The sequence below is a fragment of the Bacillus sp. EB106-07-01-XG149 genome, assembly GCF_058791555.1.
This window is the reverse complement of record NZ_JBYTDP010000003.1, coordinates 495,336-922,457: the sequence shown is the minus strand read 5'-3', so window position 1 is coordinate 922,457 and position 427,122 is coordinate 495,336. Positions and strand designations below refer to the sequence as shown.

418 protein-coding genes, 3 other RNA genes, 8 pseudogenes, 6 riboswitches and 4 other annotated features (1 of these 439 cut by a window edge) are annotated in these 427,122 nt (G+C 34.8%); of the genes and pseudogenes, 103 read left to right on the top strand and 326 right to left on the bottom strand.

Features of this window, described 5'->3' with window-relative positions:
- Positions 1–100 precede the first annotated feature (100 nt).
- The 5 genes from AC3WTA_RS17030 to AC3WTA_RS17010 form a co-directional block, all read right to left on the bottom strand.
- Positions 101–721, bottom strand: coding sequence for a YcnI family copper-binding membrane protein (locus AC3WTA_RS17030; RefSeq protein ID WP_000821375.1), 621 nt, complete (start codon positions 719–721; stop codon positions 101–103).
- Between the two features lie 89 nt (positions 722–810).
- Positions 811–2,460: a copper resistance CopC/CopD family protein gene (locus AC3WTA_RS17025; protein ID WP_070168706.1), complete on the bottom strand. Its 1,650-nt coding sequence runs from the start codon at positions 2,458–2,460 to the stop codon at positions 811–813.
- Positions 2,461–2,792: 332 nt separating this feature from the next.
- Positions 2,793–3,212, bottom strand: a complete 420-nt coding sequence (locus tag AC3WTA_RS17020; protein ID WP_000750864.1) for a VOC family protein — start codon at positions 3,210–3,212, stop codon at positions 2,793–2,795.
- Between the two features lie 83 nt (positions 3,213–3,295).
- Positions 3,296–4,651, bottom strand: coding sequence for a branched-chain amino acid transport system II carrier protein (gene brnQ, locus AC3WTA_RS17015; protein ID WP_001284769.1), 1,356 nt, complete (start codon positions 4,649–4,651; stop codon positions 3,296–3,298).
- Positions 4,652–4,886: 235 nt separating this feature from the next.
- Entirely contained in the window at positions 4,887–5,579 is a 693-nt protein-coding gene (locus tag AC3WTA_RS17010) for an FMN-dependent NADH-azoreductase (protein ID WP_000522525.1), read from the bottom strand.
- A 294-nt stretch (positions 5,580–5,873) separates the two neighbouring features.
- Here AC3WTA_RS17010 and AC3WTA_RS17005 point away from each other — a divergent pair, with 294 nt between their 5' ends.
- Positions 5,874–6,839, top strand: coding sequence for an arsenic resistance protein (locus AC3WTA_RS17005; RefSeq protein ID WP_000103800.1), 966 nt, complete (start codon positions 5,874–5,876; stop codon positions 6,837–6,839).
- A gap of 123 nt (positions 6,840–6,962) precedes the next feature.
- Here the strand turns inward: AC3WTA_RS17005 and AC3WTA_RS17000 are convergent, their stop codons facing one another.
- Entirely contained in the window at positions 6,963–8,210 is a 1,248-nt protein-coding gene (locus AC3WTA_RS17000; RefSeq protein ID WP_492332941.1) for a DUF4153 domain-containing protein, read from the bottom strand.
- Between the two features lie 1,321 nt (positions 8,211–9,531).
- On the opposite strand from AC3WTA_RS17000, the gene alr reads away from it, so the two are divergent.
- Positions 9,532–10,647 (top strand): alanine racemase, encoded by a 1,116-nt coding sequence (gene alr / locus AC3WTA_RS16995; protein WP_000286224.1) that lies wholly within the window; start codon positions 9,532–9,534, stop codon positions 10,645–10,647.
- Between the two features lie 561 nt (positions 10,648–11,208).
- Here the strand turns inward: alr and topB are convergent.
- Positions 11,209–13,353 carry a DNA topoisomerase III gene (topB, locus tag AC3WTA_RS16990; protein ID WP_492332940.1) on the bottom strand — a complete coding sequence of 715 codons (2,145 nt, stop codon included), beginning with the start codon at positions 13,351–13,353 and terminating at the stop codon, positions 11,209–11,211.
- 332 nt (positions 13,354–13,685) lie between these two features.
- Between topB and AC3WTA_RS16985 the strand changes: the two genes are divergently transcribed.
- Complete coding sequence (locus tag AC3WTA_RS16985) at positions 13,686–14,231, top strand: hypothetical protein (RefSeq protein ID WP_000458518.1); 546 nt, start codon at positions 13,686–13,688, stop codon at positions 14,229–14,231.
- Between the two features lie 187 nt (positions 14,232–14,418).
- Here AC3WTA_RS16985 and AC3WTA_RS16980 read toward each other — a convergent pair whose 3' ends face one another.
- On the bottom strand, positions 14,419–15,702 hold the full coding sequence (locus tag AC3WTA_RS16980) for an aminopeptidase P family protein (protein ID WP_000843009.1): 1,284 nt from the start codon (positions 15,700–15,702) through the stop codon (positions 14,419–14,421).
- 221 nt (positions 15,703–15,923) lie between these two features.
- Between AC3WTA_RS16980 and AC3WTA_RS16975 the strand changes: the two genes are divergently transcribed.
- Both AC3WTA_RS16975 and AC3WTA_RS16970 read left to right on the top strand, forming a co-directional pair.
- The gene (locus AC3WTA_RS16975) at positions 15,924–16,907 is read left to right on the top strand and encodes a F510_1955 family glycosylhydrolase (RefSeq protein ID WP_000683840.1); all 984 of its coding nucleotides are present in this window, start codon (positions 15,924–15,926) and stop codon (positions 16,905–16,907) included.
- A 15-nt stretch (positions 16,908–16,922) separates the two neighbouring features.
- On the top strand, positions 16,923–17,639 hold the full coding sequence (locus AC3WTA_RS16970; RefSeq protein WP_000493103.1) for an urease accessory protein UreH domain-containing protein: 717 nt from the start codon (positions 16,923–16,925) through the stop codon (positions 17,637–17,639).
- A 45-nt stretch (positions 17,640–17,684) separates the two neighbouring features.
- Here the strand turns inward: AC3WTA_RS16970 and AC3WTA_RS16965 are convergent, their stop codons facing one another.
- Positions 17,685–18,557, bottom strand: a complete 873-nt coding sequence (locus tag AC3WTA_RS16965) for a LysR family transcriptional regulator (protein ID WP_001100316.1) — start codon at positions 18,555–18,557, stop codon at positions 17,685–17,687.
- A gap of 143 nt (positions 18,558–18,700) precedes the next feature.
- Between AC3WTA_RS16965 and AC3WTA_RS16960 the strand changes: the two genes are divergently transcribed.
- Positions 18,701–19,408, top strand: coding sequence for an alpha/beta fold hydrolase (locus AC3WTA_RS16960; RefSeq protein WP_492332939.1), 708 nt, complete (start codon positions 18,701–18,703; stop codon positions 19,406–19,408).
- Positions 19,409–19,554: 146 nt separating this feature from the next.
- On the top strand, positions 19,555–19,785 hold the full coding sequence (locus AC3WTA_RS16955; protein WP_000789778.1) for a DUF896 domain-containing protein: 231 nt from the start codon (positions 19,555–19,557) through the stop codon (positions 19,783–19,785).
- 50 nt (positions 19,786–19,835) lie between these two features.
- Here AC3WTA_RS16955 and AC3WTA_RS16950 read toward each other — a convergent pair whose 3' ends face one another.
- The 12 genes from AC3WTA_RS16950 to AC3WTA_RS16895 form a co-directional block, all read right to left on the bottom strand.
- A complete protein-coding gene (locus AC3WTA_RS16950) occupies positions 19,836–20,315 on the bottom strand; it encodes a CcdC family protein (protein WP_000561061.1) in 480 nt (159 codons plus the stop codon).
- A gap of 15 nt (positions 20,316–20,330) precedes the next feature.
- On the bottom strand, positions 20,331–20,726 hold the full coding sequence (locus AC3WTA_RS16945) for a DUF2871 domain-containing protein (RefSeq protein WP_000737866.1): 396 nt from the start codon (positions 20,724–20,726) through the stop codon (positions 20,331–20,333).
- A gap of 146 nt (positions 20,727–20,872) precedes the next feature.
- Positions 20,873–21,268 (bottom strand): cytidine deaminase, encoded by a 396-nt coding sequence (locus AC3WTA_RS16940; protein ID WP_000358522.1) that lies wholly within the window; start codon positions 21,266–21,268, stop codon positions 20,873–20,875.
- Positions 21,269–21,301: 33 nt separating this feature from the next.
- The gene (locus AC3WTA_RS16935) at positions 21,302–22,603 is read right to left on the bottom strand and encodes a pyrimidine-nucleoside phosphorylase (protein ID WP_001983022.1); all 1,302 of its coding nucleotides are present in this window, start codon (positions 22,601–22,603) and stop codon (positions 21,302–21,304) included.
- A gap of 36 nt (positions 22,604–22,639) precedes the next feature.
- Positions 22,640–23,821 carry a NupC/NupG family nucleoside CNT transporter gene (locus AC3WTA_RS16930; RefSeq protein WP_000876170.1) on the bottom strand — a complete coding sequence of 394 codons (1,182 nt, stop codon included), beginning with the start codon at positions 23,819–23,821 and terminating at the stop codon, positions 22,640–22,642.
- Between the two features lie 102 nt (positions 23,822–23,923).
- Positions 23,924–24,595: a deoxyribose-phosphate aldolase gene (gene deoC, locus AC3WTA_RS16925; protein ID WP_001017440.1), complete on the bottom strand. Its 672-nt coding sequence runs from the start codon at positions 24,593–24,595 to the stop codon at positions 23,924–23,926.
- Positions 24,596–24,902: 307 nt separating this feature from the next.
- Complete coding sequence (gene deoR / locus AC3WTA_RS16920; protein WP_000356569.1) at positions 24,903–25,850, bottom strand: DNA-binding transcriptional repressor DeoR; 948 nt, start codon at positions 25,848–25,850, stop codon at positions 24,903–24,905.
- A gap of 368 nt (positions 25,851–26,218) precedes the next feature.
- On the bottom strand, positions 26,219–26,845 hold the full coding sequence (locus tag AC3WTA_RS16915) for a LysE family translocator (protein ID WP_000432982.1): 627 nt from the start codon (positions 26,843–26,845) through the stop codon (positions 26,219–26,221).
- A gap of 231 nt (positions 26,846–27,076) precedes the next feature.
- On the bottom strand, positions 27,077–28,156 hold the full coding sequence (gene nheC / locus AC3WTA_RS16910; RefSeq protein WP_000415291.1) for a non-hemolytic enterotoxin NHE subunit C: 1,080 nt from the start codon (positions 28,154–28,156) through the stop codon (positions 27,077–27,079).
- A 107-nt stretch (positions 28,157–28,263) separates the two neighbouring features.
- A complete protein-coding gene (nheB, locus tag AC3WTA_RS16905) occupies positions 28,264–29,472 on the bottom strand; it encodes a non-hemolytic enterotoxin NHE subunit B (protein ID WP_000162959.1) in 1,209 nt (402 codons plus the stop codon).
- A gap of 31 nt (positions 29,473–29,503) precedes the next feature.
- Positions 29,504–30,664: a non-hemolytic enterotoxin NHE subunit A gene (gene nheA, locus AC3WTA_RS16900; protein ID WP_000751846.1), complete on the bottom strand. Its 1,161-nt coding sequence runs from the start codon at positions 30,662–30,664 to the stop codon at positions 29,504–29,506.
- 593 nt (positions 30,665–31,257) lie between these two features.
- A complete protein-coding gene (locus tag AC3WTA_RS16895) occupies positions 31,258–33,084 on the bottom strand; it encodes an APC family permease (RefSeq protein ID WP_000254869.1) in 1,827 nt (608 codons plus the stop codon).
- 143 nt (positions 33,085–33,227) lie between these two features.
- Positions 33,228–33,374: riboswitch (cyclic di-AMP (ydaO/yuaA leader) on the bottom strand.
- Positions 33,375–33,512: 138 nt separating this feature from the next.
- Here AC3WTA_RS16895 and AC3WTA_RS16890 point away from each other — a divergent pair.
- Complete coding sequence (locus AC3WTA_RS16890; RefSeq protein WP_000031869.1) at positions 33,513–33,641, top strand: hypothetical protein; 129 nt, start codon at positions 33,513–33,515, stop codon at positions 33,639–33,641.
- Between the two features lie 55 nt (positions 33,642–33,696).
- Here AC3WTA_RS16890 and panE read toward each other — a convergent pair whose 3' ends face one another.
- The gene (panE, locus tag AC3WTA_RS16885) at positions 33,697–34,641 is read right to left on the bottom strand and encodes a 2-dehydropantoate 2-reductase (protein ID WP_001221915.1); all 945 of its coding nucleotides are present in this window, start codon (positions 34,639–34,641) and stop codon (positions 33,697–33,699) included.
- 174 nt (positions 34,642–34,815) lie between these two features.
- On the opposite strand from panE, the gene AC3WTA_RS16880 reads away from it, so the two are divergent.
- Positions 34,816–36,291, top strand: a complete 1,476-nt coding sequence (locus tag AC3WTA_RS16880; protein WP_000387444.1) for a hypothetical protein — start codon at positions 34,816–34,818, stop codon at positions 36,289–36,291.
- Between the two features lie 173 nt (positions 36,292–36,464).
- Here the strand turns inward: AC3WTA_RS16880 and trhO are convergent, their stop codons facing one another.
- Complete coding sequence (trhO, locus tag AC3WTA_RS16875) at positions 36,465–37,424, bottom strand: oxygen-dependent tRNA uridine(34) hydroxylase TrhO (RefSeq protein ID WP_000246220.1); 960 nt, start codon at positions 37,422–37,424, stop codon at positions 36,465–36,467.
- 492 nt (positions 37,425–37,916) lie between these two features.
- Between trhO and AC3WTA_RS16870 the strand changes: the two genes are divergently transcribed.
- Positions 37,917–39,212 (top strand): Nramp family divalent metal transporter, encoded by a 1,296-nt coding sequence (locus tag AC3WTA_RS16870; RefSeq protein ID WP_001030663.1) that lies wholly within the window; start codon positions 37,917–37,919, stop codon positions 39,210–39,212.
- On the opposite strand, the gene AC3WTA_RS16865 is transcribed toward AC3WTA_RS16870, so the two are convergent.
- From AC3WTA_RS16865 to AC3WTA_RS16855, 3 genes are all read right to left on the bottom strand, one after another.
- Positions 39,202–40,110 (bottom strand): M23 family metallopeptidase, encoded by a 909-nt coding sequence (locus AC3WTA_RS16865; RefSeq protein ID WP_000265690.1) that lies wholly within the window; start codon positions 40,108–40,110, stop codon positions 39,202–39,204. The two genes, AC3WTA_RS16870 and AC3WTA_RS16865, sit on opposite strands and share 11 nt — an antisense overlap.
- Positions 40,111–40,192: 82 nt before the next feature.
- Entirely contained in the window at positions 40,193–41,260 is a 1,068-nt protein-coding gene (locus AC3WTA_RS16860; protein ID WP_000695291.1) for a sensor histidine kinase, read from the bottom strand.
- Positions 41,250–41,948, bottom strand: a complete 699-nt coding sequence (locus AC3WTA_RS16855) for a response regulator transcription factor (RefSeq protein ID WP_000414549.1) — start codon at positions 41,946–41,948, stop codon at positions 41,250–41,252. Before AC3WTA_RS16855 ends, AC3WTA_RS16860 begins: the two co-directional genes overlap by 11 nt.
- 142 nt (positions 41,949–42,090) lie before the next feature.
- On the opposite strand from AC3WTA_RS16855, the gene AC3WTA_RS16850 reads away from it, so the two are divergent.
- Positions 42,091–42,615, top strand: a complete 525-nt coding sequence (locus AC3WTA_RS16850; protein WP_000483961.1) for a GNAT family N-acetyltransferase — start codon at positions 42,091–42,093, stop codon at positions 42,613–42,615.
- Between the two features lie 166 nt (positions 42,616–42,781).
- Here AC3WTA_RS16850 and AC3WTA_RS16845 read toward each other — a convergent pair.
- From AC3WTA_RS16845 to AC3WTA_RS16790, 12 genes and pseudogenes are all read right to left on the bottom strand, one after another.
- A pseudogene (locus tag AC3WTA_RS16845) lies at positions 42,782–42,928 on the bottom strand (radical SAM/SPASM domain-containing protein); the annotation flags it as partial.
- A gap of 27 nt (positions 42,929–42,955) precedes the next feature.
- On the bottom strand, positions 42,956–45,001 hold the full coding sequence (locus tag AC3WTA_RS16840; protein ID WP_078176846.1) for a class I SAM-dependent methyltransferase: 2,046 nt from the start codon (positions 44,999–45,001) through the stop codon (positions 42,956–42,958).
- A gap of 327 nt (positions 45,002–45,328) precedes the next feature.
- Positions 45,329–45,709 (bottom strand): BA_1872 family lipoprotein, encoded by a 381-nt coding sequence (locus tag AC3WTA_RS16835; RefSeq protein WP_000771817.1) that lies wholly within the window; start codon positions 45,707–45,709, stop codon positions 45,329–45,331.
- Positions 45,710–45,768: 59 nt separating this feature from the next.
- Positions 45,769–45,978 carry a hypothetical protein gene (locus AC3WTA_RS16830; protein WP_000726954.1) on the bottom strand — a complete coding sequence of 70 codons (210 nt, stop codon included), beginning with the start codon at positions 45,976–45,978 and terminating at the stop codon, positions 45,769–45,771.
- Positions 45,979–46,420: 442 nt separating this feature from the next.
- Positions 46,421–48,049, bottom strand: a complete 1,629-nt coding sequence (locus AC3WTA_RS16825) for a peptide ABC transporter substrate-binding protein (RefSeq protein WP_000810615.1) — start codon at positions 48,047–48,049, stop codon at positions 46,421–46,423.
- 1,298 nt (positions 48,050–49,347) lie between these two features.
- Entirely contained in the window at positions 49,348–50,055 is a 708-nt protein-coding gene (locus AC3WTA_RS16820; protein ID WP_000312746.1) for a DUF6320 domain-containing protein, read from the bottom strand.
- Positions 50,055–51,311 carry a hypothetical protein gene (locus AC3WTA_RS16815; RefSeq protein ID WP_000990901.1) on the bottom strand — a complete coding sequence of 419 codons (1,257 nt, stop codon included), beginning with the start codon at positions 51,309–51,311 and terminating at the stop codon, positions 50,055–50,057. Before AC3WTA_RS16815 ends, AC3WTA_RS16820 begins: the two co-directional genes overlap by 1 nt.
- Positions 51,312–51,697: 386 nt before the next feature.
- On the bottom strand, positions 51,698–52,516 hold the full coding sequence (locus AC3WTA_RS16810) for a DUF4097 family beta strand repeat-containing protein (protein WP_000742824.1): 819 nt from the start codon (positions 52,514–52,516) through the stop codon (positions 51,698–51,700).
- Positions 52,517–52,687: 171 nt separating this feature from the next.
- Entirely contained in the window at positions 52,688–54,058 is a 1,371-nt protein-coding gene (locus AC3WTA_RS16805; protein ID WP_000475608.1) for an alpha/beta hydrolase, read from the bottom strand.
- Positions 54,059–54,258: 200 nt separating this feature from the next.
- Positions 54,259–54,948, bottom strand: a complete 690-nt coding sequence (locus AC3WTA_RS16800; protein WP_000992378.1) for a hypothetical protein — start codon at positions 54,946–54,948, stop codon at positions 54,259–54,261.
- Between the two features lie 42 nt (positions 54,949–54,990).
- The gene (locus AC3WTA_RS16795) at positions 54,991–55,827 is read right to left on the bottom strand and encodes an ATP-binding cassette domain-containing protein (RefSeq protein ID WP_000609241.1); all 837 of its coding nucleotides are present in this window, start codon (positions 55,825–55,827) and stop codon (positions 54,991–54,993) included.
- Complete coding sequence (locus AC3WTA_RS16790) at positions 55,820–56,161, bottom strand: GntR family transcriptional regulator (RefSeq protein ID WP_002160770.1); 342 nt, start codon at positions 56,159–56,161, stop codon at positions 55,820–55,822. Before AC3WTA_RS16790 ends, AC3WTA_RS16795 begins: the two co-directional genes overlap by 8 nt.
- A gap of 941 nt (positions 56,162–57,102) precedes the next feature.
- On the opposite strand from AC3WTA_RS16790, the gene AC3WTA_RS16785 reads away from it, so the two are divergent.
- The 3 genes from AC3WTA_RS16785 to AC3WTA_RS16775 all read left to right on the top strand — a co-directional run bounded on the left by AC3WTA_RS16785 (position 57,103) and on the right by AC3WTA_RS16775 (position 59,603).
- The gene (locus AC3WTA_RS16785; protein WP_000783601.1) at positions 57,103–58,098 is read left to right on the top strand and encodes a DUF4046 domain-containing protein; all 996 of its coding nucleotides are present in this window, start codon (positions 57,103–57,105) and stop codon (positions 58,096–58,098) included.
- A gap of 873 nt (positions 58,099–58,971) precedes the next feature.
- Entirely contained in the window at positions 58,972–59,196 is a 225-nt protein-coding gene (locus AC3WTA_RS16780; RefSeq protein WP_001202568.1) for a hypothetical protein, read from the top strand.
- Positions 59,197–59,288: 92 nt separating this feature from the next.
- Complete coding sequence (locus AC3WTA_RS16775; protein ID WP_000026687.1) at positions 59,289–59,603, top strand: hypothetical protein; 315 nt, start codon at positions 59,289–59,291, stop codon at positions 59,601–59,603.
- A gap of 60 nt (positions 59,604–59,663) precedes the next feature.
- On the opposite strand, the gene AC3WTA_RS16770 is transcribed toward AC3WTA_RS16775, so the two are convergent.
- Both AC3WTA_RS16770 and AC3WTA_RS16765 read right to left on the bottom strand, forming a co-directional pair.
- A complete protein-coding gene (locus tag AC3WTA_RS16770; RefSeq protein WP_078183614.1) occupies positions 59,664–59,876 on the bottom strand; it encodes a hypothetical protein in 213 nt (70 codons plus the stop codon).
- Between the two features lie 151 nt (positions 59,877–60,027).
- Complete coding sequence (locus AC3WTA_RS16765) at positions 60,028–61,077, bottom strand: flavin-containing monooxygenase (protein WP_492332938.1); 1,050 nt, start codon at positions 61,075–61,077, stop codon at positions 60,028–60,030.
- Between the two features lie 262 nt (positions 61,078–61,339).
- Here AC3WTA_RS16765 and AC3WTA_RS16760 point away from each other — a divergent pair, with 262 nt between their 5' ends.
- The 6 genes from AC3WTA_RS16760 (at position 61,340) to AC3WTA_RS16735 (ending at position 66,644) form a co-directional block, all read left to right on the top strand.
- Positions 61,340–61,699, top strand: coding sequence for an ArsR/SmtB family transcription factor (locus AC3WTA_RS16760; RefSeq protein WP_000336206.1), 360 nt, complete (start codon positions 61,340–61,342; stop codon positions 61,697–61,699).
- Positions 61,689–64,247, top strand: a complete 2,559-nt coding sequence (locus AC3WTA_RS16755) for a heavy metal translocating P-type ATPase (RefSeq protein WP_002203448.1) — start codon at positions 61,689–61,691, stop codon at positions 64,245–64,247. The genes AC3WTA_RS16760 and AC3WTA_RS16755 overlap by 11 nt, the downstream gene beginning before the upstream one ends.
- Positions 64,248–64,306: 59 nt before the next feature.
- Positions 64,307–64,891 (top strand): SCO family protein, encoded by a 585-nt coding sequence (locus AC3WTA_RS16750; protein WP_000738790.1) that lies wholly within the window; start codon positions 64,307–64,309, stop codon positions 64,889–64,891.
- Positions 64,892–64,945: 54 nt separating this feature from the next.
- On the top strand, positions 64,946–65,626 hold the full coding sequence (locus AC3WTA_RS16745) for a DsbA family protein (RefSeq protein ID WP_000730134.1): 681 nt from the start codon (positions 64,946–64,948) through the stop codon (positions 65,624–65,626).
- Positions 65,623–66,060 carry a disulfide oxidoreductase gene (locus AC3WTA_RS16740; protein WP_000982252.1) on the top strand — a complete coding sequence of 146 codons (438 nt, stop codon included), beginning with the start codon at positions 65,623–65,625 and terminating at the stop codon, positions 66,058–66,060. Before AC3WTA_RS16745 ends, AC3WTA_RS16740 begins: the two co-directional genes overlap by 4 nt.
- Before the next feature lie 65 nt (positions 66,061–66,125).
- On the top strand, positions 66,126–66,644 hold the full coding sequence (locus AC3WTA_RS16735) for a PCYCGC motif-containing (lipo)protein (protein ID WP_000034771.1): 519 nt from the start codon (positions 66,126–66,128) through the stop codon (positions 66,642–66,644).
- A gap of 703 nt (positions 66,645–67,347) precedes the next feature.
- Here AC3WTA_RS16735 and AC3WTA_RS16730 read toward each other — a convergent pair.
- The 7 genes and pseudogenes from AC3WTA_RS16730 to AC3WTA_RS16700 form a co-directional block, all read right to left on the bottom strand.
- Positions 67,348–67,455 (bottom strand): annotated as a pseudogene (locus AC3WTA_RS16730) (polysaccharide deacetylase); the annotation flags it as partial.
- On the bottom strand, positions 67,455–67,961 hold the full coding sequence (locus tag AC3WTA_RS16725; protein ID WP_492332937.1) for a DUF3902 family protein: 507 nt from the start codon (positions 67,959–67,961) through the stop codon (positions 67,455–67,457). The pseudogene AC3WTA_RS16730 and the gene AC3WTA_RS16725, both read right to left, overlap by 1 nt.
- Positions 67,962–68,508: 547 nt before the next feature.
- Positions 68,509–70,425 carry a M56 family metallopeptidase gene (locus tag AC3WTA_RS16720; RefSeq protein WP_492332936.1) on the bottom strand — a complete coding sequence of 639 codons (1,917 nt, stop codon included), beginning with the start codon at positions 70,423–70,425 and terminating at the stop codon, positions 68,509–68,511.
- Positions 70,425–70,826, bottom strand: coding sequence for a BlaI/MecI/CopY family transcriptional regulator (locus AC3WTA_RS16715; RefSeq protein ID WP_000661423.1), 402 nt, complete (start codon positions 70,824–70,826; stop codon positions 70,425–70,427). The genes AC3WTA_RS16720 and AC3WTA_RS16715 overlap by 1 nt, the downstream gene beginning before the upstream one ends.
- Before the next feature lie 495 nt (positions 70,827–71,321).
- Positions 71,322–73,064 carry a methyl-accepting chemotaxis protein gene (locus AC3WTA_RS16710; protein WP_000008936.1) on the bottom strand — a complete coding sequence of 581 codons (1,743 nt, stop codon included), beginning with the start codon at positions 73,062–73,064 and terminating at the stop codon, positions 71,322–71,324.
- A 221-nt stretch (positions 73,065–73,285) separates the two neighbouring features.
- A complete protein-coding gene (locus AC3WTA_RS16705; protein WP_000694599.1) occupies positions 73,286–74,107 on the bottom strand; it encodes a peptidoglycan-N-acetylglucosamine deacetylase in 822 nt (273 codons plus the stop codon).
- Positions 74,108–74,241: 134 nt separating this feature from the next.
- Positions 74,242–74,745, bottom strand: coding sequence for a DUF3902 family protein (locus tag AC3WTA_RS16700; RefSeq protein WP_000833556.1), 504 nt, complete (start codon positions 74,743–74,745; stop codon positions 74,242–74,244).
- Between the two features lie 642 nt (positions 74,746–75,387).
- Here AC3WTA_RS16700 and AC3WTA_RS16695 point away from each other — a divergent pair.
- Entirely contained in the window at positions 75,388–75,942 is a 555-nt protein-coding gene (locus AC3WTA_RS16695) for a helix-turn-helix domain-containing protein (protein ID WP_001059762.1), read from the top strand.
- Positions 75,943–76,090: 148 nt separating this feature from the next.
- Here the strand turns inward: AC3WTA_RS16695 and AC3WTA_RS16690 are convergent, their stop codons facing one another.
- Positions 76,091–77,518, bottom strand: a complete 1,428-nt coding sequence (locus tag AC3WTA_RS16690; RefSeq protein ID WP_000837504.1) for an S-layer homology domain-containing protein — start codon at positions 77,516–77,518, stop codon at positions 76,091–76,093.
- A gap of 620 nt (positions 77,519–78,138) precedes the next feature.
- On the opposite strand from AC3WTA_RS16690, the gene AC3WTA_RS16685 reads away from it, so the two are divergent.
- Complete coding sequence (locus AC3WTA_RS16685; RefSeq protein ID WP_000823694.1) at positions 78,139–79,887, top strand: S-layer homology domain-containing protein; 1,749 nt, start codon at positions 78,139–78,141, stop codon at positions 79,885–79,887.
- Positions 79,888–80,319: 432 nt separating this feature from the next.
- Here the strand turns inward: AC3WTA_RS16685 and AC3WTA_RS16680 are convergent, their stop codons facing one another.
- Positions 80,320–81,510, bottom strand: a complete 1,191-nt coding sequence (locus AC3WTA_RS16680) for a hypothetical protein (RefSeq protein WP_001035640.1) — start codon at positions 81,508–81,510, stop codon at positions 80,320–80,322.
- Between the two features lie 242 nt (positions 81,511–81,752).
- On the opposite strand from AC3WTA_RS16680, the pseudogene AC3WTA_RS16675 reads away from it, so the two are divergent.
- Positions 81,753–81,860, top strand: a pseudogene (locus AC3WTA_RS16675) (DUF4878 domain-containing protein); the annotation flags it as partial.
- A 44-nt stretch (positions 81,861–81,904) separates the two neighbouring features.
- Here AC3WTA_RS16675 and AC3WTA_RS16670 read toward each other — a convergent pair.
- The 10 genes and pseudogenes from AC3WTA_RS16670 to AC3WTA_RS16625 all read right to left on the bottom strand — a co-directional run bounded on the left by AC3WTA_RS16670 (position 81,905) and on the right by AC3WTA_RS16625 (position 89,908).
- The gene (locus AC3WTA_RS16670) at positions 81,905–82,354 is read right to left on the bottom strand and encodes an SMI1/KNR4 family protein (RefSeq protein ID WP_000073369.1); all 450 of its coding nucleotides are present in this window, start codon (positions 82,352–82,354) and stop codon (positions 81,905–81,907) included.
- 16 nt (positions 82,355–82,370) lie between these two features.
- A pseudogene (locus AC3WTA_RS16665) lies at positions 82,371–82,837 on the bottom strand (HNH endonuclease); the annotation flags it as partial.
- Positions 82,838–83,173: 336 nt separating this feature from the next.
- Positions 83,174–83,431: pseudogene (locus AC3WTA_RS16660) on the bottom strand (ankyrin repeat domain-containing protein); the annotation flags it as partial.
- Positions 83,432–83,532: 101 nt separating this feature from the next.
- Positions 83,533–84,858 (bottom strand): bifunctional S-methyl-5'-thioadenosine deaminase/S-adenosylhomocysteine deaminase, encoded by a 1,326-nt coding sequence (locus AC3WTA_RS16655; RefSeq protein ID WP_002203443.1) that lies wholly within the window; start codon positions 84,856–84,858, stop codon positions 83,533–83,535.
- A gap of 53 nt (positions 84,859–84,911) precedes the next feature.
- The gene (locus tag AC3WTA_RS16650) at positions 84,912–85,271 is read right to left on the bottom strand and encodes a YunG family protein (RefSeq protein WP_000349591.1); all 360 of its coding nucleotides are present in this window, start codon (positions 85,269–85,271) and stop codon (positions 84,912–84,914) included.
- 27 nt (positions 85,272–85,298) lie between these two features.
- Complete coding sequence (locus tag AC3WTA_RS16645) at positions 85,299–85,742, bottom strand: GNAT family N-acetyltransferase (protein ID WP_000702237.1); 444 nt, start codon at positions 85,740–85,742, stop codon at positions 85,299–85,301.
- A gap of 213 nt (positions 85,743–85,955) precedes the next feature.
- Positions 85,956–87,470, bottom strand: a complete 1,515-nt coding sequence (gene scpC, locus AC3WTA_RS16640; RefSeq protein WP_000429795.1) for a succinyl-CoA:acetate CoA-transferase ScpC — start codon at positions 87,468–87,470, stop codon at positions 85,956–85,958.
- Positions 87,471–87,597: 127 nt separating this feature from the next.
- On the bottom strand, positions 87,598–88,242 hold the full coding sequence (locus AC3WTA_RS16635; protein ID WP_000389704.1) for a LytTR family DNA-binding domain-containing protein: 645 nt from the start codon (positions 88,240–88,242) through the stop codon (positions 87,598–87,600).
- An 81-nt stretch (positions 88,243–88,323) separates the two neighbouring features.
- Positions 88,324–88,929, bottom strand: coding sequence for a pentapeptide repeat-containing protein (locus tag AC3WTA_RS16630; protein WP_001288916.1), 606 nt, complete (start codon positions 88,927–88,929; stop codon positions 88,324–88,326).
- A 55-nt stretch (positions 88,930–88,984) separates the two neighbouring features.
- Entirely contained in the window at positions 88,985–89,908 is a 924-nt protein-coding gene (locus AC3WTA_RS16625) for an alpha/beta hydrolase (protein ID WP_001102603.1), read from the bottom strand.
- 204 nt (positions 89,909–90,112) lie between these two features.
- Between AC3WTA_RS16625 and AC3WTA_RS16620 the strand changes: the two genes are divergently transcribed.
- Positions 90,113–90,874, top strand: coding sequence for a DODA-type extradiol aromatic ring-opening family dioxygenase (locus AC3WTA_RS16620; RefSeq protein ID WP_000982936.1), 762 nt, complete (start codon positions 90,113–90,115; stop codon positions 90,872–90,874).
- A 53-nt stretch (positions 90,875–90,927) separates the two neighbouring features.
- Here AC3WTA_RS16620 and AC3WTA_RS16615 read toward each other — a convergent pair whose 3' ends face one another.
- The 3 genes from AC3WTA_RS16615 to AC3WTA_RS16605 all read right to left on the bottom strand — a co-directional run bounded on the left by AC3WTA_RS16615 (position 90,928) and on the right by AC3WTA_RS16605 (position 93,896).
- The gene (locus AC3WTA_RS16615; RefSeq protein ID WP_000179291.1) at positions 90,928–92,142 is read right to left on the bottom strand and encodes a multidrug efflux MFS transporter; all 1,215 of its coding nucleotides are present in this window, start codon (positions 92,140–92,142) and stop codon (positions 90,928–90,930) included.
- 167 nt (positions 92,143–92,309) lie between these two features.
- A complete protein-coding gene (locus tag AC3WTA_RS16610; RefSeq protein ID WP_000390874.1) occupies positions 92,310–93,161 on the bottom strand; it encodes a GNAT family N-acetyltransferase in 852 nt (283 codons plus the stop codon).
- Positions 93,162–93,179: 18 nt separating this feature from the next.
- Entirely contained in the window at positions 93,180–93,896 is a 717-nt protein-coding gene (locus AC3WTA_RS16605; RefSeq protein ID WP_000236058.1) for a DUF554 domain-containing protein, read from the bottom strand.
- 216 nt (positions 93,897–94,112) lie between these two features.
- On the opposite strand from AC3WTA_RS16605, the gene AC3WTA_RS16600 reads away from it, so the two are divergent.
- Both AC3WTA_RS16600 and AC3WTA_RS16595 read left to right on the top strand, forming a co-directional pair.
- Entirely contained in the window at positions 94,113–95,216 is a 1,104-nt protein-coding gene (locus AC3WTA_RS16600; RefSeq protein ID WP_000854491.1) for a CapA family protein, read from the top strand.
- Positions 95,217–95,268: 52 nt separating this feature from the next.
- Positions 95,269–95,496, top strand: coding sequence for a hypothetical protein (locus AC3WTA_RS16595; RefSeq protein ID WP_033657814.1), 228 nt, complete (start codon positions 95,269–95,271; stop codon positions 95,494–95,496).
- Positions 95,497–95,576: 80 nt separating this feature from the next.
- Here the strand turns inward: AC3WTA_RS16595 and ilvA are convergent, their stop codons facing one another.
- The 6 genes from ilvA to ilvE are packed head-to-tail and all read right to left on the bottom strand — an operon-like array spanning position 95,577 to position 102,474.
- Positions 95,577–96,839: a threonine ammonia-lyase IlvA gene (ilvA, locus tag AC3WTA_RS16590; RefSeq protein ID WP_492332935.1), complete on the bottom strand. Its 1,263-nt coding sequence runs from the start codon at positions 96,837–96,839 to the stop codon at positions 95,577–95,579.
- 31 nt (positions 96,840–96,870) lie between these two features.
- The gene (gene ilvD / locus AC3WTA_RS16585; RefSeq protein WP_001255825.1) at positions 96,871–98,544 is read right to left on the bottom strand and encodes a dihydroxy-acid dehydratase; all 1,674 of its coding nucleotides are present in this window, start codon (positions 98,542–98,544) and stop codon (positions 96,871–96,873) included.
- A gap of 46 nt (positions 98,545–98,590) precedes the next feature.
- Positions 98,591–99,598 (bottom strand): ketol-acid reductoisomerase, encoded by a 1,008-nt coding sequence (locus tag AC3WTA_RS16580; RefSeq protein WP_000861121.1) that lies wholly within the window; start codon positions 99,596–99,598, stop codon positions 98,591–98,593.
- Positions 99,599–99,612: 14 nt separating this feature from the next.
- Positions 99,613–99,843: an ACT domain-containing protein gene (locus AC3WTA_RS16575; RefSeq protein WP_000019915.1), complete on the bottom strand. Its 231-nt coding sequence runs from the start codon at positions 99,841–99,843 to the stop codon at positions 99,613–99,615.
- Complete coding sequence (gene ilvB / locus AC3WTA_RS16570) at positions 99,840–101,552, bottom strand: acetolactate synthase large subunit (RefSeq protein WP_000434920.1); 1,713 nt, start codon at positions 101,550–101,552, stop codon at positions 99,840–99,842. The genes AC3WTA_RS16575 and ilvB overlap by 4 nt, the downstream gene beginning before the upstream one ends.
- 22 nt (positions 101,553–101,574) lie before the next feature.
- Positions 101,575–102,474, bottom strand: a complete 900-nt coding sequence (gene ilvE, locus AC3WTA_RS16565) for a branched-chain-amino-acid transaminase (protein ID WP_000528128.1) — start codon at positions 102,472–102,474, stop codon at positions 101,575–101,577.
- A 152-nt stretch (positions 102,475–102,626) separates the two neighbouring features.
- Positions 102,627–102,865: a binding site (T-box leader), on the bottom strand.
- A 67-nt stretch (positions 102,866–102,932) separates the two neighbouring features.
- Positions 102,933–103,178, bottom strand: a binding site (T-box leader).
- A gap of 263 nt (positions 103,179–103,441) precedes the next feature.
- Here ilvE and AC3WTA_RS16560 point away from each other — a divergent pair.
- The gene (locus AC3WTA_RS16560) at positions 103,442–104,200 is read left to right on the top strand and encodes an SDR family oxidoreductase (RefSeq protein ID WP_000911794.1); all 759 of its coding nucleotides are present in this window, start codon (positions 103,442–103,444) and stop codon (positions 104,198–104,200) included.
- 49 nt (positions 104,201–104,249) lie between these two features.
- On the opposite strand, the gene AC3WTA_RS16555 is transcribed toward AC3WTA_RS16560, so the two are convergent.
- From AC3WTA_RS16555 to AC3WTA_RS16540, 4 genes are read right to left on the bottom strand one after another with little or no spacing between them, the layout of a single operon-like run.
- Positions 104,250–104,939: a response regulator transcription factor gene (locus AC3WTA_RS16555; RefSeq protein ID WP_000821645.1), complete on the bottom strand. Its 690-nt coding sequence runs from the start codon at positions 104,937–104,939 to the stop codon at positions 104,250–104,252.
- 15 nt (positions 104,940–104,954) lie between these two features.
- Positions 104,955–106,445, bottom strand: a complete 1,491-nt coding sequence (locus AC3WTA_RS16550; protein WP_000027744.1) for a sensor histidine kinase — start codon at positions 106,443–106,445, stop codon at positions 104,955–104,957.
- Between the two features lie 27 nt (positions 106,446–106,472).
- On the bottom strand, positions 106,473–107,717 hold the full coding sequence (locus AC3WTA_RS16545; RefSeq protein ID WP_000966896.1) for a copper resistance CopC/CopD family protein: 1,245 nt from the start codon (positions 107,715–107,717) through the stop codon (positions 106,473–106,475).
- Between the two features lie 16 nt (positions 107,718–107,733).
- A complete protein-coding gene (locus AC3WTA_RS16540; RefSeq protein WP_000711351.1) occupies positions 107,734–109,362 on the bottom strand; it encodes a multicopper oxidase family protein in 1,629 nt (542 codons plus the stop codon).
- A gap of 247 nt (positions 109,363–109,609) precedes the next feature.
- Between AC3WTA_RS16540 and msrA the strand changes: the two genes are divergently transcribed.
- The gene (gene msrA / locus AC3WTA_RS16535; RefSeq protein ID WP_001291868.1) at positions 109,610–110,146 is read left to right on the top strand and encodes a peptide-methionine (S)-S-oxide reductase MsrA; all 537 of its coding nucleotides are present in this window, start codon (positions 109,610–109,612) and stop codon (positions 110,144–110,146) included.
- Between the two features lie 163 nt (positions 110,147–110,309).
- On the opposite strand, the gene AC3WTA_RS16530 is transcribed toward msrA, so the two are convergent.
- From AC3WTA_RS16530 to AC3WTA_RS16510, 5 genes are all read right to left on the bottom strand, one after another.
- Complete coding sequence (locus tag AC3WTA_RS16530; RefSeq protein ID WP_000913390.1) at positions 110,310–110,510, bottom strand: hypothetical protein; 201 nt, start codon at positions 110,508–110,510, stop codon at positions 110,310–110,312.
- A 196-nt stretch (positions 110,511–110,706) separates the two neighbouring features.
- The gene (locus AC3WTA_RS16525) at positions 110,707–111,603 is read right to left on the bottom strand and encodes an RCC1 domain-containing protein (RefSeq protein WP_001106801.1); all 897 of its coding nucleotides are present in this window, start codon (positions 111,601–111,603) and stop codon (positions 110,707–110,709) included.
- Between the two features lie 163 nt (positions 111,604–111,766).
- On the bottom strand, positions 111,767–112,408 hold the full coding sequence (locus AC3WTA_RS16520; RefSeq protein WP_000387068.1) for a FusB/FusC family EF-G-binding protein: 642 nt from the start codon (positions 112,406–112,408) through the stop codon (positions 111,767–111,769).
- A gap of 110 nt (positions 112,409–112,518) precedes the next feature.
- The gene (locus AC3WTA_RS16515; RefSeq protein ID WP_001015972.1) at positions 112,519–113,205 is read right to left on the bottom strand and encodes a DUF421 domain-containing protein; all 687 of its coding nucleotides are present in this window, start codon (positions 113,203–113,205) and stop codon (positions 112,519–112,521) included.
- Positions 113,206–113,383: 178 nt separating this feature from the next.
- Positions 113,384–113,647, bottom strand: coding sequence for a CD3324 family protein (locus AC3WTA_RS16510; protein ID WP_000878310.1), 264 nt, complete (start codon positions 113,645–113,647; stop codon positions 113,384–113,386).
- Positions 113,648–113,973: 326 nt separating this feature from the next.
- On the opposite strand from AC3WTA_RS16510, the gene AC3WTA_RS16505 reads away from it, so the two are divergent.
- Positions 113,974–114,678, top strand: a complete 705-nt coding sequence (locus tag AC3WTA_RS16505; protein ID WP_000726878.1) for a polysaccharide deacetylase family protein — start codon at positions 113,974–113,976, stop codon at positions 114,676–114,678.
- A gap of 38 nt (positions 114,679–114,716) precedes the next feature.
- Here AC3WTA_RS16505 and AC3WTA_RS16500 read toward each other — a convergent pair whose 3' ends face one another.
- A complete protein-coding gene (locus AC3WTA_RS16500) occupies positions 114,717–116,054 on the bottom strand; it encodes a sodium-dependent transporter (RefSeq protein ID WP_001088179.1) in 1,338 nt (445 codons plus the stop codon).
- 301 nt (positions 116,055–116,355) lie between these two features.
- Positions 116,356–116,578 (bottom strand) — a binding site (T-box leader).
- A 221-nt stretch (positions 116,579–116,799) separates the two neighbouring features.
- Between AC3WTA_RS16500 and AC3WTA_RS16495 the strand changes: the two genes are divergently transcribed.
- The gene (locus AC3WTA_RS16495) at positions 116,800–118,434 is read left to right on the top strand and encodes a putative polysaccharide biosynthesis protein (RefSeq protein WP_000107876.1); all 1,635 of its coding nucleotides are present in this window, start codon (positions 116,800–116,802) and stop codon (positions 118,432–118,434) included.
- A gap of 38 nt (positions 118,435–118,472) precedes the next feature.
- Here the strand turns inward: AC3WTA_RS16495 and AC3WTA_RS16490 are convergent, their stop codons facing one another.
- The 4 genes from AC3WTA_RS16490 to AC3WTA_RS16475 all read right to left on the bottom strand — a co-directional run bounded on the left by AC3WTA_RS16490 (position 118,473) and on the right by AC3WTA_RS16475 (position 122,122).
- Positions 118,473–119,297 (bottom strand): DUF4037 domain-containing protein, encoded by an 825-nt coding sequence (locus AC3WTA_RS16490; protein WP_000523206.1) that lies wholly within the window; start codon positions 119,295–119,297, stop codon positions 118,473–118,475.
- 93 nt (positions 119,298–119,390) lie between these two features.
- Positions 119,391–119,903 (bottom strand): GNAT family N-acetyltransferase, encoded by a 513-nt coding sequence (locus tag AC3WTA_RS16485; RefSeq protein ID WP_000771265.1) that lies wholly within the window; start codon positions 119,901–119,903, stop codon positions 119,391–119,393.
- Positions 119,904–119,982: 79 nt separating this feature from the next.
- Positions 119,983–120,900, bottom strand: coding sequence for a cysteine synthase A (gene cysK / locus AC3WTA_RS16480; RefSeq protein WP_000762321.1), 918 nt, complete (start codon positions 120,898–120,900; stop codon positions 119,983–119,985).
- Positions 120,901–120,910: 10 nt separating this feature from the next.
- On the bottom strand, positions 120,911–122,122 hold the full coding sequence (locus AC3WTA_RS16475) for an MFS transporter (protein ID WP_001149418.1): 1,212 nt from the start codon (positions 122,120–122,122) through the stop codon (positions 120,911–120,913).
- A gap of 244 nt (positions 122,123–122,366) precedes the next feature.
- On the opposite strand from AC3WTA_RS16475, the gene AC3WTA_RS16470 reads away from it, so the two are divergent.
- Positions 122,367–124,007, top strand: a complete 1,641-nt coding sequence (locus tag AC3WTA_RS16470) for a peptide ABC transporter substrate-binding protein (protein ID WP_000824203.1) — start codon at positions 122,367–122,369, stop codon at positions 124,005–124,007.
- Positions 124,008–124,048: 41 nt separating this feature from the next.
- Here the strand turns inward: AC3WTA_RS16470 and hflX are convergent, their stop codons facing one another.
- Together hflX and AC3WTA_RS16460 are read right to left on the bottom strand one after the other, a co-directional pair.
- Positions 124,049–125,308 (bottom strand): GTPase HflX, encoded by a 1,260-nt coding sequence (hflX, locus tag AC3WTA_RS16465; RefSeq protein ID WP_000391895.1) that lies wholly within the window; start codon positions 125,306–125,308, stop codon positions 124,049–124,051.
- Between the two features lie 483 nt (positions 125,309–125,791).
- The gene (locus tag AC3WTA_RS16460) at positions 125,792–126,331 is read right to left on the bottom strand and encodes a cobalt transporter CbiN (protein ID WP_000822954.1); all 540 of its coding nucleotides are present in this window, start codon (positions 126,329–126,331) and stop codon (positions 125,792–125,794) included.
- Positions 126,332–126,511: 180 nt separating this feature from the next.
- Here AC3WTA_RS16460 and AC3WTA_RS16455 point away from each other — a divergent pair, with 180 nt between their 5' ends.
- Entirely contained in the window at positions 126,512–127,495 is a 984-nt protein-coding gene (locus tag AC3WTA_RS16455) for a ketoacyl-ACP synthase III (RefSeq protein ID WP_001086324.1), read from the top strand.
- 87 nt (positions 127,496–127,582) lie between these two features.
- Here the strand turns inward: AC3WTA_RS16455 and AC3WTA_RS16450 are convergent, their stop codons facing one another.
- The 4 genes from AC3WTA_RS16450 to AC3WTA_RS16435 all read right to left on the bottom strand — a co-directional run bounded on the left by AC3WTA_RS16450 (position 127,583) and on the right by AC3WTA_RS16435 (position 132,370).
- Complete coding sequence (locus AC3WTA_RS16450; protein ID WP_000886938.1) at positions 127,583–128,851, bottom strand: MFS transporter; 1,269 nt, start codon at positions 128,849–128,851, stop codon at positions 127,583–127,585.
- A 206-nt stretch (positions 128,852–129,057) separates the two neighbouring features.
- The gene (locus tag AC3WTA_RS16445) at positions 129,058–130,806 is read right to left on the bottom strand and encodes an MFS transporter (RefSeq protein ID WP_000438128.1); all 1,749 of its coding nucleotides are present in this window, start codon (positions 130,804–130,806) and stop codon (positions 129,058–129,060) included.
- 36 nt (positions 130,807–130,842) lie between these two features.
- On the bottom strand, positions 130,843–131,382 hold the full coding sequence (locus AC3WTA_RS16440; RefSeq protein WP_000678323.1) for a PadR family transcriptional regulator: 540 nt from the start codon (positions 131,380–131,382) through the stop codon (positions 130,843–130,845).
- A gap of 175 nt (positions 131,383–131,557) precedes the next feature.
- Complete coding sequence (locus AC3WTA_RS16435; RefSeq protein ID WP_000427327.1) at positions 131,558–132,370, bottom strand: polyphosphate kinase 2 family protein; 813 nt, start codon at positions 132,368–132,370, stop codon at positions 131,558–131,560.
- Positions 132,371–132,620: 250 nt separating this feature from the next.
- On the opposite strand from AC3WTA_RS16435, the gene AC3WTA_RS16430 reads away from it, so the two are divergent.
- Positions 132,621–133,085, top strand: a complete 465-nt coding sequence (locus AC3WTA_RS16430) for a YozF family protein (protein WP_000821220.1) — start codon at positions 132,621–132,623, stop codon at positions 133,083–133,085.
- Positions 133,086–133,104: 19 nt separating this feature from the next.
- Here the strand turns inward: AC3WTA_RS16430 and AC3WTA_RS16425 are convergent, their stop codons facing one another.
- Both AC3WTA_RS16425 and AC3WTA_RS16420 read right to left on the bottom strand, forming a co-directional pair.
- Positions 133,105–133,383, bottom strand: a complete 279-nt coding sequence (locus tag AC3WTA_RS16425; protein ID WP_000582862.1) for a hypothetical protein — start codon at positions 133,381–133,383, stop codon at positions 133,105–133,107.
- A gap of 28 nt (positions 133,384–133,411) precedes the next feature.
- Positions 133,412–133,914: pseudogene (locus AC3WTA_RS16420) on the bottom strand (MFS transporter); the annotation flags it as partial.
- A gap of 176 nt (positions 133,915–134,090) precedes the next feature.
- Here AC3WTA_RS16420 and AC3WTA_RS16415 point away from each other — a divergent pair.
- Entirely contained in the window at positions 134,091–134,576 is a 486-nt protein-coding gene (locus AC3WTA_RS16415) for an 8-oxo-dGTP diphosphatase (protein ID WP_001136060.1), read from the top strand.
- 29 nt (positions 134,577–134,605) lie between these two features.
- Here the strand turns inward: AC3WTA_RS16415 and AC3WTA_RS16410 are convergent, their stop codons facing one another.
- Genes AC3WTA_RS16410 through AC3WTA_RS16400 form a run of 3 tightly spaced genes read right to left on the bottom strand, consistent with a single transcriptional unit; the run spans position 134,606 to position 137,760 of the window.
- Positions 134,606–136,231: a YndJ family protein gene (locus AC3WTA_RS16410; RefSeq protein WP_000789540.1), complete on the bottom strand. Its 1,626-nt coding sequence runs from the start codon at positions 136,229–136,231 to the stop codon at positions 134,606–134,608.
- A gap of 5 nt (positions 136,232–136,236) precedes the next feature.
- Positions 136,237–136,848, bottom strand: a complete 612-nt coding sequence (locus AC3WTA_RS16405; RefSeq protein ID WP_000002630.1) for a DUF4166 domain-containing protein — start codon at positions 136,846–136,848, stop codon at positions 136,237–136,239.
- 3 nt (positions 136,849–136,851) lie between these two features.
- Entirely contained in the window at positions 136,852–137,760 is a 909-nt protein-coding gene (locus AC3WTA_RS16400) for a DoxX-like family protein (protein WP_000676665.1), read from the bottom strand.
- Between the two features lie 191 nt (positions 137,761–137,951).
- Positions 137,952–138,138, top strand: a riboswitch (Lysine riboswitch).
- A 199-nt stretch (positions 138,139–138,337) separates the two neighbouring features.
- Here AC3WTA_RS16400 and AC3WTA_RS16395 point away from each other — a divergent pair.
- Both AC3WTA_RS16395 and AC3WTA_RS16390 read left to right on the top strand, forming a co-directional pair.
- Positions 138,338–139,567: an aspartate kinase gene (locus AC3WTA_RS16395; RefSeq protein WP_000448015.1), complete on the top strand. Its 1,230-nt coding sequence runs from the start codon at positions 138,338–138,340 to the stop codon at positions 139,565–139,567.
- A 344-nt stretch (positions 139,568–139,911) separates the two neighbouring features.
- Complete coding sequence (locus AC3WTA_RS16390) at positions 139,912–140,364, top strand: VOC family protein (RefSeq protein ID WP_000002878.1); 453 nt, start codon at positions 139,912–139,914, stop codon at positions 140,362–140,364.
- Positions 140,365–140,571: 207 nt separating this feature from the next.
- Here the strand turns inward: AC3WTA_RS16390 and AC3WTA_RS16385 are convergent.
- From AC3WTA_RS16385 to asnA, 3 genes and pseudogenes are all read right to left on the bottom strand, one after another.
- Positions 140,572–140,910, bottom strand: a pseudogene (locus AC3WTA_RS16385) (helix-turn-helix domain-containing protein); the annotation flags it as partial.
- A 128-nt stretch (positions 140,911–141,038) separates the two neighbouring features.
- Positions 141,039–141,152, bottom strand: coding sequence for a helix-turn-helix transcriptional regulator (locus AC3WTA_RS16380; RefSeq protein WP_000052039.1), 114 nt, complete (start codon positions 141,150–141,152; stop codon positions 141,039–141,041).
- Positions 141,153–141,288: 136 nt separating this feature from the next.
- Positions 141,289–142,272 (bottom strand): aspartate--ammonia ligase, encoded by a 984-nt coding sequence (gene asnA, locus AC3WTA_RS16375; RefSeq protein WP_000284899.1) that lies wholly within the window; start codon positions 142,270–142,272, stop codon positions 141,289–141,291.
- Between the two features lie 70 nt (positions 142,273–142,342).
- Positions 142,343–142,601, bottom strand: a binding site (T-box leader).
- Between the two features lie 405 nt (positions 142,602–143,006).
- Between asnA and AC3WTA_RS16370 the strand changes: the two genes are divergently transcribed.
- Entirely contained in the window at positions 143,007–143,141 is a 135-nt protein-coding gene (locus AC3WTA_RS16370) for a DUF3934 domain-containing protein (protein WP_000047588.1), read from the top strand.
- Positions 143,142–143,241: 100 nt separating this feature from the next.
- Here AC3WTA_RS16370 and AC3WTA_RS16365 read toward each other — a convergent pair whose 3' ends face one another.
- From AC3WTA_RS16365 to AC3WTA_RS16340, 6 genes are all read right to left on the bottom strand, one after another.
- Complete coding sequence (locus AC3WTA_RS16365) at positions 143,242–146,436, bottom strand: DEAD/DEAH box helicase (RefSeq protein ID WP_000011031.1); 3,195 nt, start codon at positions 146,434–146,436, stop codon at positions 143,242–143,244.
- Between the two features lie 117 nt (positions 146,437–146,553).
- Entirely contained in the window at positions 146,554–147,486 is a 933-nt protein-coding gene (locus tag AC3WTA_RS16360; RefSeq protein ID WP_000500309.1) for a response regulator, read from the bottom strand.
- Between the two features lie 2 nt (positions 147,487–147,488).
- Positions 147,489–148,787 (bottom strand): sensor histidine kinase, encoded by a 1,299-nt coding sequence (locus AC3WTA_RS16355; RefSeq protein ID WP_082181002.1) that lies wholly within the window; start codon positions 148,785–148,787, stop codon positions 147,489–147,491.
- Positions 148,788–148,850: 63 nt separating this feature from the next.
- Positions 148,851–150,563: an oxaloacetate-decarboxylating malate dehydrogenase gene (gene malS, locus AC3WTA_RS16350; protein WP_002096733.1), complete on the bottom strand. Its 1,713-nt coding sequence runs from the start codon at positions 150,561–150,563 to the stop codon at positions 148,851–148,853.
- 74 nt (positions 150,564–150,637) lie between these two features.
- The gene (gene aspA, locus AC3WTA_RS16345) at positions 150,638–152,077 is read right to left on the bottom strand and encodes an aspartate ammonia-lyase (RefSeq protein WP_000224176.1); all 1,440 of its coding nucleotides are present in this window, start codon (positions 152,075–152,077) and stop codon (positions 150,638–150,640) included.
- 24 nt (positions 152,078–152,101) lie between these two features.
- On the bottom strand, positions 152,102–153,373 hold the full coding sequence (locus AC3WTA_RS16340; RefSeq protein ID WP_000713278.1) for a cation:dicarboxylate symporter family transporter: 1,272 nt from the start codon (positions 153,371–153,373) through the stop codon (positions 152,102–152,104).
- A 377-nt stretch (positions 153,374–153,750) separates the two neighbouring features.
- Here AC3WTA_RS16340 and pyrH point away from each other — a divergent pair, with 377 nt between their 5' ends.
- Entirely contained in the window at positions 153,751–154,494 is a 744-nt protein-coding gene (gene pyrH / locus AC3WTA_RS16335) for a UMP kinase (RefSeq protein WP_000806133.1), read from the top strand.
- A gap of 53 nt (positions 154,495–154,547) precedes the next feature.
- On the opposite strand, the gene cls is transcribed toward pyrH, so the two are convergent.
- The 6 genes from cls to AC3WTA_RS16305 form a co-directional block, all read right to left on the bottom strand.
- Positions 154,548–155,759 (bottom strand): cardiolipin synthase, encoded by a 1,212-nt coding sequence (gene cls / locus AC3WTA_RS16330; RefSeq protein ID WP_000591945.1) that lies wholly within the window; start codon positions 155,757–155,759, stop codon positions 154,548–154,550.
- A 110-nt stretch (positions 155,760–155,869) separates the two neighbouring features.
- Positions 155,870–157,015 carry an ABC transporter permease gene (locus AC3WTA_RS16325; protein WP_000651863.1) on the bottom strand — a complete coding sequence of 382 codons (1,146 nt, stop codon included), beginning with the start codon at positions 157,013–157,015 and terminating at the stop codon, positions 155,870–155,872.
- Between the two features lies 1 nt (position 157,016).
- Positions 157,017–158,126 (bottom strand): ABC transporter permease, encoded by a 1,110-nt coding sequence (locus AC3WTA_RS16320; RefSeq protein ID WP_001020181.1) that lies wholly within the window; start codon positions 158,124–158,126, stop codon positions 157,017–157,019.
- 37 nt (positions 158,127–158,163) lie between these two features.
- Positions 158,164–159,102, bottom strand: coding sequence for an ABC transporter ATP-binding protein (locus AC3WTA_RS16315; RefSeq protein WP_001093809.1), 939 nt, complete (start codon positions 159,100–159,102; stop codon positions 158,164–158,166).
- A gap of 136 nt (positions 159,103–159,238) precedes the next feature.
- Entirely contained in the window at positions 159,239–160,339 is a 1,101-nt protein-coding gene (locus AC3WTA_RS16310) for a sensor histidine kinase (protein ID WP_000397645.1), read from the bottom strand.
- A gap of 4 nt (positions 160,340–160,343) precedes the next feature.
- A complete protein-coding gene (locus AC3WTA_RS16305; RefSeq protein ID WP_000694104.1) occupies positions 160,344–160,982 on the bottom strand; it encodes a response regulator transcription factor in 639 nt (212 codons plus the stop codon).
- Positions 160,983–161,265: 283 nt separating this feature from the next.
- Between AC3WTA_RS16305 and AC3WTA_RS16300 the strand changes: the two genes are divergently transcribed.
- Genes AC3WTA_RS16300 through exsE form a run of 4 tightly spaced genes read left to right on the top strand, consistent with a single transcriptional unit; the run spans position 161,266 to position 164,204 of the window.
- Positions 161,266–161,748, top strand: coding sequence for an RNA polymerase sigma factor (locus AC3WTA_RS16300; protein ID WP_001195466.1), 483 nt, complete (start codon positions 161,266–161,268; stop codon positions 161,746–161,748).
- Positions 161,745–162,188 carry a hypothetical protein gene (locus AC3WTA_RS16295; protein WP_000972348.1) on the top strand — a complete coding sequence of 148 codons (444 nt, stop codon included), beginning with the start codon at positions 161,745–161,747 and terminating at the stop codon, positions 162,186–162,188. The genes AC3WTA_RS16300 and AC3WTA_RS16295 overlap by 4 nt, the downstream gene beginning before the upstream one ends.
- Positions 162,181–163,251, top strand: coding sequence for a hypothetical protein (locus AC3WTA_RS16290; RefSeq protein WP_001039100.1), 1,071 nt, complete (start codon positions 162,181–162,183; stop codon positions 163,249–163,251). Before AC3WTA_RS16295 ends, AC3WTA_RS16290 begins: the two co-directional genes overlap by 8 nt.
- Complete coding sequence (gene exsE, locus AC3WTA_RS16285; protein ID WP_001261404.1) at positions 163,248–164,204, top strand: exosporium protein ExsE; 957 nt, start codon at positions 163,248–163,250, stop codon at positions 164,202–164,204. The genes AC3WTA_RS16290 and exsE overlap by 4 nt, the downstream gene beginning before the upstream one ends.
- A 30-nt stretch (positions 164,205–164,234) precedes the next feature.
- Here exsE and AC3WTA_RS16280 read toward each other — a convergent pair whose 3' ends face one another.
- Both AC3WTA_RS16280 and dsdA read right to left on the bottom strand, forming a co-directional pair.
- Positions 164,235–165,482 carry a DUF445 domain-containing protein gene (locus tag AC3WTA_RS16280; RefSeq protein ID WP_000058306.1) on the bottom strand — a complete coding sequence of 416 codons (1,248 nt, stop codon included), beginning with the start codon at positions 165,480–165,482 and terminating at the stop codon, positions 164,235–164,237.
- A gap of 158 nt (positions 165,483–165,640) precedes the next feature.
- Positions 165,641–166,981, bottom strand: coding sequence for a D-serine ammonia-lyase (gene dsdA, locus AC3WTA_RS16275; protein WP_000658343.1), 1,341 nt, complete (start codon positions 166,979–166,981; stop codon positions 165,641–165,643).
- Positions 166,982–167,131: 150 nt separating this feature from the next.
- On the opposite strand from dsdA, the gene AC3WTA_RS16270 reads away from it, so the two are divergent.
- A complete protein-coding gene (locus AC3WTA_RS16270; RefSeq protein ID WP_000427658.1) occupies positions 167,132–167,677 on the top strand; it encodes a helix-turn-helix domain-containing protein in 546 nt (181 codons plus the stop codon).
- A gap of 53 nt (positions 167,678–167,730) precedes the next feature.
- On the opposite strand, the gene AC3WTA_RS16265 is transcribed toward AC3WTA_RS16270, so the two are convergent.
- From AC3WTA_RS16265 to AC3WTA_RS16240, 6 genes are all read right to left on the bottom strand, one after another.
- Positions 167,731–168,411: a prolipoprotein diacylglyceryl transferase family protein gene (locus AC3WTA_RS16265; RefSeq protein ID WP_000454855.1), complete on the bottom strand. Its 681-nt coding sequence runs from the start codon at positions 168,409–168,411 to the stop codon at positions 167,731–167,733.
- Between the two features lie 18 nt (positions 168,412–168,429).
- Positions 168,430–168,984 (bottom strand): TlpA family protein disulfide reductase, encoded by a 555-nt coding sequence (locus AC3WTA_RS16260; RefSeq protein ID WP_000734017.1) that lies wholly within the window; start codon positions 168,982–168,984, stop codon positions 168,430–168,432.
- An 18-nt stretch (positions 168,985–169,002) separates the two neighbouring features.
- A complete protein-coding gene (ccdA, locus tag AC3WTA_RS16255; RefSeq protein WP_000990448.1) occupies positions 169,003–169,716 on the bottom strand; it encodes a cytochrome c-type biogenesis protein CcdA in 714 nt (237 codons plus the stop codon).
- 53 nt (positions 169,717–169,769) lie between these two features.
- Complete coding sequence (locus AC3WTA_RS16250) at positions 169,770–170,582, bottom strand: M56 family metallopeptidase (protein WP_000871952.1); 813 nt, start codon at positions 170,580–170,582, stop codon at positions 169,770–169,772.
- A 1-nt stretch (position 170,583) separates the two neighbouring features.
- The gene (locus tag AC3WTA_RS16245; protein WP_000495069.1) at positions 170,584–171,000 is read right to left on the bottom strand and encodes a BlaI/MecI/CopY family transcriptional regulator; all 417 of its coding nucleotides are present in this window, start codon (positions 170,998–171,000) and stop codon (positions 170,584–170,586) included.
- A 107-nt stretch (positions 171,001–171,107) separates the two neighbouring features.
- The gene (locus AC3WTA_RS16240; RefSeq protein WP_002203438.1) at positions 171,108–171,506 is read right to left on the bottom strand and encodes a DUF3942 family protein; all 399 of its coding nucleotides are present in this window, start codon (positions 171,504–171,506) and stop codon (positions 171,108–171,110) included.
- A gap of 393 nt (positions 171,507–171,899) precedes the next feature.
- Here AC3WTA_RS16240 and AC3WTA_RS16235 point away from each other — a divergent pair, with 393 nt between their 5' ends.
- The gene (locus AC3WTA_RS16235) at positions 171,900–172,598 is read left to right on the top strand and encodes a peptidase E (protein WP_000762129.1); all 699 of its coding nucleotides are present in this window, start codon (positions 171,900–171,902) and stop codon (positions 172,596–172,598) included.
- Positions 172,599–172,654: 56 nt separating this feature from the next.
- On the opposite strand, the gene AC3WTA_RS16230 is transcribed toward AC3WTA_RS16235, so the two are convergent.
- Together AC3WTA_RS16230 and AC3WTA_RS16225 are read right to left on the bottom strand one after the other, a co-directional pair.
- Entirely contained in the window at positions 172,655–174,064 is a 1,410-nt protein-coding gene (locus AC3WTA_RS16230) for an MATE family efflux transporter (RefSeq protein WP_000804154.1), read from the bottom strand.
- A gap of 100 nt (positions 174,065–174,164) precedes the next feature.
- Positions 174,165–174,929 carry a DUF2087 domain-containing protein gene (locus AC3WTA_RS16225; RefSeq protein WP_001280300.1) on the bottom strand — a complete coding sequence of 255 codons (765 nt, stop codon included), beginning with the start codon at positions 174,927–174,929 and terminating at the stop codon, positions 174,165–174,167.
- Between the two features lie 212 nt (positions 174,930–175,141).
- On the opposite strand from AC3WTA_RS16225, the gene AC3WTA_RS16220 reads away from it, so the two are divergent.
- Together AC3WTA_RS16220 and AC3WTA_RS16215 are read left to right on the top strand one after the other, a co-directional pair.
- Positions 175,142–175,927 carry an MBL fold metallo-hydrolase gene (locus AC3WTA_RS16220; RefSeq protein WP_000155068.1) on the top strand — a complete coding sequence of 262 codons (786 nt, stop codon included), beginning with the start codon at positions 175,142–175,144 and terminating at the stop codon, positions 175,925–175,927.
- Between the two features lie 361 nt (positions 175,928–176,288).
- The gene (locus tag AC3WTA_RS16215) at positions 176,289–176,711 is read left to right on the top strand and encodes a PH domain-containing protein (RefSeq protein ID WP_097860192.1); all 423 of its coding nucleotides are present in this window, start codon (positions 176,289–176,291) and stop codon (positions 176,709–176,711) included.
- A 149-nt stretch (positions 176,712–176,860) separates the two neighbouring features.
- Here AC3WTA_RS16215 and fumC read toward each other — a convergent pair whose 3' ends face one another.
- From fumC to AC3WTA_RS16200, 3 genes are all read right to left on the bottom strand, one after another.
- Complete coding sequence (gene fumC / locus AC3WTA_RS16210; RefSeq protein ID WP_088057819.1) at positions 176,861–178,249, bottom strand: class II fumarate hydratase; 1,389 nt, start codon at positions 178,247–178,249, stop codon at positions 176,861–176,863.
- A 123-nt stretch (positions 178,250–178,372) separates the two neighbouring features.
- Positions 178,373–179,776, bottom strand: coding sequence for a Na+/H+ antiporter NhaC (gene nhaC / locus AC3WTA_RS16205; RefSeq protein WP_088107015.1), 1,404 nt, complete (start codon positions 179,774–179,776; stop codon positions 178,373–178,375).
- Between the two features lie 322 nt (positions 179,777–180,098).
- Positions 180,099–180,758 carry a class I SAM-dependent methyltransferase gene (locus AC3WTA_RS16200; protein ID WP_000119207.1) on the bottom strand — a complete coding sequence of 220 codons (660 nt, stop codon included), beginning with the start codon at positions 180,756–180,758 and terminating at the stop codon, positions 180,099–180,101.
- A 255-nt stretch (positions 180,759–181,013) separates the two neighbouring features.
- On the opposite strand from AC3WTA_RS16200, the gene AC3WTA_RS16195 reads away from it, so the two are divergent.
- The gene (locus AC3WTA_RS16195) at positions 181,014–181,979 is read left to right on the top strand and encodes a DMT family transporter (RefSeq protein WP_000371450.1); all 966 of its coding nucleotides are present in this window, start codon (positions 181,014–181,016) and stop codon (positions 181,977–181,979) included.
- 16 nt (positions 181,980–181,995) lie between these two features.
- Entirely contained in the window at positions 181,996–182,667 is a 672-nt protein-coding gene (locus AC3WTA_RS16190; RefSeq protein WP_002096738.1) for a GntR family transcriptional regulator, read from the top strand.
- Between the two features lie 56 nt (positions 182,668–182,723).
- Here AC3WTA_RS16190 and fbpA read toward each other — a convergent pair whose 3' ends face one another.
- Both fbpA and AC3WTA_RS16180 read right to left on the bottom strand, forming a co-directional pair.
- Positions 182,724–182,894 carry a Fur-regulated basic protein FbpA gene (fbpA, locus tag AC3WTA_RS16185; RefSeq protein WP_000098301.1) on the bottom strand — a complete coding sequence of 57 codons (171 nt, stop codon included), beginning with the start codon at positions 182,892–182,894 and terminating at the stop codon, positions 182,724–182,726.
- Between the two features lie 193 nt (positions 182,895–183,087).
- Positions 183,088–183,987, bottom strand: coding sequence for a cation diffusion facilitator family transporter (locus AC3WTA_RS16180; protein WP_000510057.1), 900 nt, complete (start codon positions 183,985–183,987; stop codon positions 183,088–183,090).
- 212 nt (positions 183,988–184,199) lie between these two features.
- Here AC3WTA_RS16180 and AC3WTA_RS16175 point away from each other — a divergent pair, with 212 nt between their 5' ends.
- Complete coding sequence (locus tag AC3WTA_RS16175) at positions 184,200–185,273, top strand: WD40/YVTN/BNR-like repeat-containing protein (protein ID WP_000825327.1); 1,074 nt, start codon at positions 184,200–184,202, stop codon at positions 185,271–185,273.
- 40 nt (positions 185,274–185,313) lie between these two features.
- Here the strand turns inward: AC3WTA_RS16175 and AC3WTA_RS16170 are convergent, their stop codons facing one another.
- Both AC3WTA_RS16170 and AC3WTA_RS16165 read right to left on the bottom strand, forming a co-directional pair.
- Complete coding sequence (locus tag AC3WTA_RS16170) at positions 185,314–186,414, bottom strand: DUF4179 domain-containing protein (RefSeq protein ID WP_000653173.1); 1,101 nt, start codon at positions 186,412–186,414, stop codon at positions 185,314–185,316.
- On the bottom strand, positions 186,411–186,977 hold the full coding sequence (locus tag AC3WTA_RS16165) for a sigma-70 family RNA polymerase sigma factor (RefSeq protein ID WP_000840017.1): 567 nt from the start codon (positions 186,975–186,977) through the stop codon (positions 186,411–186,413). The genes AC3WTA_RS16170 and AC3WTA_RS16165 overlap by 4 nt, the downstream gene beginning before the upstream one ends.
- A 269-nt stretch (positions 186,978–187,246) precedes the next feature.
- Here AC3WTA_RS16165 and asnB point away from each other — a divergent pair, with 269 nt between their 5' ends.
- Positions 187,247–189,070, top strand: a complete 1,824-nt coding sequence (gene asnB, locus AC3WTA_RS16160; RefSeq protein WP_000334038.1) for an asparagine synthase (glutamine-hydrolyzing) — start codon at positions 187,247–187,249, stop codon at positions 189,068–189,070.
- A 42-nt stretch (positions 189,071–189,112) separates the two neighbouring features.
- On the opposite strand, the gene AC3WTA_RS16155 is transcribed toward asnB, so the two are convergent.
- Entirely contained in the window at positions 189,113–189,940 is an 828-nt protein-coding gene (locus AC3WTA_RS16155) for a PP2C family serine/threonine-protein phosphatase (protein ID WP_002096740.1), read from the bottom strand.
- A 124-nt stretch (positions 189,941–190,064) separates the two neighbouring features.
- Here AC3WTA_RS16155 and AC3WTA_RS16150 point away from each other — a divergent pair, with 124 nt between their 5' ends.
- The 3 genes from AC3WTA_RS16150 to AC3WTA_RS16140 are packed head-to-tail and all read left to right on the top strand — an operon-like array spanning position 190,065 to position 191,664.
- Positions 190,065–190,475, top strand: a complete 411-nt coding sequence (locus AC3WTA_RS16150) for a MarR family winged helix-turn-helix transcriptional regulator (RefSeq protein WP_000651927.1) — start codon at positions 190,065–190,067, stop codon at positions 190,473–190,475.
- Positions 190,459–190,788, top strand: coding sequence for a DUF3147 family protein (locus AC3WTA_RS16145; protein WP_000545632.1), 330 nt, complete (start codon positions 190,459–190,461; stop codon positions 190,786–190,788). The genes AC3WTA_RS16150 and AC3WTA_RS16145 overlap by 17 nt, the downstream gene beginning before the upstream one ends.
- Positions 190,789–190,824: 36 nt before the next feature.
- Positions 190,825–191,664: an alpha/beta fold hydrolase gene (locus AC3WTA_RS16140; protein ID WP_492332934.1), complete on the top strand. Its 840-nt coding sequence runs from the start codon at positions 190,825–190,827 to the stop codon at positions 191,662–191,664.
- Positions 191,665–191,703: 39 nt separating this feature from the next.
- Here AC3WTA_RS16140 and AC3WTA_RS16135 read toward each other — a convergent pair whose 3' ends face one another.
- The 7 genes from AC3WTA_RS16135 to AC3WTA_RS16105 all read right to left on the bottom strand — a co-directional run bounded on the left by AC3WTA_RS16135 (position 191,704) and on the right by AC3WTA_RS16105 (position 195,921).
- A complete protein-coding gene (locus AC3WTA_RS16135) occupies positions 191,704–192,075 on the bottom strand; it encodes a hypothetical protein (protein WP_000461778.1) in 372 nt (123 codons plus the stop codon).
- Between the two features lie 89 nt (positions 192,076–192,164).
- Positions 192,165–192,740, bottom strand: coding sequence for a histidine phosphatase family protein (locus AC3WTA_RS16130; protein ID WP_078183418.1), 576 nt, complete (start codon positions 192,738–192,740; stop codon positions 192,165–192,167).
- Positions 192,741–192,897: 157 nt separating this feature from the next.
- Positions 192,898–193,539, bottom strand: a complete 642-nt coding sequence (locus AC3WTA_RS16125) for a DUF3885 domain-containing protein (RefSeq protein ID WP_001238778.1) — start codon at positions 193,537–193,539, stop codon at positions 192,898–192,900.
- A 50-nt stretch (positions 193,540–193,589) separates the two neighbouring features.
- Complete coding sequence (locus AC3WTA_RS16120; protein ID WP_492332933.1) at positions 193,590–194,681, bottom strand: serine hydrolase; 1,092 nt, start codon at positions 194,679–194,681, stop codon at positions 193,590–193,592.
- Between the two features lie 99 nt (positions 194,682–194,780).
- Positions 194,781–195,416 (bottom strand): cupin domain-containing protein, encoded by a 636-nt coding sequence (locus tag AC3WTA_RS16115; protein ID WP_141402879.1) that lies wholly within the window; start codon positions 195,414–195,416, stop codon positions 194,781–194,783.
- A 161-nt stretch (positions 195,417–195,577) separates the two neighbouring features.
- Positions 195,578–195,739: a hypothetical protein gene (locus AC3WTA_RS16110; RefSeq protein WP_000109005.1), complete on the bottom strand. Its 162-nt coding sequence runs from the start codon at positions 195,737–195,739 to the stop codon at positions 195,578–195,580.
- 65 nt (positions 195,740–195,804) lie between these two features.
- Positions 195,805–195,921, bottom strand: coding sequence for a hypothetical protein (locus AC3WTA_RS16105; RefSeq protein WP_002011946.1), 117 nt, complete (start codon positions 195,919–195,921; stop codon positions 195,805–195,807).
- A 41-nt stretch (positions 195,922–195,962) separates the two neighbouring features.
- Here AC3WTA_RS16105 and AC3WTA_RS16100 point away from each other — a divergent pair, with 41 nt between their 5' ends.
- Positions 195,963–196,385: a YfmQ family protein gene (locus AC3WTA_RS16100; protein ID WP_000214598.1), complete on the top strand. Its 423-nt coding sequence runs from the start codon at positions 195,963–195,965 to the stop codon at positions 196,383–196,385.
- A gap of 52 nt (positions 196,386–196,437) precedes the next feature.
- On the opposite strand, the gene AC3WTA_RS16095 is transcribed toward AC3WTA_RS16100, so the two are convergent.
- Genes AC3WTA_RS16095 through AC3WTA_RS16075 form a run of 5 tightly spaced genes read right to left on the bottom strand, consistent with a single transcriptional unit; the run spans position 196,438 to position 202,229 of the window.
- A complete protein-coding gene (locus AC3WTA_RS16095) occupies positions 196,438–197,271 on the bottom strand; it encodes a hypothetical protein (RefSeq protein WP_000755322.1) in 834 nt (277 codons plus the stop codon).
- Between the two features lie 20 nt (positions 197,272–197,291).
- Positions 197,292–198,554 (bottom strand): MBL fold metallo-hydrolase, encoded by a 1,263-nt coding sequence (locus AC3WTA_RS16090; RefSeq protein ID WP_033657679.1) that lies wholly within the window; start codon positions 198,552–198,554, stop codon positions 197,292–197,294.
- The gene (locus AC3WTA_RS16085; protein WP_097860189.1) at positions 198,551–200,221 is read right to left on the bottom strand and encodes an ABC transporter permease; all 1,671 of its coding nucleotides are present in this window, start codon (positions 200,219–200,221) and stop codon (positions 198,551–198,553) included. Before AC3WTA_RS16085 ends, AC3WTA_RS16090 begins: the two co-directional genes overlap by 4 nt.
- Positions 200,222–200,233: 12 nt before the next feature.
- Positions 200,234–201,259 (bottom strand): ABC transporter substrate-binding protein, encoded by a 1,026-nt coding sequence (locus AC3WTA_RS16080; RefSeq protein WP_000714705.1) that lies wholly within the window; start codon positions 201,257–201,259, stop codon positions 200,234–200,236.
- Entirely contained in the window at positions 201,237–202,229 is a 993-nt protein-coding gene (locus AC3WTA_RS16075) for an ABC transporter ATP-binding protein (protein WP_097860188.1), read from the bottom strand. Before AC3WTA_RS16075 ends, AC3WTA_RS16080 begins: the two co-directional genes overlap by 23 nt.
- A gap of 162 nt (positions 202,230–202,391) precedes the next feature.
- Here AC3WTA_RS16075 and AC3WTA_RS16070 point away from each other — a divergent pair, with 162 nt between their 5' ends.
- Positions 202,392–203,285: a LysR family transcriptional regulator gene (locus AC3WTA_RS16070; protein WP_001050618.1), complete on the top strand. Its 894-nt coding sequence runs from the start codon at positions 202,392–202,394 to the stop codon at positions 203,283–203,285.
- Positions 203,286–203,325: 40 nt separating this feature from the next.
- On the opposite strand, the gene AC3WTA_RS16065 is transcribed toward AC3WTA_RS16070, so the two are convergent.
- Together AC3WTA_RS16065 and AC3WTA_RS16060 are read right to left on the bottom strand one after the other, a co-directional pair.
- On the bottom strand, positions 203,326–203,850 hold the full coding sequence (locus tag AC3WTA_RS16065) for a COG3014 family protein (RefSeq protein ID WP_000736447.1): 525 nt from the start codon (positions 203,848–203,850) through the stop codon (positions 203,326–203,328).
- 126 nt (positions 203,851–203,976) lie between these two features.
- Positions 203,977–205,245 (bottom strand): MFS transporter, encoded by a 1,269-nt coding sequence (locus AC3WTA_RS16060; RefSeq protein WP_000502469.1) that lies wholly within the window; start codon positions 205,243–205,245, stop codon positions 203,977–203,979.
- Between the two features lie 118 nt (positions 205,246–205,363).
- Between AC3WTA_RS16060 and AC3WTA_RS16055 the strand changes: the two genes are divergently transcribed.
- From AC3WTA_RS16055 to AC3WTA_RS16035, 5 genes are all read left to right on the top strand, one after another.
- Positions 205,364–206,578 carry a helix-turn-helix domain-containing protein gene (locus AC3WTA_RS16055; protein WP_000212362.1) on the top strand — a complete coding sequence of 405 codons (1,215 nt, stop codon included), beginning with the start codon at positions 205,364–205,366 and terminating at the stop codon, positions 206,576–206,578.
- A gap of 66 nt (positions 206,579–206,644) precedes the next feature.
- Positions 206,645–206,824 (top strand): H-type small acid-soluble spore protein, encoded by a 180-nt coding sequence (locus AC3WTA_RS16050; RefSeq protein ID WP_001025735.1) that lies wholly within the window; start codon positions 206,645–206,647, stop codon positions 206,822–206,824.
- A 176-nt stretch (positions 206,825–207,000) separates the two neighbouring features.
- Positions 207,001–207,336: an antibiotic biosynthesis monooxygenase family protein gene (locus tag AC3WTA_RS16045; protein WP_492332932.1), complete on the top strand. Its 336-nt coding sequence runs from the start codon at positions 207,001–207,003 to the stop codon at positions 207,334–207,336.
- A 2-nt stretch (positions 207,337–207,338) separates the two neighbouring features.
- Positions 207,339–207,944, top strand: a complete 606-nt coding sequence (locus AC3WTA_RS16040; protein ID WP_070168645.1) for a dienelactone hydrolase family protein — start codon at positions 207,339–207,341, stop codon at positions 207,942–207,944.
- Positions 207,945–208,304: a hypothetical protein gene (locus tag AC3WTA_RS16035; RefSeq protein WP_081339357.1), complete on the top strand. Its 360-nt coding sequence runs from the start codon at positions 207,945–207,947 to the stop codon at positions 208,302–208,304.
- A gap of 24 nt (positions 208,305–208,328) precedes the next feature.
- Here the strand turns inward: AC3WTA_RS16035 and AC3WTA_RS16030 are convergent, their stop codons facing one another.
- From AC3WTA_RS16030 to AC3WTA_RS15950, 17 genes are all read right to left on the bottom strand, one after another.
- Positions 208,329–208,499, bottom strand: coding sequence for a DUF3951 domain-containing protein (locus tag AC3WTA_RS16030; protein WP_000602248.1), 171 nt, complete (start codon positions 208,497–208,499; stop codon positions 208,329–208,331).
- Positions 208,500–208,561: 62 nt separating this feature from the next.
- Positions 208,562–208,873 carry an AzlD domain-containing protein gene (locus AC3WTA_RS16025; RefSeq protein WP_000425942.1) on the bottom strand — a complete coding sequence of 104 codons (312 nt, stop codon included), beginning with the start codon at positions 208,871–208,873 and terminating at the stop codon, positions 208,562–208,564.
- On the bottom strand, positions 208,864–209,589 hold the full coding sequence (locus AC3WTA_RS16020; protein WP_070168644.1) for an AzlC family ABC transporter permease: 726 nt from the start codon (positions 209,587–209,589) through the stop codon (positions 208,864–208,866). The genes AC3WTA_RS16025 and AC3WTA_RS16020 overlap by 10 nt, the downstream gene beginning before the upstream one ends.
- A complete protein-coding gene (locus AC3WTA_RS16015; RefSeq protein WP_070168643.1) occupies positions 209,582–210,418 on the bottom strand; it encodes a TrmB family transcriptional regulator in 837 nt (278 codons plus the stop codon). The genes AC3WTA_RS16020 and AC3WTA_RS16015 overlap by 8 nt, the downstream gene beginning before the upstream one ends.
- A gap of 177 nt (positions 210,419–210,595) precedes the next feature.
- Positions 210,596–211,894: an NtaA/DmoA family FMN-dependent monooxygenase gene (locus AC3WTA_RS16010; protein WP_078183424.1), complete on the bottom strand. Its 1,299-nt coding sequence runs from the start codon at positions 211,892–211,894 to the stop codon at positions 210,596–210,598.
- A gap of 152 nt (positions 211,895–212,046) precedes the next feature.
- Positions 212,047–212,820 (bottom strand): flagellar basal-body rod protein FlgG, encoded by a 774-nt coding sequence (locus AC3WTA_RS16005; RefSeq protein WP_001013928.1) that lies wholly within the window; start codon positions 212,818–212,820, stop codon positions 212,047–212,049.
- Positions 212,821–212,862: 42 nt separating this feature from the next.
- A complete protein-coding gene (gene flhF, locus AC3WTA_RS16000) occupies positions 212,863–214,182 on the bottom strand; it encodes a flagellar biosynthesis GTPase FlhF (RefSeq protein ID WP_000446198.1) in 1,320 nt (439 codons plus the stop codon).
- A gap of 14 nt (positions 214,183–214,196) precedes the next feature.
- On the bottom strand, positions 214,197–216,263 hold the full coding sequence (gene flhA / locus AC3WTA_RS15995; RefSeq protein ID WP_492332931.1) for a flagellar biosynthesis protein FlhA: 2,067 nt from the start codon (positions 216,261–216,263) through the stop codon (positions 214,197–214,199).
- Between the two features lie 24 nt (positions 216,264–216,287).
- Positions 216,288–217,334: a flagellar type III secretion system protein FlhB gene (flhB, locus tag AC3WTA_RS15990; protein WP_001040117.1), complete on the bottom strand. Its 1,047-nt coding sequence runs from the start codon at positions 217,332–217,334 to the stop codon at positions 216,288–216,290.
- Between the two features lie 10 nt (positions 217,335–217,344).
- A complete protein-coding gene (locus tag AC3WTA_RS15985) occupies positions 217,345–218,106 on the bottom strand; it encodes a flagellar biosynthetic protein FliR (RefSeq protein ID WP_001055715.1) in 762 nt (253 codons plus the stop codon).
- Positions 218,107–218,121: 15 nt separating this feature from the next.
- Positions 218,122–218,397, bottom strand: coding sequence for a flagellar biosynthetic protein FliQ (locus AC3WTA_RS15980; protein WP_001098085.1), 276 nt, complete (start codon positions 218,395–218,397; stop codon positions 218,122–218,124).
- 33 nt (positions 218,398–218,430) lie between these two features.
- A complete protein-coding gene (locus AC3WTA_RS15975; protein ID WP_001220587.1) occupies positions 218,431–219,189 on the bottom strand; it encodes a flagellar type III secretion system pore protein FliP in 759 nt (252 codons plus the stop codon).
- On the bottom strand, positions 219,186–219,506 hold the full coding sequence (locus AC3WTA_RS15970; RefSeq protein WP_000121176.1) for a hypothetical protein: 321 nt from the start codon (positions 219,504–219,506) through the stop codon (positions 219,186–219,188). Before AC3WTA_RS15970 ends, AC3WTA_RS15975 begins: the two co-directional genes overlap by 4 nt.
- Before the next feature lie 12 nt (positions 219,507–219,518).
- Entirely contained in the window at positions 219,519–219,878 is a 360-nt protein-coding gene (fliN, locus tag AC3WTA_RS15965) for a flagellar motor switch protein FliN (RefSeq protein WP_000680010.1), read from the bottom strand.
- A 10-nt stretch (positions 219,879–219,888) separates the two neighbouring features.
- A complete protein-coding gene (gene fliM / locus AC3WTA_RS15960) occupies positions 219,889–220,875 on the bottom strand; it encodes a flagellar motor switch protein FliM (RefSeq protein WP_000012366.1) in 987 nt (328 codons plus the stop codon).
- 14 nt (positions 220,876–220,889) lie between these two features.
- The gene (locus AC3WTA_RS15955) at positions 220,890–221,114 is read right to left on the bottom strand and encodes a flagellar motor switch protein FliN (protein WP_098376192.1); all 225 of its coding nucleotides are present in this window, start codon (positions 221,112–221,114) and stop codon (positions 220,890–220,892) included.
- 62 nt (positions 221,115–221,176) lie between these two features.
- Positions 221,177–221,962 carry a lytic transglycosylase domain-containing protein gene (locus tag AC3WTA_RS15950; protein ID WP_000960072.1) on the bottom strand — a complete coding sequence of 262 codons (786 nt, stop codon included), beginning with the start codon at positions 221,960–221,962 and terminating at the stop codon, positions 221,177–221,179.
- A 256-nt stretch (positions 221,963–222,218) separates the two neighbouring features.
- Here AC3WTA_RS15950 and AC3WTA_RS15945 point away from each other — a divergent pair, with 256 nt between their 5' ends.
- A complete protein-coding gene (locus tag AC3WTA_RS15945) occupies positions 222,219–223,535 on the top strand; it encodes a flagellin N-terminal helical domain-containing protein (protein WP_001222326.1) in 1,317 nt (438 codons plus the stop codon).
- A 253-nt stretch (positions 223,536–223,788) separates the two neighbouring features.
- On the top strand, positions 223,789–224,589 hold the full coding sequence (locus tag AC3WTA_RS15940) for a flagellin N-terminal helical domain-containing protein (protein WP_492332930.1): 801 nt from the start codon (positions 223,789–223,791) through the stop codon (positions 224,587–224,589).
- 91 nt (positions 224,590–224,680) lie between these two features.
- Here AC3WTA_RS15940 and AC3WTA_RS15935 read toward each other — a convergent pair whose 3' ends face one another.
- The 22 genes from AC3WTA_RS15935 to AC3WTA_RS15830 form a co-directional block, all read right to left on the bottom strand.
- On the bottom strand, positions 224,681–225,628 hold the full coding sequence (locus AC3WTA_RS15935; protein WP_492332942.1) for a DNA-binding domain-containing protein: 948 nt from the start codon (positions 225,626–225,628) through the stop codon (positions 224,681–224,683).
- Between the two features lie 647 nt (positions 225,629–226,275).
- A complete protein-coding gene (locus AC3WTA_RS15930; RefSeq protein WP_000075958.1) occupies positions 226,276–227,184 on the bottom strand; it encodes a chemotaxis protein in 909 nt (302 codons plus the stop codon).
- A gap of 120 nt (positions 227,185–227,304) precedes the next feature.
- On the bottom strand, positions 227,305–227,790 hold the full coding sequence (locus tag AC3WTA_RS15925; protein ID WP_097860175.1) for a LysR family transcriptional regulator: 486 nt from the start codon (positions 227,788–227,790) through the stop codon (positions 227,305–227,307).
- 224 nt (positions 227,791–228,014) lie between these two features.
- Positions 228,015–228,353, bottom strand: coding sequence for a DUF3964 family protein (locus tag AC3WTA_RS15920; RefSeq protein WP_000213334.1), 339 nt, complete (start codon positions 228,351–228,353; stop codon positions 228,015–228,017).
- A gap of 49 nt (positions 228,354–228,402) precedes the next feature.
- Complete coding sequence (flgE, locus tag AC3WTA_RS15915) at positions 228,403–229,716, bottom strand: flagellar hook protein FlgE (protein ID WP_000588305.1); 1,314 nt, start codon at positions 229,714–229,716, stop codon at positions 228,403–228,405.
- Between the two features lie 21 nt (positions 229,717–229,737).
- Entirely contained in the window at positions 229,738–230,310 is a 573-nt protein-coding gene (locus AC3WTA_RS15910) for a flagellar hook assembly protein FlgD (RefSeq protein ID WP_001143481.1), read from the bottom strand.
- 3 nt (positions 230,311–230,313) lie between these two features.
- Positions 230,314–231,429, bottom strand: coding sequence for a flagellar hook-length control protein FliK (locus tag AC3WTA_RS15905; RefSeq protein WP_002096746.1), 1,116 nt, complete (start codon positions 231,427–231,429; stop codon positions 230,314–230,316).
- A gap of 10 nt (positions 231,430–231,439) precedes the next feature.
- Positions 231,440–231,850, bottom strand: coding sequence for a cytoplasmic protein (locus AC3WTA_RS15900; RefSeq protein ID WP_492332929.1), 411 nt, complete (start codon positions 231,848–231,850; stop codon positions 231,440–231,442).
- A 116-nt stretch (positions 231,851–231,966) separates the two neighbouring features.
- A complete protein-coding gene (gene fliI, locus AC3WTA_RS15895) occupies positions 231,967–233,271 on the bottom strand; it encodes a flagellar protein export ATPase FliI (protein ID WP_001080938.1) in 1,305 nt (434 codons plus the stop codon).
- Positions 233,268–233,957, bottom strand: coding sequence for a FliH/SctL family protein (locus AC3WTA_RS15890; protein WP_078183434.1), 690 nt, complete (start codon positions 233,955–233,957; stop codon positions 233,268–233,270). Before AC3WTA_RS15890 ends, fliI begins: the two co-directional genes overlap by 4 nt.
- Positions 233,944–234,948: a flagellar motor switch protein FliG gene (locus tag AC3WTA_RS15885; RefSeq protein WP_000883360.1), complete on the bottom strand. Its 1,005-nt coding sequence runs from the start codon at positions 234,946–234,948 to the stop codon at positions 233,944–233,946. The genes AC3WTA_RS15890 and AC3WTA_RS15885 overlap by 14 nt, the downstream gene beginning before the upstream one ends.
- Positions 234,949–234,961: 13 nt before the next feature.
- Positions 234,962–236,536, bottom strand: a complete 1,575-nt coding sequence (locus AC3WTA_RS15880) for a flagellar M-ring protein FliF C-terminal domain-containing protein (protein ID WP_000411359.1) — start codon at positions 236,534–236,536, stop codon at positions 234,962–234,964.
- A 22-nt stretch (positions 236,537–236,558) separates the two neighbouring features.
- Positions 236,559–236,858: a flagellar hook-basal body complex protein FliE gene (gene fliE, locus AC3WTA_RS15875; RefSeq protein ID WP_000701682.1), complete on the bottom strand. Its 300-nt coding sequence runs from the start codon at positions 236,856–236,858 to the stop codon at positions 236,559–236,561.
- A 16-nt stretch (positions 236,859–236,874) separates the two neighbouring features.
- Positions 236,875–237,288: a flagellar basal body rod protein FlgC gene (gene flgC / locus AC3WTA_RS15870; RefSeq protein WP_000484673.1), complete on the bottom strand. Its 414-nt coding sequence runs from the start codon at positions 237,286–237,288 to the stop codon at positions 236,875–236,877.
- A 20-nt stretch (positions 237,289–237,308) separates the two neighbouring features.
- Complete coding sequence (gene flgB / locus AC3WTA_RS15865) at positions 237,309–237,716, bottom strand: flagellar basal body rod protein FlgB (protein ID WP_001113102.1); 408 nt, start codon at positions 237,714–237,716, stop codon at positions 237,309–237,311.
- Between the two features lie 368 nt (positions 237,717–238,084).
- Positions 238,085–238,357 carry a hypothetical protein gene (locus AC3WTA_RS15860; protein ID WP_001058080.1) on the bottom strand — a complete coding sequence of 91 codons (273 nt, stop codon included), beginning with the start codon at positions 238,355–238,357 and terminating at the stop codon, positions 238,085–238,087.
- A complete protein-coding gene (locus tag AC3WTA_RS15855) occupies positions 238,347–238,715 on the bottom strand; it encodes a flagellar export chaperone FliS (RefSeq protein WP_001149518.1) in 369 nt (122 codons plus the stop codon). Before AC3WTA_RS15855 ends, AC3WTA_RS15860 begins: the two co-directional genes overlap by 11 nt.
- Positions 238,716–238,737: 22 nt before the next feature.
- The gene (locus tag AC3WTA_RS15850) at positions 238,738–240,126 is read right to left on the bottom strand and encodes a flagellar hook-associated protein 2 (RefSeq protein ID WP_000929247.1); all 1,389 of its coding nucleotides are present in this window, start codon (positions 240,124–240,126) and stop codon (positions 238,738–238,740) included.
- 20 nt (positions 240,127–240,146) lie between these two features.
- Positions 240,147–241,010 (bottom strand): flagellar hook-associated protein 3, encoded by an 864-nt coding sequence (locus AC3WTA_RS15845; protein WP_001266422.1) that lies wholly within the window; start codon positions 241,008–241,010, stop codon positions 240,147–240,149.
- A 41-nt stretch (positions 241,011–241,051) separates the two neighbouring features.
- Positions 241,052–242,350: a flagellar hook-associated protein FlgK gene (gene flgK, locus AC3WTA_RS15840; protein WP_001239671.1), complete on the bottom strand. Its 1,299-nt coding sequence runs from the start codon at positions 242,348–242,350 to the stop codon at positions 241,052–241,054.
- A gap of 17 nt (positions 242,351–242,367) precedes the next feature.
- Positions 242,368–242,820: a hypothetical protein gene (locus AC3WTA_RS15835; RefSeq protein WP_000275871.1), complete on the bottom strand. Its 453-nt coding sequence runs from the start codon at positions 242,818–242,820 to the stop codon at positions 242,368–242,370.
- Positions 242,821–242,836: 16 nt separating this feature from the next.
- Positions 242,837–243,301, bottom strand: a complete 465-nt coding sequence (locus tag AC3WTA_RS15830; RefSeq protein ID WP_000946323.1) for a YaaR family protein — start codon at positions 243,299–243,301, stop codon at positions 242,837–242,839.
- Positions 243,302–243,444: 143 nt separating this feature from the next.
- On the opposite strand from AC3WTA_RS15830, the gene AC3WTA_RS15825 reads away from it, so the two are divergent.
- Positions 243,445–243,942 (top strand): hypothetical protein, encoded by a 498-nt coding sequence (locus AC3WTA_RS15825; protein WP_001020117.1) that lies wholly within the window; start codon positions 243,445–243,447, stop codon positions 243,940–243,942.
- A 39-nt stretch (positions 243,943–243,981) separates the two neighbouring features.
- Positions 243,982–244,764, top strand: coding sequence for a protein-glutamate O-methyltransferase CheR (cheR, locus tag AC3WTA_RS15820; protein WP_000582889.1), 783 nt, complete (start codon positions 243,982–243,984; stop codon positions 244,762–244,764).
- Positions 244,765–244,797: 33 nt separating this feature from the next.
- Here the strand turns inward: cheR and AC3WTA_RS15815 are convergent, their stop codons facing one another.
- The 7 genes from AC3WTA_RS15815 to AC3WTA_RS15785 all read right to left on the bottom strand — a co-directional run bounded on the left by AC3WTA_RS15815 (position 244,798) and on the right by AC3WTA_RS15785 (position 252,914).
- Positions 244,798–245,514 carry a hypothetical protein gene (locus AC3WTA_RS15815; protein ID WP_000403983.1) on the bottom strand — a complete coding sequence of 239 codons (717 nt, stop codon included), beginning with the start codon at positions 245,512–245,514 and terminating at the stop codon, positions 244,798–244,800.
- A gap of 27 nt (positions 245,515–245,541) precedes the next feature.
- On the bottom strand, positions 245,542–246,882 hold the full coding sequence (locus AC3WTA_RS15810) for a hypothetical protein (RefSeq protein WP_000800109.1): 1,341 nt from the start codon (positions 246,880–246,882) through the stop codon (positions 245,542–245,544).
- A 29-nt stretch (positions 246,883–246,911) separates the two neighbouring features.
- Positions 246,912–248,555 (bottom strand): flagellar motor switch protein, encoded by a 1,644-nt coding sequence (locus tag AC3WTA_RS15805; protein WP_001115029.1) that lies wholly within the window; start codon positions 248,553–248,555, stop codon positions 246,912–246,914.
- A gap of 173 nt (positions 248,556–248,728) precedes the next feature.
- Positions 248,729–250,732, bottom strand: coding sequence for a chemotaxis protein CheA (locus tag AC3WTA_RS15800; RefSeq protein ID WP_001192599.1), 2,004 nt, complete (start codon positions 250,730–250,732; stop codon positions 248,729–248,731).
- A gap of 129 nt (positions 250,733–250,861) precedes the next feature.
- Complete coding sequence (locus AC3WTA_RS15795) at positions 250,862–251,230, bottom strand: response regulator (RefSeq protein ID WP_000940570.1); 369 nt, start codon at positions 251,228–251,230, stop codon at positions 250,862–250,864.
- Between the two features lie 150 nt (positions 251,231–251,380).
- Positions 251,381–252,058, bottom strand: coding sequence for an OmpA family protein (locus AC3WTA_RS15790; RefSeq protein ID WP_000977943.1), 678 nt, complete (start codon positions 252,056–252,058; stop codon positions 251,381–251,383).
- Between the two features lie 22 nt (positions 252,059–252,080).
- Positions 252,081–252,914 (bottom strand): flagellar motor protein MotP, encoded by an 834-nt coding sequence (locus AC3WTA_RS15785; RefSeq protein ID WP_000502137.1) that lies wholly within the window; start codon positions 252,912–252,914, stop codon positions 252,081–252,083.
- Positions 252,915–253,086: 172 nt separating this feature from the next.
- On the opposite strand from AC3WTA_RS15785, the gene AC3WTA_RS15780 reads away from it, so the two are divergent.
- Positions 253,087–253,689: an HD domain-containing protein gene (locus tag AC3WTA_RS15780; RefSeq protein WP_000400773.1), complete on the top strand. Its 603-nt coding sequence runs from the start codon at positions 253,087–253,089 to the stop codon at positions 253,687–253,689.
- Positions 253,690–253,714: 25 nt separating this feature from the next.
- Here AC3WTA_RS15780 and hfq read toward each other — a convergent pair whose 3' ends face one another.
- On the bottom strand, positions 253,715–253,903 hold the full coding sequence (gene hfq / locus AC3WTA_RS15775) for an RNA chaperone Hfq (RefSeq protein WP_000400657.1): 189 nt from the start codon (positions 253,901–253,903) through the stop codon (positions 253,715–253,717).
- Positions 253,904–253,956: 53 nt separating this feature from the next.
- Positions 253,957–254,175 carry an aspartyl-phosphate phosphatase Spo0E family protein gene (locus AC3WTA_RS15770; protein WP_002096752.1) on the bottom strand — a complete coding sequence of 73 codons (219 nt, stop codon included), beginning with the start codon at positions 254,173–254,175 and terminating at the stop codon, positions 253,957–253,959.
- Between the two features lie 238 nt (positions 254,176–254,413).
- Between AC3WTA_RS15770 and AC3WTA_RS15765 the strand changes: the two genes are divergently transcribed.
- From AC3WTA_RS15765 to AC3WTA_RS15740, 6 genes are all read left to right on the top strand, one after another.
- The gene (locus AC3WTA_RS15765; protein WP_000120183.1) at positions 254,414–254,533 is read left to right on the top strand and encodes a YjcZ family sporulation protein; all 120 of its coding nucleotides are present in this window, start codon (positions 254,414–254,416) and stop codon (positions 254,531–254,533) included.
- Between the two features lie 165 nt (positions 254,534–254,698).
- Positions 254,699–255,166 carry a VOC family protein gene (locus AC3WTA_RS15760; RefSeq protein ID WP_046955172.1) on the top strand — a complete coding sequence of 156 codons (468 nt, stop codon included), beginning with the start codon at positions 254,699–254,701 and terminating at the stop codon, positions 255,164–255,166.
- A 6-nt stretch (positions 255,167–255,172) separates the two neighbouring features.
- Positions 255,173–256,387, top strand: coding sequence for an MFS transporter (locus AC3WTA_RS15755; protein ID WP_492332928.1), 1,215 nt, complete (start codon positions 255,173–255,175; stop codon positions 256,385–256,387).
- 128 nt (positions 256,388–256,515) lie between these two features.
- On the top strand, positions 256,516–256,965 hold the full coding sequence (locus tag AC3WTA_RS15750; RefSeq protein WP_000459087.1) for an ArsR/SmtB family transcription factor: 450 nt from the start codon (positions 256,516–256,518) through the stop codon (positions 256,963–256,965).
- 19 nt (positions 256,966–256,984) lie between these two features.
- On the top strand, positions 256,985–258,205 hold the full coding sequence (locus AC3WTA_RS15745) for an MFS transporter (protein ID WP_000791672.1): 1,221 nt from the start codon (positions 256,985–256,987) through the stop codon (positions 258,203–258,205).
- A gap of 126 nt (positions 258,206–258,331) precedes the next feature.
- Positions 258,332–259,057, top strand: coding sequence for a sulfite exporter TauE/SafE family protein (locus AC3WTA_RS15740; protein WP_000402531.1), 726 nt, complete (start codon positions 258,332–258,334; stop codon positions 259,055–259,057).
- Between the two features lie 93 nt (positions 259,058–259,150).
- Here AC3WTA_RS15740 and AC3WTA_RS15735 read toward each other — a convergent pair whose 3' ends face one another.
- The 4 genes from AC3WTA_RS15735 to AC3WTA_RS15720 all read right to left on the bottom strand — a co-directional run bounded on the left by AC3WTA_RS15735 (position 259,151) and on the right by AC3WTA_RS15720 (position 261,854).
- Positions 259,151–259,735 (bottom strand): type 1 glutamine amidotransferase family protein, encoded by a 585-nt coding sequence (locus AC3WTA_RS15735; RefSeq protein ID WP_000709445.1) that lies wholly within the window; start codon positions 259,733–259,735, stop codon positions 259,151–259,153.
- Positions 259,736–259,822: 87 nt separating this feature from the next.
- The gene (gene nfsA, locus AC3WTA_RS15730; protein WP_001004535.1) at positions 259,823–260,557 is read right to left on the bottom strand and encodes an oxygen-insensitive NADPH nitroreductase; all 735 of its coding nucleotides are present in this window, start codon (positions 260,555–260,557) and stop codon (positions 259,823–259,825) included.
- A gap of 252 nt (positions 260,558–260,809) precedes the next feature.
- Positions 260,810–261,127 (bottom strand): magnetosome magnetite crystal formation protein family, encoded by a 318-nt coding sequence (locus tag AC3WTA_RS15725; protein WP_000678041.1) that lies wholly within the window; start codon positions 261,125–261,127, stop codon positions 260,810–260,812.
- 148 nt (positions 261,128–261,275) lie between these two features.
- Positions 261,276–261,854 carry a YdcF family protein gene (locus tag AC3WTA_RS15720; RefSeq protein ID WP_078183439.1) on the bottom strand — a complete coding sequence of 193 codons (579 nt, stop codon included), beginning with the start codon at positions 261,852–261,854 and terminating at the stop codon, positions 261,276–261,278.
- A 160-nt stretch (positions 261,855–262,014) separates the two neighbouring features.
- On the opposite strand from AC3WTA_RS15720, the gene AC3WTA_RS15715 reads away from it, so the two are divergent.
- Entirely contained in the window at positions 262,015–262,680 is a 666-nt protein-coding gene (locus AC3WTA_RS15715; protein ID WP_000923940.1) for a DUF421 domain-containing protein, read from the top strand.
- A gap of 36 nt (positions 262,681–262,716) precedes the next feature.
- On the opposite strand, the gene AC3WTA_RS15710 is transcribed toward AC3WTA_RS15715, so the two are convergent.
- Together AC3WTA_RS15710 and AC3WTA_RS15705 are read right to left on the bottom strand one after the other, a co-directional pair.
- Positions 262,717–264,072, bottom strand: coding sequence for an MATE family efflux transporter (locus AC3WTA_RS15710; RefSeq protein WP_033659193.1), 1,356 nt, complete (start codon positions 264,070–264,072; stop codon positions 262,717–262,719).
- Positions 264,073–264,201: 129 nt separating this feature from the next.
- Positions 264,202–265,047 carry a MerR family transcriptional regulator gene (locus AC3WTA_RS15705; RefSeq protein ID WP_078183440.1) on the bottom strand — a complete coding sequence of 282 codons (846 nt, stop codon included), beginning with the start codon at positions 265,045–265,047 and terminating at the stop codon, positions 264,202–264,204.
- A gap of 268 nt (positions 265,048–265,315) precedes the next feature.
- Here AC3WTA_RS15705 and AC3WTA_RS15700 point away from each other — a divergent pair, with 268 nt between their 5' ends.
- Positions 265,316–266,479, top strand: coding sequence for a cation:proton antiporter (locus AC3WTA_RS15700; RefSeq protein WP_078183441.1), 1,164 nt, complete (start codon positions 265,316–265,318; stop codon positions 266,477–266,479).
- Between the two features lie 63 nt (positions 266,480–266,542).
- On the opposite strand, the gene AC3WTA_RS15695 is transcribed toward AC3WTA_RS15700, so the two are convergent.
- From AC3WTA_RS15695 to AC3WTA_RS15660, 8 genes are all read right to left on the bottom strand, one after another.
- Complete coding sequence (locus AC3WTA_RS15695) at positions 266,543–266,821, bottom strand: DUF3986 family protein (protein ID WP_078183442.1); 279 nt, start codon at positions 266,819–266,821, stop codon at positions 266,543–266,545.
- Between the two features lie 80 nt (positions 266,822–266,901).
- Positions 266,902–268,251, bottom strand: coding sequence for an aspartate aminotransferase family protein (locus AC3WTA_RS15690; RefSeq protein ID WP_000850951.1), 1,350 nt, complete (start codon positions 268,249–268,251; stop codon positions 266,902–266,904).
- A 180-nt stretch (positions 268,252–268,431) separates the two neighbouring features.
- Positions 268,432–269,982, bottom strand: coding sequence for a solute symporter family protein (locus AC3WTA_RS15685; protein WP_001027731.1), 1,551 nt, complete (start codon positions 269,980–269,982; stop codon positions 268,432–268,434).
- A 2-nt stretch (positions 269,983–269,984) separates the two neighbouring features.
- Positions 269,985–270,326 carry a DUF485 domain-containing protein gene (locus AC3WTA_RS15680; protein ID WP_062822009.1) on the bottom strand — a complete coding sequence of 114 codons (342 nt, stop codon included), beginning with the start codon at positions 270,324–270,326 and terminating at the stop codon, positions 269,985–269,987.
- Between the two features lie 246 nt (positions 270,327–270,572).
- On the bottom strand, positions 270,573–271,202 hold the full coding sequence (locus AC3WTA_RS15675) for a sterol desaturase family protein (RefSeq protein WP_000832139.1): 630 nt from the start codon (positions 271,200–271,202) through the stop codon (positions 270,573–270,575).
- 82 nt (positions 271,203–271,284) lie between these two features.
- Positions 271,285–271,578 (bottom strand): hypothetical protein, encoded by a 294-nt coding sequence (locus AC3WTA_RS15670; protein ID WP_000286360.1) that lies wholly within the window; start codon positions 271,576–271,578, stop codon positions 271,285–271,287.
- Between the two features lie 19 nt (positions 271,579–271,597).
- Entirely contained in the window at positions 271,598–272,230 is a 633-nt protein-coding gene (locus tag AC3WTA_RS15665) for a LysE family transporter (RefSeq protein WP_000466561.1), read from the bottom strand.
- Positions 272,231–272,368: 138 nt separating this feature from the next.
- Positions 272,369–273,097: a YqcI/YcgG family protein gene (locus AC3WTA_RS15660; RefSeq protein ID WP_098655745.1), complete on the bottom strand. Its 729-nt coding sequence runs from the start codon at positions 273,095–273,097 to the stop codon at positions 272,369–272,371.
- Between the two features lie 262 nt (positions 273,098–273,359).
- On the opposite strand from AC3WTA_RS15660, the gene cspB reads away from it, so the two are divergent.
- Entirely contained in the window at positions 273,360–273,557 is a 198-nt protein-coding gene (cspB, locus tag AC3WTA_RS15655; protein ID WP_001161731.1) for a cold shock-like protein CspB, read from the top strand.
- A 119-nt stretch (positions 273,558–273,676) separates the two neighbouring features.
- On the top strand, positions 273,677–273,925 hold the full coding sequence (locus AC3WTA_RS15650; RefSeq protein ID WP_000534395.1) for a DUF2564 family protein: 249 nt from the start codon (positions 273,677–273,679) through the stop codon (positions 273,923–273,925).
- 33 nt (positions 273,926–273,958) lie between these two features.
- On the opposite strand, the gene AC3WTA_RS15645 is transcribed toward AC3WTA_RS15650, so the two are convergent.
- The 3 genes from AC3WTA_RS15645 to AC3WTA_RS15635 all read right to left on the bottom strand — a co-directional run bounded on the left by AC3WTA_RS15645 (position 273,959) and on the right by AC3WTA_RS15635 (position 275,444).
- Entirely contained in the window at positions 273,959–274,135 is a 177-nt protein-coding gene (locus AC3WTA_RS15645; protein ID WP_000358801.1) for a zinc-finger domain-containing protein, read from the bottom strand.
- Positions 274,136–274,147: 12 nt separating this feature from the next.
- The gene (locus AC3WTA_RS15640) at positions 274,148–274,807 is read right to left on the bottom strand and encodes a ribonuclease H family protein (RefSeq protein ID WP_000875563.1); all 660 of its coding nucleotides are present in this window, start codon (positions 274,805–274,807) and stop codon (positions 274,148–274,150) included.
- A gap of 148 nt (positions 274,808–274,955) precedes the next feature.
- Complete coding sequence (locus AC3WTA_RS15635; RefSeq protein ID WP_001026468.1) at positions 274,956–275,444, bottom strand: QueT transporter family protein; 489 nt, start codon at positions 275,442–275,444, stop codon at positions 274,956–274,958.
- A 6-nt stretch (positions 275,445–275,450) separates the two neighbouring features.
- Positions 275,451–275,495: riboswitch (PreQ1 riboswitch) on the bottom strand.
- A gap of 132 nt (positions 275,496–275,627) precedes the next feature.
- Here AC3WTA_RS15635 and AC3WTA_RS15630 point away from each other — a divergent pair.
- From AC3WTA_RS15630 to AC3WTA_RS15620, 3 genes are all read left to right on the top strand, one after another.
- Positions 275,628–276,500 (top strand): aldose 1-epimerase family protein, encoded by an 873-nt coding sequence (locus tag AC3WTA_RS15630; RefSeq protein WP_000127425.1) that lies wholly within the window; start codon positions 275,628–275,630, stop codon positions 276,498–276,500.
- Positions 276,501–276,570: 70 nt separating this feature from the next.
- Positions 276,571–276,957: a reverse transcriptase-like protein gene (locus AC3WTA_RS15625; RefSeq protein WP_000573873.1), complete on the top strand. Its 387-nt coding sequence runs from the start codon at positions 276,571–276,573 to the stop codon at positions 276,955–276,957.
- Between the two features lie 13 nt (positions 276,958–276,970).
- Positions 276,971–277,876 carry a DMT family transporter gene (locus AC3WTA_RS15620; RefSeq protein WP_000711154.1) on the top strand — a complete coding sequence of 302 codons (906 nt, stop codon included), beginning with the start codon at positions 276,971–276,973 and terminating at the stop codon, positions 277,874–277,876.
- A 2-nt stretch (positions 277,877–277,878) separates the two neighbouring features.
- Here AC3WTA_RS15620 and AC3WTA_RS15615 read toward each other — a convergent pair whose 3' ends face one another.
- Positions 277,879–278,139 carry a DUF6123 family protein gene (locus AC3WTA_RS15615; RefSeq protein WP_001195212.1) on the bottom strand — a complete coding sequence of 87 codons (261 nt, stop codon included), beginning with the start codon at positions 278,137–278,139 and terminating at the stop codon, positions 277,879–277,881.
- A gap of 182 nt (positions 278,140–278,321) precedes the next feature.
- On the opposite strand from AC3WTA_RS15615, the gene AC3WTA_RS15610 reads away from it, so the two are divergent.
- Positions 278,322–278,882, top strand: coding sequence for a cysteine hydrolase family protein (locus tag AC3WTA_RS15610; protein WP_078183444.1), 561 nt, complete (start codon positions 278,322–278,324; stop codon positions 278,880–278,882).
- 34 nt (positions 278,883–278,916) lie between these two features.
- On the opposite strand, the gene AC3WTA_RS15605 is transcribed toward AC3WTA_RS15610, so the two are convergent.
- On the bottom strand, positions 278,917–279,777 hold the full coding sequence (locus AC3WTA_RS15605; protein ID WP_282914278.1) for a GNAT family N-acetyltransferase: 861 nt from the start codon (positions 279,775–279,777) through the stop codon (positions 278,917–278,919).
- A 122-nt stretch (positions 279,778–279,899) separates the two neighbouring features.
- On the opposite strand from AC3WTA_RS15605, the gene AC3WTA_RS15600 reads away from it, so the two are divergent.
- Complete coding sequence (locus tag AC3WTA_RS15600; protein WP_492332927.1) at positions 279,900–294,932, top strand: DUF7507 domain-containing protein; 15,033 nt, start codon at positions 279,900–279,902, stop codon at positions 294,930–294,932.
- Between the two features lie 111 nt (positions 294,933–295,043).
- Here the strand turns inward: AC3WTA_RS15600 and AC3WTA_RS15595 are convergent, their stop codons facing one another.
- From AC3WTA_RS15595 to AC3WTA_RS15525, 15 genes are all read right to left on the bottom strand, one after another.
- Positions 295,044–296,591, bottom strand: coding sequence for a glycoside hydrolase family protein (locus AC3WTA_RS15595; protein ID WP_000006325.1), 1,548 nt, complete (start codon positions 296,589–296,591; stop codon positions 295,044–295,046).
- A 92-nt stretch (positions 296,592–296,683) separates the two neighbouring features.
- Positions 296,684–297,736, bottom strand: a complete 1,053-nt coding sequence (locus tag AC3WTA_RS15590) for a glycosyltransferase family 4 protein (RefSeq protein ID WP_078183448.1) — start codon at positions 297,734–297,736, stop codon at positions 296,684–296,686.
- Positions 297,733–298,533 carry a glycosyltransferase family 2 protein gene (locus AC3WTA_RS15585; protein ID WP_000237689.1) on the bottom strand — a complete coding sequence of 267 codons (801 nt, stop codon included), beginning with the start codon at positions 298,531–298,533 and terminating at the stop codon, positions 297,733–297,735. The genes AC3WTA_RS15590 and AC3WTA_RS15585 overlap by 4 nt, the downstream gene beginning before the upstream one ends.
- Complete coding sequence (locus tag AC3WTA_RS15580; RefSeq protein ID WP_000429854.1) at positions 298,508–299,722, bottom strand: O-antigen ligase family protein; 1,215 nt, start codon at positions 299,720–299,722, stop codon at positions 298,508–298,510. Before AC3WTA_RS15580 ends, AC3WTA_RS15585 begins: the two co-directional genes overlap by 26 nt.
- 3 nt (positions 299,723–299,725) lie before the next feature.
- Positions 299,726–301,162: an oligosaccharide flippase family protein gene (locus tag AC3WTA_RS15575; protein WP_000533725.1), complete on the bottom strand. Its 1,437-nt coding sequence runs from the start codon at positions 301,160–301,162 to the stop codon at positions 299,726–299,728.
- Between the two features lie 37 nt (positions 301,163–301,199).
- A complete protein-coding gene (locus AC3WTA_RS15570; RefSeq protein WP_000617656.1) occupies positions 301,200–301,838 on the bottom strand; it encodes a sugar transferase in 639 nt (212 codons plus the stop codon).
- Positions 301,839–301,856: 18 nt separating this feature from the next.
- Positions 301,857–302,477 (bottom strand): CpsD/CapB family tyrosine-protein kinase, encoded by a 621-nt coding sequence (locus tag AC3WTA_RS15565; RefSeq protein ID WP_002096755.1) that lies wholly within the window; start codon positions 302,475–302,477, stop codon positions 301,857–301,859.
- Complete coding sequence (locus AC3WTA_RS15560) at positions 302,464–303,207, bottom strand: YveK family protein (RefSeq protein ID WP_000806904.1); 744 nt, start codon at positions 303,205–303,207, stop codon at positions 302,464–302,466. The genes AC3WTA_RS15565 and AC3WTA_RS15560 overlap by 14 nt, the downstream gene beginning before the upstream one ends.
- Positions 303,208–304,401, bottom strand: a complete 1,194-nt coding sequence (locus AC3WTA_RS15555) for an acyltransferase family protein (RefSeq protein ID WP_000376422.1) — start codon at positions 304,399–304,401, stop codon at positions 303,208–303,210. It abuts the gene before it with no gap.
- Between the two features lie 328 nt (positions 304,402–304,729).
- On the bottom strand, positions 304,730–304,870 hold the full coding sequence (locus AC3WTA_RS15550) for an FbpB family small basic protein (RefSeq protein WP_001228053.1): 141 nt from the start codon (positions 304,868–304,870) through the stop codon (positions 304,730–304,732).
- 359 nt (positions 304,871–305,229) lie between these two features.
- Positions 305,230–306,096, bottom strand: a complete 867-nt coding sequence (locus tag AC3WTA_RS15545; RefSeq protein WP_000757058.1) for a 5'-3' exonuclease — start codon at positions 306,094–306,096, stop codon at positions 305,230–305,232.
- Between the two features lie 130 nt (positions 306,097–306,226).
- Complete coding sequence (locus AC3WTA_RS15540; RefSeq protein ID WP_492332926.1) at positions 306,227–306,952, bottom strand: P-type ATPase actuator domain-containing protein; 726 nt, start codon at positions 306,950–306,952, stop codon at positions 306,227–306,229.
- Positions 306,953–307,294: 342 nt separating this feature from the next.
- Positions 307,295–307,460: riboswitch (M-box (ykoK) riboswitch) on the bottom strand.
- A gap of 125 nt (positions 307,461–307,585) precedes the next feature.
- Positions 307,586–307,972, bottom strand: coding sequence for a DUF350 domain-containing protein (locus AC3WTA_RS15535; protein WP_000606858.1), 387 nt, complete (start codon positions 307,970–307,972; stop codon positions 307,586–307,588).
- Entirely contained in the window at positions 307,969–309,204 is a 1,236-nt protein-coding gene (locus tag AC3WTA_RS15530) for a glutathionylspermidine synthase family protein (protein ID WP_000084965.1), read from the bottom strand. Before AC3WTA_RS15530 ends, AC3WTA_RS15535 begins: the two co-directional genes overlap by 4 nt.
- Positions 309,205–309,207: 3 nt before the next feature.
- The gene (locus AC3WTA_RS15525; protein ID WP_000169027.1) at positions 309,208–309,519 is read right to left on the bottom strand and encodes a hypothetical protein; all 312 of its coding nucleotides are present in this window, start codon (positions 309,517–309,519) and stop codon (positions 309,208–309,210) included.
- 83 nt (positions 309,520–309,602) lie between these two features.
- Here AC3WTA_RS15525 and AC3WTA_RS15520 point away from each other — a divergent pair, with 83 nt between their 5' ends.
- On the top strand, positions 309,603–310,052 hold the full coding sequence (locus AC3WTA_RS15520) for a hypothetical protein (protein WP_001235541.1): 450 nt from the start codon (positions 309,603–309,605) through the stop codon (positions 310,050–310,052).
- A gap of 55 nt (positions 310,053–310,107) precedes the next feature.
- On the opposite strand, the gene ssrS (AC3WTA_RS15515) is transcribed toward AC3WTA_RS15520, so the two are convergent.
- The 5 genes from ssrS (AC3WTA_RS15515) to AC3WTA_RS15495 all read right to left on the bottom strand — a co-directional run bounded on the left by ssrS (AC3WTA_RS15515) (position 310,108) and on the right by AC3WTA_RS15495 (position 312,209).
- A non-coding RNA gene (gene ssrS, locus AC3WTA_RS15515) (6S RNA) lies at positions 310,108–310,291 on the bottom strand.
- A gap of 21 nt (positions 310,292–310,312) precedes the next feature.
- A non-coding RNA gene (gene ssrS, locus AC3WTA_RS15510) (6S RNA) lies at positions 310,313–310,495 on the bottom strand.
- 116 nt (positions 310,496–310,611) lie between these two features.
- Positions 310,612–311,445: a sulfurtransferase gene (locus AC3WTA_RS15505; protein ID WP_000637542.1), complete on the bottom strand. Its 834-nt coding sequence runs from the start codon at positions 311,443–311,445 to the stop codon at positions 310,612–310,614.
- A gap of 2 nt (positions 311,446–311,447) precedes the next feature.
- On the bottom strand, positions 311,448–311,720 hold the full coding sequence (locus AC3WTA_RS15500; RefSeq protein WP_000451806.1) for a YpbS family protein: 273 nt from the start codon (positions 311,718–311,720) through the stop codon (positions 311,448–311,450).
- A gap of 21 nt (positions 311,721–311,741) precedes the next feature.
- The gene (locus tag AC3WTA_RS15495) at positions 311,742–312,209 is read right to left on the bottom strand and encodes a GNAT family N-acetyltransferase (RefSeq protein WP_000338047.1); all 468 of its coding nucleotides are present in this window, start codon (positions 312,207–312,209) and stop codon (positions 311,742–311,744) included.
- A gap of 72 nt (positions 312,210–312,281) precedes the next feature.
- Here AC3WTA_RS15495 and AC3WTA_RS15490 point away from each other — a divergent pair, with 72 nt between their 5' ends.
- Positions 312,282–312,536 (top strand): DUF3931 domain-containing protein, encoded by a 255-nt coding sequence (locus AC3WTA_RS15490; RefSeq protein ID WP_000369740.1) that lies wholly within the window; start codon positions 312,282–312,284, stop codon positions 312,534–312,536.
- A 3-nt stretch (positions 312,537–312,539) separates the two neighbouring features.
- Here AC3WTA_RS15490 and AC3WTA_RS15485 read toward each other — a convergent pair whose 3' ends face one another.
- Entirely contained in the window at positions 312,540–316,199 is a 3,660-nt protein-coding gene (locus tag AC3WTA_RS15485) for a dynamin family protein (RefSeq protein ID WP_492332925.1), read from the bottom strand.
- 550 nt (positions 316,200–316,749) lie between these two features.
- On the opposite strand from AC3WTA_RS15485, the gene AC3WTA_RS15480 reads away from it, so the two are divergent.
- Positions 316,750–317,913 (top strand): DUF418 domain-containing protein, encoded by a 1,164-nt coding sequence (locus AC3WTA_RS15480; protein ID WP_000193079.1) that lies wholly within the window; start codon positions 316,750–316,752, stop codon positions 317,911–317,913.
- Positions 317,914–318,096: 183 nt separating this feature from the next.
- Here the strand turns inward: AC3WTA_RS15480 and AC3WTA_RS15475 are convergent, their stop codons facing one another.
- From AC3WTA_RS15475 to AC3WTA_RS15410, 14 genes are all read right to left on the bottom strand, one after another.
- On the bottom strand, positions 318,097–318,795 hold the full coding sequence (locus AC3WTA_RS15475; protein WP_000401865.1) for a DUF1963 domain-containing protein: 699 nt from the start codon (positions 318,793–318,795) through the stop codon (positions 318,097–318,099).
- A 424-nt stretch (positions 318,796–319,219) separates the two neighbouring features.
- Positions 319,220–320,542, bottom strand: a complete 1,323-nt coding sequence (pbuX, locus tag AC3WTA_RS15470) for a xanthine permease PbuX (RefSeq protein WP_000809222.1) — start codon at positions 320,540–320,542, stop codon at positions 319,220–319,222.
- A 3-nt stretch (positions 320,543–320,545) separates the two neighbouring features.
- The gene (locus AC3WTA_RS15465) at positions 320,546–321,139 is read right to left on the bottom strand and encodes a xanthine phosphoribosyltransferase (RefSeq protein WP_098097974.1); all 594 of its coding nucleotides are present in this window, start codon (positions 321,137–321,139) and stop codon (positions 320,546–320,548) included.
- A 106-nt stretch (positions 321,140–321,245) separates the two neighbouring features.
- Positions 321,246–321,347: riboswitch (purine riboswitch) on the bottom strand.
- A 116-nt stretch (positions 321,348–321,463) separates the two neighbouring features.
- Positions 321,464–322,210, bottom strand: a complete 747-nt coding sequence (locus AC3WTA_RS15460) for a type I methionyl aminopeptidase (RefSeq protein WP_000628435.1) — start codon at positions 322,208–322,210, stop codon at positions 321,464–321,466.
- A 154-nt stretch (positions 322,211–322,364) separates the two neighbouring features.
- The gene (locus tag AC3WTA_RS15455) at positions 322,365–322,838 is read right to left on the bottom strand and encodes a GNAT family N-acetyltransferase (protein WP_000640862.1); all 474 of its coding nucleotides are present in this window, start codon (positions 322,836–322,838) and stop codon (positions 322,365–322,367) included.
- A 46-nt stretch (positions 322,839–322,884) separates the two neighbouring features.
- Complete coding sequence (ypwA, locus tag AC3WTA_RS15450; protein WP_000215063.1) at positions 322,885–324,402, bottom strand: carboxypeptidase; 1,518 nt, start codon at positions 324,400–324,402, stop codon at positions 322,885–322,887.
- A gap of 100 nt (positions 324,403–324,502) precedes the next feature.
- Complete coding sequence (locus AC3WTA_RS15445) at positions 324,503–326,440, bottom strand: ATP-dependent DNA helicase (RefSeq protein WP_000493718.1); 1,938 nt, start codon at positions 326,438–326,440, stop codon at positions 324,503–324,505.
- Positions 326,441–326,578: 138 nt separating this feature from the next.
- Positions 326,579–326,761: a DUF3921 domain-containing protein gene (locus AC3WTA_RS15440; protein ID WP_000376887.1), complete on the bottom strand. Its 183-nt coding sequence runs from the start codon at positions 326,759–326,761 to the stop codon at positions 326,579–326,581.
- Positions 326,762–326,822: 61 nt separating this feature from the next.
- Complete coding sequence (locus tag AC3WTA_RS15435; RefSeq protein ID WP_000521238.1) at positions 326,823–327,962, bottom strand: THUMP domain-containing class I SAM-dependent RNA methyltransferase; 1,140 nt, start codon at positions 327,960–327,962, stop codon at positions 326,823–326,825.
- 180 nt (positions 327,963–328,142) lie between these two features.
- An RNA gene (gene rnpB, locus AC3WTA_RS15430) (RNase P RNA component class B) lies at positions 328,143–328,533 on the bottom strand.
- 87 nt (positions 328,534–328,620) lie between these two features.
- Entirely contained in the window at positions 328,621–328,959 is a 339-nt protein-coding gene (gene gpsB, locus AC3WTA_RS15425) for a cell division regulator GpsB (RefSeq protein WP_000622425.1), read from the bottom strand.
- A 97-nt stretch (positions 328,960–329,056) separates the two neighbouring features.
- Positions 329,057–329,611 carry an SLOG family protein gene (locus tag AC3WTA_RS15420; protein ID WP_000862919.1) on the bottom strand — a complete coding sequence of 185 codons (555 nt, stop codon included), beginning with the start codon at positions 329,609–329,611 and terminating at the stop codon, positions 329,057–329,059.
- Positions 329,612–329,667: 56 nt separating this feature from the next.
- Positions 329,668–330,108, bottom strand: coding sequence for a CotD family spore coat protein (locus AC3WTA_RS15415; protein ID WP_000546280.1), 441 nt, complete (start codon positions 330,106–330,108; stop codon positions 329,668–329,670).
- Positions 330,109–330,264: 156 nt separating this feature from the next.
- Positions 330,265–330,819 (bottom strand): YppG family protein, encoded by a 555-nt coding sequence (locus AC3WTA_RS15410; protein ID WP_492332924.1) that lies wholly within the window; start codon positions 330,817–330,819, stop codon positions 330,265–330,267.
- 177 nt (positions 330,820–330,996) lie between these two features.
- Between AC3WTA_RS15410 and AC3WTA_RS15405 the strand changes: the two genes are divergently transcribed.
- Entirely contained in the window at positions 330,997–331,188 is a 192-nt protein-coding gene (locus tag AC3WTA_RS15405) for a YppF family protein (protein WP_000242661.1), read from the top strand.
- Between the two features lie 25 nt (positions 331,189–331,213).
- Here the strand turns inward: AC3WTA_RS15405 and AC3WTA_RS15400 are convergent, their stop codons facing one another.
- Both AC3WTA_RS15400 and AC3WTA_RS15395 read right to left on the bottom strand, forming a co-directional pair.
- Positions 331,214–331,558 carry a YppE family protein gene (locus AC3WTA_RS15400; RefSeq protein ID WP_000872967.1) on the bottom strand — a complete coding sequence of 115 codons (345 nt, stop codon included), beginning with the start codon at positions 331,556–331,558 and terminating at the stop codon, positions 331,214–331,216.
- A 15-nt stretch (positions 331,559–331,573) separates the two neighbouring features.
- Positions 331,574–331,816 carry a hypothetical protein gene (locus AC3WTA_RS15395; RefSeq protein ID WP_001252042.1) on the bottom strand — a complete coding sequence of 81 codons (243 nt, stop codon included), beginning with the start codon at positions 331,814–331,816 and terminating at the stop codon, positions 331,574–331,576.
- An 85-nt stretch (positions 331,817–331,901) separates the two neighbouring features.
- On the opposite strand from AC3WTA_RS15395, the gene AC3WTA_RS15390 reads away from it, so the two are divergent.
- Positions 331,902–332,078: a hypothetical protein gene (locus AC3WTA_RS15390; RefSeq protein WP_001982922.1), complete on the top strand. Its 177-nt coding sequence runs from the start codon at positions 331,902–331,904 to the stop codon at positions 332,076–332,078.
- Between the two features lie 309 nt (positions 332,079–332,387).
- Here the strand turns inward: AC3WTA_RS15390 and AC3WTA_RS15385 are convergent, their stop codons facing one another.
- Positions 332,388–333,413, bottom strand: a complete 1,026-nt coding sequence (locus tag AC3WTA_RS15385; RefSeq protein ID WP_002096758.1) for a DUF2515 domain-containing protein — start codon at positions 333,411–333,413, stop codon at positions 332,388–332,390.
- 103 nt (positions 333,414–333,516) lie between these two features.
- On the opposite strand from AC3WTA_RS15385, the gene recU reads away from it, so the two are divergent.
- Together recU and AC3WTA_RS15375 are read left to right on the top strand one after the other, a co-directional pair.
- Positions 333,517–334,119, top strand: a complete 603-nt coding sequence (gene recU / locus AC3WTA_RS15380) for a Holliday junction resolvase RecU (protein ID WP_000155586.1) — start codon at positions 333,517–333,519, stop codon at positions 334,117–334,119.
- A 65-nt stretch (positions 334,120–334,184) separates the two neighbouring features.
- The gene (locus AC3WTA_RS15375; protein ID WP_001283136.1) at positions 334,185–336,860 is read left to right on the top strand and encodes a PBP1A family penicillin-binding protein; all 2,676 of its coding nucleotides are present in this window, start codon (positions 334,185–334,187) and stop codon (positions 336,858–336,860) included.
- A gap of 23 nt (positions 336,861–336,883) precedes the next feature.
- On the opposite strand, the gene AC3WTA_RS15370 is transcribed toward AC3WTA_RS15375, so the two are convergent.
- From AC3WTA_RS15370 to AC3WTA_RS15285, 18 genes are all read right to left on the bottom strand, one after another.
- Positions 336,884–337,402 carry a YpoC family protein gene (locus tag AC3WTA_RS15370; RefSeq protein ID WP_000442664.1) on the bottom strand — a complete coding sequence of 173 codons (519 nt, stop codon included), beginning with the start codon at positions 337,400–337,402 and terminating at the stop codon, positions 336,884–336,886.
- Positions 337,403–337,405: 3 nt separating this feature from the next.
- Positions 337,406–338,053 carry an endonuclease III gene (nth, locus tag AC3WTA_RS15365; protein WP_000933019.1) on the bottom strand — a complete coding sequence of 216 codons (648 nt, stop codon included), beginning with the start codon at positions 338,051–338,053 and terminating at the stop codon, positions 337,406–337,408.
- 15 nt (positions 338,054–338,068) lie between these two features.
- On the bottom strand, positions 338,069–338,776 hold the full coding sequence (gene dnaD, locus AC3WTA_RS15360; RefSeq protein ID WP_000728534.1) for a DNA replication protein DnaD: 708 nt from the start codon (positions 338,774–338,776) through the stop codon (positions 338,069–338,071).
- A 121-nt stretch (positions 338,777–338,897) separates the two neighbouring features.
- Positions 338,898–340,085 carry an aspartate transaminase AspB gene (gene aspB / locus AC3WTA_RS15355; RefSeq protein ID WP_078183453.1) on the bottom strand — a complete coding sequence of 396 codons (1,188 nt, stop codon included), beginning with the start codon at positions 340,083–340,085 and terminating at the stop codon, positions 338,898–338,900.
- 18 nt (positions 340,086–340,103) lie between these two features.
- Positions 340,104–340,607 (bottom strand): cell wall elongation regulator TseB-like domain-containing protein, encoded by a 504-nt coding sequence (locus AC3WTA_RS15350; RefSeq protein ID WP_000758745.1) that lies wholly within the window; start codon positions 340,605–340,607, stop codon positions 340,104–340,106.
- Positions 340,608–340,614: 7 nt separating this feature from the next.
- Positions 340,615–340,785 carry a YpmA family protein gene (locus AC3WTA_RS15345; protein WP_000358354.1) on the bottom strand — a complete coding sequence of 57 codons (171 nt, stop codon included), beginning with the start codon at positions 340,783–340,785 and terminating at the stop codon, positions 340,615–340,617.
- Between the two features lie 250 nt (positions 340,786–341,035).
- Positions 341,036–343,840, bottom strand: a complete 2,805-nt coding sequence (gene dinG, locus AC3WTA_RS15340; protein ID WP_000044947.1) for an ATP-dependent DNA helicase DinG — start codon at positions 343,838–343,840, stop codon at positions 341,036–341,038.
- Between the two features lie 128 nt (positions 343,841–343,968).
- Complete coding sequence (gene panD, locus AC3WTA_RS15335) at positions 343,969–344,352, bottom strand: aspartate 1-decarboxylase (protein WP_000490178.1); 384 nt, start codon at positions 344,350–344,352, stop codon at positions 343,969–343,971.
- 12 nt (positions 344,353–344,364) lie between these two features.
- The gene (gene panC, locus AC3WTA_RS15330) at positions 344,365–345,213 is read right to left on the bottom strand and encodes a pantoate--beta-alanine ligase (protein ID WP_000707017.1); all 849 of its coding nucleotides are present in this window, start codon (positions 345,211–345,213) and stop codon (positions 344,365–344,367) included.
- On the bottom strand, positions 345,213–346,049 hold the full coding sequence (gene panB / locus AC3WTA_RS15325) for a 3-methyl-2-oxobutanoate hydroxymethyltransferase (RefSeq protein ID WP_000853116.1): 837 nt from the start codon (positions 346,047–346,049) through the stop codon (positions 345,213–345,215). The genes panC and panB overlap by 1 nt, the downstream gene beginning before the upstream one ends.
- A 730-nt stretch (positions 346,050–346,779) precedes the next feature.
- The gene (locus AC3WTA_RS15320) at positions 346,780–348,135 is read right to left on the bottom strand and encodes an RNA-guided endonuclease TnpB family protein (RefSeq protein WP_000101440.1); all 1,356 of its coding nucleotides are present in this window, start codon (positions 348,133–348,135) and stop codon (positions 346,780–346,782) included.
- 301 nt (positions 348,136–348,436) lie between these two features.
- The gene (locus AC3WTA_RS15315; RefSeq protein ID WP_001192031.1) at positions 348,437–349,417 is read right to left on the bottom strand and encodes a biotin--[acetyl-CoA-carboxylase] ligase; all 981 of its coding nucleotides are present in this window, start codon (positions 349,415–349,417) and stop codon (positions 348,437–348,439) included.
- Positions 349,402–350,595, bottom strand: coding sequence for a CCA tRNA nucleotidyltransferase (locus AC3WTA_RS15310; protein ID WP_000410453.1), 1,194 nt, complete (start codon positions 350,593–350,595; stop codon positions 349,402–349,404). The genes AC3WTA_RS15315 and AC3WTA_RS15310 overlap by 16 nt, the downstream gene beginning before the upstream one ends.
- The gene (gene bshA, locus AC3WTA_RS15305; RefSeq protein ID WP_000768303.1) at positions 350,582–351,727 is read right to left on the bottom strand and encodes an N-acetyl-alpha-D-glucosaminyl L-malate synthase BshA; all 1,146 of its coding nucleotides are present in this window, start codon (positions 351,725–351,727) and stop codon (positions 350,582–350,584) included. The genes AC3WTA_RS15310 and bshA overlap by 14 nt, the downstream gene beginning before the upstream one ends.
- Positions 351,724–352,428 carry a bacillithiol biosynthesis deacetylase BshB1 gene (bshB1, locus tag AC3WTA_RS15300; RefSeq protein WP_000015679.1) on the bottom strand — a complete coding sequence of 235 codons (705 nt, stop codon included), beginning with the start codon at positions 352,426–352,428 and terminating at the stop codon, positions 351,724–351,726. The genes bshA and bshB1 overlap by 4 nt, the downstream gene beginning before the upstream one ends.
- 11 nt (positions 352,429–352,439) lie before the next feature.
- On the bottom strand, positions 352,440–352,835 hold the full coding sequence (mgsA, locus tag AC3WTA_RS15295; RefSeq protein WP_000684766.1) for a methylglyoxal synthase: 396 nt from the start codon (positions 352,833–352,835) through the stop codon (positions 352,440–352,442).
- A 14-nt stretch (positions 352,836–352,849) separates the two neighbouring features.
- Complete coding sequence (gene dapB, locus AC3WTA_RS15290; RefSeq protein WP_033659192.1) at positions 352,850–353,650, bottom strand: dihydrodipicolinate reductase; 801 nt, start codon at positions 353,648–353,650, stop codon at positions 352,850–352,852.
- Between the two features lie 8 nt (positions 353,651–353,658).
- Positions 353,659–354,000, bottom strand: a complete 342-nt coding sequence (locus AC3WTA_RS15285; protein WP_001992677.1) for a nucleotide pyrophosphohydrolase — start codon at positions 353,998–354,000, stop codon at positions 353,659–353,661.
- Positions 354,001–354,270: 270 nt separating this feature from the next.
- On the opposite strand from AC3WTA_RS15285, the gene AC3WTA_RS15280 reads away from it, so the two are divergent.
- Positions 354,271–355,152, top strand: a complete 882-nt coding sequence (locus AC3WTA_RS15280) for a YitT family protein (RefSeq protein ID WP_000203309.1) — start codon at positions 354,271–354,273, stop codon at positions 355,150–355,152.
- Positions 355,153–355,180: 28 nt separating this feature from the next.
- Here AC3WTA_RS15280 and AC3WTA_RS15275 read toward each other — a convergent pair whose 3' ends face one another.
- The 29 genes from AC3WTA_RS15275 to AC3WTA_RS15135 all read right to left on the bottom strand — a co-directional run bounded on the left by AC3WTA_RS15275 (position 355,181) and on the right by AC3WTA_RS15135 (position 379,811).
- Positions 355,181–355,822, bottom strand: a complete 642-nt coding sequence (locus AC3WTA_RS15275) for a uracil-DNA glycosylase (RefSeq protein ID WP_000876950.1) — start codon at positions 355,820–355,822, stop codon at positions 355,181–355,183.
- A gap of 110 nt (positions 355,823–355,932) precedes the next feature.
- Positions 355,933–356,613 carry a zinc metallopeptidase gene (locus tag AC3WTA_RS15270; RefSeq protein WP_002096760.1) on the bottom strand — a complete coding sequence of 227 codons (681 nt, stop codon included), beginning with the start codon at positions 356,611–356,613 and terminating at the stop codon, positions 355,933–355,935.
- Positions 356,614–356,725: 112 nt separating this feature from the next.
- Entirely contained in the window at positions 356,726–357,514 is a 789-nt protein-coding gene (gene ypjB / locus AC3WTA_RS15265) for a sporulation protein YpjB (protein ID WP_000831598.1), read from the bottom strand.
- A gap of 107 nt (positions 357,515–357,621) precedes the next feature.
- Positions 357,622–358,308: a lipoprotein intramolecular transacylase Lit gene (gene lit, locus AC3WTA_RS15260; protein WP_000739737.1), complete on the bottom strand. Its 687-nt coding sequence runs from the start codon at positions 358,306–358,308 to the stop codon at positions 357,622–357,624.
- Positions 358,309–358,333: 25 nt separating this feature from the next.
- Positions 358,334–358,924, bottom strand: a complete 591-nt coding sequence (gene lhaT, locus AC3WTA_RS15255) for a lipoprotein heptaprenylglyceryl N-acetyltransferase LhaT (RefSeq protein WP_000262811.1) — start codon at positions 358,922–358,924, stop codon at positions 358,334–358,336.
- 120 nt (positions 358,925–359,044) lie between these two features.
- On the bottom strand, positions 359,045–359,812 hold the full coding sequence (gene qcrC, locus AC3WTA_RS15250; RefSeq protein WP_000554600.1) for a menaquinol-cytochrome c reductase cytochrome b/c subunit: 768 nt from the start codon (positions 359,810–359,812) through the stop codon (positions 359,045–359,047).
- A gap of 43 nt (positions 359,813–359,855) precedes the next feature.
- The gene (gene qcrB, locus AC3WTA_RS15245) at positions 359,856–360,530 is read right to left on the bottom strand and encodes a menaquinol-cytochrome c reductase cytochrome b subunit (RefSeq protein ID WP_000932700.1); all 675 of its coding nucleotides are present in this window, start codon (positions 360,528–360,530) and stop codon (positions 359,856–359,858) included.
- The gene (gene qcrA, locus AC3WTA_RS15240) at positions 360,531–361,043 is read right to left on the bottom strand and encodes a menaquinol-cytochrome c reductase iron-sulfur subunit (RefSeq protein WP_001290419.1); all 513 of its coding nucleotides are present in this window, start codon (positions 361,041–361,043) and stop codon (positions 360,531–360,533) included.
- 143 nt (positions 361,044–361,186) lie between these two features.
- Positions 361,187–361,642, bottom strand: a complete 456-nt coding sequence (locus tag AC3WTA_RS15235) for a YpiF family protein (protein WP_000872168.1) — start codon at positions 361,640–361,642, stop codon at positions 361,187–361,189.
- A gap of 154 nt (positions 361,643–361,796) precedes the next feature.
- The gene (locus tag AC3WTA_RS15230) at positions 361,797–362,333 is read right to left on the bottom strand and encodes a ReoY family proteolytic degradation factor (RefSeq protein WP_001095922.1); all 537 of its coding nucleotides are present in this window, start codon (positions 362,331–362,333) and stop codon (positions 361,797–361,799) included.
- Positions 362,334–362,406: 73 nt separating this feature from the next.
- Complete coding sequence (locus tag AC3WTA_RS15225; protein ID WP_001168667.1) at positions 362,407–363,669, bottom strand: tetratricopeptide repeat protein; 1,263 nt, start codon at positions 363,667–363,669, stop codon at positions 362,407–362,409.
- Between the two features lie 350 nt (positions 363,670–364,019).
- Positions 364,020–365,132: a histidinol-phosphate transaminase gene (hisC, locus tag AC3WTA_RS15220; protein ID WP_001264044.1), complete on the bottom strand. Its 1,113-nt coding sequence runs from the start codon at positions 365,130–365,132 to the stop codon at positions 364,020–364,022.
- Between the two features lie 115 nt (positions 365,133–365,247).
- Positions 365,248–366,333, bottom strand: a complete 1,086-nt coding sequence (aroB, locus tag AC3WTA_RS15215; protein ID WP_492332923.1) for a 3-dehydroquinate synthase — start codon at positions 366,331–366,333, stop codon at positions 365,248–365,250.
- A complete protein-coding gene (gene aroC, locus AC3WTA_RS15210) occupies positions 366,333–367,505 on the bottom strand; it encodes a chorismate synthase (RefSeq protein WP_001269357.1) in 1,173 nt (390 codons plus the stop codon). Before aroC ends, aroB begins: the two co-directional genes overlap by 1 nt.
- 273 nt (positions 367,506–367,778) lie before the next feature.
- Positions 367,779–368,225, bottom strand: coding sequence for a nucleoside-diphosphate kinase (gene ndk / locus AC3WTA_RS15205; protein WP_000415885.1), 447 nt, complete (start codon positions 368,223–368,225; stop codon positions 367,779–367,781).
- Between the two features lie 124 nt (positions 368,226–368,349).
- Positions 368,350–369,312, bottom strand: a complete 963-nt coding sequence (gene hepT, locus AC3WTA_RS15200; RefSeq protein ID WP_000776073.1) for a heptaprenyl diphosphate synthase component II — start codon at positions 369,310–369,312, stop codon at positions 368,350–368,352.
- Positions 369,313–369,351: 39 nt separating this feature from the next.
- On the bottom strand, positions 369,352–370,065 hold the full coding sequence (gene menG, locus AC3WTA_RS15195; protein ID WP_001187666.1) for a 2-heptaprenyl-1,4-naphthoquinone methyltransferase: 714 nt from the start codon (positions 370,063–370,065) through the stop codon (positions 369,352–369,354).
- 29 nt (positions 370,066–370,094) lie between these two features.
- Positions 370,095–370,844: a heptaprenyl diphosphate synthase component 1 gene (locus AC3WTA_RS15190; RefSeq protein WP_002096763.1), complete on the bottom strand. Its 750-nt coding sequence runs from the start codon at positions 370,842–370,844 to the stop codon at positions 370,095–370,097.
- A gap of 212 nt (positions 370,845–371,056) precedes the next feature.
- The gene (gene folE / locus AC3WTA_RS15185; protein WP_001151478.1) at positions 371,057–371,626 is read right to left on the bottom strand and encodes a GTP cyclohydrolase I FolE; all 570 of its coding nucleotides are present in this window, start codon (positions 371,624–371,626) and stop codon (positions 371,057–371,059) included.
- A gap of 120 nt (positions 371,627–371,746) precedes the next feature.
- The gene (locus AC3WTA_RS15180) at positions 371,747–372,019 is read right to left on the bottom strand and encodes an HU family DNA-binding protein (RefSeq protein ID WP_001043860.1); all 273 of its coding nucleotides are present in this window, start codon (positions 372,017–372,019) and stop codon (positions 371,747–371,749) included.
- Between the two features lie 299 nt (positions 372,020–372,318).
- Entirely contained in the window at positions 372,319–373,797 is a 1,479-nt protein-coding gene (spoIVA, locus tag AC3WTA_RS15175) for a stage IV sporulation protein A (protein ID WP_000416519.1), read from the bottom strand.
- Positions 373,798–374,039: 242 nt separating this feature from the next.
- Positions 374,040–374,753, bottom strand: a complete 714-nt coding sequence (locus tag AC3WTA_RS15170) for a YphF family lipoprotein (protein ID WP_000755483.1) — start codon at positions 374,751–374,753, stop codon at positions 374,040–374,042.
- A 64-nt stretch (positions 374,754–374,817) separates the two neighbouring features.
- Entirely contained in the window at positions 374,818–375,021 is a 204-nt protein-coding gene (locus AC3WTA_RS15165; protein WP_001288995.1) for a DUF2768 domain-containing protein, read from the bottom strand.
- 267 nt (positions 375,022–375,288) lie between these two features.
- Positions 375,289–375,540 (bottom strand): stage VI sporulation protein F, encoded by a 252-nt coding sequence (locus AC3WTA_RS15160; RefSeq protein ID WP_000369753.1) that lies wholly within the window; start codon positions 375,538–375,540, stop codon positions 375,289–375,291.
- A gap of 115 nt (positions 375,541–375,655) precedes the next feature.
- Entirely contained in the window at positions 375,656–376,678 is a 1,023-nt protein-coding gene (locus AC3WTA_RS15155) for an NAD(P)H-dependent glycerol-3-phosphate dehydrogenase (RefSeq protein ID WP_000161770.1), read from the bottom strand.
- Positions 376,679–376,696: 18 nt separating this feature from the next.
- Positions 376,697–378,007, bottom strand: coding sequence for a ribosome biogenesis GTPase Der (gene der, locus AC3WTA_RS15150; RefSeq protein WP_001125888.1), 1,311 nt, complete (start codon positions 378,005–378,007; stop codon positions 376,697–376,699).
- 124 nt (positions 378,008–378,131) lie between these two features.
- Positions 378,132–378,317, bottom strand: coding sequence for a capping complex subunit for YIEGIA (locus AC3WTA_RS15145; RefSeq protein ID WP_000979052.1), 186 nt, complete (start codon positions 378,315–378,317; stop codon positions 378,132–378,134).
- Positions 378,314–379,207 (bottom strand): YIEGIA family protein, encoded by an 894-nt coding sequence (locus AC3WTA_RS15140; RefSeq protein WP_000575283.1) that lies wholly within the window; start codon positions 379,205–379,207, stop codon positions 378,314–378,316. The genes AC3WTA_RS15145 and AC3WTA_RS15140 overlap by 4 nt, the downstream gene beginning before the upstream one ends.
- Positions 379,200–379,811 (bottom strand): YphA family membrane protein, encoded by a 612-nt coding sequence (locus AC3WTA_RS15135; protein ID WP_000399216.1) that lies wholly within the window; start codon positions 379,809–379,811, stop codon positions 379,200–379,202. The genes AC3WTA_RS15140 and AC3WTA_RS15135 overlap by 8 nt, the downstream gene beginning before the upstream one ends.
- Before the next feature lie 116 nt (positions 379,812–379,927).
- Here AC3WTA_RS15135 and AC3WTA_RS15130 point away from each other — a divergent pair, with 116 nt between their 5' ends.
- On the top strand, positions 379,928–380,062 hold the full coding sequence (locus tag AC3WTA_RS15130; RefSeq protein ID WP_000513900.1) for a YpzI family protein: 135 nt from the start codon (positions 379,928–379,930) through the stop codon (positions 380,060–380,062).
- Between the two features lie 331 nt (positions 380,063–380,393).
- Here the strand turns inward: AC3WTA_RS15130 and AC3WTA_RS15125 are convergent, their stop codons facing one another.
- The 4 genes from AC3WTA_RS15125 to AC3WTA_RS15110 all read right to left on the bottom strand — a co-directional run bounded on the left by AC3WTA_RS15125 (position 380,394) and on the right by AC3WTA_RS15110 (position 383,917).
- Complete coding sequence (locus tag AC3WTA_RS15125; protein ID WP_000251028.1) at positions 380,394–381,443, bottom strand: type 2 isopentenyl-diphosphate Delta-isomerase; 1,050 nt, start codon at positions 381,441–381,443, stop codon at positions 380,394–380,396.
- A gap of 12 nt (positions 381,444–381,455) precedes the next feature.
- Positions 381,456–382,604: a 30S ribosomal protein S1 gene (gene rpsA / locus AC3WTA_RS15120; RefSeq protein ID WP_000229549.1), complete on the bottom strand. Its 1,149-nt coding sequence runs from the start codon at positions 382,602–382,604 to the stop codon at positions 381,456–381,458.
- 333 nt (positions 382,605–382,937) lie between these two features.
- Positions 382,938–383,615: a (d)CMP kinase gene (gene cmk, locus AC3WTA_RS15115; RefSeq protein WP_000361267.1), complete on the bottom strand. Its 678-nt coding sequence runs from the start codon at positions 383,613–383,615 to the stop codon at positions 382,938–382,940.
- A 128-nt stretch (positions 383,616–383,743) separates the two neighbouring features.
- A complete protein-coding gene (locus AC3WTA_RS15110) occupies positions 383,744–383,917 on the bottom strand; it encodes a YpfB family protein (protein ID WP_000738044.1) in 174 nt (57 codons plus the stop codon).
- A 180-nt stretch (positions 383,918–384,097) separates the two neighbouring features.
- Here AC3WTA_RS15110 and ansA point away from each other — a divergent pair, with 180 nt between their 5' ends.
- Entirely contained in the window at positions 384,098–385,072 is a 975-nt protein-coding gene (ansA, locus tag AC3WTA_RS15105; RefSeq protein ID WP_000822001.1) for an asparaginase, read from the top strand.
- Between the two features lie 36 nt (positions 385,073–385,108).
- Here ansA and AC3WTA_RS15100 read toward each other — a convergent pair whose 3' ends face one another.
- From AC3WTA_RS15100 to AC3WTA_RS15045, 12 genes and pseudogenes are all read right to left on the bottom strand, one after another.
- The gene (locus tag AC3WTA_RS15100; protein ID WP_001168481.1) at positions 385,109–386,089 is read right to left on the bottom strand and encodes a YpdA family putative bacillithiol disulfide reductase; all 981 of its coding nucleotides are present in this window, start codon (positions 386,087–386,089) and stop codon (positions 385,109–385,111) included.
- Between the two features lie 109 nt (positions 386,090–386,198).
- A complete protein-coding gene (locus tag AC3WTA_RS15095; RefSeq protein ID WP_001240648.1) occupies positions 386,199–386,729 on the bottom strand; it encodes a peptidoglycan recognition protein family protein in 531 nt (176 codons plus the stop codon).
- A gap of 79 nt (positions 386,730–386,808) precedes the next feature.
- Positions 386,809–387,045 carry a DUF3961 domain-containing protein gene (locus AC3WTA_RS15090; protein ID WP_001983018.1) on the bottom strand — a complete coding sequence of 79 codons (237 nt, stop codon included), beginning with the start codon at positions 387,043–387,045 and terminating at the stop codon, positions 386,809–386,811.
- Positions 387,046–387,138: 93 nt separating this feature from the next.
- Positions 387,139–387,340 (bottom strand): annotated as a pseudogene (locus AC3WTA_RS15085) (hypothetical protein).
- Positions 387,341–387,418: 78 nt separating this feature from the next.
- Positions 387,419–388,705: an NAD-specific glutamate dehydrogenase gene (gene gudB / locus AC3WTA_RS15080; RefSeq protein ID WP_000225171.1), complete on the bottom strand. Its 1,287-nt coding sequence runs from the start codon at positions 388,703–388,705 to the stop codon at positions 387,419–387,421.
- 351 nt (positions 388,706–389,056) lie between these two features.
- Positions 389,057–389,665: a genetic competence negative regulator gene (locus tag AC3WTA_RS15075; RefSeq protein WP_001235391.1), complete on the bottom strand. Its 609-nt coding sequence runs from the start codon at positions 389,663–389,665 to the stop codon at positions 389,057–389,059.
- Positions 389,666–389,742: 77 nt separating this feature from the next.
- Positions 389,743–390,618 (bottom strand): MerR family transcriptional regulator, encoded by an 876-nt coding sequence (locus AC3WTA_RS15070; RefSeq protein WP_492332922.1) that lies wholly within the window; start codon positions 390,616–390,618, stop codon positions 389,743–389,745.
- A complete protein-coding gene (locus AC3WTA_RS15065; RefSeq protein ID WP_492332921.1) occupies positions 390,618–391,394 on the bottom strand; it encodes a metallophosphoesterase in 777 nt (258 codons plus the stop codon). The genes AC3WTA_RS15070 and AC3WTA_RS15065 overlap by 1 nt, the downstream gene beginning before the upstream one ends.
- Positions 391,395–391,452: 58 nt before the next feature.
- Positions 391,453–391,932 (bottom strand): LysM peptidoglycan-binding domain-containing protein, encoded by a 480-nt coding sequence (locus tag AC3WTA_RS15060; protein ID WP_001231546.1) that lies wholly within the window; start codon positions 391,930–391,932, stop codon positions 391,453–391,455.
- 22 nt (positions 391,933–391,954) lie between these two features.
- The gene (locus tag AC3WTA_RS15055) at positions 391,955–392,518 is read right to left on the bottom strand and encodes a CPBP family intramembrane glutamic endopeptidase (RefSeq protein WP_492332920.1); all 564 of its coding nucleotides are present in this window, start codon (positions 392,516–392,518) and stop codon (positions 391,955–391,957) included.
- Positions 392,518–394,047, bottom strand: coding sequence for a RecQ family ATP-dependent DNA helicase (locus AC3WTA_RS15050; RefSeq protein ID WP_000763006.1), 1,530 nt, complete (start codon positions 394,045–394,047; stop codon positions 392,518–392,520). The genes AC3WTA_RS15055 and AC3WTA_RS15050 overlap by 1 nt, the downstream gene beginning before the upstream one ends.
- Positions 394,037–395,098, bottom strand: a complete 1,062-nt coding sequence (locus AC3WTA_RS15045) for a YpbB family protein (protein WP_001176984.1) — start codon at positions 395,096–395,098, stop codon at positions 394,037–394,039. The genes AC3WTA_RS15050 and AC3WTA_RS15045 overlap by 11 nt, the downstream gene beginning before the upstream one ends.
- A 298-nt stretch (positions 395,099–395,396) precedes the next feature.
- On the opposite strand from AC3WTA_RS15045, the gene AC3WTA_RS15040 reads away from it, so the two are divergent.
- Positions 395,397–395,645, top strand: a complete 249-nt coding sequence (locus tag AC3WTA_RS15040; RefSeq protein ID WP_001151994.1) for a ferredoxin — start codon at positions 395,397–395,399, stop codon at positions 395,643–395,645.
- Between the two features lie 123 nt (positions 395,646–395,768).
- Here AC3WTA_RS15040 and AC3WTA_RS15035 read toward each other — a convergent pair whose 3' ends face one another.
- Positions 395,769–396,347 carry an ECF transporter S component gene (locus tag AC3WTA_RS15035; protein WP_000810851.1) on the bottom strand — a complete coding sequence of 193 codons (579 nt, stop codon included), beginning with the start codon at positions 396,345–396,347 and terminating at the stop codon, positions 395,769–395,771.
- A 162-nt stretch (positions 396,348–396,509) separates the two neighbouring features.
- Positions 396,510–396,649, bottom strand: a riboswitch (FMN riboswitch).
- A gap of 245 nt (positions 396,650–396,894) precedes the next feature.
- Between AC3WTA_RS15035 and AC3WTA_RS15030 the strand changes: the two genes are divergently transcribed.
- The gene (locus tag AC3WTA_RS15030) at positions 396,895–397,581 is read left to right on the top strand and encodes a hypothetical protein (protein ID WP_000711800.1); all 687 of its coding nucleotides are present in this window, start codon (positions 396,895–396,897) and stop codon (positions 397,579–397,581) included.
- A gap of 31 nt (positions 397,582–397,612) precedes the next feature.
- On the opposite strand, the gene AC3WTA_RS15025 is transcribed toward AC3WTA_RS15030, so the two are convergent.
- The 14 genes from AC3WTA_RS15025 to AC3WTA_RS14960 all read right to left on the bottom strand — a co-directional run bounded on the left by AC3WTA_RS15025 (position 397,613) and on the right by AC3WTA_RS14960 (position 410,657).
- Positions 397,613–398,227, bottom strand: coding sequence for a peptidoglycan DD-metalloendopeptidase family protein (locus AC3WTA_RS15025; protein ID WP_000866127.1), 615 nt, complete (start codon positions 398,225–398,227; stop codon positions 397,613–397,615).
- An 85-nt stretch (positions 398,228–398,312) separates the two neighbouring features.
- On the bottom strand, positions 398,313–398,894 hold the full coding sequence (locus AC3WTA_RS15020) for a cob(I)yrinic acid a,c-diamide adenosyltransferase (protein ID WP_000781282.1): 582 nt from the start codon (positions 398,892–398,894) through the stop codon (positions 398,313–398,315).
- Positions 398,895–399,031: 137 nt separating this feature from the next.
- Positions 399,032–400,807 carry a sensor histidine kinase ResE gene (resE, locus tag AC3WTA_RS15015; protein ID WP_000964664.1) on the bottom strand — a complete coding sequence of 592 codons (1,776 nt, stop codon included), beginning with the start codon at positions 400,805–400,807 and terminating at the stop codon, positions 399,032–399,034.
- Positions 400,807–401,523, bottom strand: coding sequence for a DNA-binding response regulator ResD (gene resD, locus AC3WTA_RS15010; RefSeq protein ID WP_000426862.1), 717 nt, complete (start codon positions 401,521–401,523; stop codon positions 400,807–400,809). The genes resE and resD overlap by 1 nt, the downstream gene beginning before the upstream one ends.
- 302 nt (positions 401,524–401,825) lie before the next feature.
- A complete protein-coding gene (resC, locus tag AC3WTA_RS15005; RefSeq protein WP_000250072.1) occupies positions 401,826–402,983 on the bottom strand; it encodes a cytochrome c biogenesis protein ResC in 1,158 nt (385 codons plus the stop codon).
- Between the two features lie 14 nt (positions 402,984–402,997).
- Positions 402,998–404,623 (bottom strand): cytochrome c biogenesis protein ResB, encoded by a 1,626-nt coding sequence (gene resB / locus AC3WTA_RS15000; protein WP_033657822.1) that lies wholly within the window; start codon positions 404,621–404,623, stop codon positions 402,998–403,000.
- A 121-nt stretch (positions 404,624–404,744) separates the two neighbouring features.
- Complete coding sequence (gene resA, locus AC3WTA_RS14995; RefSeq protein ID WP_000742206.1) at positions 404,745–405,266, bottom strand: thiol-disulfide oxidoreductase ResA; 522 nt, start codon at positions 405,264–405,266, stop codon at positions 404,745–404,747.
- A gap of 94 nt (positions 405,267–405,360) precedes the next feature.
- On the bottom strand, positions 405,361–406,089 hold the full coding sequence (gene rluB, locus AC3WTA_RS14990) for a 23S rRNA pseudouridine(2605) synthase RluB (RefSeq protein WP_000440552.1): 729 nt from the start codon (positions 406,087–406,089) through the stop codon (positions 405,361–405,363).
- 292 nt (positions 406,090–406,381) lie between these two features.
- Positions 406,382–406,912: a spore maturation protein SpmB gene (spmB, locus tag AC3WTA_RS14985; RefSeq protein ID WP_000029511.1), complete on the bottom strand. Its 531-nt coding sequence runs from the start codon at positions 406,910–406,912 to the stop codon at positions 406,382–406,384.
- Positions 406,909–407,505: a spore maturation protein SpmA gene (spmA, locus tag AC3WTA_RS14980; RefSeq protein ID WP_000247806.1), complete on the bottom strand. Its 597-nt coding sequence runs from the start codon at positions 407,503–407,505 to the stop codon at positions 406,909–406,911. Before spmA ends, spmB begins: the two co-directional genes overlap by 4 nt.
- On the bottom strand, positions 407,498–408,622 hold the full coding sequence (locus AC3WTA_RS14975; protein WP_001252629.1) for a D-alanyl-D-alanine carboxypeptidase family protein: 1,125 nt from the start codon (positions 408,620–408,622) through the stop codon (positions 407,498–407,500). Before AC3WTA_RS14975 ends, spmA begins: the two co-directional genes overlap by 8 nt.
- A 111-nt stretch (positions 408,623–408,733) precedes the next feature.
- Positions 408,734–409,648: a superoxide dismutase gene (locus AC3WTA_RS14970; RefSeq protein ID WP_000082668.1), complete on the bottom strand. Its 915-nt coding sequence runs from the start codon at positions 409,646–409,648 to the stop codon at positions 408,734–408,736.
- Positions 409,649–409,753: 105 nt separating this feature from the next.
- Positions 409,754–410,245 (bottom strand): YpuI family protein, encoded by a 492-nt coding sequence (locus tag AC3WTA_RS14965; protein ID WP_000067573.1) that lies wholly within the window; start codon positions 410,243–410,245, stop codon positions 409,754–409,756.
- Positions 410,246–410,267: 22 nt separating this feature from the next.
- On the bottom strand, positions 410,268–410,657 hold the full coding sequence (locus AC3WTA_RS14960; RefSeq protein WP_000583792.1) for a hypothetical protein: 390 nt from the start codon (positions 410,655–410,657) through the stop codon (positions 410,268–410,270).
- A 186-nt stretch (positions 410,658–410,843) separates the two neighbouring features.
- On the opposite strand from AC3WTA_RS14960, the gene mprF reads away from it, so the two are divergent.
- Entirely contained in the window at positions 410,844–413,432 is a 2,589-nt protein-coding gene (gene mprF, locus AC3WTA_RS14955; RefSeq protein ID WP_000010855.1) for a bifunctional lysylphosphatidylglycerol flippase/synthetase MprF, read from the top strand.
- Between the two features lie 4 nt (positions 413,433–413,436).
- On the opposite strand, the gene AC3WTA_RS14950 is transcribed toward mprF, so the two are convergent.
- The gene (locus tag AC3WTA_RS14950) at positions 413,437–414,225 is read right to left on the bottom strand and encodes a DUF8832 domain-containing protein (RefSeq protein WP_000232617.1); all 789 of its coding nucleotides are present in this window, start codon (positions 414,223–414,225) and stop codon (positions 413,437–413,439) included.
- A gap of 175 nt (positions 414,226–414,400) precedes the next feature.
- On the opposite strand from AC3WTA_RS14950, the gene deoD reads away from it, so the two are divergent.
- The 4 genes from deoD to AC3WTA_RS14930 all read left to right on the top strand — a co-directional run bounded on the left by deoD (position 414,401) and on the right by AC3WTA_RS14930 (position 418,028).
- Positions 414,401–415,108 carry a purine-nucleoside phosphorylase gene (deoD, locus tag AC3WTA_RS14945; RefSeq protein ID WP_000110707.1) on the top strand — a complete coding sequence of 236 codons (708 nt, stop codon included), beginning with the start codon at positions 414,401–414,403 and terminating at the stop codon, positions 415,106–415,108.
- Between the two features lie 156 nt (positions 415,109–415,264).
- The gene (locus AC3WTA_RS14940) at positions 415,265–417,076 is read left to right on the top strand and encodes a sensor histidine kinase (RefSeq protein WP_000797536.1); all 1,812 of its coding nucleotides are present in this window, start codon (positions 415,265–415,267) and stop codon (positions 417,074–417,076) included.
- Positions 417,077–417,183: 107 nt separating this feature from the next.
- Positions 417,184–417,714 (top strand): tyrosine-type recombinase/integrase, encoded by a 531-nt coding sequence (locus AC3WTA_RS14935; protein ID WP_000806236.1) that lies wholly within the window; start codon positions 417,184–417,186, stop codon positions 417,712–417,714.
- A 119-nt stretch (positions 417,715–417,833) separates the two neighbouring features.
- On the top strand, positions 417,834–418,028 hold the full coding sequence (locus AC3WTA_RS14930; RefSeq protein WP_001094861.1) for a DUF3924 domain-containing protein: 195 nt from the start codon (positions 417,834–417,836) through the stop codon (positions 418,026–418,028).
- A gap of 297 nt (positions 418,029–418,325) precedes the next feature.
- Here the strand turns inward: AC3WTA_RS14930 and AC3WTA_RS14925 are convergent, their stop codons facing one another.
- Positions 418,326–419,171, bottom strand: a complete 846-nt coding sequence (locus AC3WTA_RS14925) for a DUF72 domain-containing protein (RefSeq protein WP_000897339.1) — start codon at positions 419,169–419,171, stop codon at positions 418,326–418,328.
- Positions 419,172–419,331: 160 nt separating this feature from the next.
- Here AC3WTA_RS14925 and AC3WTA_RS14920 point away from each other — a divergent pair, with 160 nt between their 5' ends.
- From AC3WTA_RS14920 to AC3WTA_RS14910, 3 genes are all read left to right on the top strand, one after another.
- On the top strand, positions 419,332–420,603 hold the full coding sequence (locus tag AC3WTA_RS14920; protein WP_000937263.1) for an ATP-binding protein: 1,272 nt from the start codon (positions 419,332–419,334) through the stop codon (positions 420,601–420,603).
- 221 nt (positions 420,604–420,824) lie between these two features.
- Positions 420,825–421,820, top strand: a complete 996-nt coding sequence (locus AC3WTA_RS14915) for a Gly-Xaa-Xaa repeat protein (protein WP_033657681.1) — start codon at positions 420,825–420,827, stop codon at positions 421,818–421,820.
- 195 nt (positions 421,821–422,015) lie between these two features.
- Entirely contained in the window at positions 422,016–422,444 is a 429-nt protein-coding gene (locus AC3WTA_RS14910) for a hypothetical protein (protein WP_001265570.1), read from the top strand.
- Between the two features lie 126 nt (positions 422,445–422,570).
- Here the strand turns inward: AC3WTA_RS14910 and AC3WTA_RS14905 are convergent, their stop codons facing one another.
- Positions 422,571–424,613: a transglycosylase domain-containing protein gene (locus AC3WTA_RS14905; protein ID WP_000769285.1), complete on the bottom strand. Its 2,043-nt coding sequence runs from the start codon at positions 424,611–424,613 to the stop codon at positions 422,571–422,573.
- A 312-nt stretch (positions 424,614–424,925) separates the two neighbouring features.
- On the opposite strand from AC3WTA_RS14905, the gene AC3WTA_RS14900 reads away from it, so the two are divergent.
- The 3 genes from AC3WTA_RS14900 to AC3WTA_RS14890 all read left to right on the top strand — a co-directional run.
- On the top strand, positions 424,926–425,546 hold the full coding sequence (locus AC3WTA_RS14900) for a DUF47 domain-containing protein (RefSeq protein WP_000231452.1): 621 nt from the start codon (positions 424,926–424,928) through the stop codon (positions 425,544–425,546).
- Positions 425,547–425,557: 11 nt separating this feature from the next.
- On the top strand, positions 425,558–426,556 hold the full coding sequence (locus tag AC3WTA_RS14895) for an inorganic phosphate transporter (RefSeq protein WP_000380274.1): 999 nt from the start codon (positions 425,558–425,560) through the stop codon (positions 426,554–426,556).
- Positions 426,557–426,673: 117 nt separating this feature from the next.
- Positions 426,674–427,122, top strand: the 5' portion of a protein-coding gene (locus AC3WTA_RS14890) for a sulfite exporter TauE/SafE family protein (protein ID WP_000455764.1). 352 nt of this gene lie beyond the right edge of the window; only the first 449 of its 801 coding nucleotides appear in the window; its start codon is at positions 426,674–426,676; its stop codon lies beyond the right edge, outside the window.

The following is a 427,122-nucleotide window of genomic DNA, read 5'->3' as shown; positions in this document are numbered from 1 at the left end:
TGAGTCCATATAAATATAGAACTCAGGTTGCTTAGTTGCGCTTTTTTAATACTGTCTACTTGACAGGGGTCACTGCAGTTTGTAGGCTCTTTCTTATATCTTACTTTTTACGACGTACTACAAAAACACACGCACCTACCGAAGATACAATCGCCAAAATAGATAAAACAATTGCTATCAATTGCATATTACTAGTACCTTCATTCTTTTCTACACTAGATACTTCACCATGTTCTCCTGTTAATGACGTACCTTTTGCAATTGTAGTAAGTGAATGTGGTTTTTCAGCTTTTTCATCGCCTGTCCATTCAACAATTTCTCCGTCTTTATATTGTTGATATGCATCCCAAGCTATTTTTTGTTCTTTATCCGGATTTTTAGCGACGAAAGTAAATCGCTGGAACTGACCGGGTAAAATCCCTTCTCCTGTTGCTTCCCATACTACAGTTTTAACTTTTCCGGCATTATCTTTCTGCTCTTCCACTTTCCATCCTGGCACTGGTTCATACTGTTGGAACTCTACTCCAGACGGTATTTTCAATGTAACTTTTGTCGTTGCTAGATTCTTCTCAACTGGTACTTTTATCGTGTAAGTCTCCCAAGAATTAACGTCCGAAGCTTCTGGTTTCACAGTGACGTGCGCACTAACAGGTAACGAAAAAATCCCCATTGCAATTATTGTTGCGATCATTGTTGTGCCAAATTTTTTTATACGTTTCATTTTCTATTAGCTCCTTTTTATCTATACCTTCTCTTTATCCCGCTATTCGCCGGATAACCCGATTGATGAGGGCTGATTAAAGTTTCACTTTATCTGCCGCCTACAATAAATTTATAATCCGTATCAAAACTATCAAGAGATTTTGTTAATCCGTGCACTTGTATATTCCAGTTTCCTGTCATGTTAATATACATACCTTCCGCTTCATATTCTCCTGGTGACACGGCCGAAACTTTAAATGAACCCTTCCCCATATTCATATCCAATGATTGCGTGGTTAAAATAATTTGCTCCATATCAGTAACAGGTTGTCCGTTCTCATCCTTTAAAGTAATATGGAATGTATTTTGTCCTACTTTATTAGGACTTACATGTAAAGTAAGTTCATATCCATTATCTAATTGCTTACTCTCTGTAAAAGGTCCAGTTGGAGGCATCGGCGGTGTTTGTACGTTTGTCATAAAAGCTACGATTACGAAAATGATAATTCCTATGATAAACTCTACTTTCACCGTAGCGCCTAAACCTTGCTCCGCTCTCATTTTCCCTTTCACATAATGAACAATTCCCAATATCCCCATGAAAATGAATAAAAGTATCTTTGCTAATAAAACTAATCCATACTTCGTATCAAATAACGAGTGTATTGTTGGTATAAAGAATGTACTGTTAAAAAGACCTGTTATTAAAATTACGATGACAGCACCTGTTGCCCACGGTGAAAAGCGCTTAATCATATCCCAATACATACTCCACTTATCATCCTCTTTACGTAAAAGAAGAACAATAGATGATAGACCACCAATCCATAACGAAGCTGCGAATAAATGTAGAAAGTCCATAACGACCGCAATCTCTTTAAACTTTAAACCAAATGCGTGACTATTAAAGGCTTTCATAACAAGTATCCCGATAAACAATAGTATTGGAATGCTCCATACTTTAAACGACGACAGCTTCTCACACTTCATCGCAAAATACGTAACAATTATAAGCGAACTAATAAGAACCATTTGAGTAATCCATACATATCCAAAAACAGAAAGCTGTAATGTTTCTTTTAATAGTAACGGATCGAATGCTTCTAACCATGAAACATCAGCATTTATTTTCGCTTGCAATGGTAGATTGAATAATAAGCTAATCAATATACCCAATAATGAGATCCATATTATGTTCTTACTCCTTGATCGAACCGAGGTTGCATTCCCTTTATACATAATAAGATTAAAGAATAGCACGCCTATAAATAGTGAGAAACTTGTATATAAAACTCCACGTTCCATAATCATATCTATTTGCGGGACATACCCCATCTCTTCTACTTGTATATCGTCTGCTCCCGCTTCCTCTGACCCAATTCGGAACGGAATAACTCCTTGAATAGGATGCCCGTCAGCAGAAATCACTTTCCACTGAATAGAGTAAAGCCCGTTTTTCAAGTTTTCTTTTAAGCCTACTTCTAATATTTTTTTGTTTTTCTTATCGATATGAGCATCTTTTAAATCTACTCTTGTACCTGAGGTATCTCTTACAAACAATGTATTAAAATGCGAAACTTGTATATCCTCATCAAATTCAATTTTCACTACAGATGGTGCTTTCTTCAACGTTTCATTTTCAGCAGGGTTTGATTTCACAATGTACGCATGAGCAGATGCACTTTTTGGTATCAATATGATAAGTACACACGCAATTAATAGCCATGCCCCTAACCTTCTCATTACTTTCACAATCATTTCACTTCTTTCTTCCTCATCACTATCTTTTCATTCCTTAAACTTCCCAAGTTTCATTCTTCGACGAAATATTAACCTGATTAAATATAAATTTCTATACAGTGTAACTTTTTATTTCTCTCTCACCTCTTAACTTCCAATACAATAGTAACTACCTTCATAGATACAACTTACATTTTTAAAGTCGATTGTTATTATATCATAAAATATATTTATGTAAGTTCCTAAAGAAGAAAAGTTATCGTGAATCATTTGTGAAAGAAGTGTGAAATACATAAATGAAAAAGGTATTACGTTATTACGCAATACCCTTCTTCCATCATAAAATTTCTTTACTTCTCTTCTGGATAATCACAATACTCAATGATTGTTCCCTCTGTATCCGCTGGGTTAAGATATATTAATCTTCTACCGTGCTTATTAATTCGAAGTGTATGCTCTAACGTTCGAATACCTTGTTCTTTTAACTCTTCTAAAGCTACATCTAAATCATCGACACGATACGCAACGTGATGAACACCTTTACCTTTTTGCTTTATAAATCGGGCAATTGGAGATGTCGTATTATTCGTAGGCGCAAGTAATTCAATTCTATCTCCATCCACTTCAAGAATGGCTACTTCGCTTTCCACACCAGGAGCTTCACTTACGTAACGATCTATTAAAGTTCCTAACAACACCTTTTCATAAAAATGTATCGTACTTTCTATATCTCGAACTGCGATGCCGATATGATCAATTGTTTTTTTCATTTTATTTCCCCTACTACTTTATTTTCTTTCATTATTAATAGTAACAAAAAAAGTTATAGAAACAAGTTCTATAACTTTTTTATTTAACCTATTTTCTTATTCGCACTAGCTGGTTGAACTTGATTTTTTGCTTTTAAAACGCTAATACCATATCCGATAAATCCACCGATAATTGCTGGGAAGATCCATCCTAATCCTACTTCTTGCATCGGAAGGAATTTAGTGAACACTCGGCTTACTACTTCAATGTTAACTCCAGCTGCACTTAATCCATCGAATAAGCTGATGATAAATGTTACGATTAAGCTCACTTGATAAACTTCAGCTCTTCCTTTGAATAATGAATGGAAGAATGTTAAGAAAATCAATACGATTGCTAGTGGATAAATTGCTGTTAGTACTGGAACAGAAACTGCGATTAATTGTGTTAATCCTACGTTTGCAACAATTGCACTAAATACACATAGCGTGATGGCAATCGCTTTGTAAGGAACATTTGGGAATAACTTATGGAAGAATGAAGAACATGCTGATACAAGTCCCACACTAGTTGTTAAACACGCTACTGTAATCATTAACCCTAATAATACTCCACCATATGATCCGAAATAGTAGTTAGAAACTTTCGCTAATACTTCTCCACCGTTCTCTAAATGTCCAAGCTTTGCAACACTTGAAGCACCCATATAAGAAAGAGCTGTATAGATAATTGCTAAAATAGATGCTGCAATGATTGTCGCTTTTGCACAAACGATCATAATCTGTGTTTTCGTTTTTGCACCTTTTTCTTTAATTGCATTAATGATGATGATTCCAAATACGAATGATGCAAGCGTGTCCATTGTTAAGTATCCTTCTTGAAATCCTTTAAAGAATGCATGTGATGTATAAGCTTCCACTGGTGCTTGCATATCTCCAATCGGATGTATAAAAGCAACGATTACTAAAATACCAATGAAAGTTAACTTAATTGGCGTTAAGATTTTTCCAACAATATCGACAATTTTCGCAGGATTTAGCGAAAAAAAACAAGTGATGCTAAAGAATACAATTGTGAAAAGAATTAAAGGTGTAGAACCTAATCCTTCTGGCATAAACGGTTTAAGACCAATTTCATAAGATACATTTCCTGTTCTTGGTATTGCAAATAACGGGCCAATCGCTAAGTATAAAACTGTTGTAAACACAATCCCGAATACTGGGTGAGCACGACTTGCTAGTGACTGTAAATCATCTTTACCCGAAAAACCAAATGCCAGTACACCTAGTAGTGGTAATCCAACACCCGTTACTAAAAATCCAGCGTTAGCAATCCATACATTCTCTCCTGCCGATTGACCGAGCATTGCCGGGAATATTAAATTTCCTGCTCCAAAAAATAGTGCAAATAACATTAATCCAATAACTACTATGAACGAAAACGGTACTTTATTCGCCATAATATAACCCCCATTCAAATTTCCTTATCTCATTTTCCATTTTTAACTAATTGAATTTTCTGAATATTTAATTCAACTATCAACTATTCTTGAATTTATTATAGTTTGTCATATAATATTTTGCAATACTATTTTCAAACTTTTCATTTATTTTATAAATATACATTTTTTAACATAGAAATAGACTAAAAAACCAACATGGTCATCCATGTTGGTTTTTTACATTTACTATCAATTAAAATTTTGCCGCTACTTTCTTAACGTTCTCTAAACCTTCTTCAACAATTTGTTGTGAACGATCTGGATATTGATTGTGCCCTTCAATTACAACAGTTTCTGGATTTGTAATTCCCCAGAACCCAAGCACATTCGTTACATAATTAACTGCCATTTCCATAGGAGCCATTTGTTCTGAAGAATAATCCGAACCACGCGCACCTAATACAACGACTTTCTTATCACCAGCTAAACCTACTGGGCCATTTGCTGTATATTTAAATGTTTTTCCAGCTTGAGATAAGTATGAAATATATGTGATTAATGGTGCTGGCACTGTGAAGTTCCATAGTGGGAACGCAAATACAACTTTATCAGCTTCTAAAAACTGATTTAAATATTGATCTACCTTAGCTACAGCCTTCTCTTCTTCTGCTGTTAACTCCATTCCTTGACTACGTTTATATCCACCTGAAATAGCGATATTTCCGTAATACGGAAGATCTAATGCGAATAAATCTAACTCCGTAATTTCTGTATTTGGGTTCGCTTCTTTATAAGCACTTACAAATGTTTCATACATTCTTGAACTAACTGCTTGCTCCGCCGGACGATCGTTTGCTTTTACAAATAATACTTTTGACATTGTTTTATTCCCCTCTACTTTTGTATTTTCTTCTTTTTTACCAAATAATGAGCTAAATAGTCCCACTTTCTTCACCTAAACTTTCTTATCATATTCATTATTCATCATCATAAAAATTCTTATTCTAGTAAAAAGTTCCAATAGATACCTTAAGTAAAAACACAAAAAACTTTTTGTTATTTAATTACCTTATGTAAGTGATTGTAATACAGTGACTTACTTTAGTCAAGTAACTTTAAATAAAAAATAATATCTCAAATTAAAAATAATGACCACAATACAATTCATACACCCATTGTAACTTTATTGTTTGTATAATGGATGTAGAGAGGGCAATTCATATTTAGAAAGGATTTACTCATGAGCACTATAGAAAAGATTCAAACTTTTATTATTCTTTTTGCTGTTACATGCGGCATCGTACTCGGACAATTTAATTTGATACATATGTATTCAGAGCAATTTATTGTCCCCTTCTTATTTTTCATGCTGTATGGATTATTTCTCAGCATTCCATTGAAAGAAATAAAAAATGGATTCCGCAATTTAAAATTCGCTGGAACGAGCCTTACTATTAATTTTGTATGGACACCTTTACTCGCTTGGGGATTAGGTGCACTATTTCTTTCAGATCACCCAGCACTTTGGGTTGGATTTATTATGTTAATGGTTACTCCATGTACAGATTGGTACTTAATCTTTACTGAAATAGCGAAAGGAAATGTAGCACTTTCTACTGCCATTTTGCCTGTAAATTTAATTTTGCAAGTACTACTCCTTCCCATTTATTTATTTTTATTTGCTGGTGTCATGAAGACTGTATCTGTTTCTGTTTTAGTAGAAAGTATTGTTATCGTAATCGTCTTACCATTTATACTTGCACACGCTACAAAATTCATTATGAATAAACTGAAAAAAGCTGAAACACTCGAGAATAGTCTCATTCCGTTTTTCAGCTCTGCTCAAATTGTATTTTTAAGTTTAGCAATCGTAGCGATGTTTGCATCACAAGGTAAATATTTACTACAAAATATGAATGTCGTTTTACTATTACTCATTCCTGTTCTATTATTCTTCATCATTAATTTCGTACTCGGACAATTTATCGGAAGCATGATGCGTTTATCTTATAAAGATACAGTAAGTTTAAACTTAACAACATTAGCAAGAAACTCACCTGTTGCACTTGCTATTGCTGTAACAGCTTTTCCAGATGAGCCTCTTATTGCTCTCGCATTAGTTATTGGGCCATTAATAGAACTACCTGTACTAGCTTGTGTATCACAAGTGTTATTACTTATTAAGAAAAAGCAGCAATATACATAAAAAAACGTCCAAATTTGGGACGTTTTTTATTGTTGAGAAATTATAGAAGTAACGATAATTATCGGCTCTAAGGATTTTATACGTTATAGAAAATTAGCTTGTCGTTACATTAACAAAGCCTATCTAATTAAAAATTATAGGAAAAGTAAATATAACAAAAGCGGCCCAAAGTCCGTAGATTGGCAAATACTTCGTAACAGCATCTTGGATAGCTGTCGGTCCTGATTTGTTTTGTAGAAAACGCATATAGGAAAACATAATCCAAATGAGATTTGCCCAAATCAGTATGTTTATGCCTAAAACAGCAAGTCTATTAGGTGTAATCCCGTAAGAAGAAAGTCTGAATACGATGGCTGATAATGCGACAGTGTCAATAATAAGCGCCAGAACAATTAAGGCAAAATTTATATAATCTGAAATGCTCTTTTTCTCGTCTGAGTCACTTTCAACAATAGAAAATATGGTAACGGCCAATACACCAAGAAGTATTCCATTGAACGCCATTAGGAAATTGCGGTCCAAGAATGGATTTTTTCCACTCCATATAACCTTTATAAGATAGATCAACAATGTAATCAGTACAAGCGGACTAAAAATTTTAGCTATATATGGTGTAATATTTTTAGCAAGTTTAAGGTTCATTGATACTAAGTATGTAGCCACAATAGCGAGAGCCGCAGCACCAAATAAAACAACATTACTAAAATAGAATTCTCCTATATCCAAGTCAACGAAGCTAAATAACTTCATCGTGAATACTGCTAGTACCATTCCGCTCACTGCCATACTCGCGTAGAGAAGACAATATTCTAAATTAAATTTAATATACGCTAATCTTGTACTGCCTTTTGAATATTCATTTCCTGTAAACGCAAGTCCCAATAAGACCCATAACAATATAGGAAGATGTAAATACGCAAGGATACTGCTGTCTTTATAATTTAATGGCAACATATTAAGATACAACCCGGCAATTAAGAACAACGCTGCAAGGAAATAAATAATACTTTTTTTCGGAGTATTATTGTAAATAAAATAAGCAGCAATAAAGGGAATTACACCAAAAGCCAAGTTAATTGGAGCAATTGCTTCCTGCTCGACAAAGTGGAAAATGATTCTAGTGCTTAGCCCAGCTAGAATAGCTAACATGCCCATGAATAAGAAACCTTTTTGAAACAGCGATATTTTTTCTTTATTTGCCGTCTCCTTGAAATTCAATCTTTCATACCAAGCAGCTAGAAGCTGAGAATCAGGGTTTTCATCCCATGCTTGTGAGAATGACTTTTTAAAAGCTTTCGGGTCTTTTCTATACATTCTCTCCAACTCATGAGGGTTATCCATATTTTCAATAATCAAATTGTTAATGTCCATATTTATACCTCCTCTAATTTTAAAAATAACGTTGTTACCTTTTCTATAAAAAGCACCACACTTATTTATTATGTTTTTGATTTTAATATAAAATTTATCGTTTTACAATAAATTTTTATTATTTTTTACGATATTTTCATTGCATACTTCCACAAACATTAATGTAAGCTACTTTTGGTTGTTCTCTTAATTGCTTATTTCCATTTTCTAATTCCTTATTTTCCCTTTATATAAAAGAAGTTCCCTATAAAATAGATTTTTTCAGTGTCTACTCTATAGGGTACAGTTTAATTGGCATACTTTTTTATTTGTTGAAACCACTTGTCCCAAAGTAAAGAACTTTTTCTTCCGAATTTTTATGCTTCATAGTTTTTTAAAATTAAAATACCTGACATAAAAAGTACCTTCACCTATAAAGGAATATTTTTTCACCTGTAAATTGTAAAATGTACCTTATGACTCACGAAATAGTAATGATAAATATATAAGTTTCCTAGCCAAAAATAAACTCTAAGCAATCCTAAAATATCTAATCTTCCTTTATATATTTTCATCCACTTTAAATAAGATAACAGCAACTTCGATTTGCTTTTTACTACTCTTTTATGAATCAGTATCTTTTAAAATAATCACATTTTATTTACCACATTAGAAATTTATTTATTATGAAAGTAGACTTTTTCTTCTAAGTATTTCGCTACTTCTGGTTTCAACCCTTGATATAGGCTCGTTAACATTTTTATTTTAGCAATAGTAGCTCTTTTATTACTAAATTTATTTTCTAACACATATTTAAGATGAAGAACAAAACTCAAAGTTTCAAAATGTAAGAGTAAATGAAAATGTCCAGAGATAAAAAAATTTTTAATTTACAATAAATTCTTTTAAAACATAATAAAGTTGTTTAAAAAATGCTGGTCATGTTATTTAACAATTGGGCCATTTAATAGAATAACTCCTTATACAATTTATTTGAATTTAATTAATCTAAAGGGGGATGACCCACCATCATATTTTCTAGCTACCATCTATTATGGTGGGTCCACACCCTACCATAAGACCGTAAAAATACTTATTGTGTGGACCTTTTTGGATTAGTGCAGGTATGTAAAAATTTTAGCAATGGTATGAATATAATGTTTAACGCCTTTAAGCTTACAGACGGCCGTCCTGTATAGTCTCCCTTATGTGTTGGAAGTTAATTAATTCCCTAGGAAGACGAAAAAAAGTCTGCTCTTAAAAAGTTCACAATCAGTGGGCAATCCGTTTAATGAGCTACTTGAAACGATCATTGAAAATTCACCTAAAGTGGGGGGAAATGATGTATAGACCAATATGGACTGAAATTAGCCTTAGTAACATTTCACATAATATTAGTGAATTTCGAAAAATAATACCTAACTCAACAATAATAATGGCCACCGTAAAAGCGAATGGTTATGGGCACGGTGCTGTCGAGGTTTCCCAAAAAGCGATTAATAGTGGAGTGGATTATCTAGCGGTGGCCAGTTTAGAAGAAGCTATTAAACTACGAAAATCAGATATTCAGGCACCTATACTTATACTTGGATACACACCTCCATCAGCATCGAATCATGTTGTTTATTGGGATTTAACACAATCAATTTTTGATATGGAACATGCAGAAGCTTTATCAAATTCTGGGCAAATCTTAGGAAAAAAGGCAAAGGTTCACGTCAAAGTCGATACAGGAATGGGACGATTGGGACTTCAAGCAGAAGGAGCAAGTGATTTTATCCATATCGTGTCAAAAATGGATGGGCTGTATCTAGAAGGAGTGTACTCGCATTTTGCTACCGCAGATGAAGCCGACATACGGTATGCAGAAAAGCAAAAGAACCGATGGAGAAGGTTATTGGAAGAATTGGAGAAACAAAAAGTTTCTATTCCCATATTTCATATTGCCAATAGTGCTGCAACAATAGAAATGCCAGATATGACCTACGATATGGTTCGTATTGGTATTTCTATGTATGGCCTTTATCCATCTAAAGAGGTGAATAAAACAAAAGTTAATCTTAAACAAGCAATGCAGTTAAAAACCAAAGTCATCTATATCCAGACACTTGAGAAGGGGGATGGCGTATCATATGGAGCAACTAGCATTGAAAGAGATAAAGCAATTATTGCAACTATTCCAATTGGTTATGCAGATGGGTATTCGAGGCGATTATCTGGAACGGCTTATGTCCTTATACACGGACAAATAGCTCCTGTTTTTGGTAGAATATGTATGGATTTTTGTATGATTGATGTTACTGATATTAAGGATGTAAATATTGGTGATGAAGTGGTAGTTTATGGAGGTCAAGGGGATTATTTCATATCATTAGATGAAGTGGCAAATATGTTAGGAACCATATCGTATGAAGTTGCTTGTAACTTGGGTCAGAGAGTTCCTAGAATTTACAAATAACCAGCTAAAGACAGTATTCATTATAATTATCTCAATTGTTATGTATTAGGTCACTATGTTGAAAAGATATGAAATGGATGTAGCGTCATAACCCTTTTTCCAGAATAAATACGTAGCTTTATTCAAAACATGTTCTTTGTTAATATTTATACTTCTACCTAATTTACAACACTCCCATTCATATAATTTATTTTGAAATCAAGCCTTCTATTCATGAGATTTTATTTAATGTTCAAATCAGAATTTTAACAGAATTAACGGAAAATTATTTCCTTCTGATTTTTCTCTAGCCTAGTTAATTGTTCCCCAGTCTAATTAATTTTTCCTTTTGGACACTTCAATTGGACCAAGCTATATTAAATTAATATGGTGGAAAATTGTTTCCACCATATACAATGCACCTTCATACCCAGATGTTCCAGATAAATATAGCTTGACTAATTGTAGAAAAAGCATGACATAAATTTGTCATGCTTTTTCTTTTCTATAAATATTTTTTCAAACCTAGTCTGTTACAGAAGCTTTTACTCAAGAAAGAACTTTTTTATTTATTGACACCACTTAATTCTCAAACACAAAATTCATCTTATTATCTTTCCACTCTAACTTCGCATCAAATATTTTCTCGCCCTTTTTAAAGCCTTTAATTAAATCGGTCTTCTCACCTTTTAAAAGCTTTGTCATATTCTTTTGCGAAATTGTTTTGCTTAATATTTTCTTCGAAATGGTAAAATCACATTGTGTCGTGTTGTAGTTAGAACAACCGTAAAACGTTGACTTATCAATCACATCGCCATCACATTTTTTACAGCTACCAACCTTTTTCCCTGTTGTAAATTTCGATCCTTTTCGTTCAATCGATTCAACATGTAGTCCAGTGAAATCCCATTTCTCATACATTTCCACTGCATCTTCAATAATTTTAGCTGATAGCTTTTTCGTTTGCTCCATAAATGTAGCTGGTGATGCTGTGCCTTCACCAATTTCCGCAAGGCGCTGCTCCCATTTCGCTGTCATTTCTGGTGAAGCTAGTATTTTATCACCGATTGCGGTAATTAATACTTTCCCTTTATCGGTTGCGTACACTTGATTTTTCTGCACATCTATATATTTACGGTCTTTCAGCATCGTAATAATACCTGCACGCGTTGCCTCAGTACCTAAACCTTCTGTTTTCTTTAATACTTTCTCCAGCTCTTCATTCTCTAAATACTTACCGGCCGTTTTCATTAACGTAATAAGTTGTCCTTCTGTATAACGCTTCGGCGGCTGTGTTTTTCCTTCTTTCACTTTCACCTTTACAACTTTTCCTTGTTCCCCTTCTGCGACAATTGGAAGAGTTGTTTCGTCATCTTTATCGTCTTGGAAAATAACTTTACGCCAACCTTCTTGAATTTGCTGTTTTCCTTTTGAAATGAATTCAGCACGTTCATCTACAAAAGTTGTAATCGTTGTGTAGTCAAAGATTGCTACTTCATAATGCGCCGCAATCAGTCTTCTTACGATCATATCGTAAATTTTCTTTTCATCACCTGATAGTTTGCTTGGATTTGTAACTTGCTCTGTCGGAATAATAGCGTAATGATCTGTCACTTTTTTTTCATTCACATAACGCTTATTATTCATAATCGATTCAACTGGAGCTGGTAATAAACCTTTATATTCATCAAACTGACTTAACTTCTGTAAAATATCAGGGAACGTCGCTGCTTCTCCTTGTGTAACATAGTTAGAATCCGAACGAGGATAAGAAACTATTCCTTTTTGATATAGTGCTTGTGTTATATCAAGCGTCTTTTTCGGTGAAAATTTAAAAGCTTTATTAGCTGTCGCTTGCAGTGCTGATAAATTAAATAAAAACGGCGGCTGAAACTCTTTACGCTCCGTTTTCATTTCTTTTACTACGGCCGGTTTCCCTTGGCAAAATGCTGCAATTTTATTTGCCATATCAGGGTCTTGTAAGCGGGATTCACTATCCTTCTCCCATTTCCCCTCATACTTCTTTCCTTCTATATTAAAGGTTGCGAACACTTCCCAAAACGGCTCAGACTTAAAGTTCTCTATTTCTTTTTCACGCTTTACAATTAATGCGAGTGTCGGTGTTTGTACACGACCAGCTGAAAATACATCGTTCATTCCTTTTTTCTTTAGCAAAATACTAAAGACACGCGATGCATTCATACCAACGACCCAGTCCGCACATGACCTTGTATACGCCTCATAGTACGTATTAATTGTATCTGCTTCATCTAATAAATTTTTAAATCCTTGGTATATAGCTTGTTTCGTTAAAGAAGAAATCCAAAGACGCTTCATCGGCTTTTGCACGTTACAAAGATTAATAATGTTTCGTACGATCAATTCCCCTTCACGCCCAGCATCGCCCGCGTGAATAATTTCTGTTACCTGAGGATTATGTAACAGCTGTTTCACAACATTAAATTGCTTATACTTTGACTTTGTTACTTCAAATTGAAAACGTTCAGGAATCATTGGTAACGTATTAAGTGACCATTTTTTCCACTCTGCGTGATAATGCTCTGGATTACATAACTGCGTCAAATGACCAATTGCCCATGTACAGTACGCTCCATTTGGAAATAACTCATTCGCTTCTACTTCTAAATATCCATCTTTTCGGCGATATTTAAATTGTGAAACAAGAGCCAAACCTTGATCTGGTTTCTCGGCAATAATTAATTTCATTTTATAACTCCCTATCTGTATTCCAGTGTTACTTTCATTGTCTATCTGTTTAGAAGCGATGATAAAACAACAATCTTATTTATCATTCGCGGTTTGTCTCGCAAATGGGAGACCTATAATATTATACGCTTATTCTTTATGGCTTCACAATAGAAACTCTTCATTTAACTCTTACATTCACATGCTCATAATTAAAAAGGCGTCCCAAAAAATCAGAAGCCTTCTTGCTTACATTTATGAAATTGTGCAGATAATATGCAGATATAAATAAGCATAAGTACTCTCCATATGAACATATGATGAAATGAATGATAGGACAGGGAGGTATCATAATGTTCGCTTACACATTAACCGCCTTAACACTTTGTTGTATCTCGATTCTTATTACATCATATATATCTAAACGCAAGGGTACCCTAATGGAGTATATGGTATTTATTATGTCTTTTAGTATGAGTACGGGTTTAAGTATCGGTTTTTATTTAGGTATTCTTTTTAAAGGTGAATTACTATATTCTACTTTGCTTGCGATTTTGATTAGTAGTTGTATCGGTTTTTTAGTCGGTCTACGGTTTCACCTATTTACCGCTTTAGAAGGAATGTTTTCTGGATTAATGGCAAGTATGATGGGAGCAATGATTACAGAAATGTTAAACGCTCAACAAGCTCATAGTATACTGTTTATTAGTCTTTTACTTACGATAACAATAACTATGTCATGTATGATTCAACTTTTATCAGACACCTTTTCTACTTTTATTCAACGGCGTTTTTTGTTATTACTATCAATTAGTGTGATAATTATCGTTGCCGTATTCGTGACATTCCCAGATCATACTCCCCCACCTTCACCTGGGCATGATCAACATATACATTGATACTTGCACCGAAAATGAATAAGCAGCTATCCATAGGATAACTGCTTCATATTATTCTGGCTTATTAGGAATGTTTGGTTTTGGAACATAATCAGATTTATAAACAGAAAAGGCTTTTCGAAAAAATATCGAGGTTTAAAATGAACAAAATAAAAAGACGCCCAAAATTGAGCGCCTCTTCTAATGATTATTTCGTAACAACTTCATCTTTTTTTACATTTACATTGTTTTCTCTCATAAACGCTTCAATCTCTTCAACTTCTCTAATAATATCTTTTGACAAGTTTTCATGTCCGTCTTTCGTTACAAGAATATCATCTTCAATACGAATTCCAATTGATTCTTCTTCAATATAAAGACCAGGTTCAATTGTTATAACCATGCCTTCTTCTAATACTCTATCTTTGTATGTCCCTACATCATGCGTATCTAAACCAAGGAAATGGCTAACACCATGATAATAGTATTTAGATAGTTCCTCGTCTTCTTGAATTAAACCAATTTCTTTACACTCTTCTGCTAGTACCTTTTTTGTATGCTCATTTAATGCAGCAAACTTTACTCCTGGCTTAATGAGTTCTGTTGTTTCTTTCAATGCTTTTAATACAATATTATACATTTGTTTTTGGCGACTAGAGAATGTTCCATTTGCCGGGAATGTATAACTAATATCAGCATTATAGTAATCTTTTTGAGCGCCTAAATCTAGCAGTACTAAATCACCATTTTGAATTTGTGCATCATTATCTTCATAATGAAGAACTGTAGCATTTTTCCCACTTGCCAAAATTGTATTGAATGCATGATGCTTAATGCCAGATGACTTCAATGTGAAATCAAACTGAGCTTCTAATTCATACTCCATCATGTCTGCTTTTGCATGCTTAAGTACGTTGTAAATGCCCTCTTTCGTTACAGCAATCGCTTCTTTAATAATTTCAACTTCTTCTTCTGTTTTAAACACTCGTAATTCACAAATATTCGGATATACATTACCAATTAAAACGTGTGGATACTGTTCTCTTACATGTTTAGCAAAAGCATGCGTTTTGGTCTCCGTACCATTCCACTCACGACGCTCTAAATCTAAATATAGATGCTTCACATTTTCTGTAAAAAGTATATTTGAAATTGTCTTTTCAAAGCTATCTAAATATACAACTTTCTTTATACCTGAAATTTTCTCTGCTTCTTTGTTAGAAACTGTTTTACCGACCCATTTTTCCATGACTGGATCCGATTTTTCAATGAACAGTGTTTCTTCAACACTATTTCCAAACTTCTTCAACATGAAAATAACATTTGGTTCCTCGATTCCTGTTACATAGTAAAAATTTCGATTCGGCACAAATTTATAATGTGCATCCGCTGACATATGAGGTGCTTGTCCAGCAAATAAAATAGTAATAGATTCATCTGGTAATGTGTTTACTAATCGTTCTCTATTTTGAGCAAAAAATGTTGATTTCATAATATTCCCCCTAGCGTTCTATGTATACTGGTAAATCTAATTACCCAATACAATTCATTCTATTATTGTTATAATTTTTCGTCAATTAATAGTACTCATAGTGAAAGGAAATTTTTCATTACTAGGGCCACTTACAATCGAAATTATGCATACCACTCCACAATTTCTTGACATTTATTCCATATACTTAAAATCTCATATATAGGAAAGGAGCTACTACTTTGAAACATTATGTAGCAACAGGATTAGCAATTACTTCTTTATTGTTCATTACAGGATGTTCTAGCAACGCAGAAACAGCACCAGTGAAGAAAGACACGGTGCAATCTCAGCCAAAACATACAGAAACAGCAAATACAATTCCGCAAAACTTCTATAAGGAAACTACATTTGGAAAAATCGAGCACATTCACGGAATTGGCTATGCAGGAAATATGCCTGGGGTTTCTATCGCCACTCATAGCGGGATAAAAGTTTATCAAAATGGAAAATGGCTTGAAACTAAGACTGAGCTACATGATTATATGGGATTTCAGGCAACGAAGAACGGATTCTTTGCCAGTGGTCATCCTGCACCAGGCGCAAATTTAAAAAATCCTTTAGGGTTAATGAAAAGTTCTGATGGCGGTAATACCCTTGAAAAGCTAGCTTTTTATGGAGAATCTGATTTTCATAACCTTGCTGTCGGATACAATACGGAAGCAATTTATTTATACAATGAGCGTCCTAATTCCAAATTGCAACAAGGCTTTTATTTCAGTACGAACAACGGTCAAGAATGGAAAAATAGTAAGTTAAAAGGTCTTTCAAGTACAATTCATTCCTTTTCAGTACATCCTGATCAGTCTAGTGTAGTCGCGGTAAGTGCTAAAGACGGTGTTTACTTATCTACAGATTACGGAAATACATTTGAACTATTCTCTACATCACTTGAATCGACCGCAGTTACATTAAGTAATGAAGATGTTATTTACTCCCCTATCAATAAGCAAATAATAACGAAGAAATCAATTGCTACAAATGAAGAGACAAATATACAAATTCCACCTTTAGATCCTAAAGATGCAATTATGTATATTTCACAAAACCCTCAAAATTCAGCTGAAATAGTATTTGCTACAATGAAAGCAAATGTGTTCCTTTCTGCAGATGATGGTACAACGTGGAAGCAGATTACTAAGGAGGGCGCATTCCAATTTAATTAGAAAGGTGAATATAACGTGTTTTCAACAATTAGTGAATGGAGCTATCAACTCATGTCTCCTTTAATGGATGTCGCGAGTGCTACGAAATCAGTACCTCTATTATTTCCGTTTTTATTAGGCGTAGTAGGAACCCTTGCTCCTTGCCAATTAACAGGAAACATTAGCGCTGTTACACTTTATGGCAATCAATCTTTACAAAAAGGACATGCATGGAAACATATATTGTTATTCATTTTAGGAAAAATAATAGCTTTTACAACGATTGGACTACTAGTATGGTTTTTAGGAAAAGAGTTTCAGCAAACATTAACTTTGTACTTCCCATGGTTACGAAAAATAATTGGACCTTTATTAATTTTAATGGGGTTAATGTTGGCAGGTATTATAAAGAGCAGAAGTTTCTTCTCAATCAAATTTATACGAAAACAAAATGAAGTTGGCTCATTTTTACTTGGATTCTTCTTTTCCTTAGCTTTCTGTCCGACCATGTTCGTTCTATTTTTTGGAACGTTAATCCCTTTATCTTTCTCATATAATTATGGTTACTTGTTTCCAACATTCTTTTCGATAGGAACTGCTCTACCAATCGTTGTCCTTATGTTCATCATCTTCTACCTCGGATTAAACGGAGCATTACTGAAAAAGAGCCGAAAAATAGGGAAAATTATTCAGCTTATAGCCGGTGTTCTTCTGATATTAATCGGACTTTATGATACTACTCTTTATTGGTAATACATACAAAGGGTAAGCTTCAGTGAAATGAGCTTACCTTTTGTATCATTTTTTCTTTTGTTGTAGTTGATTTAGTAAATTCTTAACAAACGCTAAGAACAGCGGATCATTCTCTTTTTTAGGTGACCATTGCATAATAAGTTGTCGTGGAATTTTAATTTCTATCGGTTGCACGATAAAGTCATGAATGATTTGTTTATGCAGTCCTGATAACGGAACGATTGTTATACCGTTAACTTGTACAGTAAGTGCTAATGCCGAGCTAATTGACTCTGACTCCATCACTTTATTAACTGTTATTTCATTTTTCATCAAATATGGTTCAAGTACTTCTTTACAACCAGAAAGCGGCATAATAAAAGGATAATTTTTCAACTCTTTAATAGTAAGGTTAGGTGGAATTGTCTTTGAAGAAACCATAACATAAGGATCTTCACCAATAACTTCATAATGAAATCCTGGTATTAAATTTTCTTTTATAGAAATAGAAAAATCAGCACTTCCAGAAGACAGCCAATCTAATACTTCTTGATAGCTTCCTTCTCGAACTGCAAGCACGTACTGACTTTGATCAATATTACCTAGTTGGATACACTCCGCCAAACAATATACAGTAACGGAAGGATACGTAGCTAGTACAATCTTATACAAGCTTCTATTTTTTAATTGTAAAACTGTTTCTTCAAGGTTTTCATACTCCATTAGAAGTCGATCTACACAAACTAAAAATTCCTTTCCATTTTCAGTTAACATCGTTCCTTGTCTAGAGCGATCAAATAAAGTTAAAGCATATCGTTTCTCTAATTTGTTTATGATATGAGTTATAGCGGGCTGTGTCATATGTAATTCTTTCGCTGCTAAACTAATGCTGTTCAACCGAGCCACATTTTTAAAAACTTTAAAATCAAAAACGTTCATTCTGTTCTCCTTATATAAAAGATATTTATATCATCTATAAATAACCTTCATTATATTTATCAAACCACTTCCTATACACTAAGTATACATCATCAATATTACGAAAAAATAAGGCATATAAACATTAGAGGAGTGTTGATTAAATGAGTACTTACATTTTAATACATGGAGCATGGCAAGGTGAATGGGCATGGGAATTAGTAAAACCTCAACTAGAGGCTTTCGGACATACAGTTGTTACACTAGACTTACCTGGAAGTGGAAAAGATATGACTCCATTACAAAATATAACGCTAGATTCTTATGTTAATGCAGTAACAGCTACTATAGATCAACAAAATGAAAAAATTATTCTTGTTGGACATAGTATGGGTGGAATTGTAATCACGCAAACAGCTGAACTTATACCAAATAAAATCGATAAATTAGTATATCTTTGCGCATTCTTACCACAAAACGGAGAAAGTCTTAGTAGTAAATTAGATGGTGAAGCTGGTCCACAATTCTCAATTAATGAGAATGACATGACTGCAGAACTTATACCAGAGTTGACTGAACAAACATTTTTAAATGCTACAGAAAATGCAGCTATTAAAGAATCTTCTTTCAAACAAATGCGTCCTCAGCCACTAGGACCGTTTCAACAAGAGCTAAAAATTTCTGAAGAAAACTTCGGAACTATAGATCGCATTTATATTGAAACAACTCTAGATAGAGCGATTCCAATTGATTTTCAGCGCCGAATGAATACAGAAACTCCTTGCGCGAAGGTTATTACTTTAGAAGCTGATCATTCACCGTTCTTCTCTAAAACATCAGAACTTGTTAGTCACTTACATGAATTAAGCTAAGCTTTATATTTTCCTTGTAGACACCCACTTACTGTAATACGGGTGTCTACTTTTCTTTTACCCTTCTTGACATATTCATATAAAAAAGTTAAAATAACTATAAATTAGTAAGTAACTAATTTAATTTAAAATTAGAGGTGAACAAAATGAAAAACATTTTATTCCGTATTAACGAATTATCAAAAAAAGAAAAAGCATCTGGATTAACAGTTGACGAAAAACAAGAACAACAAATGTTGCGTCAAAACTATACAAAAACATTTCGTGGAAGCTTGGATTCCATTTTATTAAACACAAAAATTGTTGATCAATATGGTCTTAACGTTACACCAGCCGCATTACAAGATGCTCAAATACGTTTAAAATTAAGCAAATGAAATCAAAGCTAAAAAAACAATCGTATAAAACATAAAAAGAGCCGGAATTCCTATTTAGAAATTCCAGCTCTTTTTATTATTTTTTCCAATTTAGTAAATGAGCGATACATCGCAATTCTCCACGAAACAATCATCGCAAATGCGAGTAAGAAAAACATTCCACTTAACTCTGCTAAATCAATTGATTGACTTAAATATGATTTTAACGCTACTCGTACAGCCAATAATCCGACTAAAATAAATATGAATGCTTTTGACGGTTTCATATATATATGTTCACTTCTTATTTCAAACTTAGTTGTTTTAATAAGCAATATAGAGAAAATAAGTCCTAGGCTAATTGCCTCTACTATTTCTAACGATGTTAATCGAAACTCCGGTAAGAAGTACATCATTGCGCCAGTACTCATAAAGATTGGTGGTAATATAATTTTCTTTTTCGTTACCGGTTTTTTCGCTGCTTTAAAGCGAAGAAACATGACACCAACAGCCATACAAACTGCTACAATACTTGATAAAAGTGCTATCATACTATCCACTCCTATCTATTTAAAAGATTTTTTAAGTAAAATCATAAACCAAACGAGCCCGATACTTATAATGACATGACCTAATCCAGCCATATGGCTTAGACCGTTAAAGTCAGTTCCGTTTACTTGTAGAAGACCTCTCCATAACATTGTAGCAATAGTAAACATTAATCCTACATTATAAACAACAAACCATGCACGAAAACTCTTTGTTTCATGGACATTAAATACTTTAAATAGAGCCAAAGCGATTAAAAAGAAGACGAAGCCGAGCACCAATACGTGTGTATGCACTAATTGCAACATTGTGGATCCTTTAATTCCTTGTGCTTTCGAATACTCTCTTGCAAATACTCCTGATAATAAACCGATAATTAAGTAAATGAATGCTGCATTATATAATTTCTTCATTCTATTCCTCCTGCTGTAAACTTTCTATATTCGCTGCAATCATTTTACGGAAAGTTTATGAACGGAATATGAACAAAATATTACATCCAACTTTTGAAAGTAAAAAAGCCATTCCACAATTAATATTTGCGGAATGACTTTTCAACTTATTTTAAATCTTCTATTGAGAAAGCACCTGGAAGTAATTGCTCAACAGTCACTTCTTTTTCATCACCTTTTACATTCGTTAGTAAAACTGGCATTTTCGGTTCACAGAATTCAGCAATTACTTGTCTACAAGCACCACATGGTGAAATCGGTCCGTCCGTTTCGCCTGTAATAACTAAGTAACTAAAGTCGCGCTCTCCTTCTGATACTGCTTTAAAGATCGCTGTTCTTTCTGCACAGTTACATAAACCGTAAGAAGCATTTTCTATATTACAACCAGTATAGATTTTACCTTCTTTCGTAACTAATGCTGCGCCAACAGGAAATTTCGAATACGGAATATATGCTTTTGCTAACATCTTATTTGCTTCTTCGATATATTTTTTCTTATCCATATTATTTCCCCCTTAAAGTATGTGTAATTATGATTAGTCAGTAATAACTGTATGAACTAATTTAGGAGCCACTGCTGTTTCAGCGATAGAAATATTTTCGTAAATTTTTGCTTTTACATCTTCTACATTTTCACGATTTGCATAGATTGTTACGAATGGCTCGCCTTCTTTTACTGCATCGCCAACTTTTTTACGTAACATTAATCCTACTGCTAAATCGATTTCATCTTCTTTTGTCGCACGGCCAGCACCAAGTAGCATAGCTGCGATACCAATTTCATCTGCAACAATGTTAGAAATAACACCTGAAGTTTTTGCAGGTACATCAATTACATACTTCGCCTGTGGCATTTTTTCTGGATTGTCTACAATTGAACTATCTCCGCCTTGATTGCTTAAGAACTCTTTAAACTTCTCAGTTGCTTTTCCGTTTTTCATAACTTCAATTAGCATTTCACGAGCTTCTTCTAACGTATTTGCTTTTTTCGCAAGTACGACCATTTGACTTCCTAATACAAGTACTAATTCCGTTAAATCTTCTGGGCCTTCACCTTTTAACGTATCAATCGCTTCTTTCACTTCTAGAGCGTTACCAATTGCAAATCCAAGAGGTTGTGACATGTCTGAAATAACAGCCATAGTTTGACGTCCTACATTATTTCCGATACGCACCATTGCATGAGCTAATTCTTTTGCATCTTCTTCTGTTTTCATAAATGCGCCAGCACCTGTTTTTACATCAAGTACGATTGCGTCAGCACCAGCTGCAATTTTTTTACTCATAATTGAACTCGCGATTAATGGAATTGAGTTTACTGTTCCTGTTACATCACGTAATGCATAAATCTTTTTATCTGCAGGTGTTAAGTTTCCAGTTTGTCCAATAACAGCTACTTTGTCACGGTTTACAATATCAATGAACTGCTCTTTCGTAATTTCAACGTGGAATCCTTCTACCGCTTCTAATTTATCAATTGTTCCGCCTGTATGTCCTAATCCACGACCAGACATTTTTGCTACTGGTACATCTAAAGCAGCTACTAATGGTCCTAATACTAATGTTGTTGTATCACCAACACCGCCAGTTGAATGTTTGTCTACTTTAATTCCTTCAATTGCTGATAAGTCAATCGTTTCTCCAGACTCAACCATCGCCATCGTTAAATCTGCACGTTCGCGATCTGTCATATCTTTAAAGAAGATTGCCATTGCAAGTGCACTCACTTGATAATCAGGAATACTTCCGTCTGTATATCCATTAATAAAGAATTTGATTTCTTCAGTCGTTAATTCTTTGCCGTCACGTTTTTTTGCAATAATATCTACCATTCTCATTACAATCACCATTCCTTTTTATATGATATGAATCTATTAAAATAATAAGCCAACGATCGTTGCTGATAAGAAACTTACTAATGTTGCACCGAAAAGTAATTTCAAACCAAATCTTGCGACTACATTCCCTTGCTTTTCATTTAAGCTCTTAACTGCCCCTGCAATAATTCCAATTGAAGAGAAGTTTGCAAATGAAACTAAGAATACAGATATAATCGCTGTCGTTCTATCTGAGAAATTAAAGTTTCCTTGTGCTAAATCTGTCATAGCGACAAATTCATTTGATACTAATTTTGTTGCCATAATATTTCCGGCATTAACTGCTTCATGCCAAGGTACACCCATAATAAATGCAAATGGTGCAAATACATAACCAAGAATTTCTTGGAATGAAATACCGATTACACCTTTAAATACTGCATTAATGAATGCGATTAAAGCAACGAAACCGACTAACATAGCTGCTACTGTAATTGCAACTTTAAATCCATCTATAATGTATTCCCCTAATACTTCAAAGAAAGTCTTTTTCTCTTCTTCTTGTACTTCTAACATATCTTCTTCTTCAGTAACTTCATAAGGGTTAATGATAGAAGCGATAATAAAACCACCGAATAAGTTAAGCACTAAAGCGGTTACAACATATTGTGGTTTTAATAACACCATATACGATCCAACGATAGACATTGAAACGGTAGACATTGCAGATGCACATAATGTATACATTCTTTTCTCTGGCAATAATCCTAGTTGTTTCTTAACTGAAATAAACACTTCAGATTGTCCTAAAATCGCAGAAGCAACAGCGTTATATGATTCTAGTTTCCCCATTCCATTTACTTTACTTAATGCTAGACCGATAGATTTCACAATAATAGGTAATACTTTAATGTGTTGCAAAATACCTATTAAAGCTGAGATAAATACGATTGGCATTAATACACTTAAAAAGAACGAAAACTCTTTTTGATTTACTAATCCACCAAATACGAAATTCACACCGTCAGCGGCATATTTTAATAGCTCTCCAAAACCATCTGCTATTCCGCTAATTAATATATTCCCTACACTTGTATTTAATAATAAAAACCCCAAAATGAATTGTAATATAACCATCGTTATGATTGGGCGATATTTGACTTTCTTTCTATCATTACTAGCAAGCCAAGCGATACCTAAAATCAATACGAGGCCAAAAATACCGATTAAATATTTCATAAGCCGTCTCCTCCCATCCGTATCCGCTTACATTTTTTTCAATTGTTAAAGCAATAGATACACTTTACTTTGTGTATCTATTGCTTTTGACTTCATTAATGTTTAGTAGTTATCTGTAGCACCTTTTGCATCATTTAATACGATTGCAACACTAGCACTTGCTCCAACGCGAGAAGCTCCTGCAGCTACCATTTTGTCTGCATCTTCACGTGTACGAACGCCACCAGATGCTTTTACACCAACGTTTGGTCCAACTGTTTTGCGCATTAATGCGATGTCTTCAGCAGTTGCTCCGCCAGTTGAGAATCCAGTTGAAGTTTTTACGAAGTCAGCACCAGCTTTTACTGATAATTCACAAGCGCGTACTTTCTCTTCATCTGTTAATAGGCAAGTTTCAATGATTACTTTTACAAGAGCTTTTCCTTTTGCTGCTTGTACTACTTCATAAATATCTTTTTCAACGAACTCATTGTCACCGTCTTTTAAAGCGCCTACGTTGATTACCATGTCAACTTCAGTTGCACCTTTTGCGATAGCATCTTTTGTTTCAAATGCTTTTGTTTCAGTAGTGCTTGCTCCTAATGGGAAACCGATTACAGTACAAACATCTACATCATGTCCAGCTAATTCGTCAGCAGCTAGCTTTACCCATGTAGGATTAATACAAACTGAAGCGAATTTATATTCCTTTGCTTCTTCGATTACTTTCATAACATCTTCTTTTGTAGTATTAGCTTTTAAAATTGTATGGTCAATTAACTTTGCAATATTCATTATCTTCACTCCTCATATCTTTTAACAACTTCATTCTAACCCTTAGTTGAACAAATGTAAATACACTTTTGAAATTTTGTTCATTCTTTTCGAAAAGGAATTTTCTTGCAGTAAATAAAGCGCATTCTAACTAAGAAACAATTCATATTTAAAATCAAAACTTTTATATTAACAATGGTAGTATGTATCTCAATATCCATAATTATTTTTAAAAAGGCAATTTGTATTCAAAAAACACTCCCATAATTCATACATAACAAAATAAAAGGCTTTCTCAAAATTAACATCTTGAGAAAGCCTTTTATTTTTAATCTTTTTGATAATGTAACAATTCCTTCGCCGTATGCTGATCAATAATTAATACATTTGCATACCCGCCACGTAACGCACCATCAATTGATTTTATTTTTCTATTACCACCGGCAACTAAAATAGAGCGTTTCTTTAATTTCAGTTCTTCTAACTCAATTCCAATAGTCCGCTTATTAATTTCTTCACTACTAATATTTCCGTTCCCATCAAAGAATCTTGAACAAATGTCACCGACCGATTGTTTTTTGAGTAAACTCGTTTCATCCTTATCAAAATAACCTAATCGGAATAATAGTGCTTCGTCTCGCACTGTTCCTACAGTGAAAATTGCAATATTCGCTTGTTTCCCCATTTCGATAATGTGATGGATATGTCGATCCTGCTCTACTAATTCTTTTGTCACTGCATTATCAAATATAACTGGAAGGGGTAGATTTCTTGGCGTCGTTTGAAAAGCATCTGCAAATAAAGCAATCGTTTCATTCGCATATGTATTTACACTCGAATGACTAATACCACCTTTTAACTGAACAACTTCTACACCTTTTACATGTTGCGGTACGATTTTTCTAGCGATTTCATACATCGTCATTCCCCAACTTACACCAACGATATCACCGTTTTTAACCGTCTTTTCCATATACTCAGCTGCATATTTACTAATATACTCTGTAATCGTTGCATATTCTGGCACTGGTGAAAAAACGACATGCGCCTCTAATAAGTTGTACTTTTCTTTCAGTAAATTTCCAACGTTATCTAAATCAGCAAATGGATCGGCTATGCTAATTTGAACAAATCCTTTTTCTTTCGCGTACTTTAATAATCTAGAGATAGTCGGCCTTGAAATATTTAATTTATTAGCAATTTCCTGCTGACTATAATCTGATTGATAATATAATCTTGCAACTTCAACGCTTAATTGTTGTTTATCTTTATCCATAGTAACTCATTACATATCCTTTCCTGTATTTCCTTTTCGTTACAAGCATTATACAGCTTTATGCAAGAAATTTCGACTACCGAATTTTATCCGCCTACACTGCTACTTCACTTAATGTATGCAATGACACTTTAATCAATGGTTTTTTGTCCATCCCCCTACCGATTATCAGCCCGCCCCTCATAATGTAAGATTTTTTCTTATAAAGCAAACCGGTCAGGTTATTGAGGAACTTATTTTTAAAGTTCAAATTAGATACGTGTGTAAAATTAGTATGAAGGTATGAAATCAATTGTAAAATGGTAGTTTTAGAATAAGTAAATAAGAGAAATAACCACTATTGATTATTTCTCTTTTCATATACATATTTATTTTTGGAAAAACAATCTAACTCCAAATACTAATAATACTGCGCCCGTAATACCCTCTATTGTACGGTTCACTCTTTCTTTTCTTAGAAAAGTTCTTAATTGGCGTATGAGTGAGATATACAGTAAATACCATATTGCTGTCAAAGTCGTAAATGTGACTCCTAATACAAGAAATTGGAGGAAATGATTTTGATTACTTACAATAAATTGGGGTAAAAAACTAAGGAAAAACACAGCAGTTTTTGGGTTTAAAATTGCCGTAGTAAATCCTTGTCTAAAGCTTTTAATTGCCCCAATATCCTTAGAGTCCATTTCTACTGAACCTGACATATCTTCTTTTTTATGTAAAGCACTTTTAATTGACTTCACAGCTAAGTAAATTAAATAAAAAGCCCCAGCATATTTTATAAATGTAAATAACATAGCAAATTTCATTAGGATGGCAGAGAGTCCTAGCGTAGCCATTATTGTATGAATCATCATTCCAGATATCGTTCCTAAGACAGTCTTTATCCCACCATTTTTACCATGCGAGATAGTGTTTTTTGTAACTAGTGCAAAACCAGGACCAGGCATTATTATGATTAACATTGCTGTAAGGATAAATAACAAATAATTTTCCATGTTCTAGTACTTCCTTTCCAATTTTTAATTTTGCTTACAGTATAGCTTTTTTCATTAAAACATTAAATATAAAAAGCTTGATCAGAAGTTTATCTAAGTTATTAGTATCGATTTGATTAAACATGACCCCAAAGCTACATTAACAAAAAACATGGCAAGTTTATATATCAAATTACAAGTCCAACTCTCACAAAAAAGGATGAAAAATAAACAGCGGAACTAGTCCACTGTTTACTTCGCCACGCCTTCATGTAATTTTTCTGTATAATCTTTTACATCTTTCCAGCTATCTTTTGCTGTATTTAAATCTTCTTTTATGAAGGTAAATTCTTCAGGACTGATTCCTTTTACGTTTTGTAGTAAATTATTGTATTTTGCCCCTACCGTATACCATTGATTTGATATATTTTGCAGTGCTGTAATTGCTGCATCAATTGTTTCTGTCATGTTTGTTGTTTTATTTTTCACATCAGTCAAAATTGCAACTTCTGCTTGTGCTCCAGAAATTCTATCTTTTAAATTGGCTATTTCTCTTTCTGCATTTGCGATATCTTTTTTCGCAATGGCAATCATCGGTCCGCCAGCAAGACATGTTATTAACGCTACGCAAAGTACACCACCAGCAATGACCATATCATTACTCTTTTTTATTGAATCGTTATATGTATTTATTTGTTGCTCTAGAGCTGGAATGCCAGCATTCGTACTTGCCAATATCGCTGTTAATTGATTTGTATCCTCTTTAAAACTATTTGTGTCTTTCGCCATTCTATCGCGAAAAGCTTTCAAATCCCTTAATAATACATCTACCTCATTTTGATTCTTTACAATATCTGCATACAACTTTTCTAAATCCGCTTTTAATTTTCCGCTATCCTTTTGATCAATCGCTATTAGCATGCTATTATAATACGCTTGAAAAGTATTATTGTAATTAATAATATTTTGATCTGTTTTCATAATTTGAGGCTTCATATAATTTAACCAATACGCTGCATTAGTTTTTGCATCTCTTTGGTGCTGAATCATATTTCCTTTAAACTCACTATTAATGGAACTTATTTTACTCAAATCAGTCTCTTGCTGATTTTGAATTAATTTTGCATATGAATCCATTGCAAATATGCTCGATGTCGTTTGCGCCATAACATCTTGGAATCCAGCTGGCCCTAGAGAATAGTTTTTCGCATTTTCTTGCAATGTTTTTACGTTTTGTTCCGCTGCAAAAGGATGTAAAGGAAGCACATTACTCGTTGCCACTCCAGCAATCATTATTGCTAAAAGACATTTCTTATAAAATCTTTTCTCCATACTTTTCACCTATTCTCTTTATAAAGGTATAAAAAGCTCCTGCCCACAACTGAACAGGAGCTTCAAATCATTCATCAATACGTAACGCTCTAACGATTCGTATTTGATTAAGCTTTTTTCGTATCTACTACTTTAATATCTTCAGCATAAATCTTTTCTGCATAGTCTTTAATGTTTTTCCAGCTATCTTTCGCAATGTTTAAATCTTCTTTAATGAAAACAAGGTCATTCGGACTAATTGAATCTACATTTTGAAGTAAAGAATTGTATTTTGATCCCATTGTATACCATTGATTTGAAATATTTTGCAACGCTGTAATTGCAGTATCTATTGTATTTGTTAAATACTCCGTTTGTGTTTTAATGTTCGTTAACCCAGCTACTTCTAATTGAGCAGTTGTAACTTGTCCTGTTATTTTTTGAATTTCAGCTTGTGCATTATCAAGTTCTTTCTTCGCTAATACGATACCAGCTGTACCACCGCCTACAGCTGCTGCACCACCTGCAATTAATGCGACTCCTAGCGGCGTTCCTGCACCTGTAGCAATAACTACTGCACCACCAATAATTGCAATTGGCCCTAGAGCTGTCGCAACAGATGAACCGATAATAATTGCATTATATTTACTAATTGCTTCATTGTACGTTGTAATTTGATTTTGCAGAAGCGGAATTCCAGCATCTTGACTAGCTAATATAGATGTAATTTGATTTGCATCACCTTTGAAGTTTTGCGTATCGGACGTCATTTTGTTTCGGAATTTCTTCAAGTCTTCTACTAGCTGATCTACTTGCGCTTTATTTTCATTAATACTACTTGATAATCTAGTTAAACCTTTCGTAAGAGTTGCTTTATCCTTTGCATCTACCGCAGCAACTAAAGTATCATAATAGTTTTGGAATTTCGTATTGTAATTAATAATATTTTGATTCGTTGAAATAAGCTGTGGTTTTAATACATCTAACCATTGCTTCGCATTTCCTCTAGCTGTATCCTGGTGCTGAATTACTTTCCCTTTTAAAGCCGCATCAACAGACGATACATTACCAAAGTTAACATTACCTTGTTTAATAATTGTTAAAGCGTACAGATCCATTACTAAAGCGTTTGAACCTGTTCTTTCCATTGCATCTTTTAAGCCTTCTGGTCCTAATGAGTATTCCTCATAGTCATTATAAGCTTTTGCTACCGCATGAACTGGAGCCTGTTTCACTGCACTTTCAGCTGCATACGTATGGGCTGGCATGATGTTTCCTGCTGCAAATACTGCCATAAGTGCTGATAGAGCCATTACTTTATAAGGTTTTTTTGTCATTTTTCTTCTCTCCCTATATCGTTACTTATTTTTAATGTACTTCAACGTTTGTAACGTAATCTTCAAATTGATTTGTTTGCTTATTCATTTCATCACTTACTTTTTTAATTTGGTTGAAATGTTTTTGTAGTAAACTACTGTCTGTATACGTGCCTTCTTCAACATTCTTTTGAATTTGGATCATATTACTATTTAAAACTTTCCAATCCGTTAATAACGTTTCTAAAGTTGAGATTTGGCGATCAATTAGTTCTGTAAAGCTACTTACTTGATCTTCGACGAATGTAATTTGTGTTGCCTCTGCTTCAGTTTGTGATAACTTTTGAATAAGTGGTAATAGCTCTTTTTGCTTTTGCTGAATGCGAAGAGCTGCTTCTCTCGTTTGGCTATCTGCAGCATTTACAATTTCATTACTTAAAGTACCGATAGAAACGAAATCAATTGTTTTCGTTTGTGCAGTTTGATTTGTAATTGTAAATACTTGTTTACCGATATTAATAGAACCTTTAATAATTTCTTGAGGTCTATTCAAAATAGTCGTTAATTCCGCTTGAATTTCCCCTTGAATTCTTTTAATATCTTCTCGTAATTTCACAATATCTCCACTTGATCCTTGTAGCGTTTTTATCGCTTCATCAGCTTTAATTGATAAGTTGCTACTATCTTTGTCTAATACCGTTTTAAATCGATTTAACTCAAATAAGTCTTGCTCCATACTCTCTTGGATGCTTTGTACTTGCAATTGTAATTTTCCATATGCACTTGTAAAATCTGCTTTTGCCTTTTCATCTTCATTTATGTTTCCTGCTAGTTCATAGAGCTTACTATAATAACTATTAAATCTAGTACTATATCTCATCATCTCTTGATTTAAGTCGATTAGCTTCGGATTATATTCATCAATCCACTCTCGTACATTTGCCTTTGCAAACTTTTGATGATTTGTTAAGCTACTCATAGCATTTACCTTAATGTCTGGCTGTTGTAAAATAACTAATCCGTATGCTTGTATAAGTGGTGACTGTGATCCTAACATTCTAATTGAATTGGATAATGTATTTGGAGCAATTACATTTTGTGCATATACTGTTTTCACTTCTGTTTGCCCCTCCTTAGCGTAAGCGCTTACAGGAATAAAACAACTCGTAGATACTGCTGTAACCAATAACCCTGTAATTAAAGTCTTTTTCACTTTAACTCCTCCTATGTATTAGCAACTATTACTATCGCATTTTATTATTCTATTTTCTTGCACGTAATTTGAGATGGTTAAAATAGAGAACGTTCTTACCGTGATTCATGTACGAACCATCTCTCCCAACTTTTATTGCTACAGTACTCACTTATCGTTCTAAAACATTTCATATGTGATTAGTATGAATAACATTGTATAAAATTTCTATTTCATAGCCATTTCCACATTCACACAGTGAATGTATTACATAAAAATATTATTCATTTTAAGCTAAATAACGTACGCAAATATGAAATTTCGTTTTGTTTTCATGTAAGTTTTGTACTGTAAGGTCATTTAAACACAGCTATTTATCTATCGTAAAGAAGTATTTTAATTCCCTTTATTTTCAAGCTTTCCTGTCCTTATTTCAAAATATAATCCACTTCACTTTTTCAATTGAAATATCCATATATCACAACAAAAACTCCTACTTACTCATAGATATAAAAATTATATCAGTATATCTTTTAGGTTCATATGCAATTATGCATAGCGTATACACAAAAAGGATAGCTTCACTTTCGTAAAGCTATCCTTAAAAAATCTTCTTACTTTTTCAAATGATATGGAACTGTTGTAATAACAACATTTCTTTTATAGAGTAAATACGCACGAATGAGTAAACTAGACTGATTATGAAGAATGTTATGCCAACCTTTTTTCGGAATGAACTGTGGTATAACGACAGTAACTCGGTAATTTGATTCACTCGCTTTATATTGCACTGTATCAATAAACTTTGTTAGCGGTTGAATAATACTTCTATAGTGAGAATGTAAGGTAACAAGTCTTACTTCAGGTTGCCACTTCTTCCATTTCTCTTCAAATTTCTTTTCCTCTTCTCTGTCAAAAGCAACATATACAGCGATAACTTGATCTGCAGAAAGAGCCTTCGCATAGTTCAATGAATTTTCCACCACATGAGTCATGCCCGCTACAGGAACGACAATTACATTTCCCTCAATTGGAACAAGTGGTTCACAAGTTTTTAAACTTAATTGATCGCCCACTGCATCGTAATGCTTCTTAATTCTATGGAACAAGAAGATGATGGCAGGTAAGAAAATAAGGATTGACCAAACTTGTGCAAATTTAGTTAAAAAGAACATGCTCATTACGATAAAACTAATAACTGCACCAATTAAATTAACCGTTAATCTCAAAGCCCATCCTTCAGGTTTTTCACGAAGCCATTTTAATACCATACCCGTTTGAGAAAGTGTAAATGGAATAAATACACCTACTGCATATAACGGGATTAAATGTTCTGTTTGCCCTTGGAAAGCTACAATTAAAATAATCGAAGCTATCCCAAGTATAATAATACCGTTTGAGTAACCTAGGCGGTCTCCTCTAATCGTAAACATTCTCGGTATAAATTTGTCTTTTGCAAGGTTAACTGCTAATAGTGGAAATGCAGAATAACCTGTATTAGCAGCAAGAATTAATATTAAAGCAGTTGTACCTTGTATGAAATAGTACATGAAATTACGTCCAAAAGTTTGTTCAGCAATTTGTGAAACAACTGTTACTTCCTTACTTGGATTAATTCCGTAATAATAAGCTAAAAAGACAATTCCTGAAAATAAAACGGCAAGTAATGCACCCATTGCAAGCAATGTTTTCGCTGCATTGTTAGGTGCAGGATCCTTAAAGTTTGGAATTGCGTTAGAGATTGCCTCAACACCTGTTAAAGCCGAACTACCCGATGCAAATGCTCGTAGCAGTAAGAACAAACTAATTCCCGCAACCGGCGTTCCAATCGGCGTGTGTAAAGTCGGTGAAACGTGACCAGTTAAAATATTGTATATCCCTACCCCAATCAATATAAATAGTGCTAGAACGAATAAATAAACCGGATATGCTAAAACGGAAGCTGATTCCGTTACCCCTCTTAAATTTAAAATAGTAATCAATATAACAAATATAATCGCAATGATTACATTATGTGCATGTAAACTTGGAAAAGCTGATGTGAGCGCATCTGTACCTGCGGACACACTTACTGCCACAGTTAAAATATAATCGACTAATAAAGATCCTCCAGCTATTAACCCTGGATTCATCCCTAAATTTTCTTTTGATACAACATACGCGCCTCCGCCATGAGGATAAGCAAAAATAATTTGACGATAAGATAAAATAAGGGCTGTCAATAACACTAATACCCCAACAGCGATTGGAATTGAATACCAATAAGCAATCGCTCCAAGACCTGCTAAAGCAATTAAAATTTGCTCTGGTCCGTATGCAACCGATGACAATGCGTCAGAAGATAAAATGGCTAACGCCTTCGTTTTATTAAGCTTTTGCTCTCCTAACTCAGTTGATTTTAACGGTCTTCCAATTAAAAACCTTTTAATAGATGAAACCAATGCTATCCACTCTCCAATAATTTTGTACGAACGATTCTGCTAGTTACAGCGGATAAACAATTTCTTCAGAAAACAAAAATGTCTACAAGCCATAACGAAATAGACTTGTAGACATTATATTTTTTGTCGCACAAGCTCCACCTTCCTTCTCAATATAACGCTTACGAGGTTAGCTGTCGGATTCGGGCCTATGAGTAGCCCTACCTTTTTCAAGGATTCACCCCATTGGATTAAGTACTAATCCATAAGAACGGGTCCCCCGCACCATGCGGTTTCAGCGATTTAGAAAATTGAAACTGTGGATTATAATACTCCTTTATTTTCAAAATGTAAACAAAAATTTTGAAAAAGAAAAAAATAAAATGATTGCGCATAATCCGCTGGTAAATATACATAATGAATACTAAAAAACGATAAAGGAGACCCATATGTCTAAAGAAAAGAAGCCTATTTTTTCTGATTCCTATTTAGATGCATTAGCAAATGAAATTAATCAATTATACGGTAAACGTGAACAGGAAATAAATTTGACAGATAGAACGAAAAGAAATAAATAAGTTGTCATAAAAAAAGAAAGCAATACACTTATATATTGCTTTCTTTTTTATTTTTTCATACATCCAATTCTATTGCTGATTTGTTAAAGATCATTTCTTCATACACTTTTAAATTTTGATATACTGCACCCAATAATGGTGCTTCCATAGAAAACTGTTCTGCTACATCTAGTAAGTATCCTTGTATGTGCTTCCCTTCAATGGACGAACCTTTTTCCATATCACGCTGCATCGATGACTTCATATCATACGAAATTTTATCAATTGTTTTCATATGTTCCTGGGCAATATCTTCCTTAATTGGTGCCCCTATATATCTCATGATTTGCACACATTCTTCAAATAAGTTTTGAATAAAATCACGTCCACCTTCGCTTTCACGAATCGGTCCTATTGGTGCACGCATTAATGTTGTCACACCTGACATTACAGTAATAAATAAATATTTATGCCACATATCTTGCGTAATATTTTCACTTAAAACAAAACTAGATTTCGTACCTGCAAATGCTTTAGCAATATGCTGTTTTCTCTCTGAATCTTGAAACTTCATTTCTCCAAACAGAAGTCTGTTGGCAGCGCTAGTTTGTACAATTTCTCCTTGATCGTTTAACGTCGTCTCGATAAAACATAGACCGCCAATCACTTTCTCTTCACCAAATTCTTTTTGTAATAGTGATATATGAGCAATACCATTTAACAATGGAATGATGACAGTATTTTCACCTACAAACGGCTTCAAATCTTGAATCGCCTCGTTTAAGTGATACGCTTTTGTTGAAAATAAAATGACATCAAATGGAGAAGTTCGATCTTCTTTCGTTATTAATTTCGGTTGGAAGGAAAAATCCCCATTCACACTACGAATAACAAGTCCCTTTTCCTCTAATTGCTGTTTTCTTTTACTACGAACAAGAAACGTAACATCTTCCCCTTTTTCGACTAATCGGCCACCAAAAAATCCTCCGACGCCACCAGCTCCTAATACTAAAATACGCATACAACATCCCCCTTTTCAAAATACAATTTTATAACATGTAGTATACATAACATTATACATGTCCTCTACTAAATAAGCTGAATTTTCATTCTTAATCAAGTATAAAACAGTGGTTATTTTCAAATAAATTTGGGCATGTTGTTTTTATAGCATATATGAAAGGAAACAATGTAAATGGAGGCAATACAGACAATCGAGGAAAAAGATGTAGCAACAGCTATATTTCAATTTATATTCCCGTTTTCTTTTAAAACTGGATATGAACAAAATATGTTCCCTTTCTTACAGAAAAATGATTTTCGCCCTTTTCGACTCGATCATCTTGAAAATGAAAATACATACTACGGAAAGTTTCAAGTTTCACATCAAAATATGGAAGCATACTATCTTTCATTTACAAATAAAATTCTATTTCCTCAATCAGAGCACCAAAAAGGATTGCAGCGCTATTCTAAAGACCTTAACTTAACTGGACATTTAACAACAAATTTGATTTCCGTTCCATTCAAAATTCATTCTATTGACGTAACACTTTGTCCTTATGAGCTTGGCTTCTTAACAATTCGGACAGAAGTAGAAACCGCTCCAAACATGACATTGTCAGAAGCAATCGAATTTGCCGCCCACTTCCGTGTCCTTGAAACTAAAAATGATACAACTGAAACTATCTGTATTGAATGTAACGGAAAACAATATTCACAAGTAGAGAAGCTCATATTCGGCGATTTATTTCATGGCTTAACAGACTTCTTTGAGAAAAAGAGATTGCGGAGTTCTTACTTTCAAACATTCCCCTTCTTTGAAGATCAACGAATGTATGTACAAACTTTATTATCCATAAACAAAAAGTCAGACCTTCATGTAATCGATGTATACCGAGCTTCCAGTCTTTCCGGATTAACAGACAATGGCAAGCCCTATATTAGCGCAAATAATGTTCCTTATATTCAAGATTATTTAACAAAACATTCTTATCAAAGATGGGCTCCTAATCGCTACTTTATTATGGAAGAACATATTTTCACATGTATAACAAACGAGGATGAACACGAATTCGCTAAACTTGCTAGTCAAATGTACGGAGAGTTTTATTACGCTTTGTTATTAAATCTATTTCATAAAGTTGTTTTATTAAAGATGGCAAACGCTTATGCTGAACTAAACATTGATCAAGATACAAATGAAATAGAGAAATTAATTTATTCAATCAATTCATTTACAGCGAATTACTTTTCTTTAGAGTTAGTATCCCAATCACAGAGTGAAGATATTTTTTTCCGCTTAAGAAAACTATTTAATATTGAAGTACTTTACTCGAATGCAAAACAAAATCTCGATAGTTTGTTTAAATATCAAGAAAATGTCGCTTCTAAAAAAGATAGCCTTTTACTATTAATTTTAACGCTCTACTCTGTAGTAGGCCAAATGTTAGGGTTTACTATGATTGATCTTTTAAGAAACACCGATTCAAACAAAATCTCGTCGCCACTTGAATTTTTCGCACTTTTAATAGCAATCAGCGGCATAGTCATTTCATTTATTTTAGGCGCGCAAAGTTTATACCAATGGAGTCTACAACATAAACGAAGAAAATCATGGGTAAAACAAACTGTACTTTCTGCTGTGAAAGAGAAAGATGATAAGAAGTAAAGAAGGTTATTTTCAAATTACAAATACGTGGTACGCTTCAGTAAATGAAATTTTTATTAGCGATTTTTAAATTATATCGACTTACCGACAAAAACTGACAAAAAAAGTACCGCATAGTAAAAAAAGTACTCCAAAATAAAATTTGGAGTACTTTTTTATTACACTAATTTATCTTACTTTCCTGCTTCGATTTTCTCTAATGCAGCAGCTACTTGCTCTTCAGTTAATTCGTGTTGCACGATATAACGATTACGTGGGTGTACACGACATTCATGAGAACATGCACGTAAATGTTTTGCTTCGTTTTCTTCAGAACATAAAATTTTCTTATTACATTCTGGATTTGCACAGTTTACATAGCGCTCACAAGGTTCACCTGTAAAGTGGTCTTTACCAACGATAACATGCTCTTTTTGGTTTACTGGTACAGAGATACGCTCATCGAACACGTAACATTGTCCATCCCAAAGCTCACCTTGTACTTCTGGGTCTTTGCCGTACGTTACAATACCGCCGTGAAGCTGACCTACATCTTCGTAGCCTTCACGAACTAACCAACCAGAAAACTTCTCACAACGAATTCCGCCTGTACAGTATGTTAAAATCTTTTTACCTTCAAGTGTTTCTTTGTTTTCTCTAATCCAATCTGGTAATTCACGGAATGATTCGATATCTGGTTTAATTGCACCCTTGAAGTGTCCTAAATCAAACTCATAATCATTTCGTGCATCAATAATAACTGTATCTTCTTGTTTCATTGCTTCATAAAAATCTTTTGGCTCTAAATACTTTCCAGTTATTTCGTGTGGGTTAATGTCATCTTCTAGACGAAGTGTCACTAACTCTGGACGAGGACGTACGTGCATTTTCTTGAATGCGTGCCCTTCTTCTTCATCTATTTTAAATACGATACCGTCAAAGCGTGGATCGTTGTTCATTGCTTCCATGTATTTCTCTGTTTGTTCTACAGTTCCAGAACAAGTTCCGTTAATTCCTTCTTTAGCTACAAGGATTCTTCCTTTTAATTCAAGTGAATTACAAAATGCTAAATGCTCTGCAGCGAATTCTTCAGGGTTTTCAATTGTTGTATACATGTAATATAGTAATACTCTGTATGGTTTTGTAGTTGCCAATGTATTTCTACCACCTATCTAATTTTTAAAATCATGTATAAGTTAACGTTCATATCAAAACATATATAATAAGAAAATGTATCCAAAGTTTTATGCATCCCATTTTCTTCTCTTTATACTATTTTCTATAAGTTAACAAAAATAAAAAACAAGATTACACATCAAAACACTATGGTTAAGTTGTAATCCCAATATATTATATATCATACAAATGCAATTCCATCAATTAATATGCTGTATTATAGGCTTTATGTTCACATAAATTTCAAAAATAGCCCTTTAATTCATTATGTTTCCCCACGTCATCACACCATAAACTCCCAATTTTTTATAACACGACACCATCTATTGCAGCAAGGCATATAATTTGCACTAAGGAAACATTTGTGTTCAAATAAAAATATCATCTAATACATCTAAATGTATTGAAATAAACAATAAGAATACTTACAATAATTTCATCAAGTTAACATTTCAAAGGGGAAAACTACTATGAATAAAGATATATCAAAAGATGAACAAGTCCCTTCTCAAAGTACAACTGTTCAATCCGCACACTTAGCTTTAAGTGGCGAAACGAAAGGCTGGAAACGACTGTTACCGTTTTTAGGACCCGCTTTTATCGCATCCGTAGCTTATATTGACCCTGGTAACTTTGCTACAAATATCGCAGCTGGTTCACAATACGGATATTTACTATTATGGGTTATATTCGCTTCTAACTTAATGGCAGTATTAATTCAAACTTTATCAGCTAAATTAGGAATTGCTACGGGAAATAATTTACCTGAAATAGCTCGCGAGCACTTTCCAAAACCTGTGTCTATCGGCTTATGGATACAAGGTGAACTCGTTATTATGGCTACAGATTTAGCTGAATTTATCGGGGCAGCACTCGGATTGTATTTATTATTTGGAATTCCTATGTTACCAGCTGCTTTAATTACAGCAGTCGGATCATTTATTATTCTTGAGTTTCAACGCAGAGGATTTCGCCCACTAGAAGCTATTATTACAGGGATGATTTTTATTGTAGTAATAGCATTTGGAATCCAAGTTTTTTATGCAAAACCAGAATTAAGTCCCCTTCTTTCAGGACTATTTATTCCGAAATTCCAAGGTGTAGACAGTATATTACTTGCAGCAGGGATATTAGGTGCGACAGTAATGCCACATGCAATCTATTTACATTCTGCATTGACACAACGCCGCGTGGTTGGAACAACTGACGAACAAAAGAAAAAGATTTTCCGTTTCGAATTTATTGATATCATTATTGCAATGGTTATCGCTGGAGCAATTAATGCGAGTATGTTAATTGTTGCTGCTGCACTATTCTTTAAAAATGGCTTGCATGTTGAAGATCTTGATGTTGCTTTTAACCAGTTCAGTACTTTAGTCGGTCCAGTATCGGCTGCTTTATTTGGAATTGGGCTCTTATCAGCAGGACTATCTAGCTCTTCTGTCGGTACAATGTCAGGTGACATTATTATGCAAGGATTCATTCGAATGCATATTCCGTTATATTTACGCCGCTTTATTACAATGATTCCACCCTTAGTTATTATCGCTTTAGGTGTAAATCCAACTTACGCTCTAGTCATGAGCCAAGTCGTCTTATCATTCGGTATTGCTTTTGCATTAGTACCACTTATTATGTTTACAAGCAGTAAAAAAATTATGGGTGCACTCGTTAACCACCGCATAACAACCTTTATCGCTTGGATCATTGCTGCACTTGTTATCATTTTAAATATTTTCTTACTGTATCAAACATTTATAGGATAATGAGAAAAGGTATTCCAATAAAACTGGAATACCTTTTTTCATTACCACTTATGTATGTACCTCTTTCTGGCATTATCACACCTTTCTCAGTTTGAAAGTAAAGTGGTAATCCTTCCGCAAGAAATATGCTCACATTTGATGGATCCTGCCTTTGATGATGAATATGTAAATGCGGCTCACTTGAACTTCCGGAGTTACCGACTTGGGCTAGAACCTCTCCTTCATTTACATGTTGGCCTTCCCTCACTTTAATTGATCCTTTCTTTAAATGGGCCAGAACCATAAATGTCCCTGATTCATCTAGTCGTAAATAAATATGATTCCCCGCCATTGACTGAAAATCATCCTCTCCTGGAACTACATCTTTTTCATCATTATTGATAGATACAACTGTTCCAGAAGCTGGTGCCATTACTTTCGCTCCATATATTCCATAATCCCCTAAATTACTACTTTTCGCTTCAGCAGGCGGAATAAGAATATCATATGCCCACCTTTCATTCGGTTTTATAACGTGATAGTTCGTTTCTAACCGATCACCACCCCATCCTACTAGTGCTCGTTCATTTAAGGGAAAACGAACGACTATTTTAGGACTCATAGTCTGTACATCTGCTGGGTAAGCAAGTCCGCCTATGTTAGCAAACCACCCTAAAGGCCAAGCACCAATTATAGAGAAAAGAACTATGAAGAGTAGTGTTCTATCTATTCGCTTTCTGAAAATAACTTTCCACACAAATAGTAATACTGACCCTATCAAAATAAAGATTGATACTACGCTAAAGGCTTGTATACTCCACCAAACAATAACTGATATAACACCATTAACTAAATAAACTACACTCCAACTTATAATTAAAAATGCAACTAAAATTACTAATACATATTTCTTCCACATGTTGTATCCCCACTCTCATATCTTTGTTCTACATGATACGAAGTGAACATTACGACATAAAAAAGAAATACTTACGACTTTCTTACATTTCTTTATACTGCGGTAAAACGATAATGAAAACAGTTTCTTTATCGTTACTACGCACAGTGATATCTCCTTTATGAAGTTCTGCTATACTTCTCGCAATTGCAAGTCCCATCCCTTTTCCACCCGTATGAGAGCTACGTGATTTTTCACCACGATAAAACTTTTCAAAAACGTAAGGAAGGTCCTCATTCGGAATGCATTGTCCAAAATTTTTAATTTCTATTTCAACATTCATGTCTCTTTTAGAAACTTGAATCAAAATCTGTTTTCCGTCTTTCCCGTACATAATACTATTACTAATTACATTTTCGAATAGCCTCACCATAAGCGCTACATCCATTTCCACATGTAACTCCTTATCACCGTTAATACAAAAGCTCATATCGGCATCATCTAGTAGTGGTACAAAATCAATCATGATTTGTTCAATGAACGCTTTCATATTTACTACACTTTTATGTAATTCGATTTCTCTATAATTTATTTGACAATATTCTAATAAATCATCTACTTGATTTTTTAATTCATAACTTTTTCGCTTTAATATACTTACATACTGTTCACATTCTTCTCCATTTGAATGAAGCTGATTTCCTAACAGGTCCGCGTAACCTATTAGAGATGTTACAGGTGTTCGTAAGTCATGAGAAATATTACTAATCATTTCATTTTTCATTTCCTGCGATTTTTTTTCATTTTCGATAGACTCTCTTAAACTTTTGGCCATTCTATTAACATTCGTTGCTAATTCACCAATCTCGTCATTTTTTGAAATAGGTATATGTATTTCCAAATTACCATTACTTATTTCTTTCACGTTCTTATTTATTTCAGATAGCCTTTTCATCATTGTTTTTGTCATGAATGCAAAGTATATTGTAGTAAAAGTTAAAAAAGCCATTAAATATAACAATGAATATTTTTCCTCTAATGCAGTAACATGACTATATATATTTCCAACTACAATTTGAAACGCTATTATACTTACAGTTGCTAACAAAATGCTACATATGAATGCGATAAAAAACTTAGTTCTAATGCCTTGTAATGATTTAATCTTCAATTTTATATCCGACTCCCCAAACATTTTGAATAAACTTCGGCTCTTTTGGATTCTCTTCAATTTTATTTCTTAATCTTGCAATATGAACCATTACTGTATTATTACTTTCATAGGCTCTTTCTTTCCAAACGCTCTCATATATTTCTTCAATAGTAAACACACGATTCTTTGCAGCAGCCATTAAGTACAAAATATCATATTCAGTTTTCGTAAGATTGATTGTTTCTCCATATAACATTACTGTTCTAGACACTTCATCTATTTCTAAACCTCTAATATTTATTTTCTTTTCTATTACTTGGACAGCATTTTGATTGAAATATGTATACCTTCTTAATTGAGCTTTCACTCTCGCTATAAATTCAATTGTACTAAACGGCTTCACAATATAATCATCTGCCCCAGTACTAAATCCAATTACTTTATCTACGTCCGATGATTTTGCGCTTAAGAACATAATTGGTAAACTATGTTTTTCTCTAATCCTTCTGCACAATTCTATCCCATCCATTTGTGGCATCATAATATCCAAAATAGCAAGTTGGATACTGTTATTATTTATTATTTTTAAAGCTTCTTCTCCGTTATGAGCACTAAAAACTTTAAAACCTTCTTGCATTAAATTCGCGTTAACAAATCGAACAATATCTTGATCATCATCTACAATTAAAATTGAGTTTTTCTCCATATATAAACCTCTTTTTGAAATATATTCCACAATCAATTTTATCACAAATTAAAACCATACTTCCCTCTTGAATAATCTTTTTTTTCAGATTAAATTATATAATAACAACACATTCTAGTTTCAGAAGAAATGGAGTGAAAGCATGTTTCCTATATTAAAAACCGACCGACTCATTTTACGAGATCTTACCGAAGAAGATGCACCGAGTATACTACAATGCTTTTCTAATACTGATGTACTGCGCTATTATGGCCAAAAACCATTACAAAATGTTGATCATGTGAAACAAGTCATTCATAACTTTAAGCTCAGTTACAATGCAAGAAGCGGTATAAAGTGGGGAATCGAATTAAAAGACAATAAAGAACTCATTGGTACCATTGGTTTTCACGATTGGTCTTCTGAGCATAAACGAGCCAATATAAGTTATGCCTTTCTCCCTGAACACTGGGGAAAAGGATATGCGACGGAGGCTGTTTCTGAAGTTATATCATACGGTTTCCACACACTTCATTTAAAACGGATCGGAGCAATTGTATTTCTTGAAAATGAAGCTTCCAATAAAGTGCTATTAAAATTAGGATTTGAAAAAGAAGGCGTTCTAAAAAATTATATGTATCAAGATGATATCCCATATGATACAAATTATTATTCTTTATTAAAATGAGTTTAATAGAAATTATACGTAAAAACTCGTTTCAGCATAATGAATCAAGATAGTGGATTTTTAACGAAAGATGGGAAACCGAGCGTTTTTCATTTCTTAGATCATCATACGACTGATGCGAAGTACAATAAATTATATAATCTAAACAAAGGGCATGAGCATATTCTTACTCATGTCCCTTTTTTACGTTCTTTTTCTGTTTTCGCAATGCATTTGGAATGTATACACAGAAAGGTTCGCTTTCCATGTAATCTCCCGTCATTGCATATGATTTAGAACGAGATCCTCCACAAACATATCGAAACCCACAAACTAAACTTTTTATAAGTTTTCAATATCATTACCTCTTTTCTAAAACCATAAAGAACGTACTATCCGGTAGCACAACCGCATTCCCAGACTCATCTTTAAAATCGATTTTCTCGCTAAGATGTTGTGTATATCCATCCTGTAAATAGTTCATAGCTTGAACGATGTTTACTTTATCTCCAAAGATACCCTTTACGAAATCCTTATAGTCGTTTGGCGTAAAGATTCCAAACTGCTCTTGCACCTCGTGAACAAAGGAATCCTCACCCCATGTATACGTATATAAGAACTCCATCGCATCGTTAACAGGCATTTTGACTGTATTGTCTGCAAGTACCTCATACTGGATTATACGCCCCTTAAATTCACGGACATACTGCTCTAAGAACTTCATTCCACCTGCATCTTTAAAATGAATCACACGCATTAACATTTTATCTTCAGTCATGATGCCATCACGAATGATAATACGACCTCCTGGCTTTATCACCTCGTAAGCACTCTGTAACCCCTTTTTAATTACTTCATGATTGAATTTCTTACCTTCATACTCAATATAAGAGAACAGCTCATGAAGGATAGAAGAATACACAATCGTATCAACCGATTCTTTATCAAACGAGCTACCTAAGTTGATTGCATCCCCTTTAATGACGTCCCAAGAACGACTTTCGTCCTGTTTCTTCTTTTTCAACGTATCAATCACATTTTCGGAAATATCGATACCGTAGATTCGTTTATCCTCGGTCTCTTCTTCAATCATGTCTAGCATAACACCACCACCGGATCCGACATCTACAATCGTATCTCCCTTTATATAATCAAGAATAATTCGTTTATCATCAGCCGAACTATTCATATGCTCCAAATACACTTCTTCGTTATGGAATCTATCATATGCATCCTTTCGTAACCCGAAGAAATCAAAGAGCAGTACATTTGCCCGAGCATGCATCATATCTATCTTTTCTGCCTCTACACAGAAGATGATTAACGCTTCACCTACAGCAGAAAACTGAAATGACACATACGCAGTCTTCATATCTTCATCGACTTTAACCTCAAAAGAAACATGTGTTGTATTCGGCTTCTCGTTCTCACGGTACTCCCGTAGATACTTCTCAATAACCCGCTTACGATACACATTGTCCTTCTTCTCGCCTTTGAAATCATAGTGCAACTGCTGCATCAATTTCTCGAAATGGATATGCTGAACCTTTCTAGTGCCTATCTCGTTCTTTAACATAACAAAAACTGTCCAAATATCCTCGAAGCTAAGGGCATGCATAGACGGTTCTACATACCACAAATCCTTATCAGATAAAAATGTTTGAACGTCTCTCTTCTCGCTCCCCATAATTATATCTTTTTCAAATACTGACTCCTTATGTTTTGGCGTGAGTCTATGTACACGAGAAGTAAATGGCTCCACATAACCATCAAATAGCCCATCAATTGTAATCTTCACATCGTTCTTTACTTCGCTCCACAAAGATTTTGATACACCTTCAATAATACATTGATTAAGATAGTATAGAATCTCCTTTAACCTAACGTCTCCGTATTCTTCTTTATATGTGTCAATTAAATCAATATGAGAGTTCAAACGAGCCTCTCCGCGGATATACTGCCCGATTAATCCATGTGTTCTAATTAAATCTCGAACAAACAAATACTCAGTAGAGTTTAAGTTTGTCTCTATATGTTCGATAAACTGAATATCACTAAAGATATCAGCAGAACCCTCGTTATGTACCAATAGATTGATTCCGTTCTTCTTCCATTTCTCTCGCTGTTTTAAAGAGCCTACCTTTGCAAGCTCACTATACGTTAGTACTTTTTCAATAATGCGATACGCTTCTTCATCTAAAGACAATCCATCTAACACTTGCAGCGTACGGTGTACATAGTACAACACCGCATCTGTTTTTAATTCACCAAGTACTTGTACATTCTCATAGTTTTGATGTATCTCCTCTGCCTCGATTAGATACTTTAACCACGTAGGGAGAGTATTAGAAAACCCTTCAATGTATTTATTTAGAACCTCAATATTTTTCAACTTATTTACCCCCATATATAATCAATATCAGTAGTATGGTCTGGGACATCTTCTCTAAAAAGATTATCACCTTATCTCCCCTTTACCATCTATATCTCTTTCAAATACAAATGCATCAAACCGAGTCTTTTTATCATGTAAAAGAGAGTTATCAATTTCGTTTCTAACATGCCAAGTTTGTAACACATTCTTTTGTTCATCTCTTATTTTAACTTCATCAGGAATTTCGGCGGAATAAACAGCAGGACGCAGCGAAGCATTTCTTACATTAATAAACATTTGTTGTGATAGAATCAACCGAAAATAGAAACGGCAAGCGGGTGCACTCCACTTGCCATTTTTTCATAGCTTAGTATGTATTTGAATTTCTTTTGCTTTCTCTTTTTCACCCTTCACTCGTACAATTAAATCATATGATCCGGATTTTGGCGCTTCAAAAGAAAGCAGACCTTCTTGTTGAGAAGTGACTTCTTCTTCATAAATAACCTTATCACCTTTTGTAACTTGCAATAAAATCGTACCTTCTTCAACGGCTGCTTCATAAGGAATTTCCACATTTCCTTTTTCAGCTTTAATCGTTTGCACATCGTAATACCCTTGCAACGAACCAATTTTTAAAGTCGTTTCGCCATTTTTTTGAACCTTTGTGACTTGTGTTGCTGTATTGCATGCGCTTAACAATACAACAAGAGTGAGAATCATAAATAAACGTAGTAATTTCATAGAAATTCTCCTTTTTTATGTATATGAATTAAATTTCTAACTCTAAATTTTGTACCATCTTATTTCCCACCTCTTAAAATAACTGTTTTTATAATAAAATAAGTAATAGAAAATAATAAACAAGTACCCATTGTACCAAAAACTGCAACTGAGATGTTACCTGCTAATGTTTCATTTGGATCTAATGCATTAGGTAAAATTGTACCCAAAATTGCAATACAGGCTAATACAACCATAAAATATTTAAATCTTTTTATTTTCTTTTTCATACTAATTATCCCCTTTATTCCTTAACATTAACTTCTAAACCAAATCCCATAAACCTACACCAGGACCTAATGGTACATGGAATTTGACTCTGCTTTTTCTAGCTTCAAAGGATCCCCCGAGATTCCCAAATTAATATCCCCAAGTATTATACATATCCATTAATTCATATAGAAAAAGCCCCGTTCAAATCAAACACTTAAGCTCCCTTATTTTTATAATACTCAAATAATTATACACAAACATCGCTATCGATTCATCTTAATACCTCAATTACCTTTTAAGTATATCAATGACAAAATATATAATCTAATATTTTTTATATAATTAAAAACAAACATAGTTACAACAAGAGATTGTTTGTATGCTGATTTGTACTGTATTCCCTTATTCCATGTACTCTTTAAAAAAACCTTACTTTTTAAAAAGTAAGGTTTTTTGTATTTATTCATTAGCGATATAAGCATTCTTATACGTATAAACACCACCAAATTGATGCTTCTCAATTCCTTTTACATAATCCTTTTGTATGTAAGCTGATCCCATTTGATAAAGCGGTGCAACTGCAGCATCCTCTAGCAGAATACGCTCGGCCTCTTGCAATGCTTCCCATCTTTTCTTTTGATCTAGTACAAAATCGCTTTTCGCTTTCTTTATTAATTCATCGTAGTGAAGGTTAGAATAATTCATTTTGTTATTCTGATTATCCGTCGTAAAGAGTTCTAAATAACTAATTGGGTCTTTATAATCCGGTCCCCAATTTGCCATAGATATATCGTAATCTCCTGTTTGTTCTAACTGTAATTTTTGCTTAAATGGCTGTTGATTAATTTGTATCGTGAGTCCTTGCAAATGCTTTTCTAAGTCACCTTTTATATATTCTGCCATACGTTTTGCATTATCTTGTTCATACGTTAAAAACTCGAGGTTTACTTCTTCTACTCCCAGTTCTTTTTTCGCTTCTTCCCAAATCTTTTTCGCATTTTGCAAATCATATGGAGAAAGATCTCCATTTTCTTTTCTCAAATCTTTACCAGTCTCTTCATTTATATGACCAGCCGGTACAAGTCCACTTGCAGACTTTGCCCCGTTATTAATAAAGTGAGCAACGAAATCTTCTTTATTTAACGCTAATGAAATAGATTGGCGCACCTTTTTATTTGCTAACGCACTATTTTTCTCATTAAAACGTATCATAGCAATTCCAGGATCGCTCGACATATGTAATTCCTTATTCCCTTTATACTTGTCTACAAATTGAGAATTAATAGACACCCGGTCTAAATCACCAGCTTCGTATAAATTAACAGCCGTCATTGTATCCTTTACAATTTGAAAGTTTATCTCGTCTAATTTCACTTTCTTTTCATCCCAATATGTAGCATTCTTCTTTAATTGAAACTCTTGTTCATGCTTCCATTTCTCTAATACAAATGGCCCGTTATATATGAGATTACTAGGTTCCAATGCATAATTCTTTCCTTGTTCTTTCAAAAATGATTCATGCTGTGGTAAGTAAATCGGCAGTGCTAACAACTGTAAAAAATACGGAATTGGCTGTTCGAGTTCCACTTCTAACGTATAATCATTTATTGCTTTAACCCCAAGTGTATCAAGAGGCATTGTTCCTTTATTAATTTCTTTCGCATTTTTCACATGAAAGAGCATGTACGCATATTGAGATGCTGTTTCAGGTTTAATTGCACGTTTCCACGCAAACATAAAATCATTTGCTGTCACACTGTCTCCATTTGACCATTTTGTATCTTTACGCAAATCAAATGTATATTTTTTACCATCTTTACTTCTTTTAAACGATTTTGCTACTGCTGGAATAGGCTGATCTTGATCATCTAATACATACAAACCTTCAAATATGTTTTGCATAACGTGCGCTGATGTACCATCCATCGTTTTCGCAGTATCAAGAGAAGGAATTTCTTCTGATACTGTTACATTTAACACTTGTTTTTTAGCTTCTGCATCACTTTTATTCGCTTTATTATTACAAGCTGTTAATAATAAAGTTGTAACAAGTGCCATTACCATTAAATGGCTCTTTTTTTGCTTCATGAATTGTTCTCCTTAAGTATAAAATATTATAAAGCGTTATATATTATAGCAGAAATATGAACAGAAAGATGCGACATTCTTTTGAATATTTATTCGTTCAAGAAAAAAGCTATCCTTTTAGAAATGGATAGCTTTTCCATAATAAAATCAAAACTAGTTGTCGTCTCAATTGTTTGAAGGAAATGTTTTTTCAAAACTAACTCTTCTACATAAATAGCTATACGTTCGTCACAATAATTTTTAAAGCGTCATCCTAAAAAATCTATCTTTTTTTATCAGTGTTAACACATAAAAAGAAGTTAAGATACAAAAATAGGCTGTGGAGAAGACCTGATATGCTCCCCTTAAGGTAGACAGATTAAAAAATAAAGTTTCTAGTGTTGTAATGAGTACATCACATATATCCGTGACAAACTTTCCATCATCAACAACAAGTTGATTATTGACAGACTATTTAAAAACCTTTCATATTCAGTAATATAATATAGCGGACAAAAGCGCTATTTCCATTTCTACATATTCTATGTGATGTATCAGGACATTAAAATTTTATTTTTAGCGACTAATATTTCTTTCTTACCTATGTTGCGCACCTCAAATCGATCGAATAAAATAAATTAACATTCAAACTAAATATTAGAATTTATAGGTTAGAATTACATTTGTATAAACTCATAAATTACATATTAATTACCTAGTAGTTTTTCACAAAAGAATAGAGGCACCAATACATGATTGGTACCTCTACTATAATCAATTCTATTCCAGCATCAAACTGTTCGTTAAATAGGAATTTAACGTGAAGATGAAATTTATAGTTTAAGTTTATTTTCTCCCCTCCTCTTGTTGTACAAAGACATGAAAATGGATACTTTTTAGACAAGAAAGTGGGTACTTCTAATTCTATCATTGTTTTAGGACAAGAAAGTGGATACTTTTTTTATAAAGGAATTACTTTAGTTATATATATCTACGTACATCTTTACCATGATTTTTAATAGCAAATCTGTTAATTAAAAGGTACAGTTGCGTATAACGATTCTTTCTAAAATAAATATATATGTATTTAAATTTGTATTAGGATTTAAACAAACAAATTTCAATTGTATTTTACTTAGTCCTTATAATTTCTTAATTTTGAGTAACCATAAAATGGTTAATTGTTTATAAATAATGAAGAATAAAATAAAAAAAGTGCTACATTATTAAATGAGCACATGTAAGATACCTTTGATTACTGCCTTTACTTATTATTAGAGATGTCATTGGTTCACAGGATAAGACAATTGTTTTAAACGTTAAAAGTGAAATGTTCTTTTCAATAGTTCTTTCCATTTGTTTGGAAAACAGTAGGAAAGAACTATACATACGGTACCAAAAGATAAAAAAATTTTCATATCCTTAAGAGACCTTGAAAAGGTATAGGGACGGTTACTATAATGTCCTAATATAAAACTGATCCAAGCTGTTAAAATAAATACAGATATTGTAATTACTCCTACAAAAGCAAGCCATCTATTTTTGTTCTGTTTATAAAACTTTCTGTTCAGCCAAATTAAAGTAACGCACATCAAAAATATAGGAATTGCTATAGTAACAGACCAATTTATTTGATTATCAACCATATCTAATGCAAGTAATAAACATATAATTGTAATATTTAATATGAGGGCTTTTCTTTTAATTTTCTTAGAGAAAATATACATTACAATCCAAATAGAAATGACTGAACTGCTACTATATAGAGACCATGTTAACGTTTTAGCTAATATAAAATTAATTAAGGTTGGAATGAAAAGAGCTAAAAGAGCCCCTACGCTAAAGATACGAAAGATTAGCTTTAATACGTTATCTCTTACATTTTCATACATACTATAATAGTGAGGAAAACCATTTTCTTTAAGAAGCTGTTCATCACTTGAGACTTTAGGGATATAGGTAAAGCATAACGGGCAAGGGATTTGATCCCTTTCTACCTGAATACCGCACTTTGGACAATATGCCACTAGTATCCCCTCCTGTTAGATTCTATTTTCACATTAATGCCCTCTTTTTTTAGTTTTCTAAAGAATTCCCGTTCTACAATTTGAATATCAGATATATTTCCGAAAGTGATATACATGTAAGAGCCAAAACTAATAACCCCGGCTTTTATTTTATTCCCTACACTAGGAGGTGGATAGAATTCAAATCGTTCAATAAACGGCTCTATGTCCTTATTCAGAGATACTACTCCTAAATTAGAGATAGAGCTTGTATACAAACTTTCCCCAAATTTTGAGTGTATAATAGGTGCCAATTGGTCCTTAATAGTAAGTGGCAAAAGTCGTAGCAAGACATTTCTTTCTCCACGAACATTTCGAGCAATAAGTGGTTTCAGTTGTTTGCTGTTTAAATATCGTTTAAATTCTATTTGAACCTTCTGTACAATCTCATGAAATGTGTATTCTCCTAAACGAGGATCAATTGTTATGGGTATACTGACAAAGAAATTGCGAAGCGTTTGACTTTCAAAAAAGTTCCGCAAGTTAACAGGTACATTAATGGTGATAGGTTTAGTATTAGCTGCTAGCGCAGACTGGATTTCAATTAATACCTCTATGTATTTAGATGTTAAATAAGTAGTAATGCTTATATCTTGAGATTTAGCTAATTGTTTAATTTCCCTTATATCGATCTCTCCAGTAGTAATATGATATATTCCCTTTTTATCAAACTTAAATGGAAGTTTGTATGCATAATCAAGCCCTTCTTGCCAGCTTGGTACATTTTCTTCGTAATATGTTGCAAAAGAATCTTCAAACTCTAAGTTAATTCTATTTTTCGTTTCCATTTGCAAATCAAGAGATTCTTTCCTTGTAACATAATAAGTCACTAAAATTTTTAAAAATTCTAAAGCCCCTGTACCGTCTGTCAGCATATGTGAAACTTCAAAAGATATTCTTCTATTATAATAAAGAATACGATAAGGAAATGTATTATGACTGGTGAAAAACAAATTAGAACAAGGATAGTAATGCTCTATTGAAGCAATAGGAATTTCATTCGTTTTTTTAAAATAATTCCAGAAAATCCCCTTCTTTACGATTACTTTAAATAGAGGGAGTTGTTCTAAAGTTTGTTCAATAGCCCATTGTAAAACTTCAGGATTAACCATGCTTTTAAGGTTAACTGAAAGTCTAAAAACCGTAGAAACTCTTGATGTAACAGTTGAAGCATATAGCTTTCCAGCATTATCTAGTTTGTACCACTCTGCGTTCATTGTTATCTCCTTTGCATAAAGAAAGAATCTAACAGTTTGTATTCAATGAATATGCACTATAAGTAATGATGTACAGAAATACATACAGCAAGTGCATTCATCTAGATTCCTCCTAGTTTTATATTTTCACAAACAAGGTCTCTTTATTCCTCTCCAACAAGTCCAATGAAGAAATCTTGTAAAACCAATGGTTAAATAATTACCGGCTCTGTACCCTGTATCCTCAATTGGCTTGCCAAAAACATACTGCGATACAAATCCACCCATTTTGAAAAAATCGATCAAAATGGGTAGAAGGTTTTTGAGTTTTGAAATTTTTAATATTTAAATGAAACTACATTATTTTCTTTGTACATATTTTCCTAGGATACTTAGAAATTTTAAGATTAACGAACAAATTTAAGGTTTATGTCCCCATTATTAGCATTGACATCTAATTTTTTATCACCACCACTTTTATTTTCTGGCAGATTGTTTTTACCTTTAGAAGCTTTGCTCGAAATACTAAATACATCATATGATCCTACTATGGTTCCATTTATACCACCATTTTTTGAATCTAATTTCAATGTATCTTCAACTGCAACTTTTTCTATATCTAGGTTACCATTTGAAACTGTTGCATCAACGGAACCTTTCACGTTCACATTTGATAAATTGATATCGTCATTTTTCGTTTCCATTTTGAAGCTTTTTTCAATTGCTACATTAGAAGCTTTTATTTTCCCATTGGAAGTTATTGCGTCAACGGATCCAGATATATTTATTTCTGATAGATTAATATCTCCTTTAGAGGTTTTTATTTCCATACCGCTTTCCATACCGCGCGGAACTGATATCTTAACATTTCTATGTGTTTTATCGGAATTGAGACCAACATAATCTTTCAATTCTTTATTAGTACTGGCTTTCATTATTAAATTCTTTTCATCTGAAACATTTATTTCATAGGATTCTTTATCATTTTCAAAATACGTAATATGAATTTCATTATCGTTTGATTTTACTACATCAACACTACGATCCATATCAGACAGAGATATTTGAGAAATCTTACCTGCTTCTATTGAATAGCTCTTTTCCTCATATTTTATTGGATGTTTTTGCTTATCAGAACTAGCATCATTTGTACACGCAGAAGTAAAAGCTAGTACTGAACCAACAAGAACAGTGACAGGTAAAACTCTTTTAAAAGGTTTTTTCATAATTTATAACACCACTTTCTAAATAAATACATAAATCAATCTTCATTTTTGTGATTTCAAGATTTAATGCATAAATTTTTATATTTGGAATTCGACCAAAATATTTGTCTCTTGGCCGAATCCATACTTTTCTTTACAAGAGAATAATATTTCGCTCTCATTTTGAGTGAATTAATGTTGAGCGTTAATCCATCCTGAGATATCTTCTATCACTTGAGAATCTACATGTGCTGGTTTGTTATAAATACTACCATCAAATTTATCTGCGGAACCGCCTGGCATAAACAAATGACTCAGCCCTGGATAAAGCTTGAAACTGACATTGTCTTTACCAGCAAGTGTTTCTTGCCACAGTTTATAATCCACTTTTTCTAAGACATGAAAATCAGTTGTACCTTGCATGATAAACATCGGAATATTTAGATTTTTAACAATACTTACTCCATTGATTTTATTCAAACTATTCCAATATCTAGCCGGATAACCAAGTATAACTTCTGTTTTATCAGCGGAGTTGAGTTTCTTGATTTTTTCTACTCCCGCTTTCGTATTATCCAGTTCCTCTTTTTTACGCTCGTCCGATAGGTTTTCTTGTTTCAATCGCAATTTAGTCTGTGTCAACACTATATCCTCTAATCGACGTAGGGGACCAGCCATTGAGACAAAGCCTTTAATTTCTGGATTATCCTGTGCAATCTTTGGTCCTACTAAACCACCCTGGCTATGCCCAATTAGATAGATCCTGTTACTATCTACTCTTTCATCTTCTTTAACAAGTCGAACTGCCTCTTTAGCATCTTTCAAATATTCTGTTTCCACATCAAAAACATCATTCGGATAGGCATAAGAGCGTTTGTCATAACGGATAGAAGCAATTCCCTTTTCTGCCAGACCGTGTGCAATATCCGCAAAAGGACGATTAAGGCCTGTGCCAATGATAGAATCCATATTATTGGGACCAGATCCCTGAAGTAAAATTGCAACCGGTGGCTTTTCTATTCCTTTAGGGAGAGTTAGCAACCCATTCAATTTTTTTTCATTGTAACCAACTTTAATGGAAGATTCTTCCCACTTTTCCCCTTCCTTTGGTTTCACTATAAGTGGCTGCATCTGAGTTTGAATGTCTGCTACCTTACCATCCTTTGTATAAACAAAAGTTGTTTGCAAATTATTTTTACGATGTACTGTAGTAATAGACACTTTCCCATTTTTATCTTTCGAATTAAATACTTCCGATTCTGTATTTAGAGCAGGCCCTAATTGAGATGTTAAAGATCTCCATTTAGAAGCAAACTCTTCCTTAGGTAATTTACTTGTCATTTCCTGAGTTACATTTTTATAAAGTTGATCGAAATCATTTTTCTGAAATTGCTCCAAATAGGCTGCACTTTTCATTTTTAAATCTTTCTCATCAAAACTTTTTGTGCCTTGCGTAACATTTTGGTTCTGTGAATTCTTATCCGACTTTTCTGGCGTTGTACCACAGGCTGCAAGTGAGATTATTATTGCACTTGCTACAATAGGCTTGGTCAACTTAAACATAATAATCCCTCCACTAATCTTTAGTTAGTAATCTCAGCGCGTATGAAGTTGCCTATAATAGTTAAGATGGTTATTTTTATGTTCTATCTGATTCTCAGGATGCTATCCTGTCCTATTTACTTACACTCAGCAAAATATAACGGATGCTCATTTCACCTTTAAAGCCTCAATCCTTTGGTAAATAAAAAACTTATTAATATTTAAATCTTCTTACGACTTACGACCAATACACATAAAACATAGACAATGGCAGATACTACAAGACAACTTATTATTTGAATAACTGCGTTTGGAGTAAAGATTAGTGTGTCAAATATCAAGCCTAATACTTTTCGAAGTGAAGCAATAGGTGTAAATACACAAATGATAGCTACAATGATAATATCTGTAAGCCAACCATACCAAGATCCTTGGATTGTAGTTAATGTATGAACAATCAAAGCAACCATCAGCAAAAATACAAATTGACGAATGAAGGCAATACTAACTCCGTTATTCCCCCAGCCAAAAACACCAAATGGGTTGGCTACAAATCCATTATTACCAACAGGTAATAATTTATCTAAGTAAAGATAGCAAAGCACCGTAAATACTGAAATCACAAGAGCGAAACCAATATAATTTATAAGAATTCCTCTCATATAGTCCAGCTTTTTTACATTAAGATTCATAATTTTCCGGAAATTTCTAGCAGGAATAAGCACCGCACTCATTAAAATTATGATATAAGAGTAAAATCCAAAACTTAAATAAAATTGGCCTTTATCTGTTGTTCCTAGTAAATCATTGATTACGTAACTAATTATTTGTAAGAAAATCGCTGAGATAAAAATAACGTACGATAATTTTACTTTCTTAAAATTTAGCTTTGCTACAGCAAGTGCATTCATCTTAAGTCCTCCTAATTTTATATTTTCGCAATCAAATTCTTTTTATTCTCCTTCAACAAGACTGATAAAGAAGTCTTGTAAACCCAAAGGTGATATCATTACAGTGTCTGTATCCTCAATTGGCTTGTCAAAAATGTATTGTGATACAAATCCCCCCACGTTCTTTTTACCGATAATATTTAGACCCTTCGTTACTTGTTCGACTATATCAACTGGACCTGTTACAGAATAAGCCATCTCATCAATATCAGTGATATCTGCATATAATTTAAGTTCTCCTTTATCAATGATAAGAAGCTTTTCTGCAACTTTAGAAATTTCATCAATTAAGTGTGTGGAAACAATAATAATTTTGGGTTTTTGTTCATTGCATACTTGTAATAAATCGTAAAAACTATTGCGCGTAATAGCATCAAACCCTAAAACTGGCTCATCTAGAATAATTATAGCCTTGTTACTTGCCATACCAAGGATTGTGTTAACCATAACCTTCATTCCAAATGATGTTTGTTCATACTTTTTGTTTAAATCCAATTTGAATTTTTCAGCAATTTCAATTGCAAAATTAAGATCAAATCGATTGTGCAATTCTTTTGCAGTCTTGAATAAGTCCCTTATACGCATATTAAAATGTTCTGCATCACTAGGAACAAAATATACTTGTTCCGGCATACGCATCATATTTACGAGGTTTCCCCCAACTCTGACTTCACCAGCACTAGTATTATGGTGACCTGCGATTAATTTGAGAAAAGTAGTTTTACCTGCACCATTTTTACCTAGCAAACAGTAAATACCGGGTGAATCCAAGGTTACGGAAAAATTCCGTAACCCTTCATTTTTGCCATAATCTTTAGTTACATTGGATAAATTAATCATCATTTTCCTCCATTACTAATTTAATTATTTCCTCTCGTGATATACCAATTTTCATCGATTGTCGAATCGTATCTAACAATTCTTTTTTTCGCTCGTCCAATATAATTTTCTTTGCTTCATTGGTTACTGCCATCCCAATTCCTCGCTTTTTATAGAGCACACCTTTATCTGCAAGAATCTTAACAGCCTTTACCGATGTAGTTGGGTTTACTGAGAGAAGTTTAGAAATCTGAGTGGTTGAAATAATTAAGTCATCCGGGTTATATGTACCTGATAAAATATCATTTTCAATCATCTCTGCAACCTGTGCAAATACGGGTTTCTCAGTTCTCATGAGCACTTCCTTCCCCCATCGTTATATGGTTAATGATTTGAGTCACTAACCAAATCTACAATAACCCCATCCACTTGTCAAGATACTCAGTGTATTAGGTACTCTGCAAGTAGTTTAAAGTTTTGATTGTTCGTACTGATTAGTTCACTAAGTGTTTTTGTTCTAAATAAAATGACATTTAGTTTAACTCTATTACCTCTAAAAATATAGAGAGTTTATATTTTTGTTACCACTTCCCTCATTGTTATACGGTTAATGATTTAAGTCATTAACCAAATCTACAATAACCCCATTAACTTGTCAAGATACGTATTTAATTTAGGTGCTCTACAAGTAGTTTGAAGTTTCAATTACTTTAACTGTTCAGGTTACTAGGTGTCTATGTTCCAAATAAAATAGCACTTGATTTAACTCTGTTACCTGTACAAATACAGAAACTTCAGCCCTTTTGGAAGTATTCTCCTTAATGTTATATGGTTAATGGTTTAAGTCATTAACCTAATCTACAATACACTTTCTGACATGTCAAGGTCCATATTTATGTTGAGAATACTTTAGGTATCCCTCTCTTAGCTATATACACGTTATACATTGCTTACCAACGTTATAAAATTTTTTCAAATTCCAGTAAAAAATAATGAATATATTTTATTTTTCATTACAAATTCTAAATGGTTGAATGTGAGATAGTGGTATTCAGGAAAAAGAGACTTAACCAAAATAGTCCCGAAACATTCTCAAATTATAACTATTTTTCTATTTTGTTTTAATATCGAAATTTTACTTTTTGCTATCAAAAAAGTTTAATATAATATCACTATTAAATTTTATTAAATTATAATGAATTATATTAAATTAAATTTAATATAATTCATTATAATTTAATATCGAGTTCAAATACAATTGGAATTTTATAGATTTAGGTAAGGTGGAATTTTAAAATGAAAATGAATGTAATTGCAATAGAGGATATATATCAAGAAATTTTAGAGGGAACAAGAAGCAGGTTCCCGGCTAATACATGGAAAGAAGATAAAAATAGAGTACTGTCTAAAAGGGTTACCAAATATTTAATTGAAACAATTTTAATGTGGAACAAAGAAGATATTAAATTGAAATGGAATACACCATTAATTGTAAAGTACAAACTTCGTGGTGTACTTAAACATTGCTATAACAATAGCCCTTATAAAATGATCGAGGATCTGTACCCTAATCAATTTAAAGAATGGGAATTGGCTATGGCTCCCTTAAATTTTTGGACAAAAGAAAAAGCCATTGAAATATTAAAATGGACAATTGAGGAAAAAGAGCAATTAACAAAGGAAGAATTATTAAAAGTATATGGTAAAAAATGGTTAAAACATAACAAACTGAGTGCCCCCTTAGTTATGTACTGGAATGGTAGCCCTTTTGCAATGTTAAATACCTTATATCCGAATCGATTTAAAGAATGGGAATTCCTTATGACCCCTAACAAGTTTTGGACAAAAGAAAAAGCGTTAAAAGTTCTGAAATGGACAATTGAAGAAAAAGAAAAGTTAACTCACTCTCAATTAACACAAGTCTATAGTATAAAATGGCTGACTAAGCATAAATTGACTTCTCCCTGTCAAATATTTTGGGGCAACAGTCCTTATTTTATGCTAAATGAGTTATACCCTAGAATGTTTAAAGAATGGGAATTTAAATTTACACCTACTGGATTTTGGAACAAGAAGCGAGCGTTAGAAGCATTAAAATGGACGATAGAAGAAAAGGAAAAACTAACAGAAGAGCAATTGTTACGTATATTTAACCAAAGATGGTTGGTAAAGCATAAATTATGCACGCCTTTAAAAAGATATTGGAATGGTAGTCCATATGAAATGCTAAACGCTTTATATCCAAATCGGTATTCGAAGAATATGCTAAAAGGTTACAATGAAAAATTTTAATAATTTTCATTGTAATATTCAAATTGTTTTTAGTTACCTAATGTAGTCTCATTTTTTATTAATAAAGGAATAAGACCATAATATTTCCTGTAAACGGCATAATTAACTTTAAAAAAGTAAGACTTTATTTCAAATTTATATTAATACTATATTTAAAGGATCCTGCACCAATAGTTGTATTTATTTTACTGGCACATTTTCTTTCATATTTTTTGGGTTTATCATTTGTTTTACTCTCATGTTTAGACTTTTTCGTTGTGCTAGTTGTATCATTAGATTTACACGCTGTCATCTCCATTAATAAAGTGCTACATGTTAATGCTGCTAGTAGTTTCTTATTCAAATTTAATATTTATCAACTATAACAAATTTAATTTCCTGTTTTGCTATTTTTACAAAGTACCCACTTTGGTGTCTCTTTTTAAAGAAGTACCCATTTTCTTGTCTCCATATGCAGACAAGAAAATGGGTACTAAATGAAATGTGTCTATAGATAATTCAGCATTATACACTATAAAATCAGTTCCTACTTTCATTTTGGGAACTTGTTTGGGACAAGAAAGTCTAAACTGAAATTTTCTAGATTTATATAATATTCATTTAATCTAAGGTTAAACCAAATAAATAGATTAGGAAGGAAATAATTTATTCAATAAAAAACCCTCTAAAATTCCTTTTTGCAATCTCAAAAAAGCATCTCATATAACTGTCATGCTTTCCTCATATCCGCTAAATTATAAAAATGGGCAGTTCATTTAAGTGTTTTAATATTTAAATGAACTGCCCGTTTTTATTTAGACAAATTACCAATTAATTAACAACCAAATAAGATGTGTTGACTGAAGAATCATTACTTATGAAGGAGGTATTAGTATGAGAGCACCTATTTACTCTCAAACGCCAACACCTTGGCATTCTGGCCATTGGGATTATCACACAGGTCACCTTGATTATCATTCTGGCCATTGGGATTGGTATCCAAGTCATTGTCACCCATGGGGATGCCATCCAGGTCAATGGAAATGGCATCCACCACATTGGGATTGGCACAAAGCATACTGGGATTGGCACCCAGGTTACTGGGGAAATCATCACTAATGTAATTTACTAATTTATACTATGCTTGTTTTTTAAAAAGGTTTGTATTTCAAAATAATATTTATTTTTTATGAAAGAAGGTACAAAATATCATGTCAATTAACTATCCTTATAATAATTACTATTATCCATTAACAGAAAATGAGAGACCCATACCACCTCCAACACAGAATGGACAATGGTTCTATCTCCCACAACACTACTTTAAACATGGCGATCATTGGGATATGCGACCTGGCCAGAACGTGTGGATAGATTTATCTACAACAAATGGTCATCAAGGTCCACCACCAACGGGATCAGGCCCTGTTCCTGGTGGTGTTTGGTTTTGGGCTCCAGCACATTACTTTGAACATGGAAATCATTGGGATTGGCGTCCTGGACAATATGTTTGGGTAATCAGATAAAACAAAGAAAAAGAAAAAGAAAAGACATTTTTCTTTTTCTTTTTCTTTTTCTTTGTTTTTTTATCTGTGACCGTGACCATTATAATGACCATGCCCATTATGATGATGGTGATGGTGGTCATAATGTCCATGCCCATTATGATGATATGATTGATAATGCGGATAATAATGGTGATCATAATAATACGGATGATGATGGTGATCATGATGGTGGTGGTCGTGATGATGATGATCATAGTGGTTATAGTAAGGATATCTATTTTCTTGATTCATTCTCAGTCCCCCTTTACATATAACTTAATAGCCAGTATATGTAGCTACTAAATTTAATGCTATAAAGTAAATAACCAATTTTTTTATTCGATTTTACAAATATAAATTTTCTCGATATAAATTAATATTAAATTCAATAATTTTATTTGTATTATTTTTTATAAAGCTCTTTTTTTATAACCGAATGTAAAAATTTAGCATCCCTCCCCACTCCACAAATAAGTGCTGATCCCCTTTGATGTTGCCACGGCAATCCAATATAATATAATCCTTGGATTGGACTAACACCTCTGTTGTGAATAGGAAAACCTTTTCCATCTAAAACCCCTTTTATATCTATCCATTTGTAATCAGGCGTAAAACCTGTTGACCAAATAATATTTTGTACACTTATCTTACTGTTATCGTCGAAGGTGACTTCTCTTTCATGTACTTTTGTCACTCTTGGCTTGACTCCAACACTTTCATCACGAATTAATTTTTTTAATTCAAAACCAAAAATAGGATCACTTTGTTTTCGAAACCATAATCCGCGTCTTGTATCAGTTCCTGCATATAAGAGCCCAATCTTTTCTAACCAATGAAATATGCTTTTTCCTATGATTTTGAGTGGTAAAAATTTAAATGGGTGACTAATAGCAATCGTTACATCTCGACTCTCTGCAAGTTCAGTCGCAATTTGCGTACCAGAGTTTCCTCCTCCTATTACAAGGACAGGACTACCTGGAATTTTCTTTGGTGATTGATATTGAGAAGAATGGATTTGAAATACCTCTTGTGAGAGATGTTGTGAAATTGAAGGCATAAATGGTTTCTGAAAAGCACCAGAAGCGATGATAACATGCTTAGAAAGAAATACTCCTTTATCGGTAGATACTTCAAACGTACTTTCTGTTTTTTGTACTTTATGTACAGTCGTTTCCAACTGTACTGGCAACGAAAAATGAACAGTATATATTTCAAGATAATCTGCAATTTCATCTTTTGTAGGAAACGCATTTTTATCTCCTTCTAATTTCATACCTGGCAATGAACTATACGATTTAGGTGTAAATAGAACCAAAGAGTCATACCTGTTTCTCCACGAATCTCCAATTCTCTTTTCTCCCTCAAATATTACAAAATCGTAGCCTTCTTTTTTCAAGTAATAGCCCATACTTAATCCAGCTTGCCCAGCACCAATTACAATAACGTCTAACATGCATCCGCCCCCATTACCTACTTTTCAAGTCTTACATATGAACAATTGTTCATATGTTCATATATTTTCGTTAATTATAGCATTCCCTTTTTCCACGTCAAGGGGTTTTTATCCAATTTATCCTTAGCACTTATAGATAAAAATGGAGCAAATGATATTTTTCAGACTTTTTATAATTATTTTGACACACATATTAGTCAATGCTAATATGAATGAATAATAAACATATTAGTAATTTCTAATACGATTGGAGTGAATACAATTGTGCAATACAAATAATTTAGATATAAAAGCCAAATTTATCCGTGGTTTTGCTGATAAAACAAGGCTTCACATTCTTCAATGTATGATGGATGGGGAAAAAACGGTATCTGAAATTGTAGAAATCATCAACGGAAATCAGTCAAACATATCTCAACACCTGAACTGTTTAAAAGGATGTGGCATTATTCTTGGAAGACAAGAAGGAAAGTATGTCTACTATTCTTTACGAAATGCACAAATCGAACAGTTACTTACAATGTTTGACGTTGTATTTCATGAAGTTCAAAACGAGGTAGCATCATGTGATAAAAACGATGCATGCTTATCTCAAAAGGGAGAGAGTTGTCATGACAGATAAGAAAGAAAAACAAACGAGTTGCTGTCAAACTTCTTCTCACAGTGAGTCTTCATCAACTCCTACTAAAGAAGGAATACAAAAGGAAAATTCATCATGTTGCTCTTCAAAAAAAGAAATTCCAATTGTTCCCGTTGCTACTAAGGAGGTTTCCTGTTGTAGTAGTGACAAAGATACTGTGAAAATAGAAAAAACAAAAGAAACAAACTCATGTTGTTCCTCTAAAAAAGAGATTCCAATTGTTCCAATCGCTAAGAAAGATTCATGTTGTAGTAGTAACACTGATACTGCGAAAACAGTGAATACCTCTTCTGCTTCTTGTTGTGAACCTAAACCAGAAAAGGAATCCTCATGTTGCTCTTCTGCATCCGCCATACAAATAGAAGAAGTAACATCAGAAACTTCATGTTGTAGTGATAGCTCATGCGAATCCCCATCACCCCGTGATAATCAGAAAGTAACAGGAGATGGTGTACAAACATATGTGGTAGATGGTATGGACTGCGGAGCTTGTGCCTTAACAATCGAAAAACATCTACAAAATGTTTCTGGCGTTGAGGAAGTTCGAGTTAATTTCGCTACAGGAAAAATGCAAATTCGTCATAATCGAAATGCAGATGACATTATTAAAGAAGTATCTAATGCAGGATTTGAAGCCTCCTTAGCAGGAACTCGTAGAGGAGCGGCACCTGTTTCGAAATCAAAAAATACAACTTTGATTCTTTCAGGGTTATTTTTAGCTTTAGGATTTGGAGGAAGTTTTACAAACATATCGCCTCTTCTTATTACACTTCTCTATGCGGCAAGCATTGGTATTGGTGGTTATAAACCTGCAAAAAGTGCCTTTTATGCAATCAGAAGTAAATCACTTGATATGAATGTTCTCATGATATCGGCTGCTATTGGTGCTGCATTAATCGGTCAATGGCTAGAAGGAGCAACCGTTGTTTGGTTATTTGCATTAGGAGCAACCTTACAAAATAAATCAATTGAACGTACACGTGAATCTATTCGCGGACTGATTGATTTAGCGCCATCAGAAGCTTGGGTAAAAGTTGGAACTGAACTTATAAAAAAATCTGTAGATGATATTGCAGTGAATACAACGATTGTCGTAAAGCCTGGTGAAAAAATCCCATTAGACGGCACAGTTATAGGAGGAACTTCTACTGTAAACCAAGCACCGATAACTGGCGAATCTATTCCGGTCGATAAACAAATTGGCGATTCTGTATATGCAGGAACGATTAATGAAGAAAGTTCTCTTGAGATTACAGTCACTAAACTTGTTGAAGACACTACTTTATCTCGAATTATTCATCTCGTAGAAGAAGCACAAGAAAAGAAGGCACCTACAGAAGCATTTGTGGATCGTTTCGCAAAAATCTATACACCTATTGTTTTTGCATTAGCCATTGGTGTCATGCTCATCCCTCCCCTTCTTGGTATGGGCGAATGGATGGAATGGATTTATAAAGGATTGGAACTGCTTGTTGTCGCTTGTCCTTGTGCTTTAGTTATCTCTACTCCAGTCGCTATTGTATCTGCAATTGGAAATGCAGCAAGAAACGGTGTACTTATTAAAGGTGGTACAGCTCTAGAAGTCGCAGGTTCATTAAATGCTATCGCATTTGATAAAACAGGAACATTAACCGAAGGAAAACCAAAAGTAATGCATGTACGAAGCTTAGATTGTACTGAAGATGAATTATTATCAATTGCAGCAACAATCGAAGAATATTCTAACCATCCAATTGCAAAAGCAATTACGGCTTATGCGAAAGAACATCAAACTTCTATTCAAAGTGGAACTGACTTCCGTGCAATTGTAGGAAAAGGTGCTCAAGTAACGATAAATGATGAAACATACTACGCTGGAAATAAAGCATTATATGAAGAGTTTGGAGTTTCGCTGCAAATGTGGAACGAACCGATTAGGGAAATGCAACGAATTGGTCAAACCGTGATACTTGTTGGAACAAATAAAGTTATTTTAGGAATGATTTCAGTAGCAGATTCCATTCGTTCTACTACTTATGGAACAATTCAAGAATTAAAACAATCAGGTATTCGTGAAACTGTTATGTTAACAGGAGACAATGAAGGAACAGCTGAACACATTGCACAGAAAGCAAAAGTAGATCGTTATTTTGCTAACTTACTTCCTGAAGATAAGGTTCATTCTGTAAAACAACTTCAATCTGAAGGGAAAACAGTAGCTATGATCGGGGATGGTATTAATGATGCCCCTGCCCTTGCTACTGCAAACCTTGGTATTGCCATGGGTGGTGCAGGAACTGATACAGCAATGGAAACGGCAGATATTGTATTGATGGCAGACAATCTTGAAAAACTTCCTTATACAATGAAACTAAGCCGAAAAGCATTGCACATCATTAAACAAAATATATGGTTCTCATTGATTATTAAATTCATTGCCCTTGCCTTTATCTTCCCAGGTTGGCTTACTCTTTGGATGGCTGTACTAAGTGATACAGGGGCTGCGCTTATTGTAATACTTAACAGTATGCGTTTATTACGAAACAAATAATAAGATTCGGGGCTACCTAGTAGCTCCGTACCTTAAATATATTTTGAAAGGGTATACATATGAAAAAAATGCGTGTAATTGGATTACTTATGCTTATTTCCATAGTTACGATTTTAGGAGCATGTAGTGATAATAAACTAAGAGATTCACTAAATTGGGATGTAGAAAAGTTTGCATTTACAGATCAAAATGGGAAAAATTTTGGTTCATCTGAGTTAAAAGAAAAGGTTTGGGTAGCTGATTTTATCTTTACAAGCTGCCAGACTGTTTGCCCACCTATGACAGCCAATATGGCAAAACTTCAAAAAATGTTGCATGCAGAAGGAATTAAAGATGTAGAGTTTGTATCATTCAGTGTAGATCCAGAAGTAGACACACCTGAAAAAATAACGGAATTTATGAAGGTCTATGAAATGGATACAAAGAGAACTCATTTCCTAACAGGATATACAAGACCAGACATTGAAAAGTTTGCAAAAGAGAACTTCCAAACCCTTGTAACCAAACCAGAAAACAACTCACAAGTTATACACGGTACGAGCTTCTATCTCGTAGACAAAGATGGAAAAGTTGTAAAGAAATATTCAGGCCTTCAAAACACACCATATGAGGATATCATCCGTGATATTAAACGAATTCGATAACTAAAAACCTTCTTATTATGTTCCTATTAAACTCTAAAAATTCGAGGTGTTTACATGAAGAAAAAACAAGGCTCTCACATAAAATTATTGTTAATTACCACATTAATCATTTTCGCTGTGGTTACAGCTTTCGTCGTTTTAAATAAAGAAGAAAAAGTTGCTACGAATAAAGTGATAAAAGATTTACCTCCTATCGGTAAGCAACCTACTTTAGGAAAAGAAGATGCACCAGTGTCTATTATTGAGTTTGGTGACTTTAAGTGTCCTGCTTGTAAAGCATGGGGTGAGCGTATCTTCCCTCAATTACAAAAAGACTATATTGATACGGGGAAAGTTAAATTTTCATATGTGAATGTTTTATTCCACGGAACAGAATCAAAATTGTCTGCTTTAGCTGCTGAATCTGTTTATAAACAAGACCCACAAGCATATTGGAGTTTCCATAAGGAATTATTTAACACACAGCCAGAAAATCACGATGATCCATGGATTACTCCTGAAAAACTATTAGAAATCGCAAAAACATATACACCAAGTATTAACACTACTCAGCTCGAAGAAGCTTTGAAAAAACAAACAGAACAAGAAGAAGTAAACAGAGATGAAAAACTAACACAAGACTACAGTGTAGAACAAACACCGAGCATGGTTGTAAATGGAACAATGTTATCTGATCCTTATGATTATGAACAAATCAAAAATTTAATTGAAAAAGCATTGAAGGAAAAGAAATGATGAATACAACAAAAAAGAACTTTGAATGGCGTAATTACACCTTATATATGGCATGGATTGTGTCAATGATTGCTACACTAGGTAGCCTGTTTTTCAGTGAGATTCTGGGGTTCATACCATGTGAATTGTGTTGGTTTCAACGAATAATGATGTATCCGCTTTGTATTATTTTAGGCATTGCCACGTTCTATAATGAAAAGAACATTAAAAAGTATATATTACCAATTTCTATTATTGGTGGAAGTATTTCACTTTATCACTATGCAATACAAAAAATCCCTGGTGTTTCAGAAATTAATCCATGCGTCCAAGGTGTCCCTTGTAATGTTGATTACATCAATTGGCTAGGTTTTATCACAATCCCATTTTTAGCTTTAATTGCTTTTTGTATGATTGCTTTGTTTATGTTGTTAACGAGATCAAAAACGAATTAATAAAAAACAATATGTAAATCGAAGCATTATCTATAAAGGAATTTCTACAGAGAGGAGACAGTATGATGTCAAAGATCATACCTGTAGTTTTATTAGTAAGCCTATTAATCGGCTGTAGTTCCGTTAATGATTCATCACCCACTAAGAACAAACACACAAAAAATCAGTTACAAGAAACAAAAAATAAAGGTGAACATTTTAAAGGCGATACTCTAGAAACAACAGCTAATATAGAAACTCTTCCTTCTTTTTTATCATCTACCACAAATGGACAAGTCTCTCAAATTTATGGAATGGTAGGAAAAGACACCGAACTCTTACAATGGATTCCTTGTTACTGTGGGTGTGACGAAAACTCTAACCATAAAAGCAATAAAGATTGTTTTATCCGTGAAATTAAAGAGAACGGTGAAGTTACATGGGAATCACATGCGATGAGTCAAGCAGCTTGTTTAGATATTGCTTTCCAAGCTGTTTTAATGAAGCAAAATGGAGCCTCTACTTTAGAAATTCGTGAATACATCGACAAGCAATATAAGAAAGAAGGTATAAACGTTACTCCAACACCGATGCCAAACTCTTAATAGGTGTAATAATATTTATTATTAAATCAAAGCTCCTAACATATTGGTCATTTATAATATGTTAGGAGCTTTGATTTTATCTGATTGTTTCACTATGGTTCAAATCATGTATATTTCTTTTAATGGAAATTTTTAGAGAAGGATGAACTAATAAAAACATTTCATATTTTTGAATGAAAAATGTAACAATTATACTCAGGAAATCTAATAAGATGAAAGCTATATTTCATCTTATTAGATTATTACTGGCTTAGTAGTTTAGAGTTTCGTGTCCTGTGTTCAAAAAGTTTAGACTTTCATGTCCCAGTATTGAGACATGAAAGTACCTACAAAATTTATTATAATGGTAATGTATCAACGATTGTTTATGAGATTTTAGTTTAGACTTTCATGTCCTTGTACAAGAAAGACATGAAAATGGATACTTTTTAGACACGAAAGTAGATACTTCTTGAATATCTTTCGCTACTAATATAAATTCCAAATGAATTTTCACTTCACATTTAATTAGGGTTTGCTGAAATGCAAAAAAAGAGAGCAAAACTCTCTTTTTCATTTAATCAATACTATTTTTAAAATTTATATAATAAAAAATAGCCAGTTAAAATAGTGTGTTGTTATATGTTTTGCTAAACACGCTCTTACAAATATTTAAACCCTGCATTAATTTCTTATTCCATTCATTTAACTAATAAATAATTTTTTATATTCGGTTATCATGCCAGAAGTTTATTGGAAAATGATTATTCTGGTTATAAGCTTCAAGTTAATAACCTTTTTCTTTTAACCCTTTTATAATCTGTGGAGCTGCTACCATCCTGCACTTGCATTCATACCAGAACCCATAAAAGTAATAAATAACGGCCATAATAACGGCCATAACGTAAGAAGTATATTTACAAGTATAAGTATACTATATACCCCAGGGAAATTATGATTTTTACAATTTACCAATACTAAAATCACTAATAATATTATGGGTATTAAATATAAAAATAGCATTATAAACCAATACCATGTCATTAAAGTAAGGATCAATGGTCCTAATATCATGTGTACAACTCCGAATGATAATCCTAATGCTCCAAAACTAAAGGTTGTAATTATTGTTTTTAGAAGCACTTTAGCCAATTTTGAGTCGTACGATTTTCTACTATATAGACCTATCACGATATACAACGATAGATATGCCATTAATACACCTATCCAAATCAATAGCCAGTCTGCATCTAACATAAAGATGTCAAACAGCGCCCAACACACCCCTACTATTGAAAAAACAAGGGAAATAATTATATATTTTAAAACTGGTTTCATATTCATTTCACGTCCTTTAAAAACTTAAGAATACATTATTAGCTTGTATTCTTCTTTTTCTACCGCTTTACTATAGTCTGTTGTATATTCAATAACAGTAATCTCTTTACTTCTAAGTAGATTCTTTTTCCACGTTTTCGCATCAGTTGACAGTATGAGTTATTCTCTCCTAATTTAGATGGATCACTGGAATTGGCTTTAATATGAATCTGCTACCTCAAACCGCCTCATCTCAAGTAAAACTATATCTAAATGATGAGGTTTTACTTGAGATCCAGGTGATAGCGGTAAAATACATCACCATTTGCTAGTATTCTTCCATTACTTCTTTTTGAATTATACTCCCTCCTGTTCTCCATACAATATACCTACCTAGATTCAATTTATGTTTTAAATTGTTATTTTTTATCCACCTCAATCAAGCTAGCAAAACTAAATATCATTTTACTTTTTTATTATATAGACTATACTAATTTCTCTTCCCACTTATAGGTTTCGTTTAAGCTAAAAAATATAGCCTCAAGAACGGGATCCTGAGACTCTATTTTTATTTTAGAAAGGACAGCATAATTTTCTCTGTTTCTTCTTTACTTAAATCACCTGCAAGAATTATGACTTGATAAGCGCTATTCTTTCCTTTTGCAGGAACAATCATTTGCATGAATTTATAGTGTTCCTCTGTATCGAGACTTTCTTTTAAGCTTATTTTTGCACCTTCTAATTCATAATTTGTTACCTTTTCATTATACTCCGTTACTTTGTTCGACAAATTTTCTCCCTGATCAGTATCTGCAGTTTGGTACACAAAATACACATTATCTTCATTTTGATATTGAGAAACAATAGTGGGATTCATTTTTTCAGTAGTCATCGGTGTTTGAACATCTTGTCCAGTTAATTTATACCCTTTTACCACATAACTTGGGGTCTTAATTGGAAAATCAACATATTTCTGTGCTTCCTTTTTAGTTAATCTAAAATGCGAATAAATTTTCTCTCTAAATGGTCCAATTTCTTCACTGTTTTTCTCATATTTTTTTTCCTCTTCTGGGTCTAACTTTTCAGGACTTCCTACTTGCCTTACTTTTTTATCTAAAATATGTGCTTCTGTTTCCAAAGTAATGAATCGATCAAATTCTTCTTTCGTAAACAGATTCCTCGCCACTCCAAGCTCTGTAAGTAAAGTATTATAGTCTCCTTCTGAAACAAAAAATTCTGCTTCTGCTTGTTCTTTTGTACCAATCATTTTTTCTACAATTTGCTGTATAGGAACATCTGTTTGTGTTTTTAATTCTTTCATATTATTTTTCACTTCTATTTGTTGTTTCTCAGGGCTAGTCGGCTTATCAGCACGGGCGTTTAATAAGGATACAGATGATACTACAATCACTGCCACAGCCCCTATCGCAGACCAACGATATGATTTTTTTTGGAATTTTTTAATCATTAGAATTCTCCTTTTTAACGCTCTCTTGTTTTTACTAAAATTTGCTATACTTGGTACTTGATAATAACTTGAGTAGTGTTCCAATAGACTAATAATAGTATGTCCATACGCAATTTGTTCCTCTGAATCTATACATGTAAGAGCTAATGCATCGCATGCTAGTTCTTGATCTTCCCGCATACATGAGTAGGCATACCATAGAATTGGATTAAACCAATTTAAAATGAGTAAGCCATGCATAAGCCAGTTCACACCAACATCTCTTCGCTTGATGTGAGCTAATTCATGATAAAAAATATATCGTAACTGTTGTTCATCTAATATTTCCATATGTACAGTTGACAATAACAACTTGGGACGAATAAATCCGAACACTGTTGGACTGGAAACCTTTCCAGATACAAATAAAGGGATATTCCGTTGAATAGACATAGAGTGCTTACACTTTTCAAAAATCTGGATAATCTTCTCATCTGTAATAACAGGTTGTTTTCTTATGTAAAGTAATAAACGCCTGTTCATTATAAAAGTAGCAAAGCTTAGAAGGATAACTCCAGTAAGCCAAATGTATATAAAGATTGTACAAAATGAAATCGTCTCATCATCCTGCTTTTCATTCATGCCTGTTTGTGTCTTGTTTGTCTGAGCAGTTTTTGTTGAACTTGAGGTATAAGTATCTTCTTTTGTGAGAACCTTTGTATCGTCTATATCTTTTAATTCTCGCATACGCTCTTTTGTAAGAAAATTAGCTACAGGATTTCGGCTAGAAATGAATGCATCATCATTCTTGTAAGTAAGAACAGAATAGATACTATAGGAACTATCTGGCGACCAAGGTAATACAAGTCTTATAATTAATATGATCCATAGCATATATTGCCAACGTGGAGTTAACTTATTTCTAAACAAGACCTTGATACACAAAATTAGGCCCACTAATATACTAGCCATAATGGAAGTCTCAATCATCCAATCAAAAAAAGCAGGTAGATAGATATTTATAAATTTTTCTATCACTATAATCTATCCTTCCTCTGATTTTCCTCAGTTTTCTCATCCAGAATACGTTTAAGTTCGTTAATATCTTCTGAAGACAGCTTTTCTTCTTTTAAGAAATTTACAAGTAAAGGTTTAAATGCTGCACCATAGAAACGTTTAAGTAAAGATTTCGTTTCTACTTGTAAATAACTATCTTGCGATACCAAAGGATAATAAGCGTACATACGCCCTTTATCTTGATGGTAAGCAACTGCTTCTTTGTGAACTAATCGATTAATCAGCGTTCGAATCGTTTTGGGTTTCCAATCCATTTTCACCTCTAACGCTTCAATCACCTCATTTGCTGTTTGTGGAGATTTTGACCATAATACTTTCATTACTTCTAATTCGGCTTCCGAAATTTTAGGTAATTCTTTCATTGTTTAAAATTACACCTCCTTGTATTACACTTGTAATCCACAACTGAATATTACACTTGTAATCTCGTGTTGTCAATCGTATTGAATGTTTGTAGAATCCTTTCCTATGCCCATTAACATAAATTTAGACTATCATGTTCTCCTAATGAGGCAAGAAAGCAGATTTTTCATAAATATTTTTTGTTACTAATATAGACTTAAATTTTAACTTCAAACTTTGTGCATTTGTTGTTGTATAAAGGCATGAACATGGGAGCTTTTTAGACAAGATAGTGGATACTATTTTATAAACAATAGCTTCTGTAAAATTTAATATTATTATATTATAAAGACATTTACTTACTCTAAATCATAAGTAAATGTCTTTTGATTAAAAGATAGTTATTTCTATTAATAACTCCCAGTGGGAAATCCAACAATATAATTAACTATTTAAATTTAACTGTTAATCAGACTTAAAAATTGCCCTATTTTAATAGCAATTTTTTATTATTCTTACATTATATTTGATTGCTCTTTGTCTTGCTTCTCGATAGTAAATTTTGAAACTAATGCTGACAATGCTTCTACTTTTTCTTTTATTTTGTTAGATTGATTCGATATCTCCTCGATTGATACTGCTTGTGATTGGATAGACTGTACAGTTTGAGTTGTTTCCTTAGCTACTTGCGTTGCAGTTTCAGAAACACTAGACATAGAGGCATTGACTTCTTCTGTACCCGCAGACATTTCTTCTGTCGCTGCAGATACTTCTTGAATTTGACTAGTGATTTTATTAATAGCCGACATAATAGATGAGAATGCTTGATCTGCTTTATTAGCTGTTTCTTTTCCTTCTGAAGCTTTTTGTTGGCCTTTTTGCATTGCAGTAACTGTATCTTTGGTATCTTGTTGAATGGCTTGTATTAAATGATTGATTTCATATGCAGATGTTTTAGACTGCTCAGCTAAATTTCCTACTTCCGTTGCCACTACTGCAAATCCTTTTCCGTTTTCTCCAGCACGTGCAGCTTCAATTGAGGCGTTCAAGGCAAGAAGATTTGTTTGTTCTGCAATATTAGTGATTGCATCCAGAGCTTTATCAATTTGCTGCGTACGTGTAACAAGTCTCTCTATTACTTTGGATGTTTCTTCAACAACCTCATGAATACTATTCATTTGAAGTATAGATTGTTTTATTACTTCACTACCAGAATTGACTTGTTCTGTTGTTGTGACAGCCACTTCTGTAACCGTTGCTGAAGATTCAGCTACTGTTTGAACGCCAGTTGCAATTTCTTCCATTGATGAGGAACTTTCTTGAATACTAGTAACTTGTCCTTCTATTTTTTTATCGACCTCAGATATAGTTTGAACAACCTCTCTTGATATATGAGATGCTCGTTTAGTATCTTGCAACATCCCATTGGTAGAAGAAATAACCTCTTGTGTTGTGTTTTTTACTTCTCCAATTAATTGTTGCAAGTTATCCAGCATACTATTAAAAGACTTCACAATGCTTCCCAATTCATTATTTGATTTATAAGAAGTACGTATCGTTAAGTCACCTTCAGATACTCGCTCCATATCCCTTTGTAATAATACAATTGGTTGTTTAATCGCACTTTTAATGATATAGCCAATAAAAATAACGATTGCGATTGCTATAATGGAGATACTAACAAACAGCATCATGGTATTTGTTGCACTGTCAGTATTATTTTTTTGTAATTGATCTGCATTATTATTATTAAATTGGATAAGTTCACGAATTGACTGAATTGACTTTTTCATATTGGGATCAACCTCTTTTAGGTAATAAGCATATGCTTCTTCATTATTAGATTGTCCCAAATCTTGCACTTTTTTCAGTTGTGTTCTTAAGTCTTTAAATATTGTATAAAATGTGTTATACAATTCCTTTTCTCTATTAGAACTAACTCTTGTCTCAAACTTCTTTAATAACTGATCAGTTTCTGTACGAGCTACATCTATTTCTGTTAAAAGTTCTTTTATTCGTTTTTCATCTTTTGATAGGATTGTTTCTTTTACATTCATATTGATAAGATAAAAATTAGACTCTATAGCTCCTATCCACTGAATTGGTAATAAACTATCTTCATACATAGTAGTAGAAGCATGTTCCCCTTTTTTAAGGCCCCAAAATCCTAGTATAGATAATATTATACAAGAGACACTTGCTATAACTACCATTACGTTTAGTGTTGTTCCAATTTTACTGTTTTTTAAAAACGACAATTAAATCCACCTCATTGTTATATATTGATTAAATAATTAGATGTATAAAAATAAAATACACTTAATTACTTGTATACATTGAAAATACTATAATTTAACTTAAATAATAAATATAAATGGTTAAAAGAGCGTGTTGTTATATATTTAGGTCAACGCGCTCTTACATATATTTAAACCCTATATCATTTTCTTATTCTATTCATTTAACTCATAAAGCCTTTTTATATTTGGTTATCATGCCAGAAGTTTATTGAAAAATGATTATTCTCATCATAAGCTTCAAATTCATAACCTTTTTCTTTTAATCCCTTTATAATTGCTGGAACTGCCGAGACAGATTGTGGATGAATATCATGCATTAAAATAATTTCTTTTGAAGACGTCGCACCTGCTAAGACATTTTGAACAATTTTTGCGGCTGCTACATCAACGGGTAATTTATTGTATTTCCAATCTAAAGAATCAATTGTCCAATCCCATACTTTTAAATTATTTCCGACCACTTCATTTCGAAGTGATTCATTTAACCCGGGCATTGATCCATATGGTGGGCGTGTTAATTTCGGTGAGTTTCCAATAACATTTCTAATTAAAGATTGATCCTCTTTCATTTCCTTAACATATTGCTGATTGGTGTATAGCTTTTTAAAATCATGTGTCATACTATGCATGCCCACATAATGGTTCTCTACATGCTCTCGTTTCACTAAATCTGGGAACCTTTTCACATTGTCGCCAATTAAAAAGAATGTTGCTTTCACATTATTTCTTTTTAATATATCTAATAGGTTAGCTGTATATTTTCCTGGTCCATCATCAAATGTTAAATATGCAACTTTTCTTTCTTTACCATCAAAACGAGTAGGTATCAATTTTTTCAATTCATTTTTAGGTAGACTGCTCACTTGTTGAACACTGTTTACTTCTTCTGCATTTACCAGCTTAGGATTTGTAATAGATTGAAACATGTAATACCCTATTGCTACTAATGTAATAGCCAACAATACACTTATAATTCTTTTTTTCTTAAGTTTAATTTTCATATTATAATCTTCTTTCTATCCTATTATTTCACTTTATGTTGTTTAGTTATATTATCCTATTAGCTTATAAAGTTCTTTAACTTAACCAATGTCAATTTTGGATTACTTATTTTAATAATCTATATAGGTAAAAATTAGTGTCCTGCACTAGCATTCATGCCATTTCCTATGATAGTTAGAACCAAAGGATATAATACTGGTCCTAGGGTAAGGAAAATGTTCGAAATTACAATAAATGTATATAACAGGCTGTAATTTTGACTATTTTGATGTACAAATACTAGGATAACTAATGTTATTATAGTAATGAAATGTAGTGATAACATTATCAACCAATAATACATCATTATAGTAAGATTCGCCTTTCCTAATAGTTGGCATGTTATCCCTATTATTATTCCTAATACTGTAGCATTAAAGGAAATAAATAAAATCCTTTTTAGTATTCTAGGAAATGTTTTGTGATCCACCGTTTTATTATATAAGCCTATTAAAATGCCCAAAGATAGATATGCCAGTAATAGCCCTATCCAATCCCAGATCCAATCTTGACCTCCTATTAAAGTAAACAAAAGCGAAATGACGCCTCCTACTGCAAGAATCAAGGAGATCATAATGTTAGTTAAAGCTGATTTCATAATGTTTTCACTTCCTAAAAAATTTTATAATAAAGCATTGGTGTTTACTCATATGTTTTCATTTACTTATTAGAAATTCTTTTTAATTAACTGAGAATCTGTTTGATAGTATTCTTCCATTAATTTTTTTGGAATTATACTTCCTCCTGTTCCCTATACAATTTGTGTACCTTGATTCAATTTATGTTTTAAATCATTATTTTGTAAATAGTCTCTCCCCCACTTTATGCAATTTAATAAGTCTTGATGGTTCTAGCTAAATATCCTCTTTACCCACTATTTCTTTTAATAGCTTATATAAATGATTATTACCAACTGTATATGCTCCACTTAAAAATGGTTCTATTGCTTTCCCTACAAACCCAGATGCTATTCCAAGTGTCAGCCCATCCGCTATTGCATTATTGTCAATCTCAAAATCTTATATAGAAATTCAATCATATAATCAGGTCATCATACTTAATAGTTCACATGGAAGAATAAGTATCAATCATGTCTCGTCTTATTTACTATTCTCACAACTATGCAGGTGCTTGAAAATTAATCATACTTTATTATAATTAAGTATATTAACAACATGTTTAGTATAAGTGAATAAAATTAATTTTAATTTTATTCACTTATTTAAAGGGGATTACGCATATGAACAATATTAATATCGGTGAAAAAATTATGGTATTTAGAAAAGGTGCCGGATTAACTAGTAAACGGTTAGCTGAATTAGCTGATATAACACCTTCCATGTTAAGTCAGATTGAGAAAGGAATCACGAATCCATCCTTACAAACACTAAAACTAATTTCTGCAGCATTAAATATTGCTTTATTTAATTTTTTCTTAGAAGATACCAATACAGAAGAATTAGTTGTAAGAGCTAATCAAAGAAAAAAAATAACTTTCCCTGAAAGCGGCAATGTTTCGTATGAGTTATTATCACCTAATTTAGAAGGATCACTGGAATTAGCTTTAATGAATCTGTTGCCTCAAACCGCTTCTTCTATGGAGCCTATGGCACATAAAGGTGAAGAAATAGCATTTGTTATGGAAGGACAAGTAAAACTATATCTAAATGATGAGGTTTTACTTCTTAATCCAGGTGATAGTGTGAAAATCCCACCATACGCAAAACATAAATGGGAAAACACTTCTTTACACAAAGTCACTGTTATATTTGGAGTAACCCCACCATCTTTTTAATTTCAAGTAATACCGCATAAAAGTTAGAGAAAATAATTCTCTAACTTTTTTGTATACATAACTATATTTAATAAAGTAAAAAACTTGTCTTATAATTATATGTCATTTAATTCTAAACGATTATGAGTAGTGAAAGAGACCTTTCTAATTACATACTTAATTTACTTTTTAATGTCCAGTATTTTTCTCCAGTAGCTTCAAAAGAGAATTCTACCCATCCATTTGGATCTTCACGATAAATAAAGATGTTTGTTCCAGGAGTTACTGTACCGACTTTATTTTCCTCGACTGCAACATCTGATTTACTTTTAATTTTTAAATGAAATGGATAAGGTACTTGGTAATAAGCAGTTGATGATACCACATTTGCTGTTGTCCCATCTTCATACATGTTATACGGAATGTTATTAGATAACGCTTCAACATCTAATGTTTCAGGATTCTTTGGTAATTTTTTTGCAGATGTATAGTCTTCCACACGGAACGGTTTAATACGTTCCATAATATTTGCAATTTTTCCAGCCCACCCTTTATCAGATGCATATTTTACGTTCATACCAACTAACGTTGGTCCGTTATAATGCATACCATCTTCTTCTAAATATCTTTCTCGCACATAATTGGCATTATAAGCAATACTGTCGCTGTATGTTGGTAAATATTTTGCATATTTAAACGGATCTCCATCATATGCACGTAATCCGAATAGATTATGTTTTTGATATGCAATTTCTGATTTTCCATATCCAGATTCTAAAATTGCATGAGCGGCTAAATATAGAGCATTTACACCATATTTATTTTGTGCGTTGATAAAGTCTTTCCCATGTCCAACTAATGGACTATCTGAATGGTATTCTGCAATAAAATTATCAATTTCTTGGGCTGTAATATTGGAAGCCATTATTAAATTTAAATCTTCATATGATGTAGCAGTAATAATCTCTTTTTCTTCTAAAACATTCTTTGGAGTTAGTTGCATCATATCAGTTTTAGCAGTAAGTTGAGCAGCTTCGGCGCGTGTTGTAGACCTATTTGGTTGCCAGCCGTTATCAGTCCCAACGGAAATTTTTAAATCAATTAAAATATTGGCATATTTTTCTCCCCAATGCCCTTTTAAATCTTCAAATTTACTTTGTCCATTATCATGTGCTGTACTTTGTAGTTTATAAGCATTTACTAGCATCGTTGCCATGGCAGCGCGAGTTACTTTACCGGATGGATTGAAAATGCCATTCCCTTCTCCTTTAATGATGCCAGCTTTTTCAGCTGCAGCAATATAGGGAGTAGCCCAGTGGTCTTGAGAATCTGTAAAAGAAGGTTTGGCATTGAAGTCAATTTGCATACCCAAAACCTTTGTCATAATAGTCGCTGCAGAAGCTCTGTCTAATGAATCATTTGACCCAAAAATCCCATCTGGATAGCCACTTAATACTTGTTTATCTACTAAATAATTAACAGACTGCTCTGCCCACTTTGGAACATCAGGAAATTTGTGAGTATCTGCAAATATATTAGATGAGTAGGATAGTAGACTTCCTGCAATAATTCCTGTAGCAATTAACTTGGATTTCATAAAATATTCTCCTTCTAAATCTTAATTTCTAGCCATTTTCATGCAATTAATTTATAACATTCCTTTATTAAGAAATAATAATAAATAATTGCAATGAATGTTGGTGATCTTATTGAATAATTAACTATATTGTTAATGGACAATCTTTATCCAACAGAGTATATAGAGAAAAGGTTTTCTATCAATATGTATCTTTTAAAAATTTTTAAGCATAACATACATTTGGTTCAACGATTTTAGTTACCTGTATATAAGTGTCAATGAACAAATATAAGTTTATATTCAACTTTTTTAATTAAATTCAAGTTAGTTTTTGTATACTTGTTAAACTAGTAAACAAACTTGAAAATCAATCTCAATTAATCTCGATTAATTATAGTTAAGTATACATTAATACGTCAACACCTTATTAATTTTTAGTAAATAAAATTAATTTATATTAATTTTTTGTGTAAATATAAAACATTTTTGTTAAATTTATTCATTGACACTTATGTATATAAGTAACTATAATCGTTACACCAAATTGAATAGATGTCAGCATCATCACAAACATATAAATATAAAAATAAAAAATCTCAATTTGGTAATACAATAGATTGGTAGAGGTGTATATTTTTATGAAGCGCAAATTAATCACAACAGGTCTTCTTGCGGGGGCTATATTATCCTATTCTTCTAGTATTTTTGCGGATACTCAAAAGTTTTCTGATGTTCCAAAGTGGGCAGAGCAATCTGTTAATTATTTAGTAGAAAAACAAGCTATATCAGGTTTACCAGATGGTACCTTTGGCTCAAACGCTATGTTAGATCGAGCTTCCGCCGCAACAATTATAACAAAAGCCTTAGGGATAAAAATTGATACAAAAGCCAAACCTTCTTTTACAGATACCCAAGACCACTGGGCTACTCCCTATATTGCTGCAGCTGAAAAAGCTGGCATCATTAAAGGCGAAGGAAATGGAATCTTCAATCCAACTGGAAAAGTTACACGTGTTGCTATGGCAACGATGCTAGTAAATGCTTATAAACTACAAAGTACAGCACATGATAATGGCCAAAGTAAATTTGAGGATTTAAAAGGGCATTGGGGAGAAAAATATGCCAATATTTTAATTGACTTAAAAATCTCCGTTGGGACTGATAACGGTTGGCAACCAAATAGAGTGATAACACGTGCTGAAGCCGCTCAACTTACTGCTAAAACGGATATGCTTTCTAAAGAAATAAAAGGTGTATTGAGAGAAAAAGTCAGCAGTAAAGATATGGATGTCAATAGTAAAGAGGTCGAGTTAATTTCAATAGAAAATCGATCTTTAACTACTGAGACAGCTATTTCAACACAAAATAATAAAGAACAAACTCTACTAAATCAACACAAAAAACGTTCTGGTAAAGTAACTGCTAAAACAGAAAAGTCTTTAATTATTTCCGATGGAGATTCAAGTTTAGATGCTATGGTTACTTCCCCTGAAATCCTTAAAGATATTCAAATTGGAGATACCGTTACTATTTATGCACCTATTTTTATAGATGGTCTTGTATTTGGTCAACCCGATACAGCTAAATATGCAATTGTTCAAAAAGAAAATGAAGACAACGTGCTAAAAAAACAATATAAAATGCACACTGGAAATGTAATCAATAAATCAAATGACGCTATTGAAATTTCTAATGAAGATTCGACTGTTAGTGCTATCGTTTCATCTGAAATCTTACAAGATATAAATATTGGAGATACTATTACTATTTATGGGGCATCTTTTATAAGTAATATGGCAACTGGTGAATTATCCGCTAAAGCTCCTATCATTGAAAAGTTGGCCAGTAAGACAGTTACTCCTAATACAAGTATGGATAAATCGAATTCTATATTAGAAGTCAATAAAAAAGAACAAAATGCTTTAAATCAGCACCAAAAGCGTTCAGGAAAAGTAACTGCTAAAACAGAAAAGTCTTTAATCATTTCCAATGGAAATTCAAGTTTAAGTGCTATGGTTACTTCCTCTGAAATCCTTAAAGATATTCAAATTGGAGATACCGTTACTATTTATGCACCTATTTTTATAGATGGTCTGGTATTTGGTCAACCTGATACAGCTAAATATGCAATTGTTCAAAAAGAAAATGAAGACAACGTGCTAAAAAAACAATATAAAATGCACACTGGAAATGTAATCAATAAATCAAATGACGCTATTGAAATTTCTAGTGGAGATTCGACTGTTAGTGCTATCGTTTCTCCTGAAGTCGTACAAGATATAAATATTGGAGATACCGTTACTATTTATGGGGCATATTTTATGAATAATATGGCAACTGGTGAATTATCTGCTAAAGCTCCTATCATCGAAAAGGTGGTAAAATAAGCAATAAGTTTCCAATGGGAAAATCTCCATACCCAATAAGTATATAGATGCTATTTCTCTAATATCTATAGTTGTGTTAGTTATTTAAAATTGATATGAATTTGCTTTGTCTAAAGCTAAAAACAAGAAGCTTCTTGTTTTTTGTATAAGTGAATTTGTTTATAATTATTTAAATGAAACATTTTATCCCCTATAAATCTATTTAGAATACTTTCATGGATATTTTATTATAAGCTAAGTAGTTTAAAGTTTCTTGTCCCTAGTTCAAAAAGTTTAGACTTTCATGTCACATTATTGAGACATGAAAGTCTAAACTTCATAAATGTCTTTTGTTACTTATGAATTAAATTAAATTTTAGTTGAACTTCACATTTAATTAGGTTTTATTGAGAACTAAAAAAGAGAGCATGGCTCTCTTTTTTATACTATTTACTATTTACTATTTAGTTTTGTTTCAAATTCAGTTAAATTAGTTGAAGCGTTATTAAACTTTTGTTCAGAAAGTTTAATGGATTTTCGTGCTTCTTTCATTCTGTCTTCCATTGGAGCTACACCTCGTATTCCTTGCAATATAGCATTTGCTGCATTTTCTCTATAATTTGCCGCAAGACCAAACTCTTCTCTAAATTTATTTATTTTTTCTTTTAGAACAGGGTCATTTATTTTATCAGAAGCATTAAAGTTGATATTCTCTTTTGATAATTCCCTGTACTTAGTTGATACAAGCTCCATTTGTTTTTGTAAAGTATTTTGGTCTACAGTTGCTGGAGTTTCCCCCTCTTTGTTGAAAACTGATTTAACTTCTTGATTCCATATATCATTAAACTCTTTTATCATGGAATCAATTTTAGGTTCAATTTCATTTTTGTATGTAACAGCATCCGTATTTGAAGCAGTTTGAGGCTGTTCTTGTTTAGTTGTAGTTCCTCCATAATGTTGATCTATATTGAATCGAATTTTATATTTTCGAGTTTTTGCAATTGTCATTTCTGGGCTTTGTCTATGGATTTCAAAAGTAAAATCAACCCAGTTTATAGCTTCAAAATTTGAGTCGTAGGCCTCATATATAACCCTATTGTCCTGTGCAAGTTCGGGTGTACCCTCTTGCGGACTCTCTATTTTCATAGTTGGATTTAACAAAACACTTTTCATAGGTTTATCTGGTGTTATTTGATGTCCTTGATCAGTTGCGGCCTGCATCTTACTAGTCTCAAGAGTAAAAGTGGAATTTGATGTGTTCTCAATTGTAAAGGCTATACTAATAGAGCCAACATCCTTCCCGTTATAAATACCTTTCTTATTACTTAAAAATAGTTGGTTCATAGATACTTTAAGTCCGTCAAAGTTATCTTCGAATTTTGCATTATCATAAATTATGAAATGCTCATTATTTGTAGCATTATGACCATTAGGACTATATCTATAGGAACCCGCATTAGTAGTTGTATTTATTTCTTTTACTGGTACATCTTCTTTTGTATCTTTTTTCTGTTTATCGTTTGTTTTTTTTGTACTCTCTTGCTTTGATTTTTCCGCTTCGCTAGCAATATCATTAGATTCACACGCTGTCATCCCCATAAATAAAGTACTACATGTTAAAGCTACTAATAATTTCTTATTCAAAATTCAATTCCTACAGATATTCCAATGTAATATTTATTATAACAAATTTAGTTCCCTTTTTTTTAAAAAATATCCACTTGGTGTCTTAATATGAGGACAAAAAAATGGGTACTAAATGAACTGTATCCGTTAATAATTCAGCATTTTACACTCTAAGATTAGTTCCTACTTTCATGTCTTTTTACAACAGATATTGATTTTCTTGGATCCATGTTGTTTCCGTATCTCCAGTAATCTTGTTCAAAGCTCGTTCAGCTACAGTAACTGTTGATGCTTTATATAAAGGTAATCCTAAAAAAGTAAACGTAATTGAACTAGAGAAAACGGATGAAGGTTGGAAAATTAGTTAATTATAAAAAAAACGGTCTAGAATTCTAGGCCGTTTTTTGTTTCCTCAATCTTCTTCAAAATCACGTAAACTAGCAAGCAATTCTGTAAATGTTGAGCAAACAGGATATATTGCTTCCTCTATGTTTTCCTCCTCATGCTCCCAAAATACTACTGTTGGTGATTTAGGATTGCTACGGTAATCAAAACACAGATGATTCCCAAATGAATCCTTACCAAAGGGATATACTTTATTTCCTAATCTATCTTTTATATCATCATAAACTTGAATAATTGAATTTCTACTTTCTAAATCAAAAGTTAAAAGCTTACTAAATACATTCTCATCCTGTCCAGGTACATCAAATATTTTTGGCCTTGGATAACCACTATCATAATGTTTTACACATTCTACAAAATCCATAGGGAATTTAATATTGAAATATTGTTCTACTTTCTGAATGTTTTCATCTGTAATTTCTTTTTTATTTACTCCAATCCAAGTAACGTTGCTCATATATCCCCCTCCTTACTTATCGCTGTATTTCCCAAATTTTATATCCGCCAGTGTGACCTGTTTTCCTATGTGTTTCATAATCAACGAGGTGCATTCGTCCTGCTTCTTGATGATGCCATGAATAATTTTCTGGTACCTCGCCTTACTTAAATAACTCTATTTCTTCTTCTGTGAATTTTGCAGCTAACTTAGGGTCTTTCAGTATTTGTTCGTATAATGCTTTACTACATATTCTATCATGTGTCGGTCTAGAATTTTTAAAATCAGCTTCTTTTAATTTAACTTCAGAAATAGCTCTAAAAATAGGAAACCATCTAAATCATAACGAATGCCTGTAACAGGATGTTTGTCCCCCGCTAACTCACCCATTCTTAACCTTATTGTCTTCGGGCCATTTGGACCTTCATAGGTATATGGAGCTGCTTTCCGCAAATACTGTTGAATACTTCTGACTCCCGCATATGAAAGGTGATTTCCAGCTTTGACTATTATGTGGAATTGAAATCAACATTGTAGTAATAGGTAGTGGTGGTTGTTATTGTGCATTCTCTTTTTTGACCTACGTTTGAGCTTCCTACAGAGAAGAGTTTTTTGTTGTGGCTTTCTTAGTATGCCGAAAACTTACGTACTATTGCTCTTGTAACATTAGACAGGTTTTCTATTCTCTAAAATAGAAAACCTGTCTAATGTTATTCATAGTCTTTTAATTCAGGAATTTAAACGAATTACAGTTTACTATAATCTAATTAGGTATATATAATTAGACTTTTCTTCACATCAAATCACTACCTACTGCATTAAACATTCAGCAATTTCTGTTTATCCAAATTCTATGGCGTATTCATAGGCATTCATGTTCTTAAGACTCTCTCTTGTATATCTAATTGAAACATCTATACCTTTTCCAACGAGAAACTCAACTACATTTTTATGCCCACCGTAAATGGCTCCAAATAAAGGGTTTCTTTTTGCTAAGCTCACATCTAATTCTGAACCGGCCTCTATTAAATACTTTACTATGTTCAAGCGGCCTGCTCCTGCTGCCAAATTTAATGCAGAAGAATCAAAGGTATCTCCCAAAGCTGTGCCTCTTACAATATTTTTTTAGCACTCACCATAAAAAAGTTCAGACACAAAAACAGGCTATGGAGAAGACCTTCTCCACAGCCTGAAAATACCTATCTTTGTAAACCTCGTTTATAACGACTCGCTTCAAATATAATACGCTCTTCATCTAACGTTTTACATTCACCATTCCAAACGACACGTTTTCCGTTAATAATTACATCGCTTATATCTTTTCCACTAGCGGCATATACAAGGTGTGATAACACTTCATCTGCTGGTTGTAAATGCGGCTTATTAGACGGATCAATCGTAATAAAATCGGCACACTTTCCAACCTCAAGTGATCCTGTTTGTTTCATGCCGATTACTTCAGCAGCTCCTTTAGTCGCAAGTGTAAGAGCCGTTTCAACTGGTAATGCTGTTGCATCTTGATGAATACCTTTTTGTAGTAAAGTCGCTATACGCATTTCTTCAAACATATCTAAATTGTTATTAGATGCCACACTATCTGTTGCAATTCCTACTTTCACTCCTGCTTCTAGCATCGCTTTTACATTCGCTATACCAGAACCTAGTTTTAAATTACTATTCGGGTTATGAGCTACTCGAACATCATGTTCTGCTAAAAATGCACGCTCATTTTCATTTAATACTACACCGTGTGCAATAACTGTTGGGCGTTTAAATAAACCGCAACTTGCTGCATATTCTACTGGACGTTTTCCGTACTGTGTTTCAATATCACGTACTTCACGCTCTGTTTCCGAAAGATGAATATGAACCATCGTTTGATTTTCTACTGCAATACGAGCACACTCTTCTAACAGTTCTGTAGAACATGTATATGGACTATGCGGCGCAACCATCGTAGTTAACATACCACTTTCGTTATAGTAGCGCTTCACATATTTTTCAGCTTCTTCAATCGCTTTCTTCTCATCGTCCTCCGTTCCGAAGCTAAATAAAGTTCTTGAAACAGCAGCTCGCATCCCACTCTTTGATACCGTTTCCATAATTGCATCTTGATCTACTCCAATTGGATTAAACATATCAGAGAATGATGTTGTACCACTTTTCACCATTTCAAGTAATCCTAATTCCGTACTAGCAACCGCAAGCTCTGGCGTAAACTGACTTTCAAGTGGCCAAATTCTCGTCTCCAGCCACGGTTGTAATAACATATCGTCTCCAATCCCTCTTAAGAGACTCATTACAACGTGTGTATGTGTATTTACAAGCCCTGGTAAAACCCACTTTCCTTTCATATCAATTACTTCATCTACTTCAAAATTATCAGCAAATTCTCCGCTCTTTACATCTATAATTTGATCATTTTCTACAATGATATATCCATTTTCTATCACTTCGTTTTGTTCATTCATCGTTACGATTGTAGCGTTTACATAAGTTGTTTTCAAAAGTATTTCCCCTTTCAACTCTATGAAGTTCCCTTTAATAAGTTACCACCATTATAGTAACTTATTAAAGTTTAAGAGTCAAAAGATAATTTGAATTCTTTCATTATCTTTTCCTTCAAAATGCTATATTGTTTTTCATTTGTATCTGCAAATGCTTCTTCCCGATTTGATTTCTCATCCATATAATCCAATTCTCTATTGAATTGAGCCCCTGTAAAATCAAACCTCTTCCCATCTATACAGTTATAAAAGTGCCACACCTCTCCTATTTTTGTCTTCTTGATTTGCCCTCCGCATATATCTTGAATGACTAAAGCCGTTACACCACACTGTCCCTTTGCTGGATTTTCACTTGTCCACTTTGAACTCGTTTCAATCGACCACGATTTTATTAGTGCTTCATATATTCTTTTTCTCTTTATATGATCCATTTTCAGCTTCTCCTACTATTAATTGTTTTACACATCATATTTCAAAAGAGGCAGTAATCGCCCCTTAAAAACCGTTGATGGTGTTTCCCCGATTAACTTCGCTCCCATCTTCAAGTAAAACCCTTTTGCATTCGGGTCACTATCAATTGTAAAATTTTTTATCCCTAGTTCATTTGCTTTTTCTATTACATACTTCCAAAGTATTTTCCCGTATCCTTTCCCTTTGTAACGAGGATGAATATATAAAAAATCAAGAGCATTTTCATTACGTAAAAATGAAAAAAATCCAATCATCGTATTATCGTTTTCTAAAACATATACAAAATTATTTTTTATGTACTCATCGGTAATTGTTAAATCTTCCTTACAAGCAAGTATGAATTCTTCGCTATAGTTCCACGTTGCTTTTGAATGTAGTGCGAGTTCACTTAATTCATTTACTTCACTTAATAACGCTTTTCTTATCTTCATGATTCTTTCTCCTCACATTCAATATATAAACTCTTAAAATGATTCGAAAAGTAATTTAAAAAACCTCTTATTTCCGTAAATAAGAGATTACTTTTATAAATCTTTATTATAGGTAACAATTTTTTAAAAGAAAAAGAACGCCATTCCTGAAAATTGACGTTCTTTTTCTTTTAACCTTTATGGCATATTATTTTAAGAATCACTCTTACATTTCTATACAGTTTCTACTACCGCTTCAAGCATTGTTCCATTTTTAGCATAATTCGTATGCCAAGAAAAAGCTTTTTCTAAAACATGAGGAGTTTGTCCACCTCTTGTTTGTGCTTCTTCAAAATAAGCTCTTAGCTGGTCACGATACATTGGATGTACGCAATTCTCAATAATTAGTTCCACTCTTTCTCTTGGCGCTAGTCCTCTTAAGTCCGCATACCCTTGTTCAGTGACGATAACATCTACATCGTGTTCCGTATGGTCTACATGCGAAACGAAAGGAACGATACTTGAAATGTTGCCGCCTTTTGCAATCGATTTAGTAACAAAGATAGCTAAACGCGCATTTCTTGCAAAATCGCCAGAACCACCAATACCATTCATCATTTTTGTACCTAAAACATGAGTAGAATTAACATTTCCGTATATATCTAATTCTAAAGCAGTATTAATCGAGATTAATCCAAGGCGACGAATGATTTCAGGATGATTAGAAATCTCTTGCGGGCGCATCATTAATTTGTCACGATATTTTTCAAAGTTAGAAAATACTTGTTGCATTTTCTCTTCAGAAAGCGTGATGGAGCAGCAGGAAGCAAAATTAACTTTCCCAGCATCCATTAGATCAAAGACCGCATCCTGTAAAACTTCAGAATACACTTCTAAATCTTCAAACTCCGAATCTAGCATGCCATGCAATACTGCATTAGCAACTGAACCAATTCCCGATTGTAACGGTGCTAAACGATTTGTTAATCGGCCTACTTTAACCTCTTCTCGAAGGAACTCTATTAAATGCTGTGCCATAATGACAGTTTCTTCATCTGGAGGAACAATTGTCGATGGCGAATCCAGTTGATTCGTAAACACAATTCCCTTCACTTTTTCAGCATCAATCGGAATACCGATTGTTCCAATTCGATCATCCGTTTTTACGAGCGGAATTGGGAGTCTTTCCCCTTGTTTACCTGGTTCATATAAATCATGTAGCCCCTCTAGTTGCGTAGATTGAGCCATATTCATTTCAATAATAATGGACTTAGCATTTAAGGAGAATGCTAAGGAATTTCCAATTGAAGTGGTTGGAATAATCATGCCATCTTCAGTAATCGCAACCGCTTCCAAAATAGCGACATCTATATCCATAACGTCAGCACGGAGTAACTCTGCTGTATGAGATAAGTGCTGATCCACAAATAAAAAGTCTCCGTTATTAATTCCTTTTCGCATAGTCGCATCAGCTTGGAAGGGCAATCTTTTCCCTAAAATTCCTGCCTCAGCAAATAATTTATCTACATCCGAACCTAAGGAAGCCCCTGTATAAACATTCACTTTAAAAGATTTATCATTCTTCACTCGGTTTACAAGTGCAAATGGGACTGCTTTTACATCCCCAGCGCGTGTAAATCCACTTAAACCTAAAGTCATTCCACTTTCAATCCATGAAGCTGCTTCTTCAGGTGTAACTACTCGATCTTTTAAACGTTGATCCCTAATTCTATCTAAATTATTCTCCATATGTAATCCCTCTCTTAATGAATATTCATAATTATTTTACACATTAACAGTATCAAAATAGGGATTTTCTTACACAATGCCGAAAATTCAGATAAAACAGCGAATCTAGGTTCTAAAGCAGAAACATTTAGAATCCTAGAAGCTTACGAAAATAGCTAGCATATGATTGACTCACTGGTACCCTCTCTCCGTTATCCATAGAAAGTAAAAAAGTAGAATGCGTATCAGGGTAAATCGCTTTAATATGATTAACATTTACAATAAAAGAACGGTGACATCTAATAAAAGAATCTTTCGGCAGCAAGTATTCGAATTCTTGTAGCGAGTACTTATGTGTTCCTGTTAACTCTTCTGAATTCACATACGTCTTTTTATCTTTAGCTTCTAAATACATGACCTTTGAGAAAGGAACTGGAACCCAGCCGTCTGTTGTTTTTAAAGTAACGACCGACTTACCATCCGTTAAAGCGGGATAAATTGCCGTCACGCAACCTTCAATCTTGCCATTATTTGAAAAAGGTACGGCCATTCCATGATAAGGAATACCGAAAACATCTCGGTTAATAAACTCAGAGGCTTTTTGCTTCGTTATCATTGCTTTATGAGCAATCGTCCCTTCCTTAATAGGATCTCCGGTGCTAATCTTTAAATCAATTCGTTTGCTTGGTCGATAGTAAATATATTCTTTCGTATTTGAAACGGCGATTGATATTTCATCTGAAAATAATTCCCCAACAACATCTAGTAGTATACCTAATGTTTTATCTTCCATATTATTAACACCTCATTTACTATTATACTACTATTATGATTTATAAAACCGTTCAGCAATTTGAACGGTTTTACAGATTATTTAGTTCACCTTAGCCCCATAACATCTTGCTACTGCAACTGCCTGCGCTATATCTAATTTCACATTTTTTAAATCAAAACTTGTAAAATCAATTCTATCAACTACCGCCCCTTTTAAATCTGCACCACTAAGTTTCGCCTTACCAAATTGTGCACCTGTTAAATCTGCTTCACGTAAATCTGCTTTTTCTAAATTACATTCATATAGGTCAGCTTCAATTAAACGTATACCCTTTAACATTTGTTTACTTAAGTTCGCGAACCTTAAATTCGTATATGACCAATCGCCCGATATTATAGTTATTCCATCTAAATTCGCTTCTTCAAAATCAGAGCCAGTCATTTTACATTCTTCAAACTTCGATACGAATAAATTCACACCAACAAACTTACAATTCGCAAATGTAGTTCCTTGATGGATAGAAGCGTTAAATAGAGCACCGGTAAAATCACATTCTATAAAATTACAATTTTCAGTAGAAACTTCCGATGCATCTATCCCTCTAAAACGGCATTTTATGAAAGTACAATTTTTCAATTCCTCTTCTTTAATCAAAACATCTTGAAAATCTATTTCTATATACTCTTTATTTACAAATTCACTCATAACTATTCCTCCGTCTCCTTAAAGAAACCTCACTTGAAAAAAGTGAGGTTTCTTCTCATACAATATGTCCATCTAACCAAGAAATCAAATCTTGAAATACTTCATCTCGATTTACTTCATGGAACATTTCATGTCTTCCATTTTCATATAGACGCAATGTTACATCTTTCACGCCACATTTTTTATAATTTTCATATACTTCTTTTACACCTTTCCCCATATCCCCAACAGGATCACGATTTCCTGAAAAAATATGTATTGGAAGGTTTTTCGGTGTTTTCTTAAACTCTTCTAGTTTATTTACTTCTAATACCCCAGAAAATAATTCACGATAAAAACTTGTTGTACAAATAAATCCACATAAAGGATCCGCAATATATTTATCAACTTGATTATTATCTGAAGATAACCAATCAAATTTCGTACGATTTGGTTTAAAGTGCGAATTGAAATTTCCGAAAGATAAAAAGTTTAGCATCGGACTTTTCGTTTTTGCCCCGCGTAGTTTCATCTCGATTGTCGCTACTTTATGACCAATGACTCCTAAGAATCCCGGGTTCCCACCAGTTCCTGAAATAAGGAATCCATCATATAATCCACCTTTAAGTTGTACAGCACGTCTTGATAAAAAAGAACCCATACTATGTCCAAGTAAAAACAACGGGCATGTCTGCTCTTTTCTTATCGTTTCTGATACAAAAATAACATCAGACACAGCCTCATTCCAACCTACATTTGGTTCAAAATGACCATAATCTTCTTCTCTTTTCACTGTTTTCCCATGACCTTTATGATCATGCGCATAAACACCATACCCTGCTTCTAATAAAGCAGCAATAAAGTCTGTATAAACACCTGCATGTTCTGTCATACCATGTGCAATTTGAATAATCCCTCGCGGATCTCTTTCTGGTAGCCACTTACGTAAATAAATTTCCGATCCATCCAATGCCGTAACGAAACTTTCCTGTACGTTCATTTCGTCAGCCCCCAACTCTATTATGTATATCAAAAAATGAATATCCATTCATTATTCTTATTATGTATTATATGCAATTGCTTTCATTATGACAAATACTGCACTTTTCCAATTAGCTCTATAACTATTATGTTGACGAATTTAAAATAAAATTATATAGTAACTTACATAAAGTAATTATTATATTTTTGGGAGGTTTCTATTATGATGCCATCATTATTTTTAGCACACGGATCACCGATGCTTGCTATTCAAGATACAGAATATACAAGTTTTTTAAAAACACTTGGAGAAACATATAAACCGAAAGCAATTGTTATTTTTACTGCTCACTGGGAAAGTGAAGTATTAACGATTTCCTCATCAGATAACGAATATGAAACAATTTATGATTTTGGAGGTTTTCCTCCTGAGTTATATGAAATTAAATATCGTGCGAAAGGCTCTTCTAACATTGCATCTATGTTAGAAACAAAATTTAAAAACAAAGGTATTCCAGTCCATCATAATATGACGAGAGGTTTAGATCATGGCTCATGGACACTCTTGCACCGCATGTATCCAGAAGCAAATATTCCTGTCGTCCAAATATCAGTCAATCCATTCCTTCCTGCAAAAGAACAATTTGAAATTGGAGAAGCACTAAAAGGACTTGGACAAGAAGATATTTTAGTAATCGGGAGCGGTGTTACCGTTCATAACTTACGAGCTTTAAAATGGAATCAAACTACACCCGAACAATGGGCAATTGAGTTTGATGATTGGATTATTAAACATATGCAGACTACTGATAAAGATGCATTATTTAATTGGGAGAAAAATGCCCCTCATGCACAACTAGCAGTACCAAGAGCAGAGCATTTTGTTCCTTTATTTATCGCTATGGGAAGTGGCGATAATAACGGTGAAGTCATTCACCGTAGTTACGAGCTTGGTACATTAAGCTATCTTTGTCTCCAATTTTAAAGAAAAGGATGAAGCAATCGTTGCTTCATCCTTTTTCTTTTTCATTCACTTAGTTAACTAACTTCCAAATGTCGTTTCTCTGATACCTCTTCGTTCTTATTGTGAAAATAAACCCAAATGCACGCAATAAATAATAGTGATGAAGTAGAAAAGAAAACATATTGGAAGCCCGCATGTGCTGCAATTTGTCCACCAAGTACTGGTCCAATCATATTTCCTAAAAACTGAAACGATTGATTATACCCAAATATTCTTCCCGTTACATGGGTTGGTGTATGTTGTTTTAGTAGAGTTTGTACGGAAGGTAATAGTCCTGCTTGTGCAATACCTAATAAAAAGCGAAGAATTAATAGTTGCCAAGCTGAGGTTACAAATGCTTGCGGAATAAAAATAATTCCTGCAGCAAACAACGCTACAACTAACGTTTTTTGAGGACCGATATGATCTGATAATCTACCTAACTTAGGAGCTGCCATAATAATCGCTAAACCTGTCGCAGACATGACTGCGCCTGCAATCATTTCAATATGAGCTGTTCCTGGGCCTTCTAAATTCTTTACATACAATGTAATAATAGGTTGAATTGACATGTTCGCAAGTTGAATAATAAATGTTGTTACAAATAAACTAATAATTAAATGCTTTGCTGGAACCATCGTCCATACTTTTTTCTGTTGTACTTTTTTTGCTTGAGCGGAGTGATTCTCTTCATGTAGGAAGAAAAAAACGATGAGAAAAGAAAGGAATAAAAAAGCTCCTGTAACAAGAAAAACATGGCGCATTCCAATTAACTCAGACAAATAACCACCAAGTAATGGGCCAAGTAAAGAACCGCTCACGCCACCTGTTGAAATTGTGGAGATTGCCCAACCTGAATGTTCTTTCGGAGTTTCTGCTGCAATAAATGTCATCGCCGTTGAAAGGAAACCAGATACTGCTCCCATCAAAAACCTTAGTGCGACTAGTTGATACACATCCGTTACAAACCCCATAAGCGTCATAATGATCGCCATACCAAGGCTCGCACGAATCAGCATCAATTTCCGTCCATGTATATCACCAAGCTTTCCCCATATTGGTGATACGATCGCACCCATTAAAAATGTTATACCAAATGCAAGTCCCGACCACTGTGCAATACTAGAAGTGCCAGTTACTCCTAATTCCTCAATATAAAAAGATAAAAAAGGAATTACTAAACTCATACCGGCTGCAGTGGTAAAACAACCTAGCCAACAAATCATTAAATTTCGTTTCCAGCTGGCCATTTTCACACCTTCTTTCTTTAGATACCCATTCTACACCCTTTCTTGTAAAAAGTTTAGTAATTTGCTTTATTTGTAAGATTTACTACAAAACCCGCTATTTTCTAGTAAAAATCACTACATCTTTACATTATTTTCATAAAAAAACCAACTCCCCTATATGGAGTTGGTTACTTATTCTCTAACGGTATTAAACGCGCATCACAATTTCGCTCATAAAACTCAATCGGACCTGCTTGTCCAATAATTACGTATTCATATCCTTCTTGCTTCATACTATGTAAACAACGATGTAACAATTGCTTCCCTACACCTTTCACTCGATTTTGTTTTGCTGTGCCCATTGGACCAAACAATCCCTTCTTTCCTCTCACTACATCATAACAAGCGAAGCCTACTATCGCTTCTTCTTGTTCTGCTATATAAATAGGTAAATTATCTTTATATGTACGAAATCCATACGCTATCGAATGCAGCCAACGTTCACCAAATTCCGCCTCAACAAAACTTGCTAATTTTTCGAAATCAGAAGAGCTAGCCTTTCTAACAGTACAAGTTAAATCATTATAAGTAGGAACAAAACATTTTAGATCAACCGCTAAATCTCTTGGCTCAGCTATAATATGTAATATATCTCTTTGTATTTGTGCATTTTCAATAAACGTATTTACACGAAATAGTGCATACATAACATGCCCTTCATTCATTATTACTTGCTGAAAACGTTCCATACGTTTCTTCGCTATTTGTAAAATTTCTAGCACCTTATAAGATACCTTATATTGTCCTATTTTTTTATACTCTTGATCCGTTAAATCGTATTGTTTTCGTAATGAAAGTTTTTCTAAAAAATCCGTACCCACGTTACGAAACAAATACATATACAACTCGTTGCAAACTCCAGTACCTTCTTTACACATGCCTATAAGCAGATGAGCTGGTTGAATGATATTACTTTCTGCCTCTTCTGCTGCAATCTTCAATATGTTATGAACACGTTTTGTGAATTGAAATTCCTCCATATGTATCTCCACCCCCTATTACTTTACTATTAAACCGTAACCGTAAATAAGTGAGACAATTATTCCAACTACCAATATACCTGGCAGTAAATTTGCCACCTTAATTTTAATAATACCAAGTAAGTTCAATCCAATAGCAGCTATCATAATACCACCTGTAGCTGTCATTTCCACTATAAATTGATTCATTAATTCTTTCGGGACCAAACTATTAATTTGTGTTGCAAAAACCGCAATACCTCCTTCGTATAAAATAACTGGAATCGCCGAAAATACTACGCCAATTCCTAAAGTTGTCGTTAATATAATAGAAATAAACCCATCGATAATCGCCTTTGTAAATAAAATATCATGATTGCCGCGAATCCCGCTGTCGAGTGCACCAAGTATCCCCATCGCACCAATTGCAAAAATTAAAGTAGCTGTTACAAAACCTTCTGATATGCTCCCTTTCCCTTTCAATCCAACTTTATTTTCTAGCCCATCTCCTAACAGTTTTAACTTTCCCTCTAATTGTAGCCATTCCCCGATGACGGTACCAATAACTAAACTTAATATGACAACAAGAAAATTTTCACTTTTCAATGCCATTTGAAGTCCAAGCACAGTAACCGCTAAACCGATTGCATGCATAATTGTTCCCTTCATACTTTCTGGAATCCTACTAAATAATTTACCTAGTAAAGTACCAAATATAATACAAACCCCATTTACAACTGCTCCTAATATAACCATTTCTCATTCTTCACCCTTCGAATTCTTTATTTCTATATTTTGGTTTATACATTGATTTACAGGTTATCTATATGTTAACTTAATATTGAGAATATTAACAAATGTTTTTCACTACATAAACCGCAATTTTTTGTAGTTATACATAAAGTGAAACTTTAACTAGCGCGAGTTTTACTGCCCACAAATTGCGGTATAAACTCAAAAGGGACGGTATTTATGAAAACTTTACTAAAACGATTTCTGTTAATAGCCTTTTGCATTACACCAATTGTTTTATTAATCAACTACTCTTTTATTTCAAAAGCGAAAGACAAATCCGATTTACAAAACAAATCTAGTAAAACCGCTTCAACAAGTGAAAAGAAAATAGAAGATCAGGAAATTACACTCACCTTCTCTGGTGATACTATGTTCGATTGGCAATTACGTCCTGTAATCGAAAAAAACGGGGCTGATTATCCATTCCAACATGTAAAAGAAGAAATAACAAAAGCTGATATTTCTTTCGTTAATTTAGAGTCAGCATTTACAACGAGAGAAAAAAAAGCACCTGGGCAACTATTTTGGATTAAAAGTGATCCATCCACACTACAAGCTATAAAAAACACTGGATATGACATCGTAAATATCGGGAATAACCATACACTTGATTATGGGCAAGATGGATTATTAGACACGATTTCTCACGTAGAAAAATTAAAGTTCCCATACATTGGAGCCGGAAAGAATGAAAAGGATGCCTATACCGCACGAGAAATTACTGTAAAAGGGAAAAAGTTCAAATTTCTTTCCTTCGTTCGATTTATGCCTGATACGAATTGGGTAGCTCGTGACAATAAACCTGGCGTTGCGAACGGATATGATTTAAATCTTGTAACAAAAACAATTAAAGAGCAAAAGAAAGATGCAGACTATTTAATCGTCTATATGCATTGGGGCGTTGAAAAATCCAATCGTCCGGTAGAATACCAAAAACAATATGTACCTAAAATGGTTGAAGCAGGAGCTGACGCGATTGTCGGAAGTCACCCACATTGGCTACAAGGATTTGAGTATTATAATAAAGTTCCTATCGCTTACTCATTAGGAAACTTTTTATTCCCAAGTTATGTGAGCGGGAAAAGCGCCGAAACTGGCGTATTAACTTTAACTTTTAAAGGAAAGGATGTCCAAATGTCATTCAATCCTTACATCATTCGCAACAACCAAGTTTCCCCTGTAAATGAGGAAGAAAAGAAAAAAGCTCTACAATATTTACAAACGATTTCAACTGACGTAGAAATTGATGAAGCAGGGAAAATAAAAAATAAACGCAACTAGACAGCGCAAGATAAATTTCTCTGTAACATACATTAGAGGATAGGTGATGAATATGCTAAAAGACTTATTAGAAAATATAAACCTCTTAGAAAACATCTATAAAATGTCTATAGCAATCCTACTTTTATGTTCCTTTTATTCTGTGAGACTATTTAAAAAAATAAAGCGAGAGCGAAATCTTACTCCCTTTGAATTTACAATGTATGTAATTATTCGCATTGCGATATTTTTTTGGTTAGCTAGCTTTATTCTTCTTGAATTTAATGAGTATCTAGTTTAACTTTAAAAAAGATAGAACAAGCATTATATTTCCCCGCTTGTATCTATCTTTTTTATTTGGGTGCTAACTCTTTCCTTCTATTAAATAAGTAAATCAAACAAAACAGGATTTTTATTAAGCTCCATAAATTGAATATTATTTTCTTTAAAACGAGTAATTAATTGCTCATAATCCTCTTTATGTTTTAACTCTACTCCGACTAGTGCTGGGCCATTTTCTTTATTATGCTTCTTAATATACTCAAAGCGCGTAATATCATCTTCTGGCCCTAACCCTTTATCAAAAAATTCTCTTAGCGCACCTGAACGCTGCGGGAATTCAATGATAAAATAATGCTTTAACCCTTCGTAAATGAGCGAACGTTCTTTCATTTCTTGCATTCTATCAATATCATTATTTCCACCACTTAGCGTACATACAACTGTTTTACCTTTTATTTCATCTCTATATAAATCAAGCGCTGCAATAGATAGTGCACCAGCCGGTTCAGCTACAATTGCATTTTTCTTATACAGTTCTAAAATCGTCGTACAAACCTTTCCTTCTGGTACTAAAACAATATCATCAATTACATCTTTACAAGTTTCAAATGTTAACTTCCCTACCTTTTTAACAGCTGCCCCATCAACAAAACTATCTATTTTCTCCAATGCGACATTTTCATTTTGAAGAAAAGCCTCTTTCATAGATGCAGCTCCCATTGGCTCTACACCAATGATCTTTGTAGCAGGACTAACACCTTTAACATATGTACCAACACCTGATGCTAATCCACCACCGCCGATTGCTGTAAAGATATAATCAACTGGTTTCTCCATATCATGCATAATTTCAACTGCCACTGTTCCTTGACCAGCAATAACATACGGATCATCGAACGGATGAACAAACGTCATTCTATTATCCTCACAATAGCGCTGCGCTTCTTGGAAAGAGCTATCAAATGTATCACCAACTAATACAATTTCTGCAAAATCACCACCGAAAAATTGTACTTGCGATACTTTTTGTTTAGGCGTCGTTGTTGGCATGAAGATTTTTGACGGAATCTTCAATAAATTGCACGTATAAGCAACTCCTTGTGCATGATTACCTGCACTTGCACAAACAACACCGTTTTGTAATTGTTCTTTCGATAAACTTTGAATTAAATTGTACGCACCACGGATTTTGAAAGAGCGAATTAATTGTAAGTCTTCTCTTTTTACATAAACGTCACAATCATATTTCTCAGATAAAACTGTATCACGTTGTAACGGTGTTTTAATAACGATATCTTTCATGCAATTATGAGCCATTAAGATATCTTCAATTTTCACTCTCTCCTTTACCTTCTGCACCATTTCATATCATCCTTATCTCTTTTAAATTGGCTCAATCAAAATTCGGGATTTTTAGAACTGCACCTGTATTCGCCGATGTTACCATCTGTGCATAACGTCCAAGCCAGCCAGTTTTCACTTTCGGTTCTGGTCGTTTCCATTCTTTTTTACGCTTATCTAATTCTTCATCACTAACTCTTACTTCTAACAATCTTTCCTCAACATCGATACAAACGATATCCCCTTGGTTGAGAAGTGCAATCGTTCCGCCCGCAGCTGCTTCTGGCGAAATATGCCCTACCGAAATACCACGTGAAGCTCCAGAAAAACGACCATCCGTTAATAGCGCAACATCTGCACCTAATCCCATACCAGCAATCGCTGATGTTGGTGCTAACATTTCCGGCATACCAGGGCCGCCTCTTGGTCCTTCATAGCGAATAACAACTACATCGCCTTTCTTAACCTTTCCAAGCATAATGCCCGCAAGCGCCTCATCTTGTGAATTAAAAATAACGCAAGGTCCTTCAAATCGTTTTACTTCTGTTGCCCCACTTTTAATAACTGCCCCATCTTTCGCAAGGTTTCCTTTTAATATACGTAATCCCCCTTCTTCACTATGAGGGTTTTCGAGAGAATGAATAACTTCCTTATCTTTAATCTCTGCATGAGCAATGTTTTCTCTTAACGTCTGCCCAGTAGCCGTTATTCGGTCTAGATGAAGTACCCCTTCTTTTCGGCTCATCTCTTTCAAAATTGCACTAATCCCGCCCGCTCGATCAATATCTTCCATATGCCAATTGGAAGCAGGGCTTACTTTACATAAATGTGGTACACGTCTTGAAACGGCATCAATGCGGTTCATATCGTAATCTAATCCAGCCTCTTGCGCGAGCGCCAATGTGTGCAACACTGTATTTGTTGAACCGCCCATCGCCATATCAAGTGCGAACGCATCATCAATTGCTTCTTCCGTTACAATGTCTCGCGGTTTAATATCTCTTTCAATTAAAATCTTTAATTTCTCTGCTGCTTGTTTAATTAATTCTTCGCGTCTTGGATCGATGGCTAAAATACTTCCGTTACCCGGAAGAGCTAAACCTAATACTTCACATAAACAGTTCATAGAGTTCGCTGTAAACATACCGGAACAAGAACCACAAGATGGACAGCCATGATCTTCAATATCCTTTAATTCTTCTTCTGAAATTTTACCAGATTGATAAGCTCCTACTCCTTCAAAAACAGAACTTAAATCGACAACTTCTCCTTTAGATGTTTTTCCAGCCGCCATCGGACCACCTGAAACGAATACAGTTGGAATGTTAATACGAAGTGCAGCCATCATCATACCGGGTGTGATTTTGTCACAGTTTGGAATACAAATCATACCATCAAACCAATGTGCATTTACAACCGTTTCTACTGAATCTGCTATGATTTCACGACTCGGAAGCGAATAACGCATACCGATATGCCCCATCGCAATACCGTCATCTACTCCAATTGTATTAAATTCAAATGGAACCATACCTGCTGCACGCACTGCTTCTTTAACAAGTTTCCCAAACTCATTTAAGTGCTTATGACCTGGAATAATTTCAATAAAAGAATTACAGATAGCTATAAACGGTTTATCAAAATCTTCATCTTTCAAACCAGTTGCTTTTAATAAACTACGGTGCGGCGCTTTATCAAAACCTTTTTTAATCATGTCACTTCTCATCTTGTCAAATCCCCTCTTACGTATTTTTCACTTATAATCTCTTATTCTATTTCTTTACTAATTCTTTCGGTGCGTGAATCCAGCTCATCATTTCACGAAGCTCTGCTCCTACTTTTTCTAACTGATGATTTTGTTCTGCTTTTTTCATCGCATTATACGTTGGTCGCCCAGCTTGATTTTCTAAAATCCACTTCTTCGCGAATTCACCTTGCTGAATTTCTGTAAGTACTCGTTTCATTTCTTTCTTCGTTTCATCTGTAACAATTCTCGACCCTGTTACATAATCTCCGAACTCTGCCGTATCGGAAATAGAATGGCGCATGTTCGTTAAACCACCTTCGTACATTAAATCAACAATTAACTTTAATTCATGTAAACATTCAAAGTATGCAATTTCAGGACGATATCCGCCTTCTGTTAATGTTTCAAAACCAGCTTTCACAAGTGCCGTTACCCCGCCGCAAAGCACTGCTTGCTCACCGAATAAATCCGTCTCTGTTTCTTCTTGGAATGTCGTTTCAATTACGCCTGCACGTGTACAGCCTACACCTTTTGCATACGCAAGAGCTAAACTTAATGCTGTTCCTGTTGCATCTTGATGTACTGCTACTAATGCCGGAACACCATTTCCTTCTTGAAATACACGCCGAACGAGATGACCTGGACTTTTTGGCGCGACCATCGCTACATCTACGTAACTTGGCGGGTTAATTTGTCCGAAGTGAATATTAAATCCATGTGAGAAAAGTAACATTTGTCCTTCACGGAGATTCTCTTCTACTTCTGCTTTATACACATGTGCTTGCTGTTCATCTGGCAATAGCATTTGTACAACTTGCGCGGTTCGAACAGCTTCTGAAACAGACATTACTTCAAATCCATCTGCTTTTGCTACTTCAAAAGACTTACCAGGTCGAACACCAACTACAACTTCCACACCAGAATTACGTAAATTTTGTGCCTGCGCATGACCTTGAGATCCATAACCAATTACCGCAATTGTTTTCCCTTGTAATAACTCTAAATTTGCATCTTTCTCATAATACGTTTTCATATTCCATACACTCCCTATAATTTATTTACTTGCAGTACATCAATTAATTTTTTCAACTGATTAACAAGTAATGTCGCTTCATTTTCAGTACAAACTGCTGTGAGTTTCATTTCAGATACACCACTAGTATCTCTTTCGTTTAAATGTAAAGAAGAAATATAATAACCACGCCGAGCAAAAATCCCACTTATACGTAATAAGACGCTTGGCTCGTTATGAATAACGAGTGAAAAAGTATGACTCATTCTTCCCACCTCTTCATAATCATTTCGTTATTCCCTTTGTTTGGCGGAACCATCGGAAATACATTTTCACCTTCTTCTACACAAAAATCAACTACGACAGGACCTTCATGAGCAAATGCTTCTAACATCACTTGTTTCGCCTCGGTTGAATTTGTCGCTCTTAATCCTTTCACTCCATAAGCTTCTGCCACTTTCACAAAATCTGGCGATCCAATTTTTGATTCTGACAAACGATTTTCATAAAACATTTCTTGCCATTGCCTTACCATCCCTAAAAATTTGTTATTTATAATAAATACTTTTACAGGGATGTTATTTTCAACAATTGTTTGTAATTCTTGAATGTTCATTTGAAAAGAAGCATCGCCTGCAATACAAATGACGAGTTCTTCTTCTTTCGCAAGCTGAGCACCAACTGCCGCCGGGAAACCAAACCCCATCGTTCCTAGTCCGCCAGATGTTAGAAAAGTCCGTGGGTTTTTCGCTTTATAAAAATGCGCAGCCCACATTTGATGCTGTCCTACTTCTGTCGTAACAATCGCTTCACCGTTCGTTAATTCACTTACTAGACTAATAACATGCTGTGGTTTTAACTCACCTTCTTTTTGATTGTAGGAAAGAGGATATTCCTCCTTCCATTCCTCTATTTTCGTAAGCCATTCATTTGTTTGTGTACGAATTGGCATATGTAACAACATGTGTAACGCTTTTTTCACATCTCCAACAATCGGATATTCCACAGTTACATTTTTATGAAACTCTGAAGGGTCTATATCAATATGTACCTTTTTCGAATGCGGAGAAAAGAGTTCTAATTTTCCTGTTACACGATCATCGAAGCGAACACCCAAAGCAAGTAGTAAATCACATTCTGTTACTGCCATGTTTGCAGCATACGTTCCATGCATGCCGAGCATTCCTAAAAATAACGAATCTCCCGGCGGATATGCACCAAGTCCCATTAAAGTGGAAACGACAGGAATACGATTTTCCCTCGCAAACTGAATAAGTTCATCAGAACCACCCGAATGAATGATCCCTCCTCCAATATAAAGAAGTGGACGTTTTGCTTCGAAAATTGCTTTAGCTACCTCTCTAAGCTTCCTACTGTCTGGCATAGGCTCTAGTTTATATCCTGGAATCTCAATTACTTCATTATAAAAACTTGTTACCTTTTCATTTTGAACATCTTTTGGAATATCAATTAATACTGGTCCCGGGCGCCCGCTTTCGGCAATGTAAAAGGCTTCTTGTACAATACGTGATAAATGATTCACATCACGAACTTGATAATTATGCTTCGTAACAGGTACTGTAATCCCGACAACATCTGCTTCTTGAAATCCGTCTTTTCCGATGAGAGGTTTTGCAACTTGCCCTGTAATAACAACTAAAGGAATCGAATCCATATAAGCATCTGCTAAACCCGTAACTAAATTTGTCGCCCCTGGTCCAGAGGTAGCAAAGACTACCCCGACCTTTCCAGAAGCTCTCGCATATCCTTCTGCCGCATGAATGGCAGCTTGTTCATGACGAGTTAAAACGTGCTTCAAACCACTTCCGTATAACGCATCGTATACTGGCAAAATCGCTCCGCCCGGATAACCGAAAACAGTCGTTACACATAATTTTTTCAAACATTGAATAACGTGTCCGGCACCTGTCACATTTTCACACTGTAACTTCTCACGTGTTGTATGCTGCTCCATTTTAATTAACTCCTCTCCCTATCTACAGTAAGCTCTCCGCCAGTCCTGGAACACGTACGCCTCTTTCTCTCGTTAACTTTTTAAATTCCTCTGTCAATTGTTTCGTTACACTTCCCGGTTTCCCATCTCCAATTTCTCTTGAATCAACTTTTACAACCGGAATTAATTCTGCTGCCGTTCCTGTTAAAAACACTTCATCAGCTACATATACGTCATGACGAGTAAACGGTCTTTCCTCACACCGAATATTAAGTCGCTCACATAGCTCGATAACACTATTTCTCGTAATACCTTCTAGCGCTCCTAAATAAGAAGGAGGTGTTAACACTTTTCCATCTTTCACAACGAAAACATTATCTCCAGATCCTTCACAAACATATCCTTGTTGATTTAACATAAGTGCCTCTAGCACTCCTGCTTGCGCCGCTTCAATTTTTACAAGTACGTTATTTAAGTAGTTCATTGACTTAATGCGTGGATCTAGTGCATCTGGCGTATTACGTCTTGATGCAACAGATACAACGCTTAATCCATTATCGTAAAATTCCTGAGGGAATAACTTTAATTGTTCTGCAATGATAATAACGCTCGGTTTCACACAACTTCTAGGGTCGAGCCCTAAGTCACCTTTTCCTCGTGAAACAATTAAACGAATGTAAGCATCCGCATACTCATTTTTCTGCAACGTTTGTAAAACCGCTTCTTCCATTTCTTCAACCTTCAATGGGATTGTAAGTAAAATAGATTTTGCCGATTCATATAATCGTTTTACATGTTCTTTTAAACAAAATACATTTCCACCGTAACTACGAATTCCTTCAAATACACCGTCTCCGTATAAAAAACCGTGATCATATACTGAAACAACTGCCTTTTCCTTTTCTACAAATTCCCCATTCATATAAATGTACTGGTTTCCCATCTCACATCGCTCCTCTTTTTTTCTCTCTATTTTTGCAATCTATTTCTATATCGATTGCTGAGATGAGTGTTTTTAACAGAATATTCAGTATATAAACCTTAAAAATATACTCGTCTCAACAATCGATTACATACATACTTGTAGCAATCCATTGCTGAGACGAGGGAATCGCGGTACCACTCAGCTTCCTTACACTTCTCACGAAATATAAGCTCTGCAAGTCCAATTAGACTTTTGTTTTTCTATCGGAAACAACTCCGCTACTTTTTACTAGTTTCAAAAGTAGTGCTCCGAGGTGATCTTCAATGATGAAATTGTTACCGCCCTCACAGCTTCTAGGCGGCTCTCTGAAACAATTTTTATCATTTACTCTCCTCTTCTACGCATTCTCTTATTCGATTTTTTAAAATAAAAACTCTCGCCTCAGCAATCAACTACTACAATTTAGTAGCTTTGATTGCTGAGGCGAGAGTTTCGCGGTACCACTCAGCTTCCTTATACTTCTCGCGAAATATAAGCTTTGTAGGTCCAATTAGACCCCCGTCCTTTTACCGGAGACGATGCCGTCGCCCTCTACTCAGTTTCCCTTTCGCAAGCGATGCTCCGAGGTGATCTTCAATGATTCGATTGTTACTACTCTCACAGCCTAGGAGCAGCTCTCTGAAACGATCATAACCATCTACTTTCCTCTTCTTTGCATATGCAACATATAAAGTTAGAAAATTCTTAATTAACTTTTATTTGTTAAACGTATTATAGGACGTTGTTCTTTTCATTGTCAACATGTTTTTCCAAAAAAAAAAAAAATAAAATTCAATCAATTCAAGAGAAGTCTATTTATTTTTTCTCAAAACAAAATCGGAATGAACTTCTTACACATACTCATATATTACTTAAGTATGTTCGCATTACTACATAAAAAAACAACTTAATAACATATAAAATTTTATGAGGAGATGAGAAAACTATGTTAAAAGGAAAAGTGGCATTAGTTACAGGAGCAAGCCGAGGAATTGGACGTGCTATTGCAAAACGTTTAGCAAACGACGGTGCATTAGTTGCTATTCATTACGGAAATCGAAAAGAAGATGCTGAAGAAACTGTTTATGAAATTCAATCAAATGGCGGATCTGCTTTTTCTATCGGTGCAAACCTTGAATCTTTATATGGTGTAGAAACCCTTTATAGTTCTTTAGATAGCGAATTACAAAAAAGAACTGGTAGTACTAAATTTGATATTTTAATAAACAACGCTGGAATTGGTCCTGGTGCTTTTATTGAAGAAACGACTGAACAATTTTTTGATAGAATGGTTTCAGTTAATGCAAAAGCACCATTCTTTATTATCCAACAAGCTCTATCTCGTTTACGTGACAATAGCCGAATTATTAATATTTCATCCGCTGCCACTCGTATTTCTTTACCTGATTTCGTTGCCTATAGTATGACGAAAGGCGCTATTAATACAATGACTTTCACACTAGCAAAACAGCTCGGAGCACGAGGAATAACAGTGAATGCAATACTTCCTGGATTTATTAAAACAGATATGAATGCGGAACTCTTGAGCGACCCAATGATGAAACAGTACGCTACTACCATTTCCGCTTTTAATCGCTTAGGTGAAGTAGAAGATATTGCCGATACCGCGGCATTTCTCGCTTCTCCAGACAGCCGCTGGGTTACTGGACAATTAATTGATGTTAGCGGAGGATCTTGTTTGTAATTTCTTAATCTACTTACGCAAAAAAAGCCAGCATTTTTGCTGGCCTTTTTCACTGTGTAAAACGATATCCTACTCCCCAAATTGTTTCGATATATGATTTATCGAATGGATCGAGTTCAATTTTTTGACGAATATTTTTCACATGTACAGCAACCGTTGCTGCATCACCAATGACATCCATCCCCCATACAGTTTCAAAGAGACGATCTTTACTAAATACTTGATTTGGATGTTCTGCCATACAAGTTAATAAATCAAATTCTTTTCCTGTTAACATGACCTCAGTTCCATTTACAAATACACGTCGGGCCGATTTATCAATAAACAATCCTCGAATACGAATTTCATCTTTTATTAGTTCTCGTTTTCCTGTTAAACGATCATAACGAGCTAGATGAGCATTTACACGTGCCACCATTTCACTCGGGCTAAACGGTTTTATAATATAATCATCTGCTCCAAAACCTAACCCTTTAATTTTATCGATTTCCTCTTGTTTTGCGGACACCATAAGTATTGGTATGTCCTTTTCCAATCGAACTTGTTTACAAATTTCATATCCATCTATTCCCGGTAACATTATGTCTAAAATTAACAAGTCATAATCCTCTAGAAGAACTCTTTGTAAACCTTTTTCGCCAGAGTAATCAATATCTACTGTATACCCAGCAACCTCTAAATAATCCTTTTCTAACTCTGCTATAATAGCTTCATCTTCAATAATTAAAATTCTTTTCAAGATGCTCTCCTTTTTCTAATTGATTTTTTGTAATGTAAATGCCAGCGTCGTTCCTTTACCTTTTTTGCTTTCTATCCAAATATCACCACCATGTTGTGTGATAATCTGATGTGCAATTGACAAACCAAGTCCGCTTCCACCTGTTTTAGAATTTCTAGAATGATCTGCACGATAAAACCTTTCAAATATATGAGGCAACGCCTTCTCTTCTATTCCTACCCCATTATCTTTTATGTAAATCGTTACATAATCAATAGATTCGGTCATGCGAATTCCTATATATCCTTCTTCTTTATCCATATACTTCACACTATTCCAAATGATATTTGTAATAACACGACGTAATTTTTCACGATCACCTTTTACCAAAATAGAAGTATCCTTTTGAGCATCCCATCTCACTGCAATTCCCTTATCTTGTAATTCAAGCTGTAGTTCTTCTATGCAATCAGATAAGTATTGATTAATTTCAACCTCTTCAAATTGAAACGGTTCCTCTTTTAAATCAAGTTTTGAAAAGAGAAAAAGCTCGTCAATTAATTGATCCATATCAAACACTTTATGATAAATAATCGTTAAATATTTATCTAATTGTTCTGGAGTTCGAGCGATACCCTCTTTAATTCCTTGTACATAACCTTTAATAGCCGTTATTGGCGTCCGTAAATCATGAGAAATATTTGAAAGCAACTCTTTACGATTTTTTTCATATTGCATTTGCAGCTCGACCGATTCCTTCAACCTGCCACGCATCTCTTCAAACGATAAACTTAATTCACCTATTTCATCTTTCGCAAGTGGCTTTACTTGAAAATCTAAATCACCCTTTTGAATTCTTTCCGTTGCCTGCTTTAATGAATGCAATGGTTTAATAATACTCCGTGATATAAAATATGTTAATATTCCATTCGTAATAATTAACCCAAGTATTAAAGAGAATACGAAATACGGGAAAAATTCTCTAATCATTTCTTCTAAAGGATTTACATACTCAAATACAAAAATACTTACCTTATCCTTCTCTTCATCGTAGTAATCAAATTGCTTATAGTAAAAAGAATTACCCTCTATTTTCACATCCATTCCTTTTCTTTGTCCTTCCGTTTCAAATGCGGGTAGGTATTTATCAAACGAAGAGATTTTAAAATATGGGGATGAATATGTAAGCTCATCATTTTTTCGAATTAGTAATCCTGCTTGATTATCGTTTAATTCTTTATCAGTTTCCTTTAAAAAATTTATATCCTCCAATTTATCTGGAGCATACGATGAAAGAATTTTCAACCTACTAAAAATATCATCTTCATCTTCTTTTGTACGAATAGCTCCCTCCTGCTCTTTATCAATGAGAGAATGACTATTTTGATTAAGACCAATGATTGCTTTTGCAATACGAATATCACCAAATAAAGTAACACTAATTAACATAACTGCTATACCGCAAAAAACGATTGGAATAATTACCATCGCAACATACGACAACAGCAATCTAATACGGATTGACATTACAGAACTCCTATGAACATTATAATTTTAGCTTGTTACAGAATTCACCGGAAACGAAACTTGACTCATCCAAATACCAGCTAATAATACGAGTATAGCTAGAACAATTTCTAAGAGCAATAAACGGCGATTAACTGTTCCAATATCGTTACCCCATGTTTTCGTTTGTCTCCATGCTACAATTGTAATTATACATACAGTAAGAATCTTTATATTTAAAAGGTTCGTCCATATTGAATTAAAATTAAAAAGTACCCAATTCCTTGTCTGTAAAAACACAATTAATTCCCCAGAAAGAAATGCTAGAATAAATGAAATACCAGCAATAATACTAAAATGTTTACGGAAACGCTTTTGATCAAATGTAATTTTGTATAATGTTGTCCACGCTATAACAAGAGCTAAATAAATAAGTGCTCCTAGCCACACTGCAATACTCATAACATGGACCATTCTAATTATAACTGCTGCCCAATTTGGATTAGTAATCCATACATGACCTGTGAAAGAAAAACTCGCAACAAGAAATCCCCAAACTAGCGCATACCATTCGTTCCCCATATGCTGCAAAGACATAAGAACTAATAATAGCAGTTGAATCATAATAATAACTGAAAATGGCGAATGAATAAGTAAACTCTCCTTCGGAATAATTGACTTATACACTATTAATTCGGCTATTAATCCTACTACAAGTATAGAGAAAAAAATCTTTTTCATATTCTTCATTCTTTGCAATATGGAAGGTAATCTATAACGTTTTACAAACATATCGAGCCACTTTACTCCTGCTCCAATTAAAATCATTCCCTCTACAATATAGCGTAGTGTTACTATCATAACATCTGAAAATACTGAGCCACTCCCACTCGCATTTCCCTCTACCACTACATTAGTTTGTACTTCTTCTCCAATTGAAAAGGGATAGCCTCCCTCACTCGGATGTCCGTCTGCAGAAATCATAGACCACCTTACTGTGTAAGTACCATTATTTAAGTTTGGTAATTTCACTTTTATTTTTGTTGGGTTATCTAATATTTCAACCTTTGATACTTGCACTCTCTTTGCACTTGGATCTAGCAGTTCAATATTGACTACATTTCCTGTAACTGGTTCACTAAATTCAAGAATAATCTGTTCCGGTTGTACTGTAAGAACCTCCCCCTCTTTAGGGGTGGCTCCTACAACACTTGTATGAGCAAATACACTACTATGAGAAAATAAAAATATACTTACACTTGTTAAAATAAATACTATCATTCTATAAAGCATGAAAACCTCCGTATTATTATTCTGGATGATTACCTGAGTGATCTCCGGTAGAAAATGGAGTAGTTACCCCCTCATAATTCATCATCGTATGCATCCCTTTTTCCGCATGAACGAGATGATGACAATGAACCATCCATAGTCCACTATTATTTGCCTCTAAAGCAATTTCATATTCTTCTCCCGGAAAAACATTAACTGTATCTAAGTAAATCGGACTTCCCTCCATTGGTTTACCATTTTTAGAAATAACTTGGAATGTATGTCCATGCAAATGCATTGGATGAATTTCTTCTCCCTTATTTTTAAAGCGAATCTTAACTTTATCTCCTTTCTCTACTTTAATGGGTGGAATATTAGGTGATGTCTTTCCATTAATCGTATACACCCATTTTTCTTGTCCATTTACATCTTTCACACCTTCTGCCAAATCCATATCATAGACCTTTGTAAACTTTGAATCTATCGTAAACTTGCCAACTTCTTTTTCTCCATATTTCGTAAAGTCAAACCATGGATAACTCTTTATATCAATAGGTTTTTTCGGCAAAGAACCGTTCCCAATAGTCGCCGTTAACATTCGATTCATTTTCTTAGATGGATCCACATTAATAAGTTTTACACTCGTTGTTTCCGGCATTTTAAAAACAAGGTCATAACGTTGTGCAGCTCCCATCGGAAGAATTGCTTTATCTAGCTCGTCCCCACCTTTTATATCACGACCATCTAATGCGATAATTTGAAATGGCGCCCCAACTAATGTCATTAAATGCGTATTATTCCCAGCATTAATTAAGCGAAGGCGTACTGTTTCACCTGGTTTTGCATCCAATCGTAGACCCTCACTTGTATCATTTAATGTAAATATATCGTAATCATCTCCATCAGATAAATCTTTGAGTTGATCATTACTTGGCATCATTAACGGGCCTTCTAAAGTTTGCGCCTTTTCATTTCGAATATGATTGCTAGGGTAGCTATCCCAATCTTTATCTTGTTCGCCATTATGCTTACGGGTTTTTATGGCTCCTGTTTTCCATTCATGGATCGCCACTGTATAATCCTTTTCATATTTTACAGCTGGTTTATTCGGTTCAATAACAATGGTTCCAAATAGTCCCCGTTCCGTTTGTATTGCACTTTTTTGATGTGAATGATACCAATATGTCCCTACCTGATCAGCATTAAATGCGTATGTATATGTTTCACCTGGTTTTATAGCATTTTGCGTAACACCTGGAACACCGTCTACCGCCGCAGGAACATCTAATCCATGCCAATGGATTGTAACGGGTTCTGGCAATTCATTTTTCAAATTTACAACAATACGTTCACCTTGTTTAACTCGAATTTGAGTACCCGGTGATGTTCCATCAAAGGTCCATGCATCTACCTTTTTCCCATCTCCCAAATCTAAACTTGCTACTTTCGCCGTAATATTAAAAGTTTTTGTAACCCTTTTTTTGGCATCTGAATTAGCAATAGATGTAATTGATTCTGAAGTAGATGTTGCATCTGTTAACTTCTTTTTTTCATTTGTACCTGGGTAATTATTTATTAAAAAATATCCAAAAATAACTAACCCTAATAGTAAGCATGCCGCAATCAATATATTTCTTAAATCGCTTTGTATAAATTCCTTTTTCATATTAGTCTCTCTTTCATTTTTTGTTGTAAACTATTAATTTTCATACGTGGATTCATTGCCTATCACCTCACATATTCACTTCGATTTACATCATAACACTCAGAAAAAAAGAAACTTTGAAGGAATTTTAAAGACTTTATAAAGAAATATATTTCAATTTTTCTTTACTTCTAAATCTTTTTTATTGCGTAATAAAAAAGATTGTATAATACTATATAAAACATATACATTTAGGAGGATTACAACAATGTCCGAAAAAACATACGAACTCGCAACCTTCGCAGGCGGTTGCTTTTGGTGCATGGTAAAGCCATTTGATGAACTTCCTGGTATTCATAAAGTACTTTCTGGCTATGCAGGTGGTCATGTAGAAAACCCAACATATGAACAAGTAAAAGCTGGTACATCTGGTCATTTAGAAGTTGTACAAATTACATTCGATCCTTCTATTTTTCCATATGAAAAATTACTAGATTTATATTGGCCACAAATCGATCCAACTGATGATGGCGGACAATTCTTTGACCGTGGTCCCTCTTATCGCACTGCTATTTTTTATCATAATGAAACGCAAAAAGAGCTTGCTGAAAAATCAAAACAAGCTCTTGCAGAAAGCGGTATGTTTAAAGAGCCAATCGTAACTGAAATTCGCCCGGCTGCACCTTTTTATGAGGCTGAAGAATACCATCAACATTTCTATAAAAAGAACCCAGAAAAATATGCTACTGAGCAAAAAGAATCTGGCCGTGAAGACTTTATAAAAGAAAATTGGCAAAAAAAATAATAAAAATGCATCGTACCTTTTAAGTACGATGCATTTTTATCTTTGAAAAAAGTACCATGCAATGATGAGAAAAACCGCTGTCAATGTCCAAAGTGCGATTTCATTTTTCACTCTACTCTTCTTCTTAGTCATTTCATTCCCTCCTAATAGCAATACAACATATTCAAGATTTCCTCTGTTTAATTGTCCATCTTATATACGTGAATACATCCGTACAAATTCTTATAACAAGACCACCAATGATTCCGATTGCAATTGAAATTACTAATGTCTGTCCAAAACTAAAAGTAGTTGTGTATGTTATGTAGAGAACAACGCATACAAGTAAAACATCCGGTAAAGAAAGCAAAAACTTTTTAAGCATTTCTTCAGCTCTCCTATGTCTTATTTATCTCTTCTACTGTAGCTTTGAAATAAGATTTGTTTAAAAATTCCATTTAGACCTTCATTTTACGGAAAAGAATAAGACCCCCTTTTGAAAAGGGACTCTTATGTACATGTTCTATTCCATAATTACTCCTAAAATAGAATAATATTACTAATGATTTGTTGTACATTAACTATTTGCCAGGCAATCGAATGTTGCGCCAACTACCTACATCGCATTGACCGTATGTATTATCACCTACTGCTACCACCGTGCCATCTAATTTAAGACCGACCGTATGCGCACAACCAGCTGCTACCGCTACAATATCGCGCCAATCACTTACATTACATTGACCATACTCATTCCAGCCTACTGCCACCACGGTACCGTCTGATTTAAGTCCGATTGTATGATTCGTACCAGCTGCTATTACCATAATATCTCTCCAGCTGCCTACATCGCATTGACCAAGTTTATTATTACCCACCGCCATCACTTTGCCATCCGATTTCAAACCAACAGTATGAAGGTAACCTGCGGCCAACTCCACCATTCCACGCCATCCACTTACATTGCATTGGCCATATCGATTATTCCCCACTGCCGTCACTGCGCCGTCCAATTTAAGACCGACTGTATGCCAATCACCCGCCGTGACCGCCACAATATTTCTCCAGCTACTTATATTACATTCTCCTTCTTTATTTCGCCCCACCGCTATTACCGTGCCATCCGGTTTAAGACCAATGGTACGACGCCATCCCGCCGCAACCGATACAATATTATGCCATTCGTTTACATCACATTGATCATGCTTATTCCACCCCACCGCTTCCACAGTATTATCACTTTTCAGAGCGATTGTATGAGCATTACCCGTGTTCGTCGCCATATGAACATTGCCCGCTGCGACTGCTTCAATATCACACCAACGGCTTACATTGCATTCTCCTTCTTTATTTCGCCCCACTGCCACAACTGTGCCATCCGATTTAAGAGCAACTGTATGACCACGACCTGCCGCTATCGTATCTTTAGGCCACCGTTTCACTTTTAACATTTCTTCTTTCGGTGAAATGTAATTCATGTTTTACCTCCTTGCATATAAGCAACTGTATCCAAATAGATATTTTATCTAATTTCATTATAAATGACCCGACTTTTTTTATAAATTTACAGCTATAAAAGAAGCCTATTATTACTTCTTCAAAAAATAAAAACCTCCAGTTTCAATACTAGAGGTTTTTTCTTTATTTCTTCAATCGTTCAATAAAATCGTTCAATTTATCAAGAGATTTCATATTCTGATTACAAGCTACACCATCTTTGCAAATATAGTTTCCCTTTTTAACGAAAGTTCCTTGTACATCACCTTTAATTTCAACTAAAAACATCCCTACTTCTTCATGTCCATGACATAATGAACAAATGCTCTTTTTATTTAAACTTTGGAACGTTCCTTGCAGACCAACAAACTTATTTTTATCATTTTTCGCTATAATAAATTTCCTGCTTGACCCTTTATCAATCCAGCTTAAATAAGATAATTCTTTCATGTCCAGTTCTTCCATATCAGGAAGTTTTAATTTTTTCGCTTTAGGAAATAATTTTTTTAATGTTTGCGCTGTAACTTCCTGAAACGGAATGACATACGGATTTATTTTCATTAAAAACGATTCTGCATCTTCTCTATTTTGAACTGTTAATACCGTATCAATTAACTCTTTTTGTTCATCCGTTAAATTCTCAAATACATGTATTATCTTTTCAATCGCTAGTGATTTTAACGCTTGAATTACACCTCTATCATTTGCCGTTGCATGCCCGTTTGCTAAAATATAAGCTTGTGACTTTATAAAATTGTATTGATCACTTCTAATAAAAGCTTCCATCTTTATCACTCCATACAAATTGTTGATCTAGTGTTATTGTATACAAAGATTCAGCTTTTTGATATGTAAAAGATAACTTAGAAACGAATATTACATACATCGATTATATTCTATCGCTTCATTTCCTGACAAAAGAAACCATCGTCTGTTTTCCATTCAGCATATAATATATCCTCAAATTTAGTAATCCCTCTTTGCTTTATTTGCTTATACAGCCATCCTTCATCAAAACCAGCTTCTCTCAAATTATCTTTCACTACTTTTCCATCACTAATTAATGAAATTGGTAAGTATACAGGCTTATGTTTTAAACTTAAATCATTTATGGTAGGAGATTCATATTTGCTCTTTTTCAGAACACTTATGTTTCCATTTGGTTCCAATATCATATATTCAACTTCTCTGATTGAAAAAATATCTTTTTGTTGTCTTAGCATTTGTTGTAATTGATTAATATCCAAATGATTCGATTTTAATTGCTCTCTGTCAATATGCCCATTACGAATGATAATAGAAGGGTATCCTTCAAAGAACTTTCTTGTCCCCCTAAATTTTTGTGTTATCACTTCTATTGCGTAAATTAACACTGTCCATACAAGTACCGCATATAAAATAGACCATACTCTCACTTCAGGGTCATATATCGTATTTCCGACTAATTCCCCAAGAACAATGGCAGAAATAAAATCAAATGGCGTTAACTGAGATATTTGTGTTTTCCCTAATATTTTAGTAGCAATTAATAAAACAAAAAAACCAACAAAAAGTTCTATCGTTATTTGCCCCAGATGATTCATAATCATTCACCTTTCTGTAATATGTAATATAACGTTTTTATTTCTATTCACATTTCTATACGATACAATTGTAATTCATTTTTTCTATTATCATGCCCATTCACACCCCGTATATCCAATACGGGCAAAGCAAAAAGAGTCTAGTTCAAAATGATAATTGAACTAGACTCTTTTGTTTTCATTTAGAATACACAATCTTTTTAATCGTTTCTCCGGAAAGAAAATACTCTTCTGCAAGTTGATGAATGGAAATTCCGCTTTTAAACGCTTCTTTAATAGCTTTGTTTCTTTCATCTAATTGTTTTCTTCCTCCAGATCGTGTACCCCATTTATAATGTTTCGTTTCTTGTTTTGGAATGTAAATTGTTTCACCTTGTATATACTTTTGAATTTCAGTAATTAAACTTTCTGGTAAAACCGTCGCGGCTTTAACGTATTTCATTTCTGCTCGCCCCTTATTTTTTATGGTTCATTTCAATAAGGTGCAAAGCCAAATATAAAAAATGATACGAGCTCATTTAGGCGATTGTATATTACTTGTCTACCTCACGCAAAGTATCGCCATTTCCATACTTGGCTTTGCATGAGACGCTGCAGTGTCTGGCAATTGAATTATAATCGCCATATAAACACCTCCTAATATACCTTTTGTATTTTATTATATGATAAATTCCTTCCCCTTGCATCCCCATCCTTTTTTAAGCATGAAATTACTTAGTTTGATATAATACTTTTTAGTCCAATCAAAAAGTATAGTGAGGTTGCTTTATGAAAAAGAAAATAATCATTACAATCGTTACATTATTCATTATTACTGTAGCATTGTTCGGAACATACAAATTGATGAACGCAAGAAGTTTTCAATTGTTTGGAGATGTAACAAACCGAGTAGAAACAAATGAAAAAGTGATTGCTTTAACTTTTGATGATGGCCCTACGAACAATGTAAAACAAATATTACCGCTACTAGATACATACAATGCAAAAGCTACATTCTTTTTAATCGGAAATGAATTAGAGAAAAACTTATCGTTAGGAGAAGATATCGTACAATCTGGACACCAAATTGGAAACCATACATACTCTCATAACAGAATGGTTTTTAAAACACCTTCTTTTATTAAAGAAGAAATAGAAAAAACGAATTCATTCATCCGCCAAACAGGATTTACAGACGAAATTGATTTTAGACCACCTAACGGGAAAAAGCTAATTGGTCTGCCCTATTATTTAAATAAAAACAATATCGAAACAATCACATGGGACCTTGAACCTGATACTTTTTATAAATCTGCGGCTGATAAAATTGAATATGTTAATAAAAATGTAAAACCAGGTTCTATCATTTTACTGCACTCTATGTACGATGATTCTAATGAAAATTTACAAACGATTAAAGGTATTTTAGACTCTTTATCTAAGAAGGGCTATCAGTTCGTAACAGTAAACGAACTGCAAAAAAGAGCAAAATAAAAAGTAGCGTATCATAGAGCGATACGCTACCTTTCTTTTTAAATAATGCCAAGTACATTTAAGAATACGATAATTATCGCAATTGGTGCGATAAAGCGAAGTAAGAATAACCATAATACGAACAGTTTATAGCCTTTATTTTTACTTACACCAAGTTCTTTCATTAATACATCTTTCTTCATTTTTAAAGGAACAAAGATGGAAACTAATAAAACACCAAGTGGCATTAGTACGTTACTCACTGCATAATCCGCTAAATCAAAGATTGTCTTTCCGAAAATCTTCAGATCACTTAATATACCAAATGATAATGCTGATGGTACTCCAACAACGAAGATTAATAACCCTACGATTAAGGCCGTTTTTTCACGTTTGCCTTTACCTTTTGATGTTAACGACGCAACACTAATTTCTAGCATAGAAATAGCAGATGTAATCGTTGCGAAGAAGAACAGCAATAAGAAAATAACGAAGAACACTTTTCCGAACGCCATTTTACTGAAAATAGCAGGTAATACGATAAATAATAATCCTGGTCCTTGAGATGGTTCTAATCCAAATGCAAATACAACTGGGAAAATTGCAAGTCCTGCAAGTAATGTAATTACTAATGTTAAAGCTACGATAGAAAATGCTGAACGCGGTAAACTTTCTTCCTTCGGTAAGTATGAACTATATGTTACCATTACTGCTACACCGACCGATAATGAGAAGAACGATTGACCCATCGCATATAAAATAACTTCTGATGTTACATGTGAGAAATCAGGTTGTAAGAAGAAACGAACTCCTTCTCCCGCGCCGTCTAATGTAAGAGCACGAACAATTAATACAAAGAATAAAACGAATAGCGCTGGCATGAAATATTTATTTACTTTTTCAACACCGTTTTGTACGCCTTTACTTACGATAAAAATAGTAATAAGAATGAATAATAACTGTGCTCCTACTGCTAAATAAGGATTGGAAATGATTTCACCAAACGTAGCTTCGTATGCGCCATTTCCTTCCCATAGTCTACCTGTAATTGCATTCCATAAGTATAATAAAATCCATCCCCCTACAACACTGTAGAAAGAAAGTAATATGAAACAAGTTACAATCCCTAATTTCCCTAACCATGGCCATAATGTTTTTGGTGCGATTTCTCTATATGCATCAACAGCCTCTTTTTGTGTACTTCTTCCGATAACGAATTCAGCTAATAATAGCGGTAAACCAATTAATAATGTGAAACCGATGAAGATAAGGAAGAACGCCCCGCCTCCTCCGATGCCGGCCATATAGGGGAATTTCCAAATCGCCCCAAGGCCAATTGCTGAACCTGCTGCAGCTAATACGAAACCTAATTTCGATGTCCATTGCTGTGAATTCATTTGTTAATCTCCTCTCTGTCTCTTTTTCTTTGTTTCAGTTCAGTATTTATATTGTTCTATCAATACTCTTTTCTAATACGTTCACTTCCTCCCTAATCATAAAAAACGCCCCTACGTAAATACGTAGGGACGACAAAAATATCGCGGTACCACCCTAGTTATGAAGATACAACAAAGTTAGGACCTAAATAAAAAACGTCCCTACGCAAATACGTAGGGACGATAAATTATCGCGGTACCACCCTAGTTATGAAGCCACAACAAAGTTAGGACCTAAATAAAAAACGTCCCTACGTAAATACGTAGGGACGATAAATATCGCGGTACCACCCTAGTTGTGAAACAATCTTCACCACTTTATTTGATAACGGTATAAACTACCGTCTTTCATTTCCTCACAATGTGAGATTTATGAAAGATGCTCCAGGACGAACTTCATGAATAATCTATATACTGATTCACACCAACCATCAGCTCTCTGAAATAGGGAGATATTCACTACTATACCCTTTCATTGCCCAAATATTATTTTCCGAATTGATTACTATCATTTTTATCACACATTAAAAATAGTGTCAACTTATATTTTGAATTTTTATGTATTACATTCTATTTAAAAAATGTAAAATATGACTTTTAAATGAATAATATTAGAATATTTATGTTCCATACTATATTAACTTCTCTAACAGGTTTATAGTAGTATACGATAAATGCAAGACAGCACGAGTAGGAGGAAAGAATTTTGTCTACTTCAAAAGTTTTAAAAGGTACTGCTTTATTAAGTGGTGCAACAATGATTTCACGTATATTAGGTTTTATATACTTCTTCCCTTTTCAACTATTAGTCGGAACACAAGGGGTCGCTTTATATGGATATGCATACTCTTGGTACGGTATTTTATTAAGCTTCTCAACAGCTGGTATTCCTATTGCCGTTTCCAAATTTGTTGCAAAGCATAATGCGCTCGGTGATTATAGTACAAGCAAAAAATTATACAACTCTAGTGTAAAATTAATGCTGTTTATGGGCTTCTTAGGATTTTTAAGTTTATTTATTGGGGCACCATACATATCACAATTTATTATTCGCTCGAAAACGCCAGACCCTCAATTTATCGCCGACGTAACACTTACGATGCGAGCATTAAGTTTCGCACTTATTATCGTACCAGCTATGAGTGTTACACGTGGTTATTTTCAAGGATTTCAGCATATGAAACCAAGTGCTGTTTCTCAAGTTGTAGAACAAATTGCACGCGTTGTTTTCATTTTAGTTGGTAGTTTTATCATTTCAAAACTATTAGGGGGTTCCGTAGCTTCTTCTGTTGCAGTTGCTACGTTTGGCGCTGTTATCGGAGCGCTTGCCAGCGTTTCGATTTTAATGTTGTACTGGAAAAAATATAACAGATTAAAGCCTCCCGAAGGAGAATTAAAGTCAAGAGCATCCAATATTCCATTAAAAAATATTTATATGGAATTACTTCGATATGCAATCCCAATTGTATTTGTCGGTATTGCAATTCCACTCTACACGTTAGTAGATCAATATACTGTAGCTGATGTCCTTAGGGCGATGGGCGAGCCGTTAGAAACAGCGAATGCAGTTTTCGCTTATATAACGAACTATGCCCAAAAGTTAATTATGATTCCAGCTTCTCTTGCAACTGGATTCTCATTAACGATCATTCCGGCTATAACGAAATCTTATACAAGCGGGAAACTAGAAGAACTACAAGAACAAATTGCAAAGATATTTCAAGTCTTATTATTCTTCACTATCCCAGCTGCATTCGGTCTTGCTAGCATCGCTTACGATGCATTCCGTATGGTTTATGTAAATCCTGAAATTGCACTTGGTGGATCACAATATTTAATTTCTTTTGCACCTTCTGCTATATTAAGTGCGATTTTCACAGTGTCAGCAGCTATATTACAAGGAATCGATTATCAAAGAAAAACGATGATCGCTTTCTCAGTCGGTATTCTCGTTAAAGTTTTAGTAAATACACCGCTCTTACATTTATTTGGCGGACACGGTGCTGTACTTGGAACAATTCTTGGATACCTCGTTTCCAATGCTATTATGTTGTACTGCATCATTAAGTTTGCGAAATTTAAAATTGGTGAGACAGCAAAAACAGTACTTCTTATTACAATTTACTCCGCTGCAATGTCTGCTGTTGTAATTGCATTAAAAGCGATTTTAAAATGGATGATTCCTGGACAATCCTATATGGAATCACTTCTTATTGTCTTTATATGCGGCGCTGTAGGAGGGATTGTTTATCTTTTATTCGTCCTAACGAGCGGACTTGCTTCACATATTCTCGGTGATAGACTTCAACGATTACCCATACTAGGTAAATTAGTCAAATAAAAAGAAGGGAGGTAACTCATTGTTACATCCCTTCTTTTTTACTTCGCATATTGAATACGTTTTTGTTGTTCCGCAATATGTAATTTTGGCGCATGGTGTTCTACTAAATGTAATAGCTCTTCAATTAACACTTCTAACTCCTGTACACTATACTCCGGTTTCCCTATTAACGTATTTGCCATACGCTCGTATAGATTTTCAGGCTTAATAATCATTCGTTCCACATTATGTGGCATCCATTTAAATGCCGGGTGATGTACATACATTTTATTCAAACCAAATAAGACCCCAAATATATTTCTTTGCACTTCACAAATAACATCATATAACATAAGCCAGTCTTTTCTTTTTAAAAGCGCCTCTCGATTATGCCAGCGATTACTTAACCAAAGATTTTCTGAAATCATCCGTTTCGCTAGGTCTTCTGGATATGCCACCACTCTATCTTTTAATTCATGTACTTTCTCTTCTCCATACAAACTAACACCATCATGAACGGATGATACGATACATTGTTTTTCATAACTTATATCATATTGATCCACCACATCCGAAATAACTTTCTCTACTGTTTCAGTTAAAAAGTTACTAATCTCTAATTTAATTCCCTCTTTTGTCAAATACGTTTCCGACCATTCTTCTTCCTCGTAAGGATAATATGACAAAATTGTTCCACCAATATGATTAATAGGCTCTTTACGATCCTCGTCCTCTGGTGGCATTGACCATAAAATATGTAATTCTATATCTGAATGTTCATCTTCTAGTTTTCTAGCTACTGAACCCGCTAAAATAATAGTCTCTACTTTCGGATTTCTCCTATAAATCTCCGACATTTCTATTGCTTTCTCTTTTAATCCCACTTCATTTCCCCCTATAATTGCAGTACACAGTTACCTTTTCATTTATCTATTTCGATATTATGCATTGCATTCCCTTTTCAATGTCCCACTAAATCATATTTCTATCCAATAACGCTGAACAATTTCCCCAGTATGAACAGAAACTACTTCATCTTCTAACATACCGCCAACCTTTTGAATCGTTTTAGCCGAAGCGATATTAACTTTATCGCAAGTTATTAACACTTTCTGTAACCCTAACTTTTGTGCTTCATCTAATGCAAGTTGTAGTTGTTTCGTAGCGTAACCTTGACGACGTTTATTTGGATGCACACTATATCCAATATGACCACTTTCCCTCAATAATTCTGAGTTTAGTCGATGTCTAATATTCACAAAACCTATAAGTTCCCCTTTTTCAAAACTTAAAAATTGACTAGACGGTACTCGATTACCTTGTAAGTTTTCTCCTAGTTCCTGTCTACTCACTTTTTCAAACCAATTATCGAGAGAATCAAAATTTTGTAAAGAACTACTACCATGTGGTTTTTCATCCGTATGTAAAAATGCCTCCCGATACTCTATAATTTGTTCGCTATATTCATTTGCTGGTTTTAATAGTTTCATTTTCATTCTCCCCCTCTTTACAACCTAAAACAAACAGCTTAATCGTGACAATTTCACGATTAAGCTGTTTCTATCAATTTCATTCAAATAATCCCATACTCAAATAACGTTCTCCTGTATCAGGTGCAATACATAAAACTTTTTTACCTGCGCCTAGACGTTTCGCTATCATAATTGCTGCGTAAACAGATGCTCCAGACGATGGCCCAACTAATAAACCTTCTTGTCTAGCTAAGTTTCTCATTGTCGTTAAAGCCTCTTCGTCTGCAATTTGAATAATTTCGTTATACACTTCTGTATTTAAGTTTTTCGGGATAAACCCTGGACTTGTTCCTACTAGTTTATGAGGACCTGGAACACCGCCTGATAAAACGGGAGATCCTTTCGGTTCTACTACTGCAATATATAAGTTTGGTAGCTTCTCTTTTAACGTTTCCCCAGTACCTGTAATAGTTCCACCAGTTCCTGCCGTTGCTACGAATGCATCAAGCTCTCCATCCATTTGTGCATAAATTTCAAGGGCCGTCGTATAACGATGAATATTCGGGTTTGCAGGATTTTCAAATTGCTGCGGAATAAAACTATTCGGAATTTGCTTTTGCAGTTCTAACGCCTTCGCAATTGCTCCTGGCATTCTTTGTTCTGCCGGTGTTAAAACTACTTCTGCGCCGTATGCTTTCAATAAATTTATACGCTCTTTTGACATATTGTCTGGCATAATTAAAATCGCTTTATATCCTTTCGCAGCTGCATTCATCGCTAAGCCTATTCCTGTATTTCCACTTGTCGGTTCAATAATTGTATCTCCTGGTTGGATGAGACCATTCTCTTCTGCAACATGCAGTAAATTATAGGCAGCACGGTCTTTCACACTGCGTGACGGATTAAACATTTCTAGTTTCACATACACATCCGCTGCGCCTTCTGGTATAAATTTAGATAATCGGACGACAGGTGTATCTCCTATTAATTCTGTAACATTTTTACATAATTTCATAGTGCATCCCCTATTCTATCGTTTTCTTATCACTTGGTAATAACCAAGAAGTAAGTCCAATTAATGGTAGACAACTACATAGTAACATAATAAATTGTAGACTATATATGTCAGCCAATTTCCCAAGGACTACAGAACCTAAAGCGCCGAGTCCAAACGCAAGCCCTACAATTAATCCAGATACCATTCCTACTTTTCCAGGAACAAGCTCTTGCGCATAAACAACAATTACACTAAAACTACTTGAACTAATAAAACCGATACATAAAAATAGCGGTACGACCCACACGAGCGAAACGTGAGGTAATAAAAGAGCAAGTGGCGCCGAACCTATCATTGAAAATACAATAATTGTTTTCTTTCCAAATCGATCTGCTAACGGTCCCCCAAAGAAAGTTCCTAATACACCGGCAATCATAAATGCGAATACGAAATACTGGGCATTTTTTATAGATAAACCGTAATGTTCAATTAAGTAAAATTGATAAAAATTCCCGATACCAGCACCGTACCAAGAACGTACAAAAGTAAGAAAAACAAGAAGTATAATAACAAATTTAATATGTGTACTTACAATCGCATTTTCCGCCTCAAGCGCAGCCCTCTTTTTCCTTCTCACAGCGCCAGTTGCTAATTCATTCCTATACCAATTTGATACGAAAATTAATAATACAATTCCTACTGCCGCAAAAGCTGTAAAACCTAAAGAGCCAATTTGGCCGAGCGGAACGAAAATTAACGCTGTAAAAATAGGAGCTAGGGAATTCCCTGTATTTCCTCCCACTTGATAAATCGCTTGCGCTAAACCTCGTTTTGCACCGGCTGCCATATAAGCAACACGAGCACCTTCTGGATGAAAGACTGCGGAACCTAATCCGATAAATAAAACAGAAATAATAACAATAATAAAGTTCGGTGCAAACGCAAGTCCAATCATCCCAAGCATACTCGAAAACATACCGAGCGGTAATAAAAATGGTGATGGCTTCTTATCTGAATACATACCAAAAACCGGCTGCATAATCGATGACGTCATATTTAATGCAAACGCTATCCACCCTACTTGCATATAGGATAAATTCATCGTTTTTTCCAAAATAGGAAACAATGCCGGCACGACTGCTTGCATCGAGTCATTTAAAAAATGACCGAAACTAATCGCAAATAGTATTCGATATATCGTCGGTGTTTCAACAGTGTTTTTTTGCGAAACTGCCTGCATACGTGTATTTCTCCTTCCTGTACAAAATATATATTTATTACAGCAAGTGTAATAAAGTAAAACTTTAACCTCGATAAATTCTGACTTTTGAAACATTTCCATTCTATACTGGTTTCATTTATTTTTCCAGAAATATCACTTCTTACATAATATATTTTTTCTATATGTTTTATCGGATTTATTTATAGAAATTTTCTATATTTTCTTTTATACTAGGACAGAGATGAAGGGAAGGATGACAACAATGAAGAGAAAAACTAAAGGAATCGTTGCACTCTCAATCACATTATCTATGTTTTTAACAGCATGTGGTCAAAAACAAGAGGCAACAACTACCGTAGAAAAGAAAAAAGAATCTTCAAAACAAGTATTAAACATTGTAGAAGCTGGGGAAATTTCTACACTTGATTCATCTATCGCAACTGATGGGTTTTCTTACGCTGCATTAAACAACGTAATGGAAGGATTATATATGCCTGGTCCTGACAATAAACCTGTTCCTGCGGCAGCTGAATCATACAAACTGAGCGAAGACGGAAAAACATATACATTCACATTACACGATTCAAAATGGTCAAATGGTGATCCAGTGACTGCTCATGATTTTGAATATGCATGGAAACGTGCTATAAATCCAGAAACTGCTTCTGAATACGCACATATTATGTTCGATATTAAAAACGCTGAAAAAATAAATAAAAAAGAATTACCAATTGATTCATTTGGTGTAAAGGCGATTGATAATAAAACGCTTGAAGTACAGTTAGAACACCCCGTTCCATACTTTTTAGGGTTAATGGGATTTGCAACATTTTATCCTCAAAACAAAAAGGTTGTAGAAGCACAAGGGAAAAATTACGGACTTGAAGCTGCAAATGTAGTTTATAACGGGCCGTTTCAATTAAGTGAATGGAAACATGATACAAGTTATAAAATGACAAAAAACCCGAACTACTGGGATAATAAAAATGTGAAGTTAAGTGAAATTAATGTAAATATCGTAAAAGATACTTCCACAGCCGTGAATTTATTTGAAAGCAAACAAGTAGACCGAATTACGATTAATTCAGAGTTTGTTGATAAATATCAAAAAGATCCGAGCTTAAAGAAAATGGAACGTCCTTCTATGACATTTTTCCGATTTAGCCAAAAGAATCCTTTATTAGCAAACAAAAACGCTCGAAAAGCTATTTCGCTCGCTTTTGATAAACAAGGAATCGCAACAACGATTTTAAATAATGGTTCTATACCTGCGAATGCATTCGTTCCGAAAGGATTCGTAAAAGGACCTGATAATAAAGATTTTCGCAGTACAAGTAATGTAAAAGTAGAAACAAATGTGAAAGAAGCTAAAACACTATGGGAAACTGCGAAAAAAGAAACAAATTTACAAAATGCTTCTCTTTCAATCATAACAACTGATGAGTCTAACGATAAAAAAATTAGCGAGTTTTTAAAAGGTGAATTGGAGAAAAACTTACCTGGCTTAAAAATCACATTACAGCCCCTTCCAGTAAAAGCATTTTTAGATCGTGAAGGAAATGGTGACTATGAAATTTCACTTTCTACATGGGGACCAGATTATCCTGATCCTACAACATTTTTAAATATGTTTGTCACTGACGGACCGTTTAATAAGATGAGCTATTCAAACAAACAATACGACGAATTAATTGAGAAAACGAGCTCTACTTTAGCAACTGATTTACCAACACGTTGGAAAGCGTTCCAAGATGCAGAGAAAATTTTACTGGAAGATGATGCAACTATCGCTCCAATCTTCCAATCAGGCCTGGTATATTTAGAACGTCCAACAGTAAAAGATGTTGTCATTCGTCCATTTGCAGGAATTTATTCTTATAAGTGGGCCTCTATTACAGAATAAGAAAAAGGCGATCCTAACATATATTAGGATCGCCTTTTTTCTTATATTGCAAAACGCTTATACTTTTCGTAATCACTCGTCTTACATTCTACTTCTAGTTTCGTACCTTCGTTTTCATAACTTGTAGATAAAACGTGCGCATGATTATTGAAATAAGAAACTACCTGTCCTTGATCATACGGAATTAACATTTCACACTTCTTATACTCTTTATAGATGTGTGAGCGAATCATTTCTACAAGCTCTTCCATTCCAACATGTTTCTTCGCCGATAAATAAACGCGATCTTCTTGTACTTTCGGAATTTCAACATCTACCATATCTGATTTGTTATAAGCATAAATGGTTGGAATATTTTCTACTCCAATTTTCTTTAACGTTTCATTTGTAATATCAATTAATTGTTCATAATTTGGATTCGCGTAATCTACAACGTGAATAAGTAGGTCTGCTTCCGCTACTTCTTCTAACGTTGAACGGAACGCTTTCACAAGGTGATGCGGTAATTTGCTTACAAATCCAACTGTATCCGTTAATAAGAATGATTTGTTATCTGGCAAATCAATATTTCGCACAGATGTTTCTAACGTCGCGAATAACATATCTTTTTCAAATACTTGTTTTTCTTCAGTACCATTGTAAATTTCAAGCATCGCATTCATCGTCGTTGACTTTCCGGCGTTCGTATAGCCTACTAATGCTACAACTGGTACTTCATTTTTCTTACGTTGCTTTCGCTGCGTTTGACGCTGGGCAACAAGTGCTTCTAGATCTTTATTTAAAACTGAAATTTGTTCTTCAATTTTACGACGATCTAACTCTAATTTCTTCTCACCGACACCTTTATTTTTCGTACCAACTCCGCCGCTCTGTCTTCCTAACGATTCACGAAGACCGATTAAACGAGGCATCATATACTGAAGATGTGCTACCTCTACTTGCAACTGTGCTTCTTTCGTTTTCGCACGTTGCGCAAAAATATCTAAAATTAATATGGTACGGTCAATTACTTTGCAATCTAAATCCGCTTCTAAATTTCGAATTTGAGAAGGAGATAATTCGTCGTTAAAGATTACCATATTCGCATCTACTTCATTTACATAAGCTGCTACTTCTTCGATTTTTCCTTTTCCAATATAATGGGATGGATTTACTCGTTGTAAATTTTGCGTCACTTGCCCAATTACCTCTACATCACAAGCTTCTGCAAGATTTGTTAGCTCTTCCATTGAATATGCAAAATCCTCTTCATTACCTAAATTTACTCCAACTAAAACTGCTCTTTGTAATAATTCTTCCATATATTTATTCCTCCATTTCGATTACGTAAAATAAAAAACACAGGTTACTGCCTGTGCTTTCGTAAACGGATAAGGGTTCACCAAAGAAATAGAAGAAAGTTATACTTTCATCCTATCTCATAGTCAAAAAGTCCCATGATCATATACGCATCCACAATAAGTGTTCACCTATACGATCCCATTCTATTTATAAAGGCAAAACAAAAAGAGGGCGTATTCGTCCCTCCCTCTTTTTCACATATAAGCTTAATAAAGGGTTCCTTTAAAATAGGCAGACCAATCCCGTTCACTCTGCACACAGACAGAGCCTTTGAGCGCTATTCAATTATTTGCACAAAGTATTGAGACGTAATCTGATTAAGATCAAAGGAAGCCCCTCCGTTCATTTTAAGTTACATAAAGTGTAGCATAAGTAATTCGCTTTCACAAGATTTAACAGCCTATCTCACGCTAAAGAAATTCTTTATATTTTTACTTTAAGCGTCATTTTTTGCGCGTTTTTCTTACAATAAAAATAACAACTGCAATAATCAATAACACACCTATAGAAATAACAGCAACTTGCCACCAACTTAAACCGTTCACCATCTCACCTTTTAAATCCACTTTCTTCGTTGGAGCTGACTCTTTTGCAATATGACTTAAGGCGTTTCTCTTCAGCTCTGCCTCATCTAATCTCTGTGTTCCACTGCACATAGATGTCTCTAATTTCCCCTCCCCTCTATAAGAAGAAAAGACTAAATATTCTCCTCCCTCTGCAAAACGAAATGTACAGCTACCAAAACTTGTATATATAATAATTTGCGAAGAGCTTGTCCCTTTCCAAATTTTCTTCACTTCAAATAATGTTTTCATTTCCCCCTCTCTCTCTTGAACTTCTAACACCTTACCTTCAAACACTACATCTGTTTTTTGAAATGCATCTTCTGTGGATACTTTAGTGCAATCACACGCATAAGACTTATCTGAAAAAATAAAACTACAAATCAAAACAAGAGACAACAAATAAACGATTCTTTTCAAGAATCTCAGACCCTTTCATTATCAATTTCAGAAGCTTTCTGTATATTATTTTGACATCCCTTCTCATATCCCTTTTCGCTCATTTTTTATATAAGGATATTAAATTATTTCATAACCTGTTGACTGTTTTACCATCTGATATTAGTATCAAGTTATAAAAATAAATTAGGAGCTGTTCCTATGAATTCTAAATCTCGTATTACTGCAATTGGTACTCATGTTCCAAATCAAATGTTATCTAATAATGATTTAGAAAAAATGATCGATACGAATGATGAATGGATTGTACAAAGAACAGGAATGAAGGAAAGAAGAATTGCTAGCGAAGATGAATACTCCTCACACTTAGCCATTAAAGCAATTGAAAATTTATGTACAACTTTTAAAAAGAACTTAGAAGATATAGACTGTATCATCGTCGCTACAACAACCGCTGACTATGTTTTTCCTAGTGTCGCATGTCAAATACAACAACACTTCAACATACCTCATACAATAGCATTTGATTTAAATGCAACTTGCGCTGGTTTCACATATGGTCTGCACGTTGGGAATAGCTTGATTACTTCTGGCTCACATGAAAAAGTACTAGTCGTAGCGACAGAGACATTATCTAAAGTTACTGATTACACCGATAGAACGACCTGCATTTTATTCGGCGATGGTGCTGGAGCTATTTTATTAGAAAGAGATGAAAACAAACCGAGCTTTATTGCTGCTCATATGGGAACAAATGGGCACGGTGGTATTCATCTATACCGAACAAACTTATCTACTACTATGAATGGCACACAACTGCAAACAAATGAAAAAATCGTGCAAAATGGGAGAGAAGTATATAAATGGGCAACACGTACGGTGCCAGCAGGTATAAAAGAACTATTACATACTGCAAATATGCAAATAGATGATATAGACTGGTTCATACCACACAGTGTTAACTTACGAATGATTGAATCTATTTGTGAGAAAACCGAAATTTCAATTCAAAAAACTTTAACGAGTGTAAAATACATGGGGAATACATCTTCAGCTTCCATTCCACTCGCTCTAGATTTAGCTAGAAAAGAAGGGAAATTAAATAACAGAGACACACTTTTACTATACGGATTTGGTGGTGGTCTTACGCATTTAGGCCTTATTGTGGAGTGGGATTTAAACTGAAATTTTTCTTTTAAACAACTAACTACAAAAAAGCTGCATTCAAAGATTGGTTACCTCTCTTTGAACGCAGCTTTTTTTATCTTAATTTTATTTACCTGTCCGAGCCCATATCACAACAGGAATCAGCATGAAAGCTAAAGCTCCTCCAGCTAATGACAGTGCCGCATAACTTGAATTCGCTACTACCATACCTGACATCGCTCCGCCTGAAGCTCCAGCTAGCGCAATAAACACATCTATTTTCCCTTGTGTTTTTGCACGTGTGGAAGGTATAGTTGCATCAACAATTTGAGCCGTACCACTTATTAAACCAAGGTTCCATCCTAATCCAAGTAAAGACAAAGCAACAATTAATAGTATTAAAGAATCACTCGGCGCTATCGCAGCTATGACACCTGCTGCTAGTAAAATTACTCCACCAGCTATACTCATCGTAGTTCTGCCAATTTTATCAATTAACATTCCTGTAACGAGAGATGGAAGATACATTGCACCTACATGAAAACCAATCACAAGTCCTACTGCACTTAATCCATGACCGTGATGCCCCATATGAACCGGTGTCATCGTCATAATCGCAACCATCACGATTTGTGTAAGTATCATTACGATAGCCCCAACAGTAATACCTCGTTTGTTTTCTGTCGCTTCTTCTGTTACTGCTTGCCCTTTATTTGTATGTTCTTGTTTATATGTTTCTATCATATTTGCAATAAGTAACGGATCTGGACGAAGCATAACAAAAAGGACAAGACCCGCCAGTATAAATGCAGCTGCTGATAATATGAACGGACCAGCAAGTTCAGGAATTCCAATTGAATGAGCAAACCTTCCCATTACACCTACTAAATTTGGACCTGCGACTGCACCAAAAGTCGTCATTACCATCGTAATACTAATAGCGGTTGCTCTTTGCTTCTTATTCGCTAAATCTGTTCCAGCATAACGCGCTTGTAAATTCGTAGCTGTGCCCGCGCCATATATAAGTAAAGAAACTAGTAAAAGAATAATACTATTTGTTAAAGCTGCCACCACAACTCCAATAGCCCCTAGTCCACCTACTATAAAACCTCCTGCAAGCCCTATGCGGCGACCATGTTTTTGCGATAACTTCCCAACAAAGAAAGCTGCTACCGCAGATCCCATTGTAAACATTGCTGCCGGCAATCCTGCATATGCATCTGTCCCAAGCATTTGCTGCGCAAGGAGTGCACCTACTGTAATCCCAGCAGCCAACCCTGCTCCGCCGAACATTTGTGAAATGCTTACGATTAGTAATGTTCGTTTGTATAATTTTCGTTGCTCTTCTTCTGTATACATACGATTACTTTTTAAAGCCCCCGCCCTATCTAACAATTCCTCATCCTCCCTTTAAAATTAAATCCTCTTGTTAATGTACTATGTTTAACGTTACATATTCAATGCTGTTTTCCATTTATCTCTTCCATTCTAAAAAACTTTCTAACCAAACTCGACTTCTCCCATGCTATATTAAAAATACTATTATTCACAATATGCAAGGAGAAAACAATAAAAAACAGGCTGCTAATAGCCTGTTATCTTTACACTTCCTCTACTACTCTTTCCCTTCTCTTTTTACTCAAAGCCTTTCTTTCCGAAAATAACAAACTTACTAAAGCACAAATTAAAATAATTGGCACACTTGCTTTATATAAATCTGTAAAACTCATAGCCATCTGATTCTTAGCATAATGATTCACATCATTCGAAAATGCACGTACTTCTTTCTTTATACTTTCCTCTTGTTTTTCAACTTCATTTGTCACTTGATTCATAACTTCTTCTCTTTTTACATCTCTATATTCTACTGGAATTTCTCTTAATACTTCATCCACTTTTTGGTGAATTAATGCATCTTTTTTCTCTTTATTTAACCCTACAAATGTTTTATTTTGATGCTTTTCTACACTTGGTTCTATACTTTGGTTCTCTATTTTTTCTTTTGTTACTTGTAGTATTTCAGCTTGCTGTGAGCTATCCACATGAATATTATGCACTTTTTCTTCTGCATAACGATATACATTCTCTTTATTTACAGCTAAATTGTGCGTTAAGTTAGATACAAATATTGCAACTGCTAATACAATTCCTACTTGCCGCAACATCGAGACAACACTTTGAGAAGCGGTTAATAATTCCCCTTCAAACGAAGAAGCACTTAAAACTGTAATTGGACCTACTACTAAACCATACCCAACACCTAATATCATACATGGAATAATAATTTCTATATTTGTTGAATTAACATCAATCATTTGCAACCAATAATAAGAGAAACCCATAACAAGAAAGCCTGACAAAATAATAGTTACTTTTCCGAGTTTTTTAATTAAAGTTGCTGCAACTGGTGAGACAAAAAATATCATTGCTGAAATAGGTGTCACTAAAAAAGCTGCTTCAATTTCCGTTCGACCTTGTATTTTCGTCAAGAACGTTGGAAGTAATACAGTTACTCCAATTAAAAATAAATTACTTAATATGACAACGATAGACGCTCCGACAAACATTCGATCTTGAAATAACTTTAAATTCACCATTGGATTATGAATCTTTCGTTCTACTAAAACAAATAGAATAAGAGAAATAGTGCTAATTGCATAACAAGACAAAGCAATATTACTTTGCCATCCCCATGTATTGCCTTTTACTAATATGAGAGTAAAAGAAAAAATTGCTGTGCTACTTAATAGTAGTCCTACCCAATCTATTTTTGAGATAATACGTTCTTCATTTTTTATTTGCAGCATAATGCAGCATAAAATGATTCCAAGAATACAAATTGGAACATTTACGAAGAACACCCATCTCCAACCGAAATTTTGTGTAATAATTCCACCTATTACTGGTCCCATTGCAGCTGATAGTCCTTGTGTTACCCCTAAAATTGCAAGTGCAACATGCCTCTTTGCTAATGGCATTGCTGATACGCCGATTACCATACTTGTCGGAAATAAAATTGCTGCACCAATACTTTGTATAAAACGAGAAAAGATAAGAAAATCGCCCGTATTGGCAAAAGCACAAAGCACTGATCCACCACCAAAAATTATCAAACCAAGAATATACATCTTTGCTTTCCCAAAAATATCAGCTATCCGTCCTAGTGGAATGGCTAGTACTGCAATCGTCATCGTATAAACATTTAATATCCAAGACATCTTTTCTAATGAAGTATTTACACTCGTTTGTATGGCTGGTAAAGCTATATTCATAATTGTCGTATCAATCATACAAAGAAATATACCTAAGCACATTAAAAAGACAATCTTAATACCCTTTGATTGCTCCATGTTCATCTACCCCTTTATTTATTATGAACGTGTTTTTCATTCTTCCGTTTTATTGTGTTTTTTTACTTCTAGTTGCTCTAGTTTTCTTTTCAACGTCTCTACTTGAGCACTATACGATGCGATACCTACATCTAGTGAAATTTCTTCAACAAAAGTAATACCTTCTCTCCACTTTTCATATTTCAAACGAAGATCCGCAATATATGCTTCTTTCCTTTCAATTTCGTCCGCAATCCATTTTTTTATTGCCTTGTCATCGCTATAATTACCGAAATACATCCTCATTAAAAAATCTGAACGTAAAACATCTTTCTCTACATCTGTTTGCATGTACTGATAAAACTCTTCACGCCCTTCATCTGTAATAAAGTACATTTTCTTATTCGGTTTTCCTTCTTGCATAATAACCTCTTTCTTTATTTTCCCCTCTTTTTCCAACTGTCGTAACGTTGGGTAAATCATTCCAAAACTCCCATCAAAGAAATGAGTAAATACGTCTTCGAACACAATTTTAATATCATAACCAGACATTTCTTTTCCCATTAACAAGCCTAAAATAACATCTCTTCCCTTCAAAATAAAACCTCCATACTATATATAATCAATAATCATATTAACGACGTTAATATGATTATTGATTATATACCTCATTCCGTTAATTGTAAAATGTTTCTAAATAAAAACACCCTGTAATTTTATTATCTAAAATTACAGGGTGGCTCTACTTTATATTTCATATACAAACTTTGTACTATTTTACAACTTCATCTTGATTAGCTTCAAAACCTTCTGTCTTACCCTCTTTCATTTCATAATAATACGAAGGTAATTCTATATTATGTTCTAAAAGGTAATCCTCAATTAATGAAATGATCACTTTCAACGTTTTCAATCGAGCATATAATTTATCGTTACTCGCGATAATTTGCCATTTTGCATTTGGCTTATTTGTTTTTTCAAACATGTCTTCCATCGCTTTAACATACTCATCCCATTTTTCACGGTTGCGCCAATCTTCGTCTGTAATTTTCCATTTTTTCAAAGGGTTGTTCTCTCTATCTTTAAACCTCTTTAATTGTTCATCTTTACTAATATGATAGAAAAACTTTCCGACTATATAATGATCATCTGTTAATAGTTTTTCAAAATCATTAATCTCATCATACGCTCTCGTCCACTCTTCCTTTGTAGCAAAACCTTCAACACGCTCAACTAACACACGGCCGTACCATGAGCGATCAAAAATAGTAATTTGCCCGTACTGAGGTAGTTTCCGCCAGAAACGTTGCAAGTAATGGTGCCGTTTTTCATGAGGTGCTGGTGCTCCAATTGGATTTACTTGGAACCCACGTGGATCAAGGTGTTCTGTCACTCGCTTAATCGCTCCGCCTTTTCCAGCCGCATCCCAGCCTTCCATAACGAGCATAACTGCGATTTTTTCCTCTTTTACAATTTGCTGCAACGCTAATAAGCGCCTTTGATATTTTTCAAGTTTCTTATTGTACTTAGATTTCGATTCAATTCTTTTCGTTACATCTACTTTAGCAAGATGTCCATTTTCCATAAAACAAATCCCCCTTGTTGTATGACAATGTTATTTTAACATATTATTGGCAATTTTTTCACATTAGAAAAAACTGTGTAGAAAAATCTCTACACAGCTTTTATAAAGAATACAGCAGTTAATATTCGCATTTAAAATGTAAATTACATTCATGAGTGTCATAAATACCACCTTACATTATATGGTATATACTCACATAAAGAGAAGATACTAATAAATAAATCCGTTACAGAATGGGAGCTCTCTAAAAATGAAACGAATAATATTTTCTCTCTTTGCACTAATCTGTTTCGCACTACCAATACAAGTTAGTGCATACACATTCCAATCACTACCAATTGAATCAAAATCAAAACAGTGGTATATCGAAATTGATAAATCCTATAACGTAAACAAGCAAGCAGCGCAGCAAAAACAAGGTGTATACGATACATATCGCTTACTCGTAAAAAACATCGGCAATGATGTGTCAAACGTAGCTGTAGAAATAGTTGATAACATTCCTACCTTTAAAGCTAGTTTTAATCCTACTACATTACATAACAACGTTTCAAAAAGTCAGACAAGCTTTGACTACATCGTATTCCCATTAGACTTTAACAGCCATAATTTCAAAGTCGTCATTACTTGGGAAGAAAAAAATTTCTCATACAACGGTCATCCGGTAAATGAGGAGGAACAAATGAAACAAACATTTGTGTTTAATGAAGAATAAGCCCTAATTTGATTAGGGCTTATTCTTCATTTACAAAACCAGATTGAATCGCTTCCGTTACTTCTTCTGTGATTTCTAGTTCTGTTGCTTCCGTACTAATTTTCTTGTCCCAAATATGTACGGAAGGCTTTTCGTTACAAAGATGTTTTACTAATACTAGTTGATTATATGTTAGCTTATTTTCTCTATGGGTGGCGATATAGACTGTGAAATTTTTTGCTTCAAAGACCTTTTCCTGCAAAGTGTATTGGCTGGCCAATTCCTTTGCTACTATATCGTTCAAGTTTTCTATAATCATATAAGTTATTCTCCTTTCCCTTATATCATCAATCAAATCGTCGAATACTTGGTACACATAATGCTACTCCAATTGTTACAAGTACTAATATAGCTAGTGTTATAATCGTTATCTCGCCACCTATGACAGTAGCTAACCATCCTACAACCACATAACCTAGTGGCACTAAAGCAAATGAACCTAGCATATCAAGGCTTGCCACTCTTCCAAATGCTTCTTCTGGTACAAGCTCTTGTAAACTTGTTTCCCAAATGAGTCCAAATATCATCATACCGAACCCTTCAATTGCCATTAATCCAATTAATGCAGGTGCCCAAGCAATAAATGGCATTATTAAAAGCGTATAACCACTTATTAATACACCACCATAGGCAAGTAATCCCCGCTTATGCCACCGTTCTCTCACGCCAAATATTAGGCGGCAATTACAGCTCCAACACCAGAGGATGCCATTCCTAATCCATACACATATGCTTCAAAATGATGATGAACATTAAATAACCATGGAATTAATACGGTGATAATGCCGGCATCCCCCAAAGCTTTTTCTCTTTGTACGTCCCCTTGCATTTCTCTCTCCTTTTTTCAAATGATTATAGACTTTATTATATATCACTAAAAATTCCCAATATTCTTTTTCGATTATATAAGAAACCATTATGTTATGGTAAAATTATCAAAATAAATATAAAGGAGAATACATTATTATGCCTCAAAATTCTCATAACATCGAGCACCGCATCTATACAATGTGTATGATCCAGCGAAATAATGAAGTTTTACTTATAAAACGCCCCGATCATCGAGGTTTTCCTGGCTACATCGCTCCTGGCGGAAAAGTAGATTTCCCAGAAAGTATCGTTCAAGCTGCTAAACGAGAAGTAAAAGAAGAAACTGGATTACTTGTTTCAAATTTAACTTTTAAGGGATTAGATGAATACGTAAATCCGAAAGAAAATGTTCGATATATGGTATTTAACTATTGGACAGATTCATTTGAAGGTGAACTCCTTTTGAATCCTCCTGAAGGCGAATTATCATGGGTAGCAATCGATACAGCACTAAATCTTCCTATGCAAGATTGGTTTAAAGAGAGATTCCCATTATTTTTTGAAATAGGTACGTTTGAAATTCAACGTGTTTGGGACCAAGACTTAGATAAACAAGTTGCTATGACAATTACGCATACGTAAAAAAAGCTTGGTATCTCTCCAAGCTTTTTTCACTTTCCTTCTATTTTCTTAATCTCATAATCAATTTCTAAAAACTTAACTCCAAATATCCACATTCTATGGTTAGCTTCTAATATGTGATTCGTGTTCTCCTTTATAATAAAAGTCTCTGCTAACGGTAAACGAATTGTAAAGAAACGAGTATGTAAATAAATCCCCTCATCTCCTTTACCATTTCTTCTCAGCTTACTAGTAATGATTAAATCATTACTCTTATTACATAATTTTAAAACCCCCGTCATATTCGAATATGGTAAAGGTAATGCAATATTCATATATGTCTCGCTCTTATATGTGTGCTTTGAGTAAAGAGCTACAAAAATAGATTCTCCTGCTTCATTTTTTCTTAGCCAAGCCCTTACATTCTCTCTTCCATCTTTCTCATCTATTATCCCGACGATAGAGCCATGCATCGTTTCCCACCTACCGCCCATTCCTAAATGTATTTGTCCTACACGCTTACTCATTTTCTCATAGCAAAATGCAACCGGACGAAACCAACGAGCCCACTTAATATGCGATTGTAACTCATACTCTTTTGTATTTTCATAAAAACGAGTAATACTTAAAGGAATCTTCGCCATGTCAAATCCCTCACTATGAAAATCGTTCATATTATCAACTAAACCTTTGTATTCCTTGCTATCTATTAAACTTCTGTTATGTAAAAATGCTTCACCAACTGTCGTATTTCCTATTAACCTGCTCATTGGTTTCCCGTAATATTTATGATTCGGAGCACTCTTTTCAATCATCCAGCCGACAAATGCGGGTAACGCTACTCCAATTCCATTGACAACACCGTGAATCCAAACCATTTGAGCAATTGTAATCGTCATTACATGTTTCAAATTCCCATATGAATATACAAGTGAAAACATAATTGTTACCATGAGTGTGCTAGAAGATATGATTAGGAGAACTTTTGCACTAACAGCATTAAATTTCGTACACCAAACATAAATCCCATAACTATAAATAGCACATAAATATAGGAACACTGCAAAAAATTCAAATACCCTCGAGTACGTAATTCCTATTGCAACTGTCATAGGTGAAATGACGATGACAAACATAATAGCATCATATACTTTACTTCTCTTTTCTCTTTTCCTCCCAATTAAACCAGCTGATAACGGCAATAGAAATGCCGAATAATGAAAGTGTGCAGCTGTAAGCAAAACAATGTCGGAACTAAAGTGCATAATGGAAAGCTTTGCTACAGAAGCAAAAAACCAGAAACCACCTAAAAACAAATACATAAACGCACTATCGATAGCTGTCTCCTCTAACGGTTTCCATCCTCTTTCTAGCAATCTACTTATACCAAATAACGCAACAATTCCTGTATATACAAACCAAAGTAACGCAAAGAAATAATGATTTGTTACGAAAGCTAACGTTGCATTAATTGCTGCAATTGGATATAGCGGCGATACAAATTTATAAAAGAATACATACGATCCATTTCTTGTTTTCTTATCAATGATGCAAAATGACATCGGTATAAATAACAAAATAGATAATAAAATAATTGCTTCCACCGGGTTTATATTTGACCACTCACATATTAGAAAAATAATATAACAAGCAAACCCAACTATTATATTTTTCATATCATTTATTTCCTCTCTACAAATGTTCCCTTATATGAAAATAATGAACCAATTAACGGATTGCTTACTTGTACATGAATTCGAAAGCATTGTAGTGTTTCATCATAACTTTCTACAATGTTGGCCTCTCCGTATAAAAACCTAGGTAACGGGACTTTCCTTCCAAACATGTAAAACCATTGTTTCTTTGAAGAAATATGCATTGCCCCCACCTCATCAATATGAAAATTCAATGTAGAAACAAGTATTTGCGGTTCACCAAAATAATCTAAAATTTCATTATTCTCTTCATCCATCTGCATAATGGCGTTAAAGTATCTTTTCTTATTATGAAAATAAAAAGTACGATTCCACCGCACAAGTTCATTTCCATGTTCATCTCGCTCAGCGGTATTATGTATTGTAAATGGCACTTCCTTCCCCCGCTCAGAGAAAAACATTCTAAACTTCGATGCAATTTTTAATATCAATTTTACGAAAAAAGAACCTCCGTAAATTTCATCCATTTCTCCTTCTCCAGTAAAGCTATTTTCTTCCGTGATCTCATAGCGTTTCTGTAATTTCGGATGAAGTTTTTTATAAGAATCCCCTAATAGTCTTTCATACATATTAGCCATACATTATTCCTTTCTCTTCCTCTTGCAATTTTTTGCACTCGGTAAATCAGAACTATTTATATAACCGACAATCGATAACCCCATAAGTAGAACGTTTAATGTAGTTGGATTAAACGGCTCTGTAAAGCTTACGATATTCGTAAAACCCGCCGCTATCGTTAAAGCTATTAACATAAAAATATGTACGATAAATACTTTTCGTTTTGGAAATGGCAACAGCCATATGGCACCAAAAATAATTTCTAATAATCCAATTATTTTAAGTACAAAAATACTATATTCCGTTGAACCAATTATCACAGATAGCATTTTTACTTCTTCTGAATGAGTAAACACTAGTTTCGGCACTATTCCTTGATACATCCATACAAAAGCAAACAAAAAACATACAAGCCAATATGTCATTGTTCTTCTAATTAGTAATCTCGGATGAAGTCCCTTTTCTAACCATAATTTTAAAGCATCAAAACTCCAAGCAGTCGCCCAGCCTAATAACGGACGAAACATATAGAAATCTATTACATTTCCTATACGACCAAACCTCGTATCGTAATCATATTGCGTCTCAAAATGAATGTGTTCTTTACGCGGTGTATACTTCCAATAACCACGCCCTATTTGAATAAGTGATAATTTATTTGCTGTCCAAAATTTTAAAGAAGAAATCCGTTCACCCGTTTCTTTTCTTATTTCTCCTATCGATTCCCCTTCACCAGCTATTTCAAGTCCTAATCCAATTTTAGTTTTATATAAAAACTTCTGCGGTTCTCCTTCTTTTTTCTTTAAATACGAAATTTCAGTAAAGCGAGCATCCCATTCTATATGTATATCTGGTTCCTGTGTATATACCCATAATTTTTCCATTGTTGTGTTCATTTCTGCCGAAACATAAATAGGCTTTTTCCCCTTCATTCTTCCACCTCCTATGCACTATAAATTTAATGTACATGCTATGAATTTATTTTGCTACAGTTTTCACAAACTCCTTCAAGAAAAGAAAGAATTTTTAAAATTCATACAAAACACTTGATTCCCCGAAAAATTTAAATTATTATAAAACAAATGTTACCAACAACTTCATAAATCAAACACTCTCGCCTAAAACGTGAGATAGAGGTTGCGATACTTATGATTATTCTAATGGAGACACAGAGATGTCTATGAAATTAGATGAAAGGAAGTATTGCCGAAATCGATAATTTTCTCTGCATTTATCGATTGGGGCTGTTTTCGAATAGAAACAGAACTGTCATATGTACAGAAGTGTATGTATGAAGAGCTATCTACAAAAAAGAGATATCATTTTTATGGTATTCCTTTTTTGGCGGTTTTTTTATTAGCTCCGTTTTCTGTTTCCCTTTTCCTGTAACAGCACCATCCTCACTTATTTGAGATGGTGTTTTTTGTTTTTCTCTGGTAACTACAGGAATATTGGGATCTATATATGTCCTAATCTATTCTTAAAAATGGATGAAAGAAGGAATTCGTAATGGAAACGATTGTACAAAAATTTGGTGGCACTTCTGTTGGAAGCGTTGAGCGCATCCAACATGTAGCAAATTTAATTATTGAAGAATATGAACGAGGACATAGTATCGTCTCTGTCGTTTCAGCAATGGGAAAAAACACAGATGAACTCGTAGCACTTGCTAACGCGATTTCAGAAAATCCGAGTAAACGCGAAATGGATATGCTTCTATCAACAGGAGAGCAAGTTACTATTTCATTATTAACGATGGCACTACAAGCAAAAGGTTATAACGCGATTTCATTAACAGGATGGCAAGCTGGTATTACGACAGAATCTGTACATAGTAGTGCACGGATTACTGACATTCATACAGATCGAATTCAATCTTATCTTACTGAAGGTACGATTGTTATTGTAGCTGGCTTCCAAGGAGCCAGTGAAGAACATGAAATTACAACGCTTGGACGCGGTGGTTCTGATACAACTGCTGTTGCATTAGCTGCTGCACTGAAAGCAAAAAAATGTGATATTTACACGGATGTGACCGGTGTATATACGACGGACCCACGAGTTGTAAAAGATGCTTATAAATTAGATGAAATTTCTTATGACGAAATGCTAGAACTAGCAAACCTCGGTGCTGGTGTATTACACCCGCGTGCTGTTGAGTTTGCTAAAAATCATAATGTCATGTTAGAAGTTCGCTCAAGTATGGAACAAGAAAACGGAACAATTGTAAAAGGAGAATGTAACATGGAACAACAATCAATCGTTAAAGGTATTGCATTTGAAGATAATATTACACGCGTCACAATGAAAGGATTAGAACAAGGTGCACTCTCAACAGTTTTCTCTACATTGGCAACAGCACATATTAATGTAGATATCATCATTCAAAGTATTACAAATGAAGGAACTGTTCACCTCTCCTTCTCAATCCATTCTAATGATTTAAAAGAAACATTAGAGGTATTAGAACAAAATCAAGAAACACTTCACTATGAATCTGTAGAATATGAAAATTATTTAGCAAAAGTATCCATTGTAGGATCTGGTATGGTCTCTAATCCAGGAGTTGCTGCGAATATGTTCACTACTTTAAAAGAAGAAGATATTCATATTAAAATGGTAAGTACATCAGAAATTAAAGTATCTGTCGTTATTGACCGCCTTCATTTAGTAACAGGTGTTGAGGCGCTGCATCAATCATTTATGGCAAAAATTGAGCCTTTAGTGCAGATGAGTTAATTTCCACCGGTAAAACTTTAAAAAATATATGAATCTATTTCCTTCCTATATAAATAGAAACAGGATAGGACTGTTTTGTGGGAAAGTCGAAGTTATTCTATCGAATAGCAATTACAGTATCAAATTCTTGAAATGATAGCATTCACGAAATAAAGTTCGCGCATATTTCAATAGTAAAGGGTTTACGAAGTGTTATTCGTTAACAAGATTTTATATACTATGCCCGAAAACACCTTGTCACATTTTCCTACGCTGTGACAAGATGTTTTTTGTTTAGAAAAGATTTTAGTATAATTATGAGGATAATTAAATAATAAATTTATACATAAAAGGAGATAAAAACTATGGCAAACAACCGATTACTACGAATGGACAATGTCAGCATCGTTGTAGAATCACTTGATAACGCAATCTCATTCTTCGAGGAGATTGGCTTGAATCTCGAAGGGCGAGCTACTGTTGAAGGTGAATGGGCTGGTCGCGTAACTGGACTCGGTTCTCAGTGCGTAGAGATTGCTATGATGGTTACGCCAGATGGCCACAGCCGAATTGAACTTTCTCGATTTCTCACCCCACCTACTATAGCAGACCATCGGACAGCTCCTGTAAACGCCCTCGGTTATTTGCGCGTCATGTTCACCGTTGAAGACATTGACGAAATGGTATCCAGACTGACTAAGCATGGTGCTCAGCTCGTTGGTGAAGTAGTTCAGTATGAGAACTCGTATCGACTCTGCTACATTCGTGGAACCGAAGGAATTTTAATCGGTTTAGCGGAAGAACTCGGTAACAAATAAGTAATGTTTTATTAGACGTCTTTACTGAAGTAAAAATATTTGAAAGAACTTTACGCTTAATAAAACTTAGATTTTGAACCCCGTCCTAGCTTTAGAACGGGGTTATGCTTGTTTAAACTTTTTAACATACTATCAACATCCCGAAATCATTATAAAACAATTCAATTACTTGTTATACTCTTTCCTAGGAAATATAACGGACCCTTCTCACTTCTTATCATATATATCTTTTCTTTTAAAAAACGATCTGAACTCATTCAAAATAACTTTCTTCACGTCAGAGTAAAAAACCATCATGAATAGTGCAATTCCTAATAAAATCTCTTGCATTCCTTCATAATCAATGAAAGCACTCACAATTAGCAAACCAAACCCAATATAAAAACCAAACTCATTCTCTTTCTCAAAATCCTCATCTTCATCAATATGTATTTTCTCTTTTAAATTTCGGTTCCCTTTTATTAACTCATCGAGCGTAACATTATACATTTCGCTCAATAAAATTAAATTTTCAATATCAGGGCAACTTTTATCATTTTCCCACTTACCCCGCTTTAACAGGCAGTAAATCTCATCAAAGCTTTTAAGCACAATCAAGGCAGCCAGATGCGATTAACTGCCTATAAAAGCCCGATTGGTTCAACTAATAATCAGTAGGATAAATCGCCCACTGATTAAAGTTTCACTTTATACACTGCTTGCCTCGTTATACCAATCTTTTTAGCAACATCTTCTTGTGAAAATCCTTTTGATTCTCTTAATTTTTTAAGTTGTTGTCCTAAGCTCATAACCTCCCCTCCTTTAACAAATTATTACATAAAAGGATCCAAAAAAGAAAGAAACCATTAGTAAAACCCACTGTAAACCACTCGTTTACACTATAAAAAAGAGAGAATAACTCTTTGAGCTATCCTCTCTCTTCTATTAAAACAGATGAATGTTTTCTTTCTTGCAAGCTTCACGTAAATCGTCAGGCCATACAGAAGATTGAACTTCACCAATATGTGCTTTACGTAAGAAGTACATGCACATTCTTGATTGTCCAATACCACCGCCAATTGTTAACGGTAGTACGTCTTCTAAAATACCTTTATGGAAATCGTACTCACGTTTGAAGTCTTCACCTGTTTTCGTTAACTGCTCATCAAGTGATTTACTATCAACACGAATTCCCATTGATGATAATTCGAATGAAGATTGTAATACTGGGTGCCAGAATAAAATGTCACCGTTTAATTTCCAATCATCATAATCAGATGCGCGTCCATCATGCTTTTCACCTGAACGAAGTGCATCACCAATTCCGATAATGAAGACTGCACCGTGTTCTTTCGCAATTGCATGTTCACGATCTTTCGGTGTTAATTCTGGATATTTATCTTCTAGTTCTTGGGAAGTGATGAAAACAATTTCTTCTGGTAAATACTTTCCAAGGAACGGATACTTTTCAAATAAGTGGTCTTCTAAATCTTTGAATATTCCATAAATTGTTTGTACTGTTTCTTGTAAGTAATCTACAGTACGCCATTCTTTTTGAACGATTTTTTCCCAATCCCATTGGTCAACGTAAATGGAATGTGTTGCATCAAGTTCTTCATCACGACGAATCGCGTTCATGTTTGTATATAAACCTTCACCAGCTTCATATCCGTATTCATGTAATGCGAATCTTTTCCACTTCGCTAGTGAGTGAACAATTTCTAATTCTTCTCCTGAATGTAACATATCAAATTCAATTGGACGTTCTACACCGTTTAAGTGATCGTTTAATCCTGATTTTTTCGTTACGAATAATGGTGCAGATACGCGGAATAGTTCAAGACGTTTTGCTAATTGATCCTCGAAAAATGTTTTAACTTCCTTAATTGCGATTTGAGTCTCTCTTACTGTCATTAATGATTGATACATGGTGGTTTCCTCCTAAAATGTTTGGATGTTGTGAAAAGAAGCCAACAAAAAAAGCCCTTCTTTCCCAAAAAACTGGGACGAAAGACTTTGGTTCCGCGGTACCACCCAAATTAGCAACAGAGGTTGCTCACTTATACAATACGGAGATGAAATATCTCGATACTGTTCTTCTTGTAACGGCGAAGTTCCCGGCTAAGTCTACTTTCCTCTAAAGGATTTCGGTTAGCAACTCCAGGAGGTTCTTCATAATAGGCTTCGTATCAGGCTCACACCACCCCTGACTCGCTTAGACTACATCCTACTACTACTCGTCCTTTCATAGTCGTTTTGTTGTCACATCTCTGAAACATTTTATTAATGATTATTCTATACAAAAAATAAAGAAAGTCAACAAAAATTTAAAAATATTTTTCAATTCTTTATTTTACGGCTTTATTGATTGTTTTCAATATAACATCTTCACTTCTTTTGCCTTGTCAATCCAAAAAACGTTTCACTAACCGAGACTAACATATACACAACAAGTAATGTAATCGTTCGAAATATAGAATCCGCAGTATTTCGTATTATTTTCATTTTCTTTGTAATTCCTTTCAGTTTACTTGCAAATTCATGTTATACTATAGCATTCAAGCAGTTTATTTTTACTTAAAGTAATCATAGTCATTTATAAAGAGTATTTTCTAAATCATTGACTATTATCAAATAAGATTTTTATATAACGGAGTGATCATATGAGTAAAACGAAAGCAAAACCGAAAAAAGGTGTAGGACAAGGTACAGGAAGTAAAGGATGGAATCGTTGGCAATCAAGTGCAAAGAAAAAGGCAGCTGCAAAGCCATACAAAAGTAAAGGTACAAAGAAGTAATTTAAATAACATTTGATTTCTTTACTTTGTACAAAACAAAATATAATTATTACAACAAAAAAGCTACGCCCTCATACATTTGAAGGCATAGCTTTTTATATTAGATCATTAAAATATCTCGAATTTCTTCCTCCGTGATTGATGATAATTTCTCTTCTCCCGGCTCAATCACTTGAGCGATTAAATTTTTCTTACTCTCTTGCAGTTCATGCATTTTTTCCTCAATTGTTCCGTGGGCCACCAACTTAATAACTTGTACCGTATTTTTTTGTCCCATTCGATATGCTCTATCAGCTGCTTGTTGTTCAACAGCTGGATTCCACCATAAATCGTATAATATAACTGTATCGGCACCCGTTAAGTTAAGACCCGTACCACCAGCTTTTAAAGAAATGAGAAATAGATCCCCTTCCCCCTCGTTAAACCGATTACATAGCTCTACACGTTCTTGTGATGGTGTACTCCCGTCTAAATAAAAGTATGGAATCGCTTGACGATTTAACTCACGCCCAATAATAGACAGCATCTTCGTAAATTGAGAAAAGATTAAAATTCTCTTACCAGTACTTCTGCATTCCTCTAGTATCTCTAGTAGTTGTTCAAATTTAGCTGAACTACCCTTATAATCATCAACAAATAAAGCCGGATGATTACAAATTTGTCGCAATCTCGTTAAGCCAGCTAAAATTCTAATTTTATTTTTACGTAACGTATCTTTATCTAAATGTTTTAACGTTTCTTCCCTTAATTTCGCTAAATAAGCGGCATAAAGTCTCTTTTGATCTGGTAATAACTCCGATGACTGTAAGTGCTCTATTTTATCTGGAAGCTCCTGTAATACGTCTTCTTTTAATCGTCTTAATACGAAAGGTTTTACGCGCTTCGCTATATCTTCGCGCCTTAAATCACCGAATTCTTTTCTTCCTGGTAATAATTCCGGAAATACGACATGGAAGATAGACCATAGCTCTTCTAATGAATTTTCTACAGGCGTTCCCGTTAGCCCGAAACGGTATTCAGCTTGAATTGTTTTCACTGCTTTTGCAGTTTGGGTTGTAGGATTTTTAAACGCCTGTGCTTCATCAAGAAACAGTGTATGAAACGGCCTCGCATACGATCTTATATCTCTTCTCAGTAATGGATATGACGTAATTACGACATCAAATTCCACTATGTCTTTTAATATTTTTCGCCGCTCTGTTTGATTTCCATCTGCAATAACCGCTCTAATATGCGGGGCGAATTTTTTCAATTCACTAAACCAATTATAAACAAGAGAGGACGGTGAAACGACTAATATAGGTAGTTTCTTTTCTCGAATTTCAGGCAACACAGAATCTATATAAGCAATACTTTGCAGCGTTTTTCCAAGTCCCATATCGTCTGCTAAAATACCGCCAAAACGGTAATAGGCGAGTGTTTTCATCCACTCAAATCCGTATACTTGATACTCTCTCATTACAGCATTTAAAGTTTGCGGCACTGTAAACTTTAATTTTTTCGGATTTTGAATGCTTTCCACTAAATCTTGAACAGACTCATCTAAACTTAAAACATTACCTTCGTGAAGTCCGTTCATCCATTTCACACTCCGAATAAGCGGAACATTCACTTCTTCCCCATGTAAAAATTCTTTTCGAATACCTGATTCTTTTACAAACTGATTAATTTCATTAAACTCTTTGCTCTCTAGTGATAATAAAGAACCATTCGCTAATCGATAATATTTGCGTTTCTCTTCAAGAGCCACTAATACACCTTTAATTTCTGCTTCCGGTATTCCTTTTATATCAAAACGAAATGACAACCAATCAATTCTTTCTTTTCTTCTCACTCTAATAAGTGGTGCTGTATCCCCTTTATGAATACGTAATTTAATTGCTGTCGTCGCATAAATGTCAACCAAGCCTTTTAACGACGGAACGACGTGATATAAAAAGTTATACTCAGCCTCTTCATTATGCATAAAGTAACCACCTTCTGTTTTCGCAAAGGCACTTTCACTCATAATGTCTAAAATCTCTTTTTCCTTTTTCTCATCACGATTAAAAACAGACGGCTGTCCATCTTCTTCTAACGGATTGATCATGACGTTTCCATAATGAAATTCAAGACCTGCTAACAAACGATTTTTCACTCGATCTAAATACAGCTTTGCTTTTAGCGACGGCGTTTCAACACGATCTGATATTACTTCATCAATGCGTACCGTTCCCAGTTTCATTAATCCTGGCACAACTTTCGCTACAAAATGTTCCATCTTACTTTCAGGAATATAAAACTGATTGTTATTTGAGCGGCTCATCATCTTTTGCAATTCAATAAGTCGCATACAATCTTCCATAGGTAAATGATATAATTTCCCATTGTAAAGAGCGTTGTTATACATTTCCATAACTTGAACACGATTTAGGCCGTCTATATGAAGTGTGAATCCACCATTATTTCCTTTCGTAAACTCAAAATGTAATGGCAATAAACCGTTTGAAATTTGTAAGCCCTGAAACTGTTGTTCATTTTGTTTCAGCTGTACATACTCAACTTTAGAAAGTGAAGAGAGCATATCTTTCCACGAAGCTGGCGGTATGAATATCATACTTTCATCTTGTTTCGCATGTACTTCTAACGCATCTTCATACATTTTTTCATTATGATACATTTTAATAAGCTGCTGAATAACCGCATCTGTTTCTTGCCTGAAGCTATGTACATCTGGTGTGTATGTAAATTCATTAGAACAATGAAAAGTCTCTCTCTTCTCCACTTTAGAAAGAAATTCTCTAATATGCTTTATAAAATATGTTTTCGCAAGTTTTAACTGAATTCCAAGAAGGGCCCCACCACTTTTCGTCGCTACTGGTGAACATATAAACGCAACATCTAATATTTCACGTGTATCAAAACGGTGTTGTTTACTTTTTGGCCGCAGTGGTTTGTCTGCAAACAACTGAAACATTCCGCTCGTTAATTGATCATTTCCGCTCATATTTTCGGACATGCCGCCCGTTTGCTGGTTATAATTTATTTGTATTAGTACGGCTGCAACATGTTGACAGTACGTTTGAAAAGACGCTATTGAAGGACAACTACATCTCGCAACTACATCACCTTTTTTAGCTTTTTCTACTGTAACATGAAAATCTTCATTCCCTTTTACCGTCGCCTCACAAATTTCTTTCGTTTCATCATAATGATTCACGATTACTTTATTTGCTTTATAATAAGCTTCGCCTCTTTTATATGAGGTCTCTCCGCATACTTCTTTTATAATCGATTTATTTAATGTAAAACTCATTGTTTTGACACTTCCTTAATGTAAAACCATTTTCTCTTACTTAACATTTTACATGCTCTACGAGAAAATATAAAATATTGATTGAACAAAAAAGATGCTTATTTATAAGCACCTTCTTCACTCTATCTCCATCAACCGTTTCGCCTCAAAATATAACACTTGAATAAATTTTTTCGTATTAATTCGTATATGGCCAGAAGTTGCTAGTTCATCCTTTGTCATTTCTGTCATCCGTTTTCTAACTATCGTAAAATCAAAAAATTTCGGAGCATAGCTTTCAAATTTTGGATTTGAAAAGTCTGTTAGTCCGAGGGAGGCTAAATGATTCAATGATTGATAAATCGCTCTTCTTACACGTTGTTCAGATGCTTTTCTCTCCTTATCTATATCTGCATCCGAAGCTATATGATCTAATTTTTTTAATGTTATTTGGTGAAAGATATCTTTTAACGCAGGAAAGCCAAATTCAAATGTTTGCGCCTTTTCTTGTCCATGTAAATATTCCAGCATACTAAGTAAATCTTTACTTCCGTTCTCTCCCGCAATACCGAGTTCTGCTAGTAAGAAGCGTCCTGAATCTGATATCTTTTTTCCTTCTTGCACTGTTTCACTACGCATTTGCGGCTTTTCCCACTGAAATACATTATTTAATGATTTTTGAATGTCATAAATAGAACGTTCCAAACGAATACGCTCCATCACTTTTCGTACAACAGATATTACTTCTATTTTGTTTAGTGGTTTCGTAATATAATATTCTACACCAAGTGTATACGCCTCACCGATGAGCTGTTTCGATTCCACTTGGGAAATCATAATAATTTTCCCAGTAAATGAAGACGCTATATGGCGAACTGTTTCAATGCCGTCTCTCATCGGCATTAGTAAATCAATAAATAAAATATCTACTTTTTTATAATTTAGCTGTTCTGCTTCAATAAACGCTCCATCTTCCGATTCTCCAATTACTTCCCCAAGATCGCCATCCTCAATAATTTGCGAAAGCATTGAACGGAAAACTTCATCATCATCTACGATATAATAAAACAAACCTATTCCCCTTCCCGCTTTAAACTGCACTCCGGTAAACAAACGATAAACTTACACCCTTTTCCTGTTTCATTGTCTTCTAACCTTACTTCTCCGCCGAGCTCTGTTACCATTTCGTGTATGTAAGAAAGTCCAATACCTGTTGACGGTGTTCCTGTTTGATCATACTTGGAAGTAAACCCTGGCTTAAATACTAATTTCTTATACTTTTGTGCAATACCAGGGCCATCGTCAATTACTTCAAAGATTACATGTTGATCTCGTTTATATAACTTAATACGAATGAGACCTCTATCTTCAATTGCTTCCACTGCATTCGCAGCTAAGTTATTAAAGATTGATAGTACTGTATACACGTGGTATGCAGCATGTTCACCTTCTATATGTTTTGAAAAACGTATATCTTTCCCTAGCATTTCAGCATATTTCTCATTTATTCTTACAATCATTTCTGTAAGCTCATGTCCTTCTACATACTCAGCCACATTTTTATCTAATAACAGTTTAGATAATCCTGCAAAAATCCTTTGATTATCCTTTTTTATTTCGTGCACTTCTCCTGCTATTTTCAATGCTGTTTTACTACTGGAATCATCATCTGTCTGTAAATTTCGATATAGTTGATATGCTTCTTGTGTAATCAATTCTGCATTTTGTAACGTTTTTTTCAAATGAACTGATTCTACATATAAATTTGAAAGGTGCATGAACATTTTTTCATTTTCTTTTCGAACTTGCGATTCTTTTAATTTCGTTTCATATAAAATCATCATATTTAAAAAGCCAAGTGCAAAGAAACTACGGAAAATAGCAATAATGATAAGTTTATTTACTTCAGAAACTGTTATCGTTGTACCGAGTACTACCATATGATAAATCGCTAGTTCTGACATACTTGCGATAATTTCAATTGTAATTCCAAGGCATCCAATAACGATTGGTTTCTGATGAAACTTATTTACCCTACAAAGTGAAAAAAGACTTCCATAAATAAAATAATAAAAGAACACAGCATAGCGCAAATAAAATGATTCTGTCATATGAAATGAACCTTGCATGATCCAATCAAGGCATACACGGAATAAAACGACACATATACCGACAAGAATACCCGCAGCCGCTGCTGGTATTCTTCTTAAAAATAGTAATAAAAAGAAGAAAAGCGGTGTCCCAAAGCTAACGCGAAACGTATCGTTAAAAGGATGAAAATTAAGCTCTCCAGCAATCGGAACAACAACCATTAATATAATTAAAAGGGATATATCTTTCTTCCATAATTGATTCCAATTCAAAGGTGCCACTTCCTATACTTTTTTCGACAATAAAAGTGAAAGCCCGCTTATTATAATAAACGGGCTTTATTTCTATATTCTAACCTTTTCTACCGCTTTTATTTGGCGATACTCCGGCTCCCATATTGCTTCTTTCACTGCAATCTTGATATCGTTATCACTTAAGTTCTCTCTAGCAACACCTTCTGCAACGGCAACTTTCGCTACTTCAATTGCAACCATTTCCGAGATATTACGTAGCTCTTCAACTTCTGGTAAGATAGGTGCCCCTGGCTGACTTGTATCTACCATGCTTGCAACTGCTTCAGCAGCTGCTGCAAACATTCCATCCGTCATGACGCTTGCACGTACAACAATTGTTCCAAGACCAAGACCTGGGAAAATAAGTGCGTTATTTGATTGTCCAATCACATACGTTACACCGTTGTATGTAACTGGTTCAAATGGACTTCCTGTTGCAACTAATGCTCTTCCTTCTGTCCACTCGATTAAATCGGCTGGTTTTGCTTCAGCAAGTGGCGTCGGATTCGACATCGGTAAAATGATTGGTCTTTCTACGTGAGAAGCCATTTCTTTAATAATCTCTTCTTTGAATGCTCCTGCAACAGTTGATGTACCGATTAAAATTGTCGGTTTTACATGCTTCACAACTTCAGCAAGTCCGATCACATCATTTTGTTTCCACTCACTTACTTCCGCTTCTTTTCTTGCATATGGAATTTGGAAATCAAGAAGATCTTCCATATTATCTGTAACTAACCCGTTACGATCAATACACCAGAAACGCTTATATGATTCTTCTTCTGATACGCCAACGCGGACCATTGCATCTCTAACTTGATCTGCAATACCGATTCCAGCCGTACCAGCACCAAACACAACAACGCGGTGTTCACTTAAAGGTACGCCCGAAACTTTCACTGCCGATAACACAGCAGCCAGTGAAACTGCACCTGTACCTTGAATATCATCATTAAATGTACAAATATCATGACGATATTTATCTAAAATTTTCCGTGCATTTCGAGAGCTAAAATCTTCCCAATGTAAAAGTGCTTTCGGGAATTGTTTATTCACTGCTTGTACAAATGTATCAATAAATTCATCGTAAGCTTCACCAGTTATACGAGGGTGACGATTTCCAATATAAAATGGATTGTTTAATAGTTCCTCACGATTTGTACCCACATCTAAAATTACCGGTAATACACGGCTAGGATCGATACCAACTGCGGCCGTATAAACAGCTAATTTCCCGATTGCGATGTTTATACCACCAACACCCCAGTCACCAATTCCAAGTATGCCTTCTCCATCTGTTACAACGACTAAATCAATGTTTTCAGCTGTTGCACCGATATTGGCGAATGCTTCTTCGATACCCGACGGATCGTTAATTGATAAATACACACCACGTGGTTTACGGTATTCATGACTATACCTTTGAATTGCTACACCGACTGTTGGTGTATATACAATTGGTAACATTTCACGTAAGTGATTTGTTAATATACGATAAAATAATACTTCATTTCGATCATGTAACGCTGTTAAGTATACGTTCTTTAATAAATCATCCGGCTGAGAACAAAATTGTTCATACGCTCGGCGTGCTTGTTCTTCTAAAGTTAAAACTGCTGGCGGTAATAACCCTTTTAAACCTAATTCTTCTCTCTCTTCTTGCGTGAAAGCGACCCCTTTATTTAAAAGTGGTGTCGATAATACTTCTACTCCTCTTAATGTCGTTTCTAATGAACCATTAGAAGCTACTGTAAACTTACTCATAACATCCCTACCTCTATTCATATATAGCATTTCTATATTGTAAACAAAAAAGAGGGGATTGTCCCCCTCTTCTTTTAATTTTTCTTTAAAAGAGTTGCTCCTGCAATCCCTGGGTGCGTCATTTCGAATGGATCTAGAATTAACTCTAGGTCTTCTTGTGACAGTACACCATTTTTCACACAAAGTTCTCGAACGGATTGACCTGTTGCAATTGCTTCTTTCGCAACGCGAGCTGCTGCTTCATAACCGATATGAGGGTTCACGGCTGTAATAATTCCTACACTCTTCTCAACATACTCTTTTAAGCGATCTTCATTCGCTTCAATTCCTTTTAAGCAATTATCTGTAAAGGCACGGAAACCGTTATTCATAATGCTAATAGATTGAAGTAAGTTGAAAACAAGTACTGGTTCCATAACGTTTAATTCTAATTGTCCTGCTTCTGAAGCAAGGCAAATTGTATGGTCGTTACCAATTACTTGGAACGCAATTTGATTAATTACTTCTGGCATAACAGGGTTTACTTTCCCTGGCATAATAGATGAACCTGGTTGACGAGCTGGCAACATAATTTCCGCTAAGCCAACACGTGGACCTGATGCCATTAAGCGAAGGTCATTCGCAATTTTAGACATATTCATCATACATACTTTCAGTGCTGCTGATACTTCTGTGTATGCATCCGTATTTTGCGTTGCATCTACTAAGTCTTCTGCACCAACAAGTGGCAGTTCACTAATTGTAGCTAAATGTTTTACAACTGCTTCAATATATTCTGGATCTGCATTTAAGCCTGTACCAACTGCAGTTGCTCCCATATTTACTTCATATAGATGTTGACGTGATTGCTTGATACGTTTCATATCACGTTCAAGTACGCGAGAATACGCTTTAAATTCTTGTCCAAGACGAATTGGCACAGCGTCTTGTAAATGTGTACGACCCATTTTAATAACATGATCGAACTGCTCTGCTTTTAATTCAAATACATCGTGCATATAACCCATCGTTTGTAATAAGCCTTCTAATGCATTTAATGTTGCAATATGAATCGCCGTTGGGAATGCATCGTTTGTTGATTGCGCCATGTTTACATGACTATTTGGACTAATATAATGATAGTCTCCCTTTTCCATTCCTAATAATTCAAGAGCACGATTGGCAATGACTTCATTTGCATTCATATTCATTGAAGTACCTGCTCCGCCTTGGATTGGATCTACGATGAAATGATCATGCCATTTTCCATCAAGAATTTCTTGAGCGGCTTCTGCGATCGCGCCGCCCTTGTTCAATTCCAATCTTCCTACATCTGTATTAGCAAGCGCTGCAGCCTTTTTTACAATTGCGAATGCTTTAATTAAGCCTTCATGGATTTTGTATCCTGTAATTGGGAAGTTTTCTACTGCACGCATTGTTTGTACGCCGTAGTATGCATAGTTTGGCACTTCTTTTTCACCTAAAAAATCTTTTTCAATTCGAACACCATTTTTAACTTCAGTTAATGTTGCCATGATTATTCACTCCTTAACGATTTCTTATGCTGCTTTTGTTTCTTTGACTGTTTCTACATATTGTTTTGCTTTCTCATTATCGAATTCGCCTTCCCACTTCGACATAACAATGGCCGCTAATGCATTTCCTAATACATTGACAGATGAGCGAATCATATCTAAAATGCGGTCAATTCCCGCAATTAACGCTATACCTTCTAGTGGTAATCCCATTGAACCTAACGTTGCTAATACAACAACGAACGATGCACCTGGAACTCCCGCCATACCCTTGGATGTTAACATGAGAACGAATAATAACGTAATTTGCTCTGTCAGTGACATGTGCACACCGTACATTTGTGCAACAAACAATGCCGCTAACGCTTGATAAATAGCCGATCCAGTCAAGTTGAATGTATAACCTGTCGGAATAACGAAAGAGGCAACTGCCTTTGGACAACCGAACTCTTCCATTTTTCTCATTATATTAGGTAAAACAGCTTCTGAACTTGCTGTCGTAAATGAAAGAATAAGTTCTTCTTTTAAAATTTTCATTAATGTAAAAATGTTTACGCCAACCATTCGTGCATTAATACCTAATACAATCACAACGAATAGTATAACAGTTACGTATACAGCTAGCACTAGTTTTCCTAAAGGAAGTAGTGTTGCTACACCAAATTTTGCAACCGTAACTGCAATTAATGCGAATACACCAAATGGTGCAAATTTCATAACTTGATTTGTAACCCAAAACATCGCTTCGAGTACACCTTCAAAGAAGTTAAAGACGGGCTTTCCTTTGTCTCCAATTGCCGCAACTCCTAAACCGAATAATACTGAGAAGAAAATAATCGGTAATAAGTCACCTTGTGCAATCGATTCAAATACGTTTTTCGGTACAATATGAACAATCGTTTCTGCAAAGCCTTTCTTCTCTGTTGCATCTGCTGTTTGTTTATAAGAAGAAATATCACTTTGCTGTAAATTACTCATATCAACGCCAGTACCTGGTTGGAATATATTCGCTGCAAGTAATCCCATTAAAATAGCAATCGTCGTAATAATTTCGAAATAAAGAATTGTCTTACCGCCCAGTTTCCCAAGCTTCTTCATATCTCCTACACCAGCTACCGCAACAATTAATGCTGAAATAACAATTGGTACTACAATCATTTTAATTAAGTGAATAAATATATCCCCAATTGGTGTGATATAAGAAATCGCCGTTTTATTGCCATAAAAGATTGCCCCTACTACAATCCCTAAAACAAGCGCGACAAAAATTTGTGTTGCCAATCCGAATTTTTTCATTTATGTTCATCCCCTTCATGCGAACGCTTTCATTTCGTATTTATAAAAGCTTACTCACACATCTTATAGGCGAACCTACAAAATCATACAAAAACCTACAAGTTCGTCACAAAAAATTCGAAAATTTTTCTTTTCTTTTTCATTGACACCTTTTCATTAAAAAGAAATAAAATATACTTGATAAGCAATCAGATTGTTTCGTATAATCAAAAAGATATATACTTACAACAAATCAAAATGAAAAGGAGTGGATAGTATGAAAAATTATGTACAAAAATTCGTCTTATCTTCTTCTTTTCTTTTTCATTTTCTAAAAAAGGAACAAAGGCATTTGCCTTTGTTCCTTTTTTATTGCGATCTATATAGGGGGAATTGTTATGAAGCCATATAAAAGAGTCTTAATTAAATTAAGCGGCGGTGCACTTGCCGATCAATCCGGAAATAGCTTTAACTCCAAACGATTAGAACATATCGCAAACGAAATTATATCCATTATTGACTTAGGTATCGAAGTATCCATTGTCATCGGCGGCGGTAACATTTTCAGAGGTCATCTAGCTGAAGAATGGGGAATTGATCGTGTAGAAGCTGATAATATCGGTACGTTAGGTACAATTATCAACAGCTTAATGCTTCGCGGCGTTTTAACAAGTAAAACAGATAGAGAAGTACGCGTTATGACTTCCATCCCGTTTAATGCAGTAGCAGAGCCTTATATTCGCCTCAGAGCAGTACATCATTTAGATAACGGTTATGTTGTCATTTTTGGCGGCGGTAACGGGCAACCGTTCGTTACGACAGATTATCCAAGTGTTCAAAGAGCCATTGAAATGAATAGTGACGCAATATTAGTCGCAAAACAAGGAGTAGATGGCGTCTTTACTAGTGATCCAAAACATAATAAATCAGCGAAAATGTACAGAAAACTAAACTATAACGATGTTGTTAAGCAAAACATTCAAGTCATGGATCAAGCCGCTTTATTACTTGCCCGTGATTATAATTTGCCAGCACACGTCTTTAACTTTGATGAGCCTGGAGTTATGAAAAGAATTTGCTTAGGTGAGCATGTCGGGACATTGATTAATGATGATGCTTCATTGCTTGTGCATGAAAACTAATTATTTCTCATTAAAAAAGGGTGTCTATAAAAGACATCCTTTTCCATTAATCTTTATAAATAAAAATCAACAAATCCCGCCAATTTCTCCTTACAACGCTCCCAAAATGATAACTTCTCAAAAAAATCTTTCGTCATCTCTTTCGAATCACGAAAATCTTCTGTTAACGCCTTATTCACTTCTGAAACGATAGTTCCACCATGAATATACAAATTCATCTCATCATTTATATAGAAGCTACGTGCAGTTATGTTCGTTGTGCCGATAACAGTTAGTTCATTATCAATCAGCATTAACTTTCCATGAAACATACCTTTTTTATAACCATATACCGTAATTCCGTTATTAACTGCTTGACGAATATAAGGATACGCTGCCTCTTTAATAAGAGGAATATCTGGTTTATATGACCAAAGTATTTTCACTGTAACACCACGTTTTTGCGCTTCAATTAAAGCATTCATCAGTTCTTTATTTTTCGCTATAAAATAAGGCGTTGTAATGACAATTGAATGCTTCGCTTGTTTTATTAATTCGATATACTTTTCAGCGACGTAATGTCCATTATAGCTAGTCATCGTATGTAATGTATTCCCTTTACTAGCTTTATTCGCACTTCTTTTTATATGTTCTTTCGTATCTCGTTTCCAATCTAAAGCGAATTGCTCTTCTAAATCTTTCGCTCCTTCTCCTCTAAGCCGCACATGATAATCACGCCAATATCCAAATCGCTTATCTTTTCCTAAGTACTCATCTCCCATATTAAAACCACCCGTATAGCCAATCTCCCCATCAATGGTCGTAATACGGCGATGATTACGATGGTGAAGTGAATAAAATCCGAATGGCAATTCAGGTTTTCTACTATATGTAAAATGCACACCACTTTCCCGCAATTCATTTTTCATCTTTCTTTCAAATGATAAATCATTAATGCGATCAACTGATAAATAGACGTTTACTCCTTCTTTTGCCTTCCCTTTTAATAAGTTTAAAAAAGTATGGCTACTTTTATCATCCGACAAAATAAAAAAGTACGTGTAAATAGATTGCTTCGCCTCTCTTATATCAGTAAATAACTGTTTATAAAATGACTTTCCTTCTACATATAATTGAAAATCACTATAATGAGGAGCGTACTCTGTCGGCATATTTTTCCCGACTTCCATTTTTCTTCCGAGCGTAACGTCAATATGCATCCAAATTAAAACAAAAACGAAAATAGTAATTACAATAGAAGTAACTCGCAATATTTTTTTTATCATTTTGATTTCCTTCCGCTCATTTTCTTTCCACTCTTCTATTTTGTCATTCCAATTTAAATTTCATGCTCCATACAAAAAAGGATGCGACTTAACGTCACACCCTTTCTCCATTAAACAAAGTTTCTCGCATCATTATTTCTTCCAAACTTATAAGTAGCAATTAAGAAGAATGCTACCGCAAAGGCAATTAGGATTAAAATATTTAAATACAAATCTGAAACTGGAATTCCTTGTTGTAGTTTTGATACCGTATCTAATAGCCATCTTTGCGGAAGAAAATCAGCTACTTTTTGCACTGCTTTCGGCATAATATCATATGGAAAATAACATCCAGCGAGTAAACATGTCGGTACAATGATCATATTTTGCAGTGCATTTGCCGATGCTGAGTTTTTCGAAAAAGCGACAAGCACTAACGATATTCCAATCGCTATTAAAGCAAATAGCATGAGTACGCCAAGCATCACTATGAAAGGCATATTGATATTCGTATGAAAAACATTCGTTAGGAATAGGATTGTAATCAGAATTTGTACTGTTAATAGCAGCATATTTACCCCGACATTAGATAATATGAATTTCTTCCCATCTATCGGCGTTGATAAGAGTCTAAAATACGTTCTATTTTCTTTTTCTTTTAAAATATAACCTGATAAGTTCGCTGCTGAAAATAGCATAAACATAATAAGGTAACCCATCGTTTGGTTTGTCATATCTTTATTTTTCGAAGTATCTTCTAGCGTCTCAGTTTTCATTTTAAATGAACCTTTTTGATATCCTGCGTACATAGTATCAAATGCACTTTGATCTGTTCCTGCTACTTTACTAATAGCTGCTACATTATCAATATAATTGTATAAATATGATTTTATAAATCCTGTTACTTGATCACCTTTAATCGATGAAATTTCAATATGATTTGGTTTCCCTTCTCGAACACTTTTTGAAAAACCAGAATCTAATGTAATAACTCCATCAAGTTTTTTGGAAGTGAGTTTGTCTTCTACTTCAGATTCTTTAATTTTACTTACCTTTACATGATTTAATCCTTCTAAAAATTTCACCGTATCATTTGCTATAGATTGATTTTCTTTATTAATAACCCCGATATTTAACGTCCCTTGCCCCATATTCCCATACATCGAGAAGGAGATAAGTGTTCCGATTATCGGCAAACTAATAATAATGAATAACCCTTTTTTATTTTTCAAAAGTACAGATAACGTTTTTTGTATGAGCCATAAAATATCTTTCATACTATAGCCCCTCCCGTCTACGTAATGCAATAATTGCAATTAATAAAAAGAGTGCTGAAATGCCAAGGTTTAAACATATTACCGGTAGTGCTGCTCCTACATCATTTGCATAAATAATTTTCATAACAGCTGTGTTTGCCCACGTTAATGGTGATAAATTCGTAACGAAATTTTCTTCTATTACGAAATATGCACCACCAAAAATAGAGGCTAATTGCACAATAACCATAATAATCGCTCTAGATGATTCCGGTGTTTTTGTAATATATCCAATTCCTAAACCGAAGCTAATTGCTAGAAAAATTTGTGTTAATAAAATAAGAAATATGATTCCAAGATGGTCGCCCCAATTCGCTTGAAAAACAAATTTACTAAATAACATGACGAGTAATATGCACAGAGCATTTGCTACTAGGCTACCAAGTACTTTTCCAATGAATATTTCAGCCTTACTTATAGGTGCAGCAATGAGACGATCTCCTGTTTTACGTATTCGTTCTCCTCGAATTAAAGAACTCGCTCCCATCGCAGCATATAGTGCAATCATCGTTGTCATTACAACCGCGTAGTAATCCATAGAACCTGGCTTTTTCGCAGCTTGTAAAGATGTTTCTTTTATATAATCATTATGATTTCCGCTTGAAATAACCACGCTCACCTTACTAGGATCAACTTTTGCAACTTCGGCCGCTACATTGTACTTATCAATAAATGTTGTAAGCATGCCTTCCACAATACTTCCCTCAATACTACTTTTGTCACTTCCGTAAAATTTCGCACCATCTTTATTTAATTCTACATAAGCAGCATATTTATTTTGCTTCACTTCTTCTTTCCCATCTATACTGCCGGAAGCTTTTTTAAAATGAATACCCGATTTATCGACTTCTTTCGTAAATGCTTCGAACGTTTGAGAAAATGTGCTACTTGCTTCATCTTTGTAGAGCACTTGTATATCTTTAATCGCTTGACTATCGCTATCAAATGCATTCGTTAACGCTGTTCCTAACACAAGCATTAGTACAATCGGAAATGCTAACATAAAAACTAAAGTTCTTACGTCCCTGAAATCTCTTTTAATATGCATAACTGCAATATTGAAGATGTTCAATTGATGAACCTCCCTTTACCTTTTCTTCATTTACCTTTTATTTATCTCGTAAGTTTCTTCCAGTCAACGTAAGGAATACTGTTTCTAAGTTCGGGGCCTGCTCCTCTAACGAACGAATTTCAATGTCATGATTAATGAAATGCTGAATAATTTTATTTAAATTATTTACTCCTGCATCCGAGTTTACCTTGATTACGTTCTCTTCAACTTGAACAGCTTTCACACCGTTTATCTCTTTTAACTTTTCTACATCTAAATTTTCTACTGACTTCACTTCAACCCAAATGTCTTTCGTATCAGTAATAATCGCTTTTAACTGTTCTTTCGTTCCTTCTGCAATCACTTTACCGTGATCTACAATTGCTATTTTCGAACAAATCTCTTCTACTTCTTCCATGTAGTGACTCGTATAAATAATAGTACTTCCCATTTCATTTAATTTCCGAACAGACTGAAGGATATAGTTTCTTGACTGCGGATCAATTCCAACTGTCGGCTCATCCATAATAATTAACTTCGGTCTATGAGCAATCGCACAAGCAATATTCAGTCTTCGTTTCATCCCGCCAGAAAAGTTTTTCGGGTAACTTTTATGCTTATCACTAAGCCCTACAAATTGAAGTGCTTCCTCTACTCTCGCTTTTAGCTCAGCTCCTCTTAACCCGTACAATCCAGCAAAGAATTTCACATTTTCATAGGCAGTTAACTCTTCATAAATCGCAATATCTTGCGGAACGATACCGATGTTCATTTTGGCAAATCGATTATGTTTCTTTATATTTTTTCCTAGTATGCTAATTTCACCTTCATTACTTCTTAGCAATCCAGCAATCATATTTATCGTTGTACTCTTACCAGCACCATTTGATCCTAAAAAGCCAAATATCTCTCCTTCTTTAATAGATAAAGACATATTATCTACCGCGATGAAATCACCAAATTTTTTCGTTAAATTTTTAATTTCTAATGTATTCATCATTTCACCCCTATTTCGGTTTCTCTGCTTTTAGTATAAACAAAAAAAATGAACCTGCTCAGTGCAGAAGTTCATTCTTTTCGCATGAGATTATTCACTTTTTTCATATGAGATGATTCATCCTCGTCATAATTTCCTATATGGGCAACAGCATCGTTACTGAAAAACCACTTCTTCCGTCTACAATAATTTTTCCGTTTACTGATGCTGTTCGCTCCTCCATCCCCATAATCCCGAGACCTTTCTTAACGAGAGCTGCACCTTTTCCATTATCCTTCACCTGTACTTTCACCATCTTGTTAAGTACATGAATATCGATTGAAATGACTGTCGCATCAGCATATTTCATCGCGTTCGTTAGTGCCTCCGTAACATTTTCACCGATAATCTTCCACTGAATTGGAGAAATCATATCTAAATTCCCTTTATATACGAAAGGAATATTTATATCATGTTTACCGGCAAATTCCTCTATGAATAATTTCATACGATGAATACCAATTTGCTCAGTTGGCGGCTTCATATTTTTTAATGTAACCCGAATACTTTCAATTCCATCTTTCGATATATGAATTGCATTTTGTAATAACTCGGCAGATTTTTCTTTATCTATCCCCATTAACCTCTTTGCTGCTTCCATTTGAATTAGCGCCCCTGTCATCGAGTGGCCAATTTTATCATGAATTTCTTGTGACAACCGATTTCTCTCTTCTAACTTAAATGTGTACTCTGATTGCTTTATGTACTCTTTATTTTCATGTAAGCTTTTCGTCAGCCGCTGCATATCTTTTCGCATCTTATCATTTTGTGATTCAAGCTTTAATACACGCGATATATACCGTTCTGCCATAGTTAATACAATAAAAGAAAATGTAACAATTAATCCATATGTCATTCGAATACTTTCTTCTGTAAAGATAATAGGAATCATCATAATGATAAAGAGCTGCCATTTCTTCTCTATATAACGAAATATAACTTCATATAAGTTCAATGGTAAAAATAAAATAAAAAACGGATGAACCTTCCATGTAAATAATATAACTATGCCAATTGACAGACTAGATAATATGTTTTTGTACGTATCTTGTTTAAATATAGAGATCAGCACATTTACAGAAAGATATAAAAGCAAAGTAAGTATAATCCATGGTAAGTTCACAACATTTAAATAAATGTAACTAAACACAATATATATAAAGACAATTAATTTACTTACAATTAACCAAAATTCCATATCTTTAATCTACTTTCCCTGTTAAATAATAAATTGCAATTTGTGTGCGATGTTCAAGTCCAGTTTTCCCTAAAACTGATGTAATATAATTTGCAATCGTTCCTTCTGATATGAAAAGTTGCTTTGAAATTTCTTTATTCGAGAAACCTTTCGCAATTAATGCGATAATACTAAGTTCTCTTTCTGTAAAAAGACTTGTATCTATTTTGCATTCGTCCTCTTTGCTCTCCATTAAATTGCTCTTAATTTTATCAAGCACTACATCTTGCATAACAGTTTGACCGTTATATACTCCTTTTATTGCATCACGAATACGCTCTGGATCATTATTTTTTAATAAATAACCTTTCGCCCCGTTCTTCACTGCGTCCAAAATATATTCATCATCATCGAACGTCGTTAAAATTAGTGGTTTCGTTTCCGTTTCTTCACAAATAAATTTCGTTGCCTCTACCCCGTTCATATTTGGCATGCGGACATCTAAAAGAGCGATATCAACGTCGTTCTTTTTACAATATTCCACTGCTTCTTTCCCATCATTTACTGTATCTACCACTTCGAACTCTTCATATGTATTTAAAATAATTTTCATGCCTTCTCTAATAAAAGAATTATCATCCGCTATTAATATTTTAATTTTCATGTTTGTTAGTATGGACCTTCCCCTACTAACATTCACATCCTTTCTTCACGTAACATTTCCCACTTGCTCATTATATACTTCTTTTTACCATTTTTTCACACCTTTTTTCATATAGCTTCCTTCCTAAAAATATATTATTCTTTTTTTACAACATGTGTAGGGTGACCAATCATTTCTTACGTCTATATAATAGAATGCGTCAAAAAGGAGGGAGAGACCCATTGAGGAAAAACAATTAATTGAAAAAGCACAGCAAGGAAGCGAACATGCTTTTCGTATCCTTGTGCAAACATATCGTCATTATATTTTTCAAGTTATCTTTTCTATTTTAAGACATGAAGAAGATGCGAAAGATGTTACACAAGAAGTATTCTTAAAAATTCACGCCTCTCTCCCAAATTATCAATTTCGCGGATTAAAAACGTGGATGGCACGTATTGCCACCAATCACGCTATTGATTATAAAAGGAAGAAAGCTAGAGAAAATGAAGAACTCTCCTTATGTAAAGACACTGAGGAAAATATAAAATCCTCTCAGAATATTGAGGCTTTATTATTGACGAAAGAGCAAAAATTACTCATTGCTCAAAAACTGAGAGAACTTCCCGAAAATTACCGTGACGTCGTTCTCGCACATTACTTAGAAGAAAAAAGTTATCAAGAAATTTCTTTACAGGAAAACATCGAAGTGAAAACAGTCGAAATGAAACTGTACCGGGCAAGAAAATGGATTAAAAAACATTGGAAGGAGGAAGAGTTTCTATGATGCATTATTCAAAAGAGGATTGGCGCAATTATACTTTAGATTTTATAGAAAGCAATGAACGTGAATCTATGGAAGAACACCTTTATGAATGTGATCATTGTTTAGCACTTTATATGGAAAGTATCGATGAACAACATGAAAACCTTCCAATGATAAATGATGATTCATTTACGAACGAAGTTATGACGGAAATTAATTTTGAAACGCTACAACCTAATGAAAATATAAAAACAAACTCACTAAAGCGCACCATTATTCACTACATAATTGCGACTGCGGCTACAATTATTTTTATGGTAAGTGGTTTATTCCAGTATATTTTCACAGCGACATCAAATTTCGAGAAATCTTCAAAACATAACGAGTCTTCTATCTCACAACAAATTGTAAACAAATCGGTAGACACATCAAAAAAGGACGGAGGTTCAAAGCATGAATAAAAATCCCTTTTTAGCACTTGTATTAGGGCTAATTCCCGGGCTTGGACATTTATATTTAAAGAAATTTGGACGGTTTATTTTATATAGCGGAGGGGCTGTATTTCTATTTATCTTTGCAGCATTTTGTACAATAGCATTAGGTGCGCGTGATATTGCTTTTCTTTCTCTATTTTTACTAGTCGTCTTATGGGCGATCAATTTATTAGATTTAGTTATCACTATTATTAACCAATCGAAAAAACAAGCTGCAGGAGAATTTACAGAGTCCTCTAAAGAAAGCGAACGATTTTATATCATTCTTCTATCAATCATCCCTGGACTTGGACATTTTCAATTAGGACTTATGCAACGTGGACTTACATTTTTAGTAGCTTGCACAGGAATCGGAAGTATGATTATTTTCGTTGCACTTTTAACATCGCAAGAAAGTTTCCTTATCTTCCTTATTACATTACCTGTTTTATGGATTTACAATTTCTTTGATGTTGTTCAGCAACTCCAGAAAAAAGAACGTGGCGAGCAACTAGATGATCGTACTATTTTCGAAGAGTTTGAAGAGCATCGTGAACAAGGAAAGAAGAATAAAACATTCGCTTCTATTTTAGCGATGTTCCCCGGAGCAGGACATATGTATTTAGGCTTACAACGCCGCGGCCTTCAGCTTATGGCAGCCTTTTTACTTTCCATATATTTACTCGACTTATTAAGACTTTCAGCGTTTTTATTTTTAGTTCCAATCATTTGGTTCTATAGCTTTTTTGACGCTTTACAGCAAACCGCAAAGTATGGAAAAGAACGTGTAAATGACGAACCTATCATTGATTATTTTATCAATCATCAAAGATGGATCGGTATTGGGTTAATTACACTCGGTGGTTATTATTTATTAGATCAAACAGTCCTTCCTATTTTGAACGATTACTTTGCAACTATATTTAACATTCATCTTAGCGAACTGTATTATCGCTATTTCCAAACATCTATCGTTGCACTCCTCTTAATTGGTGGCGGCTTTAAATTGTTACTTGGAAATAAAGAAAACAAAGGTGGTACAAAAGAATGAGAACATGGCGCGTTGGAACATTTTCAATGGGGCTTTCTATTATTGCATTAGGTTGCTTCTTACTATTTTCAGTTATAAAAGGTACTGAGGTATTAGATTCCTTAACAGCTTGGTGGCCTGTTTTACTTGTCATACTTGGCGTGGAAATTTTACTATACCTTCTATTTTCTAAGAAGGAACAATCTTTTATTAAATATGATATTTTTAGTATTTTCTTTATCGGTGTTTTAGGAAGCGCTGGAATTGCTTTTTACTGTTTATTATCAACTGGATTACTAGATGAAGTTCGTCATTCTATTAATACCACTCAGCAAACGAGTAATATTCCAAGTGGACAACTTGATATACCTGAATCTATCAAAAAAATCGTAGTGGATGCAGGGCATTATCCTCTAACAATAGAGGGTAATGATACAAATCAAATTCACCTTCTTGGAACATATGAAATGACAACGAAAGCTAATGAAAAACTTAATTTAAAACAAGAAGATTTCCTTTCAGTTCAAACAGCTGGGGAAACGATGTATATCACTTTGAAATCATTACCAGTTCAACATACGTTATGGAATTCAGCACCACAGGTAAAACAAACACTCGTTCTTCCGCAAAATAAAAATGTAGAAGTTCGTGCTTCAAATAACGAACTATCCCTTTATCCAGGTCAATTACAAAATAATTGGTTTGTACAAGAAAGTTCAAATGTATCTGTTCATTTAGCAAAAGAAAGTGATGTGTCTTTAATCGCCGTAACAAACAAAAAAGAAGCACACGGAAGCACTCCTTGGGAACAAGTTGAAGATTTAACGAAAAAAGAAGATAATACTTCAGAAGAAAATCCAGAATTCAACGGGCAAGAACATTGGTATAAAAATTCGATTAAAACAGGCAATGGGACGTACAAGTTAAATATTGAAAAAGCTTATAATATAAATATGAGTATTATTGAAAAATAAAAAACCTTCCACAATTGTGGAAGGTTTTTCTCATATAATCGCTTTGATTCCTTCTAATACTAATCCAATCATAAATCCGCAAACCGCTCCGTTTACTCGGATCCATTGCAAATCTTTACCGACATTATTTTCAATCATTTCAATTAACGTTTTATCGTCTAACTTATCAAGATTTTCTTGTACAAGTTTTCCGATTTTCGAATGATTCTTTTCCACAAGTGTGACAACTTGTTTTTGTAACCACTCTTCTATTTTTTGAACAGTCTGTTCATCTTCTTTTATTTTATTCATTTGTTTTTGTAAAAATGGCATAACATATTTATCCGTAAATTCTTCATTTTTCACAAAAGTAATTGCCCTTTGTTGTACTTGCCCCAGCATCTCTTTAATTTTGTCAGTAGCATCCCAATTGGCAATCCATTTTTCTTTCCAATTTTCTAATTCCTGCAGTAAAGCTTCATTTTCTTTTACATTTATAATTTCTTGACGAATTTTCGCTAATATAAGTTGTCTTGTGCTATTATCTGCATCTTGTAAGCTGTTAATATTGCTAATAATAAATTTCTGCAAAATGCCGCCAATTTTATCTTCATCTACAATATTCATAAACGATTTCAAAGTAAACTGTAAAAATCCATCTACTTTTATGTTTTCCATCGCCTTCATACCTAAGCTTCCGAGCTGGTAACGCGCTTCATCTTGCGCTGTCCAATCTTTCACTTTTACTAAAATGTAATCAAGTGTCTTTTCATCATATTCTTGCACAACTAGTTGATCGACAAGCACTTGTAATATGTTACTTGTATTAATTGTATGCAAATACGTTTTTAATTCTTTTTCAATAATAACCGCTAATTTTTCCGTATCTATTGTAACAATCGCCTTCTCAGCAATTGTTACAATTCCCTTTTTCACAGCGTCAGACTGCATTTCTCTTTCAGCAATTTGCAGTACCATTTGCGCTAGCTGCATTTCTTTTACTTTATTCGTAATACTTTCTTTCGTCAGCCACTCATTTTCTAACGTATGAATGAGCCCTTTCGTTACTCGTTTACGATTTTTAGGTAATAACGCTGTATGTGGAATTGGAATTCCCATCGGATGACGGAATAATGCTGTAACTGCGAACCAATCCGCAAGTCCGCCAACTAATCCAGCTTCAAATCCCCCTTGTATAATCTCACCTGCTACCGTTCCTTGAAAAGGAATAGAAGCCGCAAAACCTACTCCCATAACCCCAAGCGAAATACCCGCTATATATTTAGTCTGTAATGACATCGTATACACATCCTCTTATTATGTAAAATAATGCTTTTTGTTATATTTATTTGATATTCGTTCTTTATATCTATACTATAATGAACTAATGCGAAAATAACAAAGAATTTATAATAATACATATGTCATATAAATAAAAAATGAGGCCACAATTAGCCTCATTTTTCTAATATTGTTAATGACTCACCTGTTTTATAATACCCATTCATCACATCTTCTGGAACCATACTACCGCCAGTTCCCCACACAATATGAGTACCTTTCTTCATCTTCTCCATTAACTGTTGCTTCTGTAAATACTCATCTTCTTTACATACTTTCATTGGTCCTATCATGCCGGCTAACGCAGAAGGCTCTAAATAAATATTTTCCGTATCAGCTAGTTCTTTTAATAATCTATATAACTCTTCATCACTTACTGTGTAATTCCCACTCAAAAATGGTTCCATCGTTTTACCGACAAATCCAGACGGTCTTCCTACCGCTAGTCCGTCCGCGTCTGTTACATTATCAATCCCGACATCTTGAACAGCAATTTTATCATGAAGTCCTGTCATTAAACCGAGTAACATACATGGAGAGTGCGTAGGCTCCGCAAAGAAACAGTGCACGTTGTCTTTATACAATAACTTTAAACCAAATGCGACTCCGCCAGGTCCGCCTCCTACTCCGCACGGAAGGTAAACGAATAAAGGATGATCTTCATCTACTACAATCTCTAACTCTTCTAATTGCTTTTGTAATCGCGATGCTGCTACTGCGTATCCTAAAAATAAATCATGGGAGTTTTCATCATCTACAAAATAACAGCTAGGATCTGCATCCGCTTGCTGACGCCCCTCTTCTACTGCTTTACTATAATCAGCTTCATATTCAATAACGTCTACACCTTTACTTCTTAATAAATCTTTTTTCCATTCTTTTGCGTCTGCTGACATATGAACAGTTACGTTAAAACCTAGTTTTGCACTCATAATCCCAATGCTTAGTCCTAAATTACCGGTAGAACCTACCGCAATTGAGTATTTTGCAAAAAACTCTCTACATGTATCACTGTCTAAAATGGAATAATTATCTTCTTCTGTTAACATTCCATGCTGCAAAGCTAATTTCTCCGCATGCTTCAGCACTTCATAAATGCCGCCTCTAGCTTTAATGGATCCTGATATCGGAAGCCCGCTATCACATTTTAATAGTAATTCACCTAATATAGGTTTCCCATAATTTTTCTCTAAAGACTGTTTCATAGTAGGTATCTTCACTAAAGGTGATTCTATAATGCCGCCCGTTTCTTTCGTTTCTGGAAAAACTTTCGCAATGTACGGTGCAAAACGCTTTAACCTCTCTTCCGCATCTTTTACATTCTCTTCATTCAATGGGGAATCTTTTATTGCCGTTTCATACTTTTCCATGTTCGGATTTACCCAAAACACTTCTTCTGTTGCGATTAATTTATTTAATAGTGGATATTCCTCTTTTAATTTCTCTATTTCCTTCATTTCTCTTCCTCCTCATAACCTTGTAGCTTACGATTCAATAAATTATAATTAAATTAATTTTAATATAGTTTAACATAAATCATTCACTTAAGTTAATTTTAATTTAATTTTTTAAAATATAATTTAACAATTAGTAAGGAGCCTTTCATTATGGAAAATATAGATATTGGTAAAAAGATTGAAAAGCAAAGAAAAGAAAAAGGTTTAACGAGTAAAGAACTAGCAACGATGGCAGGTATTACACCATCTATGTTAAGTCAAATTGAGCGTGGGTCTGCTAACCCTTCTATTCAAACATTAAAAGTACTCGCTAAAGCTCTTGATGTACCAACATTTAGCTTTTTACTGGAAGATACAAATACAGACGATTTAATTGTACGTTCTCATAAACGAAAAAAAATGATTATTGATAATTTATCATATGAATTGTTATCACCTGATTTCACAGGAAATTTAGCAACAGCAATTATGACTGTTCCGCCAAATACAGCTTCATCAGAAAATGTACTAGAACATAAAGGTGAAGAGTTAGCATACGTATTAGACGGGAAAATCACATTGTACTTAAACGAAGAAGAATACATATTAGAAACGGGTGATAGCGTAAAAATACCCGCTTATTTAAAACATAAATGGGTAAATCAATTTGAGAAAAATGCAATTGTTTTATTTTCTGTTACTCCGCCGATTTTTTAATACAAAATAAAAAAATAGCCACGCATGGACACACTCCATATGTGGCTACCTTTTTATTTTTTCGGCACGAACATAATCCCTAAACTAATAACAAAGAAGCTCATTATTTGCTGTGCTGATAAACCAAATAAAACCGAATTTTGTTCACTAACAAGCGAAATAATGATATGAGCAACCCCTTCAATAATTAGAAAAACGCTTATATTCTTTCCATTTCCGAGCCTTTCATTTTTCATCCATAACAAGCCGATTATACAAAGGGTAAGGATGATCTCGTATGCGAAAATAGGATGATATAAAAATTTAGATTCATATATTTTCACACCCCAAGGCAATGTCGTTTGTACACCTATTTTGTGGTTGAATAGAAAATAAAAAATAATACTCATACATAGTCCAATAGGTAATGCATCAAGTAAAATACGAAGCGAAAATTGTCCCTTTTTACTTTTCCAAACAATGTATATACTCGCAATTACACATCCTGCTATAATATGCTGCATACTTCCTACAGCTAATAGTGCCTGCAATGGCGACCTAAAAGCCCATACTGGATTTATAATTGCCGGTGCAAATTTCCATACAAATACGATGACAAGAAAAGCATTTGTTACTGCATCCATCATTTTTTCATATGGTACACTTTCGTTCTTCATCTTTCGTTTCATCAACATAAACCCAAATAGACTTCCAATTATAATAGATACAGGTTGTAACCTCACGATCCACTCCATCAATACAAAATCCCCTCTTTAACTCTCAATTAATTTCTTAAATTTCTCTTCTAATTGATCTGGAGGTAATACGCCTCGCACTTGCTCTACGATAATTCCATCTTTATTAACAAAAAATGTCGTTGGTAACGAAAATACTTTATAATCTAATCCAGCTACTCCGTCCATATCTAGTAAAACAGGAAACTTAAATCCGTGACGATCTGCAAATGCGCTCGCTTCTTGTACTGGATCTCCGATTGTCGCATTTACCGCAAAAATTTCAACATCCTTTTTATATTTGTCATACATATGAACTAAGTCAGGTGCCTCCATTTCACATGGACCACACCATGATGCCCAAAAATTAATAAGATATGGCTTTCCCTTTGCATCATTTAACGAATACAGCTTCCCGTCTAACCCTTTTAACGTTATGTTTGGCGCTTTAAATCCTACTTGTGGTAATACTTCTGTTTCTTGTAACTCCGCTTGTTTTGCTTTTCTTTCTTTTTCTTCTTTCTTTATATTATAAAAATTAACTCCGGCCCAAATTAGTGCCCCGGCCAGTATAATCACAATTAGCTTCTTCACTTTTCTTCCTCCTCATTATTAAAAGCCTGTAAATCCACCGAATAGACGAATAAAGAATGCTGTAATTTTCGTCATTTGATTTGTATACAATAAAATTCCTGTTACAATCATCATTCCGCCACCAATTTTCATCATGACATTGGCATATGTAACGATCCATTTTACCTTCCCAATAAAGAATGCCATCACGAAAAACGGAACCGCAAACCCAAGGGTATACGCTGTAATATAAAGAAGTGCACCTTCAGGATTCGTCGCCCCAAGCATGAGTACAGCTGAAAATATCGGTCCAACACATGGCGTCCAACCCGCTGCATATGTCATACCGACTAAAATCGAGCGAATATATCCAGTCGATTTACTTCTATACTGTACCTTTTTCTCTGCCATAAGCCACTTAGGCTGAAACAAACCTGTCATAAACAGCCCCATCAAAACAATGAAAATCCCACCAATTTGTTGAATCAATTTTTGGTTAGATGAAAATGTTATTCCAATCCAGCTTACCGATAAGCCTAACGCATAAAATATAACCGAAAATCCGATCATAAAAAATACGGTATGTATGATCGCTGATTTTTGCATCATTCCACGATTTTCTTTTAAATCTTGAATAGACACACCTGTAATATACGATAAATAAGATGGATATAGCGGTAAAGAACATGGTGATATAAACGACAGTACCCCTGCCCCAGCTACAAGCCAAATTGTTAAATCTGCTGCATTCATTTTATTCCCCCTATAACACTACAATGAGTAGTGTTGATTCTTAAAAAAAGAGGCTATATGCACTCTCCGACAATAAGTACAATCGACATACAGAATAAACCTAATGTTACATATACCGAATTCGTATGCAACGGAATATTGAGCTTAACAAATTTTTCATTTAACACTTGCTCGATTCGTAAATTTATTGCTGTTTTTGCAAATGAAGCTGTCACACATCGATTTTCCATTGTCTTTATTTTAATTAATTTTAATAATGCACTACCTAACTCGAATTTAGATTTCATTTTTCGCATCGCATACTTATCCGCAGCTAGCTCCTGATACACATGATAGCGCTGCAATAACCCTTTTAATATCGGGATGTACACCATTCCTTCTGCTAATAACGTAAAACAAAATAATTTTAATGGATCTCGATTAGTTTGATGATATTCTTCATGGAAAATAATCGCATCCATTTCTTCATCTGAAAATGTTTGAAGCATGCCTTCTGACATGACAACTTTCGGACGAAATAACCCAATTGTAAATGCCGCAACTTCCGCGGTCGGCAATATATATATTTGTTTTCCTTTTCGAATGAAAGGGATAAGTACTTTTTGTAATTTTTGACTATAGAAAAATTGGCGCCAAATTCTTTTGCATACTATGAGTACTGTAAGTAATAGTAATCCAGCAATTATAATACGGATGAGCGATAATTCCTTCATATGTTGTTCTAATTGAAACAAGCAAAAATTTGAAAGAAAGAACGCCTTATTTTGAAACAGAAACGGATATGTAACGTAATACACTAACATACTGAAAAAGAGGGTACTAACAATTACTGCTAACAATACGATTTTACGCATTTGCCATTTCATTTCATTGATCCTCTTTTTTTAACTGACTCAATTTGTCTTCTAATTTTTTTATTAAAGTCGGATCAGCCTGCTCTAACTCATCTAACATATGATTTACAACTAAATCTCCAAATTCCCCCATCAATTCCTGTGTCATCTTCTTCGTTTGATTGGATAAGAATTCTTCTTTTGTTTGTACAGTACGATATATGCCACTTCTTTTCACAGTCTGTTTTTCTAAGTGGAATTTCTCTACTAACCTGTTCATAACTGTCATGACCGTATTAAAATTCACAGGTGATTCTTCACTTAATTTCTGCTGCACTTCTTTAATCGTAATACCCTCGGTGGACCAAACGATCTCCATAATTTTCGCTTCAAGTGGTCCAAAAAAGTGATTTAATCCTTGCTCATTTAACTTGTAGTTTTGAGTAAACATAATGTGGCTCCTTTCACACTACGAATTGTAGTATAAATTAAATGAAAGGTCAAACAAAAATGATATACACTAAAATTCACTACCTATAAATACGTAGGCCATTCCATTCATTTTAAACCTAACTTCTCTCCAAATGTATCAAAGAGATACTGCTCTAATATTTGCACACTAAACTTCTCATTACGTCCAAGTGCAAATAATTCCCGATCTTTCGCTACGATAGTATCTAACGGAATCACAACATTATCCACTATTTTTGTAATTTCAATGATGTTACTTTTGACATTTACCTCTGTTTTAAATTCAATATTTTCTAATACGATATGTGAACGTCTTCCTGATGTAAAGAAAGTAAAGTTAGGATTTTTAACAACGCCAATTTCAGCCTCTAACGCATATAAATAGTGAAAAATTATATCTCTATGTCCATCTTTTATTATTTTTTCATCCTTCTCATCATCTAAGTATTCTTTCACTTTCGTTGCAAACTCAAATCGAAAATCCACCTTTTTCACGCTCCCTCTTTATATTTTTATATTAAATAAATATATTGAAATAATTTTACCATATTGTAATACAAGTTCCTATTAAAAGTAAAAAACGATTTGTGAAATCCCTATTATTTCCGATTCCTTTTTAAAATATAAACACTAATGCAATATGAAATAATGCTTCGTTATATCCATTTAAACATATTGTTTCCATATTTTGAAACAATAGTATGAAGTATTATATATCAATAAAGTGTTTCCAATTCATTCTTCTATATAGCTATCATCACCTTTACTATTCCAATATATTTAAACCGCATTTTCTACTTATTCATTACGTAAGAGAAGGAATGTTACTCTCTTCTATCGAATTTTTATATAACAAAAATGATTAGGTGGTGCTTTACTATGAAATTAGCTGTCATTGGTGGCGGTGATTTACAAGATTCAAATCACTCGCCTATTAATGAGCGACTTATAGAATTAACAAATAAACAGTATCCAAAAGTATTATTCATTCCTACAGCTAGTCATGATGATGAAAGCTATATAAAGCTATTTTTAGACGCGTTCGAAAAACAATTACACTGTGAAGTACAAATTTTATGTACTATAGCTGATACACCTTCTAAATATGAAATAGACGAAATGATTCAGTCTGCTGATTTAATTTATCTCGGTGGTGGGAACTACATTCACATGCTTACACAATGGAAAGAACATAAACTAGATGAAAAATTATTATTTGCTTTGCAGCAAGGAACGCTCATTGCGGGGTATAGCGCCGGTGCTATGTGTTGGTTCACATCTAGTATCCGATCAAATTATGAAGGCTCTGGTTATATAGAGTGTAACGGTTGGGGGATTGTGAACAAAAGATTTTGTCCACATTATAATCAATTAAATAGAATGAACGCCTTCCATTCCTTTTTACAAAACCATCAAGGTAATATAGAAGGAATTGCACTAGAGGATAATTGCGCTTTATATATTACAGAAGAATCTTTTGAAATTATCGGTGAACCTGAAAAAGCATGGGAGTTTTATATGAGTGATAACGAGCTCATTAGACAACATTTTGATATCACTTTAAAAAGCTATTTGTAAACCTACACTTACAAAAAATGTCCCTAAGTATAATAGCTTAGGGACATTTGCATGATTTAACTCACTAATCGTGTAATTCGTTTCTTCTGCCATGAAAGTTTATAATATGCATACTGTAATATTAAGCTGACAATAAATGCTGCTGGATACCCAATCCATATCCCTTCTATGCCGAGACTTGTATGGTAAGAAAGGTAATACGCTACAGGTACTTCAACAAGCCAAATTGATACAACGCCGATAACAGTTGGCCATAATACTGTACCACTTGCTCGCATTGTCGCACTAATAATTTGCGCATGCCCGAAAATTAAATAACTCCATAACGTAATCATAACTAGACTATGAGCAATTTCAATTGTAGTTTGACTCGTTAAAAATAGTGATAGAATGTCTCTTGAGAACAAGTAAATAAGAGATATTAGCACACCACCGATGACATAGTTCATAATAATTCCGGCCTTCACAACTTTCTGCAATCTATCAAATTGATTCGCACCAATTGATTGTGCTGCAAAAATGGAAACTGTAATACCAAGGCTAACTGCTGGCATTTGTACATAACTTGCAACCTGATTCACGACGCCATATGCCGCTGTTGCATCCGAACCATAACGATTCACAAACGCGATTACCGCAATTTCAGATAATGAAACTAATATCATATTAATACTCGCTGGAATTCCGAGTCGTAGCAATAGCTTTAATAACTCCCCATCCATTCGAAGATATTTTCTTACCGTACTATCTAATTGTAGTGGATGATTTTTCTTCTTTAAATACACTAACATGACAATAAACGTAATCACTGTAGATATAACAGAAGCATAGGCTGCTCCATACACATCTAATTTCGGAGCTCCTAACCATCCGAAAATAAGAATTGGTAATAAAATCATATTTAGCGCTGTACTTACAATTAAAAAGTAAAATGGCGTTTTAGAATCTCCTGTACCTCTCATAAATGTTGTATATGCGAAATATAAAAATAATACTGGCATCGATATAAATAATATCCGTGCATAATGAACACTTATATCAATAATATTTTCTGGCGTTCCCATAAGGCGCATAATATCCATTGCAAAAATACTGCCTACTATCGCCAACACAACTCCAATAATAAAGGTAAATGTCAGCGTCGTACCAACGATAGCTTTTAAACGATCTTCGTTTTTAGCGCCAAACGCCTGACCAATTAAAATAGAACTACCTGAACCAATACCAATTACAAATGAAACGAGTAAGAAAAATAGCGGGAAGAATGCTGATATGGCTGCTAAATCATTCACTCCAAGCCATCTTCCTACTACTACCATACCGAATAATTGTCCAATCGATTGTAATACATTACTTAATAGTAACGGTACTAAAAACATGGACATCGACTTCCAAATCGGTTTACTCTCACTTTCTAACTTATGTGACTCCGCACCTTCTTTATTGTTATCTGTAGGTGGTTTCAAATTTCATTTCTCCTTTTATTAAAAATCTGTTTTTTCAACTTCTATCTCTTTGTATAGTTGTTATAATAATTTGCTTCTATTCATTTTCTTTTCCTTATGATTATAACTTCACCCAATATTGGCTTCCATCAGCTGTTCTATCTAAAAATCCATATTCAATTAAATATCTTCTTAAAGTTACAAAATCCGGGTATACACTTTCTATAACAGTATTCACTTCTTTTTCAGTGTACTTTTTATTACTATCAAACTTCGTCACTAAATGGCGTAATATAATTAATTTACGCTTTTGCTTTTTCGGAAATGTAGAAAGCGGTCCATCTAATCCTTCTGTAAAATGTGCTTTTAATACTTCATCATTTTCTTCTTCCGTAATATTGTAACGATCATCTACCATCGTTGCTGTTCTATGAATGGGTACAAATTTCGTTTGTACTTTTGATTTTTCTTCTGACAGTTCCATTAACGCTAAAAACACTTTCGCTTGCTTCATTTTCTCTCGAAGTGTAAATCGATGATTACGAATGGTTGATGTACTTCCGCCATCCATCTCTTTTACAATCTCTTTATCATTTAGCCCCATATGGAAAAACTGAACCATTTTCTTTTGCAAATCCGTTAAACCAGTATACTTCTTATCAAGGTTTAATAAATAATCAAACATAGACGTATGTTCATTTTGCACATGCAATTGTACAAACTTCTCTGCTTCATACAAAGCCTGATTATGTTGATAAATAACCCCCTTAATAAACGCTTCTCCACAAGCTAAACAAATATACTCCTCTGCTTCCGCTTCAAATACATACCCTTTCTTCAATTCTTCTACCGAAGCATCCCAAAACTTCTCTGAAATATCACTCACACTAAACACTCCTTTAAAATGTTTATCTAAAAACAGACATTTTCCAATAACGTTTACTATCTCTTCATCATCTTAACATAAAACAAACAAACACTTCAACGCTTCGTTTACCCATTTTGTAAACTTTTATAAAAACATCTATTAAAAGGGTTTGGTACAACGAAAAGCGAATGTATTTATATAAATTCATTCAATAGGATGTGAAATAGAACATGACTATTCCTCAAGACCCTTGGTTTACTGTAATGCAGATTGCACAAAATACATATGCAATTAGTGAATATGGACATTGGGAGAAAGTACATTCCTTCTTACTTATAGGCGATACTGCTGCAATTCTTATCGATACAGGACTAGGTATCGATAATATGAAACGTATAACGGACCAACTAACAAACTTACCCATTACAGTTGTCACAACACACGTCCATTGGGATCATATCGGTAGCCACGCACAATATGAAGAAATCTATGTACATGCTTTAGAAGAAGATTGGCTCATTAACGGCATAAAAGGACTCCCTATTACTCAAATTAGGCACGACATCGCTCGTGACATTACTTTACCTACACCTAAAACATTTCAACCTGAAACATTCGAGCCATTCCAAGGGACACCAACAAAATTACTACAAGATGGAGATATGATTGATATTGGAAATAGGAAAATTCAAATTATACATACCCCAGGTCACTCACCAGGACATATTTGCCTATACGATTATGAAACTGCGTTTTTATTCACAGGAGATTTACTTTATGAAGGCACAATTTTTGCGTTTTATCCAACGACTAATCCTGTAGACTTCGTCCAGTCTCTACACAAAATTACAAATTTCTCACCTATTAATCAAATTTACGGTTCACATCATACTCTTGGTCTCCCGCCTACTATACTGAAAGAAGTAAAATACGCTATTCAATATTTGAGCGATAACAACCTCATTCAACACGGCACTGGTACTCACTCATTCCAAAACTTCAGCATTCAATTTTAACTACAAAAAAGGTATTTCCGTATACGGAAATACCTTTTACCCATTATATATTCTATTTACAACCTCGACTAAAGCTTTACTTACCTGTACGAATATATGCTTTCGGTTTCCATCCTCAACAAATTTATTAGCACAACTACCCATAATCATCATACAACTAATTATGACTAATGCTAACTTTCTATTTTTGCAAGTCACTTTATACCTCTCCACTATTGCAAAATTCCATTTAAATTTATCCCATCAGAAAATTTTACATGAATAATAAAACGTGTGAATATGCAATTTTGCATATTCACACGTTTTATTACGATGTTGTGATTTAATTTAGTTAGAGTACACGTATACCGAGGTGACTAACTTGAATTTTAAAGCGAAAAAGAATCCATTTCACGTCATTTTTATTACATTATTTATCATTATGTTTTTCGTTCCGCTATTCTTCCAAAATAAAAATTCTATTTTTTTCACTCTCATGATGCTGTTAAATATCGTGAATCTTTCTTCATTCTATTTCTCTCACTACAACGTAACGGAATCCTCTCTTGTTGTAAAACATGGTTTCATACTGCGTACTGAAATTCCATTTGAAGATATTCGCCACATTACATACTCTGGCAAAACACTTCGCTCTGAAAAGTGGACTAGGCAGCAATTAGAAATCCATTACAATTTATTTGATTCTGTGACAACTTTCGTACCACAAGAAGAAGAAAAGTTCATTTCACTCTTAAAAGACAACTGTCCACAGATGAAAGTATTGAATATGCCTGCTAACAAATAATATATTTTGGTACTTGCAGTAATACAAATGGAAGACTTAAAAATAAATATCAAAAAAGCCAAGATTCTAAACATAGAATGAACTGCACCTCCAATTGTTAGACCGTGTCTAACAATTGGGGTGCAGTTCAAAGAACCTTGGCTTTTTTATTACTCTTTCGGAGCAATCATTTTTTTCGGATCGACAATTTCATCAAATTGTTCTTCTGTTAGTAGTCCAGATTGCAGTGCTGCTTCTTTTAGCGTTAACCCATCTTTATGAGCATGCTTCGCAATTTTCGCTGCATTTTCATATCCGATATGCGGGTTTAATGCTGTAACAAGCATTAATGAACGATTCACATTCTCTTTAATTACTTCTTCATCTGCTTCAATACCAACTGCACAATTATCATTAAATGAAACAATTGCATCTGCTAATAAGTGAGCGGATTGTAAGAAGTTATATGCAATAACAGGTTTAAATACGTTTAACTCAAAATTACCTTGACTCGCAGCAAATCCGATTGTTGCGTCATTTCCCATCACTTGCGCAACAACCATCGTTAACGCTTCACTTTGCGTTGGATTTACTTTACCTGGCATAATAGAGCTTCCTGGCTCATTTGCCGGAATAATAATTTCTCCTAGACCACTACGTGGACCACTTGCCAGCCAGCGCACATCGTTAGCAATCTTCATTAAATCAGCTGCTAATGCTTTTAATGCACCATGCGTATATACAGCTTCATCATGGCTCGTTAATGCGTGGAATTTATTTGGTGCAGAAATAAATTGCTTACCTGTAAATTGGCTAATTTCCTCTGACACCATCTCACCGAATTTTGGATGAGCATTAATACCTGTTCCAACTGCAGTACCACCAATCGCAAGCTCTTTCATATATGTATTGCTCTCAGCAATCATACGCTCTGTTTTTTCAAGCATACGGTGCCATCCGCTAATTTCTTGTCCTAATGTTAACGGTGTTGCATCTTGTAAGTGTGTACGACCAATTTTTATAATATGTTCAAATGCAGTTACTTTTTCTGCAAACGTTTCTTTTAATTTCGTAATTGCTGGTAATACGTGATTTTCTACTGCGATTACACATGCTACATGAAGTGCTGTTGGAAATGTATCATTTGAACTTTGAGACATGTTCACATCATCATTCGGATGAATATGTACGTCAGATCCCTTCTCCTTCAAAATTTGATTCCCTCGATTTGCAATTACTTCATTTACATTCATGTTTGACTGTGTACCACTACCCGTTTGCCATACGACAAGTGGAAAATGTTCATTCCATTTCCCTGCAATCACTTCGTCAGCTGCTGCCACAATTGCTTCTGCTTTTTCTTCTGATAGCTTTCCTAATTTTTGATTACTAAGTGCTGCACTCTTCTTTAATATGGCAAATGCTTTTACAATTTCAAGCGGCATTTGCTCTGTTCCAATCGGGAAGTTTTCTTTACTACGTTGCGTTTGTGCTGCCCATAATTTATCAGCCGGAACTTTTATTTCTCCTATTGTATCTCTTTCAATTCTGTACTCCATTTTTTCATCCCCTTGAAAATAAAATACCTACATTTCTCATTTTAACAGACTTTCACCCAAATGATAAGAATTCTCACTCGTATATAAAAAAAAATACCTCCTGCCATCGCAGAAGGTATTTTTTTATGATGCTTGCTTTCCTTTTTCAACGTCATCTACATACCAAATGAATTTGCCTGTATATCCGTAAATAACTGCTAAAATTAACGATACGAAGCTTAACCACATAAATGGAACGTATGAGAACGTTGCTACACCTAAAATACCAGCCATAAAAATACCATTATCCGACCACGGAACCATACCAGAAGTTAACGTTCCACCAACTTCTGAGTTACGCGCTAATACACGTCGATCTATTTTTAATTTATCATAGCTATCTTCCATAATTTTCGGTGTTAAAATTAGTGATACGTACATCGCACAACCAAATATATTAGCTAAGAATGCCACGATTAATGTAGACAATGTTACATTGCCTGCAGAATTTAATTTCTTCTCAAATTTAGATACAATCACTTTTAAAACACCTAGTTTTTCAAGTAATCCACCAAATCCTAAACCGAAAATAATAACGGCCACTGAGCCAAGCATACCGTTAATTCCACCACGGTTTAATAACTTGTCAACAAACTCAACACCAGATTGAATTGAAAATCCGTTATACGCTGTTCCAATCGCCTCTCCAAAGTTCATTCCTTGGAAAAGAGCTGCCCAAATTGCACCAATTAAAGCTCCCATTGCAATTGTCGGCATAGACGGTTTCTTCATCGCTAATAGAACAATAACAATGACCGCCGGAACAAGCATCCATATTTTAATATCAAATTGCTTTAATAAAGCTTCTTTTAAAAACTCTACTCGATTCAAATCTACATTATCGCCGCCATATATCCAACCAGCTACAGTAAACATAATGCTAGTAATAATATAAGCCGGAACATCTAATACGAGCATAGCTCGAACGTGAGCAATAACGTCTACTTTCGCCATAGAAGCTGCAAGAACTGTACTATCAGAAAGTGGTGATAATTTGTCGCCGAAATAAGCTCCTGAAAGAACTGCACCCGCAACCAGCGGAAGTGGTAATCCAAGTCCCTCACCAATCGCCATCATAGCAATACCCGCTGTTCCTACTGTTCCCCATGATGTTCCTGTTGCGATAGAAGTAATCGAACAAATGATTAATGTTGCTAATAGGAATATGCTAGGGTGAATAAATTCTAATCCATAATAGATTAATGTTGGTACTACGCCACCAGCAATCCATGTTCCAATTAAAGCACCTACTGCAACTAAAATCAGTATTGCTTCTAATCCGTTAGAAATTCCTTTCGTAATTGCATCTTGCAATTCTTGATAACGAAATCCTAATCTTAATCCAAGCGCAATTACTAAAAACCATGAAATAAATAGCGCTAATTGAATTGGGAGATCAAAAATCGTTTGGAAGGAAAAGACAACAGCAAGAAATAGTAATAAAAGAACTATGATTTCTAGCATCGATGGTAATCTTACACTTTTCATTTTTTCTCTCCTTACAAGTCGATAACATGACGTGTGTCGTCTTACATGTATGTAATATACAATTAGCGAAGACAAAACAAAATTTTCATATTATTTCGATTTATTTTTCCAGTATAATATAACACCTTTTCTATTGTAAAAGTAGATGTTACTTTTCGCAATGGAAAATATAAAAAATGTTACATTTTTATATAGAACAATCCATAAATAACTTTTTTAATATTTGCCATAACAAATTTTTTACTATTATCCTCACCTTTTAAGGACTACCATTTTTCCCCACAAAAAAGCACACATCATTAAAATGATGCATGCTCCACTTTTATTTATACATATTTTGTATTTCTTCTTTATTTTTAAGTATTTCCACAAACTTATCACTACAACCTTTCGGAAATAACACTCCGAGCCCATATGAATGCTCAAACTGAAAATGAGGGTACTTCGCTTTGACCTCATCCCAAAATTTATACACGCCGAAATTTCGATCTTTCACCTCAATATCGTGAAATAACACGATACCGTTATTCGCAAGTTTCGGTAACCATGTTTTATAATCATGAGAAACTGCTTCATACGTATGATAGCCATCAATATGCAACAAATTTATCGTTCCATCTTGAAACTGATCCACAGCCTCATCAAAAGTAGACCGAATTAAATTCCCTATTTGAGGATAACTCGTGCTCACGAATTTACTCACTATTTGAAAAACACCTTCTCCGTATGGACCTGTGTGCTCATCTCCTGCCCAAGTATCTACAGCAAAGCATTTTGTAGATACTCCTCCATCTTTTACCCCTTGGCAAAAACTAAAAAAAGAAGCTCCTAAATGTGTACCTAACTCAACTAATATTTCTGGTTTTTCAAATCTTACTAAATCATAAGCGAAGTTTAAATGTCCCACCCACGCAGAGTTCATTCGAATATATGGACTATATTGATCAAATTCAAATGTTGGTTTATAAGTAACCCAGCTCATCACATTTCTCCTTCTACACATATTTTTAACAAACCAAATTACTCTTATCTTTATTTTTTTATCCTCTTGATTATGATTTAATTTTATAATTTTATCTCGCTTTATTTCACCTACTCACTTGTATCGTAAACATAACTGGAACTACTAAAATCCCCACCTTCTAACACAGAAATTTCAGTTTATTTTTTATTCAATTCGTGATATATTGCATATTGTATCCAAAACGAATTTTTAGAAAAGGAGAATTAAAACTATATGGATCCAAATCGTTTAAAAGGAATCATTATGGTTGTAATTGGTGCTTGTTTATGGGGCTTGTCCGGGACTGCTGCACAACAACTTTTTCAATATGAAAATGTTTCTACTGAATGGTTAGTTACAATTCGTTTGCTTATATCTGGCGTTATATTGCTCATGATTTCATCATTCGGAACGAGAAAAAAAGAAATATTCGGCATATGGAAACAAAGATCTGATGCTACTAAAATGATATTGTTTGGCCTATTCGGTATGCTTGCCGTACAGTACACGTACTTCGCTTCTATTAAAGAAGGGAACGCTGCCGTCGCAACATTATTGCAATATTTAGCTCCTATATTTATTACTGTATACTTACTTTTCAAATGGAACGTTCAGCCATCAAAAATTGATTTCATTTCCATTACCCTTTCATTAGTAGGCACTTTTCTCTTACTAACAAACGGGTCTGTTCATAACTTAGCTGTTTCTACACCGGCTATTATTTGGGGTATTTTATCTGGGTTATCTCTTGCTTTTTATAGTTTATATTCCAAGACATTACTAGAAAGATGGTCTTCCTCTGTTATCGTTGGATGGGGCATGATTATTGGGGGTATTGGCGTTACGATTCTACACTTTATTTCTACAAACGAATTCATTTTATTATCGACTATGAAATATGTAAAACTAAGTACCCTACCGCTCATCACATTTGTCGTCATTTTCGGGACACTGATTGCATTTTATTTATACTTAGACAGCATACGATACCTGACTCCGAAAGAAACGACATTATTCGGTTGTACTGAACCACTCGCAGCTATTATTTCTTCTGTACTTATATTACACGTACCCTTTCAATCTTTTCAGTTATTAGGTGCTTTTTGTGTCATTGTAATGGTGCTCATCTTAAGCCAAAAACCGGATGAAGGGAAACAGGAATTAAATTTTGTTCATGAGAAAAAAGAAAATATACAATGAAAGGATTGAATTCACTATGCCTATCCCTCAAAATTATAAAAAACAAGGAAGAGTTTCGGCAAAATCACTCGTTTTAAATCAACTACAAGATTGGATTATTGAAGGTGTACTGCAGCCTGATGAAAAAATTAATGATGGGGAATTGGCTGAAGCACTAGGAGTAAGCAGAACACCTGTAAGAGAGGCACTTCAAATATTAGAGCTTTCTGGATTAGTGGAAATGGTACCTGGACAAAAAACAAAAATTTCTCCTATTAAGTTAGACGACATTCCTATCATTTATGAAACGATGGCTGGTCTTCACTCTATTATAGGAAAGCAAGCTCTTCAAAACATTACAGACGCTGATTTGAAACTACTTTCTGAAATAAATGCTGATTTTCAGCGCTCTATAGAGAAGAAAAACGCAAAACAAGCTTTAAAACTAGATATACAATTTCACAATACAATTTCTTCTATTGCTAAAAACCAATATATTGAACCCTTTCTAGAAAATATGCAACTTCATGTTCTACGCCTTGAATATTTGTTTTTCCAAAACTTTGTTCCGGCAAGTCAATCTATTGAAGAACATCACTCTATCATTCAAGCATTGCAAAAGCAGGACGAAAAACAAATGGAACAAATGATGTCTCAAAACTGGCTCCGTCCAATGAAAGAAATATCAAAAATAATTTCTACGAAATAATAATAGAGCTGGTTACACAAAATCGTAACCAGCTCACCTTTTACTAATCTATATAGCTATGCCTGAATATCTGCATAATCTTCCATATCTTCGTACTCTTTTTCCAATTCTTCTAAAGACAGCTCGTATAATTGTCGGTCGCGAATCTTAAACACACCTGCTCCAATTAACTCATCAATTAAATGCCTCTTACGATTTTCAACAGCAAAACGGAGTTGACTACTCATCTTTTAAAAAACTCCTTTCTACGATCATTGAAAATGATAATCTTTATCAATTACCACTCTAGATTATAAAAGATGACTCTTTATAAGTAAAGTAATTTCATGAAATATTTACCTTACAAAGTATTTGTGGCCACATTATATATATGTATGTCACGCGAAAAATGTTATGACACTTTTTCTAATCCTTTTTCTTTCATACTTTGCAAGTTGTCTCACTATGATTAAATTCACCATCTATTTCTACTTGAATAGTGACATGTTCTACATGAAACTTCTCCTTTAATACATCCGTAGCCTCTTTTAATACATTTTGCGTTTCATCACCTTTAATAATCAAATGGCAAGTTAATACTTGAAAATCAGATGTGACAGACCATATGTGCAAATCATGAACTTCTTTTACAACCGTAATATTTAATAATGTACTTTTTACCTCTTCAACATTTATGTGCTGCGGTGCACCTTCCATTAATATATGGACGGTATCACGTGTTACACGCCATCCGCTAATAATGACTAAAATAGACACAAGAATACTAGCAATCGCATCAGCAACAGTCCATCCGAAAAATTTAATACATAGCGCTGCAATAATCGCTCCGACTGATCCTAATAGATCGCCTAATACGTGTAGGAAAGCACTTCTTAAATTCAAGTTACCCTTCACATCTCCGCCTCTCATTAATATCCAAGCTGATAAAATATTAATAAGCAGACCAAGTACAGCAATAATGAGCATCCCATTACTAGCAATCTCAACTGGTTCTTTAAAACGGCGAATTGCTTCAATAAAAATGTATACTGAAATGACAATAAGAACGACACCGTTACATAATGCCGCTAACATTTCGACTCTCTTATACCCGTATGTTTTCGCAGCTGTTGCTGTTTTTTCTCCAAGCTTAAACGCAAGTAAACTTAACGCTAAGGATACTGCATCACTTAACATATGCCCCGCGTCAGATAGTAGTGCTAAACTATTTGTTACAAATCCCCCAATCACTTCAGCAATCATAAAACTTGTCGTTAATACGAAAGCAATTAGTAACGCCTTTTTATTGTTAGAATGACCGTGATCATGTGAATGTCCCATACAAATGCTCCTTTAAGTGCAATATCTGTATGTTAGTATGAAACAAACTCCCCCTCTTTATCCCCCATTAACTGCCCATAAACGTCCGCTTCCTCTACCTACACACTTCGCTATTTTTCAAACAAGTCCTTTTTCTCAACAAAAAATAAGACTACTTCTTTTTCAGCTTCATATTACTTACTAATGAAAGAATTTTTAAGGAGGTTACTAAAATGAAACGTTTATTTCTCTGTATGGAGCGAGAACTTGTTGTAGTGAAAGAACAATATGGTCACTTTGAAACAGCGTATCACTTACAAAATATGCAACCTACCTGTATCGCTGTTGATCCATTTCAAAAGAATCGTGTATACTGCGGAACATTTGGACGAGGTTTATGGTTAAGCGACGATGGCGGGGATTCGTGGAAACCAATTGGAGATTCATATCGTTACTTTGATTTCCCTAAAGAAGATGGGATTTTACACTCTTCGATAACTTCCATTACGATAAGTCCTAATGAACAAGTTAACGGCTATGGCGTCGTTTATGTCGGCACAGAACCGAGCGCTTTATTCCGTTCGGAAAATGGTGGTGAAACGTGGACTGAACTTAAAAATATGAAATCATTATTATCTTCTTACACGTGGGCTTTTCCGCCTAGACCTTTCACCCATCATGTACGCTGGATTACAGTTGATCCAAACAATCCAAATACAATCCATGTTTCAATTGAAGCTGGTGCTGTTATTCAAAGTAATGATAGAGGGCATACATGGATTGATAAAAAATTCGGTGCTCCTATCGACGCTCATCAATTACTTATGCACCCTGAAGCTCCAAATCGCCTTTATGCATCATGTGGTGACGGATTTATGGGCGGACCTGATCGCGCATACCTTGAAAGTTATAACAATGGAAACAGCTGGATCTCATGCAGTGAAGGACTTGAACATCATTATTTATACAGCATGGCTATCGATCCGGCCGATTGCGATACGATTCTCGTTTCTGCCGCACCAAGTGCTGACCTCGCTCATCACCGTATTCCTTATGAATCTTATATTTATCGTAAAACGAAAGATACTCCGTTCCAGCAATTGCAGCAAGGTCTACCATCTGCAATTGGTACAGTCATTTCAATGTTTGCGACAAATCCAGCAGAACCACATACATTTTACACTTTAAATAACAACGGCATGTTTCAATCCAATGATAGCGGCGAATCATGGGAACAACTAAATATTCCGTGGAAAGATGAGTATAAAAAGCAGCATCCGCATGCATTACTCGTAACTAGTTTTTAACGGAAAAGAGACTGCCTAATGTTTTTAGGCAGTCTCTCTTTTATTTCTTTAAATCAATTACGATATCATCTAGAACAATATCTTTACTCTTCTCTTCTTTTTTCGGCACTTCAATTTTCTTCTCTTTTCCATTCACATATTCCACTCCACCATGATTTTCAGGTGTATGAACTCGCAAGTGCACGTGAGGTGTAACGATAAGCTTTGTTGCATTTTCGTTTAGTTTTTGGAATGTGGCACTCCATCGAATATTGTAAGGATCGTTGCCACTTCCCCCATTTCCTTCACCCGAATAATCATTCCCTAGATCATCCTTAACCGTCAATTCAACATCTACACTATCCCATTCTTTCCTCGCACCCTTAGAAACTTCTTGATTGTAATAAAGAATAAATGAAACCGGCGACATTGCGACCTTTTCCATATTTGCTTTTATACCTTCTTTTTCCGAACTTCCACCAATTGTTCTCTCTTTACTATCCATTGATTTTACAGTTAATGCGAAATTCCAATTACCTTGTATTGATTTTTTCCTATCTGGCATCTCTATTCCCTCTATATTCCATCTAAAGTTTACTTTGTCCTTTTTATTAATATCATGGTGCGTCGTTGTTACCATACCTACATACTTTTTTTCAGTAACTTTAGTCATTTTCCCACTTCCTGAACTACCATGAGCGTCCATTATATCCAATCCGCCTAATATAATAGGATCATCCCCTAAGTCTTGCTCACTTTCCAGTGAATACGTTATAGATAATGTTCTGCCATCAGAAATTACATCATTAATTGTAACCTTAACCCCATTACTCTCTCTCGTCATATTCAATTCAGTCGAAAACTCTTTATAATTTTCATATAACCCTGTTCTACCATTATCTAAAAATCGGAATATGTCACCTACAATTGGCAATCCCCCGGCATATGTAGGAAACCCGATACCAAGCGTTGCAACTGATAACCCTACTAAAATAGATGCAGCAGCGACACCCTTTTTCCAACTTTTCATCTTTTTCTTCGTACGTATCGATTGTTTTACATTACGTTTCACTTTTTCTTTTTCAATTTCAGAAGCCTCAATTTCCTCAAGTTCATTTTCATCTATATCAATATCATTTAATAGTTCATAAATGTCTTTCATATTGCACTACCTCCAAAACTAATTTTCGTAGCATTTTGTTGTAGTTTCTTTTTTCCCCGGTACACCCGGTTATCTATGGCTGCTCGGGTTAATCCTAATTTCTCTCCGATTTCCTCTGTCTTCATACCGAGAAGATATTTCATAATGAATACTTTTTGATCTAACGGTTCTAATTGGTTAAGAAGCTGCATTAATTCTTCCCTATCTTCCATAACGATTAATTCGTCTTCCGCTGACTTTTCCGTACTGATATGAAACTCATCTGAAATAATTTCTACTTTATTAGTCGCTTTTCGGTAATAATCAATTGCTTTAAACTTTGCAATCGCTGCAATCCATTTTTTAAAATCATTCGGCTCTCCATGAAACTTATTTGCGTTATTCCAAATGGAAAGAAAAATATCATTTATACATTCTTCTATTAATCCATCATTTTGAACCGGAAGAAGAACTTTGTGCGTAATCCCCTTTATGAGTGGTAAGTATGTATCGACAACAAATTCTAGCGCATCTTCTTTTTGCCGTTGTAATCTTTTTATAAAATTTTTCTCATTTGATTTCATGTAGCGATTCCCCTTATTTTTTTGTAAAAGCTTTTACACCCTATATAACGTCTTACAAAATATTTTCTCTCATCTTTTTTATTTTTTGTATGTAATGGAATACTTTCCCTTAGCTATTGTCTCACATAACTATGCGTTCAAAGAAAATTTTCTCAAGTCTGCAATTTAATTCATGTAGTACACTATTTATGTAGTGACTTTTTAACTTGATGTACATTTTATTTCATTAATCTACTTTTCAACATTTTAAACTAGGAGATGAGATGTGTATGTGTGGAATTACAGGCTGGGTAAATTGGAGTAAGGATCTTTCCAATGAACATGTTATTTTAGAAAAGATGGCAAATAGTATTCAGCATCGTGGTCCTGATGCTGAAGGATTTTGGTTTTCACCACGTGCGGCCTTTGCACACCGGCGTTTAATTGTAATTGATCCAGAAGGCGGGACACAGCCGAAGACATTTCGTTCTGGTGATTATACGTATGCTCTTACTTATAATGGAGAAATTTATAATTTCCGTGAACTGAGAGAGCAACTTCGAAAATGTGGTCATGCATTTGAAACGCATTCAGATACAGAAGTGTTACTACATGCTTATTTAGAATGGAAAGAAGATTGCGTACAACATTTAAACGGAATTTTCGCTTTCGCCTTATGGGATGATCAGAAGCAACAGTTGTTTTTAGCACGTGATCATTTAGGCGTAAAGCCACTCTTTTATACTGAAAGAAATGACAGCATTATTTTCGGATCTGAAATTAAAGCATTATTAGCTCATCCATCTGTTCCTGCTGAAATTGATGCGAATGGCATAAACGAAATATTTGGATTAGGCTTATTTCGAACTCCAGGATGTGGCGTCTTTAAACATATTCAAGAAGTTCGTGCTGGACATTCTATAACGTTTACACGTGATAAAAAAGTAGTTAAGAAGTATTGGAATTTAGAAAGTAAAGTTCATACAGACTGTACTGAAGATACATCATCACATATTTTATCTATTTTACAAGATACAGTAAAAAGACAATTAATTGCCGATGTTCCTCTCGTCTGCATGTTATCGGGCGGGTTAGATTCTAGCGGTATTACTGCACTAGCGGGGAAAGAATTTGCCACTGAAAATAAAACACTTCATACGTATTCCGTTGACTTTGTAAATAGCGCAAAAGATTTCGAGCTGACATTTGCTCGCACTGGTTTAGACGCTCCTTGGGTAAAACGCGTTTCTGAACATGTAGGGACATCGCATCATGATATTATTGTGAATGCTGAAGAATTAGCAAATCACTTATTCGTCCCTCTCCGTGCAAAAGATTTACCGAGTGCTGGCGAAATGGAAACTTCACTATATTTACTATTTTGCGAAATGAAAAAAGATGCAACTGTAGCTTTATCCGGAGAATCTGCTGATGAAGTATTCGGCGGGTATCCTTGGTTTCATCAAGAAGAATTACTATATGTCGATAAATTTCCTTGGCTAACAAATTGGAAAAACACTTCCCCTCTTCTACTAAATGAAGTAAATAACCAATGCAACTTAGAAAACTATATTGATACACGATTCCAAGAAGCGATACTTGAAGTACCTACTCTTGAAGGTGAAAGTAAAAAATCCGCGAAACAACGTCAAATGTTTTATTTATTTTTAACGAGATTTCTCCCATTCTTACTTGATCGTAAAGACCGTATGAGTATGGCTGTAGGCTTTGAAGTTCGTGTACCGTTTTGCGATTATAGATTAGTTGAATATTTATGGAACGTTCCTTTCAATATAAAAAGCATTGATAATATTGAAAAAGGCATTTTACGTAGAGCACTGCAACCTGCTTTACCTGACGATGTACGCAATAGAAGAAAAAGTGCTTATCCAACTTCACAAGATCCACATTATTTACAAACAATCCGTCATTTATCACTCGACATGTGCAGTAATAAAAACAATCCTATCTTCTCACTTATTAATCATTCCACATTACTTGCCATTGCCGATCAAAGTAATAAAGAAATTAACAATTTTGAAGCAAGAAGTGCTATGGAATATATGCTACAAGTAAATGAATGGTTGAAAACGTATCATATTCATATTGCTTAACAAAAAGGAGTTCAAGGATAAAAACCTTGAACTCCTTTTATATTAATTAGCGCATCGTTTATTTTCAGTGTCAATAGACCACCCAATAATAGTGGCACAATCTCTACCTTTCCACTGCAGTACATTTGTTAATACTGGCTCAATCTGTAAGCAACTTCCGTCGTGCAATATTTCTACTAAAGATTGATCATCATCAAATTTTCGTTTATCACACTCTAAAATACCGTCCGTTGCCATTACAATGTGATTCATTCCTTTTTCTAATCCTCTGACACCTGATGTAAAGCAAGGTGTATTTGCAGCAAAAATATTTTTCCTACCAATATATTCGTAATTCTTCCGTTTATTTAACCGCCCTTTACCATTCTTCGTTTTTTCAGAATGGAATAAATATGCGAAGCAATCACCAACTGATAGCCAATATAAAAATTCGCCTTTTCGCAAACAAATTAAGCATGCAAGTTCCTCATCATCTTGATCACATTTTTCAATAAACAGTTCATCTGTAAATAACGCTAATAAGTACATATGCGTATGATGAAAAGCTAAATGTATCGGGTAAGAAAATAACTCTTTTAGTTTCTCTTTTCTTTCTGAAATTGCTTCTATTATATAATCGATATTTTTTGTTTTGTGGTGTGTATCAAAAATCATAACAAATTCAAATTGTAATTCAGGATCCCACCAAGCAAGCACCGCATCTCCTCTTTCATATGCATCACTTTCTTGATTTCCCCCATATACGCCGACTGAAAGAGGACCACATTTTTCAACATGTATTTCATCTACATACATCTGTTCATGACTCATCCATTTGAATGTATTCACAGCTATCATCCTCTCTCTTGCTAAATGTATACCTTTACACATAGATTACCTTATATTTCAATAAAAATAAACTTTTTCAACATTTTTTATCCAAATAAAAGGATTTTATTTCTTCGTTCACGAATATATCTTACTATACGATATAAAAATAGGGGGATTTATCATTATGAAAGACATCAATCAACATTGGGAAAGTATTTATTATCACTTACGATATGAATATGAAGACAACCTTTCCCACCAAGCCATTCGTATTTTACAAATCGTTTCTCGTGAGAAAGATATAACAATTGGAAAAGTCGCTATTGAGCTTAGTCTCTCTCATAACACAGCGTCTGAACACGTAAAGCGCCTTATTCAAAAAGGATTTATCATGAAAGAAAGAAATAAACAAGATGAAAGGGTCGTAAACCTTACTTTAACGAAAGACGGCATTGAAGTATTAGAAAAGCATACTTTACTAGATAAAGAAAAGATAAAAATATTAGAATCACAGTTATCAAAAGAAGAACAACAATTAATTGAAAAAGCCTTTTCGTTATTAGCTAAGGAGGCAAAATATGCATTTCCTCGTTAAAGTAATCGTTTCGGCACTTATTATCGGCGTTATTACTGAAGTCGCCAAACATTATAGTACGATAGGCGGCTTTATTGCTGCTCTACCTCTTGTAAGTTTACTAAGCCTATTTTGGATTTCTTTCGAAGGCGGGAACAAACAAGAATTAAGTCAATTTGCTATAGGTGTATTATATGGATTTCCTGCATCTGCACTACTATTATTTATCGTCTATATTGGTCTAAAAAACTCCTTTTCACTTAGTACATCTGTCCTGTTTGGTATAGGTGTTTGGTGTATCGTTTTTGCTTGTCAAAAATTATTTCAAGCTTAGTTAGGAGGGTTTACTATTTATAAATTTGTAGAGGTATTGGGGCAAACAATAGAAGTATATATAAAAGGAAGTAGTAAACAAACGGTAGTTATTCAAACCGGAATGGGTTGCTCATTTTATGATTGGCTCCCTATTATAGAAAAACTTTCACAACATTTTACAGTCATTTCATACCATCGCCCAGATTACGGAAAAAGTGAACTAGGAAATTATTCGCGTACTACAAGACAAGCGACAAACGAACTTCATATGTTACTACATGAACTTGCTATTCACGAGCCTATCATTTTAATCGGTCATTCCTATGGAGGCTTATGTGCACAACATTTTGCGATGTTACATGAAGATAAGCTGCAAGCACTTATTTTAGTTGATTCTACTTCTATGAACTTACACCGATTAGATGAACTGCATTTACCAATTTCTGATCAAACGGATTCGGATGATATGTGGCTTCAAAAATATATTACATACTCCAAAATGGATATAGATATGCTTTATAATGAACTAAAACCTATACTCGTTGATCAATCAAGACAGTACATTGAATTTTCTACCTCTCCTCTATTATATAAAGCGACAGCTTCTGAACTATGTGCGTGGAAAAATTGTGCTCGCTTAATAAAAGAGTTATATAAAACATTAGAAACACCTTTAATCGTTATTGGTAGGGACCCTCAATATTCTATTACTCAGTTGACTGAGGATGGCATGCCAAAAGAGGAAGCGACACAACTTGAATCAATGTGGCAAGAACTGATTCATGAACAATTACAACTCTCAATAAATAGCCAATATATACTTGCCGAACATGCTTGTCACGGAATTGAAAATGATCGACCAGATATTATTATTGAAGCTGTTCAATCTGTATAAATAAAAAAAGGAAGCAACTAAAGCTGCTTCCTTACTTATCTATTCATAATCTTCTTCATCATCGATTTCTTCGTAATACGAATTCCCATTACTTACATATATAGGGCCATTCGCAACGTCAATACGTAATACCCATGCCCATGGCACAGCTAAACGCTTATGTATTGATCGCCAAAAGCTCATTGATTTTCTTTCGTACTCCTGGAACTCCTGAAGTAACTCTTTGTAGGAGGAACCGTCTAACTGAATATTTGCTTCTAGCAAACGAGAATGGGCATAGTACTGCAGCTCTAGTTCAGCAGCAATTTCCATTTCTTCTTCCGTTGCCATACCAATAATTGCTCCATCTGCTGGTACAATTTCAAATACGTTCTGAACTTCAATAAGCCCTTCTTTCTCTTTCTCAAACATGTAAACAGCCTCCTTTAACACATATTTTTTATGTTACAAAGTCATACTTCTACAATAACTTCTCCCTTTCCTCTTTTTTTGATAAACTTTTACAAATTATTTATCTGATAATCTGTAGACTGTATTCTTTCAGCAGAACTGAAACAATTATTATCAAAAGTTAATTTATACACGTCAGGCATATGAAGGGTTTTCCAAAACTGAAAATCATATTTCGAATCAAAATAATTCATTAGTAATACCATAATATTCCCATGAGTACCTATTACAATATTCTTACCTTTATATTTTTTTAATATACTTTGCATACATATTACAGCACGTCTTTGCGCTACATCATTTGATTCTCCGCCTTCGTATGCAAAAGTCCAGTCTTCCCATACCTTCTGAAGAGCATCATTAAAATCCTGTACTGGTTCTTTACTTAATAGCCTTTCCCGTAAATCTTCTTCCAGTTGTATTGATAAATTATATGTATTCGCAATTCCTTGCACAGTTTGCATTGCCCTTTTGTACGGACTAGAAATCACAACATCAATATGTTTATCTTTTAATAAGCGTGTTACATGCTGCGTATCTAACAAACCTTTTTCAGATAAAGGCCTTTCCCGTTCTTCTTTTGTATATGTAGAGTGGGCATGGCGAACGAAATATATTGTCCTCATTCATTCATCCCCCTTTTCTGTTTCTATCCAAATTCAATACATTACCATCAAATCCCTTTACCTTTATAATAAGTGCTGTCAAATTTGAATGTTGATTTTCATATTAATAAAAGGGAAACACCTCTATGGTATTTCCCTCATTTAAAATAGACTACATTCAATTAAATACTTTATCAATTTTATTTCTGTCGTATTCTAATATCCAATCATTATATGTATGATAAATACCTCTAATTGTATTAGGAGAGGTAGCTAATACATCACAACCCCTATCATCATAAACGTGAAATATAGTATTCTTGTTAATATTTATGAAATACACCCTATGAAAAATACGCGGTTTTATTCCCATATCTTGATTACAAATTGCTTTTAGCATAGGAATGTATTTCAAGTCTGAAACTTTACATTTCAAAGTATATCTATGAGTTTTATATACCCCGTCTTCATCGTCTTCTGGAAAAATATAAGGGATTGTATTTTTCTGTAACTTAAACAAATCGGACTTCTCTTTTACATACTTAGAAAAGATATTCAATTTGTGTTTGAAACTTTCACCGTCTGCATAGTCATTTACATCCACTACGATATAAATATCATCTTCTGTTGCATGTAAAGACTGAAATAAAGTAATCGCTCTATTATAAACGCCTTCTAAATATGGGCAGTTTTCATAAATGTTATTGCAATCATAGTTCACACCTAATCTAAAGCGAATACCAATATCCCCATTATAAAATAGAGGTGGTCTAAGTTCTAAATTTGGAAACGTTTCAAGCATATACTCATTCAACCTCATCTCAACACCTACCTTTAATAGCACCTTGTTTACATAATAAAATTATTCTATTATAATTTATTTTTGAATTCCTCACTTGTTATAATGTCTCGAATAAAATAATCTACATTATTTCTCAGCTTTTGATATGCAACTTGATCTTCTATATCGTTAAACATAATGACAACTTCTACTTTATTCCCTTTCTTATCTGTAGTATACAAGCTTTTTGTCAATACGAATGCGGTAGAACCACCTTTTTGACCAGCATATTCGAACTTACTATTTTTAACTGTTCCTTTGAAAATGTTCTCGATTTCTTCTTGCATTGATTTTGGAAAATACTTTCTACTATTTACTTTTTCCATTATACTCATATAATCTTTAGCGTTTGCACCCATTAATCGATCTGACCAAATTCGCTGAAATTCCATATCTACTTTTAAGGGGATATCCCGTTTTTTCCATTCTTCTTCATCTTTCATCCATTCATGAATTTGTAAAACATGTTTATTATACTCATCCTTTGACATGTTACGTATCATTTCTAACGATCGATTTTCTGGCTCATGAAGCTCTTTTTCTACATACCCTCTCATATATAGTGAAGCAGTATACGAAGCGAACTTGTCATGACTAGTAAGCTCTAATTCTTTTAAACTATCATTTACCCTTTCTATTCCAAGCTTATCTAACAAATATGTTGTATTTGCATTAGAACTATAATGAATCATCCCTTTAGCGACTTCTTCTAAAGCGATCTGTCCATTTTTCACTAACTCTCTCGCTTTGGCATCTTCTAACCAGTCAGGATGCGCTCCACCATCAGTGTTTTTAACGTAATATTTTTCTAACTCCTGCAATGAAATTTGTTCATCTCGACTTATTTTTCCTTCTGACACTTGCTTAGCAAATTCAACTGCTATTACGATTTTTGCCATACTTGCTAATGGCAATTTTACATTTTCATTTATAGATGTTACTACTTCCCCATTTTTTCTAATTATTAATGAACATGTTTTATCATCTTTATATTTTTTTATGCACTTTAATACGTAATCAGGATCTTCTTTTGACAAATAGTACTTCATAATAAAAAAGAAAGCTATAACGGCTACTATAATGACTCCTGCAATAATTCCTATAATCTTTAATATGTTCACAATATGCCCCCTCTAGAAATTCCCTTCTATATAATAATTATAACGAATTGAATTACAAAATTAAACAAAACAGAGTAACTCTTCCTAAAATAGAAAGAGTTAATCTATTTCACATGATGTTATGTGTCCATTTAACGTAACGATTATATTTGAGTCGTGACTTTCTTTAACGCTATTTAGTCGATTTGAGTTAGGAGGACCAATTACAACCGACTCCTTAATTGGCGAAAGGTCCTTTCCTAATTTTTCTGCACTTACACCGTATGCAGCTTGAAATACTTCTGGCGGAGTTAATCTAAGTATGTCTGATCCTTCTGCTGTTTCAAACTGATCGTTATTGAAGAACAAATGTAATTGTACTTCTTCTGTTATCGCTGTAATCCAATGCCACCATCCCATTGGAATAAAGACAGTTTGCCCCGCTTTCACATGATAATTTTGCAATTGATTCGTTTCCGGATTTAAAATGGATGTAACTGCTTCTCCTGATACTACAACATCTAATTCCCACGCATTCGGATGCCAATGTGGTTCCCGCATGTGCCCTTTTGTCATAAATAAATCGACAAACGCTCCACCGATCATTGCTGGTAACTGCGTTGACGTAACTTCATAGGCAACGTTTTTCTCATCTCTTTTAAAAAAGATGTTTTTTCTCGAATCAAAGAAAAGGTTTGGAGTTCCTGAACTTTTCTTTAAATTTTTATTATCTGGAACATAACCTGAACTACTCATTTTATCCCTCTTTTCCACTCCGAACATTTCTAGTTTCACACTGTATCGTATGGAAAAAATGTATGAATGTGCCTATCATTCACATAACAAAAAAACATGCCTTCATAAGGAGAGCATGTTTTGTGATATTCTTCACATTATTTAGTTAAAAAATAAATTTTTTACTTACCATGATGTAACATTAAATCACTAAGTTCTTCTTCAATGTGATTTAATTTCGCAACGCCTTCTTTCCATTTATGAATATAACGTGAAACCCCAACGAAAAATAAAATGATAATTGTGGAAAGAATAATACCATACACGATTGTTACAGTACTCATAGTTACACTTCCTTATAATTAGTAATGTGGTTATTAGTTATATTTTTATTATAAACCTTTTTCTCTTAAAATACTTCGATTTCAACTTTTTGTAACAAAATTGATTTTTCTAATATTTCATTCGTAAAAATGGCATATTTTTCACAAATTATACAAAACTTCACCATATGTACTATTACCATATGAGTTATATTATTTAATAGGAAAAAGGGGATGATATACTATGACGACTTGGTTTATTGTTATGTTAGTTGTATTTGGAGCATTTAAAATTATCGTTTCGAGCCTTCCTAACACTGTTATTGAATCCATTATTAGCAAGTACGAAACACATCCGCAACTTGAAGAAGAGAATGCGACTGTTACAATCAATGGAAATAACTTAGAAGGCGAACAAAAATACAAAATTATTCATGATTTTAACGAAGGTTTATTTTTAGATCGCTATTACGCACCACCACACAATGAGGGCACGCCTTTAATTATCAATGCAAAACGTGGTAAAAAAGATTTTATCTTTTTTATTTATAGTCATGAAGAGCATGTTGATGTTGTAAAGCAACATAAAAAGAAGGTAGTTGCTTATAGTTTACGCTCTAAAAACCTTCAAAATAATGATATGTTCGTGTCAGCTGATTTAGCTTAATACTCATATATTAGAAAAAGGAATCCATGGAATATGGATTCCTTTTTACTATTCACTGAAAAATAAGCTCTGTCTTCAAACTATCTTTCGGTAACAGCCATCCTTTTTGTTCTAAACTCTTCATTAATAATTCTCTTTGTTTTGTTGCAATACTTTCCTCATTTGTTTTAAACGATACTTCTATTACGAAATCATCTTCTATTTTCCCTGTATTACTTAGTGGCCAAACTTCAATATTCGTTTTTATATTTTCAAACTCCCCTGTATACCGTTTCATTAATACAGGACCGTAAATACGAGAATTTTTGAGCATTTCTTCTCCCCAATTCGTATACAACCATTTGTTCATTTTCCCTGGCAACTTTTCTATTAACATGTTTTGAGCAGCTCGTTCTTTTGGTAAATCAAGTACTCCATATCCTTTAGCACTGTAGCTTTTCTTATTTGAAATACTTAACGTTTTCTTCTCAAATCCCCAATCTATTTCTGCCTCATAGTTATCAGTTTTACTATCAAATCCATCCTTTTTAGCCACTTCTAGTGCATCTTGAATTACACCATTTTGAATGGGATATCTTTTTTTATATGTTAGCTCAAAATCTTTACTAAATTCTTTCTTTCGAATTCTCGCAAACCAACCTTCATTACTTAAATTTTTATTTGCCGTATCTAAAAATTGCACTTGTATTCTTTCATAATTTGTACCAGCCTTGAAATATTCTAGTACCTCTTGATTTATCTCTTTGTTATAACCTAATACTTGTTCTGGTTTTAATAATAATTTCACTTCAAAACTAGGTGTCATCGGACTGGCAGCAAACCCTTCCTTAACGTTATAAAGGAAACAACAAAAGAAAATGCTTACGAATACAAATACTTTTTTCATATACCTATCCCCTTTACATTTTAAATGACTTCTATACGTTCCATAGTTAGTGAATACACATTTTCATATCCTGCTATGCTAAGCTTTTTCTGTAATCGATCCGTATCCTCTTTCAAAGCGTGTACTAACACCGTATGTTCTGGTAATAATGTATTTAACATCTCTTTCACATCTCTTATACTTTGATGAACTTTATATGGAACTCGCTTCACCCTACATTCTTTACCTGCACGTTCTTTCAAAACTTTGTCTGCAAAACTCCCTTTAGCAATATGTCCAGTAAATATAATGGAATGTCGTTCTTCATATCGCAGTTGTTCATAATATAACTGCGCTCGTTTCGTTTGCATATTCGCATCACTCATTATAACTATTCCATAACTATTTTGCGTACCAAAGTCATGATCCATAACGATTATGTTTCTTTTTAAACTCTCCATAAGCCCTTCAAGTTCTTCATTATTTTTGATCCAATCTTTATATACGAACATCTCTTGGAATCCATCCAAAATTTCTTGATCTACTATAATGGGAAGTTCTTTATATTTTTCATATAAATACAATACGATATCTTGCGCCCTACCAAGCGGTGGCAATGGCAATAATGCTATTCCTTTCTTTTGCGCAACTCGTTCAATTTCTGTACACAGTTCATTTATTCGTTCATGTTGCGAAACATCATCAGTATGATAAGCGGCATCTACGATTGCGACTTTTATATCGCCACGCAACTTCTCAGGTAAATTAGCTCGTAGTATGTTAGACTCTGCTGAATAATCGCCAGAATAAAATACATATGTATGACTCATGTCCACTAAAAACCAAACAGCCCCCAATACATGCCCACTATACCCCCATTGAAATCGTAATGTAGGAGTAATCTGTATCCATTCATTCGGATTACTAATCTCATCAATACAAACATAATTTAAACCTTTAACATTTTGGTCGTTATAAGGTACATTCCATCCTTGCGTCGAATTGTAATTTCTCCATTTTTCGTAATAAGCGGGAAGTTGCTCCTTCGTATAACGAGTCGTCCAAATTTTTTTCTTATATCCATACTTCGCTAATAAAGGTAAGCCCATCGTATGATCTTCATGAATATGTGATAAAAATACTGCATCTAAAAACGGTACAACTTCCCTATCTATTTTTGGATAACTATCCTCATATGATCGATTAATACCACAATCAAATACTATTTTCGTCTCTTTATTTTTTACGAAGTAGCAGGAGCGACCGTATTCTCCCGCTCCTCCCCATACTTCTATCCTCATCATGCGACCCCTTTTCGTTTTTGCTCCATATGTTGCAGAAGTAATAAACATATTGTTGTAAGTCCAACTGAAACGACAGCCATTGCCATGCCAATAGATACTTCTCCTTGTTCAAATTGAGCAAAAATAAATGTTGCTGACGTTTCTACTGATGGAGGCAGTACGAGAAGGGATGCTACTAACTCTCTTATCGAGATTGTAAATGTCATCGCCCACCCAGCAAGAATTCCCGGGATAATAAGAGGTAATATTATTTTTCTAAAAATATAAATATAATTTCCAGAAAAAATACTTCCTGCCTGTACTAGAGAATCATCAATTTGCACGAGCGATGCTTTTACATATTGCACCGTATAAGGTAAAAAAAGAACAACGTACGTTACGATAACCATGACTGGCGTATTGTAAATTGACATGGGCATAAAGGGTGAATTCCAAAATAAAATAAGCCCTACAACCATCACGATTCCTGGTACCATATTCGGTAACATACCGCACATATCAAGCCATTTTTCAGAAGAGTTTTTCCCCTTTCGAATCATAAGCGCCAAAAACACTCCAATAGTAGCAGCAATAATCGCTGTTATAAGTGAAAAAAGAAAACTGTTCCATAAAGCCTCTAATCCTGGAGATCCAATTGTAAACAATGCTTCATAATGGCTCGTTGTAAAGTTGTTTATATGTAAGCCACCGCCTCTTAATTTTGATAATGAAGCAATCAGTATAGAAAAATACGGGATTCCAATTGATACGATTAATAAACCAATTACATAGCCCCATGCTACAATGCGTGTAAATATAGACAAAGTATACCTTTTAGACTTCACACCTTTTCCACTAACCATTGCATATGAATACTTTCGATTCAATACATTTTGCATATACCAAATGAGCATACACGCACTAAGTAATAAAGAAGATAATGCTGTTGCACTACTAAAATCAATCGGCCAACTCGAAATAAATTTATAAATCTCTGATGTTAACACATGAAATCCTATTCTTCGTCCGAATGTAGCCGGTGTTCCAAATTCAGCAATCGTCTTTACGAAAATAAGTAAAGCACCCATTACATAACTTGATACTAATAATGGTAATATTATTTTTCGTAAACGATAGAAAAAGCTCCCACCATGAACCGCTGCAGCCTCTTCTTTACTACTTCCAATTTGAAGTAACGTGTTTTTCAACATAAAGTAAAGAAATGGGAATAAATGCAGACTCATAATTAAAACCATACCTCCTAAACTAAAAAACGAAGATGAAATCGTCTTTAGCATCGGGAAAAACTGTTCGAAATATCCGTTCGGTTGCATGAACAAAATCCAGCCCATCGATCCAATATACGGCGGAGTCATAAATGGAATCATAAAAATAATATCCAATTTACTATACTTTCCAACATCTGTTTTGCTCATAATAAACGCCAATGGAAATGCAAATAAGGTTGCTTCTATTACTACGAGTACACCTAGAAGCATCGAGTTTAGAAAAATCCCGGCTAATCCACCACTCTGCATCACTTCAAAAGGCTTTAAAAAATTCCAACTACTATTTTCATATACACTAGAAAATAAAATGAGAAAAAGCGGAATGACGATTAACATCGCCACAAGTAATAACGCTACCGTCATTCCAACTTGTCTTACTGATATGAATCGATTTACCATGTAATCACCATCTTATTGAAATACTTTCTTAAATTGTTTTCCTATTTCATCTTGTTCTTTCTCAACTGTTTTCCAATCAATATTTAATACCGGAATCTCTTCTACATTTGGTCTATTTTCAGCTTTTATATCTGTTCTGCCTGGTAATAAATACGCTTTAGAAACTTGTTTTTGCACATCATCTGATAATAAATAATCAATAAACTCTTTTGCACCCTCTACATTTTTACTATCCTTCATAATACCTGCTGCACGTGGGCTAATAACTGTTCCGCTTTTTGGATAGACAATATCAACCGGTTCGCCCTTTGCTTTTGCACTGTACGTCATATAATCAACACCAGCAATGACCATATCTTTTGCACCGGTTACAACTGGATCTAACGCTTCTTGATTTGCCCCCGCAACTGTAACTTCATTTTTCTTAAGCTGTTCAAATAAATTCCATCCATCTTTTCCATTCTTTTTCACATATCCTGTCACAAAGTCTAATGCTGAACCTGATAGTGCTGGATCCGGAAGATTCACTTTTCCTTTCCATTCCCCTTTTGTTATATCGCTCCAATCTTCAGGCGCTGTCTTCACATTTTTTGTGTTATACACAATTCCTAATGCTGAAGCACTATATCCAAAATAATGTCCTTTATCGTCTGACCATTCAGAACGAAGCTTATCAGCTTGTTTCGCTTCTTTATAAGCTAACGTTTGCCCATCCTTTTTTAATCCTTCCATCGCTGGTAAAGATGCAAGTACGACTACGTCAACGACTGGATTTTTCTTTTCAGCTTCCATTCTCGCTAAAATCTTACCTGTTGTTCCTTGAAACATTTCTACTTTTATACCTGTTTTCTTTTCAAAGTCCTTTTGTATTTTTTCTGCTAATCCTTTTGGCCCCGCACTATATACAACAATTTTCTTTTCATTCGCATTTTTATTTTTGGCATCTGCACTACCTGTCTTTGAACTACACCCTGTTACTACAGCAGAAAATAATAACGTACATACAAATAAAGACTTAAGCGAACTGAATTTCTTCATACGATTCTCCCCCTATATGATGAATACATTTTTTTGGCACATATAACGATACTGGTTTACCGATGCTTAATTTACTATTGTGATAAGCTGTCCATATTCCGAGTGCACCCATGTTTACTTTCATTTCATACCGTTCTCCTACATATGTAACGTGCTGAATTACACCTGTATACATTTCGCACACTTCATTTTTCGTCCAGCTCACATGCTCTGGACGAATCATTTGTTTACCCTCTACAAGCCAATTTGCCTTACCAACAAATTTTGCAACAAATTCATGAGATGGCTTCACATAAATGTCTTCTGGTGTTCCTTTTTGTAATACTTCTCCTTGTTTCATGACAATAATTTGATCTGACATTGACATTGCTTCTGTTTGATCGTGAGTGACATACAATGCCGTTAAACCGATCGAATGAACGATATCCATAAGCTCTAATCGCATTTCTTCTCGCAAAATTGCATCGAGTGCACTCAGCGGTTCATCAAACAAAATAAAATGCGGTTTTGTTACAATTGCTCTAGCAAATGCGACACGTTGCTGCTGTCCACCAGAGAGTTCATGCGGATACCTTTTCTCCATCCCTTGCAGGCGAACTCGCTTTATTGCATCTTCTACTTTTTCCCGTAATTGATTCGTTTGCTTTGTAGCCCTTAAACCAAATGCAACATTTTCAAATACTGTCATATGCGGCCATAAAGCAAAATCTTGAAATACCATACCGATATTACGTTCATGAGGAGATGTTTTTATTTTTTTCGCACCAGAATACATGCACTTATCTCCAAAATATATTTCACCTTTATCTGGCTCTTCAAGTCCTGCAATCATTCTAAGTAAAGTCGTTTTTCCGCATCCCGAAGGCCCTAAAAGTGTAGTGAATTCACCTTGTTTCATGACAATTTGTAACGGTTTTAACGCCTGTGTTTTTCCAAACTTCTTTTCTAATCCATAAATTTTAATATCCATCGTTTCACCTCTTTCCCCTCACTCTTAACCTGCTTTCATTCTATATGGAAGATTTATACTGAATGTTAATGTACTGTAAAGATTAAATTAAAAAACTTCTAATAAACTATTTATTTCTATAGATTTTTTCTATAGTTAAAATAAAAAGGCGGGCAATCCATAATGAATCTCTTAAAATTAGAAATTGTAGTGCTTATTAAGAAATACAAAAAGCTTACGATTGTTGCAGAAAAACTTGGCGTGAAACAACCTACTATTACATTCCATATAAAAAGCTTAGAAGAGGAACTCGGTGTGTCTTTATTTGAATTACGTTCTGGAAGATATTTCTTAACAGAGGCTGGTGAGGCATTGCATCATTATGCTTGTAAAATAGATGCACTTATGAAAGAAGCTAGGCGGGTCACGCAAGAGTTTAAAGATTTTCATAAAGGCGCTATAACAATTGGCGCTAGTTATGTACCAGCGACTTATCTTTTACCAGAAGTTGTTCACCAATTTCAATGCGAATTTCCTAATATAAAAATAACGCTCATGGTAAAACCAGCTCCTGAAATTCGAATCATGCTACAAAATCATGAAATTGATCTCGGAGTAATTTCTGCGGCACCGTTTGATGAATCACTTTTAAAAGAAACAAAAATAATACCTGATACACTTGTTCTTGCTTTCTCCAAAGAACATCATTTCTCAAAAAAAGAAAATGTATCATTACAAGATATTGAAAAAGAACGTATACTGTTGCATCGTAACCCATCTACAACGAGAGATTTACTTACGCAATGGATGTTAGAACATAACATTACGTTCCAATCTGAAATTGAATTAGATTCATTAGAAACGATGAAACAAATATTAAAATATGGTAATGGAGTTGCTTTTATTTCTAAACTCGCTATTGAACAAGAAGTACACCGAAATGAACTATGCTACATGCCCATCCCTGGATTTGAATTTCAACGTAACATTTATACGATTCATCATGAGGACAGGTGGAATTCTAAAATTATTTCTTTTTTACTACATAGCATCACTTCTTATGCAGCAAAAAATTAAAAGGCCGTCGTTATACACGACAGCCTTTTAAACTATTACTCTATTTATTTTTCTTTGCTTCAATTTTTTCTTGTGCCTCTTCAGCCTTATCTAATGCTTCTGAAACTTTCTTCTCTTTTTCTTTTACATCATCTATACTGTCGACAGCTTTAATGAGTTTATCGATTCCTTCTTCTTCTACTTTTCTCCGTTTTGCCACTCTTTCATTTACTTTCTTTTCCACATCTTTTGCTTTTTGAAGCATATCCTCTGCATTTGATGTTACAGCTTTTTCAAGTGCATCGTCTTTTTTCTTTTGTAGCACTTCATTTGCAATATCTTTCGTTTCTAAATACTTACCATCTTTTAATGCTGTCGCACCACGATCCAATAACTGAGCGACTTCTTTATATGCTTTCGCTTCATTTCCTGTTTTCTCTTTTTCCGCTTTTTCAAACCACATAATCGCATCACTATATTTTTCATTTTTCAATGATTGCATACCTGTTTCAATATACGTGTCATAATTACTGCATCCAGCCATTACGACTAATAGAAAAAGCATAACAAAACTTAATTTTTTCATGATGTTTTCTCCTTTTCTTTGCCTGCTCACTATACTGTAACATACATGAAAAAGAGTTTCAAAAACTAAAATACTAATTTGGTCATTTTTATAATGATAAGTCAAATTTTTATTATTTTCTTATTTTTAAGCTGATACATCTACTTGTTTTTTCGCCATATGTTGCTTTACTCCAACTAATACAACTAACAATAAACCTCCGCCTATCGTCATCATAACAATGCTAGTTGGCAACATATCTAATAATAATCCATATACAATCATACCGAGTGGTGCGATTGCAGTAGCAATTGTTTCAAGTAGGCCAAACACACGCCCTAAGTAGCTCGGATCTGTCGTTTTTTGCATATGTACTTGCATCGGAATATTTACAATCATAATTGCTATACCCGTTAACATCATAAAAGCAATATAGTAAATAAAACTTGCCCCTTTTGAAATGGTAACTACCAATGGGAAGACTGTACATAAACTTAAACCCGCAAACAAAAACAGCCCAGTATAAATAGAACGAAACGGATTATTCACTTCTTTACGCACCGATAAAGCAATCGCACCCATTAGCATCCCGACTGCTAACATTCCCTCTACAGTACCGAGTTGCTTTGAAGATAGATGCAATGTATGGACGATAATGTATGGAAGTGCAACGGTTAGCCCACACGCAAAAAAGTTTACCCACAATGCTATTTTCATTAAACCATATATTTCATGCTGTCGTTTTACATATGAAAATCCTTCTTTTATACTCGTCAAGAAACGCTCTTTACTCTCAGCCACTTCTTTTTTGTATAAATCAAATACAATAAATAATTGCAAAATAACCGCTAAAAAGAACGTAATACTATTTAACAAAAAGAACGACTTAATGGAAAAGAAGCCAAATACAACTCCACCAATAATCGGCCCTAAAATATTTGATAAAGAAGCTGCCGTTTGATTTAAAGCACTCGCTTTTTGAATACGCCCCGCATCTACTAAATTAGGAATAGACGAAGTTAATGCAACAGAATAAAAACTTGCACAAATTGATAATAATGCCGCTGAAATATAGATAAAAAGAAGTGACGGTCCAAATATAGTAGCAAGAATAAACATAATAAGCATCGTTAAACTACTTAATAAATCAGTGCCAATGACAAGCCACTTACGATTCACGCGGTCAGCTACAGCACCCGCAATCGGACCACAAATCATCCTTGGAAGTGATCCACAAACAAGCGTAATAGCAAACCCCATCCCTGAACCAGTTGTCTTTAATACGTATAATCCCATGGCAAACGTATAAATACCCGCCCCTAACAAGGACGTCATTTTTCCAATCATCATTAAAATAATATTTCTCGTTGCAACTTTCATTCTTGCATCATGTTGTCCTATACTTATATCTCCCATAATGACTCTCTCCCCTTAAAAGTTAAATTGTGTTAAACTTATTATATAATCAACCTTCCAATTTTTACAACAAAAAGTTAAATACAATTTAACTTTTTAATGATAAAGGAGCAATAATATGGCAACTCTTGGCGAAAAAATTAAGGCATTACGAAAAGAAAAAAAACTTACACAAACAGAGCTGGCAGGTTCGGAACTGACAAAAAGTATGCTTAGTCAAATTGAAAATGGAAAAGCTACACCTTCCATGAAAACATTACAATATATTGCTGAAAAACTTGAATGTGAAACGAGCTTTTTATTAGAGGAAGACGATGATGAAATTGTAGAACTCATTACAAAAATGGAGCAACTCATAAAGGAAAATAAATGTGATGAAGTGTATGAGGCTTTACTACCTATCGTTCAAAAAGAGCTACCTCTTACTTTAAATACAGCACGTTTATATAAACAATTTGTAACCGCTGCGGCGATTATGAAAGATTACAACATTGAATCTTACGTAGAAAAAGCTGTTTCTATTTTTGAAAAATATAAGTTATACCGTGACAGTACGGAAACAAAATTAAAATTATCTTTTGCGATATTCACACGTAAAGAATATGCTGAATGTTTACAACTTATAGCTAGTATTAGAAATGATTATGAAGAGAAACATTTAGAAATGGATCTCATTATACATATCGAGTTATGTTTATATGAAGCCATCATCTTACTAGCATGTGGCGATTATGAAAAATGTGAAAAAACGATATTAGAAGCACTCGCGTTTTCAAAAAAGCATCAAGTGTATTTTAAAACAGATGAATTTTACCGTATTTTATCTTACCAAAAAGTCATTACAGCTGATAAAGAGCAATATTTATATTACATAAAAAAATCCGAGCAATTTGCCATTTTTACAGAAGATACTCTATCCATTGCGATTATTGATATTTTAAAAGCTTACTACTACAACACAATTACTAATGAATATACAATTGCATTAGAACATCTAGAACAATTTCGAGAAAAACTAAAAGATGAACCAATTTTTCAAGACGATGGATTGTATTATCTTGAAACAGGAAAAGCTTTATACGGATTAAAACGTTACGAGGAAGCTTTACAAGCATTGCAACGTGGTATTATACCGGATTATATGAACCATCCACTTGATCAAGCGTGGCTTACAACAGCAGGTGCATATCGTGCACTTTGTTACGTCAAACTGAATGATCAAAAAAGAGCCCTTGAAGAAGCAACAAAAGCAAATCAAATGATACAATCGTATCCGGATTCTATTTTCTCTGCATTTATTAAAGAAACATTACAAATAATACAAAAACTTTAAGAATGTCTCGAAATGGTATATTATTCCTCTTTTTCAGCAAAGATAATAATGATGGGAGGAATATAAATGAATATACAACGTGCAAAAGAGCTTTCCGAGTCATCTGAAGAAGCCAATGTCAGTTTCCAAGGCATGCCTGTTATGATTCAACACGTCGACGAAAGCAACGAAACCGCCCGCATATATGAAGTTAAAAACCCAGGACGCGAATTAACAGTTCCAGTTAATAGCTTAGAGGAAATATAAAAAATGCCACTTCGACTTTTGAAGTGGCATTTTTCTTCCTTTCATATAAATTCTCTATACCTCTTGTTTTACAACAACTGAAAAAATAAGAATCTTCTACTTCTTTTCTCTTTTTAACCTGCTAAAATACAAACTATAAATGAATTATTCGCACTATATATTAAGGAGGAAAAATAATGAAATTTGATTTCGAAAAAAACAAGCATTATTATGCAGTTATATTCACTTCCAATTTATCGAATGATACGACAGATTATAGTACCGTTGCTGACAAAATGGAGGAACTTGCAAAGCAGCAACCTGGATTTCTAGGTGTAGAAAGTGCACGAGATCATTCTGGGCTCGGAATCACAATTTCTTATTGGGAATCTCTTGCGGCAATTGAAAATTGGAAACAGAACGCCTTACATAAAGAAGCGAAAAAAAGAGGTCTTGAGCAATGGTATGAAAACTTCCACCTGCGCATCTGCCTTGTTGAGAAAGAATTTAAGTTTCATAGAGGTACATTGTAACGATGAAGAAAAAATTAGCTCTCGTTGCTGTTCATGAAATATATGGTGTGAACGACCATATGCATCACGTTACCCAACACTTTACTTCATCTCATATAGATGTATTCTGTCCTAATCTTCTACAATCGCAACATGCATTTCATTATAGTGATGAAGAAAAAGCATATCATTTTTTTATGAATCATATTGGATTTAATGATGGAAAAGAGCAAATTGAAGAATTTATTAATTGCCTTTCTAGTCGTTACACACATATTGGACTTATTGGCTTTAGTGTTGGTGCTACCATCTCATGGCTATGTAGTAGCAATCCGAAAATAGATTTTATTATCGGATGTTACGGTTCCCGTATACGTGACTATATTCATATGAAACCAACATGTGCTACCTTACTTATTTTCCCTGAAAAAGAATTTAGTTTTTCAGTATCCTCTTTAATTCAAACATTGCAGCGACAAAAGAATCCTTTATTAGAAATAAAACAACTACACGGTGAACATGGATTTCTAAATCCGTACTCCGAAAAATATAACGAGCACTCTACAAAGCAGGCATACAATGTAATAGATTCATTTCTTGTAAAAAACAAGCTTATAACGGAGATCTAAATGACACTTACATTACTCTTACTTTTTTTCATATTCATTGCATTTATATTAGCGCTAACTATCATTTTTACAACCGTAAAAAAAGGAGAGTTTTTCAAACGCCCCCACTTACAATCTATTATCGTTTGCATTTTATTTTTTACAAATTGGATCTTATATGTAACAACTTTTTATGGTTTACTTCCCGAGAAAGTTAGCGAGTTCATATTCCTACCCATTTGGTTTTTTCTTTTTATTTTAGGATGTATCGTTTTCTGGCGCGAATGGAGAAACAATCGTGTGTTCTCGATATGTATCGGTTTTCTTTCTTTTATTAGTTTTCTATTTGGGTTATTGTTATTAGTGCTTTCGGGGATGTAATAGAAAAGGAAGAAAAGCCGACAATCAACTTTTCTTCCTTCTATGTTTACCTTTAGCTTTCACTGTCACTGATTCACAAGGTGTATAATATATTTGAGGTGTCGCCTTATCAACAAACATCATAAACGTGACGAAGCCGATAATAAATAAAATAAACAACGTTAACAAAATTGCTCCTATCGTTAAAAGTATCATAACACCACCCCTATATCTTTCATGTTATTACACCTTTCGCTATTATATGAGCGTAATCCTTTTTAGAAAAAGAAACGTAACAAAATAATCACAATCACTCCCGTTAATACTGTACCTAATAAACTACGAGTATATATCGCAACAAGAAATGTTGGGATTGCTGCGATAAGGTAATCCCACTGCATCGTCTCATGCATAAATAATACTTGTGCTAAAAGTGCTGCTAATATCGCAATTGGTATGTAATTTAACCATTTTAAACCCCAGTCTGGAATTTGTAGTTTGCTAAATACGAGTAGAGGTAAAATACGTGGCACGAGTGTGACAGCTCCTGCTGCTAGTAAAAGTAATAGTACGTCCAATCTCATTTCCATTTTTCAATCACAACTCCAATCGTCGCAGCTAGTAATGTTGCGATAATAACCGCTATACTATCTGGCATAAATAAGTGTGAAACGTATGCGATCATAATCGCTACAATTGCAACAGTAAGATGAATTGCTAGTTTCGGTTTACTACTTATGAGCTGAAGAACAAATAATCCGATAAACATTGCTGGTAATGCATAATCCATGCCGTACGTATGCGGATCTGGTATCCACTCACCAAACAGCCCGCCAATAACAGTAGCAAGAATCCAATTTAAATATGCTGTGACATTTAACCCCATCATCCACCTGTCACCTACATATCCTTTTTGCGCTGCGTGCTGCACTGCAACGCCGAAAGTTTCATCTGTAATTTGCGAACCGATGATTAAGTTTTTAAATAGAGGAATTTTCGTAAAATAGGGAGCAAGCGCTGCGCTCATTAATAAATGGCGTAAATTAACAAAAAAGACGGTGAAAATAATTGCAGAAGCAGGAGCACCGGCTGCATACATACCAGCTAATATAAATTGGGCAGAACCCGCATAAATTAAAGTGGACATAAATGCAATTTCAATGATGGAGAAACCTGCTGTTTTTGCAATTACACCAGCTGCTATACCGATGCTTAAATAACCAAATACAGTCGGTAAACAATCTTTTACTCCTTGCTGAAATGTATCATCACTCTGCAAAGCTACATGTGCCTCAGCTTTACTCATCCGTTTCATCCTCCATTCCTTCTAAAGTTCGTTTTCCTGTTACGACATGAACTAAATCTATATTTTCACGCCACAACGTATCTAACTTATCAGCTCCAAATTCCTTCGTAATTTCTTCAACCATAATATCGTGCCGCACATACTCTGTAGCAACGAGAACTAGTGCTGGGTCATACGTTGTTACGGCCCATGAGGTACTATCATTTGAAAAGTTCGCAATTAATACTTCCTCTCCATCACGAGCAATAACAGTTAAATGACCACCCATTCTCTTTTCAACAACGTGGGGTGTCATATAATTATGGTGAAACGTCGCGCCTATTTTTGTATTGGGAGCGCCAAATAAGATTGAAAATATATGTACACCTTCCTCTTCCTTTTGACGAATATATGGCTCAATTTCATGCACTTGATCTTCCCAAACAGAAATCCATAGCTCTTCCTTCGCCCTATTAATTATATTGCATATTTCTTTTAAAACACGATCATTTGAGCGAATATGCGAAATTACATCTATTTGTCGCTCTTGTTCTAAACAATTTAATTTCCGGTCTAAAAATTCAAAGGACTTTTCAAAATCTTTTCGCATTCGATCCATTAGCTCCGTAGCTGGTACTGGTACATATTTCACTGGTTCAGTAGGAACGATATGCACTGCTCCTTTATCCATCAATTTACCGAGCACTTCATAAATCATCGAACGAGGTACTCCTGTCTGTTTACTCACTTCATACCCAGTTACTGGGGAATGTTTTAATAGTCCAATATACGCTTTACATTCGTACTGGGAAAAACCTAACTTTTGTAATTCCTTTATTATTTCATCCATCGGCAATCCCTCACATTCTATATAACTCTCATCTCAAAACGATGCATGTATATTAGTAGTTATTAGTATACCTACTAATATAAAAAAACAGACCCGTAAAGTCAATTGATAATTCTGAAATTTAATCCAAAAATAAAAAGCCTTCTTATGAAAGGCTTTTTGTACATAACACTCCTGTTATTTTAACTGCAAAGTTTTTGGTGACTTTCCCCCTAAATGCTCCCGTAAAGTAGAGCCTGTATACTCTTCCCTAAATACACCGGCCTTCACAAATAAAGGAATAACTTCACTAAAGAATAGATCTAGTGACTTTGGAGGTCCTCCTGGAATAGCAATAAATCCATCTAACGCTCCGGCCTCAAACCTATCCATAATTTGTTTCGCAACGTCTTGCGCTGTACCAACCGCAACCCAATGAGCCGAGCCAACAACTTCTGGTCGTTCTAGTATTTGTTCAACAGTTGGTTCATTTTTAATAATGTAGTTGCGTAATAATTCAGCGTGTGTTTTACTGCGAACAGTTTGATCACGGCTTGGCAACATCTCTTCCGTAATCTTACTTTCTAGCGGAATCCCTCTCGCATTTAGTCCGAGAACCATTTCGAGTAACGAGTATCTCTTCTCTTTTGTGAGGTGTTGATGAGCTTGCCTATGCATTTCTAACGCTTCTTCATATGTATCACCTATAAAGAAATATAACCCAGGCAATACACGTATATCATCTTGCTTTCGGCCATGCTGTTCTGCTCTTCTTCTTAAATCTTGACGCAGTTCCATTCCTGACTCTACATCTGGCGTTGCAGCAAAAATTGCATCCGCAACAGAAGCAGCAAAATTCCGGCCTGACTCTGAAGCACCAGCTTGGAATAATGGCATTTCTCCTGAAATATGCTGCGGAATATTAAGTGGCCCTTTCACCTCAAAGTATTCACCATTATGCTCGATAGGCTTTATCATCTCTCTAATAACATCAGGATTATCTACATTCAAAACTTCATTAGGATGACTTCCCCAAAGTTTTCTTACTAACGCTGTACATTCTGCTGCTTTCGCGTATCGTTCCTCTGATGATGGCATCACTTCCTCACCAAAGTTTTCAGCGCCGTCAATGGATGTAACAATATTCCAGCCTACTCGGCCGTTACTAATCCAGTGTAAAGATTGTAATTGCCTCGCTAATATATATGGTGGATAAAACGACGTTGAAGCAGTCGTCACGACTCCAATTTTTTCTGTTGCATAAGCAATAGCAGTAAACAGTAACGTCGGATCTAAAATGACATTTCCCTTATTACGAGCAATTAAATCTGGGTGCGCTACTAAATAATCTGCTTTAAAAACAAAATCTAACTTCGATTTTTCTGCTTGTTTCGCTAACTCTACTTGCTCTTCAATTCCCGAATTAAACTCACTTTCTTGCTCTTTCTTTCTAGAAATTAAACATAATCCAATGCACAGTTGTTTTTTTGTAGACATACACACCATCCCCTTGTTTTTAATTCACTTAGTTAAACAAATGTTTCTATCATTATGAAAAAAGATAAAATGATATTGATAATCATTATCATTTTATGATGTAACTGTAATAATAGCAATAATAAAAAAAGACTTCCACTAAGGGAAGTCTCTTATCTCAATATTTCATTCGCTTCTTTTTCATAAATTTTATCAAATGAAGTCATAACGCGTTGTGACGCTGAAATCATTTTTTGATCCGTCATAAGATCAGCCATCTCTTTCGTCATATCTACATTTGAATTTTCTAGCATATGGTTTTTTACTGTCCCTGCTCCGTTCGGTAAATCAGCAATGTTTCCTTCTGCTAGTGTAAAGCTTTTGTTCTCTCTTTGTACGAGACGATTATTCGCTTCTGCACCTACTGTTTTTGTTTGCAGGCGGGCAATATTATTTTGTGTTACTGCATCATATAACGTACCGTCTGCTTGTACAGCTACTTTTGCTCCTTCTGGAATACGAATACGTTCATTATTCTCTCCCATTACGAAAGCGCCTGAAGTTGTTTGCAGGTAACGATCACTATTTAATGTAAAACTACCGTCTCTCGTTAAAAACGTTTCATTATTTTTAGATGTAACGAAAAACGAAGCTGCGCCAGCAGTTCCATCATCTAAAAAGAAATCTGTATCACTATTTGTCATTTGTATATTTCCTTGTACTAAGTTCACATGCGTTGCGGCTGGTACTACAGCGTAATCAGTCGAGCCGATATTTGTCACAGCCCCATCTCCGCGGCGATATGTGTCTTGTACATCAAATACTTTAGAAGTCATATTTTCTGCTTTAAATCCTGTCGTTTGAGCATTTGCAACGTTATTCGAATGAACATTAATACGCTGCATGTAATTCATCATACCCATAGAACCTATATAAAGACCGTTCATAATCGTTTGAATAAGGCAGTTGCCTTATCCTTCACCTCTCTTCTATGATGTTTGCAACATTTGTTTCGCTAAATGTTCAGCTGTAGCGATATGTATATGTTGCTTCACGTCTTGTCCGTCTGTCATTAATACAATTGGAGCTGATGATACTGCTGGAATTTTCAACAATTCACCACTACTTGCTGTTTCATCAAATTTCGTAAATACGATACCATCAATATGAATATCTTTAAAATTCGTAATGATTTCAATCATGTCTTTACTTTTCATCGAAGCTGATAACGTTAAACAAATATAATCTGGCTCTACTTGTCCCATCGTTTCAATCATTTCTTCTACTGTTTCTGACGCACGATAATTTTTTCCGGCGGTATCAATTAAAATATAATCGACGCGCGCTTCTTCTTTAAAATACGTAAGCGCTCTTGTCATCGCAGCTTCATCACGTACAGCGATTACTTCAAATCCAATTGTCTTGACGTAATCTTGCAGTTGCTGTACTGTTCCAATGCGCGAATGATCTGTCGTAATAAAACCAACCGTTTTTTTCTTACCGTGAAACTGCCATGCCATTTTCGCAAGTGTCGTCGTTTTTCCAACTCCAGTTGGACCGATTAATGCAATTGTTTGCACTTCTTTTTCAAAAACGTTTTCCGTGTTGAAATGAGATCTCATATCTTCCAATATATATCCGATCACTTCTTCTTCTGTAATCATCGTCGCATTCTCAAACTTCACTTTTAACTTTTCAGCATATGCATGAATGAAATATTGTTCTACATCGTTTTGCTCTAGCATGCGAATTACTTTTTGAATAATAAACGGTACAGATTCTTGGTTTTCTTTTTTTACAACCACTTCTTCTTTCTTGACCGGAACAACTTTTTTCACAGTTTTTTGCTTTTTTGTTACTTTCGCTACTTTCGTTTCTTCCGTCTGCTTCACAACGACGATACCTTTTTCAAACAGCTTTAATAGTTTCTCTTTCTTTCTTGTCCATTCTTCACTATTTCCTGTTTGCATCGCCGCATATGACATAGAAGTCGTCACGTTTTCTAAATTGTGCAGTACCGATTGAATTCCGTTCGCCTTCACAATTTGTTCTGAAGGATCATTTACAACATCCATTAATTGTTCATGAAATTGAGCTGTGCCTTCATTGACTTCTTCCTGTTTATCCTCTGGAAAAGCAACTAACATTTCATAATTCTTTTTCCAAAAAAACGGGATATTTCGTTTTACACTTTCATCAACAACGTAATAATAATCTGTACCATATTGGTCAAATAACTTTCGATACAATTCATTTTTCGAAGCTGCTTTTATTCGCATTAACGCTTCTTTCTTTTCTGTACTTTCCATTACTTCACCCCCTACTATTCAATATAGGCAATTTGATCTACAACAATTTCCGGTGCTAATTCGCTAATACAAAGTACTTGTGCTTCTACTTGATAACGCTCAAGAAGTCTTACAATCGCAAATCTGAAATCTTTTCTACGCGTTAATAATACTGGTTCTCTTCCCATTAAACGAGCTTGTTTAAAGACACGCTGTACTTGTTCAACAACACGTGTTTCCAAATCTAAATCCCAGTTTAATAAGTAACCTTGGTATGAATTATTTACAACATCAGCATCTAACTCGATTGAATCCGAGAAGAGCGCCGCATAAATTTTACCGTCAGGATTTTTCGCATTTTCACAAATAACTTTTGAAATACATTCACGGACGAATGACGTTACACCGTCAACGTGGTTTTGATAAATTTCTTTTCCGTCAATAATACCTTCAATAATGGTTGGTAAATCACGAATAGAAATACCTTCTTTTAGAAGTTGTTTAATAACATTTTGAACGAGTGATAAGTCGATTTCTTTCTTCTTAATCTCCTCTAGTAAAACGCCGTTATCATTTTCAAGCGAGTTAATTAAGTCTTTTACATGTTGACGCTGAATTAACTCATGAAGATTACGTCTAACGATAACATCTAAATGTGTAATTAATATGCTAAGCGGCTCTAATACTTGATAGCCTTTCATTTGTGCATCTTGTACCATATGCTCTAAAATCCAATATCCATCTTCACCGAAAATTGGATCTTTCGCTGGTTCTGCATCTAAATCTGCCATTACATTCGGTGTTTTCAATGCTAATAAATAACCTGATTTTAAAACACCTTCAGCTGCCTTCGCACCTTTAATACGAATAATGTAACGTCCGCGTGGTCTAAAACTCGTATTATCTTTAAAGTTAATGCCAGGAACGTTAATACCAAGGTCGGTAATAATCGACTTCCTCATAAGAACAACTTTATCACGAGCTGTTTCCCCGTTAATCTTCTGCTTTACAAGTGCTGCTAAATCTAAACCGAGCTCTACTATAATTGGATATTTATCTGTAAATACTCCGAATGAATCTTCCACCTGTTGCAGTTGCTCATCTTCGCCTTGAATCATTTCTAATTCTTTTTGAAGCTCGTCTTCTTTTTCTTTCTTTATTCGGTTTTTATTGCGAATTCCTAAGAAGATAATTGTTCCACCAACGAGTGCAAATGGTAGAAATGGTAGCGGAGTAAAAATACCCATTGCTATAAATAAACCACCAAGCGCATATACAACGACTTCATGTGCTAATAATTCTTTAAAGATACCTTCTGTTACTGTATCCGCTGAACCATCAAATACACGTGTTACGATAATACCTGTTGAAATCGCAAGCATTAACGAACCGATTTGGTTGACAATTCCGTCACCGACAGTTAACTGTGTATAGTGAATAGCTGCTTCAGCAAAACTCATTCCTTGCTGCATTATGCCGACAATTAAACCGAAAATAATGTTTACGAATAAAATGACGATCCCGAAAATAACGTCCCCTTTAATGAACTTCCCGGCACCATCCATCGCCCCGTAAAACTCTGTTTCCATATTTAATTTTTTTCGTTTTGCCTGTGCATCTTTTTCAGTAATAATACGCTGGTTTAAATCCGCATCGATTGACATTTGTTTCCCGGGTAAAGAATCAAGTGTAAAACGAGCTGCAACTTCAGCAGTACGAGACGCACCGTTTGCAACGATAAACTGGAATATGATTAATACTATGAAAATAACGATACCAATTAATAAGTTCCCGCCAATTACAAACTGACCGAACTCTTCAATAACATGCCCCGCATTTCCGTCTGTCAAAATCGCTCGCGTCGTCGATACGTTAATCGATACGCGGAAAATCCCGATTAATAACAGCATCGTCGGAAATGACTTTAATTCATCCCACTCGTTAATACTTGTTGCTCGCATATAAATAAGCACTGACATACTTAGTAAAAAAACGATAACGATATCAAGTATAAATGGTGGAAGTGGAATTAAGAGCGCCACTACGAATGACGCTGCTAAAAAGATAGAAAAATAGGTTCTTGCAGAATCTATCTTAAACACAAGAAATCTCCTCCAACCGCGCTATTATACTTCAAGTTCATTCGTTTGAATTAAATAGCGCATAACTTCAATTACAGCTACGTATAAATCTTCTGGAATCGTCTCATCTTCCTCGACTTGATAATATAAAGAACGAGCAAGCGGACGGTTTTCCACCATTGGTATTTCTTGTTCGCGGGCAAGCGTTCGTATATATAATGCGAGCTCATCTTCCCCTTTTGCAACGACAATTGGCGCCGCATCAACCTGCTTATTGTACCGAAGTACGACCGAAATATGAGTCGGGTTGTTTACAATAAACGTTGCACCATCCATCTTCTTCGCAATTGTCCCTTGCAAGATCGCATGCATAAAGTTTTTTCGTTTCCCCTTTACTTGTGGGTCCCCTTCATTATCTTTATGCTCTCGTTTTACTTCTTCTTTTTTCATCTTAATATCTTGTTCGTACTCCCATTTTTGATAAATAAAATCAATAATAGACAGAACGATTAATATAATTAAAATAGCTAAAAAGATAAATTTAATTTGCCTAATAATTTCAGTAAGTGACGCAGTCCAGTTAAATCCAATCATACTAACGATCTTCTCTAAATTCTTTTTGAACAGTACGTAAGCGACATAACCGATTAATCCCATATAAAATAGTGATTTCAAAATATCTACTAAACTTTTACGACTAAACAATCTCGTAAAATAATTTTTTGGATTAATACGTGAAGCTTTCGGCTTAATGACTTTAGAAGAAAATAAGAAACCGACTTGAATCATATAATTAAATAGATGAAAAGCGTATACAAGTATTAATATCGGCGCTGATACTTTTAGTAGTAAAATACCCATTAAATAAAAATACTCGGTTGAATCTGTATTTTTTCCAATTTGATCAAACAGTACTGCTACAGAATTTGCAATCTCATAACCGAGCCAATCCCCGAAAAAATAAACGACAACTGCTAACACGAGTATGGAAAATAAATTATTTAAATCTTTACTCCGGGCAATATTCCCTTCTTCACGCGATTTCTTACGCTTCTGCGGGGTGGCCTTTTCTGTTTTATTATCCTTTGCCATGCGCGTCCCCCTACTTCGTTAAGAAAAAGTTAAATAGTTTCGTATATTCCTCAAGTAATACATCCGTCATATTTTTAAACACATAACCGAGCATCGGTACACTCATCGCAATAAACAAAATACCACACGTAATTTTAATGACGAATGCATTCATAAAAATATTTAATTGTGGCGCATTTTTTGCGATTAAAATAAGAACAAAGTTAATGATGAATAAACTTCCCATAAGCGGAAGAGCAATTTCAACCGCTGATGTAATCGCAAATAATAACGTTGCGAGTAGACTATCTAAAAAACTAGTCGTCAGCAATTTTGAAATCGCCTCTGTATATTGAAACGACTTTAAAATCGTGGCAACGAAATAATTAATGCCGCCAAGTGAAATAAAAATAATGAGGAAAAATATATCAAAAATGGTTGATAGTAAAGTAGACTGTGAGCCTGCATTTACATCAAACAAACTTGCCTGTGATAAACCGATATCGAAGTCTAAAATATGCCCTGCCATTTTTGGAATGTTCCACAGCATTTCTACAATTTTTGAAAGCGATAATCCGATTACAATTTGCGTTCCTGCATAAGCTGCAACGTCCCAAGTTGTCTTTATGTGAGAGACATCAACTTGATCGGCCACTGTAATTGAAAGAGCAAGTCCTACTGTAACCTTTGCCATCGCTGGAATGGATCGACCTGAGAAAAACGGTAAAAAATATAAAAATGAAGTAATGCGGCAAAACGCAAAAAACGTCGCCGCCCATAATTCCATATTCATTTCAGTTCACCTATCTTAGTACGAACGCAATAGCGATGGGATTTTATCAAATAAATCTAAAATAAGCGTCGTTAACTCTTGAAACATCCACGGACCTAAAATGATAATAACGAGTACAATACTCGCCATTTTCGGTAAAAACGTCAGCGTTTGCTCTTGAATTTGCATCATCGCCATAATGACGGCGATGATAATAACGACAATCATACTTACACCGGCAACCGGCATTAAAATCATAACCCCTTTATAAAAAAAGGTTTGAAAAATATCTATAATTGGTGACGTATTCATTTATATGACTCCTATCACATAGCATCAAACGCTTCAGGCGACCGTTTTAAACATAATGTCGACGATTTTTGTATATCCACCTAAATATACGAAAACGAGTATTTTAAATGGTAAACTTAAAATCATCGGCGGTACCATCATCATCCCGAGGTACATTAAAAGTGTACTAATAATCAAATCTATAAATACAAACGCTAAATAAATGAACATCCCCGTTAACAACCCTTTTTGGATTTGCGTTAACGTAAAGGATGGTACGAGCGTAAATAAGGAAAGATCTTTCAAATCTTTCGGCAACTCTTCTCCGCGCACTTTCAGCATCATTTTTAAATCATGCTTATACGTATGCTTTGACATATACTCTTTCATAATCGGAGCTGTCGTCTCCGCAGCTTGACTTACTGTTATTTTCTCTTTCGTCATCGGATCCCACACATCGCTCTTTAGCTGCCCAAGTACAGGCTGCATCGTGAAGAGGGATAAAAATAGTGCAAGTCCTACAAGCACTTGGTTCGGTGGTAAGTTCATTACCCCAAGTCCTTGACGTGTAATCCCAAGAACGATCATAAAATAAGTAAAGTGTGTAAATAATAGAACGATAGAAGAAGATAATGATAAAAGGGTAACGAGCGCAAATAACTGTACACTTGAATTACTCGTAAACTCTTTTCCATTTTCGAAATTAATAAAACCGTTCGGGGCCGCATACGCTGGATTTACAAAAACAATTGAAAAAACGATAGAAAATACGAAAATAACGGCTAATAATGATAACTGTTTCTTTATTCTCATGATGGATCCTCTACTTTTTTCGTTTCACTCTTCACCGCGTCTTCTAGCGCTTGTTGAAACTGATTTCCTGTTCCTGTTAATTGCACAGACTGCACACCGTTATTACTAATAACAGTGAACACTTGCTTGCCATCTACTTCAAATAAAAAGGCGCTCGTTTGATGATTTAAATACACGCCGTCTTTTACTTGAATATGGCCATTTTCACCTTGTTTAAAAAACTGCTGCTTGCGCGTCTTTTTCGTCATATAATATGCACCGTAGCCGAGCGCACCAAACAGTAAAACGACTTGAAATAAGGTCGTCATATACGACATATGACTCCTCCTCTACTCTTTATCTTGCATTTGACTTTGCGCTTTCATAAGCGCAGCTTGCTTCTTATCGGCTTCAATTTCAGAAATGATAATACCGAACTTCTCGTCCATTACGATTGCTTCACCGATGCCGACTTTCATATTACTTAAATACACATCTACTTTATGTCCTAGGTTTTTCTCTACTTCCAGAACATCGCCAACTTTTAACTGTTTCACATCACCGAGCGTAATAGATGACTTCCCAAGCTTTACACCAAGTTCAATCGAAATGTCTGAAACAGTATCAATATGTGCTTTACCTGCTTCATTTCGCTTTCCTGCAAAATCTTCTAATCCCATTAATGATACAGGAGATACTTCATGCTTCATGTGGATCCTCCTACTCTACAAAACTTTTAAATAAGAGCGCCTTACGCGTTCCATCTTTTCCAATAAAACAATTAAATTTATGCTTTCCATCTACATAACCAAGTAATTCATCCGAAACTTTCGTATGAAGCGGAATAATATCGCCTTCTTCAATTTGTTCAATCTCACCCATTGTCATCTTTTGCTCGCCAATTGCAACGTGAACAGGTTTGTACACTTGATTTACTTTCACTTCCACTTCAGACGTATACTTTTTACGCTTATCCGAAGAATGTTCGACAATATTTTCAGACGTTAACTTATCCATAATTTCTTCAACAGATAAGAACGGAATACCGATACGCACCGTCGTATTCCAAAAATCTGTTTTCATATTTACGTTCAGTAATGAAATGATATCACTCGCTGTCGTAATCTTTAATGCATTCGGATCTGTCTCCGTCGTTACAAATTTCGGTTCAATCGCCACAACACTTTCAAATGATTGCTCTAAATTTTTACAAAGGAGCATAAAAATATTATCCAGTGTTAAAAACTCAAATGCGGTAAGTGGTCTGCGCATCGTAAAGTTACGCTTACTATCTCCGCCAAGCCAACATTCATGAATGTAAATAACGAATGCTAAATCAATCTCAATAACAATTTCTCCAAGCTCTGGAAGACCAAGATCAATAACGCAATATAAATAGTAATCTTTCGGCATTTTCTCCACATACTCACTCGTAAATGGAACTTGTTCAACCGTTGAAGGCTCTAACTCAATTGGAATACGCATACGCGCTGACAACGTCTGTGACGTCTGTTTACCAAATGTAGAAGCAATCGCTTGCAAGCTACGTAAATGCTCAACACCGAACTTCTCCGGTCTATTAAAATCATACTCTTGAAATTTCTCTTGCTTCCCTGCTTCTTGTGCGAAAGCTGGCATTTCCTCGCCTTCATTTACCGCCTTCAGCAGGGCATCAATTTGCTCTTGGCTTAATTTTTCGCCACTCATGACAATCCCCTTCCCTACCTTTTCAATTCAACGATTTCAACGTACATCTTTCCATTCTTCGTCAAAATCTTTCCGGTTCCAATCTCTTCATTCTCAAGCATAAGACGCACCGTATTTTTCGTTGAATTTTCAAGACGATACAATGTACCTTTCGTAATATGAAGCAAATCTTCAATTTTCTTTTTCGTATTTCCGATTTCAAAATAAATTGTTAACGGAATATCATCTTTTAATTTCAAATCTAGCCAACTCCCATATCATGTTCACGAAAATTTCATGTTCTCTCTATATATGAAACTTTTTATTTTGAAACGTCGATATTTAATATTTTTTTAATATATCCTTGCGTTTCTTTAAATGGTGGTACGCCTCCGTACTTTCTCACATTACCAGGTCCAGCATTATAAGAAGCAAGTGCCAATACTAAGTCGCCGTTATTTTTCTTTAAATAGCCGCTTAACTCTTTCACACCGCCCTCAATACTTTCAGCTGGTGAAAATGGATTTTTTACACCCATCTCTTTCACATTCGCTGGCATAAGCTGCATAAGACCCATCGCACCTGCATGTGACACCGTTTTCGGATTAAAATTAGACTCTACTTCAATCATTTTTTGAATTAACGTTTTCGGAATTCCGTATGTACGGCTAGCGCGATCAATAATATCCTCATACTTCCCCTCATTGGAAGAACGTATTTTTTGAATATTATACTTCTTCGTTAATCCCCACGTATCAGCAGCCTCATTTTTCGTTTCTGGGAAACGTCGTTCAAACTCTTTTTGTGCGACTTGCACTTCATCTACGTTCTTCGTTTCAGCTTTTTCTTCAGGCTTACTCGCTTCCTCTACTTTATTAATAGATTCTTCCGGTTTATTTACGGCCGTTTCTATTTTTGTAGATTGTACCGGCTGACTCATATCCTCTACATTTACCGGCTGCGTAGTACCCTTCGTCTCCTTCGCAGGTTCACTCTGCAACTTCTCTTGAAAACGACTACTAACGAATGCTTGTGGACTACTTAGCTTTTGCTGAATTTGTCCTTTCTTATATGCAAGCACTTCTTTTACTATATTTCCAACTAACATAATATCACCTTTTCGGTAAACAAAGATAATCTAATATTAGAGTTTTTTTTTAAAGTTTGCAATAATCCTTTTAATAATATTGTAATAAAAAAATGAATATATTGTTAAACTGTTATTTTTTTATATTTATTAATTCGAATTTTTAGTTGACACCCGCTATGACAGGGATTACAATAAATCTCGAAATTGATTTTTTCGCATATTACCGTTTTTCAATTTGCAGAAAAGTCAATATAAAAAAATGGGGGTTCTTAACATGAGAATTAACACAAACATTAATAGTTTACGTACGCAAGAATATATGCGTCAAAACCAAGCGAAAATGAGCAATTCTATGGACCGTTTATCAAGCGGTAAACGTATCAACAACGCTTCTGACGATGCAGCAGGTCTTGCAATCGCAACTCGTATGCGTGCACGTGAAAGCGGTCTAAACGTAGCTGCTAACAACACACAAGATGGTATGTCATTAATCCGTACAGCTGACTCAGCTTTAAACTCTGTATCTAACATTTTACTTCGTATGCGTGACATTGCCAACCAATCTGCGAACGGAACAAACACAGATAAAAACCAAGCTGCACTACAAAAAGAATTTGGTGAATTACAAAAGCAAATTACTTATATTGCTGACAACACTCAATTTAACGATAAGAACTTACTTAAAAATGACCAAACAATCAACATTCAAACTCTTGACTCAAGTGATAAATCAAAACAAATTGGCGTTTCTTTAAAAGGTATTACGCTTGATAAACTTGGTATCGCTAATACAGCTATTGGTACTGATAACAGTGCTGACGTGAATTTCAAAGCTGCTAAAGCTGCTATTGATAAACTTGACGGTACAACTGCTACAGGTGATGCACTTAAGGCAGATGTTGAAGCTGCTAAAGAAGCTTTCGCAAAAGCAAGTGATTTATTCGATAAAAAAACTGCTGGAGAAATTGAATTTGCATTTGACGAATTCGCTAAAACTGCAACTCCAGCTAAAGCTCAAGCAATTTTCGCTGCTTTTGATGGCAAAAATACAATTACTCAACAAAATCTAGCTGATGCTAAAAAAGACATTACAGCACTTGCTACAGCGATTACTGACCCAACTGCTAGAAATACCGCTGTTGACCAAGCTGCTACTTCTTTCGAAAAAGTGAAAGATTTATATAGCGAACAAGATGTAGCAAAAATGCAAGCAGCTTTTGAGACTTATAATAAATCTGCAAAAGGTGAGGATGATGCAAAAGAAGTTGCTAAAGCATTCACAGGTATGACACCAGCAACTACTACTAAAGCTGATGCATTAGCTGCTGTTGACAAAATTGATGAAGCATTAAAAATGGTTGCTGACAACCGCGCAACTCTAGGTGCTACATTAAACCGCTTAGACTTTAATGTAAACAACCTGAAGAGCCAATCGTCTTCTATGGCTTCAGCTGCTTCTCAAATCGAAGATGCTGACATGGCGAAAGAAATGTCTGAAATGACTAAGTTCAAAATCTTGAACGAAGCTGGTATCAGCATGCTTTCTCAAGCAAACCAAACTCCACAAATGGTTTCTAAATTATTACAATAAGCCATTTGAGTTAGTTTCATGAATAAACCTCTCTGCTTGCGGAGAGGTTTATTTTTTCTATATAGATAGATTAAATGCTTTCCTTAGCTGGAAGAGAAGATTTATCCATATTTAGAAGCGGTCAGAGCTGATTGTAGCCTAGTCCTGTATATGAAAACAAAAAGATAAAGTAAGTACAAACCCTTTGATCCTTCCATATCCGTTTATTAGCTTTAGAACACTGACTATATCAATTTTATAAGGAGTGTCTATTATGCGTGTTGGTACGAATGTTTTGAGTATGAATGCTAGGCAGTCGTTGTATGAGAATGAGAAGCGTATGCATGTTGCGATGGAGCATTTGACGACTGGTAAGAAGTTAAACCATGCTTCTGATAATCCAGCTAATATTGCGATTATGACTCGTATGCATGCACGAGCGAGTGGTATGCGTGTGGCGATTCGTAATAATGAGGATGCAATATCGATGCTTCGCACGGCAGAAGCTGCACTTCAAACTGTGATGAATATTTTACAGCGCATGCGTGATTTAGCTGTTCAATCTGCTAATGGTACAAATTCAAATAAAAACCGTAATTCACTGAATAAAGAGTTTCAGTCTTTAATAGAGCAAACTGGCTATATTGGCGAGACGACTGAGTTTAATGATTTATCCGTGTTTGATGGAAAACACCGTCCTGTTACGTTAGATGATATTGGTCATACAGTAAATATAATGAAACACATTCCCCCTTCCCCTACACAACATGACATCAAGATTTCAACAGAACAAGAAGCAAGAGCGGCAATTCGTAAAATTGAAGAGGCTTTACAAAATGTATCACTTCATCGTGCTGATCTTGGGGCTATGATGAATCGTTTACAGTTTAATATTGAAAATTTAAATAGCCAAAGTATGGCCCTAACAGATGCTGCATCTCGAATTGAAGATGCGGATATGGCGCAGGAAATGAGCGATTTTTTAAAGTTTAAATTGTTAACTGAAGTTGCCCTTAGTATGGTTTCACAAGCAAATCAAATACCGCAAATGGTTTCCAAGTTACTACAATCTTAAAAAATCATCTTCCTTGAAACGATTCCATACAAAACAAAAGGGAAATACATATACACTATGTATCTCCCTTTTATTTTGTACCCAAATTTTATTACTGCGTTACAGTCATAACCTGCCCACTACGATCAACCATAATTTTCATTTTACCGTCTTGTGCGTTATATAACCCTAATTTATGCAAATCTTGTTTACATTCTTTTACGAAGAAAGGTAATGTGCGAATTTGATTGATATCAGAGCTCGTAATGAAATGAATTAAATGCTGCGTCATTTCTTTTATATCATGAACAAGCTCTTCCTTTTCTCGCTTTAGCCTTTCATTTTCAACCCGTAATACATGTAATTCGCCCTCAAGACCACGAGCATTCTTTTCACCTTTTGAACGCTCTGCAGCCATGCTAGAAAGCTTATAGATTCCTTCCATGAACTGATGTAGTTCATGCTCTTTTCTTTCACTACACTGGCTAATCGTTTCAAAATTATCAACAATGCCAGATATAACTGTTACAAGATTTTTTTCGTTCTCTGTATTTGGAACTTCATTTCTTAATTCTTGTTTGTTTTCTTTTTTTATTTCAACAATTGGTTCTTTTACAGGCGCATATTTTCGCTTTCGTCCTGGTTTTTGTTTTTCAATATTTTCAAACGGTATTTCACATTTTTTTAATTTGTAATACGTATTTTGCAATTGGCTTGCTGTTTTTGGAAAAAGATTTAGCTCTTTTTTACTGACGTATTTTGAAATATTAATAATGTTTAAACCGTGACGTTGGGAAAATTGATACACTTCATACAGTAACTCTAACTCAGACTTCAGCCATGTAATTGTAGATTTTTCATACGCCCGCATCCCGCCATTTTTTTCTATATCTATTTGAAATAATACCATTCTATTATATAAATCAACTAATTCTTCATACTCTACTCGGAATTGTTTCTCTATTTTTTTTAATTCCTCTTCTAGTTGTACATCGTTCATTTTATTATTTGACATGTTTTGTAAAAGATTTAATACATTGATTGCTGTGTGGTGATACATAATCTGTGCCACTCCCCCTCATCCTTTCACAATTCTCATCTGACTCCCATGTCTTTTCAGAAAATAGCAATTTTTGCATATCCATATTATAACATTTCGAAATTATCTGTCAAATATTAAACATACAAAAATGTATAGAAAGTATAGAAATAGAAAAATTATTTTTAATTAATATGTATAATTACATATTAATTATATTATATGGTATTTCAGATATATTTTCACCGAAAAAGTTTGCGTTACTACGCAACCTTACTAGCATATTCCAAAAATACGCTCTCTTATATTTTCAAATAAACAAGCTCGCTATTTATTCATTAAACGAATTGAAAATCTCGAAGTAGAGACTATTTATACAGCCACAAACACTCCAAAAATATTTAATCTTTCTACCTGTACAGCAGAGTATAGAATGCAAAAAGGAACTAGCCAGTACTACTTACACGTGGCTAGTTCCCTCCTCCCTACTAAAAAATAGAGTTGTATATCAGTTCTTCAAACCCTCAATCAAAGGCTCTATTCTTCTACTGACCTAAAACCACTCCATATATCTGGTCTCACATCGCATGGGCTCTATTAGGCACTGACCGCCACCACGCATGGTTAGAGCTTCTATTCCAGCTAAAAAAAGCTTTTCAAAACGTTTTTTACAGCACTAACTTATCAACTAAACCAATTAACTCTTGAATATCTGGCTTACTTACTTGCGCATTTGCTCCTACAGCTTCGCCTTTATGGAATAATTCATTTGTAATTAATGAAGAGAAAATAATGACAGGTAAACGATTCATTACTTCACTATCCTTAACCACCTTCGTTAAATGATGTCCGTCCATTTTCGGCATTTCAATATCAGTAATTAGCAAGTGAATATGTTCAAACATTTTTTCCCCTTGCTCTTTCGCTAATTTTTCAATTTGTGCTAACGCTTCTGCACCATTGCTGAAGAAATTCATTTTCGTATATCCAGCTGATGATAATGTTTCTTCTAATATTTGGCGAAGCATTGCTGAATCTTCTGCAATATAAATAACTTTTTCAGCTCGATCTGTTTTTTGCTCTAACCCTGCAAGTGATTTGTTGTCATAACCAGTACCGCTAATTTCGCATACAATTTTCTCATAATCTAATAGTAAAATGATTTGTCCATCTAGCTTTACAATACCAGATGTCGTTTCTTCTAGTCCCATAGATAATGAAGCTGGTTCATCAATTTGTTCCCAAGAAATACGTTGAATACGATGCACTTCATCAACACGGAAAATAACTTTCATTTGATTTAATTCTGAAATAATAAATTTCGTTTGATCAAGTGGCTTTGTCGATTTTAAATTAAGAGCTGTCGCTAAGTTAATAACAGGTAAAATTTCACCACGTACTTGAACAACACCTTCAACTGCATGATGAGATTCTGGCACAGTTGTAACAGGGAATGGATTAATGATTTCACGTACTTTCATTACGTTAATACTAAATAGATTTTCACCAACAGTATATGTGACAATCTCTAATTCATTTGTTCCACTTTCTAATAAAATACTTTGTGCTTGTGACATAAAGGTGTCGCTCCCCTTCCATTAATTCCTTATATCTAATTATTAAGCTTTATTAAAACGAAAAAGTCAACTACCTATATGAAAAATATAGATAGTCGAACGATTTATTTTAAAAGACGCTTACTCTTGTATAAACGAAGCAAGTGCCTCTAATAACACTTCTTGTGCTCCTACAATTTCTGTCGGCATTGCTTCCCACTTTTTCGAAAGCTCCGTTTCTACTCTTATTCTTAGCTCCGAATCCATTTCTTCTAGCACATATTCTTTCGTCGCTATATCAACATCAAGTAGCGCAAGCGCATATAATTCTGGATCATTTATTTTTTTAAATAATTGTTTCAATATAGCTGGTGCTATATGTTTTAATTTTTCAATATGAATTTCCTTATCCGAAAACAGTAACTCATATTGAATAAACGTAACATTTTCTTTAATCACTTTAAAATAGCAATTATTTTTTTTATCATTTACAAAATAACCGTTCGAATCTGCAATAATACTCTCTACTTTACGAATTAAATCTGGCAAACTACTCGCCGCCATTACAGTCCGCTGCTCAACCTCACTTGGCGAAATGAATGTAACGCGATACTTATTCTGCGCCATCCTCCTCACCTCTCCTTTTATAGAAATCTATCGTCACAAATAAACTTATTAGTCCATCTAACACGCTAAGACCATATTATTCATACTACACTTCACTTAAATCTTCTTAAACTAACCTAGTAACTCTCCATATCTCTGGTCTTAAACAACGGTCGAGCACCCACATAAGCACTAATCGCCAGATCCTCTCTCTCAAAACCTAAAAAAGGGCTTTTAAAAGCTTTTTAAGAGCTTTTCAATAACTCGATGTTATTGAACCAAAATGCAATCTGCTGATCCGTTATCCCTGATAGTGTAATAAAAAACTCACGGCACTTCATCTCGTCCTTAAACAGTTGATACTTCCATTCTCCTTCGCTACCAACACTTACGAAATAAAACTCATGAATACGGCCAATAATTGATTGCTTTTCACCAAATGAATATGCCGGTACTTGCTTAATTTCAAATTGATCAGGTAAATATATATGCTCTTCTCGTTCCATTTTTAACACTTGCTCTGCAAGTTCACGTTTATTTTCGAAAAAAGGCAATTGTAAAATTCGCTCTTGTCTTGTCGTCATACGAATAAAAAACCCTTTCTACTACATTACAATTTTACTTTATGATATATTATCGAATTAAGTTTACAACTTCATTTAATACTTCATCTGAAACTTTAATTACTTTCGCATTTCCTTGGAATCCGCGTTGATAAAGCATTAAATCAACAAATTCTACAGATAAATCTACGTTTGAACTTTCTTTTGCTGACCCTCGTACATTCCCTGCACCATTCTCACCAGCAACACCTATTCCCGGAATACCCGCTGATGGTGTCGCAACGTAATTTCCATTCCCTGTTTTCATTAATCCACCTGAATTCGGGAATGTAGCTACAGCTAGTTGTCCTACAACTTTCATACTACCATCTGAATATTTCATCATAACGAAACCACCGTCAGAAATAGAATAATCATTTGCAATCGCAGCTGGGCGCCCCGTTACTTCTGTTGTAGAAATAGTTTTCCCTGTCGGATAATTTGTTAATCCGCTTAAATCAAGTGTTAGACCACCACCAAAAGGAATTTGAACAGATCCACCTTTAGTAATTTCGCCAGTTACTGGATCTTTTTGTACAGGTTCATCTGTTTGCTTTAAATTTCCTAATGTATCAAATATAAGCGTTTTGTTGTCTGGCATACCTTCAATAGGCTTAAATTCTTTTTCGTTTTTAGAATCATTTCTTACAGAAACTGAATATGTATATTCGCCTGGCACTGGCTTTTCAACTTCTTTACCATCTACAGTCTCTTTTGTAGTCTTTTGTTTAATATTTACACGTAACGTTAACGAGTTCCCTTCCGCATCAAAAACTGTGAATTCGTGAGATAATGCATTTTGGTTTCTGGGAAGGTTTCCGCCTATTGTCGCTTTATCTGTTTGAATCCCACCAACAGCTGATCCCATTGGAATATGAATTGGGCTTGGTCGTGAAGAAAAATCTACTTCTTGTGTTCCTGTTTTTACACCATAACCTAGTACATACTGTCCACCTGTATTTGTAACATAGCTATCTTTCGATACACCAAAAGACCCTTTTCTCGTATACTCTACATTTCCACCGTTACGATCACCAACTAAAAACAAACCGTTTCCTTCTATCGCTGTCTCCATCTTATCACTAGTTAAAGTAATAGAGCCATCACTAAAATCAGTAGATGTCCCACTGAACTTTACACCGTTACCAATACTCTTTGGATTCGTACCAGCATAGGCACCATCACCACGTGAACCAACCGTATTATTATATAGCAAATCATCAAAAATAGCCTTTTGCTTTTTATATCCAACTGTTTGTGCATTTGCAATATTATTTGAAGTAACACTTAATGCATTTTGTGCTGCATTCATCCCTGTAATACTTGTATATAACGCTTTAATCATAACCTTTGTACACTCCTTTTATTAATCTGGCTTAACCTCTTCATTTTTTTCTATATCATCTTTCTTCTCATCTTCCGGATTAGTTTCTGTTATCGGTTTATCAGAAACCCTTTCTATGAAACGAAGTGAGACAACTTGATTATCAACAATAAGTTGCACATCGTTATTTTCAGCAAGCCGAACTGTTTCCACTTGACCAGTCACTTGCTTTCCATTATTGCTTACACCTCTAACGTACTTTCCTAAAAACTTCATCCCTCCATCAAGAGCCGTCGAATACATCGTTGATTGCAGTTTATCTACTGCTTTCGTCATATTCTGTACTTGCTCCATAAGCGATAGCTGTGCTGTTTGGTTCATCATTTGGTTCATATCCATCGCATTAAACGGGTCTTGATGTTGAAAGCTTGCTAAAAAAAGTTTCAGGAAATCATCTTTATCCATAATACCGGGTGTTTTTTGAGTACTTGCTGATACTCCGTTTGCTTGTTGAGCTGTCGACTGTGCACCAGTAACAGATGCGTTTTTTGTTTGTGCTCCTGCTTGTAACGGAATATGATTTGTACTCGTTGTATTTAATCCAACTGTTGGCACACTTTATTCCTCCAATAATCCCGCAAATTCTTTTGCATGTTGTTTTTCATGTTTCGTACTTGCTAATTTTTGTTTTTGTCTTTGCTCTTGTTCTCGCTGTTCTTTTCGATTTTCATCTTTATCTGAATAGCTAATTTGAATATTGATTTCTTTTTCTTTTAACTTCAGTCTCAATTCATCAAAAATGATTTCAACACGTTTTTTCGCATCGTGTTTTTCCATTTCTACGTGAACATCAATTTGATCTCCATGTTTTTTCATAAACACCGTTAATGTACCAAGTTTTTCTGGATTTAACTGAAATAAAACACGCTCTTGTTTCACTACAAATTTTTGCAACGCTTCTACTTGTGCTTCCATTTTCTTTCCTAAGTCAGGTATCGTAACTTTCTCAGCGCCACTATTTGATTTTCCTATTTGATCCGTACCCGTTGCTTTATTTAGTAACTCCGCACCCGTTGAACTCGAATCGTTTAACACATCACCTTCCGGCAACTCTATCTTTACATCATCGCCCTCAGCTTTTGGAAGATCTACATCTAAGTCTTTGGAATCTTCTTGTTTTTTTGCGATATTACAAGTTTCTGTTTCTACAATTTTTAATGCTTGCATTGTTTGCTCTGGCATCGTCACTTTATCTAATACCATTTGCATTGTATCTTCTAAGCATATAGCATTTTTAATATTCATATTTGAAAGGAGCTCTTGTAACTGTTGTAATTCATTGGCGGGTAATTCGTTAAGTTTTATATTCCCATATTCTTTATATAGCTCTTGTATTTTTTGTATGTATTGATATAACAATTCCGGTTGCACACGTAATTGTTCAATTGCAACCATTTGCTCAGATACAGCTAATAACAACTGTTCTGTCTCTTTTTTTTCTTCTTTCTTTACAATTGGCTCTTCTTTCGTTACTGATTGTTTAGAAAGAATATATTCTTTTTTTTCTTCTTTTGGTGCTTCTTCTCGTTTCATTTTCTCCGTTTTCGGCTGCTTTTTATTTTCCATTCTCATCGTACGATCGAATGAAGAATCTTCACTTTTTGATTGTACTTCTAGCCCTTTTTCTTTTTGCGGAGGTAAACTTTGTTGCACCGGTAATACAGACTGTATCACTATATTCACCTCATCCATTCATACACATTTTCAAATCAAGAAGCATTTTTTCTTCCTGCTTTTCTCGTACTTTAGCAAACTTTCTACAATCTTCTTGATACATCTCATCAATGACACGTTCTTTTTCTTTTACCTGTTCTAAAAGGCTTTCATTTTTTCGAATAAAATCTTCCGTTTTTTTAATTTTCCGATTCCATTCTTCTATTCTTTCAGGTGAAAACGTATGTGACGAAAGCATGCCAGCCATTATACGCTGCCCAGTTTGTACGACTTTACTACGCGATTTTACTACATATAAATCATATTCTTTTTTTTGTTCTATTTTTCTTTTTTCACCTGTTAATTCATACACTTCTTTCAAAATCTGTTCTTTTTCTTGATTTATTTGCAATTTTATCGTGTCGTACTGCTGCTTATCCACCTGTTTTCATAGCCCCTTCCTATTATAACGTTCTCTTTTTCTATTATATAGTTTTTTTCCAAAAAAATCTGTGAAATATTAAAAAACAAAAAAATAAGACCTCTTGGGCAGAGGTCTTATACTGTATGGTGCATCGCTTCAACAATATCATCAAATTGGAAACTATCAGATCGACCTTGTTTTAAAAACGTATTTATACCTTCTACTTTGTTTTTACATTCAAAAATATAAGCATTTTCTGCATTTTCTTGAATCGTCCCTAATTTAAAATACAATTCATTTTCTTTATAAACAGATAAGATTTTTCTCATTTCATTTGCAAGTTGCCAATGAGTTGGCGAAACGATTTCTTCCATAATCCTACTCACTGAGTCTAGCACTGAAATAGCAGGGTAATGACTAAGTGTTGCAAGCTCACGTTTTAATACAATATGTCCATCTAAAATACCACGCGCTAAATCTGGTACAGGGCCGTTTAAATCGTCTCCATCAACGAGTACGGTATAAATACCTGTTATGGATCCCTTTTGTGTTTTCCCAGAGCGCTCTAACAGCTTCTTCATATAGCTTTCCATTAAGAGTGTTTTACCACCGATTGGCAACTCTTTAACGGCAATATCAACACTTCTACGCGCATCAGCAAAACGAGTAACAGAGTCCATCATAAGTAGTACGTTATTACCTTGATCACGGAAATATTCAGCAATAGACGTTGCAAGTTTCGCTGCACGAAGTTGCATTAGGTGACTTTCATCTGACGTCGCTACAACAACGACGCTTTTTCGCATTCCTTCTTCACCTAATTCTTTTCGAATAAAGTCTTTTACTTCTCGGCCACGTTCTCCTACTAAACTAATAACATTTATGTCAGCTTTTGCATTTTTCGCAATCATTCCGAGTAAAGTAGATTTACCAACACCAGACCCAGCGAAAATACCAATCTTTTGACCGATGCCAATTGTTAGCATAGAGTCAATTGATTTGATTCCCGTTTCAAATACATCGGTAATTTCTTCACGTTCAAATGCATGAATAGGCGGGGCATCTAGTTTTATTTTTTGTAATGGAATATTCTCTGCATCCTCATTTAGTACTTCGCCATTTGCACTTAACACTTTTCCAAGTAAATGATTCCCACGAGGTATGACAACATCTTCTGCAATTAGTGTAACGGAATCTCCGTAACATACTTTTTCTGTCTGTTCAAATGGAAGTAGCATATTGTTTTCTTTTTCAATCGCAATCACTTCACATAAAACATTATGTTCCCCAACGAAACAAACATCTCCAATTTTCGCTTTTGGCCCTTTCGCTACGAAAAGCTGCTCTTGCACACTATGAACTTTACCGACCTTCGTATAAAACGGCGTTTCAATAAATGTATTCCATTTTTGTTTTTCATTCATTAATAGTCGATTCATACATTTTGCTCCTCAAATAACTTCTCTTCTTCCCATTTCTGGCGAAGTTTCGCAAATATAGGTGCAAATTTAAATTCAAAGAACTCTTTCTCTTCTTCTAGAACAAATTCACCGAACTGTAAGGAGAAATCATATTTCCATTCTACTAATTGTAGTAACCAATACTCTTTCGTATTTTCCTTCTCTTCTTGAATACGTTCAAATGTTTCTGGATGTACTGTAATGATTAATTTTTCAAACGAAGTAGGCAACGTTTGAACGATACCAGTTAAAATAGGTAACACATCAAGCAATCGTGAATCTACTGCTTGATTCACGATTTTTTCTGCTAGATGAAAAGATTGATTCCATAATAACTCTGTCCATTCATATGCTGTTTCTTGTTGTTCTTTTTGAAACTGCATACGTGCTGCTTCCATCTGCTCCATTTGTTCATGAATATGCATTTGAAATTCTTCTTTATCTTGCAATAGCTGTTGACGCTCTCTTTCTAGCGTTTGCTGTTCTTGCCTTAGTTGATTCATTTCCATATGTAACGATTCTTGTTGCGCGCGAAGTTCTGCATGATCAACTTGTAATTCTTCCTCTTCTATATGAACTGCGGCTGGCTTTGGAAATTGTAATTCATACATTTCTTCAGAAAAAGAAACAGAATTCTTCGGAATTCTGTTTTTAAATAAGGACATCATCTTCACCTCTTTGAACGATAATTCTTCCTTCCTTCTCTAGCTTTTTCACTGTGCCTGTAATCGTTTGCTGTGCCTTTTCAGCATCCGTCATCTTAAGCGGTCCTAAGCCATCTAATTCTTCTAGAATCATCTCTTTACGGTTTGAAGACATACATGTAAATAATTTCTCTTTAATTTCTTCTTTTGCAATTTTAAGTGCTTTCGCAATAACACCGTTATCTGTAATTTCTTCTAATACACGACGAAGTGCAAGATCTTCAAGTCCGAGTAAGTCTTCAAATACAAACATGTTTTCTTTAATTTTCTCAGATAACTCATAATCCATTTCATCCAGCTTTTGAAAGACTGTTTTTTCAACACCTCGTGAAACATTATTTAAAATGTTTACTATTGTTTTCAAGCCATCCGTTTTATTAATTGCATTAAATGCCATATTATTTAATTTTGATTTTAATAAATCACCAATTTGATTTATTAATTCACCATCAACTTGCTCTAGCTTCGCAATCCCCATTACCGTTTCTACTCGCTTATGATCTGGTAATCTCTCAATTAATTGAGAAGCAAGCTGCGGTTTAATATAAGAAGCGATAATCGCAATCGTTTGTGGCGATTCATCATTAAGTACAGTAAGAAGCGGTTCTAAATCCGCAAGTGAATTTAAGAATTCAAACGGATTATCTTTGTTATACCAAAGATCTTCCAATAATTTTTCTAGTTCGTCTTCTGGCATATTTTTAAATATGCGACGAATATATTCTTTATCCGGAGTCACTAGGTTTAATTCTTTTACATTTAATTCATACAAGAACTCCCCTAGTACATTTTCTAACGTTTCCGGTTTATATACACGAAACTTCGCGATTTCACGAAGTAATACTTCTTTTTCCTCAGCCGTCATATATTCAATGACTTTTGCTGCCACCCCTTCTTCTAATGTACGAATAAGGATGGCAGCTTTTTCTTTGGAGGAGATTTCATCTAACATCGTTGTTCCTCCCTTACTGTCCATTTAACCATTTTTTAATTACTTTTGCAGTTCCTTCTACATGTTCTTTCGTAGCATCATGCACTTGTTCATCTAACGTTGGTTCTTTCGGTTCTTCTGGTTCTGGTTTTGGCTCTGGTACTATTTTTTCTTCAGGAATTTCCATAATACTTTCATTACTTGCAGCAATTTCCTCTTCTGCTAAGTATTCTTCATATTCCTCTTCTTCTTTCTTTCTCTTACGTCTTGCTAATAAGAACCATACTAGACCACCAATTGCTAATAAACCAGCTGGAATTCCACCGAATAACCACCAGTTTATACCGCTTTCTTCTGGTTCTTTCTTCTTCTCTTCTTTCGGCTGATCAAACTGAACAGTTACAATGTTAACTTGACCGTTTGTAAAGTTTCCATTCGGATCAGCTTGAAGGCCAGCAGCTGTGCCGATTGCTTCTTTGAAAGTAGTCATATCCATTTTTCGTTTTACTAACGTATCGTTGTCTACCCATACTACAACATTTGTTTTCGTTAATTCTGGGTGTTTCTTAATTGTTTCAACTGTTTTATCTATTTCATAGTTTTCAATTTTGTTACCATTTTTATTATCATAGACAATTTTACCATTTTGATTATTGTTCGTACCGTAGTTTGGCACTTCACCGTTCGCTGTAATACCAGCGCCTTGCTTCGTCTCTGCTCCTTCTTGTGCAGTAGAGCTTTCTTCTTGCTCTTGTTTACTACGAAGTACACCTTTATCACCATATTTTTCTGACTGGCGTGTAACTTCATCATAGTTTACAGATACTTTCGTATTCACTTTATATTCATTCGGTTTAAACATCGTCATTAATGTTGCGTCAATATCTTGCTTTAATTTACCTTCAATTTGATGTTGCATCTCTACTTCTTTTTCATAAGAAGAGGAACTAGTAGAATGCGCTTCATCTGCTCCTTTTGAGATAATACCTTTTTTGCTATCAATCACACTTACTTCTTCTGCTTTCACGCCAGGAACTGCAGCACTAATCATTTGCTGTATACCTGCAACTTGATCTGCCGTTAATAATTGGCCACGCTTCACTCCAACCGTAATCGCAGCTGTTCCTTTTGCTTTTTCTTCATCAAAAATTGTCTCTTTTTCAGGTAATGTAATTTGAACATTTGCCGTTTCAACTGTTGCAAAGTTTCTTACGATATCTTGCTCCAATTGCTTTTTCGTACCGACAATTTGCTTCATTTTTTTATCTTGCTCACTTGAACCGAGCGAGCTTTCTAATAAAATTTCCTCACCGCTTTTAGAATTAAACGGTAAGCCCATTCCATTCATTTCTTTTCGAACCCATGGAGCATCATTTTTTTGCACACGAATCGAACCATCGGCTGCTAATTGATAATCGACACCTAACTTCGATAATTCTGCTGTAATCTCTTGCTTATCTGTATCATTTAAATTTTGATATACAACAACATATTTATCTGGCAAGGTGAAGTATAAAAGTGCTCCTGTTACAATCGCTAAAAGCGCAGCACCGATTACTAACTTATGCCACGTTTTTAATGATTGGATAACATTTTTTATCTTTTCCATTTAAACACACCCGTCCACTTTCCTAAATTTGCATATTAATTAGTGACTTATAATTTTCGATAAGATTATCACGTACGAGAGCAGCCGTTTTCATTTGGGACTCTGCCTTCTTCTGCTGAATTAAAACGTCATGCGTTTCCCCTACCCCTTTAGTTAGTAAATCGTATACTGCTGTTTGCGCATTGTTTTGCGTTTGATTCATATCTTCCAATAAATCAATAAACTTTTTCCCCTCAACTACAGATGTTTGAGACGTTTTCGGTGCACCAATTGACTGAATTGCTCCAAATGGTTGCGTATTTAACATTGGTTGGATTTTCATATTACTATATTCCCCCTTATCCTCTGCCAATTTCTAAATCTTTATCAAGCATTTTTTTATTCGCATTTAATACACTTGTATTCGCTTCGTACATTTTTTGGGCAACCATTACATTCGTCATTTCAGCAGTCACATCAATATTTGGATAGCGTACATATCCTTCTTCATTTGCATGCGGATGTGTTGGATCATACACTAAGTTTTCAGTTTTATCTGCTTCAATACTTTTTATTTTTACTCCATTTGTAGGAGACCCATCTAACATATTTGCAAAACTATTGTTTGATTCTAGCACTACACTACGACGCTCATATAAATCCGCCCCCGGAGCAGCCGTTGTATTTGCATTTACAATATTGTTAGAAGTAACTTCCATCCACTTTCTCGCTGTCGTTAGCCCTGAGCCACTTGCATTAATTGCCTGAAACATCGTTGTCTCTCCTTCTACTTTTAACGTCCGCGTGCCGCTTGGTTAATTGCATATTGTGTATTAATCGCGTTAATTGAAATACCGTATAACTGATTTGCTTTCATTAAATCTAGCATTTCTGTCGTTACATCCACACTATTTCCATCTTTATTCGTTTGCATTGATTTTGTTTGCATCTTTGCATATGTATTTTTCGTATTCACTGTCGGTAAGTGCATTTCATTCGTTTGATATAAATTCGGATTACTCTTTAAGTCCGCAGCATTGTTCTTATATAATGCACTACTTTTATTCATTTGCTCAGCAAATGTTACATCTTGTGCTTTATAGCCGGGTGTATTCGCATTTGCAATATTACTAGAAACAGTATTTCGTTTCGTCACTAAATAATTCATATAATGGCCTACATCACTCACTAAATCTGGCATATTCCACACCCTTTCTTTTTTAACTTAATGATCCACTGATGGAAGTTTCACTTCATTATTTATTTTCTTATATGTGTTTATTAAAATATTAACAATCATGTACCCTTACATATTTTATTCCATTTTTCCATTGTTGTCTTTAGAAAAATACAAAAATATAAAAAAGAATACAAAAAAACTGTATACACGTAATAATCTATGAGATATTTCAATATATGATCTACAAACTAAAGCTCATTTTTACATTATTTAGATTACTACTATTTTTCATTACAGTCATAAAATGAAACCTCAATCAGCGGAATTCTTTATTTAAACAAAGTAATGGATCCCCTCCTAAAAGGGGAATCCGTTTCTAAACTCTATCATTAAAATTTACCGTAAAATGAATTAGCTTTCATGCGCCCATCATTTGTCATAATCATTTCTTCCAAAATCTTTTGCTTATCTCGAATATGCTGTGCCGCTTTAATAATAAATGGGCTTACTTCTGCTGCAACTTGCGCACGTGTTTCCTCATCCAATGTCATCATCCAGCGATTTAACATCTCACTCTTCTCAGCAAACTCTCCATCTGACACTTGCAATTCACCGATTTCATTAAAACAGCCGACAAACGTCCGATAAATATCATTGTTCATTTTCAAGTGCTCCGCGGTAACCATCTATTAAATCTTGTAACACTTTCACAATTGCATCCATGTCTTTGGCTTCACGTGTTACTTTCATCGTTTGAATTTGAATGCTAATCCAATCGTATAAGCCATATAAACTATCATATAAATCTTTCGTAATTTCAGGATTTAATTGAAGCTTTAATTCTTCAAAAATACGTTCTAACTTTTCAAGAAGTGCATCCCCTTCTTGTAGTTTAAAAGTATGTAAAAGCTCTTCTAAATTACGAAACTCTACAATACATCTTTCATAAATAAAAATTGTATTTTTAATCGGATTACTCGTCATAATATCATTTTGCATATAACGTTGCCATGCTTGCATACGATCACTTCCTTACCTTTCATTAATCATCACTTTTTTGTTTTGTCATTGCTTTAATTGTTTTTAATTGGCTATCAAGCGCCGCTAACGTACTCTCTAGCTTTTGATACTTCTTCACAATTTCATCTTGCTTTTGCAAGTTTTGCGTTTCAATATCTTTAATCTTTTTATCTAAATCACTTACACGTGAATCAATGTTTTTTACTCGTTCTCCAACTACACCTTTATCACCAAATAACTTATCAAGTGGCTCTTCCATCATTTTTCCTAAACCGTTAGAACTAAAGAAAAATTGCTTAGCTGCATCCGGTTTTTCTTTTAACGCTTTCGTTAATGCTTCGTCATTAACTTCCATCGTTCCATCTTGCTTTAATTGAATACCAAATGAGAATAAGTAATTGCCATCTTGTGAAAATGTTACAACATTGTTCATAGCTTGACGCACACTTTGCATAATAGCTTGTCCTTGGAAAGCCCCACCTTTTCCAGCAAAGATATCCACTGTAGAAACAGCTTTATTATAATCCGCAACCATCTTTTTAATAACATTTGATGCGTCTGTTACGTTCGAGTCATTTACTGTGAATTTTAGATCTATGCCTTTTGCTTTTGGTTCTGTTGTTGTACCTGCATCTGGTGTTCCTTCTACTTTCGGCTCAGTTACTTTCAATAATTCAATTTTCACACCTGGAAGTGTTTCAATTGTATTGCTCGGACTTGTACCATCAATACCATTAATAGTATATTTTGCATCCAACGCTTCATTAATAGTATTTAATTTCATTTCCGTTGTAGATTCCACTTTCGAATAAAATAATTCTGTAAGTACATTAGGCGGTGTCTTTTCTAATTTAATTTCATTCGTTGCCCCTTCATTTTTCGAGGTCATGAAAATTTTATTTCCAAGTGTATAAGCTGATACACCATAATCTCCATCATTAATTTTGTTAATTAAATCTTTATATGTCATATCAGTTGTTACTTTTAGTTCTTTATCACCTAGTTTTAATGTTTCATCTTTAGGAAGCTTTGCATTTATATCTTTAATTTCATTTGAAGCTATTTGATGACGCTGTGCAAGTTGTGTAATTGTCATATTGAAAGTGCCAGCAATCGCACCACCATCAGCTTTTACGTTAATATAACCGTCCTGTGATGTTGTTACCTTTTTCTCATTTCCTTTAAAAGCCGCTAAGTTTTTAAAAGTTTGCGTGAAAGAGCTAAATTCTGATTTTAAACTTGTATATAATAGTTTATCTTGTGAAAGTTGGTTCTTTTCATTAGCATACGGGGTCTTTCTCATTTCTAACGCTTGCATTTCTAATTCAACGAAGTTAGAAGTATCGATCATATTATTTCCGAGGTTCCATATTTGTTGTCTACCACCGATACCCGTTAATGTTCCTGCCATAATTTCTCACTCCTTATAGATTACATGTAGTCTAAAATACTCGTTTTACTCATCGTACTAACTGCTTTAAGCGTTGCCTCATACGTTGCGTTTATATAAGCTAAATCAGAAATTGCTACCGCTAAGTCCACATCTTCAATGTCTTTACGGTTTTCTTGAAGTGCTAAGTTTTGCTCGCTTAAAATTGTTTTGAACGTCTCCATTGTGTTCATTGTCGAACCAACTTCAGTTGTACGATTAATGATGCCATCTAAATTTTTCTTATTTTCTCCTAATAAAGGCTGTAATGCTTTTTGGTCACCTTTTTGCATCGCTTCACTCATCTGTTTTAACGTTTTTATAACAGGGGATAATAGCGCTTCACCGTTACGAAATGCTTTTAATTCATAACCGTCATTTAGTTGCCAGTTCACATCATTTTGTCCACCTTGATACGTACCATCTTCTGTAAATGGTGGTTTCTCTGTACTATCACCACCGAAAATATAACGACCTTGCTCTTTCGTATTTGCTAAATATACAACTTGTTTTAAAATTTGATCAATCTCTGCACCGATGGCTTTCAATTCTTTTTCACCATTTTGCTCACTTAATGCCTGCAACGTTAATTGATCTGCTCTTGTTAAAGATTTAAAAACACCTTGTAAAGTATTTTCAGTTTGTGTTAATACATTTTTCGAATCCGCTAAATCTTTTTGCATTTGTTCAATATTCGCCAATGAATGTTGAATCGCAAATGATTTACTTGCCGCAAGTGGATCTTCACTCATAAAAAGGTTTTTCTTCCCTGAAGTTACTTGATTTCGGTGGTATTGTTGTTGCACATTCAAATCCATTAACTGATTCTTTGCCCAGCTTGCATTTTGAAATGTAGATACTCTCATTTCTATCTCCTCCTTATATATTTCCAATCAATTACTATCACTTATCGAATAATCGAAAATAGACTATCAAACACTTCATTCATCGTAGTAATAGCTTTAGAGTTTGCAACGAAATATTTTTGGAAGGCCATTAAATTAACCATTTCCTCTTCCATATTAACGCCTTCAACACCCATTTTTTCTTGCTGAATCCCCTCTAATAAATCCCCATGAATTTTTTGATAAGCATTCACTGCACTTTTATCAGATGCAACACCAACTACGAATTGGTCTAATGCTTGTTTATAAGAAAGACCTTCTTTATACTTTCCATCTGTAATTGCTGCTAGTTTATTTGCTGTTTCAGCTGATATTTTCATTTTCGAAACATCTTTTGCAAATTCAGGGTTTAATTTCATATCTTTCGCTTGATCTCCAACGAAGAACTCTTTCCCCATTACTGTGTTCACTTCATTCTTTACAGAACTCATTAGTTCTTCAAGGTTTTTCTTATAACTAGCAATCTTCGCTTTCGTATCGATCGCTGATTGAATTGCTCCACTAGTTAAAGGAATTTCCGAACCGTAAATTTCAGCAGTCATTGGTTCTTTTTCTTTATTTAATTGAAGTGGATATGTATCTTGTCCATTTACTGTTAAAACACCATTCATTCTAACACTCGCGATATTAGGATTCATAGATTCATAAGACACTTCTATATTTGCATACTTAGACATTTCTGTAATGATACGATCACGTTCATCCAAAAGTTGATTTGGCACTTGTGTACCTGCTTGTCCAATTTTTTTATTCGCTTCCGCTAAGCTGCCAGCAAGACGATTAAATTCATTGACATGCGCTTCAATATCTTCTCTCGTTTGTGCTTCTGCTGTATCTAAGCCTTTCGCTAGACGATTTACTTGGCTTGTAAACTTCCCAGTTTCAGCAATTAATGTGTCATAGTAATTTGGTTGTTCTGGATTTTTTGCAACTTCACGAAAGGCATTAAAGAAGCCATCCATTAAACTAGATAATGAATTCTTTCCTGTCGTTCCAACCATAGATTCTACACGTGATAAAGTCGAATTCATGTAGTTATAGTAAGAGAGTTGAGATAATTGATCGTTAAACTGTTTCGTCTTTACTTCATCTGTAATACGGTCAACGCCTAACGTTTGTACACCGTAACCTATTTTTTGTTCTGGTGAATAGCCCTGACTTGCTCCAGCCGATCCGTAATTCACCATTTGACGCACATAACCAGGCGTATGAATGTTAGATAAATTTTGTTTCGTCGTTTGTAATCCCATTTGTGCCGCTAACAAACCCGATAACGGCGTATTATAATCAGATAGTCTCATAATGTTTCACTTCCCCTTTACAATAGTTCGTTCATAAAGATTTGTGAATTATTGTTTCGCTCTAAATTATATTCAGAAACGGAATCCACAATACTTTCTGTAGTTTTTAATAGTACGTTTAAGTAATATTGATTTTTCAAAAGAATCATTTTTACATTCTCTTCTAATTCAGTTATATTTTTTTGTAATTTTTCCATTTTTTCAATTTCTTCATGAGAAAAATACGAAAATAACGCACTTACGCGAAATGATTCCACGCCCTGTTCTTTACAAAACTGAACAACTATTTCTTCAAATGAACTTGATAACTTTTTTAAACCATCAATGTACTGCAATTGCTCTACTTGTAACTTTTGAACTGCATTTACATTTTTATGTTTTAAATTCTCATATATTTGTTCCCCAAGCGCTTGAATGTTTTCATATGCTTTTTGAATAATAACGAGCTTTTCATATAATTGTATGTACATATAGCTTCCTTCCCTTTTACAAGACTAAATTTACAATTAAACCGTGGATTTCTCCAATCTGATTTAACATTTCTAAATGTCCCGTCTTCGTATTAATTAAATTCATAACATCTTCTAACTCATTTAATCCCATTTCCGCTTGTTTCACAATCGTCATTTTCTGTGAATATCCGTAACGCGGATGACGAGACATGACATCTTTATATTGCAATACATTATCTACGTAAAAATTCAAAAATGATTTTACTGTATTTTTGTATTCCATTACATTATCAAGCGTTAATTCCATTTCAATTTTCTCTTTAATTTCTCCAATGTTATCGACAAATGCTTCCATTTGTTCTAACAATTTATCCTTTTTCGGATCTGCATGCAAATTATCCGAAAATGCAAGTCCTGTCCTGACATTTGCTTCTTTCGGCATTTGAGTAGCAGGCGGTATATGCGATAAAATCGGATTATGTGAGATCGAACGCAGCATATATATCACCTATTTATTTTTTTATTTCTTCCTAAACTTAATCGTAAAATCCAGTTATTTATAATTATACTCTGAACACTAATATTTTGCAGTTATTTTTTATAAAAGATATGTTACAATTTAGCATGAGGTGGCACAAATCTATGAATATTTTTCTTTGTGGTTCAAATCAATTAACAGCATTAGATCAAGAAGAAATAAAAAAATTTTTAACTGACTATGCTCACAAACATAAAATTTACATATTATGTTATAAAACTATCGAAAATGAGATTCTTCGCTTTTTCATCGAAAACGAAAGACTCGCTCAAAATTTATGCCTTTACACGCTACAACCGTTACAAGCATTAACAGATGAATTTCAAGAGGTCGTTGATTACTTAAAAAAACACGGAGCCGAGTATGTCGCTTTTGATCATCCTTCCGACTCCATTTACCGATCAGATTATATGTTTTTTGTAAAACAAATAATCGAAGATACCGATTTAGTTCTCTGTTTTTATAATGGGGACAAGCATACTTCTGTCATTCCCGTTGACGTTGCAAAAGAAGCAGGAATTGATGCTGTTATTTATGATTTACCAGGTTTACATGAAAAACAGATGAAAAAAAACTTTGAACAAAAAATCCGTATGATGTAAAGGGGGAGGCACAATATCGTTATTGTGCCTATTATAAATATGATAATTGAACAAGATTATGATCATTTTATCGCAAGTTTTAAACAACAATTCAATATGGATATCGCTTCATATAAACAAGATAGAATGCGTCGTAGAATCGATGCTTTTATTTCGAGAAAGGGCTTTGAGAACTACACTAGTTTTCTAAGCAATTTACGTACCGATCAAAATTTATTTTTAAGTTTTATTGATTATATTACAATTAACGTTTCAGAATTTTTCAGAAATAAAGAACGTTGGCAAACGTTAGAGACGAAAGCACTACCAAAATTACTTGAACAAAATAACGGAAAATTAAAAGTATGGAGTGCCGCTTGCGCTGCCGGTGAAGAACCATATACCCTCTCTTTGATTTTATCGAAGCATCTAGCTCCATTTCGTTTTGATATACAAGCAACAGATCTTGATTTTCACATTTTAGAAACTGCAAAACGCGGTCAATATACAGAACGTTCTTTAAAAGAATTACCTATTGATTTGAAAGAGCGTCATTTTACAAAAGAGAATGATATATATTCATTACATCAAAACATTAAGCAAAACGTCACGTTCAAACAGCACGACCTTTTAATGCAGTCATTCGATACAAATTACGACTTAATCATTTGTCGTAATGTAATGATTTACTTTACAGAAGAAGCAAGAGTAAAACTTTATGAAAAATTTAGTCGTGCTTTACGCAAAGGTGGCGTATTATTTGTTGGTAGTACCGAACAAATTTTAACACCTGAACGTTATAATCTTCAGAGATTTGATACATTCTTCTACGAAAAAATATAAAAGAGGTCGTCACAATGTAAAGTGACGACCTTTTTATATAACTCGAATTAAAATAATAGCAACAATCCATACAAAGAGAAAAAGAAATGTCATAGACCATTTATGTTCTTGCATCGTTTGTTTCAGGGCCTGTGATAATTGTGTCATATTCATTTCTGCGAGCGCTCTCCATACACTTACATCCCGCTCTTTAGCAGTGCGATCTGTAACGCTAATTAAAATAGTTTCGTTAGACAATTTCGTTATGTAAGCAGTAATAACCGTTACCATTAAATTTATATTTCCTTCTGAAGAATCACTTTCCACTCTAGAAATGAGTGCACTTACATCTAATAACGGAATATGTACCTTTCTACCAAATGATAGTTGTACTTCTGCGAAATCATACGTTCCATCTAACAAAGGAAGTTCTTTTATATGCGCCTGCTTAACAAGCCCTTGTAAACTTCTCATTACTTGTTCAAATACTTTTTCTGTTTGCTTCCCTTCTCCAGATAACGTATGCAACTTTTTAAAGAGTTGTAACACTGTATCCATCTCTTTAGAAAGCATTTCCTTCATAACCTTTCCATCACCTAAACTCGCGAGTAAAATGCCTATTTCATTATTTTTCGAAATAATTTTAGACTGTCCAGTAAACACTAGATTACTATGCTTTCGTTCTTTCTGGATTTCATGTTCCGAAATAGCTGCAGGCTGTTTTAATGGTTGTAGCGTCTTATTTTCAATTGTCGTACGTTTAATCTCCATCTAAGCGCCTCCACTACTATGAAATTATTAGCCCCATTCTTTATTACTTTTTAAAACTAAGAACAGTACGAATAAACCAGACATAATAGCAAATACATTAGAAGCTTGTATTCCCTGTTCACTTTTTGCTTCTTTCTTATCTTCTGGCTCTTCTTTTTTCTCTTTCTTTTTCGAAATGACTTGATTGTTATTATCTTTATCTTTTTGAGCCTTCGCTTTATTTACTTCCTTGTTGTCTGTGAGAGGCTCTTTTATAACATAAGTAATTTTTTCTTTCTCTTTCAATGGTTCTTTTATAAGATCGTTTACTTTCTCTTCTTTTTTCGGAATTTGAACAACTGGCGGTTTTTCTTCTGGACGCGGGATTTCTACTTTCGAGTCTTCCTGCTTCTCAGTTTCTTTCTTATCTTCTACTTTATCTTCATTCTCTCGTTCTTCTATCTTTTTATCATCTTCTGGTTTTTGCTCCAAAATAGAAACGATATACTCACTTTCCTCAACCAGTTTATTGCCGGCCGCATCCACTATCTCTACAAGTATTTCGTACGTCCCGATTGGCAACGCATCCGTTATTTCAAATACTTTTTGCCAATCCATGTCGCGCTTATTGTAATCTAATAAAAATGTAATCTCTTTATTTTCTTTCCCTTTTAATGTAACACGAACCTCTTTCACAACTGATTCTACGTCTGTCGCCTTCACTCGCACACGTATAGAATCGCCTTGTTTCCGTTCAATTAGCTTCTCTTTCGCCTCGTCAACAGTAACTTTATGCAACTTCGGCAGTTCTTTATCTATTGTTGGCATGTCATTATTTATATGAATAAATGGGACTTTCACTTCATTTTCTATAAGCTCTTCTTTCTCAGTTTCTTTAGAACTTTGAATGAGCTGAAGATTCCAATCACCTTGCAAATCAAAAGTTTCGACCTTGTAGTTAGCAATCCATCGCTTCGTTTCCTCTTCATACTTAAACGATAGCATTCTTTCTTGTTCATACTGATCGCCGTTTTTTGGCAAGCGCAAAATACCTTTTATACTTTGAACATTTTGCTCTTTCGGCTCTACAATAACCCGCACTTCTTCGCCAACTTTTAATTCCGACTTATTTACTGTAATAACCCCTTGATCCGTCTCTATCTTTTTTTCGACCTCTTGTTCATTTGCTACTTCTTGTTGTTCCTCTTTACCTTGATTCACTTCCACTTGCTCTGGCTGCTCTTGAACTTCTTTGTTTTCTTCTTGTACATTCATTTCATTTAGTTTTTGATCTGGCTCAATTTGTTCTTCCGCCTGACTTTGCAGTGGGAAGAACAGACACACATTTATGAATAACCAGCTCATTAGAAAAAACTTTACGTTTTTCATCTACTAGCTCAAACTCCTATTTCAACGACTTATAGCGATTTCGTCACTTTTACTCCGAAAAATCCATCTACATTTACAAGTTCACCATACGCCACCAATACATCATTTACATAAATACGAATTGGCTCGTCAATATCCTCATCCAGTACAACCGCTTCATTCTCTTGTAAACTTAAAATATCTTGAATTGTTTTCACTGTGCTTCCAAATACAAATTTCACATTCATTTCTACATTTTGTAAGATGGATGTGTCCATGTATACTGGTTCCATTTGTTTTACTTCTTTAAATTCAATAGGTTGCACAACAGGTTCTACAATTTTTTCTTCTTCAATTTCTTCCGTAACAATCTCTTCTTCCTCTTCCATCATTGGATATAGAAGTCTTCTTACCATTTCTTTCGCTTCTGAAATCGGTAAAATTTGATACATTTTCGATTGAAGCAGGTCGCCAATTTCAAGGTTGAACGTAATTTGGACGAGTTCGTCCACTTTCATTGACTCTCCCAAATATTCCATTTCTTCTTTTAACGTTACGAATTTAACATTTGGTGGTGTCATGTCCATTTTTTCTTGAAACATTTCTGACATCGCCGTCGCAGCATGCCCCATCATTTGGTTCATGATTTCTTTAATACCGCTCAGTTCTAATTCACTAAGCTCCTTCTCTGGATCAACTTCCCCTGTTCCCATCATCATTAAATCTACCATTGTTAAAGCGACATCTTTCGTAAATACGAATACATTCTCATTCTTTAGCCCTTCAACAAAATCAACATTTAAAATAACAAACGGGACTGGTACTCCGTCATAATGACGAACATTGATTGATTCTACATTGGGCGTACTAATTGTAACTGGCTGATTTAAAAGTGTTGACAATACTGTTGAAGCTGAACCAATTGAAATATTTGCAATTTCACCAAGGACATCTTTCTCTTCTTGTGTTAAATGCTCTTTTTCAACTTGTTCTTCTACAATCTCAGTTTCCACTACTTCCGCTGGCTCGTCTTTTTCTTCTACTCCACCAGATAATTGCATTAATTTATTTACCATTCGTTTCGCATGTTCAACTGAAACAATTTGCACAAGTTTAGAGTTTACAAGATTATCTATCTTTAAATCAAACGATACTTTAACAATCGTTTGATTCCCATCAATCTCAGAAATTTTTTCCATTTCTTCTGATAACTTTACAACTTTAATTGTCGGCGGAGACATATCTACTGTATCTTGGAAGAATTCAGACATAGATGTAGCTGCGAACCCCATCATTTGATTCATCGCTTCTTGTACAGCACTTAGCTCTAATTCACCAAGTTCTTTTCCGTCTTCCACTTCACCTGTTCCCATCATCATTAAATCAGCAATGGATAATGCAACATCTTGCTTAAGGACAAGAAGATTTTCCATATCTAATCCTTTTGTAAAATGAATGTTTAATACAACGTGTGGAACTTCGACGTCGCTTGAATCATATAAATCTACCAATTCTATGCGAGGAGCAGTAATACTTACTTGCCTATTTAAGATTGTTGATAATACAGTCGAAGCTGAACCAAATGATATATTTGCAATTTCGCCAAGAATATCGCATTCTTGAGGCGTTAAATGCTCATTTTCTTTTTCTAGCACAATTGTGCTCGTATCCCCTTTTGTGTGTTGCTCAGGCATTTTCTCTGCCTCCTCATTTCTGTTTTTCTATCAAATGATATAAACTCTCATTTTATTTTAACAAACTTATTATATAAAACGTTAATATGTATTTATTCCCATTTTTAGATTAGTAACGATTAACCAAAAAGCTCCCCAATTGTATACAAATGGGGAGCTTTCCTTCATTCCTATTATAAACCTTCTGGGTTTAAAATGAGGACCACTCGTCCATCACCGAGAATTGTCGCACCAGAGAAATAATTAGAACTCTCTGCAAAGAAGTCACCTAATGACTTTAAGACGATTTCTCTTTGACCGATAATTGTGTTTACAATAAGTCCATAGCTGCGATGTGTATTACGAACAATTAACACAGGAACCATTTGACCATCATATGACGCAAACGCCTCATCTACTGTTTTTTCACCAAATACAGTACTTAAATGCTTCACTTCAATAATTTGATTACGGTAATTTAACACATCTTTTCCTTGTAAGGATTGGATGTCTTCTCTCTTAATCCGAATTGCTTCAACAATATTACCAAGAGGGAAAGCATAACGTTTATCATTCGTTTGAACAAGCATAGATTGAATAATGGACAACGTTAATGGCAGTTCAATTCTAAATGTACTACCTTTTCCTTCTTCAGAATCAATAATTAAATGTCCACCTAAACTATGGATCGTATGTTTCACTACATCTAATCCAACGCCACGCCCAGAAAGGTCTGATACAACTTCAGCTGTACTAAATCCTGGTTGGAAAATCAAATCAAATACTTCACGGTCCGTTAATTTATTTGCCTCAGATTCTGTTACAACACCATTTTTAATCGCTTTTTCTAATACTTTCCCTTTATGAATTCCATTTCCATCATCCGTAATTTGAATAACGACATGATTTCCACTATGAAACGCTTCTAATTTAATCGTACCTGTCTCATTTTTCCCTGCATCACGACGTTGTTCAACAGTTTCAACACCGTGATCAATTGCATTACGAATTAAATGGACGAGTGGATCACCGATTTCATCAATAACAATTTTATCAACTTCGGTGTCTTCACCTGTAATTTGTAAATCGATTTTCTTCCCTAAATCTTTCGCTAACATACGTACCATACGCGGGAAACGATTGAAAACAGTTTCTATCGGTACCATACGCATGTTTAGTAGTACATTTTGAATATCTTTTGAAATATCGCCTAATCGATTTAAATGCTCAATTAATTCCTTGTTTTGAATTGCTTGTGCCAATTCATCTATACGACCACGCTCAATTACACTTTCTTCAAACATGTTCATTAATCTTTCAATTTTTTCTAATTGAACACGTATGGAACGATTTTCCACTTTACCATTTTTCGTTTTTGCAGTGCTTTTAGCAGGTGTAGCATTAGCAGATTGCTTCGGTACTTCTTTAGTTGATTCCACATGCGTAGCCGCTTGTAAATCTTCCTGCATAGCTTCTTGTGTGCCCAATTCTTTCGAGACTACTTCTTTTAATGTATGTCCTTGCTTTACTTCTACTTTCTCAATTTCAGAAACATGAAGCACTACTTGTTTTAATTCTTCTTCACTTTGATCAGTATCCATAAATACTGTGAACTCAAACCCGAAAGCATCTGCTTCAATTTCTTCAATACTTGGAACTGTTTTTTGTACATTACCTACATTTTGCAGTGCTTCAATACACATAATTGCACGTACTGCTTTTAAAATAGCATGTTGCTCAACAGTTATATGCACTTCATGCGAAACTGCATCATCATTATTTATAGGTTCTTGCTCAATATATTCCGCAGGAGTTTCTACATTGCCATTCAATAATGCTTCTAATTTCTGCTTAGTTGTAATTACATCAATATTGCCCATTCCGCCTTGTTGCACATCTGCAACCATCTTCTCTAAATTATCAATGCACTCAAAAATCACATCAATAATCTCTGCATTTACAACTATATTCCCATGACGAATTTCATCTAAGACGTTTTCCATTTTATGCGTTAAATCCGCCATTTCCGTAAATTCCATACTCGCTGACATACCTTTAAATGTATGGGCTGAGCGGAATATTTCTCCCACAACATCCATATCAGTGGGATTTTGTTCTAAAGTTAGCACATTTTCATTTAGCGATTGTAAATGTTCTTCTGATTCCTCAAAAAATATATTTAATAGATCTGTTTGCATTTTCATCCCCTACCTGTCTAACAAACATTTCATTTATGTATAACAATTTAGTGTTTTAAAGCAAGAAAAAAGGGGGCCACACGCATATCCGCTATCAATGTTTAGATTCCTTGTGGCACCCCTTCTATATTAGCTGTTTGCTACTTTTGTTAAAGCTTCAATTACGCGATCTGCTTGGAATGGCTTTACAATAAAGTCTTTTGCCCCACCCTTAATTGCATCTAATACCATACCTTGTTGCCCCATTGCGGAACAAATAACAACTTTTGCACTTGAATCAATTTTAATAATTTCTTTTAATGCTTCAAGTCCGTCCATTTCTGGCATAGTAATATCTAATGTTACAATATCCGGTTGAAGTTCTTTAAACTTCTGAATTGCTTCTACTCCATTCTCTGCTTCACCAATAATTTCAAATTCAGAATTACTTTTTAATAAGTTTTTAATCATCGTTCGCATAAACATCGCATCGTCTACAACTAAAATTTTATGTGCCATTCTTTTTAATTCTCTCCTTCTATGTATAAATATATCTTAATATTTCACCTTATCATTCTCACTCATTATACAAAATAAAATGATAAAATTTAATATTTTTTTAAAAGAATTTTCGTATTTTCATTATTTTATTATTAAAATGATAATATACTATTCTTTTATGTAAATGACAACGCGACGGTTTTTTTCCCAATTTTGCGGTGAATCATTTGGTACAACCGGCTTGGTATCTGCATATCCTACCGCAGCTAACCTTTTATCATCCACATTATACACTTCAATTAAGTGATGAATCATATTAGCTGCCCTTGCTGAAGATAACTCCCAATTAGAAGGGAATTTGTCGTTATGAATCGGTCTACTATCTGTATGGCCTTCAACAACAATCGGATTTGGTACTGATTGGAAAAATCCAACTAATTGACTTATTATCTCTTTCGCTTCCGGTTTAACATTTGCGTCACCTGTATCAAATATTAAATTATCTACTATAACGACGCTTACCCCTGTATCCTCACGATATACATTCACTTGACTAATACCGTTATTATCTACATATGCTTTTAATTTCTTATATAATTCATCCATTCTTTTTTTCGAGACCATTTTTTCATCATTTTTTTCATGCGAAATATCTGGTATTGTATTTTCCATTACTTTCGCATCTACTTGCTCCACGTCACTAAACTTTTCAAGCATCTTTGACAATTTTACTGCATCCTGCTTTGATGTAGCAACTAGTAATACAAAGAAAGTTAATAATAACATCGTTAAATCTGTAAAAGTCGTCATCCAACGAGGCGATCCCTTTTGCGGTCGTTTCATCATAACCATACCACTCCTTGAAATATTAGGCTGCTCGTTTTACTTTTTTTATCTTTGTTTCGTATACATATGTATCGAGTTTCAACTTTAATTTAGAAGGAATTTGACCACGATATAATTCTGAAATCGCTTCAATAACAAACTTCTTCTCTGTATATAAATCTTCAATACCACGATACACCTTTTCAGCAAGAGGGATTGCAATCATATTTGCAAGTACTGACCCATACAATGTCGTTAACATCGCAACTGCCATCCCTGTACCAATTTGCGATGTGTCTTGCAAGTTTTGAAGCATAATGATAAGACCGATTAAAGTCCCTATCATGCCCCAAGCTGGAGCGAAATCGCCAATTTTATCTAATAATGCTGCCCCTTTTCTTAACTCATACACTTCCGTTTCAACATCTTTCAGTAACACTTCTTTTAATTCATCTTCATCGTAACCACTTAACATTAATCGAATTCCTTTTTGGATAAAAGGATTGTCTACTTGCTCTCCATCAACTTCTAAAGAAAGTAGGCCGTGTTTTTTAGACTTTTTAGAAAAATCAACAAATAAATCCGTTAACTGTTCTAAATTTTCTTCTTTTCTATGTAAAACAGTAAAGATGCTTTTCGTATATTTTTTTATTTCTCCAAATCGATATGCCACAACAATTGTCGCTGTAGTTCCCCCTATGACAATTAAAATAGATGAAACATCTAAAAAGTTTTTAAAAGCTTTTATTCCGCCGCCGCCAATCATAATTGCCGCTATCACTATAGCAAAACCTACTATTATGCCGACTGGGCTAGAAATATCAAACTTCCTTTTTTTTCTTTCTGGTCTAGCAAATCCTTGATTTTCGTCTCCCATATTCCTGCCCTTTCCTTTTCATTTTTATAAAACATTTTTTTATTTTAATAATGCGTTTTCACATATAATAAGTATTATACGCTTATCATCTATTTATCGCAATATACTCATAGAATTGACACATTTCATTTCCATATTAGAATTATAGTATGGAAATATGAGGAGGATCACAATGGAACATAACATTTTACAAGTCATTGCACTAGCAGAAAAACTAAAATATGAAATGCGACATAGCTGGCTTTCTAACGGACGTCAAGAAAGCGTTGCTGAACATACGTGGCGCATGTCTCTAATGGCCATTTTAGTCGAGCCTTATTTAGATCAAAAAGTAAATATTGAAAAATTACTTAAAATGGTTATCATTCACGACCTAGTCGAGGCAGAAGCTGGTGATATTCCTGCTTTTGATACAATGAATAGTCATGAATTACAATTACAAAAACAAAAAAATGAGCAAGAAGCAATTTTAAATATTAAACGCACATTAAAAGGTTCTCTCGGTGAGGAATTATATGATTTATGGATGGAGTTTGAAGCGAAAGAAACGTACGAAGCAAAAGTTGCTAACGCACTTGATAAACTTGAGGTGAAAATTCAGCATAACGAAGCTGATATTGATACGTGGCTACCAATCGAGCATAAAATGACATTCCAAGTGGCAAAGCATACAAACTTTGATTCTTTCCTATCTAAATTACAAAAAATCATCGAGCAAGATGGAGAAAAGAAATTACTAGCTGCCGGCATTGACGTGGAAGCTTGCAAACGATAATGAAAAGACACTCAATTTGAGTGTCTTATTTCATTATCGTTGATACAGCCTGCTTGTAAATAAGTTGTTGTTTTCCATCAACTAACATTAAAACAGTAAATTTGTCTATCGCAACAATTTCTCCTATTATTCTAACGCCACTCTTTAAAAAAATTGTAACAATACCTTTTTCTTCTTTTATTTGTTTATATAACTCTTCTTGTAAATGTTCCAAATACTTTTCTCTCCTTTTTACAAAATATCTTAATATAAAAAACTACAAATTATTTATTTGTGTACTTTATCTTTTACATTCATAAACTTATTAATAAGTATATCTAAATCTCGGCTAAATAACAAAACTTTATCATGATCCAATCCGTGTCTAGCAACAAGTTGGATTAGCTCTTTCTTTTTGTTTTCTATTTTATTGTGTAATTTTCCCATCTCCATCTCTTTACTAAAACTCCCTTTTCCCATAATATTACTTGTAAAATTATAGTACAAATCCTCTCATAAAAAAATATAAAAATGGTTTTTTTTACAATTTTTATGTTTTTTATGAACAAATTGCAAAATATATAATGATTTCTTCACATACCCCTAGCACAATATACAATCAAAATAACCATACAGGCGTTTGTCTAATTACAAAAGAGACTGGCTCCTTTTCCATACAAAAAACATACTGTATATAGTAGTCCATGAATTATATAGATTAACTTACTCAAAAGGAGGAAAACATATGAGCTATGGTGGAAGTTGCTCTGGTTTCGGCGGTGGATTTGCTTTGCTTATCGTACTATTCATCCTTCTAATCATCATCGGATGTAGCTGCTGGGGTGGCGGCGGATACGGATACTAATATATCCTATCCTTAACAAATGAACGAAAAACTATACGAAAACAGCTCATATTTGAGCTGTTTTTTCATACTTTCGTATGAAGTGATATCCCTCCTTTTTGTGATTTCAACTAATAAAAAAACGTTTACTATGAAATAAGAAATATTTTACTAAGGAGGATTACAATGATTAAAGGTCTTTACGAAGCACATTTACCTGTCAGTAACTTAGAGATATCAATATCTTTTTATGAATCACTTGGACTGAAATTATATAAAAGAGGAGATGATATTGCTTTCTTTTGGATTAAAGAAAACGAAAGTTGGCTCGGTCTTTGGGAAGGCACAGAATACAAAGTTAATTATCATCCCTCTTTACGACACATCGCCTTTCAAGTAAGCTTACATGATTTAGAAAATGCGATTCATTGGCTAAATCAAAAAGGCATTTCAGCACGAAAAGATTTTGGAATGGAACCAATTGAACCGATTGTTTTTCCAGAATTAGCGCATGCCGCCGTATACTTTAACGATCCTGACGGAAATAGTTTAGAATTAATTGCACAATTACCTGTTGGACTTCCTACAGAGGAGAAAGTGTATTTAAGTGAATGGAAGAAACAAGTTCAAGCATCATTATTACATAAGGATTAATCTTTTATGTCAATCTCTTATAGCACACTTTTGAAAACAAATAATACCTTCAAAAAACTATTTTATGGGCAAACATTAAGTGTACTTGGAGATTGGTTTCATACTGTAGCTTTAGTAACATTCGTCTATAGCCTAACGGAATCGCCATTTATGATTGCACTCACTTTTATAAGTAAAGGCTTACCACAGCTACTTCTTAGCCCTTTTATAGGCGGAGTTGTAGATCGTTTTTCTAAAAAGAAGATTCTGATTTTTACCGATTTTTTACGAGGCATGATCGTCCTCACTTACTTATTTGCACTATATAAAATTGAGATTATTTTCATTTCTAATATATGTTTATCCGTACTTTCTTGTTTATTTGAACCAGCTAAACAAGCAACCTTAAAAAATATCGTACACCAAAATCATTTCGTAACTGCTAACTCTCTTTCTAGTACAATTAATGGTTTTATGTCTATTATGGGTGCTTCTTTGGGCGGGATAATTGCACAATCTTTACATATTGAGTTCGCTTTTTTAGTAAATAGCCTGTCATACTTTATTTCAGCCTATTTTATTTATACTATGAATGTCCCTTCTCATGATACTTGTAACAAGAAAAAAGCATTTTTTACTGATATAAAAGATGGTTACACATACATATTACAAACAAAAATCATTTTAACGTTAATTCTTGTCGGCATTTCATGGGGTATTATTGGAGGCGCTTATCAGCTACTTCTAACAATCTATGCCGAAAAGATTTTCCACACCAACATTGGAATTTTATATACGATTCAAGGGGCTGGGCTTATGATTGGAAGCCTCCTCGTTAACCTTTATATATCTAAAAATGAAGAAAAAATGAAAAAAGTATTCGGTTGGGCCTATTTCCTACAAGGAATTTTCTTTCTCGGATTCATTTTGTCCGATCAACTTATTATCGGTATCATTACATTGCTCTGTATGCGCATAGCAGGAGGAATTATCGTTCCACTTGATACGACATTACTTCAAACTTATACGAATGAAAATATGATGGGTAAAGTTTTTTCATTCCATTATTCCATTTACGGATCACTTATTCAGTTATCCATGTTTTTTACAGGAGCGCTTTTAGAAATTCTTTCTCCGCAAATTATTGGTAGCCTATTAGCTCTATGCTGTATTTTTGTTAGTATTATTTGGCTTTACCTGTTTTATCGCGGGAAACTGAGTGAAGAATCTACTAACACTTAATAGCATGTTAATGTACATGCTATTTTTATTTATGTCGAAATATAAAGGAAAAAGGCGATTTATTTCCCTTACGTTCTAATTTTTTAGAATGTACAATAAATTTAGATTATAAGAAAGGAGATGTCATAATGTTTGACGATAGACTTACTATTTCAGCTGAGCAGCAGAAGCTCATTTCCAACGCAACTCGCATTCAAATTCTTCACCTTTTAAAAGATGAAGCACTCACTGCAAAACAAGTAGCTACTAAACTAAATAAATCTGCTGGTAGCGTACATTATCACGTTCAAATTTTATATGATGGAGGGTTACTTGAATTAGTAGACACGAAAGAAAAACGAGGAATTATTGAAAAATATTACAAGGCAAAATCTGCTCATTTCTATATTGAAGAAAGCGGCACAGAAGGAACGAATACAGGCAGTCATATTGTATCTCATTTATTTTTAACTCCAGAGGAATTACAACAACTTACTTGGGAAGTTACACAAGTTTTATTACGCTGGGAAAACAAAACCGCTCGTCAATCAAACTCCGAAGAGGAATACGCTATTTCCTGCAGGATTAAAAAACAATGAAAGAAAGGTCCAACTGCTCATGAAAAATAAATTATTATTATTGTCGGGAACAGGAATTTCTCGTTTAGGTGATTTTATGTATCTCATCGCCCTAAACTTAATGGTGTTAAATAGCACAAACTCCCCTGCTGCTGTAGCAGGATTATGGATTGTAGGTCCAATTGCTACCGTTGTTACAAAAATATGGTCTGGTAGTATAGTAGATCGATTAAACAAACGGTCCATTATGCTCATCACAGATATAATTCGAGCAGCTCTCATTGGCTGTATTCCATTATTTGATTCTATTTGGGCCATTTATATTTTTATCTTTTTGACTCGCATCGCTACATCATTTTTCGATCCAGCTTCATTCACTTATAAAACGATGCTCATACGAGCTGAAGAACGCGCTCAATTTAATGCTTGGAATAGCTTATTTACAAACGGGGCTTTTATTATCGGTCCAGCTCTTGCTGGAATACTTCTCACCACGTACTCAGCAGCCTTTGTTATTTACTGCAATTCTCTTTCCTTTCTACTTTCTACTATTCTCATTTACTTCTTGCCAAACATTACATTACAAACAAAGCAAAAAGAAGAGGTTGCAAATACTTTCGTACAAACATTACGAAGTGATTGGAAACAAGTTTTTTCATTCGCTCGAACTGAAACTTACATTATTCTCATATTCGTTTTATTTCAAGCTACTATGCTTGTCTCTATGGCACTCGATTCACAAGAAGTTGTTTTCACAAAACAAGTACTGTTTTTATCCAATATAGAATATAGCATGCTTGTTAGTATAACTGGTGCTGCTTACGTTTTCGGTTCATTTCTTGTTTCTCTCTTTGCTAAACGATTACCAATTCAACATTGTATCGGATTAGGTATGATTTTCACAGCAATAGGCTATGTAATTTTCGCCTTTTCAAATTCATTTATAGTTGCAGCGAGTGGTTTCATTTTACTTGGCATTTCTTCATCATTTGCTGGTACTGGCTTTATAACATTTTATCAAAATAACATCCCTGTACATATGATGGGACGTATTGATAGCGTATTTGATTCCATAAAAAATTTCATCCAAATCTTTTTCATTTTAGCAATTGGGGCATCCGCACAATTTCTTTCCGTTCAAATCACTGTAATGAGCAGCTCATTACTCATTCTTTTCCTCTCCTGTTTATTAGCAATCCGTGTAATGACGCCTTCACGAGAAAAATATTTTAAAGCTACAGGGTCATCATTGGAATATTAAATGCAACATAAAAAGCGGCTATTTAGCCGCTTTTTTCCCGTATTAAAGGGCAGTAAGCCCCCCACTGATTAAAGTTTCACTTTATGTTAAAATATGTATTGGATCTGATTATGTAGGAGGGCTATTTTGGAGATTATATTCATTTTCATATGTATTATATTAGTAGCTTCTATTTTACAAACAAGTACCGGTTTTGGCTTTTCTATTATGGCAACACCTTTCTTACTCATGTTATTTCTACCACAAGAAGCTATACAAATAAATATCATTTTATCATTAATTATTTCCATATCACTCATTTGGAAAATAAGAATGGACATTGATTTTATTCTACTGAACAGGTTAATTTTCGGCAGTATAGTTGGTGTACCTTTTGGTATTTTCATTTTCATTACCATTAACATCAACACGTTTAAATTAGCAATTAGCATCCTGCTCTTACTATTAACGTTGATGCTAATATGCAACTTTAAAATTAAATCAACAAAATCTAGAGATTTCTTAGTCGGTGGATTATCCGGTCTTTTAACGACAAGTATCGGTATGCCAGGACCACCCCTGTTACTGTACTTTACAGGAACCGATACGAAAAAAGAGAAATTGAGAGCAACTACTTTAGCTTTTTATCTATTTATATATTTCATTAGCCTACTAACTCAAATACTCTTTACTGGCACAAACAAAACAATTTGGGAATCAAGTTTTTATGCTATTCCAATCGTATTTCTAGGCTTGTATATAGGTCAAATTATTTTCAAATGGCTTAATCAACGGATTTTCAAAATATTTACGTATATCCTTTTGAGTTGCACGGGTATGTATCTTCTTATTGAAAGTTTGCATTTATTATAAGTTAGTTTTTCAAGATAATAGATGCTTTAGATTGTACAAAAACATATAATTTAAACGATAAAAAGCGGCTATTATGCCGCTTTTTATCTTCACTTATACTAACGTTTCATCACAAATCTCTGTTACATTTTTAAAGTATTGCAAGTTTTCCTTCACTTCAGCTTCGTTAAATAAATTGAGCTGCTTCATTATTTCAGCAGCAAATTCAACGTATGCAGACCCTACGGCTGTTATTATTTTTCCATCAACGGTTACATCTTTATTTTGTTTATATTCCCATTCATGTAAATGCGCTAACTGTTTTTCATCTGATGTTAATGATGTTGAGAATTTCTTCTTATTCAGTACTCCTGCTGCATGTAGTAAAGATGTTCCGGCACAAATACCCGCTATCCATTTATTTTGCTTATGTAATTTGTTCACAATAGATAACAATTGTTCATTTTCTAAATGATCAAAAATATGTCCGCCTGGTACGATAAACACTTCATAGTCCTCTATTTTAATTTGCTCAATAGAGACATGTGGTTGACACAAAAAACCACCTTCTCCTGTAACTGTTTTTCCGTCTACAGTTGCTGTTATTATTTCAAATTGCTTACTTATCAAAAATAAACTCGCTATATTCACTTCAAACTCTGCAAATCCATCAAATAAAAAGATTAAAGCTTTTTTCATATTATCTCCTCCCCCTATACTTATTCGAAGACAATCTCCTTTCTCCTCCAAAAAAGGCAAACCTGCATCACAGGTCTGCCTTTTTACTCATTTCTTATTAAATCCTTTTTCACTTAAAAACTCTTTCATATGCATTCTTTTTTCTTTAGACATAAACGAACTCATTGATTCCGTCCATGTTACGTTTTTCTTATTTGATGATCTTTCTTTATAATACGCGTTCATCGTTTCATCATATTCATTTAATAATTCATCATATTTCTTTTCATCATATCCATTTTCATGAAGGATTGCTGCTACTGGTAAACGTGGTTTCACTCCGTGATCTTCATCTGGTACGCCGACTGTCATTCCGAATACAGGATATACTTTATCAGGTAAATGAAGCAGTTCACTCACTTCTCTCGGATTATTACGAATACCACCAATATAACAAATACCGTATCCTAACGATTCTGCTGCTAACGCTAAATTTTGCGCAAAGAGTGAAGCATCTACCGTCGCTACGATAAAGTCTTCTACTCCTTCATGCTTTATCTCTGTACCATGTTTTTCACATGCCATTTCAAGTCGTTTTAAATCTGCACAACAAACAAAGAATGCTGCGCAATCTTTTACATGACGATTTCCGGATAACTCTGCTAGTTTCGCCTTTAAATCTTGATCTGTTACATATATAACAGAATAAGCCTGTACAAAATGCGAGGAAGCGGCATGCTGCGCAGCTTGCACCATTCTTTCTACTACATCTTTCGGAATGGACTCTTCTTTATATTTACGAACTGAAACGTGTTGCTCCATTTTATGTATCATTTCATTCATGAAAATCACTCCTTTTTTCTCTTCATAATGAAAAATTAACACATCTTTTTCAATATTCACAACTTATAAGCACAAAAAGAGCAATTCTTTTTTGAATTGCTCTTTTTTAAAACGTCTATTAATACGGTAAATGAAATTATATCGACGATTATTTCAATATATCAACGATTTTTCGAATACACCAAATATGCAAAAGGATATCGACTTACCGACAAATAACGACAAATTTACACCAACTTATTTCTTATCTTATTACGCCGTTTTCAAAACTTTAATACCTTTTACGATATTCCAAATGAAGTAATAAATCCCTACAAGAATGAATACTGCATAAGTGATCATCATTCCAATTCCAGCACCGTCAGATTGATTGAATCCTAAACCGTATATGCCTGATATCGCTAATCCTCCAAATAAAATTGCGTACGGGAAAATATGTGACCAAAATGCTTTTTTCGCATGGTATTTCACTTCATCCTCCGCAACGAAGTACACGATAATTGGCAATAAAAATGGTGCGAAAAAGATACTAAAGTAACATAGTGAAGATAATATATTATTTCCTTTCATCCGATTCACCTCTAAATAGTTTTTGTTATCTTCATTATGTCAGGAATCCATTCTAGAAACTATCGCTTTACCTTTCATGAACATGACATATTTGTAAGATTTCCCTCAAAAAAAATCCCGCCTGAACTTCCAGACGGGATTTTTTTCACTATATTCGATTCATAAACCAATATTGCGTAATGGCTAAATACTCACGTATATTCGATGGAATGACAATTCTCTTCGGTGTTTCGGCCGGAAGACCTTCTAATTGTAAACCTTGTTTTGCTGCTATTTTTTTCGCTCTAAACATATGGAAATCGTTTGTTACGATCATTCCTTTTTTCATATTGTCTGGAATTAACGGTTTTGAGAATTTAATATTCTCATCTGTACTCGTTGACTTGTCTTCCATTATAATGCGGTCTTCTGCAATTTTCAGTTTCATTAATTCATTTTTCATTGCTAATGCTTCTGAAATATCTTCACCTTTCCCTTGTCCTCCAGACACAATAGCAATTGTTTTCTCATGTGATTGTAAATATTCAGCTGCTTCCTCAATACGATATTGTAATGAGTAAGATGGTTTCGTCCCGTTTACTTTCGATCCTAATACAATTATATAATCAGCATCGTCAATTGCTTTCATATGCCCATGCTTATAAATGTTATATTGTAAAAATCCCACATAAACGGCGCAAACCATTATAATTCCTATCATATACTTAATTATTTTCTTCTTTTTCATATCCATATACTCCTATGTTCTTTACTTCTTTCATGATAATATCCATTTATTTGTTTGTATACAGACAAATTCCAATTCACCCTAATTTATCCTCCGGAAAGTAATATTTATATTTCTTTCGGGAACAGTAAGTACAACTTTGCACGAAGGAGTGTCCCTATTGCTTCTCTTTTTATGTAACGTATCGTTCTTTTTCATCTTATTTTTACTATCACTTAAGATGCTCGGTAAATCAGCTTTAGCACAACTAACTCCTCATGATTTTGGTGCTATTATCTTTTTATCTTATTTAGCTTTTCAGGCCATACCAGTCTCTGGTGCTTTGCAAGCCTTTCTCGGTATGGTTGTTATTACATGTTTGCATTTACTTCTTACAAAATTAAGCTTACTAAACAAACTAAATCGTTTCATTCTCGGACATCCTATCATTTTAATTAAACATGGTGACATTATTTTTGAGAACTTACAAAAAAGTAGATATCCAATTGCTGAACTACTTTCTAACCTTCGCGTCGCAGGATATCCAAGTGTTCACGAAATTGAATACGCTATTTTAGAAGCGAATGGAGCTATTAGTATTTTACCAAAGCGTGAGCTTGTACCATTAACTCCAAAAGATTTGAACATAGATGTTACGTATGCCGGATTACCAATTGCCCTTATCGTTGATTCGCAAATTCAATACGATAACTTAAAGTTAATTCATAAGGACGAAAAATGGTTATATAAAGAATTAAAAGAAAAGGGCATCACTAATATTAAAAGCGTTGCTTTCGCGTCTGTTCAAGAAACAGATGGATCATTTGCGATTAGTTTAAAAGCATAAAAAAATCCCCTTACTTGCTTAAGGGGATTTTCTTCATTATATCGCTTCTTTCTCTCCCGCCATATTTAATGGAACAGGATGTTTCATACGATTCATCGTAAATACGATAATCGCTGTCAATACTTCAGCTACTGGCATAACGAGCCAAATTCCATTTATCCCAAATAATTTTGGCATAATCCATAATAATGGAATAATAAATAGTAACCCTCGGCTCATTATAATCAGCACTGATTTTGTCGTTTGTCGCACGGATTGGAAGTACTCTCCATACACAATGTTATAGCCTAAAAATACATATTGGATAAAGAACAAGCTAATACCCGTTAATGTTAACTCCAACAACTCTGGAGATTGGACATCAAATAGACCAATAATATATTTCCCGAAGAATAATCCGACAATTATTGCAATACCACCGAGTACTACCGCAATTTTTACAGCGAACTTTAACCCTTCACGCAATCTCTCTGATAAATTTGCACCATAGTGAAAACTAGCGATTGGTTGTAATGCTGCTCCAACACCGAAGAATAGTAGTAATGTCATCGCATGAATACTATTCACCATCGCATAAGAAGCGACTCCAACTTCTCCTGCATATTGAACGAATGCGATATTAAAACCAATCGTTACAATCGCTACGGTACTTTCTGCTGTAAAGCTCGGGAAACCTATAATCATAATTTGTTTAACTGTATCCCACTCAAAATGGAATTTCGTCCATTTTAAAATACTACTTTTCCTAAAGAAATGAGATAATAATACAAGGAAACCAATCGCTGCCGAAAGAATAGTCGCTGAAGCAGCACCTGTTACGCCCCATCCAAAGATAAAAATAAAGATGTAGTCAAACACTATATTTAATACAGCCGTTACAACTAGACCTGCCATCGCTAAATTAGGATTTCCATCATTTCGTATAAATGTACTTAAAATATTTTCTAACACGTATATCATTCCAAACGTTAATAATACGTGTAAATAATCTAACGCATACGGTAAAATCACTTCGTTTGCACCGAATAAGTATGCTAAATCTTCTATTCTCCATAAACAAATCGCAGCTAACACACCTACGATCATTACTGCTACCGTCATGGATTGCGTAAAAATAGACCTTGCTCTTTCTACTTTATTTTCACCTAGTGCAATGGAATATAACGTTGCCCCGCCCATTCCAATCCATAATGAAATAGAGAAGAAAATTGAAAACGCTGGAATAGCCACGTTTACTCCTGCTAATCCGTTCGCTCCAACTCCCCTACTAATCATAACCGCATCAATCACAATATTAACTGACATTAACACCATTCCAAGAACGGCTGGTATTAAATAAGAAATAAATAAACTTTTTATCGGTTTTTCTCTTAACTTTTCTGTTGTTTCCATCATATAAATGCTCCTTTTTCAATGCTCTGTTCACAGTTTAAACCTTCAAGTTACTTGAAGGTCAATAGAGAATTAAAAAATAGGTAACTGAATTATTGTGTTTCATGCCAATTTGTAATGATACGAGTCCTACATCTTATTGCTTTGTTTTTTCATTATAGGAATTTGAATTTCTGTTACTTGTTCCTCTGGATTGTCTGTTACAGACCAATCAATTAATGCAATCTCAATCGCATCTCCACTTACTTCGTACCCTTCTTGATCAATATATTTCATTAACTTCTTATATGTTTCATCCGTTTCTTCATATGGTCCATGATGATATACACAGGCAAACATGCCTTCTTTAATTTCATCTGAACTATGTATTTGAAAAGGCATGTAATCCAAAAGAATAAAAACACTGCTATATGCTTGAAACTCATTTTGCATTAATCCTTTTTTTGCCACCGTTACACCGATATCTCCAGAAAATAAGCTATCATCCATTTGTCTCATATTTTTTTGCAATGAATGAATATAGTACTCAAACATATCATCCGTCGTATTCGGGGCAACCGCAATGGCTGTAATTTTTCGCTGCGGGATCTCTTTAATTACCATTTGTTCAGCTTTTGCTTTTGTTGCTTCCTTAATTAAATGAATTCTATGCTCCATTTTCGCCAAAGCGTACTCAATTTCTCTTTGTTTTTTCAACATCATTTCTTGTTGTTTTTCCAGTAAATTGAGTGCGTATGCTGGATTTCTTTCATCAATATATTTCTTAATTTCCTTTAATGAAATATTTAATTGGCGTAAAAATTTAATCGTATCTAATAGTGAAAATTGATCGATTGTGTAATAGCGATAATTTGTTTGCGGGTCCACAATGGACGGATGAAAAATCCCCTTTTCATCATAGTAGCGTAAAGTAGATTCCGCTATATTATGCATTTTTGCCATTTCTCCAATTGTAAAACGTTTATTTAATAACATATACCCTTCTCCAATTCATAAAAAATGTAGCCTTATTTCTTCTTATTATATAGTGATTCCCTCCATACCTAAATCGAATCCTATCATGAAAATCTGCTATTTTTTCATTGATTTTTCATACATTTTATTATATATTAATTACAGGTTCAAATCACAAGTTCAAAAGAACTTGTAATCAGACCTTTTGTTTAATGGGTTTTACATATTTTCATTAGGCAAATTCCGAGAAATCGTATGATAAAAATAAAAATGATGAGGAGAGGATCCGATGGAATTCGAATTTTTCTTTCAAATTGCACTTATTTTATTAAGTACAAAGCTTGCTGGTGATCTTAGTGTTAGATTAGGTCAACCTTCTGTACTAGGTAAATTAATTGTCGGTATCGTTATCGGTCCAGCTATATTAGGTTGGATTGAAAATTCAGAGCTTCTAACACAATTAAGTAATGTCGGTGTTATTCTTTTAATGTTTATGGCAGGACTTGAAACAGACTTAGAGGAATTAAATGCAAATCGTAATTCTTCTTTAGCTGTTGCACTTGGAGGTATCATTCTACCATTCGTAGGTGGTTACGTTTCTGGTCTTGTTATGGGAATGGAACAAGGAAATGCTGTATTTTTAGGATTACTTTTATGTGCGACAAGTGTTAGTATTTCCGTACAAACACTTCGCGATTTAGGAAAGATGAAAACACGTGAAAGTACAACAATGCTTGGCGCTGCTGTATTTGATGACATTCTTGTTGTTATTTTATTAGCATTTGCAATGAGCTTCTTAGGTACAGACGATGTTAACTTAACAATGGTTATCTTGAAGAAAGTTGTATTCTTCGCTTCTATTATTTTGATCGGATGGAAAGGTGTTCCTGCGATTATGCGCTGGTTATCACCACTGCGCGTATCTGAGTCTATCGTGAGCGCGGCTCTTATCATCTGTTTCTCATTCGCATATTTCGGCGAACTATTAGGAATTGCTGGTATTATCGGTGCTTTCGCAGCTGGTATCGCTATTTCTCAAACGAACTACAAACATGAAGTAGAAAAGAAAGTAGAACCAATCGCTTACGCTATGTTCGTTCCAGTGTTCTTCGTAAGTATTGGTATGAATATTACATTTGACGGTATTGGTAATCAAATTTGGTTCATCCTAGCATTAACAGTAATCGCTGTATTAACGAAACTAATTGGTTGTGGATTCGGTGCACGAATGACTGGATTTGATGCTAAGTCTTCTGCCATTATCGGTGCTGGAATGGTTTCTCGTGGTGAAGTTGCACTTATCATCGCAGGAACAGGACTTTCTTCAGGTCTACTAGCACAAGATTACTTTACAGCTATCGTTATTGTCGTTATTTTAACTACAATGATTACACCACCAATGTTAAAATACACTTTTGGTGCAAAAGATAAAGCAATGAAAGCAAGTAAATAAGTTTCATATAATAAAAGGAGATTACTATCTTATAAGATAGTAATCTCCTTTTTCATTGTATCTTTAAACAATCTCGTTCTTTTTTAACCATTTTTCAAAAATAATTCGCCCTTCTTCATCATCAATATCATTACGAAATGAATACACCATAATGCCGTAATCATCTATATATTCACCTAGCTTCATTTTCTCCACTTTCTTGTAAAAATCGTCTACCTCATAGTGCGGAATATAAGCATCCCAAACTGGCTCATTTATTCTTTTGTACGCCGTCACCTCTAAATCATGTCCATCTTCATAATATCCGATGTGATAATGTTGACTAGGATCATATTTCTTCATAATAATTCCCCTCCCTTTGAAAATTTATCATATTTCACATAATAAACAAAAGCGAGCCGTAATACGGCTCGCTTCGTTCATTAAATGCGTTCCATCGCTGTCTTCAACGTTCCAACAACAAAGGCAATTTCTTCACCTGAGATAACAAGCGGTGGTGCTAACGTTAAGACGTTATTATATCCTGCTGTTGTCATGCCGTTTCGTCCTATAATTAACCCTTTTTCTTTACAAGCATTTACAACACTTGCAATTTTGTCGTTATCAATTGGCTCTTTCGTCTCTTTATCATTTACTAGTTCGATTCCAACTAGTAGACCTTTCCCTCTAATATTCCCAACAAGTGGATGCTCTCCAATTTCTTCTTTTAATTGCTCTAATAAAAGCGAGCCCATTTGTGCAGATCGCTCAATTAAATTTTCATTTTCCATAATCTCCAAGTTTTTAAGCGCTAATGCACAAGCCGCAGGATTTCCACCAAATGTATTAATATGACGGAAGAATTCATATTCTCCCTTCCCTTTAAATGCTTCATATATTTCTTTTTTCACAGCTGTCGCTGATAACGGTAAATATGCACTCGTAATCCCTTTTGCCATCGTAATAATATCCGGCTGAACGTCATAATTCATAAATCCAAATGCTTTTCCTGTACGTCCGAAACCACAAATCACTTCATCGCTAATGAGCAAGGCACCGTGTTTTTGACACGTTTCATGAACAGCTTTCATATATTCTTGTGGCGGCATTAAAATGCCTCCCCCCGTAATAATTGGTTCCATAATAAAAGCTGCAATCGTTTCACTTAATTCCCATGTCATAACGCGATCTACTTCTTTTACACATTCTACATCATAAATGTTCTCTCTTTCTATTTCAGGCATACGATAACAATCTGGCGGCGTTACATGTAAAAATCCTGAAGCAAATGGCTCATATTGATATCTACGCTGTGCTTGTCCCGTCGCTGCCATCGTTGCCATTGTATTTCCATGATATCCGCGGTAACGTGACATAAATTTATAACGATGCGGTTCACCTTTTTGAGCATAGTATTGCCTTGCTATTTTAAAAGCCGTTTCGTTCGCTTCCGAGCCACTATTAGAGAAGAAAATAACATACTCTCCTCCAAGCCACTCATTTAATTTTTCTGCAAGCTTTATAGCTGGTTCATGCGATTGTGACATTGGAAAGTATGATAATGTTTGTAATTGCTTATATGCCGCCTCTGCGAGCTCTTTTCTGCCATATCCACTATTCACACACCAAAGACCACTCATACCATCTAAATATCTTTTCCCTTCTATATCTTCAACCCAGCACCCTTCTGCTTTTGCCCCTACCATTGTACTATTTGGACTAAAGGGACGCATTCCGTGCCAAACATATTGCTCATCTTTTGCTAATAATTCATCAGTCTGTTTCGTTTTCATCATTTCTTCCACCTTCCATAACAACTTATTTTTCACAAAAGCTGCGCTGGTGCCATGATGATTTAATTTTCTCCCTGCTTATTTTCATTCCACAAAATTAAGACAAAATCCTACTTACAATACAGTAATATTTACAAGAAAAAAAGAGCTTTTCTTATATATCGAAAAGCCCTTCTCTTTTTAATGTGACGATGCATCACTAACACCATGACCTGTATTAGATTTCACAAGAATCTCATCAAATTTCGCAGCATCTTCTTTCTTACTAGATAACACGGTTCCTAAATATGCTGCAAGGAATCCAAGCGGAATTGAAATAATTCCAGGTGTCGTATATGGGAATATCGATTCCCCAACAAATATAGCTTTTCCAGCTACAGGGTTCCAAACATTTGGACTTAACGCTACAAGAACAATTGCTGATACAAGACCAACAACCATACCCGAAATGGCACCTGTTGTATTGAAGCGCTTCCAATATATTGTGAATAATATAACTGGTAGATTTGCACTCGCTGCAACTGCAAATGCTAATGAAACTAAAAATGCTACGTTCAATGTTTGAGCAAATAACGCTAGTATAATGGATAATACCGCTACTCCAATAGACGCATAGCGAGCCATTGACACTTGCTCTTTTTCCGTTGATTTCCCCTTGCGAATAATTTCATTATAAAAATCATGTGCGAATGCTGATGCTGCTGTTAATACAAGTCCTGCCACTACCGCTAAAATAGTTGCAAAGGCAATTGCTGATACGAAAGCAAATAAGAAATCTCCACCTAACGCTTTAGCTAATAAAGGTGCTGCCATATTACCAGCAGGGTTTGCTTTCATAATTGCCTCATTTCCTACAAACGCCGCTGCTCCAAACCCTAAGAAAATCGTCATAATATAAAATGCGCCAATTAACCACGTAGCGTATACAACAGATTGACGTGCTGTTTTTGCATCACGTACTGTAAAAAAACGAACAAGAATATGTGGCAATCCAGCTGTACCAAGAACTAGTCCTAAATTTAAAGACAGTGTATCAAGACCATCCTTATACTTTACTCCTGGATTTAAAAACGAATCTTTTAACGGAGTAGCAGTTTTCATTTGCGCGAACATTTCAGTCACACTAAAATTAAATTTGGAGAAAACAATAACAGAAATAATAAATGTACCAGCCATAAGTAATACGGCCTTAACAATTTGTACCCAGCTCGTCGCAGTCATGCCGCCAAAAATAACGTACACTGTCATTAATGTACCAACGATTAAAACGGATGTCGTATATTCGATCCCTAATAATAATTTAATAAGTGCACCAGCCCCAACTAATTGTGCAATCATATAAAAAATCGAAATCGTCATCGTATTAAGCGCTGCAACGCCGCGAACTTTTTTCGCATCAAAACGTGCCGCAATCATATCCGCTAACGTGTACTTCCCTAAATTTCTAAGCGGTTCTGCAACAAGGTATAGAACAACTAAATAAGCAACTAAAAAGCCGATACTATAAAAGAATCCATCAAACCCAGTTAATGCAATTGCTCCTGCTATACCAAGAAATGATGCAGCAGACATGTAATCTCCCGCAATGGCCAGACCATTTTGCCAACCAGTTAATCCCCCTCCAGCTGTATAAAACTCACTCGCATTTTTCGTTTTCTTCGACGCAAAATAAGTTATGACGAGTGTACCAAGAACGATGATTAAAAATAGTGCAAAAGCGGTTATATTCAAAGTCAGCCCCTCCCTTTTTGCATATCTTGTAGAATTTTTTGCGAGATTTTATCGAAGGATTCTGCTTTTTTGCTATAAATCATACATAATGACCACGTCATGATAAATTGCGCAAATGCAAACACCCATGCCCACGTAACATCCCCAAATGCTGGTGTATTGAGTACCTTTGAATACGATGTTAAAATAGGTAATGCAATAAAAAAGCTTAAAAAGAAAATACTCATCGGAACGATAAACTTCTTTTTCGTATTTAATAGCAATTGAAATTCTTCTGACTGAACAACCTCTGTATAATTCACTTCATTTTGTAACTTACGTGCTGACGTATCATCTCTTTTCATTCCCATTCCCCTCTCTTACTGAAAATACAATTCCCCCTTGTATACCTAAAGACTAAATTTTATAAATATTCAGAAACTTATTTCCATTTTAGACAATCCATACATTCCTGCAAAGATTTTTCGATAGACATTTTTCGGCAATTTCCCCTAAATTTTTAATATACTTTTTCAACATAAAAATTACGTACTTCAATCTCATACCAGTTAAGATTTGATGCCCATTAAAACAGAATAAAAAAGTAGTGCTTATCGCACTACTTCTGTCTTTTTCTCTTTTTCTAAATTACGAGCTGTTTCGCTTAATTCAACGTCTTTCCCATCTTTAAGCGTTCCAAATATGAAATCGAATACTGGATTTGAAACACCAAACCAAAACTTTTCATTTTTATAATGGTGTAATATGTGCTGTTTTTTTAGCCATCTTCCAAACTTAGTGAACGGACGAATCGGCTTATGTGCAATATAATGTTTCCATTCATAAACGAGAAGCATGATAATCATTCCAATTCCAAATGAAAGTGTAATAGTAGCACTTTTTGTTATACCATATGCTATAAGTAAATATAGAGTAAAGCTAGGTATACTAAACCATACAGGCAAAAACAATAGTTTTAAATCATCTGGATATACATGATGATCATAATGTAATCTTCTTAACATTTTTAATAAAAATACGTTTTTAGGTGGCTTTAAATGGAATAAAAACCGATGTGTCATATATTCGTTAAGCGTATAAAAAACAATCCCAAACAAACACGCGAACATACCGATCCATGTAAAAAATTGCATTTTTAAAATAATGATGAAAATAAATAAAATACTATACATAATAACGATATCATGTTGTAAAAAGAACTCTTTCCCCACTCTCTTCATCTTCCTTCCCCCTTTTCCAAAAAAACAGCCGCAACATATCGTTACGACTATTTCTTTTATTTTTTATTTTATTCTATTCACTTTACAAATTTGCCTGCTGCTCTATTGTCGAGAAAAAATTGTTCGATCCAAATATATTTTGCTTTGGAATAATATGTTCCACCGCAAACACTGTTACTTCTCCTCTTTGTACCTCTCCAATAATGAGCCCAAATATTTCATGATTTAGCGCAAACGTTGGTTGCTTTGTTTGTAGTAATCTTGCTGCATTATGAAATACCGCTTCATATAGTGGATTCCTATCAGTAATTTCTTTTCGGATTTTTGGTGCTAACGTAATAATAATTTCTTTTCCGTCAATAGTGGTTCGATACATAAAAATCTCCCCTTCAATCTTATGTGAACAACTGTAAAGCTTTGTATGCAAAATGGATAGAATATCCTACTAAAATAATACCGGCTCCGGCTGTTATATAGCCAAGTGCTTTTTGCTTTAATAAAGTTCTGCCAAAATGGACAGAAAAAGCAATATTTAAATTCCATAATATAATGCCAACGATAATACAGAGACTGTACAAAAAGGCTTCTTGTTTCGTTACCTTCGTAAGCAATGAGCTAAGTGTACTTCCGTATATCCCAAACCAAAAAACAAGATTTAATGGATTGGATATCGCAATTAAAAAACCTGCCATAAACGATTGTTTAAGGCCACCTACCTCTTCCTTTTTATATTCCATATTCGTGTGGGAAATTCCTTGTTTTACACTTTGAAATCCTAAATAAAATAATAAGAAAAACCCTGTGCAATACATAAAAGCTTGTACATATGTATACATAAACACAGAAGATAAACCGAAATAGATGAGAAGCATAAACAAAATATCTGCAGTCATCCCACCAATTCCAACAACCCACGCATGCCAAAAACCTCGTTCAATTCCTCGTTTTAACATTTCAATATTAATCGGACCTACTGGTGCAGCTAATGAAATACCTAATACAATTTGTTGTATAATCGCTCCAAACATCGCTCTATCCTTTCTACTTCCTTTACTATTAAGTAATGATGTAATGATTAAAAATAGACTAGCTTTCATCAAAATATTTACTACTAAAATACCCTTTTTTATCCAAAATATGCAAAAGAGCCATCTGGATGATGGCTCTTACTTTTCTAACTTATGAAGAAAAGGACATTTTCCTTTTATCGGCTCTACATCGTCTCCTATGAAGTATTGTTTCCATTCGCGATGATCTGGATCACCATAATGACTAATGTTAGGGTGTTTCGGCAGCTGATCCCACTTTTCAACTCGATCTCGGACCGTTTGTCTTGAATATGCTCCTTTAGGGCGATCCCCTTCTAATCCATCAAAGATGGTACGCGGTTGAAATCCAATAACGAGAGAATTTCCTAAATGCCTAGTTTTTCGTTGTTTATAAGCTGGCGCATTTCCAAATGCGAATATCGGTTCACCACCAAATGAAAATTCCCATAAGTAATGGTCTGTGTCTTCAGGAATTTGCTTCGGCCATGTTTGGTCATCGTTTTCATGTAAATATTCTAGTACTTTCCAAAAGTAATCACGATAATATTCCAGTGGTTGTTCCTCACATTCCGGTTCCACAAAAAGAAAGAATCCTCTTCTTACAATTGGGCGCTCTTTCATTAACTCTAAAAAAGATAACATTGTATGTGGCAAATGACTCCAATCATTATGAGAGAGAAATGAATAACGAAGTTCATTCTTTTTTAAAGCTGTTAAGCCGAAATAACATGGGAAAGTTGGTTCTAGCACGACACTCGAAAAATTTTGAAATTCTTTTGTAACCCAATTTGGTATGTCAGTTCTCGTTCTCATTCCTTCATTATCTAATAAATAAGACTCATTCATTCTTTCACCTCATTATGTATAGCATTCAATTAAGAATATTACATACTCGGCCTGTCCTATACCTATTTAAAAATTCGGCCGGAAAATTATTTAAAAATACAAAAAAATAAAATCGCTTACTTGACTAATTTCTACCAATTCGTGTATATTTAAATTAATCATTTAGCAGAATATTCAAGATTATAGCATTTTTAGTTTATATTATCTTTCAAATGAATTTCACTAAATGAAAAAAGCAAATGTTTTTAGGAGGAATTGTAACATGCAAGGAAAAGTAAAATGGTTTAACAACGAAAAAGGTTTTGGATTTATCGAAATGGAAGGCGCTGACGATGTATTCGTACATTTCTCTGCTATTCAAGGTGACGGCTACAAAGCTTTAGAAGAAGGTCAAGAAGTATCTTTCGATATTACTGAAGGAAACCGTGGACCTCAAGCTGCTAACGTAGTAAAACTTTAATCCAACATATAACAGGAGGTTACCTTACTTGGTAACCTCCTTTGTTATTCCTTTGTATATTTCCGTTTTACAGAGCAAAAACTATGTGAAATGCGCAATATACAAAGGAGGAAGTAATAATGGGATCAGAAGTAAATGATTTTGAAGAAGTGAAATTCCGTGTAGAAACAGCACAAAAAATGGTAGGGTCAGCGACAATTTCAATGGATCCAGATACATTAGAGCATGCGACTACTGCTGTAGAAGCCGCTCGCTCTCAGCTTGAAATTATGAAATCTGTTGCGACAGATTTAGATGAGCCATTTTTAATGAATGAGGAAAAGAAATTAAGTAAATGCGAGCATCAACTAAACGAAGCAAGACACTAAAAAACATCCAGAGAATTTTCTCTGGATGTTTTTTCATGATAACTGTTCTCCATACTTTTTCAATGTTTCTCCAACTGTACATTGTCGTATACAAAATGAATGAGCGTAATACTTACTATTTGTCTTTCGATTATGTTCTCGCAAGAAACACCCTTCACAATACGTTTCTAATAAGTCATTTACCTCTGTAATGAGTTGCTTTTTATCCACCTTTGCACCTCTCTATTCGGTTATTTCTTTATGACTATCAATGACTGTTCCTTCTAATGCTTGCGTAGCTAATTGATGCGCTTCTTTATTTTGTTTTCTAGATATCGGCTCACATACAAGTTTTAATTTCATTTGCTTCGCTTTTTGTTCAATTTGATCTAAGTAATGATTTAAATGCTCATCATAACAAGGCCATTCTCCAGCCAATTGCTGCAGTACAACTTGAGAATCGCCGCGAAGTGTAACTGCTTCATACTTAATTCCGAATTCCTCGAGTATATTCATGCCATGTAGTAATGATGCATATTCCGCTTCATTATTATCATATATACCTTCTATATATGCATTACGGCGAATTCGGTATTTTGTATTTCCTTTTTTATAGTATACACATATACCTACTCCAGCTTCTTTCGTCTGTACATCATAACCGCCATCAAAATAAACGAGTATTTCTTGGGGCTCTTCCTCCACTTGTTTACTCAACTTTTTCATTTCCTTTAATGACCATTCTGCATCCATTTCATCATAAAATGATAGTTCTTTCACTCTTCCTGTTTTCTCGAAATCCTCTGCAAATTGCAATACATCTTCTATGTTCATATAATCTGTCGTTAATTCCGTCTGCAATCCGGTCTTTGTTTTATACAACCAATGAATTTTATATTTCATACTAGATTCCCCTTATATAAGACTTCTTATATGTAGTCAGCTAATGAAAGCCTCACTTTATTTTATTATATTGTATCAAGAGTCACAGCATTATATTCAATATGATTACATACAAAAAGAGCTATCCCTATAGGAATAGCTCTTTCATCTATTGCATAAATCTTTCAAATTGTACTCGTTTATTAATCCAGTACATTACAGGCATACCAATTGCCATGACAACAAATTCACCGATTGCACATGTTAACCAAGTCAACATAAATGGTAAATCAAATGCAAGATGAAGCTCAATTGCAATCATAAACATTGTAATTGTAAAAATAACTGTATTAAAAATCATACGAGCCCAAACACCTTTAATAAATCGCATAGAAATAATCGTTGCAACTAATGCAAGAATAGATTGCCCCACTCCAAATACTAAATCGTAAGCGATCATTGGTGAGAAAAAGAGATTTGTTAAAAATACACCTAATACAATTCCGTAAATTGCTTTCTTATTAAATACAACAAGATGATTAAACATCTCTGAAATACGAAACTGTACATTCGTAAAGCCAAATGGCTGAATAAGCATAGAAACAGCAATATATAATGCCGCTAAAATACCATTACCGACTAATGTTCTAATATTCATGACAAAATCTCCTTAGTTTTTTTACGTGGGATGGTTTCGAACCACGTTATTCGTTTTTTAAGCAACAAGATTATATTGTACGCAATACACACTCTTTCGTCAATAGATTCCTATCATTAACTACCTTTTTTCTTTTGGACAACGTATAATAAAACATATGAAAGATTTAGGAGGTTTCACTTCATGACAGCAACAATTCAAAATGAAAAAGTAATCGTTTCCATTTCTGACAAAGGTGCAGAATTACAAAGCGTTCGCTTAAAAGAAGATAACACTGAATACTTATGGCAAGGCGATTCTACTTATTGGGGGCGCCGCTCACCAATTCTATTCCCAATTGTCGGCCGATTAGTAGATAATACATACTACGTAGATGGTAAACCATATTCTTTAACACAGCACGGCTTTGCTCGTGATCTTACATTCTCTGTAAAAGAACAAAGTGAAACGAAAATCACTTATATTGTAACTAGTAATGAAGAAACATTAAAAAAATACCCATACGAATTCGAATTACTCGTTTCTTATGAGCTAGACGGACAAATCGTTCATGTAACATATGAAGTAAATAACCCTACTTCAAAAGAGATGTTCTTCTCAATCGGAGCACATCCTGGTTTCAACTTCCCCTTATTAGAGGGCGAATCATTTACAGATTATCATTTATCATTTAATGGTTCTGAACGCTTAGAAACAAGCGTATTAGAAGGACCTTACCTTTCAAGTAAAAAGCAATTAATCGCTGAAAATACGAATGAATTACCACTTACATACGATTTATTCAAAAATGATGCGCTTATTTTTGAAAATATGAATACGGATGAAATCTCTATTCGTTCTCATAAACATAATAAATTTGTAAAAGTAGAATTTGATGGCTTCCCATTTGTTGGCGTATGGACACCAGGCGAGAACGCACCTTTCTTATGTATTGAACCTTGGTACGGGATTGCTGATGAAGTAAATCCAGCAAAAGATTTCAAGGAAAAAAAAGGAATTCAATCTTTACAAGCGAATGAAACATTTACATGTCGTTATAGTATTACAATCGGCTAAGTTACTCTATTCCCTACTTCAAAGAAACATATAAGTAGGGGATCATCTTATAATTTGGAGGTTTCTCATTTTGATTGAAGTATATATTGATGGTGCATCAAAAGGAAATCCTGGTCCTTCTGGTGCTGGAGTGTTTATTAAAGGGGTGCAACCAGCTGTACAATTATCATTGCCCCTTGGGACAATGTCCAATCATGAAGCAGAATACCACGCTTTACTTGCGGCATTAAAATATTGCACGGAGCATAATTATAACATTGTCTCTTTTCGTACAGATTCGCAACTTGTCGAGCGAGCTGTCGAAAAAGAATACGCAAAAAACAAAATGTTTGCACCACTATTAGAGGAAGCATTACAGTACATAAAAAGTTTCGATCTCTTTTTTATTAAGTGGATTCCAAGTAGTCAAAATAAAGTTGCTGATGAATTAGCTAGAAAAGCTATCTTACAAAATTAACGGGGGTATGAGTGTGAAAAAAGATTGGATTGCTCCTCTTGCGTTATTATTTGTCTCTTTTATTTGGGGAGCTACGTTTGTTGTCGTTCAAAATGCTATGTCTTTCGTTGGTCCATTTACTTTTAATGGTATTCGCTTTTTATTCGCTGGAATTATTTTATTATTCGTTCAAATGATTTTCTCAAAAAAAGCTTCAAAACAAGATATAAAACAGAGTAGTCTCGCTGGATTAATCGTTGGATTCTTTTTATGCGTTGGCTATGTATTACAAACATTCGGCTTACTTTATACAACTTCTTCAAAAGCTGGTTTCTTAACAGGTCTTAGTATCGTTATGGTACCAATTTTGTCTTTTATCTTTTTAAAACAAAAAGCTACCATTTTTATCGTAATGGGCATTGCTGTAGCAACAGCAGGTTTATACTTATTAACGGCTGGTGATTCTTTTCAATTAAACATTGGAGATATACTCGTTCTCGGTTGTGCAGTTGCTTTCGCTGCCCATATTCTTGTTAACGGCTTCTTCTCTAAGAAAATATCACCTTTATTGTTAAGCACGTCGCAAGTATTAGCTGTCGGTATGTTTTCTTCTATTTGCGCTTTTTTGTTTGAAGATTGGGAAAAATTATTTTCAGTGGCACTATGGACGAATTCTTCCTTTTTATTCGCTCTATTTCTAACTTCCCTATTTGCGACATCCATTGCTTTTTTTATTCAAACATCAGCACAAAAACATACGTCTCCAACGAGAGTAGCAATCATTTTCGCAATGGAGCCCGTTTTTGCTGCCTTAACAGGCGTTCTCGTTGCAAACGAACAACTTTCTGTCTCTGCTATTATCGGATGCCTATGTATTTTCCTAGGCATGGTTTTTGTTGAATTACCTTCCAAAACAAAAAAAGAAGCGCAGGCTGCATGAAGTTACGCTTGTAACTTCCGCATAAAAGCCTTAGCGCTTTTTTTATCTGTAATTTCTTCTTCTTTCAATCGTTCTAATAACGCAACAAAATAACTTCCATCAAACTGTAATTGATGTTTAATTGTCGCTTCTATTGCCGCGTTCACAATTCCATCAGATGCACCAGTATATCCTTGTCCGAACATAATAAATCCTTGTGCTTCCTCTGATAATTTAAATCCTTTCGTATGTAAGAATGAAAGATAATCTTCTACTGTTTGCATGTTATTCCCACCTACTCAAAAATTCTCCATCTCCTATCATACATGTTTTTACACGCTATGAGAATGAAATTTCTTTGACAACTTTGTAAATCTATCGTCTACTGCATAGACAATAGAGGATTTCCTTGCAATATGAATGAATATGTATAGTGGAACTTATTTCATATTAAAGGGGAGACACGATGAAACAAGCACTATTAATTATCGATGCGCAGCAAGAATTAATGGATGGAAATGAACAAGAAAAAGAAGTTTTTCGTAAAACCGAGTTACTATCTACACTAAATACAGCCGTACAGAAAGCGATAGATGCAAATGCCCTTATTATTTTCGTAAGAGATATCGATGTTGCTTCTGGTAGCGGAGAAGGATTTGAAGTACATAATGAAATTAAAGTACCTCAGTCTGCAATCCTTATTAATAAAGCAGCTACAAACTCATTCTATGGCACTTCTCTACTTGAACTTTTAAAAGAAGAAAAAATTAATCATATCGTTATCGGTGGATGTAAAACAGAACATTGCATCGACACCGCAGTTAGAACAGCTACTGTACAAGGATTTGATGTTACATTAATTAAAAACGGTCATTCCACAACTGATTCTAACGTATTATCTGCAGAGCAAATTATTGGTCATCATAATAAAACTCTACATGGACATTATAACGTTGATCATTTTTCAATGGTTAGAGATGTCGAGGAAGACCTTTTTCAACCAACTCACGACCAATATCGTGATTAATAAAAAAGAATCCTTCATTCAGAAGGATTCTTTTTTATCCAAAAATTTGCGCTGCAATACTATACAGATCATTACTCCTTTTTAATAATTCATCGCTATTTTTCATCATAATTGGTGGTGTATTAACCTTTTGAAAACCAGTAATCTCTAATTCTTTCATGAAACCTCTCTTTCCTTCTGGTACATCAATTCTTAATTTACCATGATGCTGCCTTGCTAAATCATGTACAATCCTCATTGCCATCGCATCATTTTTCGCGACGACTGATCCTATTATTTTATTTTCTGATGTTTGTATACTTAAACCGTAACCTAATACATTTTGTTTGTTATCCTTTACAACGATGCACTGTTCACTTTGTATAATTCTTTTCGTTAAAAATGCTTTTCTATTTGTTCCAAACGCATTTTCATCTAATTTTATTATTTCTTCTAAATCACACTCTTCATACTTCATCATATAATCTTCATTTCCTACACAATAATCATTCACATTGTACGAGTTACATATGTATTTAGAAACATAGCTTACTGCCCTAAATCCTAGTTTTTCATATAACGGCTTTCCTTCATCCGTAGCAATAAGCATAATTGAGGTTTGAGCCGATACGCTCTTAATACATGCATTCGTTATCACCTTTCCAATCCCACTTCTCTTATAATTCGGATGTACAATGACCATTCCGATAGACGCTAATTTCTCCCCATATAATATAATTGCCGCGCTAGCAATAAGTTCCTTTCTCTTATTCCACACACCGTATATAATACCTGAATCAAAAATAGTCTCAATTTCTTCTTTATTATAATCCCACCCAATATAAGAAGATAATGCTACAATATCGCCTATTTGTTCTTCCCTAAGACGCTCCACCTTAATTTCCAATTCAAGCATACTTCATCCCCTTATCTAGACATTTAAATCATTATTATCAAATCAACTTGTACATGTTTCACTTTATCTGTCACACACATATCCTATTTTGACCAAGACTATATTGTAAATGAGGTGACAACATGCCCATTACGAATCGATTTTCTACCACCACTAACGGCGCACTCGCAATTACAGGTAATACACTCGGGTTAAGTAAAATTAGTAATCAAAACCGTGCTGGTACAATCGGGGCAATTGGTGCATTCGTAACTACGAATACTGCTTTACAAGTAACGACTTTTCCTGCTGGTACAACATTAAACTATACACAAAATAGTTCTACCGCTCTTTTAAATATCCCTGCTGGTAGTACGATTCTTTACGCAGAACTTATTTGGGGTGGCAACTACTTATCTCGTGATCAAAACATTACGAGTGTATTAGGAAACCCCGTTTCTTTTACAACACCTGTGTCAACATACTCAATTACCCCTTCAGCTGTTACAGCTTCTAATCAAACATTCGTTTCTGGATCTGTCACATTTGGATTTTATACGCGTTCCGCAGATGTAACATCCCTCGTTCAAGCTGTAGGATCTGGCTCTTATACAACCGGTTCTGTCCCTGGACTTGTTGATCCTTTAGATGCTTCTAACGGAGCTATCAATTCTTCTGGATGGACGCTCATTGTCGCTTATCAAAACGGTTCCTTACCCGCAAGAAATTTAACAATTTACGTAGCTGGTAACCGCGTTTCTGTAGAAACTGGTAGTGCAGATGTATCTGTCTCAGGGTTTTTAACACCTGCCGGAGGACCTGTAAGCGGGAGATTATTTATAAGTTCTACTGAAGGAGATGCTGATTTAACTGGGGATCAAGCATTATTTGGACCAAATTTCAGTTCATTAAATGCATTATCTGGGCCAAATAATGCTGTAAATAATTTCTTCGGTTCTCAAGTGAATAATGCTGCCGGAAATTTAGATACAACTGGGACATTTGGAACACGAAATCAAAGTGCTTCTACAAGCACAAATATCTCCGCAGGAAGGCAAGGCTGGGACATTACTTCTATTGATATTTCTCCTTATTTAACAAATTCTCAAGTGTCCGCCGCAATCCGTTTAACAACTAACGGAGATGCATATATGTTAAATACAGTCGGGTTACAAATTAATATAAACTCACCAAATATACAAGCAACGAAAAGCGTGAATAAAAGCGTCGCTGCAATTGGAGATATTCTCACTTATACCGTTACTATCCCTAACACCGGTCTTCTTCCTGCTAATAACGTTACTTTTACAGACATACTCCCTAACGGCACTTCCTTTATACCTGGCACTGTCACGGTAGATAACGTACCACAAACAAATGCAAATCCGGCTGCTGGTATATCTCTTGGAACCATTAATAATAATTCTTCTCGTACAGTAACTTTTCAAGCTACTGTCGTTTCTCTTCCAAACCAAAACCCTATCTCTAACACTGCTAATATTACATTTCAATATACACCAATTGCCGGTGGAACGACTTTTAATGGCCTTGCAACAAGCAACTCTGCAGGAACACAAATTAACCTCGCAGATATTAATGGCTCAAAATCAGTTAACAAGATCTTTACCGATATTGGCGAAACGTTAACTTACAGCATCGCCTTAGCTAATATAGGAAATATTGCAGCAACGAACGTTATATATACGGATCCGATTCCTAGCGGGACTACTTTCATTCCAGGGAGTGTAACTGTTAACGGCGTCACTCAAGCTGGAGCGAATCCCGCTAATGGTATATCCATTGGAACCATTGCTGCTAATTCTACGACTACTGTTTCATTTCAAGTATTCGTTCCTTCTATTCCCCAAACAAATCCAATATTAAATAGTGGCACAACAACATATCAATACATTCCTGTACCAAATCAACCAGCAGTAAGTGGGACTGATACGACCAATATCGTATCTACTCAAGTGAATAACGCTACTGTAACTATGGCAAAAGCAGTAGATAAAAACTATGCAGATATTGGCGATACACTGACTTACACTGTTGCCTTTACAGGTACAGGTAATACGAATGCGAACAACGTTATTTTTACAGATGTCATTCCCACTGGCACAACTTTTGTTCTAAACAGTTTAACGATAGATGGCATGACACAAGTTGGAGCAAATCCCTCTACTGGTGTGAATATAGGATCTATTCCAACTGGTACAACAAAAAATGTTTCATTTCAAGTAGTAGTAAACACAATACCCGCGTCAAATGTCGTATCTAATGGATCCAGCGCTTCTTATCAATATACCGTCAATCCTAGCCAATCACCCACTACAAAAAACATTTCTTCTAATCTCGTTTCCACTCAAATTAACAATGCGAATTTAACATTAACAAAATCAACAAATAAACAATTTGCCACAATTGGCGCAACGATAAGTTATACAATCCTCATTACAAACAGTGGAAATACAGCTGCAACTAACGTGCAACTAACAGATCCACTTCCAAATGGAACGATATTGACTCCTGGTACTGTAACACTAAACGGAGTTTTGCAAAATGTAGATTCTCTCGTTGCTTTACCTATCGGCACAATTCCTGGCGGAGCTACTTTTACACTTTCTTTCCAAGTAACAGTCATCAATATTACCGCCCAAAATCCTATCATTAATAATGCTTTCGTTTCTTATCTATATAGTGTAAATCCAAGTCTGCCACCAACTTCAAAAACAGCAAATTCTAATTCTGTTACATCAACAATTAGACTAGCAAATCTTCAAGCTACTAAATCTGTAGATAAAACATTTGCGGAAGTTGGAGATGTATTAACTTATACCTTTGCTCTTACAAACGATGGAAATGTTGCGGCGAACAATGTAGTACTATCCGATTCAATTGCGAATGGTACTGCCTTTGTGCCAGACAGTGTTATAGTTAACAATGTTGCTCAGCCAGGTGTTACACCAGCTAGCATCAATATGGGTAGCATCAATGCTAATACTACAATTACTGCTTCATTCCAAGTATTAATAACTAGCATCCCAAATCCAAACCCTATTTCAAATAGCGCTTCTATTTCCTATAACTTTATCGTGGATCCAAATGCTTCCCCTGTAAGTAAGAACACAACTTCAACCACTACATTTACTCAAGTAAATGACGCAAATGTCATTTCAGCAAAAACAGTGGATCAAGCGTTTGCTACTGTTGGGGATGTATTAACTTATACCATTCTTTTAACGAATGCAGGAAGCGTTACTGCTGATAGTCCAACTTTCGTAGATACAAATCCAGATGGCACTACCTTTATTCCAAACACTTTCCTTATTAATGGTGTGCTACAAAATAATGCAGATCCGAACATCGGCGTTCCGTTACCTTCCATTCCTGCTAACGGTGAAATTACTGTTTCTTATCAAGTAACTGTCACCTCTTTACCAGCGCAAAATCCAACATTAAATTCATCTAGTACACAGTATAGTTTCATTCTAAATCCGGGCGATCCACCAACTATAGAAACATCTTTAAGTAATACTGTAAGTACACAAATTAATTTAGCAAATGTAATTATTTTCAAGGATGTAGATTTAACTATCGCCGATGTTGGGCAACCAATCACTTATACAATTGCCTTAGCTAACCCTGGAAATACTTCAGCAAATACCGTAGTCGTTACCGATATACTCCCTCCTGGTACGACTCTTGTACCAAATAGTATTTTTATAGGCGGTGCTTTACAACTAGGTGCAGATCCAAGTGTTGGTCTTCAAGTTGGTACGATTCCAGCAGGCGGCATTACAACAATTGTTTTCCAAATTAGTGCAAATAGTTTACCTACACCAAATCCAGTTCAAAACAGTGCTGCACTTCAATATAGCTTTATCGCAGATCCAAATTTACCTGCTGTTGTTAGAAATGCTACTAGCAATATAGTAACGACACAAATTAATACCGCTAATATTGTTGCTACGAAACTAACAAGTACAAATTTCGCTGATGTTGGCGATGTCATAACTTATGCAACAGTTTTAAGTAATAACGGCAATATACCTGCCTCCAATGTAACGTTTACAGATATTATTCCAGTTGGTACCATCTTCCTTCCTAATACTGTAACGATTAACGGTGTCCCTATAGCCAATGCAAATCCTGCTAACGGCATTCTTATTGGTACGATAGGAGCAAATTCATCACGTACTGTTGCATTCCAAGTTTTTGTACCAACTATCCCTAGTACAAATCCAATTACAAATCAATCAAGCACTACATTCCAATACACGTACGATCCATCCAAACCAACTGTCATGCAAATGGTGGCATCTAACACTGTACAGACAACTATTAATAACGCCTCGATTACCGCTACAAAATCTGCTGATAAACAGTTTGCGAACGTAAATGATATTATTACGTATACGACTACTTTAACGAATAATGGGAACACACTTGCATCAAATATAGTATTTACAGATGCTATCCCAAGCGGGACGTCTTTTATTCCAAATAGTGTAACAGTAAATGGTACTCCACTCTCTAATGCAAATCCCGCTAATGGCATAGCAATTGATCCAATAAATTCGAATGTAAATACGATAATTTCGTTCCAAGTGCAAGTAAATTCCATTCCGAATCCGAACCCTATCCCGAACCAAAGTAACACAACGTACCAATATGTCGTAAATCCTAACTTACCTCCTACACCCTCTAATGTGCTAAGTAACGTAATAACAACTCAAATTAATAACGCTACGATTATCGCTACAAAATCAGTGAACACACCGAATGCTGCAATTGGAGATATCGTTACTTATACGATTGCAGTTACGAACACAGGAAATATCCCTGCTAGTGCTACAGTTTTAACAGATGGACTTGGACCAGGCGCATCCTTCATCCCAGATTCCGTTACGATAAATAACGTTTCCCAACCTGGATTAGACCCGTCATTAGGTATTCATTTAGACGATATTTCACCCGGAGGCACTACTTTCATTACATTCCAAGTGAAAATCCTCGCTATTCCACCTAGTGGAACTTTAACGAATAATGCTCTTGTAAACTACGAATATGCAGTGAATCCAACTGAAACACCAGCTGTTGGTAGTACCGTAACAAACACGACAGTTACACCGATTGTTGATGCTACTTTAGTAATAAATAAAAATGCTAGTACAACTTTTGCTACAATTGGAGATACAATTACATTCACTTCAGTTGTTACAAATACCGGAAATACTACTGCTAATAACGTTGTATTTACAGATACAATTCCAAACGGTACCGCTTTTGTCCCAAATAGCTTTAAAATAAATGGTGTAACCATCCCAAATGCAAATCCACAAAACGGTATTACTATTGGTAACTTGAATTCAAATGCATCGGTTACACTTAGTTTTCAAGTAAATATTACAACTCTTCCAAACCCTAATCCAATTCCTAACAAATCATCGCTTCAATATAGCTTTATTGTTGATATTAATGAGCCGCCTGTTTCACGAACAGTTCAATCCAATACAACTTTTACACAAGTAAATACTGCCTCCGTTATCGCAACAAAAACTGCGAGCAGTGCATTTGCCGCTGTTGGAGATACAATTACGTATACAACTACGCTCACTAATAGCGGAAATACTATCGCGAACACACCTGTTTTTATCGATATATTACCACCTGAACTTTCATTCGTGCCTGATAGCGTTCAAATTAACACTATCCCACAACTCGGCTTTAGACCAGATAGCGGAATTTCTTTAGACGCAATTCCAGTTGGAGGAACGACAACAATTAGTTTTCAAGCGATCGTCGGCTCAATACCAGCTACAAATCCAACGTTGAATCAATCCAGCACGACATATTCTATCATTGTGGATCCTACCCAGCCGCCAGTGACAGAAACAGCTACAAGTAATCCAACTTTAGTACAAATTAACGAAGCAATTATTCAAGCAACGAAAAGTGTAGATCGTCTATTTTCTGACATCGCACCTGGAAATTCATTTTTAACGTATACGGTTTTATTAGAAAATATCGGGAACACGACTGCTACGAATATCATTTTTACAGATCCGATTCCAAACAATACAGTATTTATAGAAGATAGCGTTCGAGTAGGTGGGGTTTTATTACCTGGAGTAAATCCGGCGAATGGGATACCAATTGGGGATATTATTGCAGGAGATTTTACAAACGTCACCTTCCACGTGCAAGTAGTTAGCATCCCAAATCCTATTTTTACAATCGGACCTGGAGGACCGAACTCACCGGTTGTAAACGGTGCTTCTATTGATTACCAATTTATGATAGGACCTAATTTGCCACTTGTTTCACGAAGTACGACATCGAATTCTGTTTCGACACAAATAAATTCTGGGGAAGTTGCACTCGTTAAATCTGTAGATAAAACTTTCGCAACAATTGGCGATACCATTTCTTATACAATTACATTAAGTAACCCTGGAAATGTCACTTCACAAAATATAGTTTTTACGGATATTTTGCCTGATGGAACGACATTTATATCTGGCACTCTTGTAAATGATTCTGGTGCGCAGCAAATCGGAAATCCTGGGAATGGAATACAGATTGGAAATATAAACCCAAGCGGAATTGCCGTTATTACTATTAATGCACTTGTTACAAACATTCCAAGTATAAATCCAATCTCTAATTCTAGTTCTGTACAATTTGCACATGTGGTCGATCCTAGTCAGCCTGCCGTAACACAAACGAATGTATCTAATGTAGTTTCAACAACCATTAATAGTGCAATATTAAATACAACAAAAACTGTTGATAAATCTATTATTTCCGTCGGTGATACACTTACGTATACGACTACGATTACGAATACAGGAAATACACCAGCTACAAATATAACTTTTACAAGCGCGATTCCTCCTAGCACTACTTTCGTACCAGATTCGGTCACAATCAATGGCATACAACAGCTTGGTGCACAGCCAGCACTTGGAGTAACTATACCAAATATCGCTCCTGGCGCGACAGTAACCGTTACTTTCCAAGTAAATGTTATTTCTGTTCCCCCTTCAAGCTCGATTATGGGTAACGATACGATTTTATACTCTTACACTGTTGATCCAAACGGAGCTCCTGCTACTACTTCTACTTCAACGAATATTGTTACAACCCCTTTATTAGATGCTATGATTACGATGATTAAATCAGTCGATCAAACACTTGTAACACTAGGTGATACTATTACCTATACGACACTTTTAACGAATAGTGGGAATACAAATGCTACGAATATTACGTTCACTGACCTTATTCCAGACGGTACAACTTTCGTTTCGGATAGTGTCACAATAAATGGCATCACACAACTTGGTCTTAATCCTAATACAGGTATTACAATTGGATCAATTGCTCCTAACAGCTCAATAGCAATAGCATTTCAAGTTACCGCTACTTCTACTCCTGTTCAAAATCCTATTGCCAATTCGGCTAGTGCTTCTTACACATTTATCGCTGACCCTAATGCCCCTATTGTTTCAAGGAATGTTACTTCAAATACAGTGTTCACTACAATTAACACAGCTACCATTCTTTCATTAAAACAAGTCGATAAATCCTTTAGTCGTATTGGAGATACACTCACCTATACTGTTACTTTAACAAACAATGGAAACTCGTCCGCACAAAATGTTATTTTCTCAGATACAATGCCGAGCGGAACTACATTTATTGCAAACTCATTTTCTATTAACGGGGTTTCTCAAAGTGGTGCGGACCCATCGAACGGTGTAAATATTGGGCCTATAACAGCTGGGTCTACAGTAACTGTTTCATTCCAAGTTACTGTAACGTCATTACCAGCCGAAAACCCAGTTGTAAATTTCTCATCAACATCGTATCAATTAGTCTCACCGCCTGATGCAGAAACTTCAATTAGCAATCCTGTTTCAACGCAAATTAAAGAAGCTATATTATCCATGACGAAAAACGAAAGTGTATCCTTTATAGACGTCGGGCAAACTGCTTTTTACACTACTTCTATTTCGAATATAGGAAATACAGATGCAGCCAACATTGTATTCACAGATGTATTACCGAGCGGACTCACATTTGTTCCTAACACATTAACTGTTGATGGTGTTTTACAACCTGGCGCGAATCCAAATACAGGTGTATTACTTGCAACACTTCCACCAAATGAAATATATAGTATTGTATTTCAAGTTACGGTTAACAGCATCCCACCTATTAATCCTGCACCAAATACAGCATCAACGACGTATGAGTTTACTGTTGATCCTGTTAATCCTCCCGCTTCAAGTACAGCTAGTTCTAACACTACGCTTCTTCAAATAAACAATGCAACTATTATTAGTACAAAAATAGCAAACCTTACTTTTGCGGATGTTGGTAATACAATAACATTTACACTTAACCTCCCTAATACCGGGAATGTGGCTGCAACTGATGTTACCGTTATCGATATACTTGATAGCAATTTAAGTTTCGTTCCAAACAGTTTCACAGTTAATGGGCAAACCATTCCAAACGCTGATTTATCTACTGGTGTAAATATCGGTTCAATTAATGGTGGAAACACATCGATTGTCACATTCCAAGCCATCGTTTCAACCCTCCCAATCAACAATCCTATTTCTAATTCGGCTCTTACCACTTACCGTTATATTGTTGATCCAGATCAGCCGTTCATTTCAACTTCTAATCAATCTAATACAACGACAACACAAGTTAATAGCGCTATCCTTACTGCACAAAAAAATTCAAATGTGGAAACAGTAGATATTGGGCAAGATATTGTCTACTCAGTTACGATTACAAATAGTGGAAATGTTAGTGCGACGAATGTTATTTTTACCGACCTAATTCCAGACGGAACTTCCTTTGAACCGAATAGTTTTACACTTAACGAAACTACCATCCCAAATGCAGACCTAATTACAGGCGTTCCAATTGGTGATATCGCGCCAAACCAGTCTGTCATCGTAACATTTCATATTAGTGCCGATGAAATTCCGCCTATAAATCCAATTGCCAATGAAGCTAGTGTTAGTTTCCAACATATCGTCAATCCAGCTAATCCTCCTGTTTCAAAAAACATTACTTCAAATAGTGTTACAACAACAATTGAAAGTGCTATTTTAACTACCACTAAAATCGGAGATAAAGCTTTTGCAACGATTGGTGATACGATTACGTATACAACTACGATTACGAATACAGGAAATATTCCTGCTAATAACGTTATTTTCTCAGACCCGATACCATCGTGGACACAATTTGTTGCAGGATCAGTTATTGTTGATGGCACTCCATTAGCATCTGCTTCTATCATTGACGGTATTGGCATAAATACGATCATTCCAAATCAAACTGTAACAATCATATTCCAAGTTCAAATCGTAAGCAACCCAACAACGTTCACACCTGAACTCCAAAACTTAGGATTTGTGAACTTCCAATATAACGTAGGAAATGCATTACAGGCTCAGCCTGGCAATGTGGAAACGAACGTCTTCGTTACTTCTATTAATTCAGCAATACTTTCAGCTGTAAAAACTGCTAATACTGCCTTTGCAAACATCGGCGACATGATCACTTATACAGTTTTAATTCAAAATAGTGGCAATACAAACGCTACGAATGTAAATTTCTCAGATCCGATTCCAGCAGGAACAACTTTTGTTGAAAATAGTTTTACTGTAAATGGAAGTACCATTCTAGGTGCAAATCCAAATAACGGAGTTACTATCGGAACCGTTAACGCGGGTAGTTCCTTAACTGTCACTTTCCAAGTCATAGTTACATCTACTCCACCTTCGAATCCAATTACAAACGTTGCATCTATTCAATACGAATTTATAGTTAATCCAGCCTCTCCTCCTGTTACAGGCACAATAACTTCTAATAGTGCTTCCACACAAATTAATAACGCGACTGTTACAACTGTTTTAGAAGCAAATCGTACAATCGTATCTATCGGAGATATCATTACGTATACAGCAACATTAACGAATACTGGAAACTTCCCTGCAAATTCTGTATTACTCATTAACGGAGTTCCTGAAGGGGCATTATTTGTTCCAAATAGTGTCACGCTTAACGGGATTTCACTTCCAGATGCAAGTCCAACTCTCGGTATTCCAGTTGGTATTATCGCACCAGGTAATTCTGCTACTATTACGTTCCAATTTCTTGCAAGTTCTATTCCACCGCAAGGAGCAATTATAAATCAAGCACTTACAAGTTACACTTACATTGTCGACCCAAGTCAACCTCCAGTTACAGCAACATCTTCATCTAATACGGTAAATACAGCTGTCGTTGATGCATCGCTATCTGTAATTAAAAATACAGATTCTCTCGTACAATCTACTGACGGTACAATCACTTACACGGTAGTCGTTCAAAATAACGGAAATACAACTGCAAATACAGTTACTTTAACAGATTTGGTCCCAGAAGGAACTGCACTTATTCCGAATAGCGTAACCATAAATGGCGTTTCAGCTCCGGGTGCTGATCCAAACGTAGGAATCTCCTTAAACGCCATTGCACCTTCAGAAATCGTCACCGTCACATTCCAAGTTATCGTTCAATCCATTCCAAGCGTGAATCCAATTTCTAATATAGCCCGTATTGACTATACTTTTATCGCCGATCCAACTGCTCCTATCATCTCTCGAACAATTACATCTAATCCAACTTTCACACAAATTTCGGATGCGAATGTTCTTTCTTTAAAAGCTGTCAATGCACAACAAGCAACAACCGGTGACATTTTGACCTATACGATAACGCTAGAAAATACCGGAAATATTCCAGCTACTAATCTCATATTTTCAGATACGCTTCCAGAAGGGACTACATTCGTAGAAAATAGTTTTACACTTAACGGAACAGCTATACTTGGTGCAAATCCAAATGCAGGTGTTACTTTGCCTAACCTAGTAGCAAACGCTACTCACCTTATTTCGTTCCAAATTCTTATTAACGATTCATTCTCACAACAATCGATTACAAATCAATCTATTACAACATATACAATTCAACCAGACCCAGGACAACCGCCTATTACTGAAACATCTACAAGTAATATTGTCATTACAAATTTCGTGCAAGCACAATTGACAGTTACAAAAACGTCCAATCCAATAACTGTAGATATTGGCGGAACTATACTTTATATTTCTGAAGTGAAAAATATCGGCAACGTTGACGCAATAAATATTATTTTTACAGATTCTATTCCAGCTGGGACTACATTCGTTCCCGACAGTGTCACAATTAACGGTGTACTTCAACCAGGTGTAAATCCAGAAAACGGAATTCCAATTGGAACGATTCCACCCAACAGTTCCAAAACAATACTATTTCAAGTACAAACAAATAATCCACCAACTGCAACCGAAATTGTAAATCAATCATCTGTAAATTACCAATATGTAAGTATTCCTACAGCACCACCAGTGAATCGCTCTGCAAATTCTAATATCGTTACAACATCACTTCAAAATGCAAATATTATTTCTGTTAAACAGGCGGATGTTACTTTCGTAGCCATTGGGCAAACTATTACCTACACAAATACACTACAAAATATAGGAACTGTTCCAGCGAACAATACGGTGTTCATTGACAACATTCCAGAAGGTACTATATTCATTGAAGATAGCTTATCAATAAATAATGTGATTCAGCCTGGTGCAAATCCTCAAAATGGAGTAACTCTTGGTACGATACAACCAGATGAAACAATCACTATTTCATTCCAAATACAACTTACAAATATACCAGAGGGCAACACAGTCATTAACATTTCAGACACTTCGTATGAATACCAAATTGACCCCAGTTCTCCGATTATTCAGCGTAGATCATTATCAAATGCAGTAAATACTGAAGTGCGGACGGCAAATGTTAGTGCAATTAAATCTGCTAACAGATCTATTACACGTATCGGTCAAATCATCACCTATACAGTCGCAGTTACAAACGCTGGTACAGTACCTATTACAAATACTCTCCTAATTGACGCAATTGCTGCTGGCACCACATTCGCTCCAAATAGCATCCTTGTAGATGGCATACCAAGACCTAACGAAAATCCAATTACCGGTATCAATCTTGGTATTATCCTTCCAAATAATACGATTATTGTTACGTTCCAAGTAAACGTAGTCTCTATACCTGCACAAAATAATATTAATAATATCGCTGTTATACACTATGAATATCAACCGGAACAAAGCGCACCACCAATTTCAGAAACGACCTCTTCCAATACTACAAATATACAATTTATTGATGTGATTCTTATCGCTACAAAATCCGTTAATAAAGTATTAGCTAATATTGATGACACCATTGAATATACAGTATTCATTCAAAATAACGGATCTACTACAACTAACTCCATCTTTTTTACAGATACTATAGAAGATGGAACAGTATTTATTCCGGGAAGTGTAACAGTTAACAACACTGTACTTCCTGCAGCAGATCCGAATATCGGCTTTTTCATTCCTAATATTGCGTCAGGGCAAGCGACTATAATAACGTTCCAAGTTTCCGTTACGAATTTACCAGCTTTAAATCCAACGCCTAATACTGCAAACATCGTCTACGACTTTATTTTCAATCCTGACTTTGCACCAATTCAAAAATCTACTACTTCCAATACTACTTTCGCCCAAATTAATGATGCTGATATCGTTTCACTGAAAACTGTTAATTCGACTTCTGTAACGATTGGCGACATTTTAACTTATACAACAACTTTAACGAATATAGGAAATACAGATGCTACTGCTGTTGTATTTACAGACAATATTCCTGTTGGAACAACCTTTATAGACGGTAGCGTTTTAGTAAATAATATTCCTCAGCTTAACGCGAATCCAAGTATTGGTATACTTGTAGGAACGATTGCTCCTAACATTTCTATCCCAGTCACGTTTTCCGTTACTGTGTTAGCTCTTCCAGCTAGCGGTCGTATTCAAAATCAATCCACTTCTCGTTATACAATTAATGGGGAAGAACAAGTATCGACTAGTAATATTACCTTCACTGAAGTTATTTCTGCTAATGTAATTGCAACAAAAACAACGCCTATCCAATACGCTGACCTACAAACTATCATCCCTTACACAATTTCCATCACAAACAATGGAAATATACAAGTAGAAAACATTCATGTTACTGATATCATCCCAGCAAATACGAGCTTTATAGAGAACAGTGTTATTGTGAATGGCACCGCTCGTCCAAATGACAATCCACTTAACGGGATACAACTTGATAACATTCCGCCTAGTACGACAGCAACTATTCTATTTCAAGTACGGGTTACTTCGATTCCGCAAACCAATCCAATCTCTAACACGAGTACAATTAAATACCAATACACGTTACCGAATCGACCACCTATTACAGAAACTATTATTTCATCAGCTGCCGTAACAACAATTAATCATGCGAATTTGAATAGTAATAAAGCAGTTGACCGTGCATTTGCAACAGTCGGTGACACATTAACGTATACAATTACACTCAATCAAACTGGTAATGTTGCAGCAAATGATGTAATCATTCAAGATATTATTCCTCAAGGTACTACGTTTATAGAAAATAGCGTTATTGTAAACGGAGAAGCTCTTCCGGGAGTTAATCCAGTAAACGGCATACCAATTGGTACTATAACTGTTGGCGGAGATGCTAGTGCTTCATTCCAAGTATCTGTGACTTCTATCCCAACACCAAATGAACTCAACAACAAAGCAATTACTACCTTTAACTATATAGTCCATCCAAATAACGTACCCGTTACGAATACCACTACAACCAATACCGTCACAACAACTGTCCAAAATGATAATGTCTTTGCTATTAAGTCTGTTGATGTAACGAATGCCTTACCCGGTCAAACTGTAACGTATACAATCACAATTACGAATAGCGGTAATGTAACGATTGAAGATCTTCTTGTCATAGACACCGTACCAGTAGATACAGCCTTCGTTACGGGCAGCGTTACAATTAACGGAATCAATCAGCCTAATGCAAATCCTGAAATTGGTATTTCATTAGGAAACCTTGTTCCTAATGAATCTGCTATCATTACTTTCCAAGTAACAATATCTTCTTCAACTCTTCAATCTGCAATCAATAACGATGCTTCTGTTTCCTATACTGTTACCATTGATCCGAATGAACCGCCTATTACAATTACAAAGCAAACAAATACCGTTACAACAACAGTAGTTGATCCGATGGTTCGCATTGAAAAGACAGCTGATAAATCTATCGTAACAACAGGAGAGACCATAACTTTCACATTAGAAGTAATAAATCATTCACCAATTCCTACAATCAGTACTTCTATCCTAGATATCATTCCAGTTGGTACAACATTTATAGAAAACAGCGTAACAATTAACGGTACTCCGGTTCCAAATGTTCGTCCAGACACTGGTATTAATATCGGCGCTTTACCTGCAGGTGGAGTATCAACGATAACATTTAAAGTTCTCGTCACTTCTATTCCTTCAAACAATACAATTGTCAATTCCGCAACAGTTACAGCAGCTTTCCAATTGACACCACAAGACCCAATTATTACTTTTATTGTTAATTCAAATACCGTTCGTATACCAGTTCAATTTATAACGACAACAGTCACGAAAAACGCTTCCGTCAGCTCGGCTTATTTAAAACAGTATTTTGATTATACGGTGCGTATTACGAATACTTCTGATATTTCACTTTCAAATGTTTCGTTACAAGATACCATTCCAGCAGGTTTACAATTTATGAACGGAACGGTCTTTATTAATGGGGAACGCTCTCCACTAGCGAATCCAAATATCGGTTTCCTAGTCGCTACTAATTTGGAACCAAATGAAACAATTATCGTCTTATTCACAGTACAAGTGATAAGTCCGCCTGTTAATAATGAATTTAAAAATACGGCCAATATTTCATTACAACTTCAAGTCTCGCCTACCAATCCACCAATTACAGTAACCGTTACAAGCAACGAAAATATCGTCACCTTTATTCCAAAAAATCCTGATGAAACACTTCCAAATTTCAATTGTTTCTTTGACGGCGAACGTTTTATACGCATTACCCCTCGAAATATACGAAATTACTTTTGGACTTGGATTTGGTGGCGTTAATTTAAACAAAAAGAGATTGTAGTTTGGTTGAAACCAAATTACAATCTCTTTTTTATTCCCTTTATCGTACTACCTAATAACTCGTCCAAGCATTTACAACCAATCATCATCTCAAGTTATTTTAGTCGTAATAAGCTGGCCAGCCTCATTAATCGTTACTTTCCATTTCGCTCCACTAGCAGTCTTCATAATGATACCTTTACTTGCTTCTATTTCAATATCTCCAAACATTCTTCCGCCAGTTGTCGCTAACCAAGCATTCCCATTTTCCATCGACGATCTTGCAAACATACGATTAATCCGAAAACGCTTATGGTCTTGAGAATAACCACTCAATGTAATTCTTACTTTATATAGTTGACTCGCCTTCATATTCGATATAATTGTATCGCCTACATTTAATGGAACATCCGATGCAACAACCCAATTTCCAGTTGCACTTAATGCATATTCAATTTTAATTTTCTTCGGACTCTCTCCCCATCCAAAATACATACCAAAACAATTCAACATTTTGATTGGATTTTTCGTAAAATCTAGCTCAATCACAACTGGATTACTATCTGGAACATCGATATAGTTTACACTTTGTTCATCTATTAAATTAAAGCAATTTGCGAGATTGCCCCCGTAAGGTAATTTCCCACTTACTTGCTTAACAGTATACTTCTGCGAAGCATTTACTAATATATCATCTTGGTTCCCTATTAAATGTGGTTTATTTAACGTAATCGGTAACTGAATCCGAAGAGATTCTTCATAGGTAGACTTACAAACATTGTATTGTCCTTTATCTACAATAGTTGTGGAAAGTAAATTCGAAAAAAGGTAGTTACGATGCGAATTAGCAGAAAATTCAATGACAATCTGTTCACTACTCATCCGGTACGTATCCCAAATCATACAATCAAATGTATTATAGGCACCCGTACAACGAATGACTTTTTTCGTTTGCTGTCTACATTGTACTTGAATATCATGAAACGTATTTCCTGAACTTTCATTTGGTAAATCACTGTTTCCATCAACTTCTATCCCATACTGACATCCATCAATAAATATAGATTGAAATACATTTGCGTTAATCCAGCAAGGTGTATTTATATCATCTATATATTCTGTCTTCAAATGTATTGCAGTTTGAAAGTTTTTAATTTGAATAAAGTTAACTTGAAAGAAACTAATATAATCCCATGCTTTTTGACAATAAAAGTGTATAGCCTTACCTTTATATGACGACGTTGCATTTATTATATTTATATTTGATATAAGAGAGTGATTAGGAACTTCTATTTGTTGTGAGCCGGAAACATAAATGACAGCAGATTGAAACACTGGATTTATAACTTGAACTGTACCACCTGTAATAGACGCATTTTGTTGCAGTTCAAACGCATTAAAATCTCCATCAATTTGCAACGTAACAGTAGGATCTAGCTCTAACCTTACATTTGATTTAATAACAATCGGCTTTACAATTTTGTACGTATTTACCCCTGTAATTCTAACCGTCGAAATTCGGTTCGCTACACAATAATTTATAGCTTGCTGAATTGCTAATGAGCTATCATTCCCTGAGTTCGGAACTGCTCCAAAACAATTAATATGAACGCTATTTTCTGGTGCACAATCTTCTTGGGAAGAAGTATATTCTGACAAAATAAATTCACTCCTCATATTACCTTTTTCATATAATATGTGAGTTTTCTCTTAAAAGTTTCTATAATAAAAAAAACAAACGACTTGCACGGTCATTTGTTTAATTCATATATACTTTTCGTTTCTTCTATCATTTTAGTTAATGAGAAATATCTCTCTGCTTTCTCTCGTGCTTTCAGTCTAATACCATTCACCTTTTCCTCATTTCCTTGTAGTTCCTCAAGCGCACTTGCAAATTCCGATTCGCAATATTCAGATAACAAAACGCCTGATTCTCCATCTATTACCGCTTCATTTATTCCGCCAACATCTATTGAAACAATCGGTGTTCCTGTAGCCATTGCTTCAATTACTACCATTGGAAACACTTCACGAAAAGATAATAAAAGTAGGGCATCCATATTTCCTATAAACCTATGCGGCTCTGAAATATTCCCTAACATCTTTACACTTTGCTGCAATCCATACTTTTCTATTTCTTTCATAATAGATTCTTTCTCTGGTCCATCACCAGCAATATAAAACAAAAAGTCATCTCTTTTTTTCAACACATTTGCAATTTTTACAAATAATTGATGGTTTTTCTCCTTGGATAGTCTTGCTAATATCCCTATTTTATAAATAGATTCTGTCTTTTTCTGCTGGAATAAAAATCTTTCAATATCCACACCGTTATAAATTGTCTTTATTTTCTCTTCTGCTACATGCATTGAAATTAAATTTTTTTTTTCAAACTCACTTACTGTAATAATATTATTCACATATTTATTTATAAGATAACGAAAAAGAGTTGGCATTTTCTTTTCTAATATCGTTACATTATGTTTCGTATACACGACTTTTATCTTTTTTTTCATGAACTTTTGAATTAAAAAGGAATATAATACCATTCGCAAACTATTTGCATGAATAAGTTCTATCTTTCGTTTACAAATTTCTTTTCGTAAGTAATGAATATTTCTCAAATGATTCCATCGACTAAGTAACATGAAATTTTCTTTTCTAGTAAGAGATTCATATAGTTCTCCCTCACCTGCAGCTGTATAAACCGTAAATTTCTCATCACGCAAATTGCTTTCCAATTTACAAAAATAACTCTCGGCTCCCCCAGTTATCAATTTATCTGTCATCAACAGTATATTCATAATTGCGTCTTCCCAACTACATTGATTTTATTTTTTCTATAGGCATGAAAAGCATACTTACTAAAATAGTAAAAGATTTGCAATGCATTCAGTCGTTTTTGTTCCCTTAATAATTTCCAATACCGAAAAGCCGCTCTAATTTTATTTCTCGAAACAGAATTTGCTACAATTCTATACTTCGCTAACACTTGCTGTATTCCTTTCGCTTCATGTCCTTCATCTAATAAGTTTAGCCATAGCGCTGTATCTTCCGGCTGGACACTAGGCATTTCAATATGCGGAATTTTTTCACGATCAATCATTACTGTTAAACAACCGATAATTGTATTTCCTGCCAAACGATGATAGTCAACAGATTTCGGTACATTCACTTCTCGATTTAATTCATTACCGTTTTCATCGATTAAACTATACGATGCATATGAAAAGGCCACATTCATTTCTTCCATAAATAACAATTGCGTCTGCAATTTATGTGGCAACCATATATCATCGCTATCTAAAAAAGCAATATATCTTCCTCTCGCCTCTTCAAACGCTAAATTCCGAGCTTTAGCAGCACCAACATTTTCTTTTAATGATAATAGTCTAATACGCGAGTCCCCTTCTATTATCTCTTTAATTTTTGCAAGAGATTGGTCCGTTGAAGCGTCATCAACGATAATCATTTCCCAATTTTCATATGATTGATTCTGTACAGATAAAATCGTCTCACCTATAAATCGTATACTATTATAAGAAGGTGTTATTACAGAAACATGAGGCGCCTTATTATGTGCTGATAGACATTTTACCATCTACCTTTCCCCTTCCTTCATATATTGAAATGTACTTTACAACCATTGCTAAAAATAAAAAGAACGCTTCGTTAATAATGAGTGACAATGACATCATCTGAAATAAAAATGCAATCATAGTTAATAAAAGATACGGTTTTTCACGAAACAAAGTATACTGCGTTAACTTGAACATTAATATGCATAAAAAAGCGCTATATAAAAGAAAACCAATTGTACCCGATTCAGACAAAATTTCTAAAAATGTATTGTGCACATATAATTTTTCGTTAAATTGAAACTCATAATAATTCGAAAAATTAAACGCACCGATTCCGATATATGGATTGGATAAATAATATTTAAAAGCAGCTTCCCATAATGTAAATCTTCCACTTCCATTATCATGCGAAAAATCAGAAATTCGTTTATTCAATATGTCATCCAATTGGCCACCCATTACACTATTCGATAAACAAAAAATCACTACACCAAACATTAGTAAACTCATTATTATTTTTATTTTTTTTGCAAAACTAGATGTACATACATATACAAAAACGACAAGCACAAGTGCTAATATTCCTCCCCTTGAAAAAGTTAATAAACTTGTCGTAACACATAAAATCAATCCTAAAATGTTCGTCATATTATGTAGGTTTGTCATATAATACATAAAAAATATTGTATTATAAAAAATAAAAATGTTAGGATCATCTAGCAAACCAATTAATCTTGGATACCCTCTATCAACTAATAGTCCAGCAAAAATTTCTCTTTCTTCTCCACCGTACAATCCAAAGTGCTGTAAACCGACTATATACAGTATTAGGCTTACAATATTAAATATGAATCCTACATAGACAATAGATGATTCAAGTGTTGCTATTTCAACATTTCCTAATAAATTTCTCATTATAAAATAACAACCTAAAACAAGTAGCACACCAAAAATCATACGAATACTAGCATTTAAATATATAGATAGAATTCCACTGAAACAATAGATGAAATAAAATAGCAAAAATACAACTTCATGAAAATATAGCTTTTGCATATGAAAGTTTTTAACTGTTAAACAAAAATATATGACTAAAAAAATCATATATATCTTCAGCGAAAATCCAATATATATGTTGTATTTACTTAACATGACAAATAATATTAAGAGCATAATCCATTTCATCGATATTTTCATATTATTTTCCATAGGCTATATCCCCTGTTTCGTAATATAATCCTTTTTGCGTGTTTTTCTTATAAACGAAAGAAGAAGTTTTTTCAGCTCATAATCATATAGGAATATACCAACTACTACGATTAACGTATTCAGAACGAGCGCAATGAAATGATATGTGTGCAATATATATTGCACTCCAATAAAAGTTACGCCAAAATAAATTGTATACGGTATTACAATTTGGAATACAATTTTTTTCTTCACTACACTTACCGCTATATACCCAACTAAAGCCACAATTTCAAATAAAACCATAGCATAAGCCGCTCCTATCACTCCACCAATACTACTAAAGCTATAAAGCATAATCCCACCTATCACTAACGCTATACATTGCACAACCGTTCTTTTATTTTGACGTCCACTCGTTGTTAAGCCGTCAGCTATAGCAATATTTAAACTTTGCAGCACAATGAGAAATGATAATATTTGGAGTGGCTCTACTGCATTTCTCCATTCTTCCTGAAAAAATATAGAAATAAAGTATGGCGCTAAATGATATAAACCTATCGTCATACATATTCCCACAATCGCCATTGATTTTATTTGAAGTAAGTTTAATTTCGTATGCTCTTCTAAATTATTCTGATTATAATGCTTAAAGAGCACTGGATAAAATGCACCTGCAATCACCCCTGGCACTTGATATAAAGCTGCTGGCATCCGATACGCCACTGCGAAAACACCTACCATACTTAATGGCAATGTATAGTTAAGTAAGATCGGTGCTAATTGTGGCGTACTCATTATTAAAAAACCACTAATAATAAAAGGTGTCAATTGCCAAAATAACGCTTTATGAATTACGACTTTCATATTCATACTCGTCTTTCTTTTCATTACATATATGCTGAATACACCACCGATCATATAACCAAATCCATATAAACGAGCAGTTATATAAACTGGTAACTCTCCGAAAATACAAAAACATGTAATGATAATGACAACTGCCGCTGATACAACTTTAATAAGCGCTATATACTTCATACGCTCCGTCAGCTGAAAGTAGGCAATCCCTATATTTTGCCCAGTTAATCCTATTAACATGAAAAACATTACGTTTATCATCATATAAATCAAATTTCTATCCGCATACATATAATGAATAGCAATATAGCCGATTATAGAAATAAAAATAAGTAGAATCATCCTTACTTTTATATACGACGATAAAATCGTCTCTAAGTCTACTCCATCTTTTGCGCCTTCTCGAAGAAACGTATTTGTAAGTCCTAAATCTGTAAAAAATAACATAACAAACGTCACTGCTATAGCAACACTAAACATCCCATAATTTTGTGCATTAAAAAAATTTGCTAAAGCAATTAAACTCACAGCTTGAAGAAGATTAGCTAAAATTGTGCTATAAAATAGATGGATAATATTATTTAAAATAGATCTACCCATACCGGCTCTCCTTTGCAAGCAACCTACTTACATATATTTATCTTGCACCATTACCGTTCAATACTATTAAAACGGTTTTACATAAAATCCGAATGTCCATCTTAATCGTTTTCATTTCAATATACTCCATATCCAATTTCAACTTTTCTTTCGGATCAAGATTATATCCTCCATTAATTTGTGCCCATCCTGTTAACCCTGGCTTCACTATTAAACGATCCTTGAATTCTGGAATATACGTATCAAATTGTTTATAAAAATACTCTCTCTCTGGTCTTGGTCCGACAAAAGACATATCACCTTTTAAAATATTTAAAAGTTGCGGTAACTCATCAATTCTCGTTTTCCTTATAAACGATCCAACTTTAGTAATTCTTGGATCATTTTCATTTGCCCATTGTGGTCCATTTATTTCAGCATCTTTTACCATCGACCTTAATTTAAATACATTAAATTTCCTTCCATTAATCCCTAAACGTTCTTGAAAATAAATTGGAGCTCCTGCTGTTTCGAAAGCAATCATAATACAAAAGAACAACATAATTGGTAGCGTTAATAGTAACAATATGAGTGAAAATATAATATCAAACAAGCGCTTTATACTTCGATTCAAAATACTGGTCTTTTCTTGAGCCGGAATCGTATACAACTTGGCTTGGTTTGTTTCACGAATCATAGATCGTTACCCCCACATTCAAGAATATAAAACTATACCTATTAATTCACATTCTTTCCTCTTTATATTTGCTATCACTTTTTGCACCGTACGTAGGGAATCGTTTCTCTTTTTGACTGCTAAGACCACTCCATCGCATTTCCCTGCAATCATGTGCGTAGCAGGAAGCTCAAATACTTCAGAGGAATACAAGAAAATGTAATCAAAATCTTCTTTCCACTTCGCAATTACATGATCAAATTCATCCGTAGCAACTAAAGGTGTTCCGGTGTGTACTGTTTTTTGGGCAGGAATACAATATAAGTATTTAGATAAATTACTAGAAAAAGATTCATAACTACAAGGGGAATCGTTTATTATATCGTTCACTGTTTTCGTATAATTGCTTTGTAATAGTAGATGTAGTTTAGGATCAGAAAAATTCACATCGATAAGTAACACCTTTTTTTTCATCTCTGCAAACACTAGCCCTAGATTTACTATAAGCGCCGCGATAACACCTCTATCCTTCGTTGAAGTAACTGTGAACACTTGTTTCCCCGATTTTTTCAACTCGTGATACACCGTATAAAACTGCTCTTTCATTAGAGCATCATGCGGATTAAATGGCAGCTTTTTCTTTGTCTTAAACATCGACATGTTCACCTCGATATATAGATGATTGCGCATCAACTTCTGTAGATTTCTTTTTTCTTTTCGGTTTCATATTTATGTGACCAATAACAGATACTGTTGTTATTTTCTCTAAATCTTGTTCCACGTATATACGCTCATCAAAATAATCTCGAAATACAGCTAAACCTATCCCAACAAAAAAACTAACAATTAAAGAGATAGGAATGATAAGTTGCAATTTAGGGAACAACTTTTCAGCTTTTTCCTGTAACTCAGGGTCAGTTAATATTTTTATCCCCTGTACATTCGTATACTGTTGAAAGCTTTTTTGAGATTGTTCTGCCAATGACTTTACAATTTCTTTGACGATTGTAGGATCTGAACCTTTTACTGTAACAGTAACGATTTGAGAGTTGTCCATATTCACCACTGAAATTTTTTGTGCTAATTCATAAATTGATTGCTCTAATTTTAAATTTTTTTTAACCGTTGAAATAATGAGTGGACTTTTTAATATATCAACATACGACGTTACAAGTTGCTTATTTTCCTGTGTTTTATTCACTGCATTTTCCTTATTAAACCCATCTAAATTTCCAACGAGAATTTGCGTTGAATATTGATACGAAGGCTTTAATACATACATAGAAATAAGAATTAAAGAAAATGTTACACAACACATCGTCAAAATAATTGTTACTACTCTTCTTTTCAATAGCTGCTGAAAATCCTTCATACTAATTTCTTGCTTCAATTATTTCACCGCCTTTGTTTGAATGACATCCTGCAACTCACTTTCTACAGATAGTCTTTTCTTTTCTAAATTCGATTGCTTTGTTATATACTTTCCGATCCTGAATGCAAATTTTTCTACAAACAAATAAGAAATTATTGCTAGTATAAACGAAAGAATGAGCGATAACATTAAAACAATGGGTAACGGAAATATTTCATGAAGCATATACACTAGGGAAAATAAAGATATGATGTGGTATAAATAAAGACTGTAAGAAATCTTCCCCAAATATAACAAGTATTTATTACGTAGCAAGGATGACAAAGTTGATACCGACAAGCTTAATATGACAAATAAACATGCACTTATCGCTACTACGTAGTCTCGAAATATAAAATTATTAAGCAAATTAATTTCTCCAACAAGCCCTTCATACATATAAAGTAAAACCGCAAATAAAAACCATGCAATTTTCTCATTTTTAGTACGATTACTATAAAAAACTATTAAATTATTTTTATATTTCGCAACTAGTGCTCCTAGTAAAAACAGCACTGTGTAATGCAGAGTTAATGCATAACTAGTTAATGTGAAACTTGAGTGAAATAAAAATAAAATCACGACAGAACATATACTAAAAATAAACAATGACAATAATGAATACCTCAACGTTTTTCGTAAACAAACCATCAAAACTAATGGAAAAATTATCGATATTCGCATTTCATGAACAAGTGACCAAATTACGCCGTTATATGCATCTGTATTATATTTCCCAATCAATAAAATATGTTGCGCTATTAAGCTTAAAGAACTTTCAATCGTCCATGAGCGATTAAACCATTCACTTAAATTAGAAATACCATATTTACTCATTGTATTCTGGCATAAAATAGCTATACTTATTGCTACGATATATGGAATATAGATTCTAGATATACGCTTTAAAAGGAATGATCCATAGCTATCGTAGTTTTTTTGAATGGATCTATACAAAACAAATCCACTCAAAACAAAAAAGATAATAACAGATTCGTTACCACTACTAAAAATTAGACGAGCAGGTGTTTCTTTTAATAGATAAATAACAAATGGTTTATTATCTTCATAACTGTAATTTTGAAATACTGAAAAAATCATTAAATGATGGCCAATCATTACTATCAATGAAGAAATTCCTCGTATAGAATCCAGTTCTTCATACCTATCCATCGTTTTACATCAACTCCTACTGAAATGATAATAATCATTTCAAAGCGACACCATTATTCATATTCCTCTCCTTTCTTTTCATTCCAATTTTTCATATTAAAATGATTTTATAGCGTAATTTTGAATGTATTGTAACATTTTTTGTAATATTATGAATAGTGAATCTTCAAAATTGATATATACCAATTAAAACCTCGAAAAATGAATAATATTGACAGAAAAACACTATAAAAACATCTTGCATAGTTGCAAAATTAAAGAGAGGAATAAAGTTTTTTCAATATAAAATAAAAAAGATAGCCTTTAAAGGCTATCTTTTTTATTTTATTTAATTATTGGCACCACTATATGCTACATGTCGTTTCTCAATTCTCTCTTCAATTTCTTTCATATTTTCTTTATTATTTAATAGTGTTTGTTTATTTTCAATTAATAATTGTTTAAAAGATTTTCGCACTTTTTTTCGCATTTTCATTTCCTCCTTGGGGGATGGTTTATATAAAAGATAAAGAATTATCTGGTTGTTCTTATAATAATTGATTGTTGTGAATTCTATTTGAACTTCATATGAAAATTACGTTTATTTTCTGACAACTTTGTGAACACACAAAAATTTGATCACCCTAAAACCATTTTGAAATTGCTTCATTTCATTATAAAAGTTGCTATTGTCATCAACTTCTATCAATATATTTTGTCGAAACATTTATATATTTAAAATTGAGTTCGATATAATTTTATTTACTACGATACTGTTCGTAAAAACCAAAAGAGGGATGTTGTATAAGTCAAAGTTTGACTTATACAACATCCCTCTTTCAAAACTATTTACAGCATATTTATTAATATTTCTGGTCTTCCCCAATTCATTTCTTCACAAACGAATCTAAGTTTTTCTTCATCCATTGTGTGTAAGCCTTCTTCTAATGAACATGAAATTGGAACTTCACAATGAATTTGTGCTAATTGTAATGAAATATTTAAGTTTTCTAGATCACTTTCAATCTTTGTACGCTGCGCTTTCGTTAATGATGCTACATTTTCTAGTACAGTTGCTACTGTTCCGTGCTCTTGAATCAATTTATACGCTGTTTTTTCCCCGATACCTTTTACACCTGGGTAATTATCGCTCGTATCTCCCATGAATGCTTTCGCATGCACGATTTGCCACGGCTCTACGCCTTTTTCTTCCATGATTTTATCTGGTGTGTAATATTCGTAATTTCCAATTCCTTTGCGCAAGAGCATTACTGTAACGTTCTTATCAACAAGCTGAAGTAAATCCGTATCACCTGTTAAAATATACACTTCCGCTTCATTACAGTATTGTTTTGCAAGCGTGCCGATACAATCATCCGCTTCATACCCTTTCATACCGATAACTGGAATAGACAATTTCGCAGTCATTTCTTGAACTAAATCAAATTGCGGAATTAATTCTTCAGGCGGCGCTACACGATTCGCTTTATAATTCGAGAACGATTCTGTTCTAAATGTCGTACTACCCATATCCCAGCATGTTACGATATGTGTCGGTTCAATTGCTTGCATAGCTGTTAATAAATGTTTCATATAACCATGAATCCCATTTGTAGGGGTACCATCTTGTCGTTTCATAAATTGTCCGTAGACACTTGTTGCGTAAAAAGCACGAAATAATAGTGCCATACCATCAACTAATAATACTTTTTTCATAATCCCTCTCCTACCAAAAAAATAATAACCCCACGTCATCACGTAAGGTTATATAAATAGATTACCATTCTACGTTTTTTCAACTTTGTCTATTATACATTGTTTTTGTATATTTAGCATCATTTACACATTAAGACGTTCTACTACAACAAGTATGAAGAATTCCTGTATACGTATTTTTCCCAGTCGAAACAACTACAGCCTTTGCATTTCCGCCAACAATATGAGTCCCTTTGAAACATACGTTTTCAAGTTCAAGTGGATTATAGTCTTTCATTCGTTTTAATGGAATAAATCGTTTACGCTCAAGGTGATAGCAACTTTCAAATTTCTCAATACTTGCATCTTTTCCTGTTAGCACGGATTCATTTACTAATAAATCATTCGCGTAAATGATACGTACATCTGCTGGTACTGTATCACCTTCTGAAAGAAAAATCATATCCCCAGGAACAAGCTCTTGTACTGGCACATTCATCATTTTTAATTCGCCGTTTAAACCTGTTACACTAGAACATTCTACTCGAGACACAGTAATTTTCTCACATTGAAACCCATCACGCACATGTTGTTTTGAAAAACCTGGAATCATTCCACTTAGCTTCATCATTATTTCCGCAATACGCGCTCTTTTTGACATTAATTCGTTACGGCCGTATACTTGAATGCGTTTTTGTGCCTCTTTCATAGATAATCCGTCTCTTGTTGTTTTAAAATACGCAAATACAGATTTTACATCTCTCGTTGCGATTTCAATTAATAAATCTTTATTTTTTTGAAGCATTGTTTGTTCTTTCATTGATTTTTTACTTAATTTATATGACGTGTTACCCACAGTTTTGTTTGCATATAACATATTATCGTCTCCTCCTGTACAACATAGGAAGAAACGCTTTGTTTCTCAATTTATCCACTTTACCGTAACAGTGTCTAGCGCTTAAACATGCATATAAACGCTACATTATGATAAATATAGAGGGAGGAACAAGTCGTTTCCTGCCTACATCATATATTTTTGATTTGAAGTATATGGGTAACGGAACCGAGTCAGAATTTGACATGCTCCTCACCTCCTCGTTTAATTTTATAGTTTATACTATGAAGTTACTCATAGCTTTGTAACAAAAAGACCCTTACTCCGAAAAGAGTAAAGGTCATGACATACACAAATAAACGATTCCTAAACAATTAGAAATCTACGGACCTCTCCCTCGCCGAGTTTTAGCACTGTATAGCATAGGTACATTACCAGCTACGTTAAGAAAAACCTTAATTCGATCATTCCTGTTGACCCATTGGCGTCTCTCGACATTTTTGGGCAGTAGCATTTCTCTATACAGGAGCCTCACCTAACAGAGACTTATTTTTATTACATAGAAAATGTTACTCTTATTTAAAATAGATGTCAACAGTAGCCTACAATTTTTTCGAAAGGTATGGCGAACTAACGTATATAAAATAAAAACCTTTACGTCTAAACGTAAAGGTTTTAATAAGTTATACAACCAGCAATTACAATCCCAATGGAAAGCGATAAAAACATAAGAAAAAGACCGACTGCTTGATTATCTTCTTCAAGACTTTTGTTTATATTAAAGCGTGGTGTAAGCCACTCAGCTAAATAAAAGACGATAATTTGAGCAAAAATCCCAACGGCTCCCCACGAAACCATATCAAGAAGTGAAATGGAATTAGCTGCTGTCGAATATAAAACAATAGCTAACCCAAGTAATCGTCCTCCAAGTACATAGCTTACCGCCTTATTTCCTTGGGCCATTAACTTAAATTCTTTTACTTTCGTTGTCACTTCCATGAGGAACAGACCAATACATAAAAGGCCCAGTGTTACTGCTAAATATAATAAAAAATTAATCATATACTTTCCTCCTTTTTTATACCTACCGGTAAATAGTACGATTCATTCCCCGTAATTTTTTCCCCAGCGCGAATACCGATACTACTCGCTTTTCCAGCAATTAAAAACGAACCAAACACATACGACAGTTTCTCCATCCCTTTCTCTGTTTCCAAAGATACGACTGGAAGTTCTGTATACTTTTGAAATATCGGCAGTGACGCTTTATACGTTTGGTGTGCATTTTGAATCATAATATTTTCGTCCTTATCGCGAACGGTAATTGTGTCTCCTTCTCTACCAAATGAAGGTTTTTGAACGAAAGAGCCTTTTCCTAAAAATAAATCTGGTTCTAAATATGTAGGTAACATATATTCTTTAATCCACTGTTGTTCCTCATTTGTATAAAAGGCCTTTTCTTCTGCTAACCCCCAAATAAGACACTGAATTGATTTTGGCTGAAGCAAAAATGCTGACAAAGGATTTATTATAAAAAGCTTTCCGGCTTTTACAAGCTGCAACAGTTCCACACCTACGAAGTCTCCTGTTTCAGGATCTTGATCCTCAATTAAATCTTCTATCGGATATGTTTGGCGATATAAAACATCAATCTGTACTCCATCCCTATCCACTAAAGCATCTTTTGTAATTCTAAGTTCTGACATTGGCACTACTTTATTTTCAACATGGCATAACTGACTCAAATACATAGTCGTATTCCAATCCTCAATATGTTCATGATGTGCTGTAAAAACAACATTTGGGTTATCTATTCCCTTTGTCGCTTCCATTACGGCCTTTGTAACACCAGAAGATAGTAATCGTTCTTGACCCAAGTTTGGATTATCATAGCCTAGTTTTCCACAAACTTTTCCATTCATTTGAAAGCATTCCATAATAAAAGTTGGTGTATCACTATTAAACTCAAGCATTTTAATTTGATTATCACTTGTTAAAACGAAATCAAATCGTGAAATAACAGATTCAGGATATAATCCTTTCATTCTAATGAAAGATAAGCTTGCAGGAGGATACCCAAGTTCAAGAAGCTGTTCGTCACTTAAATTCCGCAAAAGTTTAGCAGTCTTAAAAAATATTTTCCCCATTCGTTCAGTTGCTAATTGCAATTGTTTCATAGTCTGATTTGTTATAGAGAAAACATGAAACAAACTATACTCACATTCATATAAATCCGACCAAAAATTCGGATATTTCGAATAAAAATCTTTTCGCTCCCTGATGTATTGCGACATATGTTAGCCCCCAAATCCTCCCTTTGAACCGCTTCCAATTCCACCTTTAAATTCCCCAGACGATTGATAAGATTTAAACGCCGATGAATTTTTAAAAGTGGATTTATTTTGATAGTAACTCCCACCATAAAAATAATGCCCACGATAACCTGACCTACTATCATCACACTGCCATACCCCAAGTTCATCATCCCAATCCCAATCTGAACAACTATTATCATTCGGTTTTGGGGGAAGATCTTGTGCGCAGCCAAATAAGGTGCCAGTCATTAAAGACGTTACGACACCACCTACTAGCCATTTCGTTTTTGTCACCTTCGCACTCCCCTTTTTAAATTCTATTCCTATTATATAAGATAACATGATAAAGTAGAAGAAAAAGGAAGAAGAGGGATAAAATGCGCTTAGAATATCGACTTAATGATGAAACGAAAAGGTATCCTGCTTTATGGAACTACGCAAATATTTCTAATTCTGAAATCATCGCACGCATGACGTGTGAATATTTTATAAAAGATAACAAGACATATGTTGTTACTGCTACTTCAGTAGATCCAGACGGAACAGCAGTTATATATATTCAAAAAGAAGAGTTTGCAAATGACCCTTCAGATCCTACATACTCTCACATTGGTTTTGAGGTTAGAGAACTAAGTGAAACGAGTTCAAGCATAATAGATCGGAAAGATGTATGGAACTATGAAGAAATTTTGCCATCTCTTCATTCAGATCTTATATATATTCAGCGCGACGGCATGCATATGGAGTTCGCTTTAGATTCAAGAGAGATTGATGAAGATAGAAAGTGCTATATTTATTATGGAAACTTCACAGGTGAATCCAGATAAAATAAGATATATTTATGCAACAAAAAAACCTTACGTATAAAACGTAAGGTTTTTATATAGCCCCACATATGCCGTTCTCTCTAGATGTCCATAAACCTGCTCTCACAGGTGGATGCTCTCACAAATGTTTGTAACTTCCTTCTTAAAAAGACGGCTTGTTAGCTACATTTAAATATTGAACTTCCATATTAAACTTATTGGTTTAAGACATGCATAAGCTACGTACACCGTAGGAATTTTATATAATGTTAGTTGAAATAAGACCCCCGCACGTGCCGCTCCTCGTAAATGTCCAAAAACCCGCTACTCGCAGGTGGATGCCCTCACAGTTACCGTACATCTTCCCCCACAAGGACGGCTTGATGATGGTCGCTAAATATTGAGCTTCCGTATAACTAACATCGGTTTTAGACATAAATAAGTTACGCACACCGCAGGATGTATTATTTACTTGTCGTTATATTATCACATTGTTTCCAATGTGTAAAATACAAAGTTTTTCGAGCAATTTCTTGCTTGTGACCTTATTTTAATACAAATTATTTTTGCATGCAAGTGATTAATCTTCTTCTTTTGCAATTTGATTTTCTGGATAAGAAATCCAATCACTCCAGCTACCTGCATACAATTTAACATTTTGGAATCCAGCTAATTTCAATGCAAGGATATTTGGACATGCTGTAACACCAGAACCACAATATACAATTGTTTCCTTATCTTTCGAAAGATCTTGGAATCGTTCTTGTTGCCCAGCTTCATTCTTAAATTGTCCTGATTGGGCAATTCCATCCTTCCAAAAATAGTTTACTGCTGTCGGAATATGCCCTGCTTTTGAATCAACTAGTTCCTCTACACCAGCATAACGTTTTGGCTCTCTAGAATCAATTAACGTAACATCTGCACCTGCATGAATATTCTCTCTCACCGTTTCCATCGTTACAAGCATATGATCTTGTACATTTGCTTTGAATGTTTTTCGTATAGCAACAGGAATTTCCGTTGTTATCGGTAGTCCATTCTCTTTCCAAGCTGAAAATCCGCCATCTAATATATATACTTTCTCATGTCCTACATAGTTTAATAACCACCAGAGACGAGAAGCATTTGCCCCCGCTTGACTGTCATATGCAATTACTGTCGTATGTTCACCAATACCAGCTTGTGAAAGCTTGTCTGCAAACTCCTCAATATTCGGCAATGGATGGCGACCACCATGTTCTGTTACAGGACTTGATAAATCTAAATTTAAATCAAAATATAATGCATGAAGAATATGTTCTTCCTCATACTTTTCTCTACCCCAATTAGGATTCGCTAAATCAAAACGACAATCGATTATACGGACATTCTCATCTTCTATATGCTCACGTAACCATTCGACTGTAACTATCATCTTTAACGACCTTCTTTCTCTTGCAAACGACTTACATACTCCATAACCATTTCTTCTGTAACAAATTTACGCTGCAGTGTAACACCATTTTTTGCAAGATCATTAATTTGCTTTGTTACAACATTAATGATATCAACCGAAAATTCTTTCCCCTTTGACGCAAGAGATACGGCTGCTTCAATAGCTGCTTCACGCTGCGCATCTAATTGTAAACATGCTTTTACACTTTCATTTTGTTTACGAGAATGTGCTGTAATTGCTTTATGTACTTCCATCTTCTCTTCCCCCTAAATAAGTTATACGTTCTTATTCAATTCCATTGCAAGCCGAATCATATCACGACATACAATCCCATTTTCAATAATCTCTTCTTCATAATGCTTTGAAAAGTAATCAAAATCAATAGAAAAAATACGAAATCCACATTTTTGATATAAAGCAAGTTGTGAAACACTAGAATTGCCCGTACCAACTTCAAGTTTTGACATACCATATCCTTTAGCAGTTTCTACGGCATGACTTAATAGCTGCTTTCCAATCCCTTTTCCTTGCAAATGCTCTACAACCGCAATATTCATAATTTCCATCGTCTTCGGCCTTGTTTCCAAAAGAACATATACACCGACAACTCTCTCCTCTTGCTTAGCTACATATGTTACCCCCCTTTGTACATATGCATCAATTTGCTGCTCACTTGGATCAGCAAGCAATAATAAAGGTTTCGGTATAGCTTCTTTCGAAATATACTCTATTACTACACACATAAAAAACTCCCCTTTCTCTATTGTTCTAAACCCTCCTTGTCTACCATAAATAATAGAAAGGAGGGATTCACCATGGACAACAATGAGAAAAAGTGCAACGTCATCTCTATTGATGGAAAGAAGAAGAAAAGCGACACGTATTCCTATCCAAAATTAGTAGTAGAAAACAAAACATATGAATTTTCTTCATTCGTCTTATGCGGTGAAACACCAGACGGCAGACGCCTCGTTCTTACTCATATGATTTCTACCGATGAATTTGCTGGGTTTGTCAAATCTTTAGATACAGTATTGCAAAAGAAAATTGAACGAATCTTTTTCTCATAACGACTATATCACATAAATTTCTTTTTCAATCTCTACTAACTGCTTTTGCAATTGTTCTTTACTTTGTTCATATAGTGATACATCAATTGTTTCAGCCAATGCAAATAATACACTTTCATAATAATTCATCACATCTTGCTGCATCACTTTTTGGAATAAGTTCCATTTCAAATCCCACTCTTGCTTATAATGATGAACAAATAAATCTTTTTCATCAGCTACATAGTTTGATACGAAAGGCTCTAATACAACTTTAGCCTCTTCTTGCATGAAAGCTTTATCATTTTTTTCAAAAAAGCTTTTTTCATTTTTAAAATGCGCCAGTGCTTTTTTGAAATCTTTTATTTCAACTGAAGGGAACGGTTCTTTATGTGCAATATCTTTATATTCATAATCCACTGTTCCACTCATAGAAATTGATTCATTTTCTACTTTACAGTTCACCACAATTTCATTCTTTGCACGCTTCATCGCTTCATCTATCCATTTCTCAAGGCGTAATGATGTCGCACGCATTTCTTGTAATAAATCATGCTGAATAAATGCTACTAATTCCATAACGCACTGTTGCAACTGCACTTTCACATTCCCATCCGTTCGCAGCGATGCCGGATTAATAAATTCAGTAAACACATCGTTATAGCGTAGGAATAGACGCTGTTGCACGTAATAAAGCAATTCTTTCACTTCATTTTGCATCGCCTGCTCTTCAGCAAGCACACTATATGATGAAATAATATGAAGTAGCTGATTACGCTCTGCTTCATATTTTTTCGTTTGCTTCTCTTTCTCTTCATTCCCCTGCTTTGCACCGTTTATCATATTTACTAAAAGCTGATCTGCTCCTTGCAATGTACCATATAAAGCATGAACAGATACGAGCATTAAATCTCTCATCATAAAGGATGTAAATGATTCCTCGAACTTAGCAATCCCAGAGTTTTGTAAAATACCGTACTTCTCTTTTTCAATATTCTTTCCTTGCTTCTCTTCAAGTGCACATAAACTTGAAATTGCAAATAAACGCGGATTTCTAATACCGTATTGCAGTAGCTGGTCTGCGATATAACCTTTTACCATTTCAAGTTCTTCTTCAGACTCTGCTAAATCGGCCGCATTAATTAAGAAGAACATTTTATCAAGTGCAAAAGTATCCTTTACACGACCAAGCTGGATTAAGAATTCACGGTCAGCACGAGAGAACACATGATTATAATACGTTACAAATAAAATAGCATCTGCGTTTTTAATATACTGGAACGCAACGTCCGTATGGCGGGCGTTAATAGAATCCGCTCCAGGTGTGTCTACAAGCGCTACTCCTTGCCTTGTTAAAGCACAATCATAATAAAGCTCCATATACTCAACAAAACATGATTTTTCTTCATTCGCTACATAATCAGAAAACTCTTCTAGTGTAACTTGTACTTGCTCCCCTAAATGAGCAGAAACCGTATCATACCCTTTTTGTACCGCTCGTAAAAAGCTAAATGTTGTTTTTTGCTTCCCAGTTGGTGAAGGATATTTCATAACTTTATCAATTTGTGCTAACGCTTCATCTAACGTAGTAATCTCATAATGAAACAACTTATAAACAGCTTTCATATCTTCTAATAGAGCTTGCTTTGATTTGAATTGAACCATTACTGTTCCGTGTGGTTTTTCCTCTGTAACCGGCAAAATTTGATTAATCGTTGCCGTCGTCGGATTTGGTGATACAGGAAGTACCTTCCCACCAAGCAATGCATTGGCAAATGATGATTTTCCAGCACTAAAAGCTCCGAATAACGCTACTGTAAATTGTTTCGTTTCCACACGACGCCTTTTTTCTATTACCTCTTGTTGTACATGTTTCAGCGCTGGCAATGACTCTAATATCGTTTCAGCTTTCTTCACTTTCTCTAATATACGCTGAATATTTAAAGCTGCCGTTCCTTTTATCTCTTCCTCACGAGCCATTACGTTATCGTTTACGCTTTCCTGCTCTTGTAGTGTGAATTTCTCACTAACAATTTGTGTTTTACTTTGCAATATCTCCTCTATTTTCAATCCTTCTGGTGTAGCAACACGCTCGTGCCAAACATTTTGTAAATAACTTTCATATGTCTCTAAATTGTTACTGTATTGTAATTGCGTTTCTTTTGCCGTTTGCAACATCATATATTTTTCAATCTCTTCTTCAATGCGTGCAACTGCTTCCTTCACCTTTTGCTTTAAAACGACTGCACTTTTATCAAAAATTTGCTGCGCTTTTGTAAAATAACGCTTCTTCAGTTCATTCGCTACATCCGCTGTATAAAGAAGTAAGTAATCACCTGTAAAACCTGCACCTTGTTTAATGACTTCAGCTAACATTTCTGGTCCAAAAACAATTTCTAAAGCATATATGTCTTTCCCAATTTCCTCTGTGAACAATCCTTCTTCTTTTAAGAAGGCAACAATAAATTCTTTCACATGAAAATCAAGTTGCGTTTCAACAGTCTTTTGCAAAGCAGAATAAAAAGCATCTAAACGTCTCTGTTTTTCTTGCTCCGTCTTTCCTTTCGCAAACAGCAAACCGACCTTAAATTTTGTTAATTTCGTTTCTAAATACACATTTGCCAATTCTCTCATTTCAAATGGCATTAAATACGCGTTATCTAATATAGCTTGTAAGCCTTTTATAAATTCGTTTCTCACATGAGATTCTTTACTAACCTCGCGTTGTTTAGTTTCCGTTAGCTCTTCTTTCTTTTCAACTATCTCTGAAATAGAAAGCGGCGATGCTAGCTCTTCCTCATATTTCAAAAGAACTTTTTCATTTTCTGAAAGAATAAACGAGAAATGTTCCCCCATTAAATATTCTGTTTCTCGCTCCATTCCATCTCTTACATACTGCTCTTTTTCTTTCATAATAGAAGTAATTAATGCTTCTAAGCTTCCAATTTCATTATGTGTATGGTTCATCATTCGTAATGAAGTATAATACACTCCATCTACTTCAATATCCCAGTTAGAGAACGATTGTTTTACACTATCTTTATAATCCTCAAACGATAATTCATTTTCTTTATGTTTATCTATTTGATTTACAACGAGATAAACCGTTTTATTACGTTGTTTCAATTCTTTAACAAATTGTAAATTCACTTCCGATTGGACGTGATTATAATCCATCATATAAAAAATTACGTCTGCTAGATGCAACGTTGATTCTGTCGCTAATTGATGGGCATCATCTGTTGAATCAATCCCTGGTGTATCAACTAACATAACACCCTCAGGAATTGGCGCATCATTCCGATAAATATGAACACCAATTACCTCATCACCGTCTTTACAAATTTGTTTTAATTCTTCAGCTGAATATGCACCGTCATATTCGTACTGTTCTCCAGATTTAACTGTTACAACAACACGATCCATTCCTTTTTCAATTTTGACAACGTTAGCGCTTGTCGGAATTGGACTTGTTGGTAACAACTGCGCTTTATATAGATGATTCATCATCGTTGATTTCCCTGCCGAGAAGTGACCGCAGAACGCTATCATAAGCTGTTCTCGTTTATATTTTTGAATCACCTCAAACAACTTTACACTATTCTCTGCATCGCCGTGTTTTTGCCACTCTTCATAAAAACAAACAAGTTTTTTCATACCGTTTGTCTGTACTATGTTTGTCATCCCCTTGTTCCCCTTTATCCAAGATGTATATACTTTTTCCCGCCATTTGCGAGCTCATAATCATCAGGAAATTCATCCCCTCATCGATTACAGTTTCACTTTACTATCATACTAAATTTTCAGCATATTCTCATTAAAAATAAAAAATCCCTTTCATTCTTTTTACAAATGAAAGGGATTTTATGTCATATCACTCATTTTGCTGTTCCTACTCCATTTAAAACATACTTTGCAATAACTGCATATACAGCGACTGTACCTGCTACTAATGCATATACCATACTCATGCACCAACCTTTTTTTGATAATGATTATCACTTTTGAATACATTTTATCATTAAAGAGAATCATTATCAATACTTTTCATAAAGAAAGCTCCTTATAGAAAGGAGCTTTACTGCCTGTTTTGAAGAAGGTTAAAACTTGTTGTGCACTCTTATTATATCTCATAATACATATCTTAACAGTTTTAAAAATTGGAAATTACCTATATACCCTCCTCTTTACATTTTGTATAATAAAAGGGAATTACTTAACAAGGAGGAAAATAATGACACAAAATATTTCACAAGGCGAGAGGATACATTCCATCGATATTATTAGAGGGATAGCTGTACTAGGTATTTTTCTTGTTAACTGGCCTATTATCGCTGGGATTGACTCACGTGATCTTTCAGGAGTTTATGAGGGGCTAGATAGCTATATCCGTCTATTTTACGATATGTTTATTCAAACAAAATTTTATACAATCTTTTCGTTTTTATTCGGCCTAGGCTTTTACATTTTTATGACTCGTGCTGAAGCGAAAACAGATCGCCCAAAAACTTTATTTGTTCGTCGCTTACTTATTTTATTATTATTTGGTTTCTTACACTACGTTCTTTTATGGGACGGGGACATTTTACATAGTTATGCAATCGCTGGATTTTTCTTATTTTTATTTTATAAGAGAAAACCTCGTACCATTTTAATATGGGCAATCGTTTTATTAAGTATTTTTCAATTTCTTATGCTAATTGCTAGTATTGGTATTGCCTTCATGCCAAAGGATGAACTTGGATTATCCCTACCAATCATGCCACTTGAAGACTGGGTATCACAAATACAAAATCGTTTCCATGCATTTTATGCTAATGGAATAGGGCTAAATATTTCAATGCTCCCAGAAACACTCGGATTATTTTTACTCGGTTTATACGCTGGTAAAAAAGACATTTTCCGTCGTACGAAAGAGTTAGATCCGAAACTTAAAAAATGGCAAATCATTATGTTCGTTTTAACATTACCGTTTTGGTTCTTTATGGTTCGTTATTTCTTATCAACCTCTTCATATGAACCACTTTATATGCAAGGACTTGCAATGTTTAGCGGAAAAACATTATTCATCTTCTACATTTTCACGCTTATGCGTTTATTACAGAAAGAAAAATGGCAAACATTATTACGACCATTCCAATATGTTGGTCGAATGGCGTTAACAAATTACATCTCGCATACAATTGTTACGTTACTTGTATTCGGACTATTGTTCAAAAATGATTATCTTGCTCCATTATGGGTAGGTCCTCTATTTTGCATTAGTTTCTATACGTTACAAATCTTTATTAGCCGCTGGTGGCTGTCACGTTATCAATATGGTCCACTTGAGTACATTTGGCGTCTTGGTACTTACGGGAAAATGATGCCACTTAAAAAGAAAAGCAAGGTCTCGTAACGAGACCTTGCTTTTTTTACACTTCTCTTACCGCACTTTGCATCGGTTGTTCTAGTTGCAACATTTGAAGTAGCACTAAATAAACCGTTTTAATTGATGTAAGGGGGCACAATGTAACTGGAGAAATATTAAAAGGGACTAGAGAAAAAATAACATGAGAGAACGTCACTTTATATTATATTCCTATAAGAAATCACAAAGTGCGATCCAATCATTTGTTTTACTATTTTTAGCAAAATAAATTCCACCGCCATGAATAATCTTTAAATGGGCTTTGGGATCGTCTGTTATTTGAAAAATAAATTCATAATCCGCGGGCCATTGGATACCTGATTGGGCAAAGCAAGCATAGCCTCCTAATTTGTGTATGTAATGATTTTCTTCAAAAATGTCCTCGTAGTAGTCAATCTCAATTGTGTTTTCAAGTTCAATAATTCTATCTTGCACGTTGTTAGGGAAATCTTCCGTATCCCATTGTGGAAACTCATCAGCTACTAATCTTGGTATTAAGGGAAAAGGTTTTAGATTTGGAAACGTAAGTGACATTTCATTCGGTACTAGTTCCTCTAAAGAATCATATTCTCTAACACAAAAATTTCCTGATAAATTGGACAAATCTTTAGCAAAGTTTGGAGAAAGAAATACTGCAATGACTTTCATATCTTTTACTGCTTCTGGAATAAAAGGTATTTGTGTTAAATTAAGCATCATAATCGCATACATTTTGTCTTGATAACGGTCGATTGGGCAAGTTTCATTTGGTAATGAATAGGGAATCTTTCCAATCCAACTTTCATTTATAGATAAATCAGGTCTTTTTCCGCCTGTTTGAAAGATAGTTGCTCTTTTCCTTAAGATATTCTTTATTTGATCTATTTCCAAAATATTTCTCCTCCTAAATATATATTTTGGTTTCTCCTTATTTTAACGGATAATTATATTCTAACAATAATGTACATTTTTTGTTAGAACGCCCCTTTTGAAAGCTGTTGTTAAGCAGCAATTTCAAGGGTCTTTTTCTAGTTTTACTGTCGATTTAAAACAAATTTGTACTGTTTATAAAAAACATACCTTTTTGAATAAAGTTGCACCGTTTTGCATCATCAGGTAAAACTCCTGTAGTAATGAAGCTTTAGAATTAAAAGTAGATCTGGAAATTGAGACATTATAAACTTATTAAACTAGCTCAGTAATAAAAACGATGGGTTCAATTTGACTGGTGTTTTAAACATCACTACAAATTAAAAACCTATCTCAAATGAGATAGGCTTAATTACATACAATTCGTATTGTGTCTACTTACTTTTTATGCTTCCCTTACTGCACTTTGCATAGACACTGGCTCTTCTTTTACTTTCACTTTACGCTGTGGCACCATATTAAATACGATATTTAAAAGTACTGCTGACGCACTTCCAAGTACAATTCCGTTATCTGTTAAAATACGAATGTTTTCAGGAAGTTGTGAGAATAATGTAGGAACAACTGTAACCCCAAGCCCAATTCCTACAGAACATGCAACGATTAATAAGTTTTCTTGTTTACCAAAATCAACGCTACTTAACATTTTAATACCATATGCCATTACCATACCGAACATCGCTAACATTGCACCGCCAAGTACTGATTTCGGGATAATAGTTGTAATAGCTGCGATTTTAGGAATGAATCCAAGAACAATTAACATACCACCACAAGTATAAATAATAACGCGATTTCTTACTCCAGTTAATTGAACAAGTCCTACGTTTTGAGAGTATGTTGTATATGGGAACGCGTTGAAAATACCACCTAACACCATCGCTAATCCTTCTGCGCGATAGCCTTTTGTTAATTCTTTTTCACCGATCTTTTTATTGCAAATATCAGATAATGCGAAATATACACCTGTTGCTTCTACAATCCCTACGCAAGCAACTAAAATCATCGTAATAATTGGCGTTAATTCAAATGTTGGTGTACCGAAGTAAAATGGCTGAATACCGTGGAACCAATCCGCTTCTCCAACCGCTTGCAAACTTACTTTCCCCATAAATGCTGCAACGATTGTACCGAACAATAGACCTAATAAAATAGAGATTGAACGAATAAATCCGTCAAAGAAACGATACATAATGATGATAAATAATAATACACCAAATGCTAACGCTAAATTTTCAAGACTACCGAAATCTTTACTTCCTACTCCTCCAGCCATATCATTAATTGCTGCTGGAACAAGTGTAACTCCAATTACGGTAACGACAGATCCTGTTACAACAGGTGGAAACAGTTTTACGAGCTTTCCAAATAATTTCGCAAAAATAACAACGAATAACCCGGCAGCAATAATCGCTCCATAAATAGAAGACACGCCGTATTGTTTCCCGATTGCAATCATCGGCCCAACCGCTGTAAATGTGCAACCAAGTACAACGGGAAGTCCAATACCGAAAAAGCGATTTGATAATGCTTGTAAAATCGTCGCAACGCCGCACATTAATAAATCAATCGAGACTAAATATGTTAACTCTTTTTGATTTAAACCAAGTCCGCCGCCCACAATAAGCGGAACGATAATTGCGCCAGCATACATCGCCAGCATATGCTGCATACCAAGCGATGCGATTTTAAATGGATGTTGCTTCATCGTTTATTTCACCTCCGCAGTTTCTTGCTGTACAAATGTAACTGTGCCGTTATCAAGTGATGCAATTTCTGCTAGTGACTCAACACGAACTCCTTGTTCACGAAGCTTCTTTCCTCCATCTTGAAATGCTTTTTCGATAACAATACCAATTCCTCCAATACTTGCTCCTGCTTGCTCTACTAAACTCATTAAACCTAAAGCAGCCTGACCATTTGCTAAAAAGTCATCGATAATTAAAACACGATCATTTTCATCGATATGATTTCGAGATAATGAAATTTCATTCGTTTCTTGTTTCGTAAATGAATATACGTTTGCAACGTACATATTATCTTGTAACGTTAACGATTTACGTTTTCTTGCAAAGATTACTTTTACACCAAGCTCTAATGCAGCCATAACTGCTGGTGCAATGCCTGAAGATTCAATCGTCACGATTTTTGTAATGTTCTCTTCTTTAAAACGTTTAGCAAATTCTTTTCCGATCTCTTGCATAAGTACTGGGTCAATTTGATGATTTAAAAATGCATCTACCTTTAATACGTCACCAGATAAAACCTTTCCTTCGTTCAAAATCTTTTCTTGTAATACTTTCATGTTTGTTCCCCCTCTTATGCAATAAAAAACTCCAAAAGCCGCCACCACTCGTTACAAGTGAGAGACGCGCTTTTGGAGTTTCGCAAAAAAGAATGCTAAACAAGCAAATATATTCGTCCTCACTCATAGTCAAAGTATTTACGGTACTTCGGTAGAAACTTGCAGGCCATATCCCCGCGATTATATGAGTGTAGCTAACTATTTATTTTATAGATGGATTATAACGCACTTTTTATACTTTGAAAAGCATTTCTTAATAAAACACGTACAAATTTTATAAAAACATCATTTTCGTTCGAGTTTTGTAAACTCTTACATATTATTTCAAAGTGTCGTTAAAATGATTGGCCCATCTTTTGTAATAGCAATTGTATGCTCATATTGCGCTGATAATTTCCCGTCCATCGTTCTTGCAGCCCATCCATTTAAATCTACTTTCGAATATCGCATACCTACATTGACAATAGGCTCAATTGTAATTACCATTCCTTCTTGTAGTTCAGGCCCTTGTCCTTGTTTCCCAAAATGAAAAATTGCTGGTTCTTCATGAATCTCTTTACCTATTCCATGTCCCGTAAAGTCTCTTGCGACAGAAAAACCTTCATTTGCTACATAACTTTCAATCGCATAGCCAATATCTCCTACATGATTACCGATTATCGCCTGATCAATTCCTTTATACAATGCATTCTCAGCTACTACCAATAACATTTCTGCTTCTTCAGAAACATTTCCAACTCTATACGTCCAAGCAGAATCTGAAAGACCACCATTTAAGTTTACTACCATATCAATTGTTACAATATCACCCTCAGTTAAAGGAACATCCGCCGGAAACCCATGACACATTTCATCATTTACAGATGCGCATATCGCATATGGATACCCGTTGTAACCTTTCTGTTCAGATGTTGCACCATGCTTTTCTAAATATGCTTCAACAAACGTATCAATTTCTTTTGTCGTAATACCTGGTTTCATCATTTTGGCAATTTCCCTATGACATGAAGCAAGTAATTTCCCAGATTCATGCATCAAATCTATTTCATTTTTCGTTTTAATTGTAATCATTCTACCTCTCCTTGCTAAACCTGCTATTTGCTACTAAAGTTCAATCATACACATCCTCTGTCAAAATTTCAAAACTCCCAATTACAACAAGTACAAAAATATGTATCCTATACTTCTAAATCAAAATAAAAAAACAGAAGATCCCCTCTGTTTCTTAATCATTTTTACATATATAATTCATTTTCAAAAATTCAAAACAACTACCGTTCGTCTTCTGGATAAACGTTCCAACCGCTTCGAATCCTGCTCTTTTATAAACTTTAATTGCTCTCTCATTAAATGTCGCTACTGATAACGTTATATAATTGCATCCGTATTTTTCTTTACTAAAAGCTAGTCCAGCGTTTACGAACTGTAAACCACATCCATTTCCAATTATATCAGGTCTCATTCCAAGACCTATATCAACCGTTCCATCATTTATTTTACAAACAGTAAAAAAACCAATGAGAGTGCCGTTTTCCTTCACAGAAAATGTATGATCTCCTCTACTCTCATCATGTAAAAACTCAGCTAAATCTTCTTCATCTACCTCTATATCATAAAAAGAATATTCCCCTTCATAATGCCAGTTATATGCAATTTCTTCCGCTTCTTCTTGCGTCATTACTGTATATGTATAAATCATTCTTCTATCCCCTTTAAAAAAAGAGCTGCAATTAAGCAGCTCTTTTTTATAACTCATAGATTTCTTTATACTTCGCTTCTAAATAATCTGCTAAGTAGTTTGCATTTAATCCTTCACCTGTCACATCTTCTAAAATTTCAAGTGGCTTTTTCGTTTTACCGTATTGGTGAATATTTTCTGTTAACCATTCACGAATTGGTGTTACATTTCCTTCTTCTAATAATGCATCAAAGTTCGGAATGTCTTTTAACATTCTTTGCTTAAATTGCGCTGCATACATATAACCAAGCGCATAAGATGGGAAGTATCCAAATGAACCACCAGCCCAGTGAACATCTTGCAATACACCTTGCGCATCGCTTTCCGGACGAATTCCTAAATATGCTTCCATCTTATCATTCCAAGCCGCTGGCAAATCCTTCACTTGTAATGTACCATCAAATAATTCTTTCTCAAGTTCATAACGAACCATGACGTGAAGCGGATATGTAAGCTCATCTGCTTCTATACGAATGAACGATGGCTTCGATTCGTTAATCGCATCATAAAATTCATCTACTGATATATCATTGAATTGACCATCGCTATACTCTTTTAATAAATCATAATTTTTCTTCCAGAATGATTTATTACGACCGATAAAGTTCTCAAAGAATAATGATTGTGACTCATGAATACCCATAGAAGTTCCACTACATAGCGGTGTACCTTCGAATTTCTCTGCAATATTTTGTTCATATACAGCATGGCCACATTCATGAATTGTTCCAAACACTGCCATACGGAAATCTTTTTCATCATAGCGTGTTGTAATACGAACGTCCCCTCTATTTAATGTAATCTCAAATGGATGTACCGTTTCATCAAGACGACCTGCTTCAAAGTCATAATTCAATTGCTTTAATAACTCTAATGTAAAGTTCTTTTGTTTTTCTTTTGAAAAATGTTCCGATAAAGCACTTGTCTTTAATCTCTTTTGTGACTCCGATATTTCTTTTACGAGCGGAACGATACGCTCACGAAGTTGACCAAATACGTGATCTAACACTTCTACTGTAATACCTGGCTCATACATATCTAATAATGTATTATATTTATATGTTTCGTAACCCCAATATGTAATGAATTTCTTTTTAAATTTAACTATTTGTTCTAAATATGGACGGAACATTTCGAAATCAGATTTTTCTCGAGCTTCTTCCCACACACTTTCCGCTTTCGCTTCTAATTTCACATACGCCTCGTATTCCGCTTGTGGAATTTTCTTATTTCTATCATATTCTTTACGACACTCTTCAACCATTTTCTTCGTCGTTTCAGAAAGTTTATCTTCACTTATTAAAGCTTCAAGCTCTGTTAAATAATTTCCCATCTCATCTGAAGTCGACATGACAAACACTTCTGATGAAAGCATACCAATTACTTCTGAACGCTGGTCTACACCTTTTTTAGGCGCACCTGTTCTTAAGTCCCAAAACATTAAGCTTAATGCTTCCTCGTAATTCTGTATCTTCTTCACATATGTTAAAAATTGTTTTTCTACTTCATATGTAGCTACTGTCATCGTATAAAACCTCCCTTTTCTACCTCAAACTTAATTCGACATGGAACTCTAAATCCCTTTTATAATAGAAAAAAAGCTTGGCAAGCGCCAAGCTTTCTCCTTATAATTCTTTACCTTCTACTGGTAGTACGTTTTTCACCGCTTCTATCACTTTCTCATCTTCTGTATCAGATAAGAAGATTGATATAGCACCTTTATCGTCGCTCGTACGAATTAAACGTCCAATCCCTTGACGAAGACGTAAAATCATATACGGTACATCTACATCCCAGAATGGATCATTTACATGTTTACGCTTCGCTTCAAACACAGGATCGTTTGGAGGGAATGGTAATGACCAAATAATAACATGCGATAATGATGAACCAGGAATATCTAAACCTTCCCATAAATGAACAGCACAAAGTACAGTCTCTTCTTCATTTTGGAAACGAGAAACGAGCTGACTAATTTCTTGATCCCCTTCATATAGGAATGGAACGGACATTTGTTCTTTACTTACATATTCTTTAAACGCTGCAAGTTCTTGTGTTGTACGGAATAATACAAGTGTACGTCCATTTGTTTTCTGTATATTTTCAAGTGTATATTGACACTTTCTTTCCCATTCATTTTCTTTCGTATGCGATAGTAAGTTTACTGCCATTTGCTCCTCATAATCAAACGGTGAGGCAACTGAGAATGATAAGTAATCTTTTACCCCTAGGCTATTTGCTGTAAATGCGAATGAATCGTTGTTAGATAATGTAGCAGAAGAGAAAATATACGGGATTTTCTTCGAGAATACTTTCTCTTGTAATACTTCTTCAACTGCACGTGGCATAATCACTAACGTGAAGGCTCCATCACCTTCTTCACCCCATGTAATTACATTTTTCTCGTGCATGAACAGACGAAGTGAATGTTCTAATACATCTAAATGTTCATCAACGATATTTAAATCATACGTGTTTACTGTATGCATTTCACTTTCAAATACTAATGCATCACCGACTTCACCAATTTTCGCATAAAGTCTATTCGCTTCAGCTGTTACTTTTTCTGTCACAGTAATTTCTAAACGATCAGAACCGGCGATTTCCTTTTTATTTTCTTGTAACACATCAAAGAATCGCTCTGTTTGCCAAATTGTTTCTTCTACTAAATGCGCAAACTCTTCACGAATATCGTTTTGCAACAATCTTGTTAAAAGTTGCTCCATCATCGTTTGCTTTAAACGATATGTTAAAGCTTTTTGAGCTGCATATTCTACAAGATGTCCTTCATCGAATACAACGCAGCTACTTTCAGGTAATAACGGAATTTGCCCTTCACGCTTACGAGCATCGTACGTCCAAATATGATCCATGTAGAAATCTTGAGAACAAATAATTAAATCTGCCGCTTTACGATAATGTTCACGAGAAAGAGTTTGACCACAACGATGACGAGAATCACAAGTGAAGCAATCTTGGAAGTAATCCCAATTTACTTTTGACCATTCCTCATCATTTAAAAGTGGAAATTCTTTTCTGTCACCGTAGTGGGTAAAGTTTTGCATCGTACCATGATCGAATACAAACTGTGGTAATTCGTAGTATACATCTTCAATTACTTCTGGAGCTCGTCCACTCATAACATCTTCAAGTTTACGTAAACATAAATAATTATCCATTGATTTCGCAAGTCTAACATCAACAGATAGTCCTAATGCTTCAGATAACTTAGCAATGTCCCCTTCTTCTTTCACAAGCTGCTCAATTAACGTTTCATCAGCACAAGCGATAATAGCTGGTTTTCCAGTATAACGCGCATAGCAAATTGCATATAGAAGATATACAATTGTTTTCCCTGTTCCTACACCCGCTTCTGCGAACATTACTTTCTTTTCTTGGAAAGCACGCTCTAATTGAAACGCCATAAAAATTTGTTCATCACGCTCTTCAAAGCCTTTTTCCGGAAGGATATCATAAAACACATCTCCAATCCATTCATTCAACTTATCATAAAAATTATCTTGTTTCCCTACTTCAAATGGTAATCTCTTCTCAGTAAACATCCTTAGCCTCCAACCAAAAAGTTTTTCTATAAAAAGATATAGCAACTGCTACTCATATGTGTGCAGCCACTTTCCCCTGTTGCCATACATAGAAATACACGAAAAAAAATTTTCCTTTCGAAAAAGGAAAATTTTTTTCTATATTAATGACTTTAAATACCGTTTATCAATCGCTGTTTCGTGTGAAAGAGCTGACAAATATTCTTCTTGTGCTTTTTGTATTTCATCTACAATCGCACCTTGGCTATCCACTTCTTTCCCGATCTCATCATACGTACGATGAATAGCTTTTTGAATCATCGATAATTGGAAACTATCCATATCACGTCCTCCTTTACGCATTACATAATAGCCAGTATATGCGCGCTGGAGGAGTTTTATACTATGAATTACGCGGTGGACGTTTTCCGAAGTATTGGTAGTAATCTGTACGGATAAATCCATTAAATAGTTTACGTTTCTTCGATGCATCTTTTCCATAACACTTTTCAAATGCTTCGTAGCTTGTTAATACATACGCTGACCATGTGTCTAATGGGCGGAATACTTGTCCCATTTCTTTGTACAATTGTTCAACGAGTGCTTTTTCACTTAAACGTTCTCCGTATGGAGGATTCGTTACAACATAGCCATAATCCTCTTTTGTCGTGAAATCTTTTACTTGCATTTGTTTAAATGTGATTAAATCACCTAAACCTACTTCTTCAGCGTTGTCTTGAGCAACTCGGATCATACGATGATCGATATCTGATCCAATGATTTGTAGTGGTTGATTATAATTCGCTAAATCTTCAGCTTCTTGACGAGCTTCACGCCAGTTTTGTTTACCAACCCAGCCCCACTCATCTGATGCGAAACCACGGTTAAATCCTGGTGCAATATTTTGTCCAATTAATGCCGCTTCAATCGGAATTGTACCTGATCCACAGAAAGGATCCACGAAAGGACGATCCGGCTTCCAGTTTGTTAACTTAATTAAAGACGCAGCCAATGTTTCTTTTAATGGGGCTTCCCCTTGATCCATACGGTATCCACGTTTATGAAGTCCAACACCACTTGCATCAATTGTTAATGTTGCAATATCCTTAAGCATTGCGATCTCAATACGGAATAACGGACCATCTTCTTCAAACCAAGTTGTACGTTTATATGTTGTTTTTAATTTTTCAACGACAGCTTTTTTAACGATACGTTGGCAATCTGAAACACTGAACAACTCAGATTTTAACGATTTACCAATTACAGGGAACTCTCCATTCTCTGGAATATAATCTCCCCAGTTTAATGCTTTCGTTTTTTCAAACAGCTCATCAAATGTTGTCGCTTTGAATTCGCCAACTTTAATTTTCACACGGTCCGCAGTACGTAACCATAAGTTCGTGCGACAAATCGCCTTTTCATCTGCTTCAAATGTTACTTTGCTGTTTTCCACTTGGCATTCATAACCAAGATCACGAACTTCTCGGGCAACTAACGATTCAATACCCATTGCCGCTGTTGCAATTAAAGTAACTTTTCCCATTTGCATTCACCTCTTATGTATAGTTAAACAATAATTAATAGCAATTTGTCCTATTAATCATTACATTTTACGAAGAATTTTCTCATTAACCATTTTAACTCATAATTTATAACTTCATACAAATAAAAAGCCCTCCTCTAACAAAGGAGAGCTGAGTTATTTCATAGTTGGTTCATAACGTTCTGTAAGCCATGTTCTGTTCCTTTGTACTGCAAACGGCCCACGCCTCGTACTCCGGTGGCAATCATCTATCTACAGGTTATACAACCTGTCCTTTCCCATCGTTCATTTCCTTGGAAAAGATTCCCCTACCATTATTTGGGTTTCTCGCTCGTGGGGTTTACCTCGTTCCACTCCTATCATTTCTTCAAGGACTTCGTCACTGTGGCACTTTAAAGGTAGTCAAACCATATCCGAAAGGACTTAGGTTTTTTCCCTGCCGTTAAACCAGCCTTACAGCCAGAATACCCTAGCTTATGAATTGGCTAGGCACGAACACTACAGCCATCTCAGGCCGTGCGAGCATGGACTTTCCTCTACAACGTTGGCGTTGCAGCGATTACCCAAACGTTATGACATCCATTAGTATAGTGGAAACAAAAAGATTTTGCAATGTTTTTTTCTATGTAAAATGCTTTAACCTTTTTACCACTAGAAATTATTCGTATAACTTACTTCCAAATACAGCTTTTTCTAAATTAGATAGACGTTTTAAAATGTCCGTATTCGTGTTGTTATATACAGGTTGTGCAACTGGTGTTTGTACAACTGGTTGTTGTGGCACTTGCGTTGCTACTAATTTTTGTTCCTCTAATTCACGCTTTAAACGAGCATTTTGTTGCTTTAATTGATCAAACTCCTTGTGGAAAGCTTCATAGTCTTTAATGATCATATCAAGAAACTTGTCTACTTCTTCTTGTTGATAGCCTCTCATGCCTGTTTTAAATTCTTTTTCTAAAATATCTTTCGCCGTTAATTTAATTTTATCCGAAATCATTTTCTTCACCTCAAATTTTTGCCAAAACTTTCATTACCTAAATTTTTTCAGAAACAATGCCTTTTGTCAATCATATATACGAGTACTATATTACATATTACTCAGCATTATTCCACTGTTCCTCTTCTATTATATCTTGTAAATCAGAAAAAAGAATGAAATAACTGTGATAATTTTCTATTTCTCCTTTTTTCTTTGCTGCTTCTACAATATATTTGGGACTCCCTGGTTTTTCTTCATCATATACAGCTAAAAGTGCATCACTTTTTTCAATAAAAAATTGATTTTTTAATTTAAATTGTTCCGGGCTCTCGTACTTCCGTTTCGTAATACTATCAATATGGTCTGCTTGAGAGAGAATACATTCGTAATATTCACGGTTATCTTCCTTCCAGCTTTCTTCTTGTTCTAAAAACGGAGTAAATACCGCTAATTTTAGATCTGGATATTCTACTTGAATTTCAAAAACAACTTCAGCAGCCCATAATTCGACTCCTAACTGCCCACTTATTATCACCCATTCCAAACCTTCTTCTACAAAAGTAGTTAATTTTCGGTGCAATGCTTTTTTTATACATTCCACCCCTGGATGATCATTTTTAAATATACCAAGTTCAAATGGCTTATATCCCGTTACAGCAATAACTTTCATATCAACACTCCAATTACAAAAAAAGAACTAGCATTTCGCTAGTTCTAACATATCATTTACTTTTTAAATATTCCACCAACGTTTGGTCCAATATTCGGACCTACTGGTGATACATTGTTTGGTAAAAATGGCGATACATTTGGTCCGAATGGTGATACGTTTGGTCCAAACGGAGATACATTTGGTCCTGGACCAAATGGTGATACGTGATGTCCGTGATGTCCATGATGTCCATGACCACATGGTCCACATCCACCGCCGAATCCTGGATCGATTGGGTCTACAACATTTACATTCGAGTTTGTTTGTGGGAAGAAGTTTTGGTTTTTAATTTGTTGATGATGAACATGTGTTGTATGTGTTGGGAAAATGTGTGGCACCACCGTTGTTGAAAAAGAATGTGTTACACACTGTTTCGTCGGATGAATGACAGGAGCAGTTGTACAGATAGGTCCTACAGGCTTATGCCCTCCAAAACAAGGATGACAATGATGCATAGTTTTTTCTCTCCTCTCTCGTTAAAAAAATCTGACTACACTTTACATTATGAGAAAAGAGGGAAAGCCGTTTGTTATATATACCCATTTATTACAAGGAAATTTGTCTAGCCTTCTGCTTTATACGTAATGCTTTTTATAGACAGCCCCCCAAGATTACTTACCAAAAAAACCTCCAACTTGCTTTACAATACCTGTCACTTGGTTCATCGCATTCATCATTTGTCCAGCTGTATTCATCATTTTATTTACATCATAGTTACCATCTGAGTTTTTAAATTGGGAAACAAAACTAGAAAATTGACTCGGTTGCTGTTGTTGTTTTTGTTTATTCTGCGTCGGGTACGGTTGTTTTGGTGGATAAAACATCGCTTGTTGATTTCCATAGGGAGATGGTGGTGGCATATAGTGTTGTGAATTCATATAAGATTGCTGTTGTTGATCCATATAGGGCTGCTGCTGTTGTTGTTGATTCATATAAGGTTGCTGTTGCTGATCCATATAGGGCTGCTGTTGCTGATCCATATAGGGCTGCTGTTGCTGTTGTTGATTCATAAACGACACTTCAAATGGCTGGTAATAATTTTGATTTCCATAATGAGGCTCGAAAGGATACATATTATACCGTAAATATGTATCCGTATTATATTGGTACATATTTTGCTGTGTATATGGATTAGATTGCTGATATACGTTTGGTTGTTGAAACATGCATTCTCTCCTCCTTCACATAAGTTTCTACATATATAATATGTACCAGTAAAATAATATGTGTAACGGAGTATCTGTCTATTTTTGTCGGAAGTTTAAATTTTTAAAAAATTAAAAAAGAAAACCCTTCCATGCTATGATAATGAAGAAGAAGATTCTCATGGGGGAGGAATCAACATGGTATTAGGGGATTTAAAACAAGCGTTTTCTCAAAAAAAGGGGTATTACACAGAGAATGTAAATGAATTGTTAGACTTTGCGAGACATTGGTATCTCGAAGGAAAAATATGCATTTCAGATTACCGAACATTAATAAAAGAATTAGAAATAAACGGTGCAACAAAACCTACAACAATGACAGAAGCATAAAAAAACAAGAGGGTTTCCCCTCTTGTTACTTACATTGCTCAATTATATTTTGCAAAGTATACGAAATGGCTTGATGTGTTTCAAAGAATCGCTTACCTTTACCTTTATTTACAAAACATTGCAACACATTTGTCTGTAAATTATCGTACACTTGATCAATTTGCTGTACATGTATATACTTTGGTTTTTCTTCCTTAATCCATTTATAAGCTAATTCTTTCCACACTTTTAATTCCTCGTCTACCATATCTACAAATGGTTTCATATCCTTATAAAAATCGTACTCAATCATTTCTCTTTTTTTCACATTCGCTTCATTATTATACTGCATGAGTTTTTCTGAAGATTGTATTAATGCTTCATACTTCATTTTATTCCCACCTTATTATGCACTCACTACGACGTTTTGAAATGCCTTCACCCAATTCCCTTTTTCTTCGTGATGCACTAATTTATTTTCCATATGCTCAATATGCATTTCTGTTATTTCTATTTTATTGCATATTTTTTCACTCGTATCCTTCAATGCATGATTCATTCTAATCCCTATATTCATTTCCAGCAAATCGAGAGAACTTAACATTTGATCCATTGTTTTCATTACATCTTCCTTCTGAACCATCGCCATATACAAAACGCCCCCTTCTTTGCTTTTCCTTTGTCATGTAATTTCGCCGAATGACTCCTCACTCCTGCTCACATGACAAAACTAGTTGTTATTCGTCAAAGAAATCATTTTGTATGTCATTTATAGAAATGGTAACAATACAAAAAGGAGGTGTATGAAAATGGCAAAGAACAAAAACGAAAAAAAGAAAAAACAAAACAAACAAAATAAACCCGAGACTGGCAACCCTAAGTTAGATGGTCCAAACTTCCCTGCTACATAAAGTGAAACTTTAATCAGCAGGGGTTTTGTTCATCCCCACTGATTGTTAGCCTTCTCAATCGGGCTTTTACGGGCAGTTGATCCACACCTAAATTCTTTGCTTTCACTGAATTTTGAGACGTGGGTCTTACTGCCCGGCAAGTAGGGGGATAAAGTGAGACTTTAGCGCTTTTACAAAAAGCTAATTTCTGAAGCATCCTTAATCTCTTATATTCATTACGTTTTGAGATTAAATTTTTAGCATACACGGCAGGATTACTTCACATTAAGAAGTCCCGTCTTCATTTATGAAGATGGGACTTCTTTTTTATTATATCACGAACTCATCCATCCTTTTAACAAAACGATTTACGATAGAAGCAACATAGATTTGCTCCCTCTTTCTTTTATACCATTCTGTTATATCAACTTCACCCTTATACTCTTTCAGTAAAAACAACTCATTTATTTCCGTATCTCTACAAAACCAATCTCTCATACTTATTTCCTTATGTGCAACGACAGGATAAACCTCTCTAAGGGCTGGCGTACAAGATTTTCTAGCTTCTCTTACATAATATTCATAATCTGCTCTTGATCCTGTGTGTATAGTTTGCAATGCAAACCTATGGAATAAACTTTTATAATTCGGATGAAAAAGTAACTCCGCTAATTTCTGCCCTAGTTCTATACGCTTTTGTAACGTTTCAAATTGATAAACTGAAAAACCGTACATCCTCCCGTCGACAGTCGGAAAAATAACAGCACTAATATGCAGCATTTCTTGCAATTTAAAAAGTGCAGTATGGAATACATGTTTTTTAAAATATGTATTCTCAATAACTGGTTTTTGAATTTTATTTTGCTCATTTATAATAAGCGCTGTCATGAGCCTATTTATATCTTTTTTTTCCCAAAAATAAATCCATTCTTTTTCCATGAAAATTGATACGTTAAAATATTGTAACAAGTAGAATAGTGGTACCTGTCTCCTCTTACTTTCTTCATATAACAATAGCTGGGGAAATGCATCTAAAAAAATAATCCAATTCGCTTCTTCATAAGTCAGAAACAAATGTTTTTTTACTGTTTGAGGTAAAACAGTAGCATAATACCTCCCTTTTAAATCAGTCATATTCCATCCCGCATTTCTCGAGACCATACTTGCTAAAAAGGCCCACCTAATTTCACTGTTCCTTACATAATATTCTTGATAAGACTGTGTTCGAGAAATGTTGTCCATATTAGCCATTTCTATTTCCCTCTTAATGTTATAAACGATTGTTTTTTCTTCGTCTGTACAAACCATATTTTTACGATATTGTTTAATTTTTTCATAATCATTCCATGTAAACATGAATAAGTCATCATACCTTTCTTTAAAAAGGTCACATCTTTTTTCATTTTTTGTTATAATCACCTTTGTAAGTAATTCTTAGCAAGTTGGGAGTGGACACACTATGACCATTCGTTACCCAAATGGAAAACGGTACAATCAAGCTTCACACCCTCATAAAACACCAATTAAAAAACATACTTATAGTAATAGAGGTATGTCCCTTGAAGAGGAATTGAATGAAACAAATGAATATTACTTAACCCATAATATTGCATGCGTACATAAAAAACCTACACCTCTTCAAATTGTAAAAGTAGATTACCCCGCTCGAAGTGCTGCAGTGGTAAAAGAAGCGTATTTTAAACAACCTTCTACAACAGATTACAACGGTGTATATAAAGGGAAATACATCGATTTTGAAGCGAAAGAAACAAAAAATAAAACCAGCTTTCCACTTCAAAACTTCCACCTTCATCAAATTGAACATATGAAGCAAGTAATTGCTCATAATGGAATTGCATTTGTTATTATTAAATTTACACTTTTTGATGAACTTTATTTATTAGATGCAAAACATATTATTGCATTTTGGAATCGTCAAAATACTGGTGGAAGAAAATCAATTACGAAAGAAGAAATAGAAGAGCATGGATCTTTATTATCGTGCGGTTATCACCCTCGGATTGATTATATCCGTGTACTAGACACGGTTTATTTTTCGTGATAGAGTCATCACTAAGGCTCTTTTTTCGACTTTTGGGGAGAGAATGAAAGGTAGGAGAAAGTATAATGTCAGATAATTATCGTTCTCGTACAGAACGAAATCATGTAAAAAATCAAAAGCAAGAAACAAATACAGAGAAAAAACCAAAGAAAAAAGGCTCCTTTTTTAAAAAATTCCTTATAGGTTGTCTACTTCTTGGTATCGTTGGTCTTGTAGCTGGCGTTTCCGCTTTCTTTGTTATGGTGAAGGACGCTCCAAAATTAGACAAATCAAAACTTGTCAATCCTTTATCAACAAAGTTTCTTGATAAGAATGGGAATTTTTTCTATGAATACGGTGCTGAAAAACGAACCCACGTTACGTATGATCAAATTCCAAAAGTAGTTGAAAATGCATTCCTTGCAACTGAGGATTCGCGTTTCTATGATCATAATGGAATTGATTTTAAACGAACTACAAAAGCAGTTATGGAAAATGTCACTGGAGGATTCGGATCTCAAGGTGGTAGTACGATTACACAACAAGTAGTCAAAAACTATTTTCTAACGATGGACAAAACTGCAAAGAGAAAAGTGCAAGAATGGTACCTATCTTACAAATTAGAGCAACAATACTCTAAACATGAAATTTTAGAAATGTACTTAAATAAGATTAACTTAGGTAACCGTTCGTACGGTATTGCAACAGCAGCAAAAAAATATTATGACAAAGATTTAAAAGACTTACAGTTACATGAAGCTGCAATGCTTGCAGGTTTACCCCAAGGTCCTAATATTTATGATCCAACAAAACCAGATAACGTTGAACGAGCTACACAACGTCGTAACGTCGTATTATCATTAATGAATCGACATGGTTATATAACAAAAGATGAAATGAATAACGCAATTAAAATCCCTGTAACTGAAGGTCTTCAACCATCTTCAGAAGTAACAGAGATGAAGTATCAAGCATTTTTAGATGCTGTTGTAAAAGAAGTTGAAAAAGAATATCCGGATGTAAATATCGGTTCAGATGGTTTAACGATTCATACAACACTTGATCAAGATGCTCAAGATTATGCTGATAAAATTATGGATGGCAATCTTATTAAGTATCCGAACGATCAATTCCAAGGATCATTCGTATTTATGGATACACAATCTGGAGAAGTTCGAGCAATTGGAGCTGGGCGTAAAGGAAGTAAGTCTACTTTCAAAGGTCATAATATGGCCACTGATTTAAAACGCCAAGTTGGTTCAACAATGAAACCAATTTTCGACTACGGCCCAGCAATTGAGAATTTACAATGGTCTACATACCATCAATTAAATGACTCAGAGTATACGTATTCTAATGGTAAAAAAATACGAAATGCAACAAATAGTTACAAAGGTGACGTTTCACTACGTGAAGCTTTGAAAAAGTCATTAAACATCCCAGCTTTAAAAACAGCCCAAGCGGTTGGTATTCCTAAGTCTCAAGCGTTTGCTGAAGGATTGGGTATGACATTTAAAGACGGCAAAGCATATGAATCAACAGCAATTGGTAGTAACGATAGTTCTCCATTACAATTAGCGGGGGCATATGCAGCCTTTGGTAATGGTGGGAACTACAATAAACCGCACTTCGTAAAAGAAGTTATCTTCCCAGATGGGAAAAAGAAAAGTTTTAAACCGAAAGAACAACGTGCAATGCAAGACTACACAGCTTACATGGTGACTGACGTTCTTCGTGACGTCGTAAAACCTGGTTCTGGTGGTACAGGTCCAACAGCATACGTTTCAGGTATTGATGTTGCCGGTAAAACAGGAACACAAAACTTTGATGAAGACGTTATTAAAAAATATGGTATTCCAGCTGATGCAAACAGAGATAGCTGGTTCGCTGGATATACACCGCAATATACCATGACTGTTTGGACTGGTTACGAAAAAGATGGTCCAGAAAATTACATTGGCGATCGTTCTACTAGAATTGCACAACAAATGTTCCAAGTAATGATGAGTAAATTCGCTACAGATAAAACTCGTTTCGAACGCCCTTCTTCTGTACAAGAATTAAATGGTGAATTGTACGTAAAAGGTGCTAAGAAAGATGCAATTAAACAAATTAAAGTAGATGCACCTAGTGGTCTTAATGTCACTTTTGATGGCGCTAGCACAGTTACACTAAACTGGTCTGGACCAGCAGAAGTTGATGCGTATGCAGCAAGCTATAAAGCGACTGACGGTTCAAGTGGTAGTTTATCAATAAAAGGTACAACAGCTACTCTTGGTGGTATTAAACCAGGCGTTACTTACAGCTTCTCTGTAGTAGCGAAAAAAGGTACTGGAACAAGCCCTGCCGTTGGTGCATCCTTCACTGCGCCTGGCGGAACTCCAGACGCGAAGAAAGCCGAGGAAGAAGCTAAGAAGAAGGCTGAAGAAGAAGCTAAGAAAAAAGCTGATGAGGAAGCTCAGAAAAAAGCTAATGAAGATAAACTAAAACAAGAAGAAGCTCAGAAAAAGGCTGCTGAAGAACAGCGTAAACAACAAGAGCAACAACAAGAACAACAACGTAAACAACAAGAAGAGGCTCAAAAGAAAGCTGAAGAAGAAGCTAAGAAAAAAGCCGAAGAAGAAGCTAAGAAAAAAGCTGAAGAAGAGGCTGCTAGAAAAAAAGCTGAAGAAGAGGCTAAGAAACAACAAGAGCAGCAACAACAAAATACAGGTGAAGATACACCTCACGCAGACGGAAATGTTGTTACAACAGAGTCTTAATACAAAAAAAGAAGTCCTTTCTCTTAACGAGGAAAGGACTTCTTTTTTGTTATCATTTTCTTTACATATAGCTTTTCTATTTCAATATACAACTGTGCTAACTGAATATATGAATGATAATTATTCGGTTTCTTTATAATGAACGTATATCGCTCCATAAAATTAACTGGTTGTACTTCCAATTTACTCGTGTAATCTTCCATTTCGTTCAAACTATGAACAGGTTGCTCATTTAGCCAATATACAATTGATAACAAATGCGCTGCCAAAAGAATCATTGGGCCTTCAGCTTCTTGCTTATTTCTGTTTCGAAATAGTGTAGCAATGTCTTCATGCTCACTTTTCCATACATTCAATAGTGCTGGAATACTATTTTCAATTTCATTCCACGGCTCATATTGTCTTTCCATATCATATATAAAGTAAGTATTTTGTATGATTTCTTCAAAAGACTGTTCTGTATAATACGCAATCGAATTTATACTTTCTTTAAAAAATGGTAAGCACCGAAATTCTTTCGGTATTTCTATAACTCGCTCCATCCTTTATTTCCCCTTCATTCGCTTCTTTCCTTCACGACATACTTCTAGTAAGCGACACTCTTCACATTGTGGTCGTTGTGCTTTACAGTGATAACGTCCAAAGAAAATCATACGGTGATGTGTAACACTCCATTCATCCATCGGAATTTTCTTCATTAATGTCTTTTCTACTTCTAACACCGAATCTTTCCATCTACAAATCGCTAACCGTTTACTCACTCTCTCTACATGCGTATCAACAGCAATTGCCGGAATTCCATATGCTACCGAAACAACTACATTTGCTGTTTTTCTCCCTACTCCTGGTAATTTCGTCAGCTCGTCACGATCTTCTGGAACTTTTCCGTTATAATCATCCAGCAACATCTGGCACAATTTTTGAATGTTTTTCGCCTTATTTCTAAACAATCCAATGGAACGTATATCTTGTTGTAATTCTTCTAAAGACACGCTTAAATAATCTTCTGGTGTTTTATATTTTTGAAATAAATTTTTCGTCACTTTATTTACAAGTGCATCTGTACATTGTGCAGATAACGCCACCGCGATTACTAATTCAAACGGATTATCATGAATTAATTCACAATGTGCTTCTGGATACATATCCGCCATTGTGTCTAAACAATAGCGAATTTGCGTTTTATTTAACATATACTTCCTCCTGCATTACTGCTCCAACCAATTATAAAAAGGCACTTTCCCAGTAAATTTCGTCTCTTGTTTTGTCGTTTGCTGCGTTCTTTGTTGATTTGCTCTAAATTTCCGTCCTTGGTTTTGGGCTTGATCTACTGTTTTAATACCATTCTTTTTCCACTCAAATAAAATACGATCAATATATCGGAAATTAAGCTTACCACTCATTACAGCTTCCCTGAGGGCCGCTTGAATTAAATTCGGATGATGTTGATCTTGATCTTCCCACATACCCAACGTTTCACATTCAAACGGAGAAAGTGGTCTTCCAAATTCTTTTTCAAATACTGTATATAAATTTACTTGCAGTTGTTTTATTTCTTTTTGTTCTTCCTCTATTGATTCGTTCATTAAGAAATGCAATATTTTTTCCCATAGCGGTTGTAAAGAATAACTTTCACACATCATCGCTTCTGATTTTTGTCCACCTTCTAGTGATAAAAAACCTTTTTGAATCAATGTCTGAATTACTTCCATACATTTCATTTCAGTAATCGTCATCCGTTCTGAAATCTCTGACGGAGTCGGAAACGAATTGCCCGATTCTAAAAATGTGTGTACATGAAGTACAACCATAAATTCCATTTCATTTAACCCTAATTTTTTATAATGCATCATAAGTAATTTTGGAATTGCAATGCTTCCCTGCTCAAACCACTGTAACATCATTTTCTTTTTCATCACCAAACACCTCGCTCTCTAGTATAACACACCTTTCGCTATTTCTTTTTGCCACAATTCGTCAAAAAAACCTTCCTATTATGTAGGAAGGTTTTTTGTATTGCGTTAATAAAATATACAATTAAGCTTGCACTTTACTTTTCATAAACGTATGAATGCGTTCTAATGCTTTCTCTACTTGTTCAAGAGATGTCGCATATGATAAACGAACGTTATTTGGAGCACCAAATCCTGTACCTGGTACAAGAGCCACTTTTTCCTCTTCTAATAGAGCTTTTGCCCAATCATCCACAGTTTCGTATCCTGATAAAGCTACAGCTTCTTTTACATTAGGGAATAAGTAAAATGCACCTTGTGGTTTAATGCAAGTAAAGCCAGGGATTTGAATTAATTTATCATAAATAATGTTTAATCTTTCTTCAAATGCTTGACGCATTGTTTCTACAGGTTGTTGTGAGCCTGCGTATGCTGCAATTGCACCGTATTGAGCGATTGACGTAGGGTTTGACGTACTATGACTCGCTAAGTTCGTCATCGCTTTAATAAGCTGCTTATTTCCTGCTGCATATCCAATACGCCATCCTGTCATAGAATGAGATTTAGATACACCATTAATAATAAGTGTTTGTTCTTTTAATGCATTAGAAAGCTGGGCAATCGAAGTATATTCTGCTCCACCATAAATTAACTTTTCATAAATTTCATCTGAAACGATTAAAATATCGTGTTCTAAACATATTTCTCCAAGCTGTTGTAATTCCTCTTTGCTATAAATCATTCCTGTTGGATTGCTCGGTGAATTAATAATAACTGCTTTCGTTTTCTCTGTAATTGCCTCACGCAGCTGCTTCGCTGTAATTTTGTACTCATTGTCTTCCAGGCCTTCTACGTAAACTGGCTTACCTTCAGCAAGCTTTACTTGCTCAGGATAACTTACCCAATAAGGAGTTGGGATGATAACTTCATCTCCTTCATCAAGCAACACTTGGAATAATGTATATAATGCATGCTTTGCACCGTTACATACAATAATTTCAGATGGATCATACGCAATTCCTTGATCACGTGTAAACTTCTTCACAATTTCTTGTTTTAACGCTTGTAATCCACCTGTTGGTGTATACTTCGTATGTCCTTCTAACATCGCTTTATGTGCAGCATCCATAATATGTTCTGGCGTATTAAAGTCAGGTTCTCCTGCCCCTAATCCAATTACATCATGACCTTCTGCTTTTAATGCTTGTGCCTTTGCTGTAATTTCTAAAGTTGCAGATGGTGTTAAAGCAGCTACTCGCTTTGCTAATTTCATTTGTAGTTCCCCCTACATCTATTTTTCAATGCTGTAGTGACCAGCATAAGCCCCATTTTGAAACTCTAAATAATAATACGTATAACGATCTTCCTGATCAATATATGTAATTTCCCACAACGGAATATCGTTTTGAGCACCTAATTTTACTTTTATAATTTCTTTTGGCTTTGGCTTCGGCTCATCGCCTTTTCCTGTAGCTTGTTCAGCCAACTTTTGCAAAGCTTCTTTTTCAGGAATACCTTCACTCTTTTTCTTCACAAGGACATTCCCTTTTTTATTAGGCACCCAAACAATAATTTGTTCTCCTTTTTCGTCTACACCTTGTACGACTGTATATGAAGAATTTCCGTTATAATAATCTACAGATTTTACTTTTGTAAGCTTTGCCTTTTCTTTTGCAATTTCTACAGATTTTTCCTCTTTATGGATTTTCTTTTCCATTGCTTTATTATAAACATACGCCCCATATATTCCGCTAGCAACGATTACGATAACGATTGCAAAGATCCACTTTTTCATTGTATCACTACGTTCTGTAAATCGTAAATACAGCTGTTTCTTTATCTTTTTCGTCTAATGCTAATCCGAACATGAGGTCCTGCTCTTTTAACGTACGATTCAAACTATCAACGATTTTATACAAGTCAGACGAATATTTAAGACGCGTCGTTGATAGGACTTCGATTTTCTTATCCATGAAAAAACTCCTCCGTTACACAAAAATTTCTAATTATAGAAGAACGCAATACGGTTACAATAAGAGTACATTCTTTACAACCCCTGCTTCATCACCCATCTATTATAGCAGGACATGTACTGCAAAAAAAGGTTTCAAGTCGAAAACCAATACATTTTGTATACAAGAAGTAAGAAAAATAAAATTCCTCCTACCCACATTTTTTACGCCTGAAGCTTAAATGTACTTCAGGCGTATTTTTCTTCCAATTTTATTTATTTGGCCGTTCCTTTAATTGTTCTAATAATTCTTCTAAAGGGCCTTCATAAAGCGGAACAGTTGGGATTGATTGTAAAAAACGTTTTCCATAAGAAGCGCTTGTCAAACGACGGTCTAATACAAATACTGTTCCGGTATCTGTACTTGTTCTAATTAGACGACCAAATCCTTGTTTGAAACGCAAGATTGCTTGCGGGAGTGCTAACTTAGCGAATACGTCCTCTCCTTGATTTTGTAACCACTCTCCTTTTGCTTCCATCATCGGTTGATGAGGAGGTGTAAAGGGAAGTCGTACAATAACAAGACAACTAAGGGCATCTCCAGGTATATCTATCCCTTCCCAAAAACTACTTGTTCCTAACAAAATCGATTTGTCGAACTCTTGAAATTTACGAATGAGACGACTTCGGCTCTTATTATTCACACTTTGCGTTAATAATAAATACCCCTCTAATTCCTCATCATTTTTCAAATTCGTATACGCTTCTTTCAACATCTCATAAGAAGTGAATAAAACAAGCATTCTACCTTTTGTAGCTTTCGCTATTTTTGCAATATGTGCCGACACGGATTCAATATATTCTTCATTACTTGCTTGCTTAATAAAAGGCACATCTGTTGAAACCATTAATTTCATCTGTTCTTCAAAACGGAATGGTGACGGAACCTGTAATGTATTGGGAGCAAAATCATGTAAACCTAGCTCTTCTTTTATATAGTCAAATGAATCATTTACTGTTAACGTTGCTGATGTGAAAATAACACTCTTTTTCTGTGTTAAAAATTCATCCGCAAGCCTTTCACCAATATGAACAGGCTGTGCATATAAAACGGTTGAATGAATTGTCCCCTTCGTTTCAGTCTCCATCCATGTCACGTATGAATTTTTTTCTAAAATGAGTAATTGTAAAGATTGTTCCATCTTTCTCAACAACTCAATTAAATGCATAAATTCACCTGTAACAACATGCATCTCCCATTCTAATTTACTTTGCAATATATCAACTTGCTTCTCAAGTGTAGTTAATAATTTTCTTACATCGTATACAAAACGATTTGTTAACTCGGTAATGCTATCCCATAACTTACCTTTCTCTACTTCCGTGTTATATCGATAAATGAGTGGCATATTGCTTATCCCTTGTTCCTGCTTTGTTTGTTTAAAGATGAAAGCACGTAACATTTGGAATAGCTCATCCGCATCAAATTTCAATTCCTTCAAACTATGACTCACCATACGGAAAGTCGAACGAGAGGCTTGCTCTGATTTTTTCATCATTTTATATACTTTAGAAAGTACATCATCTGTTTCTAGCGTACCAAGACGAGATAAAACTAATTGAAAATACATACAGGAGAACTGTTCACCTAATGTTCTACTCGCCGCTTCCTCGATATGATGAGCTTCATCAAAAATAATATGTTCACATGAAGCAAATAGTGGTTCTTCGCTTGAAAAATCTTGAAATAATAACGCATGATTTGTAATAACGATATCTGCAAATAATGCTTTATTCTTTGCTCGTTGATAAAAACAACGGCTATACCAGTTGCTTTGCATCCCGCCTGGACTATGTACATCACTACAAATACGGTTCCAAAGTAACTTTCCGCCCTCAGGAATATTTAATTCATCACGATCGCCAGTTTCTGTTTGCAATAACCACACTAAAATTTTTGCCTTTGTGAGCGCCATATCATAATTTTTCTCTTCCTCTTGCAAAGCATATTCAAATTTATGTAGACAAAGATAATGCTTTCTTCCTTTCAAAAGAGCTACTTCAAATGAAAATGGCATTATTTTCTGTAATATTGGAATTTCTTTTTCTAATATTTGTTGTTGCAGTTGTACTGTTTGGGTACTTATGATGACAGGTTCTTCTTTTTTCGTTGCAAAATAAATACTTGGAAGTAAATATGCAAGAGTCTTCCCTGTTCCTGTTCCTGCTTCAATTAGTGAAAACCTAGAATCTCTTAGTGCTGTATATATTTCCTTCATCATAATCTGTTGGCTTTCTCTTTTTTCAAACTTTGGCATATTCAATTCAAGTTTATCGATTGCCTTATGCAAGAAAGCATCAAATTTAGATGAACATGTTTCACTGAGATTTAAAGCATAATTTCGTTTTCGAAGCGCAATATTTCGATATACTTCATACCCCTCTGCCGCTTTTCTACCATGCATCATTTTCTTTAAAATATTTTCAGAAAGTAAATCCGCTATATCACTTTGAAAAACATCGCTCAATTCATAAAGCGATTGCAAGGTGACAAGTGGCAAATTTTCAATTTCATTTAAAAATTGTAAAAATAATTCCGCTGTTGCAAGAGCATCACTATCCGCACGATGCGGTTGATCGTGCTCTAATTCATGTTGTTTAGCTAAATCACGTAATTTATAACTATCAGCCGTCGGCAAAAGAATTTGCGCCAACTCAACTGTATCAACTTTCGGACAATGTACTTCTGTATATCCAGCACGCCTTAATTCTTCTGTTAAAAAATTCCAATCAAAGTGAACGTTATGTGCAACGAAAACTGCACCTTGCAATAGTTCAACAACCATCGGGGCTACATCTTGAAATAACGGGGCTTGCTTAACCATACTCTCATCAATCCCTGTTAATTCTGTAATAAATGGCGGAATCTCTCTCTTCGGATTAATAAAAGATGAAAAAATCTCTAGTATCTCTCCATCTTCCACTACAACAGCTGCGATTTGGGTAATTTTATCCTTCCCGTCCTTCCAGGAGTTCCCTGTCGTCTCTAAATCCACAACGACATAACGTTTACTCATATATGTAACACCTCAATTTCTTACCTATCAAACACAAAATTATATAATGTTACTATACCACGTTTTATCTCATCTTAATGAAAAGATGCACAAAAAAGCTATCTCCGTAATAGAGATAGCCTTCTTACTTATAATATCGTACCCGCTTTTTCAGCGCCTAACATTTGGATAATTTGATTATCATCGTCTAATACTGCAATTTTCGGCTCTTGGTTATGAATATTTTCTTCTGCCACTAAACCGTAGCAAATAATAATAACTTTATCCCCTGGCTGTACAAGCCTTGCAGCTGCACCATTTAAACAAACAACACCGCTACCGCGTTCTCCTTTAATAACATATGTCTCTAAGCGCGCACCATTATTGTTATTTACAATTTGTACTTTTTCATTTTCTACAATATTTACTGCATCCATTAAATCTTCATCAATTGTAATACTACCTACATAATTTAAATTTGCTTCTGTTACCGTAGCGCGATGTAACTTCGCTCTCATCATTGTGCGAAACATAGATGCTCCCCCTTATTTAACCGTTAATGTTATATTGTCAATTAATCGTACATTCTCAAATTTAACTGCAATTGCTAAAATCATTCGTCCTTCAATTTTATCTATTACTTGTAGTGAAGGATAGGCATATAAATCAGCATAATCTACAGTGCCTTTCGTATACGTCTCAATATACTCTTTCACAAGAGTTGTAATGATTTCTGCATTACGTTCGCCTGCTTCAATTCTTTCTTTCGCTTTACATAGACTGCGGTATAAATGAGGAGCCTCTTCACGCTCTTCTTGTGATAAATACACGTTACGAGAACTTTTCGCTAATCCATCTACTTCCCTTACAATATCCACTGGTACGATCGTAACCGGAATATTAAAATCAGCGACAAATCCTTCAATGACAGCAACTTGCTGTGCATCTTTCATACCAAAATAAGCACGCGTTGGCAATGTAATATTAAATAGTTTCATTAGTACAGTCGCAACTCCAGCGAAATGACCAGGTCTTTGTTTGCCACATAATACATCGGTACGCTTCACAACTGCTACTGTTGTCGTTTGTTCTGCTGGATACATTTCTTCTACGCTCGGATAAAATAAATAATCTACACCGTTTTCTTTTGCTACATTTTCATCTCTATCAATATCACGAGGGTATCGATCTAAATCTTCATTCGGCCCAAACTGTAGCGGATTGACAAACACGCTTAAAACCACAATTTCATTTTCTTCTCTTGCCTTACGTAATAAAGTCGCATGACCTTCATGTAAATACCCCATCGTTGGAACAAAACCAATACTTTTTCCACTTATACGAAGTTCGTTTGTAATTTGCTGCATCTCTTGCACTGTAGTTACGATTTTCATTATTGTTTTCCTCCGTATAACGCTAAGCATTCTTCCTCTTTCATTGTGAACGAATGTTTTTCTTCTGGAAATTGTCCTGTCTTTACTTCAGTAACGTATTGTGAAATCCCTCGCACAATCTCCTCTTGAACAGACGTATATTGCTTCACAAATTTCGGAACACGATTTACGCCGTATGAGATAAGATCATGATAGACAAGTACTTGCCCATCTACTTTTTTCCCTGCTCCAATTCCAATCGTCGGAATTGTTAGTTGCTTCGAAATTAATTCCGCTAACTGCATTGGCACACATTCTAACACAAGCGCTATCGCACCAGCTTCCTCACATCTCTTCGCATCTTCTATTAATTTTTTTGCACTTTCAGCATCTTTTCCTTGTACTTTATACCCACCTAGTACTCCTACAGATTGAGGAGTTAAGCCTAAGTGTGCCACGACAGGAATTCCCGCATTCGTCAAGTAATGAATAGTTGAGACCACTTCCCCTGCACCTTCTACCTTCAGTGCATGAGCACCACTCTCTTGAACAATGCGGCGTGCATTCACCATCGTATCTTGAGGCGACACATGATACGACATAAATGGCATATCAGTTACAATAAACGTCTCTTTCGCTCCTCGGCGTACAGCTTTCGTATGATGAATCATATCCTCTACTGTTACAGGTACTGTTGAATCGTAGCCGAGCACAACCATCCCAAGGGAATCTCCAACTAGAATCATATCAACTTCAGCTTCTTCTGCTAACTTAGCAGATGGATAATCATACGCCGTTAGCATCGTAATCGGCTCACCTTGCTCTTTCATCTTCAAAAAATCTGTTTTTGTTTTCAAAAACTACTCCTCCTTTATACAGGAGAGAGGAGATGGCCGAAATCATATAAAAAACCCCTCTGGCCATAAAAGGGCAGAAGGGTTGTGTGTTAGTCGGCATTATTCATCCCTCTGTCCCAGTCCGTTATTGGATCAAGGCAGAATCCAAGTTATTATTTTTCGTATTGCTTCGAATCATGGTGCAGTTCGCTCTGATACTGCCCACATTCGAACTAATTATAGCAAACTCCAAAAAGGAATTACTATATTTTTTTGAAAAAATATTTTTTTATCCTCATTACGGTATGTGAAATTTCCATAACTAACGCACCCATAGAAAGGATAAATAGCTTTGTTTACATGCATTGTATAACTCGTAAACTAATGATGCAGGTTACTCGTACATATGAATTAATATGTCGGTACCACCTTCTTAAAGGCATGGAAGGCAAAGTAATAGTCAAGTCAACTCCCCCCACTGAGATGAAACGTTTCAGTGGGGGCTTGAGTTAGAACGCTAGGTCTTTTCATCTATAGCTAGACAGTTGACGCTCTAGAATTCATGCCGCCTTACGGTAACACCCCAAGTATGTTTTTGGTTGGTACTAGAAACAAACAATCATTTCCCCACTTGCACCACCCTTTCGAAAAAGAGCAATTCTTCCTTATGGAAGAAGCCACCACTCAGATGAATCCGGCGTGTGCTACAAGCCCCGACAAGTCGAGTACACATGGATGGTTGACGCACCCACTAAGCTATGCACGAAGCAACAGCCTTACGTTTTTGCACTTCTAATAGAATCGGCGTTTTCATTTTGAGATTGTCATCCAATTCTATAACTCTTGATTTTTGCAATGTATTCAATGCACCATTAATATCAGCGTGAATACATTGTCCTGATTTACTTCGATACAGACCACGAGTGATCCGTTTACCACTAAAACAATAATGAGTTCTATCATCCTTAGACCAAACAGGAATCCTATCTTTGTCTAGGAAACTGGCTTTTGAAGTATAACTTTCTTCTTGTTTTAAAAATCGTATACCTTCTTTTACACACTTATTCTCAATTGCTGCAAGCAGTTTATGAAATGGGATTTGAACAAATGTTTGATTATTCTTTTTTCCCATATCAGATTTTTGTTTCCAACCAGCGTTATACCCTACGACAACTGTATCTATGTTACATGCTTTCACTTTTTTGAACAACAAGCCTACAGTTTGTGAAATGTAACCATTTATTTGTCTTTCCCTTTTATGCCAAAGTGCAGCCATTTTGTTCGTTACAACACGTTTGGAAAGTCCATTTTTCACATTTTTCTGTTGGAGATTACGTATCATTTTGTTGAAGTACTGGTTAATGGATTTTAGCTTTTTTCCATCAATTAAAAATGCATCACCTGTATTTGTTACGCAACTTAATAATCTATCTACACCTAAATCGCAACTCAAAGCGTTACTCGTAGTCGTGGATGGTTTCTTCATTTGAGAAACGTGCATCTCATATGTGTAATGCACCTCAAAGAACCGACCTTTTTGCTTCGGTACAATCTCAATGTAGGAGATTTTTTTATTTCTTAAATTTTTAGGCATACGTATTTTAATAGAACCAAATTTTTTTCTGAATGCAACATTCATCGGAATCATCCAATACCCGTTATCATCCACTTTTGGAACTTGATAGATTTCAATAATTCGTTTGTCAGTTGAACGAGAATAATTCGGAAACTTAGGACGGCCTGTGAATGTTTCAGGTTTTTTCTTCCACTGTTCCCATGCTTTAAAAAAGCTCTTCACTTCTGTAAATAAGGCTCTACGAATCGCTTGAACAGAGTTTGATTGAATGCCCCAGTAGTTCATATCGGCTTGCATAGCAGTATCCACTTCTTTTACAGTAGCTATTTTATTATGGTTCAAATAACTTTTTTTAATCGTGTACAGTCCAACATTTCGCAATGCTTTTGAACTATGTGACATGCGTTGCAGTAAGCGGAATTCTTTAGCCGTAAGGCAAGCTCGTCCGATATTCTGTTTCTGAGTGAACCGTTGCATGTTTTCTCTTTTCTTTTGTTTACGTAATACTTTCACTGCTTTCTTTCTAGCCATTGATTTCACCACCTTTCTTAGAGAGTTCATTAAAATTATTTCGTTCCAAATCAATATTTGGAACGAAATAGAACAAAATGTGAACATGTTCTTCATTGTAATTCCTTTTGGCTCAAGTAATTAAACGATTATTATCCAATTTCGTTGTCTTACGATATATTCCTTCCTTACCTACGACAGATTATATCGTAAGACAAAAAACAAATATTCGCCCTCAAAAAATTTTTATGAACGAAACAAAAGAGTTCAGCCTACCTTCTTGCCGAAAGGGATAAAAAGAAGTTCCAAAAAGGAACTTCTTTTACTTAATTTCGATATCCGCAGAATGAATGTGATGTACTTTCCCTTCATGGTCCTTCAGAAGCAATACACCATCCTCTGTAATTCCTTTTGCTACGCCTGTAATTGTCTCTCTCATCGTTCGAGCGGTAATTTCTTTCCCGATGCTCACAGCATAACTTTCCCAAAGAATTTTAATGACAGAGAAACCATTTTGTAAATACTCTTCATATAATTTTTCTAGTTGTAAAAAGATTTGTTGCATAAGCTCTGCACGAACAATTGGCTCACCGGATTCAATCGCTAAAGAAGTAGCAATGTGTTGAATTTCCTCATCAAAATGTTCTTGCTTTTGATTCGCATTAATACCAATGCCCATAATGACAGCATTAATTTTATCAGGATCTGCCTGCATTTCTGTTAATATACCTACAGCCTTTTTACCTTGAATTAAAATATCATTCGGCCATTTTATTCCTACGTTTACACCCGTGCACTTTTCAATTGCTTGTGCAACGCTAACAGCCGCTAATAAAGTAAGTTGTGGTGCATGATGAACCGGGATTGATGGACGTAAAATAATACTCATCCAAATGCCTGTTCCTTTTGGTGAATACCATTTCCTGCTTAAACGACCTCTACCCGACGTTTGTTCTTCTGCCACAACAATCGTTCCTTCTTCTGCGCCTTCATAAGCAAGTTTTGCTGCAATATGCTGCGTGGATTCAACAGTTTCTTCAAAATATACCGTTCTACCAATATGTTTCGTTTGTAACCCTAACTGAATTTCATTAGCAGTTACTTTGTCTGGCTTACCCGCAATGCGATAACCTAGTCGACGCACAGCTTCAAGTTCATATCCCTCATTCCGAAGGTCCTCCATATGTTTCCACACAGCGGTTCTTGAACAACCAAGTTTATCACTAATCGTTTGGCCAGATACAAACGCGCCATCCGCTTCTGAAAAAACTTGCAATAACTGCTTTCTTATAGTAGATTGCATTCTTGCAGCCACTCCCTTATACACTCTTTCTCATTACCTACGTTTCCTTGTACGATTGCTTCTTCAATTTTTTGAATCATTTCAGCAACCCACGGACCGGGCTTTTTATTTGCCCATTTTAATAAATCATTCCCAGTCACATTCATTTCTTGGCGACTCTTTATTGGCAATGCTTCAAACAACGTTTGTACCCGTTTAACAGATGTATTATCATAGCTTTCAATTATCGCTTCATATACTCTTTCTGCCATTTCAGCGATATGAATTCCCGTTTTATAAAGAAGGACTGTATCCCAATCCTTCTCCTTTCTCGTACGGAGTGTTAATAAAACTGCGACGATATCTTTTATTTTTTTATTCGAAAACTTCCATTGACGTAAAAAGACAGATGGATGCTCTTCCCCAATACAATATAAGAAGAATGCCCATGCCTCAATGTCCGTTTCAAAAGAATCCCAGTTATACTGCGTAGCTTTTAATAATCTCTCTTCTGACATTTGTAAATATGGAAGATGAGAAAATAGCTTCGTTTCTACTAATTCTTGCAAGCCCTTCACACAATATGTACCAGTTAACAGTTTCTCAAACTCCACTGTAATTCGCTCAATTGCAATATGTTCTAGCAAATGTCCATATGTTTCAATTGCTTGTTTCGTTTTCATTTCTAAAGAAAAACCTAACGTACTTACGAAACGAATACCACGCATCATTCGCAGGGCGTCTTCTTGAAAACGATCCGCAGCATTTCCAACCGTCACAATTTCTCTCTTTTGAATCGCTTGCTGTCCAGCAAATAAATCAACCATCTTGCCTTCTTCTGTCATCGCAATTGCATTCATTGTGAAATCACGACGTTTTAAATCCTCTTCTAATGAACGAACGAATTGAACACTACTAGGTCTTCGAAAATCTTCATATTCGCTCTCTGTTCGAAAAGTGGTTACCTCATAAGGTTCACCATTTTCTACCACAATTACAGTTCCATGCTCAAGACCAACAGGAACATGTCTTGGAAATATAGCCATCACTTCTTCTGGTAAAGCAGATGTCGCAATATCAATATCACCAATTGGCCTATCGATAATAAGATCTCGTACGCTTCCACCGACAAAGTAAGCCTCATGTCCTTGTTGCTTTAAAGTCTCAATAATAGAACTAGCTTTTTTAAATTTTTCCATTTTTGTCATCCCTTAGTACATCGTAGTAAATCGTTTCATATTGTGAGACGATTTTTTCAGAGCGGAACTGCTCGTAAACACTTTCTCTTGCTCGCTCTCCCATATTACGGTGAAGTTCTTCATCCTTTAATAGCTGAATGGCTTGATTTGCCACTCCTGTTGGATTGCCAACTTCACATAAATATCCTGTTTCACCATGTTGAATGACTTCTGGAATACCTCCAACCCTTGTTCCGATACAAGGTACACCACACGCCATCGCTTCTAATAAAACAAGACCAAAACTCTCCTTCTCTGAAAGAAGCAACATTAAATCACTCATCGCAAGTAGCTCTGCAACATTATCTTGCTTCCCTAAGAATAAGACGCGATCTTCAATATGTAGATTTTTCACTATCTGTAAAATCGTGCAAAATTCTGGTCCATCTCCAACAAGAAGCAACTTCGCATCTACTTCTGTAACAATTTTAGCAAATGCCTGAACAACATCTTGAACACGTTTCACTTTACGGAAATTTGAAATGTGAATTAGTATCTTTTCACTCTCACTTATACCGTATTCTTTCTTTAATTGAGACATATCACGCTTGAAATATACACGTTCGTCTATAAAGTTATATACCGTTTGAATGTTTTTATTTGGTTTTACAAGCTCATGCGTTTCGTTAATTAATGAATGCGAGACAGCCGTCACAACATCAGATTGCTCAATACCAAAACGAATTAAATTATTTAGCGAAGGGTCGGAACCTAACACAGTAATATCTGTTCCATGCAAGGTTGTAACAATTTTAATACGCTCTCCAATCATTTGTTTTGCTAAATAAGCACAAATTGCATGTGGTATTGCGTAATGCACATGTAAAATATCTAGGTTTTCTCTTTGTGCAACTTCTGCCATTTTACTCGCTAACGCTAAATCGTATGGTGGATATTGAAATACAGAGTATTGATTTACCGTCACTTCATGAAAATAAATGTTTGGATATACTTTATTTAACCGGAATGGTAAACCCGATGTAATAAAATGAATTTCATGCCCGCGTTCCGCTAATTGCTTTCCTAATTCTGTTCCAACAACTCCAGAACCACCTACAGAAGGATAACATGTAATACCTATTTTTAATTTCATTTACATCCCCCTATTAAATCAGCATGTAATAAAACCGGTTTCTTACTCATAAATCCCTCGGCATATAAGACTCCAACTTCTTTTCCAAACATTTTCTCTCGAGCGACCACAGTTTCAACATAACCTTCTGTTAACGGCGTTTTCACACCATCACTACTTGTTGAAAACTGACTTTCATATGCTTCTAATGCTTCCACTTTTATAGAAAGGTACTCACTTATATCTATACAAAAATTCGGTTTATGAAAACCATTAATCATATAATAATAAAAAGACTCCACACGATGTGGTGGAAGCTCTGGCATATATTTACGAATTCCCGCTGAAAAAATAGCTTCTTCCACAAGTTTTGCACAATTCGCATGATCTGGATGACGATCTTCATAATACGGCGCAAAAACTAGTTTTGGTTTATATGTACGAATCACCTTTACAATTTCACGTATATACTCTTCTTTCATATACAAACCACGGTCTGGCATCGCTAAATTCAGTCTCGTTTTTACTCCCATTATACGAGCTGCCGCCTTTGCTTCTTCTTTTCTCAATTCTATTGTTCCATTAGAAGAAAGATCAGCTTCAGTTAAATCACAAATACCTACTTCATACCCTTGCTTCGTATATTTAGCAATGGTACCTGCCATGCCGATTTCAACATCATCGGCATGAGCACCAAACGCTACTATATGTAATCCACTCATAATTGTTCCCCTCATTTTCTAAACTTACGGTAATCTAAATCTCCTCGCTCTAATGCGTGCATTAACATTTCAGCACTTGCCATATTCGTTGCAAGTGGAATCGCATATACATCACATAGACGAAGCAATGCATTTACATCTGGTTCATGCGGCTGAGCAGTTAGTGGATCCCGGAAAAAAATCACCATATCCATATCATTTTTCGCAATCATGGCACCAATTTCTTGATCACCACCAAGAGGACCCGATTGATATCTTGTTACAACTAAACCAGTTGCCTCCATAATACGAAGTCCTGTCGTCCCTGTTGCAAACAATTCATGTTGTTCAAAAATTGGTTTATATGCGTATGCAAACGAAACCATGTCATTTTTCTTTTTGTCATGTGCGATTAAGGCAATTTTCATCCGTTGTCTCCCCTTTAGTCGATAATGTTTTCTAATCCGTACACAAGATGATCTAAATTCATTACTGTATCAATTGATAATTTTACACCTGACATAAAGGATGCACGATTGAATGAATCATGGCGAACCGTTAACATTTGTCCATCTCCACCAAACATTACTTCTTGGTGTGCAATAAGTCCTGGTAAACGTACACTATGAATGTGAATGCCGTCTACATTTGCACCACGAGCACCTTCTAGTTGCTCTACTTCATTTGGGTGACCTTGCTGCTTTGATTCACGGTTTTGACGAATTAATTCTACTGTTTTTACAGCTGTACCAGATGGTGCATCTAATTTTTGATCATGATGCAATTCAATTACTTCAACATCTTGGAAGTACTTCGCTGCCATTTGTGAGAATTTCATCATAAGAACTGCACCAATTGCAAAGTTTGGAGCGATAATTGTTCCTACTGCTTTTTCTTTCGCATTCTCTGTTAATTGCTTTAGTTCTTCTTCTGTAAATCCAGTTGTACCAATCACAGAACGAAGTCCACGCTCAACTGCTAGTGTAACGTGTTGTTTCCCAACTTCTGGCGTTGTTAAATCTAACAACACATCTGCTTCTACTTCCTCTAAACAAGTATGTAAATCTGCGTAAATTGGCGCTTGTAACGCTGGCATGCCCGGTAAATCAGAGATTTTCTCTCCACCATGCTTATAATCCACTGCTGCTACTAAATTAAAATGTTCCGTTCTTTCCATAAGAAGGACTGCTTCATGTCCCATACGCCCTCTTGGTCCAGCGATAATTACTTTAATTACTTTAATTTCTTTCATTATTCTTTCTCTCCCTCATCAATACGTGTCCAGCGATCTTTATCGCGAGTATTAAATTTATTCATTACAATGTTATGTGCTGTTTCTAAATCAATATTTAAACTATTTGCCATACAAATCATAACAAATAATACATCTCCAAGCTCTTCTTCAATACTACGTTCTGTTTCAGTTGTTTTCTTCGGTTTCTCACCATAATAATGATTAACCTCTCTTGCAAGCTCCCCCATTTCTTCCGTTAAACGAGCCATCATTGCAAGTGGACTGAAATAACCTTCTTTAAACTGACCAATATATGCATCTACTTCTTTCTGCATATCCTTCATCGTTTTTGCTTCCATACAATTCACCTCTAATCCTTCCTCTTTCATGTTAGCCAATTCATCGCGATTTGACAAATATTATTCCCCGCCAAACACCTATTTGCGACCCTTTTTTGGATAGACTATAATAAAGTGAAACTTCTTTTGCATGCTTTTCGCAAAAGATTAGTTGAACCAATCAGATTTTTGTAGCCTTCACTATTTTTACTAACAACTAGAAATTACTTATCATTATGTTTTACCGTTTCAGCGGAGCAATGCAATCTACATAATTAGGGGGATTTCTATATGACATCAAATTTGAAGATTCGAAATATCATTTTCATTTTAATCGGTTCCGCTATTTTTTCTTTCGGTATTGTGAATATCAATATTGAAAATCACCTTGCGGAAGGTGGATTTACCGGTATTACACTATTATTGTATTTTCTATTTAAGTTTGACCCTTCTTACTCAAACTTAATTTTAAATATCCCTATATTTATTATTGGTTGGAAGTTACTTGGAAGAACGACATTTTTATATACACTAATCGGCACCTTTAGCGTATCTTTATTTCTATGGATTTTTCAGCGTTACGATGTTCTGAACTTACATTTAAATTTACAAAATGATATGACACTCGCGGCTTTATTCGCCGGGGCATTTATTGGTATCGGTCTTGGAATAATATTTAAATATGGCGGGACTACTGGCGGTGTAGATATTATCGCGAGACTCGCTCATAAATATGTTGGCTGGAGTATGGGGAAAACGATGTTTATGTTTGATGCTATCGTCATTATCGTCTCGATTATTACATATTTATCATACCGCGAGGGCATGTATACGTTAGTTGCTGTTTTTATCGGTGCTAAGGTCATTGATTTTATGCAAGAAGGAGCCTATGCGGCGAAAGGAGCAACTATTATCTCAGATAAAAACGATGAAATTGCTGCCAAAATTTTATCTGATATGGAACGCGGAGCTACTTTTTTAAAAGCTGTTGGATCGTATACAAAAGTGGAACGGAACGTATTATATTGCGTTGTTGCTAAAAATGAAATCGTGAAATTAAAAAATATTATTACTTCTGTAGATCCTCATGCCTTTGTTGCAGTAAGTGATGTACATGATGTAGTTGGTGAAGGTTTTACATTAGATGAAAATAAAAATCCGTTACATACATAAACTCAACTAGAAAAGCTCTCTAGCTTTTCTAGTTTTTTATTACATGTTTTTTAAGTTTCTCTAAATCCTCATAAATAAGCTCCAATAAACTCCGATTATAAAAAATGGAAGCAGGATGAAAAGTCGGGAAAATATGATATTCTTTCTCTGACCATGTAAACGCTGCACTTTGCATATCCTTTACTTTTTGAATAGGCTGTTTTAATAATTGTCCGTGCACATCAGTTATTTTTTTATTTTTTCCTGTTAAACGTTGAAGGCCGATATTTCCAAGTGTGACGATAAGATTCGGATTTATTTTCTCTAATTCATAATCTAACAAAGGGGCATGGGCAAGTATTTCTCCTTGATTTGGCGTTCTATTATACTTTTTCTGTATGATTTCACCATTTCGTTCTTTTTTCTCTCGCCACTTATAAGGTCTACTCCGAACAGCGCTCGTAATATATACTTCTTCCCTTGTAACATGAATCCGTTCTAAAAAACCCATTAATTGTTTTCCCGCTCTCCCGCTAAACGGAATCCCATTATGAATTTCTGTTTCACCAGGCGCTTCTCCTAACAACATAAATTTTGGATTTTCAGGACCTTGTCCACTTAAAAAGCCTTCTAACTGATAAGAAGCGCTTTGTTCTTTCACTTGTTTTACTATATGACTTGGATATTTCACTTCCCCCACCGCCTTTCCGCATTACTTCTATTCCTTCTATTATTTCTATTTGCAATACATTATATAATTCAATCCACAATATAAAAAAAGACTATCAAAATTGATAGTCTTTAGTCGTCGCTACGCTGCATACCAGTATACATTAATACGAGACGTAATAATTCAAATACCGCTACAGCTGCAGCCGCTACATATGTTAATGCTGCCGCATTTAATACTTTACGAGCTTGGCCATATTCATCTGTTGATACGATACCTAACGCTTCAATTTGTTGCATTGCACGCTTTGATGCATCAAATTCAACAGGTAATGTAACAAGTTGGAACACAACACCTGCTGCCATTAAAATGATACCTAATAACAACAAATTAGACATAGATGCAAAGGCACCAATCATAATAAATACCCAAGAAATATTTGATCCAAAGTTTGCAACTGGCACTAACGAATGACGAATACGCATAAAGTTATAATCTTTTGCGTCTTGAATTGCGTGTCCTACTTCGTGTGCTGCAACTGCTGTACCAGCAACTGAATGACCGTAATAGTTATCTGTTGATAATCGAACTGTTTTGGCAGTTGGATCATAATGGTCTGATAAATGACCTGGTGTTTCTTCTACAGCTACGTTGTATAATCCATTCTCATCTAAAATTTTTCGAGCCACTTCCGCTCCTGTCATACCTGAAGTTGAATAAACTTGTGAATACTTGCTATAGGCACTACGTACTTTTGACTGTGCATACAACGGTATGATCATTATGATCGCGAAGTAAATTAAATAAAACATCATGAACCTCTGAACCTCCGTTGAAGTTTTAATTATAGTACTTCTCATTCTATTTTCTTCTGACATCATTGTCAATGAATAAACCTTACAATCCATATCTTTATTTATTGCATTATCTATTCTTAGAGTGTACATTACTTTTTCTTTTTTCTCTCTCTCCTTTATACTTTCTCCATCCAACATAAGTTAATGTGAATAAAATAAGACCTCCAGTAATTGTCATAAACCAAATGAGAGAGGGTGCAATTTCATCTTTTTTTACTGTGTGAAATATTTTTTGCAAATCCCCTTTAATGATTCCTACTTGCATTTGCCCACCTTTCGTATTTAACATAACGTTACGAAATTCATCCAAATAAGATAAATGGGCATTTACACGCTGCACTTCGTTTTCTGGCAGAGCAATCATTAAACTTGGATAAATAATATTAAATTCATGTAAAAATGTGTTTAACGTTTGCTGAAACTGTCCCGTATCTTCTTTTTTCATCGCTTTTTCCATTTGAGAAAAGGCACCCATTACTTTTCTTTCTCTTTCCATCCAAAGTGGTTGATATTTCGACACTTGCGCATCAACAGCGAGCTGCAGGGCTAACACATTATCAATTTTAACTTGTTTACCTAAATCTGTTTCCGAGAGAGATTGTTTCGCCTTGTCGTAAGCTAAAGAAATAACTCTAACTTGATCTGGCGTTACTTCTTGCTTCTTTTCATTCCCCTTTATAACAAACTGCTCGGAGAAATGTTGTAATACTTGTACTGCTTTTTCATCTTCATTACGCTTCACTAATTGTAATGAGTCGTCTAACAACCCTGTTAGTTCACTCCACTCTTCAGCATATATACGTAACGGAAACATTATAATTAGAAATGCTATTAATCCAATTAATGTTCTCTTCATCACGGTCCCCCCTATAACTACTAGTACAAAATATGTTAATTTGGACAAGAATAGAACAGTACTAGACCGAAAAATATATTATCGTTTTACAAACAAAAAAATTCTCTTTAAACAGAGAATTTTTCCTTTGAAATCCTTTTCTTTTTTACGAAATATCTATACAAGCTGTAACAAAGTATGCTGCCGCATAAAATAAATAATAAAATTGCACACGCAGCATGCATAAAGAATTCTTCTGGTAACATTAATATAATTGGATCCGTTTCAATATCAAACATCCAATAATCATTACTGAATAAAAGCTTATGGAATAATACAAAACTCTTTTCAAAATTAATAGCGATCGGTAACATGAGCGCGATCGGTAACATAATTGTTAAAATTGATCCGTGCAGTAAAAACTTTTCATTTTTCTTTTTTAATAAATAAATCCCGCCTATTATTGCAATCATAACTGTCGCATACATTACATATTGAATCTTTACTAAAATATTTTTAACATCTACAAAATGAATACGGCCATTTGTAGACATATCTAATGTTGGCAACTGCAATGCTCCATCATAAAACGGCGATAAATATGTAATAAGCACATCATAATTTCTTTTAATATCATCCTTCGTCATATCCGCTAAATCTGGAATGTTTAAAAAATCAATTTCAAAATAATATAGCCATTTTCCGTATACAACCGCCGTTGTTGCGAGTGCAAATATAGAAAATGCGATGCTATATGAAACAACTATAGTAATCAATCGATCCAATATTTTTGTACCACTCTTATTTTTCTTCATTTTCTCCCCCTAAATGTTCTAACTATCATAAAGAAAACTGTTTTCGGTTCTCACGCAAGCAATAATAATATGTAAGACATAGTGTGATGATGCTTAGCCAAAACGTAAAGTAACCAATTTCTTCTACAAACAAATGCATAATTCCATATCTCGGCATTTGCCAAAATAAATAATCAATTGCATCATTATGTAATGTCCATATAGCCGCTACCGCAAAATGCCATTTTTTTATACGGTAAAACGGTGCATATAACAATCCTTGTACTGCCATCGCAAAGTGCGAAAGCATTAACATATACCCCATAAGACCAATAGGACCTTTTACATAGATCATAATTGCATTTACAACAACAGCCCATATACCATATTTCATTAAAGTAACAATCGCTAGCGCCTCTATTAATCCCCAATTTCTCTTTCTTAAAAAAGCAATTAAAACAAAGACAAAAAAGAGACTCGCCATCGGGCTATCGGGTACAAACGGCCAAAATATAGGTGAGGTTTCTTTTAATTGATTTCCATACCATATAAATCCGTATATTGTACCTAATATGTTAATAACTAATAAAAATAATAATATAGAGCGTTGTCTTAACATTGCATACAAATAAACCAAGCTGTATGTCCAACACCTTTCAAACAAAGTCATTCTTTCCTCAAACTCTACTCTATTATATAGTAAACTTTCTTTCATCAAAATAAAAAGCTGACTACAAAATTTGTAGTCAGCTTTTTATTATTTTTTATTATACTTAGCAATGAATTCCGAAAGCTTCTTCAATTCCTCATCCGTACCTTTAAATACGCCTTTAGGCATTGAACCTTTTCCATCTTTCGCAATTTTAGCAATTTCTTCTGGCTTTAAAGTTAAATTTTGCAGTGCCGGTGCTGCTGCCCCGCCCTGTAAATTGTCACCGTGACATGTTAAACAAGTATTTTTTTGCATTAATTTATAGCCGTCATCATTTTTATCAACTGGTGCTGTTTTTACAATTGCTCCTTGTTTTTTTGCAGCTTCCCAGTCGTGGTGTGCTACAGATTCCCAAGTTAAAAAGATAATCGATGCAATTGCTAAAAGCATAAATCCAGTTGCTACAGGACGCTTCAATGGGCGTCTTTCTGGTCCTCGATCAAGAAATGGAGCTAACAGTAATGCGCCAAACGCAATCCCTGGCATAATAAACGCTCCAATTACAGTAAATGAACCAGAAGCATAAGAATACTTTAATAACTGATACAAGAATAAGAAATACCAATCTGGAAGTGGTATATATCCGGCATCAGTTGGATCCGCCATTCTCTCAAGTGGTGACGGATGCGCCACTGTTAAACATAAATAACCGATTAAAAAAACTGCACCAACCATCCATTCTTTTAACAAGAAGTTCGGCCAAAACGCTTCTGTTTTTCCTGGGTATTCAGAATAGTCTTTTGGAATATTTGGTTTCCGAGCTACTGGTACCCGAGAATCTCCTACAAACTTCATCCCTTTGCCGCGATGCATAATCTCCCTCCTTTAGTTCTTTCCCCTTTAATTTAGCAATCTCTTATAGCGGACCGGAAATACCTTGTTTGCGAATCATGATGAAGTGGAAGGCCATTAAACCTAGAAGTGCTGCTGGTAAGAAGAAGACGTGAATAGCAAAGAAGCGAGTTAATGTTTGAGCGCCAACAATTTCGGAATGACCAGCGAGTAATGTTTTAATATAAGGACCAATGAGCGGCGTTTGCTCTGCAATTTGAATCCCTACTTTCGTAGCAAATAATGCTTTCATATCCCACGGTAATAAATATCCGGTAAAACCAAGACCTAACATAACAAAGAAAATAAGAACACCAACAATCCAGTTTAACTCACGAGGCTTTTTATACGCACCCTGGAAGAAAACTCTAAGTGTATGTAAAAACATCATTACAATGACGAGACTAGCGCCCCAGTGGTGCATACCACGAACAATTTGTCCATATGCAACTTCATTTTGTAAATAATAAACCGATTCCCAAGCATTTTTAATATCAGGCACATAATACATCGTCAAAAACATTCCTGATAAAATTTGAATTACAGTAACGAAAAAGGTAAGTCCTCCAAAGCAATAAACGAATGCAGAAAAGTGATGTGCCGGGTTTACATGTTCAGGTACTTCATGATCAGCGATATCACGCCATATTGGTGTAATATCTAACCTTTCATCTACCCAATCATAAATTTTATTTAGCATCTACTTTGCACCCCCTTTTGGCTTCGCTTTGCCTAAATACAGCGTTCCATCTTTTACTTTGGACTCGTATACATCAAGCGGAGCAAGGGGCGGCGTGCCTTTAATGTTCATCCCGTCTTTTGTGTAACGGCCCCCGTGACATGGACAAAAGAATTGATTCGGATGTGCTTTGTCCGAATTCCAGTTAACTGTACATCCTAAATGTTTACATACTGGAGAGAACGCAACAATGTCTCCGCTTTCATCTTTATGAACCCAAGCTGATTTTGGCTCTTCGGACTTGTACCAACCATCAACCTGCTTCACCTTAAAGTCGAAACGTTTCGGCTCTGTTGTAATATCCTTTACTTGTGCAACAGCAACCATATCCGTTCCCGCTTCTTTTCTTAACACCGGATCAAGCGCAAATCGCGTCATCGGCATTAAAATACCCGCTGCCATAAAGCCTCCTACCCCTGTAAGGGTGTAATTTAAAAACTGTCTTCTTGATACACGATGTTCTTTCTCGCTCACGAAAATTTCCCCCCTCTATCAGAAATTGTCCCCTCGTGATAAATTATATAAAAAATAAAAACTAGGACACTATCATGATATAATACGCTTAGGTACAGGTCAATATCATACTACTCATAATAATAAGAACTTTCTGTTTATTATTACTTTCCCCATTTTTCTTCTAACATCACCATTATATTTTTTATATGTGCATGAATAACTTCTCTTTTCGCTTGATCACTAAATTGTTCTAACGCTAATGAAGGAAACCAAAATAAATCTCCTTGTAACTCTTGCATATCTTCTTTCCATGAAAAATCACTTGTAACATAAGCAATATGCTTAAAACCTTGCTTTTGCAAATGATTTGTCCATTCTTGCAAACGACCTTTTTCATTTTTTTGACTTTCTACTAAATACGTAAATGCCGGTAGTAAAAGTACTCTTCCTTTATATTCTCTTTCCAACTCCATACTCAACAATTCGATAAATTCACCTTGTTCTACTACCATTTTCATTTCTTTTGCTGCCGAAATTGATAAAAGTGGTATAACACCGGTATCTACATACTCTCTTGCTTGCTCAAACTGCTCCACATCTTTTACACTCCATTTCAAATATCTTCCCTCCCTTCACCTGCAAATGACAGAACTTTCACTTTATATATATTAAACCATACTAAAAGAGGTAAAAAAAGAAAAACTACCTATATTAAGGTAGTTTTTCTTAAAAAGTCTGAAATTTGTAAAATTTTATGAATCCAAATGAATTCTATAACATCTTTAACTCAGCTGTTAACTTATGAAACGCTTCCTTATCTTGCTTATCCAGCGCTTCATCAATTTGTTTCAAAAGACGTTCTCTTCTAAAAGAAAATACACTTTCTTCTAAAAATCTTTCTGCAAGTAAACGATCTTTTTCATTTACTTCAATATGCTTTGGTAAATACGGGTTTTCTTCTAATACAGCTACATAATTGGCATTTTGAAACGATGATTTAAAATTGAGTTGAATATAAATATCTTCATCTCGATTTAAACGAATATCATGAAACGATTTTTCAGCATCTGTTGTCATAACATTTTGTTTAAAAAAGTGAAACGGTGTGTCTTTCACACAATTCGCGGACATCACTAAACCACGCGGACAATATTTTGCATGCTCTACGAAGTGGACTTTATGCATCAATTGGTCATGACTCATTAAATAATTCAAAATCCATACGCATTCACGCTGTTTCAGTTGGTAATTATTCAAAAACCATTTTACAAAATCCTTCTTCTCGTTTACAGAAACAGGGGTATTCATAGCAATTAAGTCCCTCCTCTGTCTTTCTCTTTTCTTTTTAGATTCAAGAAGCGGTATTCAGTTTCCTTCCAACTTATGAAAAATCCTCTAAATTATATAACAATTCTTCAATATGAATTTGTGTCGGGTCTAGTTGTATTAACTGAGTAAATACTTCTTTCGCCTCTTTTCGCATACCTTCTTCCAATAAGAAATAACCGTACTCTTCCAAGAAGTCTGGATGATTCTTAAAAGAAGTATATGCACTTTCATAGTGTTTTAATGCATCCGAATACATTTCTAATTGTTTTTTTGCAAACGCAAGATCCCAAAGTAGTTGTGTATCTGGTTCTCCGCTATCAATCGCACGCTCTACAACTGCAATTAACTCTTCATATTTTTCTTGTTCTTTTAAGATATACGCATATTTTAATATCGCACCTAAATGTCCTGGATCTAACTCAAGCGCTTTTTGAAGCACTTCCTCTGCTTCCGCTATTTTTCCTAATTTCGCCGCAATGTTCGCTAATTCTACATAAAATGGTACAGAAAGCTCATCTACTTTAATTCCTTCTTGAAGTGTTTCATAGCTTTCTTGAAGCATTCCTTCTTTTTCATAGCTTTTCGCCAAATACATGTACAGCGATGCATACTCCGGATCTAATTCTTTTAGTTCTTGCCAAGCACCAATTGCTCTTTGGTATTCTTCACCTTGGTATAATGTGAAGGCATATCCAAATAATGAGTGGATATCTTTTTGTTCCTCTAAACCTGCTTCATAGTAAGAGATCGCTTCTTCCCAATTTCCAATCGCACTTAACGTTTCTGCGAGGCGAAGTGCAATGACAACACCACCCATGACTTTATGTTCTGCTAATAGCGACTCATAATGAGTGATTGCCTTTTGTTCTTCACCTTTACTACTATATAACTCTGCTAATCCAAACGTAATAACAGGTTCGTCAGGCATCATTTCTTTCGCCTTTAATAGTTTTTGTTCTGCTACATCATCGAAACCTTGCATTTGGAATAAATCTGCAACAAGTAATAACGATTGAACATATAAGTCATCATTTTCTGGAATATCATGAAGCACTTCAATCGCTTCATCTTCTTTGTCTAGATCAATATATAATTCTGCTAAAAATACAGTGAATTCACTTTCTTCCGGATACAATAAACGCAAGTCTTCTGTAATAGCTAACGCTTCATCCGTAAATCCAAGTGTATGATAATAGCGAGCGATATCATACTTCTCTTCATCATTCGCAATTTTTAATTGTTCTTTTAATAATTGTAATCCTTTTTCCGCTTCACCATTTTCAATATATGAAACAGCTTGTTCAAACTTTTGCATAAACGTCTCCTTTAATTCTAACAAATATTATTTTCTGTTCATTTACCCCGATTGGTGCGGGCTAATAATCAGTGAGGGGCTGAGCATCCCCTCACTGATTAAAGTTTCACTTTATCATAAGCAACTAGGTGTACGAACGCAACCTTTAGAATGAGCATACTTCTTCTTGTACTTTCACTGATAACGATTCGAATATGACACCGATACCGCATTACTACTTTCTATTGTACCGTTTTCTTTCATTACCGTGCAAATAACTTCCCTTATTAATTATTAACACGCACGGATCAAGCTTTACAGGCCTTCATTTAAATAAAAAAGACTCCTATATTAGGAGCCTTCACAAACTCTTAAGAGTATGTTTCTTCTTTCTTTACTTGCTCGTTTACAAGCTCTTTTAATAATTCTATAATTTCATCATTTTCTTCTTTCAAACCGACAGTAATACGAATACCATCCTGTATACCAAATGCAGCACCAGAACGAATAATATATCCTTTCTTCATTAATCGTTCGAAAGCCTCATTACCAGGAATACCGAGTTTTAAGAAAATGAAATTTGTTTGAGATGGATAATAGAATACGTTATATTCCTTACAAAATGCGTAATATTGATTTAATCCTTCTTCATTCTTTTTCACACATTCTTGTAAAAATACTTGATCTTCTAATGCAGCGAGTGCTACAGCCTGCGCTACAGTCGATGTATTAAATGGTAACCTTGCTACTTCTAGCTGCCCGATTAAATTCGCATTACCAACCGCATATCCGATACGGAAAGCAGCTAAACCATATGCTTTTGAAAACGTGCGTAAAACCATAAGATTTTCATACTTTTCAAGAAGTGGTAATGTTTGCGGATAGTCTTCTGCCCCCGCATATTCATAATATGCTTCGTCCATAATAATGAGCGCTGACTTAGGAACTGATTCTAAAAATGAAAGTAATTTTTGTTTCTCTACATATGTACCTGTCGGATTATTCGGGTTACAAATCCATACAATCTTCGTTTTATCATCTACTTGCTGTAACATCGCATCTAAATCGTGAATGCCATCTTTAAGTGATACTTCACGAACTTCTGCTCCTTCAATAACAGCATGGTGATGGTATTGCGAGAATGTTGGATTCGCCATTACAACATTTGTTCCTTCATGTAGTAATGCACGGCTAATCATTTGAATGACTTCATCTAATCCACTACCAAATAACAGTTGTTCTGCTTTAACACCTAACTGCTCTGCTACTTTTGTCCGAAGTTCAAATGCATATCCATCTGGATAAAGAGCGTATTGACTCGCTAAAGAAGTTAATGCTTCTGTTACGCGTGCTGAGCAACCGAATGGATTTTCGTTCGATGCTAATTTCACAATTTTTGATAATCCATATTCCCTTTTTACTTCTTCAGTATTTTTCCCAGGTACATATGCTCTCAAAGTTAACAATTGCTCTTTCACTCTCATTTTTCTTCCCCCAGTCATTTTATTCAATTACAATACGGTTATAATCCCTTACTATAATCGTTTATCATTACCGTCACTATTACGAGAATACCTCTAAACAAGCACTTCGCACCTTTTAAACCATATCCTTTTGAAATGCCTCTAACGCAATATGAACAGTCTCATCTGGAATAGATACGACATTCACTACCCCATATTCCTGCATAAGCACCATATGAATCGCTCCAGCATTTGCTTTCTTATCCTGTTTCATCAATTGAACGAGGCGCTCCACATTCAAATCACTTGGCATTTTTGGATAGCCGTACTTTAAGAACCACTGCTTCATCTCTTCATAGGAAAGATCAACCTTGTACACTTGCTCACTTAAAAACAAGGCAAATAACATTCCAACCGCTACTCCGTCACCGTGAGTAATATTTCCATATCCTAGTTCTTTTTCAAGAGCATGGCCTAACGTATGTCCAAAGTTCAAATGGGCACGTACACCTTTTTCTGTTTCATCTTGTGATACAATATTTTCCTTTACAGGAATTGCCTTCGTTAATATATGGATTAACTTCTCATCACGAAGATCCGCTAATGTTTGCACTTCTTCTTTTAACCAATGATACAGCTTTACATCACCAATAAGAGCATGTTTTATCACTTCTGCATAACCTGAACGCCACTCTTTTTCAGGAAGTGACTGTAAAAACGGCGTATGATATACAACTGCTTCCGGTTGATGGAATGCACCGATCATATTTTTACCTAACGGATGATTGATCGCTACTTTCCCACCTACAGCGCTATCGTGAGCTAATAAAGTCGTTGGAACTTGAACGAAGCGAATTCCACGCATAAACGACGCAGCAACAAAACCAGCTAAATCTCCAATCATCCCGCCTCCAAGTGCGATAATTAAAGAATTTCTATCTAATTTATTTTCAAGAGCTGACGTATGAGCCGCATAGAAATTTTCAAAAGACTTCTCTTTTTCACCACTCGGTACGACAAATGAAAATACGTTTTGCTCTATTTGCAATGCATCTACAACTGTCTGTAAATGGAAAGATGCAACAGCTTCATCTGAAATGATCATGATATTTGATACAGATGGCTGCATGTTTTGAATGATTGTTGTCAAATGTGACAACGATTCTTTTCCTACATGTACATCATATTCTTTTGATTTCGTTTGAATATGTATGTTTCCCATTAAAATCCCCTCGCATATTCATTATGTTTCTCAATATTTTCACGAATAAGGTCCATACGATCTAATCCGAATTGTTCTATTAAAGCTGTCGCTAATTCCCAAGCCACAACCGCTTCTGCAACGACACTAGCTGCTGGCACAGCACAACTATCTGAACGTTCAATGCTCGCTGTAAAAGGCTCTTTCGTTTCAATATCTACACTTTGAAGAGGTTTATATAGTGTAGGGATCGGTTTCATCACACCGCGCACAACAATTGGCATTCCAGTCGTCATACCGCCTTCTAATCCACCTGCATTATTTGTTCTTCGTGTATATCCATGTTCCTCATTCCACAGAATTTCATCATGAACTTCACTTCCCGGTCTATGCGCTGCTTCAAAACCAATTCCAATCTCGACGCCTTTAAAAGCATTAATGCTCATAATTGCGGCTGCTAATTTCGCATCCAGTTTTCGATCATAATGCACATAGCTACCGACCCCAATTGGCATTCCTTCCACAATCACTTCAACGATTCCACCGATTGAATCTCCATTTGCTTTCGCATCATCAATTGCTTTCATCATTTGGTTACCTGCTTCTTCATCTAAGCAACGTACAGGTGATGCTTCTGTAATACTTTTTAATTCTTCAATTGAACTATACGTAATTTCCTGAGCCTCAACACCGCCAATTTCAATTACATGGCCCGCCACTGTAATACCAAGTTCTGCTAACACTTTTTTAGCAACCGCACCAGCAGCAACACGCACTGTCGTTTCGCGTGCTGAAGAACGCTCCAGTACATTTCTCATATCTCTATGACCATATTTAATCGCACCATTTAAATCAGCATGTCCAGGTCTTGGTTTTGTTACTTTCCTTTTCATTTCTTTTTCTTCTTGTTCCGTTAAAGGCTCTGCGCCCATAATTTTTGTCCAATGTGCAAAATCACGATTTTCAACAACAAGTGCAATTGGAGAACCTAATGTCTCTCCATGTCTAACACCACTTACAATTTGCACTTGATCTGTTTCAATTTGCATGCGTCTACCACGCCCATGCCCCTTTTGCCTTCTAGCTAACTCTTCATTTATATCATCCGCTACTAAAGGCAGTCCTGCTGGAACACCTTCTATAATCGTTGTAAGTTGTGGACCATGAGATTCACCAGCTGTAATATATCGCATACGTTATTCCTCTTTTCGTATATGTATTTATCTCGCTATATTAAGCAATGATATTATCTTTCCTTACTCTAAAAATATGAAAGAAATTATATATTTGATCAGCCATTCGCTTATTCTCCGATAGGCCTTTTACTTTACATATCAATATATCATAACAGCTCTAACTTCGTAACTAATTGAAATAAAAAAAGTGCAAGAAGAATACCCCTATTCTCCTTGCACTTTCTACTATTATCACAGTGATTAAAGCGTTTACAAATTATTTCAAAATAATTAGTAAATCCATTCATTCATTAATTTTGAGTAGTCAACTAATTCTTCTTCCTTAAAGAAAATAGCAATCTCGCGCTCTGCACTTTCTAACGAATCAGAACCATGGATAATGTTTTTCGCAACAGTTACACCGAAATCTCCACGAATTGTTCCAGGAGCTGCTTCATGTGGTCTTGTTTTACCCATCATGTTACGAGCTGTATCTACTACACCTTCACCTTGCCATACCATTGCGAATACAGGGCCAGATGTAATAAAGTCTACTAATTCACCAAAGAAAGGTTTCTCTGTGTGCTCAGCATAGTGTTGTCCAGCAATTTCCGGAGTGACTTGCATTAATTTTGCACCAACTAATTGAAAGCCTTTTTTCTCAAAACGAGCTACGATTTCCCCAATGAAGGCACGTTGTACACCGTCTGGTTTTACCATTAGAAATGTTTTTTCCATAAAAAATCTCTCCACTTCTGAATTATGTATGTAATTGTATATCCCCACACACATATTAACACCCTTATCACAATTGCGCAATAGTTTTGAAATAGAGAGATTATTTTATTTTTTAGAAAAAACACTAAAATTTTCGTTTCCCAATATACTTTGCTACATTTTGTAATGCATACTTCGCTTGTCCACGCGGAAGTGGTTTTATGATTTCTAATGCTTTATGTAAATAACGTTCACTAAACGCAAATGCTTGATCAATAGCGTCACTATTTTTTACAGCCTCAATAATTTCTTTCATTTCGTCCGCTGTTGTATTTTCATGTACAGATATGATTTTCTTACGAAGGGTCGGATCTTCCATAGCGTATAGGGCAGGAAGCGTAATATTCCCTTGTAGTAAATCTCCACCAGCAGGTTTTCCAAGCTTCTCTTCTGTGGAAACGAAGTCTAAAATATCATCAATAATTTGATACGACATTCCTACAAAATACCCATACCAAAATAGTCGATTTACCGTATCACGATTAGCGCCAGCAGCAATTGCTCCTAGTTGACAACTCGCAGCAATTAATAATGCTGTTTTTCGCTTTATTCTTCTTAAATACGTTCGTAAATTTTGGTCATAATTGTACTTATCTTTAATTTGTTCAATTTCACCTTTACAGACTTCTAAAATGGTATGCGATAGCGCCTGATGCGCCTCTGGAATTTCGATATTTGTTATACATTCAAGAGACTTAGCGAACAAATAATCCCCTGTATACATTGCAATACGATCTCCCCATTTCGCATTCACAGTTGCACTACCACGTCGTAAAAATGCAGCATCAATAACATCATCGTGAACAAGAGAAGCCATATGAATAAGTTCTAACGCAACAGCTACATGTTTAATTGCATCTAACTTATAATCTCCAAATTTTCCCGCAAGCAACACAAATACAGGACGAATTCGCTTCCCACCAGCTTCAATAAGTTGTAATGCTGCCTCTTCTACCAATGGCTGTTCAGAAGCAACTGTCTTTTTTAATTCTTTTTCTATCACATTAATATCCGATCGTAAAAAAGAGTACATAAGTTGTAACTTCATATTGTTCACCTTAACCTAAAACTTCTTTTTTCTTTTTTTCTATTTTGATTCTGGTTTCATACCTAAATGCATCGCTGCTACCCCAAAAGTAAACGGCTTCACTTGTACATGTTCAAGTCCAGCTTTTTCAAACATATGAGCCAATTCTTTCATACCCGGGAATGTACTAGCAGATTCTTGCAGCCATGAATATTCTTTAAAACTTTTCGCAAATAACTTTCCAAATAACGGCATGATATATTTAAAGTATAAAATATAACCTTGTCGAAAACCAATCATTGTTGGTTGAGATGTTTCTAAACAAATTACTTTTCCACCTGGTTTTACTACACGCGTCATTTCTTTTAATACGTGCATATAATCCGGTACGTTACGTAAACCAAATCCAATCGTTACATAATCAAATGTGTTATCTTCAAATGGAAGTTCCATTGCATTCCCGTGTAAAAGTTCTACTTGTTTTAATTGTAACGCCTCTACCTTTTGCTTACCGACAGATAACATATTTTCACTGAAGTCTAAACCAACAACCTTGCCCTGTTCACCTACCGCTCCAGCTAGCGCAATTGTCCAGTCCGCTGTCCCGCAGCATACATCAAGAGCTTTGCTACCTGGTTTTACATCCATAATGCGCATCGTCTCTTTACGCCACGCTTTATGTCTTTGAAAACTAATGACAGAATTCATCACATCGTATTTATCAGAGATTTTCTCAAATACATCATGTACTCTTTCTTCTTTTGATTGTTGCATGCTCGTACCTTCTTCCAATGTAAAATTGCTTATGTCTTCGATTTATCTCTTAATACAGAGTTTATTTCGCTTATATCTGTGTGGTTTTCCAAATATTGATTTTCTTTCTTTCTGAGTTCCATCATCCATCCATGAATAACTGTTTCTACCTCCGCTTTATCCTTCATAATCCCTTGAACTGCTTGAAAAACAGGTGAATGTTGTTTATCAGCGTGCAGTTCACATTCTTTTTGAAGACGGTTTTTTCCTAGTACATACGTTATAAATGGCTTCCAATGCGATACATGAAAATGATCACATGTTTTTTGCAAGAGTGCAGACTCAATCGTTACTACACTTTCCATTATGTCATCCATCGTTTCATGCGCTTTTTGATATAACATTATTTTGTGTTCATTAATTTCTTTAATTCCTTCAGCAAGCGCGCGAATTAAAACAATATCACGATTCATAGACAATAAGTAATAATATAACCCACTATAGTAATCACCAGCAAGTACTGTTAACTGGCGACGTTTATGCGATTCAACCGCTTCTTCCCCTGCTTTATTTGATACTCTTTCATGTGTATCAAGCGCAATTTGCACAAGCATAATCGTTACTACATAATGCTCAATTTGTTCTATATGTAAATTTTCACTTTTTAAAGCACCATATAACAATGCTATTTTTTCTTCATCAATAAATGGTTCTTCAATATAGTTTATAAAATAAGGATGGCGTAATTTCTCCATCAATTTCTCTCTTATACCCGCATACCCTCCGTAGATGTCACACACAAAAATCACCCTTGTTTTCTAATTCATAAAACTTATTATAACACATACATTCTATTTTCTATAACCAAAACTTGGCTACTCTTTCCAAACTTCCACCGAACTAAATAACATCTTCCATTCTTTTTAGTAGTCTTTCTATTCTCACTCTGCCTTGCTAAAACTATATCATTTATTTACATAAAAAAAAAAGAAAAGCAGTTTCCTACTTTTCTTTACTTTGTTTTAATAAAAGATAAAATTTCACTACGTGCTGCTGCATCATTTTCTAACACACCACGTACTGCTGTTGTTACAGTTTTCGCGCCCGGCTTTTTCACACCACGCATCGTCATGCACATATGTTCCGCTTCTACTACTACCATTACACCATGCGGCTCTAGTACTTCCATAATAGAGTTCGCTACTGTTGATGTAATACGTTCTTGCAGTTGTGGACGACGTGCAATTGTATCTACAGTTCGAGCTAATTTACTTAACCCTGTCACTTTTCCGCCTTGCGGAATATATGCAACGTGAGCAACTCCATAGAATGGAACTAAATGATGCTCACACATCGAATAAAACGGTATATCTTTTACTAGTACAAGCTCCTCGTGATCTTCTCCGAACACTTTATGCAAATGTTCTTTCGGATCTTCATGCATACCCGCGAACACTTCTGCGTACATTTTTGCCACACGCTTTGGTGTATCAAGTACTCCCTCACGATTTGGGTCATCTCCGATTGCCTCTAAAATAAGGCGTACTGCATGTTCAATTTGTTCTAAATTAACTTTTGCCATCCGCTAGCCCTCCCGAAAACCTAAAAGTGATACGAACACATTCTAGCATATTTATGTTTTTAAAAGCAAAAAGAAGAGTTCCCAAAAAGGAAACTCTTCTTCCCTGTTAATATGTAAGGATTATTTAACCGCATCTTTTAACGCTTTACCAGGTTTGAATGCAGGTACTTTACTTGCAGCGATTTCAATCTCCTCACCTGTTTGTGGGTTACGACCTTTACGAGCCGCACGCTCACGAACTTCGAAGTTACCGAATCCGATCAGTTGTACTTTATCACCTTGTTTTAAAGCTTCTAAGATAGAATCAAAAACAGCGTCTACTGCTTTTGTTGCGTCCTTTTTAGAAAGGGAACTTGCTTCTGCAACAGCATTGATTAAATCTGTCTTGTTCATGCCATTCACCTCCTCCCAAAGATAAGACTGTATAATGATCATAAAATGAGTCTTACTTTCATTTGTAGGCAATTTTTACAAATTCTATACTACAAAGATGTAGATAAATCATTATCAACGCCTATATTATACGATTCTCCTTTATAATTCAATATTTTTAAGGAAATTGTTACTCTTAAAATGTGAAAATCTGATGAAACTTGACAATTTACAACAATATATTAGATAATGACTGTTTATTTTGCTATTCTATACGCGAAAATCAAAAAAATCCCTCTACGATGAGAGGGATTTTTTTCTTATAATATAATCGCAATTAATCCGCCAGATCCTTCATTAATAATTCTTTCTAGCGTTTCTTTTAATTTATATCTCGCATTTTCTGGCATTAAAGATAGTTTCGCTTGAATGCCTTCTCGAACAATAGAGCTAAGTGAACGTCCGAATATATCAGAATTCCAAATTGATAATGGGTCATCTTCAAAATCCTGCATTAAATAACGAACTAATTCTTCACTTTGCTTTTCAGTACCAATGATTGGCTCAAACGTTGACTCCACATCTACTTTAATCATATGAATAGACGGAGCTACAGCTTTTAATTTCACACCAAACCTTGAACCGTGACGAATAATTTCTGGCTCATCTAAGCTCATGTCAGCTAACGCAGGCGCTGCTACACCATATCCGGTTTGCTTTACCATACGCAGGGCATCCGCCACTTGATCGTATTCTATTTTCGCATGAGATAAATCGAGCATAAGCTTTAATAAATGATCTTTCCCTCGAATTTCTACTCCTACTACTTCTTTTAAAATTTGATCATATAATTCATCTGGTGCATATAAATCAATCTCTGCTACACCTTGCCCCATATCAATGCCAGCTAGGCTCGCTCGATCAATAAATTCATACTGACTAAACTGCCAAACGACACGGTCCACATCACGAAGACGTTTTATATCCTTCACAGTCTCTTGAACAGCTTCTTGATAACTTTGGCGTAACCAATGCCCTTCATTTAACACCATCACCCAGCTCGGAAGGTTAACATTCACTTCTAAAACCGGGAACTCAAATAAAGCCTCTCGAAGCACATTGTACACATCTGTTTCCCTTAAACTTTCTACACTCATCGCAATGACTGGGATATCATATTCTTCAGATAAACTTTGGCGCAATTGCTCTGTATCTGGATGATACGGCTGTACAGTGTTGATGATCATAATGAAAGGTTTTCCGACTTCTTTTAACTCATTTACTACGCGTTCTTCTGCTTCTATATAATCTCTTCTTGGAATTTCACCAATCGTTCCATCTGTTGTAATTACAACACCAATTGTGGAATGTTCTTGAATTACTTTACGTGTTCCGATTTCTGCAGCTTCATGGAATGGAATAGGTTCTTCATACCAAGGAGTATTAATCATGCGCGGGCCATTCTCATCTTCATAGCCTTTTGCTCCTGGAACCGTATATCCAACGCAATCTACCAATCGAATATTCACTTCAAGACCTTCATCTACTTCGATAGAAACCGCTTGGTTTGGAACAAACTTCGGTTCCGTCGTCATGATTGTACGACCAGCAGCACTTTGAGGCAGTTCATCCTGCGCCCTTTGACGGTCAGACTCATTCTCAATATTAGGAATAACTACAAGTTCCATAAATTTTTTAATGAATGTTGATTTCCCTGTTCGAACAGCTCCTACAACTCCAAAATAAATATCACCGCCTGTGCGTTCCGCAATATCTTTAAAAATATCTACCTTTTCCAAGTGATTCCCTCCCTCAATATTTTTGGGAATAATTCCACATTTATAGTCAACTAATACCTTCTCTAACGTTGCCTATAATATCTGATATAATATAATGGTATTCTAGAAGTTCGGACAATATATCATATAATTTTGTCCAATTTCATATGACTATTAAAAAATACCTTTTGTTTGCATCGCAAGTTGTGTAACATAAAAAACCTTTCTTCTAGAACTTATTCACTAAAAGAAAGGTTCATGACTTATGATTTTAAAAAAATTGGTTCTCCATTCTTTACCGTATACGGTAAAGAATACGCAGGTACAAATGGAGAATCTTTCGAAAGTATATTCCGAATATCTTCCCCCTCCTTAAATTGCCCTTCATTTTTTTTCAACGCTTCATATAAGTCGATTCGATAATCAACATAAATTTCTCCCTTTTCATTGATTACAAAAGGAAGCCCTTTACCAGAATACGGACTTGTCACTTGCGGCACATCTTTATATCCTAATTTTTTGAAATCTAATTCATACACACCATCTGAAATTACCTTTTTAAAAGGCGGATATTGATGTTCATCCCGATACATCCTAAGCTTTAATGATAATTCCTGAATTTGTTCAGCCATCCTAACATCAATTAACTTTACTGTCGGGTTTGTTTCAACGTCTATTAATACGTATTGGTATACTCCTCCGCTTTCATACGCATTTCCTGGCGCTTCTTGTATGTAACGCGGAGCAATCTTTTGAAAATCGATTGGATACTTTTGATAAATAGGCGTACTCATATCCCGCGTCTTAATTGGCAATATCCCCTCATTTTGCTCCTTAAATGTCACTACAGCTTTTTGAACAACCTGTACCTGATCTTCATAAGGAACGGCATTTTGTTTCATATTTTCTTTCGGATACAGACATCCTGTTAAAAGGCTCATACAACAAAATATTAAAATAATATGGACTTTTTTCACTAGCAATCACCTTTTCATACTAATATAACTTGCTCCGTATGTAGCATTTTCGAGACCATTCCATTTACTGCTGTACAGGTCCACTAAATACAACAAGAAAAATAACAATTCCTGACACAATCATAAGGGTGTACGCTACTAACGCTGTAATCCCTTTCAAAAATTTATTCTTTATTTTGTATCTACTTAGTAAAATAAAACTTACTGCAAAAAACATAAATCCAATTGCTCCTAAAGCAAACCACATTTTTATGAGCCCTTCTGACATATACACACCCCTTTTTATTAATCTATTTTTATACTATTTTAACAAATTAAAATCTTTAAACAAATACAAAAAGAACATTTTACTACAAATTACGAATATATAACTTTAATCAACAGGTTTTTTTCGCATCTTCCACTAATCTAAATAAAAATAAAACCGAAGCGAGTGTATCTCTCGCTTCGGTTGACCAAATATGCCCAAAACAGCTCTATTCCCATACTTTCATGGCTATCATATGCAATCTACAAACTCTTTGTTTCTTATATTTTATTTTTTAAACATTTTGCTTAACGAGCCAAAATCAGCGGGCATATTATTGTTAATGATCGCTTTTACAATTTGATCCTCTTGTTCTTTCGGCACTTCACGTCCTGCCATAAGAGCCACTTGATGAATCAATTGACGAAGCACAGTCTCATCACGTAAATTCGCATTCTGTACAGATGATGCTAATTTAAAAATATCTTCTTTATTCACTTTCGCTTCTTTTTCAATGTTATTAAAAATGTTATTATCCATTCTTTTCACCCTCTCCTCAAGTTACTCTTCATCCTATGCAAAATTAAAAAAATGGTGAAAAGACCCATAAAAATAAAAAGCGACAGAAGTACAAATGTACTTCTGTCGCTTTTCTTTAAAGTAAGTCAGGTATAGCTTCCACTTCATGTTTTCGAACACGTCCCATTAATGAGCCTACTGCATCTTTCACATTATTCCCATTGAACAGCACGTCATATAAAGCAGCTGTAATCGGCATTTCAACTTCCATTTTCTCTGCTAATTCGTGAGCAGCTTTCGTTGTTCTTACACCTTCTACAACCATACCCATGCTTTCTAACACCTCTTCTAAAGAGTGTCCTTTTCCAAGCATATTTCCAGCGCGCCAATTTCGGCTATGAACACTTGTACAAGTTACAATTAAGTCTCCCATACCAGTTAGACCAGCAAACGTTAACGGATTTCCGCCCATTTTTCTTCCTAAACGAGCAATCTCCGTTAAACCACGTGTCATTAATGCCGCTTTCGCATTATCACCTAATCCAAGTCCATCAGTTATCCCAGCAGCTAATGCGATAATATTTTTTAACGCACCACCAAGCTCAACCCCAACAATATCCGGATTTGTGTATACACGGAAGTAACTATTCATAAACAAATCTTGTACTTCCTCAGCAGCTTCCATACGCTTTGCTGCAGACGTAACCGTCGTCTCTTGACGTAAACCGACTTCTTCAGCATGACTCGGTCCAGACAGTACAACAACGTCTTTAATCAAGCCCTCTGGAATTTCTTCCTCAATCACTTCCGAAATACGTTTTGACGTACCAGGTTCAATCCCTTTACTTGCATGAATCCAAGTAGTCGGACCCGCTACATATTTCTTCATATCTTGTAATACCTCTCTATACGCTTTCGTTGGTACTACAAGAAGTACTACATTTACATCTACTAATGCTTCTTCTAAAGAAGAGTAGGCTGCGATTGTGCTTGGCAATGTAATTCCTGGAAGGTATCGACTATTCTCATGTTTTGTATTAATCTCATCCATAAGTTCAGAACGATTTCCCCAAATACGTACATCATGTCCATTGTCAGCTAATACCATCGCTAACGCTGTTCCCCAGCTACCTGCTCCAACTACTGTGATTTTTGTCATAAAATCACATCCTCTCCATTAGTCTCTTGCTCTAGCGATAATGTGAATCGGCGTTCCTACAAAACCGAACGCTTCACGTAAACGATTCTTTAAGAAGCGCTCATATGAAAAGTGCATTAATTCTGTATCGTTTACAAATATAACAAATGTTGGTGGTTTTACCGCAACCTGTGTCGCATAGAAGATTTTCAGACGGCTACCATTATGAGTTGGTGTTGGATTCATCGCTACCGCATCCATAATTACATCATTTAATACGTTCGTTTGAATACGGATACTATGGCTTTCATTTACTTCATTAATAACTGGTAATAATGTTTGTGTACGTTTTTTCGTTTTCGCAGATAAGAATACAATCGGTGCGTACTCTAAAAATTGGAAATGAGCACGGATGTTTTCTTCAAATGCTTTCATTGTTTTTTCATCTTTTTTCACTGCATCCCATTTGTTTACGACGATAATAACAGCACGTCCTGAATCATGAGCATATCCAGCAATTTTTTTATCCTGTTCAATAATTCCTTCTTCTCCGTCTAAAACGACTAAAACAACGTCAGAACGTTCAATCGCTCTAAGCGCACGAAGTACACTATACTTTTCTGTGCTTTCGTATACTTTCCCTTTTTTACGCATACCAGCTGTATCGATGATTACATAATCTTGACCATCTTTACTATATGGTGTATCAACAGCATCACGTGTCGTTCCCGCTATATTACTTACAATTACACGTTCTTGACCAAGAAGTGCATTTACAAGTGATGATTTCCCTACATTTGGACGTCCAATTAAAGAGAAACGGATTGTTTCATCATCATACGCTTCTTCTTCAATCTTTGGAAAATGATTTGCAGCTTCATCTAACAAATCACCAAGCCCTAAACCGTGTGTACCTGAAATCGGGAATGGCTCGCCAAATCCTAATGCATAAAAATCATAAATATCACTACGCATTTCTGGATTATCAACCTTATTTACCGCAAGTACAATTGGTTTTTTAGAACGATATAAAATTTTAGCAACTTCTTCATCTGCTGCAGTTACACCATCGCGACCATTCGTCATAAAAATGATAACATCTGCTTCATCAATCGCTACTTCCGCTTGTTGACGAATTTGTGTCAAGAACGGCTCGTCTCCAATATCAATTCCACCTGTATCAATAATGTTAAATTCATGATTTAACCATTCTCCCGCACTATAAATACGGTCTCGTGTTATACCTGGTATATCTTCTACGATTGAAACTCTTTCTCCAACAATTCTATTGAAAATAGTAGATTTTCCTACGTTCGGGCGGCCTACTATTGCTATTACTGGTTTCGGCATATACTTTCATCCTTTCAACTTGCTTCTGTTTATTATGTAAAAAACCCTTCTTTGTGCAAGAAGGGATTTGCATTCCAGAATATTTCTCAGCGTATCAAAACACCTCACATTATACCACACGTTACTAATGTTTCACAATAATATATACATTCTCTTGTAAGCGATGCGCAATACCATCTAAAATTGCCTCTAAATTATTTGCAACAAATTCTAACTCATCTGTCGATTCACAAGTAAACAAAGGGGCACCACCAGCAAATTTCTCCGGCGTTGTTGTAATAACCGCGAGAATCACACTTTCTAACATCATCTTTTATCTCCCCTTCCTTTCGGGGCTTCCGATGACATATGAACAGCACTTTCTAACGTCGGCACATTCCCTATGACACCTATCGCTTTCTCTGCATCTTGATCTTGTGGCAAGACAAAAATCCCAACCCTACCATCTTCTAAATCACGCTTTGCCAACGGCACAAGCGCTGGCGTACCAGAATCTCTATAAATCCCTAAAGCAACAGAAACATCATGTAAAATAGCTTGTCGTTGTCCTAAGTTTGAGATTGTCACCATCGCATCAATTGTTTTCGGCCTTAAAATAAAGCCCATTCCATATTTCATAATTTCCTCTTGCCTTGCTGGCAATCCAATATTCATAATGTAAATGTTATCAATATACAGCCCCGCTCCTTCAAAACGAAGTGGAACATGCTCGATATCAACAAGATCATGTAACCTTCTGCCAGACATTAATTTTTTCGCGATAATAAATGCGATTATAGCCATAATTACTCCAGCAATCCACGAATGGAATCCTATATACGCAAACGTCGTTGCAAACGACGTTAACATCGCCAAATAGTTTCGACTTTCAAAAACTAACGCAATCCCTTCAATATATGTATTTCCACGCGGTACGAGCTCATATCCATCTAATTGTTGAAGGGTATTTCTTTCCATATTACGCACATCACGAAACTGTGTTGCTGCTAATGTAAGAAATGTAATAGCAGAAAAATCTTTTTTCAAAATTGACGGAATCGCAATCGCTCCTAAAGCCGCTGCAATTAACCCCATCGCAACGTGAATAATTTTTCCGTGGAGCCTCGTCGGATATTGACGCGTATCTGTCCGGAGCATTAGCACTCTCGTTACTGTCCCCGCTATTACTCCGCATAAAATGGCCGGTGTATATTCAATCATGTATTACCCTCGCCTTTCTTTTACGTGCTTTCCTCTTGAACTGTTCCATGTATACTGATGCTTTTGCAATCCAAAACAAAATTGCCATGAAAAATGTAGCAACGGCGACGATATCAAAAAACGCTAAACTTCCGTAATCATAAGGGAAATGTAGTTTTCGAAAAATAAGTGTCACTAACAATTCCCCCTGTAACATTCCTATATAAAGAGAACATAATCGCAATATGCGATCCTCATGCAATAAAACCGATGCATACACAAGAGCACCACTTAACAAAAACAACCTGTCCACCACAATCCAAATCGGATCATATACTTCTAACAAATGAAAACTTGTATATAACATTGCAATAATAAGTGCCGAAAGTAAGCTATATAATTTTTTCCAAATAGAATATAGTGCGATTCCTATAAAAGCAACAATACAAAGCAAAAGTGCATTTACTGATACCGTGAATGAAGCAATCGTTACATGTAACGGAGAGCAAATAATAAAAATCAATATACAAACGCTTATCTTCCAGCGCATAGAGTCCTTTTTCATAAAAAAAGTTACAACGATCCACCCTATCCAAGCTAAAAAATAAAAAGTACTCCCTTCCATCATTTCACCTCCTATGTTTTCCATTATGGGAACTTTTTATGAAAATTAATCCACTTTCTTCGCGCATAGTTTTTTCATATAACAGCAACACTTTTAATAAGGAGGTGCTATTCATTATGGGTAAAGATCGTCAAGAACGAAAACTAAGAGAATCACGACGCGTTGAATCTGATCGTGACCAATCACTACAATATCCGGGTGCAACTGGACTGGATACACCAGAGCAAGCCCGAAAACAAAATCAGCACTAATGAACACAAAAAGACGGTTTCGATATTGTACGAAACCGTCTTTTACATAATTATTTTAATGATTTTTACTTATATCAAAATAACATTTAACATCCGAATTTTTCTATGGTTTATTTTTATCTCCACCTATTTTTTCCTTTGCGAAATTAAACCCTCCCCAATAATTCAGTAGCAAACTATCTACATTTTCCAGCCTCTTTTTCAGTCGCAACTTGCACAAGATAGTGTTTATATAGGAATAATTTTATTTTGATAGAATATTAATTCCATTCCTCACCTTATATTACTAAAACGAACAAAAAACAAAAAAATCAACCAAACGGTTGATTTTTTATCTTCTACTATAATGCGTCGTATCAATACCACGCTGCGTTAACCAATGATACGTTTCGCCCTTTACAACAAGAGGTACAGCCTGTAACTCTTCTATCGTCTTTGCACCAAGAGCTGTCATAATAAATTTCAAATCTGTATGTAAAAGATCAATTTCATCCACTAACTTCTCGATACCATCTTGCATTAAAATACGTAAAAAATATCCAGCAAACGCAGTTGTATTCGCCCCTAATGCGATTGCTTTCGCTACATCAAGCGCTGTTTGTATACCCCCAGATGCAATAAAAGAGAGGTTATTATTTGTAGAGGTTGCTTCAATAATCGAGGTTGCTGTTTGTATGCCCCAGTTATTAAAATAAGAAAGCATTCGCTGTCTTCTTTCATTTTCAACAGCAGCAAAATTTGTACCACCTTGTCCACCAATATCAATTGCCGTTACACCTATGCTCGCTAACTGTTGTACGGTTTCCTTACTCATCCCAAATCCAACTTCTTTCACAATGACAGGAACTTTACTATTTAATACAATTTTCTCAATGCGCTGAAGTACACCAGTAAAGTCACGGTCTCCTTCTGGCATCGTTAACTCTTGTATGACGTTTAAATGAATTTGCAATGCATTCGCTTCAATCATATCAACGGCACGCTCTGCTTTTTCGATAGTTGCCTCACTACCTAAATTAGCAAAGAAAACACCATTCGGGTTTACCTTTCTGATAATCTTATAAGAAGCTGCCTCACTTTCATCTTTTAACGCCGCCATTTGCGACCCTACAGCCATAGCAAGATTATGATGTTTCGCTACATATGCTAATTGCTCATTAATATGTAACGTTCTCTCTCCCCCACCACCAGTCATCGCATTGATAAAAATCGGCGAACTTAGTGAAAGTTCGCCGATTTTTGTTTCACATGTTATTGTGTCATAACTTGAATTTGGCAATCCTTGATGCACAAAATCAATATCATGAAAGCCATGCGTACGAGACTGACCAGTAGAAAGAGCGTATTCAATATGATCTAATTTACGTTTTGCCCTTACCACTTGTACCCCTCTTTATTTCTTTAATTTTTTCAGTTGTTCACCAATAATATCACTTAATTGGAAAGTAGCAGAATCAGCATTTGGTTCATACTGACTGTAATCCTCAATTACATTATTTTCCTCAAGCGTTTCTTTTATACTTAAAGAAATACGTTTCTCTGCAACATGGACTTCAAGCACTTTCACTTTTACTTCTTGTCCCATTTCCAATACTTCATTTGGATTTTTCACGTGACGATTTGCAATTTGAGATACATGCACAAGACCTTCAACGCCAGGTAAAATTTCAACGAATGCACCGAATGTAACAAGACGTTTTACTACTCCCTCACGAATATCTCCAGCTTTTATTTCGCCAGCAACATTCTCCCAAGGTCCTGGCTGAGCTGCTTTAATTGATAAAGAAATACGTTGTGTATCAGCATCAACAGATAATACCTTTACCTTTACCTTTTGACCTTGCTCTAATACTTCAGAAGGTTGCTCTACACGTTCGTGTGAAATTTGTGAAATATGAACTAAACCGTCCACACCACCAACGTTAACGAAAGCACCAAAATCCGTTAATCGTTGCACTGTTCCTTCAACAACGTCTCCTTCTTTTAATGAAGAAATCGCTTCTTTTTTCTTAGAATCTAGTTCTAATTCTACTACTGCTTTATGCGAAAGGATTACACGATTTTTTTCGCGGTCTAATTCAACAATTTTCACGGCTAATGTTTTGCCTTTATAGTCAGTAAAATCTTCTACATAATGTACTTCTACAAGTGAAGCTGGGATAAAACCACGAACACCAAGGTCCACAACTAATCCACCATTCACGATATCTTTTACAGTAACATCAAACACATGACCAGAAGTAAATTTCTCTTGTAATTCTACCCATGCTTTTTCTGCATCAACAGCACGTTTAGATAAGACAAGATCATCTTCTTCTAATTTAATAATTTTCAATTCTAGTATTTGATCTAATTCTACAACATCGCTTGCTTTTTCAATATGAACGTTAGCTAATTCACTAATTGGAATTACGCCATCTGTTTTGTATCCAACATTTACAAGCACTTGTTTCTCTTCAACTTTCGTTACAGAACCTGTAACAACGTCACCAACTTGTAATTCTTTTGAATCCATAACTTCTTCATTCATTTTCTCTACCATGGAAATACCTCCCTACAGAATTGACAAAGCATTTTTATGTATATACGAAATGAAAACATATGTTTTCATTTGCATGTTTAAGAATTTATCATCACATACTCAGTTTTCATACATTTCACTAAAAAATATATTAAACCTATATAAATAGTATACAGCAAAATCATCTTGAAGAAAGTATGTTTTGAAATATAATAGCGAATATATTCTGAAAGTTTTATCCTTCTTTTACTAACTTCTTACAAATCCGATCATTTGTCAAGGAAAGAGACTCACAATTCACGCATCCTTTACATTTCTATATAAACAAAAAAAGAAAGAGGTTATCCCCTTTCTTTATTTCGCAAACACTCCTGAAACAATACTCATAATTTTTTGGACAACTTCTTCAATTGATAAAGAAGTTGTATCTAATTCCAATGCATCATCAGCTTTCTTTAGAGGAGAAACTTCGCGTTCTGAATCTAATTTATCACGCTGAGCAATTTCTTTTTTTAACTGCTCTAAATTAGAATCGAAACCTTTATTTATATTTTCTAAATGTCTTCTTTCTGCTCTTTCTTCAACAGAAGCAAGCATAAAGATCTTCACTTCAGCATCTGGTAACACATGTGTACCAATATCACGGCCATCCATTACAACGCCGCCTTTTTCCGCTAACTCTTGTTGACGACGTACCATTTCTTCACGAACAAGGCGATGTTTCGCCACAATAGATACTCGATTCGTCACCTCAGGTGTACGAATTACTTCAGAAACATCTTGTCCATTTAAAAATACAAGTTGTGTATTTTCTCCTTGCTGAAACTCAATATTTACATTCTTTACAACTTCCATTAACTTCTCTTCATTTTCAATGTCCACTTTTCGTTCAAGGGCTGCATATGTAATCGTGCGGTACATTGCGCCTGTATCAATATAAACGTAAGAAAGTTTCTTTGCCACAACTTTTGCAACCGTACTTTTTCCAGCAGCTGCTGGACCATCTATAGCAATTGAAATTCGTTTATCCATTGTAACACCTCATTTTTTCACTTATAAAACAAAACGAAAAGCAGGTATTCTCCTGCTTCTTCTCATTTGCTTCACGTCATTAAATCCTCAATTATTGTAGCATAATCCTTCATAGAAGAAAATGAAAACTACCTATTCACCTGTAAGATTTCTGCTTTGTTTTTTACCATGACACCTTCATAATAAACAATTTTAGATAAATATTTCACTGATGACTTATGTATAAATAACAATTGCACAACAGAAAGACAAATGAATTGTATTATTAATATACGAATAAAAATTTTCTCCATCTTTTTCAATGTAATTGCTCCCTCCTATCCTATATTTACACATTTCGTTTCGTGATTTTATACATCGTATATATAGCAGCTAACTTTATTGTCATTTTCGAGGCATACTTTTATACATTTCCATTGTCGAATTTACTCAAAACATGTTATGTTCTAAATGTATTTTTCAACTTGAAAGGGGTATAAACATTGAAAAGAATCCTAGTTTTACACACAGGTGGAACAATTGCAATGGAGGAAGATAAAGAAACTGGGGTCGTACAACCAGGTGAAAAAAATCCTCTTTTAAAATTTATTCCTGATTTAGAAGGCGATGTTGATTTAATCGTTGAAGATGTGTTCCATCTACCATCTCCTCATATGACACCGAGCGAGATGTTACAATTACAAGTCATCATTGATGAAAGAGTAAAACAAGACAACATTCATGGCGTAGTCATTACGCATGGTACGGATACATTAGAAGAAACAGCCTATTTCTTAGATTTAACAGTGCACGCAACTATTCCAATCGTTGTAACAGGTGCAATGCGTTCTAGTAATGAATTAGGTGCTGATGGTCTATATAACTTCTTATCGGCTGTAAAAGTAGCTAGCTGTAGTGAAGCTGCTGAAAAAGGTGTTCTAGTCGTATTAAACGACGAAATTCATTGCGCTACAAATGTAACGAAAACACATACAAGTAACGTGGCAACATTCCAGAGTCCACAGTATGGACCAATTGGTATGGTAACAAAGCGGGGCGTTGTATTCCATCACGCTTTAGTACATCATGAAACATATTCAGTAAATAAGGTTTCTAAAAACGTAGTCGTTCTAAAAGCATACGCTGGTATGGACGATACATTGTTAGCAGCAATTGAAAACCTTCCAGTAGACGGGATTGTTATTGAAGCACTTGGACAAGGTAATTTACCTCCAAGAACACTTCCTAGTCTAGAACGATTAATCAACAAAGGAATTCCTGTCGTATTAGTTTCTCGCTGTTTCAACGGCATCGTGCAAGATGTATATTCATATGAAGGTGGCGGCAAACAATTAAAAGATATGGGTATTGTCTTCACATACGGTTTAAACGCTCAAAAAGCACGTATTAAATTATTAGTTGCATTAGAGAATATAAATTCTCATGAAACAATCCAAAATATGTTTATGCACAATTAAAAAGAAGCTGTCGAAGTTTATTTCGACAGCTTCTTTTTATATTTCCCTTGACGCAATGGTTTGCGCAATCGCATCCCCATGAAATCGACCGTTCTCAATAAATATTTCATTCGCATTATTTCCAGCAGCAATTACACCTGCAATGAAAATATGTTCAGCGTTCGTTTCCATTGTATCCTCTGCATAAATCGGACGTCCTGTTTCTTCATCAATCCGAACACCCATCTTCGTTAAGAAACTATGATCAGGATGGTAACCAGTCATCGCAAATACAAAATCATTTTGGATTGTATATGCCTCATCATCGACTGTAAACGTTAATGTATGTTCAGTAATTTCTTTCACGTGAGCCCTGAAATGCATTTGAATTGTGCCACTTCGTACTAACGCCTCAAACTCCGGCAAAATCCACGGCTTAATGCTTGGTGAATACTCACTTCCGCGATATAAAACCGTTACACGTGCACCGGTTTTAACAAGTTCTAACGCAGCATCTATACTCGAGTTTTTCCCACCTATAACTACTACATCTCGATCAAAATAAGGATGTCCCTCTTTAAAATAGTGAGCTACTTTCTTCAGTTCCTCGCCGGGAACATTCATATAATTTGGATTGTCATAATATCCAGTTGCTACAACAACATATTTCGCTATATATATTTCTGTACTTCCGTCACCCTTTGTTGTCTCAACATGAAAAACTTCTCCATCTTTTTGTACTTTCTCCACTCGCTCAAAAGCATTTACACGTACAGATTTACGTTTTACTACTTCCCGATAATACGCAAGCGCTTGATTTCGAACTGGCTTACGATTTTCTGTAATAAAAGCTACATCACCAATTTCTAATTTTTCACTAGAAGAGAAAAATGTTTGATGAGTTGGATAATTATAAATCGCATTTACAATGTTTCCTTTTTCAATTACTAACGGATTTATCCCTACCTTTTGCAACGAAATTGCTGCTGCTAATCCGCACGGACCGCCTCCAATTATGATAGCTGTTTCTTTCTGCATACTCAGCTCACTCCTAGTCTTTTACCAATACGCTATTTATAAAAACAAGAAAAAACCTACTTACAGCAGTAGGCACCTATCTTTATTGTATTCATTTTTCATATATTTGTCATCTAAACGAAACGTACATCCGATAGACATCTGCTAAAAACTGCTGAAATTTAATACCTTGTTTCCCTAATACATTTTCAGGATCAATCTTTCTAGCTGGGTCAAGTGTTTTATGTGATACGATATCTTTCTTCGGATTCAAGCCGAAGTTTTGACATAAATACGCATGATACCACGTAAAACGGGTATATGCTTCCCAAAAGTTAACATCACCGCCATAACAAAGTTCCACTCCAATGGCAGCCTTATTAGCATCATAACCATATAAGTCATTATCTGTCGGCACACCATATCGAACGTGATAGGCAACTTCATTTATAGGAACTATTTCCAATATTGTTTTATCATCTATAAATGTATGTGCCGAAGCTTTCGGTTGTATTTCATTAAAATAATCCCGATTCCCTATCGCATTGCTACCAGGGTTCCCCGTATCATGACTTACAATAAACCTTACTTTAGAAAGAGGAATTCCCGGTCGTGAACTTCCATACCCAATATAGTTACGCTCTATAGGAAACATCGCCATTACTACCAACTCCCACTTCAGAAGATTACCTTACTTCTTTATATATGTATTCGGTAGCAATGTCCTTATCGCATATTTCTTACGCGAAGAGAAAATCGAAAATATTTGATGTGAATACCATAAATAATAAAATACTTACAGCAACTCCATAAAAACCGTAAAACCAAACACAATCTTCTTTCGTATCTAAACCGAAAAATTTATTTACAGATTGTAATAATGTGCCGCGCTTACTTTGTTTGTTTCTTAATACTTCCACTCGTTCTACAACATCTGCTGGCATCATAAATCTTTGGTCTACTGTCATTTTCATCATTTATCTCTCCTTAAAATCATTTCCGTTTTGTTTATCTAAGGAAAGTATAGCACGTTTGTTCGTGCAGAACAAGCGTTCTTTTTTGTTTTTATTTTATTTTTCAACAATCCAAGTAAGAATTGAGATTACAAAAGCGATAATCGGCCCTACTACAACTGCGCCAAATATTAAAAACAGTAGTCCTTCTCCGAACGTTACTTGTTTTTCGGGCTTCCATCGTTCTTGAGAGTTCTCCCTCTAACCTCTTAACCTTTTCTTCTAATTGTTCTACTCGTTCCATCATTTCATTTTCCATATACAACACCTCACACTAATACTTCAACAAAAAAACGTGATTCCCTCGAAAGGAATCACGTTTTTTCACGATATAATATTATACCCAACCTCTGAAGCGACTTGCTTCAGCCATTTTACGAACACCGACCATATACGCAGCTAAGCGCATGTTCACTTTACGAACTTGTGCTGTTTCATAAATAGAATCAAATGATCTTACCATTACTTTTTCTAAACGTTGTTCTACTTCTTCTTCAGTCCAGTAGTAACCTTGGTTATTTTGTACCCACTCAAAGTAAGATACTGTCACACCTCCAGCACTTGCTAATACGTCTGGAACAAGTAAAATTCCGCGATCTGTTAAAATTTTAGTTGCTTCTAATGTTGTTGGACCATTTGCAGCTTCAACAACGATTTTCGCTTTAATATTATTAGCATTTTCTTCTGTAATTTGGTTCTCAATTGCAGCTGGAACTAAAATGTCGCAATCAAGTTCTAACAATTCTTTGTTTGAAATTGTATTATTAAATAGTTTTGTTACTGTACCGAAGCTATCACGACGGTCTAATAAATAATCAATATCTAATCCGTTTGGATCATGCAATGCACCGTAAGCATCCGAGATCGCAATAACTTTCGCGCCTGCATCATGCATAAATTTAGCTAAGAAGCTACCAGCATTACCGAATCCTTGAACAACAACGCGTGCACCTTTAATATCAATGTCGCGTTTTTTTGCAGCTTCGCGAATACAAATTGTTACACCTTTCGCCGTTGCTGTTTCACGTCCATGTGATCCACCTAATACAAGTGGCTTACCTGTAATAAATCCTGGTGAATTAAATTCATCAATACGGCTATATTCATCCATCATCCATGCCATGATTTGAGAGTTTGTGAATACATCTGGAGCTGGAATATCTTTCGTCGGTCCTACGATTTGGCTAATTGCTCGTACATAACCGCGGCTTAATCTTTCTAACTCACGGAATGACATTTCACGTGGGTCACAGATAATTCCACCTTTACCTCCACCGTATGGTAAATCAACAATACCACATTTTAAACTCATCCAGATTGAAAGTGCTTTCACTTCATTTTCTGTTACATTCGGATGGAAGCGAATTCCACCTTTCGTTGGACCAACAGCATCATTATGTTGTGCACGATATCCTGTAAATATTTTAACAGTCCCGTCATCCATACGAACTGGTATTTTCACTGTCATCATACGAATTGGTTCTTTTAATAATTCATATACTTCGTTTGGATAACCCAATTTTTCTAATGCTTCACTAATAACAATTTGTGTCGAATTCAATAGTTCAAAATGTTGTTCCCTTTGTTGTTGTGTTTTTGTTTGAGTTCCCTTTTCGGCTACCATAGTAAGTAAACCCCCTGTAATTTCACTTGTTTAGTAAACCTTCATTGCCTAGTATACACCGTTAAATTTGGAATGCAATAGAAAACGCTAACAAATATATACAAACTATTTCCTGTTGCAAGCGTTTTCACTATCATTATAGTCCTTTTATTGCTTTTAGAAAAGTAAAATACTTAAATATTTAAATATTTTTTATTTTACTTATATATAACAACTTAAGAAGATATTTTTAAGTATAGTAAAGAGCGCCCAAATATTTATGATTCCCGCTATACCATTAATCGTTTTGATATTTTCAGACCAACATTTTAGGTTTCTCCAAATAAAAAACAAAACCTTAGCTTTGTTATATTAGCTAAGGTTTTGTTTTTTCACAAAGTAATTGTGTATTTGTTCAATTGCTTGAGAAGCCATTAATTCTTTACCATACTCCATTAGACGATAAATAGTTGCTGTAGACGGATTACCATATTCCGCTAAAATAGCTATAAAATCTGCCTTCAGTAATTGAACTTGCTCCTCTTCTTCCATCCAAAGATAGAAACGCCCATCCCACGTATATAGTTTTCCGCCAGTTACATCAAGGTTATATAAACGATTCGACAGGTTAATTACGTCATCTAGTGTAGCAAACTCATAAAGTATATGCTCGCTTTCATCTAGAGTCACTTGCATTTCAATAAACTCGTCACGGAACTCATCATCTGTATCCACATCTTGATGTTCTTTCGTTACAATTACGACCATTCCTTGCGCTTGTAGAGAAAATACTTCAACTGCAATCGGGCCATCCGCTTCAAACCCTAGTTCCTTATTTGCTTCTTGCATCATATCACGAAATAATTGCTGTACTTTCGGTGCATTTCTCCACAAATCTTCTTTCGTTAACCCTCGTTCAGATAAATCATCAAATGTTAAGAAAATTTTTATCTTATTGTAATTTAATCGTTCCAGCCTCATCTCATACCCTCCCTACGTAACCAATGAATATAATTTTTATTATATGAAATAGAAAATAGATGGTTCTTTTCGAACAACTATTCTAACATTTTTAACCAATCATCCCATTCTTCTTTCGTATCACCAATTAGGCATGTTTGAATGTTCAACTGATCTCGAGCACCTATTTCTCCTATAAATCCAACAGAAAGTTTCTCACTTTTTTCTTGCAACAAACTCATGTCTTTCATCGCATTCTTAAGTTCTCGTTCCTCATCAAAAGAGACTACTACATATGTAGGTTGTATTTGCTCAACAGCTAACAAAATACCATCTTCCGCTAAGCTTGACCTAATATATATCACCTCATATCCTTTTAAGCGTAAATACGTTGAGAAAACAAACCCTTTCAACATATTATTTTCTAACACGACAACTTTGTGTATAGAAGAAAATGATGATGCATTATGATACACCATTCCTAGACGAGTTTGTAAAAATGATACGACATATTGGAATTGCACCATTGTAACTTCATTATTATTTTTTAACGTTAACAATTTATTTGACACTTGAAGAACAATACTTGCTATGACTTTTTCTGTTGCATAAATACTGAAAGCCTCGTTTAACAATGCAGAAGTTGTAATTTCATCAAATTTTAACAAAGCTTGCAGTAAATCGTCCACTAAAACAACTTCTCTATCGTAATGTATTTCTTTTTGAACATTACTCTGCAAACGATTCCCTTCTAATAATTGAACTGCTTGTCCAATCATCATGCCGGCAGAAACCTTGTCCATTAACCATTTCAAAATTTGAATATGCTCTTCTGTATATAATCGATGCCCCGCATGATTCCGCTTTGGGGCAATAATTTGATATCGTCTTTCCCATGCACGAAGCGTACTCGGCTGAATTCCAATTATATTCGAAACAGCTTTTATGTTATATTTTCCGTTTAGAGTTGGCATCATTTCCCTCCGCACAACGTAATAATATGTGTTTGAGCAGGTGCTCGGAAGCGAAGTGGAATCAACGTTGTTCCATATCCATTACTAACAAAAAGAGTCATATTTGAATGCTTATATACGCCACCTTTTACATATTTTTTAGATGGGAATAACCGAATCTGTCCTCCATGTGTATGTCCACTTAACACAAGTGAAATTTGTTCTTTTCCAGACATTTTATTTATTATATCAGGGTTATGGCTAATTAATATGCGAAAACCATCTTCTTTGCAATCAGCCAACGCTAAATCTAAACGATCACGCTTCAAACCAACATCATCTACACCGAGTAAACAAATTTTTTCTCCTAGTTCAGACTCAAATACAACTCTTGTATTATCTAAAACTTTCACATTATTTTCTAATAAAAAAGCATCTAATTCATGATATTCAATCTCATAATCATTATTTCCCCACACAAAATATACAGGAGCTATCGCTCTTAACTTTTGTATATTTGCAGAAATTTTCGATAAAGGGACGCCTCTTTCCGCTAAATCACCGCCAATAATTACAAGGTCTACTTTTCCTTTTACTTGTTCAATTAATGAACTTGAAATGACCCTTCTATGAATATCAGAAATAAAAAACACCTTTACTTTTTGAAAACTTTTCGGAAATTCTTCAAAAAGTAAAGTATGTTCTAACACAGTATTACGCATCGCTTCTGTATACATTACAAGAAGAAATATAATACCAATACATATAAGAGCACTTAATAAGATAATCCATATCATATATTTTTTACTCCCTTCCTCATAAAGATAATCCTCCGTTTTTATAGTAGGTATGTTACTAGCTATCCTGCTTTGCGGACTTATCTTTTATCGGAATTTTTATTTCTTGACCTACATTCACTTCATCTTCTTGTAAATCATTATACTTTTTAATCACTTCAATCCCAGTTTCATCTGAAAAATATTGCTTCGCTATACTTTCTAAAGTTTCTCCTTCTTTTACCGTATGCGTTACTACTTTCTCAGATGTTGCCTCAGACTCAGATTTAGCTGAATCAAAGAAAATGACCTCAAACGCACTTTTCCCAGCGTTATTACCATCACTTTTCACCTGAATATATTTATCTGTATACCATAAGATACTAATTGGTAGTAATATGAATAGAAATGTTAAAACTCGGACGAAAATATGATTCATTTTAAACTTTTCTTTTTTCTCTTTATTTCTATGAATTTCACTACGCGGCGGCAAACTTTCTTTTTCTTCCACTCGCTCAACTTCTAATTCCTCTTCGAAATCAGGAATTCGTTTTCTCATGTTGTTCACCACCACCTTCCATTTATTTTTTTAATTGGAGTCCCATTATAAAATCAACAAGAAAGTGTGCAAAGATTGTTATAAACAAATTTCCTGTCCATTCAAATACATAACCAAAGACAAAACTAATGAAACAGACGAAACAAAACAAAAATGGCTTTGTTATATACCGAATATGTAACACTGCAAATACTAAACTCGCTATTACAATTCCAAAGTGCGTCTGCACTACACCTCTAAATAAAAATTCTTCTGCAAAGCCGATAATGAACGTAATAACGAGTAGGTGCATAACTGACATTCCTTGAAACATCTTATCGTTAATACCACCATCATCAAACCAAGACTCTGGAAATACTCGCATTGCAACATAATCTAATAACACAATACCAATCGCCAACAAGCCACCTATTATAAGTATAGACACCGGTTCCCACTTCCACAGACTATACACCGATTTTATATCTCGGAATAATATATATGCTAGTAAACAACCGATACCGATAATAATGAACTGTGTGATATACAGATTCAGCCTTATTTCTTTCGGACTCATATCTTCAATATTATGCCTTTGAATGTTCATCATTCCCCCATCTTTTCTAGACCGAAAAGCTTTTGTAACTCTGTTTCCCAATTATAGTCGAAATCCGATTGTTGCGCTTGTCTTTTTTTATAATCTGTTTTTGTAATACCACAATAGTCACAGCAATTTTTCAACTCGTTCTCTTTTCTATAACCGAACTGTTGTAACAAATATTCACGCCTACATTCTTTCCCTTGTATCCACGATTTCATGTTTTCTAGCTCACTATATTTATTACGTAGCCTTATTTCTACTTCAGCTATTAATCTGTTCATAATTTCATCTGACAAGCTCTCTAATTTTAATTTTCGCTGTTGTATGATTCCAAGCTGTTCAAGATGATAGCGGATGAAACGCCAATATTGTTCATTAAATCTTGCTGCATTATAACAAATTTCTTCTACCTCTTCTATTGGTAATTCTTTCGTTTGAAACATTCTTTCTTGTAGTAAAGAGAATAAAAATTGTATTTGCGACTGACTTGGCAATTCATCTTCAATTATTGAAATTGGCAAATCGTGATCTAACGGACTACATAGTAAGATAGCTATACTCGGTTCACCATCTCTTCCAGCTCTTCCGATTTCTTGTAAATAGGAAGCTATATTAGTCGGATAATGAAAATGAATAATATAGCTCGTATTCGACTTATTTACTCCCATACCAAAAGCACTTGTACATATTACAAGCTGCAATTGGTCATTCATAAACTGCTGTTGAATTAACATACGCTCTTCATGTTCCATACCACCATGATAAAAAGCGACACCAGTCACGCCTTTTCCTCTTAAATACTCCGTTAAACGTTCTGTCCACGCTCTGCTTGAACAATATACAATCCCTGGCCCTTGTAAATACATCACCTGGTCCAAAAGCGCTTCTTTCTTCTCTTCTATCGTCTCCACAAATTGTACTTCCATCGCAATATTTGGACGATCAATAGAGTATACATGCTGCGTCACTTTCTTCAAATCTAAACTCTCTGCTATATCTCGGAGTACATCTTTTGTCGCTGTTGCCGTTAATGCTAGCACCGTAGGAGACCCGATATTTTCAATGACTACATTTAGTTTTTTATAGTCTGGCCTAAAATCATAACCCCATTGTGAAATACAATGAGCCTCATCTACAACAAATAATGAAATATGAACTTTCTTCAATTCTCTTATTAACACTTCCGACTGCAACATCTCTGGTGAAACAAAAATAAATTTATATGAAGCTAATTTTTTCATCGCTTCTCTTTTTTCATGTAATGTCCGAAAACTATTAAATGCTATTACTCGGTTTTTCACAACATACTTTAATTGTGTAACTTGATCTTCCATCAAAGATAATAATGGTGATACAACAAGCACGGTCCCTTCTTGCATTAGCCCTGTAAGTTGATAGCACATAGACTTCCCTCTTCCAGTCGGGAGCATTGCTATAACATCTTTTCCTTCTAATAAATCTGTAATTACCCCTTTTTGCCCTGTACGAAATTCAGAATATCCAAACCATCTATATAAATATTCCTCAAGCTTCATTTATACCCTCCATCCGCGCCAAAACAAGACGAACTTCAAAATAAGAGATACCCTCTCCAACCGCTTGTTTCAACTCACGCAACTTACGTGTTTGTAATGCCTCAATTACTTTTGTTACTTTATCTATTTTGTCTTTTTCCATAAACATCTCGATTGAAAACTCTTTTTCCCGCAAAGCAATTTCAACAAAATGATCTTCTATCGTTGCAACCTTTAAATTTCTAATTGTCGCTATTTCATCTAAAGAGCGTCCTTGTCTCCAAAAATTATATGTTTTTTTCGTTGATAAACTAAATAATTCAGCTCTCTCATTTGGATAAGAGATAATCTCAGCTAATAGCGGAAATTCATTTTCTTTATCGTGAACTTCTTGTATAAAGAAGTGAATTGTACCCCAAAATAAAAAATACACCCGGAATATATCTTGTTTCGTAATTTCCGCTAATTGCTGCAATGTACAACCGATACGTTCATATCCTGTTAATCTATATGTTACAATCGTTGCTTCTACCACATCACCTTTTCCTAAAAGATTATGTATTTCTTTCCATAATATTTTAGCCAATTCACTTCGCCTATATGGTATACCTGTTAAAAAACGTTTTACCCACATCATTATTTCTGTATCTTGTTGAATGGGAATAAACTTCGTATTATTCTGTTGTAAATTAGATATAGTTTGAATAATTAATGATAATCGTTTCCAAAATGTTTCACCTAATTCACCATAGTGTAAACCATGTAAATGCGTGGGAAAAGCATACACTTCCTCCCATGTATGTAACTGCATTTTACCTTTAGATGTTAACAAATATGTATTTTCATGTATTTCTCGAATCAAATCTGCTTGCAACAACTTTGCAACTTCACGATCATAATCTGTTCTATTTAACGATTTATATATTCCAAACAAAAATGAAATTCGGAACATATTTCCATCTTGTAACGTTTGCGAAGATCGTTTTCCTTTTAATAAATAATAAATAGAAGAAACGGTCCTTTCACCATTCAATTGTTTTAAACAATACAATAAAGTATATTGTAGTTGCATTACCGCTTCCACCTTTCAATCTAGCTTAATTACTTTTTAGTATGATTGCACCATTCTATGTTACTCATTAAACTTATCATATCGGCACTATGTACTTGTATATAGTATATTGTACCAAACGAAATAACATTTACGTATTTTGAAAATCTTATGACATAATGCAAAAATTAGTTGACACTCTAATTGATAAGGATTATCATTATAATTTTATGTTGAAAAGTTTTAAAAACCGTTTTACAATAAGGTTATAATTTTTATGGCGAGCTTTTCACATACATATTATCAGGAGGGAAAAAAGATGGCAAAATATACAATCGTTGATAAAGATACTTGTATCGCATGTGGTGCTTGCGGCGCTGCTGCACCAGACATTTATGATTATGATGATGAAGGTATTGCATTTGTAACGTTAGACGATAACCAAGGTATCGTTGAAATTCCAGATGTATTAATTGAAGATATGATGGATGCATTCGAAGGTTGTCCAACTGACTCAATTAAAGTTGCTGATGAATCATTTGATGGCGACTCTTTAAAATTCGAATAGTCTTTTATTAACTTCAAAAAATATCCCTCATTAATATGAGGGATATTTTTTGTTTTCTATTTTCATTCTACTTAATAAAAAACCACTAGTAGTTCCATACTACTAATGGTTTTATTTTATATTTTATGCATTTTTCATTTTTGCAAACACCCATACTTTCAGGCGTGAGAATAACGCTACAAATACAATTGTCACAACAATTCCTTTAATCAAATTAAATGGTAAGATTGCCGTTACAACCGTTGTTCTTATAGCCTCGCTAGACATAGCTGGTGAATTTAAAAACCAAGTGTAAGCTGGGAATATAATGATGTAATTTAATACACTCATAATGAGCGCCATTGTAATTGTCCCTAGCATTAATCCTGTCGTTAAACTCTTAACAGTACGATACTTTCTAAATAAGAAAGCTGCCGGTCCAATAAATAAACATCCTGCAATAAAGTTAGCAATTTCTCCAACTGGCACTCCCGTTAAACTCCCTTGAATTCCGTAATGTAAAATATTCTTTATCGCCTCTACAATTATCCCTGCAACTGGCCCGAAAATAATTGCTGCAATTAGAGCTGGTACATCACTAAAATCAATTTTTAAAAATGGCGGAAGCCCTGGAAACGGGAAATCCAACATCATCAGTAAATATGCAATACTACTTAGCATCGCTACACTCACCATCTGCACTACACTGTTTTTTTGTTTCATCTTTCTCTCTCCTTTTCCATCGATCTTCTCATGGAAAGTGGAAAGGTTCTGCTATGCCTACTTTTTCATAGAACGAAAAAACCCTTTGTGTTTTACACAAAGGGAGAATTTAAGGCACATCAAACAGACGTTCAAATCCATATCTTTTTTGAACGCTTGAACCTCCATCTTCTCCCATCCAGACTATACTGTCGGCTTTGGAATCACACCAAATCCTGCCTTAACGGCTCGCGGGCTTAGAACAAAATCACATATAGTTCATCACCGCCGGTCGGGATTTTCACCCTGCCCCGAAGATAGACCGATATTCTATTTTCCACTTTATTATACAACAACATAATCGTATTGTGAACAAAAAAAGTGTAACTTATTAAAAATAAGTTATTAATTTTATATAATTAAAACCAATCACTATATTTTACAATACACCCCAGATTTTTTAGTATTCGGCATTTCCCCTACGAATCCCCTAGTCATATATAATGAAAAGTGATAAGATGTTGAATTGTTAAGATAAGAACATTTTCTGGATTATGGAGGAAATGTCATGAAAAAAGAAAAGAGACACTCTATTCGAGAAGCAATGAAAAAAAACTTAAGAAAAGAATACTTTTACTTAAAAAAAGAATTACTTTTCTACTGTCCAATTGATTTAGGCACATTCTCAAGCGAGACATACTATGCTGCTTTCGATGAAGATGGCATCAGTATTTATCAGTATGATAAAAAAACAGAGAGTAAATTAAAACTGTGTGAGCGTCACCCATGGAAGAGTTGGAATAAAGTGAAGGTGGATCATTATTTGACAACTTCTCAATTTATTTTTCAAGGTGAGCGAAACTGGATATTATCCCTTTTCCAAAAAGGAAAAGAAGCTCAAAAAATAATTGAAGAGCACACATCTTTACAAACTGAAGTTGTTTCCCGCTCTTTCTTAAAAAAACTTCCAGGGTTCCGTTCTAATGCACCGTTGAATAAATACATCGGCAGCATTTGCTACACTGCACTTATTGCATTTTTATTAAAATGGATGATTCCATTTCAAGCACCACAAATCGCCCTGTACTCCATTTCAATCGGTTGTATGCTTCTTGGTTTACTTTGTTTGACAATCGGTTTAATTGAACCGACTATTGTACTATTTCGAACGAACGAAAAAACAAGAACGAAAGTATTTTACTTATATAGCTACTTAGCTATTTCTGGATTTATATGTGTCTTTATTTTTTGGTAAAAAAAAAGAGCTAGTTTAACTAGCTCTTTTTTTACTTTACGTATAATTGTTGATTTGGATAAATCCAATCTTGCTGCAGTCCATTTTTATCTTTAACTTCCTTAACTGACATACTAAATTTCCGTGCAATACTAACTAAAGTGTCCCCTTTTTGGACGACATATAAGGATGAGGAAACAACTTCATTTCTCTGTTCATTTAGAACAAGCAATGGATTCATCGCATTCTTTTTCGCCATCGTCCATCTTCCTTGATGAACTTCTAAATGTAAGTGTGCACCTCTCGATTCTCCTGTATTTCCTACTTCTCCAATTATTTCTCCTTTTGAAATATAATCCCCTTGAACTACATATCTCTTATTTAAATGCGCATACACGGCCTCATATTCTCCATGTTTAATAAATACAACGTTTCCATAACTACTTGAATAATAAGCCTTTGTTACCTTACCTTCTTGAATAGCTGCCACAGGCGTGCCAATCGGTGCCGCTATATCTATACCGTAGTGTTTTCCATGCCTTGTCCCAAAATAATCACTTATCTGCCCTTCAACAGGCCATGTCCATTGATTTCCCTCTGCGTACACATGTAATTGAGATAAAAACAATACCGTCAATAACATGACGCCACATTTTAACACTTTCATATACATCCTCCGTTTTCTAATTAACACCATACCTTCTCTTATTTTGGTATATTACAGAAAAAAGTATACAAAAAAAGAAAGTGAATCACTCCACTTCCTTCTCGTTTTTATCACGAAAAACGATTGCACTGCGATTATACTCCACATCTTTTACTTGTAATCGAGCGTTTATTACTCTAGCCACTGCAAACAAATAATCAGATAATCTATTTACATACTTTAGAACAACTTCATTTATTTCCCCTTCTTTTTGCAAGGACACTACACATCGTTCTGCTCGCCTTACAACTGTACGTGCAATATGAATAGCAGCTGCCGCTTCGCTTCCACCTGGTAAAATAAAACGCTCTAACGGCGGTGCTTCTTCTATATACGAATCAATCCTTCTTTCTAAGCTTTCAACCATTTCAACCGTTACTTTATAAGGAATTTTCCCCTCTACTATCGCCAAGTCTCCCCCGCAATCAAATAGTTCATGTTGAATATTTTCAAGTTCATTGTAAATATCTCCAAAAGATCCGCCTTGTAGCTTAGTCATTGCATATCCAATATGAGAATTCGCCTCATCTATCGTGCCATATGCTTCAACTCGGATATTATCTTTATCCACTCTGCCGCCTATTACACTTGTTGTCCCTTTATCTCCTGTTTTCGTGTATAATTTCATCGCTTCACGACACCCCTCTTGCTATTCTTCATTCGACTAAGATAGAAAAAAAGTTCTACTGTTATTTATTTAATTGATTTTACAAAAAAATAAAAAACAGTAGAACTTTATTCATTATCAACTTTAAAAACGTATATCTAAATTATACGATTCGGTAAATATACAGAGAATGTAGTTCCCTCTCCAACAACACTTGAAACAGCAATTTTACCATCATGGCCTTGCACAATATTTTTTGCAATCGCAAGCCCGAGCCCTGTTCCACCTTTTTTTCCACGTGTTCTTGCTTTATCAGCTTTGTAGAAACGATCAAATAAAAATGGAATATCTTCTTCTGGAATACCAGCGCCCGAATCTTGTACTTCAAAAGTAAGACCATTATTTTTCGTATCAATTACAAGCGTTACATGTCCGCCTGCATTCGTATGACGAATTGCGTTATCAATTAAATTCGTCAATACTTGTTCCATGCGATCTGCATCAAACGGGTATTGTTCAATTGGATTCTGGAAATCAACCGTTAATGCGACTTCTTTATCCTTTGCAATCCCTTGGAATTTACGACCTATTTTTTCAACGAAAGGATGAATATCAACTTCACCTATATGTAACTCTACATTACCACTTTCCATACGCGCTAAATCTAACAGTTCATTTACAAGTTTACCTAAACGAACAGATTCATCATAAATGATTTGAACAAACTCATTAATTTCTTCTTTCGTTTGCACAATATCATCTAAAATCGCTTCACTATAACCTTGAAGCATTACCATCGGTGTACGAAGTTCATGTGATACGTTCGCGATAAAGTCTTGACGCATCTTTTCAAGACGGCGTTCTTCCGTCATATCACGTAATACAGCTACAGCACCACGAATTTTCGTTTGGTTGTAAAGCGGCGTCATAAGAACTACATAGTTCCCTTTTTGTAAATTAATTTCAACCACTTGTTGTTGTTCACTTTCTACAACGAGATGGAATAGTTCAACAAGTTCAGAAGGTAGTTTTTTACTTAGCTCTACTTCTTTTTCCTCTTGCCAAACTTGTAAGAAATGTTCAGCCGGCGGATTAATTACAACGACTTCACCTTCTTGATTTAACGTAATAACCCCATCTGCCATACTACTTAAAATACTTGCTAACTGTTCTTTTTCTTGTTGCAGGGCATTCATATTAAACTTCAACTGTTTCCCCATTTGATTTAAGGCCGTTGCAAGCTCACCAATCTCGTCCTGAGATACCATAGGAGCTTTCGCATCAAACTTCCCACGCGCCACCTCAAAAGCAACCTCACGCATTTTACGGAGTGGTGCTGTAATTCGAGTAGATAAGAAGAATGCAAAGAACGTTGTTAATATAATCGCAATCCCTGCTGATAAGAATATAAAATCAGTCGTTCTCTCCATACCTTGTATCGGTACTTGTAAAGATTCGTATACGAACACTGCACTTTGATTTTTTGAATGCACTGGTTTTCCGACAATCATAATATCATTTTCAGTGTTTTTATTCTTTCTACTATTAGAGGCTTTTCTAATGTTATTCTTAATTTCTTTTTTGTCTGTAAAAACAGCCGCTAATTCTTTATCTTCTTTCAAATCATCCATTGTAAGAGTGACTAACCCTTCTTGTTTCGGCGAAGAAGATATTTCTTTACCATCTTCTACAATAATGATCCTTGAAAGTGGATCAGAGAATTTGTACGCGATATTCTCAATCGTTTTTACATCGGCACCTTCTTCAATTAACTCTGAAACACTTGTTGCAACTTTTTGAAGCCTAGCTTCACTCATATCAACATAATATGTTCTAAAAAACTGTGAAAGTAAAATCGCAACAAATCCAAGCACAAACGAAACGAGAAGTAATATGGTCATCCATAACTTCCCTACTACACTTCTCCAAAGCATCAGTCGTTCACAACCTCAAACTTGTAACCTACGCCCCAAACGGTAACAATCATCTTCGCAGCATCTGGTGATTTTTTGCTTAACTTCTCACGTAAACGCTTTACATGCGTATCAACTGTACGTAAATCTCCGAAGAATTCATATTGCCATACTTCTTTTAACAATTGCTCACGATCAAATACCTTATCAGGCGCTTTCGCTAAGAATAATAGTAATTCGTACTCTTTCGGTGTTAAGTTTACTTCATTACCATCTGCTGTAACACGGTGTGCATCATTATCAATTGTTAAATGAGGGAACACAGTAACATCTTTTGTCGTTGTATCTTGTGTAAAGAACGTTGTTGGTACAGAACGGCGTAAGACCGCTTTCACACGAAGCACTACTTCACGTGGGCTAAATGGTTTCACAATATAATCATCAGTTCCTACCTCAAACCCTTGTACTCGGTTTACTTCTTCACCCTTCGCTGTCAACATAATAATTGGCGTCGCTTTCTTCTCACGAACCCCTTTACACACTTCAATACCATCTTTACCTGGCATCATAAGATCTAATAGGATTAAATCGTAATCATTTTGTAACGCCATTTCTAAAGCTGTATCACCATTGTCCGCTTCTTCAATTGTGTATTGTTCTCTTTCTAAATACATTTTCAACAAACGACGAATACGATCCTCATCGTCTACAATTAAAATTCTTGATTCATTTTCCATTTCTACCCGTTGCATACTTTTACCACAACGGTTTACACCTACCCTTCTACACTAGTATGTTACGCTATTCTCGTTTATTTAAGCAATCTTCTAAATGTTTCACTTCCCATATTATGCTTCACAAGAATAATAAAGTTTGTTCAATTTTTTTCCAAAACTATGTATTTTTTTTGAACAGTATATAATGTCCTCGACATCATTTTACAAAACCAACCGCTACTTTGTCATGTTTTTCTCAAAAAAGAAGAAAAATTGACAAAAATAAAATAGGAAAGTGACATTCACTCTCCTATTTTATTTCTCTATGCGTATGAATGTAAACCCGCGATAATTAAGTTTACTACAATAAAGTTAAACATAATGATTGCAAAACCAATTACCGCTAACCACGCTGACTTCTCTCCGTGCCACCCTTTTGATAAGCGTAAATGTAATACCGCCGCATAAAAGAGCCAAGTAATAAGCGCCCAAACCTCTTTTGGATCCCAACCCCAAAAACGTGTCCACGCGATTTGAGCCCAAATCATGGCGAAAATTAATGCACCTAATGTGAAAACTGGGAATCCAATTGCAATAGAGCGATATCCGATTTCATCCAGTAAATCACTATTTGTATTCTTTACTAACGGCTGAAGTGCTGCCGATACTCGTTTGCGTAAAACAAGTCTTAATACAATATAAAGTAATGTCCCAACTAACACTGACCAAATAACAGTATTTAATTTTTTCGCATTTACAATCGCTGGAACTTCAACTGTCGGTTCTAATTTATTTTCTGTCAATAACTTTCCTTCGTGCGGTCCTACTAAAGCCGGAAGATTGTACTTCATTTCCAGTTGTTGTTCATTTTTATCAATCCATTGAAACTTCGCTTCATATTTCATACTAGAAAATACCGTTGTCACTCCAATAAAACCAACTGTACAAACAAGTGTGAACACTACCGTTTCTAACCAAAATGTACGTTTACTTCTCGTTGATTGATCTACATTTTTCAATAAATACATAACGCCCGTAATAAAACTAATTGCTAAAATTGCTTGTCCTGCTGCTGCAGTCGTCACGTGAATATGTAACCAATTACTTTTTAAAGATGGAATAAGCGGAGATATTTCCCGCGGAAACATACTCGCGTAGGCAATTAATAAAAGCGCAACTGGTAATGCAAAGAGTCCGATTATACTTACGCGATACATAAAATACATGACAATAAATGCTCCGACAAGCATCATGCCGAAAAACGTACCGAACTCAAAAAAGTTACTAACTGGTGCATGTCCTGATGCAATCCATCTTGTAACAAAATATACTGTTTGTGCAATAAACCCTAAAATTGTAATCGTTATTCCTATATTTGCCCATTTATGACCTTTTTCTTTAATTGCTCCCCCGAAAAATAGAGTGGCAATTAAATATAAAATAAATGCGGTAAAGAGAAAGTTACTACTTATTTGCACCATTTCGTTTCCCCACCTTAACTAATTTTTTTATCGACTACTTTATCGCTTGGTTGCGGAATTGCTGTACCTTCTAGCACTCTTTCAATATCTTTCTTTAAACCGAACCAATTTTTATTCGTATGTCCTGCAATCCACCATTCATCATTAACGCGTTGTATCCAAATACGGCGATGATTCCAATACATTCCTTGAATGACACCAACCATAAATATAAATCCTCCAATACCGAGTATCCAAAGCGTTAAATCTTTCCTTACAGTAAGTGCTGTTGCATTTTGCATTTCCACACCTGCAAACGACATTTTATATTTATTATTTCCATCAGGTTCTATATTTTGCTGAATACCAACAAAACTCACTTCACCATCTGGTGTTTCAGGCGTAAACATTTTAAACACAAATGCAGGGTTGTTTGGTAATTTCGTTTTTGTATTTGGTCTTCCACTCTCATCAAAATAAAAATCAGGGAAATAGCTTAATAGTTCTAAAGAATAGCCACTTCCTAAATCAAATTTTTCTGTAGGATTCGTTAAATCTACTTTAATCGGTCCCCACTTTTGATTATTTTCTTTGTTTTGCAAATGGAATGACATGCTTTTAAATTCACTTTCTTTGTAATCCACTTGATATACAGCAAATTGATCAAATTTCAGCGGTTCATTCACTCGAATTTCCGCTTCTTTTACTTTTTCTAATTTCGGTTTTTGTCCAGCTATATTTTCGCCGACCGCTTTATATAATACAGCATTCGTTTGGAAGTTTTTCGCAATCATTTTATCACCTACACGATCAATCGCTTCATCAAAAACTTCCTTGTCCTTACTTTTATCATAAACTTCCTTTATAAATTTCTCGTTTTTTAAATAGTATTGACCATCCGTTCCTGGTATTTCTTTCGTTTCACCATCACGTAACCAAAGTGCTTCGTCTACGTACATACTCGGTAAAAAACGGAGCATTGCACCGAATAAAAAGATAATGAGACCGATATGATTCACATATGGACCCCAGCGTGAAAACCGTCCCTTTTCAGCTAAAATGTTACCGTCTTCCACTTTCACATTATAGTTTGCTTTCTTTAAATTCTTTTGCACTCTTTCCAAGTCACCATCTTGTGGTGTACCAGTCCCGTATAATCTTTGTCTCTTTAAAAAGCTAGGGTGTCTTTTCACCCCTTGCTTCTTTAAAGCTTTATAAAGTGGTATGACACGGTCTAAGCTACATATCACAAGTGAAATACCAATTGAAGCAATTAAAATCATATACCACCATGAACCGTATAAATTATTAAATCCTAATTGATAGTATAATTGCCCTAAAAATCCGTATTCTTGCTTATAATATTCAGCTGGTGCAATTCCTGGAGTTATGTACATTTCTTGTGGAAAAATAGTTCCTATCGCTGATGCAGCTAAAGTGATTACAATGAGCCATACACCCACTTTTACAGAAGAGAAAAAGCTCCAAATTTTATCGACTATCGTTTTTGTTTGCGTGAGAGATCTCCGAGCACTCCCCTCATAGCGCATATCCAATAGTTTTATATTTTCATTGCTTTCAAATGGTTTCCCACATGCTTCACAAAAAACAGTTCCTATCGGATTAACATGTCCACATTCACACTTAATTTCTTTCAACAGTCTCACCGCCCCTGTATCTATATGTACTATTGTATATTCTAACCTCAAGTTACCGCAATACTCAGAATTTTTAAACCAGAGGCGCTATATGAATGCACCTCGTATGTAAAGGCTTTCTTTATTACGGAGTAATTTTCTTTAAATATCCTTCTAACTGTTCTTTCGTTTGTTCACCTATAATTTGCTCCACTACTTTTCCATCTTTATCAATCAAAAAACTTGTCGGTAATGGTCCTACTCCATATGTCCCTATAATTTTTTGTCCTTTGTCAATGGCAACCGGGAATTTCAAACCATATTGGTTCACAAAGTTCTTAACAGCAATATCTGTTTCATCTGCATCTAACGCGATGATTTCAACGCCTTTTTCTTTATACTTTGGATATAATTCATTCATATACGGCATTTCTTTTTCACACGGTTTACACCAAGTGCCCCAAAAGTTTAAAAATACACCTTTTCCCTTTAAATCTTTTAGTTCAATTTTCTTTCCTTCTAAATCTGTCACAACAAAGTTAGGTGCTTCTTTTCCGATTTGCATTTTCTCCTTATCAGCAAAGAACCCTTGATAAAGTGTAAATCCTACAGCACCGCTTAAAATGAGCAGAATAATAACGCGAAATAATAAGCGATTTTTCTTCATATTGTCTCCCCTCTCTTCGACGAGTGATAAATATATGTATTTTTTAATAAATCACCAGCGGAGCATTCCACTGGTGAAAGTTTCACACTATCGATTAGCGCGGCTTTGTAGAAGCCAATGCACGTAATTGTTTCACCTCATGTGGTGACAATTCTCTCGCATCACCAGGTCGCAAGCTACCCACTTCTAAAAAGGCGTAGCGTTCACGCTTTAGTTTCACTACTTTACAATCTAACGCTTCAAACATGCGGCGTACTTGACGATTACGTCCTTCATGAATCGTTAATTGTACAATCGCAGTCTCTTTACGCTTGTCCCAAGAAATAATTTTCACTTGTGCTGGTGCTGTTTTCCCATCTTCTAATGCAACACCTCGTTCTAACATGCGAATTTTCTCACCTGTTAATGGCCCTTTAATTTTTGCAACATACGTTTTTTCAACTTTATATCTCGGATGCATTAATACATTTGCAAATTCCCCATCATTTGTCATCAATAATACGCCAGACGTATCATAATCTAAGCGTCCGATTGGGAATAAACGTTGTCTAATTTCAGGGAAAAAGTCTGTTACAACACTTCTTCCTTTATCATCTGATACACTTGAAATTACGCCAGTTGGTTTATATAGTAAAAAATAAACAGGTTCTTCTTTTTCAAGAGGGATGTTATTTACTTCTACTTTATCTTGAGGAGTTACTTTCGTTCCTAACTCCTTCACTATTTTTCCATTCACTTTTACTTTTCCTTGCTGAATTAATTCCTCAGCCTTTCTTCTCGATGCAATACCTGCTTGCGCAATCACTTTTTGTAATCGTTCCATTTCTTTTTTTCACCTCGAATTTATCTTACCTTACATTAGAAAGACTTGGCAACCGCATACGCTTGACGGCTATTTGCTTCATCTTACTTAAACAACATAGCGATGATAATAAACATATAAAGGGCAAATCATGTTTTTACCTTTTATTATTGTCCATATTCTTCATATTGCTCACAATAAAAGTTCATCATTTTGTCAAAAATACCGCATAAAAAAACCACTATTAAGCAACACCTTAATAGTGGTCGTATACGTATTATAAGCGAAATAGCATAAAAAATGAATAGCCGCCTTACTTAAACATTAAAGAAACAAACACAATTGAACAAATAATCCCGATTAAATCGGCAAAAAGTCCTACTTTTAATGCATCTCCCATTTTTCTAATTCCAACAGCTCCGAAGTATACTGTTAAAATATAAAAAGTCGTATCTGTACTCCCTTGCATCGTAGAAGCCAATCTTCCAATAAACGAGTCTGGCCCATATGTGGCAATTAAATCGGTCGTAATACTTAAACCAGCAGAGCCTGAAATAGGGCGTATAAGTGCTAGTGGAACAATTTCTGCTGGGACATGAATTAAATCTAACATCGGCTTCATTACTGATATCATTGCATCTAATGCACCTGAAGCTCGAAATATAGAAATAGATACGAGCATTCCAACCATAAACGGTAAAATGGAGATTGCAATTTGAATTCCTTCTTTTCCTCCCTCAACGAACGATTCATAGGTTGGCACTTTCTTTATCGTGCCATATAAAAGGATAAAACCAATTACACAAGGGATTACCCATAATGAAATTGTATTTACAATGCTCATTTTTTCCGCCCCTTCCTACTCCTTCTTCGGTAAAAATAGCGGTCAATCCAAATCGCTCCGATCATAGAGAGTACTTGTGCAATGAATGTTACCCCAACAATTTCAGTAGGATTCGCTGATTCATACGTCATTCGAATCGAAATGACAGTAGTAGGAATTAAAGTAATCGCTGATGTATTTAACGCGAGAAACGTTACCATAGAACGGCTCGCCGAATCCTTCCCTCCATTTAACTCTTTCAATTGTTCCATTGCTTTAATACCAAGAGGGGTCGCTGCATTCCCTAATCCAAAAAAGTTCGCCATCATATTCGATAAAATAAACCCCATTGACGGATGATCTTTCGGTATTTCTGGAAACAACCTTTTTACTATCGGCATAAAAAGTGACACTAACTTTTTTAACAACCCTGCTTCCTCTGCAATTTTCATTAAACCGAGCCAAAATACTAATACACTAATAAGTCCTATACAAATTGTTACTGCATCTTTTGCCCCGTCAAATACGGCTTTATTTATCGCTTCCATCGTTCCATTTATCATGGCATATACAATCCCTATGACTGCCATCGCTACCCATACAAGATTAACCATCGCTCCCAACACCTATCATATGAGAAAAAATTTCTTTCACATTATTCCAATACAGTCCCGTTGTCGCTACTAACTTTCGTTTACTATAAAATAAATTCCGTTCTCCAACTTTCTCGTTGCCAACATAAATTTCTGTCTTTCCAACTTTTACGCCATCATTAAGTTTTGCATTTTTATCGAGTTCAACTTTTAATACGACATTCTTTCTTTCCTGCTCAGTTAATGGCACCGCAAAACTATTTTTCGTATATACATGATTGGCATATTTCTTTTCAGTTATTTCAGCAAGAGCTCCTTGCCCTACAACGTTTGTTTGCTTAAAACTTTCAAAACCTTTATCAAATAAATTCATATGATCATCCCAATCGCTAGAAGCGCTTAAAGTTACGACAATTAGATCTAGTCCATCTTTTGATGCTGTTGTAACAAGTGTCCGCCCTGCTTTCTTCGTAAAACCTGTTTTTCCTCCTGTCGCAAATTCATAATAAGACGTCACGAGTTTATGTTTGTTTTTCCACGGATAATCCCACGAATCTGATTTATACTTTTTTGTCCCAAAAATCTTCTTAAAGGTTTCGTTCCCCATTGCATACTTTGTTAAAAGTGCCATATCATAGGCTGATGAATAATGAGATCCATCACCATCCAAACCATGTGGGTTTGAAAAGTGAGTATCTTTCATTCCAATTTGTTTCGCCTTTTCATTCATTAAATATACGAACCCTTCTATACTTCCTCCTACATTTTCAGCAATTACTTGTGCTGCATCATTACCAGATCTAAGCATGAGTCCGTATACTAAATCCTCTAACTTCACTTTCTGTCCAGGCTTTAAATAAATTGCTGATCCTTCTACTCTCACCGCTTCATTACTAACCGATACCATTTCTTTCATTTTTCCTGATTCAGTAGCTAACAAGGCTGTCATAATTTTTGTTATACTAGCAATTTTTTGTGGCTCATGTTCTGCTTTTCCGTATAATACACGACCGGACTGTTGCTCCATTAATACAGCATTTCGAGCACTGACATTACTGTTCATCTTTGCATATGTAGGAATTGGCATAACGCTTGCGTACATAATAAGAAGCGTGATTATTACACAAATTCGTCTCATATTTCCCCCCACGTCCTTTTGGCACTTTTTGTACAAGTGTATGCTTGGCCTTTTAAAATATGAACGAAATCTCTTTCTCCTTCTAATAAAAAAAACGCAGAGAACCTGCGTCTAATACGGTGTCCATTCAATTTGTTTCGCACTTTCAAATCTTTTTTCTACATCAGGCCAATTTACAACATTCCACCAGTTTTTAATATATTCATCTTTTCGATTTTGGTATTGTAAATAATACGCATGTTCCCACACGTCTAGTACGAGGAGCGGTATCGTATCCCATTGTGTAAATAATTGATGAAGTGTACTCTGCAAAATTTCTAATCTTCCAGATCGTGGTACCCAAACGAGAAGCGCCCAGCCTGATCCTTCCACTTTAGAAGCTGCTTCTGTGAAATGTTTTTGAAAACGTAAAAAACTCCCAAAATCTTGTTCAATCTGTTGTGAAAGAGCCCCTCTTGGACTTCCGCCACCATCTTTTTTCATGTTATTCCAAAATATCGTGTGTAAGTAATGACCTGATCCATGAAAAGCCGCTTCTCTTTCCCAATGCTTAATTAAATCAAACTGATTTGTTTTTCTCGCTTCTTCCATCATCTTCTCTGCCTTATTTAATCCTTCCACGTAACTGCGATGATGTTTATCATGGTGTAACATCATAATTTCTCTAGAAATATACGGTTCTAACGCATTATACGGATAAGGTAATGGTGGAAGTGTATGCCCTCCAATTGGAACAGCTCGTTCACTATCCCCTCTTTCACATAGTTCATATTCCTCTTCTCCCTGCACGAATACTTCCTGCAAATGATGCTGAATATGTTCTACATCATCACTTATTTCATACATAAACTCTGCATCTGTATCATACTCATGCTCTTTCATACGATCTAATAACGTTTGAATTTTATAAGCAAGCATATGGACATCATACACTTCCATTGCACGGCTATCTAATACGTGAAGAACACTTTCACACCAGCTTTCTACTTCATGAAAGTAATCTGTAAATACACCTTGCTGACTCATGTTACACCTCCTTAATGCTATCCCCATAAATATATTCAAAGGAAATCCCTTATATAACTTTACAAAAGGAAAAGAAGCTAAGTCCCCTTAGCTTCTTTTTCGCAATTAATATTTGTGTAACATCTTTGTTTGGTAATCCGTCTCATAATATTCTAGTTCTTCACGCATCAATTGGAATTTTCCTTCTAAACTCTTCATCACTTGCTCTATAGATGTTGGTGGCGTTTGTTGAAAAACGATGGAGTTTTTCCCTGTATAGGCAGACCGACTATTTTCATACCAATGATCACTCTTTGGTGAGAAAAACTCTGCAATTACTTGATGATAAATTTTATATAAAATTTTCTCAGCTGCTGTTTTTCGAAATGGCTGGCTATTTAACAAAACAAAACATGCATCATGTCCTTCTTCACAAAAAACGAGAAGACGTCTTATTGATGCTAATAACCCTTTATAATATTGCTCGTTCCCTGCTGGTGTTTCTTCTAATAAAGAAGGCAACGTATGATAATTTACATAATTGGTTATCAAAGTAATAACATCTTCTAAAAACATAGAGACTTGTTCTGTTTGATTTTCAACCATTAGATTAGACATTTTTTCCCTCTCCTTTGCCATTTCACGCTATTTCTACTCTTTTATTTTTATGTAATTCAGCTAATATTTCTTGTACTTTCACCACTGTTCCCTCATCAAAATATTGTTGGAATGCTTCTATATTATTTAAATATAAACGTTTTTGCATGCGATGCTCATTCTCTTTCAGTAAACAACATATCGCTACAATATCCCGTAAATATATGTCTTGTTCTTCTACTTTACATACTGGATTTCCTTCAAAAGGAGTAATTTCTTGTAAAACCTCTTCAAAATATCGAACGTATAAAACGGAAAAAGTTCTCTCTTTATTATTTAATATATATGTCACTTCAGATCTATTAAAGAAATCTTCTGATGTATTAGGTTTTGCTTTCTCTAACTCATATCCCGCATAACCTATTATAATCATCTACTTCCCCTCACTTCCTTCTTTCAATTTATTTTAACTTAATTTTCCGACAAACGAAATACTCTTTTAAATATAACCCATATAAAAAATAGCTTCCCTATACAGGAATTTACCTTTTTATTTTTCTTGAAGTTTGTCATAATAATATTATTGTCTCAGTTTTCTTATACAAGGAGAGTTGTATTTATGTCGTTTTCATGGAAACGTTTCTTACAAATCGGGAAAATTATCTTCCCATTTGTTGTATTAACAATTGTATTCTTTCAAGCAAAAAAAGAATTAGCAGGCATTTCTTTTTTAGAAGCAATCAATACAATTAAAAACATTCCAACCGGAGGAGTCTTTTTAGCAATTACACTTGGTGCATTTGCCGTATCAACAATGTTCTTTTATGACTATGTTATGCTTCGTTATTTAAAAGCTGATATACCAGTCCAAAAGATTTTTCGTATCTCATGGATTGCTAATACTTTAAATGGATTTATTGGGTTTGGTGGTCTCGTTGGAGCTGGTGTACGCACAATGCTTTATCGTCCATACATAAAAGAAAATGGCAAACTTATTAAAAGTATCGCCTGGATGACAACTGCTTTTATTAACGGACTCGCAATTCTTTCTTTCCTCGGTCTTATTGGAATATTAGACACAAGTTTTATTTTGCATGAAAAACCGTGGCTATGGCCTGTTCTTATTTTCTTCGCCCTTTTCGTCCCTATATACATTGGCTTTTCTAAACTAAAAAATAGAAAACCAAAGCAAATCGAAGGGCAAGAAGAAGAAGGAGAAGAAGAGAAAAACCCAACTGTTTTATACTCATTAGTTTCATTAGTTGAGTGGGTATCTGCCGGTATTGTTATGTACGTCATACTAATATTATTTGGTATCGATATCGAATTTCAAAAGTTTTTAGGTGTGTATGTAATTGCTGCTTTAGCTGGTGTTGTTAGTCTTGTTCCTGGTGGACTTGGTTCATTTGATCTTGTCTTTTTAACTGGGCTCGGACAGTATGGCATTGATACAGGCGTATTACTACCTGCCATGTTATTATATCGCCTCGTCTATTATATTTTACCTTTCTGCCTTGGTCTTATTTTTGCAGCTTTTGAAATGACAGGCGTGGCCATTAAAAAGTTTGAAGATAAACCTTTTATTGCGCCTGCATTAGAAACAACTGGTGTTATATGGACTTTGCAGCGTGATTTTCTAGGAAAACTAGGTTCATGGGCCTCTGCTGCTTTAACAGTATTTGCTGGATTAATGGTTATTTTATCGACCATTCTACCGACAAGTATAAACAGAGCACACGCCTTACATATTCTAGCTCCAAAACATCTTATTCAATTTTCTTTTAGCTTATCACTAACATTTGGTATTCTCCTCCTGATCCTTTCACGAGGCATATATTATGGAACAAAGCGTTCTTACTATATGACGATTATTTCTTTAATCGGAGCAGCCATCTTTAATACGCTAAAAGGGATTGATATTGAAGAGACGTTTATTTTATTAATCGTACTCGCTGTATTATATATGCTTCGTAAAAGATTTGTACGCGAGAAAATGGAAGTCTCACTTTCTGATATGGTAAAAGTTTTTATATTCTTACTCATAACTTTATATTTATATAAAAACTTAGGTATTTTATTTGCAGGTGCAAAAGAAGCTTTTAAACCTGATTTTGTCGTTCGTAATATTACGCAAGTGAAACGAAGTGCATTAGCAGCTGCCTTTTTCGTTCCTACATTTTTACTGATTGGCTCACTCGTTGCCAATCGTTATCGAAATGAATTTCCCGGGCAACCAGCTAATGATAAAAGGTTGCAAAACTTTTTAGATGAACATGATGGTAATGTACTTAGTCATTTAGGATTTTTAGGAGATAAACAATTTTTCTTCAGTAGTGATGGGAAAGCGCTCCTTCTCTTCTCTATAACTGGAAAGCGTCTCGTTGTGCTAGGTGATCCAATTGGGGATCCTTCCTCCTACCGTACTGTGTTACAAGAGTTTTTAGCTGAGGCTGATCGATTTGGATACATTTGTGTATTCTACCAAATAGAAAGTAAATGGATGAGTTTATATCATGATTTTGGTTACAACTTCTTTAAACTTGGTGAAGAAGCTGTCGTTGATTTGAACACATTTACAATAACAGGAAAAAAACGAGCCGGTATGCGAGCGACTTTCAACCGTTTCGAACGAGAAGGCTATACATTCTCTATTCATCAGCCACCATTCTCAAACGAATTATTTGAAGAGTTAAGAAAAGTTTCAGATGCGTGGCTCGGCGGAAAAAAAGAGAAAGGTTTTTCACTCGGATACTTTGATCGTGAATATATTAGCCGAGCACCTATCGCTACATTATGTGATGCGGATGGAAAAATCATCGCATTTACAACCTTTATGCCGGTATATCAAGACGGATCATTGTCTGTTGATTTAATGCGCTATTATCCAGATGCACCTAGCGGCATTATGGATGCAATTTTCATCCACCTATTCCAGTGGGCAAAAGAAAATGAATACCACTCCTTTAATATTGGTATGGCCCCACTTTCAAATGTAGGTTTATCGACACAATCTTTCTGGTCCGAACGAGTTGCTGCTGCCATCTTTAATAATGTTCGTTATACGTATAGTTTCAGCGGGCTACGTCATTTTAAAGAAAAATATAAACCAGCATGGAGCGGTAAATATTTAGCATTTAGAAAGAATCACTCTTTACCAATTACAATGCTCTCTGTAACAAAATTAATAGGAAAACGAAAAAACAGCTAAACATTTAGCTGTTTTTTCGTTTTTGAACTTGTACAATAAATTCTTTTTCATATTTCTTACCATTTATATAGAAATCTCCCCATATTTTATACGTTCCTTCTACAGGAAATGTAATACGATATTGTAATTGCTCATCTGTATCAACAGGTATTGCGTATAAAAAGTTTTCTCGCGTTTCGTCCACGATATAGAGCGCCTCTACTTCTCCTCTCTCTGAATGTAATTTCAATTTGTCACCCTTTTTCGCTTGGAATTGAAATGTTAACGTCGCTGGTTCATTCGGATGCAATGCACCAAATAAAAGAGAAACTTCATACTCCCCTATTTTTTTTGTAAGTACACTGTCGATTGGAAATTTTACTTTTTTCTTATTTTTCTCCTCTATTTCTCTCCCAAAATCTTTCTTCGCAAATGATTTCACAGATTTGTTTTTGTCTTCATATAAAAATATTGTATATCCTTCATCTTTCGCTATTTTGGAAGATACCTTATAGGATCCATTTCCTGCAAATGTAGGTTTCATTTGTTCTACATGCTTTAATTGTCCGTCTACAATAACTGCCCGAATTTGATCATTCACACCACGAACTTCGTTATTTTTATTATTTAGTAATTGAAACGAAATATCTACTTTCTCATTTCCTTTTCCATTTGACACATCCCATTTTACTTCCTGAACATCACCTACAGTCTCTGTAGTTTCCTGATACTTTTTTATGTAAAATCCGCCTACTACAATAAATAGCAAAGCAACAAGTCCAATGACAAGATTTTTCAAAACATCACCTACCATTTTTATTGTCTCTGTTCATACAAAACTTCTTACATATATATTCTAGATTATGATTTATGAAATCCTCCTGCTTTGCACATATTACAAATAATTAAAAGATTTTAATTGAAAGGATTGATAGTGTATAATGCAAATGATATTGATTTCTATCAATACATTATAAGGAGGACTTTTCATGAGTGTACATATTGAAGCAAAACAAGGCGAAATTGCTGAATCTATTCTATTACCTGGTGATCCATTACGTGCAAAATATATCGCTGAAACATTTCTAGAGGACGTTACTTGCTATAATAACGTGCGTGGTATGTTAGGTTTCACTGGAACTTATAAAGGAAAACGCGTATCTGTTCAAGGTACAGGTATGGGTGTTCCTTCTATTTCTATTTATGTAAACGAATTAATCCAAAGCTACGGAGTTAAAAATTTAATTCGCGTTGGAACTTGCGGTGCCATTCAAAAAGACGTAAAAGTACGTGACGTTATTATTGCAATGACAGCTTGTACGGATTCTAATATGAACCGTTTAACATTCCCAGGTTTTGATTTTGCACCAGCTGCAAACTTTGATCTTTTAAAGAAAGCTTACGATGCTGGAACTGAAAAAGGCTTACACGTTCGTGTTGGTAACGTTTTAACAGCAGATGTATTTTACCGCGAAAGCATGGACATGGTTAAAAAACTTGGAGATTACGGTGTACTAGCAGTAGAAATGGAAACAACTGCTCTTTACACATTGGCAGCGAAATACGGTGTAAATGCGTTATCTGTATTAACAGTAAGCGATCACATCTTCACTGGTGAAGAAACAACATCTGAAGAGCGTCAAACTACATTTAACGAAATGATTGAAATTGCTTTAGACGCAGCAATTCAACAATAATACATTAAAGAACTCGTCATACGTCTGTCGAGTTCTTTTTATGTGACTTTTTATTAAAAACTACTTTCGGAAGAGAAAGATTTTCTCCTCTACTTTTTTGTATCGTTTGTTATAATTAAGAAATCATTTACAGTATTTCTCACAAGAGGTGACGCAGTGAAAAACAGAAGTATCGTCTTTAAACTATTTTTATTAACATCAACATTATTTACAATCATATTCCTCCTTTTTTTCTTAGGACAATCTCTATTTTTAGAGAAATTTTATATTAATAAAAAAGTAAAAACAGTTCAAACTGCTTTTGAAAAGTTCGTAAATACTTACGAAAAAAGTGGTAAAACTTATGAGGAAATTCGAAAACTAAAACAAGAATTTCATGATAAAACAAATGCTGAAATGCAGTTTTTAAATACGAACGGCATTATTAAAAGCGACAATAATTTCTACATTGATGTCATTAACCCTAAAAATAATAAAGCATATTCCATTCCACTCAATAATGTTTTAACACCCGAAGAATATAATAAATTCGAAAACTTAGGATTGAAAAAAGATGGAGTGATAAACGTCGTCGGTTTTTTACAAGATTCCACCATAACACCACTAGAATTGACAACAAACTATAATCGATGGCAAAACGAAAATATCAACTCAGATTTTCAATCCATTAATGGAAACCCTGCTAAAAATAGACTTACAAACCGATCCAAAACTGTGACTCAAATTGAGTTTACTGGTATCGTATCTAAGTTACAGCTTCCATCCAAAGCGGATGTTCGTCTTGCAAATGATTTTGAAACATTACAAGCCGTTCAATATTTTGCAGAGATTATTAGAAATGGCACTGCTAACTCGCAGCAATTAAACACTTATATAATAGACGGTGGAGAGAATATAAAAAATAGTATCTTTGTAAAACCTATTGTGGAAAATGGGAAAATTACAGAATACGCTTTTGCGATAGCGTCTTTGCAACCTGTTAATGAAGCGATGCTCGTTTTAAAGGATTATTATGTCTATGCCTTAATCATCGTTTTTCTCGTAATTATTTTGTTATCTTTCTACTATTCAAAAATCATTGTGAAACCATTAATTAAAATGAATCGTGTTACAAAGAAAATGGCCAATTTTGATTTTAGCGAGAAATTACCTGTGACAGCAGACGATGAAATTGGCGGGCTTTCCGGCAGTATTAATACGTTATCTGTAAACTTAAAAGACCGAATCGATCGATTAAATGTTGCCAATACAAAATTACAACAAGATATTGAACGTGAACGTCAATTGGAAAAAACGCGAAAAGAATTCATTTCTGGTGTATCACATGAATTAAAAACACCACTCAGTGTAATTAGAAGTTTCGCAGAAGGAATTAAAGATGGCGTTAGTAAAGATACGACGTATTATACAGATGTTATTTTAGAAGAAACCGAAAACATGAACAGACTTATTGTTGAAATGTTAGAATTAGCAAAACTAGAATCTGGTACGTATAAACTAGATATGACGACATTCTCAATCGGTGAATTAATTCAACAAGTCTATACAAAGTTATTATTTAGCATGGAGGAAAAGCATTTACAAGTGAACATAGATGTAGACTCTTCTATATTTGTTAAAGCGAATCGTAGTCGTATTGAGCAAGTCGTTGTGAACTTACTTAGCAATGCAATTCGCTATACGCCAGATGGAGAAAAAATACAAGTCTCCGTTATAGCAATGGAAGATACAGTAAAGGTCGAAATCGAAAACACAGGAAACCCTATCCCTGAAGAAAGTCTTGAAAAAATTTGGGATCGTTTCTACCGATTAGATGCATCTCGTAGCCGTCATACTGGAGGTACCGGTCTCGGGTTATCTATTGTAAAAAACATTTTAGACCTCCACCATGCCGAGTACGGTGTATACAATACGACTAATAGTGTTGTATTCTACTTTAATTTACAAAAAGTAAAAGAAGTCAAATAATTTGTCTTAATTTCACTAGGAGTTCACATGAAATTCACACTCTCCCTTTATAGTTAGAAACAAGTTAATCCTTTCCTTTACACACATAAAAGAGGAGAGTGCGTGAAATGAAACAAGCAGGACAACCTATTCAAAATGAAAAACAATTAGAAACTATCAAAAATATACTTTTACAATCTTCGAAACGTGATGGCTTATTATTCGTATTAGCTGTAAATTCTGGCTTAAAAGTAAGTGAAATCTTACAATTAAAAGTTAGTGATGTAATCGATGAAAATGAAAATGTTCGCCATTCCATTTTATTTTACAATGAAAAAGTAAAGAAACATAAATGGTTTGCTGTAAATGAAGACCTACAGCACGCGATCGAAGACTACATGAAAGAACGGAAAACTTGGAAACGTAATGAACCATTATTAAAGTCTCAAAAAGGAACGAAATCTATTACGAGACAACATGCATGGTACATTTTAAACAAAGCTGCAAAAGAAGTTGGATTAGAAGGGATTAGCTCACATACACTTCGAAAAACTTGGGGATATTGTGCATACAAATCAGGTGTTGATATCGCATTTTTACAACACTTCTTTGATCATAGTACTCCATCAAAAACTTTAAAGTATATCGGTATTGCTTAATAACTCTTATACATAAAAAAGGTTACCATTTATAAATGGTAACCTTTTTTATGTTTCACATTCTCTTTTCTTGTCTCTCCTATATTGTAGTGGTACTCTAATAGTAAGGGGGAGAAATTATGAACACATTAACAATTGAATTACCGAAAGAAACGGCTGAAAAACTTGATTTATTAAAACAAGCTTATGAAAAGAAAACAGGTGCTTCCATTTCTGAAAGTACTCTTGTTCAAACACTTATCTCAAAAGAATTTATCCAAGCGATAACTCCTTTTGATTTACAACAATTCGTCACTGGAAAAGAACAGCATTAATTGCTGTTCTTTTTTTTGATACTTTATTAGGAGTTTACTAGCATTCTCCCCCGAAAAACTTCTTTGCTTCAGCCAAACCTTTTATCAGGAATCTTCCTACCCGTTACTGTCTCATAAAAAGTTTTTTATTTATTTTTCGGAAAACTATTGACAATGATAATGATAACCATTATCATTTATTACGAAGCCAACAATTGATGAATCAACCAAACGCTCAGTAACATTGTTACCCCTCTTTTTCATATAGAAAGGCACTGTACATTCCCCCTGTTTGTACAGTGCCTTTCTTGTTTATTATCATTCAAACAAATTTAATTGCTCAGGCTTCGGCTCACCATATGTAATGTTCATCATTTTCATAAGCTGTTTCGCATTATCCGCTGCATCTCCGCCCGAATTATTGTTAAATAGTACATATATGTCCTTTGTCTTCTTTTTTAATTGCTCTAATCTTTCTACCCATTCTTCTAATTCTTTATTGTTGTAACGATATAAGCAACGAACCGCTCTCCAATTTTCCCCTTTATCAAGCCACCCATGAACATTCCTACCGTGAAAACGTATAAGTGCCATGTCTGAATTCGTAGCCTCTAACACGAGTGGTACCGAACCTATTCCAGCCTGTGGTTCATCACAAATGGTATGAATCCATTTCCCATGTTTTAGAAACTGTATCGTCTTATCTTTCATTTCGGGATAAAACCATGTTTGATTTCGAAATTCTATGGCACACGGTAAACCTCCCATTTTTTCTTTCGTATATCGAAGGAAATCCACATTTTTCTTTTTACAATCAAACCATGGTGGATATTGAAATAAAATCATTTTTAATTTATCAGCTTCTATTAAAGGCAGAATAGATTGTTTGTACACATCAAACATCTCGTCGAACGTAGAAAAAGGGATTTCACCTTTCATATGTCCCGTCATCCCTTGATATGCTTTTACTATAAAAGCAAAATCTTTCGGTGTTTCCATTGCCCATTTTGTATAGTTTCGTGCAGGTTGCATCGCATAAAATGAACTATCCACTTCCACTATAGGAAAATACTCACTATATGTGCGTAATTTATTTCTATTTTCATAGGGATCTATATATAAAGAATCATGATCTCCCCACCCTGTCACTCCAATGAAAAGCAAATATATCCCTCCCTTTTTAACTTCACCTTCTATTCATTCTACTCACTTCCCGGACACTTCAGCTAATCAATTTTATTAAGTAGCCCCTTCTTTCAGAGTATCCGTATAAAAATATGATATACTAGATGGAAGAATTTTTAAATTGAGGGGTTATTTATTTATGCTTCCAAACGATGATATTGTATCTCATGAAAAACGAATAGAAGAATTAGAAAATAAAGTACGTTTTTATGAAGAACTTGTGAATCAATTACCACATCATTTCACATACAAAAATCCACATATTGGTTTACAAATAAAGAAAACGAGAACGACTCATTCCATTCAAAACATAAAAAAAGAGAATAAAGAGGCTGATTTTCAACTTACTTGCGATTCATTATTTTTATTTGAGCAACTTGAAACATACTTTATTCATATTTTTGATGCTTTTTCACATCATGTAACCTTTGTTAATGCTAAAGGAAATATCACTTTATGTAATCAAGCTGCAGCAGATGATTTTGGTGTAGTACGAAATGATATAATCGGAAAGCCAATTCAACAATTACTACAATTGCCAGAAGAAAAAATTAAAGCTCTCGAAACATTAAGAACGGGAACAGAAATATATAATGAAGAAGTATTAGACAAAAACTATGGCATTTTAAATAACCGAATTATTCGTGATTATAACGGAGAGATTTTTAGAGTTATTAGTGTCTTTCATTATTTAAACACAGAACGTGATGCAGAGAAATTTTCTTTAGCAGGGCGAATTGCAGCTGGGATTGCACATGAAGTACGTAATCCTCTTACAACCGTACGAGGTTATTTACAATTTTTACAAGAAACTGTTTCTCCATCTAATAAAGAATTATTTAAAAACTTACTTATTCCTGAATTAGACCGCGCAAATAGTATTATTACAAAATTTTTAGCTATTTCAAAAACACGCGAATTTACAAGAGAACCGTTTCCTATTAATACATTTTTACGTGAGTATATTCAACAGTTACTAGCTAGTGAAGTCTTTTTACATAACATTTCAATTGATTATAATTTTTCTACCGAATTAGATGATGTATTAGTCCATATTGATCGCCATGAACTTGTGCAAGTTTTTTTAAATCTATTTCAGAATGCTGTCGATGCTCAAGGTGAAAAAAAACTTTCTATCCAAATTACTAGTTATCGCCTAGATAATTTTGTTCGTATTACTTTCACTGATAATGGAATTGGTATTCCAACAGCCATTCAAGAGTATATCTTTGATCCATTCTTCTCAACAAAAGATTCGGGCACAGGACTGGGCTTGTCAGTAACGAAGAAAATTATTCAAAATCATAACGGTACATTAAAAATGACCAGTAATCAAGATGGTACAACTTTCACTATTTCAATTCCAATTTTACCTAAAACAACCCTTGAAAGATTAAATGACTACAAATGAGGTACTCCTCCACAAACTGCATGCCAATTGTTAAATACCTACAACAATTGGCATGCAGTTTTTTATGTTGAATTTTTCGTCTTTACATTATATAAACCTTCTCTTTATCTTACTTATTTTTGCTAAGAGGGCCAATGTCTTATTTTTTTAGAAACGGTAGTTTGTCCATCACGAATTTAGTATAAATTTCATTTTAATATATAGTAACGACTATTGATTCTATGAAAGAAAGGAATGAAAAGATGAACAATAAAAATAAAGGAAAAGTATTTTATGGTAATGATTGTTGCGAAGTCAGAGCTTGTAGTTATATTAACATCTCTAAGTCCGAACTTACAGAATTCGTTAGACTTCTTCAAGCTCTTGGCCAAGCTATTCAAGCTGTCTTTCAAAACCCTTCTCAAAATAATATCGATAACTTGATTGCTGCCCTAAATAACCTACAAAAATTCCTCAATTGCTTAGATTTATCTCCAGCACAAAAACAAATTGGAAATTCTATTATCGCTAATCTATTAACTATTTTAAAAACAAAACCTTTCTCATGCGGAGCATTATATGTTGAGCTACAAAGCCTGCTTAATTATTTATTGTATATCGCTAAATTATTCAAAGTAGATTGCTACACTATCGACAAACTAGTTAAACTCATAACAGAGATCCAAACTATCCTAGTTCAGTACGGATCAGGTTGCCTTGGAGGAGGAGCAACAGGAGCTACTGGTGCTACTGGACCTCAGGGAGCTCAAGGTATTCAAGGACCAGCTGGTGCTACTGGTGCTCAAGGTCCGGCGGGCGCAACAGGTGCAGCGGGCACTCCAATTCCTGTAACTATCGCAGCTATCGGAAACTCAAATCCACAAACTATATCCCCTGGAACAAACATCCAATTCAATCAAGTTTTTGAATTAACTAATATCTCTTTCAACGATACTTCAGATACTTTAACAATTTTAGAAACAGGCGTATATGATATTAGTTTCTCAGCGTCTACAACTTTCCCAGGATCTTCACCATTTGGATTCGGTATTTCATTCAATGTCCAACCACCTAATCGTAACTTCTCAACTAACGTTATCGGTAGTGCTGTTTCTTTCTCTACAATCGTTACTTTACAAGCTGGTACAACGATTGCTGTACAGCCTACAGCAAATACTATTTCTATTCCTAACACAGGTGATACAACTGCAACACTATCCGTATTCCGAATTTACTAATTTTCAATCAATAAGTATATTTATAATAATATGTATCGTTTAACCGTGCATTAAATCTCTCTTTATATAGAAAGGAGCACTTATTTGGGAGGATAAGTGCTCCTTCTTTACGTTTCTTTACCTCAAATTTACTCTGTCTTAATCCTCATTTTGTATGATAAATAGTGAAGTCAAAGATATGAAAGAGGGATGAAAATGAGAGTTATGTCACTAATACGCATTTGGTTTGCTCTTATGGTATGCATTATTTTATGTGTAGGATTTTTTTTAACTCTAAAATATTCCACTATATCAAAAGCAGAGAGAAAAACTGTTCCATACAAACTTTTGTATACAAAACAAAGCAACATCCCTTATTCCAATACCACAAAGAATGAAAAAAAGGTTATAAAAGGAATGCTTATTACGAAAGCTTCTAGTTCCGAAGCGTTACTTCAAATTGCTGAAACGATTAAAGATCAGTATACAAATAAAAAAATCGATGAAATCACACTTTCTATCCACAATGAAAATAATGGTAATTACGAAGAAGAATTACTTTACGAGCCTATTAGTAAAGGAAAAATAATCGTCACATACGATTCTCAATCCTTTGGCAGTACAAATGTTACACTTAACGAGTAATACTATTTATCCCAATTGATATGTGCTAACAACTCGTAGAGATAGATACAGCTCCTCCCACCGATTAAAAGTTCACTTAATTTCTCATACGAAAAAGAGGCGAATTTCGTTATTCGCCTCTTTCTTTTACCAAAATGAAGGAATCCATTCTTTCACTTTATCAATCCACTCTTGTTGCTCTTTTTTTCTTTGTTGTTCCTCTTCTTTTCTTCTCTTCTCTTCTTCTTTTCTTCGTTTTTCCTCTTCTATTGTATTCAATTGTTTTTTATAATCGGCCTCAGATATGAGCGATAACTGGAATGCTTTTTGAGCTGGATTGGCATTCGCTTTTTTCATAATATCCCGGAACATTGTCGTCGTAATTTGACTTCCCCCCGGAACATAATGATCACTATCTGTTTTATCATATCCTACCCAAATCGCACCTACTAAATCTGGTGTGTATCCAACAAACCATGAATCCTTTGCACCGGCGCTTGGTCCATTTACAATTTGAGTAGTTCCTGTCTTACCGGCCGTATCAACATTATTAACTTTCGCCTTTTCGCCCGTTCCCTTTTCGACAACACCTTTTAATAAATATGTCATCTTTTGTGCAATTTTCTCGCTCGTCACTCGTGTCTCTTTCTTATACCACTTTCCAATTGTTTCGCCTTCAGCATTTTGTATCTCTCTAATCGCATGAGCTTCCACTTGAACACCGTCATTTGCAAATGTACTGTATGCTTGAGCCATTACAAATGGAGAGGTCCCAACATGCATCCCGCCTAAAGCAATTGGATACGTACGATCTTCTGGCACTAATGGAATACCAAATCGCTCTAAAGATTTCAATCCTTTATCCAATCCAATTTGTTCCAATAGCCAAACAGCCGAAACATTGTACGACTTTGCCACAGCTTCATACATTGTCACATCACCGTGAAAAGTATGATCACTATTTTGCGGTTTATATTCTTTAATATTAAATGGTTCATCTTTTAATATATCATATACTTCATACCCTTGCTCTAACGCTGGTACATATACAGCCAGAGGCTTTAACGTTGATCCAGGTTGTCTTTTTAATTGGGTTGCATGGTTAAACTGTAAAAACTGATACGGTCCTCTACCCCCAACTAAAGCTGGTACACCACCTGTTTTTGGATTCATAAGAACTACACCCGTTTGCATAAGCTGGTCTGAGCCATTATCTTTGAAATAACTCTCATTATTCACAACGTCTTCTACAGCCTGTTGTCTTTTCGGATCAAGCTCTGTATAAATACGATAACCACCTGCTAAAATTTCATTTTGTGTTAATTCGTACTTGTCCATAGCTTCCCTAACAATATAATCTACATATTGAGAGTATTTCCCCTTGTATTTATCATCCACACCACGTTTTAACACAAGACCGCTCTCTTTTTCTTTATTATACTGTTCGTCAGAAATATATCCTTGCTCTTTCATTAAACTTAATACAACATTACGTCGTTCGATTGACTTATTAAAGTTTTTATAGGGCGAATACGCAGACGGTGCTTTAATCAAACCAGCAATCGTTGCAGCCTCTGAAACCGTTAAATCTTTTACATCTTTATCAAAATAAGATTTAGCTGCCCTTTTTATACCCCAAGCCCCTTCACCAAAATAAATTTGGTTCATATACATTTCAATAATTTCATCTTTCGTATACGTACGCTCTATTTTTTTTGTTAAAAAATATTCCTTTATTTTTCGAGAGTATGTGCGGTCTTGTGTCAGAAATACATTTTTCGCAAGTTGTTGTGTAATTGTACTTCCCCCTGCTACAACTTCTCCTGCTGTAATATTTTTAAAAACTGCACTTATAATTCCACTATAGTAAATACCGTGATGGTTAAAAAACTCCTTATCTTCTACTGCAACAATTGCCTGAACCATAATGTCAGGAATATCTTTCCTTTTAACACCTTCTGTTTTAGAAGAAGCTAATTTAGTCGCAACTTCATTATTTGCATCATAAATTAAGGTCGGTTGCGGAACAGCTTGTTTTAATTCAGATATGTCTTGAATGGAAATTATTATATTTATAGCAATAAATAGAGTAGCGAGTAAACTCCCTAATACAATTAATGAATTACGAAGTTTCTTCCTCTTGTTGAACCACTCCTGCATTTTTTTCAAGTGAGTGTTCTTCAATTTCATTCGTTCACTTCCTTCGTTTGTTTACACTCTTCTTTTCAAAAGGAAGAATATACCTCCTTTTAAATTTATTATAATAACGTAGTCGTTCCTATAGTGTAAAGCTTTTCTTTCACATTCATACTTTTTGCAAGAAAAGGACATTCTACAAGTAAGATATTCACTATTGATTATTAATATTATTAATACAACAATGAGAGTTATGTTAAGTTTTTGTAAACTTTTCGATAAAATGTTTTAAAAAACGACAGTTTTTTGTTAGAATTGACTAGCCAATATATTTTACATATATTACTTTTGTGGGGGTAACTAATAATGGTATTTAAATCAAAAAAAGATAAATTTTCTGAAATGTTAATGAATGTTTCCGAAAATTTAAAAGAAGGCGCGCAGTTTTTCGTGGAGTATAAAATTAAAAATGCTAGCGATTTAAAAGAGTTTTCTATGCGCATGAAAGAGTATGAGTCAAAAGGTGACACATTTATTCACGAAATCATTATGGAGCTAAACAAAGCGTTTATTACTCCAATTGAACGTGAGGACATCCTACAACTTGCAATGAGTATGGATGATGTATTAGACGGATTAGATCATAGTGCTGGTCTATTCGAAATGTATTCTATTACAGAAGCTGATGAATACATGATTAAATTCGTTGAAGCAATTAATCAATGTGCGATTGAGATTGCAAATTCTGTTGAACTACTGTCTAAAAAGAAGTTAGTCGACATTCGTACGAACGCAATTAAGATTAAGGATTACGAATCACAATGTGATGATATTCGCCGTCATGCGATTAAGCACTTATTCTCTCGTGAGAAAGATCCGATTAAGATTATTCAATACAAAGAGATTTACGAAGAGCTTGAAGAAGTAGCGGATAGCTGCCAAAGCGTTGCAAACGTATTAGAAACAATTATTATGAAGAACGCGTAAGGAGTTTGATCATGGATACACTCTTGATACTGACCGTTTTAGTAGTCATTTGCGCTTTAGCTTTTGACTTTATCAATGGATTTCACGATACAGCAAACGCTATTGCAACGGCTGTTTCAACGAAAGCTCTAAAGCCTAGACATGCAATTATTATGGCAGCTATTATGAACTTTTTAGGTGCGATGACATTTACAGGTGTAGCAAAAACGATTACAAAAGATATCGTTGATCCATTTGCCTTGCAAAATGGTTCTCTTGTAATTTTAGCTGCTTTGCTTGCGGCAATAGCTTGGAATTTAATTACTTGGTACTACGGTATTCCAAGTAGTTCTTCGCATGCAATTATCGGCTCAATCGCAGGTGCAGCTATCGCTGCTGCCGGTATTAGCTCATTAAATCTTAAAGGGTTCATAAAAATTCTTGAAGCTTTAATCATTTCACCGATTATCGCTTTTGTTATTGGTTATATCGTATACAGTATTTTTAAAGTGGTCTTTAAAAACTTTAATTTAACGAAAACGAACAAAAACTTCCGTATATTCCAGATCTTCACTGCAGCATTACAAGCTTATACACATGGTACGAATGATGCACAAAAAGCAATGGGAATCATTACGATGGCTCTTATGGCCAATAACTATCATACTTCTGACGACATCCCGTTCTGGGTACAATTATGTTGTGCAATCGCAATGGGTCTTGGTACTTCTGTCGGCGGATGGAAAATTATTAAAACTGTCGGTGGACAAATTATGAAAATTCGTCCTGTAAATGGGGTAGCTGCTGATTTATCATCATCACTTGTTATTTTCGGCGCAACATTCATTCACTTACCGGTTAGTACAACGCACGTTATCTCTTCTTCTATTTTAGGGGTTGGTGCTTCACATCGTGTGAAAGGTGTAAAATGGGGAACTGCAAAACGTATGTTAATTACATGGGTTATTACACTTCCTATTTCAGCTTCGTTAGCTGCATTATTTTACGCTTTATTACACTTAATCTTTTAATTAAAAGTCGTCTTCCTTATTTTTCTAGGAAGACGACTTTTTTGTGAACAAACCTTTTTCTTATTAAAAAGCGTGTATAATAATTGGTGGATAAGTTATATAGAGGAGTTGGAAATTTTGGAATACATCATGTTACTTTTCATCGGATTAATCGCCGGGACAGTCGGGAGTCTAGTCGGGCTTGGTGGCGGAATTATTATTGTTCCGTTATTAATCGGATTACACAGTCTATCACCACAACTTGCAGTAGGAACTTCAATGGTAACAGTCGTTTTTACAGGACTATCTTCCACCCTTACTTATATGAAGCATAAACGAGTAGATTACAAAAGTGGACTTATTTTATTTATCGGGAGTGGCCCTGGTGGTATCATCGGCTCATGGGCAAACAAATTTTTAAACCAAGATACATTTTCTTTATATTTTGGGATTTTCCTTATTTTTGTCTCCATTCTTCTTATGTTACGAGACAAATTAAACCCCCTTTCTTTATCAAATATGACGGTAATTAAGCGTTCTTTTACAGATAACGAAGGAAACACTGTACACTATCAATTTCCACCGCT

Bases quoted from the DNA above. Each gene is read 5' to 3' on its own strand.
- ccdA (WP_000990448.1), bottom strand. From the start codon at position 169,716: ATGAATGCAGCAGATTTAACAATTTGGCTTGTAGCTGGGGCAGGGGTA.
- AC3WTA_RS15025 (WP_000866127.1), bottom strand. From the start codon at position 398,227: ATGAAAGTGTTAAAATGTGGCGTCATGTTATTGACGGTATTGTTTTTA.
- AC3WTA_RS16100 (WP_000214598.1), top strand. From the start codon at position 195,963: ATGACGACTTGGTTTATTGTTATGTTAGTTGTATTTGGAGCATTTAAA.
- AC3WTA_RS16070 (WP_001050618.1), top strand. From the start codon at position 202,392: ATGAATCTCTTAAAATTAGAAATTGTAGTGCTTATTAAGAAATACAAA.
- AC3WTA_RS16815 (WP_000990901.1), bottom strand. From the start codon at position 51,311: ATGAACGCAGAGTGGTACAAACTAGATAATGCTGGAAAGCTATATGCT.
- AC3WTA_RS15040 (WP_001151994.1), top strand. From the start codon at position 395,397: ATGGCAAAATATACAATCGTTGATAAAGATACTTGTATCGCATGTGGT.
- AC3WTA_RS16685 (WP_000823694.1), top strand. From the start codon at position 78,139: ATGAAGCGCAAATTAATCACAACAGGTCTTCTTGCGGGGGCTATATTA.
- AC3WTA_RS16200 (WP_000119207.1), bottom strand. From the start codon at position 180,758: ATGAGCTGGGTTACTTATAAACCAACATTTGAATTTGATCAATATAGT.
- pyrH (WP_000806133.1), top strand. From the start codon at position 153,751: ATGAAGCCATATAAAAGAGTCTTAATTAAATTAAGCGGCGGTGCACTT.
- AC3WTA_RS15760 (WP_046955172.1), top strand. From the start codon at position 254,699: ATGATTAAAGGTCTTTACGAAGCACATTTACCTGTCAGTAACTTAGAG.
- AC3WTA_RS16520 (WP_000387068.1), bottom strand. From the start codon at position 112,408: ATGGAAGCTTTTATTAGAAGTGATCAATACAATTTTATAAAGTCACAA.
- AC3WTA_RS15165 (WP_001288995.1), bottom strand. From the start codon at position 375,021: ATGTCAGAAGGGCTCATAAAAATGTGGTTTGCTTTAGGAGCAATTGGA.
- AC3WTA_RS15755 (WP_492332928.1), top strand. From the start codon at position 255,173: ATGTCAATCTCTTATAGCACACTTTTGAAAACAAATAATACCTTCAAA.
- AC3WTA_RS16765 (WP_492332938.1), bottom strand. From the start codon at position 61,077: ATGTTAGACGTTATTGTAATTGGTGCTGGGCAAGCTGGATTAAGTATG.
- nhaC (WP_088107015.1), bottom strand. From the start codon at position 179,776: ATGAAAAGTGTAAGATTACCATCGATGCTAGAAATCATAGTTCTTTTA.
- AC3WTA_RS14935 (WP_000806236.1), top strand. From the start codon at position 417,184: ATGAAACAAGCAGGACAACCTATTCAAAATGAAAAACAATTAGAAACT.
- AC3WTA_RS16850 (WP_000483961.1), top strand. From the start codon at position 42,091: ATGTTTCCTATATTAAAAACCGACCGACTCATTTTACGAGATCTTACC.
- AC3WTA_RS15695 (WP_078183442.1), bottom strand. From the start codon at position 266,821: ATGAAGAAATATGATCCTAGTCAACATTATCACATCGGATATTATGAA.
- AC3WTA_RS15780 (WP_000400773.1), top strand. From the start codon at position 253,087: ATGGAACATAACATTTTACAAGTCATTGCACTAGCAGAAAAACTAAAA.
- AC3WTA_RS15415 (WP_000546280.1), bottom strand. From the start codon at position 330,108: ATGCATCATTGTCATCCTTGTTTTGGAGGGCATAAGCCTGTAGGACCT.
- AC3WTA_RS16155 (WP_002096740.1), bottom strand. From the start codon at position 189,940: ATGTGTAAAGGTATACATTTAGCAAGAGAGAGGATGATAGCTGTGAAT.
- AC3WTA_RS16610 (WP_000390874.1), bottom strand. From the start codon at position 93,161: ATGGAGGAATTTCAATTCACAAAACGTGTTCATAACATATTGAAGATT.
- AC3WTA_RS16600 (WP_000854491.1), top strand. From the start codon at position 94,113: ATGAAAACTTTACTAAAACGATTTCTGTTAATAGCCTTTTGCATTACA.
- AC3WTA_RS16550 (WP_000027744.1), bottom strand. From the start codon at position 106,445: ATGTCAATCCGTATTAGATTGCTGTTGTCGTATGTTGCGATGGTAATT.
- AC3WTA_RS15835 (WP_000275871.1), bottom strand. From the start codon at position 242,820: ATGTACATACAATTATATGAAAAGCTCGTTATTATTCAAAAAGCATAT.
- flgK (WP_001239671.1), bottom strand. From the start codon at position 242,350: ATGAGACTATCTGATTATAATACGCCGTTATCGGGTTTGTTAGCGGCA.
- AC3WTA_RS16515 (WP_001015972.1), bottom strand. From the start codon at position 113,205: ATGAATCATCTGGGGCAAATAACGATAGAACTTTTTGTTGGTTTTTTT.
- AC3WTA_RS15750 (WP_000459087.1), top strand. From the start codon at position 256,516: ATGTTTGACGATAGACTTACTATTTCAGCTGAGCAGCAGAAGCTCATT.
- scpC (WP_000429795.1), bottom strand. From the start codon at position 87,470: ATGGAGAATAATTTAGATAGAATTAGGGATCAACGTTTAAAAGATCGA.
- AC3WTA_RS14965 (WP_000067573.1), bottom strand. From the start codon at position 410,245: ATGTCTAATCTAATGGTTGAAAATCAAACAGAACAAGTCTCTATGTTT.
- flhB (WP_001040117.1), bottom strand. From the start codon at position 217,334: ATGGCAAAGGATAATAAAACAGAAAAGGCCACCCCGCAGAAGCGTAAG.
- AC3WTA_RS16445 (WP_000438128.1), bottom strand. From the start codon at position 130,806: ATGGAGCAATCAAAGGGTATTAAGATTGTCTTTTTAATGTGCTTAGGT.
- AC3WTA_RS16645 (WP_000702237.1), bottom strand. From the start codon at position 85,742: ATGAAGATAAGAAAAGCGTTATTAAGTGAAGTAAATGAATTAAGTGAA.
- gudB (WP_000225171.1), bottom strand. From the start codon at position 388,705: ATGGTAGCCGAAAAGGGAACTCAAACAAAAACACAACAACAAAGGGAA.
- AC3WTA_RS15385 (WP_002096758.1), bottom strand. From the start codon at position 333,413: ATGTTTACATGGAATGATTATGAAAAAATTAAACAATATCGTAAAAAT.
- AC3WTA_RS15320 (WP_000101440.1), bottom strand. From the start codon at position 348,135: ATGGCTAGAAAGAAAGCAGTGAAAGTATTACGTAAACAAAAGAAAAGA.
- AC3WTA_RS16865 (WP_000265690.1), bottom strand. From the start codon at position 40,110: ATGTGGAAGAAATATGTATTAGTAATTTTAGTTGCATTTTTAATTATA.
- AC3WTA_RS16040 (WP_070168645.1), top strand. From the start codon at position 207,339: ATGAAGAAAAAATTAGCTCTCGTTGCTGTTCATGAAATATATGGTGTG.
- ypjB (WP_000831598.1), bottom strand. From the start codon at position 357,514: ATGAAGAGAACATTAATTGGATTAATAGCATTTCTAATTATAATGTTT.
- AC3WTA_RS15145 (WP_000979052.1), bottom strand. From the start codon at position 378,317: ATGATGTTAGAAAGTGTGATTCTCGCGGTTATTACAACAACGCCGGAG.
- AC3WTA_RS16180 (WP_000510057.1), bottom strand. From the start codon at position 183,987: ATGGGACATTCACATGATCACGGTCATTCTAACAATAAAAAGGCGTTA.
- AC3WTA_RS15880 (WP_000411359.1), bottom strand. From the start codon at position 236,536: ATGGAAAAGATAAAAAATGTTATCCAATCATTAAAAACGTGGCATAAG.
- AC3WTA_RS16060 (WP_000502469.1), bottom strand. From the start codon at position 205,245: ATGGGAGATATAAGTATAGGACAACATGATGCAAGAATGAAAGTTGCA.
- AC3WTA_RS15860 (WP_001058080.1), bottom strand. From the start codon at position 238,357: ATGAACAATGATATTTATCGGACGTTTGTCGGCTGTTTTAATGAAATC.
- cmk (WP_000361267.1), bottom strand. From the start codon at position 383,615: ATGGATAAACGAATTTCAATTGCTATAGATGGTCCAGCAGCTGCTGGA.
- AC3WTA_RS15885 (WP_000883360.1), bottom strand. From the start codon at position 234,948: ATGTTAGATGAAATCTCCTCCAAAGAAAAAGCTGCCATCCTTATTCGT.
- AC3WTA_RS16950 (WP_000561061.1), bottom strand. From the start codon at position 20,315: ATGATAGCACTTTTATCAAGTATTGTAGCAGTTTGTATGGCTGTTGGT.
- AC3WTA_RS17000 (WP_492332941.1), bottom strand. From the start codon at position 8,210: ATGGACATTAACAATTTGATTATTGAAAATATGGATAACCCTCATGAG.
- AC3WTA_RS16965 (WP_001100316.1), bottom strand. From the start codon at position 18,557: ATGAACGTTTTTGATTTTAAAGTTTTTAAAAATGTGGCTCGGTTGAAC.
- AC3WTA_RS16090 (WP_033657679.1), bottom strand. From the start codon at position 198,554: ATGATGAGGATAGAAGTATGGGGAGGAGCGGGAGAATACGGTCGCTCC.
- AC3WTA_RS16310 (WP_000397645.1), bottom strand. From the start codon at position 160,339: ATGGAATTTTGGTTAATTGTAAGTAAATTAATTGTCTTTATATATATT.
- AC3WTA_RS16940 (WP_000358522.1), bottom strand. From the start codon at position 21,268: ATGGATAAGAAAAAATATATCGAAGAAGCAAATAAGATGTTAGCAAAA.
- AC3WTA_RS15130 (WP_000513900.1), top strand. From the start codon at position 379,928: ATGGGTAAAGATCGTCAAGAACGAAAACTAAGAGAATCACGACGCGTT.
- AC3WTA_RS15400 (WP_000872967.1), bottom strand. From the start codon at position 331,558: ATGAAGTATGAAGCATTAATACAATCTTCAGAAAAACTCATGCAGTAT.
- AC3WTA_RS15945 (WP_001222326.1), top strand. From the start codon at position 222,219: ATGAGAATTAACACAAACATTAATAGTTTACGTACGCAAGAATATATG.
- dsdA (WP_000658343.1), bottom strand. From the start codon at position 166,981: ATGAAGGAAATAGAGAAATTAAAAGAGGAATATCCACTATTAAATAAA.
- qcrB (WP_000932700.1), bottom strand. From the start codon at position 360,530: ATGCTAAATAAAATTTATGATTGGGTAGATGAAAGGTTAGATATTACA.
- rluB (WP_000440552.1), bottom strand. From the start codon at position 406,089: ATGGAACGATTACAAAAAGTGATTGCGCAAGCAGGTATTGCATCGAGA.
- ilvA (WP_492332935.1), bottom strand. From the start codon at position 96,839: ATGGTGCAGAAGGTAAAGGAGAGAGTGAAAATTGAAGATATCTTAATG.
- AC3WTA_RS17005 (WP_000103800.1), top strand. From the start codon at position 5,874: ATGAGCACTATAGAAAAGATTCAAACTTTTATTATTCTTTTTGCTGTT.
- AC3WTA_RS15650 (WP_000534395.1), top strand. From the start codon at position 273,677: ATGGGATCAGAAGTAAATGATTTTGAAGAAGTGAAATTCCGTGTAGAA.
- qcrC (WP_000554600.1), bottom strand. From the start codon at position 359,812: ATGCATCGCGGCAAAGGGATGAAGTTTGTAGGAGATTCTCGGGTACCA.
- AC3WTA_RS16270 (WP_000427658.1), top strand. From the start codon at position 167,132: ATGGAAAATATAGATATTGGTAAAAAGATTGAAAAGCAAAGAAAAGAA.
- AC3WTA_RS16870 (WP_001030663.1), top strand. From the start codon at position 37,917: ATGAATAAAGATATATCAAAAGATGAACAAGTCCCTTCTCAAAGTACA.
- AC3WTA_RS16930 (WP_000876170.1), bottom strand. From the start codon at position 23,821: ATGAAATATTTAATCGGTATTTTTGGCCTCGTATTGATTTTAGGTATC.
- AC3WTA_RS16780 (WP_001202568.1), top strand. From the start codon at position 58,972: ATGAGAGCACCTATTTACTCTCAAACGCCAACACCTTGGCATTCTGGC.
- AC3WTA_RS16840 (WP_078176846.1), bottom strand. From the start codon at position 45,001: ATGGGGGTAAATAAGTTGAAAAATATTGAGGTTCTAAATAAATACATT.
- AC3WTA_RS14920 (WP_000937263.1), top strand. From the start codon at position 419,332: ATGCTTCCAAACGATGATATTGTATCTCATGAAAAACGAATAGAAGAA.
- AC3WTA_RS15550 (WP_001228053.1), bottom strand. From the start codon at position 304,870: ATGCGAAAAAAAGTGCGAAAATCTTTTAAACAATTATTAATTGAAAAT.
- panD (WP_000490178.1), bottom strand. From the start codon at position 344,352: ATGTTTCGCACAATGATGAGAGCGAAGTTACATCGCGCTACGGTAACA.
- AC3WTA_RS16700 (WP_000833556.1), bottom strand. From the start codon at position 74,745: ATGAAATCAGCTTTAACTAACATTATGATCTCCTTGATTCTTGCAGTA.
- AC3WTA_RS16890 (WP_000031869.1), top strand. From the start codon at position 33,513: ATGTCTAAAGAAAAGAAGCCTATTTTTTCTGATTCCTATTTAGATGCA.
- spmA (WP_000247806.1), bottom strand. From the start codon at position 407,505: ATGGTTAATCTTGTATGGGTAGCGATGGCAGTCATAGGGATTGTATAT.
- fliN (WP_000680010.1), bottom strand. From the start codon at position 219,878: ATGAAGCATGAAGTATCTCCTGTATCATTAATGGGATTAGAAGATTTT.
- AC3WTA_RS16695 (WP_001059762.1), top strand. From the start codon at position 75,388: ATGAACAATATTAATATCGGTGAAAAAATTATGGTATTTAGAAAAGGT.
- AC3WTA_RS17025 (WP_070168706.1), bottom strand. From the start codon at position 2,460: ATGATTGTGAAAGTAATGAGAAGGTTAGGGGCATGGCTATTAATTGCG.
- AC3WTA_RS16855 (WP_000414549.1), bottom strand. From the start codon at position 41,948: ATGGAGAAAAACTCAATTTTAATTGTAGATGATGATCAAGATATTGTT.
- rpsA (WP_000229549.1), bottom strand. From the start codon at position 382,604: ATGGTAGAGAAAATGAATGAAGAAGTTATGGATTCAAAAGAATTACAA.
- aspA (WP_000224176.1), bottom strand. From the start codon at position 152,077: ATGGCAACATTAACTGAAGTTAAAAATGGTGTTCGAATTGAAAAAGAT.
- AC3WTA_RS15545 (WP_000757058.1), bottom strand. From the start codon at position 306,096: ATGAAAAAAGTATTATTAGTTGATGGTATGGCACTATTATTTCGTGCT.
- AC3WTA_RS16750 (WP_000738790.1), top strand. From the start codon at position 64,307: ATGAAAAAAATGCGTGTAATTGGATTACTTATGCTTATTTCCATAGTT.
- gpsB (WP_000622425.1), bottom strand. From the start codon at position 328,959: ATGATTTCGGATAAAATTAAATTAACGGCGAAAGATATTTTAGAAAAA.
- AC3WTA_RS16370 (WP_000047588.1), top strand. From the start codon at position 143,007: ATGAGTAAAACGAAAGCAAAACCGAAAAAAGGTGTAGGACAAGGTACA.
- AC3WTA_RS16650 (WP_000349591.1), bottom strand. From the start codon at position 85,271: ATGGATCATATAAAGAGAAAAAGAATATATGAAGCACTAATAAAATCG.
- AC3WTA_RS16190 (WP_002096738.1), top strand. From the start codon at position 181,996: ATGCCTATCCCTCAAAATTATAAAAAACAAGGAAGAGTTTCGGCAAAA.
- AC3WTA_RS16735 (WP_000034771.1), top strand. From the start codon at position 66,126: ATGTCAAAGATCATACCTGTAGTTTTATTAGTAAGCCTATTAATCGGC.
- lit (WP_000739737.1), bottom strand. From the start codon at position 358,308: ATGAAGAAAAATAAGAGTGGTACAAAAATATTGGATCGATTGATTACT.
- deoD (WP_000110707.1), top strand. From the start codon at position 414,401: ATGAGTGTACATATTGAAGCAAAACAAGGCGAAATTGCTGAATCTATT.
- AC3WTA_RS15230 (WP_001095922.1), bottom strand. From the start codon at position 362,333: ATGAATACCCCTGTTTCTGTAAACGAGAAGAAGGATTTTGTAAAATGG.
- AC3WTA_RS16455 (WP_001086324.1), top strand. From the start codon at position 126,512: ATGAATTCTAAATCTCGTATTACTGCAATTGGTACTCATGTTCCAAAT.
- AC3WTA_RS16575 (WP_000019915.1), bottom strand. From the start codon at position 99,843: ATGAGTCATACTTTTTCACTCGTTATTCATAACGAGCCAAGCGTCTTA.
- AC3WTA_RS15540 (WP_492332926.1), bottom strand. From the start codon at position 306,952: ATGTTATATGCAAACAAAACTGTGGGTAACACGTCATATAAATTAAGT.
- AC3WTA_RS16405 (WP_000002630.1), bottom strand. From the start codon at position 136,848: ATGGCTAATATGTATGAAAGACTATTAGGGGATTCTTATAAAAAACTT.
- AC3WTA_RS16960 (WP_492332939.1), top strand. From the start codon at position 18,701: ATGAGTACTTACATTTTAATACATGGAGCATGGCAAGGTGAATGGGCA.
- AC3WTA_RS15745 (WP_000791672.1), top strand. From the start codon at position 256,985: ATGAAAAATAAATTATTATTATTGTCGGGAACAGGAATTTCTCGTTTA.
- AC3WTA_RS15285 (WP_001992677.1), bottom strand. From the start codon at position 354,000: ATGGAAGCAAAAACGATGAAGGATATGCAGAAAGAAGTAGATGCATAT.
- AC3WTA_RS15030 (WP_000711800.1), top strand. From the start codon at position 396,895: ATGAAAAAAGAAAAGAGACACTCTATTCGAGAAGCAATGAAAAAAAAC.
- nheB (WP_000162959.1), bottom strand. From the start codon at position 29,472: ATGACAAAAAAACCTTATAAAGTAATGGCTCTATCAGCACTTATGGCA.
- AC3WTA_RS15155 (WP_000161770.1), bottom strand. From the start codon at position 376,678: ATGACAAAAATCACAGTAGTTGGAGCAGGTAGCTGGGGAACAGCGTTA.
- recU (WP_000155586.1), top strand. From the start codon at position 333,517: ATGACCATTCGTTACCCAAATGGAAAACGGTACAATCAAGCTTCACAC.
- AC3WTA_RS15055 (WP_492332920.1), bottom strand. From the start codon at position 392,518: ATGAACATTCAAAGGCATAATATTGAAGATATGAGTCCGAAAGAAATA.
- AC3WTA_RS15490 (WP_000369740.1), top strand. From the start codon at position 312,282: ATGGACAACAATGAGAAAAAGTGCAACGTCATCTCTATTGATGGAAAG.
- AC3WTA_RS16580 (WP_000861121.1), bottom strand. From the start codon at position 99,598: ATGAAAACGTATTATGAGAAAGATGCAAATTTAGAGTTATTACAAGGG.
- AC3WTA_RS16485 (WP_000771265.1), bottom strand. From the start codon at position 119,903: ATGAAACTATTAAAACCAGCAAATGAATATAGCGAACAAATTATAGAG.
- pbuX (WP_000809222.1), bottom strand. From the start codon at position 320,542: ATGAAGCAACATCCATTTAAAATCGCATCGCTTGGTATGCAGCATATG.
- AC3WTA_RS16020 (WP_070168644.1), bottom strand. From the start codon at position 209,589: ATGAGTAAAGCTGAGGCACATGTAGCTTTGCAGAGTGATGATACATTT.
- AC3WTA_RS16340 (WP_000713278.1), bottom strand. From the start codon at position 153,373: ATGAAAAAATTCGGATTGGCAACACAAATTTTTGTCGCGCTTGTTTTA.
- AC3WTA_RS15925 (WP_097860175.1), bottom strand. From the start codon at position 227,790: ATGGCGCAGAATAAGTATCGCGTTACATTCATTTCGCCAAGTGAGGTT.
- AC3WTA_RS16005 (WP_001013928.1), bottom strand. From the start codon at position 212,820: ATGAACGGTCTTTATATAGGTTCTATGGGTATGATGAATTACATGCAG.
- AC3WTA_RS15520 (WP_001235541.1), top strand. From the start codon at position 309,603: ATGCGCTTAGAATATCGACTTAATGATGAAACGAAAAGGTATCCTGCT.
- AC3WTA_RS15705 (WP_078183440.1), bottom strand. From the start codon at position 265,047: ATGTTATTAAATAAACGTTTTACAATTGGAGAAATGGCAAAAATGCAT.
- AC3WTA_RS16055 (WP_000212362.1), top strand. From the start codon at position 205,364: ATGGCAACTCTTGGCGAAAAAATTAAGGCATTACGAAAAGAAAAAAAA.
- AC3WTA_RS15845 (WP_001266422.1), bottom strand. From the start codon at position 241,010: ATGAGAGTATCTACATTTCAAAATGCAAGCTGGGCAAAGAATCAGTTA.
- AC3WTA_RS16630 (WP_001288916.1), bottom strand. From the start codon at position 88,929: ATGAGTGAATTTGTAAATAAAGAGTATATAGAAATAGATTTTCAAGAT.
- AC3WTA_RS15830 (WP_000946323.1), bottom strand. From the start codon at position 243,301: ATGCTGCGTTCGATCTCACATAATCCGATTTTATCGCATATACCGCCT.
- AC3WTA_RS15060 (WP_001231546.1), bottom strand. From the start codon at position 391,932: ATGAGAAAACGAATTCCTGATTTCGAAGAGGAATTAGAAGTTGAGCGA.
- AC3WTA_RS15950 (WP_000960072.1), bottom strand. From the start codon at position 221,962: ATGTTAGTTGGAAATATAGTAAAAGAAGTGCTTGCATATAAGAAAGGA.
- AC3WTA_RS16235 (WP_000762129.1), top strand. From the start codon at position 171,900: ATGAAATTAGCTGTCATTGGTGGCGGTGATTTACAAGATTCAAATCAC.
- AC3WTA_RS15610 (WP_078183444.1), top strand. From the start codon at position 278,322: ATGAAACAAGCACTATTAATTATCGATGCGCAGCAAGAATTAATGGAT.
- AC3WTA_RS15555 (WP_000376422.1), bottom strand. From the start codon at position 304,401: ATGGATAGGTATGAAGAACTGGATTCTATACGAGGAATTTCTTCATTG.
- AC3WTA_RS16935 (WP_001983022.1), bottom strand. From the start codon at position 22,603: ATGAGAATGGTAGATATTATTGCAAAAAAACGTGACGGCAAAGAATTA.
- hflX (WP_000391895.1), bottom strand. From the start codon at position 125,308: ATGGAAGAATTATTACAAAGAGCAGTTTTAGTTGGAGTAAATTTAGGT.
- AC3WTA_RS15825 (WP_001020117.1), top strand. From the start codon at position 243,445: ATGAATATTTTTCTTTGTGGTTCAAATCAATTAACAGCATTAGATCAA.
- AC3WTA_RS15805 (WP_001115029.1), bottom strand. From the start codon at position 248,555: ATGCCTGAGCAACACACAAAAGGGGATACGAGCACAATTGTGCTAGAA.
- AC3WTA_RS16620 (WP_000982936.1), top strand. From the start codon at position 90,113: ATGATGCCATCATTATTTTTAGCACACGGATCACCGATGCTTGCTATT.
- AC3WTA_RS15075 (WP_001235391.1), bottom strand. From the start codon at position 389,665: ATGAGGCTGGAACGATTAAATTACAATAAGATAAAAATTTTCTTAACA.
- AC3WTA_RS15035 (WP_000810851.1), bottom strand. From the start codon at position 396,347: ATGAAACAAAAAAACAGTGTAGTGCAGATGGTGAGTGTAGCGATGCTA.
- AC3WTA_RS15850 (WP_000929247.1), bottom strand. From the start codon at position 240,126: ATGGCAGGAACATTAACGGGTATCGGTGGTAGACAACAAATATGGAAC.
- AC3WTA_RS15160 (WP_000369753.1), bottom strand. From the start codon at position 375,540: ATGGATAATAACATTTTTAATAACATTGAAAAAGAAGCGAAAGTGAAT.
- AC3WTA_RS16715 (WP_000661423.1), bottom strand. From the start codon at position 70,826: ATGAAAGAATTACCTAAAATTTCGGAAGCCGAATTAGAAGTAATGAAA.
- AC3WTA_RS15345 (WP_000358354.1), bottom strand. From the start codon at position 340,785: ATGGATAAGAAAATCGAAGTCCTATCAACGACGCGTCTTAAATATTCG.
- ilvD (WP_001255825.1), bottom strand. From the start codon at position 98,544: ATGAGAAGTGACATGATTAAAAAAGGTTTTGATAAAGCGCCGCACCGT.
- ndk (WP_000415885.1), bottom strand. From the start codon at position 368,225: ATGGAAAAAACATTTCTAATGGTAAAACCAGACGGTGTACAACGTGCC.
- AC3WTA_RS16170 (WP_000653173.1), bottom strand. From the start codon at position 186,414: ATGAAAGACATTTATGAACTATTAAATGATATTGATATAGATGAAAAT.
- nheC (WP_000415291.1), bottom strand. From the start codon at position 28,156: ATGGAGAAAAGATTTTATAAGAAATGTCTTTTAGCAATAATGATTGCT.
- AC3WTA_RS17030 (WP_000821375.1), bottom strand. From the start codon at position 721: ATGAAACGTATAAAAAAATTTGGCACAACAATGATCGCAACAATAATT.
- AC3WTA_RS15920 (WP_000213334.1), bottom strand. From the start codon at position 228,353: ATGACGACAAGACAAGAGCGAATTTTACAATTGCCTTTTTTCGAAAAT.
- AC3WTA_RS16390 (WP_000002878.1), top strand. From the start codon at position 139,912: ATGGCAAACAACCGATTACTACGAATGGACAATGTCAGCATCGTTGTA.
- cspB (WP_001161731.1), top strand. From the start codon at position 273,360: ATGCAAGGAAAAGTAAAATGGTTTAACAACGAAAAAGGTTTTGGATTT.
- AC3WTA_RS15530 (WP_000084965.1), bottom strand. From the start codon at position 309,204: ATGTCGCAATACATCAGGGAGCGAAAAGATTTTTATTCGAAATATCCG.
- AC3WTA_RS16955 (WP_000789778.1), top strand. From the start codon at position 19,555: ATGAAAAACATTTTATTCCGTATTAACGAATTATCAAAAAAAGAAAAA.
- fliM (WP_000012366.1), bottom strand. From the start codon at position 220,875: ATGAGTGGCGAAAAATTAAGCCAAGAGCAAATTGATGCCCTGCTGAAG.
- flgB (WP_001113102.1), bottom strand. From the start codon at position 237,716: ATGCCAGATTTAGTGAGTGATGTAGGCCATTATATGAATTATTTAGTG.
- AC3WTA_RS16010 (WP_078183424.1), bottom strand. From the start codon at position 211,894: ATGTCTACAAAAAAACAACTGTGCATTGGATTATGTTTAATTTCTAGA.
- aspB (WP_078183453.1), bottom strand. From the start codon at position 340,085: ATGAAATTAGCAAAGCGAGTAGCTGCTTTAACACCATCTGCAACTTTA.
- AC3WTA_RS16880 (WP_000387444.1), top strand. From the start codon at position 34,816: ATGGAGGCAATACAGACAATCGAGGAAAAAGATGTAGCAACAGCTATA.
- AC3WTA_RS16635 (WP_000389704.1), bottom strand. From the start codon at position 88,242: ATGGAAGATAAAACATTAGGTATACTACTAGATGTTGTTGGGGAATTA.
- AC3WTA_RS16705 (WP_000694599.1), bottom strand. From the start codon at position 74,107: ATGAAAATTAAACTTAAGAAAAAAAGAATTATAAGTGTATTGTTGGCT.
- AC3WTA_RS16325 (WP_000651863.1), bottom strand. From the start codon at position 157,015: ATGAAAGATATTTTATGGCTCATACAAAAAACGTTATCTGTACTTTTG.
- AC3WTA_RS16295 (WP_000972348.1), top strand. From the start codon at position 161,745: ATGATGCATTATTCAAAAGAGGATTGGCGCAATTATACTTTAGATTTT.
- AC3WTA_RS16545 (WP_000966896.1), bottom strand. From the start codon at position 107,717: ATGCTTTATAGAATGATAGTATTTATTTTAACAAGTGTAAGTATATTT.
- AC3WTA_RS16980 (WP_000843009.1), bottom strand. From the start codon at position 15,702: ATGAAATCAACATTTTTTGCTCAAAATAGAGAACGATTAGTAAACACA.
- AC3WTA_RS16165 (WP_000840017.1), bottom strand. From the start codon at position 186,977: ATGAAATCAAATGAGAAAAATTTTATAAAAAGATTACAACGGCAAAAA.
- AC3WTA_RS16435 (WP_000427327.1), bottom strand. From the start codon at position 132,370: ATGGAAAATGGACATCTTGCTAAAGTAGATGTAACGAAAAGAATTGAA.
- AC3WTA_RS16135 (WP_000461778.1), bottom strand. From the start codon at position 192,075: ATGTTTGAGAAAGAGAAAGAAGGGCTTATTGAAGTTCAGAACGTATTT.
- bshA (WP_000768303.1), bottom strand. From the start codon at position 351,727: ATGAAATTAAAAATAGGTATTACATGTTATCCTTCTGTAGGTGGTTCT.
- hepT (WP_000776073.1), bottom strand. From the start codon at position 369,312: ATGAAGTTACAACTTATGTACTCTTTTTTACGATCGGATATTAATGTG.
- AC3WTA_RS15980 (WP_001098085.1), bottom strand. From the start codon at position 218,397: ATGAATACGTCACCAATTATAGATATTTTTCAAACCTTTTTTTATAAA.
- flhF (WP_000446198.1), bottom strand. From the start codon at position 214,182: ATGGAAAGTACAGAAAAGAAAGAAGCGTTAATGCGAATAAAAGCAGCT.
- AC3WTA_RS15485 (WP_492332925.1), bottom strand. From the start codon at position 316,199: ATGACAAACATAGTACAGACAAACGGTATGAAAAAACTTGTTTGTTTT.
- AC3WTA_RS15020 (WP_000781282.1), bottom strand. From the start codon at position 398,894: ATGAAATTATACACGAAAACAGGAGATAAAGGGACAACAAGTGTAATA.
- AC3WTA_RS16825 (WP_000810615.1), bottom strand. From the start codon at position 48,049: ATGAAGCAAAAAAAGAGCCATTTAATGGTAATGGCACTTGTTACAACT.
- AC3WTA_RS15570 (WP_000617656.1), bottom strand. From the start codon at position 301,838: ATGATTCGTGAAACAAACCAAGCCAAGTTGTATACGATTCCGGCTCAA.
- AC3WTA_RS16290 (WP_001039100.1), top strand. From the start codon at position 162,181: ATGAATAAAAATCCCTTTTTAGCACTTGTATTAGGGCTAATTCCCGGG.
- panE (WP_001221915.1), bottom strand. From the start codon at position 34,641: ATGCGTATTTTAGTATTAGGAGCTGGTGGCGTCGGAGGATTTTTTGGT.
- deoC (WP_001017440.1), bottom strand. From the start codon at position 24,595: ATGAATATTGCAAAGTTAATTGACCATACAATTTTAAAAGCTAATACT.
- AC3WTA_RS16395 (WP_000448015.1), top strand. From the start codon at position 138,338: ATGGAAACGATTGTACAAAAATTTGGTGGCACTTCTGTTGGAAGCGTT.
- AC3WTA_RS15440 (WP_000376887.1), bottom strand. From the start codon at position 326,761: ATGGATAGTTTCCAATTATCGATGATTCAAAAAGCTATTCATCGTACG.
- AC3WTA_RS15090 (WP_001983018.1), bottom strand. From the start codon at position 387,045: ATGATGAAAATGACAGTAGACCAAAGATTTATGATGCCAGCAGATGTT.
- AC3WTA_RS16785 (WP_000783601.1), top strand. From the start codon at position 57,103: ATGAAAATGAATGTAATTGCAATAGAGGATATATATCAAGAAATTTTA.
- AC3WTA_RS16835 (WP_000771817.1), bottom strand. From the start codon at position 45,709: ATGAAATTACTACGTTTATTTATGATTCTCACTCTTGTTGTATTGTTA.
- AC3WTA_RS15930 (WP_000075958.1), bottom strand. From the start codon at position 227,184: ATGTCACAAGCACAAAGTATTTTATTAGAAAGTGGAACAAATGAATTA.
- AC3WTA_RS15445 (WP_000493718.1), bottom strand. From the start codon at position 326,440: ATGTTTACTGAGAAGAGATTACCATTTGAAGTAGGGAAACAAGATAAT.
- AC3WTA_RS16690 (WP_000837504.1), bottom strand. From the start codon at position 77,518: ATGAAATCCAAGTTAATTGCTACAGGAATTATTGCAGGAAGTCTACTA.
- spmB (WP_000029511.1), bottom strand. From the start codon at position 406,912: ATGAGCATTGTAAATACAATTTCATTATGGGTAATCCCTTGTGTAATT.
- AC3WTA_RS15135 (WP_000399216.1), bottom strand. From the start codon at position 379,811: ATGGAAGGGAGTACTTTTTATTTTTTAGCTTGGATAGGGTGGATCGTT.
- AC3WTA_RS16945 (WP_000737866.1), bottom strand. From the start codon at position 20,726: ATGAAGAAATTATATAATGCAGCATTCATTTACTTAATTATCGGTTTA.
- asnB (WP_000334038.1), top strand. From the start codon at position 187,247: ATGTGTGGAATTACAGGCTGGGTAAATTGGAGTAAGGATCTTTCCAAT.
- AC3WTA_RS15225 (WP_001168667.1), bottom strand. From the start codon at position 363,669: ATGCAAAAGTTTGAACAAGCTGTTTCATATATTGAAAATGGTGAAGCG.
- AC3WTA_RS16065 (WP_000736447.1), bottom strand. From the start codon at position 203,850: ATGAAAAAATTAAGTTTTGTTATGCTTTTTCTATTAGTCGTAATGGCT.
- AC3WTA_RS15180 (WP_001043860.1), bottom strand. From the start codon at position 372,019: ATGAACAAGACAGATTTAATCAATGCTGTTGCAGAAGCAAGTTCCCTT.
- AC3WTA_RS16475 (WP_001149418.1), bottom strand. From the start codon at position 122,122: ATGCAGGCAGTTTCGCAAAAAAACACTGTTGAAACACCGACGATATAT.
- AC3WTA_RS15140 (WP_000575283.1), bottom strand. From the start codon at position 379,207: ATGATTGAATATACACCGGCCATTTTATGCGGAGTAATAGCGGGGACA.
- flgC (WP_000484673.1), bottom strand. From the start codon at position 237,288: ATGTTTCAGGCAATTAATGCAAGTGGCTCAGGGCTAACGACAGCGAGA.
- AC3WTA_RS16605 (WP_000236058.1), bottom strand. From the start codon at position 93,896: ATGGTTATATTAGGAGCAGTTGTAAATGGGGTTTGTATTATATTTGGT.
- AC3WTA_RS16540 (WP_000711351.1), bottom strand. From the start codon at position 109,362: ATGAAAAAGGAATTTATACAAAGCGATTTAAGAAATATATTGATTGCG.
- AC3WTA_RS15395 (WP_001252042.1), bottom strand. From the start codon at position 331,816: ATGGCGATGGTTCAGAAGGAAGATGTAATGAAAACAATGGATCAAATG.
- AC3WTA_RS15270 (WP_002096760.1), bottom strand. From the start codon at position 356,613: ATGTTTTATTTAATTTACTTCGCGATCATAATGATCATACCGTTGTAT.
- AC3WTA_RS16915 (WP_000432982.1), bottom strand. From the start codon at position 26,845: ATGGAAAATTATTTGTTATTTATCCTTACAGCAATGTTAATCATAATA.
- AC3WTA_RS15600 (WP_492332927.1), top strand. From the start codon at position 279,900: ATGCCCATTACGAATCGATTTTCTACCACCACTAACGGCGCACTCGCA.
- AC3WTA_RS15815 (WP_000403983.1), bottom strand. From the start codon at position 245,514: ATGGAGATTAAACGTACGACAATTGAAAATAAGACGCTACAACCATTA.
- AC3WTA_RS16530 (WP_000913390.1), bottom strand. From the start codon at position 110,510: ATGCTTAAAAAGTTTTTGCTTTCTTTACCGGATGTTTTACTTGTATGC.
- AC3WTA_RS15575 (WP_000533725.1), bottom strand. From the start codon at position 301,162: ATGGGTAGATCTATTTTAAATAATATTATCCATCTATTTTATAGCACA.
- AC3WTA_RS15800 (WP_001192599.1), bottom strand. From the start codon at position 250,732: ATGCAAACAGATCTATTAAATATATTTTTTGAGGAATCAGAAGAACAT.
- AC3WTA_RS16510 (WP_000878310.1), bottom strand. From the start codon at position 113,647: ATGAAATACGTTAAAGCCGCGACGGTTTTACCAGAAAGTTTAATTACT.
- AC3WTA_RS15720 (WP_078183439.1), bottom strand. From the start codon at position 261,854: ATGAAAAAGAAGAAAATAATTAAGTATATGATAGGAATTATAATGGTT.
- AC3WTA_RS16410 (WP_000789540.1), bottom strand. From the start codon at position 136,231: ATGAAAAATATAATAGTTGGGTTTGCTTGTTATATTATTTTTCTAATA.
- AC3WTA_RS15590 (WP_078183448.1), bottom strand. From the start codon at position 297,736: ATGAATATACTGTTGATGACAGATAAATTGATAACTGGGGGAGCCGAG.
- AC3WTA_RS14970 (WP_000082668.1), bottom strand. From the start codon at position 409,648: ATGAGTCAGCAAGGTGTATTTACAGATTACTTTCATGAAGTAGAAAGC.
- fumC (WP_088057819.1), bottom strand. From the start codon at position 178,249: ATGGAGTACAGAATTGAAAGAGATACAATAGGAGAAATAAAAGTTCCG.
- AC3WTA_RS16105 (WP_002011946.1), bottom strand. From the start codon at position 195,921: ATGGTAATAGTACATATGGTGAAGTTTTGTATAATTTGTGAAAAATAT.
- AC3WTA_RS16280 (WP_000058306.1), bottom strand. From the start codon at position 165,482: ATGTCATTACAGACTAAATATATAGCGGGTATTTCGCTTGGGGTTATG.
- AC3WTA_RS15635 (WP_001026468.1), bottom strand. From the start codon at position 275,444: ATGAATATTAGAACATTAGTCGGTAATGGTATTTTAGCGGCATTATAT.
- aroC (WP_001269357.1), bottom strand. From the start codon at position 367,505: ATGCGATATATTACAGCTGGTGAATCTCATGGTCCACAACTTACAACG.
- AC3WTA_RS16810 (WP_000742824.1), bottom strand. From the start codon at position 52,516: ATGAAAAAACCTTTTAAAAGAGTTTTACCTGTCACTGTTCTTGTTGGT.
- AC3WTA_RS16415 (WP_001136060.1), top strand. From the start codon at position 134,091: ATGCCTCAAAATTCTCATAACATCGAGCACCGCATCTATACAATGTGT.
- mgsA (WP_000684766.1), bottom strand. From the start codon at position 352,835: ATGAAAATTGCCTTAATCGCACATGACAAAAAGAAAAATGACATGGTT.
- AC3WTA_RS14915 (WP_033657681.1), top strand. From the start codon at position 420,825: ATGAAAGAAAGGAATGAAAAGATGAACAATAAAAATAAAGGAAAAGTA.
- fliI (WP_001080938.1), bottom strand. From the start codon at position 233,271: ATGAATCGACTATTAATGAATGAAAAACAAAAATGGAATACATTTATT.
- AC3WTA_RS16095 (WP_000755322.1), bottom strand. From the start codon at position 197,271: ATGAAAAAAGTATTTGTATTCGTAAGCATTTTCTTTTGTTGTTTCCTT.
- AC3WTA_RS15565 (WP_002096755.1), bottom strand. From the start codon at position 302,477: ATGTCGATGTTTAAGACAAAGAAAAAGCTGCCATTTAATCCGCATGAT.
- AC3WTA_RS15735 (WP_000709445.1), bottom strand. From the start codon at position 259,735: ATGAAAAAAGCTTTAATCTTTTTATTTGATGGATTTGCAGAGTTTGAA.
- AC3WTA_RS15070 (WP_492332922.1), bottom strand. From the start codon at position 390,618: ATGCCAACTCTAAACGGAAAATATAACATAAAAGCTGTTTCGAATATA.
- AC3WTA_RS15675 (WP_000832139.1), bottom strand. From the start codon at position 271,202: ATGAAGAGAGTGGGGAAAGAGTTCTTTTTACAACATGATATCGTTATT.
- AC3WTA_RS15970 (WP_000121176.1), bottom strand. From the start codon at position 219,506: ATGTCGTATATGACGACCTTATTTCAAGTCGTTTTACTGTTTGGTGCG.
- ilvB (WP_000434920.1), bottom strand. From the start codon at position 101,552: ATGGAGCAGCATACAACACGTGAGAAGTTACAGTGTGAAAATGTGACA.
- hisC (WP_001264044.1), bottom strand. From the start codon at position 365,132: ATGAGAGTGAAAGAGCAATTGTTAACTTTGAGAGCATATGTACCTGGG.
- AC3WTA_RS14960 (WP_000583792.1), bottom strand. From the start codon at position 410,657: ATGATTATAATAGGTTATGCGGGATATGAGTTAGAGAAAGCAAAACCT.
- fliE (WP_000701682.1), bottom strand. From the start codon at position 236,858: ATGAAAATCCAACCAATGTTAAATACGCAACCATTTGGAGCAATTCAG.
- AC3WTA_RS16035 (WP_081339357.1), top strand. From the start codon at position 207,945: ATGACACTTACATTACTCTTACTTTTTTTCATATTCATTGCATTTATA.
- AC3WTA_RS15665 (WP_000466561.1), bottom strand. From the start codon at position 272,230: ATGTTTGGAGCGATTATACAACAAATTGTATTAGGTATTTCATTAGCT.
- AC3WTA_RS16615 (WP_000179291.1), bottom strand. From the start codon at position 92,142: ATGGCCAGCTGGAAACGAAATTTAATGATTTGTTGGCTAGGTTGTTTT.
- AC3WTA_RS16265 (WP_000454855.1), bottom strand. From the start codon at position 168,411: ATGGAGTGGATCGTGAGGTTACAACCTGTATCTATTATAATTGGAAGT.
- AC3WTA_RS14900 (WP_000231452.1), top strand. From the start codon at position 424,926: ATGGTATTTAAATCAAAAAAAGATAAATTTTCTGAAATGTTAATGAAT.
- AC3WTA_RS15280 (WP_000203309.1), top strand. From the start codon at position 354,271: ATGACATCAAATTTGAAGATTCGAAATATCATTTTCATTTTAATCGGT.
- AC3WTA_RS16110 (WP_000109005.1), bottom strand. From the start codon at position 195,739: ATGAGTACTGTAACAATCGTGTATGGTATTATTCTTTCCACAATTATC.
- malS (WP_002096733.1), bottom strand. From the start codon at position 150,563: ATGAGTAAGTTTACAGTAGCTTCTAATGGTTCATTAGAAACGACATTA.
- AC3WTA_RS15065 (WP_492332921.1), bottom strand. From the start codon at position 391,394: ATGATATGGATTATCTTATTAAGTGCTCTTATATGTATTGGTATTATA.
- AC3WTA_RS15480 (WP_000193079.1), top strand. From the start codon at position 316,750: ATGACACAAAATATTTCACAAGGCGAGAGGATACATTCCATCGATATT.
- AC3WTA_RS16800 (WP_000992378.1), bottom strand. From the start codon at position 54,948: ATGAATGCACTTGCTGTAGCAAAGCTAAATTTTAAGAAAGTAAAATTA.
- AC3WTA_RS15985 (WP_001055715.1), bottom strand. From the start codon at position 218,106: ATGAATATGGAATTATGGGCGGCGACGTTTTTTGCGTTTTGCCGCATT.
- AC3WTA_RS15405 (WP_000242661.1), top strand. From the start codon at position 330,997: ATGGTATTAGGGGATTTAAAACAAGCGTTTTCTCAAAAAAAGGGGTAT.
- AC3WTA_RS16425 (WP_000582862.1), bottom strand. From the start codon at position 133,383: ATGATTATAGAAAACTTGAACGATATAGTAGCAAAGGAATTGGCCAGC.
- AC3WTA_RS16115 (WP_141402879.1), bottom strand. From the start codon at position 195,416: ATGAGTAGTTCAGGTTATGTTCCAGATAATAAAAATTTAAAGAAAAGT.
- AC3WTA_RS16430 (WP_000821220.1), top strand. From the start codon at position 132,621: ATGAAACGAATAATATTTTCTCTCTTTGCACTAATCTGTTTCGCACTA.
- AC3WTA_RS16250 (WP_000871952.1), bottom strand. From the start codon at position 170,582: ATGAAATGGCAAATGCGTAAAATCGTATTGTTAGCAGTAATTGTTAGT.
- exsE (WP_001261404.1), top strand. From the start codon at position 163,248: ATGAGAACATGGCGCGTTGGAACATTTTCAATGGGGCTTTCTATTATT.
- ypwA (WP_000215063.1), bottom strand. From the start codon at position 324,402: ATGACAGTAGCTACATATGAAGTAGAAAAACAATTTTTAACATATGTG.
- AC3WTA_RS16315 (WP_001093809.1), bottom strand. From the start codon at position 159,102: ATGAATACATTAGAAATTAAAAATTTAACGAAAAAATTTGGTGATTTC.
- resE (WP_000964664.1), bottom strand. From the start codon at position 400,807: ATGCTTTGGAGAAGTGTAGTAGGGAAGTTATGGATGACCATATTACTT.
- AC3WTA_RS16740 (WP_000982252.1), top strand. From the start codon at position 65,623: ATGATGAATACAACAAAAAAGAACTTTGAATGGCGTAATTACACCTTA.
- AC3WTA_RS16150 (WP_000651927.1), top strand. From the start codon at position 190,065: ATGAAAGACATCAATCAACATTGGGAAAGTATTTATTATCACTTACGA.
- AC3WTA_RS15500 (WP_000451806.1), bottom strand. From the start codon at position 311,720: ATGGAAGTACATAAAGCAATTACAGCACATTCTCGTAAACAAAATGAA.
- msrA (WP_001291868.1), top strand. From the start codon at position 109,610: ATGTCCGAAAAAACATACGAACTCGCAACCTTCGCAGGCGGTTGCTTT.
- AC3WTA_RS15455 (WP_000640862.1), bottom strand. From the start codon at position 322,838: ATGATTTATACATATACAGTAATGACGCAAGAAGAAGCGGAAGAAATT.
- AC3WTA_RS16795 (WP_000609241.1), bottom strand. From the start codon at position 55,827: ATGATTAATTTATCCAATGTAACTAAAGATTATGGCAAAAATGAAGGG.
- AC3WTA_RS15710 (WP_033659193.1), bottom strand. From the start codon at position 264,072: ATGGAAACAACAGAAAAGTTAAGAGAAAAACCGATAAAAAGTTTATTT.
- AC3WTA_RS16305 (WP_000694104.1), bottom strand. From the start codon at position 160,982: ATGAAAATTAAAATATTAATAGCGGATGATAATTCTTTTATTAGAGAA.
- AC3WTA_RS14975 (WP_001252629.1), bottom strand. From the start codon at position 408,622: ATGAGACGAATTTGTGTAATAATCACGCTTCTTATTATGTACGCAAGC.
- cysK (WP_000762321.1), bottom strand. From the start codon at position 120,900: ATGAAATTATGTAAAAATGTTACAGAATTAATAGGAGATACACCTGTC.
- AC3WTA_RS15410 (WP_492332924.1), bottom strand. From the start codon at position 330,819: ATGTTTCAACAACCAAACGTATATCAGCAATCTAATCCATATACACAG.
- deoR (WP_000356569.1), bottom strand. From the start codon at position 25,850: ATGGATAAAGATAAACAACAATTAAGCGTTGAAGTTGCAAGATTATAT.
- asnA (WP_000284899.1), bottom strand. From the start codon at position 142,272: ATGTATCAATCATTAATGACAGTAAGAGAGACTCAAATCGCAATTAAG.
- AC3WTA_RS16400 (WP_000676665.1), bottom strand. From the start codon at position 137,760: ATGAAGGGGAAAAAGCCTATTTATGTTTCGGCAGAAATGAACACAACA.
- bshB1 (WP_000015679.1), bottom strand. From the start codon at position 352,428: ATGAGTGGATTACATATAGTAGCGTTTGGTGCTCATGCCGATGATGTT.
- AC3WTA_RS16985 (WP_000458518.1), top strand. From the start codon at position 13,686: ATGTTCGCTTACACATTAACCGCCTTAACACTTTGTTGTATCTCGATT.
- ilvE (WP_000528128.1), bottom strand. From the start codon at position 102,474: ATGGGAAACCAGTACATTTATATGAATGGGGAATTTGTAGAAAAGGAA.
- AC3WTA_RS15810 (WP_000800109.1), bottom strand. From the start codon at position 246,882: ATGAAAAACGTAAAGTTTTTTCTAATGAGCTGGTTATTCATAAATGTG.
- AC3WTA_RS16145 (WP_000545632.1), top strand. From the start codon at position 190,459: ATGCATTTCCTCGTTAAAGTAATCGTTTCGGCACTTATTATCGGCGTT.
- AC3WTA_RS16525 (WP_001106801.1), bottom strand. From the start codon at position 111,603: ATGAATTACATTTCACCGAAAGAAGAAATGTTAAAAGTGAAACGGTGG.
- AC3WTA_RS16085 (WP_097860189.1), bottom strand. From the start codon at position 200,221: ATGGTAAATCGATTCATATCAGTAAGACAAGTTGGAATGACGGTAGCG.
- AC3WTA_RS16790 (WP_002160770.1), bottom strand. From the start codon at position 56,161: ATGAGAACTGAGAAACCCGTATTTGCACAGGTTGCAGAGATGATTGAA.
- AC3WTA_RS15460 (WP_000628435.1), bottom strand. From the start codon at position 322,210: ATGATTACAATTAAAACGAAAAATGAAATAGATTTGATGCATGAATCT.
- der (WP_001125888.1), bottom strand. From the start codon at position 378,007: ATGCCGAAACCAGTAATAGCAATAGTAGGCCGCCCGAACGTAGGAAAA.
- AC3WTA_RS15940 (WP_492332930.1), top strand. From the start codon at position 223,789: ATGCGTGTTGGTACGAATGTTTTGAGTATGAATGCTAGGCAGTCGTTG.
- AC3WTA_RS15350 (WP_000758745.1), bottom strand. From the start codon at position 340,607: ATGAAAAAGTGGATCTTTGCAATCGTTATCGTAATCGTTGCTAGCGGA.
- panC (WP_000707017.1), bottom strand. From the start codon at position 345,213: ATGAAAATCGTAACTACAGTGCAAGAGATGCAGCAAATTACAAACGAA.
- AC3WTA_RS15580 (WP_000429854.1), bottom strand. From the start codon at position 299,722: ATGGAAAATAATATGAAAATATCGATGAAATGGATTATGCTCTTAATA.
- AC3WTA_RS15670 (WP_000286360.1), bottom strand. From the start codon at position 271,578: ATGTATCGAACCACTATTGACGGAAAAGAAATTATTATTACGTTAGCA.
- AC3WTA_RS16725 (WP_492332937.1), bottom strand. From the start codon at position 67,961: ATGAAACCAGTTTTAAAATATATAATTATTTCCCTTGTTTTTTCAATA.
- AC3WTA_RS15640 (WP_000875563.1), bottom strand. From the start codon at position 274,807: ATGAAATATAAAATTCATTGGTTGTATAAAACAAAGACCGGATTGCAG.
- mprF (WP_000010855.1), top strand. From the start codon at position 410,844: ATGTCGTTTTCATGGAAACGTTTCTTACAAATCGGGAAAATTATCTTC.
- AC3WTA_RS14895 (WP_000380274.1), top strand. From the start codon at position 425,558: ATGGATACACTCTTGATACTGACCGTTTTAGTAGTCATTTGCGCTTTA.
- AC3WTA_RS14905 (WP_000769285.1), bottom strand. From the start codon at position 424,613: ATGAAATTGAAGAACACTCACTTGAAAAAAATGCAGGAGTGGTTCAAC.
- flgE (WP_000588305.1), bottom strand. From the start codon at position 229,716: ATGATTAAAGCGTTATATACAAGTATTACAGGGATGAATGCAGCACAA.
- AC3WTA_RS16075 (WP_097860188.1), bottom strand. From the start codon at position 202,229: ATGGATATTAAAATTTATGGATTAGAAAAGAAGTTTGGAAAAACACAG.
- AC3WTA_RS15585 (WP_000237689.1), bottom strand. From the start codon at position 298,533: ATGGTAAAATGTCTATCAGCACATAATAAGGCGCCTCATGTTTCTGTA.
- fbpA (WP_000098301.1), bottom strand. From the start codon at position 182,894: ATGAGTAGTCAACTCCGTTTTGCTGTTGAAAATCGTAAGAGGCATTTA.
- topB (WP_492332940.1), bottom strand. From the start codon at position 13,353: ATGAAATTAATTATTGCCGAGAAACCAGATCAAGGTTTGGCTCTTGTT.
- AC3WTA_RS15465 (WP_098097974.1), bottom strand. From the start codon at position 321,139: ATGAAAGTATTACAAGAAAAGATTTTGAACGAAGGAAAGGTTTTATCT.
- AC3WTA_RS16080 (WP_000714705.1), bottom strand. From the start codon at position 201,259: ATGAAGAAATTCAGTTCGCTTAAGTCTTTATTTGTATGTACGTTATTA.
- AC3WTA_RS15045 (WP_001176984.1), bottom strand. From the start codon at position 395,098: ATGCAACTACAATATACTTTATTGTATTGTTTAAAACAATTGAATGGT.
- AC3WTA_RS15370 (WP_000442664.1), bottom strand. From the start codon at position 337,402: ATGGAGCGAGTTATAGAAATACCGAAAGAATTTCGGTGCTTACCATTT.
- AC3WTA_RS15310 (WP_000410453.1), bottom strand. From the start codon at position 350,595: ATGGAAAAATTTAAAAAAGCTAGTTCTATTATTGAGACTTTAAAGCAA.
- AC3WTA_RS16805 (WP_000475608.1), bottom strand. From the start codon at position 54,058: ATGTTTAAGTTGACCAAGCCTATTGTAGCAAGTGCAATAATAATCTCA.
- AC3WTA_RS15790 (WP_000977943.1), bottom strand. From the start codon at position 252,058: ATGATGAAACGACCGCAAAAGGGATCGCCTCGTTGGATGACGACTTTT.
- AC3WTA_RS15100 (WP_001168481.1), bottom strand. From the start codon at position 386,089: ATGCAGAAAGAAACAGCTATCATAATTGGAGGCGGTCCGTGCGGATTA.
- AC3WTA_RS16625 (WP_001102603.1), bottom strand. From the start codon at position 89,908: ATGAACGTACAGGAAAGTTTCGTTACGGCATTGGATGGATCGGAAATT.
- dinG (WP_000044947.1), bottom strand. From the start codon at position 343,840: ATGAGTAAACGTTATGTCGTTGTGGATTTAGAGACGACAGGGAACTCC.
- resC (WP_000250072.1), bottom strand. From the start codon at position 402,983: ATGGTGCAAATAAGTAGTAACTTTCTCTTTACCGCATTTATTTTATAT.
- AC3WTA_RS17020 (WP_000750864.1), bottom strand. From the start codon at position 3,212: ATGAAAAAAACAATTGATCATATCGGCATCGCAGTTCGAGATATAGAA.
- cls (WP_000591945.1), bottom strand. From the start codon at position 155,759: ATGATAAAAAAAATATTGCGAGTTACTTCTATTGTAATTACTATTTTC.
- AC3WTA_RS16830 (WP_000726954.1), bottom strand. From the start codon at position 45,978: ATGAAAAAGAAAATAAAAAGATTTAAATATTTTATGGTTGTATTAGCC.
- AC3WTA_RS15890 (WP_078183434.1), bottom strand. From the start codon at position 233,957: ATGTCCTTATTTAAAAACAGAATTCCGAAGAATTCTGTTTCTTTTTCT.
- AC3WTA_RS16125 (WP_001238778.1), bottom strand. From the start codon at position 193,539: ATGAGGTTGAATGAGTATATGCTTGAAACGTTTCCAAATTTAGAACTT.
- AC3WTA_RS16050 (WP_001025735.1), top strand. From the start codon at position 206,645: ATGAATATACAACGTGCAAAAGAGCTTTCCGAGTCATCTGAAGAAGCC.
- AC3WTA_RS16470 (WP_000824203.1), top strand. From the start codon at position 122,367: ATGAAGAGAAAAACTAAAGGAATCGTTGCACTCTCAATCACATTATCT.
- dnaD (WP_000728534.1), bottom strand. From the start codon at position 338,776: ATGAAAAAGAAAATGATGTTACAGTGGTTTGAGCAGGGAAGCATTGCA.
- AC3WTA_RS16130 (WP_078183418.1), bottom strand. From the start codon at position 192,740: ATGAGGACAATATATTTCGTTCGCCATGCCCACTCTACATATACAAAA.
- AC3WTA_RS15855 (WP_001149518.1), bottom strand. From the start codon at position 238,715: ATGCAAGCATGGCAACGTTATATGCAAAATGATATTATGACGAGTAAT.
- brnQ (WP_001284769.1), bottom strand. From the start codon at position 4,651: ATGGCGAATAAAGTACCGTTTTCGTTCATAGTAGTTATTGGATTAATG.
- AC3WTA_RS16365 (WP_000011031.1), bottom strand. From the start codon at position 146,436: ATGAGTTTTACATTAAATAAATCGATTATAAAAGAAGTATGCGGAGAG.
- AC3WTA_RS15700 (WP_078183441.1), top strand. From the start codon at position 265,316: ATGGAATTCGAATTTTTCTTTCAAATTGCACTTATTTTATTAAGTACA.
- AC3WTA_RS15975 (WP_001220587.1), bottom strand. From the start codon at position 219,189: ATGAGAATAAAGAAACAGTTATCATTATTAGCCGTTATTTTCGTATTT.
- AC3WTA_RS15495 (WP_000338047.1), bottom strand. From the start codon at position 312,209: ATGTGTGTAGTAATAGAGTATATTTCGAAAGAAGCTATACCGAAACCT.
- AC3WTA_RS16030 (WP_000602248.1), bottom strand. From the start codon at position 208,499: ATGATACTTTTAACGATAGGAGCAATTTTGTTAACGTTGTTTATTTTA.
- AC3WTA_RS16025 (WP_000425942.1), bottom strand. From the start codon at position 208,873: ATGGAAATGAGATTGGACGTACTATTACTTTTACTAGCAGCAGGAGCT.
- AC3WTA_RS16220 (WP_000155068.1), top strand. From the start codon at position 175,142: ATGACTATTCCTCAAGACCCTTGGTTTACTGTAATGCAGATTGCACAA.
- AC3WTA_RS15375 (WP_001283136.1), top strand. From the start codon at position 334,185: ATGTCAGATAATTATCGTTCTCGTACAGAACGAAATCATGTAAAAAAT.
- AC3WTA_RS15050 (WP_000763006.1), bottom strand. From the start codon at position 394,047: ATGAAGCTTGAGGAATATTTATATAGATGGTTTGGATATTCTGAATTT.
- AC3WTA_RS15680 (WP_062822009.1), bottom strand. From the start codon at position 270,326: ATGAAAAGAGATGATACGTCAGCACGTAAGTTACAAAATGAAGTGAAT.
- AC3WTA_RS15630 (WP_000127425.1), top strand. From the start codon at position 275,628: ATGACAGCAACAATTCAAAATGAAAAAGTAATCGTTTCCATTTCTGAC.
- nth (WP_000933019.1), bottom strand. From the start codon at position 338,053: ATGTTAAATAAAACGCAAATTCGCTATTGTTTAGACACAATGGCGGAT.
- AC3WTA_RS15315 (WP_001192031.1), bottom strand. From the start codon at position 349,417: ATGCAATCTACTATAAGAAAGCAGTTATTGCAAGTTTTTTCAGAAGCG.
- AC3WTA_RS15660 (WP_098655745.1), bottom strand. From the start codon at position 273,097: ATGAATGAGTCTTATTTATTAGATAATGAAGGAATGAGAACGAGAACT.
- AC3WTA_RS15785 (WP_000502137.1), bottom strand. From the start codon at position 252,914: ATGGGAGACGAAAATCAAGGATTTGCTAGACCAGAAAGAAAAAAAAGG.
- AC3WTA_RS16595 (WP_033657814.1), top strand. From the start codon at position 95,269: ATGCTAAAAGACTTATTAGAAAATATAAACCTCTTAGAAAACATCTAT.
- menG (WP_001187666.1), bottom strand. From the start codon at position 370,065: ATGCAACAATCAAAAGAAGAAAGAGTACATGATGTATTTGAGAAAATC.
- AC3WTA_RS16245 (WP_000495069.1), bottom strand. From the start codon at position 171,000: ATGTTTACTCAAAACTACAAGTTAAATGAGCAAGGATTAAATCACTTT.
- AC3WTA_RS16195 (WP_000371450.1), top strand. From the start codon at position 181,014: ATGGATCCAAATCGTTTAAAAGGAATCATTATGGTTGTAATTGGTGCT.
- AC3WTA_RS15725 (WP_000678041.1), bottom strand. From the start codon at position 261,127: ATGAAAGGAAATAATATATTATCTTCACTATGTTACTTTAGTATCTTT.
- AC3WTA_RS15615 (WP_001195212.1), bottom strand. From the start codon at position 278,139: ATGCAAACAGTAGAAGATTATCTTTCATTCTTACATACGAAAGGATTT.
- AC3WTA_RS15690 (WP_000850951.1), bottom strand. From the start codon at position 268,251: ATGAAAACGAAACAGACTGATGAATTATTAGCAAAAGATGAGCAATAT.
- AC3WTA_RS14930 (WP_001094861.1), top strand. From the start codon at position 417,834: ATGAACACATTAACAATTGAATTACCGAAAGAAACGGCTGAAAAACTT.
- AC3WTA_RS16505 (WP_000726878.1), top strand. From the start codon at position 113,974: ATGAAAAAGAAAATAATCATTACAATCGTTACATTATTCATTATTACT.
- resA (WP_000742206.1), bottom strand. From the start codon at position 405,266: ATGAAGAAAAATCGCTTATTATTTCGCGTTATTATTCTGCTCATTTTA.
- aroB (WP_492332923.1), bottom strand. From the start codon at position 366,333: ATGGGAAACATACATATTCAAACGAAATCAAAAGAATATGATGTACAT.
- cheR (WP_000582889.1), top strand. From the start codon at position 243,982: ATGATAATTGAACAAGATTATGATCATTTTATCGCAAGTTTTAAACAA.
- AC3WTA_RS15535 (WP_000606858.1), bottom strand. From the start codon at position 307,972: ATGATTAATTTTTTATTATATTTAGCAGTAACACTGGGCCTTTTATGT.
- AC3WTA_RS16755 (WP_002203448.1), top strand. From the start codon at position 61,689: ATGACAGATAAGAAAGAAAAACAAACGAGTTGCTGTCAAACTTCTTCT.
- AC3WTA_RS14910 (WP_001265570.1), top strand. From the start codon at position 422,016: ATGAGAGTTATGTCACTAATACGCATTTGGTTTGCTCTTATGGTATGC.
- AC3WTA_RS15435 (WP_000521238.1), bottom strand. From the start codon at position 327,962: ATGGGAAAAGTTACTTTAATTGCAACAGCGGCAATGGGTATTGAATCG.
- AC3WTA_RS15935 (WP_492332942.1), bottom strand. From the start codon at position 225,628: ATGTATCACCACACAGCAATCAATGTATTAAATCTTTTACAAAACATG.
- AC3WTA_RS15095 (WP_001240648.1), bottom strand. From the start codon at position 386,729: ATGGCGATGTTTCCTATAGAGCGTAACTATATTGGGTATGGAAGTTCA.
- nfsA (WP_001004535.1), bottom strand. From the start codon at position 260,557: ATGAATGAAATGATACATAAAATGGAGCAACACGTTTCAGTTCGTAAA.
- AC3WTA_RS16500 (WP_001088179.1), bottom strand. From the start codon at position 116,054: ATGAATTCACAGCAATGGACATCGAAATTAGGTTTCGTATTAGCTGCA.
- AC3WTA_RS16775 (WP_000026687.1), top strand. From the start codon at position 59,289: ATGTCAATTAACTATCCTTATAATAATTACTATTATCCATTAACAGAA.
- AC3WTA_RS14950 (WP_000232617.1), bottom strand. From the start codon at position 414,225: ATGGTAGGTGATGTTTTGAAAAATCTTGTCATTGGACTTGTTGCTTTG.
- AC3WTA_RS16670 (WP_000073369.1), bottom strand. From the start codon at position 82,354: ATGAGCAACGTTACTTGGATTGGAGTAAATAAAAAAGAAATTACAGAT.
- AC3WTA_RS16175 (WP_000825327.1), top strand. From the start codon at position 184,200: ATGAAACGTTTATTTCTCTGTATGGAGCGAGAACTTGTTGTAGTGAAA.
- alr (WP_000286224.1), top strand. From the start codon at position 9,532: ATGTATAGACCAATATGGACTGAAATTAGCCTTAGTAACATTTCACAT.
- AC3WTA_RS15505 (WP_000637542.1), bottom strand. From the start codon at position 311,445: ATGATAGTTACAGTCGAATGGTTACGTGAGCATATAGAAGATGAGAAT.
- AC3WTA_RS16560 (WP_000911794.1), top strand. From the start codon at position 103,442: ATGTTAAAAGGAAAAGTGGCATTAGTTACAGGAGCAAGCCGAGGAATT.
- AC3WTA_RS16380 (WP_000052039.1), bottom strand. From the start codon at position 141,152: ATGAGCTTAGGACAACAACTTAAAAAATTAAGAGAATCAAAAGGATTT.
- AC3WTA_RS16745 (WP_000730134.1), top strand. From the start codon at position 64,946: ATGAAGAAAAAACAAGGCTCTCACATAAAATTATTGTTAATTACCACA.
- AC3WTA_RS16015 (WP_070168643.1), bottom strand. From the start codon at position 210,418: ATGGATGAAATAATAAAGGAATTACAAAAGTTAGGTTTTTCCCAGTAC.
- AC3WTA_RS15795 (WP_000940570.1), bottom strand. From the start codon at position 251,230: ATGGCACATAAAATTTTAGTTGTAGACGATGCGATGTTTATGCGAACG.
- AC3WTA_RS16045 (WP_492332932.1), top strand. From the start codon at position 207,001: ATGAAATTTGATTTCGAAAAAAACAAGCATTATTATGCAGTTATATTC.
- folE (WP_001151478.1), bottom strand. From the start codon at position 371,626: ATGGCAAAAGTTAATTTAGAACAAATTGAACATGCAGTACGCCTTATT.
- AC3WTA_RS15420 (WP_000862919.1), bottom strand. From the start codon at position 329,611: ATGAAAGTTATTGCTGTAACGGGATATAAGCCATTTGAACTTGGTATA.
- AC3WTA_RS16770 (WP_078183614.1), bottom strand. From the start codon at position 59,876: ATGAATCAAGAAAATAGATATCCTTACTATAACCACTATGATCATCAT.
- AC3WTA_RS15605 (WP_282914278.1), bottom strand. From the start codon at position 279,777: ATGCTTGAATTGGAAATTAAGGTGGAGCGTCTTAGGGAAGAACAAATA.
- AC3WTA_RS15765 (WP_000120183.1), top strand. From the start codon at position 254,414: ATGAGCTATGGTGGAAGTTGCTCTGGTTTCGGCGGTGGATTTGCTTTG.
- resD (WP_000426862.1), bottom strand. From the start codon at position 401,523: ATGGAAAATGAATCAAGAATTTTAATTGTAGACGATGAGGATCGTATT.